The 461,373-nt window shown below is 61.3% G+C and carries 386 protein-coding genes and 17 pseudogenes (2 of these 403 running past the window's edge); 166 read left to right on the top strand and 237 right to left on the bottom strand.

All coding sequences use genetic code 11. The features are described from left to right. Together AC1VON_RS12625 and AC1VON_RS12620 are read right to left on the bottom strand one after the other, a co-directional pair. Positions 1-901 carry the 5' portion of an acyl-CoA dehydrogenase family protein gene (locus AC1VON_RS12625; RefSeq protein WP_483122877.1) on the bottom strand. Its footprint begins 263 nt before the window's first position, so the window shows 901 of its 1,164 coding nt (coding positions 1-901); it begins with the start codon at positions 899-901; the stop codon falls past the left edge of the window. 133 nt (positions 902-1,034) lie between these two features. After that, complete coding sequence (locus tag AC1VON_RS12620) at positions 1,035-1,676, bottom strand: TetR family transcriptional regulator C-terminal domain-containing protein (RefSeq protein WP_483122875.1); 642 nt, start codon at positions 1,674-1,676, stop codon at positions 1,035-1,037. A gap of 99 nt (positions 1,677-1,775) precedes the next feature. Here AC1VON_RS12620 and AC1VON_RS12615 point away from each other — a divergent pair, with 99 nt between their 5' ends. The 5 genes from AC1VON_RS12615 to AC1VON_RS12595 all read left to right on the top strand — a co-directional run bounded on the left by AC1VON_RS12615 (position 1,776) and on the right by AC1VON_RS12595 (position 6,882). Further along, positions 1,776-3,047 (top strand): acyl-CoA dehydrogenase family protein, encoded by a 1,272-nt coding sequence (locus tag AC1VON_RS12615; protein ID WP_483122871.1) that lies wholly within the window; start codon positions 1,776-1,778, stop codon positions 3,045-3,047. A 21-nt stretch (positions 3,048-3,068) separates the two neighbouring features. Next, positions 3,069-3,650, top strand: coding sequence for a flavin reductase family protein (locus AC1VON_RS12610; RefSeq protein WP_483122866.1), 582 nt, complete (start codon positions 3,069-3,071; stop codon positions 3,648-3,650). Between the two features lie 232 nt (positions 3,651-3,882). Beyond that, the gene (locus AC1VON_RS12605; RefSeq protein WP_483122862.1) at positions 3,883-5,097 is read left to right on the top strand and encodes a M24 family metallopeptidase; all 1,215 of its coding nucleotides are present in this window, start codon (positions 3,883-3,885) and stop codon (positions 5,095-5,097) included. After that, positions 5,094-6,104, top strand: coding sequence for a zinc-binding alcohol dehydrogenase family protein (locus AC1VON_RS12600; protein WP_483126324.1), 1,011 nt, complete (start codon positions 5,094-5,096; stop codon positions 6,102-6,104). The genes AC1VON_RS12605 and AC1VON_RS12600 overlap by 4 nt, the downstream gene beginning before the upstream one ends. A 139-nt stretch (positions 6,105-6,243) precedes the next feature. Then, positions 6,244-6,882 (top strand): RraA family protein, encoded by a 639-nt coding sequence (locus AC1VON_RS12595; RefSeq protein ID WP_483122858.1) that lies wholly within the window; start codon positions 6,244-6,246, stop codon positions 6,880-6,882. Positions 6,883-7,331: 449 nt separating this feature from the next. Here the strand turns inward: AC1VON_RS12595 and AC1VON_RS12590 are convergent, their stop codons facing one another. Further along, positions 7,332-8,744: a helix-turn-helix domain-containing protein gene (locus tag AC1VON_RS12590; RefSeq protein WP_483122855.1), complete on the bottom strand. Its 1,413-nt coding sequence runs from the start codon at positions 8,742-8,744 to the stop codon at positions 7,332-7,334. Here AC1VON_RS12590 and AC1VON_RS12585 point away from each other — a divergent pair. From AC1VON_RS12585 to scpA, 5 genes are read left to right on the top strand one after another with little or no spacing between them, the layout of a single operon-like run. Continuing rightward, a complete protein-coding gene (locus AC1VON_RS12585; protein WP_483122852.1) occupies positions 8,722-9,456 on the top strand; it encodes a biotin transporter BioY in 735 nt (244 codons plus the stop codon). The genes AC1VON_RS12590 and AC1VON_RS12585 overlap by 23 nt on opposite strands. Next, positions 9,456-10,988 (top strand): acyl-CoA carboxylase subunit beta, encoded by a 1,533-nt coding sequence (locus AC1VON_RS12580; RefSeq protein WP_483122848.1) that lies wholly within the window; start codon positions 9,456-9,458, stop codon positions 10,986-10,988. Before AC1VON_RS12585 ends, AC1VON_RS12580 begins: the two co-directional genes overlap by 1 nt. A gap of 6 nt (positions 10,989-10,994) precedes the next feature. After that, entirely contained in the window at positions 10,995-11,207 is a 213-nt protein-coding gene (locus AC1VON_RS12575) for a hypothetical protein (protein WP_483122843.1), read from the top strand. Further along, complete coding sequence (locus AC1VON_RS12570; protein WP_483122840.1) at positions 11,207-13,210, top strand: acetyl-CoA carboxylase biotin carboxylase subunit; 2,004 nt, start codon at positions 11,207-11,209, stop codon at positions 13,208-13,210. The genes AC1VON_RS12575 and AC1VON_RS12570 overlap by 1 nt, the downstream gene beginning before the upstream one ends. Next, positions 13,210-15,345, top strand: a complete 2,136-nt coding sequence (gene scpA / locus AC1VON_RS12565; protein ID WP_483122836.1) for a methylmalonyl-CoA mutase — start codon at positions 13,210-13,212, stop codon at positions 15,343-15,345. Before AC1VON_RS12570 ends, scpA begins: the two co-directional genes overlap by 1 nt. Positions 15,346-15,353: 8 nt before the next feature. Here the strand turns inward: scpA and AC1VON_RS12560 are convergent, their stop codons facing one another. Then, a complete protein-coding gene (locus tag AC1VON_RS12560) occupies positions 15,354-15,833 on the bottom strand; it encodes an Lrp/AsnC family transcriptional regulator (RefSeq protein WP_483122831.1) in 480 nt (159 codons plus the stop codon). A 123-nt stretch (positions 15,834-15,956) separates the two neighbouring features. Between AC1VON_RS12560 and AC1VON_RS12555 the strand changes: the two are divergent. The 4 genes and pseudogenes from AC1VON_RS12555 to AC1VON_RS12540 all read left to right on the top strand — a co-directional run bounded on the left by AC1VON_RS12555 (position 15,957) and on the right by AC1VON_RS12540 (position 20,254). Beyond that, positions 15,957-18,358: pseudogene (locus AC1VON_RS12555) on the top strand (transketolase). Positions 18,359-18,612: 254 nt separating this feature from the next. Then, positions 18,613-18,954, top strand: a complete 342-nt coding sequence (locus AC1VON_RS12550; RefSeq protein WP_483122827.1) for a recombinase family protein — start codon at positions 18,613-18,615, stop codon at positions 18,952-18,954. Continuing rightward, the gene (locus AC1VON_RS12545) at positions 18,894-19,424 is read left to right on the top strand and encodes a hypothetical protein (RefSeq protein WP_483122824.1); all 531 of its coding nucleotides are present in this window, start codon (positions 18,894-18,896) and stop codon (positions 19,422-19,424) included. Before AC1VON_RS12550 ends, AC1VON_RS12545 begins: the two co-directional genes overlap by 61 nt. 116 nt (positions 19,425-19,540) lie before the next feature. After that, positions 19,541-20,254 carry a plasmid partitioning protein RepB C-terminal domain-containing protein gene (locus tag AC1VON_RS12540; RefSeq protein ID WP_483122820.1) on the top strand — a complete coding sequence of 238 codons (714 nt, stop codon included), beginning with the start codon at positions 19,541-19,543 and terminating at the stop codon, positions 20,252-20,254. A gap of 38 nt (positions 20,255-20,292) precedes the next feature. Here the strand turns inward: AC1VON_RS12540 and AC1VON_RS12535 are convergent, their stop codons facing one another. After that, positions 20,293-20,754 carry a hypothetical protein gene (locus AC1VON_RS12535; RefSeq protein WP_483122816.1) on the bottom strand — a complete coding sequence of 154 codons (462 nt, stop codon included), beginning with the start codon at positions 20,752-20,754 and terminating at the stop codon, positions 20,293-20,295. A 330-nt stretch (positions 20,755-21,084) separates the two neighbouring features. Between AC1VON_RS12535 and AC1VON_RS12530 the strand changes: the two genes are divergently transcribed. From AC1VON_RS12530 to AC1VON_RS12510, 5 genes are all read left to right on the top strand, one after another. Next, complete coding sequence (locus AC1VON_RS12530) at positions 21,085-21,672, top strand: hypothetical protein (protein ID WP_483122812.1); 588 nt, start codon at positions 21,085-21,087, stop codon at positions 21,670-21,672. Positions 21,673-21,776: 104 nt separating this feature from the next. Further along, positions 21,777-22,052 (top strand): hypothetical protein, encoded by a 276-nt coding sequence (locus AC1VON_RS12525; RefSeq protein WP_483122808.1) that lies wholly within the window; start codon positions 21,777-21,779, stop codon positions 22,050-22,052. A gap of 9 nt (positions 22,053-22,061) precedes the next feature. Beyond that, the gene (locus AC1VON_RS12520) at positions 22,062-22,766 is read left to right on the top strand and encodes an SOS response-associated peptidase (RefSeq protein ID WP_483122804.1); all 705 of its coding nucleotides are present in this window, start codon (positions 22,062-22,064) and stop codon (positions 22,764-22,766) included. Positions 22,767-22,779: 13 nt separating this feature from the next. Next, positions 22,780-22,968, top strand: a complete 189-nt coding sequence (locus tag AC1VON_RS12515) for a hypothetical protein (RefSeq protein WP_483122800.1) — start codon at positions 22,780-22,782, stop codon at positions 22,966-22,968. After that, on the top strand, positions 22,965-23,153 hold the full coding sequence (locus AC1VON_RS12510) for a hypothetical protein (protein ID WP_483122796.1): 189 nt from the start codon (positions 22,965-22,967) through the stop codon (positions 23,151-23,153). Before AC1VON_RS12515 ends, AC1VON_RS12510 begins: the two co-directional genes overlap by 4 nt. 11 nt (positions 23,154-23,164) lie before the next feature. Here the strand turns inward: AC1VON_RS12510 and AC1VON_RS12505 are convergent, their stop codons facing one another. From AC1VON_RS12505 to AC1VON_RS12495, 3 genes and pseudogenes are all read right to left on the bottom strand, one after another. After that, positions 23,165-23,386, bottom strand: coding sequence for a DUF768 domain-containing protein (locus AC1VON_RS12505; RefSeq protein WP_483122793.1), 222 nt, complete (start codon positions 23,384-23,386; stop codon positions 23,165-23,167). 24 nt (positions 23,387-23,410) lie between these two features. After that, the gene (locus tag AC1VON_RS12500; protein ID WP_483122791.1) at positions 23,411-23,650 is read right to left on the bottom strand and encodes a hypothetical protein; all 240 of its coding nucleotides are present in this window, start codon (positions 23,648-23,650) and stop codon (positions 23,411-23,413) included. After that, a pseudogene (locus AC1VON_RS12495) lies at positions 23,650-24,510 on the bottom strand (ATP-dependent DNA ligase). Before AC1VON_RS12495 ends, AC1VON_RS12500 begins: the two are co-directional and overlap by 1 nt. An 84-nt stretch (positions 24,511-24,594) precedes the next feature. Here AC1VON_RS12495 and AC1VON_RS12490 point away from each other — a divergent pair. Then, positions 24,595-24,822 carry a hypothetical protein gene (locus tag AC1VON_RS12490; RefSeq protein ID WP_483122788.1) on the top strand — a complete coding sequence of 76 codons (228 nt, stop codon included), beginning with the start codon at positions 24,595-24,597 and terminating at the stop codon, positions 24,820-24,822. A gap of 352 nt (positions 24,823-25,174) precedes the next feature. On the opposite strand, the gene AC1VON_RS12485 is transcribed toward AC1VON_RS12490, so the two are convergent. After that, entirely contained in the window at positions 25,175-25,474 is a 300-nt protein-coding gene (locus AC1VON_RS12485; RefSeq protein ID WP_483122783.1) for a DUF1236 domain-containing protein, read from the bottom strand. A 627-nt stretch (positions 25,475-26,101) separates the two neighbouring features. On the opposite strand from AC1VON_RS12485, the gene AC1VON_RS12480 reads away from it, so the two are divergent. Then, positions 26,102-26,290 (top strand): hypothetical protein, encoded by a 189-nt coding sequence (locus AC1VON_RS12480; protein ID WP_483122779.1) that lies wholly within the window; start codon positions 26,102-26,104, stop codon positions 26,288-26,290. Positions 26,291-26,335: 45 nt separating this feature from the next. Here AC1VON_RS12480 and AC1VON_RS12475 read toward each other — a convergent pair whose 3' ends face one another. From AC1VON_RS12475 to trbB, 12 genes are all read right to left on the bottom strand, one after another. Beyond that, a complete protein-coding gene (locus AC1VON_RS12475) occupies positions 26,336-27,007 on the bottom strand; it encodes an outer membrane protein (RefSeq protein WP_483122775.1) in 672 nt (223 codons plus the stop codon). A gap of 385 nt (positions 27,008-27,392) precedes the next feature. Continuing rightward, the gene (locus tag AC1VON_RS12470; protein WP_483122771.1) at positions 27,393-27,614 is read right to left on the bottom strand and encodes a DUF2274 domain-containing protein; all 222 of its coding nucleotides are present in this window, start codon (positions 27,612-27,614) and stop codon (positions 27,393-27,395) included. Position 27,615: 1 nt separating this feature from the next. Next, the gene (locus AC1VON_RS12465) at positions 27,616-28,752 is read right to left on the bottom strand and encodes a TraB/TrbI/VirB10 family type IV secretion system protein (RefSeq protein ID WP_483122769.1); all 1,137 of its coding nucleotides are present in this window, start codon (positions 28,750-28,752) and stop codon (positions 27,616-27,618) included. Further along, positions 28,749-29,813, bottom strand: coding sequence for a P-type conjugative transfer protein TrbG (gene trbG / locus AC1VON_RS12460; protein WP_483122765.1), 1,065 nt, complete (start codon positions 29,811-29,813; stop codon positions 28,749-28,751). Before trbG ends, AC1VON_RS12465 begins: the two co-directional genes overlap by 4 nt. Next, positions 29,810-30,499, bottom strand: coding sequence for a conjugal transfer protein TrbF (trbF, locus tag AC1VON_RS12455; protein ID WP_483122760.1), 690 nt, complete (start codon positions 30,497-30,499; stop codon positions 29,810-29,812). Before trbF ends, trbG begins: the two co-directional genes overlap by 4 nt. A 4-nt stretch (positions 30,500-30,503) precedes the next feature. Then, positions 30,504-31,862 carry a P-type conjugative transfer protein TrbL gene (gene trbL / locus AC1VON_RS12450; protein WP_483122755.1) on the bottom strand — a complete coding sequence of 453 codons (1,359 nt, stop codon included), beginning with the start codon at positions 31,860-31,862 and terminating at the stop codon, positions 30,504-30,506. 2 nt (positions 31,863-31,864) lie between these two features. Further along, complete coding sequence (gene trbK-alt / locus AC1VON_RS12445; RefSeq protein ID WP_483122751.1) at positions 31,865-32,110, bottom strand: putative entry exclusion protein TrbK-alt; 246 nt, start codon at positions 32,108-32,110, stop codon at positions 31,865-31,867. Positions 32,111-32,195: 85 nt separating this feature from the next. Further along, positions 32,196-32,954 (bottom strand): P-type conjugative transfer protein TrbJ, encoded by a 759-nt coding sequence (trbJ, locus tag AC1VON_RS12440; RefSeq protein ID WP_483122747.1) that lies wholly within the window; start codon positions 32,952-32,954, stop codon positions 32,196-32,198. Then, positions 32,951-35,401 (bottom strand): conjugal transfer protein TrbE, encoded by a 2,451-nt coding sequence (gene trbE / locus AC1VON_RS12435; protein ID WP_483122741.1) that lies wholly within the window; start codon positions 35,399-35,401, stop codon positions 32,951-32,953. The genes trbJ and trbE overlap by 4 nt, the downstream gene beginning before the upstream one ends. Before the next feature lie 10 nt (positions 35,402-35,411). Further along, positions 35,412-35,693: a VirB3 family type IV secretion system protein gene (locus AC1VON_RS12430; RefSeq protein ID WP_483122738.1), complete on the bottom strand. Its 282-nt coding sequence runs from the start codon at positions 35,691-35,693 to the stop codon at positions 35,412-35,414. Beyond that, on the bottom strand, positions 35,693-36,025 hold the full coding sequence (locus AC1VON_RS12425) for a TrbC/VirB2 family type IV secretion system protein (RefSeq protein WP_483122734.1): 333 nt from the start codon (positions 36,023-36,025) through the stop codon (positions 35,693-35,695). The genes AC1VON_RS12430 and AC1VON_RS12425 overlap by 1 nt, the downstream gene beginning before the upstream one ends. After that, positions 36,022-37,005 carry a P-type conjugative transfer ATPase TrbB gene (gene trbB / locus AC1VON_RS12420; RefSeq protein WP_483122729.1) on the bottom strand — a complete coding sequence of 328 codons (984 nt, stop codon included), beginning with the start codon at positions 37,003-37,005 and terminating at the stop codon, positions 36,022-36,024. The genes AC1VON_RS12425 and trbB overlap by 4 nt, the downstream gene beginning before the upstream one ends. 391 nt (positions 37,006-37,396) lie before the next feature. On the opposite strand from trbB, the gene AC1VON_RS12415 reads away from it, so the two are divergent. From AC1VON_RS12415 to AC1VON_RS12405, 3 genes are read left to right on the top strand one after another with little or no spacing between them, the layout of a single operon-like run. Then, positions 37,397-38,056, top strand: coding sequence for an amino acid ABC transporter permease (locus tag AC1VON_RS12415; protein WP_483122726.1), 660 nt, complete (start codon positions 37,397-37,399; stop codon positions 38,054-38,056). After that, complete coding sequence (gene ehuD, locus AC1VON_RS12410; protein ID WP_483122723.1) at positions 38,046-38,705, top strand: ectoine/hydroxyectoine ABC transporter permease subunit EhuD; 660 nt, start codon at positions 38,046-38,048, stop codon at positions 38,703-38,705. The genes AC1VON_RS12415 and ehuD overlap by 11 nt, the downstream gene beginning before the upstream one ends. Then, positions 38,705-39,481 carry an amino acid ABC transporter ATP-binding protein gene (locus AC1VON_RS12405; protein WP_483122719.1) on the top strand — a complete coding sequence of 259 codons (777 nt, stop codon included), beginning with the start codon at positions 38,705-38,707 and terminating at the stop codon, positions 39,479-39,481. Before ehuD ends, AC1VON_RS12405 begins: the two co-directional genes overlap by 1 nt. Positions 39,482-39,557: 76 nt before the next feature. On the opposite strand, the gene AC1VON_RS12400 is transcribed toward AC1VON_RS12405, so the two are convergent. From AC1VON_RS12400 to AC1VON_RS12385, 4 genes are all read right to left on the bottom strand, one after another. Next, complete coding sequence (locus AC1VON_RS12400; protein ID WP_483122716.1) at positions 39,558-40,256, bottom strand: winged helix-turn-helix domain-containing protein; 699 nt, start codon at positions 40,254-40,256, stop codon at positions 39,558-39,560. A gap of 119 nt (positions 40,257-40,375) precedes the next feature. Next, entirely contained in the window at positions 40,376-40,990 is a 615-nt protein-coding gene (locus tag AC1VON_RS12395) for an acyl-homoserine-lactone synthase (RefSeq protein WP_483122714.1), read from the bottom strand. A gap of 66 nt (positions 40,991-41,056) precedes the next feature. Continuing rightward, on the bottom strand, positions 41,057-41,785 hold the full coding sequence (locus tag AC1VON_RS12390; RefSeq protein ID WP_483122710.1) for a LuxR family transcriptional regulator: 729 nt from the start codon (positions 41,783-41,785) through the stop codon (positions 41,057-41,059). Positions 41,786-41,953: 168 nt separating this feature from the next. Continuing rightward, positions 41,954-42,220: a helix-turn-helix domain-containing protein gene (locus tag AC1VON_RS12385; protein WP_483122706.1), complete on the bottom strand. Its 267-nt coding sequence runs from the start codon at positions 42,218-42,220 to the stop codon at positions 41,954-41,956. A gap of 202 nt (positions 42,221-42,422) precedes the next feature. Here AC1VON_RS12385 and AC1VON_RS12380 point away from each other — a divergent pair, with 202 nt between their 5' ends. Continuing rightward, positions 42,423-43,685, top strand: a complete 1,263-nt coding sequence (locus AC1VON_RS12380; protein WP_483126323.1) for a threonine synthase — start codon at positions 42,423-42,425, stop codon at positions 43,683-43,685. Here the strand turns inward: AC1VON_RS12380 and AC1VON_RS12375 are convergent. The 4 genes from AC1VON_RS12375 to AC1VON_RS12360 form a co-directional block, all read right to left on the bottom strand. Continuing rightward, positions 43,680-44,753 carry a PLP-dependent cysteine synthase family protein gene (locus tag AC1VON_RS12375; protein WP_483122702.1) on the bottom strand — a complete coding sequence of 358 codons (1,074 nt, stop codon included), beginning with the start codon at positions 44,751-44,753 and terminating at the stop codon, positions 43,680-43,682. The genes AC1VON_RS12380 and AC1VON_RS12375 overlap by 6 nt on opposite strands. Then, positions 44,747-45,829 (bottom strand): GHMP family kinase ATP-binding protein, encoded by a 1,083-nt coding sequence (locus AC1VON_RS12370; protein WP_483122696.1) that lies wholly within the window; start codon positions 45,827-45,829, stop codon positions 44,747-44,749. Before AC1VON_RS12370 ends, AC1VON_RS12375 begins: the two co-directional genes overlap by 7 nt. Positions 45,830-46,467: 638 nt before the next feature. Beyond that, positions 46,468-47,796, bottom strand: a complete 1,329-nt coding sequence (locus tag AC1VON_RS12365; RefSeq protein ID WP_483122692.1) for an aspartate aminotransferase family protein — start codon at positions 47,794-47,796, stop codon at positions 46,468-46,470. Positions 47,797-47,894: 98 nt separating this feature from the next. Continuing rightward, entirely contained in the window at positions 47,895-48,872 is a 978-nt protein-coding gene (locus AC1VON_RS12360) for a LysR family transcriptional regulator (protein WP_483122688.1), read from the bottom strand. A gap of 119 nt (positions 48,873-48,991) precedes the next feature. Between AC1VON_RS12360 and AC1VON_RS12355 the strand changes: the two genes are divergently transcribed. The 7 genes from AC1VON_RS12355 (at position 48,992) to AC1VON_RS12325 (ending at position 60,207) form a co-directional block, all read left to right on the top strand. Beyond that, entirely contained in the window at positions 48,992-51,439 is a 2,448-nt protein-coding gene (locus AC1VON_RS12355) for a GcvT family protein (protein ID WP_483122685.1), read from the top strand. After that, positions 51,436-53,901: a GcvT family protein gene (locus AC1VON_RS12350; RefSeq protein ID WP_483122681.1), complete on the top strand. Its 2,466-nt coding sequence runs from the start codon at positions 51,436-51,438 to the stop codon at positions 53,899-53,901. The genes AC1VON_RS12355 and AC1VON_RS12350 overlap by 4 nt, the downstream gene beginning before the upstream one ends. 14 nt (positions 53,902-53,915) lie before the next feature. Then, positions 53,916-55,472 carry a trimethylamine methyltransferase family protein gene (locus AC1VON_RS12345; RefSeq protein WP_483122677.1) on the top strand — a complete coding sequence of 519 codons (1,557 nt, stop codon included), beginning with the start codon at positions 53,916-53,918 and terminating at the stop codon, positions 55,470-55,472. Between the two features lie 156 nt (positions 55,473-55,628). Next, positions 55,629-56,594, top strand: coding sequence for an ABC transporter substrate-binding protein (locus AC1VON_RS12340; RefSeq protein WP_483122674.1), 966 nt, complete (start codon positions 55,629-55,631; stop codon positions 56,592-56,594). Positions 56,595-56,673: 79 nt separating this feature from the next. Continuing rightward, positions 56,674-57,777, top strand: coding sequence for a quaternary amine ABC transporter ATP-binding protein (locus tag AC1VON_RS12335; RefSeq protein ID WP_483122669.1), 1,104 nt, complete (start codon positions 56,674-56,676; stop codon positions 57,775-57,777). Beyond that, on the top strand, positions 57,774-59,294 hold the full coding sequence (locus AC1VON_RS12330; protein ID WP_483122664.1) for an ABC transporter permease: 1,521 nt from the start codon (positions 57,774-57,776) through the stop codon (positions 59,292-59,294). Before AC1VON_RS12335 ends, AC1VON_RS12330 begins: the two co-directional genes overlap by 4 nt. Before the next feature lie 283 nt (positions 59,295-59,577). After that, a complete protein-coding gene (locus tag AC1VON_RS12325) occupies positions 59,578-60,207 on the top strand; it encodes a class I SAM-dependent methyltransferase (protein ID WP_483122659.1) in 630 nt (209 codons plus the stop codon). Here AC1VON_RS12325 and AC1VON_RS12320 read toward each other — a convergent pair. After that, a complete protein-coding gene (locus AC1VON_RS12320) occupies positions 60,201-60,518 on the bottom strand; it encodes a YMGG-like glycine zipper-containing protein (RefSeq protein ID WP_483122654.1) in 318 nt (105 codons plus the stop codon). The two genes, AC1VON_RS12325 and AC1VON_RS12320, sit on opposite strands and share 7 nt — an antisense overlap. Positions 60,519-60,614: 96 nt before the next feature. On the opposite strand from AC1VON_RS12320, the gene AC1VON_RS12315 reads away from it, so the two are divergent. Beyond that, complete coding sequence (locus AC1VON_RS12315) at positions 60,615-62,327, top strand: recombinase family protein (RefSeq protein WP_483122650.1); 1,713 nt, start codon at positions 60,615-60,617, stop codon at positions 62,325-62,327. Continuing rightward, complete coding sequence (locus tag AC1VON_RS12310; protein WP_483122644.1) at positions 62,324-63,139, top strand: plasmid partitioning protein RepB C-terminal domain-containing protein; 816 nt, start codon at positions 62,324-62,326, stop codon at positions 63,137-63,139. Before AC1VON_RS12315 ends, AC1VON_RS12310 begins: the two co-directional genes overlap by 4 nt. On the opposite strand, the gene AC1VON_RS12305 is transcribed toward AC1VON_RS12310, so the two are convergent. After that, the gene (locus tag AC1VON_RS12305; RefSeq protein ID WP_483122639.1) at positions 63,110-63,451 is read right to left on the bottom strand and encodes a hypothetical protein; all 342 of its coding nucleotides are present in this window, start codon (positions 63,449-63,451) and stop codon (positions 63,110-63,112) included. The two genes, AC1VON_RS12310 and AC1VON_RS12305, sit on opposite strands and share 30 nt — an antisense overlap. 537 nt (positions 63,452-63,988) lie before the next feature. On the opposite strand from AC1VON_RS12305, the gene AC1VON_RS12300 reads away from it, so the two are divergent. Further along, positions 63,989-64,243: a hypothetical protein gene (locus AC1VON_RS12300; protein WP_483122636.1), complete on the top strand. Its 255-nt coding sequence runs from the start codon at positions 63,989-63,991 to the stop codon at positions 64,241-64,243. A 3,157-nt stretch (positions 64,244-67,400) separates the two neighbouring features. On the opposite strand, the gene AC1VON_RS12295 is transcribed toward AC1VON_RS12300, so the two are convergent. Both AC1VON_RS12295 and AC1VON_RS12290 read right to left on the bottom strand, forming a co-directional pair. After that, the gene (locus AC1VON_RS12295) at positions 67,401-67,637 is read right to left on the bottom strand and encodes a hypothetical protein (protein ID WP_483122630.1); all 237 of its coding nucleotides are present in this window, start codon (positions 67,635-67,637) and stop codon (positions 67,401-67,403) included. A gap of 412 nt (positions 67,638-68,049) precedes the next feature. After that, positions 68,050-68,313 (bottom strand): YMGG-like glycine zipper-containing protein, encoded by a 264-nt coding sequence (locus AC1VON_RS12290; protein ID WP_140774486.1) that lies wholly within the window; start codon positions 68,311-68,313, stop codon positions 68,050-68,052. Between the two features lie 159 nt (positions 68,314-68,472). Here AC1VON_RS12290 and AC1VON_RS12285 point away from each other — a divergent pair, with 159 nt between their 5' ends. From AC1VON_RS12285 to AC1VON_RS12260, 6 genes are all read left to right on the top strand, one after another. Next, positions 68,473-68,997 (top strand): hypothetical protein, encoded by a 525-nt coding sequence (locus AC1VON_RS12285; RefSeq protein WP_483122620.1) that lies wholly within the window; start codon positions 68,473-68,475, stop codon positions 68,995-68,997. 15 nt (positions 68,998-69,012) lie between these two features. After that, positions 69,013-69,426, top strand: coding sequence for a phage holin family protein (locus tag AC1VON_RS12280; protein ID WP_483122616.1), 414 nt, complete (start codon positions 69,013-69,015; stop codon positions 69,424-69,426). Further along, complete coding sequence (locus AC1VON_RS12275) at positions 69,407-70,063, top strand: hypothetical protein (RefSeq protein ID WP_483122612.1); 657 nt, start codon at positions 69,407-69,409, stop codon at positions 70,061-70,063. The genes AC1VON_RS12280 and AC1VON_RS12275 overlap by 20 nt, the downstream gene beginning before the upstream one ends. Next, positions 70,032-70,634, top strand: a complete 603-nt coding sequence (locus tag AC1VON_RS12270; protein ID WP_483122608.1) for a pyridoxamine 5'-phosphate oxidase family protein — start codon at positions 70,032-70,034, stop codon at positions 70,632-70,634. The genes AC1VON_RS12275 and AC1VON_RS12270 overlap by 32 nt, the downstream gene beginning before the upstream one ends. Positions 70,635-71,061: 427 nt before the next feature. After that, positions 71,062-71,325 (top strand): hypothetical protein, encoded by a 264-nt coding sequence (locus AC1VON_RS12265; RefSeq protein WP_483122603.1) that lies wholly within the window; start codon positions 71,062-71,064, stop codon positions 71,323-71,325. Between the two features lie 676 nt (positions 71,326-72,001). Further along, positions 72,002-72,262, top strand: a complete 261-nt coding sequence (locus AC1VON_RS12260; protein WP_483122597.1) for a response regulator — start codon at positions 72,002-72,004, stop codon at positions 72,260-72,262. Between the two features lie 1,730 nt (positions 72,263-73,992). Here the strand turns inward: AC1VON_RS12260 and AC1VON_RS12255 are convergent. The 4 genes from AC1VON_RS12255 to AC1VON_RS12240 form a co-directional block, all read right to left on the bottom strand. Then, positions 73,993-74,160, bottom strand: coding sequence for a hypothetical protein (locus tag AC1VON_RS12255; RefSeq protein ID WP_483122592.1), 168 nt, complete (start codon positions 74,158-74,160; stop codon positions 73,993-73,995). 247 nt (positions 74,161-74,407) lie between these two features. Continuing rightward, complete coding sequence (locus AC1VON_RS12250; RefSeq protein WP_483122589.1) at positions 74,408-75,484, bottom strand: sensor histidine kinase; 1,077 nt, start codon at positions 75,482-75,484, stop codon at positions 74,408-74,410. An 87-nt stretch (positions 75,485-75,571) separates the two neighbouring features. Continuing rightward, positions 75,572-76,612, bottom strand: a complete 1,041-nt coding sequence (locus AC1VON_RS12245; RefSeq protein WP_483126322.1) for a sensor histidine kinase — start codon at positions 76,610-76,612, stop codon at positions 75,572-75,574. After that, the gene (locus tag AC1VON_RS12240) at positions 76,609-78,096 is read right to left on the bottom strand and encodes an ATPase domain-containing protein (RefSeq protein ID WP_483122585.1); all 1,488 of its coding nucleotides are present in this window, start codon (positions 78,094-78,096) and stop codon (positions 76,609-76,611) included. The genes AC1VON_RS12245 and AC1VON_RS12240 overlap by 4 nt, the downstream gene beginning before the upstream one ends. 576 nt (positions 78,097-78,672) lie before the next feature. Here AC1VON_RS12240 and AC1VON_RS12235 point away from each other — a divergent pair. Beyond that, entirely contained in the window at positions 78,673-78,993 is a 321-nt protein-coding gene (locus AC1VON_RS12235; protein WP_483122580.1) for a hypothetical protein, read from the top strand. Between the two features lie 161 nt (positions 78,994-79,154). On the opposite strand, the gene AC1VON_RS12230 is transcribed toward AC1VON_RS12235, so the two are convergent. Together AC1VON_RS12230 and AC1VON_RS12225 are read right to left on the bottom strand one after the other, a co-directional pair. Next, complete coding sequence (locus AC1VON_RS12230) at positions 79,155-80,555, bottom strand: phospholipase D-like domain-containing protein (RefSeq protein WP_483122576.1); 1,401 nt, start codon at positions 80,553-80,555, stop codon at positions 79,155-79,157. Positions 80,556-80,670: 115 nt separating this feature from the next. Then, positions 80,671-81,015 carry a low affinity iron permease family protein gene (locus tag AC1VON_RS12225; protein WP_483122570.1) on the bottom strand — a complete coding sequence of 115 codons (345 nt, stop codon included), beginning with the start codon at positions 81,013-81,015 and terminating at the stop codon, positions 80,671-80,673. Between the two features lie 612 nt (positions 81,016-81,627). On the opposite strand from AC1VON_RS12225, the gene AC1VON_RS12220 reads away from it, so the two are divergent. Together AC1VON_RS12220 and AC1VON_RS12215 are read left to right on the top strand one after the other, a co-directional pair. After that, a complete protein-coding gene (locus AC1VON_RS12220) occupies positions 81,628-81,927 on the top strand; it encodes a DUF1236 domain-containing protein (protein ID WP_483122564.1) in 300 nt (99 codons plus the stop codon). A 325-nt stretch (positions 81,928-82,252) separates the two neighbouring features. Continuing rightward, a complete protein-coding gene (locus tag AC1VON_RS12215) occupies positions 82,253-82,456 on the top strand; it encodes a hypothetical protein (RefSeq protein ID WP_483122563.1) in 204 nt (67 codons plus the stop codon). 49 nt (positions 82,457-82,505) lie between these two features. Here the strand turns inward: AC1VON_RS12215 and AC1VON_RS12210 are convergent, their stop codons facing one another. Continuing rightward, complete coding sequence (locus AC1VON_RS12210) at positions 82,506-82,715, bottom strand: hypothetical protein (protein WP_483122558.1); 210 nt, start codon at positions 82,713-82,715, stop codon at positions 82,506-82,508. Positions 82,716-83,333: 618 nt separating this feature from the next. Here AC1VON_RS12210 and AC1VON_RS12205 point away from each other — a divergent pair. Continuing rightward, the gene (locus AC1VON_RS12205) at positions 83,334-83,570 is read left to right on the top strand and encodes a hypothetical protein (RefSeq protein WP_483122554.1); all 237 of its coding nucleotides are present in this window, start codon (positions 83,334-83,336) and stop codon (positions 83,568-83,570) included. A 333-nt stretch (positions 83,571-83,903) separates the two neighbouring features. On the opposite strand, the gene AC1VON_RS12200 is transcribed toward AC1VON_RS12205, so the two are convergent. Then, positions 83,904-84,410, bottom strand: a complete 507-nt coding sequence (locus tag AC1VON_RS12200; protein WP_483122551.1) for a DUF6894 family protein — start codon at positions 84,408-84,410, stop codon at positions 83,904-83,906. Between the two features lie 67 nt (positions 84,411-84,477). Beyond that, entirely contained in the window at positions 84,478-84,708 is a 231-nt protein-coding gene (locus AC1VON_RS12195; protein ID WP_483122547.1) for a PRC-barrel domain containing protein, read from the bottom strand. Positions 84,709-84,990: 282 nt separating this feature from the next. On the opposite strand from AC1VON_RS12195, the gene AC1VON_RS12190 reads away from it, so the two are divergent. The 5 genes from AC1VON_RS12190 (at position 84,991) to AC1VON_RS12170 (ending at position 92,297) form a co-directional block, all read left to right on the top strand. Beyond that, on the top strand, positions 84,991-85,173 hold the full coding sequence (locus tag AC1VON_RS12190) for a hypothetical protein (RefSeq protein ID WP_483122544.1): 183 nt from the start codon (positions 84,991-84,993) through the stop codon (positions 85,171-85,173). Between the two features lie 469 nt (positions 85,174-85,642). After that, positions 85,643-86,713 (top strand): YihY/virulence factor BrkB family protein, encoded by a 1,071-nt coding sequence (locus tag AC1VON_RS12185; protein ID WP_483122541.1) that lies wholly within the window; start codon positions 85,643-85,645, stop codon positions 86,711-86,713. A 333-nt stretch (positions 86,714-87,046) separates the two neighbouring features. After that, positions 87,047-91,045 (top strand): GAF domain-containing protein, encoded by a 3,999-nt coding sequence (locus tag AC1VON_RS12180; RefSeq protein WP_483122538.1) that lies wholly within the window; start codon positions 87,047-87,049, stop codon positions 91,043-91,045. A gap of 86 nt (positions 91,046-91,131) precedes the next feature. After that, positions 91,132-91,956 (top strand): non-homologous end joining protein Ku, encoded by an 825-nt coding sequence (gene ku / locus AC1VON_RS12175; protein WP_483122536.1) that lies wholly within the window; start codon positions 91,132-91,134, stop codon positions 91,954-91,956. Between the two features lie 35 nt (positions 91,957-91,991). Beyond that, positions 91,992-92,297 carry a helix-turn-helix domain-containing protein gene (locus tag AC1VON_RS12170; protein ID WP_340163189.1) on the top strand — a complete coding sequence of 102 codons (306 nt, stop codon included), beginning with the start codon at positions 91,992-91,994 and terminating at the stop codon, positions 92,295-92,297. Positions 92,298-92,327: 30 nt separating this feature from the next. Here AC1VON_RS12170 and AC1VON_RS12165 read toward each other — a convergent pair whose 3' ends face one another. After that, the gene (locus AC1VON_RS12165) at positions 92,328-92,636 is read right to left on the bottom strand and encodes a hypothetical protein (protein WP_483122531.1); all 309 of its coding nucleotides are present in this window, start codon (positions 92,634-92,636) and stop codon (positions 92,328-92,330) included. A 320-nt stretch (positions 92,637-92,956) separates the two neighbouring features. On the opposite strand from AC1VON_RS12165, the gene AC1VON_RS12160 reads away from it, so the two are divergent. The 3 genes and pseudogenes from AC1VON_RS12160 (at position 92,957) to AC1VON_RS12150 (ending at position 95,574) form a co-directional block, all read left to right on the top strand. Continuing rightward, positions 92,957-93,349: a hypothetical protein gene (locus tag AC1VON_RS12160; RefSeq protein ID WP_483122529.1), complete on the top strand. Its 393-nt coding sequence runs from the start codon at positions 92,957-92,959 to the stop codon at positions 93,347-93,349. Then, a pseudogene (locus AC1VON_RS12155) lies at positions 93,346-93,720 on the top strand (GFA family protein); the annotation flags it as partial. The gene AC1VON_RS12160 and the pseudogene AC1VON_RS12155, both read left to right, overlap by 4 nt. Before the next feature lie 225 nt (positions 93,721-93,945). Next, positions 93,946-95,574: a M20/M25/M40 family metallo-hydrolase gene (locus tag AC1VON_RS12150; RefSeq protein ID WP_483122524.1), complete on the top strand. Its 1,629-nt coding sequence runs from the start codon at positions 93,946-93,948 to the stop codon at positions 95,572-95,574. Positions 95,575-95,616: 42 nt separating this feature from the next. Here the strand turns inward: AC1VON_RS12150 and AC1VON_RS12145 are convergent. The 3 genes and pseudogenes from AC1VON_RS12145 to AC1VON_RS12135 form a co-directional block, all read right to left on the bottom strand. Beyond that, positions 95,617-96,637 (bottom strand): annotated as a pseudogene (locus tag AC1VON_RS12145) (ATP-dependent DNA ligase). Between the two features lie 2,294 nt (positions 96,638-98,931). Continuing rightward, a complete protein-coding gene (locus tag AC1VON_RS12140; protein ID WP_140774509.1) occupies positions 98,932-99,270 on the bottom strand; it encodes a hypothetical protein in 339 nt (112 codons plus the stop codon). Between the two features lie 607 nt (positions 99,271-99,877). Then, positions 99,878-100,618 (bottom strand): hypothetical protein, encoded by a 741-nt coding sequence (locus AC1VON_RS12135; protein ID WP_483122516.1) that lies wholly within the window; start codon positions 100,616-100,618, stop codon positions 99,878-99,880. Positions 100,619-100,916: 298 nt separating this feature from the next. Between AC1VON_RS12135 and ehuB the strand changes: the two genes are divergently transcribed. Continuing rightward, positions 100,917-101,789, top strand: a complete 873-nt coding sequence (gene ehuB / locus AC1VON_RS12130; protein ID WP_483122513.1) for an ectoine/hydroxyectoine ABC transporter substrate-binding protein EhuB — start codon at positions 100,917-100,919, stop codon at positions 101,787-101,789. A 29-nt stretch (positions 101,790-101,818) separates the two neighbouring features. On the opposite strand, the pseudogene AC1VON_RS12125 reads toward ehuB, so the two are convergent. Next, positions 101,819-102,129, bottom strand: a pseudogene (locus AC1VON_RS12125) (hypothetical protein); the annotation flags it as partial. A gap of 228 nt (positions 102,130-102,357) precedes the next feature. Here AC1VON_RS12125 and AC1VON_RS12120 point away from each other — a divergent pair. Together AC1VON_RS12120 and AC1VON_RS12115 are read left to right on the top strand one after the other, a co-directional pair. After that, positions 102,358-102,612: a helix-turn-helix domain-containing protein gene (locus AC1VON_RS12120; RefSeq protein WP_064982438.1), complete on the top strand. Its 255-nt coding sequence runs from the start codon at positions 102,358-102,360 to the stop codon at positions 102,610-102,612. Continuing rightward, positions 102,612-103,937 carry a type II toxin-antitoxin system HipA family toxin gene (locus AC1VON_RS12115; RefSeq protein ID WP_483122507.1) on the top strand — a complete coding sequence of 442 codons (1,326 nt, stop codon included), beginning with the start codon at positions 102,612-102,614 and terminating at the stop codon, positions 103,935-103,937. The genes AC1VON_RS12120 and AC1VON_RS12115 overlap by 1 nt, the downstream gene beginning before the upstream one ends. Before the next feature lie 166 nt (positions 103,938-104,103). On the opposite strand, the gene AC1VON_RS12110 is transcribed toward AC1VON_RS12115, so the two are convergent. From AC1VON_RS12110 to AC1VON_RS12025, 18 genes are all read right to left on the bottom strand, one after another. Next, complete coding sequence (locus AC1VON_RS12110) at positions 104,104-104,565, bottom strand: CopG family transcriptional regulator (protein WP_483122502.1); 462 nt, start codon at positions 104,563-104,565, stop codon at positions 104,104-104,106. Between the two features lie 5 nt (positions 104,566-104,570). Continuing rightward, positions 104,571-106,559, bottom strand: a complete 1,989-nt coding sequence (locus AC1VON_RS12105; protein ID WP_483122499.1) for a conjugal transfer protein TraG — start codon at positions 106,557-106,559, stop codon at positions 104,571-104,573. A 22-nt stretch (positions 106,560-106,581) separates the two neighbouring features. After that, entirely contained in the window at positions 106,582-108,321 is a 1,740-nt protein-coding gene (locus tag AC1VON_RS12100; RefSeq protein ID WP_483122497.1) for a relaxase/mobilization nuclease domain-containing protein, read from the bottom strand. A gap of 243 nt (positions 108,322-108,564) precedes the next feature. Continuing rightward, a complete protein-coding gene (locus tag AC1VON_RS12095) occupies positions 108,565-109,341 on the bottom strand; it encodes a lytic transglycosylase domain-containing protein (RefSeq protein ID WP_483122493.1) in 777 nt (258 codons plus the stop codon). After that, entirely contained in the window at positions 109,338-109,667 is a 330-nt protein-coding gene (locus tag AC1VON_RS12090; RefSeq protein WP_483122488.1) for a DUF736 domain-containing protein, read from the bottom strand. The genes AC1VON_RS12095 and AC1VON_RS12090 overlap by 4 nt, the downstream gene beginning before the upstream one ends. A gap of 36 nt (positions 109,668-109,703) precedes the next feature. Next, a complete protein-coding gene (locus AC1VON_RS12085) occupies positions 109,704-110,249 on the bottom strand; it encodes a S26 family signal peptidase (RefSeq protein WP_483122484.1) in 546 nt (181 codons plus the stop codon). Next, positions 110,246-110,737 (bottom strand): DUF2840 domain-containing protein, encoded by a 492-nt coding sequence (locus AC1VON_RS12080; RefSeq protein WP_483122481.1) that lies wholly within the window; start codon positions 110,735-110,737, stop codon positions 110,246-110,248. The genes AC1VON_RS12085 and AC1VON_RS12080 overlap by 4 nt, the downstream gene beginning before the upstream one ends. Continuing rightward, positions 110,734-111,789 (bottom strand): replication initiator protein A, encoded by a 1,056-nt coding sequence (locus tag AC1VON_RS12075; RefSeq protein WP_483122478.1) that lies wholly within the window; start codon positions 111,787-111,789, stop codon positions 110,734-110,736. The genes AC1VON_RS12080 and AC1VON_RS12075 overlap by 4 nt, the downstream gene beginning before the upstream one ends. A gap of 17 nt (positions 111,790-111,806) precedes the next feature. After that, positions 111,807-112,088: a helix-turn-helix transcriptional regulator gene (locus tag AC1VON_RS12070; RefSeq protein WP_483122475.1), complete on the bottom strand. Its 282-nt coding sequence runs from the start codon at positions 112,086-112,088 to the stop codon at positions 111,807-111,809. Between the two features lie 292 nt (positions 112,089-112,380). Next, positions 112,381-112,707, bottom strand: coding sequence for a DUF736 domain-containing protein (locus AC1VON_RS12065; RefSeq protein ID WP_113190782.1), 327 nt, complete (start codon positions 112,705-112,707; stop codon positions 112,381-112,383). A gap of 583 nt (positions 112,708-113,290) precedes the next feature. Then, complete coding sequence (locus AC1VON_RS12060; RefSeq protein ID WP_483122470.1) at positions 113,291-114,610, bottom strand: HlyD family type I secretion periplasmic adaptor subunit; 1,320 nt, start codon at positions 114,608-114,610, stop codon at positions 113,291-113,293. A 3-nt stretch (positions 114,611-114,613) separates the two neighbouring features. Then, positions 114,614-116,401 (bottom strand): type I secretion system permease/ATPase, encoded by a 1,788-nt coding sequence (locus AC1VON_RS12055; RefSeq protein ID WP_483122466.1) that lies wholly within the window; start codon positions 116,399-116,401, stop codon positions 114,614-114,616. A gap of 92 nt (positions 116,402-116,493) precedes the next feature. After that, positions 116,494-120,549, bottom strand: coding sequence for an Ig-like domain-containing protein (locus AC1VON_RS12050; protein WP_483122462.1), 4,056 nt, complete (start codon positions 120,547-120,549; stop codon positions 116,494-116,496). Positions 120,550-120,566: 17 nt separating this feature from the next. Next, positions 120,567-121,223, bottom strand: coding sequence for a hypothetical protein (locus tag AC1VON_RS12045; protein ID WP_483122457.1), 657 nt, complete (start codon positions 121,221-121,223; stop codon positions 120,567-120,569). Between the two features lie 421 nt (positions 121,224-121,644). Further along, complete coding sequence (locus tag AC1VON_RS12040) at positions 121,645-125,778, bottom strand: Ig-like domain-containing protein (RefSeq protein WP_483122455.1); 4,134 nt, start codon at positions 125,776-125,778, stop codon at positions 121,645-121,647. 3 nt (positions 125,779-125,781) lie between these two features. Beyond that, on the bottom strand, positions 125,782-126,522 hold the full coding sequence (locus tag AC1VON_RS12035) for a hypothetical protein (protein ID WP_483122453.1): 741 nt from the start codon (positions 126,520-126,522) through the stop codon (positions 125,782-125,784). Between the two features lie 822 nt (positions 126,523-127,344). Beyond that, positions 127,345-127,746, bottom strand: coding sequence for a DUF2285 domain-containing protein (locus tag AC1VON_RS12030; protein ID WP_483122451.1), 402 nt, complete (start codon positions 127,744-127,746; stop codon positions 127,345-127,347). 154 nt (positions 127,747-127,900) lie between these two features. Continuing rightward, positions 127,901-128,095 (bottom strand): transcriptional regulator domain-containing protein, encoded by a 195-nt coding sequence (locus AC1VON_RS12025; RefSeq protein ID WP_483122448.1) that lies wholly within the window; start codon positions 128,093-128,095, stop codon positions 127,901-127,903. An 81-nt stretch (positions 128,096-128,176) separates the two neighbouring features. Here AC1VON_RS12025 and AC1VON_RS12020 point away from each other — a divergent pair. Next, positions 128,177-129,553 (top strand): annotated as a pseudogene (locus tag AC1VON_RS12020) (helix-hairpin-helix domain-containing protein); the annotation flags it as partial. A 1,076-nt stretch (positions 129,554-130,629) separates the two neighbouring features. On the opposite strand, the gene AC1VON_RS12015 reads toward AC1VON_RS12020, so the two are convergent. Then, positions 130,630-131,220, bottom strand: coding sequence for an SOS response-associated peptidase (locus tag AC1VON_RS12015; RefSeq protein ID WP_483122446.1), 591 nt, complete (start codon positions 131,218-131,220; stop codon positions 130,630-130,632). Positions 131,221-131,278: 58 nt separating this feature from the next. Between AC1VON_RS12015 and AC1VON_RS12010 the strand changes: the two genes are divergently transcribed. After that, complete coding sequence (locus tag AC1VON_RS12010; RefSeq protein WP_483122442.1) at positions 131,279-131,785, top strand: SOS response-associated peptidase family protein; 507 nt, start codon at positions 131,279-131,281, stop codon at positions 131,783-131,785. Between the two features lie 56 nt (positions 131,786-131,841). Further along, entirely contained in the window at positions 131,842-132,927 is a 1,086-nt protein-coding gene (gene dinB, locus AC1VON_RS12005) for a DNA polymerase IV (protein ID WP_483122436.1), read from the top strand. A 52-nt stretch (positions 132,928-132,979) separates the two neighbouring features. Here dinB and AC1VON_RS12000 read toward each other — a convergent pair whose 3' ends face one another. From AC1VON_RS12000 to AC1VON_RS11975, 6 genes are all read right to left on the bottom strand, one after another. Then, positions 132,980-133,147: a hypothetical protein gene (locus tag AC1VON_RS12000; protein ID WP_019863578.1), complete on the bottom strand. Its 168-nt coding sequence runs from the start codon at positions 133,145-133,147 to the stop codon at positions 132,980-132,982. A 359-nt stretch (positions 133,148-133,506) separates the two neighbouring features. Further along, positions 133,507-134,436 (bottom strand): DUF2493 domain-containing protein, encoded by a 930-nt coding sequence (locus tag AC1VON_RS11995; protein WP_483122428.1) that lies wholly within the window; start codon positions 134,434-134,436, stop codon positions 133,507-133,509. A gap of 354 nt (positions 134,437-134,790) precedes the next feature. Further along, on the bottom strand, positions 134,791-135,849 hold the full coding sequence (locus tag AC1VON_RS11990) for a DUF7146 domain-containing protein (RefSeq protein ID WP_483122423.1): 1,059 nt from the start codon (positions 135,847-135,849) through the stop codon (positions 134,791-134,793). Then, the gene (locus tag AC1VON_RS11985) at positions 135,849-140,168 is read right to left on the bottom strand and encodes a strawberry notch-like NTP hydrolase domain-containing protein (protein WP_483122418.1); all 4,320 of its coding nucleotides are present in this window, start codon (positions 140,166-140,168) and stop codon (positions 135,849-135,851) included. Before AC1VON_RS11985 ends, AC1VON_RS11990 begins: the two co-directional genes overlap by 1 nt. 160 nt (positions 140,169-140,328) lie before the next feature. Continuing rightward, positions 140,329-142,452: a ParB/RepB/Spo0J family partition protein gene (locus AC1VON_RS11980; RefSeq protein ID WP_483122412.1), complete on the bottom strand. Its 2,124-nt coding sequence runs from the start codon at positions 142,450-142,452 to the stop codon at positions 140,329-140,331. Positions 142,453-142,790: 338 nt separating this feature from the next. Then, positions 142,791-143,753, bottom strand: a complete 963-nt coding sequence (locus tag AC1VON_RS11975) for an ArdC family protein (RefSeq protein ID WP_483122407.1) — start codon at positions 143,751-143,753, stop codon at positions 142,791-142,793. 493 nt (positions 143,754-144,246) lie between these two features. Between AC1VON_RS11975 and AC1VON_RS11970 the strand changes: the two genes are divergently transcribed. Both AC1VON_RS11970 and AC1VON_RS11965 read left to right on the top strand, forming a co-directional pair. Further along, the gene (locus AC1VON_RS11970; protein WP_483122401.1) at positions 144,247-144,528 is read left to right on the top strand and encodes a helix-turn-helix transcriptional regulator; all 282 of its coding nucleotides are present in this window, start codon (positions 144,247-144,249) and stop codon (positions 144,526-144,528) included. Positions 144,529-144,944: 416 nt separating this feature from the next. After that, complete coding sequence (locus AC1VON_RS11965; protein WP_483122396.1) at positions 144,945-145,214, top strand: helix-turn-helix domain-containing protein; 270 nt, start codon at positions 144,945-144,947, stop codon at positions 145,212-145,214. A 296-nt stretch (positions 145,215-145,510) separates the two neighbouring features. Here AC1VON_RS11965 and AC1VON_RS11960 read toward each other — a convergent pair whose 3' ends face one another. The 6 genes from AC1VON_RS11960 to AC1VON_RS11935 form a co-directional block, all read right to left on the bottom strand. Further along, positions 145,511-146,767: a tyrosine-type recombinase/integrase gene (locus AC1VON_RS11960; protein WP_483122390.1), complete on the bottom strand. Its 1,257-nt coding sequence runs from the start codon at positions 146,765-146,767 to the stop codon at positions 145,511-145,513. 294 nt (positions 146,768-147,061) lie between these two features. Next, positions 147,062-148,624, bottom strand: a complete 1,563-nt coding sequence (gene guaA, locus AC1VON_RS11955) for a glutamine-hydrolyzing GMP synthase (protein ID WP_056565210.1) — start codon at positions 148,622-148,624, stop codon at positions 147,062-147,064. A gap of 55 nt (positions 148,625-148,679) precedes the next feature. Next, a complete protein-coding gene (locus tag AC1VON_RS11950) occupies positions 148,680-149,345 on the bottom strand; it encodes a 5'-methylthioadenosine/S-adenosylhomocysteine nucleosidase (RefSeq protein ID WP_172351986.1) in 666 nt (221 codons plus the stop codon). Further along, complete coding sequence (locus tag AC1VON_RS11945) at positions 149,345-149,803, bottom strand: PaaI family thioesterase (RefSeq protein WP_023686843.1); 459 nt, start codon at positions 149,801-149,803, stop codon at positions 149,345-149,347. Before AC1VON_RS11945 ends, AC1VON_RS11950 begins: the two co-directional genes overlap by 1 nt. Before the next feature lie 97 nt (positions 149,804-149,900). Beyond that, entirely contained in the window at positions 149,901-150,374 is a 474-nt protein-coding gene (locus AC1VON_RS11940) for a TspO/MBR family protein (RefSeq protein WP_483126321.1), read from the bottom strand. A 52-nt stretch (positions 150,375-150,426) separates the two neighbouring features. Next, positions 150,427-151,716, bottom strand: a complete 1,290-nt coding sequence (locus tag AC1VON_RS11935) for an RsmB/NOP family class I SAM-dependent RNA methyltransferase (RefSeq protein WP_172351987.1) — start codon at positions 151,714-151,716, stop codon at positions 150,427-150,429. A 307-nt stretch (positions 151,717-152,023) separates the two neighbouring features. Between AC1VON_RS11935 and AC1VON_RS11930 the strand changes: the two genes are divergently transcribed. After that, complete coding sequence (locus AC1VON_RS11930) at positions 152,024-152,701, top strand: MIP family channel protein (protein ID WP_056565223.1); 678 nt, start codon at positions 152,024-152,026, stop codon at positions 152,699-152,701. A 71-nt stretch (positions 152,702-152,772) separates the two neighbouring features. Here AC1VON_RS11930 and katG read toward each other — a convergent pair whose 3' ends face one another. After that, a complete protein-coding gene (gene katG / locus AC1VON_RS11925; RefSeq protein WP_483122368.1) occupies positions 152,773-154,971 on the bottom strand; it encodes a catalase/peroxidase HPI in 2,199 nt (732 codons plus the stop codon). Between the two features lie 162 nt (positions 154,972-155,133). Here katG and AC1VON_RS11920 point away from each other — a divergent pair, with 162 nt between their 5' ends. Next, on the top strand, positions 155,134-156,042 hold the full coding sequence (locus AC1VON_RS11920) for a hydrogen peroxide-inducible genes activator (RefSeq protein WP_483122363.1): 909 nt from the start codon (positions 155,134-155,136) through the stop codon (positions 156,040-156,042). 9 nt (positions 156,043-156,051) lie between these two features. Here AC1VON_RS11920 and AC1VON_RS11915 read toward each other — a convergent pair whose 3' ends face one another. The 4 genes from AC1VON_RS11915 to AC1VON_RS11900 all read right to left on the bottom strand — a co-directional run bounded on the left by AC1VON_RS11915 (position 156,052) and on the right by AC1VON_RS11900 (position 159,816). Continuing rightward, positions 156,052-156,804 carry an amino acid ABC transporter ATP-binding protein gene (locus tag AC1VON_RS11915; RefSeq protein WP_483126320.1) on the bottom strand — a complete coding sequence of 251 codons (753 nt, stop codon included), beginning with the start codon at positions 156,802-156,804 and terminating at the stop codon, positions 156,052-156,054. Positions 156,805-156,854: 50 nt separating this feature from the next. Continuing rightward, positions 156,855-157,796, bottom strand: a complete 942-nt coding sequence (locus AC1VON_RS11910; protein WP_483122358.1) for an amino acid ABC transporter permease — start codon at positions 157,794-157,796, stop codon at positions 156,855-156,857. A gap of 57 nt (positions 157,797-157,853) precedes the next feature. After that, positions 157,854-158,711 carry an ABC transporter substrate-binding protein gene (locus AC1VON_RS11905; protein ID WP_483122353.1) on the bottom strand — a complete coding sequence of 286 codons (858 nt, stop codon included), beginning with the start codon at positions 158,709-158,711 and terminating at the stop codon, positions 157,854-157,856. 91 nt (positions 158,712-158,802) lie between these two features. After that, positions 158,803-159,816: an isopenicillin N synthase family dioxygenase gene (locus AC1VON_RS11900; RefSeq protein WP_172351997.1), complete on the bottom strand. Its 1,014-nt coding sequence runs from the start codon at positions 159,814-159,816 to the stop codon at positions 158,803-158,805. Positions 159,817-159,920: 104 nt separating this feature from the next. Between AC1VON_RS11900 and AC1VON_RS11895 the strand changes: the two genes are divergently transcribed. Both AC1VON_RS11895 and AC1VON_RS11890 read left to right on the top strand, forming a co-directional pair. Then, complete coding sequence (locus AC1VON_RS11895) at positions 159,921-160,865, top strand: nucleoside hydrolase (RefSeq protein WP_172351999.1); 945 nt, start codon at positions 159,921-159,923, stop codon at positions 160,863-160,865. A 204-nt stretch (positions 160,866-161,069) separates the two neighbouring features. Further along, positions 161,070-161,756 carry a TetR/AcrR family transcriptional regulator gene (locus tag AC1VON_RS11890; RefSeq protein WP_172352001.1) on the top strand — a complete coding sequence of 229 codons (687 nt, stop codon included), beginning with the start codon at positions 161,070-161,072 and terminating at the stop codon, positions 161,754-161,756. A gap of 41 nt (positions 161,757-161,797) precedes the next feature. Here AC1VON_RS11890 and AC1VON_RS11885 read toward each other — a convergent pair whose 3' ends face one another. Continuing rightward, on the bottom strand, positions 161,798-162,322 hold the full coding sequence (locus tag AC1VON_RS11885; protein WP_483126319.1) for a hypothetical protein: 525 nt from the start codon (positions 162,320-162,322) through the stop codon (positions 161,798-161,800). 98 nt (positions 162,323-162,420) lie between these two features. Here AC1VON_RS11885 and AC1VON_RS11880 point away from each other — a divergent pair, with 98 nt between their 5' ends. Beyond that, complete coding sequence (locus AC1VON_RS11880) at positions 162,421-163,329, top strand: LysR family transcriptional regulator (RefSeq protein ID WP_483122340.1); 909 nt, start codon at positions 162,421-162,423, stop codon at positions 163,327-163,329. 46 nt (positions 163,330-163,375) lie between these two features. Here AC1VON_RS11880 and AC1VON_RS11875 read toward each other — a convergent pair whose 3' ends face one another. The 5 genes from AC1VON_RS11875 to hisS all read right to left on the bottom strand — a co-directional run bounded on the left by AC1VON_RS11875 (position 163,376) and on the right by hisS (position 169,877). Then, complete coding sequence (locus tag AC1VON_RS11875; protein WP_483122336.1) at positions 163,376-164,479, bottom strand: calcium:cation antiporter; 1,104 nt, start codon at positions 164,477-164,479, stop codon at positions 163,376-163,378. A gap of 199 nt (positions 164,480-164,678) precedes the next feature. Then, positions 164,679-166,451: an AMP-binding protein gene (locus AC1VON_RS11870; RefSeq protein ID WP_483122331.1), complete on the bottom strand. Its 1,773-nt coding sequence runs from the start codon at positions 166,449-166,451 to the stop codon at positions 164,679-164,681. Positions 166,452-166,552: 101 nt separating this feature from the next. Continuing rightward, positions 166,553-167,251 carry an ATP phosphoribosyltransferase gene (gene hisG / locus AC1VON_RS11865; protein WP_172352012.1) on the bottom strand — a complete coding sequence of 233 codons (699 nt, stop codon included), beginning with the start codon at positions 167,249-167,251 and terminating at the stop codon, positions 166,553-166,555. Beyond that, positions 167,248-168,369, bottom strand: a complete 1,122-nt coding sequence (locus AC1VON_RS11860) for an ATP phosphoribosyltransferase regulatory subunit (protein WP_172352013.1) — start codon at positions 168,367-168,369, stop codon at positions 167,248-167,250. Before AC1VON_RS11860 ends, hisG begins: the two co-directional genes overlap by 4 nt. Positions 168,370-168,380: 11 nt before the next feature. Continuing rightward, entirely contained in the window at positions 168,381-169,877 is a 1,497-nt protein-coding gene (gene hisS / locus AC1VON_RS11855; RefSeq protein ID WP_483122325.1) for a histidine--tRNA ligase, read from the bottom strand. Between the two features lie 251 nt (positions 169,878-170,128). Here hisS and AC1VON_RS11850 point away from each other — a divergent pair, with 251 nt between their 5' ends. Further along, on the top strand, positions 170,129-170,380 hold the full coding sequence (locus tag AC1VON_RS11850; RefSeq protein WP_483122320.1) for a hypothetical protein: 252 nt from the start codon (positions 170,129-170,131) through the stop codon (positions 170,378-170,380). Between the two features lie 56 nt (positions 170,381-170,436). Beyond that, the gene (locus AC1VON_RS11845) at positions 170,437-170,826 is read left to right on the top strand and encodes a hypothetical protein (protein WP_483122315.1); all 390 of its coding nucleotides are present in this window, start codon (positions 170,437-170,439) and stop codon (positions 170,824-170,826) included. Positions 170,827-170,829: 3 nt separating this feature from the next. Here the strand turns inward: AC1VON_RS11845 and AC1VON_RS11840 are convergent, their stop codons facing one another. Then, positions 170,830-171,468, bottom strand: a complete 639-nt coding sequence (locus AC1VON_RS11840; protein ID WP_172352017.1) for a DNA-3-methyladenine glycosylase I — start codon at positions 171,466-171,468, stop codon at positions 170,830-170,832. Between the two features lie 214 nt (positions 171,469-171,682). Here AC1VON_RS11840 and AC1VON_RS11835 point away from each other — a divergent pair, with 214 nt between their 5' ends. After that, entirely contained in the window at positions 171,683-172,423 is a 741-nt protein-coding gene (locus AC1VON_RS11835) for a L,D-transpeptidase (protein ID WP_483122310.1), read from the top strand. A gap of 262 nt (positions 172,424-172,685) precedes the next feature. After that, the gene (locus AC1VON_RS11830; protein WP_483122308.1) at positions 172,686-173,606 is read left to right on the top strand and encodes a bifunctional 5,10-methylenetetrahydrofolate dehydrogenase/5,10-methenyltetrahydrofolate cyclohydrolase; all 921 of its coding nucleotides are present in this window, start codon (positions 172,686-172,688) and stop codon (positions 173,604-173,606) included. A gap of 10 nt (positions 173,607-173,616) precedes the next feature. Here AC1VON_RS11830 and glcF read toward each other — a convergent pair whose 3' ends face one another. The 4 genes from glcF to AC1VON_RS11810 form a co-directional block, all read right to left on the bottom strand. Continuing rightward, complete coding sequence (gene glcF / locus AC1VON_RS11825) at positions 173,617-174,942, bottom strand: glycolate oxidase subunit GlcF (RefSeq protein WP_483122306.1); 1,326 nt, start codon at positions 174,940-174,942, stop codon at positions 173,617-173,619. Positions 174,943-174,952: 10 nt separating this feature from the next. Further along, positions 174,953-176,158, bottom strand: a complete 1,206-nt coding sequence (locus tag AC1VON_RS11820) for an FAD-binding protein (protein ID WP_483122304.1) — start codon at positions 176,156-176,158, stop codon at positions 174,953-174,955. A 64-nt stretch (positions 176,159-176,222) separates the two neighbouring features. Further along, positions 176,223-177,719, bottom strand: coding sequence for an FAD-linked oxidase C-terminal domain-containing protein (locus tag AC1VON_RS11815; RefSeq protein ID WP_483126318.1), 1,497 nt, complete (start codon positions 177,717-177,719; stop codon positions 176,223-176,225). Between the two features lie 160 nt (positions 177,720-177,879). Next, positions 177,880-179,202 carry a DUF3422 family protein gene (locus AC1VON_RS11810; protein ID WP_483122303.1) on the bottom strand — a complete coding sequence of 441 codons (1,323 nt, stop codon included), beginning with the start codon at positions 179,200-179,202 and terminating at the stop codon, positions 177,880-177,882. A 209-nt stretch (positions 179,203-179,411) separates the two neighbouring features. On the opposite strand from AC1VON_RS11810, the gene AC1VON_RS11805 reads away from it, so the two are divergent. From AC1VON_RS11805 to AC1VON_RS11795, 3 genes are read left to right on the top strand one after another with little or no spacing between them, the layout of a single operon-like run. Beyond that, positions 179,412-180,215, top strand: coding sequence for a FadR/GntR family transcriptional regulator (locus tag AC1VON_RS11805; RefSeq protein ID WP_172352022.1), 804 nt, complete (start codon positions 179,412-179,414; stop codon positions 180,213-180,215). 25 nt (positions 180,216-180,240) lie between these two features. Then, entirely contained in the window at positions 180,241-181,377 is a 1,137-nt protein-coding gene (locus tag AC1VON_RS11800) for an alpha-hydroxy acid oxidase (protein WP_140774924.1), read from the top strand. 37 nt (positions 181,378-181,414) lie between these two features. After that, the gene (locus tag AC1VON_RS11795; protein ID WP_483122301.1) at positions 181,415-182,182 is read left to right on the top strand and encodes a metallophosphoesterase; all 768 of its coding nucleotides are present in this window, start codon (positions 181,415-181,417) and stop codon (positions 182,180-182,182) included. 35 nt (positions 182,183-182,217) lie between these two features. Here the strand turns inward: AC1VON_RS11795 and AC1VON_RS11790 are convergent, their stop codons facing one another. Then, entirely contained in the window at positions 182,218-182,349 is a 132-nt protein-coding gene (locus AC1VON_RS11790) for a hypothetical protein (RefSeq protein WP_013893872.1), read from the bottom strand. Positions 182,350-182,672: 323 nt separating this feature from the next. Further along, positions 182,673-183,371 carry a type 1 glutamine amidotransferase gene (locus AC1VON_RS11785; protein WP_172352024.1) on the bottom strand — a complete coding sequence of 233 codons (699 nt, stop codon included), beginning with the start codon at positions 183,369-183,371 and terminating at the stop codon, positions 182,673-182,675. Between the two features lie 88 nt (positions 183,372-183,459). Between AC1VON_RS11785 and AC1VON_RS11780 the strand changes: the two genes are divergently transcribed. The 4 genes from AC1VON_RS11780 (at position 183,460) to AC1VON_RS11765 (ending at position 187,497) form a co-directional block, all read left to right on the top strand. Continuing rightward, the gene (locus AC1VON_RS11780) at positions 183,460-184,107 is read left to right on the top strand and encodes a hypothetical protein (RefSeq protein ID WP_483122300.1); all 648 of its coding nucleotides are present in this window, start codon (positions 183,460-183,462) and stop codon (positions 184,105-184,107) included. Positions 184,108-184,138: 31 nt separating this feature from the next. Next, entirely contained in the window at positions 184,139-184,873 is a 735-nt protein-coding gene (locus AC1VON_RS11775; RefSeq protein ID WP_483126317.1) for a 16S rRNA (uracil(1498)-N(3))-methyltransferase, read from the top strand. 144 nt (positions 184,874-185,017) lie between these two features. Continuing rightward, positions 185,018-186,391 (top strand): glutamate--cysteine ligase, encoded by a 1,374-nt coding sequence (locus AC1VON_RS11770; RefSeq protein WP_172352026.1) that lies wholly within the window; start codon positions 185,018-185,020, stop codon positions 186,389-186,391. Positions 186,392-186,480: 89 nt separating this feature from the next. Continuing rightward, complete coding sequence (locus AC1VON_RS11765; RefSeq protein ID WP_483122298.1) at positions 186,481-187,497, top strand: DUF937 domain-containing protein; 1,017 nt, start codon at positions 186,481-186,483, stop codon at positions 187,495-187,497. A 171-nt stretch (positions 187,498-187,668) separates the two neighbouring features. Here AC1VON_RS11765 and AC1VON_RS11760 read toward each other — a convergent pair whose 3' ends face one another. Beyond that, positions 187,669-187,959 (bottom strand): DUF1127 domain-containing protein, encoded by a 291-nt coding sequence (locus AC1VON_RS11760; protein ID WP_172352028.1) that lies wholly within the window; start codon positions 187,957-187,959, stop codon positions 187,669-187,671. A 233-nt stretch (positions 187,960-188,192) separates the two neighbouring features. On the opposite strand from AC1VON_RS11760, the gene AC1VON_RS11755 reads away from it, so the two are divergent. The 3 genes from AC1VON_RS11755 to AC1VON_RS11745 all read left to right on the top strand — a co-directional run bounded on the left by AC1VON_RS11755 (position 188,193) and on the right by AC1VON_RS11745 (position 191,933). Continuing rightward, on the top strand, positions 188,193-189,149 hold the full coding sequence (locus tag AC1VON_RS11755; RefSeq protein WP_172352029.1) for a LysR substrate-binding domain-containing protein: 957 nt from the start codon (positions 188,193-188,195) through the stop codon (positions 189,147-189,149). Positions 189,150-189,228: 79 nt separating this feature from the next. Then, positions 189,229-190,794, top strand: a complete 1,566-nt coding sequence (gene xseA, locus AC1VON_RS11750) for an exodeoxyribonuclease VII large subunit (RefSeq protein WP_483122294.1) — start codon at positions 189,229-189,231, stop codon at positions 190,792-190,794. Continuing rightward, positions 190,791-191,933 (top strand): DmpA family aminopeptidase, encoded by a 1,143-nt coding sequence (locus tag AC1VON_RS11745; protein WP_483126316.1) that lies wholly within the window; start codon positions 190,791-190,793, stop codon positions 191,931-191,933. The genes xseA and AC1VON_RS11745 overlap by 4 nt, the downstream gene beginning before the upstream one ends. A gap of 54 nt (positions 191,934-191,987) precedes the next feature. On the opposite strand, the gene AC1VON_RS11740 is transcribed toward AC1VON_RS11745, so the two are convergent. The 10 genes from AC1VON_RS11740 to AC1VON_RS11695 all read right to left on the bottom strand — a co-directional run bounded on the left by AC1VON_RS11740 (position 191,988) and on the right by AC1VON_RS11695 (position 202,452). Further along, the gene (locus AC1VON_RS11740; protein ID WP_483122293.1) at positions 191,988-192,239 is read right to left on the bottom strand and encodes a hypothetical protein; all 252 of its coding nucleotides are present in this window, start codon (positions 192,237-192,239) and stop codon (positions 191,988-191,990) included. A gap of 395 nt (positions 192,240-192,634) precedes the next feature. Then, positions 192,635-193,324, bottom strand: a complete 690-nt coding sequence (locus tag AC1VON_RS11735) for an SDR family NAD(P)-dependent oxidoreductase (RefSeq protein ID WP_483122291.1) — start codon at positions 193,322-193,324, stop codon at positions 192,635-192,637. Between the two features lie 308 nt (positions 193,325-193,632). Beyond that, the gene (locus AC1VON_RS11730; RefSeq protein ID WP_483122289.1) at positions 193,633-194,652 is read right to left on the bottom strand and encodes an isopenicillin N synthase family dioxygenase; all 1,020 of its coding nucleotides are present in this window, start codon (positions 194,650-194,652) and stop codon (positions 193,633-193,635) included. A 261-nt stretch (positions 194,653-194,913) separates the two neighbouring features. Next, positions 194,914-195,960, bottom strand: a complete 1,047-nt coding sequence (locus AC1VON_RS11725) for an ornithine cyclodeaminase (protein ID WP_483122288.1) — start codon at positions 195,958-195,960, stop codon at positions 194,914-194,916. 24 nt (positions 195,961-195,984) lie between these two features. Continuing rightward, a complete protein-coding gene (locus tag AC1VON_RS11720; protein ID WP_483122286.1) occupies positions 195,985-196,614 on the bottom strand; it encodes an FMN-binding negative transcriptional regulator in 630 nt (209 codons plus the stop codon). Between the two features lie 4 nt (positions 196,615-196,618). Next, positions 196,619-197,500, bottom strand: a complete 882-nt coding sequence (locus tag AC1VON_RS11715) for a branched-chain amino acid ABC transporter permease (protein WP_172352037.1) — start codon at positions 197,498-197,500, stop codon at positions 196,619-196,621. A 5-nt stretch (positions 197,501-197,505) separates the two neighbouring features. Next, positions 197,506-198,210 carry an ABC transporter ATP-binding protein gene (locus tag AC1VON_RS11710; protein ID WP_483122281.1) on the bottom strand — a complete coding sequence of 235 codons (705 nt, stop codon included), beginning with the start codon at positions 198,208-198,210 and terminating at the stop codon, positions 197,506-197,508. Between the two features lie 4 nt (positions 198,211-198,214). Next, positions 198,215-199,381, bottom strand: a complete 1,167-nt coding sequence (locus AC1VON_RS11705; RefSeq protein ID WP_483122279.1) for an ABC transporter substrate-binding protein — start codon at positions 199,379-199,381, stop codon at positions 198,215-198,217. A 48-nt stretch (positions 199,382-199,429) separates the two neighbouring features. Next, on the bottom strand, positions 199,430-201,271 hold the full coding sequence (locus tag AC1VON_RS11700) for a branched-chain amino acid ABC transporter ATP-binding protein/permease (RefSeq protein WP_483122276.1): 1,842 nt from the start codon (positions 201,269-201,271) through the stop codon (positions 199,430-199,432). 14 nt (positions 201,272-201,285) lie between these two features. Then, positions 201,286-202,452, bottom strand: a complete 1,167-nt coding sequence (locus AC1VON_RS11695; RefSeq protein WP_483122274.1) for an NAD(P)/FAD-dependent oxidoreductase — start codon at positions 202,450-202,452, stop codon at positions 201,286-201,288. 154 nt (positions 202,453-202,606) lie between these two features. Between AC1VON_RS11695 and AC1VON_RS11690 the strand changes: the two are divergent. The 5 genes and pseudogenes from AC1VON_RS11690 to AC1VON_RS11670 all read left to right on the top strand — a co-directional run bounded on the left by AC1VON_RS11690 (position 202,607) and on the right by AC1VON_RS11670 (position 207,587). After that, positions 202,607-203,544 (top strand): annotated as a pseudogene (locus AC1VON_RS11690) (MurR/RpiR family transcriptional regulator). Beyond that, entirely contained in the window at positions 203,541-204,188 is a 648-nt protein-coding gene (locus tag AC1VON_RS11685; protein ID WP_172352041.1) for a cysteine hydrolase family protein, read from the top strand. Before AC1VON_RS11690 ends, AC1VON_RS11685 begins: the two are co-directional and overlap by 4 nt. Then, positions 204,185-205,507, top strand: a complete 1,323-nt coding sequence (locus AC1VON_RS11680; protein WP_483122271.1) for a glutamine synthetase family protein — start codon at positions 204,185-204,187, stop codon at positions 205,505-205,507. Before AC1VON_RS11685 ends, AC1VON_RS11680 begins: the two co-directional genes overlap by 4 nt. Continuing rightward, positions 205,507-206,274, top strand: a complete 768-nt coding sequence (locus tag AC1VON_RS11675) for an N-formylglutamate amidohydrolase (protein ID WP_483122268.1) — start codon at positions 205,507-205,509, stop codon at positions 206,272-206,274. The genes AC1VON_RS11680 and AC1VON_RS11675 overlap by 1 nt, the downstream gene beginning before the upstream one ends. Further along, positions 206,271-207,587, top strand: a complete 1,317-nt coding sequence (locus AC1VON_RS11670; protein ID WP_483122264.1) for an aspartate aminotransferase family protein — start codon at positions 206,271-206,273, stop codon at positions 207,585-207,587. Before AC1VON_RS11675 ends, AC1VON_RS11670 begins: the two co-directional genes overlap by 4 nt. 145 nt (positions 207,588-207,732) lie before the next feature. Here AC1VON_RS11670 and AC1VON_RS11665 read toward each other — a convergent pair whose 3' ends face one another. Both AC1VON_RS11665 and uxuA read right to left on the bottom strand, forming a co-directional pair. Continuing rightward, positions 207,733-209,172: an FAD-binding oxidoreductase gene (locus AC1VON_RS11665; RefSeq protein ID WP_483122261.1), complete on the bottom strand. Its 1,440-nt coding sequence runs from the start codon at positions 209,170-209,172 to the stop codon at positions 207,733-207,735. Positions 209,173-209,426: 254 nt separating this feature from the next. Further along, entirely contained in the window at positions 209,427-210,611 is a 1,185-nt protein-coding gene (gene uxuA / locus AC1VON_RS11660; protein WP_483122259.1) for a mannonate dehydratase, read from the bottom strand. Between the two features lie 101 nt (positions 210,612-210,712). Here uxuA and AC1VON_RS11655 point away from each other — a divergent pair, with 101 nt between their 5' ends. After that, positions 210,713-211,498 carry an SDR family NAD(P)-dependent oxidoreductase gene (locus AC1VON_RS11655; RefSeq protein WP_483122256.1) on the top strand — a complete coding sequence of 262 codons (786 nt, stop codon included), beginning with the start codon at positions 210,713-210,715 and terminating at the stop codon, positions 211,496-211,498. 41 nt (positions 211,499-211,539) lie between these two features. Here AC1VON_RS11655 and AC1VON_RS11650 read toward each other — a convergent pair whose 3' ends face one another. Beyond that, entirely contained in the window at positions 211,540-212,154 is a 615-nt protein-coding gene (locus tag AC1VON_RS11650) for an alpha-ketoglutarate-dependent dioxygenase AlkB (protein ID WP_483122253.1), read from the bottom strand. Positions 212,155-212,225: 71 nt separating this feature from the next. On the opposite strand from AC1VON_RS11650, the gene AC1VON_RS11645 reads away from it, so the two are divergent. From AC1VON_RS11645 to AC1VON_RS11625, 5 genes and pseudogenes are all read left to right on the top strand, one after another. Next, positions 212,226-212,492: a KTSC domain-containing protein gene (locus tag AC1VON_RS11645; RefSeq protein ID WP_483122251.1), complete on the top strand. Its 267-nt coding sequence runs from the start codon at positions 212,226-212,228 to the stop codon at positions 212,490-212,492. Between the two features lie 80 nt (positions 212,493-212,572). Continuing rightward, on the top strand, positions 212,573-213,538 hold the full coding sequence (locus AC1VON_RS11640) for an SDR family oxidoreductase (RefSeq protein WP_483122249.1): 966 nt from the start codon (positions 212,573-212,575) through the stop codon (positions 213,536-213,538). Positions 213,539-213,549: 11 nt separating this feature from the next. After that, complete coding sequence (locus AC1VON_RS11635; RefSeq protein WP_483122247.1) at positions 213,550-215,262, top strand: HAD family hydrolase; 1,713 nt, start codon at positions 213,550-213,552, stop codon at positions 215,260-215,262. A gap of 102 nt (positions 215,263-215,364) precedes the next feature. Beyond that, positions 215,365-215,681: pseudogene (locus tag AC1VON_RS11630) on the top strand (plasmid stabilization protein). Positions 215,682-215,738: 57 nt separating this feature from the next. Beyond that, positions 215,739-216,182: a PPC domain-containing DNA-binding protein gene (locus tag AC1VON_RS11625; protein ID WP_483122245.1), complete on the top strand. Its 444-nt coding sequence runs from the start codon at positions 215,739-215,741 to the stop codon at positions 216,180-216,182. Between the two features lie 34 nt (positions 216,183-216,216). Here AC1VON_RS11625 and AC1VON_RS11620 read toward each other — a convergent pair whose 3' ends face one another. Next, a complete protein-coding gene (locus AC1VON_RS11620; RefSeq protein ID WP_483122244.1) occupies positions 216,217-217,479 on the bottom strand; it encodes a DUF763 domain-containing protein in 1,263 nt (420 codons plus the stop codon). A 102-nt stretch (positions 217,480-217,581) separates the two neighbouring features. Continuing rightward, positions 217,582-218,190 carry a cysteine hydrolase family protein gene (locus AC1VON_RS11615; RefSeq protein WP_483122242.1) on the bottom strand — a complete coding sequence of 203 codons (609 nt, stop codon included), beginning with the start codon at positions 218,188-218,190 and terminating at the stop codon, positions 217,582-217,584. A 30-nt stretch (positions 218,191-218,220) separates the two neighbouring features. On the opposite strand from AC1VON_RS11615, the gene AC1VON_RS11610 reads away from it, so the two are divergent. Further along, positions 218,221-218,790: a GFA family protein gene (locus AC1VON_RS11610; RefSeq protein ID WP_483122240.1), complete on the top strand. Its 570-nt coding sequence runs from the start codon at positions 218,221-218,223 to the stop codon at positions 218,788-218,790. A 2-nt stretch (positions 218,791-218,792) separates the two neighbouring features. Here the strand turns inward: AC1VON_RS11610 and AC1VON_RS11605 are convergent, their stop codons facing one another. Genes AC1VON_RS11605 through cyoA form a run of 7 tightly spaced genes read right to left on the bottom strand, consistent with a single transcriptional unit; the run spans position 218,793 to position 225,675 of the window. Further along, the gene (locus AC1VON_RS11605) at positions 218,793-219,329 is read right to left on the bottom strand and encodes a response regulator transcription factor (RefSeq protein ID WP_483122238.1); all 537 of its coding nucleotides are present in this window, start codon (positions 219,327-219,329) and stop codon (positions 218,793-218,795) included. Next, positions 219,319-220,671: an ATP-binding protein gene (locus AC1VON_RS11600; protein WP_483122237.1), complete on the bottom strand. Its 1,353-nt coding sequence runs from the start codon at positions 220,669-220,671 to the stop codon at positions 219,319-219,321. Before AC1VON_RS11600 ends, AC1VON_RS11605 begins: the two co-directional genes overlap by 11 nt. After that, a complete protein-coding gene (locus tag AC1VON_RS11595) occupies positions 220,668-221,480 on the bottom strand; it encodes an SURF1 family protein (protein WP_483122235.1) in 813 nt (270 codons plus the stop codon). Before AC1VON_RS11595 ends, AC1VON_RS11600 begins: the two co-directional genes overlap by 4 nt. Next, entirely contained in the window at positions 221,477-221,854 is a 378-nt protein-coding gene (gene cyoD / locus AC1VON_RS11590) for a cytochrome o ubiquinol oxidase subunit IV (RefSeq protein WP_483122233.1), read from the bottom strand. Before cyoD ends, AC1VON_RS11595 begins: the two co-directional genes overlap by 4 nt. Further along, positions 221,851-222,468 (bottom strand): cytochrome o ubiquinol oxidase subunit III, encoded by a 618-nt coding sequence (gene cyoC / locus AC1VON_RS11585; RefSeq protein WP_483126315.1) that lies wholly within the window; start codon positions 222,466-222,468, stop codon positions 221,851-221,853. Before cyoC ends, cyoD begins: the two co-directional genes overlap by 4 nt. A gap of 18 nt (positions 222,469-222,486) precedes the next feature. Continuing rightward, entirely contained in the window at positions 222,487-224,484 is a 1,998-nt protein-coding gene (gene cyoB, locus AC1VON_RS11580) for a cytochrome o ubiquinol oxidase subunit I (protein ID WP_172352059.1), read from the bottom strand. Between the two features lie 3 nt (positions 224,485-224,487). Continuing rightward, entirely contained in the window at positions 224,488-225,675 is a 1,188-nt protein-coding gene (gene cyoA / locus AC1VON_RS11575; RefSeq protein ID WP_483122231.1) for a ubiquinol oxidase subunit II, read from the bottom strand. Between the two features lie 214 nt (positions 225,676-225,889). On the opposite strand from cyoA, the gene AC1VON_RS11570 reads away from it, so the two are divergent. Continuing rightward, on the top strand, positions 225,890-227,212 hold the full coding sequence (locus AC1VON_RS11570) for an MFS transporter (protein ID WP_172352061.1): 1,323 nt from the start codon (positions 225,890-225,892) through the stop codon (positions 227,210-227,212). A 225-nt stretch (positions 227,213-227,437) separates the two neighbouring features. On the opposite strand, the gene AC1VON_RS11565 is transcribed toward AC1VON_RS11570, so the two are convergent. Further along, complete coding sequence (locus AC1VON_RS11565) at positions 227,438-228,439, bottom strand: bile acid:sodium symporter family protein (RefSeq protein WP_483122228.1); 1,002 nt, start codon at positions 228,437-228,439, stop codon at positions 227,438-227,440. A 93-nt stretch (positions 228,440-228,532) separates the two neighbouring features. On the opposite strand from AC1VON_RS11565, the gene AC1VON_RS11560 reads away from it, so the two are divergent. Next, positions 228,533-229,375: a LysR substrate-binding domain-containing protein gene (locus tag AC1VON_RS11560; RefSeq protein ID WP_172352063.1), complete on the top strand. Its 843-nt coding sequence runs from the start codon at positions 228,533-228,535 to the stop codon at positions 229,373-229,375. Between the two features lie 201 nt (positions 229,376-229,576). Here the strand turns inward: AC1VON_RS11560 and AC1VON_RS11555 are convergent, their stop codons facing one another. The 4 genes from AC1VON_RS11555 to glmS all read right to left on the bottom strand — a co-directional run bounded on the left by AC1VON_RS11555 (position 229,577) and on the right by glmS (position 234,049). Beyond that, entirely contained in the window at positions 229,577-229,906 is a 330-nt protein-coding gene (locus tag AC1VON_RS11555; RefSeq protein WP_246740769.1) for a hypothetical protein, read from the bottom strand. 43 nt (positions 229,907-229,949) lie between these two features. Continuing rightward, complete coding sequence (locus tag AC1VON_RS11550; protein ID WP_483122225.1) at positions 229,950-230,666, bottom strand: L,D-transpeptidase; 717 nt, start codon at positions 230,664-230,666, stop codon at positions 229,950-229,952. Beyond that, positions 230,663-231,631 (bottom strand): ABC transporter substrate-binding protein, encoded by a 969-nt coding sequence (locus AC1VON_RS11545; protein WP_483122223.1) that lies wholly within the window; start codon positions 231,629-231,631, stop codon positions 230,663-230,665. The genes AC1VON_RS11550 and AC1VON_RS11545 overlap by 4 nt, the downstream gene beginning before the upstream one ends. A 594-nt stretch (positions 231,632-232,225) precedes the next feature. Further along, positions 232,226-234,049: a glutamine--fructose-6-phosphate transaminase (isomerizing) gene (glmS, locus tag AC1VON_RS11540; protein WP_483122221.1), complete on the bottom strand. Its 1,824-nt coding sequence runs from the start codon at positions 234,047-234,049 to the stop codon at positions 232,226-232,228. A 582-nt stretch (positions 234,050-234,631) separates the two neighbouring features. Between glmS and AC1VON_RS11535 the strand changes: the two genes are divergently transcribed. Continuing rightward, positions 234,632-236,077 carry a coiled-coil domain-containing protein gene (locus AC1VON_RS11535; protein ID WP_172352065.1) on the top strand — a complete coding sequence of 482 codons (1,446 nt, stop codon included), beginning with the start codon at positions 234,632-234,634 and terminating at the stop codon, positions 236,075-236,077. 43 nt (positions 236,078-236,120) lie between these two features. Here the strand turns inward: AC1VON_RS11535 and AC1VON_RS11530 are convergent, their stop codons facing one another. The 9 genes from AC1VON_RS11530 to AC1VON_RS11490 all read right to left on the bottom strand — a co-directional run bounded on the left by AC1VON_RS11530 (position 236,121) and on the right by AC1VON_RS11490 (position 246,763). Continuing rightward, positions 236,121-237,464 carry an HlyD family type I secretion periplasmic adaptor subunit gene (locus tag AC1VON_RS11530; protein ID WP_483126314.1) on the bottom strand — a complete coding sequence of 448 codons (1,344 nt, stop codon included), beginning with the start codon at positions 237,462-237,464 and terminating at the stop codon, positions 236,121-236,123. A gap of 26 nt (positions 237,465-237,490) precedes the next feature. Then, positions 237,491-239,203 (bottom strand): type I secretion system permease/ATPase, encoded by a 1,713-nt coding sequence (locus tag AC1VON_RS11525; protein ID WP_483122219.1) that lies wholly within the window; start codon positions 239,201-239,203, stop codon positions 237,491-237,493. A 417-nt stretch (positions 239,204-239,620) separates the two neighbouring features. Further along, complete coding sequence (locus AC1VON_RS11520; protein WP_483122218.1) at positions 239,621-240,538, bottom strand: class I SAM-dependent methyltransferase; 918 nt, start codon at positions 240,536-240,538, stop codon at positions 239,621-239,623. A gap of 82 nt (positions 240,539-240,620) precedes the next feature. Then, the gene (locus AC1VON_RS11515) at positions 240,621-241,880 is read right to left on the bottom strand and encodes a polysaccharide biosynthesis/export family protein (RefSeq protein ID WP_483122217.1); all 1,260 of its coding nucleotides are present in this window, start codon (positions 241,878-241,880) and stop codon (positions 240,621-240,623) included. Beyond that, on the bottom strand, positions 241,867-243,135 hold the full coding sequence (locus AC1VON_RS11510; protein ID WP_483126313.1) for a hypothetical protein: 1,269 nt from the start codon (positions 243,133-243,135) through the stop codon (positions 241,867-241,869). Before AC1VON_RS11510 ends, AC1VON_RS11515 begins: the two co-directional genes overlap by 14 nt. Next, complete coding sequence (locus tag AC1VON_RS11505) at positions 243,132-244,136, bottom strand: NAD-dependent epimerase/dehydratase family protein (RefSeq protein ID WP_140774881.1); 1,005 nt, start codon at positions 244,134-244,136, stop codon at positions 243,132-243,134. The genes AC1VON_RS11510 and AC1VON_RS11505 overlap by 4 nt, the downstream gene beginning before the upstream one ends. A 45-nt stretch (positions 244,137-244,181) precedes the next feature. After that, positions 244,182-244,856 carry a sugar transferase gene (locus AC1VON_RS11500; RefSeq protein ID WP_483122214.1) on the bottom strand — a complete coding sequence of 225 codons (675 nt, stop codon included), beginning with the start codon at positions 244,854-244,856 and terminating at the stop codon, positions 244,182-244,184. Next, the gene (locus tag AC1VON_RS11495) at positions 244,853-245,989 is read right to left on the bottom strand and encodes a DegT/DnrJ/EryC1/StrS family aminotransferase (protein ID WP_483122212.1); all 1,137 of its coding nucleotides are present in this window, start codon (positions 245,987-245,989) and stop codon (positions 244,853-244,855) included. Before AC1VON_RS11495 ends, AC1VON_RS11500 begins: the two co-directional genes overlap by 4 nt. Positions 245,990-246,040: 51 nt before the next feature. Continuing rightward, positions 246,041-246,763 (bottom strand): nucleotidyltransferase family protein, encoded by a 723-nt coding sequence (locus AC1VON_RS11490; RefSeq protein WP_172352072.1) that lies wholly within the window; start codon positions 246,761-246,763, stop codon positions 246,041-246,043. 558 nt (positions 246,764-247,321) lie between these two features. Between AC1VON_RS11490 and AC1VON_RS11485 the strand changes: the two genes are divergently transcribed. After that, positions 247,322-247,996 (top strand): LuxR C-terminal-related transcriptional regulator, encoded by a 675-nt coding sequence (locus tag AC1VON_RS11485; protein ID WP_172352073.1) that lies wholly within the window; start codon positions 247,322-247,324, stop codon positions 247,994-247,996. Positions 247,997-248,086: 90 nt separating this feature from the next. Here the strand turns inward: AC1VON_RS11485 and AC1VON_RS11480 are convergent, their stop codons facing one another. Beyond that, positions 248,087-249,829: a PAS domain S-box protein gene (locus AC1VON_RS11480; RefSeq protein WP_172352074.1), complete on the bottom strand. Its 1,743-nt coding sequence runs from the start codon at positions 249,827-249,829 to the stop codon at positions 248,087-248,089. 290 nt (positions 249,830-250,119) lie between these two features. On the opposite strand from AC1VON_RS11480, the gene AC1VON_RS11475 reads away from it, so the two are divergent. Then, positions 250,120-250,797, top strand: coding sequence for a helix-turn-helix transcriptional regulator (locus AC1VON_RS11475; protein WP_172352075.1), 678 nt, complete (start codon positions 250,120-250,122; stop codon positions 250,795-250,797). 180 nt (positions 250,798-250,977) lie between these two features. Beyond that, entirely contained in the window at positions 250,978-252,108 is a 1,131-nt protein-coding gene (locus AC1VON_RS11470; RefSeq protein WP_246740775.1) for an NAD-dependent epimerase/dehydratase family protein, read from the top strand. 226 nt (positions 252,109-252,334) lie between these two features. Here the strand turns inward: AC1VON_RS11470 and AC1VON_RS11465 are convergent, their stop codons facing one another. The 6 genes from AC1VON_RS11465 to AC1VON_RS11440 form a co-directional block, all read right to left on the bottom strand. After that, on the bottom strand, positions 252,335-253,522 hold the full coding sequence (locus tag AC1VON_RS11465; protein ID WP_172352076.1) for an acyltransferase family protein: 1,188 nt from the start codon (positions 253,520-253,522) through the stop codon (positions 252,335-252,337). Between the two features lie 235 nt (positions 253,523-253,757). Next, positions 253,758-255,989: an oligosaccharide flippase family protein gene (locus tag AC1VON_RS11460; protein ID WP_483122207.1), complete on the bottom strand. Its 2,232-nt coding sequence runs from the start codon at positions 255,987-255,989 to the stop codon at positions 253,758-253,760. A 73-nt stretch (positions 255,990-256,062) separates the two neighbouring features. Beyond that, positions 256,063-258,273: a GumC family protein gene (locus AC1VON_RS11455; protein WP_172352078.1), complete on the bottom strand. Its 2,211-nt coding sequence runs from the start codon at positions 258,271-258,273 to the stop codon at positions 256,063-256,065. Position 258,274: 1 nt separating this feature from the next. Next, complete coding sequence (gene asnB, locus AC1VON_RS11450) at positions 258,275-260,272, bottom strand: asparagine synthase (glutamine-hydrolyzing) (RefSeq protein WP_483122205.1); 1,998 nt, start codon at positions 260,270-260,272, stop codon at positions 258,275-258,277. A 1-nt stretch (position 260,273) separates the two neighbouring features. Continuing rightward, entirely contained in the window at positions 260,274-261,533 is a 1,260-nt protein-coding gene (locus AC1VON_RS11445; RefSeq protein ID WP_172352080.1) for an O-antigen ligase family protein, read from the bottom strand. Next, a complete protein-coding gene (locus AC1VON_RS11440; protein ID WP_172352081.1) occupies positions 261,530-262,747 on the bottom strand; it encodes a glycosyltransferase family 4 protein in 1,218 nt (405 codons plus the stop codon). The genes AC1VON_RS11445 and AC1VON_RS11440 overlap by 4 nt, the downstream gene beginning before the upstream one ends. Positions 262,748-263,231: 484 nt before the next feature. Between AC1VON_RS11440 and AC1VON_RS11435 the strand changes: the two genes are divergently transcribed. From AC1VON_RS11435 to AC1VON_RS11425, 3 genes are all read left to right on the top strand, one after another. Further along, on the top strand, positions 263,232-265,808 hold the full coding sequence (locus tag AC1VON_RS11435; RefSeq protein WP_483122203.1) for an AMP-binding protein: 2,577 nt from the start codon (positions 263,232-263,234) through the stop codon (positions 265,806-265,808). A gap of 224 nt (positions 265,809-266,032) precedes the next feature. Further along, positions 266,033-267,535, top strand: a complete 1,503-nt coding sequence (locus tag AC1VON_RS11430; protein ID WP_483126312.1) for a M10 family metallopeptidase C-terminal domain-containing protein — start codon at positions 266,033-266,035, stop codon at positions 267,533-267,535. 93 nt (positions 267,536-267,628) lie between these two features. Then, on the top strand, positions 267,629-267,841 hold the full coding sequence (locus tag AC1VON_RS11425) for a DUF768 domain-containing protein (protein ID WP_172352084.1): 213 nt from the start codon (positions 267,629-267,631) through the stop codon (positions 267,839-267,841). 68 nt (positions 267,842-267,909) lie between these two features. Here AC1VON_RS11425 and AC1VON_RS11420 read toward each other — a convergent pair whose 3' ends face one another. The 25 genes and pseudogenes from AC1VON_RS11420 to AC1VON_RS11300 all read right to left on the bottom strand — a co-directional run bounded on the left by AC1VON_RS11420 (position 267,910) and on the right by AC1VON_RS11300 (position 296,046). Then, positions 267,910-268,929 (bottom strand): Gfo/Idh/MocA family protein, encoded by a 1,020-nt coding sequence (locus AC1VON_RS11420; RefSeq protein WP_483122200.1) that lies wholly within the window; start codon positions 268,927-268,929, stop codon positions 267,910-267,912. 28 nt (positions 268,930-268,957) lie between these two features. Next, positions 268,958-270,421 carry an aldehyde dehydrogenase family protein gene (locus AC1VON_RS11415; RefSeq protein WP_483122198.1) on the bottom strand — a complete coding sequence of 488 codons (1,464 nt, stop codon included), beginning with the start codon at positions 270,419-270,421 and terminating at the stop codon, positions 268,958-268,960. A 59-nt stretch (positions 270,422-270,480) separates the two neighbouring features. Further along, positions 270,481-271,056, bottom strand: a complete 576-nt coding sequence (locus AC1VON_RS11410; RefSeq protein ID WP_483122196.1) for a DUF1349 domain-containing protein — start codon at positions 271,054-271,056, stop codon at positions 270,481-270,483. 76 nt (positions 271,057-271,132) lie between these two features. Continuing rightward, positions 271,133-272,050 (bottom strand): proline racemase family protein, encoded by a 918-nt coding sequence (locus AC1VON_RS11405; protein ID WP_483122195.1) that lies wholly within the window; start codon positions 272,048-272,050, stop codon positions 271,133-271,135. 205 nt (positions 272,051-272,255) lie between these two features. After that, entirely contained in the window at positions 272,256-272,939 is a 684-nt protein-coding gene (locus AC1VON_RS11400; RefSeq protein WP_056567835.1) for a GntR family transcriptional regulator, read from the bottom strand. A 93-nt stretch (positions 272,940-273,032) separates the two neighbouring features. Next, positions 273,033-273,230 carry a TOBE domain-containing protein gene (locus tag AC1VON_RS11395; protein WP_483126311.1) on the bottom strand — a complete coding sequence of 66 codons (198 nt, stop codon included), beginning with the start codon at positions 273,228-273,230 and terminating at the stop codon, positions 273,033-273,035. Positions 273,231-273,695: 465 nt separating this feature from the next. Further along, positions 273,696-274,144 (bottom strand): annotated as a pseudogene (locus AC1VON_RS11390) (ABC transporter ATP-binding protein); the annotation flags it as partial. Between the two features lie 8 nt (positions 274,145-274,152). After that, complete coding sequence (locus tag AC1VON_RS11385) at positions 274,153-274,941, bottom strand: ABC transporter permease (protein WP_172352090.1); 789 nt, start codon at positions 274,939-274,941, stop codon at positions 274,153-274,155. Continuing rightward, positions 274,941-275,849: an ABC transporter permease gene (locus AC1VON_RS11380; RefSeq protein WP_483122194.1), complete on the bottom strand. Its 909-nt coding sequence runs from the start codon at positions 275,847-275,849 to the stop codon at positions 274,941-274,943. The genes AC1VON_RS11385 and AC1VON_RS11380 overlap by 1 nt, the downstream gene beginning before the upstream one ends. Before the next feature lie 43 nt (positions 275,850-275,892). Further along, entirely contained in the window at positions 275,893-277,041 is a 1,149-nt protein-coding gene (locus AC1VON_RS11375) for an ABC transporter substrate-binding protein (RefSeq protein ID WP_483122193.1), read from the bottom strand. Between the two features lie 137 nt (positions 277,042-277,178). Then, positions 277,179-278,789 (bottom strand): annotated as a pseudogene (locus AC1VON_RS11370) (choline dehydrogenase); the annotation flags it as partial. A 149-nt stretch (positions 278,790-278,938) separates the two neighbouring features. After that, entirely contained in the window at positions 278,939-279,850 is a 912-nt protein-coding gene (locus AC1VON_RS11365) for a dihydrodipicolinate synthase family protein (protein ID WP_140774858.1), read from the bottom strand. 145 nt (positions 279,851-279,995) lie between these two features. Continuing rightward, positions 279,996-282,146 (bottom strand): N,N-dimethylformamidase beta subunit family domain-containing protein, encoded by a 2,151-nt coding sequence (locus tag AC1VON_RS11360; RefSeq protein ID WP_483122190.1) that lies wholly within the window; start codon positions 282,144-282,146, stop codon positions 279,996-279,998. Positions 282,147-282,216: 70 nt separating this feature from the next. Then, a complete protein-coding gene (locus tag AC1VON_RS11355) occupies positions 282,217-283,437 on the bottom strand; it encodes a sugar ABC transporter permease (RefSeq protein ID WP_483122189.1) in 1,221 nt (406 codons plus the stop codon). Positions 283,438-283,445: 8 nt separating this feature from the next. Further along, positions 283,446-283,643, bottom strand: a complete 198-nt coding sequence (locus tag AC1VON_RS11350; protein ID WP_483126417.1) for a hypothetical protein — start codon at positions 283,641-283,643, stop codon at positions 283,446-283,448. Positions 283,644-283,733: 90 nt separating this feature from the next. Further along, positions 283,734-284,218 (bottom strand): annotated as a pseudogene (locus AC1VON_RS11345) (ATP-binding cassette domain-containing protein); the annotation flags it as partial. Positions 284,219-284,229: 11 nt separating this feature from the next. After that, the gene (locus AC1VON_RS11340) at positions 284,230-285,327 is read right to left on the bottom strand and encodes an ABC transporter substrate-binding protein (RefSeq protein WP_483122187.1); all 1,098 of its coding nucleotides are present in this window, start codon (positions 285,325-285,327) and stop codon (positions 284,230-284,232) included. A 528-nt stretch (positions 285,328-285,855) separates the two neighbouring features. Beyond that, a complete protein-coding gene (locus AC1VON_RS11335) occupies positions 285,856-287,265 on the bottom strand; it encodes a M20 family metallopeptidase (protein WP_483122185.1) in 1,410 nt (469 codons plus the stop codon). Between the two features lie 11 nt (positions 287,266-287,276). After that, positions 287,277-288,713: an aldehyde dehydrogenase gene (locus AC1VON_RS11330; RefSeq protein WP_172352097.1), complete on the bottom strand. Its 1,437-nt coding sequence runs from the start codon at positions 288,711-288,713 to the stop codon at positions 287,277-287,279. Positions 288,714-288,729: 16 nt separating this feature from the next. Continuing rightward, positions 288,730-290,328: a GMC family oxidoreductase gene (locus AC1VON_RS11325; protein ID WP_483122182.1), complete on the bottom strand. Its 1,599-nt coding sequence runs from the start codon at positions 290,326-290,328 to the stop codon at positions 288,730-288,732. Positions 290,329-290,395: 67 nt separating this feature from the next. After that, positions 290,396-292,267: a dipeptide ABC transporter ATP-binding protein gene (locus tag AC1VON_RS11320; RefSeq protein ID WP_483122180.1), complete on the bottom strand. Its 1,872-nt coding sequence runs from the start codon at positions 292,265-292,267 to the stop codon at positions 290,396-290,398. Next, positions 292,264-293,178, bottom strand: a complete 915-nt coding sequence (locus AC1VON_RS11315) for an ABC transporter permease (protein ID WP_483122178.1) — start codon at positions 293,176-293,178, stop codon at positions 292,264-292,266. The genes AC1VON_RS11320 and AC1VON_RS11315 overlap by 4 nt, the downstream gene beginning before the upstream one ends. After that, the gene (locus AC1VON_RS11310) at positions 293,178-294,164 is read right to left on the bottom strand and encodes an ABC transporter permease (protein WP_172353093.1); all 987 of its coding nucleotides are present in this window, start codon (positions 294,162-294,164) and stop codon (positions 293,178-293,180) included. Before AC1VON_RS11310 ends, AC1VON_RS11315 begins: the two co-directional genes overlap by 1 nt. A gap of 72 nt (positions 294,165-294,236) precedes the next feature. Continuing rightward, complete coding sequence (locus AC1VON_RS11305) at positions 294,237-295,790, bottom strand: ABC transporter substrate-binding protein (RefSeq protein WP_483122176.1); 1,554 nt, start codon at positions 295,788-295,790, stop codon at positions 294,237-294,239. Further along, on the bottom strand, positions 295,777-296,046 hold the full coding sequence (locus AC1VON_RS11300; protein WP_483122174.1) for a hypothetical protein: 270 nt from the start codon (positions 296,044-296,046) through the stop codon (positions 295,777-295,779). The genes AC1VON_RS11305 and AC1VON_RS11300 overlap by 14 nt, the downstream gene beginning before the upstream one ends. Positions 296,047-296,381: 335 nt before the next feature. On the opposite strand from AC1VON_RS11300, the gene AC1VON_RS11295 reads away from it, so the two are divergent. The 3 genes from AC1VON_RS11295 (at position 296,382) to AC1VON_RS11285 (ending at position 299,296) form a co-directional block, all read left to right on the top strand. After that, positions 296,382-297,146 carry a DeoR/GlpR family DNA-binding transcription regulator gene (locus AC1VON_RS11295; protein ID WP_172352103.1) on the top strand — a complete coding sequence of 255 codons (765 nt, stop codon included), beginning with the start codon at positions 296,382-296,384 and terminating at the stop codon, positions 297,144-297,146. Positions 297,147-297,436: 290 nt separating this feature from the next. Continuing rightward, a complete protein-coding gene (locus tag AC1VON_RS11290) occupies positions 297,437-298,348 on the top strand; it encodes a phosphotransferase (protein ID WP_483122172.1) in 912 nt (303 codons plus the stop codon). Beyond that, a complete protein-coding gene (locus AC1VON_RS11285) occupies positions 298,349-299,296 on the top strand; it encodes a phosphotransferase (RefSeq protein ID WP_483122170.1) in 948 nt (315 codons plus the stop codon). Between the two features lie 122 nt (positions 299,297-299,418). On the opposite strand, the gene AC1VON_RS11280 is transcribed toward AC1VON_RS11285, so the two are convergent. From AC1VON_RS11280 to AC1VON_RS11180, 21 genes and pseudogenes are all read right to left on the bottom strand, one after another. Then, on the bottom strand, positions 299,419-300,591 hold the full coding sequence (locus tag AC1VON_RS11280; RefSeq protein WP_483126310.1) for an acetyl-CoA C-acyltransferase: 1,173 nt from the start codon (positions 300,589-300,591) through the stop codon (positions 299,419-299,421). Then, complete coding sequence (locus AC1VON_RS11275) at positions 300,591-301,484, bottom strand: SDR family NAD(P)-dependent oxidoreductase (RefSeq protein WP_483122168.1); 894 nt, start codon at positions 301,482-301,484, stop codon at positions 300,591-300,593. Before AC1VON_RS11275 ends, AC1VON_RS11280 begins: the two co-directional genes overlap by 1 nt. A 73-nt stretch (positions 301,485-301,557) precedes the next feature. Then, the gene (locus AC1VON_RS11270) at positions 301,558-302,496 is read right to left on the bottom strand and encodes an AMP-binding protein (RefSeq protein ID WP_483126309.1); all 939 of its coding nucleotides are present in this window, start codon (positions 302,494-302,496) and stop codon (positions 301,558-301,560) included. A gap of 73 nt (positions 302,497-302,569) precedes the next feature. Further along, positions 302,570-303,133 (bottom strand): annotated as a pseudogene (locus tag AC1VON_RS11265) (AMP-binding protein); the annotation flags it as partial. Positions 303,134-303,288: 155 nt separating this feature from the next. Next, on the bottom strand, positions 303,289-304,785 hold the full coding sequence (locus tag AC1VON_RS11260; protein ID WP_172352108.1) for a sugar ABC transporter ATP-binding protein: 1,497 nt from the start codon (positions 304,783-304,785) through the stop codon (positions 303,289-303,291). Next, entirely contained in the window at positions 304,782-305,822 is a 1,041-nt protein-coding gene (locus AC1VON_RS11255; RefSeq protein WP_172352109.1) for a hypothetical protein, read from the bottom strand. The genes AC1VON_RS11260 and AC1VON_RS11255 overlap by 4 nt, the downstream gene beginning before the upstream one ends. After that, positions 305,822-307,957: an ABC transporter permease gene (locus tag AC1VON_RS11250; RefSeq protein ID WP_483122165.1), complete on the bottom strand. Its 2,136-nt coding sequence runs from the start codon at positions 307,955-307,957 to the stop codon at positions 305,822-305,824. The genes AC1VON_RS11255 and AC1VON_RS11250 overlap by 1 nt, the downstream gene beginning before the upstream one ends. A 75-nt stretch (positions 307,958-308,032) precedes the next feature. Continuing rightward, positions 308,033-308,983: a sugar ABC transporter substrate-binding protein gene (locus AC1VON_RS11245; protein WP_181180059.1), complete on the bottom strand. Its 951-nt coding sequence runs from the start codon at positions 308,981-308,983 to the stop codon at positions 308,033-308,035. Between the two features lie 68 nt (positions 308,984-309,051). Then, on the bottom strand, positions 309,052-310,059 hold the full coding sequence (locus AC1VON_RS11240) for an ABC transporter permease (protein WP_483122163.1): 1,008 nt from the start codon (positions 310,057-310,059) through the stop codon (positions 309,052-309,054). 474 nt (positions 310,060-310,533) lie between these two features. Further along, complete coding sequence (locus AC1VON_RS11235; protein WP_483122160.1) at positions 310,534-311,253, bottom strand: TetR/AcrR family transcriptional regulator; 720 nt, start codon at positions 311,251-311,253, stop codon at positions 310,534-310,536. A gap of 502 nt (positions 311,254-311,755) precedes the next feature. Then, on the bottom strand, positions 311,756-313,117 hold the full coding sequence (locus AC1VON_RS11230; RefSeq protein ID WP_483122159.1) for a Xaa-Pro aminopeptidase: 1,362 nt from the start codon (positions 313,115-313,117) through the stop codon (positions 311,756-311,758). Positions 313,118-313,213: 96 nt separating this feature from the next. Then, positions 313,214-314,272 (bottom strand): ABC transporter ATP-binding protein, encoded by a 1,059-nt coding sequence (locus tag AC1VON_RS11225; protein ID WP_483122157.1) that lies wholly within the window; start codon positions 314,270-314,272, stop codon positions 313,214-313,216. Then, positions 314,273-315,292, bottom strand: coding sequence for a dimethylarginine dimethylaminohydrolase family protein (locus AC1VON_RS11220; RefSeq protein ID WP_483122155.1), 1,020 nt, complete (start codon positions 315,290-315,292; stop codon positions 314,273-314,275). A gap of 45 nt (positions 315,293-315,337) precedes the next feature. Continuing rightward, positions 315,338-316,147: an ABC transporter permease gene (locus AC1VON_RS11215; RefSeq protein WP_483122153.1), complete on the bottom strand. Its 810-nt coding sequence runs from the start codon at positions 316,145-316,147 to the stop codon at positions 315,338-315,340. Continuing rightward, positions 316,144-316,983 carry an ABC transporter permease gene (locus AC1VON_RS11210; protein WP_483122151.1) on the bottom strand — a complete coding sequence of 280 codons (840 nt, stop codon included), beginning with the start codon at positions 316,981-316,983 and terminating at the stop codon, positions 316,144-316,146. Before AC1VON_RS11210 ends, AC1VON_RS11215 begins: the two co-directional genes overlap by 4 nt. A gap of 48 nt (positions 316,984-317,031) precedes the next feature. Next, entirely contained in the window at positions 317,032-318,135 is a 1,104-nt protein-coding gene (locus AC1VON_RS11205) for an ABC transporter substrate-binding protein (protein WP_172352118.1), read from the bottom strand. A 31-nt stretch (positions 318,136-318,166) separates the two neighbouring features. Further along, positions 318,167-319,273 (bottom strand): LacI family DNA-binding transcriptional regulator, encoded by a 1,107-nt coding sequence (locus AC1VON_RS11200; RefSeq protein ID WP_483122149.1) that lies wholly within the window; start codon positions 319,271-319,273, stop codon positions 318,167-318,169. A gap of 119 nt (positions 319,274-319,392) precedes the next feature. Further along, on the bottom strand, positions 319,393-320,106 hold the full coding sequence (locus AC1VON_RS11195; RefSeq protein WP_483122147.1) for a GntR family transcriptional regulator: 714 nt from the start codon (positions 320,104-320,106) through the stop codon (positions 319,393-319,395). Positions 320,107-320,172: 66 nt separating this feature from the next. Next, positions 320,173-321,114: an NAD(P)-dependent oxidoreductase gene (locus AC1VON_RS11190; protein WP_483122145.1), complete on the bottom strand. Its 942-nt coding sequence runs from the start codon at positions 321,112-321,114 to the stop codon at positions 320,173-320,175. A 3-nt stretch (positions 321,115-321,117) separates the two neighbouring features. Then, the gene (locus AC1VON_RS11185; RefSeq protein WP_281411454.1) at positions 321,118-321,897 is read right to left on the bottom strand and encodes a class II aldolase/adducin family protein; all 780 of its coding nucleotides are present in this window, start codon (positions 321,895-321,897) and stop codon (positions 321,118-321,120) included. Positions 321,898-322,483: 586 nt separating this feature from the next. Continuing rightward, complete coding sequence (locus AC1VON_RS11180; RefSeq protein WP_172352124.1) at positions 322,484-323,458, bottom strand: sugar-binding transcriptional regulator; 975 nt, start codon at positions 323,456-323,458, stop codon at positions 322,484-322,486. A gap of 153 nt (positions 323,459-323,611) precedes the next feature. Between AC1VON_RS11180 and AC1VON_RS11175 the strand changes: the two genes are divergently transcribed. The 8 genes and pseudogenes from AC1VON_RS11175 to AC1VON_RS11140 all read left to right on the top strand — a co-directional run. Next, positions 323,612-324,997: an ABC transporter substrate-binding protein gene (locus AC1VON_RS11175; protein ID WP_483122142.1), complete on the top strand. Its 1,386-nt coding sequence runs from the start codon at positions 323,612-323,614 to the stop codon at positions 324,995-324,997. A 162-nt stretch (positions 324,998-325,159) separates the two neighbouring features. Then, on the top strand, positions 325,160-326,065 hold the full coding sequence (locus AC1VON_RS11170; RefSeq protein ID WP_483122140.1) for a carbohydrate ABC transporter permease: 906 nt from the start codon (positions 325,160-325,162) through the stop codon (positions 326,063-326,065). A 1-nt stretch (position 326,066) separates the two neighbouring features. Next, positions 326,067-326,921, top strand: a complete 855-nt coding sequence (locus AC1VON_RS11165) for a carbohydrate ABC transporter permease (RefSeq protein ID WP_483122138.1) — start codon at positions 326,067-326,069, stop codon at positions 326,919-326,921. Beyond that, positions 326,918-327,862 (top strand): carbohydrate kinase family protein, encoded by a 945-nt coding sequence (locus AC1VON_RS11160; protein ID WP_172352128.1) that lies wholly within the window; start codon positions 326,918-326,920, stop codon positions 327,860-327,862. Before AC1VON_RS11165 ends, AC1VON_RS11160 begins: the two co-directional genes overlap by 4 nt. Further along, positions 327,859-328,641, top strand: a complete 783-nt coding sequence (locus AC1VON_RS11155; RefSeq protein WP_483122135.1) for an amidohydrolase family protein — start codon at positions 327,859-327,861, stop codon at positions 328,639-328,641. The genes AC1VON_RS11160 and AC1VON_RS11155 overlap by 4 nt, the downstream gene beginning before the upstream one ends. A 77-nt stretch (positions 328,642-328,718) precedes the next feature. Further along, on the top strand, positions 328,719-329,558 hold the full coding sequence (locus AC1VON_RS11150; protein ID WP_172352130.1) for a BtpA/SgcQ family protein: 840 nt from the start codon (positions 328,719-328,721) through the stop codon (positions 329,556-329,558). A 34-nt stretch (positions 329,559-329,592) separates the two neighbouring features. Further along, positions 329,593-330,663, top strand: coding sequence for an ABC transporter ATP-binding protein (locus AC1VON_RS11145; protein ID WP_483122133.1), 1,071 nt, complete (start codon positions 329,593-329,595; stop codon positions 330,661-330,663). A gap of 185 nt (positions 330,664-330,848) precedes the next feature. Further along, positions 330,849-330,935, top strand: a pseudogene (locus AC1VON_RS11140) (Atu4866 domain-containing protein); the annotation flags it as partial. Between the two features lie 37 nt (positions 330,936-330,972). On the opposite strand, the gene AC1VON_RS11135 reads toward AC1VON_RS11140, so the two are convergent. Continuing rightward, complete coding sequence (locus tag AC1VON_RS11135) at positions 330,973-331,410, bottom strand: Lrp/AsnC family transcriptional regulator (protein ID WP_172352132.1); 438 nt, start codon at positions 331,408-331,410, stop codon at positions 330,973-330,975. Positions 331,411-331,546: 136 nt separating this feature from the next. Between AC1VON_RS11135 and AC1VON_RS11130 the strand changes: the two genes are divergently transcribed. The 5 genes from AC1VON_RS11130 to AC1VON_RS11110 all read left to right on the top strand — a co-directional run bounded on the left by AC1VON_RS11130 (position 331,547) and on the right by AC1VON_RS11110 (position 335,193). Then, entirely contained in the window at positions 331,547-331,867 is a 321-nt protein-coding gene (locus tag AC1VON_RS11130) for a DUF1330 domain-containing protein (RefSeq protein WP_172352133.1), read from the top strand. 14 nt (positions 331,868-331,881) lie between these two features. Continuing rightward, on the top strand, positions 331,882-333,135 hold the full coding sequence (locus AC1VON_RS11125; RefSeq protein WP_483122132.1) for an aminotransferase-like domain-containing protein: 1,254 nt from the start codon (positions 331,882-331,884) through the stop codon (positions 333,133-333,135). A 68-nt stretch (positions 333,136-333,203) separates the two neighbouring features. Beyond that, positions 333,204-334,115: a helix-turn-helix domain-containing protein gene (locus AC1VON_RS11120; RefSeq protein ID WP_172352134.1), complete on the top strand. Its 912-nt coding sequence runs from the start codon at positions 333,204-333,206 to the stop codon at positions 334,113-334,115. A 180-nt stretch (positions 334,116-334,295) separates the two neighbouring features. Beyond that, positions 334,296-334,865: an amidohydrolase family protein gene (locus AC1VON_RS11115; RefSeq protein ID WP_483122130.1), complete on the top strand. Its 570-nt coding sequence runs from the start codon at positions 334,296-334,298 to the stop codon at positions 334,863-334,865. Further along, on the top strand, positions 334,828-335,193 hold the full coding sequence (locus tag AC1VON_RS11110) for an amidohydrolase family protein (RefSeq protein WP_483126308.1): 366 nt from the start codon (positions 334,828-334,830) through the stop codon (positions 335,191-335,193). The genes AC1VON_RS11115 and AC1VON_RS11110 overlap by 38 nt, the downstream gene beginning before the upstream one ends. A 26-nt stretch (positions 335,194-335,219) precedes the next feature. On the opposite strand, the gene argE is transcribed toward AC1VON_RS11110, so the two are convergent. Continuing rightward, entirely contained in the window at positions 335,220-336,383 is a 1,164-nt protein-coding gene (gene argE, locus AC1VON_RS11105) for an acetylornithine deacetylase (RefSeq protein ID WP_172352135.1), read from the bottom strand. A 119-nt stretch (positions 336,384-336,502) separates the two neighbouring features. Here argE and AC1VON_RS11100 point away from each other — a divergent pair, with 119 nt between their 5' ends. From AC1VON_RS11100 to AC1VON_RS11075, 6 genes are all read left to right on the top strand, one after another. Next, positions 336,503-337,750: an ABC transporter substrate-binding protein gene (locus AC1VON_RS11100; protein WP_172352136.1), complete on the top strand. Its 1,248-nt coding sequence runs from the start codon at positions 336,503-336,505 to the stop codon at positions 337,748-337,750. Positions 337,751-337,868: 118 nt separating this feature from the next. Then, positions 337,869-338,594 (top strand): ABC transporter ATP-binding protein, encoded by a 726-nt coding sequence (locus tag AC1VON_RS11095; protein WP_483122128.1) that lies wholly within the window; start codon positions 337,869-337,871, stop codon positions 338,592-338,594. Continuing rightward, entirely contained in the window at positions 338,591-339,382 is a 792-nt protein-coding gene (locus tag AC1VON_RS11090) for an ABC transporter ATP-binding protein (RefSeq protein WP_483122126.1), read from the top strand. The genes AC1VON_RS11095 and AC1VON_RS11090 overlap by 4 nt, the downstream gene beginning before the upstream one ends. Then, positions 339,379-340,266, top strand: a complete 888-nt coding sequence (locus AC1VON_RS11085) for a branched-chain amino acid ABC transporter permease (RefSeq protein ID WP_172352139.1) — start codon at positions 339,379-339,381, stop codon at positions 340,264-340,266. Before AC1VON_RS11090 ends, AC1VON_RS11085 begins: the two co-directional genes overlap by 4 nt. Then, positions 340,266-342,155, top strand: a complete 1,890-nt coding sequence (locus tag AC1VON_RS11080) for an alpha/beta fold hydrolase (RefSeq protein ID WP_483122124.1) — start codon at positions 340,266-340,268, stop codon at positions 342,153-342,155. Before AC1VON_RS11085 ends, AC1VON_RS11080 begins: the two co-directional genes overlap by 1 nt. A gap of 16 nt (positions 342,156-342,171) precedes the next feature. Further along, entirely contained in the window at positions 342,172-343,371 is a 1,200-nt protein-coding gene (locus AC1VON_RS11075) for a M20 aminoacylase family protein (protein ID WP_172352141.1), read from the top strand. A gap of 314 nt (positions 343,372-343,685) precedes the next feature. On the opposite strand, the gene AC1VON_RS11070 is transcribed toward AC1VON_RS11075, so the two are convergent. The 6 genes from AC1VON_RS11070 to AC1VON_RS11045 all read right to left on the bottom strand — a co-directional run bounded on the left by AC1VON_RS11070 (position 343,686) and on the right by AC1VON_RS11045 (position 348,713). After that, entirely contained in the window at positions 343,686-344,741 is a 1,056-nt protein-coding gene (locus AC1VON_RS11070; RefSeq protein WP_172352142.1) for an ABC transporter ATP-binding protein, read from the bottom strand. 25 nt (positions 344,742-344,766) lie between these two features. Next, on the bottom strand, positions 344,767-345,522 hold the full coding sequence (locus AC1VON_RS11065; protein WP_172352143.1) for an RraA family protein: 756 nt from the start codon (positions 345,520-345,522) through the stop codon (positions 344,767-344,769). A 110-nt stretch (positions 345,523-345,632) separates the two neighbouring features. Next, the gene (locus AC1VON_RS11060; RefSeq protein WP_483122121.1) at positions 345,633-346,154 is read right to left on the bottom strand and encodes a carbohydrate ABC transporter permease; all 522 of its coding nucleotides are present in this window, start codon (positions 346,152-346,154) and stop codon (positions 345,633-345,635) included. After that, the gene (locus tag AC1VON_RS11055) at positions 346,148-346,510 is read right to left on the bottom strand and encodes a hypothetical protein (protein WP_483122119.1); all 363 of its coding nucleotides are present in this window, start codon (positions 346,508-346,510) and stop codon (positions 346,148-346,150) included. Before AC1VON_RS11055 ends, AC1VON_RS11060 begins: the two co-directional genes overlap by 7 nt. Continuing rightward, on the bottom strand, positions 346,507-347,430 hold the full coding sequence (locus AC1VON_RS11050) for a carbohydrate ABC transporter permease (RefSeq protein WP_483126307.1): 924 nt from the start codon (positions 347,428-347,430) through the stop codon (positions 346,507-346,509). Before AC1VON_RS11050 ends, AC1VON_RS11055 begins: the two co-directional genes overlap by 4 nt. 2 nt (positions 347,431-347,432) lie before the next feature. Beyond that, a complete protein-coding gene (locus tag AC1VON_RS11045; RefSeq protein ID WP_483122117.1) occupies positions 347,433-348,713 on the bottom strand; it encodes an ABC transporter substrate-binding protein in 1,281 nt (426 codons plus the stop codon). 365 nt (positions 348,714-349,078) lie between these two features. On the opposite strand from AC1VON_RS11045, the gene AC1VON_RS11040 reads away from it, so the two are divergent. Next, positions 349,079-349,774, top strand: a complete 696-nt coding sequence (locus tag AC1VON_RS11040) for a FadR/GntR family transcriptional regulator (protein ID WP_246740780.1) — start codon at positions 349,079-349,081, stop codon at positions 349,772-349,774. Positions 349,775-349,861: 87 nt separating this feature from the next. On the opposite strand, the gene AC1VON_RS11035 is transcribed toward AC1VON_RS11040, so the two are convergent. Further along, positions 349,862-350,848, bottom strand: coding sequence for an aldo/keto reductase (locus AC1VON_RS11035; RefSeq protein ID WP_172352148.1), 987 nt, complete (start codon positions 350,846-350,848; stop codon positions 349,862-349,864). Positions 350,849-351,138: 290 nt separating this feature from the next. Between AC1VON_RS11035 and AC1VON_RS11030 the strand changes: the two genes are divergently transcribed. Both AC1VON_RS11030 and AC1VON_RS11025 read left to right on the top strand, forming a co-directional pair. Continuing rightward, positions 351,139-352,296: a mandelate racemase/muconate lactonizing enzyme family protein gene (locus AC1VON_RS11030; protein ID WP_172352149.1), complete on the top strand. Its 1,158-nt coding sequence runs from the start codon at positions 351,139-351,141 to the stop codon at positions 352,294-352,296. Between the two features lie 65 nt (positions 352,297-352,361). Continuing rightward, positions 352,362-353,255: an NAD-dependent epimerase/dehydratase family protein gene (locus AC1VON_RS11025; RefSeq protein WP_483122114.1), complete on the top strand. Its 894-nt coding sequence runs from the start codon at positions 352,362-352,364 to the stop codon at positions 353,253-353,255. A gap of 16 nt (positions 353,256-353,271) precedes the next feature. Here AC1VON_RS11025 and AC1VON_RS11020 read toward each other — a convergent pair whose 3' ends face one another. From AC1VON_RS11020 to AC1VON_RS11000, 5 genes are all read right to left on the bottom strand, one after another. Then, the gene (locus tag AC1VON_RS11020; RefSeq protein ID WP_483122112.1) at positions 353,272-354,474 is read right to left on the bottom strand and encodes a mandelate racemase/muconate lactonizing enzyme family protein; all 1,203 of its coding nucleotides are present in this window, start codon (positions 354,472-354,474) and stop codon (positions 353,272-353,274) included. Between the two features lie 9 nt (positions 354,475-354,483). Further along, positions 354,484-354,810: an NIPSNAP family protein gene (locus AC1VON_RS11015; RefSeq protein WP_172352152.1), complete on the bottom strand. Its 327-nt coding sequence runs from the start codon at positions 354,808-354,810 to the stop codon at positions 354,484-354,486. Positions 354,811-354,902: 92 nt separating this feature from the next. Continuing rightward, a complete protein-coding gene (locus AC1VON_RS11010; RefSeq protein ID WP_483122110.1) occupies positions 354,903-356,261 on the bottom strand; it encodes a mandelate racemase/muconate lactonizing enzyme family protein in 1,359 nt (452 codons plus the stop codon). Positions 356,262-356,315: 54 nt separating this feature from the next. After that, on the bottom strand, positions 356,316-357,482 hold the full coding sequence (locus AC1VON_RS11005) for a mandelate racemase/muconate lactonizing enzyme family protein (protein ID WP_483122108.1): 1,167 nt from the start codon (positions 357,480-357,482) through the stop codon (positions 356,316-356,318). A 47-nt stretch (positions 357,483-357,529) separates the two neighbouring features. Beyond that, positions 357,530-358,240, bottom strand: a complete 711-nt coding sequence (locus AC1VON_RS11000) for a GntR family transcriptional regulator (RefSeq protein ID WP_172352155.1) — start codon at positions 358,238-358,240, stop codon at positions 357,530-357,532. A gap of 214 nt (positions 358,241-358,454) precedes the next feature. On the opposite strand from AC1VON_RS11000, the gene AC1VON_RS10995 reads away from it, so the two are divergent. The 7 genes and pseudogenes from AC1VON_RS10995 to AC1VON_RS10965 form a co-directional block, all read left to right on the top strand. Next, a complete protein-coding gene (locus AC1VON_RS10995) occupies positions 358,455-359,936 on the top strand; it encodes an ABC transporter substrate-binding protein (RefSeq protein WP_172352156.1) in 1,482 nt (493 codons plus the stop codon). A 77-nt stretch (positions 359,937-360,013) separates the two neighbouring features. Further along, positions 360,014-360,961 (top strand): carbohydrate ABC transporter permease, encoded by a 948-nt coding sequence (locus tag AC1VON_RS10990; RefSeq protein WP_172352157.1) that lies wholly within the window; start codon positions 360,014-360,016, stop codon positions 360,959-360,961. Continuing rightward, a complete protein-coding gene (locus AC1VON_RS10985; protein WP_483122106.1) occupies positions 360,958-361,848 on the top strand; it encodes a carbohydrate ABC transporter permease in 891 nt (296 codons plus the stop codon). The genes AC1VON_RS10990 and AC1VON_RS10985 overlap by 4 nt, the downstream gene beginning before the upstream one ends. A 10-nt stretch (positions 361,849-361,858) precedes the next feature. After that, complete coding sequence (locus AC1VON_RS10980) at positions 361,859-362,956, top strand: ABC transporter ATP-binding protein (protein ID WP_483122104.1); 1,098 nt, start codon at positions 361,859-361,861, stop codon at positions 362,954-362,956. Positions 362,957-362,987: 31 nt separating this feature from the next. Continuing rightward, positions 362,988-364,152 (top strand): annotated as a pseudogene (locus tag AC1VON_RS10975) (mandelate racemase/muconate lactonizing enzyme family protein). Between the two features lie 23 nt (positions 364,153-364,175). Further along, positions 364,176-364,910: a ribonuclease activity regulator RraA gene (locus AC1VON_RS10970; protein WP_483122102.1), complete on the top strand. Its 735-nt coding sequence runs from the start codon at positions 364,176-364,178 to the stop codon at positions 364,908-364,910. 57 nt (positions 364,911-364,967) lie between these two features. Further along, positions 364,968-365,075 (top strand): annotated as a pseudogene (locus tag AC1VON_RS10965) (IS481 family transposase); the annotation flags it as partial. A 3-nt stretch (positions 365,076-365,078) separates the two neighbouring features. Here AC1VON_RS10965 and AC1VON_RS10960 read toward each other — a convergent pair. Beyond that, positions 365,079-365,377: pseudogene (locus AC1VON_RS10960) on the bottom strand (IS110 family transposase); the annotation flags it as partial. A 948-nt stretch (positions 365,378-366,325) separates the two neighbouring features. Next, on the bottom strand, positions 366,326-367,000 hold the full coding sequence (locus AC1VON_RS10955) for a Crp/Fnr family transcriptional regulator (protein WP_172352162.1): 675 nt from the start codon (positions 366,998-367,000) through the stop codon (positions 366,326-366,328). A 1,649-nt stretch (positions 367,001-368,649) separates the two neighbouring features. Here AC1VON_RS10955 and AC1VON_RS10950 point away from each other — a divergent pair. Continuing rightward, positions 368,650-369,804, top strand: a complete 1,155-nt coding sequence (locus AC1VON_RS10950; RefSeq protein ID WP_246740781.1) for a glycosyltransferase — start codon at positions 368,650-368,652, stop codon at positions 369,802-369,804. 302 nt (positions 369,805-370,106) lie between these two features. On the opposite strand, the gene AC1VON_RS10945 is transcribed toward AC1VON_RS10950, so the two are convergent. Together AC1VON_RS10945 and AC1VON_RS10940 are read right to left on the bottom strand one after the other, a co-directional pair. Continuing rightward, complete coding sequence (locus tag AC1VON_RS10945; protein ID WP_483122099.1) at positions 370,107-370,634, bottom strand: hypothetical protein; 528 nt, start codon at positions 370,632-370,634, stop codon at positions 370,107-370,109. Continuing rightward, positions 370,525-371,550 (bottom strand): hypothetical protein, encoded by a 1,026-nt coding sequence (locus AC1VON_RS10940; RefSeq protein WP_483122098.1) that lies wholly within the window; start codon positions 371,548-371,550, stop codon positions 370,525-370,527. The genes AC1VON_RS10945 and AC1VON_RS10940 overlap by 110 nt, the downstream gene beginning before the upstream one ends. Before the next feature lie 508 nt (positions 371,551-372,058). On the opposite strand from AC1VON_RS10940, the gene AC1VON_RS10935 reads away from it, so the two are divergent. Beyond that, positions 372,059-372,277 carry a hypothetical protein gene (locus AC1VON_RS10935; RefSeq protein ID WP_172352164.1) on the top strand — a complete coding sequence of 73 codons (219 nt, stop codon included), beginning with the start codon at positions 372,059-372,061 and terminating at the stop codon, positions 372,275-372,277. Between the two features lie 608 nt (positions 372,278-372,885). Next, positions 372,886-373,638, top strand: coding sequence for a response regulator transcription factor (locus AC1VON_RS10930; RefSeq protein WP_172352165.1), 753 nt, complete (start codon positions 372,886-372,888; stop codon positions 373,636-373,638). Between the two features lie 770 nt (positions 373,639-374,408). Here the strand turns inward: AC1VON_RS10930 and AC1VON_RS10925 are convergent. Together AC1VON_RS10925 and AC1VON_RS10920 are read right to left on the bottom strand one after the other, a co-directional pair. Next, positions 374,409-375,839: a DUF4214 domain-containing protein gene (locus tag AC1VON_RS10925; RefSeq protein ID WP_172353099.1), complete on the bottom strand. Its 1,431-nt coding sequence runs from the start codon at positions 375,837-375,839 to the stop codon at positions 374,409-374,411. 261 nt (positions 375,840-376,100) lie between these two features. After that, positions 376,101-377,369, bottom strand: a complete 1,269-nt coding sequence (locus AC1VON_RS10920) for a glycosyltransferase family 4 protein (RefSeq protein WP_483122096.1) — start codon at positions 377,367-377,369, stop codon at positions 376,101-376,103. A 190-nt stretch (positions 377,370-377,559) separates the two neighbouring features. Here AC1VON_RS10920 and AC1VON_RS10915 point away from each other — a divergent pair, with 190 nt between their 5' ends. Then, complete coding sequence (locus AC1VON_RS10915; protein WP_172352167.1) at positions 377,560-378,690, top strand: glycosyltransferase family 4 protein; 1,131 nt, start codon at positions 377,560-377,562, stop codon at positions 378,688-378,690. Here AC1VON_RS10915 and AC1VON_RS10910 read toward each other — a convergent pair. Further along, entirely contained in the window at positions 378,615-379,916 is a 1,302-nt protein-coding gene (locus AC1VON_RS10910; RefSeq protein ID WP_483122094.1) for a glycosyltransferase, read from the bottom strand. The genes AC1VON_RS10915 and AC1VON_RS10910 overlap by 76 nt on opposite strands. Positions 379,917-380,162: 246 nt before the next feature. Here AC1VON_RS10910 and AC1VON_RS10905 point away from each other — a divergent pair, with 246 nt between their 5' ends. Continuing rightward, positions 380,163-381,035 (top strand): glycosyltransferase family 2 protein, encoded by an 873-nt coding sequence (locus AC1VON_RS10905; RefSeq protein ID WP_172352169.1) that lies wholly within the window; start codon positions 380,163-380,165, stop codon positions 381,033-381,035. Between the two features lie 14 nt (positions 381,036-381,049). Then, positions 381,050-382,363 carry a polysaccharide biosynthesis/export family protein gene (locus tag AC1VON_RS10900; RefSeq protein ID WP_483122092.1) on the top strand — a complete coding sequence of 438 codons (1,314 nt, stop codon included), beginning with the start codon at positions 381,050-381,052 and terminating at the stop codon, positions 382,361-382,363. Between the two features lie 556 nt (positions 382,364-382,919). Here the strand turns inward: AC1VON_RS10900 and AC1VON_RS10895 are convergent. Together AC1VON_RS10895 and AC1VON_RS10890 are read right to left on the bottom strand one after the other, a co-directional pair. After that, complete coding sequence (locus tag AC1VON_RS10895) at positions 382,920-383,708, bottom strand: sugar transferase (RefSeq protein ID WP_483122090.1); 789 nt, start codon at positions 383,706-383,708, stop codon at positions 382,920-382,922. 126 nt (positions 383,709-383,834) lie between these two features. Continuing rightward, positions 383,835-385,706 (bottom strand): GumC family protein, encoded by a 1,872-nt coding sequence (locus tag AC1VON_RS10890; protein WP_483122088.1) that lies wholly within the window; start codon positions 385,704-385,706, stop codon positions 383,835-383,837. Between the two features lie 719 nt (positions 385,707-386,425). Here AC1VON_RS10890 and AC1VON_RS10885 point away from each other — a divergent pair. The 3 genes from AC1VON_RS10885 to AC1VON_RS10875 all read left to right on the top strand — a co-directional run bounded on the left by AC1VON_RS10885 (position 386,426) and on the right by AC1VON_RS10875 (position 391,708). Beyond that, complete coding sequence (locus tag AC1VON_RS10885) at positions 386,426-387,946, top strand: phosphomannomutase/phosphoglucomutase (RefSeq protein ID WP_483122086.1); 1,521 nt, start codon at positions 386,426-386,428, stop codon at positions 387,944-387,946. A 13-nt stretch (positions 387,947-387,959) separates the two neighbouring features. Beyond that, entirely contained in the window at positions 387,960-390,260 is a 2,301-nt protein-coding gene (locus tag AC1VON_RS10880; protein WP_483122085.1) for a mannose-1-phosphate guanylyltransferase/mannose-6-phosphate isomerase, read from the top strand. Positions 390,261-390,988: 728 nt separating this feature from the next. Continuing rightward, a complete protein-coding gene (locus tag AC1VON_RS10875) occupies positions 390,989-391,708 on the top strand; it encodes a Crp/Fnr family transcriptional regulator (protein ID WP_483122083.1) in 720 nt (239 codons plus the stop codon). A gap of 12 nt (positions 391,709-391,720) precedes the next feature. On the opposite strand, the gene AC1VON_RS10870 is transcribed toward AC1VON_RS10875, so the two are convergent. From AC1VON_RS10870 to AC1VON_RS10855, 4 genes are all read right to left on the bottom strand, one after another. After that, positions 391,721-393,496 (bottom strand): tetratricopeptide repeat protein, encoded by a 1,776-nt coding sequence (locus AC1VON_RS10870; protein ID WP_483122081.1) that lies wholly within the window; start codon positions 393,494-393,496, stop codon positions 391,721-391,723. 1 nt (position 393,497) lies between these two features. Further along, on the bottom strand, positions 393,498-394,904 hold the full coding sequence (locus tag AC1VON_RS10865) for an HlyD family type I secretion periplasmic adaptor subunit (protein WP_172352176.1): 1,407 nt from the start codon (positions 394,902-394,904) through the stop codon (positions 393,498-393,500). A 7-nt stretch (positions 394,905-394,911) separates the two neighbouring features. After that, entirely contained in the window at positions 394,912-397,215 is a 2,304-nt protein-coding gene (locus tag AC1VON_RS10860) for a peptidase domain-containing ABC transporter (RefSeq protein ID WP_483122078.1), read from the bottom strand. Positions 397,216-397,401: 186 nt separating this feature from the next. Then, positions 397,402-397,611, bottom strand: coding sequence for a hypothetical protein (locus tag AC1VON_RS10855; protein ID WP_483126416.1), 210 nt, complete (start codon positions 397,609-397,611; stop codon positions 397,402-397,404). Positions 397,612-397,638: 27 nt separating this feature from the next. Here AC1VON_RS10855 and AC1VON_RS10850 point away from each other — a divergent pair, with 27 nt between their 5' ends. Further along, complete coding sequence (locus AC1VON_RS10850) at positions 397,639-397,986, top strand: hypothetical protein (protein WP_483126415.1); 348 nt, start codon at positions 397,639-397,641, stop codon at positions 397,984-397,986. A gap of 2,751 nt (positions 397,987-400,737) precedes the next feature. Here the strand turns inward: AC1VON_RS10850 and AC1VON_RS10845 are convergent. Together AC1VON_RS10845 and AC1VON_RS10840 are read right to left on the bottom strand one after the other, a co-directional pair. Further along, positions 400,738-401,283 (bottom strand): annotated as a pseudogene (locus AC1VON_RS10845) (DUF4347 domain-containing protein); the annotation flags it as partial. 2 nt (positions 401,284-401,285) lie between these two features. After that, on the bottom strand, positions 401,286-401,672 hold the full coding sequence (locus AC1VON_RS10840) for a hypothetical protein (protein ID WP_172352178.1): 387 nt from the start codon (positions 401,670-401,672) through the stop codon (positions 401,286-401,288). Between the two features lie 1,159 nt (positions 401,673-402,831). Here AC1VON_RS10840 and AC1VON_RS10835 point away from each other — a divergent pair. From AC1VON_RS10835 to AC1VON_RS10825, 3 genes are all read left to right on the top strand, one after another. Further along, entirely contained in the window at positions 402,832-404,868 is a 2,037-nt protein-coding gene (locus AC1VON_RS10835; RefSeq protein ID WP_483122076.1) for a glycosyltransferase family 2 protein, read from the top strand. 93 nt (positions 404,869-404,961) lie between these two features. Beyond that, on the top strand, positions 404,962-406,929 hold the full coding sequence (locus AC1VON_RS10830; protein ID WP_483122074.1) for a class I SAM-dependent methyltransferase: 1,968 nt from the start codon (positions 404,962-404,964) through the stop codon (positions 406,927-406,929). Positions 406,930-407,187: 258 nt separating this feature from the next. Then, complete coding sequence (locus AC1VON_RS10825; RefSeq protein ID WP_246740786.1) at positions 407,188-407,919, top strand: hypothetical protein; 732 nt, start codon at positions 407,188-407,190, stop codon at positions 407,917-407,919. A gap of 492 nt (positions 407,920-408,411) precedes the next feature. On the opposite strand, the gene AC1VON_RS10820 is transcribed toward AC1VON_RS10825, so the two are convergent. Further along, a complete protein-coding gene (locus AC1VON_RS10820; RefSeq protein WP_483122072.1) occupies positions 408,412-411,126 on the bottom strand; it encodes a GNAT family N-acetyltransferase in 2,715 nt (904 codons plus the stop codon). Between the two features lie 9 nt (positions 411,127-411,135). Beyond that, complete coding sequence (locus AC1VON_RS10815) at positions 411,136-412,359, bottom strand: DegT/DnrJ/EryC1/StrS family aminotransferase (RefSeq protein WP_483122070.1); 1,224 nt, start codon at positions 412,357-412,359, stop codon at positions 411,136-411,138. A 662-nt stretch (positions 412,360-413,021) separates the two neighbouring features. Between AC1VON_RS10815 and AC1VON_RS10810 the strand changes: the two genes are divergently transcribed. Together AC1VON_RS10810 and AC1VON_RS10805 are read left to right on the top strand one after the other, a co-directional pair. Then, on the top strand, positions 413,022-414,209 hold the full coding sequence (locus AC1VON_RS10810; protein WP_281411423.1) for an acyltransferase family protein: 1,188 nt from the start codon (positions 413,022-413,024) through the stop codon (positions 414,207-414,209). Positions 414,210-414,230: 21 nt separating this feature from the next. After that, positions 414,231-415,319 (top strand): acyltransferase family protein, encoded by a 1,089-nt coding sequence (locus AC1VON_RS10805; RefSeq protein WP_483122068.1) that lies wholly within the window; start codon positions 414,231-414,233, stop codon positions 415,317-415,319. A 5-nt stretch (positions 415,320-415,324) separates the two neighbouring features. Here AC1VON_RS10805 and AC1VON_RS10800 read toward each other — a convergent pair whose 3' ends face one another. From AC1VON_RS10800 to AC1VON_RS10785, 4 genes are all read right to left on the bottom strand, one after another. Further along, positions 415,325-416,290 (bottom strand): glycosyltransferase family 2 protein, encoded by a 966-nt coding sequence (locus AC1VON_RS10800; RefSeq protein ID WP_172352185.1) that lies wholly within the window; start codon positions 416,288-416,290, stop codon positions 415,325-415,327. Between the two features lie 6 nt (positions 416,291-416,296). Further along, positions 416,297-417,268 (bottom strand): glycosyltransferase family 2 protein, encoded by a 972-nt coding sequence (locus tag AC1VON_RS10795; protein ID WP_483122066.1) that lies wholly within the window; start codon positions 417,266-417,268, stop codon positions 416,297-416,299. After that, positions 417,265-418,122, bottom strand: a complete 858-nt coding sequence (locus AC1VON_RS10790; protein ID WP_483122064.1) for a polysaccharide deacetylase family protein — start codon at positions 418,120-418,122, stop codon at positions 417,265-417,267. The genes AC1VON_RS10795 and AC1VON_RS10790 overlap by 4 nt, the downstream gene beginning before the upstream one ends. A 276-nt stretch (positions 418,123-418,398) precedes the next feature. Next, entirely contained in the window at positions 418,399-420,027 is a 1,629-nt protein-coding gene (locus AC1VON_RS10785; protein WP_483122063.1) for a glycosyltransferase family protein, read from the bottom strand. 220 nt (positions 420,028-420,247) lie between these two features. On the opposite strand from AC1VON_RS10785, the gene AC1VON_RS10780 reads away from it, so the two are divergent. The 5 genes from AC1VON_RS10780 to AC1VON_RS10760 all read left to right on the top strand — a co-directional run bounded on the left by AC1VON_RS10780 (position 420,248) and on the right by AC1VON_RS10760 (position 427,059). Further along, positions 420,248-420,709, top strand: coding sequence for an acyltransferase (locus tag AC1VON_RS10780; RefSeq protein ID WP_483122061.1), 462 nt, complete (start codon positions 420,248-420,250; stop codon positions 420,707-420,709). Between the two features lie 291 nt (positions 420,710-421,000). Beyond that, the gene (locus tag AC1VON_RS10775) at positions 421,001-422,026 is read left to right on the top strand and encodes a Gfo/Idh/MocA family protein (protein ID WP_172352189.1); all 1,026 of its coding nucleotides are present in this window, start codon (positions 421,001-421,003) and stop codon (positions 422,024-422,026) included. Between the two features lies 1 nt (position 422,027). After that, a complete protein-coding gene (locus tag AC1VON_RS10770; protein WP_172352190.1) occupies positions 422,028-423,131 on the top strand; it encodes a DegT/DnrJ/EryC1/StrS family aminotransferase in 1,104 nt (367 codons plus the stop codon). A 69-nt stretch (positions 423,132-423,200) separates the two neighbouring features. After that, entirely contained in the window at positions 423,201-424,235 is a 1,035-nt protein-coding gene (locus AC1VON_RS10765; RefSeq protein ID WP_483122059.1) for an NAD-dependent epimerase/dehydratase family protein, read from the top strand. Between the two features lie 2,500 nt (positions 424,236-426,735). Continuing rightward, positions 426,736-427,059: a DUF982 domain-containing protein gene (locus AC1VON_RS10760; protein WP_172352192.1), complete on the top strand. Its 324-nt coding sequence runs from the start codon at positions 426,736-426,738 to the stop codon at positions 427,057-427,059. Between the two features lie 101 nt (positions 427,060-427,160). On the opposite strand, the gene AC1VON_RS10755 is transcribed toward AC1VON_RS10760, so the two are convergent. Next, a complete protein-coding gene (locus AC1VON_RS10755) occupies positions 427,161-427,442 on the bottom strand; it encodes a hypothetical protein (protein WP_483122056.1) in 282 nt (93 codons plus the stop codon). An 841-nt stretch (positions 427,443-428,283) separates the two neighbouring features. Here AC1VON_RS10755 and AC1VON_RS10750 point away from each other — a divergent pair. Genes AC1VON_RS10750 through AC1VON_RS10720 form a run of 7 tightly spaced genes read left to right on the top strand, consistent with a single transcriptional unit; the run spans position 428,284 to position 436,712 of the window. Then, positions 428,284-429,063, top strand: coding sequence for a FadR/GntR family transcriptional regulator (locus AC1VON_RS10750; RefSeq protein ID WP_483122054.1), 780 nt, complete (start codon positions 428,284-428,286; stop codon positions 429,061-429,063). Beyond that, complete coding sequence (locus AC1VON_RS10745; RefSeq protein WP_483122052.1) at positions 429,063-430,598, top strand: sugar ABC transporter ATP-binding protein; 1,536 nt, start codon at positions 429,063-429,065, stop codon at positions 430,596-430,598. Before AC1VON_RS10750 ends, AC1VON_RS10745 begins: the two co-directional genes overlap by 1 nt. Then, positions 430,595-431,578 carry an ABC transporter permease gene (locus AC1VON_RS10740; protein WP_483122051.1) on the top strand — a complete coding sequence of 328 codons (984 nt, stop codon included), beginning with the start codon at positions 430,595-430,597 and terminating at the stop codon, positions 431,576-431,578. Before AC1VON_RS10745 ends, AC1VON_RS10740 begins: the two co-directional genes overlap by 4 nt. A gap of 45 nt (positions 431,579-431,623) precedes the next feature. Continuing rightward, a complete protein-coding gene (locus AC1VON_RS10735; protein WP_483126306.1) occupies positions 431,624-432,628 on the top strand; it encodes a sugar ABC transporter substrate-binding protein in 1,005 nt (334 codons plus the stop codon). Positions 432,629-432,684: 56 nt separating this feature from the next. After that, positions 432,685-433,866, top strand: coding sequence for an iron-containing alcohol dehydrogenase family protein (locus AC1VON_RS10730; protein WP_483122049.1), 1,182 nt, complete (start codon positions 432,685-432,687; stop codon positions 433,864-433,866). 13 nt (positions 433,867-433,879) lie between these two features. Next, positions 433,880-435,421 carry an aldehyde dehydrogenase family protein gene (locus AC1VON_RS10725; RefSeq protein WP_483122047.1) on the top strand — a complete coding sequence of 514 codons (1,542 nt, stop codon included), beginning with the start codon at positions 433,880-433,882 and terminating at the stop codon, positions 435,419-435,421. Further along, complete coding sequence (locus tag AC1VON_RS10720) at positions 435,396-436,712, top strand: amidohydrolase (RefSeq protein ID WP_483122045.1); 1,317 nt, start codon at positions 435,396-435,398, stop codon at positions 436,710-436,712. Before AC1VON_RS10725 ends, AC1VON_RS10720 begins: the two co-directional genes overlap by 26 nt. A 36-nt stretch (positions 436,713-436,748) precedes the next feature. Here the strand turns inward: AC1VON_RS10720 and AC1VON_RS10715 are convergent, their stop codons facing one another. Both AC1VON_RS10715 and betI read right to left on the bottom strand, forming a co-directional pair. Next, positions 436,749-437,525, bottom strand: coding sequence for an SDR family oxidoreductase (locus AC1VON_RS10715; protein ID WP_483122044.1), 777 nt, complete (start codon positions 437,523-437,525; stop codon positions 436,749-436,751). A gap of 412 nt (positions 437,526-437,937) precedes the next feature. Then, positions 437,938-438,528, bottom strand: coding sequence for a transcriptional regulator BetI (betI, locus tag AC1VON_RS10710; RefSeq protein ID WP_483122042.1), 591 nt, complete (start codon positions 438,526-438,528; stop codon positions 437,938-437,940). Between the two features lie 76 nt (positions 438,529-438,604). On the opposite strand from betI, the gene AC1VON_RS10705 reads away from it, so the two are divergent. From AC1VON_RS10705 to AC1VON_RS10680, 6 genes are all read left to right on the top strand, one after another. Then, complete coding sequence (locus AC1VON_RS10705) at positions 438,605-440,629, top strand: CocE/NonD family hydrolase (protein WP_483122040.1); 2,025 nt, start codon at positions 438,605-438,607, stop codon at positions 440,627-440,629. A gap of 37 nt (positions 440,630-440,666) precedes the next feature. Further along, positions 440,667-442,208, top strand: a complete 1,542-nt coding sequence (locus tag AC1VON_RS10700) for an ABC transporter substrate-binding protein (RefSeq protein ID WP_483122038.1) — start codon at positions 440,667-440,669, stop codon at positions 442,206-442,208. 233 nt (positions 442,209-442,441) lie between these two features. Next, positions 442,442-443,407, top strand: a complete 966-nt coding sequence (locus AC1VON_RS10695; protein WP_483122036.1) for an ABC transporter permease — start codon at positions 442,442-442,444, stop codon at positions 443,405-443,407. Further along, the gene (locus tag AC1VON_RS10690) at positions 443,404-444,246 is read left to right on the top strand and encodes an ABC transporter permease (RefSeq protein WP_483122035.1); all 843 of its coding nucleotides are present in this window, start codon (positions 443,404-443,406) and stop codon (positions 444,244-444,246) included. Before AC1VON_RS10695 ends, AC1VON_RS10690 begins: the two co-directional genes overlap by 4 nt. Further along, a complete protein-coding gene (locus AC1VON_RS10685) occupies positions 444,246-445,235 on the top strand; it encodes an ABC transporter ATP-binding protein (protein ID WP_483122033.1) in 990 nt (329 codons plus the stop codon). Before AC1VON_RS10690 ends, AC1VON_RS10685 begins: the two co-directional genes overlap by 1 nt. Beyond that, entirely contained in the window at positions 445,232-445,999 is a 768-nt protein-coding gene (locus tag AC1VON_RS10680) for an ABC transporter ATP-binding protein (protein WP_483122031.1), read from the top strand. The genes AC1VON_RS10685 and AC1VON_RS10680 overlap by 4 nt, the downstream gene beginning before the upstream one ends. Before the next feature lie 1,421 nt (positions 446,000-447,420). Here the strand turns inward: AC1VON_RS10680 and AC1VON_RS10675 are convergent. The 13 genes from AC1VON_RS10675 to AC1VON_RS10615 all read right to left on the bottom strand — a co-directional run. Continuing rightward, positions 447,421-447,633 carry a hypothetical protein gene (locus tag AC1VON_RS10675; RefSeq protein WP_483122030.1) on the bottom strand — a complete coding sequence of 71 codons (213 nt, stop codon included), beginning with the start codon at positions 447,631-447,633 and terminating at the stop codon, positions 447,421-447,423. Positions 447,634-448,607: 974 nt separating this feature from the next. Further along, positions 448,608-449,546 (bottom strand): cyclase family protein, encoded by a 939-nt coding sequence (locus AC1VON_RS10670; RefSeq protein WP_483122028.1) that lies wholly within the window; start codon positions 449,544-449,546, stop codon positions 448,608-448,610. A 10-nt stretch (positions 449,547-449,556) separates the two neighbouring features. Continuing rightward, a complete protein-coding gene (locus tag AC1VON_RS10665) occupies positions 449,557-450,531 on the bottom strand; it encodes an ABC transporter permease (protein ID WP_483122027.1) in 975 nt (324 codons plus the stop codon). Further along, positions 450,528-451,484 (bottom strand): ABC transporter permease, encoded by a 957-nt coding sequence (locus tag AC1VON_RS10660; RefSeq protein WP_483122025.1) that lies wholly within the window; start codon positions 451,482-451,484, stop codon positions 450,528-450,530. The genes AC1VON_RS10665 and AC1VON_RS10660 overlap by 4 nt, the downstream gene beginning before the upstream one ends. Before the next feature lie 16 nt (positions 451,485-451,500). Next, on the bottom strand, positions 451,501-452,991 hold the full coding sequence (locus AC1VON_RS10655; protein ID WP_483122023.1) for a sugar ABC transporter ATP-binding protein: 1,491 nt from the start codon (positions 452,989-452,991) through the stop codon (positions 451,501-451,503). Between the two features lie 54 nt (positions 452,992-453,045). Next, the gene (locus AC1VON_RS10650) at positions 453,046-454,098 is read right to left on the bottom strand and encodes a sugar ABC transporter substrate-binding protein (protein ID WP_483122021.1); all 1,053 of its coding nucleotides are present in this window, start codon (positions 454,096-454,098) and stop codon (positions 453,046-453,048) included. A gap of 111 nt (positions 454,099-454,209) precedes the next feature. After that, positions 454,210-455,070, bottom strand: coding sequence for a shikimate dehydrogenase (locus AC1VON_RS10645; protein WP_483126305.1), 861 nt, complete (start codon positions 455,068-455,070; stop codon positions 454,210-454,212). Positions 455,071-455,300: 230 nt separating this feature from the next. Next, on the bottom strand, positions 455,301-455,960 hold the full coding sequence (locus AC1VON_RS10640; RefSeq protein WP_483126304.1) for a TetR/AcrR family transcriptional regulator: 660 nt from the start codon (positions 455,958-455,960) through the stop codon (positions 455,301-455,303). Positions 455,961-456,015: 55 nt separating this feature from the next. After that, a complete protein-coding gene (locus AC1VON_RS10635; protein WP_483122019.1) occupies positions 456,016-457,905 on the bottom strand; it encodes a bifunctional sugar phosphate isomerase/epimerase/4-hydroxyphenylpyruvate dioxygenase family protein in 1,890 nt (629 codons plus the stop codon). A 418-nt stretch (positions 457,906-458,323) separates the two neighbouring features. Then, on the bottom strand, positions 458,324-458,614 hold the full coding sequence (locus tag AC1VON_RS10630) for a cold-shock protein (RefSeq protein WP_483122017.1): 291 nt from the start codon (positions 458,612-458,614) through the stop codon (positions 458,324-458,326). Positions 458,615-459,073: 459 nt separating this feature from the next. After that, on the bottom strand, positions 459,074-459,841 hold the full coding sequence (locus AC1VON_RS10625) for a 6-phosphogluconolactonase (protein ID WP_483122015.1): 768 nt from the start codon (positions 459,839-459,841) through the stop codon (positions 459,074-459,076). Between the two features lie 114 nt (positions 459,842-459,955). After that, positions 459,956-460,774, bottom strand: coding sequence for a FadR/GntR family transcriptional regulator (locus tag AC1VON_RS10620; protein ID WP_483122013.1), 819 nt, complete (start codon positions 460,772-460,774; stop codon positions 459,956-459,958). 22 nt (positions 460,775-460,796) lie between these two features. Further along, positions 460,797-461,373: the 3' portion of an ROK family protein gene (locus tag AC1VON_RS10615; protein WP_483122012.1), read on the bottom strand. Its footprint extends 284 nt past the window's final position; 577 of the gene's 861 nt are visible here — the last part of the coding sequence; its start codon lies off the right edge, out of view — the gene reads right to left on this strand; it ends in the stop codon at positions 460,797-460,799.

Below are 461,373 nucleotides of genomic sequence, written 5' to 3'. Positions count from 1 at the left end.
CTGACTCCATGATCTCCCGACAATCGGCCCGAATGAGCATCTCTGCCGCCTGCAGCGACGACGATACCTCCGCCACCCGGACCTGATGGGTGGCATAACTCGCCGTCTCCTCGCTGCTCATCAGCGCTCTACGGCTGCGCGACTGCACAAGGAAGCTCTCGAACATCGCCTCGGTCATGCCAATCAGCGCGGCGGCAAGCAAAATGCCACTGACCATATAGACAGGCGGGCGGAAAACCGCCCCGCGATTGATCGCCTTTCCGGGAAAGTCGCCGCCCTTCAGGTGTTTGATCGACAGGCTGAGATGGTCTGGCACGAACAGTTTCTCGACCCGCACGTCGTGGCTCCCCGAGCCATGCAGGCCAATGGGGTGCCACGTATCGAGTATCGTGACCGAGCGAGTCGGAACCAGGAAATAGCGCTCCTCGTCGGGAGCCGCATCCTGCTCCACCATTCCGGAAAGCAAGCACCAGTCGGACGGCTGTACGCCGCTGACGAAGGGCCATTCGCCGGTCAGTTCATAACCGCCCTCGACCTGCCTTGCCTTGCCTTGGCGCGGGATAAGAATGCCGCTCACGAGGCTGTTTGGATCGCTCCAAACTTCCTCTTGCGCCTGCACAGGCCACCGGGCGATCATGTAGTTGTGGAAGATGTACTGGGCAAGACACCAGGCAGTTGAAGGGCAACCGCTGGCGATCGGGATCATCACATCCACGAAGTTCTCAAGCGAGCCCTCTGCACCACCGAAATGCTCCGGCTGAAGCAGCCGCGCCAACCCCAAACGGCGAAGGTCCTGGCGCGTCTCATCTGGCAGGCAGCGATTTCGCTCGGCTTCGTCTGAGCGCTCCTTAAGCGTCGAGATGAGGCTCCGCGCGCTGCTAATCAAGGCTTGGCTCTGCACGCGCCTCCCCTTGAGCTCGTGGGGGTAGATGACTGGCAAAGGCCCTGCTCCGTCTTGATCTGTGGGTCCAGTTGCTTTGACGCGATGAAACATATCAAAGCCGCGAAAATATGATGGCAATCGTATGAGCCGGTCATGTTGCCAGGTGCGCCCGTGATGACGCCGGCATCACCTCGAGGGTCAAGCCGAGATCCTGGCTTAGCAGGTCCAACAGCAGCCGACGACAGCGCTCGGGTGGCATGTCCTGCGGATCGGCGACCATAAGCGCGTACATCCCGACGGTGGCACTGACGAATTTCACCGCTATGTCGTCGGGCGTGCGATCGGGGTTGAACTCGCGTTCTTGGACGCCTGCCTCGATCAGCCGTGCGACGATCTCAGCATAAAGCCGGTGGACCTTCTGCACTTCTGCCTGCAGCACCCGGTCGAACGGCATGCGGCCGAGCAGGCCGAGCCAGAACCGCCAGTCCGGGATCCCGGGGGGCGACAGCTGGCTGACGAAGTCGACAAGGACGACCAGCCGGTCCACGACGGTGCCGCGTCGGTGTTCGATCTTGCCGAGGGCCTTGACGTACTGGAGAATGGCGTCATTGATCGCGTCCAGCGTCAAGGCACGCTTGTTGCTAAAATAGTGGGTGACGACACCCGAAGAAATGCCTGCGACGTCGCTCACCTCTCTAATGGTGAGGTCGCGCCAACCTTGGGTCGACAGGATGTGGATAACCGCATCCATCACCTGCCGCCTGCGGATCGCTTCCATCCCGAGTTTTGGCATCTCGTCTCCATATCGAATGTTAATTCTATATAAACGTATCTGCCTAGCACCGCAATCAGCGGCTTCTTGGAGAGCCGATGCGATTGATGGGGGGCTTGCATGAATTTTTTACGTAACGTATGTTCTAAAAAAATCATGTTTAACCGGAGGTCCATCTTGAGAACGCAAACAGCCCTTAGCCACGAAGATTTGCCGGCCATTGAACGCGCGGGAACGCCCGAAGAGCTCGTCGAGCGGGCTCGCGGGCTTGCGCCTGCCCTGCGTGAGCGAGCGGCGGAGACCGAAGCGCTACGGCAGCCTCCGGAAGCGACCCGTCAGGACATCAAGCGAACCGGAGTCCATCGGCTCTTCCAGCCCGCTCGCTTTGGTGGAGCCGACGCGCCCTTCCGCGCGGCAGTCGACGTCATGACCGCTCTCGGGCAGGCCTGTGGGTCCACCGCCTGGGCGGTGGTGCAGAACATCTCTCACAATTCCATGATGTGTCGGTGGCCCTTGGAGGCGCAGGAAGATGTCTGGAGGAACAATCCGGCCGCGTTACTGTCCGGGATCCTCATCCCAAACATCGGACGGGCGCGCCGGGTGGACGGTGGCTATGTGCTGTCGGGCCGCTGGCCCTTCGTCAGCGGCGTGAGTCTTGCCGACTGGGCTCTGTTCACCGCCTTCACGCCCGGGCCAGATGGCCAAGAGGAAGACCGGCACTTCCTCGTGCCGAAGAGCGACTATCAGATTCTCGATACCTGGTATGCCATGGGTCTAAAAGGCTCCGCCAGCCACGACGTTTCGTTGGACGAGGTGTTCGTGCCGGAGCACCGCACGACAACTATCGCAAACATGCGCGCGCGCGCAGCACGTTATCCCGATGAGCCGATCAACTTGCGCGCGCCCCTTTATTGTATGTTCGGAGTTTTCATCGGGAGCACTGCCCTCGGGATCGCCGAGGGTGCGGTGCAGACTTATCTCGAGCAGGTGCGGGGCCGAATCTCACGCGCCTCCTCACGGGCGGTCACTGATTTCAGCACCCAACATGTGAAGGTCGCCGAGGCACTCGCCAACTTAAAGGCGGCGCGTCTTCTTATCTACGGCGCCTGCGATCAGATGACGGAGATCCTTGAGTCCAGCCGTCTTCCCACTGATGAGGAGCGAGCGCGTTGTCGGGCCGAAGCCACCTTTGCCGGCCAGCTCTCGACGCGCGCGGTGAATATCGTTTGGGATGCTGCGGGTGGAGGGGCGATCTATGACCGTAATCCGCTCTCACGCTATTTTTGCGACATGAGTGCCGCGAACCGGCACATCACCCAAAATTGGGATGTGAGTGCAACAACCCATGGCCGTGTTGTGCTCGGTCTACCGATCGACAACCCGACGCTCTAGCAACCACCAGCGGGTGCCGTGATGACCGTGCCATTTATATCTTTTCCGAAGGTAGCAACCACCATGAGATCTTGTGCAATATCGCCGGCCAATATCCGCCCCGACCACCTACGCGACCAATTCGTGGCCGCGATGAGCCGTGTGCCGCTGAGCGTGGCTGTGGTCGTCGCAGGCCCTCCCGAGAACCGGTTAGCGCTTACCGTGGGTACGTTCATCTCGGTTTCAGCGGATCCTCCGATGGTGCTGATTTCTGTGAAGGCGAGCAGCCCCCTTTGCAAGGCGGTGTCCACGCATCGCCGCTACGTGGTCAACGTGCTCTCGGCCGAGCAGGTGGAACATTCCGAACGATTTTCGGGCAGGCCGCGAAATGGTCGGCCCTACGATCTTACTGCAGCCCGTTGGTCAGGTGTACCCGGTGCGCCGCAACGCTATCTGGAAGGCGTAGTGGCAGCGTTCGACTGCGAACTCGTTGACGCGCAGCCCATCGCCTCGCACCTGCTATTAATCGGACGGGTCGACGAAATCATATCAGGCGCCGAGCGACCCCTCGTATATTGGTCGCGCTCTTACGGGATTCCGTCGCCTCTTGGAGGCGCCTTGTGAGAAGGGCTGGACGATCTCGTGCCCTTAGTTCGGCCTGTTGAAGACCTGGTGCTGGCGACGGCAATGCTGGAAGCCGTTTGTATGGGGCCGGCAAACAGCGCTCTGAAAACCGCCGGTATCCTGGCTGTATTCGCCCACGCGAGGGATCAACACGGCTTTGGGAACGACGCGGCTTATGAACAATGGCCGGCTGAGCCAATAACAATCGAGCTAATAAACAGGGAATTTGCCAGTGAACGATCCAAAAACCTTCACCGATCTACCCTTGCCGTTCGATGAGGCGCGCTTAGACCGGCTTCTGGATGAGGCCGGAATCGATATCTTGATGGTGACTTCCAAGCACAACGTGCAATATCTGCTTGGCGGATATCGTTTTTTCTTTTTCGACTACATGGATGCGGTCGGAGAGAGCCGCTACTTGCCAGTGCTCGTTTATCAAAAAGGTAGGCCCGAAAATTCCGCATACTTCGGCGCCGCCCTTGAGACTTTCGAGAAGAACTTAAGAAAATTCTGGCCGCCGGTGGTCGAGACCACAACGTGGAGCAGCACGGACGCGGTCCGACTCGCAGTTGAACACATCAACAAGATCGGCGGATCATCTTCAACCGTCGGAGTTGAAAGGTCCTTTTTGCCCCTAGATGGTGGCCAATTTTTGCACAACAACCTAACAGGTTGCCGCATCGCGGAAGCGAACTTTGTGCTTGAGAGACTGCGCCTCATCAAGAGTCCTGAGGAGCTCAACCTGCTGCGAGAGGCCTCTGAGCGGGTTGTGCAGTCGATGGCAGTCGCTTTTGAGTACGCTGCTCCCGGAATGACCAAGAACGATCTGGTCGAAAAGCTGCGACGCGAGGAAGTCAATCGCGGTCTGAAGTTCGAGTATTGTCTCATCACAGCGGGTCGAGACCTCAATCGAGCGCCGTCTGAACAAAAGCTGCAAGTTGATGACGTCATTTCGCTGGACTCGGCCGGCAATTATCACGGCTATATCGGTGACCTCTGTCGCATGGGAATTCTCGGCGAACCTGACGCTGAACTGGTCGACCTACTTGGAGTGATCGACCACATCCAATCCGAGGCGCGTAAGCCGATCAAGGCGGGAGCGCGAGGCGGCGACATCTTTACTGTCGCGAATGAGATCGTCAACAAGTCACAGCATAAGCCTTACATGGAATTTCTGGCACACGGCATGGGACTCGTCAGCCATGAAGGTCCGCGCCTGACCAGCACCGCGCCCGTGCCTTATCACGGTTACGACGAGGATCGCCCTCTGGAGTTCGGAATGGTGATCTCAATCGAAACGGCGATTAAGCATCCCGCAAGAGGCTACATCAAACTTGAAGACACCGTGGCGGTGACGGCATCGGGCTCCCAGGGATTCGGCGATCAGTTTCGTGGATGGAACCGCGCCAACACTCAGGGCAGAAGACAATGTGGGGACAAGCCATGAGAGCCGTAGGATACCAAAAGTCACTGCCCATCGAAGCAACGGAATCGCTGGTTGATTTCGAGATCGCGAAGCCCGAGCCTGTGGGGCGCGATATCAGGGTCGCGGTGAAGGCGATCTCGGTCAATCCGGTCGATTACAAGGTGCGCAAGCGCGCCGCACCGCCGGAGGGCGAATACAAGATCCTCGGCTTCGATGCGGCTGGCATAATCGACGCAGTCGGCCCGGAAGTAAGCCTATTTAAACCGGGCGACGAGGTGTTCTATGCCGGTTCGATCCAGCGCCAAGGCACAAATTCGGAGTTCCACCTCGTCGACGAGCGGATCGTCGGCAAAAAGCCGGCCTCGCTGTCCTTCGCGCAGGCCGCCGCGCTTCCACTGACCTCGATCACCGCTTGGGAACTGCTATTCGACCGGCTCGGTGCGGTTCCTGGCAGGCACGATCCGCGCACGCTCCTCATCACGGGGGGTGCCGGGGGCGTCGGTTCAATCCTGATCCAACTCGCGCGCCGTCTGACCGGGCTCACCGTGGTTGCTACCGCAACACGGCCTGAATCGGGACAATGGTGCCTCGATCTCGGTGCCCACGCCGTGATCGATCACTCAAAGCCGATGAAGGAGCAAATCGAAGTGCTGAAGCTGCCGGCGGTCGGTCTTGTTGCCAGCCTCACCTTCACCGATCAGCACTACAAAGGCATCGCAGACATCATCGCACCTCAGGGCAGGTTCGGACTGATCGACGATCCGGCGGAGTTCAACGTCGCCGTGTTCAAGGGCAAGGCGGTGTCGGTGCACTGGGAGTTGATGTTTACGCGCTCCACGTTCCAGACGCCGGACATGATCGCGCAGAATCGTCTGCTAAACGATGTCGCGGATCTCATCGACAAGGGCGTGCTGCGCACCACTCTTGACCAGACCTTCGGTACCATCAATGCAGCCAACCTCAAGCGCGCTCATGCGTTGCTGGAGAGCGGCACGTCACGAGGCAAGATCGTGCTGGAGGGCTGGTAACCGTCCAACATGGCTGGATGGCCTCGCCGTAGGCGCAAGGACGTCTCTGGCGAGCAAAGCGGCGCTGTGCGTGCGACGTCGATGTTCACGTTGCTTCGCTGCGCACACATGCAGACTGAGCAATAAAGGATCAGATCGTATGAGCATCACCATTGCCGAGGGTTCCGTGCCGAAGCCTCCAACCAGCTTGATCGAGGGTTTCCGGAGCGCGCCGACCTCCGTGATCTCCGATAATCTCGGCCGGCTGCCAGGATCGGTTGGGCTGCGTCCGTTTCATCGCGGCGGCAAGCTTGTTGGCACGGCCTTTACCGTACGAACACGGCCGGGCGACAATCTCGCAATCCACCGCGCGCTCGAGATGGTCGGACCAGGCGATGTCATCGTCGTTGACGGCGGCGGCGACGAGACCCGCGCGCTCGTCGGTGAGATCATGATGACCATCGCGCAGTGGCGTAAGGCGGAAGGCTACGTGATCGACGGCGCGATCCGCGATGTGGCGGCTTTCACCACGTCTGACTTTCCTTGCTTCGCGCGTTCAGTGATCCATCGTGGCCCCTACAAGGATGGCCCTGGCGAAATAAACGTTCCGGTGTCGGTCGGCGGGTGCGTGATTTCGCCTGGCGACTTCATTGTCGGCGACGAGGACGGCATAGTTTCCTTTCCAGCGGCAAGGGCCGTGAGCCTTCTCGATGCTGTGCAGGCCCAGGTCGCGCGTGAAGAAGATATGCTGAAAGCGATCCGCGAGGGCCGCTATCAGAACGCTTACGGCAAATCCTAACCAACCACAGGGCAGAAGGGCATTAGCTCGGTCTTGCCTGAGCAATCGGTAAGCGCAAAACGAGTCCGCCGTGTCATGAACTAGTTGACGTATCAATGCTCATGTCGCCCGCAATCGCCTACCCTATCCTCAAGCAGGCCGGTGCGCTGCGGGAATCTCCCATGGTTTAGGAGAAATTGGCCCGAGGGGCTCCTAAGCATAAGTCTCAGCCGCTGAGCACGTGGCTGGCGAATCGATCATCAGACGATCCAAGTCCGGGCATCGCTGTTCAGTTCATCACCGACACGCAGCCACTGATGCCGACATTCGCTCGAGTCGCGATTAGACATTCCGCACTGGACCAAGCTAGACGCCTGCGAGCGGAACCCTCGATAAATTTCGATCGAACGACCTTGCTCAAATTGGTAGACCCAAGTCTCAATATAGTTCAGCGCTGTGTCTCGCCGCCTTCAGGAAATCGTATACGGCAAAGTTGTACGTCGATTGTGGTCCACCATTAGCCGGCTCTTGAGCGGTGGGACGGCGCGCTGGAAGCAATTTACGCGTTCGCAAATCCGGCATGATATGCCGATCGGATCGAAAGCTGTGCGGCTGGTAAGGTCAAGACCGTCGGCATAGACGAAGTCGGTCGCATAAGTGACCTCACAGCCCAAAGCGATGGCATAGCGCCGGTGCGGCGCATTGAAACCGCCGCCGCCCTTTGCGATTTCCGTGGCGACGCTCAGATAGCGCACGCCATCGGGCGTCTCGGCAAGTTGGCGGATGACGCGGCCCGGCGTTTCGAAGGCCTGATGTGCATTCCAGAGCGGACATGCTGCCCCAAAGCGAGCGAACTGAAGTTTTGCCGCGCTGTGACGCTTGGTGATGTTGCCGGCCCGGTCAATGCGGGCGAAGAATACAGGTACCCCCTTCAGCCCCGGCCGCTGCAAGGTCGAAAGACGATGGGCGATCTGTTCAAGGCTCGCACCGAAACGCGCCGCCATCAATTCGAGGTCGTGGCGGAGTTCTTTCGCTCCCGCCAGAAAATGCTGATAGGGCAGCATCAGTGCTCCGGCAAAATAGTTGCGCAAACCTATCTTGCAGATCTCCGCGGATTCCTGCGTGCGGAAGTTCGCCCGCTGGATAATGGCTTCGATCTCTCCGTCCAACTCCAAGACGGCTATCTGGAACGCCAGCTGGAACGTTCGTGTCGACGCCGGCGAATAGGGATTGAGGAAGAGGGCGCGGGAGGCGCCATGATATCGGCGCAGGATATCCTCGCCGGGTTCCGCGCGCAGTATGCGCACACCGTGCCGGCTCTCCAGATGGTTGGACAGGACAAGTCCGGTATCGCGATCCGGGATCCCAAGGCTGGTCGCCAGCCGTTCGGCTGCCAGATCAAGGTCAGAAATGTAGTTGTCGACGAAGTGGAAGAAGTCGCGGACTTCTTCGTATGGTGTTGGATCGCTCAAGGTATTGGTCCGAACCATATGATCGTCGAAGCTTGCAAGCTGCTCGCTGTTGCGGCGATAGGCTTGGTGGCTAGCTATCAGCGCGTGGGCAAATCCTGGCGCATTTTGTGTGACGAGTTTCAGTTCCTGCAGGCTTGGCGAATAAGCATCGAAAACCGGATCGGCAAGCGCTTCGCTGAGCGCGGAGAGCAGGCGATCGCTGTCGCTTCCAGATATCGATCCGATATCGATCTTGAAGTTCTCGGCAAGCGACAGGAGCACCGAGGCCGAAACCGGGCGCTGATTGTTTTCTATCTGATTGAGGTAGCTGGTCGAGATGCCGATGCGCTCGGCGAAGGCGGCCTGGGTCGCCTTGCTGCTTTCACGCAGCTCGCGGACTTTTCTGCCGATGAAGAGCTTGCCGGTGGCCATGTTCGCAACTTCGCAAAATGCAGTTTGCAATTTTCTATATCACGCCTGCCTACCTGTTCAAACGTTTTCTCATTTGGGCCTGTCGCCTAAGACCCAGGCAGGCGGTTCTGCGCACGGACAGGAGAAACGAATGACAATCTACAACGCCATTGCCAGGCGGTTGGACACAACAAACCACGCGGTCGATGTCACCACAGTGGTGGCGGCCTCGCTGCTGCTGGCGATCTCGGCCAAGATTGCGGTGCCTTTCTACCCAGTACCGATCACCATGCAGACCTTCGTCGTCATTGGCCTGGGATTGGCCCTTGGACCGGTTCGCGGCCTCGCCGCCATTGCTCTTTATCTGGCAGAAGGTGCCGCGGGGTTTCCTGTCTTCGCCGGCACGCCAGAAAAGGGTATCGGCCTTGCCTACATGATGGGGCCGACGGGAGGCTACCTCCTGGGCTATTTGCCATCGGTTCTTGTTGCCGGTTGGCTTTCTGTGCGCGGCTGGGATCGCAATCCACTTTACGCCATGGCCGCTGCCCTGCTGGCCGCCGCTGTCATCTACGTGCCGGGGCTGCTCTGGCTCGGCAGCATCATCGGCTTCGACAAACCGGTTCTGCAGTACGGCCTCATCCCGTTCATCCCCGGCGATATCGTCAAGGCGCTGCTGGCGGCGCTGGTCTTTCCCGCCGCCTGGAAATGGCTCGACGCGCGGGACTGCCGTTGATGCGCGCTGTCCTCGATCAATTGGAAATCCGCCGCGGCGAGGCCCGTCTCGGCGGTGGACAGAAGCGCATCGATGCGCAGCATGCCAAGGGCAAGCTGACGGCGCGCGAACGCCTAGACGTTCTCCTCGATGAGGGGTCGTTCGAGGAATACGACATGTATGTCACCCATCGTGCGGTCGATTTCGGCATGGCCGGCCAGAAGGTGGCGGGCGACGGCGTCGTCACCGGCTGGGGCACCATCAATGGCCGGCTGGTCTATGTCTTCTCGCAGGATTTTACCGTGCTTGGCGGCTCGCTGTCGGAGACCCACGCGCAGAAGATCTGCAAGATCATGGACATGGCGGTGCGCAACGGCGCGCCGGTCATCGGGCTCAATGACAGCGGCGGCGCGCGCATCCAGGAGGGCGTCGCTTCGCTTGCCGGCTATGCCGACGTGTTCAAGCGCAATGTCGATTCCTCCGGCGTCGTGCCGCAAATATCGGTGATCATGGGCCCTTGCGCTGGCGGCGCGGTCTATTCGCCGGCCATGACCGATTTCATCTTCATGGTTCGTGACTCGTCCTACATGTTCGTCACCGGCCCGGACGTGGTCAAGACTGTCACCAACGAGGTTGTCACCGCCGAGGAACTGGGCGGCGCGCGCACGCACACAACCAGATCGTCGGTTGCCGACGGCGCCTATGACAACGACATCGAAACGCTGGAGCGGGTTCGCGCCCTGTTCGATTTCCTGCCGCTCAACAATCGCGAAAAGCCCCCGGTCCGCCCATTCCACGACGATCCGTCACGGCTCGAAATGCGGCTCGACACGCTGGTGCCGGACAGCGCCGCCAAGCCCTACGACATGCGCGAGCTGATCCTGGCCATCGCCGACGAGGGCGATTTCTTCGAGATCCAGGAAGCCTTCGCCAGGAACATCCTCACCGGCTTCCTGCGCATCGAGGGCCAGACGGTTGGTGTTGTCGCCAACCAGCCGATGGTGCTTGCGGGCTGCCTGGACATAGACTCCTCACGCAAGGCGGCGCGGTTCGTCCGCTTCTGCGATGCCTTCTCGATTCCGATCCTGACCCTGGTCGATGTGCCCGGTTTCCTGCCCGGCACGGCGCAGGAATATGGCGGCGTCATCAAGCATGGCGCGAAGCTTTTGTTCGCCTACAGCCAGGCGACGGTGCCGATGGTGACGTTGATCACGCGCAAAGCCTATGGCGGAGCCTATGACGTCATGGCCTCCAAGCATATTGGCGCCGATGTCAACTATGCCTGGCCGACCGCCGAGATCGCGGTGATGGGCGCCAAGGGTGCGACCGAAATCCTTTACCGCTCCGAACTCGGCGACAAGGACAAGATTGCCGCGCGCACCAAGGACTACGAAGCTCGCTTCGCCAATCCGTTCGTCGCCGCCGAGCGCGGCTTCATCGACGAGGTGATCATGCCTCATTCCTCGCGCCGGCGCATCGCCCGTGCCTTCGCGGCACTGCGCGGAAAGAACATCGAGCCGCGCTGGAAGAAGCACGACACCATGCCGCTGTGAGGATTCATGTGCACGCTGGTCCAGATTGACGGAATTCTCTGTTCGACCCCGCGGCAGCTGGCCGCCCGGCTTGGCACCGAAAGACTGCTCGAATGGGTGGATCACCAAGGCGAGATGGACTGGTGCCTGTGCGTGATCGACGTGCCCAGGACATTGGAGCGTTCGGCGCTGAAATGGATACGCGAAGGGGAGTCGGAAATGTTTGTGGTCGAGCGATAATGTGCAGGAAAATCCTTATTGCCAATCGGGGCGAGATCGCCTGCCGTGTCATCCGCACGGCCCGCAAGCTCGGCATTGCGACAGTGGCGGTCTATTCGGATGCCGATCGCGACGCGCTGCATGTGAAGATGGCCGATGAGGCGGTCCACATCGGACCATCGCCGTCAAACCAATCCTACATCGTCATCGCCAAGATCGTGGACGCGGCGAAGGCCGTGGGTGCCGATGCGGTGCATCCAGGCTATGGCTTCCTGTCGGAAAACGCCAATTTCGCCGGAGCCCTCAAGGACGCCGGCATAACCTTCATCGGCCCGCCGGTGGTGGCGATCGAGGCAATGGGTGACAAGATCACCTCCAAGCGCATCGCCGCCGCGGCCGGCGTTTCCACCGTGCCCGGTCATATGGACCTGATCGAGGATGCGGACGAAGCCGTGCGCATCGCCGCTTCGATCGGCTATCCGGTGATGATCAAGGCGTCCGCCGGCGGCGGCGGCAAGGGCATGCGCATCGCCTGGAATGACCGCGAGGCGCGTGAGGGGTTCCAGTCATCAAGGAACGAGGCCAAGGCCTCCTTCGGCGACGACCGTATCTTTATCGAAAAGTTCGTCACCGAGCCGCGTCATATCGAGATCCAGGTGCTGGGCGACCAGCACCGCAACATCGTCTATCTGGGCGAGCGCGAATGCTCGATCCAACGGCGCAACCAGAAGGTCATCGAGGAAGCACCGTCGCCGTTCCTCGATAAAGCCACCCGCAAGGCCATGGGCGAGCAGGCCGTCGCGCTGGCGCGCGAGGTCGGCTATTTCTCGGCCGGCACGGTCGAGTTCATTGTCGACGGCAAGAAGAACTTCTATTTCCTGGAGATGAACACCCGCCTTCAGGTCGAGCATCCCGTGACGGAGCTGGTGACCGGCCTCGATCTGGTGGAAGAGATGATACGCATCGCCGCCGGCGAAAGGCTGCGCTTTGGCCAGGACGACGTGAGGCTCGACGGCTGGGCGATCGAAAGCCGGCTCTACGCCGAGGATCCGTACCGTAATTTCCTGCCCTCCATCGGGCGCCTGACCCGCTACCGGCCGCCGGTCGAAGGGCGGCGCGAAGACGGCACGGTCGTGCGCAACGACACCGGCGTGTTCGAGGGCGGCGAGATCTCGATGTACTACGATCCGATGATCGCCAAGCTCTGCGCCTGGGCGCCGGAGCGTGGCGGGGCGATCGATGCAATGGCGCGCGCGCTCGACGACTTCGAAGTGGAAGGTATTGGTCACAACCTCCCGTTCCTGTCGGCGGTGATGGCGCAGCCGCGCTTCCGCGCGGGCCGGCTGACCACGGCCTACATCGCGGAAGAGTTCCCGGACGGTTTTCAAGGCGTCGAGCCGAACGATATCCAGGCGCGTCTGCTGGCGGCCGTTGCCGCCTTCATCAACGAGAGGATCGTTCGCCGGTCGGCGCAGATTTCGGGTGCGCTTGCCAACCATCCGCGCAGCATCGGCAAGGACTGGGTTGCGACGGTGGCCGATCGTGAATTCGCGCTCGTCATGGTTCAGGATGGAGCCAGCGACGTCATCGCCTTTGCCGATGGGCCGAGCCTCGCGGTGGCCAGCGACTGGCTGCCGGGCGACAGCCACGCAACCTTCGTCGTGGACGGCAAAGCGGCGGGCGTGAAGGTGTCGCTCAACGGCTCCGGCCTGCGCCTGCGCTGGCGGGGCATCGACGTCACCGCATTCGTTCGCTCGCCCCGCGTGGCCGAGCTTGCCCGGCTGATGCCGGTGAAAACGCCGCCCGACACGTCGAAGATGCTGCTGTGCCCCATGCCCGGCATCATCACCTCGCTCGCCGTGCAGGTGGGCGATACGGTCGAGGCCGGGCAGACGCTGGCGACTGTCGAGGCCATGAAGATGGAGAACGTGCTGCGTGCCGAGCGTCGGGCGGTGGTGAAGACGCTCGCGACAAGCGCCGGCGCCAGCCTCGCGGTCGACGAACTCATCATGGAGTTCGAATGATGGCGGACGAGCTGGAACGGTGGCGCTCCCTCGCCGAGAGGGAAGTCAAGACCGGCCCGGACACGCTTGTCTGGCGCACGCCGGAAGGCATCGACGTCAAGCCTCTCTACACAGCACAGGATCTTGAGGGGAACGACTATCTCGGCGGCTTGCCGGGGCATAAACCGTTCCTGCGCGGGCCCCGTGCAACCATGTATGCCGGCCGTCCGTGGACCATCCGGCAATATGCGGGCTTCTCGACGGCGGAGGCCTCCAACGCCTTCTATCGCAAGGCGCTGGCCGCAGGCCAGCAAGGCGTGTCGGTGGCCTTCGACCTTGCCACCCACCGCGGCTATGACAGCAATCACCCGCGTGTCGAGGGCGATGTCGGCAAGGCTGGCGTTGCGATCGATTCCGTCGAAGACATGAAGATCCTGTTCGACGGAATCCCGCTCGACAAGGTTTCGGTGTCGATGACCATGAACGGCGCGGTGATCCCGATCCTGGCCAGCTTCATTGTCGCGGGCGAGGAACAGGGCGTACCGCGAGGGCTGCTTTCGGGAACCATCCAGAACGACATCCTCAAGGAGTTCATGGTCCGCAACACCTACATCTATCCGCCGGAGCCCTCGATGCGGATCGTCGCCGACATCATCGAATATACGGCGAAGGAGATGCCGAAGTTCAACTCGATTTCGATCTCCGGCTATCACATGCAGGAGGCAGGAGCGACGCTGGTACAGGAGTTGGCCTTCACGCTCGCCGACGGGCGCGAATATGTCCGGGCGGCGCTGAAGAAGGGCCTCGACGTCGACGACTTCGCCGGCCGGCTGTCCTTCTTCTTCGCGATCGGCATGAACTTCTTCATGGAGGCTGCCAAGTTGCGGGCGGCCCGATTGTTGTGGACACGCATCATGGAGGAGTTCCAGCCGAGGAAAGCCTCTTCGCTCATGCTGCGCACGCACTGTCAGACATCCGGCGTGTCGCTGCAGGAGCAAGACCCTTACAACAACATCGTACGCACCGCTTTCGAGGCGATGAGCGCGGTGCTTGGCGGCACGCAGAGCCTGCATACCAATTCCTTCGACGAGGCGATCGCCCTGCCGACCGAGTTCTCGGCCCGCATCGCGCGCAACACGCAACTGATCCTTCAGCACGAGACCGGCGTCACCAAGGTCGTCGATCCACTCGCCGGCTCCTACTATGTAGAGAACCTGACCAAGGAGCTCGCCGACGCGGCATGGAAGCTGATCGAGGAGATCGAGGCGAAGGGCGGCATGACAAATGCTGTCATCGAGGGATTGCCCAAGCGCTTGATCGAAGAAGCGGCGACACGCAGGCAAGCGGCGGTCGACCGCGGCGATGAGGTGATCGTTGGCGTCAACCGGTACCGGCTCGACAACGACGACAAGATCGACGTCCTCGACATCGACAACAAGGCGGTGCGCGAGGCGCAGGTGAAGCGCCTGGACCGGGTTCGCCGGCAGCGAGATTCCAGCCGGGTCGAAGCGGCGCTCGCCCTGCTGGAGGAGGTCGCCGTCACCGGCAAGGGCAACATGCTTGAAGCGGCGGTGGAAGCAGTGCGTGTTCGTGCAACGGTGGGCGAGATTTCCGATGTCTTGCGCGGGGCCTTTGGCGACCATGCGGCGACGCCCAAGGTCGTGCGCGGCGTCTACGGCCCGTCCTATGCCGGCGAACCGGAATTCACCACGCTGGTTGCGCGCCTGCAGGAAGTCTCGGCCTCGCTCGGCTCAAGGCCGAGGATCATGGTCGCGAAGCTCGGCCAGGATGGGCATGATCGTGGCGCGAAGATCATCGCCTCGGCCTTCGGCGATATCGGCTTCGAGGTCGTCACCGGGCCCCTGTTCCAGACGCCGGGCGAGGCGGCCGACCTGGCCATGGCCTCGAAGGTGCATGTCGTCGGCGTATCTTCACTGGCGGCCGGCCACAAGACGTTGCTGCCGCAGCTTGTCGAATTGCTGAAGCAAAGGGGCGCGCAGAACATCATCGTCGTCTGCGGCGGGGTCGTGCCGCGTCAGGATTATCAGTATTTGTTCGACCATGGGGTCGCGGCCGTGTTTGGTCCAGGCACCAATGTGCTGGATGCAGCGCGCGCCATCCTCGACCTGATGGAAGGAAAGCGCAGCAACATTTGATTTTGAATTTATCCGTGCTCGCTTATGGGAAGCGCCTGGGAATGTTTCACCTGCCCTAGCGCAAAGCTCGACTCGATTGACGCAACTCCCTCCAAGCGTGTCAGCTTTTGCTTGAGAAAGCTCTCGTAGGCCTCAAGATCCTTCACAACGATCCGGAGCAGATAGTCTCGCTGCCCGGTCATAAGATAGCACTCGACAATCTCTGGCCAACGCATGACGGCCTTTGCGAACCGATCCAGCTCCTCTTCCCTTTGCCTTTCAAGTTTTATCGATGCGAACACGCTGATCGGCAGCCCAACTTTCACCTGATCGACAACCGCTACATAGCTCTTGATCACACCCGAGGCCTCGAGGTTACGAACCCGGCGCGCGCATGGTGACGGCGATAGTCCCACAATCTCGCTTAGCTTCTCGCTTGTTGCATGAGCATCGGACTGGAGAACTCTGAGAATTTTCCGGTCTATTTCGTCAATTTCTGCTTTTGACATATTTTGCCATTTTTCGACTGTAAATTCGCCCAATCAGCTAATTTTACCAAATCTTCCGATCATATTTGGTCACATTCTGCTCATGCCGTCCAGTAGCTTATGCGCATTCGAAAGCGAGGGGACATGGACAAACGGCGCTTGGAATTCCTGACGGAATTGGAGAAGAAGGTCCTGTGGCTGGCGACGTGGACGATCCATAACGCCAACCACCTTCGCTCGAGCGATGACGGGCTCAAGGTCGGTGGCCACCAGGCTTCGTCCGCGTCCTTGGCGACGATCATGACGGCGCTCTATTTCGCGATTTTGCGCCCCGAAGACAGGGTCGCCGTGAAGCCCCATGCAAGTCCCATCTTCCACGCTATCCAGTATCTGTTCGGCAACCAGACCCGCGAGAAACTCCAGGCCTTCCGCGCGTACAAGGGCGCACAATCCTACCCATCCCGCACCAAAGACATTGATGACGTCGACTTCTCCACCGGCTCTGTAGGTTTGGGCGTCGCACAGACGCTGTTTTCATCGCTGGTACAGGACTATCTGCACGCGAAGGGCATGGCAGCGGATTTACCTGATGGAAAGATGGTGGCGCTTATCGGCGACGCCGAGATGGACGAAGGCAACATCTTCGAGGCGCTCCTTGAAGGATGGAAGCATGGGCTCCGCAACACGTGGTGGATCGTCGACTACAACCGCCAGAGTCTCGATGCCGTCGTCCGTGAAGGTCTGTGGGAACGGTTCGAATCCCTTTTCCGTAATTTCGGATGGGACGTCGTCATTCTCAAGTACGGCCGGCTGCTCGATGCCGCGTTCGCCGAGCCCGGCGGCGAGGCGCTCCGACGCTGGGTCGATACATGCCCAAACCAGCTCTATTCCGCGCTGACATTCCAGGGGGAGCATCCTGGAGAAAGCGGCTTCTGGATGATATCGGGGATCAGGGTCCGGTATCGAAACTGATCGAAAGCCGTTCGGACGAAGAACTGGCCCAACTCATGGCCAATCTGGGCGGACATGATCTGCCGGCATTGCTCGACGCTTTCGAGGAAGCACGAACGCATGATCGGCCGGTGTGCTTCATCGCGTACACGATCAAGGGATTCGGGCTTCCGCTCGCCGGCCACAAGGACAACCACGCCGGCCTCATGACGGCGACGCAGGTCGAAGGATTGCGCGCCAGCCTCGGCGTGACGCCTGGCCGTGAGTGGGAACCTTTCGAAGGCTTGTCATTGCCGAAAAGAGATCTGGTCGAATTCATAAAAACGGCGCCGTTCAACAGCCGCGGAACCCGTCGCTTTCAGGCGGCCAAGGTTGCCGTTCCGGAGAAGTTGCCAGCGCCGTCGCAGCCGTCCATGTCCACACAACAGGGCTTCGGACTGCTGATGCACGAGATTGCCAAGAGCGACACCGATCTTGCCAGCCGTATCGTCACCACGTCACCGGACGTCACCGTATCCACCAATCTCGGTGCATGGGTAAATCGCCGTGGGCTGTTTGCGCGCGAGGAAATGGTCGATCTCTTCAGGAAGGAACGGATACCGTCCACCTTCAACTGGGAATTTTCGCCCAAGGGCCAACACATGGAACTTGGCATCGCTGAGATGAACCTGTTCATCATGCTGTCCGCCTTGGGACTGTCCCACTCTATTTTCGGCGAGCGGCTGCTGCCGGTCGGCACGCTCTATGATCCGTTTATCGAGCGCGGTCTCGACGCTCTCAACTATGCCTGTTACCAGGACGCCCGCTTCATCGTGGCGGCGACCCCTTCGGGCGTGACGCTTGCACCAGAGGGTGGCGCGCATCAATCCATCGCAACACCCCTGATCGGCATGGCGCAGGACGGCCTGGCCAGTTTCGAGCCAGCCTTTGTCGATGAACTCGCCACGATCCTGCGTTTCTCGTTCGATTACATGCAGCGATCCGGCGACAGCGAGCCAGACGCTGTGACATGGTTACGGGATGCCGTTGGCGGGTCCATCTACCTCAGGCTATCGACACGGTCGATCGAGCAACCCATACGGGCAATTGAGTCCGGTCTTGCCGAGAACATCGTGAACGGCGGGTACTGGATGCGACAGCCAGGCCCGAATGCCCAGATTGTCGTGGCCTACACCGGTGCCGTGGCACCGGAGGCGATTGAAGCTGTAGGGCTGATGGCGGAGGATCGACGGGACGTCGGCCTACTCGCGATCACATCTGCCGACCGCCTCAACGCCGGCTGGACCGCCGCGCAGAAGGCGCGAGAGCATGGACTTGTCCGTGCGCGCAGTCACATCGAGCGGCTGCTCGCGACAATACCTTCGAACTGCTCGCTGGTGACCGTACTCGACGGGCATCCCGCGACGCTGGCCTGGCTCGGCTCAGTCCATGGACATCGGACACGCTCCCTCGGCGTCGAGCATTTTGGACAGACCGGGACCATCGCCGACCTTTATCGTCACTATGGAATCGATGCCCAGGGCATCGCACTGGCCGCGCAGAGTTTGTCATCCGGACGGCCCCTAAGGCATTTGACTATCGCATCAGCCGGCTGATGTCAGTTTTGTTTCAGAACTGAGTTGGAACTCGATGCAGCGATGCAGCGCGCTTTCGATAGCAGACCACTCGTTATCCAGGATGGCGTTGCGACCCCGTTGGCTGGGATCGACCTACCCCGACAAGGTATTGTTTTTGTCGTATTTTTTCCGCCTTCGGGCTCGATTTGTATCACAATAGATAGCACAATAGGTAGCACATTCATGGCGACGACTGGCTGGTGCCGAGGTGAGCCGCGAAGAAGAGCTATGGCGTGCGCCGTGTCCTGACCAATGAGAAATATATCGGCAACAACGTCTGGAATAGACGCTGCACCAAGCTGAAAACCAAAGTTGCTTACAATCCCCCGGACCAATGGGTCAGGGCGGACAACGCCTTTGAGCCTATCATCAGCCGCCAACTATTCGACAAAGCACAGCAGATTCTGAAATCGCTTTATCTTCACATGAGCGATGACGAGATGCTGGCAGCCCTAGGAAACCTCCTCAAACGGCATGGGAAACTGTCGGGTGACATCATCAACGCAGCGCCCGAATGCCCTTCGGCTATCGTTATAGCGCGCATTTCGGAGGCCTGCTCGGAGCATACAAGCTGATCGGTTGCCTGCCGCCCAGAAAGTCTCATTTCATCGAGATTGACAGGCGCCTCAGGGATATCCGCCATCGCGTTATGGAAGACCTGCTCGTCGCGGTCGACAAGGCACGCGGCCGCGCTTCTCAAGTCCCTGAAACGGAGATCATCCGCATCAATGGCGAATTGGCCGTAGCGCTCGCAATCGCCAGGTGTCGCGTTTCGCATTGCGCCTATCACCGCTGGTCTTCGAGGGCCGTGCGAGAGGCCAAGGCGGATATTTTCGTCTTGATCCGCATGCAGCCGGGCAATCTGCTCATTCGCGATTACCTGATCGCTCCGATGCATGAAATCGTCGGGCTCAAAGGAGATTTCCATGTCAACAATGGAATGAAGCTGGATGCGTTTGTCTTCCGATCGCTTGATTCGCTCGTTGCGCTGGCCGAGCGGACATTCGTCGGGAGTGCCACATTACGAGGCCCCGCACGGTTTTAGGCTTGGAAGCCGCCGACCGCCTTTTGCAGAATAACCGCACAAGGCACGCCGCGCTTTTGGAAAAGATGCAAGAGCCCAACAGGTGGTCCCTGGCTTTGCAAAACCTATCAGGCTGAATGCCAGAGAACGCGGGACCTGATCGCCGAAGCGATCATCTCTCGGCATCTGCTGGAGACGATCACCGAGGTATTTCGATATCCGATCAAACAGGAATCGTTCCGTCGCCTGCTATCGGCCGAAAGCCTGGCCTCTGTGCCGAAGGCCCTTACCGAAGGCCCTACTTTGAACCTGCTCGCGGAGAGTTCCGCGCCAAGGTCCTTGGTCAATGGAGTTCTCCCGAGGTGATCGAGCTTTTGCAGGATTGGAGTGTGCCGCCACAGGTCTTCGCGTCCTTGCGCAAGATGCTTCCGGAAAGGCAGCTCAAAGCGGCAAGGCTCATGATCGCCCTGAAGAGAGTGAGCTTCCACTATGCGCAACTCCTCGCAACGCTTACTCCGGCGTCGCAGTTGGTGGATCCCTCCAGGCCGAGGAAGACGTTTGTCGGGGTGACAGCCGACGAGCTGGCTATCATGGAAGCTGAATTAGATGCGCTGAACGATGAATTTCTCTTCTGCGCCAGCCTTCGTGGCACCTGGGCGCTGGAGTTGATCGCGGCGAGGCTCTATCTCGACCGGGTGATGGAAAACGCGCGGGTGGTCAGACACCTTGCGCGGGATTTCCCGGAGCAGCTCGCAAGGTTCCAAACGATACTGGATATTCCAGCGGGTCAGGAAGCTTTGCCGAGCCAACCGGTCAAAACCGGACCAAGGCGCACGCATTTTGTCTTCTGAGATGGCGCCTTCGGGTCGCAAGCGCTCGGCCATCACCCTCAGTTTCGCGGCAGGCTGTGTATCTCCATCCGAACCGGTCCGCCCTTGTTGCAACTCGTGCAGAAAAGAGCGCGCTCGACGGTACTGAACAGAGCGTATTTGCCATAGCGGCGGATCAGACCTTCGGGCTTCACTTCGGCGCGGTGCGAGCAGTTGATGCAGTGGGCGCGCAGTACGTGCCAGCTGCGGAGGTCGCCCAGTGCGACATCCAGCCCAGGGTGAATGCTTCCGTCTATTATGGTCCGTGGCGGCAGCTTGACCTCGCCCGGCGTCAGGATCTTTTCCATCGCGTGACGGCTGTTGTAGTGGATCAGCAGCATGCCGGGTCGACGCCGTATGGCGGCATGCCAGGCAGCCATGCTGACGATGAAATCCGAGGACCGGCTGATGGTTTCGAGAAGCGTCTTTTCCTCCTCGCTATCCCAAACCTCGATGCGATAGGTGTCTTCGTTGCTGGTCATAGTGGCCGCGCCCTGTGCCACCCGCGAGAGAAGCCGCTCGAGACCGCAGCGCGCGACAGGGCAAGCTCGTGCTCAAGCTCGGCGTTTCTGGCGAGAGCCTTCAGCAAGGCAACCACAGCGTCGCCGCCGGCCGCCTCAATTGCGCGCTGAGCAGCTCGTTCCAACTCGGACACAGCTTCGCCGTTCGGCGCGTTTTGGCGCTTTCCCATAGCCCTTCCCTGCTCAGATGCACGTCAGAAATAAGGAACATATTCCTCTGTCGTCAAGCGCGGACTTGACTTCATGTTCTCTTTTCGTTCACTGTAGCTGAAATAGGCACAGGAGGATGTCATGGATCTGATCTTGTCAGTTCCGCGCGCTTCGCCCGAGGAAATTGCGCGCGGGATCGCCGCAGCCGAGGCGGCCTTGGAGCGCGCCGGCTTCACAGCCGAGGAAGCGGCGGACGGCGCCTTTGCACTCGAAGGCTGGGACATCAACGGCTTTCCAGAGGATGGGTTGGACGATCGGGCCAGCGACGCCGCACAAGCCTGGGCCGAGGCCCATGCCGCCGCCCTGGAGGCGTGCTGCGCCGGCTGGCCCGAAGAACGCAAGCCCAGAGACGTGGACCTGGAGCTGCTGACTCATCCGGAAACGCAGCTTGCCGACCGCGTCACAGCGTTGGCGATGCTTCGCGAGGATCTCGAGCGAGACGGCAAAGATACGCATAGCGGAAGGGATGCCATCTTGGCGTGGCGCGTCGCGGCCGATGTCGAGGATCGGTTCAAAATGCGAGACCTCATCGGCGTCCTGACTGTCGCCTTCACCAGACTTTCGCTTTCTCATTTCCGCCCTGATGAGCCGATCGAGCCTAAGCGCCAGGCCGTGAGAAACGCGATCGACGCACTTGAGGCGGCAACAGAGAAACCAACGTCGCACTGATGGTCCGGCGCGGCCGCAGCATCCCGGCGCCATCGGCCATCGACCGGGATTGGCCGCATCAGGTCGCCTTGCCGGATGACATCTGCACAGACCGGAACCTGACCATGATCAACAAGTTCTGTGAGGATCGCGGCATGAGATTTCAAATGAGACATGTCCAGGCGGTCTGGCAAAACGGCAAGTACGAAAACTACCGCCTCCACTGCTTCGCCGATGGCGAGGCGGCTAAGGTGTTCTGCGACCATTTCTCTGGAGAGATGTTCGTTCCCAAACGTGACCGGGAGAATGGCAAGATACGTGGTGTCTGGCGTCGCACCGATGAGTACAGGCGCATCCTCGATCTCGGCCCGCTCAGTGTTCCAGAGATCCTACGCAACTAGGGGCGAAGCATGTGCAATCTCTACAACCTTACCACCAGCCAAGAGGCCATCCGCCAGTGGACGAGCGCCCTACGTGACGTTTTGGGCAACCTCGAGCCGTCGATCGACATCTATCCGAACCGGCCCGGCCCCGTGGTCCGGAATGCGCACGACGGACAGCGCGAGGTCGCCAACCTTCTTTGGGGGATGCCGACGCCCGCGGAGCGCGTCAAAGGCGCCGCCGATTACGGCACCACGAACATCCGCAATCCGCAATATGGGCATTGGCAAAAGTATGTCGGGGTCGAGAATCGCTGTGTTGTTCCGGTCACCAGCTTTGCCGAACCATCGCCGACGCCTGGGGACAAAGACGCTGAAACGGGAATCCAGCGGAACTACTGGTTCGCCATCAACGAGGATCGGCCGCTGTTTTTCTTTGCTGGCCTTTGGACGCCATGGCATGGCGTGCGCAAGGTCAAAGATGGCCCGGGCGACTTCGAACTCTACGGCTTCATGACAACCGCGCCCAATTCGCTGATCAAGCCTATCCATGAAAAGGTGATGCCGGTGATCTTGACCACCCAGGAAGAGACCGAGACTTGGCTGACGGCGCCGTGGTCGGAAGCGCGGAAGTTGCAACGGGCCGCGCCCGATGACGCGCTGGTGATTGTCGAGAAGCCCGCGACACAGATCAAGTTCCCACAACAGGCGCCAACGCAAGGTTCGTTGTTCTGACAGGAGGCAAGCCATGCCAGACCGCATCGTCACTCTCGACAGCCGCCAGGAAGCTGCCCTGCAGGCTGTCGCCGACAAGTTCGTCGCCGTGCACAATGGCGATACGATGAAGGCTCTCAAGGAAATGATCGTTCTCAACGGTCGCCTTCAAGAACAGCTCAAGGCCCTGAATGCGCCGTCCGTCGGCAAGCGCTACGGATGAGCGACGAACCAATCAAACTTGCCAAAGGCATGACGCAGGCGCAGCGCGACCGCGCCAACGTGCTTGGCCATACCTGCGAGCACCAGGGATGCGGGAAAGTGGCCGGTTGGGGCTTTGCGCGGCAGCGGATGGAATCGCGCTGGTTTTGCTTTGAGCACCGCGCCCATGGCGATCGGTATCTCTAGGCGTAGGCTACTCAGTCGGCCAAGCCAGCCTGGAAATGCACAATCCACTCGAACAGTGTGCGGTAAAGGCTATCGACCTCATCATCGATTTCCTCGCGCTTGATACCGAGCGCTTTGGCGTCGGCGAATAGCTTATGAGTGATCTCGGAAATGGAGACGGCGTCCGATTTTGCCGTCTCCGGAACATTGTTCTGAATCCATTGGTGCAGGAAGTCGATTCCGCGAGTGCTCATTGAGCCTTAAGCTTGACGGAGCCCTTAAGTTCCGGTGCGTGGATCGCTTACGCCAACCTCATCAACTTCGGCTTCCATCTGGTCGCCCACAGTCTTTGCCTTTCCCGCACCCGCCAAAGCCAGGCCGTCGAAGCCCTGCAGCCAGGCGTCGGCAAATTCCTGCCAGAAGTCGGGCACCGCGCGCTCCTTGCCGTCCTTGCGGGCCTGTGCGCCATACATCCAGGCGTAGTTCACGCGCTCCTGGTCTTTCTTAGCCACGGCCATCAATCTTCCTCCCGAAAATCCTGCAGCGAAGCGTGCCGCAGATCCTCCTCGCCGCGTAAGTGCTTCACGCGGCCGATGATGCCCGGCTTGACCCATTGTGTCGCCGGCCGCTTCATGCCCTTCGGCGCCGGTCCAGCATGCTCCTGCACGCGCTTCCAAAAGCGCTCGCGGATGGCACGGCTCGAACTGATGAAGGCCGATCCGACATATTTCCCGGTCTTCCGTTCGGCCATCAGCGCGAAGGCCGGCTTGCCCATCTCGCGCTCGACGCCGAGCAGATCGTATTCCTCGACCGCATAGCTCTTGATCTTCAGCCAGTTGGTCGACCGGCCGCTGCGATACTTGCTGTCGCGCCGCTTTGACACCATGCCCTCGATGCCGGCTTCGTCGATCAGATGGAAGATGGCGCTTGCCTCGCCCGGCATGGCCTAGCTGAACTGGATGCGACTGTCGGGCTGGACGATGCCCTCTAGGATCTCGCGCCGATCCTCCAACGCCATGTCACGGAAATCGTGGCCATTGAGGTGCAAGAGGTCGAAGGCGACGAAGTAGAGGTCGTGCTGCCGGCTGGTAATGGCTTTACGCAGTGCCGCGAAGTTCGAAAGCCCATCTTCGTTCAGCACCACGATCTCGCCGTCGATAATGGTGCTTTCAAGCCCCAGCGCCTTGGCCGCCGCAACCAGGTCCCGATACTTCGCCGTCCAGTCCATGCCGTTTCGGGTGAAAACGCGTGTGCCCGTCTCGTCGATGATGATCTGCGATCGGTAGCCGTCGAACTTGATCTCGTGAATCCATTCGTCGCCCTCGGGAGGCTTGTCGACAAGGGTCGGCAGCCGAGGCTCGACAAACTTCAGACGCATGAACTCACTCGCGGGATCGCGATTCAATAAGCTTAAGCTAAAATGGTTCCGGAACTTTTACCGCGGCGCCGTGTTCGGTCGATCATGAAGAACGATCCCGAGGGACGCGTAGCGCTGCGCCTGATCAGAGCCACCATGGAAGAGCACTGCCTACCGGGCGTGCTGCCCAGCGAGGAAGCCGTCAACGGCACCCATGGCCCGAGCCTGATGGATGAGGCGGAGGCCATCGCCGCCGCGATCATCGCCACTGTCGAGCGGTTGCAGTTGCAGACAGCCGTGAAGCCGCCGGCGCCGAACATCAAGATAGCCTGAAATGCAAAAAAGCCCGCCGGCGGGAGCCAGCGGGCTTTCGGAGCAGGTACTTGCTGTCTCAGCTCGGGCTTGGGACAACGATTATGACTGAAGGGCCGGGGCCCGCCGTAACCTTTGAAAGACGTTCGCGCTTGATGAGCGTAGGCTTTTCATATGACTTTTTCATGTGGTGTCCTCGCTTTTTCCTAAGGAAGCCCGCCACTGACGAAGCAGTAGCGGGCCCGGCCCGCGACAAGCACCTTCCGGGGTAGCACGTCGCCCTGTGCCAACCTGCGAGTTGAAACGAAGTTCCGCAGGTATGAAAAAGCCCGCCACGGAGACGGCCGTGACGGGCTGGCCGAGGGGTTGAAGATCAGTCGTAGATCTTGACGATTTTTCGCGTGCTTGGATCCACGAGTACCGTCCGGTTGTCGACCACGACGTAGCGGTATTTGACGTCAGGGACTTCGTGGAGTTCGACAGTGTCGGGAAGAGCAGTGCCGATATTGAGTTCGACGCCGGGGATCTTCACCGAAGCGAGAGGCTGCTTCTTCACATACGTGCGCACAACGGTGTCCTGTTCCGGCGTGATGACAACATCCTGGGCGGCAACGGCGCCAACGCCAGCCAGGAGCAACAACGCCGCAGCGGCGCCTGTGAGGTGCAATTTCATGATGTTCTCCTTTGTGACCCGGCCTTCGGCAGAATGTCGAGGGCGGCTCCGAAAGAACATGGCTTGGTCGCAAACGTTCCGGTGACTGGACGTCAGTCGCACTGGCTGCGGGACCATGGTCCGAGCGGCATGTGGCATTGGTCCGGCGTGAAGCGTCGCCCGGAACGTAACCGGTTTTGTGGCTTTTGTGATGAAGGCTTCCCACGGAGGAATAGATGGACAAGAGTATCGGACAAGCGCGCTGGTTGCTCGCACCGGTCTTTGCAATGGCCCTCACCTTCTTGGCAATCGGAATCGCGTTGGGATGACCCAGCGCCTAACAGATCGGCGTTGCCCGTCCCTTCCTTCGCCGATTGGGTTCGCTCGCGTTCCTTGTTGCGGGCGAACCCTAAACTATCGCATTGAGATTGAAGATGTTTAGCGACAGAGAGGCCCGCCTTGTCGAAGGTATGCTGTTCCTGGCAATACCGCTGTCCATAATGGGCGTGGTACTGGTAGCGGGTCTTTGGCTCGCGAATTAGCGAATGACGGTTGCGCTCGTACGACGCCAATGTACGTTTTTGAGCCTTGCGGCCCCTCTCCACAAGGATCATACGATCCTTGTCTCACAGCTTTAGGGATGCTGCCATGGAAAGCGCTAACTCAAACAAAGCGCCGCCATCCATTGAAGTGGTCGAGGCCTGTGGAGAATGGTTCGTCCGCATAGTGTCCGACGACGAAGAACTTACCCGCGCATTTGATCTGGAATTGTTGGCGGTAGCCTATGCAGAAGGGCAGCGGATACGACTGGGGCTTGCCAAGGTCACCCGCCTGTAGAAAAGCCCTCCACGACGAGCAGTAACGGGCCTCCTATCTGTTTGCCTAGAACCGATAGTTCAGGCTTAGTGAGACCGTGTGGGTGCTGGGCTTCACGAACGTTGGGCCCACAACGTCATTCTCGAAGTTATGATCGGAGTAATGAGCGTAGGCATAATCGACGCCGACCACCCACTTGTCATTGAGCGCATAGTCGGCACCAGCACCGATCGTCCAGCCGGTATAGGTGCGATTGAACAGAGCGGAGGTCCCGTCGATTTCCTCGTACCCGGTACGGTGAAGGCCAAGGAAGGCTACGCCGCCCTTGACGTATGGAAGGAAGTTACCCATCGCGTAGCCGGCCTTTGCTACGATGTCGCCTTGCCAGTTGGCGCCCGTGCGAAAATCCTCAGTACCCCCAGCGCCGACCGTGTCCACCGACTTCTTGTTGAACACCGCCACCAAGCGGGCTTCGGCGCCCAGAACGAAGTTGTTGTCGAACTGATACTGATAGCCGATCTGGCCGCCGATCGAGGCCGAACTGCTGTCGCCGTCGTAATCCGAAGGAATGTAGCCCGGAATGGACACGTCACCTTTTAGGAAATTGTAACCGACCACACCGCCGATATAGGCCCCCGTCCAATTGTAGCCGGTAGGCGCTTCTACAAGGGCATCGGCCGCGAAAGCCGAAGTGCCCCACGCAAGGGTAAGAGCCAATGCTAGAAGAGCTTTTTTCATGGTCAGATTCCGCCGCCTAGTTCACATGCTTGCGAAGATGAGGCATCGAACGCCCTTGTAAAGGCATCATCGGCGGTCGCGGCAAAGTTGTAGATACGTGTTGCAACTACGCAACATTAAAAGCTCGCCACCTTTCGGCAGCGGGCACCACGTACAGGGAGCAGGCAAGTGGGCCCGCCCCAATGGCGGTAGAGGCGGGCCCGGCTAAGAGCGAATTCCCCTAGCCGCAGCGGAGCGGATGCTGCACTTCAAGAACCAGCCGACGAATATCAGGTTCCGCTTACGGGCAAAAAGGCCCGCTGTCCCTTGGGGGAGATCAGCGGGCAAGTTCAGGAAGTGCGCTGGGATGTCCACGAGGTGGTATCGTGGGCCACTGGAACCTGATCTAAGCCTCCCCCTTCTTTGCTTTGGCAAAGCCGCGATCCGTTGCGATAAACCGTTCCAGCATCGGCGCGATCAGGCGCGATGGATTGGCAGATGGCTGCCCGGTCTCGCGCGCAAGGATCTCTGCATACTTCACCAAATCACGATGCAGGGGCGCCGGCAGTTCCACCGTGACCTTGACCGGCTTATCGTCGGCGATCGTTGCAAGCTTCAATTTGGCCATGTCAACCTCCGTATGGCTCAAGGGCGAGGTCGCGGGTGACGAGGACACGAACGGGAAACCCGGGTCGGATCGTAAGCGTCGGCGCGATCGCGAGTTGCCGTTGAACCACCTGTTGGCCTACCTGGCTGACGCTATCGGAAGCGCCGCTGCGCAGGGCACGCACGATGTCGCTGTCTTGATCCGAGGAACCGGCCTGCGCGCCGACGCTCAGAAGGGTCGACAACGCCGCAGCCTTGAACAACTCACCCCAGTGATTGTCGACTTCGTCCTCAAGGCCGGCATAGCCCTCAGCATCCGCGCCAGGCTGACGCTCCAAAACGATGGAGCGTCCGTCGGGAAAGATCAGCCTGTTCCAGACCAGCAGCAAGCGACTCTGTCCCGAACCAATTGCGTTATCGTACTGCCCGATAATACGAGTGCCCTGCGGGATGAGCAACGAGCGGCCGGTGGGACTGTCATAGACGTTTTCGGTTACCTGAGCGCTGATCTGGCCGGGCAGATCCGAACGGATACCCGTAATGAGCGCGGCCGGAATCACGGCACCGGCCTGAAGCACATAAGGTGACGCTGGAGGCGTGACGTGATCTGGCGCGACTGTACGTCGGTCAGCGCCGGCGGACAGGAAGGAGAGCTGGCGATCCCCGGCATTTGGCTGACCGACCTGACTGGCAAGGTCATTAACGGGAGGGGCGGACGCTTCGGCGGTCCTGGCGTCTCCTTGCCCTGTCTGGAAGAAGACGCGCGAGGTTCTTGCCGCTTCCTCCTCAGCGCGCCGGCGTTGCTCGGCTTCGTCAATCTCGGGGCTTGCGATTGAGGGAGGCACGACGGCCTGTCCTCTGTTTTGGGCATCGAGGATCGGCCTGCCGAGATCGCCAGGCAGCGGCGGCCCAAGTACCGGGCCGGTATAGTCGCGCGGCAGGCGTGCCAGTCCATCAGCGGGCGGCCGGTTGGAGGTAGGGTAGAGCTCTTCGCCCTGCTTGATCGTATCCGCGTCGCGCAGAGCATAAATCAGCGCGCTCCCGACAGTGAGCGAGGCCACGAAGCCGATGCCTGCGAGCATCTTGCGCGACAGGCGCGTCACGCGCGGCGGGTCGGCGCGAAGGCGCATGGGCTCGACGGCCGTATCCTTCTCGTTCATGGCCGCAGCGCTCCCCTCTGCGTTGAGCTCGGCCCTTTCGACGCACCGCTGTCGCCCGGCCTCCGCCATAACACATCGCTTCTTCCTCCGTCGGTGCGCACGATCCTTACGGTCTGCTGCCTCGAGCCGGCGCCAAGACGCAGTTCAGCCGCGCCGAACAAGCGGTCGACGATCAGGATGTTCTGATAGACGCGGCTGTTGGTGGTTTGAGCCTCGCCGTCCGGACCGATGACGAAAATCGGCGGCATCTCGCCTTGCGCGATGCCGCGCGGAAACACGGCGTAAACCCTGCGGCCGTCATCGAAGGCTGTCACCGGCCTCCAGGGCGGGCTGTCGCCCGTAAGGCCGTAGCGATAGTTGCGTGCAGCAGCGTCCGGAATGACCGGCGTTGTGGCGATGCTCTGCATAAGCCCCGCTTTCTGAGACGGATACGACCACGCAACGGCGGGCATGTAGGGCTTCACGCCTGCCCGCAGCTCAAGCATATAGCTGCGCCGGTCCGTGGCGATGATGAGGTTCGTTGTGATGTCCGCCCGCGAGGGTTTCACCAGGACGTGGACGCGCCGGGCGATGCCGGAGCCGCTTTCGGTGTCGCCGATGATCCAGCGCGCGGTATCGCCGGCGGCGATCGGACCGTCGCCGGCCAGGCTCTCGCCCGGCTCAAGTGCGATGTCCGTTATCTGGCCGGGCGCGGCGTAGACCTGGTAGAGCGCTCCTTCGCTCCATGGATAGATCTGAATTGCGTTGTAGTAGCCCTCCCGGCGCGGCTCCACGCGCGCCGCAGCGTTTGCGTTCTCGATACGGGCGGCCGGCGTTCTGCCGATGGCGCCGCCTTGAGCGGGAGCCCAGCCTGGCGGGACGCGAAGGGGTTTCGGCCTTTGGTCTGTCGCGGCGACCGGAGCCGGCGGCAAAGGCGGGACATAGGCATCGTAGGTGATCTTCGGCGGCTTCTTCAAAGGCGTTGCGCAGCCCGCAAGCAGCGCATTCCCCGAGACCAACATGGCCGATAGCAGACATCTTGAGAAAACCGTGCCGGCAGCAAGCCGCGATGTCGGGCTCATTGGCTCATCTCCCGCGACCAATCGATGGCGTTGACATAGATGCCGAGGGGATTGGCGCGAAGACGTTCGGCGTCGCTTGGCATCTGGGTGACAATCGTCAGGATCGCCGTCCAGCGCTCGGTGCCGGAAAGCTGACCGCCTTCATAGTGATGCTCGACCCAGGCGACACGAAAGGAACCGGGCGAAGCCCGTATGACCGACGAAATCTCGACCGCGACCTGCTGCTTGCCGACCCTGGAGAAAGGGTCGTTGGCGCGCGCATAGTCGTTGAGCGCCGCGGCGCCCTGGTCGGTCGTCCAGTCATAGGCGCGCAGCCAGTCCTGGCGCAGGATGATCGGATCGGCAGGGATGGAGCGCACCTGCTCGACGAACCGGGCGAGATGCCACGCTATCTGAGGATCGGTCGGCTTGTAGTCGGCGATCGCGGGCGCGGTCGCTTGGGCCTGGCCCAGCGTATCGACCTGCACCACCCAGGGCACGACGGTACCGCGGCCCAACTGCCAGACCAGTGACGTGGCGAGGCCTGCCGACAAGATGAGCGATCCGAACGCCATGGCGCGCCAGTTTCGTGCCTGCACGCGGGCAGAGCCGATGCGTTCATCCCAGATCTGCTCCGCCTTTTGATAGGGGGTTTCCGGTTGAGGGGTCTTGCCATAGTGGACGGCGGGGCGCCTAAAGAGATTCATTCGGTCATTCGCTTTCAGAGAGAGAAATCGAGGCTCCGCCGCCATGGCTGTCGCCGGCGCGCACCGCGTGGGCGGCAGTCTGGGCGCCGTGGGCGAGGCGCTGTGAGCGCTGCAAGCGTCTGGCCCATTCGGGCTGTCCTTGAGCGCCGGACGGTTTGCCCGCGCCGGCCGCAGGAGCGGCTGCGCCGCCGATCGTTCCCATGGTCGACGAACCGCCAGTGGCTTCAGCCCCCGAACTGGCACCGGAGGCGAAGCTTGACTTAAGTGATTGGCCGGTGTTCGCGGCGGCGCGCTTGAGGGGCGAGGCAGCTGCCGACGCGCCAGCGCGCGCAATGCCGCCCATGCCGGATGCGATGCCTGCCGCGCCAGCCTGGCCGGCGGCGCCACGCCCATAGGCAGCCGACGCGCCGCCAGCGAGCGACGTGGCACCACGCCCGGCCGACAGCGCGCCCGAGAATGCGGCTGTGCCACCGCGCGCCGCCAGGCCGGCTGCACCATAGCCCGCAACCGCCATGCCGCCCGCGGCAAGGCCAGTGCCAACGGCCGCACCGGCGCCAAGCTGCGGTCCGCCCGCGACGAGGCCGTTGGCGATGCCGGGACCGAAGATGCCGAGGCCGAGCAGTGACAACGCCGCCAGCACGATCGCCATGGCCTGGTCGATGGTTGGGTTCTCGCCGCCGAAGCCTTGGGTGAACTGGCCGAAGAGCGTCGATCCGATGCCGATGACGACGGCAAGCACCAGAACCTTGATGCCGGACGAGATGACGTTGCCCAGCACGCGCTCGGCCATGAACGCAGTCTTGCCGAAGAGGCCGAAGGGAATCAGCACGAAGCCGGCCAGCGTCGCCAGCTTGAACTCGATCAGTGTTACAAAAAGCTGCACCGCCAGGATGAAGAAGGCGAGCAGGACGAGCGCCCAGGCAAAGAGCAGGCAAGCGATCTGGATGAAGTTCTCGAAGAAGGAGACGTAGCCCATCAAACCGGAGATCGCCTCGAGCAATGGCCGTCCGGCGTCGAGGCCGGTTTGCGCCACCTTGCCGGGGTGCAGCAGGTCCTGTGCCGAGAAACCGGTTCCACTCGCCTTGAGACCCAGACCGGAGAAACTCTCGAAGACGATTTGAGCGAGACTGTTCCAGTTGGAGATCAGATAGGCAAAGACACCGACGAAGAGCGTCTTCTTGACAAGCCGCGCAAGAATGTCGTCATCAGCGCCCCAGCTCCAGAAGAGCGCGGCGAGCGTCACGTCGATGACGATCAGCGTGGTGGCGACGAAGGCGACCTCGCCGCCGAGCAGGCCGAACCCGCTGTCGATGTAGCGGGTGAAGGTGGCCAGGAATTGGTCGATGACGCCGGTATTGCCCATGTCTATTGGCCCCCGCGCATCGCAGCATCTGACGACGGTGCCGGCACGCTTGTCGAACTCTCCAATGGCTTTTCGAGACCGAGGAAGCGATCGCGCTGCTCGGCCCACAGCCGCGCACATCCATCGTCACGCAGAGCAGCCTCGCCGAGGACCTGGCAGCGGCGCAGGCCATCGCGAAGCGGGTTCGGCATCAAGCCTGCTGTTGTGTGCGCGCCCTCGCCCACCGGATTGTCCTTCTTCCGGCTCATGCCAAGCGCGGCCGCCATGACGGCGGCCGAAAAAAGACGACCGCCACCGTGCGAGCGAGGGTTTTGCCGTCCATGGCCATCGCCTTCAGCGGTTGAACATCTCGACCGAGCCGGCCTCATAGCCCGAGCCGGGCGCCAGGAAGCGGCGGCGTTGCTCGCGGCCCTGATCGACCGCGGCAGCACGCTCGGCCTCAGTCAACGCCTGGGCGCGGCCGTTGGCGGCGACCACAGCGGTCAGGTCCGCGAGCTGCTGGCCCTGGAGCGCAAGAAGCTGATTGCCAGCTTGCGTCGCCTGCAGCGCTCCGGTCGCCGATTGGCTCGCGCCGACCAGCGCCGACATCTGCGCGCGGCCGGTCTCGATGTTTCCGACGACGCCCGCCTGGACGCGCATGGCGTCCTGAAGGCCGCCCACCGTGTTTTGCCAGCGCGAGCGCGCCTCCGTGACGAGCTGCTGGTCGGACGCAGAAAGCGAGGCGCTGCCGTATTGCTGCTCAAAGGCCTTGTCGACCTGCTGGACGTCGAAGGCGATGTTCTGTGCCTGGCCGAGAAGCTGCTGCGTGCGTTGCACCGACTGTTGCAATTGCTGCAGCGAAGACAACGGCAGGCTCGCCAGGTTGCGCGCCTGGTTGATCAGCATCTGGGCCTGGTTCTGAAGCGAGGTGATCTGGTTTGTGATCTGCTGCAGCGAACGCGCGGCCGTCAGAACATTCTGGGAATAGTTCGATGGATCAAACACGATGAAGGCATAGGCTGGCGCCGTCATCATCGGTGAGATCGCGACCGGCGCGGCGAGCATCGCCGCGACCAGGAGAAGGGCGTGCGGGCGGCTTTGACGAACAGTCATGGTTGAAGATCCTTTTCAGGTTCAGGAGGGATGAGGTTCGGAATGAGGTCGGCGGCCCAGCCGACGTCGCGGGCACGCAGCCAGGCCGCCAGGAAGCCGCGGCGGCCATGCTCGGCGATAATGCTGCCGATCAGGGCCTGATCGCTCTTCGAGGACGCGGCACAAAGCGCCAGCCCGACCTCGGACAGGCCGAGCTCGAAGAGACGGTTGCCGCGCCGGGACTGGCAGTAGTAATCGCGCTTGGGTGTTGCTCGTGCCAGGATTTCGATCTGGCGGTCGTTCAGGCCGAAGCGCCGATAAATGGCGGTAATTTGTGGCTCAACCGCGCGTTCGTTGGGCAACAGCAGCCGGGTTGGACAGCTTTCGATGATCGCCGGCGCAACAGTCGAATTGTCGATATCGGCAAGTGACTGGGTGGCGAAGACGACGCTGGCGTTCTTCTTGCGCAGCGTCTTCAGCCACTCGCGCAACTGCGCGGCAAACCCCTCGTCATCGAGGGCAAGCCAGCCTTCGTCGATGATGAGCAGCGTTGGACGCCCATCGAGCCGATCACCGATGCGGTGGAACAGATAGGACAGGACAGCTGGCGCGGCTTGCGTGCCCACCAGTCCTTCGATCTCGAAGGCCTGCACGGATGCCTGGCCGAGGTGTTCGGCCTCGGCATCGAGCAATCGGCCGTGGGCGCCTCCGACACAGTACGGGCGCAATGCCTGTTTCAGGTCATTGGCCTGCAAGAGCACACTCAGCCCGGTGATGGTGCGCTCCTCGATGGGAGCCGAGGCAAGCGACGTCAGCGCCGCCCAGATATGCTCCTTTGCGTCCGGGGTGATCTGGATGCCCTCGCGCGTCAGGATCGCGACGATCCAGTCAGCCGCCCAGGCGCGCTCGTATGTGTCATGAACCCGGGCGAGCGGCTGCAGCGAAACGGAAGCGCCCATGCCTTCGGTGAGGCGCCCTCCGAGATCGTGCCAGTCGCCGCCCATGGCGAGCGCCGCCGCGCGGATAGAGCCGCCGAAATCGAGGGTGAAGATCTGAGCGTTGCGGTAGCGGCAGAACTGCAGCGCCATCAGCGCGAGCAACACCGACTTGCCGGCGCCAGTGGGGCCGACGACGAGCGTATGACCGACATCGCCGACATGAAGGACCAACCGGAACGGCGTCGAGCCTTCGGTCTTGCCGTAAAGCAAGGGAGGACTGACCAGATGCTCGTCCCGTTCCGGCCCCGCCCACACGGCAGACAGGGGCATCATGTGGGCGAGATTGAGCGTTGAGATGGGAGGCTGGCGGACATTGGCATAGACGTGCCCAGGCAAGGAGCCGAGCCAGGCGTCGACGGCGTTGACGGTCTCGGCAATCGCCGTGAAGTCGCGGCCCTGGATGACCTTTTCGACAAGGCGCAATTTCTCGTCGGCGACGCGCGGGTCGCAATCCCATATGGCGACGGTCGCGGTGACATAGGCCATACCCGCCATGTCGGCGCCGAGCTCCTGCAACGCCGTGTCGGCGTCGGCCGCCTTGTTGGCGGCGTCGGTGTCAAGGAGGGCTGACGCTTCGTTGGTCATCACCTCCTTCAGGATCGAGGCGATGCTCTTGCGCTTGGCAAACCATTGCCGCCTAATCCTGGCCAACAGGCGCGCAGCGTCGACCTTGTCGAGCAGGATGGCGCGGGTCGACCAGCGGTAGGGGAAGGCCAGCCTGTTGAGGTCATCGAGCAGGCCGGGTGTCGTGGCGGTCGGGAAGCCGACAATCGAGAGCATGCGAAGATGCTTGTCGCCAAGCCGCGGCTCGAGCCCGCCGGCGAGCGGCTCGTCGGCCAGCAGCGCATCGAGATAGACCGGCGTTTCGGGGACACGCACCGGATGGCGCTTGGTCGAGATCGTCGAATGAAGGTAGGTCAGCGTTTCGCCGTCATCAAGCCAATGGCATTCCGGCATGAACCCGTCGAGCAGGGACAGCACGCGCTCTGTCCGGTCGACAAAGGCGCGCACGATCTCGCCCGGATCCGCGCCCGACTGGTTGCGCCCCTCATAAAGCCATCCCTCGGCGCGCGTGGCGTCTTGCGGCGGCGGCAGGAACAGGAAAGTGAGAAAGTAGCTCGATACGAAATGAACCCCCTCCTCGTCGAAGTCGGCTTTTCGCTCGGCATCGAGCAGCGCGGAGGCTGCATTGGGGAACTGGCTCTCGGGATAGGAGGCCGCTTCATGCCGCTGCGCTTCGACGAAGATGCTCCAGCCCGAGCCGAGGCGACGAAAGGCATTGTTGATGCGCGATGCCACAGCAACCAGTTCCGCCGCGACGGCGGAGTCTAGATCGGGCCCGCGAAACCTCGCGGTGCGCTGAAAACTGCCGTCCTTGTTGAGCACGACGCCCGGCGCCACGAGAGCGGCCCAAGGCAGATAGTCGGCGAGGCGAGCTGCGATCCGGCGGTATTCGGCAAGGCTCATCATAGCGGCGCCCTCAAACCGAAAAATGTCCGGGCAGCCGCAAGTGCCTGCGTCCGACCTCGAAAAACAGCGGATCGCGCCTGGCAGCCCATACCGCGGCGGCATGTCCGATTGCCCATATGAGAAGACCGGCCAGCCAGAGCCGCAGCCCAAGACCGACGGCGCCTGCCAGCGTGCCATTGAGGATCGCGATCCCGCGCGGGGCGCCCCCAAGCAGGATCTGCTCGGTCAGCGCCCGGTGGACGGGCACCGTCCAGCCTGGCACCGCGTCGAGTTGTTCAAGAGCGGTTGTCATCAGATCAACGCTCCGCCGCCGAACGAGAAGAACGACAGGAAGAAACTCGACGCCGCGAAGGCGATCGAAAGGCCAAAAACGATCTGGATGAGCCGCCTGAAGCCGCCCGAACTGTCGCCGAAGGCCAGCGTCAGGCCGGTGACGATGATGATGATGACGGCCATGATCTTGGAGACCGGTCCCTCGACCGACTGCAGGATCTTTTCGAGCGGCTGTTCCCACGGCATCGAGGAGCCTGACGCATGGGCGCTCGACGCGACCAGGAGATTAACGGCAAGGGCGGTGGCCCCCGCGGCCAGGTGGTGGTGGCAGCGTGCAAGGAGGCGGATCATGGGGTTTCTCCTGGGTTGATCGGTGTGGCTTCAGCAATGCGATAATCGCCGTCAGGGCCGAGACCCTCGACCCGGACGAGTTCGCTAAGCCGTCGCGCGGTGCCACGTCCCGACAGGACGGCGACGAGGCCGATCGTGTCGGCGATCAACGCACGCGGGACAGTGACGACGGCTTCCTGGATAAGCTGCTCAAGGCGGCGCAGGGCACCGATGCCGGAACCCGCATGAAGGGTGCCGATGCCGCCGGGGTGCCCGGTGCCCCATGCCTTCAAAAGGTCGAGAGCTTCTGAGCCACGCACCTCGCCTATGGGAATGCGATCGGGGCGCAGGCGCAGCGAAGAGCGAACCAGGTCGGCGAGCGTGGCGACGCCATCCTTGGTGCGCATTGCGACAAGGTTCGGCGCGGCGCACTGCAGTTCGCTTGTGTCCTCGATGAGGACGACCCGATCCATCCCTTTAGCCACTTCGGCGAGCAGCGCGTTGGTGAGGGTGGTCTTGCCAGTCGATGTGCCGCCGGCGACAAGGATGTTCGCGCGACCGGCAACCGCGGCGCGCAATATCGCGGCCTGGCCGGCGGACATTATGCCTGCCACGACGTAGTCATCGAGCGTGAACACGGCCACGGCGGGCTTGCGGATGGCGAAGGCGGGTGCTGCGACGACGGGCGGCAACAAGCCCTCGAAACGCTCACCGGTCTGCGGCAACTCGGCCGAGACGCGTGGGGAACGGGAATGGACCTCGGCGCCGACATGATGGGCGACCAGGCGCACAATCCGCTCGCCAGCGGCAGGCGCCAGCATTTCCCCCGTATCGGCCAAACCTTCCGAAAGCCGGTCCACCCAGATGCGGCCATCCGGGTTCAGCATCACCTCGACGATCGCGGGATCGTCGAGAAACCGGCCGATGGCTGGTCCGAGCGCGGTGCGCAACATGCGCGCGCTGCGCGCGCGTCCTTCGGTATCGTTGTGCGATATGGCCATTCTGTCCCCGTTTGAGCCGGGACCGCGTCGAACAACGCCCGGTCGGGGACGATCAAAAGAGGCCTGAAGGACTCCGTTTCAACGGGTTTCAGCCGTCATCGCAGCGTAGCGTGCAATGACCGGCCAACGGCGGTGCCGGCGGCAGCGGCGCGATAATGTGAACTTCTGCAATAATATGTCTACGTTTATTGACACTCGAGTCCCGCTAGGTTTATGAGAGAGCCATCGATGGCCTGCCCCTACAGGCGATCGTCCATTTCACGGCGCGGAGGATTGCCATGAGGTCCGGTCCGGAGGGCGCGATGTCTCGGCGCAGAGCCGCCTTCCTCAGGCACGCCGAAACGATACCGACATTGTCGCCAGCCGCCTCGGCGACGAGTGGTGGGACCCCGTGAGCATGCTCGACATCTGGCTGGGCATTCTGCAAGGGCTGGGTATCACCGCAGAGGTCACGGCCTATGGCCTGATCTTTGCAGTCCCCTTCGCGCTCGTCTTCGGCGTCGCGCAGTTTCTGACCACCGGCATGACGCGCCTTCTGGTCACCGCCGTGATCGAATTCTGGCGCAGCTCGGCGGTCGTCGTCCTGCTCTTCATTTTTTACTACGTGCTGCCAGTGATGGGGATCACTCTATCGGCGCTGACCGTCAGTGCATTGGTGCTCGGCCTCAACGCCGGCGGCTATGCCAGCCAGGCGGTTCGCGCCGGGCTGCAATCTCTTCCGGCCGGCCAACGCGAGGCGGGCATGGCGCTCGGCCTCTCGCGCCCGGCGATCCTGTTTCTGATCGAACTGCCGCAGGCCTTGGTCGCCATGAGCCCCACCTTCGTCAACAACCTCATCCAGCTCGTCAAGGCGACTTCCCTCGTCTCGCTGGTCACGCTGACGGACATGACCTTCCGGGCCAAGGAGATCGCGCAGACCGAATACGACCCGGTCGCGATCTATTCGGCGCTGCTGCTGGCCTTCTTCGTCGTGTGTTATCCGATCGCGCTTGCCGGCCGCTGGCTTGAGGCGCGGGTCAATCCTGAAAGAGGAACGCCGCGTGGGATTTAACTTCGACTTCGCACTATCGACCATCCCGACGATCATCGGGGCGATTGGGACCACCCTGCTCGCAACGGTCTTGAGCTGTATCGGGGCTTCCGCGCTCGGCTTCACTTTCGAAATGATCCGCCGCGGCGGCGGTGCGCCTGGCCTCGCCGTCCGCTTCCTGATCGACTTCATCCGCTCGACGCCGGTTCTGGCCTGGCTCTATTTCCTGTATTTCGTGCTGCCCTTCTACGGAGTCCGGCTTGGCGCCATGACGGTCGGCGTATTGGGGCTGAGTCTCTATTACAGCGGTTATCTGGCGGAGGTGTTCAAAGCGGGCATCGACGCGATCCCGAAGGGCCAGCAGGAAGCAGCCAGAGCGTTGTCGCTCACACGCCGCGACACGGTCGTTTTCGTCATCGCGCCGCAGATGTTGCGCAACATCGCCGCCCCATTGGGCAACTATGTTGTTTCGATCCTCAAGGCGACGCCCTATCTCGCGATCCTGGCCGTGCCCGAAATGCTCGGCCGTGCCTTCGATATCGCTTCCGAGACCTATCGCTACGCAGAACCGCTGACCGTCGCCGGCATTCTGTTTCTCGCCCTGGCGCTGATCATTACTTATGGCGTTAAGCGCATCGAACAGCGACTGCTTGCAGCTGGACGTCGCTGATGCTCGCTCAAGCCCCACATCCAGTGCCGGCCGTTCAATCCATCCCTCATGTGCGGATCGACGGCCTCAACAAATGGTTCGGTCCCCTGCAGGTTTTGAAAGACATCGATCTGACGGTTGGAGCGGGCGCGCGCATCGTCGTTTGCGGACCGTCCGGCTCCGGCAAGTCGACCTTGATCCGCTGCATCAACGGTCTCGAGCCTTTCCAGAAGGGAACGATCCAGTTCGAAGCGGCAACTCTGGGAAAGGATGCCCGCGCTGCCGCGAAGGCGCGCCGGCAGACAGGCATGGTGTTTCAGAGCTTCAACCTGTTTCCACACCTCACCGTTCTCGCCAACTGCACGCTAGCGCTGCGCCGGGTTCTCCTGAAACCGGCGCGTGAGGCCGAAGAGATCGCGATGCAGCATCTGAAAGCGGTGCGCATCCCCGACAAGGCGCAGGCCTACCCGGCTCAGCTCTCGGGCGGTCAACAACAACGGGTGGCGATCGCGCGCGCGCTTTGTCTCAATCCGCGCATCATGCTGTTCGACGAACCCACTTCGGCGCTCGACCCGGAAATGATCAAGGAAGTACTGGACGTCATGATCGCGCTGGCGGGAAGCGGCGTAACCATGGTCTGCGTGACCCATGAAATGGGTTTCGCACGCGAAGTCGCGGATGAAATCATTTTCATGGACGAAGGCCGCATCGTCGAGCAGGCCACTTCCAAAGACTTTTTCTCAGCCGCCGCTCACCCTCGCGCCCGGCTGTTCCTGGATACCATCCTGAACCATTGAGAGTCGATGCGTTCGGTCCCGGCGTGCCGGCAATCGGCGCGCACGCGCGCGCCGATTGCCGGAAGCGCCGAGCAGGTTACCACTCCGGGGCGAATGCGTAGCCGACTGAGCGGACAGTTCGGATCACATCGCTTCCCACGGATGCCCGAAGCCTTTTGCGCAGCCTGGCTATATGGACGTCGACCCCCCGCACGTCGGTTGCGGCGGCATGTTCAGGCCATGCGGTCGCGACCAGTTCCTCGCGGCTGAAGACCTTGCCAGGTTGCGCCAAAAGGCTGCGCAAAAGCTTGAACTCGATCGGTGGCATCACGATTTCTTTTTGCTTGAAGAATGTCCGATGGGTCTGTCGCTCCAGCCGGAAGTCGCCCTGCACCAACTCACCCGAGTCCGTTTCGCGCGATAGCTTCGCAAGGCCCGCTTTGCCATGCAGCCAGGCCAGAAGCTGTTCGGGGGCGAACGGCCGCGAAAATATCTCGTCAACGCCAGCCTTGATCAAATCGAGATGCAGCTTGCCCGAACGCGGGGCAACCAAGCTTGCGACCGGAGTCCCTTTGGTCGCGGCGGTAGACTTCAGCCAGGCGCACTGTTTGACCACTGCACGGTCGCCTGGATGGCAGTCCATGACCACGGCAAGCGGGGCTGCCGCCTCGATGGCGCGTGCGATTTCCCGTTCTCCCGTGATCAGCCGTATTTCGAAGCCAGCTACCGAAAGTATGTGCCCGAAAACCAGGAAAAAATCCGGGTCCTTCGAGGAGATGAGGACCAGCGGCTTCATGGGTCCATCAACCGGGTTCGATACATCATAAGGCTGACTACCGCGCAAATGGGCGCGATGACAATATGCCCTGACGATCGAGGCCTCGCGGGGCCTTCCGCAAATGCCTGATTATGAGCCTAGATCTTGTCCGCGAGTATGACGCCTCTGATGCCGTAAGCGCGGCGCGTCTGTTCAACAGCCTCGGACGTGACATCGATCAGCAGGGCGATGATGTCGCCGTCGGGATGTTCGAGAACTTCACCGAGCTCGGTCAGCGTCCAGCCAAGCGCGCGCAGACGTTTTGGCCAGAATGTCTCGCACACCACGCTGATCTGTCGAATCCCCAGGCTTTGCGCGGTCTCAAGCAGACCGCAGAGAACAAAGCCGGCGACCGGCGACGAGGCGCCTTGCGTGCGAAGCGATGGAACGACGAAGAAGCGCGTCCATTCGAAAATCTCAGCCGCTCTCGGAGGCCTGCCGCCAGCGAGAACCGGGAACACCTCGCTCATGAGATGCGGCTGCAGCGTCGGCACGAGACGGGAGCCGCCAACGATCTTGCCGTTGGTGTCAAGCGCCAGAACATAAATCGCATGCTCGTTGTCGAAAGCGTCGATCTCGATGTTGATGGGCCGGCCGACGGCGCGCCATCCCCTTTGCTTGACGTAAATGTCGTACCTTATGCGAAAGTAGCGCTCCAGAACTTTCCTGTAGTGCTTCCTGTTATCCCACGTGACCAAATGCATACGAACCATGACGCCTCCAGGCGCAGGGTCGTAGTAAAACGGACTTGTCGTACGTATGACGGTATTCAGGTATTGCTAAATTTGGATTTCCTGCCGTCGCAACGCCTTGACGATGGCATGCGCGACGTTGATCGCGTCGAGCTTTCCTCGGATGTTGCGCTGATGACTTTCGACCGTGTTCCTGGTGACGCCGAGAATACAAGCGATGTCGTCGGTGGATTTGCCTTGTGCGCTCCACTCCAGGAGTTCGCGCTCGCGCGCCGTCAATGGCGTGGGCTCATCGGTATCGGCGGGCGTTCCCAGTCCTGAGAGGCTGCGAAAGGTATGCACGCAAAGCGTCTCGATAAAGGGGACTGCGCTTGGCGGAACTTCCATCCGGTCACTCGCGGCCGTGACGACGCCTGGCCCGGCCAATGGGACATGAATTGGGACGCAGATACCTTCTTTCATCCCGAACTCCGCCGCCTCATCCATCACCAGCTTCGCGCGTGCAGCCAGCCTTGCGGCCGGCAGTTCACCCCATCGGAAAGGCTCCGGCGAATGCCGACACTGGGCGACACAAGGATCATGCAAAAAATGCGCCTCGGTGACGTAGCGACGATGCCATTCAGGAGGCCATCCATCGCCCAGAATCTCGCGCCGCCAGTCCGTGTCGTGCGGCACGGGCAGTCCGGTGATCAGAAAATTGCGCAATCCGTAGCGCGCCATCGCCGCGCGAAACTCTTGAAGGATTGCGTCAGCCGACCGCGCAGTGTCGATCCTCGAGATCGCCGCAAAAAGGTCGATAACAGTTTCGTTCTCCATCGGCAGACCTCAACCACAGTCAGGCCCTACCCCGCACAACAACCTATGAGTGTCGAGACGCGATCTTCAATGGGACGTGCATCGAATGTGCACTAAAGGAGTCAATCGTCCATCACAAAGACGAGATTAATGAAAACCGGACCAATACTGCATCGAGGACGTTTGGCTTCATTCGTTCGACTTTGAAGCCGCCGGCTTCGTCACCCGAATAGCGCGCCTACTTGCCGGACTTGCCGAAACCAACTCTTGCGGCTCGACATTCAACGCCTTGGCCAAAGTTTCGACTGTATCCAGCGTGGCGTTGCGCCGTCCGGCCTCGACGCTGCTGATATAGGCGCGCGTGCGGCCCGAAACGAAAGACAACTGCTCCTGAGAGAGTTTCCGCTCTCTCCGAAGCCGCTGCACGTTCAGACCAAAAACGCCGCGAAGTTTCATCAAACAACGGATGCAACGACGCGCACTATGGTGCGACACACTATAGTGCACATTCCGCATTGACAGCCGCGCTGCTGGCTGTTTGAAACTACAAGCGAATTCATCGTTTCCTGGACAAGGAATAGCCATGACGAGTCGGCCGTCTCGCGAGCTCGCGCACGACATGTCCTCGTCTTCCCCAGGCGAGATCAGCCGTCTCGAGATGGACAAAAGCCGGGTCCTGGAATTCGCCTGCATCCGATGCGGCGCTTCCTACCCCGCCAACGTCACGATCGACTCCAAAGGATGCGCGCGGTGCCAAGACACCGCGCCAGCAAATCTTGCGCCCGTCTATGCGGCTCCGCAGCCTCACCCTTTAGCCGGCGCCACCAGCTCGCGCTCGCTGTGGCGTTTTGCGCAAATGCTGCCTTGCACAGAAGCGGAAGCGGTGAGCCTCGGCGAGGGTCTGACGCCTTTGCTTGCCTCACCGCGCATCGGCGCGTTTCTCGGCGTGCCTAACCTTGCAATCAAGGACGAAGGCCGAAACCCGACCTGGTCGCACAAGGACCGCTTCTCGACGATCGCGGTCAGCGTGGCGCGCGCACGTGGCGCGAAGATCGTCGCGACCGCCTCATCGGGAAACGCCGGCGCTTCGCTGGCTGCCTACGCAGCCCGAGCCGGGTTGAAATGCGTCGTCACCACTTTCGCGGGATCGGCCGGGGCGATGCTGGCGCAGATCCGCAAATATGGCGCGACGGTGCTGCCCTTGGTCAGCAAGATGGACCGATGGTCGCTGCTTGAACAGGCGGCTGCCCGCTACGACTGGTTTATCGCCTCGCCCTATCACGGTCCGGTCGTCGGCAGCCATCCACTCGGCATCGAGGGCTATAAGACGATCGCCTACGAGATCGTCGAGCAATCGAACGGGACGGCGCCAGATTGGTGCGTCCTGCCGGTCTGCTACGGCGATGCATTGTCCGGCGTGTGGGCTGGCTTTTGCGAGCTGTTCGCGCAAGGGGCGATCACACGCCTGCCTCGCCTCGTCGCGGCGGAGGTGCATGGGTCGCTGGCGGACGCTCTGGCCAGCGGCGCCGATGCCTTGAGTGAACGCAAGATGCTCTTCGACAGCCTTGCCGTATCGATCGGCACGCCGCGCAGCACTTTTCAGGCGTTGAAGGCGCTGCGCGAATCCGGCGGGCACGCCGTCCCCGTCAGCAATCACGGCCTGATCGCGATGCAGGAACGCCTTGCGCGGGACGAAGGGATCTTTGCCGAACTGGCGTCGGTCACGCCGCTGATCGCCATATCGAAATTGAAGGACCAAGGTGTCATCGCAGCCACAGACCGTGTCGTGGCCGTCGTGACAGCCAGCGGTCTCAAGGACCTCGATCGGTCCGCTGGATCGAACGAGCACGATCGGATTTTCCAGACGACGGACGATGCCTGGCGCTGGCTCGACAAGAACGGGCTGGATCTCGTTTCATAGATTTTCCGGCGCACCAACAGCCGGCGGCACTTCGCCTGCTGCCTGCATTTTCAGCACATCGCCGAGGCTGCGACGCAGCCAAAGAAAGCGCGTCCATTGCGTCTCCGCGGCCGGTGCGATTGTCGTCAGTGTCCTTGGCTCGGACAGTTCCTTGCAGGGCCAGCCAGGCAGAGCCGCAAGCCAGTCGTCATTGTAGACAGTCTCGGCATGGCGATGGCCTTCGTCAGGCATGATGACCGCCACTTGCGCATCCGGAAGGGTCGTTGCAACCCATTGCGCCACCAAGGCGGCGGCGCCGCTTGTCGGCCCCATGAAGAGGCCGTGCCCGCGCAGCAAACGGTGCGCGGTCATATACGCCGGGTAGGCGCCAACCCAATGGATCTCGTCGACAAGCTCATGCCTGACATTTTTCGGTAAAACGCTGTTGCCCAGGCCCCGCAACATACGTTTGCCGACGGGCTGCCCGAACAGAATGCTGCGATGGGTATCGACGGCAAACACCGTCAGATGCGGAAAGACAGTTCGCAAAAAGGAAGCGGTGCCGCATAGCGAGCCGCCCGTACCGACGCAGCCGACCAGGCAGTCAATCCTGCCCATTGCGCGGATGAAGAGTTCAGCCAACCGCGCATAGGCGAGCCAATTGCCCGGACTGTCGTATTGTCGGGTCCAGAAACCATCCGGCTCCTTGTCCAGGATTTCCTGGAGGCGCTCCAGCCGGCCAGGCTGATTGCCGTCGCCGCGCGGATCGTCAAGTGCGATGACCGCGGCGCCGATGCGCTCTAGGCGGGCTTTGTATTTGGCATCGACAAGCGTTGAAGCAGTGACAAGGGTAAGGCGATAACCTCGCGCCGCCGCGAGCAGCGCCACCGCCATTCCGAACGTTCCCGACGTCGTCTCGACAATATGGGAGCCTGCCTTCAGTTCGCCATTCGACGCCGCCCGATCCAGAATGTAGCGGGCCGGCATCAGCTTCATCAGCGGAAACGCCGCGGCCACGAGATTTGGCGCCAGCTCGGCAAGGCGCGGGGTCTCAAGGTCCCTGAAATAGTCCACGTCGAGGGTCACCATGTCCAGCCCTCCGCATTAACCAGATGGACTTCGATATCCTTGAAGCCGGCACGTCTTATCTGCTGCGCGACGAGCGCCGCCCGTCGCTTCAGATTCGATGTGAAAAGATCGAAGATCAGGCCGAACAACGAGCCGCTATGAGCGACTTGCACTCCGCATGCCCCGGCTCGCCTGGCAATGTCGGCGATTTCGCCGAAGCCTTGTTTCGGCACGTGTCGTTGGCTGATCAGGGCACTGGCCGAGGCGGCGCGTCCAAGAAGGTACGGATCCTGAAGGCGAACCGCCCGCGCCACCAGAGCCCGGAGCACGCCGAATTCCTGGATCTCGGCGCTGTCGTAGCGTGCGGGTGGAAGCTGCAATGTATCGACCGGGACGCCGCCATTTGTCTTGAAGCCGATCAGAAGCAACGGCGGCAGGGAGCCACCGAAATTCTCGATCACCGTGCCTTCCCGTTGCGCGAAAAGCACCGCGTGTTCATCGAACGCGATCGCGTCGCTGGCACGCTCGGCAGCCACAGCCAGACGCCCGATGCTTGACGGCCGCAGTTGGACGTCAACGGCCGCGGCGACAGCGCGAATGGAAGCGACAACGTCAGCCGTCGATGAGCCGTAGCCGTGCCCCACGGAAATTGCGCTTTGAAGTGTCAACTCGCCACCGCCGGCGACGTTCAAGAAATCGAGCGTAAGCCGCGCGGCTGCCGCTGCCTTGACCTTGTGATTGGGGTGGACAACGACCGCATCGCCATCGCTCCTGACAAAGCTCGCCTCCGATCTCAAGCCGGCAATCGGCAGTGTTACGAGCCCGCGATGAAGGCGCCCGCCATCATCCTTGAAGACGCCCTGGATGAGTTCGCCGTGATGTGCAATGGCTGCTGCCGTCCCAACCGACGGCCGCGGCGCGTCACCGCTCATGAGATTGCCGGCCTCAGCCATTTTTTTATCTCCCCCACGCTCTCTCGCCACGCGGGAAGATGGCGCGGACGATTGGCGACGACCCTCAAGGAATTCCGGTATTGACGGCGCTCGACCGAGCCGGCAACCAGGCGATGCTGGCGGATCGTCAGGCGGCGGAGCCAAGGTGCCTCAGTGGCCGGCCGGCTGAAACCGATTGCACCGCTGCCATGATACCTTGCGCATCGATGCCATAATTCCGATAGAGATCCGCGATGGTGCCGGTCTGACCAAAATGCTCGACGCCCAGGGCGCGTGCTTTGCAGGGGCGATTTGATCGGTGCCACCTGCGAAAGGATAACGATCGGGAGCGCGGGCGTGCAGCAGTTCGCCGACCTGTTCGCGAAACCAGACGGCTTAGGCATCGAGCATCGAGCATCGAGCATCGAGCATCGAGCATCGACATAGAAAAGGCTATGTACTGCCGCGCGGCAATCCACCGCGTGGCCGCAGGCCGTTAGGAACCCCTTTCCTGTGAATGACCGAGATGGCGCCGTAGGAGGACCGTCAGCTTCAGGCACCACCGCGTGGGCGCCGACACTGCTGGAAGTAACGGCCAGCCGTCGATTTGAAAGATTCTAGAGAAATTGCAATCGCGGACGCGCCGGCCGCTCCCCGCCTACATCGCACACCGGTCTCCCTCCTCGCCGGCGATCTTGTCCAACTCCATCGGTTGGACGTTATGACGTTATTGGCACGGGGTTCGATGAGCAGCGGCTGTTCGGATAAGAAAGCATCTTGCCAACCCATCGTACCAAAACCGGTCAGGTTGATACGATCCGAAAGCTACGGACGAAGCTGTCCACCACATTATCGAGATCGGCCATCGACAGGCAAAGTGGCGGGCACATCCTGATGACGTTTCGATATGGACCGGAACGGCTGGCGACGAGGCCGTGACGCCGCGTTTCCTCGAAGACCTGTAGGGTTGCTTCGGGGGCCGGTTCTTTTGTCGCTTGGCTCTTGACCAGCTCGATGGCGAGCATCAAGCCTTGTCCCCTTATATCGCCGATCAGCGGGAAATCTCTCTTGAGATGCTGCAGCCTTTGAATGAGCGCGCCGCCCACTACAGCCGCGTTGTCCTGCAGCCGCTCCTCGCGCATCACCTTGAGCACCGCGCGTCCAGCGGCGCAGGCGACAGGATTGGCGCCATAGGTGTGGAAAAGGAATTTGTCGGCCATGGATTCGGCGACCGCGCGCCTAGCGATGACGGCGCCGAGTGGGATGCCATTGCCGACGCCCTTGGCGACAACGACGATGTCGGGCACGACGCCATGCGATTCAAACGCCCAGAAGGCATTGCCGGTGCGGCCGACGCCGGATTGTACCTCATCGATGATGCAGACGCCGCCTGCTGCTCGCACGCGCTCGAAGGCACCGGCGATGTAGCCCGGGGGCATCGGCACGATGCCGCCATAACCCTGTACGGGCTCGATGACCATGCCGGCCAGCCGGCCACTGGTCGAGCTTGATATCGCGCGCTCGACCTCGTCGAGATAAGGCTGCACCCCTTCGCCATGAATGCCACGATACTGGTTGGGCTCGGCCACGAAAGTTACGCCGCCAAGCTGCGGCACCTGATGGCGGAAACCGGCTATGCCGGTTACCGACTGGGCGCCGAATGTCGCGCCGTGATAGCTCGAGGCAAGCGCCAGCATATCGATGTTGCCGGTGTGCGAGCGCGCCATCAGAAGCGCGAGATCAATTGCCTCGGCGCCGCTGTTGGTGAAATGCACGACCCAGTCATGTCCTACCGGCATTGTCGCCGCCAGTTCCTCGGCATATTGGGCCGGAACCGGGTGGTAGAACATCGTCGTGCAATGCGTCAGTTCCGCCAATTGCTCCGAGGCCGCCTTGACCACTTGTGGATGCGCGTGACCGACCGAGATGCAAAGGTTCATACCGAGTAGATCGGTATATTTGCGATCCTTCTCGTCCCAGACATACTGACCCCTGCCGCGCTTGAGGATCAGCGGATCCTTGTAGGGCACGAATTTACGCTGCGTGGCCGAATAGAAGCGATTCCGCCGCTCCACGATTGCCTCGGTCGACCAGTCGATGTCCAGACTTGAATGGACCTGCGGAGCGTTCATGTCTTGCCTCCAGTGTTGCGAATTCCGCTGATTGAAAACACGGAATGCACGGCGCGCACACAGGCAAACATTCTCATCAGGATAACTGATGAGGCCGATTAGTCGCTGGGGGAAGCACGGTCGACCGTATAGCAATCGGCCGGAAGGCCGGGCAGACGAGTGCTGATCGCGTTGGTCAGGACTTCGGCGGTGCGCGCGGCGAATGCCTCGGGGAGGCTTCCCAGTTCACGCTCGCGTGCGACAAGCAGGATGTTGCGTGAAAGGTTTGTGAAGGGCAAGGGATGGACATCGATCTCCATGCCTTCCGCCAAGCCATCGATAAGCAAGGTCGGGGTCAGGATCGCAAAGCCCATGCCGGCGGCAACCGGCGCCATCACAACGCTGGAGCGGTCGCCCTCCATGGCACGCGGGATCTCGAGGCGCAGCCGGCTGAGATGCTGGTCGACGCGCAGCCCGACCGGCGTCTCGCGCGAGAAGCGCACGAACGCGAGCTTCTTCGAGAGCTTCACGATGTCGCCGACATCACCAGCAAAGCCCTTTGGCGTCACAAGCAGAAATTTTTCAGTCATCACCGGGTAACGCGTCAGTCCCTCGATCTCGAACAGCTCGCCGGAGGTGACCGCGAGGTCGGCACGGCGAGCGCGCAGCAAAGCGACATGGTCGGTCGCAAGCCCGGCGAACAGGCTGAGTTCGGGAATGCCGAAGCCCTTGCGGGCGAGGACCGAGAGCGCAGGAGCCAGCGTGGTCGCGATGGAGGCCAGGAGCGCGATGCGCAGCAAGGGCAGCGGCGCCGCATTGACGCGGCGCGCGTCGGTGCGCAGGCCCTCGACCTCGGCCAGTATGGCAACGGCGCGGCGATGCAGCGCGATGCCAGCCTTGGTGAGCTCGATCGGCCGCAAATTGCGGTCGATCAGGCTGACCCCGAGCGCGCTTTCCAGGTTCTTCAGATGTTGCGAAGCGGCCGACTGGGTCATGCCCAGCATCTGCGCGGCCTGGGTGACATGCCTGGTCTCGACGATGGCGACGAAAACCTCGATCGATCGGAAAAGATTGAAATCGAAACTGCCGCTCTTCACCCGCAACTCCACCCGCGAAGCTTCATAAGTTTTCCTAATGTTGCAAAATTTGGATTGAGCGCAAGAGGCTTAGCGGGAAAAGATCGCGCCATTCGGTTCCAGCGAAGGTTTCCTACAACGTGAATGACAGGGCACGCATAGTGATCATTGGCGGCGGCGTCATTGGCCTTGCCACAGCCTATCACCTTGCCGAGCTGGGCGTGAGCGATGTCGTCCTTCTGGAGCGCCATCAACTGACCAGCGGCACGTCCTGGCATGCAGCCGGGATTGTCGGCCCATTGCGCGCAAGCCTCAACCTGACGCGACTTGCGCAATATGCGACGGAGCTATTTCCGCGCCTTGAGGAACTGACGGGCCAGGCATCCGGCTACCGGCGCACCGGCGGCCTGTGGCTGGCGCGGCACGCGGAGCGCATGGACGAACTGAAGCGCATCGCGCACATGGGCGATGTCTGCGGCCTGAGGGTCGGGATCGTCGATAAGGCCGGCGTGGCCGAGCGCGTGCGCGATATCGTCGTGGACGGTATCGAAGGCGCGCTGTGGGTCGAGGAAGACGGCCAGGCCAATCCCGTCGACATCTGCGCCGCCTATGCCAAACGGGCCCGCGCGGCCGGTATCCGCATCCTGGAAGGCCGCGCCTGTTCGGGCATCGTGACCGGCAATGGCCGGGTCGCCGGTGTAACCCTGGCTTCCGGCGTCACCATCGATTGCGAGATCGTGGTCAATTGCGCTGGCGCCTGGGCGCGCGATGTCGGCACGCTCGCCGGCGTTCCCGTGCCGTTGCAGGCCGTCGAGCACATGTACGTGGTGACCGAACCGATCGCCGGCCTGCAGGATCCGTTTCCCATCCTGCGCGACCTCGATGAAGCCATATACGTCAAGGGTGATTCCGGTAAGCTGGTGCTCGGCGGGTTTGAGCCGCACGCCAAGCTCTTCGACGTTCGCGGACCGGCCGGCGACAGGCCGTTCCTCGAACTGCCGGAGGACTGGGACCAGTTCGAGCCCTTCATGGCGGCCGGGCTGAAACTTCTGCCGGCGCTGTCGCAAACCGGCATTAGACACTTCATGAACGGGCCGGAGAGTTTTACGCCAGACACACGACCGCTAATGGGCGAGTCGCCCTATCTGCGCGGTTTCTACGTCGCCGCCGGCTTCAACTCGACGGGCATGATGTCGTCCGCTGGCGCAGGCAAGGCGATGGCCGAGTGGATTGTCGATGGCGAGCCAAGCCTCGATCTATGGGCGCTCGACATAGCCCGCTTCGATCGCTCCGCTGCGGCCCGCTCCTTCGTCGGCGCCAGAATGGAAGAGGCGGTCGCCGATCTGTTCCGCATGCACTGGCCTTACAAGCAGCCGACTGCCGGGCGCGACGTCCGGCGTTCCGCTTTTCATAGCACATTCGCCGAGGCGGGCGCCGTTTTCGGCGCGCCGACCGGCTGGGAGCGACCGCTCTGGTTCGGGGACGCTGAAACGCGTGGCCATTCCGTCGGCGGGCAGAACTGGTGGCGCCCTGCCAGGGCTGAAGCCAAGCGGATGGCTGAAGGCGTTGGCTTGTTCGAGCTTTCGCCCTTCACCAAGATCGATGTACGTGGACGCGACGCGGTCGCACTGATGCAATTCCTGTGTGCCGCCGACGTAGACAAGCCCGAAGGCCGAGCCGTCTATACGCAGATGCTCAATGCGCGGGGCGGCATCGAGGCCGATGTGACGGTCGCGCGAATCGGCAAGGACGCTTTCCGCGTGGTCTCGGGCGCGGCGACACGGCAGAAGGACCTCGCCTGGATCAGCCGCCACGCCGAAGACCTCGGCCTCAATGTCTCGGCCTTCGACGCGACGTCGGCGGAGGCTGTGCTCGGTGTCATGGGACCGCGTTCGCGTGACCTGCTCCAAAGTCTCACCGATATCGATCTTTCCGACGCGGCGTTTCCGTTCTCGACCTCGCGCCGCATCGATATCGGCACCGCGAACGTGCGGGCGACGCGGGTCAGCTTTGTCGGCGAACTCGGCTTTGAGCTCTATGTGCTGGTCGAACACGCCGAAAGGCTGCTGGCCACCATCGCCGAGGCGGGCAGCGCTCATGGCCTGACCTTTTGTGGGCACTACGCGCTGGATGGCTGCCGGCTGGAAAAGGGCTATCGCCATTGGGGTCATGATATCGGGCCGAAGGACACGCCGCTGGAGGCAGGTCTCTCTTTCGCCGTTTCCTGGCAGAAGGACCATTTCATCGGCCGCGAAGCGCTGCTGAAAACGAAGGTCGATGGCGTGCGGCGTCGGCTCATGCATTTCGCGGTCGTCGGCGCCAATCCGCTTCTGCTGCATGACGAACCCATCTACCGAGACGGCAAATTTGCCGGATTGACGACTTCAGGCGGTCTGGGCGTTCGCACGGGGCTCAGCCTTTGTCTCGGCTATGTGGCTTGCGCTCCAGGCGAGTCGAAAGCGCAGTTGCTCGCTTCCGACTATGAGATCGCGGTCGCCGGTACCCGCTACCGGCTCCAGCCGCTCGACAAGCCCCCTTACGACCCAACAGGAATGCGCATGCGCGCAAGCGCGGAGGAAAATTCATGAGACAGCAGGCCCGCGTGGTCGTTATCGGCGGTGGCGCCATGGGCGTGTCGCTGCTCTATCACCTCGCCAAACGCGGCTGGAGCGATGTCATGCTCGTCGAGAGACAGGAGCTGACGGCGGGCTCCACCTGGCATGCCGCCGGGCTCTGCACGCATTTCGCCCACAATGCGACGATCATGGAGATGCGGGCGCATTCGGTGCGGCTCTACCGCGAGATTCTCACCGCAGAGACCGGATTGCCGACAGGGTTTCACCCAAGCGGCGCGCTACGCATCACCCGTTCGCAGGAACGCATTGACGAATTCCGCCACGTGCAGGGACTGGGCCGTTTCGTTGGCCATGATTTCCGCATTCTGAGCCCTGGCGAGCTGAAGGAAATCTATCCGCTCTGCCACACGGACGGCATCATTGGCGCGATCTACGAGCCTAATGACGGCCATGTCGATCCGACGCTGGCGACCAACGCCATGGCTACCGGCGCACGCTCGCGCGGTGCCGAGATCGTGCGCCACAATCCGGTGCTGGGTATCGAGCGCAAGGCATCAGGGGAATGGCTGGTTCGCACGCAGCAGGGCGACATCATGGCCGAGCATGTGGTGAACGCGGCCGGGACATGGTGCCGCGAGATCGGCACCATGATGGGTATCGACCTGCCGGTCGTGCCGATGCTGCACCAGTATGTCGTGACCGACACCGTGCCCGAGATTGGCGAGCGCATCGCAGCCGGCGCCAAGGAACTGCCGATCATCCGCGATCCCGAAGAAAGCTGGTATCTGCGCCAGGAGCGCGACGGCTATATAGTCGGCCCTTATGAGAAGTCGGCCCATCCCTGGGCGATCGACGGCGTTCCTCCGGAATTCGGCATGGAACTGCTACCGCCCGACCTGGATCGTGTCGAGCATATCATCTCCCTTGCGATGGAGCGGGTACCGGCGCTCGCCAATGCCGGCATCAAGACGGTGGTCAACGGCCCGATCACCTTCACGCCGGACGCCAATCCGTTGGTCGGTCCGGCTTTTGGCCTCGGCAATGCATGGCTGCTCACCGGCTCCAGCATGGGTGTGATGGAAGGCGGCGGGGCCGGCCGATTCCTCGCCGACTGGATCGTCGACGGATCACCGCCGAGCGACGCGTTGGCCATCGATCCTCGCCGGTTCGGCAATTATGCCGATCGCGACTATCGTATCGACAAGGCGGTCGAAGGCTTCGGCCTGCAATTTGGCATCCACTATCCCAATGAGGAACGCGAAGCGGGCCGGCCGCGCCGCACGACGCCGGCACTTGAGCTCCAGAAGAGCCAGGGGGCCGTGCTCGGCGCTGCCTATGGCTGGGAGCGCCCGAACTGGTTCGCCGTGAAGAGCTTTGACGGAGCCCCGCAGCTGACCTTCCGCAAGCCAGGCTGGTTCGACGCGGTGCGCGGCGAGTGTCTCGGTGTGCGGGGCAGCGTAGGCGCCATCGACCTTTCAGCCTTCTCCAAGTTCGAGATCAGCGGGCCGGGCGCCAGCGCCTTCATGGCTTCGCTCGGCGCCAACCGGCCACCGGAACGCCATGGCCGCATCGGGCTCATTCACGTCCTGACGGCAAAAGGCGGCTTGGCATCGGAATTCACCGTGACCCGCTTCGGCGACCAAGGGTTCTACCTGACCAGCGCAGCGCTTGCGGAACGACATGACGAGGATCTGCTGCGTGCGCGCGCCGCGGCCTTCCCGGGCGTGACGATCGACAACGTCACGGAAAGGCGTGGCGTGCTGGGCGTGATGGGACCGCGTGCCCGCGACCTGCTGCAAAAAATCTGCGAAGCCGATCTGTCCAATGCGGCATTCCCCTGGCTTTCGGCGCAGATTCTGCGCGTGGCGGGCATCAGGGCGGCCGCGCTTCGCGTCTCCTACGCCGGCGAACTCGGATGGGAATTGCATGTGCAGCTGGCGCAGTTCGGCAAGCTCTACGAAGCGATCATCAAAGCCGGAGCGCAGTTCGATCTGCGTCCGTTCGGCATCTACGCACTGAATGCGATGCGGCTGGAAAAGGGCTATCGTGCCTGGGGCGTCGACCTGACCACCGAGCGGACGCCGCTGGAGGCCGGATTGGGCGCGCTGGTCAAGGCTGACGGGCGGACGTTCGTCGGTCGCGAGGCAATGTTGGAGCGCGTCGGCAAAAGCGCCTGGACAATGGTGCTGATCGAAATCGACGATGATGGCGACAGGCTGCCCTTCTACGCCCACGCCGTGATGCAGGCGGGCCGCCCGGTCGGCATCGTTACCTCCGGCAGCCACGGCTTCCGCACAGGCAAGACCATTGCGCTTGCCTATCTGCGGCCCGGTGTTGCGGCCGAAGGCTTGACCGTGTCGATCCTCGGCCAGGAACTGTCGGCGCGGGAGCTGAAGAAGGCTCCTTACGATCCGGACAATCTGCGGTTGCGCGGCCTTCAGGCCGATGCGCCGGCTGCTTTCATGCCTGCCTGATCACGGAGACTGAAATGGACAAGGACGCGACGACCGACGCTCCAGCGCCACGAAGCGGAGGCCGGGCTGGAAGACAGGGCCAGCGCCTCGCTCAGCAGGCACCGCGGCGACCCTATATCAGCCGCAGGATCGGCACATTCAACATCCTCGATGAAGAGGGGTTGAGCCTGATCGAGGCGAATGCCGACCGGCTGCTCAAGGAGGTCGGCATGGAGTTCCATGACGATCCCGAGATCCTCGACATCTTTCGCGAGGCAGGCGCCGACGTGAAGGGCACCAGAGTCCGCTTCGAGCCTGGCATGTGCCGCAAGATCATCCGCGCCACCGCGCCTTCACAATTCAAGCAGCACGCCCGCAATCCAGCAAACACGGTGGTGATTGGCGGCGACAACACAGTGCTGTGTCCGTCCTGGGGCCCACCCTTCGTCCACGACCTGGATCGCGGCCGGCGCTATGCCACGATCGCGGACTTTCGCGATCTGGTGAAGATCCATCAGATGATCCCGCATCTGCATCATTCGGGCGGCGTCGTCTGCGAGCCTGTCGACCTGCCGGCCAACAAGCGCCATCTCGACATGCTCTACACCCACATCCGTCATTCGGACCGCGCCTTCATGGGCGCGTTCATCGGTTCGAGGCGAGCGCAGGACGCGGTCGACATGGCCAAGATCGTGTTCGGCGAGGAGTTCGTGGCCCACAACGCCGTGCTCTACAACGTGTCCAACACCAACGCACCGCTCGTGCTCGACGCCAACATGTCGGGCTCGCTGAAGGTGTGTGCCCGCAACAATCAGCCCGTCGCCTGCACGCCGTGGACGCTGGCCGGCGCGATGAGCCCTTGCACGGTCGCCGGCACACTGGCGCAGGTGTTGGCCGAGGCGCTTGCCTGTCTCTCGCTCGTGCAGCTGATCAACCCCGGAGCGCCCTGCCTGATGGGAAGCTTTGCCAGCACGATCTCGATGCAGAGCGGCGCTCCGACCTTCGGCACGCCGGAGGCAGGCAAAATGGTGCTCGCCTGCGGGCAGCTCGCGCGGCGCGTCGGCGTGCCGTTCCACACTGTCGGCTCGTTGTCAGCCTCAAAACTTCCCGACGCGCAGGCCGAGCAGGAGGCGACATGGGGCATCCTGATGTCGATGTTTGCCGGCGCCAACGTCATCAACCACGCCACCGGCTGGCTGGAAGGCGGACTGGTCACCGGATTCGAGAAGACGGTCATCGACGCTGATCTCTGCGGCAAGGTCGCCAGCCTGTTCGAGGGTATCGATCTGTCGCTGAATGCCCAGGCGATGGAGGCAATCGAAGCGGTTGGCCCCGGATCGCATTTCCTTGGCAGCGCGCATACACAGTCCAACTTCCTCTCCGCCTTCTATCGCTCCACCAGCAGCGACAACAATTCCTTCGAACAATGGAACGAGGATGGCCGGCTCGACGCCGCGCAGCGTGCCAACCGGGAATGGAAAAGGCTGCTCGACGGATACCAGGATCCGGGCCTCGATTCGGCGATCGACGAAGCGCTCCAGGCCTTTATCGCCAACCGCAAGGCCAGTGAACCGGACCAGGCCTATTTCTAGAGCCGTCCACCCCTGGAGCATGTCGCCGCGAGGTGGTGACCTTATGCGCTCCATCGTTTTTCCTAATGCGGTGAAATTTGGGATGGATTGCCTGCGTGTTCCGCTAACCTGATGGATAGACTGAACGAAATCAGCGCAACTCCGTTGGGGAACATCATGAAACGTTACCTTCTCGAAACCGCATTGAGCGCCCTGTTGCTGATGCCTCTATCCTCGGCGCTGGCCGCCGATGTGACCATGCCGGATCCGAACTATGCCACCGCCACGGCGGTCATGAACGTCATCAAGAACGCGGCCGAGCAGGAACTGGGGCTCGATGTTTCCACGGTAACCACCACCGCCGTTCCGGTGATCTGGGAGGCGATGGACCGCAACAAGGGTGAAGTCGATATCTGGCCTGATGTCTGGTTGCCGAACCAGCAAGGCCTGGTCGACAAATACGTCAAGGGCGCTGGCACGGTAAAACTCGCGCAGAATGGCTACGAGGCCAAGCAGGGCTACTGTGTCACCCAGGTCACCGTCGACAAATATCACATCAAGGACGTTTCCGATCTCGCCAATCCGGACAATGCCAAGCTGTTCGACACCAATGGCGACGGCAAGGGCGAAATCTGGATCGGCGCATCGGGCTGGCAGTCGACCAACATCGAGAAGGTCAGGGCGCGCGATTATGGCTTCGAAGACTTCTTCGACCTGCAGGTGACCGACGAGGCGGTGGCGGCGGCTTCGCTCGACCGCGCGGCGAAGGCTGACAAACCATGGGTCGGCTATTGCTACAGCCCACACCAGAATTTCGCGCGCTACAAGCTAGCCTTCCTGACCGAGCCGAAGAATGATCCGGCGAAATTCGTGGTCGTGCAGCCCAATGACGATCCGCAATGGTTCGAGAAGTCAAAGGTCTCATCTGCCTATGCTGACACCACCGTGCACGTCGCCTATGCTGCCTCGCTCGCACAACGCCAGCCCGAACTGACCGCGGCGCTGGAGCGCATCAGCTTCAACCCGGACGACATCTCCAAATGGGCCTATGCGATCATCGTCGACAAGAAGGCCGCCGACGAAGTGGCCAAGGAGTGGATCAAGGCTCATCCGGACGACGTGGCAAAGTGGTTCGGCCACTAAGCGGAGCACCGCGCGGCGCCTGTAGCCAGGTTCGGCTCTCGCCAGCCGAATTGCCGATGAGCGGGCGAAAGCAGTAGACATGGACGCCATGTCGACGAGGATTTCGCGATCCGAGCACGGCGGCGCCGCTGTCCCGGCCGCCATTGTGATGAAGAATGTCTGGAAGGTCTTCGGCGTCCGCGCGCCGGAGGCCATGGCGTCCATCCTGCGCGACCGGCTGGACAAGGAGGAAGTGACCAGGCGCTTCGGTTGCGTCATCGGCGTGGCCAATGTCAGCATTTCGGTCGCACCCGGCGAGATCTTCTGCGTGATGGGCCTGTCGGGCAGCGGCAAGTCGACATTGATCCGCCATATCAACCGACTGCTCGAACCCTCCGCCGGCGAGATTTTCATCGACGGCGAAAACATCATGACGAAGACACCGGCGGAGTTGAGGACGCTGCGGTCGCGCAAGGTCAGCATGGTGTTTCAGAGCTTCGGGCTGCTGCCGCACCGTACAGTGCGTGACAACGTGGCGTTGCCCCTGGAGATCCAGGCGGCGAGCAAGCAGCAGCGCTTCGATGTCGCCGACGCGGCACTTGCGAAGGTCAATCTCACTGGATGGGGCGATCGCTACTGCCACGAGCTTTCCGGCGGCATGCAGCAGCGCGTTGGCCTCGCCCGCGCGCTGGCGGCGGATTCGGCGATCCTTCTGATGGACGAACCGTTCAGCGCGCTCGACCCCTTGATTCGGCGCCAGCTTCAGGACGAGTTCGTGGCGCTGTCACGTTCCATGGGCAAGACGGTTGTGTTCATCACCCACGATCTCGACGAAGCGATCCGCATCGGCGACCGCATCGCCATCATGAAGGATGGCATCATCATCCAGATCGACACGCCCGAAGACATCGTGACCGCACCCAAGCATGACTATGTCGCGAAATTCGTCGCCGACATTTCGCGCCTGAAGGTGATCACCGCCGGCCGCATCATGGAGCCCGTCCGCAGTTTCAGCGCGAGAGTTCCGCAGGCGGACCTGAAGTCCTTGCGCCGAGTTGGCGTGCGGCAGCCGCTAGGCGAACTCGTGGAATTCGCGGCTCTGGATGACGCGCCGCTGGCGGTGACGGACGGCGAGGGAACGGTTGTCGGCGTGGTTGACAGGCAGCGCCTCTTGAACGGATTGCGAAAGGGCGGACAATCGTGAACGCCTATCATCCGCAGCCCCCGCACCAGTTCGAACCGCTGGCGGAGAACCGTCTGGTCGAGGAATTCGTCGTCCAGAATCAGGATTACTATGTCAATCGGTTCGCCCGCATCCGGCGGGCGCGCCATACGGTATGGCCGTTCAATGTCGCGGCAGCGCTGCTCGGATCCGTCTGGGCGGCGGCGCGCGGTGTCGCGGTGCTGTTCTGGATCGTCTTCTTCCTTGAAATGCTGGCGGTCGTCCAGTTCGGCATCGGTGTGGCCGGCAATCTCGGCGCGGCCGAGGAGGCTCGCGCGGAGCGGCTGACCAAACAGGCAGAGGCAAGAGCCGAGCAGGCGAAAGCCGCGCAGGCCGCGAATGCGGAAAATGCCGAGGGTTTGAAATCGTCTGCCGCGGCATTGCAGAGAGCCGCGGACGCGGCAAAAGCGCAGGCGGAGGCCGCCAAGGGGAAAGCCCCTCTGCTCATCGGCGCCGGCTCCGTCACGCTGCTTCTTGCAAGGCTGGCGAGCGGGTTTCTCGCCAACCGGCTGCTCGAGCGGCGCTTCACGCGCTGGCGATCCAACCCGGCCTTGCGGCATGGCCTGAACTATCCGCTGGCACTGTGCGCGCTGGTCTTTTCCATCTTGGCCTACGGTCTTTCGGTCTACCGTTTTGCCGGGGCAAGTCCGGGCGCCTGGATCGTGGCGGCACCCTCCAACCGCGACTGGCAAGTTGGCCTGTCATCGGCGCTGGACGGGTTGATGGAAGCAATTTCGCATACCGGTGAAGGGTTCTTTGGCGCCATCACTGGCGGCATATCGCTGGTGCTCGACGGGCTTTCCTACGCGCTGACCGGAATGCCATGGCCGGTGACCATGGCGGTGATCCTGATCCTTGCCTGGCAACTCGCCGGGCCGCGCGTCACCATCTTCACCGCGGCCGCCCTCGCCTATCTGGCCGTGCTCGGTTTTTGGGAGAAGAGCCTGGAAACGGTCGCGCTGCTTGGAACCGCCGCCGTGCTGTGCCTGGCAATCGGCATCCCGCTCGGCATCTGGTGCGGCCGCAGGCCGCGCGTCTACACGGCGCTGCGGCCGGTGCTCGACTTCATGCAGACCATGCCGGCCTTCGTCTATCTCATCCCGGTCATTGCGCTGTTCGGCATCGGCAAGCCGCCTGGGGTGATCGCGACACTGATCTTCGGCACGCCGCCCGTGGTGCGACTTACGGCACTTGGTCTTCAAGGCGTTTCGCCGGCGATCCGGGAGGCGGCGCAGGCCTATGGCGCCACGCGATGGTTCCTTTTGACGCGGGTGGATCTGCCCCTCGCCATGCCGTCGATCATGGCCGGAATCAACCAGACCATCCTTATGTGCCTGTCGATGGTGGTGATCGCTTCGCTTATCGGCGCCAAGGGGCTGGGTGAGGATGTCCTCAACGCCCTGCAATATGCCGCTGTCGGCCAGGGGCTGCTCGCGGGCTTCGCCATCTTGCTCTGCGCCATGGTGATCGACCGCATCGTCCAGGGTCGCAATCGATAGCCATGTCCATCTTTGCCTTTGCGGATGGCGCTCGGACGACCGGAGCGAGGCGCAAAGCTCCCGTTCCCGACTCGGCGGAATAGCGTCTTGAAGCGAGTTTGGCGGACTTCTTATAACCCATTGGCAAACAAAGATTCGTCGCTGAAGGTCAACGTTTCCTATCGGTCTATGTGTGGTTGATCACGTCTTGGCACTCGTAACGAGATCAGCTGTCCTGTCATCTTTTGCCCACCGGGCGGTGTTAGAGACTCCGGCACGGCGGGCTTTGGATGAGGTCGATCTGATGACGACAAGCCTTGCCGGCACCCTGAAAAACCGCGGAAAACATATGGCCAAACGCCTGCTTGGCTACGATTCCCGCAATTGGCTGCGCATCCGCCAGATCGAGGCGTTCACGCTCTTCCTCGAAGCCGGAAACCGCAAGGCGTCCGATGTCATCGAGATTTCGCCCGGCTGGAACCGCTATTGGCGGGCAATGTGCCCCGACTACCGCTCGGTCGATTTTCCCGCCTTCGACATCTGCAGGGACCGCACCGACGAGCAATATTCCATCGTCATCGCCGATCAGGTGCTGGAACATGTCCAGCGGCCGATGGCGGCGGTGCAAAACATCCACGCCATGACCAGGCCCGGCGGCTGGGCGATGGTGGCCACACCCTTCCTGTTTCGCGTGCATGCCAGGCCGCACGACTACAACAGATGGACGCCCGCCGGCCTGAAGCAACTGATGGTCGAGGGCGGCTTTGCCGAAGCCAATGTCAAGGTGGATGGCTGGGGCAACAAGGCCTGCGCCAGGGCCCACATCGGTGGCCCTGTGCGCGCCTACGGCCTTTGGCGAGACCTCAGCAATGACGAGGAATACCCGCTGATGGTATGGGCCTTCGCAAGGAAGGCGTCAGCGGGGCCTCAATAGTTGCCGTTATAATACCGGTCATCACAAGGCGCGGTGTAGATGCGGCCGTAGCGGTCCTGGTAGCGGCACATCTGTTGGCCGCGGGGCTGCGGCGTGGTGGCCGAGCCGACGACGGCGCCGAGCAACGCGCCGCTGGCAGCGCCGATGACGGTGCTCTTGGTGTTGCCGCCGATCGCCTGGCCGACAAGAGCGCCGCCGGCGCCGCCGATGAGCGCGCCCGTGGTGGCGCGCTGCTGGCCTTCGGTTTGCGTCTCGCAGCCCGCAAGTGCCGCGGTCATGAGGACGGCCAAAATCGCTTTCTTGATGATCATCTGAAGAACCTCCTTTTGAGGCCACGCGGGCCGATGCCCTGGCAAGTGCGGTCGCATTGCGGCGGAACGGCGGCACGCGCGCTCACGATATGAGACATGGTTTCTCTCTGGTTGAACAAATACTCGGCCGCCGATCAGGGCCGCGCAGAAGCCGCCCATTCGATACAAACTGTTTGGGAAACCATAACGAAACAACAGGCAGAATGTCGGTATGCTGTCGCTACCGGATATTGTGCACAAGCGATGGACAGGAATCCAAGCATTCCAAAAGCTCCGGCATCCAGGCCGAGGATCCGCGCTGCGCAATATCTGCGGATGTCGACCGACACTCAGACCTATTCCATCCACAACCAGAGAGATGCCATCGGCGAATATGCCGACATCATGGGGTACGACATTGTCGCTACCTATGCGGATCCCGGTCGCAGTGGACTCAACATCGAAGGACGGCCCGGGCTGCAACGGCTGTTGATCGATATTGAAAGCGGGAACGCCGATTTCGAGACCGTGGTCGTCTATGACGTGAGCCGTTGGGGGCGTTTCCAGAATATTGATGAAAGCGCGTCTTATGAATACCGCTGCCAGATGGCTGGCGTGCGCATCGAATTCTGCGCCGAGCAGTTCGCGAACGATGGCACCATCGGCTCAGACGTGCTGAAGGCTATCAAGCGTAGCATGGCGGCCGAGTTGAGCCGCATGCTCTCGGCAAAGGTCTTTCTCGGTCAAAGGCGCGTGGTGAAAATGGGTTTCTGCGGGGGTGGTCTCGCAGGCTACGGTCTCAGGCGGCTCCTGGTGGATGGATCAGGCGAGCCGAAGTTCATTCTCAAACGCAGACAGTACAAAGGCCTGGGATCCGACCGGGTTGTGCTGGTGCCCGGTCCGCCGGAAGAGATTGCGGTCGTGCGCTGGATATTCAGCCAGTTTGTCAAGGGCAAATCCCGGATCGAGATCGTGCGCGCGCTTAACAAAAGGGGCGTGCTTACGGAGATCGGCCGGAGATGGACGAGCAATACCGTGCATACGGTCCTGACGAATGAACGCTACATCGGCAACATCGTATGGAACAGAAAATCCGAAAAACTTCATGGCAAGCGGGCGAGAAATCCGCCGTCTGCATGGGTGCGCGCGGAAGAGGCTTGCGAGCCGATCCTCGACCGGAAGGTGTTTCTGCGCGCAAGGGCCGTCGCGGATGCGCGCACGCCCCTCAGCAACGAGCAGATGTTGGCTGACCTTTCCAAGCTGCTGGCTGAGCGAGGAAAGCTGTCGGAACATATTATCAATTCGGCACCAGGTTGTGTGAGTGTCAGCACCTACCAAACCCGTTTCGGAAGCCTCTACGCGGTTTACAAACTGGTCGGATTTGCCCCCCCGCCGAACTATGGGTGGTTCGACATCAACGACCAGCTTCACCGACGCCGCCGGGAAATCATTGAAGACCTTGTTGCCTCGATTGGCCTAGCCGGCGGGCTGGCGCGCTATGACCCCGAGACCAAACTCGTCAGCATCAATGACGAGTTCACCGTCGCGGCCTGGATCGCGCGCTGTCATCCCAAGCGTTTCGGCTATCCTCATTGGGCATATTCGCAGGAGCGTCTCCCCGAGGCCGACATTTCGGTACTGATCAGAATGAATCCTGACAATGTCTCGGTCCGAGACTACCTGATCGGCCCGACGTATCAGGTGCAACGCCGGACAACTATGCTGACAGCACACAACCATGCCGGCGTTGATGCGTTTCTTTTTCAGTCGATGGACCCTTTGGTCGAGTTGTCGAGGCGGGTTCGTTTGAAGGGACCCGCATTGTCATGACGCAGGGCGCAAAGATCAGCCGCCACGCCGTCGCTCTGGCCAGCGATTTGCAGGGGCCGCAGAAGCTCTACTCATACCAGCTGCGTGCCACCTATGACTGTCAATGTGAAAGAATGCGGCTATTCATCCGAGAGGCAAACGCGTCCCAGAAAGCTCTGGAGAAGATGGCCGCGCTCTTTGGAAAACTGACGACTGTAGTGGCGTTTCGAGCGCTGATAGAGGCGGAACGCCTTAATTCCATTCCAACTCAGCTTGCGGAAAGAATAAGAGGCAATCGCGCCGATTTTCCCTTTACCGGGAAGAAACCGACCTTGCTCACCAACCGACAGCTGATTGCGGGGATTTGCCTCGATGCTCTCGAGTTGTTGGAGGACGGCCCTGTGCCGGCGGGGATTTTTAGCCTGCTGCGGAAGGTCGTGCCGGGCCGGCAGATGGAAATTACACGCCTGATGATCGGGTTGGACAGGGTGAGGCTCCTGTGGGCAAGGGTGCTGGTCGGTCTTACACCGCAATCGCAGCTCGCGGCCCCTTCGGTTCCGCGAATGCAGTTCGCGGGTATCAATGCCAGCGACATTGCAGCGATGGAAATCGAATTGGCCGCCCTGAGCCTGAGATTCCTGAACGCCGCCGAGCGCCTTGGTCCATGGGGCCTCGAACTTGTAGCGGCACGCGGCTATCTCAACCGCCTGATGGATAACGCTCCCGTTGTTCGATATCTCGCGCGAAGTTTTCCCGAGACCTTGTCTGAATTCCAGAAGTTGATCGACCCCACCAGCTGTAGCTTAGCCACGACGTTGACGCGGTGGCGCTGACAGTGTCCCCGGCCGACGCCGATCAGGCCATTTTCCCAACAGCGGTGTTGCCTCGTTCTCACCAATTGCCGAGGTACCTATGATTGGGATCAGTGACGGTTCTGCCGTCTTGCCCTTGCGTGTTCTCAACGCCGCGATTTCATCATCTCGCCGCGCGATACGACTCTCCAGATTGGCTACGCGTTCGGTCAGGAAATAGCGGCCGACAATGAAACCCCCACCTCCAAAAAGGACTGCGAAAGTGAGGAAGGCTATAGGGTTGGCGATCACCAGAGCCCCATTGGCCTGGAAGAAGTCGATCAAGTCGTGCATTGCCAGATCCCTTCAATTGCTTGGAAGTTTGTGGATTTCCAGCCGAACTGCGCCACCTCTCTCGCATCCCCGGCCGGCGACGAATAGCGGCCTGCCAGGCGGCCATACTCACGGTGACGTCCGAGGACCGGCTGACGGTTTCGAGAAGCGTCTTTTCCTCCTCGCTATCCCAAACCTTGATGCGATAGGTGTCATCATTTCTGGTCATAATGGCCGCGTCCTGTGCCAGCCCCTGGAGAAGCCGTTCGAGACCGCCCCACGCGACAGAGCAAGCTCGTGCTCAAGCTCGGCGTTTCTGGCGAGCGCCTTCAGCAATGCAGTCACAGCGTCGCCGCCGGCCGCCTCTATTGCGCGCTGAGCAGCGTGTTCCAATTCGGACACAGCTTCACCGTTCGGCGCGTCTTGGGGCTTTCCCATAGCCTTCCTGCTCAGATGCACGTCAGAAATAAGGAACATTTTCCTCTGACGTCAAGCGCGGACTTGACTCCACGTTCCCTTTTCGTTCACTATCCCTGAAATAGCCACAGGAGACCATGCATGGACGTGATCATGCGAGCTCGGGGCGCATTACCCGAGGAAATTCAGCGGGGAGTAGATGCAGCGAGGGCCGTACTCGACCGTGCTGGAATGACGGCCGAGCAGGCCGCCGACGGCGCGTTTGCGATCGAAGGGTGGGATGAGATGGGCTTCCCTGCGGACCAGGAGCCGTTGGAAGTGGAGTATGCCGCTGCCGGAAGCGGTCACAGTTTTCGACAAGAGCAAGACCGTCAGCCTGTCAGTACGGCAATGTGAGGTTTGCGAAGGCGACGCAGGCAACGGACAGGACGAACATGGCTCGTCGGCGGCACATGGCTTTGACGGAACCTGGTCCGACTGCGAGTCAACGTATTCCATGAAATCCGGAACGATCTACGTGGATGGCGCGGCTTACGGGACCTATAGTGGGCGAAAGGGCCACACCTCCGTTGAACATGGAGGAAGTCCGCCAGCCACGCAGTGTGACTTGAACCTGGTTGACGGGAACCATATCCACTTGGTCTGTTACGGCGGTGGCGCGATAGGAAAGTGGGCTTTCGATGCAACGAGAACGTCGTGACCAGCCGCCCGTCGCGACTCCCCAAAAAAGCGCCAAATAGTCGTTCACCAGAGTGCGCGCGATGCAGTGCGAAGATCTGCTCGGCATCGTGTCTAAACGGCGAAGCTTCGAACAGGCGTAGCCCCGAAGACCATCAGTTCGATGGGCTCGGGCGCGATGCGCGACCCGCCATGCAATTCGACTTAACAGTGAGCGCCTACACGCCTCGCGTTCCGGACGACAAGTAAATCGATCTCCGACCGGCGTTCCCCCGGGCTGCTTGGTCACAACCGGCGTTATTCCGGTCGTTCAATAGATTTGCACCCCTAGGCGCTCATTTCTTCGCCACCTCACCACTGCACGATATGAGATGTCATCCGCCGGGACATGGAGAACGAACCTGTCACGAATAATGACGCCCGGATCAACTCGTAACTCTGCTCCGTGCAGGTGCTGGTTCCTGATAGAGCAGGCAATGTTCACGTTGTCAGCGACGATAATTCCGTCCTTTAAGACGGCCCTGCGAGGATAAGCACGTCGTTCTACAGGGGGATCATCAGCGCTTCTCATAACGTTCTCCCGGAAAATCCAACAGCGAGAGAGGCAGCTGGCGAACACCTTTTTTATGTCCGGTCTTCGCCTTCGGGAGACTTTCTCACCAGCGTCGGTAGCAATGGCTCGACAAATCTCAAACGCGCCAAATGAGGCACGACAACAGCGTTTCAATCAGCACGCCCTAAAATAGTTCCCAAAACCGCTGTTGCCCATAAACAAAACGGTTTGACTCACGTTGCGATTCACTCAGCGTAGCAGCGCAACGCCGGCGAGGAAAATTTCTACCCTCCCGCAGCGGACAGAAAATGCATCAACGGGACTCGCGAGGGTAGTCTGGCACGACACGCATCGACATTAGCCGCTTGCCCACAGCAACGATTTCGAGTTCGGAAACATGCCACAAAAACGAGAAAGGTCCATCAGCCGGAGCCGGCGGCCCTCGATTCAGGCCCACAGCGATTACGTGGGCTCAGTGTCGATCGGCGGCGGACACGCCACCTGAGCCACATCGCTCGACAGTTTCTCAGGGCTGGTCAGTTCCGGCTTCTTGGAAGCGACAGCCGCTGGTCCATTAACCACTGTCATGGATAGCGTGGACCCAAAACCCAGGTTGAACGGTTGGGCTATATGGAAAATCACCAGCATAGATTTTATTGCCATATCGAGGCTGACGGATCATGGGGCGTGTGGGACTGCGTCGGCAACAAGCCAGCAAGACTGGGCGGCGGAGACCTGATTGGATGCACTGCGCAAAGAGCTGAAGTTGCGGAACAGGTCTTGACGAGTATTTACAGCGGCGGGCTCGATGCACTCGCAGTTCGGATCGTCGGGATTGTCCGCTAGCGGTGTCGCACGCACCAACGGTTCATCTGGAATAAAAAGCCCGCCACCGCGAAAACAGTGACGGGCCCTTGTTTGTCCGCTCGGTCGAGGGGACGCCCGAGCATCCTAAGAATTCCGCTGAGGGTAATCGGTTCCAACATGAAAGCGGGTGCCTGGATGGGCAGCGAGCTTATTAACTCAAGCAGCGGTCATCAGGGACAGGTCGATGGTGTGCAGCCGGCAGTGATAGCCGAGAGCTTTTCGCGTCGCGTCAGCACCGGCTTAATGTAAGTCTTCTTCATTCAAATATCCCCTGGGCCATCTTAAGGCTGCCCCTTTGCCCTGCGTAGGCAGCGTGTCAACGGGGCACAAAAGCCGCACAACGGGACTGCAGGCTGGTGTGGAACGATGTCTGAAGGGAACAGTGCGCGGAAGGCTTCACGGTCACTGTCCGGTGCCAGGCGACATTTCGGGGAGCTTGTCATTTCGGGCTAAATCATCCAGCAACCGGATGATAGCCTTGGCCTCATCCGACTTGCAGGAATAATACCGCCAAACGCCCTCGGCTCGGCATTCGACGATTCCTTGTTCGAGCAGAATGCTTAGATGCTGGCACATGGCGGAATTGCTCAGACCCATTTCCAACGCGAGGTCCCCACCGCTCTTTCGCCGTCCATCAAACATACAACAGTCAAGAGGCGCTTGCTGTTGCCCAAGCTGGCGAGCCAGCGAGCGGCAGACGCTGCCTGGCTTCGGAAACTGGCGCGTCCGGGCGGGGCGCGGCGAAGAGCGGGACTGGCCCGAATTTCCTACAGTCGTTGTTTGACGTACGACGCCATGGTTGCTCCCCTTTCCGCGGCGCGGCAAAAATCGCTGCGGTCCCTTCAATCGTCAAGCTGCTTCAACGGAAGGTCCACTGTCCCTTGGTGAGAAGCGGGCAACGATGCAGTATCCTGCGATCGGGGCACCGCTCAAACGCACAGCGAATAAATTGGCCGCTCCCCTTTGTGGTGCGGTCTGCACTGGGAAGAACGTCAAAGCCGCCCGCAAATGCGGCCTTGGCCAGAAGAGGCCCAGGAATTCTCGACGACCCCGATCCCAAGGCTGGATCCCATTTAACTCACAAAACGCCCGCCACCGAAAAGAGGCCTTGGCGGCAGTCGCGTTTGTGCATGCTTGGGATGCTCAAGGGATAGGGCTTGGTTGTCGACCTAGAAGGGAACCATAGCAAGAGGCCGTCGCAAAAAAGCCCGCAGGCTGCGGCCCACGGGCTTTTTGCGAGTCTATGCCTTAATGCTCGGGGCTGGCGGCTTCCTCACCGAATTTAGTCCGGCGCGTTGTCCCGCAGCGAATGATTCTGCATAGGCCTCCACCTGAAAAACCGTAATCTCCACTTTGCCATCGCGCACCACCCGCACAAACCACTCCCCCATATTTTCGGTGATTTCGACGCTATCGGGACACCGGAGATTTCCCGTATCCCGTTCGTCTAGATCTTTAGCCGCCATTGGCGGGAGGTGCTGGAGCTGGCGCCGCTGGTGCAGGTGATGCTGGCTTCGCCGGAGCATCAACCTTGGGCGCTTCAACCTTTACGTTGATGTCCTGCCCACCGCCGCCCCGGATGTTGATTACGCCGGTGAAGATCAACAAGAGAACGATTGCGACGATCGCGATCACAATGGCAATCGCAGTACCGCCGCCTCCCGAATTTACAACAGTTGGTCCGTCCGCCATGATTTGCCTCTCCAGTTTCCATTTATGACGCTTGAGTAACGGCATCAAACCCTATGCGTTCCGCCGTGAGGCTAAGGTCCGAGAAGCCACCCGACTAAAGTCCTGCGGCCGCCAAAAACCGGGTGCGCGTTAGGCCGTTGCGTCTAGCCTCGCGGATAAAATATGTGTGGTTGTCGAGGCGCTTCCCAAGGGTGAGCGTGAAGCCACTACGTGTCGTACGGCTTACTATAGATTACGCGGGATTTTCCATTTGCAATTAGCTGGCTCCTGAGTGGCCTGCATAGTCAGACACTGCCGAGCAATTCACGGCGCGCAGACACCGCCATACCAGAACTTCACCAGGTGTTTATACGCCATTGCCTTTCGTCTACATTGAAAGGCGCGTGGTCGAACCTGACCACGCGCCTCGAGATCAGTAACCGTCCGGACACCGTGCAACGTAAACTCGGCCATTCCGATCGCGATACCTGCACTGGCCGGTTTCGCTGGCGTGCCCGATGACCGCCCCGGCTAGTGCTCCAACCGCACCGCCGACAACCGCTCCCTGAACAGGATTTCCGGCCACCGCGGCGCCAATTGCTGCGCCTCCCAAGCCGCCGACGGCGGCGCCCTGTTCGGTGCGGGAGCATGCCGCGAGCGGGATAAGCAGACCCAAAATCAGCAGTGTCTTCTTCATCTATTGTCTCCAGAGGCCACTATTAGCCGAAGCTTAAATGCCATTCGGAGTTTCGATCCATCGCCCCAAGCCAACAGCATATGAAACGATTTTCGCTTGCACCAGGAACCGCTTGATGCTGGCGAAGTTCAGCTCTTGACCCAACAGGAGTGACTCACCGTGAACACCTTAAACACAGACGATCTTTCGGGATCAGGACTCGCCAAAGAGAACGCATGGCAGGACAATCCGTCCACTGAACGTGGCGTGGCCAGCAAGGAAGCGATCGGCAATTTGAAGACGAGTGCGGCGGAAACCGCGTCGCATCTGAAAACTGCCGCCGCCTCGATGTCGAGCGACGCCAAGGACTACGCCGGCTCCGTCGCCTCGGGCGCCGCCGATGCCTTCAAGGACGCTGTCGAGGCCAACAAGACCGCAGGTGCAGATGCCATCGCCAACATTGCCCATTCCGTGAAGGGCGCGGCCGATGGCATCGAAAAGCAGTCGCCGCAGATTGCGGGCATGGTGCGCAGTGCAGCCGAAGGCGTCGAGCGCGTCTCAAGCGATATCAGAGACCGCAATGTGGGCGAATTGCTCGATTCCGTCACCAAGTTCGCGCAACGCCAGCCAGCCGCCTTTTTTAGCGTTGGAATCCTCGCCGGCGTGGTCCTGACGCGGCTGCTGCGAAGCTCAGACCGATCCTGAAGAAGGCCCATTCGGATGGATGATGGTACGCATCACCGGCCCTTCGGGAGCGTGCTCAACGATGCGATAGGTCAACTCGCTTCGTTGATGCGCCTCGATCTACGTCTGCTCAAGGCGGAAATGCGGGCCAAGACAACGACGATCGTGTCATCCGTTGCATGTGGCACAGTAGCCGCGCTGTTTTTTGTTCTGGCGGCGTTCGCGCTGGTTCAATTCCTCATTCTTGCGATGATCCATTTCGGGGTTGACGGGATGTTCGCCTGTCTGATCGTCGGCGCCGTTTTGATCGGCGCAGGAATGCTGTCCCTTTATCTGGCCAAGCGCGCGCTGATCGGATGGACCATTACGCCCGTTGAGACCGTCAACCAGGTGCGGACCGACCTCGTAGCCTTAAAGCAGGGGATTCGCTATGGCTCAACCCAGCAATGAAATCCGGGACATCCTGGCCCAAAGTCGAGCTGGAAAGCAGGCTCTGTTTGGGCCGGTAAGCGAGTTGAGCCGCAGGCTGCAACCCAGACATCTGGTGCAAGTCTCTACAGACTGCGCCAGACAGAAGGTCGCCGGGGCACTCGGTCTCATCTCGGATGCTGTCAAGGAAAATGGCGGCACTGCGGGCGCCGTGGCCCTGGGGGCCTTCGCTGTTTTCGATGCCGGAAGAAGAAGTGTCATCCGCGGCGACGATGGCGCCGAAACATTTGCTCGAGCAGGGCATGCCGATGCGGGTCCCAGCCATTCCGTATCGGCCGCGCACCGGACGGTGACAGAACTCGATCGGGTAAAGGTACTTGCCGGCTCGGCCGTAGCGCTTTCGTTCGGGCATGTAATTGGACGGGCTTTTCGGACGACTGCCAAAGAACGCGCCCTATTCGGCGGCGCCGGCGACGAAGTTCGGGGCGCGGCGGCGAAGTTTATGAGTGAACACAGGCGCGGTGCCAAACTCGCCGCCGCGGAGGCTTTTGGCTTCGCAGGATACGGAGCCACGTTGCTGGCAATTCTGGCGGTGGCCAGCGACTATTTCGTGCGAAGTGAAGATATTGGAAATCCGCCTGGCAACCGATCCGACTGAAGGTTATGCGGCAAATCCGAGGCGCCCGAGTTTTGTGTGGATATTCATTTTGGAGGACGTGCTGAACAAGCGTAGAGAGCAGAAAACAGATCTAACACCTGCCGAGGCCACGGACCGCGTTTGGGAACTTGCCGAGAAAATCGACATCTGCATGTTCATTACCTGGGACGGCGAATACAATCGCGCGAGACCACTCTCCGCGCGCGTGCGCCGTGACGAGAACGCGATCCATTTTCTCGTCAATGACGACAGTGCGAAGAACAAGCAATTGTCGAAATATCCAAAGGTGACGTTGGCTTGGAGTGATCGCAGCCACTACAAATACGTCACCATTTCAGGCTCGGCTGCGCTCACAAATGACAGAGCAAAAATCACCGCGCTGTGGGAGAAAACCGACGCGACCTGGTGGCACGATGCCAACGACCCCGAGATCCGTCTCATTACCGTAAGACCGGATGAAGGCGAACTTTGGGATAGCCCGGGTTTGATTGTCGCCACGGCGAAGATGGCGTTCGCCGCTATCACTGGCGCCAAGCCTGATGTTGGCGAAAACGCAAAAGTCGACCTGTAAGAACCGACAAGCTGATTGCGTCATACCGAACTTCCAACGATAGCTGGCAGCCGAACGCCGACGCGCAGTCGTGCAATGGCTGACGATTTTGGCGCAGCAGCCCAGAATTTCGTATCTGCAACAAGCGCGAATTTCGCCAGGCGTGCGTGAATGGCTAACGCATCAAGCCGGCAGCGCGGAGAGCATCTTCAATCACCTTGCCAACGCCTGTGGGGGCTTCATGTGCCTGCGTCTGGCGCAGCCGGTCGACGTGCGCTGGCCTTGACATTAGCGGGGTAGAATATGGGACAAAAACGGTGTCTGAAACGGGATGGCCAGGGGCGTGCTGCGACGTCTCCCGATTTTTGGCACCCCTATTTGTTAGACCCCAGAGGGCCGCGATTCGCCTCGTCGAGGATATTCCGACCTCCAGCATGAACGGCGCGGCATGGCCGCCCTCACCGGTCGTCTTCAAGGGAGTGCCATGGCCCATGCCGGCAATGGTGTATTTCTCGATTACCGGATTGCCGTTGGCATCGCACCAGACCTGTCTCGTTTGTCCATCAACGGCCTGTTCAAGAGTCGGGATAGTCCCAGTGCGGTGAACGCTCTGCCATTGAGCGACAAGGGAGTCGGCGTTGGACGGCGCCACCCCTTGTTGGGAAAATGCCATCCGGCCTCGCATGGCAGAAAGGCGAGCGATCGTATCTGAGATATTCCGCAAATCGAGATCCTAGACCGCCGGGATGGCGGAAGCCCGAGCACTATGCACCTGGAGGAACATCGTTGCTGCACTGCACAATATCAAGCTTACGCCAGGTCACTTGCTCATGATTTAAGTGCCCGACAACGCAAACACCGTCGATCAGGGCTGGAGACCCTCGCTTTTTAGGCACCTTCCGCACAGGAATCGGCAATGTTACCAGTTTTCGCGTGGCCCGGGCGGGGTCGGGTTAAGGCGTTCAAGGCTATGCTTGCCTCGGATTGCGCCCGGCAAGAATAATCGCGACTGGCGGACCTGCTCGCGCGGAGACACGTCCGAGACCGTGTATCGATGCTGTGTCCTGACATCCACCTTCGGCCCAGAGTTCAACAGCGCTTCGCCGACAGCCTAACTGCGTACTATCAAGCTAACTCGGTAGTGTAGCGAGAGCTTGGATGTTAATCGCCGCCCCGGGAAGCATGCTGTGAGTATCAGGGCGGAGCTGCTTGTGAGCGGCTATCGGATCCATATCAGTTCCGCGTGGCTGGCCGCCGAACTTATTCGGACGCAAGACTCAAGATTGGCCTCACATTCTGTTGACTAGCTATATGGAACCAAATCGAGGTCGAAGCCGTAGTGTGAGACTGTCGAGACGGTGCGGCACTTCCGAGGAGGAAACATCCGAATGGGCATCGGCGCGGTCCTGGTCGTCGAAGATGAGCAGCTGATCTTGCTTGACGTCGAGTCGGGCTTGGAAGAGGCTGGTTTCGAAGTCGTGACGGCTTGCGACGCGGCCCAGGCTTTGGCGGCCTTCGACGCGGATCCGGGCAAGTTCAAGGGCGTCGTCACAGACGTTCGCCTTGGGGCGGGCAAGTCCGGCTGGGAAGTTGCCCGGCATCTGCGCCGAGCCAACCCAACGATACCCGTGATCTACGAGTGGCGATAGCGCCATTCACTGGGGCGCCGACGGCGTTCCTGAGAGCGTCATGATCACCAAGCCCTTTTTCCTGCCTCAAATCATCACGGCCTTGTCGACTCTGCTCAATCAACACCATCCCGACCAGAGCGAAATGAAGTAACACGGAACGACGTCGGTCCAGTGGTCGCAAAATTCGCAAAGCGTCTCGCCTGATTTCCGTGCTTGACGGGATCTCCGATTTCCCCGGCCTCTCGATGCCAGCCATGTCAAGATGGCGATCGACATAAGCCTTGAGCGCGCCGCCGGAACCGTCGCCGTGGTCGCGGTCGGCAAAACTGAAAAAATTGAACCGGTTGCGCGAACGAGCCACTGCGAGCGACTCGACTGTCGATTTCGTCGAGGTCGAGCAGCAGAAAGAAAGCTCGGTAGGACAGCCGGTGTGTCGCGGCCTCAACCTCTGGTGCGTGCCTCTGCCGCTATAAGGGTTGATTGCAGTTCGGGCACCCATGCACGCATATGTACCTTGACGTGATCAAGGCAGCGGACAATCGGGGGCAACCTTCCACTCGTTGGCTCTAGGGAACCCAATTCGCGCACGGGCATTGCTCTGTAAAAGGAGATGTCCATGTCAATTCGACGAGACGACAACGTCCGAGGAAGAGCCGGGAGGCCCGAATCTGGCGATGCTGCGGGCGATCGAAGGGGCTCTGCAGTGGTTGCCGGCTCCTCAAGGGCTCTCGACCAATCCGAATCCGCCGCAACCGTCTAGGATGAGGCCGGCCGCCGATCGACACAGTGAATTTCTCAAACGTGATCATCGTGGCAACGCCGCAAGCAGCCAGTCAGTCGTGTCCGCATAACCGAGTCATATAATTTGGCCTGACTGAGACAATCATCTGGTTTTTAAGAACCACTGCACAAAGCCTCTATAAGAGACAGTCCAATGCCTGTAGTCGCCGGAATTGCTTTCGCCTTCCTCATTTTGTTCATGATCCTGTTCGTGACGCATGCCACGCGTGACCTGCAAAGCTCCCCGATGTTCTACCGTTTGAGGCGCCGACTGCGTAGTTAGATTGGGAATCGGCAACGTGGGAATACCGAGTTTGTCCCTTCGCCGCGGCCAGTTCCGTTGGCTTGCCGACCTCAATAGGAAGCTAACAGGCCATATGCGGACGCCGGCGCTTCGAGGCTGCCATCGAGTTCTGATTGCGGGAGTTGTTTGTCGGTAAGGGGGGCGCCAGCTTGACATTCCCGCAAGGCGAGCTCGACATAGATCTGTCGTCAAATCGATTTCACTTGCAACGCGAACGATCGTAAGTAGTCTCTAAATTAGCTTTGGAACTTTTAGCCTAAAAGCATGTTTCGTCCTCTATGGCGGAAAGCCCTTTTCCCAAAAGACGGCGGCGCGCGACGATCATGGTCGTTGCGTGCGGAATCGCAATCGTGGTCGCGTTGGTCGTCATCCTCCTGGCCATTTCCGCACTGAGGCCATTTTAGTCCTCGGCCTCTCATGGCCGGGAGACAGACATGAAACTCAAGAACAGCAGCATTGGGTGTATGCACGCAGGCCAACTTTGGATGGCCGACCCACCTTGCTCCCCGGGCTCCTGATTTCTGGGCTGACTGAGGGCAAGCGGCCGAGTCGATTACCTTCTGAGGCCGAATAATCTCAGAACTGCAACGACAACCACGACAAGTCCTACAATGTACATCTGCGCGCGCATGGCGGACCGATTAGATCATTGAGCACATGGGCTTTATTGCTGGCCGTGCTTAAGTATTCGGGCTTCGCGCACCAGCGAGGAATGATCGTAGCCGACCATTAAAATCAAATCACTCACCTGTATCTCGGAAATACCAGTCTCGCGCGCGACTTTACGTACAAACTCGGCTTTCGGATCAAATGTCTTTGGTGTCTCAGGCATCATAAATTTCCCTTTCGAAGACTAAAGCGTTCGAAACTGCTTAGCGTTCCGCAGGGATACGAAAAAGGAGATCATAGCCGGCACTGTGGAGGCTGAGTCGCGATGCTCACGCACAAGAAAGAGAGCCGGGGTACGGACGTCGCCGTCAGTGCGACCATTGGCTTGGACGAGCAAGTCACCAGCGAACTGGCCGTTCTCGGTCGGCATCGGACCGGCCAAGCCATTCAAACGGCCCCTTAAAATAACGTCAGTTCGCCGCCGCGGACCGTTTGAAGACGATGGTGACTTTTGTCCCTTCGATGGCGTTGGATTTGACTTCGAATTGCGCTTTGGCGTTCTCGGTCAAGGAGCGGGCGATCAGCGCCCCGAGCTTGCCGGATTTCGGCCATGTCTCGCCCTCCGGCAATCCAACCCCGTCATCGGCGATCGTGATGCGGCATCCGTCGCCATCGACGGTGCTGTGGAGTGTGATCGTGCCGCCCTCTCGTCCCCTGAACCCATGCTTGAGCGCATTGGTCAGCAGTTCGTTCACAACCAGACCAGTAGGCATGGCAAGGTTGATCGACACGGGATAGGTATCCACCTTCATGTCAAGCCGAATGCCCTCGACCGCGTGCGAAGCCATTACCGCGGACGCTATCTGGCTGAGATAGACACCGAGATCAACCTCATCTTTCTGCTCGTCATTCGACAGCGTCTGGTAGAGTATCGCAAGAGCGTCGACGCGCCCGGCCAACCTCTCGAACCGTTTCTGGTCGGGTTCCGCCGCATTGCGGGTTTCCAGCCGGATAAGTGCAGTGATCATCTGGAGATTATTCTTTACCCGATGCTGCAGTTCCCGCAGCAATGTATCCTTTTCCCGGACACGCTCCTCTACCGAGGGCGCCTCCTCGCCGTGAGAGGATACGTCCACCAAGGCGACCAGCCGGAAACAAGTCTTGCCATCATCGTCCACAATCAAATTTGAGTAGGCGTCAACGACTGCCGGTCCCCCGACGCCGCGCTCCAGCCGGAAAGTGCCGACGAAATCCGTTTCATTGATAACGCTCTCGGCCAGCGCCTTGTCCTTCTGCTCACGGATCCCAGTCCCGGACAGCGCTGCCCAGTTTTTTCGCGCCAGACTGGCGGCCTTCAGGCCGGAGAGTTTTTCGAATTCCGGATTGGCATAAACGACGCGCTCCGTTTCGATCAGGTCTGAAACGGCGATCGCAATAGGCACCTGATCGAGGAATTTCTTGAACTGTTCGCTCTCCAGCGCGGTCGCGAGTTCGGGCGTATCGAGCAGTTGCTCGACCGCCTCGGGCTTCCCTGTATCCGATATCATTTTACGCCTACGCTGTAAGGAAAGGTCATCAGTATCAGCGATGGAGCATATAGGCCACCACCGAAGCGGAGCGCCACCTTGCTGAGGTCAATAGGCTGGGACCAGCCTTGTGTCTCGCAGCGGCAAGGCCATTGTGAACTGCAGGCCGTCAGGATGATAGTTCAACTCAACCTTGGCTTGGCACTGCACGGCAACGACTTTCTCCAGCAGCGTCGTGCCGAAACCGCGCCTTCTTGGCTTCTCGACCTTCGGCCCGCCTTTTTCAAGCCAATCCAAATTGAGGATCCGTTCATCGTTCAAATTGTCCACCGACCATCTGACTTCGAGTCGCCCGTATGAGCGGGACAACGCGCCATATTTCGATGAGTTGGACGCGAGTTCATGAAACGCCATCCCGATCGGGATCGCGATATCGGCGACCAGCGCGACGTCTGGTCCGTCGAGCATCACACGCGATTTGTCGCTCGTGTCATAGTGGCGCAGTTCCGACTCCAGCAGCTTGTGCAAGGAAGCCATCTGCCAATAGTCGTCGGTGAGCATCGAGTGCGTATCGGCGAGAGAGACGATCCTGGCGGAGAAATCGCGCACGAAATCGTCCACGCTTCCACTCGACTTGGCCGTGGCCCCCATCATCGCGCGGACATTTGCCAGCGTGTTCTTGACGCGATGATGCAACTCCCTGATCAGCAGTTTCTGCCGGTCCGCGACCTCTTGCTTCTGTTCAATGTAGGATTTGACTTCAAGCTGGCGGGCGCGGGCACGCAAGGCCGAGCGCACCGAATTTGCAAGGCTCGACGCCAGGAAGGGCCTTTCGAGAACGATCAGATAGCGGTCCAGAAAGGCCAGGCGTTTGTCGATCTCCGTTCCCCGCATCGTCAGCAATACGATCGGAAAATCCGACCACGTTGGTTGATGCTTGAGCCAGGATGCGAACTCTTTTCGATCAGAGCTGATCAACGCTTCTTCAGCAACCAAAAGGCAGTGGACTTGGTCCAATAGCGGAACTGCTTCGTCGAGCGTGACGCAGATCTTTGACTTGATCCCGTTCTCCGAGAGAATTGACGACGCAACCTTCGCGTCGCGCCCGACAGGCGCAAGCACCAACACACTGCGGTCTGAGGGCATCAGAGAGCCTTGTCTTGTAGCAGGTTGCCTTGCTTTCCCTCATAGGTGGGCACGCCAGTCAGGATCCCCCGGAACTCCTCCAAAGGTTCGCCGACGGCTAGGCCGGCCGCGCTTATCTTGAATTCGCGAATGGTGTCCTCGTGCGGCCCGACCCGTTTCTTGACCACGGAAATAGCCCGTCTCAGACGCCCGCCGCTTTCGAAGAAGCGCAGCAGCATTACGGAGTCGCAGAGATAGGTCATGTCGACAGGGGCGGACATTTGCCCTATCAGCCCATGATTGGCCAACAGAAGGATCGTCACAACGCCCTTTTGATTAAGATATGTCAAGATCTCGTGCATCTGCAGCACAAGATGCTGCTCCTCCGACATGGCATTGAGATAGCCGGTAAGGCTGTCGATGACGACAATCCTCGCATTTGAGCGCTCCACAGCCGACTGGATGCGCGATGATAATTCACCAGGCGACAACTCCGCCGGATCGATCTGCTCCAAGATCAAGCTGCCATTGGCGTTGAATGGTCCCAGATCCATCCCAAGGCCTGAAGCGCGCGCCAGGAAGATGCGCTTGGTTTCATCGAACAGAAGCACCAGCACATTTTCGTCGCGCTTGAGAGCCGCATGGCAATAGCTACACGCGATGGTCGACTTGCCCACGCCGGAGGGTCCCATCAGGAGTGTGCTGGTGCCGCGATCCAGCCCGCCACCCACGAGCGTGTCGACAGAACCATTACCGGTTGCCGGTGTCCCATGCTCGGCCATCTCGTGTTCGGAGGCAACCAAGCGAGGGAAGACCATCACGCCGCCCGGCCGAATGACGAAGTCGTGAAAGCCGCCGCGAATTTGTACGCCACGCATTTTGATGACGCGTAGCCGCCGTCGCTCTCCGCCGTAGATCGGCGATAGCTGCTCCATCCGAATGACCCCATGACTGATCGAATGGAGGTTTAGATCGTCATGTTCAGCGGTGAGATCGTCAAGCAGAAGCACCGTCGCATTGTTGAGCAGGAAAAAGCTCTTCAAAGCCAGGACCTGCCGCCGATAGCGTAACGAACCCTGTGACAAGAGACGAATTTCCGACAGGGAATCGAACACCACCCGATCCGGCTTCATGCGCTCGATCTCGGCAAGTGCGGCCTGCACGGTCTCACCCAGTTCCAGATCGGACGAATGCACCAGAGTCTGTAGCTGCGACGGATCGAGGCTCAACTCCGGAGGGACCAGTTCGAGGATTTCGATACCGTGAAGAGAAAAACCATGCCGCTTCGCGACCGAATGCAGCTCACGCTTGCTTTCGGACAGGGTTATGTAAAGGCATTTCTCGCCTTCCGCCGCGCCTTGGATCAGAAACTGGAGACCAAGGGTGGTCTTACCTGAACCAGGCCTGCCCTCTACAAGATGCGAACGGAATTTCGCGTATCCGCCTCGCAGGACATAGTCGAGGCCATCCACGCCAGATGATATTGGTGAAGCGTCGTCTTGATCCACGTTGCCCCGCTTGCTTTTCGTGACCAGCTAAACGGATAACAATTTCAATGGTTCCCTCTTGAAAGATACGGTGGACGGGCATTTCCAGCATGTCACGCTCTGTGGGCTCTAGGGCACTGCGGCTGCAGATTCTTGTTCTCAACGCGGTGATGCCTAGGACCCCCAGTCTTGCGCACGTCAAGTCTCAACAGTGAGATCGGGCGCGAGAGAGAACCAATCAACGATGAGCGCGGCCTCTCGGGAGGCACCGTCCTCCCCCCGCCGTCTCGGATCAGCGGTGCTTCTGCGCAGGCAACAAAAGGCTTATCGCGGGGATGCTTGCGGCGTGCCTCGTTCCCGTCTTCGGGACAAGCCGCGGAAGTGCAGGAAGGGCGATACGACCAAGTCGATTCGCCATTATGTTGGCGCTTAGCGCATCCGATCCCGCCTCTCCGATCGGTCCCCGTGGCTTCAGGATGCGGCCAAGGGATGTGACCTAACCCCGCAGCGTGGTATTCCTTGGCTTCGTGATGCTCGCAGGGATTGTCTATCGGCTTCTTGTCCACAAGCGGGCGCTTGCCATCTGGATGGCTGGCAGTGGCTGAGAACCTGATTGGCAGGATCGTCAAGTCGGGTTTCAACCGCTCCGGCCGGAAATCGACCATGTCACGCGTGTGTATTCGCCGCAAGTTCCCCAGTGGTCGCGCCATGCTTTCGGCGGTCACTTTCCTCACCCTGGCCGCCCTTTCTTTCACACGCCGGATCCCGCTTCAAACTGTATTTCATGGCACTCGCCGTGTTCCTGACGTTGGCATCGATCTGCCATGGATCTTCTTTTGTTATCGGGCCTGGCAGACTTCGCAAGCCGAGTTCGAAATTCCTTCCGGCAAGATTCTACGCGGGTGGGAACCTGCTTGAATGCGAGCTCCGACCCAGGTGGTGCACGCTGTGCGGCGCCGCGCCGGCGTCGTGAAGGGCCTCCGAACCATTTCACACCCCTTGCCTCAGCCAATTCTCGTGAGAGGTTTGCGACACCACCCAATGACCAGCACCATTTTTCCAGACTTGCCGGCAGATCGCTAAAGCTGGGATTCGATCGGGAGGCGTCTGACCAGGGCGGCCAGGATGCGGCGGGACAATGCTGCCTCGGGTTCGCGAGCGTAGGTTTGCGGTCTGCCTTGCTCGCAACCGTGCCAGTGTAAAACCTCGCTCTTCAGTTCGAGGCGATAGCTCGCTTCCGGCGCTATCTCCGATTTGAACCGGTGCCGCAGTTCCGCGACCAGCTTTTCGTCTTCAAAAAGCACGCCCATTTCCGAATTCAACGATACGGACCGCGGATCGAAGTTGAAAGATCCGACGAAACCGACCCTGTCGTCGACGCTGAACGCTTTGGTGTGCAGGCTGGCACCCTTGGATCCAAATACAGAGATCTTGGGCTGCCGGCTAAAGGGCTGTAGCTCGAAAAGCTGCACGCCCCTTCTCAGCAAGCGCTTGCGATAGTTGGCGTATGCCCCGTGGACCGCGGCGACATCGGTCGCGGCCAAGGAGTTGGTCAACACAGCGACCTGTACTCCGTCGTTGACGAGGTCGCCGAGGATTTTTGAACCCTTCTTGCCGGGGATGAAGTACGGAGACACGATCTCCACACACTTGCGCGCCGACTGAATGATCGGCAGCAACTCCTTCATCAGCCAACCGCGCGGTCTCCAGCCTCGAACCTTCTCCGGAGGGTCGGAGATCACGCGCACGCGCTCGACCCAATGTACGTCGCTGCTCGCGGCTATGAACTCGGCGATGGAGCCCTTGTCGCCGATACCACTCAAAAGCGTCGACTCGGTTTCCGCGTCGCTTCCCTCGAAATAAGGGGCATGCAAGCCTGATGCGGCGGCTCCGAGTTCACCTATTGGCTTCGCGTCCCGACATGCCCAGAACGTCTGGAAGATTTGTGCGGTTTGCTGGACAGCGGGACCGAGGAGCAGCATGTCGAGGTCGCGGAAATTCGTCTCCGCCGCGTCAAAATAGGCATCGCCGATATTACGTCCACCGACGATGGCGATGTTGTCGTCGGCGATCCACGCCTTGTTGTGCATCCGCCTTGTCAATGCGAAAAGCCGCAAGAGGACTTCCGCGGTGCGCATGATGCCGCGCGCCCTGATGCCGCTCGGGTTGAACAATTTGAGTTCGATGTTTGGATGGTTGCTCAGCGCCAGATAAGCTGCGTCGTTCTTGCGCGGATTGACGTCGTCAAGCAGCATTCTGACGCGCACGCCCCGCTGGGCCGCCCGGACAACTTCTTGTAAAAGCAAGCGCCCCGTGTGGTCGTCATGCCATAGATAATACATGAGATCGAGCGTGCGAGCCGCGCTCCTTGCCGCCAAGACACGCGCGGCGAACGCATCGTAATTGTCCGAGATCAGCAGCAGGCCGCTCTTACCCGCTTTGAGTTTATCGGTCGATGTTTGCGTAATCGAGACGTCCATGAATTGACCGGTTTCGGAGGAGAACGAGGCGCCGTTTCACTAGGTCAAGAACCCGCGAGCGCTGATCTGGTTGCACGAGGGCCTGATAGCTCACGAAAGCTCGCCCGCTTAGTATTCAGGGGGCTTGGCCATTTCGTTGCGCTGCTTCTTGTTCGAGCATCGCAAGCTTTTCGCGGATCTCCTCTGGCTCGGCATGCTCCAGGCCTACAACGTCGTTTCTGGTCTCCCTAAGCGAAACGACGATCTCATCGAGCTTGGCGTGAATGGCGGCGGTATCGCGATAGCCCTGTATCAGGACAACACCAGTGATCACGATGGCGGCCACTGAAAGGACATAGGTGACCGCATTGGTCAGTCCGAATGGCACGAGCGCGGTGCACAATACCATCGCGACCACCATGACGTAGAAGCCTGGCGGCCGGGACAGGAAGTCGGCCGCCATAAAGAGGATGCGGTTCATTCTAGCGGCCCCATGAAGCCGTGGCTCTTTCCTGTGCCAAAGGCCGACGTGGATACAACCACACCATCATACCTTGGCCAGAGCGAATACGGCTATCAGCGCGGTTAGAGCGACGCAAAGGGGCACAGCCAGGAGTAAGCCGGCCTCTATGAAGCGAGTCTCTTTGTTGTTGAACATTTCAATTCCCCTGTTGCTGGCTAGATTCAAGTTGACGGGTTCGCTCGCCGCTAGCGCAGCGAGCGAACCGTTATCAGCGCAGGAAGGGACATAGCTGCGCGGATTTTGAAATGTGGACTGTGTAGGTTCAGCCAACGGATACTCCAATGACCAGCAAGGATATGGCCAAAACGAAAACTGGCGCCAGCAACCAACGCGCTTGACCAATACTTCTGTCCATGAATGCTTTCCTTAAGTTCCGTGGCTGACAACTTCTGTCACAGGTGACCGTTCCAAGCTTCGCCGACGGCAAGACCATTGCGGATATTCGACCAGACTTTGGTCCAACCGCCTCCTCCGACTGAAGTCCTCCCAAGGGAACGATTGCATCCACGCCAAGTTGGCATGTGAGCTTCGACACCACCGATCGGAGCCAATCTCACGAGGAGCAAGACTATGAAATTGCATCTGTCTGCCGCAGCCGCGGCATTTCTTCTGCTCGCAGGCGTCGGCGTCGCGGCGGCCGAGGACGTCATCATCCAGCCGGAGCAGGAAACGGTTATCCGTGAATATGTGAAGAAGCAGCCGCTTGCTTCGGTGAAGGTTCCCGGAGTGGAACTCAACATCGGCGCGGCGCTGCCTGACACGGTCGAACTTCGCGAAGTTCCCAACGTCAAATACCGCTACGTCGTGATCGACAACCGGACCGTTCTGGTCGATCCAAGCACCCACAAGATCATCAAAATCTACGACTGACCGGCCTTGCCAGCGAAGCCCGTCGCCTCTGCCGGCGACGGGTTTTCGCTGAAACGGACGGTCACAAGATGCGAGACCTCGCAAAATCCGATGCCCTGGAAATGCGCGTTGCAAATCTCAGAAAGTTCGCTGACGCGAACATAACGGTGGCGATGTGAAGTGTTTCGAAAAGTCGCAACGGTGATGGCGGACTGTCAAGGTCTGATTGACCGCGAAGACCTGATCGCCACTTCTCTTCTCAATGACGATTAGCTCATTCCTGGCCATGGCCTAAAGCGGTCCAACCGACTGCTTCTTTAGCGTCGGACTGGAACAAGGAAACGCCATGACTTCGACAGCATCGCTGATCTGGTATTTGGTAGTTGCCGGCCCGCGGGGCGGCATGGTGGTGTTGCCGAGCACTTTCGACAGACGCGAACAATGCATGGCCACCATTGCCGAATATCAGAAGCAGCCACCCCCGCCGGGCTGGACCCTGCAGTGTATCCCGAGCGCTTCCCCATTCACCAGCAATCTATCCGCCGAATAGAGGGAAGCGCAGTCAAGGCCGGGAGCTATCACCTCCTCTGGCGCTCTCCTTATGCCTTCGGCTCGACCGGCGCCCCTAGAAGCTGGATATGTTCGGTCGCAATTTTAAGCAGGGTTTCAGCGGTCTCTTGCGCTGTCCATCCCTGGGCCTCCGATTCCGCCACCAAGGCCGCGAACGCCGCTTCCAGGGCCACCTCACAGTTGACCGCCCGATCAGGGCTTCCTTCCGGCAATATAGGTGGTTGAATGGTCTGGGACATGCGCGATCGATTCCAAAAAAGGAGAAACCCGCGCCCTTAGTTAAGAACGCGGGCCGATCAAGGTTTCCGACCCGATCTTCAGCAAGTGGCGAGAGGGAGCGTTGCCTGCCGCAATCACCAACCCTCGGAAGCTACATATGTTCCAGACCAACATCGAAAGTCGCACGCATCGACCACGGTCATCCAGGACCTTAAAACCACTGCGACCACAGGCCACTGGGGAAAATCAGGCGAGGGATGCTCGACGGCATTGAGGATAGTGGGTCCCAAGAATCTGCGTAGAAGCGTGCCGGAAAACGGTCTCGCCGGCCAAGTGTTTCACCAGAGGGTTTGCTCCCGCCTGTGTTTGCTTTGTCGCTCGCGGACAGGACGATAGCGTGAACTGCCTCGGTCGACTCATGGGCAGGACCCGGATGACCCAGTCGCAGCATGAGCCGACATGGCCCTCGCCGTTCCTCCCCCACATTGGTAGATCAACTTTCAAATAACCGTGCGAGTACGTCAAAGTGAAATGACAGGCCGAGCGAACTGTCGCATTGCGGGGTGGTCAGCGGCCGAATGATGGGCTCCGCTGCTTGGGAGCGACGATCGCACTCTCGCCCGTAGTGGAGGCGCCTGATGCTTGACCGACCTATTCACTTACTTAATGAGGGGTTTTACCCTAGCGACCTCGAGACGCTGAAGGTGGCTTTCGACGCCCTTTGTATTGAATTCGATGTTCTTCCCGACACAGCTGGTGCGCATGGGCTTGCAGCCGAGCTGATAAGGCTCTTTCAGACCGGCATGACGAGTGAAGATATGCTGATGATCGCCGTGCGTGGCCGTTGGCAAAAGGAATGGAAGATTGCCGGTTAGAGCTTTCCAGCCTCCCGTGAATGCCGGCATCCGGCTAGCTGGCCGGCAAGGAGGCGACAGAATGGAATTCGTACATGTGGCTGCCGAACTTATTGCAGGTCCTGCTTAAGTATTCGCGCCTCTCGGAGGAGAGAAGAATGATTGTAACCGACTATTGAAATGAGGTAGGCTAACTGCGACTCTGATCTGCCGGTCTCGTCAGCGACCTTGAGCACAAACTCGCTACTTGAGTCTAATATCTTTGGTATTTCGGTCATCAAGAAGGCTTCCTTGGTTTCACCTGAGCACTCCTGACGCGCGCGAAGGACAAGAAGTGAAGGGTGGCTCGATGCATTAGTGGCTGGTCTTGCGAGCGGCCTCGGCCTCGAGAACATCCACCGTATAGACAAGCTCGCCCTTTTCGTCCCAGACCCGCACCAGCCAGCCGGACAGTGCATCGGTCCCCGGCTCCAGATCGACCAAGAGGTCAACTGCGCACCGGATTGCTTCGGCCCGTGCAGCTTCGAGACTTGGCATGCGGGAGGGAGGAATCCGCCGACTGGTTTCGCCGTCGCGATAGTCGAATAGATAAACATCGCCCCCCGCATTGCTTGCCGACGTCACCGCGACTTCGTCGAAGTTTCCGTTGCTGGTTGCGTCATACTCGTTGGCGGCAAGACCGAACGTGGCGGTTTGGACTAGGATGGCCTTTGCGCGGGTCAGAGCGAATTCCTCGTCTCCATCGACATTAGCCATATCCACGGTAACGCATTCACTGCCCTCGCCGCAAAACACCACGCGCAGGATCGCTTGACCGTTCAACGCGGTTGCATTCAAGACTTGAGTCCGAACGATTTCCATTTAGGGCTCCTAGCGTCGGTGATGGTGGGGCCGGCCCGACGCCGGCCACCAGTTTCACTCCAGATGTTCAGGCATGTCTTTCAGCTGAGCCGTCCGAGTCACGCATGAAGCCTAGCTGGTCGGCAGCGACAGCTACCGGTTTGGCGCCGATTCCGAGAAAGCCACCGGATAGCCATATCTGACTGCCGTGCAGATGAGAGACGGTCCAAATTTTTTCGTCGCCGTAAATGCTTGCGCCGTCAAGAAACTCCAATGTCAGTTCATCGCGACCAAGCCGTGTGTGACTGGTATGGTCCATTGGTGCATCTCCTCATTGCATGGGTCAGTCCCAATCTATGAACAGGCTAAGAGTTCCAAATGGACGAAGACCGTTCACCAAATTCAAAAAACGTGGCGGTCAAATCAACGATCGCCGTGACGTTTGCCGACCAGCATCGCTGTGAATCAGCATTGCAGGGATTGGATCATTCTGGTCTGAGCAGCCGATGCAACCGCTACCGGAACCAAACGAGAAGGCTCAAGTTAGGCTTATGCACACAATTATTGCATCGGCGTCTTAGGGCGCGAAGAAGAGGACGACATGGGCTTTTTGGGCAAATTCTTCTTTGGCCTGGGTCGCAAGGCGCCGGCCGACAAATCGAGTGGAGACATACGCAAGACAACCGGCGCCGGCCCAGCGATCGCGGCTCATTCCAAGGACGCCAAGACCTCGGCAGCGACCGGTCAAAATCCAGCGGCGGCCAAGAAGAAATCCGCTAGCTGACCGCCAACGCTTTGCACGCCCTCTCGCAGGCCTCAATGCATCAATGCCTGGAATGGAATTCCCGGTCGATGCGCGGCGGCTCAATGATCAATCGCCTCCGCCATATATTCCTTGAGATCGCCGATTTATCGCGAGCTGATCGGTATCTTCCGCGAGCATCGCCCCCGACTTTAGATCGGCTTAGCTCAACGCCTTTCATGTCTTCATCCTCTTCTAGGACGTCGCCAAAACGTGTCTGAAAAGGACGCGCCTACCGAAAAATCGTTGTGCAGCCCCCTACGACGTGGGTCGCTCTTTCAAGAATAGCGGAACAGCTTTGCTGTTTACGACGTTGAGGAAAGTTGGACTCGGGCATGAGGAGGCGAATTGGTGGAAGCGCTTGACCGCAACCCAACCTCGGGTCAAGAGAGGGTCGCACCGGCGCACTCTGAAGTCTTGGTCGAATGTGGCTGCCAGTGAGACCAGAGCATTGACCTCGGGACCGAACCGGGCTCAGCAGCCACCCGGCAACGAGCCCTCGCTGATCGATGGAGAAGCCGCCAGTCGGGCTACATCAACAACGGAACGGAGCAAGGCAGCTCTGAGATCAGAAGATGGTGATCGCGGCCGCGACGCGGCGTGGCCGTCCGAGATTCCCGCGCTTGGCTGGAAAGATATTTTCTGGCGCTTGTGGGAAGAATTCAACAAGGACCGGGTTCTTCTCGTCGCGGCCGGCGCCACGTTCTACCTGCTCCTAGCACTGTTCCCGGCTTTGGCCGCGTTCATTTCAATCTATGGCTTTGTCGCGGACCCAGTTACGGTTGCCGACCATGTTGCATATCTCGGCGGACTGCTCCCGTCAGGGGGGCTGGACCTTATCCGTGGTCAGTTGCAGGCCCTTGCCAGCCAGAAACCTGGTGCTCTCGGCATAGGCTTCTTCATCGGCCTTGGCATCGCGCTATGGAGTTCCAACAGCGGCATGAAGGCACTCTTTGACGCAATGAATATTGCCTACGAGGAACGCGAAAAACGCAGCTTCATCACGCTCAACCTGATGTCGATCCTGTTCACGGTCGGAGCGTTGCTTATCGGCATCGTGCTGCTCCTAACCGTGGGTGTCGTTCCGGCACTTTTGCGTTATTTCTATCTTGACGCGTGGACGGAGACGCTTGTCGCGGCGTCTCGATGGCCGATCTTGGTCGGTGCGATGCTGACTGGAATATCCCTCCTTTATCGCTTCGGACCGAGCCGCGAACGAGCCAAGTGGCGCTGGCTGAGTTGGGGAGCCTTGATTGCGACGGTGGCATGGATCGCAGCGTCGTGGCTGTTCTCGTTCTATTTGCAGCATTTCGCCAACTACAACGCTACCTACGGATCGCTCGGCGCTGTCGTCGGTTTGATGATGTGGACATGGATTTCCGTCGTCATCCTCATCGCCGGCGCCGCGATCAATGCCGAGATGGAGCATCAGACAGCGGTGGACTCGACCACCGGCCCTCCGCTGCCCATGGGCAAGCGGGGTGCTGTGGTAGCGGACACTTTGGGCAAAACCGCAGACTGATATCTGACGAACACGCACTGTCCGCGAGAATGCGTGTTCGGGTCCTGTCAGCGCGCCTGGATAGGTCTCTACTTTGCGTCCTATGCCGCTTTGCTTTTCTTGGTTGCGGGCGGCTTTCGTTGTCTGCTGGGACACCAAGGACAAGCTGCGTTCAAGGAAAAATTGAACAGCGATGTCATAACGTGTCCGCTTGCATGCGGCGCCTGCTGCCCTTCCCCTTGCCATGCAACCAAAACCACGTTCCGCCGTTTTGTCCGGTTCGATATTTCGGGGGATAGCTTGGGACCATCCAGCGAGGACAAGGCGAGCGGTGCGGTTCGCAGTGCCGGAGAAATGGCTGAGCGTATCGGCTCGTTCGCCTGGAGCGCCACATCTATCGGGCCGGTCTCGTCATGGCCCACGCAGTTGAAGACACTCGTCGATCTCATTCTGGGCTCTGCACAACCTATGTTCGTCGTCTGGGGTCAGGATCGTATCTGGCTCTACAACGACGCCTTCATCCCGATCCTTGGCCGCAAACACCCGACCGCTCTTGGTCTGCCCAGCCAGCAGGTCTGGGCGGAGGCGTGGGAGACGATAGGCCCGATGTTTGATCTGGTTTACCAGGGCCAGTCTGTCCATATGGACGACATAGAGATCCGGATCGACAAGCATGGCGCGCCGGAAGAGACGCATTTCGCCTTCTCCTACAACCCCATTACGCAGCCGGAAACTGGGAACACCGCCGGCCTGCTTGGCGTCTGCACGGAAACGACCGATCGATTTCTGGCCGAAAAGCGCGAACGCCTCGCCGCTGAACGTCAGATCCATCTGTTCGAACAGGCGCCGGGTTTCATCATCATCATGCGCGGTCGCGACCATGTCGTTGAATTTGTGAATGACGCCCATCGCCAGGTTTTCAACAGCGGCGATTGGCTCTCGAAGCCTATCCGGGATGCCGTTCCCAGCCTGGAGGGACAAGGTTTTTTTGAGCGGCTGGACGACGTCTTCAAAAGCGGCACGACTTTTGAAGCGCAGGGCGTTCCTGTGCGATTTCGCCGCGCGGCGGATAGTCCGGAGGAGACGCGCTACCTGACGTTCATCTACGCACCGCTCTACGATGGCGGGAACATCATCACAGGAATATTCTGCGAAGGTTTTGACGTCACCGAAACATTTCGCGCGCGGAAGAGGAGCGCTGCCCTCGCCGAACTTGGCGACGTTGTGCGCCTGGTCGAAGACCCCGATGAGCTGGCCTATGCCGCGGCCGAAATCATTGGCAGGGAGCTGGATGTCAGCCGGGCCGGATATGGCACGATTGATCTGGCGAACGAGACCATCTCCATCGAACGAGACTGGAATGCCCCCGGCATCAAGAGCCTGGCCGGGGTGCTGCATTTTCGCGACTACGGCACGTATATCGATGACCTCAAGCGAGGGATCACAGTTGTCCTCGAGGACGCGGATACAGATCCTCGAACAAGCCAAAATCCAGCGGCTCTGAAAGCGATCAGCGCTCAATCCTTGATCAACATGCCCGTCACCGAACGGGGTGGTTTTGTGGCACTGCTCTACCTCAATCATGACAGGCCCCGCACTTGGACCGAGGAAGAGGTCGAGTTTGTTCGCGAAATGGCGGAGCGTACGCGCACCGCGGTCGAACGACGGCGTGCACAGGCGGAACTGCGACAGAATGAAGCTCGCTTGCGCTTCCTCGACCGACTTGGGAAGGAAACGTCGAACAGTGCGGACGCGGACGCGGTGCTTGAGATCACGACCAGGATGCTTGGCGCGCATCTCGGCGTCGCAATCTGTGCCTATGCCGATATGGAGCCTGACCAGGACCACTTCACGATTCGGGGAGACTGGCACCGACAAGGCTCTTCGAGCATCGTCGGCTATTACAGTCTCCGGGATTTTGGCCAGCTCGCCGTCCACAAGCTTCATCAGGGCCTGCCCTTGATCATCAACGACAATCGCGCCGAGTTGCCGCCTGAAGAGGCCGCGACATTCCAGACCATCGGCATCGCTGCAACCATCTGCATGCCCCTGGTCAAAGAGGGTCGCCTGAGCGCGCTGATGGCGATCCACGACAGCGCTCCGCGGGTCTGGACGCAAAACGAGCTTGCACTTCTCACCGAGGTAACCGAGCGGTCGTGGGCGCATATAGAACGGGTCAGGTCGGATCAGGGCGCTACCGAGACCGCGGAACGGCTGAGCCTGGCCACCCAGGCGGCGGCAATCGGAATCTGGGACTACGACCCGGTCACCAACCGTTTGCGGTGGGACGCGCAATGCCGTGCATTGTTCGGCATTACGTCGACCGATGAGGTCTCGTACGAGGGCTCCTTCATCGCCGGGCTCCATCCAGACGACCGCATCCGCGCAGATGAGGCAGTCCGGCGGGCAATCGCTCCAGACAGCCTGGAGGGATTTAGCATCGAGTACCGAACCATTGGCCTGGAGGACGGTATCGAGCGTTGGGTGGCGGCAAGCGGGCATGCCATTTTCGAAGCCAGCAAAGCCGTTCGATTTATCGGCACCGTGATCGACATTTCCGACCGCAAAAAGGCCGAGCGACACCTCAAGATCATGAACGATACCGGAGTGGCGGTCGCTGCCGAACTCGATCTCGACAAGATCGTGCAAATCACCACCGATGCCGGCGTAGAACTTTCCGGAGCGCAGTTTGGCGCTTTCTTTTACAATGTGCTCGACGATCAGGGCGGCAGCTACATGCTCTACGCCCTGTCGGGTGCTCCACGTTCGGCCTTCCAAAATTACCCCATGCCACGCGCGACCGCGGTGTTCGAACCGACCTTCCTGGGGACAGGCGTCGTTCGATCGGACGATATTCTCAGGGATCCTCGATACGGCAAGAATGCGCCACGCAAGGGCATGCCTGAAGGCCATCTGCCGGTTCGCTCCTATCTGGCGGTGCCGGTCGTGTCGAACTCCGGCGAAGTTCTAGGTGGTTTGTTTTTCGGTCACGCAGACACCGGCAAGTTTCGTCCTGAGCACGAGAGTGCTCTTCTAGGCATCGCCGGCCATGCAGCAACGGCGATCGACAATGCCCGCCTGTTCCAGTCAAGGGAGCGCGAGTTGGCTGAAAGGCGGCGTGCGGAGGCCGCACTGCAGACACTCAACTCCACGCTCGAACAGCGCGTCATCGACGAAGTGGCGGAACGTTCGAAGGCAGAGGAACAGCTGCGGCAGGTTCAAAAGATGGAGGCCGTCGGCCAATTGACGGGGGGGATTGCGCACGACTTCAACAACATGCTTGCGGTCATCATCGGTGGGCTCAATCTGCTTCAGCGCAAACTGTCCAAGGGTGAGACAGACGTCGGCCGATTTGTCGAAGGTGCCATGGATGGGGCTCACCGCGCCGCCGCCCTTACCCAGCGGCTCCTGGCCTTCTCGCGACAGCAACCGCTCAAGCCGGAGGCCATCAATGCGAACCGCCTGGTCGGCGGAATGACGGATCTCTTGATGCGCACGCTCGGTGAGACGATCAAGGTGGAGACGGCTTTCGGTGCCGGCCTCTGGCAGGTCAAGGCCGACCCCAGCCAGTTGGAAAGCGCCTTGCTCAACCTCTCGGTCAACGCACGGGACGCCATGCCCAACGGCGGCAAGCTGACCATCGAGACGTCGAACGCCTATGTCGATGAGCGATACGCTCGCGAGTCGGCCATTGCGGCCGGACAATTCGTGCTGATCGCAGTGACCGATACCGGTATGGGCATGAGCCCGGATGTTCTCGCCAAGGCCTTCGACCCGTTCTACACGACCAAGGGGGTTGGCAAGGGGACCGGGCTGGGCCTCAGCCAGGTTTACGGTTTTGTCCGGCAATCTGGCGGCAACGTGAAGATATACTCGGAGCCGGGCGTCGGCACGACGATCAAGATCTATCTGCCACGGCATTATGGCGGCACCGAGCAGGATTCTCCCGAGCTCAAAGCTCGGTCGATAGATGGCGGACTGGCGAGCGAAATCGTCATGGTGGTTGAAGATGAGGATCGCGTCCGCGCCGTGTCAGCCGAAGCGTTGCGCGAACTTGGCTACACGGTCGTCGAAGCCAGTGGCCCTAGCGAAGCGATCAAGCTGATCGAAGCTGGGCAGCAATTGTCCCTGCTCTTCACCGACGTGGTCATGCCGGAGATGTCCGGACGGCAGTTGGTGGATATCCTGCGCAGGAACAACCCCAAGCTCAAGGTTCTCTACACCACGGGCTACACGCGCAACGCCATCGTTCATAACGGCATCCTCGATCCTGGAACGCAGCTTTTGCCAAAGCCATTCAGCCTGGAAGACCTCGCCGAAAAGGTGAGGACGATTCTCGACGATCCTTCATAGAACGCACCAGGCCGGCATCTCGGCCGGCTCGACGGAACGATTTGGATGCACTGTCGTTTGCCCTGAGCCGAAACAGGATGAATGACATGGTCGCGCCGCGTGCCGTCTGGAAAGGCTTCTTGAAGGTTGGCTCGGTTACCTGCGGGGTCAAGATTGTCGGCGCCACAAGCGAAGCCTCGAAGATCCACTTCAAGATCTTGAACCGCAAGGACGGACTGCCTGTCAAAAGCGTCTATGCCGACGAGAAGACAGGAAAGCCGGTCGAAACGGAAGACCAGGTCAAGGGTTTCGAGGTCGAGAAGGACGAATTCGTTCAGATCGAGCCGGACGCCATCAAGGCGCTCAAGCTCACCTCGGATCACACATTGGAGGTGGGTGAATTCGTCGCGATCAGCGAGATCGACACCCGCTATCTGGAGAAGCCCTACTACCTCATTCCAGCCGACGGCGCGGCCGTCGAGGCTTACGGCGTGATCCGCGATGCCATGAAGAACAAGGGCGTCGCAGCCCGATCCTGCATCGTGCTCTATCAGCGCGGCAGGGAAGTTGTGATCCAGCCCTACGGGAAGGGCATGGTGATGACCGAACTTCGAAACCACGACGAGATGGTTTCCGAAGAGAGTGTCTTCGATGGTCTGACCAAGGCAAAATACGATCCAGAGTTGCTCGAAATCGCCGGCATGCTCATCGACAAAAAGGTGACCACTTTCGATCCCTCGAAATTCGAAGACACCTACGAAGATGCGCTGATTGCCATGATCGACGCGAAGCGCAAGGGCAAGGCGCCTCCAAAGGCGGCGCCCAAGCCGCACGAGAACGTCGTCAACCTGGCCGAGGTGCTCAAGAAGAGCCTCACGCAGGAAGGATTAGCGACGCCTAAGACGAGCAACCCTAAGCGCAAGAGCGCTTAGTGCAAGCCCGCACAGACGCGATCAAGGAGCCGTTTGTGACCCAATTGACTGTCGAGCAATGTCGGGCGGCGCGGGCTCTGGTGGACTGGTCACAGGCCAGGCTTGGCGCCAAAGCGCAGGTCAGTGAGGGAACCGTTCGGGACTTCGAGAAGAGCAAGCGCGTTCCGTCCGGCGACATGCTGGTCGCGATGCGATCCGCGCTTGAGCGCGCGGGCGTTGCCTTTCTAGGTGATGGAGAGACGATCCATGGCGGACCAGGCGTTCGGCTCAAGACGCCAACGGCGCCGCGCTCGCCTATCCAGGATGGCGAAGCGGGAATTATTCAGAACAGCGAAATGTAAGCCGCCGCTTGGATCGGCCCATCGGTGACGTTACCTTTGATCGTTGTAGGGCTCTTTCGTTTGTCCAACCATCTTCGCCAGCTCCGAAAACGATAGAATGTCGGATTCGCCTTGGGAATTGTTCGCGATCTGCAGAAGACGGATTGGAAAGCAGACGGCGTCGCGATTGGCCGGCGGCATGTCTTCGTAGGTGCGCTCATCGCCCGTGAAATTGGCTTCGGACTTCCGCAACGCGATATCGATGTCGTCGACTGAAAGCAGGCCTTTGTGGACCAGCAAATTGTTGATCGACGCGACCGCCATCATCAGACCTTCAAGCTGAAGATTGGCGACGTTCATGGCCTGGAACTCTTTACCTGGTCGGATGGGTTCTGCCCGTCCGACTGGTGAGTCTTGTCGTCCACCTCATTGACGGGCCGTGTCAGTCCAACGCCATTCTTTGGTTTCTTGTTTCCGGCCGCGTCCTGAGAGAATGCATCCGAAGGATCGGCGCCGGTCTTTGCCGGATATTTTGTTGCCCCGGTTTCGCGATGGTTTTCGTTGTCAGACATGTGTTGGTTCTCCATGTGGGTCAAAGATAACCACCCCCGGCAGTGCTAGTTCCGCTCCAGATGGAACATTCCCTATGGCCGGTCGTTGGCCAGAAAGGAGACATGGAAATGGCCAAGATCAAAAACCTCGGCGCGGCGATTGTCAGGGAGCCGGAGCCAGCCGGCGCCAAAATAGAGCGTAAAGGCCTGAACGGCAGCGACGAGGATCAAGCGTCACGCACCCCTAAGCCCGCAGGTGCTCCTCCTAAAAACAAACGTCCGCGGGCCCTTCCCTCCCAGACAGATCGATGCGCGGCCCGTGGCCGGCAAAACACCTCGTGCGACCAACCGACCGGGAGAATAATCATGCCGCCCAAACCAGAGCCAAATGAAGAACCGCCGGTCGATGCCCCGGCCTGGACTCCCGACGTGCGAGAGCCTGACCCGGATCTTCTGCCGGACGAACTTCCTCTCCCCAATCCCGACGAGAACCGTGATCCCCCGAAGCGGGCTCTACAATGAGCATCGATGAGGTGCGCAGCGGTGGCTGCCTTTGCGGTGCGGTTCGCTTTTTGGTGAGAGGCGCACCCCTGCGCGTCGGACTTTGCCATTGCCAGGATTGTCGGCGCACAAGCGGCAGTGCGTTCACCTTCCTCGGCGTTTGGCCGCGACCTGCTTATCAAGGCACTGGAGACCTGCGGGCTTTCGAAGGACGGAGCTTTTGCCCAGAATGCGGATCGCGCGTTGCCTCGCTGCGGGAGGAAGAGGCCGAGATCATGCTCGGGACCCTCGATAGTGCCCCCAGCGATATCATACCCGGCTATGAACTTTGGATCGGCAGTCGCGAACCTTGGCTGATGGATCTGCGGTGGGCTGAGCAGTTTGAGCGTGACCGAGAGCCGCGTGCGATGGACGCCCCATCAACTGAGCCTGGAATCCCAGTTCCACCTCAGCAGCCGGATAGTTGACTGCAACCGGGCGTGTCCTGCCCGTCAACCATGCGGGTCGACAGCGAGCGATGAGGAATGGGTAGTGGCCCAGCACACACGGCCACGCATGCACTTGAGGCCCCGTCCCCAACCTCTACTATCGAATTTCGCCATTTGACCGGGGACATGATGGGCAACGCGACAGCAAGCAATCTGTTTGGACGCGCCAGGCGCTGGGCTATCGCCTTGACGCAGCAGAAAAGCGTCACTGGAACCAATGGCGAGGCGTCGTTTGGATTGTGGTTCGCCAACATGCTTGGCGCGGAGACCGTGTTTCGGGACGCAAAAATCTGGACGATCGAGATCGAACCTGGGGACGGCCGCCACTGCGTGGCAATGCTGGTCCGGGGTACGGGGCAAGGCACCATTGTCCTGACAGGGCACTACGACACCGTCTCGACCCATGACTATGGTCAACTGGAAGACCTGGCGACCGAACCTGAACAGCTCACCCCTGCCCTGGCCAAGAGCTTGCACATGGCCGAGACGTCCGCCGCCCAACTGGCCAAAACGGATCTCGCCTCGGGAGAATTTCTTGCCGGGCGTGGCCTCCTGGACATGAAGGCTGGCCTTGCCGCTGGATTGGCGGTCTGCGCGGAATTTGCTGACCGTGCCGGGCCCGTCGGCAACTTGTTCTTCATCGCCGTGCCCGACGAAGAGAACAATTCCGCAGGCGCGCGCAGGGCTGTCCAGGTGCTGCCTGAAATAGCCAGGGAGCATGACCTCGATATTGCGGCGGCCATCAATCTTGACGCCATTACCGACGATGGCGACGGCAGCAAGGGTCGGGTCATCGCGTTGGGAACGGTCGGCAAATTGCTGCCGACTGTTTTCGTGGCGGGCGTTCCCGCCCATAGCGGCTTTCCCTTGAATGGGCTCAATGCGGGTGCGCTCGCTGCCGCTATCGCAGCGCGCATTGAATGGGCGCCGGAGCTTACCGACGGTTCCCAGGCGCTGCCGGGAACACCGCCAAGCCTTCTCAGTATCCGCGATGACAAGGCCGGCTATGACGTGACCACGCCTGCGACAGCCTTTGCCACGTTCAACGTGCTGAGCTATCGGCGAGCGCCAGACGAGGTGCTGGAGCGTTTCGACAGGCTGTGCCTCGATGCGGCGAGAGACTATCAGGCGCAACTCACTCGACGGATCGGTTCGAGTCGCAGCGATTTCATCGAGAGCATCTCCCTGTATCGGTACGAAGCCGTGCTGGGTCGCCTCGGGGCGGAAGCGATACCGAAGCTTGACGCGCTCAGCGCTTCCGTCGCCGCTGGCGCACTTTCTTTGCCCGAACAATGCCGGATCGTGACCGAGGAAGCCTGGAAGCTGAGCCAGCTACCAGGCCCGGCAATCATCACGGGGTTTGGCTCGACCCCTTATCTGGCCACGAACCTTTCAGATACGCCAATGGCAGCGAGACTAAGGGCAATCGCCTCCGACATAGCAGCTGGATCGAGCGTCCGTTACGGCAGCGCTATCAGTTGCACGGAGTACTTCGCCGGCATTTCGGACATGAGTTTCTTTGGCGAGGCCGCCGCGTCGGGTTTCGATGTGGTCGGCAGGAACACGCCAATGTGGAGGGACGGGGTTCGATGGCCGAAGGCAAACGGGTTAGCCAATATACCGACCATCAACATCGGCCCATGGGGTCGAGACTACCACACGCCGCTGGAACGTTTGCACAAAGGCTATGCGTTCGACGTCCTGCCACGGATCCTCCGGGATGTCTGCGAGGCACTCCTCAACTCGACTGTCCGGTGATGTGGAATGAGCGCCCCTGTGGCACGACCGATGGCGAATGGCTCATGTTTTCAATATCTGCGCGAACGTGCACTGTTTCGGACCCTTGTCAGGGCGCCACCGCATGAACTTGGTACCGTGTCGGAAGCGATCGCCGGTGACATGGTCGAACCGGACTTCCACCACCAGTTCGGGCTTCAGTGGCTCCCACTCCCCGCTCCTCTCGGTGCTCCAACGGCTCGGTCCCCCCGGCGCTTTGCCGGTAAAGCCCGGAGGCGCGCGCAAAGCCTCGAGTTGTCGGGTCAGCGCTGATCGATCCTCCTGCGCGATCGTCGACGTAAATCCCACATGGTCGAGCTTGCCCTGGGTCGTTGTAGAGCCCAAGCAACAACGATCCGACCTCGCGCGCGTTCGCCAAGTAGCGAAAGCCACCGACCACACAATCGGCTGTGCGCAGCCGCTTGACCTTGACCATGGCGCGCTCGCCGGGCCGATATTCGTCGTTGACAAGCTTGGCGACAACGCCGTCTGTTGAACCGTAACCAGATTCGCCAAGCCATTCCGTTGCCGTTGTCAAATCCCGAGTACAACGCGACAATTCGAGATCGGCATGTCCCGCTGACTTAACGAACGCATCCAACGCCTCGCGCCGCGCAGACAGCGGTTGACGCATCAGGCTCGCATCCGGACTTGCCAGCATATCGAACAGGATCAGCTTGGCCGGTGTTTCGACAGACAGTTTCCGAATCCTGCTTTCCGCCGGATGCAATCGCATCTGCAGCGCAGCGAAAGAGAGCGAGCCGTCGATGTCGATGACGATCTCACCATCGACCACGAAGTCTTTGACCTTCAGCCCGCGCAACATCGAGACGACTTCCGGAAAATAGCGGCCGAGCGGCTTACCCGATTTTGCCCGCAGGTCCACCTCATTGCCGGCTTTGAACGCCAAGGAGCGAAAGCCATCCCATTTGGGTTCGTACTGCCATTTGCCTCTATCACTCGGCAAGGCGCCCGCGGTCTTTGCCTCCATCGGCTCTGTCTCCAATGGAACGGCGAAAGCAGGTCTATCTGTCTTCGAATTCATGATCCGAGCTTCGCAGGTTCGAGTCGATTGATTGCTGTGCTGCTCGACCTTGCGGAACGGTCCTCGTCAGCCCAGGCGACCTCTTCAGCAAGCCAGGCACTGTTTGGACTGGCTATATCCTTGGATCATGCCGCGATAAGCTTTATCGGAAAGTTTAGTTCCATTCGTCGGCAGTCGCTGGCGTTTCGTCAGACCTAGGCTTTTCGGAGATAAGCCCTTCGCCGGCAGAGGTGAGTTGTGGGTTCCGCATTCTCCACGAGCATCCCGCGGTTTCCCTCAAGCCGGTTAAATGCATATGTGAACCAAAGCGGTCAACCGGCATCTCTTTTGCCTGGCTGCACCTTCTCGGCTTTTCGGTTTGGGAGGGAACCTAAGCGACTATGGGAGCTTGGGGTAAACGGCAGGTTCTTCAGCGGTTCCTGCTGCGATCAAGACCCAATCTTGGTCGGCCCGCGCCTCTGCCGAGTGGCGCGGGCCAGTCCCACTGCCGAGTGGCCAATCACCTTAAGGTCACGCGCGTCGCGATCGCGCCGAAGCCAGGAATGATTCTGAACCGGACTGCGTCGACCAACGAGACGCTCTATCTGTTCCAACGCAACCGAGAGGGGGAAAACTGCCTTCTTCAGACCAGCCATTAACCAGGACGCGTTGGTGACGCGAAGGTCCGATCCCCGCGGCGTCGCCGCGCAGATATGTTTGCCCCAGGACATCTCTCCGCAATGCTGCGGATGCCGAGCATAGGCAGCGACGCGAAGGCCTACTTCACAAAGCTGTTGTGTCCAACCTGGGAGTTCCATGCATGCTGCACGTCGCATATTGGAATACGCAGCCATCGTTGCGATGATCGCGCCGGCAATATGGTTTGCGCTCAACTATTGGTGACCTGAACAGATGATGTGGGGCTACTCCGAACCACCCGCCACAAAATGGTCGACCATATCAGCGACGCCAACGCCGGGTGTCCCGGAGACAACTCGGGCTTCAAGTCCCATGAACCTCCATCGGTCCCTTCCGCAGGAACTCTAGACTAGTCATCTGGGCACGCAGCTTACTCAGGTTTCCGACCTGTTGGCGGCTGCGGGTTGTTCTGACTGCTCGTAGCTGAAAGCGCCGCGGGGATTGCTGTCCTTCGTGTGGCTACGGATCTCGGTGTGTCGCCAGTCGCCTCCAGGAGACCGCGGGTCATCGTTAGAGGCGATTGAAGGTCTTGGCGAGCCCCTGTCCTTTCGCGCCAAGTCAGCCCTGCAAAGCTTCAAGATGCTGGGTGCGGTAGATTGGACTCGGCGCCAACCGCAAGGCAGAACCTTCGTCCGTGATCACGGAATGTTCCGCTCAATTGGACTGGGCTAATTGTCTTTCTGGCAGTGATTGCCAGATCCCGCCAGGCTCACGCGGGCTGTCAGGCAAAGCTTTCAGCAGCGGGCTGGCCGCCGTCAAAAGCCCGCCGCCTCATTTGCGAAGCGACGGGCCCACCCCACCCCCAACTTACCGATCAATGTAATTGCGGTGCCAATCCAATGTGACCCGTTGTGGGACATCTATTCGATCCTGGCATGGCAAGCGCGGCATCTGGCGGAGCTGGAAGTCGAGCCGAACCGCGCCTGTCCCTGGTGCATCATGACATTTATCCGCGCTTTAACTAATTTAGGCCATTATCGTTCAGACGTTCTATCGACGCGGGGGCGAAGTGGAATGACCGACCTTGCAGAAGAGGGTGAACTTCCAAGAGCCTATCTGCCAGCACGCTGGCGAACGTTGGCTATCGCGACACTCCGGTTTGTCCCCCCGGTCATTTCGGCGGTATGCGCGATCTTGGTTGGCTATTTCACCTACGAAACCACCTACAGAAGACCTCCCGCAGACATCTCTGCGCTGGCAGTGTCAATATTAAAGTCCAGCGACGCTTCACCGGAAATGAGAGATTGGGCGGCGGACGCCCTAGGGCTTCAGACTGACATTCCAATGCCGGCAAAAACGATCCGAGGGAATTGAATAGACGGTGGAAAGCACCTGCTGAAACCGAAAGCCTAGCAGTTACAAACAACCCATCGATCTGCTCGGACGGCAACCACCCGTCCCTTCATGCAAAAGCGTGAAGAGCGGGCGATCGCTAGCGCAATACGGTCTTCCAGCAACCCCAGAAATCATTCAAATATGTTGTCCGCCGCCAAGGAGTACAATATTCCGCTGGGCAGCAAGTCTGTTTTTCCGCAGAGAAGCGAGGCACAACAGATGACGTCATTGTGGCCAAGCGCCCCGTTTACCCGGCTAACGCACGCAAATCTCCCAAGGATTCATTTAGCCGTAAAGAACGTTAGTAGCACCTTCCCTTTTTCGCCAAGCAGACAGACGAAGCGGTCCGGTGCACCGGTTTTGCCATTTCGAGCAATGTATGCCTCGCCCAGAACGACTGTCTTAATCGGCACAGTCTCTACCTTGGTGTCAGCCGCGCTAATCGCAACGCTTTCCATGTCAATGACCAGGTCGCTGATGTCTTTGGCCTGCTCCTGCAGAGCCAAAAGACCGGTGGATTTGCAAGCGGTAATCGCTGCGTCGATAGGGGTCTGCGATAGCCCGCTGCCTGTCGACAGTCCAAGAATGAAAAACGCCGCTGCGAATTTATGGAACCACATATCAATCCTCCCAACGGACGCCCCACCCCAGGGCGGGAACTAACGCCCCATGGGAAGACGCAAATCGGCAATTGGTTCCGAATGGCCGACTGTTATTGGAAACCAAATAGTCGGCGCCGTCGATGCTCGACTGGGTTGGGCGCTGGGCCTGGCGGTTCTCCAAAGGGGAGCCAGCGCTCCACTGGCGGCGAAAAAGCGCGGGCCGGTCGGTGAACGATCCGCGTCGTGGTTTGAAGGGCATCCCCTCTCGCAAGGATCCATATTTAGAGATCACCAATGTGTTGATCTCATTTGAGTGAAAGCGGTCTTGTCTGAGCGCTTCAAACTCGCGATTGCTGGCTGGCACTGCGAATGTATTGAGCCCTATCTTCGCGGGTACGAGTTTGCGCTAGTCTAATATGGCGCTAGGAGGGTTCCAATCGTTACAACCTCGATTATTGTCGAAGCATCACCGCAAGCTGATGTTTGAGCCTGGCGGCTAACGTCGGACTTTGCCCAATCTTCGTGAATCCGCCATCCTGTCTGGCGGCGATAAAGGGCACTCAAAGTGCCCGGTGTGGCTGGCGCACGACCAAGCCGTTGAAGCGCGTATCCCCGGTTGGCCAGCCTATCCGGCTGTGAACCCCGCGAGCAGTGCGCTCAGCTGGGGCATCACACCTTTCAGATAGGCGGCATCGCCCTCGCCTTTCGGGAACAAAGCTTCATAATCTGACGAAAGTTCGACCAGAACATCATGGTCAATTCCAGCTTCTTCGGCGAGGCACATAGCCATTTTTCCAGCGAATTTCGCGGCATAGTCAGCCTCGCGGCAGTACCCATCCCTGAACAGACTGACGGCGTCGGTGAGGCACTGACACAGGAAACTGTATTCTGGCGCGTCTTCGATCAGGCCGGCCTCGCGTGCTGCGTCAAACGAGGGGAGAGAAAGCTCCCGGGCGACATCCACGATCAGAGCCTTGCATGTGGCTATGGTCTGCTTGACCCTGCCTTCGTCGTCACTCAGCCCGTAGCTCCATTCGACAAGCCCGAGGACTCGCAAATCCCCCAACGTTTCCAGATCGCGTATCACCCACTTTGGCTTCTGGTAGCGAAAAGTGGCGTGTGAAAGGACCAGATAGCAGAGAATATCGCAGACCGACCGCATCTTTCCGGCATCGAACGAGTGGTGGTCACGGATTTCCTTCGCGATCTCGTCCAGAGCCAACTCCGCGCTCGCAACAAGGTCGTCGCATTCGGCAGGATCAGGGCTCATGTCCGCCACGATCCTGGAAATTTGGACGGAGAGGCTTTCTGGATCGTAGATCGGCAGCGCCGATCCGTAACGCGATGCGCGTTTCAGGTCTTGCATCGACCCTTGCATTCCTTCCAACTCCCGTCGGAGGTCCTCCAAGGATATAAAGGAAGTCTCGACGGTTATCCCATCCAGCGTTTTTGGAGTCGGTGATGTCGCCTCCGTCTCGAATGGAGGTCGACCGTTCCGGGTGTCGCCCAGGCCGGCGCTTTCAACTAGCCTCCGACAACCGTCATCGCAATATTATGTACATATTTTGTACATTTAGATTGACGATTTGCTATCTTCGAACGTAGCGTTGGGTGGTCCAGGCGAGCGCCTGTGCACAACTCAATCACACGGGAGAACTGCACCGATGATATTTCGAGCCCGATCGGCCGCCATTGGCCTGGCCTGCATCGCCTATGCCGCGCTTGTTGGATCCGTGCTGCCGGCAACGGCAGAGACCACGAAAGAACGGGTCTTGAAGGAAGGGCGCATCGTCATCGGCATCCACAACCGTTCGCCATGGGGCTACAAGAAGGAGGGAACCGGCGAGCTGCTCGGCTGGCATCCGGATCTTCTCAGGGCTGCCTTTGCCGACCTCGGCGTCAAGCAGGTCGACTTCGAGGTCACCGAGTTCGGCGCCTTGATCCCTGGCCTGATGGCCGGCCGTTTCGATGCCGTTGCATCCGGACTGTCGATAACGCCGGAGCGATGTCAGCAGGTTGCCTTCGGCGCTCCCGACCTGAGGTCCGACGACGCGGCGGTCGTTCTCGCCGGCAACCCCAAGGCGATCCACAGCTATGCGGATCTTGCCAGGAAATCCGACGCAATCATGGGCGGCGGCCGCGGCAGCAATGTCATCAAGAACGCCATTACCGAGGGGGTGCCGGAAGACCGCATCCTGCAGTTCCCCGACATCGAAACCAACATCGCGGCACTGCGCGCCGGCCGCATAGACGCGGCTCTGTTCTCTTCCCCGACGGTGATCGGGCTGCTTGCCGGCAACAAGAGCCCCGATCTGGAGCGCGCCAGCCCATTCACGACGGACGAGAAGTCGATCAGCTACATCGCGATCGCGTTCAGAAAGGACGATGGCGATCTGCGCGACCTCTACAATCAGGGTCTGGCGAAGGTCATGTCGAATGGCACGATCGCCACCATCATGGCGAAGTACGGATTTGGCGCCACGGAAAACGTGCCGCCAGGATTGACGACGTCGCAGTTGTGCGGAGCCGCTAACTGAACGCCATCGGCAACAGAATCCAGCTGGCATCAACAGCGCGGGCGGCGGCGCGCTAGCGGGGGCGGCGCCTCTGCCGACAGGCCTCTCATCGTCATTCTGCGTCGCTGGATGGCAATGTCTACGGGGATTTCCTGCCGCAGGCCTGGCCGCTTGGCGAGGCGCCTGCCAAGCGCGGCGACGAATGCCTCTTAGCGTTCGTTAGCCTTCGCGCGCCGCCTGCGCCATCGGTTCGCGCCAACCAGAAGCGGATTAAAACGGCCAAGGTTTCCAGCGAGATGCCGGCGCTCAGGCGCGCGATCCGGCGGTCGGTCCGGTCGAGACGCCTGGAGATCGCCGCCTCGCATTGCGGACATCGCGGTCGAGAGTGCACTGGAGCGTTCGTTGTCGGACTTGTTCAGAAGTTCCTGTGCGGCGCCAAGACCGCCGCTGCCAACTGACGCGTCGGCATCATATGCGATCGCGTATATTTTCCTTGTATACGCGATCGCGTATATCTCTATTTTATACGCAACTCCGTATATTGACGAATAATACGCGATCGCGTATATTGCAGGCGTGGAGACTCATCATGACAGACCAGATCGCTCGCAACGAAAAACAACTCGGAGCCATCCTGCGCCGCGCCCGCAAGAACGCCGGGCTCACGCAAGGCTCACTCGGCAACCAGATCCACCTGCGCCAGGGTACGGTCTCCCGCCTCGAGGCCGGCGAGCCCGCGATGCAACTCCGCACCTTGATGGCCGCCCTCTCCGCCCTCGACCTTGAACTCGTCGTGCGCGCGCGCAGCAAAGGCAGCTCTGCTGATATCGAGGATCTGTTCTGATGGCACGGCGCCGGGTTCACATCCTCTTGAATGTCTTTCTGAACGGGCGCCTGGTGGGCATCCTGCGCAGGGAATCGACGGGCGCCATCGACTTCCAATACGGCCGCGAATGGCTGGACTGGCGCGGCACCTTCCCGATCTCACTCTCGCTTCCTTTGCGGGAAGACCGCTATATCGGCACGCCGGTGACCAACGTCTTCGACAACCTGCTTCCCGACAATGACGCCATACGCACGCGTGTTGCCGAACGCGTCGGCGCCGACGGCACCGACGCCTACAGCATGCTGGCTGCGCTCGGCCATGACTGCGTCGGCGCGTTGCAGTTCCTGCCCGATGGCATGGATCCAGGCCCTCCCGGCAGTGTCGAAGGCAAGCCGGTCAGCAACGAGGACGTCGCCGGAATCATCGAGAACCTTGCTGCCGCTCCGCTCGGCCTGGGCGAGGATGAGGACTTTCGCATCTCGATTGCCGGTGCGCAGGAAAAGACCGCCCTGCTGCGCAAGGACGGAGGCTGGTTCAAACCGATCGGCACGGCAGCGACCACCCATATCCTGAAGCCGCAGATCGGCCGGCTGCCGAACGGCATTGATCTCTCCAACAGCGTCGAGAACGAGTATCTGTGTCTTAAGCTGCTGCAAGCGTTTGGCGTTCCCGCCGCCCAGGCGCAGATCGCTGACTTCGGCAAGCGCCGCACACTGATCGTGGAACGCTTCGACCGGCTGTGGGCCCGCGACGGCCGCCTTCTGCGCCTGCCGCAGGAAGATATCTGTCAAGCGCTGTCAGTGCCGCCGACGCGCAAGTACCAGTCCGATGGCGGTCCCGGCATACGCGAGATTGTCGAGCTCTTGAAGGGTAGCGATACGCCTGATGAAGACATCGCCACCTTCTTGCGCACCTGCATCTTGTTCTGGCTGATCGGCGCGACTGACGGCCACGCCAAGAATTTCAGTATTTTTCTCAGCCCTGGCGGACGATTCCGCATGACGCCCCTTTACGACGTGCTGACCGCGCAGCCCAGCCTTGATACCGCGCAGATCCCTCGCAACAAATTCAAATTGGCAATGTCGGTCGGCAAGAACAGGCACTATTCGGTACCTGACATCATGCCACGCCACTTCCTGCAGACCGCTGACATTGCCGGCGTGGGTACCCCTGTCATGCGCAGAATTTTCGATGACATCGCTGAAAACGTGGAGAAGCAGGCCGACGAGGTGATCATGTCGCTGCCCCGCGGCTTTCCTGAACAGCTTGTCGACGCGGTCAAGTCGGCTATCGGCAAGCGGGCGGCCCTCCTCGCCGACAACAAGGCTGATGCCATCGACTGATCGAGGTGTGCGGCGAACCGGCTGCCGGGACTTGCTCGCTCATCCTGTTGCCGCTGCTGATGATCATCGTCGTCACCGGTGCAACGACATTGTCGTCGCGTGACCGCCGGCGTCGCGTATCGCCATCATCATGATGAACATCGCCATCAGGCTCCGAGCCAGCCGTTTATTGGCCTTGCAATCCGTCAGGGTGGGTTTCGCTGTTGTCCATCGGATTGATATCCTCGGAAATCTCCTGTCGCAGTTTCGGCCCCTTCGCCAGGCGTCTCCCCAACGCCGTCACGAAGGCTTCGTAGCGCTCGGCCGCCTTGGCGCGCGCGGCCTGGGCGGCGGGCTCGGGCAACGCCGGCGTTGTCGCCAGCCAGAAGCGGACGAACACCGCCAGTGTCTCGACCGCAATGCCGATATCGCGCTCCTGCCTGGCCAGGCGGCGATCGACCTGGTCGAGGCGTTTGGCGATAGCGGCCTCGCGACGTTCATCCGCATCCGGCGACAGAAACGAAGCCAGCGCTGCTTCCGCAATCATGGATTGGGGTTGATTGCGCCGTGCCGCATAATCGCCAAGCATCGTCATGATGACCTGATCGAGATAGACGGAAATCTGCGCCTTCTTTTTGCGAGCCATCATGGCGCCTACAACTCCATGCCGTCATCGGGGTCCAGGGAGGTCTGCCGCGCAACGCCCTGCACGAGGCTCGCCAGGCGCCGGTTGCGGACAGCATCATCGTCGTCGTCATCGTCGTCCGGTCCCATCTCGAATTCATTCTCGATGGGCGCCGCCTTCTCGACCGCCTGGGCCCGATTGAGTTCGGCCTGCAGGCGGCGCTCCGATCCCGTCGGATCGCCATCGTCCTGCTGCAGCAGGCCGGAAGCTTGCGCGGCCTCCAAGTGAGCCAGGATCGGCAACTGGCTCCAATCGTCAGGGCTGGCCTCTCCGGACCGCGCCAGTTCGGGTGGCGGCAACACGCGCTGCTTAAAACTGGCATCCTCGTAGTACCGGGCCTTCTTGGCCCTGATCGGCGGCGCGCCTGCCACCATGACGATCTCGTCGGTCGGCGGAAGCTGCATGATCTCGCCAGGAGTGAGCAACTGGCGGGCCGTCTCTTGCCGCGACACCATGAGATGCCCGAGCCACGGCGAGAGCCGGTGACCGGCATAGTTCTTCATCGCCCGCATTTCGGTTGCCGTGCCGAGTGCGTCAGAGACACGCTTGGCGGTTCTCTCGTCGTTTGTGGCGAAGCTGACGCGGACATGACAATTGTCGAGGACCGAGTTGTTGGGACCATAGGCCTTCTCGATCTGGTTGAGCGACTGCGCGATGAGAAAGCTTTTCAGGCCATAGCCCGCCATGAAAGCCAGCGCGCTCTCGAAGAAATCGAGGCGGCCCAGCGCCGGGAACTCATCCAACATCAGAAGCAACCGGTGACGGGTTGTCTTGGTATGCAGGTCCTCGGTGAGGCGGCGACCGATCTGATTGAGGATGAGGCGGATGAGCGGTTTGGTCCGGTTGATGTCCGAAGGCGGCACGACCAAATAGAGCGTTGCTGGTTGCCTCCCCCCAACGATGTCGGAAATTCGCCAGTCGCAGCGCCGCGTCACCGTGGCAACAACCGGATCGCGGTAGAGACCGAGGAAGGACATCGCGGTGGACAGCACGCCCGAGCGTTCATTGTCGGATTTGTTGAGCAGCTCGCGCGCCGCACTGGCGATGACCGGATGCGGGCCGGCGTCACCGAGATGCGCGGTCTTCATCATCGCGGCAAGCGTCGATTCTATCGGGCGCTTCGGATCGGAGAGGAAGGCCGCGACGCCGGCGAGCGTCTTGTCCTGCTCGGCGTAGAGAACGTGGAGGATCGCGCCGACCAGCAGGGCGTGACTGGTCTTCTCCCAATGGTTGCGCTTTTCCAGGCTCCCTTCCGGATCGACGAGAATGTCGGCGATGTTCTGGACATCGCGGACCTCCCATTCGCCGCGACGGACTTCCAGAAGCGGATTGTAGGCTGACGATCTCGAATTGGTCGGATCGAAAAGCAGCACGCGACCGTGCAGAGCGCGAAAGCCCGCGGTGAGCTGCCAGTTCTCGCCCTTGATGTCATGGACGATCGCCGAGCCCGGCCAGGTCAAAAGCGAAGGGACCACCAGGCCGACGCCTTTGCCGGACCGGGTCGGGGCGAAGCACAACACGTGCTCGGGCCCATCGTGGCGTAGATAATGGCGATCATAGCGCCCGAGCACGACACCATCGTTGTCGATCAGGCCCGCTGCCTCCACCTCTCGCTGCTCTGCCCAGCGCGCTGACCCGTAGGTATGGACATTCTTGACTTCGCGCGCCCGCCACACCGACATGCCGATGGCAACAACAATCGAGAGGAAGCCACCGGACACGGCGATCAATCCGCCTTCCACGAAGATTGACGGGGCGTAGGCATCGTAGAAATACCACCACCAGAACAGAGCGGGCGGATAGTAGACAGACAACCCAGCAATCTCGAACCAGGGTGGGCCAAGCCCGGCCTGGAAACCGAGTTGCCATGCGGTCCATTGCGTTGCCGCCCAGGTGGTCGATAAGACGACCAGGAAGACCGTGAGGATCTGACCCCACAGGATTTTCGTGGCGGACATGGCGTGGTCCTTTCTTCCGTTGTCAAAGTCCGAGCCCCTTCTTGCGGCCGAAACTCCAGTCGATGCCGCCATCGCCGCGCACGACACCGGAGACGTGCTGGCCGAGATGTTTTTCAAGTGAGGGCGTCCAGGGGACCAACTGGAAGCCGAGCCCGTCGTCGATCATGGCGAAACGGCCGGAGGCGAGTGACAAGCGCTGGCGATAGGCGCCGGCGACAAAGTCTCCGCTGGTGGCGCGCTTGAAGGGCTTATCAGTGTCGGCCGCGAGCCTGTCGCCAAGCGTCCCCAGTTCCGCCCGCCGCAGTGTATCGAGCAGGCTTCGGGTGAAGATGATGCGTCTGCCTTGCCGCTCCGCGAGCCCCTGTTTGACAAGATGTTCGGCGCGCCGGTCGAGGGCGTCACGAACCTCGGCGCCGAAGCCGGCCTCGGCCAGGGCGGCCGGTTCGCGCGCGATTGCCTGACGGTCGAGCCAGGTCGCACCGGATGCCGTGATCTGCTGATCCACTCCAAGGTCGGAGCGCACGGCGAGTGCGGCGCGGCGTTGACCGCGCGCATCATCGAATTTTCGCAGCTCGACAATCGTTCCCGGTGCGCCGTCGCCAGCTGCCTCCAGATCGGAGAGCTTGATGTGATGGGTGCGTCCGTCGACGCCGTCGACCACGGCATAGGCCGTGCCGATCAGTTCGTCATCGAGCCCGCGATCGATCAGCCGGCCGATGACCGGCGTCTCCAGGCTCTCCGCGGCCGGGACATAATTGGCTGAGCCACGCTCGATGCCAGCCGCACTCATCGCGCGGTGGATGCGCTTGATGATGTCGCCGCGTTCGCCAAGCGCACGCAGTGTTGCTTCGGCCCTTTCGTCGATTGCCCATTGGCCAGGCCCGGCCTGGCGGGCAAGACCAAGGGTCTCGAGCATGCGCAGGCGACCGATTTTCAGAGCTTGATACTCGTCCAGTTGCCTTAGGCGAGATGGCGCGAGATCGATGATCCCGCTGTCACGGCTGTCGCGAAGCAACTGCCGATCGAGTTGCGTCCACCGCTCCGACTGGATCTGGCTTTCGAGTCTATGGCGGATATCGCGATCGGTGCGCGGACCCAGTTCCTGGGTCACCAGATCGCGAGCCCGGTCGCGCATGCCTTCCTTGATGTAGTCACGCGCGATGACCAGATCTTGGCCATCGTCGCGGACGCCACGCACGATCAGGTGAATGTGGGGATGCTCGGTGTTCCAGTGATCGACTGCCACCCAGTCGAGCCGCGTGTCGAGGTCCTTCTCCATCTGCCCCACCAGATCGCGGGTGAAGGCGTTGAGGTCCGCCATTTCGAGAGCGTCGTCCGGGGAGACGATGAAGCGGAAATGGTGACGATCGTCCTTGGCGCGAGCGGCGAAGGCCGCGCCATCGGCATTCTCCGTCCCCGGCCCGAACAGATGCCCCTTCTCCCCGTCCCGGCTGACGCCCTCGCGGCGCAGATAGTTGAGGTGGGTGCCAAGCGCAGCGGCGCGCGCGGAATGACGGACGACTCGCGCCTTGACGACGGCGCCGCGCGACCGCGAGGTGATGAGGCGGTTGGCCTGGATGCTGGCGCGCTGACCGTGACCAAAGCGGGAGCGGCCTGCTTGAACAATCCGGCCCGAGCGAGAAATACCACCGCCGGCCTTTTTCGCCGCGGCCAACACCTGCGCGATGAAGGGCCGGGCCTGCTGGGCGCGCGTGGAGCGGATGCGCCCGGGTCGAATGCGAAACTCGCGCTCATCAGCCATGGCGCGGCACCGCAATGTGAAAAAAAGAAAACAAATACAATATCTTGGCTGCTTCATACACATTGCGCCCATGGCCGGCAATGTGCGGAACGCGCCAGAAAATAAAGCAAGAACAACCACCCGACCGCCGCGCAATGTGCGCCCTTTTATCCTGCCGTCCCTCGGTTGTTGCCCTGTGCTCCGCGCGCCTCATTGGCTGCGACGTCAAACGAGACGTCAGGGGGCGATCTGACGGAGACTTCGTCATGGCTGCGATGTCCGCACGTCGGACCCAGTGAACAGCTGGCGCGGCTGCGAAACGGCCGCGAAAAGTCTGCGCACCAACGGTGACGACGAGACCTCGACGGAAGCGTCTTCGCCGGACGAAAGCCCGGAAGCGGGCATGGACCCGGACCGCGCCGGAAACAGCGGCGCGACCTTCCAGCTGACGGCCTTGGCATGACCGGCGGTGAGCGCGCCGCGTGCATCACCGCCGCCCCAGAAAGGGCGAAGCGTCGCAACATAAGCCTGGGTCTCAGCCGGCAGCGGACGGCCCTTCAAGGAGGCTTCGTAACGCCCTGGGCCCGCATTGTAGGCGGCCAGAAAGCCCGGTGAACCGTATCGATCATACAGCTCGCGAAGATAAGCGGCGCCTGCAAGGATGTTGTCATGTGGATCATAGGGATCGCGGCCGAGCTGGTGGCGAAGGCGCAGCTCGGCAAAGGTTGCGGGCATGATCTGCATCAAGCCCAGGGCCCCCCTTCGTGACACGGCGCGCGGGTCGCGGGCGCTTTCGAGGTGCATGATTGCCCGTATCCAGCGCTCGGGAACACGGAAGCGATGCGACGCCTCGGCAATAGGCGCGGCATAAGGATCGTCCGCGGATGCGCGTGAGGCGGGCGGGGACTGTGCGAAGGCCCCCGTCGTTGCGTGACAGACGATCAGCATGCCGCCGATAAGGCAAAGTGCTTCTCGCCGACCAGGCAATCGACTGACGGGGCGGCTCTCGTCCGCACGTTTCGTCACCGATGGCCCACTCATCGAGCACGCTCCGGCCGCGATTTCGGCCGCATCCAGCGCAGCGACCAGGAGCCGTCGTCGATTCGGAAGAGACCGGCGCGAAAGCGCCGGCCGAAAAGCGGATCTTCCAACCGGAACGACAGATAGTCGCCGGCAGTCTGTCCAGTTTCCTTCCAGGCCGCGCCGACCTCGGGGCCGCTGCCGTCGCCGATGTGGATACGGAAATCCGGCGCTTTGCCGTCAGATATTCTGGTCGGCACGAGCACCAGCTCGGCATCCACGAGCAGCGTTCGAATGCGACCGGAATAACCAGATTCAGTTTTGTGGAAGACGCCGATCTCGGCCATGGATTATCTCCTTCCTCTTGTTGGCTGGACTGAATTTCAGTTCGCTGGAGCGAGCCAGGTGTAGTGGCCATCGCCCCTCGCGTCGGTCCAAAGCGGCAGCGCGGCTCCGACGATCGAGCGCGCCGGGAACGGGCCGAAATAGCGGCCGTCGAGACTGTCTTCGACTGCTCGGTTCATGACGAAAATTTCGTCGTCGGCGATGACGCGGCAGCCCTGCCATTCCGGCAGCGCGCGCCCCTTGCGGTCGCGCTCCAGTGCAGCACCCAACGCGAGCCCGTTCACCGTGATGACGCGACCGAGGCGGCAGACTTGGCTCCCGGGAAGTCCCTCGATGTGCTTCAGCATCGGCACGCCGAGCGGAAGGTAGCCACGCCTGGCGGCGAACCGGGCGACCTTGTCTGGCGGTGCGAGGACAGCGAGCGCGCCAGCCGTCGGAACGGCCATTTTCCTGATCGCATAGAGCCCAAGCGGCGCGCTGGCCGACGCGTTCCACAAAAGCAGCGGCGGCATCTCGAAGACAGCCGGAGCGACCGTCGCGACGACGGCCGCAAGTGCTGCGACCATGCAAGTGGCGCGGCTCATGAGGTCACCCTCTTGCGCAACAGAAAGGCCCGGTGCTGGTCGAGCGAATAGGCACGCGGCGTTGCGCCGGCGAGCAGACGGTTGTGGGTCTGACGCCAATAGTCTGGTGCGGCCTCGACCGGATCGAGGCCGATCGCCTCGATCGCATCGATCAGGTGGAGCACCCGCTCAACCTTGTCCCAGCCTGCGATCTTGAGCAGGATCTCACCGCCTGGCCGGATGTAAGGCAGCGTCTGATAAGGCTCGCTGCGCAAGACCGCGCGCACGATGTCGATGCGCGAAACGACAGTGCCAAAGTCATTCGCCGCCCAGCGCACGAACGCAAAGACACTGCCTGGCGCAAATCCGACGACGCGCCGCCGCTGGTCGATGATCGTCTCATGGGATGGACGTCCGAAGCGGATGCGATGCCCGATCCGCTTCTCGATCCAGATCAGCTCGACCGTCGTGAGGTCGCCGCGCGGTGTCGATGGAGGAGACGACGTCATGTGTCGTCTCCCTCGCGCCGGCAAACGCGGCGCCGCTTCTGCTCCCCACCGCCAGACCATCGCTCGCGCGCAAGATTGTTAGATTGAGAGTTAGACTCTAAGTTAAGGGCGCGATTTTCTGTTGCGGGCCGGTCCCTTAAGGGCGATCGTGGTTCCCGAAAGCACGAGGACGCGGTTCCCGATGGCACGACAGTTCGGGTTCCCGATGGCACGATCCTGTCAACTGGCGCCGGCGCAGGTTCGAAAGCCAGCAGCACGCGACCGCTGGCTTCGACCTCCGTGAACAGCAGATATCCCGGCAAAGGTTGGCGGCGCACGATGTCACGCAGCTCGAAGGCGAAGCGCTTGAGCGGCGAGAGGCTGCCGGACTTCTGATGCAGGTGCCGGATGTCGAAACGCCAACCAGCGCGCTGGCGTCCGCCATGCTTGCGCACCAGCCGATAGAGCCACCGATCCAGGCCGCCCGTCAGTCCGAAATAGGCACGGTCAATCGTCAGGATGAGCGCATCGTCGATAACGGCGCGATAGAACCAATCCGGCAAAATCAATTCGACGCCGAGCGGGCGGCCGTTTCGATCGAAGCGCTCCTGCCATTCATTGATCCACGAGAAGCGATGGCGCCGGCCTTCGGCGGGTTGGCGAATGGAGGTGACGACGCTTGTCGACTGCAGGCGGTCGAGCGCCGCCTTGAGGCGCAGATAGTCTCGCTTCGAGACACCGCGGCCGACGAAGGTGAGCATTTCGTATGGCGTCGCGGCCATCAGGCGCGACGTGCGCAATCCGGCGTCCCGCGCGCTGACGATCTGGCTCGCGGCCCAGATCAGGATATCGGCATCCCAGATCGTCGCCATGCCGTGGTCGGGCATCGCTTCGACACGGATCGCGACATCGCCGGCGCGAAAGTCGATCGGCGCGATGCGCCTGGATTTGGCAAGCGAGAAGAAGGGATAGGCCATGAGGTCCTGCGCATCGCGTGGCGCGACGACACCGGGCAGCGCATGGAACAGATCAAGCTGTCCGCGCTCCGACGGCTGGCGAGGTCGTGCCGACATAAGGGAGATGAGCCGCGTCAGCGCCTCTCGCGCCCGGCATAGGCGATCAGGCGGGCGGCTTGAGGCTTGGCGGGCAGCACAGAGCCATGCGGATCGGATGTCGAGGTCATGGCGCCGCGCTGGGCCCAGGCTAGGAGGTCGTCGACGGCGTAGACGACGCGGCCGCCAAGTTTTCGATAGGCAGGCCCGGTGCCGTAGGTGCGGTGTTTCTCCAGCGTACGCGCCGAAAGACTGAGGAAATGCGCTGCTTCCGAAGTGCGCAGGTAGCGCGGCGGCAATGGCGCGGCGTCGGTATTCATGGAGTGTCTCCTTGCGGCCGTCGCGATTGAACGGCGATCCATGGCCAGGATGGAGGAGCGTGGGGACGGTGATCAGGTGCGCAATTGCGGGGCCCTATTTCGCACCGCCAAGAGGCCTTCAGGCAATGGCGCCGGCGCGCGCAGCAATTGTGATAGCCGCGCTCGACCATCTTCGCGCATCAAGCAACGAATCTGATGACAGGAAGCCCGGTGATGGCAGCCCGCGGCGCGCAAAGCTTCCGCGTCACCGGCAGAAGACGCCTCGCCCGGTACGGGCGAGGCGTTGGCCAGTTCACTCGCCGTTGCGGCGGTTAGGGCGGGACCAGATGAGGCTGTGGCCCTCGCCTTCCTCGTCGGCGAAGAGGTTGGCGTAGATCGGAGCGGTGAAGCTCGGATCGTCCAGCTTGAGCCCGAGATAGTCGCGGCCCTCGTTGGAGCGCTTGGACCAGGCGGCGCCGATTTCGGCCTTGCCGACCACCACGCGGTGGCTTGGAGCGTTCTCGCCGCTGGCCCGGGTGTCGGGGACGATGCGCACGCCCTTGGCCTGGACGCTGAGGGTGACGATCTCGCCGGTGAACTCGTTCGCATTGGTCTTCTTGAAAGTGCCGATGGTAGCCATTTTCAGTCTCCGTTTTTCGTTTCCGAGCCCGCACCATGCGACCTCGACGGCGATCGTGAGGCCGAAGGCGACCGCCGCCGCATCGCTTGCGGCCGCAGCGAAGCGGAGGATGGCGCCGGCGCGCGTTTCTTGGTTGCGCGAGGAATGGGCTTTGCCCAGGGGAAGAAACGCGCGACGCGCCATTGCGGCATAGGCGGTCGAGGCTTCAGCCGTCCTTCGGCCAGATCAGCCCGTTCGAGAGGTCGTTGGGGTGCTCTGCGAAATGAGAGACGGAGGCAATGGCGGCATCGGTGGCTCAGAGACAAAGCGGATTGGTTCGCCAGGACGTCAGCCTACAATGGCTTGCCCCGCATCAATGCGTTTGCCCATCCGGTGCCAAGCGCATACGTCAGCACACTACGAAGGTCCTGTTTGGGGCCGGAAGCAGACTGGCAGCTTCGGGCCTCCAAGAAGCGACTACGGACATTCAAATGGGGGTCCCGGCAACCTAGATGTTGCCGACGACTCTTCATGGCCACTACTGGCGGGCATTCCGATGCTTCCGCCTTTTACGCCCCTATTTGCTATGGTCGAGAAGGCGTCGCTACCGCTCCACGAACGCTCGATTGAACGAGTCCAATATCGGCCTGACCAGATATTCGAAGAATGTCCGATCACCGGTGCTGATGAAGGCCTCGACCGGCATGCCAGGGTAGAGTTGTTCCGCGGTGACAGGGATGGGAAGGTCGTCGGTGATCCGCAGCTTGGCCCGATAGTAGGGCTCGTGCGTGTTTTCATCCATCAAACGGTCAGCCGATACGTTGATGACCGTTGCGGCCACGTCCGGGGTGAGGCGCGTGTTGAGGGCCGTCAGTTTGAGCCTCGCGGATTGTCCAGCATGGACCGAGTCGATGTCTCGCGGGCTGAGTTTCGCCTCGACGATCAGATTGGAACCGGTGGGCAGGATCTCGATAACCTTCTCGCCGGGTGCAACGACAGCTCCCGGCGAACTGTAGACGGCCGAGACGATGATCCCGTCGGTTGGGGAGCGAATAGTCGTCCTCGACAGGATCGCTTGCGCGGCGGCGAGCTGTTCTTCGATGTCCGCCAGCGATGTCCGCGTCTCTGACAGTTCGCTGACTGCCTGCTCGACCCGTTGGGTCTTGCTGCGCTCGATCTGTTCCTTGGCCTCGACGACCTGGCTGCGTGTTGATGCGAGTTCAGACTCAATCGACCCCGCTTGGCCGATGAGATCTGCCTGGTTGCGCTGAATCTGGGTGTACTCGAAGTGGTTTGTCAGGCCTTGGTCGACCAGTGCCTTCTTGCGCCTGAGTTCGTCGGCAACGATCGTCAACTGGCTCTCGATCGCCTTTCGCTGCGCTGATAGGCCCACCAGGGATTCCCGCAGCGTCGAGACGCGCTGGTTGAGGATGTCTTGCTCCGAGTTGAAGCGGCTCAGCCGCGCGACAAACTCTTTGCGCTGCTCCTCAATAAGATTGGAAAGGTCTCTGTCGTCAGCGCTTTGTCGCAGGCTCTCGGACAGTTCAAGAGCTGTGGCGCCATCGCGTTCAGAGACTAGGCGTTGGGCCTTGGCCGATAGGGAAACAAACTGCTTGGACAGACGGTTGACCTGGGTTTTGGCCGTGGTGTCATCAAGCAGAATCAATTCCTGGCCTGCTTTCACGCGGTCACCTTCCTCGATCAACGTTTGGCGGATGATCCCGCCTTCCAGGTGTTGGATTCTCACGTTACGGCCGGACGCGGAAATTGCGCCGTGGGCTACGGCAGCTCCAGACAGCGGAGCCGTCGCGGCCCAAAAGCCGAAGCACCCCACGAGCAAGGCTATGGCGCCGTACCCGGCTAGCGCGACTGTGGCCGTGTGCGACCGGATTCTTTTTTCCCATTCGAAGACAGCCGTCGCCATGGCCTAACCTTGTTTCGTGCTGAGCGGTCCGTTCCAGCGTCCGCTGCCTTGACTGGCCGTGCTGAAGGAAGCCACGTGCGGTTTCCCATTGAGCTCCACTTGCTGCACTGGTCGCTTCGGTGTTGCGCCCCCGGCGAGCTGGTTGAGGACGTCGCCGCTGGGACCGAGCATCTCGATGACGCCATTGCGAAGCAGCAACGCCCGATCGCAAGTCGCAGCCAAGGAAAGCCGGTGGGTAACAACCACGGTCGTCGTTCCGGCCTGGCGCGCCTCCGTCAGTGCTCTTCCCAGCGCCTGCTCACCCTCCTGATCGAGGTTGGCGTTGGGTTCGTCGAGGACCAGGATCCGCGGGTTGCCGTAGAATGCGCGTGCAAGACCGACACGCTGTCGTTCGCCGCCGGACAGCGCGCCGTTCGAGGCGCCGAGCGGTGTTTGGTATCCCTCGCGCTGCGCAAGGATCAACTCATGCGCCTGGGCTCGCTTGGCGGCTTCGACGACCGCTTCGTCGGCAGCATTGGGATCGAAGCGGGCAAGGTTCTGGGCGATTGTGCCTGGCAGCAACTGGATGTCTTGGGCGAGATAGCCGATGGAGCGTCCAAGCTGGGCTTCGTCCCATGTCCGTAGGTCGGCCCCGTCCATCTCTATCGTACCGGAGTTGGGAAAAACCGCTCCTACGAGGAGCCGCGCCAGGGTCGATTTGCCAGCTCGGCTCGGACCGATGATGGCGATCGCCTCACCCGCGCGGATCTCGAAATTCAGCCGTTTGATGACCGGCTCGGCTCCGGGCACCGATCCGGGCGGTACATACACAAGGTCGCGCACGGTCAGCCGGCCCGATGGAGCGGGAAGCTGGATTCTCGCCGGGGCCCTTTCGGCGCTATCGGGCAAGATCTTCTTGAGGCGAAACCAGGCTTGCCGCGCGTCGATGATCTGACGCCAGCCACCAATCAATTGGTCGAGGGGCTGCAGGGCGCGGCCAGAAATAATGGACGATGCGAAGATCATGCCGGCGGTCATTTTGCCCTGCAGGACCAGCCAGGCTCCGAGCCCGAGGATGGCAAGCTGCAGCAACATGCGCGTGGATCGTGAGATGCCGCTGAACACTGCGCTGGTAGCGGCTGCGCGGTCCTGGGTCTCCAGCGCATCGCCAAAGCTCTTGCCCCAGACTTCGGTGATATTTCCATTCATGCCCATGGCGCGCGCTGTCTCTGCATTTCGAACGAATGCCTGGGCCGTGAGGTTGGCCCTGGCGGAGTGCTCGGAGGCCTTTGCGGAGTTCTTGCTGTTGGCGATCTGGGTCAGAACAACCAAGATCAGCATGATTGCGGCGCCAAGGATGGTGAGAAGGCTGAGATACGGATTGATCAACGCCAAAAGCACGATGAACAGCGGCACGAATGGCAGGTCGAAAAGCGTGCTGAGCCCGCGGGAGGCAACGAAAGCACGGACTGTCCCGAGTTCCCGCAAAGCCTGAATATCGCCGGCGTCCGCACGAGGGGAGCGCAATGATGCCGCAAAAGCGCTCGATGCGAACTTCCGGTCGAGGTTCGCGGCAACCCGCTGCGAGTAGACGGAGCGGACCACCTCGAACAGCCCGAGAAAAGCCAGAGCGAGAACCGCCATAATGGACAGATAGACAAGTGTGTCGACATTGGCCGCCGGCAGCACCCGGTCATAGACCTGTATCATGAACAGCGGCATCACCAGCAACAGCACGTTGATGATCACTGAGAAGAGCCCGATGTCGAAGATGCTCTTGGCGAATGAAGCCGTGGTGCCCTGTTTGCCCAATGTGTCCCAGCCCTAGCGAAAGTTTGCCGCGAGGCGCCCAGACGGCGCCGCGAGGTCGAGACGGCGCCGGTTAGCGGCGCCGTCTTTGTTGATCAGACCAGTCCACCGATGGGTTCGGAATCGAACCAGAAGTCGCCTGGGCTGTGGTTTGCGGCGGCGATGATATCGCTTAGCGAAAGGGCAGCCGTGCCGTTGAACTGGATGTATTCGACATTGGTGAACTCGATCGTCTCGGACTGGCTCGGGTTGCTGTCGTTGTAAATCCAGAAGGAACTGCCGTTGCCCTGGATGCGGTAGTCCTGGATGTCGCCGTTGAAGACGATGATGTCATCGCCGCCCTTGCCGTCGATATAGGGTCCGTTGCCGGCGCTATAATTGACGGTGTCGTTGAAGCGCGAGCCACCGAAAGAGCCGCCAGCGCCGACGGACGTGGAAACGCCTTGATTGTTGCCGGGATCGTAAGCCTGCCCGACATGGATGACGCCGAAGCCCGGAACGTCGGTCTTGACCTGGTCGCCATTGTCCGGGTCGGTCAGGGCATAGGTAAACCAGTCGGCCCCGGTGAAGCCGGCGTCAGGCGTGTAGACGTAATCAGTTCCGTTGAAGCCGATGGTTCCGTGCTGTGGTTGATCCCAGACGGCGGCGTTGTAATGCGCCCCGGTGGGGATGGTGTCATTGCCGGTCATGTTGAGCACCACAGCCGTTCCGGCCGTCGTCCAGTAGCGATCGTCGTTGGCCACCCAGGCACTGCCGTTGGCGTGCGGGACATTGATCGGCCTCGAATCCGGCCAGACATCACCCGGCTCGTGGCCGGCGGCGGTGATGATGTCCGATAGCGCAATCTTGCCGGTGTCGGCGAACTTCAGCTGCTCGAAATTGGTGATCTCGATCACGTCCACGGCTGAATTGGCCGAGTTGTAGACCCAGAAATGGTCGTCATTGCCCTGGAGGCGGTAGTCGGCGACATCGCCCGAGAAGACCATGGTGTCGTCGCCGCCCTTGCCGTCGGCGAAGGACGTGTTGCCGCCGGTAAACAGGGCCGTGTCGTCGAAGCTCGAGCCGCCGAAATAGGTCGAGTTTCCGGTGCCGACCGATCCGGTGACACCGGTGTGGTCATTGGGATCGACCGTCTGGCCGACATGCACGATGGCGACGCCGGGATTGTCGGGTGTCATGTTCTGATCGTTGTTGTCGGCATCGAACAGCCCATAATAGAACCAATCGACGCCGGTGAACCCGGCATCGGGCTCATACGTGTAGCCGGTGCCGTTCCAGTACACATATCCGTGGTCGGGCTGCTCGTAGATATAGGCGTTGTAGTTGGCGCCGCCGGGGATCGTGTCGTTCGCCGTGATGTCGACCACGGTCGACGTCTCAAAACCGGTCCAGAAACGGTCGTCGGCGGCAGTCCAGGAATGGCCGTCGTCAACGAGCCCCTCGAGGTACTCGCGCGTCCAATTGACGCCACCACCGAAGCTGACCGACTCGATCCCGTCGCCAGCAAACTGATTGGTGATCGTGATGTGCTCACCGCCATCAAAGCTCAGCACAATGTCGTCGCCTGTTCGGGCCGCTGTTACCTCTGCTGGCAGAATGCCCACGCCCAGATGGAGAGCATCGGTATCACCTGAAACGCCATGGTCGCCAATCAGGTCGTTCCCGTCGCCCAGATTCCAAATGTACGTATCGCTGCCGCTCCCTCCCTGAAGCACATCGTTCCCACCCTTGCCTTCGAGCACATCATTGCCCGAAGCGCCACCAGACAAGACATTCGCATTGACATCGCCCGAGACCGTGTCGTCCCCACTGCCACCGATCACATTCTCGATGTTGATGAGCGTGTCTTGGTCAATGTCTACGCCCGCCGCCGTGCCGACCGCCAAGTCGACGGTGACCGCATGAGTCGCTGACGTGAACAAGATCGTATCGATGTCGGCACCACCGTCGTAGTGATCGAAGCCCCTGCCTGATGCCGCAATGATCCTGTCGTCACCAGCACCCATCGACACCGTATCGTCGCCGTCGCCAGGATGGGTCTCGTCACGGCCTGACGTTCCAACGATATTGTCGTCATCGGGAGTGCTCGGAATGCGATGGACGGGATCGACGGGATGCATAGGGTCATCAGGATCGCCCGGCCCGCTCGGCCCAGTTATATCGATATACTCTCCATAATTGTTGATCGCAGCAACGGCTTGAGCAACGCGGGGATCGTCGAAATTACTCTCCGGCGTTAAACTGTCATCGAGTGAAATGACATTCCCTTCGACGTCACTGAGCGTGATGCCAAGATCACCGGCTTGGTAATCTTTCACGATGATATAGGAGGTGTCGTACGGATAATTTCCAATCGGATAGTAGGGTCCATCCACCGAGTAAAAATTGACCTCGACCACGAGGTCACCCTCGGCAATGGCATTTTCGCCGTCAAACGCATTTATGTAGGATAGGTACTGATCGAGATAATAGTCTTTATTCGTGTCGTACAAATGATATGTAATTGTGTAGTAAGGCTTGTAAAATATCGTATCTATAACGTCTATGCCGTTAAAAACTTGATGATCGGACGAAAGGCCCGCATATTCGTCAAAATAATGATCGACAACATCCTCTGCAGGGCCGTCCATGCCGGAATAGGGCCTGAATGCTCGAAGCGTTTGATTTGTGTGATGCCATCCGGCGATTCCACCCATAATGGGAATGAGGAAATTTTCGGCGTCATTTATCCCTTTCCCGTAAGAAACGTCATCGAGATAATCTTCCTGCATTGTCTTTTGAATATCGATCAGAGACGCTTGGAAACCCATTCGGTCGTCGGCCTCGGCGCCAAAGATGAAGTCGATGCCTTGTCCGACCGCAAACGTATCGTCACCTTCGCCGCCCTCAAGTATATTGATCCCGGCCCCTCCGATCAGGATATCCTTGCCGTCACCCCCTCTGATGACATCATTGCCGGCGTCGCCAAAGAGCTTGTCATCCCCTCCCTTGCCCCAAATGATGTCGTCACCTTCACCGCCTTTGAGAAGGTCTATGCCGAAAGTCAAACCCAGCAGGGAGGCGTCGCGCCCGAAAATCGCATCATTGCCCTTGCCCCCGTCAAGCTCTTCGCTAGAGGTGCTTTGCAGCGTATCGTTTCCATCCGAGCCTGCGGCCCGCCATATCGACCTGTCAGGGTCATTCTCGGTGATAGGAAGCGGCGGCTGTTCGTCTCCGTTGAAACTTCCGGTATGGCTTTCATTTGAATGCCCCGGATCAACATCACCATAGGCGCTGGGCCATATCTTCTCCGCAATTCGATCAGCGATAATATGGGAAAAGAGTTGCCCTTCAGTCAGAATGGATTCCATGCCTTGGAGGCTGATATTCAGCGCGGTCGCAAGGGCGTTTCCCGTAGCCTCGACGAGAGTATCGTTGTAGTCGTGCAGGAAAGCGCCCTGGACGTGCCCGTCGGCGCCCACATAGATTTGAAATCCATTAGGCCCTTGAACGTATTGCCCGCCCGACATGTTGGATGGCTGCTTTTCGAACCTGTCATAGACAAGCGTTGCGAACACCGACAGCATGGCACCTGGCGTGAAGAGCGAATCCAAACGCGTCAAGGCACCGTCAACCGACGATTTTAAACGATGGGCGTCATCTTCTTCGCTGGAATCGGCCCATTTCGCCGAAAACGCCGCAGCGAACGCGGAGGCCATCTCACTTAGGACGTTGAGTGAGGCGTCGACTAGATTGCCAGGAAAGTAGTCGACAACGCCGCGATTTATCCAAGCCTGTCGGGCGCTATCGAAGAAATCCAAATTCTCCAGAAAGCCGGCATTATCGGGCAAGCGAAGCTCGATCCTCGAATATGCGCTTTCCGCAATCTCTTGAGAGAGCAGATAGATACCCGGATAGCGCCCGTCCTCAGTTCCGGGACCTATGTCTTCCTGACCAAGTCGGTTTGCGCCAAACGCCGCCCCGCCGACCGAACCGGAGAACGTTGCGATGCGCGCCTGCAGGGACGCTTCTTCGCTGTTGGTCATAGCATTGTAGGTGAGGTAAAATCCGCCGCGGTCATGTGCCTTCAGATTACTGTCCAACAAATCCATTTCGAGCGAAGTCAGCTGTAAATTGCCGTCTGCCGAAAGCGCCGGTAATTTCATTGTCATTAGCCGCTCCTGAGAGATTAGAATTCGATTTTGTCGCGTTTTGTCGTGTATTGATCCAGGTAGCGCCGCACCACTGCGCAGACATGCTCCGGGGATTTATAGAGATCTAACGTGGCAGAGACGCTGACATCCCAGCCGTCGACCGGCATTTGAATCTTGCACATATAGTTGCTGTCGGTGCATGGAATATCCGGCGACTGGCTCCCTATCGCTTCACTGCGCCGCTCTTGTGGTATGCACCCACCCGCGCGGACGAGCCCGGGATGGGACGGGAAGTTGGTGATATAGATGACCATTGCGCGGCTGCGGCGAAGTTCTTTCGCCACTTTAGTCGTGGCAATGAGCGTTTCATCATCTGTCGATAAATTGGCCGCTAGGTTAGCACCGAAGAACGTCTCTCCTCCGCTTTTCGAATCATTGATTGAGCCGTTGGAGCCAAGCTTGTCAAAAACAAAGGCTCGCGGCGGGGCCAATATCCATTCGCTTACTTTAGGCATGTCATTGGCTTTGTCGGCGCGACGATTTCGGAACTGCAAGTCGTAGGGTTCATCGCTCGTTGAGGGCGCCATCGATACGCCGGGCCAAATGTGCCTCATGACATCAAGCGCATCGCTCATCACAATGGCCACCCCAAACACACACACCAACCCGATAGACCCGAGCACCGCCATCACCAGCGGAGTCCTGGATCCTGCCTGCCCTAACTTCACCGCGGCCCCTCTTCAAAGACGTAACCGAACCCATCACTTGCGGAATTTCGTCAAATCGACGAGGTGCAAAGAGTTATGTAATGGAATGCTAATTTAGATAGATGAGTTTAACGTATTAGAGTTATTCACCATCGCTGCTCAGGTTAGAAAGGTCAATGTCTTGGCAGTATGAATCGCAATTCCTGACTATTTACTTCATGCAATTGACTAAACAATACGTTGATGATCACTGAGAAGAGCCCGATGTCGAAGATGCTCTTGGCGAATGAAGCCGTGGTGCCCTGTTTGCCCAATGTGTCCCAGCCCTAGCGAAAGTTTGCCGCGAGGCGCCCAGACGGCGCCGCGAGGTCGAGACGGCGCCGGTTAGCGGCGCCGTCTTTGTTGATCAGACCAGTCCACCGATGGGTTCGGAATCGAACCAGAAGTCGCCTGGGCTGTGGTTTGCGGCGGCGATGATATCGCTTAGCGAAAGGGCAGCCGTGCCGTTGAACTGGATGTATTCGACATTGGTGAACTCGATCGTCTCGGACTGGCTCGGGTTGCTGTCGTTGTAAATCCAGAAGGAACTGCCGTTGCCCTGGATGCGGTAGTCCTGGATGTCGCCGTTGAAGACGATGATGTCATCGCCGCCCTTGCCGTCGATATAGGGTCCGTTGCCGGCGCTATAATTGACGGTGTCGTTGAAGCGCGAGCCACCGAAAGAGCCGCCAGCGCCGACGGACGTGGAAACGCCTTGATTGTTGCCGGGATCGTAAGCCTGCCCGACATGGATGACGCCGAAGCCCGGAACGTCGGTCTTGACCTGGTCGCCATTGTCCGGGTCGGTCAGGGCATAGGTAAACCAGTCGGCCCCGGTGAAGCCGGCGTCAGGCGTGTAGACGTAATCAGTTCCGTTGAAGCCGATGGTTCCGTGCTGTGGTTGATCCCAGACGGCGGCGTTGTAATGCGCCCCGGTGGGGATGGTGTCATTGCCGGTCATGTTGAGCACCACAGCCGTTCCGGCCGTCGTCCAGTAGCGATCGTCGTTGGCCACCCAGGCACTGCCGTTGGCGTGCGGGACATTGATCGGCCTCGAATCCGGCCAGACATCACCCGGCTCGTGGCCGGCGGCGGTGATGATGTCCGATAGCGCAATCTTGCCGGTGTCGGCGAACTTCAGCTGCTCGAAATTGGTGATCTCGATCACGTCCACGGCTGAATTGGCCGAGTTGTAGACCCAGAAATGGTCGTCATTGCCCTGGAGGCGGTAGTCGGCGACATCGCCCGAGAAGACCATGGTGTCGTCGCCGCCCTTGCCGTCGGCGAAGGACGTGTTGCCGCCGGTAAACAGGGCCGTGTCGTCGAAGCTCGAGCCGCCGAAATAGGTCGAGTTTCCGGTGCCGACCGATCCGGTGACACCGGTGTGGTCATTGGGATCGACCGTCTGGCCGACATGCACGATGGCGACGCCGGGATTGTCGGGTGTCATGTTCTGATCGTTGTTGTCGGCATCGAACAGCCCATAATAGAACCAATCGACGCCGGTGAACCCGGCATCGGGCTCATACGTGTAGCCGGTGCCGTTCCAGTACACATATCCGTGGTCGGGCTGCTCGTAGATATAGGCGTTGTAGTTGGCGCCGCCGGGGATCGTGTCGTTCGCCGTGATGTCGACCACGGTCGACGTCTCAAAACCGGTCCAGAAACGGTCGTCGGCGGCAGTCCAATCGGTCGATGGCTCGCCGCCAATGGGGTCATCGGGATCCGTGATATCATACAGACCATCGTTGAAGTGGAGCAATTCAACGTTCGTGAGATGGTCCGTCTCGCTTCCGGTCGATACTGTATACAGCCCGTTCCCCAGGGCAGCTATCGTGACGGCCGATCTGCTCAGATCATAGAATGCAGTATCAATTCCATCACCACCGTCGAGGCGGTCGTTACCGCCGCCTCCGGTCAGCGCATCAACATCGGTACCACCGGCAAGCAAGTCTTGGCCGTCGCCGCCGCCGAGCGTATCGGAGCCATCGCCGCCGAACAGCTGGTCGTCACCCTGGTTTCCCTGCAAAGCGTCGGAGCCGTTGCCGCCGAAAATGACGTCAGCGCCACCGTCGCCATTGACCTGGTCATTGCCGTCGCCGGCAACGACGATATCGTTGCCGTCCAAGGCGCTGACCTGATCATCGTCATGAGTTCCTTGCAGTTGGTCATCATGGATGGTCGGCTGCTGCGGATCAGGCGGCGGAGACGGAGGAGGAACAGCCGGCCCGCCTGCGCCCAGTTGGAAGTCGCTCAAATCGATCGCGTATTTTGAGCCGTTGTCAAAGTGCACATCCTTCAGGCTGGCGCTATCATCCGTCGTCGTTTCAGTCGACAAAACACCGCTGGTGGGAATTGGCGTCCAAAATGACGTGCTCAATGTTCCGTCGGCGTTGAGATGGTAGTCGCGAACCAACGCGTTCGTCATGTCGATCGAGTATTGCGTCGTCACCGTGACCGAATGGAATTGAGGCGCATTGCCATTGAAATTGAACCCGGCGGCATCATTTACGAAACCCGCGAATGACAGTGTGCGTCCCTCGTCGCCGATCTGGCCGACGGTCACTTCATTGTAGTACTTGCCAAACTCGAAAATGCTGCCCTCGGTGGTAGCTTCTCCTATGACCTGGAATGTGGAAGTGCTTCCAAATAGATACTGCGATGATGAGATGAACTCACTGTAGGTTAAATCCTCATTCGTTTCGACAACAACCGTCGGCGCATAGACATCGCGATCGTAAAAATCATTGTGATACCAGAACTGGACGTTTCCAGTTTCACTACCGATATAGTTCTCTGTCGAAGAAGTGACGTTGATATCCGTGACAAGCAAACCCTTGTGGTAGAATTTATCCGATGCGTCCGGGTTGATCACGACATAGTCTACCGGCTCGGACAAGCCCTCTGAAAGCATGGATTTCAGAGCCCCAATGTCCAGGTTCTCAAGCAGCTCCGTACCGATGCTGTCGGCATAGACGAACAGAACGTTCCCGCCATCTTCGAAATAGAATGAATCGCTTCCATCCCCTCCCCACAGAACCTGGGTAGAACCGCCGGCTGGCCCCTCGCGCTCTCCCAGATAAAAGGTGTCATTGCCGCTGTTGCCGATCAGGATGTCGTTGCCGCCGCGGGCCACGATCGTATCGTCGCCCTGCCCGCCGACCAGAATGTCGGATGCATCGTCCGCGCCGCCGTAGAGATCCCCCGGCGCAGTAGCGGCATCGCCTGCCGTCAACGTGTCGTTGTCGGCTCCGCCCTTGACGACGTCGTTGCCGGCGCCACCGGTTAAAGTGTCAACGCCGGCCTGCCCATAAAGGATATCCGCGCCCTCGTTGCCGAGCAGCGTATCGTCTCCTCCGGCTCCGAAGATCGCGTCATCGCCCTGCCCGCCCGAGATCGTGTCGGCACCACCAAATCCCAACGTCGTGTCGGTCCCGAACAAGACGTCCGCACCGGACGTGGCCGTGTGGTTCAACGTCCCATGCACGGCTTGGTCGAAGACATTCTCCTGGGCTTCGGTATTGCGATCGCCGTCATAAGTGCCAAAAACGGTCAACTCGGTGAGCGACGTCCAGTCGTTGCCAGCGGGAACAAAAGGCTCGAACAATGCGTCCAGCGCGGAATACAATGAGTTCAATCCGGGCACGCTGAGCACGGTGGACAGGAAAGGCGATGCGAGTTCCAGCAACATTTCAGAGTAGGTTTGAGAGCCGAGCAGACCAAGGTCGCTCACCGCAACCGTTTTTCCGGTGGCCTCGTTTACTGCATATTCGAACTGGCCATCAATGGATGTAACCGTGCGATAGCCACTGAGGTTGCTGTAATCGGACACGTCCTTTCCCAGGGATTGCGTTGTCGCGCCGACAAACAGGGTCGTAAGTGCAGCCGAACGGACACCGGCGTGGCTGCCATTCCCGGCCGAAATGAAATCGAGAAGGTCAAGCCGCGTAAACTCCTGCTCATTTTGAATCTTACCCTGGACGACAAGCACAAGGTCGAGCACCGCCGCGACAGCTTCGGCGACGGGCTGCCCTCCACTATCAAGTAACGAAAGCAAATTTCCTGGAAAATGCGGGGCCTCACCGGCCTCGGACCAGGCCTGAACTGCGGATTCAAAGAAATACCGGCTCGTCAGGAGCCCGCCGGCGCCGCCCTCTCCCGTCTCGACACGCTGCATATAGTCGTGCGCCGACTCAGCGACCTGCTGCGACAGAAAGTAGATACCGCTATAAACCGAATTCCCCAGGCTCTCCTGCAGCACCACATTTGAAAGAAATGCAATGGCGCCGACATCGTCGCTGAAGGAGGCGACCTTGGTTTGCAGCGCGGCCTCATCCGCGCCGGATCCCACATGATCCTCGACACTGCTCGCCATCGCATAGTAGGTCGAATAGAAGCCACCCCGATCTCCGGCAGAAAGCATTTTGCTTAGATAAGAGTGCTCCACGGAAGAAATCGCCAGCCCTTCTTCCAGCAATTCCAAGTCATGATTCGTAGCCATGCATCACTCCTGATCTGGTTGGGGGGCTGATGGTGGGATTGTCTCGGCGACAATCTTGGATTGAAGCCACGTAGAGACACTTGGAATGATCTTGTCTATCTCGCACAAGCGGCGATAGTTGAAGGTCAGGCTATAGCGGACCCAGCCGTTGAATAGGCCCCCAACGGTGCATATGGGCTGGCCGGATGAGGGCTTGCAGGTAGCAAGCTGCCTGATCGCACCGGTATCGTCGAACTTCACAAACACATCGGACACATCAAAGGGAACTGGCGTCTGTGCCAGAGCGAGAGGGTTCAGCGTCCTATAGGTGCCGGGGTCTCTGAATTGCTCGAACCCGCAATAGTCGCGGCCGCCGTACAATACCGTGGCTTCACCGGACGGCCGGCCTTTAAGGCTATCGTATTGCGGATCGGCATGCTGCCGAGCCTTGTAGATTGCAGCGGGCGGTGGCGCCCAGCCGGTGCGGAATTTCCTTTGGGCGGCCATTTCGGCAAGGGATGTACTCGAGACGGTCGCCGTCATCTGGCGCTGCCGGGCCGATTCGGAACCGGGATTGTCGGCGGTCTCTGAAACTGACGCCTCTTCGGCGTATATCCGGACGGTCAGTGCAATCTTTGGGCCGGAGCCAGACGTGACGCTGTCAACAATGATGTTTCGATCTAGATCAAAGCTGATACTTGCGCCAGTTGATAAAACATCGATTTCTGTTGCGCTTTTTTCTTCAGATTTTGAATACTGATACAATGTAATCGGCGACGGATCTGACCATAAATCCTGGAATGACCGATAGCGCGTGAGTGTCTGCCACCCTGGCTCACCGCGGGAGACGGGCCACTTGCCCGATGCGAACGCAACGACAGGCCACTCCAGGCAGAGCATGGCGCAGACGGCCAAGCCTATAAGCGTCCTATGTCTCACCAGCCGCCATCCACAAGACCGCATTCGCGAAGCATGCGCAGAGCCAGCAGGGTCGGCCAGCGCCTCTACCGTAACCGCACCACCTCGACGCACATACAATCGTCAATGCCAGGCATGGTGCCCGACACCGCGAAATTCCCTGTCACTTTTCTGGGCTGAGGCGATAGTCGCCGCACTTTCCCCGCAGCGACATCGGTAACATACTCGTGATAGCCTGTTAAGAGCCGCCGAAGAAACAGTGCTAAAAAATTGGCACCCTATTCATAAGATCATACTAATTTACACTTTGATGTATTGTACACGCATTTATAGCGTTCGCTTAACGCAATAAACACCATACAGAATTCAAATATCGATGCGAGATTCGAAATGTCGAAGGAACCGACCGCGGTCATTGCATCCGTTGGTGCGGCTCATGCGCCCCTACAGGGGAAGTTGCCTGCCAGTCGACTGCAGGACATTCGACACAAATGAGGGTCCCGTTTTGCTGGATCATCACGACGCGCGACGTGTTCGCGTCTTGCTGACGCTGTCAGCTTTCAGGTGACGGCGGATGTTATGTTCAGGACCGATATAGGCGCAAAGCCGTCATTCGCTTCTGGGCGCCGGCTTGGAGACAGCGCATGACAACGCGGCCGGTGGCACTCGTCAGAGATTGCGCCTTCGCGCGCGCAGCAATTGGCGATAGCCGCGCTCGACCATTTTCAGGCCATCGCGCATGAGGCGATGCGTCTGGTAGCGGAAAGCCGAGTCATGCCAGTCGGCGGCGCTGACCAGCCGACGGCCGAACAAGGCGGTCGCGACTTCGAAATGCGATGCCTGCTCCTCCCGGCCATCGAGGCATCGCAGCATGTGGCCAAGGCGCCGGCGCTGGGCCGCAGTCAAGCGGGCGTCGCGAGCGCGCTGCCCGTAAATCGAGCGGATGAACCGCTCGATAGCCTGGAGCCGGTCGCAGGCCATGTCGTCGAGCGGGATGATTGCAGCCAGCGGTTCGCCTGGCTGCCCGTCGCCGTGAAGCGCCAGTTGCGTGCCGTCTGCCGAGGATCGCACGTGAAGGCCGACTTCGTCACGCTGACTCGCAGCCAGCGGAACGTCTAGGACACTGCCCTGCCGCGCCCGTAGATAGGGCGGAACCTCGACTAGGTTCACGACCCCAGGGTCGGCCTGAGGCGCCCAATAGACTGGCTGCTCGACGGCCGACTGATCAGGCCGGGCGGCGAAATTGCAAACCCCAGCGCTTGCGCAACGCGCGCATCGCCTTGGCCGTGCGCGAGGCCGCGAAGTCCTGCTGGTATTGGGGATTGCGTCGCAGGAACTCCCAGGCAATCTCATCGGCGGCGGCGCCTTTGACGAACGCATATGCCTGTGGGTCGCGCCACTGCGATGTATCCGGCTTCATCCGCATCCTTCCCTTCTCAAGGATTTGATAGGGGGACGCGGCGTAGAGCGAAATCCTTGGATTCCGTCATTGACGAATAAGCCCGAGCTCGAAAAAGTGCTCGGCAAGACGCTTGGCGTGCCGCTGTTCCAGGAACAGGCGATGCGCGTCGCCATCGAATGCGCCGGCTTCACGCCGGGCGAAGCCGACATGCTTCGCAAGTCGATGGCCACTTTCAAGTTCACCGGCGGCGTGTCGTCGTTCAAGACGAAGCTGATCGAGGGCATGGTGGACAATGGATACGAGCGGGCCTTCGCCGAGCAGACCTTCAAGCAGCTCGAAGGGTTCGGCTCCTACGGCTTCCCCGAAAGCCACGCCGCGTCCTTCGCGCTGATCGCCTATGCCTCGGCCTGGCTCAAATGCTGGCACCCCGATGTGTTCTGCGTTGCGCTGCTGAACAGCCAGCCGATGGGCTTCTACGCACCGGCGCAGATCGTGCGCGACGCGGCCGCGCACAGGATCGAGATCCGGCCGGCTTGCGTCAACGCCTCGCGTTGGGACTGCACGCTCGAGCCTGTCGACGACGACAGCCGCTTCGCCGTCCGGCTCGGATTGCGCATGGTGCGCGGTCTGGCCAACGCGCATGCAAGCATGGTCGTCGCCACGCGCGCCGATGAGCCTTTTGGCTCCGTCGATGATCTCTGGCGGCGCGCCGGCGTGCCGCAGGCCGCACTTGTCCAGCTCGCCGAGGCCGACGCGTTCCGGCCAGCACTTGGTCTCGCACGGCGCGAGGCGCTTTGGGCGATCAAGGCGTTGCGCGACGAGCAGCTCCCCCTGTTCGCGGCCGCATCGGCCCGTGAGGCGGAGAGGGTGCCCGAGATCAACGAACCGGCGGTGGCGCTTCGGCCGATGACCGCCGGCGGCGAGGTCGTGGAGGACTACCGCCATATCGGCCTGACGCTGCGCAGCCACCCGGTCTCCTTCCTGCGCGAAGACCTTCGACGCCGGCGCATCGTCTCCTGCGCCGAGGCGATGGAGGCGCGCGACGGCCGATGGCTTGAAGCGGCAGGGATTGTGCTGGTCCGGCAGCGCCCTGGCTCGGCCAAGGGTGTCATGTTCATCACGCTCGAGGACGAGACTGGTATCGCGAACCTCGTTGTCTGGGCGAAGGTGTTCGAGCAGCACCGGCGCACCGTTCTGTTGGCCGGCATGGTCGCGGTGCGGGGTCGCATTCAGCGTGAGGGCGAAGTGGTTCACCTCGTCGCGCGGCGCATCACCGACCTTTCCGCCGAATTGGCCAGCGTCGGCGAACGCGAAGGGAGCTTTCCCGTGCCGCACGCCCGCGGCGACCAGGTACGCAATGGCGGCTCGGGGCCTGATCCGCGCGAGCTGCCGCCCAAGGGGCTGCGCAGCCGCGACATCTACATCCCGGACCTGCACATCGACAACATTAAGGTCAAGATGCGGGATTTCAGGTGACCGAAATTCGTGGCCGGCTCCGGCGTCACCACTCCTGCAACGCTGTGCCGCGACCAAGCCGAGCATCATTTTTTCAGGTAGCTCTTGCGGCCGCTGTCAGTGATGCAGTAGTGGCCGCCGCGGGGTCCGGTACAAAAATGACCTCCCCGGCAACTGCACTCGCCCACGCTTGCCGGCGCCATCTCGGCAGATCCGCCGCCGATAAGCCCAAGAGCTTGACTGGACGCCCCGCCAATCTCCGCCGAACAGTTCTTTTTGCTGGCGCTGACCGAACCGTCGTTGCAGATAAAGGTGCTGCCCTGGCAGTGTGAGATTCCACCCTTGTGACCGCTGCACGGGGTGTTCGCAGCAAAAGCCGGCTGGGCGCCAATCATGGCCAACAGCGCAGCAGAAACACACAGCCTCAACACTTTTGAGAAAGCCCCCTTATCCACCATGCAAAGCTGTAACATTGCCATTGGCAGCAGAATAGTGCGCGCCGGATCAATCTTGCTGGCCCTGGTTCTCGGCGCCCAAGACGCTACCGCTCAGCCGCTCGTTGGCGTCCCGTCCGTTATTGACGGCGACACGATCGAAATCCATGGCACGCGTATCCGCCTCTATGGCATCGACGCGCCCGAAAGCGCTCAGATGTGTCTCGATGGGTCCGGCAAGAAATATCGCTGCGGGCAGCGGTCATCCCTAGCCCTCGCGGACTTCCTCGACGCACACCGCCCGACGTCATGCATCGAGGTTGGGCGAGACCAGTTTCGGCGCATGCTGTCTGCACGGCCGGCGGCGTTGACACCGCAGAGTGGTTGGTCAGCGCGGCTACGCCCTCGACTGGCCGAGATACAGCGATGGCTACTATGCGCCGGCACAAGCCAAGGCTCGAGCGGCGAAGTTTGGAATCTGGATCGGATCGTTCGAGCAGCCTTGGGATTGGCGCAAGAGAATGACCTTCCAATAGCGTGTCAGTGATAGCCGGATTCAGCGTAGGCTTCATGCATCAGGCTTGGTCCGCGACCAACTCTCAGACCACCGACCGCGTCCCCAACTTGGCCGCAAACCGAAATCGCCGACCCCAGACAGCAGGATCAACCGACCTGCTCGACGAAGAGCGTCCCCGCAGGCAGCGGCTTGATCAGGGACGTGGCGGACATCGATGGATCAAGCCAGCTCGCCCAATCCTTCCGCTCCAGGATCACGATCTGCCGATCGTGATAGGGGGCAATGTCGGGGCCCGGTTCCATCGTCAGCATGGTGAACGCTTCCCCGACGTCACTGGTCTGGCGCCAGATCCCGGCGATGCAGAAGATCGGCTCGCCGCGCTTGGTGAAGAGCCACTTGTCCTTGCGCTTTTTGCCCGTCTCCGTCGGATCGGTGAACTCGTAAAAGCCATCGGCGGGGATCAGGCAGCGGTTCGAGGCGAACTCGCGGCCGTCCGAGCGGAAGTTGTAGACCGGCCGCTTGTTCTGTCCGGGCCAACTCCACCGGCGCTGAACCAGATCGGCCTCGCCGCTCGTGCCATCGACCGCGCGGATGATCGGCCCCAGATCCGTTATCTTGATATCCTCGCGCGCCTCGATATTCGGCGCGCCTTCGCTGAAACGTATCTTGATCTTGAGATCGGCGAAGTCCTCGACGATCGAGGCTAAATCCACCATCAGCCGATAGTCATTGCACATGTGTCACCCGTTTCCCGGCGTTGCGCGGCAATCGTGTTCCTGTTATGTTCTTTTGGTTATGAGCGCAAGAGTTTTCGATTCCGACGCACCGCTCGATGAACGCCGCATCATCATAAGACGCTACGGCGGCGATGTTGAGATGCTTGAGTTGCCCTGGGGTCTCCAACCTAAGGAACCGGGCGACCGACCCTTCGCCGTCGTGCGCGCAGAAGACCGGTCGTTTCCAAGCCATCGCTGCCTGGTGCCGGCGTCCGAATTCCGGCACCGCAGCCAGGGAAAGAACTACAGCTTTCGCCTCGCAAGCGGTGATTGGTTCTACTTCGCCGGCATCTGGCGGCCAGCGACGCGCGATTGGCCAGAAGCGTACGCAATCCTCACGATCCAGGCCAATGACGATATTGCCCCCTATCATGATCGCCAGATGGTGGTGCTGCGCCGGGACGAGCGCTCGGCTTGGCTCGACATGACGCAACCGGAACACGAGGTCCTTCGTCCCCTTCCAGGAGCAACTTTTGCAGTTTCGCGTCTCCGCCACGATCGCAGACAGGCTGAATTTGCGATCTGAAGATTGTAGGATCGTTCAGCACGAAGCTTAGACCTGGCGAATGACATTGCAGGCAAATGGCCCCTGAACGCGGCGCCGACCCGCGCAAAATCATCCATGTCGATATGGATGCGTTCTACGCGTCGGTCGAACAGCGCGACAATCCAGAACTGCGCGGCAAGCCGCTCGCCGTCGGCGGGGCCGCCGCCCGCGGTGTGGTCGCGGCCGCAAGCTACGAGGCCCGCGCCTTCGGCGTTCGCTCCGCTATGCCTTCGGTCACGGCAAAGCGCAAATGCCCCGAACTGATCTTCGTGCCGCCCCGCTTCGACGTCTACCGGGCGGTTTCGGCTCAGATCCGCGACGTGTTCGCCGAACACACCGATCTTATCGAGCCGCTCTCGCTTGACGAGGCCTATCTCGACGTGACGCAGAACCGGCTCAACATTGCGTCTGCCTCAACGATCGCAGAGCTGATCCGGGCAAAGATTCTGGAGGTAACCGGGCTGACTGCTTCCGCCGGCATCTCCTACAATAAATTCCTCGCCAAGATGGCCTCCGACCAGAACAAGCCGAATGGCCAGTTCGTCATCACGCCACGCCACGGGCCGGCCTTCGTGGAGACTTTGCCCGTCAAGAAATTTCATGGTGTCGGCCCAGCGACAGCCGCGAAGATGGAAGGGCTCGGCATCGAGACCGGCGCCGATCTCAAGGAGAGGTCGCTCCCCTTCCTGCAGCAGCATTTCGGAAAGTCTGGGCTCTGGTACTATCAGATCGCGCGCGGCATCGATGAACGCGCCGTCGAACCGGATCGGCCACGCAAATCGATCGGCGCCGAGGACACTTTCGCAGCCGATATCGTCGATCTCGATGCATTAATCGCCGAACTTAAGCCGCTGGTCGCCAAGGTCTGGGGATACTGCGAAGGCAAAGGCATCCGCGGCCGAACCGTCACGCTGAAGGTCAAATTCGCCGACTTCCAGCAGATCACGCGCAGCCGCACGGTGGCGATTCCGATCGAGCTTCGTGATTTTGAGGAGCTCGCGGCTGATCTCCTGAGGTCGGTGTTTCCGGTGCGGAAAGGCATCCGCCTGCTGGGCATTACACTGTCGTCGCTAGGCGATGTGTCGCCGTCAGATCAACGACAACTTCGGTTCGAGGTGTAGGGCTGCCTCTCAGGCCGGGACGCAGAGAACCACCGGCCGCAACTTATCCGGATCATCGCTCGTGCGGATCGATCTCGCGGACGATCTGCGAGACCTCTCCTTCATATTCGTCAGCCCGCACGACCGTGAGTGTTCCGTCGCCGGCGCGGAAGATGACGATGCTGACCATCAGGCTGGTGGCGAGGCTGAAGGCGAAGGCGTTGGCTTCTACGAGGGACATTTTTCCGGCTCCTGTTCTGGAAGCGGGGAGCGATCCCCGCGTGACAGGCGCCCGATGTGTCCGGCCGAGGGCCGCAATCACCGTGAAGGCGAGGCCGAAACGGCGGCACGGTTCGCGTAGTCCGACCCTTTATGGGTTGATGGCATCAGGCCCTTGGACCGGACCAAGGAATTGCGCCGACAAACGCGGCGATCGGTTCCCTGTTTCTCCATTTCAGGACCAAGTGAGATGTGTGGACCTCGTGGTCCGTCGCCTTGCCTTCATCGACGCCACATCAGCAGGAGCGGTCGCTCGATCAACGCGCCGAGAGCAACGGAAATCAGAGCGAATGACTCGAGGCCGGTCGACTGGCGGCCCCTTCACGCGGTGCCGAACTTCATCACCGGAATGCCGAGCCTGCGGGCCTTGTCGGCGAGATTGTCCTGGATGCCAGAGCCGGGGAAATGAATGACGCCAATCGGCAAGGTGTCGAGCATGGCGTCGTTGCGCTTGAAGGGCGCGGCCTTGGCATGCCTGGTCCAGTCCGGCTTGAAGGCAATCTGTGGCACCTTGCGACTGTGAGCCCATTTGGCCGCGATCAACTCGGCACCTTTTGGTGATCCGCCGTGTAGCAGGACCATGTCCGGATGCTTGCTATGGACCTGGTCGAGCTTGGCCCAGATCAGCCGATGATCGTTGAAATCGAGGCCGCCGGTGAAGGCGACTTTCGGTCCCGGCGGCAACAGCACCTGGCTGTCTGCATGCTTCCTCGCGGCAACGAAGTCCCGGCTGTCGATCATTGCCGCGGTCAGGTTGCGATGGTTGACGAGAGAGCCCGAACGCGGGCGCCAGATCAAGTGGGTGTGACGCTCGAAATGCTCGGCGGCCTGGTCACGCATCAATTCGAAGGCGTTGCGGCGTTCGAGCAGTGTTTGACCTTGGGCGATGAGGCGCTCGAGCTCGACCGACTTGACCTCGGACCCATCCTGTTCGCGCTGCAGCCGCTGCTGGCCAAGCTCGTTTTCATCGAGCTCGCGTTCGATCCGCTTGGTCGCGCGATGGAACAGATTGACCGTACCCCACAGCATCTCCTCGAGGTCGGGTTCAAGGCGTGTGTCGGCCATCGCCACCACGAGAGCGTCGAAGATGTCGGCGATGCTGGCTGCCACGACCCGGCCTTCGGGAAGCGGGCGCGGATCGAGCTCGTCGTCGAAGGGACGGTAGCCGTAGAGCTGAAGCTCCTGAAGGACGTGGTCGATGGGTGATGATGCGGGTTGCGGCTCGAAGTCGGTATCGTGCTCGGTGCTCATGGCAGCTTGCCTTCGTGGATCGGCCGCGCCCATCGCGGCCTTCATGGCGACGAAGGCGATGGACGATCCGGACTTGCACCCGCAGCGCCAGCGCAGGGCCGGAACGGAAGTGAAGGATGGTGAGGCCCGGCTATTTTGACTCGCGATGGAAAGGCACGAAGACGGGTCCCCGCGCGGTCCGCCGCGCGGGGTGGCAAGGGCCGCCGGAAAATAGCCGGGCGCAGCCATTGCCTGTGCGGACCGACCGGCGCCCGATCGCCCTCTGGAAGGCCATGGGCCGGCCCTCCCCCCAGCGAAGGTTCACCTGCGACCCGAGCCACGCACCGCTGGCGCGCCCCATCTTCCCCTTTCCGGTCAGGCCGCCAGCTTCATGAAGCGTTCGACATCCTGCGGCGCGATCTGGACATGCAGGATCCCCCTCAGGGCATCGGCGCCGAGCAGACGCAGATCCTCGTTGAAGTCGCCAAGTTTCGGCCTCAGAACCATCGCCTCGATACCGGCTGCGCTGGTGCGCTCAATGAGGGTTGCCACTGCTGCGTCGCCCGCCGGATCATTGTCGCGGGCGATGTAGAGCCGCCGCAATGTGTCAGGGAACAGGATTGCAGACAGATGCGCCGCCGACAGCGCAGCCAGTGCCGGCATAGCGGGCAGGACAGTGCGTTGCGACAGCATGGTCTCGATGCCTTCGCCGGCGGCCATGACATCACGGCAGCAGCCGAAGCGGACAGCGTGACCGAGCAGTTCGCCCATGGCTCGTCTCGGCGTGTCGATTGGAGCGCGGCCGAGATGGGCCTCGCTGAATCCGCCCGGATCGAGCCAGGTGCGGTGAGCGCCGGTGAGCTTGCCTCTGAGGTCGGTGACCGTCGCGATCATTGCCGGCCATGTTTCGGTCGCGCCGCTCTCTGGACGGTAATAGCAGCACGGATGAAACCGCAGGCTCCCGGTTTCATGCAAAGCTGTAATCGCGCGTCCACGCAGATACGTCTCCACAAGCGTACTTGGTATTGGCTGCGACATGGAAACCAGCCGCCGCGCCGCTTCGGGAGAGCCGCCGGCAGCGGGGACGGCTTGCTCCCGCCGGTCCTTTGGTTCGTTCGTCGTCAGGGGCATCGACAGAAAGCTACGCGCCTCGTCGCAGACGTCCTTGAAATCGACAAGGCCAAGCGATTCCCGAATGACGTCCAGCAGGTCGCCATGCTCCCCGGTGGCGGCGTCGGTCCATTTCCCGGCGGCGCCCTTGCCGGAATCCGATCCCTTGAGACGGACAAACATCGAGCGCCCCGGCGCATTGCGGGCGTCGCCAACCAGCCAGTAGCGGCCCTCACGGCGTCCATTGGAAAGATAGCGGCGGCAGACCGCTTCCGCCCGTTGGGCGAGACAGCTTGCCATTTCGGATGCATCACGAGGCGGCATCAGGTGGCCTCCCTCTCGCTGATGCGCTGTATCGGATGACGCTCGATGACCTTGGCAAGCACCGCAGGTCCGCTCGCGTCCGCCGGCACGAACATGCGCAGCTTCCAGGAGATGATCTCGTGGAAAAGCCCGTAGGCCGTCAGCCGCTCGCGCATGGTGTCGGTGAAGCCCGACAGCTCGATGCGATTGGAGCCCATGACGCGGACGCGGCGCACATGAAGCCCTTCGGCGAGGTCGAGCATCGTTCGTCCGCCCGCAAGGGAGTTGAAGGCATCTTGTGCCGTCAGTGCGCTGACGCCGGTTGCGAACGCGCCGGCGGCCCATGCGGCCGAAACCCTGCGTCCGATGATGCGCTCCCCCTCGTCGGTCTGGAGCCGATAGACCCGGCTCGATTCGTTTGGAAGTCGCTTCCAGATCGGCAGCAGCAGCCCCGCGACGATGTGGATGGTCGAGTCCGAAAAAGTCGGGACGCTCGCGACCTCGGCACTCCAGGCGGCGGCGAAGGTCCCGCGATCAGCCTGCTGCCAATGACTGTCCTCCATCATACGCAGGGAGGCATGGTGTTGTTCCATCGGCCGGATTAGCCTGACACGCCGTTCGATTTCGCCATCATCGAGCATGAAAGACGGCGCGGGGACCTGCAGGGCAGCACGCCCTGAGCGTTCGTTGACCAGCAGGATGGCGCGCTGGTCGTCGAGCTGGGCAACAGCTTCCTCGACCGGCATGGGTCGGTTGCGCTGGCGCTGATCGATGGTGAGGAGCTGCGTTTCGGCGCCGGTGCCCGGATGAGTGTAGATTGCCCGCCGATCGGTGACGGCGAAGCTCTCCGCTCGCAGCGTTTCGAGCCCAAGATCATAGACCCCAGCGGCGATGGCGCCTTCCACCTTGGCGGTGAGCAACTGCTCGAAAGTCGCGAACAGGATATCCTGCAGTTCAATGGTGAGCGCCAGCAGTCGATTGAGGAAAGTGGTGATCGGCGGCAACTCGTCCTTGATGCCGTTCTCGTCTGTCAGCGTCAGACCCGTGGTCTGCTCGAACAGCTTGAGGGAGCAGCCCTCGACCTTGCCGCGGACGATCAGCAGGTAGAGCTGGCGCAGCGCATCGCGCGCATAGTGCGATTCGAGATTGTCCTCTGGCCGGAACAGGCCCTGCCCGCCGGTCTGGCGCTGGCCTCGCGTGATTGCGCCCAGCGTATCGAGACGCCGGGCAATCGTGGAGAGGAAACGTTTCTCGGCTTTCACATTGGTCGCGACCGGTCGGAATAGCGGCGGCTGCGCCTGATTTGTCCGATGCGTACGGCCAAGGCCCTGGATGGCAGTATCGGCTTTCCAGCCAGGCTCCAGAAGATAGTGGATGCGCAGGCGCGTGTTCCGCGCAGAAAGTTCCGCATGGTAGCTTCGGCCGGTCCCGCCGGCATCGCTGAATACCAGGATGCGCTTGACGTCATCCATGAAGGCCTGCGTCTCGGCGAGATTGGCCGAGGCGGCGCGGTCCTCGACCATCAAGCGTTCGCCCTTCCTGACGATGCGTCGCGACCGGCCTGTCACCTCCGCGACCATGTCGGTGCCGAAGCGCTGAACGATCTGGTCGAGGGCGCCGGGGACCGGTGGCAAGCTCGCCAGCGTCTCGATCAGGGCTGTGCGGCGCGCGACCGCCTCGCGGCTCTCAACGGGTTGGCCGTCGCGAAACACCGGCCTCGACGACAGGTTTCCTTCCGAATCCGTGAAGGGTTCGTAGAGTTGCACTGGAAAGGAATGCTCGAGGTAATCGAGCACATATTCGCGTGGCGTGATGTCGACGCGGACATCGTTCCATTCCTGAGTCGGCACCTCCGCCAGCCTGCGTTCCATCAGCGCCTCACCGGTGGAGACGATCTGAACCACGGTCGAATGCCCGGACTGGAGATCGTGCTCGATCGAGCGGATCAGTGTCGGCGTCTTCATCGACGTCAGCAGGTGGCCGAAGAAGCGCTGCTTGGCGCTTTCGAAGGCCGAGCGCGCGGCGGACTTGGCCTGGCGGTTCAACGTGCCGCTGTCGCCGGTGATGTTGGCGGCCCGCATGGCCGCATCGAGATGGTTGTGAATGACGGCGAAGGCGCCGGCATAGGCATCGTAGATGCGCCGCTGCTCAAGCGTCAGTTCATGCTCGACCAGTTCATACTCGACGCCGTCGAAGGACAGCGAGCGTGCCGTGTAGAGGCCGAGCGCTCGAAGGTCCCGGGCGAGCACTTCCATTGCCGCCACGCCACCCGCCTCGATCGCCTCGACGAACTCCGCGCGGGTCGAGAACGGGAAGTCCTCGCCACCCCAGAGGCCAAGCCGCTGGGCATAGGCCAGATTGGCGACGGTGGTCGCGCCGGTGGCGGAAACGTAGACGACACGGGCGCCGGGCAAAGCATGTTGCAGGCGCAAGCCGGCGCGGCCTTGTTGTGAGGACGCGACATCGCCACGCTCTCCCTTGCCGCCGCCGGCATTCTGCATGGCGTGCGCCTCGTCGAATATGAGCACTCCGTCGAAATCCGGGCCCAACCATTCGACGATCTGCCTGACGCGCGAAACCTTTTCGCCACGGTCGTCGGAGCGCAGCGTGGCATAGGTTGTAAACAGGATGCCTTCGGGAAGCGTGATGGTGCGCCCTTGCGGGAAGCGCGACAGTGGCGTGACCAGCAGACGCTCCATGCCGAGCGCGGCCCAGTCGCGCTGCGCGTCCTCAAGCAGCTTGTCCGATTTCGAGATCCATACGGCCTTGCGCCGGCCTTGCAGCCAGTTGTCGAGCACGATGCTCGCCGACTGCCGTCCCTTGCCGACGCCGGTTCCGTCGCCGATGAAGAAGCCGCGCCGGAAGCGCACGGCTGCCGGCGCGTCATCGGGTGCTGCTTTGACAACATCGAGCGTGTGGTCGACTGACCACGATCCGGCAAGCAACCCGCAATGGGCCTCGCCGGCCAGGATCACCGTTTCGAGCTGGGCGTCGGAGAGCGATGTCAGGATATCGCCGGGCAGGGTCGGGCGATAAGTGGGCTTTGGCGGCGCGACCGACGCCATCGCCGCGGACTGGACCAGCCTGGTCGGGTGAGCCTGTGAGCCGGGAATACGTATCGTCTGCAATCCATATTCCTCGTATATCGCGTCGGTCAGCCGTGCTCCCTCGTCGGGCGTCCAATCGACCCTCTCGTACGACAGTTCAACGCCGACCGGCTCCGGCAGTTGCCGGTGAACTGGGCCTGCGGCAGGGCGGGCGAGATAACCACGGACCGTCCGGGGCGCGGGAATGGCGGCAACAACCCTGGCCGCTTCAGCGATCGGCAACCGTGCCGGGACGTTCTTCTCGACCCAACTGAGCAACGTGGCGACATCGGGCGCAAAGCCGGGCGAGGCCGCAATGAAGGACGGATCGCCAGCCGGGGTCTTGTCGATGACCGTCAGTCGGGTCTCGATCGTCGTGCCATGCCTGGCATAGACGGCGCCGCTGATCGTGGCTGTGAAAACGACACGACCATGCTGCTGGATGCGCTCGAATGCATCGCGCCACGCCGGCATCTCCGGCCCGAAACTCGCACCGGTGATGGTGACGAGCCGGCCCCCGTCGGCAAGCCGGCCGAGTGCCGAGGCGACATGGCGATAGGCCGCATCCGCGACGCGCCCGTGCACATTGGCGAGGACCGAGAACGGCGGATTCATCAGCACGACCGTGGGCAAGCTGGCGGGATCGAGATGATCATCGATCTGGGCCGCGTCGAACCGCGTGACCGTGAGGGCCGGGAAGAGATTGGACAGGAGGCCGGCACGCATCGCCGCAAGCTCGTTCAGCAGAAGCGAACCGCCAGCGATCTCGGCGAGGATGGCAAGCAGTCCGATACCGGCGGAAGGTTCAAGCACTCGGTCGGACGCTGTTATGGCGGCCGCGCAGACGGCTGCGAGACCCAGTGGAATAGGCGTCGAGAATTGCTGCAGCGCCTGGCTTTCCTCGGAGCGGCGGGTATGCGTCGGCAGAAGATCCACGATCCGGCTGAAAAGCGGCAAGGCGGAAGCCATGGAGCCGGCTTTGCGCAGAAGCGACCTGCCGTATTTGCGCAGGAACAGGACGGTAGCGGCCTCGCAGGCGTCGTAGGCCGTCTTCCAGTCCCAGACGCCGCTTGTGTCGGAGGCCCCGAAAGCGGCTTCCATCACGCCTCGCAGGACGACGGCATCGACGCGCCGGCCACATTCGAGGTGGAGAAGTAAGCGCTGGGCTGCCTCGTAGACTGCTGCGGAGGGATCGAAGGGAGCAGCGACGGACGGGACCGGATTGCCGGCTGATGTCGGCGACAAGACGTTCATCTGAGATCCTCTGGAGAGCGAGACCGGGAAAAGCCCATCGGCGCTCTCTCTGACCGCACGGGCTCAAGCCGTCCCGGCCGGACACTCACTCTCACCACAGCACGCAAAAACGCCCGGCACTCTTGCGAGAGCCGGGCGAAAGGTGCGGAAGGGAAAGGGCCTATTCGGCGGCGTCGAGCTGTTTTTCTTCCCCGTCGACCAAAGCAACGTCATTGTCACCTGCCAGGAATTCAGGCAGAGCTTGATCGTCGTCGCCAGCGTTGGTGTCGATTGCGTCGACATCAACGTCGACAAGCCGCAGAGGCTCGGGCAACCAGCCGCTATCGGCGAGCAGGCGTTCGGCTTCCTTGGCCATGTCGCCCTTTTTGAGGTGATCGATGAGCTGGGATGCGCGATCGCCAGCACCCTCGCGAACAGCTTGGAGGATACGCGCCTTGGTGACGCGGCCGAGATAGTTGCCGACAGTGGGGCGCCATCCGGCGGCGATCATGTCGAGCCCAACTGCCCGAGCAAGGTGATCGGCATCCGCAAGGCGCTGCTGGACGCCGTGCGTTGAGATGGCGCCGTTACCGTAGCGATCGGCCCTTTCGTAAAGGGCGTTGACGCCGAGGGATGCGCAATGGGCGAACAGCTCAGCTTGCTCGCTACCCGTCAGTGCAGAGAGCGCGTCCCATAGGTCGGCGACGTCAGTTGGAAGACGCTTTTCCCAGGCCTCGTGGCGAGCCTGGATCGAGCGCGCATAAATCGTATCCCGAAGCCCTTCGGACTGAACCGGGAAGACCGTGCCACGGACAAAGACTTCCATCGCCAGGCCTTGCGCGCTGTAGCGAGAGAAAGCGTCACGGACGAATTTGTGAAGGACGGCCAGAAAAGCGGTTGCCGGATCGTTTGCGAGCTTGTCGCGCAGAGCCAGCGTGCGATCTGCGGTCAGTTCCATGATCAGCCGATCCGGCAACGGCTTGATGCCATCCTCCTCATCATCGTCCGGGTCGACCGGCTGGCCACCGATCGTGATGACGGCCCGCTGATTAGAGCCTGTGGCCGAAACGCCGGATCCGTCGATGCCGGGATCGTTGTCGCCGCCGGGCGACAAGGGCGCCTCATCTTCCGGCTTTACGTAACCGCGCTCCACGAGAAGCGCTCCGTCCGTATCGATGCTGACGAATACACCCGCACGCGCGATTTCCGCGGGATCGAAGTGAACGGGACGCGCCTCGATCGACTTGATCGCCGTTTCGATCTCGCCAAACCGCTGGTCGACCTCATCCGGCAACTCGTCGGCCTCTTCATACTGTGCCTGAAGCCTGTCGAACTCCCCACGCAGTGCATCGAGCGTTGCCTGCTCTTCGCTGGTGAGGTCGATCGGAGTGCCATTGAGTTCACGCAAGCCATTTGCCGCGCCATAGGGAAAGCTCAATGCGACTGCGATCCACTTCCAGCCTTCGTTGGCGATTTCGTCGGCCATCATCTGCAGCTTCTCGGTGACCAGCCGTTCAAGCAGCGGGACGTCCTGCAACCACCCGCCATCGTCCGACTGGAACAGATCGCGCAGCACTCCGCCGCCTGCCGCCTCATAGCGCTCCAGACCGACGAACACGGCCCGCTTGTCGGAGGCGCGCACTGTGTTCTCGGTCAGCATGCGCCGGATCTGGTATGGCTCTTTCGACCAACTGTTCTTGATTGCCTCCCAGACCTGTTCCTGTCGGGCGTGGTCGTTGCTGACGGAGAATGCTTCGAGTTGAGCGATCGACATGCCGTCATCGGCGTAAATCTGAAGAAGCGCCGGCGACACTGCGGTGAGCTTGAGACGCTGTTTCACCAAGCTGGTCGAGATGAAGAACGCGGCTGCGATCTCCTCCTCCGACATGCCTTTGTCGAGCATGTCCTTGAACGCGCGATATTGGTCCAAGGGATGGAGCGGTGCGTGTTCGACGTTTTCGGCCAGCGAGATCTCTTCGGCGAGGATTGGCCCAAACGGATCGCCCACGACACAGGGAACAGATGCGGTCTTCGCAAACCGTTTCTGTTTCACAAGCATCTCGAGCGCGCGGTAGCGGCGTCCCCCGGCGGGGACCTCGAACATTCCGGTCTCCTCGCCGCCAGCATCGAGCACGGGACGAACATGAATGCTCTGTATGAGTCCGCGCCGGGCGATCGAGGCCGCGAGTTCCTCTATCGAGACGCCGGCCTTGATACGTCTGACATTGGTCTGGGCAAGCACCAGCTTGTTGAATGGAATGTCGCGCGAAGGCGACAGGGTGATCTTCTGAACGGCGTTGGCCATCGAGGTTTCTCCGCGACGGGCACCGAGAGCCTCTCTCTCGGTCTTGAACCCGTCACAAAGCCCCTCCAACCCTCTCCCTCTCCTGCCACCACGATCTAGCACGCCGTTGATCGGCAGCCGACGTGACGTAGCGGGCACGCTTGGGAAAGGCTTGTAGCCGTGAACGCGGTTTCCGCATGAACCGATAATGAGAGGGATCGATCAAGCGCGGCTGGCGCTTGATCCCTATGCCGAACGGCAGAGCCGCCGGGTGCAATTCCGATTCGGAACGCTGCGAGTTCAAGACAGCCGGCCCGTGGTCGACGGGACGGCGCTTGCGCTGTTCCGGTCAACGATGGTTATGCAGCCCTTCTATCGTTGCCTGCGCCCAACACGATGGATGCTCCGACCTCTTCCGGCAGGTGGCCAAGAAGCCACTCCGCCGCCTTACTGGCCTGGCTGGCGGCACGAACAATGGCGCGATTGTCCTCGCGCAGAACCTCTAACCATGAACCGATATAGTCCGCATGCCGAACCGTGGGCACGATGCCCAAGGCCGCGCAGCAGAAGGCCGCGTTGATCTCTGCCACGAGTTCCTCGAACGCATATTTCCTGGAGGCGATAGAACCAGAGAATTTGCGATCCAGGCGTGAACTGTGACCGGTGGCATGTCCGAGCTCATGCAAGGCTGTCCGATGCCAATTGATCGGCTCGAAGTAAGCTTGGGGCGGAGGCACCTGTATATAATCGTGGGCAGGCACATAGAACGCCTTGTCGCCGCCAATACGGAAGTCGATACCGGTAGCCTTGATCAGCGCCTCGACGCGCGGTTCGATCAGGCTTGCCACCGGCGGCGGAGCCGAAGCTGCGACTTCGTCAGGTAGCCCTTCACATTGCTCGATGTTGAAAACGGTGAAGCGCTTGAGGAACGGTATGGCTTGAGCATCCTCGCCCGTCTCTCGAGCGCGCTTCTTCTCGTGATCCGGGACAAAACGATCGGCATAGACGACATTTGTCCCGTGCTCGCCTCTGCGGACGTTCCCGCCGAGCGCGAACGCCTGTCGATAGGTTATCCAACTCTGTGTTGGGAACCCGCGTTCGACGACGGCACCCCAGAGGATAAGCACGTTAATCCCGCGGTACGGGCGATGCGTGCTGGCATTCTGCGGCAGGGAGAGCGACGCTTTTGCTGCGGACGTCCCCCATGGCTGAACCCAAGGAAAACGACCAGCTTCCAGCTCGGTAATTATCTTGCCGGTGATCTCGTCGTAGAGGTTCGACCGGTCGGCGACGGGATGAGTTCGATTGGTCCGGACAGACATCGCGGTTCTCCGCGACGGGCGCCGAAGGCCTCTCCTTCTGCTTTCAACCCGTCGCGAAAACCCCGCCCCTCCTCTGACTCTCCGTCGGGAGAGCCCCTGCTCGCCCGACCAATGTGAAGAAGGGCGTAAAAGGCGGAAGCACCGAAATGTCCGTCAGCGGGAATAAGTCAGTTCGGTGCTGGAGCAGGTTCGCGGCCCTGAGACCGGTTCAACAGGGCGGCCGAGGGAGCATCAGCATAGCGCCGCCGTGAGGCGGGATGCGGGACCGACCGCCCCCGGCGAAGGGCGCCATATGAAACTTTGCTCGCTAACTTGACCGCAGAGCAGGAAGCGATCCGTCGCGTATGACGCATGGTCGATCCGGGCCACAGCTAACCCTCACCGGCCGATATTTACGAAATGACCGCCCTGCATACGCTTGTTGGCTTTCGCCATTTCCTTCCCTGAAGACCATCAGCTTCAATCGTCTGCTTAGCGATGGAGGAATGGCGCCATGACTGATCCCGGGAAAAGTGCAACAAAGCGGACGATCCGCCGCAAGGAGCTTCGCGAAATCGTACCTCTAGCCGACAGCACAATCTATGAAATGGAACAACGCGGGCAATTTCCTCGACGCTTCGCTCTCACCCCTCGGTGCGTGGTTTGGGATCTGGCCGAAGTAGAAGCCTGGCTGCAAGCTCGCAGGGCAGTTCCGATCCCCCGAGCGAGTCCTCCTGATGTGCGTTTACGGAAAACCTCTCCTGTCGGAGCGCGAGATCGGGCACAAATACCGTAAGCTTAGGGGGACAATCGCGATGGCGCGGTGTCGATGATCAATTCGTTCCGGCATATCTGCCGCTGGGCGGACGCATGGAGCCGCAAAGTCCACTGGCAAATCCAACGCTCTAGTGAAGGCTTAAGGTGGGCGTCCATGAACCAGATTGAACGGTCGCGAACGTCGAAGCTGCTAACCCGAGAATCGGGACATCTGTGATAACCATCCACCCCGCCGAAGATCACTGATGGTCACGTCGGCACACAATCACGCCGGCGGCATGATGCCGATGATGATCAGGAGCAAAAGCGTATTCGGCTTGCTGCTTATGATCGGCATGATGCCGTCTGATGTCACGGTCATTAGACCTCGAAAACAGCCATTATATAAGCTATTTTTCTCACAAAAGCTCGAAACAGCTAATTTGTGAGGCGAAAATGATCGACCTGAACGATCTTGGCAATGAGATCAAGAATGCCAGGAAGCAGCGCAAGCTGACACGGGAAAAGCTCGCCGAACTTTCCGGGCTCAGCCGGGCGAGGATCGAGGCGCTCGAGAATGGCAGGGTATCTGACATGGGTTTCAAACGCGTGCTCACGCTCATGAACATTGTAGGGCTCGATTTCCGGCTGACGACCTTCAACAACAAGCGCCCGACACTCGAAGACATCATGGAGGAAGATGATGCTGCGCGTTTAGACAGGTAGCAGAAGCCAGTCGGCGGCCTGGACATATCCGGCAAACGTGGTTCGACTTTCGCGTACGATGTGGGGTCGCCGGAGTGCAGCCGAAGGTTCTGGTGCGAGCCAGGGAACCGTTAACAGGAATCACAAAAGTGGCTTACTAATGCCTGGCAGTAGTGAGTCCCGAACCGCATCACCATATTATCGTCCAGCATAATACCGGCGCCACAAAGTTTCATATTAATGCGTAGCAGGGACAACGAACTCGGCGAACCTCGGGCCAGAACGTGCGTGATGCGCCATACAACCCTTGTGTGGAATCAAAGGGCCGGATCAGGCTCCAAGATCGGCAGCGACGGCGGGATCAGTGTCGGCCCATATTTCTTGCCGCCGACCCAGGCATCGACGATATCCGACCATTCCTGCATCATGTGGCGGCGTTGCACCTCATATTCGGCCTTGTTGTAGACACCACGCGACGAGCGCCCGTCCTCGTGCGCCAGGCATTTCTCAATCCAATCGCTGTTGAAACCAAGTTCATTCAACAGCGTCGAGCCCGTTCGCCGCAGGTCATGAACCGTAAACGGCTCCAGAGGCAGCCCCTCGGCCTTCGCCCGCTCGACGACCGCGTAGGTGACGCGGTTAAAGGTGGCGCGCGACATCGGTGCATCCGCATCGTACCGCGATGGAAGAAGGTATCTGGAATTTCCTGCACAGGTCTTCAAGGCGATCATGATGTCGAGCACTTGGCGTGACAGGTAGACGTTATGCGCCTTCGATCGCTTCATGCGTTCTTTCGGGATCGTCCAGACCGCATTCTCGAAATCGACCTCGTCCCAAACCGCGTCCTGCAGCTCGCTCTTTCGCACCATCGTGAGCAGGTAAAGCCGCATTCCCAAGCGGATCGTGGGAAGTGTGGCGACGTGCTCGAGCTGCTTCAGCATCACGCGAATCTCTGAAGGTGAAAGCGAACGGTCCTTTGGCACGAACGTAGCAATCGATGCGGGCCCAACTTCAGCGGCCGGGTTGGCCACCTTCTCCCCGTGCAGGATCGCAAAGCCGTAAATCTGCTTCAAGATGTCTCTCACGTGGATAGCGGTCGCAGGAGCACCACGTTCGACGATGCTGCCACAGTGGGCTCGTAGATCGTCCGGAGTGATCTCCGTCAGGAGGCGATTGCGCCAGACCGGAAGAAGCTCTCGCTCGAAGATGGAGCGCCGCATGGCGCGCGTGCTGTCGGCCATCGGCGCGGCTGTGAGCCACTTCTCCCCGAACTCGCCAAAACTCTTCGCCTCTTTTAGGCGGCGCTTCGCGCGCTGCTTCTCGATGGCCGGCGATCGTCCCTCGCGAACAGCGCGCTTCGCGTCAAGGCACTTCTCTCGAGCCAAGGCGAGCGAGATTCCGTCCCGCCCATACCTGCCGAGATAGACCGTCTCGCGACGCCCGTTGAGCCTGTAATCCAGCCGAAACGAGATCGCGCCACTGGGCATGACCCTGATATACATGCCGTCACGGTCAGCAATCTTGTAGATTTTCTGTTTTGGTTTCAGCGCCTTAAGGGCGGCATCCGTCAGCATGCCTACGTCCTCCTGAAAAAGTACCGTCAGTACAATTCTGAGGCTTCTCGGCAGAAAATTCCTTTTTTCTTCAATGCCTTATGGGGCAAAAAAGTACCGTCACTAGCCTCATTGACTGTGACGGTACTCAGAAAAATTCGGGTGGGCAATATGCGGAAGGTCCGGCAAGCGGACCGTCAATGCCAATCTCTGCGTGCCGATTGTCGCTGATTGTCCCTGAAAGGATTTATTTTTGTTTTCAGTACGTTACGTCGCAGATTGGCGTATTTTCGGCGGCGTCTGAGTGGGCCTGAATCATTCCCACTCGATCGTACCGGGCGGCTTCGACGTCACGTCGTAGACGACGCGGTTGATGCCGCGGACCTCGTTGATGATGCGCGTGGCGGCGGCGCCCAGGAAGGCCATGTCATAGTGATAGAAGTCCGCCGTCATGCCGTCGACCGAGGTGACGGCGCGCAGCGCGCAGACGAATTCGTAGGTGCGGCCGTCGCCCATCACGCCGACGGTCTGCACCGGCAGCAGCACGGCAAAGGCCTGCCAGATGGCATCGTAGAGGCCAGCCTTGCGGATCTCATCGAGATAGATGGCGTCGGCTTCGCGCAGGATCTCGAGCTTTTCGCGCGTGATGCCGCCCGGGCAGCGGATGGCAAGGCCCGGACCCGGGAACGGATGGCGGCCGATGAAGCTCTCGGGCAGGCCGAGTTCCTTGCCGAGCGCCCTCACCTCGTCCTTGAACAGTTCGCGCAGCGGCTCGACCAGCTTCATGTTCATGCGCTCGGGCAGGCCGCCGACATTGTGGTGCGACTTGATGGTCACCGACGGACCACCGGTGAAGGAGACGCTTTCGATGACGTCGGGATAGAGCGTGCCTTGCGCCAGGAAGTCAGCGCCGCCGAGTTTCTTGGCCTCTTCCTCGAACACTTCGATGAACAGCCGGCCGATGGTCTTGCGCTTCTTCTCGGGGTCGACCTCGCCTTCCAGCGCCGAGATGAATTTTTCCGAGGCATCGACCAGGATCAGCGGCAGATTGTAGTGTTGGCGGAACATCGCCACCACGCCTGCCGCCTCGTCCTTGCGCATCAGGCCGTGGTCGACGAGTATGCAGGTGAGCTGGTCGCCGACCGCTTCGTGGATCAGCAGCGCCGCGACCGAGGAGTCCACGCCGCCCGACAGCGCGCAGATGACCTTGCCCTTGCCAACCTGCTTGCGGATCGCCTCGACCGCGTGCTCGCGGTAGGCGCGCATCGTCCAGTCGCCCTCGATGCCGGCGATGTTATGGACGAAGTTCCTGAGCAGCCTCGCGCCGTCGGGCGTATGCACCACCTCGGGATGGAACATGATGCCGTACATGCGGCGCTCGACATTGCCGAAGATGGCGAAGGGCGAACTTTCCGACTTGCCGAAGACCTGAAAACCCGGCGGCAGGGCGATGACGCGGTCGCCATGGCTCATCCAGACCTGATGCCGCTGGCCCGTCGCCCACAGCCCCTCGAACAGCGGGCTGTCCTTCTCGATCTCGACGAAGGCGCGGCCGAATTCGCGATGGTTGGAGCTTTCGGCGACACCGCCCATCTGCACGCACATCGCCATCTGGCCGTAGCAGATGCCAAGCACCGGCACGCCGGCATCGAAGACGATCTGCGGCGCGCGCGGGCTGCCGATATCCGATGTCGAGGCCGGACCGCCGGACAGGATCACGGCTTTGGGATTGATGCGCTTGAACGCGGCTTCGGCCGACTGGAACGGCACGATCTCGGAAAACACGCCGGCCTCGCGGATGCGGCGGGCGATGAGCTGCGTAAACTGGCTGCCGAAATCGACAATCAGGACGGTGTCGGGGTGATTGGCTGTTGTCATGGCGAGCGTTTAGAGAAAGAAATGAGTCTGCGCAATGGGTTGCGTAGCCTGACTTTCAGACGGGTCTGGCCTGGTCGTTGGATGGAGCCGCCCGGAGCAAGCCCGACCCGATCCCCTGTTCGAGGCGCATGACGGCCTCGGCCAGCTTCTCGTCGATGACGTGCAGGTATTCCGTCCAGTCGCCGACATGCCTGAGATCAGCCGCGCCGTCTGAAATGCCGCGCAGCCCGATCAGGGGCACATCGAACAGCTGGCAGGCGCGCAGGCAGGCGAAGGTTTCCATGTCGACCATGTCGGCCGCGATCGTGTCATAGGCCGCGCCGGTGATGATCGCGCCGCCGGTCGACAGCGTGGCTTCCCTGATTTCGGGTATCCGCAGCGGCAGCGGCACGATGACCGGCAGGTCGAGGAACGGCGTCGCGCCTTTTTCAAAACCCAAGGGCGAGGCATCGATGTCGCGATAGCTGATCGAGATGGCCTGATAGATTTCCGTTTGTTCCAGGGTCCGGCTGCCGGCCGAGCCGAGCGACACGACAAGGTCCGGCAAGGCCTTTTCCGATTTCAGCCAGGACAGCTCGGCACCGAGCCGGACGGCGGCCTCGACCGGCCCGACACCCGTCATCAGCGGCGTGAACAGTTTTTGCAGATGCGGGCCATATTCGGCCTGCGCCGCCATGACGAAAAGGACATCCTTGCCGCCAATTCGCGTAACATTAGCCATCAGCCCGCAATCCCATCGCGGCCTACCACCGTCATCATCGTCCCCGTCATGGTCGCGATCAGCTTGGCTTCGCCGTCGGCGGCAAAGGCATAGGCCTGGCCATCGGCGACGATGATGGTGCGGCCAGGCTTGGTCACCGAGCCGCGAAACAGGAAACGCTCGCCCCTGCCCGGCGCCAAAAGGTTGACCTTGAATTCGATGGTGAGCACGCCCGAATTTTCCGGCATCAGGGAAAAGGCCGCGTAGCCGCAAGCCGAATCCAGCGCCGTCGAGATGACGCCGGCATGCAGGAAGCCGTGCTGCTGGGTCAGTGCCGCCGAATAGGGCATCTCGATCTCGATGATGCCGGGCGTCACCAGTGTCAGTTCGGCGCCGATCGTGGCCATCGCCTGCTGGCGCGCGAAGGACGCCCTGACGCGATCCTCATAGTCCGGAGCCGGTACGATCTTTGCTGCCATCGCAATTGCCTTCAGTTTGCCGGAGAAGCTTATCGCAGAGGCACGAGCGGCAGGCAAATGCTTTTGCTGCACTGCAACAAAACGACATTGGAGGGGCCTAGTTCAACCAGAGAAGCGAGGCGTTGAGTACGGTGGCGAAGGCCACCCACGCCGCGTAAGGCACGAACAGCCAACCCGAAAGCCGGTCGCGGTTCCAGGCTCTCACGATGAACAGCACGATGCTTGCGAGAAGAAGCACGATGACGACCAAGGCGGGTCCCATCATCTTTGCGCCGAAGAAGGTTGGCGACCACAGGAAATTCAGGGCGAGCTGGACGCCCCAGACCTTCATCGCCACACCTGCCGGTGCTCGCCCCCACGTTCGCCAGCCGGCTACCGCGATCAGCACGTAGAGCAGTGTCCAGGCGGGCGCGAAGACCCAGTTGGGCGGATTGAAGGGTGGTTTGACCAGCGATGCATACCAGGCGCCCGGCAACGTCGCATAGCCGATCAGCAGGCCTCCACCGAGCACCAGGACAAGGAAAAGCAGCAGCGACAGATATTTTTTCAAGAATCCCACCCGGAGCGACATGGCGCCGCGCATCTGCAACTGGGGCACTAGCGCTCCTTGTCAACGGCAGCGTTCAACTCGCCTTGCGCATGGCGCAGAAGTAAAACCCGTCAGTGCCGCTCAGCGCCGGAGACAGCGAAATATCCGCGCCAGCGCCAATTCTCGCGGCCGCCTCGTGGCCCGGAAAACAGCTATCCCAGAGGGCGCGGTGATCGAGCGGGGCAAAGCCGCTGTTGCGCTCGCGAAACGCGGCGACCTGTTCGCTGTTCTCCTCGTCGAACACCGAGCAGGTGATGTAGACCAGCAGGCCCCCGGGTTTCACATACGCCTTGGCGGCATCGAGGATCGCAGATTGCTCACCCTTGCGGGCGTCGAGCTGCCTTTGCGTCAGCCGCCATTTCGCATCGGGACGGCGCCGCCAGGTACCGCTGCCGGTGCAGGGCGCGTCGACAAGCACGATATCCATATGGCCAGAGAGTGGAGCAAGTTCGGCCGGCTTGGTGACGACCTGCACATTGCGGTTTTCCGAGCGTCGGATGCGGTCGAAAATCGGCGCCAGCCGCGCCTTTTCGGCATCATGGGCAAAGATCTGGCCTGTATTGCCCATCGCAGCCGACAGCGCCAGTGTCTTGCCGCCGGCGCCGGCGCAGAAGTCCAGCACCTGCATGCCGGCCTCGGCGCCGGCAAGCGTGGCCGCTATTTGCGAGCCCTCGTCCTGCACCTCGAACCAGCCTTTCTGGAAGGCCGGCTCGGACTGCACGTTCGGGTGCCTGCCGTCGCCATCGATCGGCGGAATGCGGATGCCGAGCGGCGCGATCCGCGCGGCCTGCGCCCCGGTATCGGCCAGTTCCTTGAGGACCTTGGCACGATCGGCCTGCAGCGTGTTGACCCTGATGTCGAGCGGCGGGCGGGTCGCCAGCGCGGCGCCCTCCCCGACCCATGCCTCGCCAAAGGCCCGTTCGAAAAGCGGTTCGCACCAATCGGGTATGTCGGCCTGCACCGCAGATGGGGCATCGGCAAGCTGGCGACCGGCGATCGTCTGCAACTCTGTGGCGCTGAGCAGCGGCGGTGCGAACTTGTCACCGTCGAGCGCGTCGTTGAGCGACTGCGCCGTCTGGCCCCATTCGAGCAGCAAGGCGCCGAAGCCGATCGCGCGCGGCGTGTCTTCGCCAAGCAGCCAGCCGGCGGAGCGTTTGTGGCGCAGCGCGTCGTAGACGATGTTGCCGATGGCCGCGCGATCACCGCCGCCGGCGAAGCGATGTGACAGGCCCCAATCCTTCAGCGCATCGGCCACCGGCCGGTGACGCCGGCCAATGTCTTCCAGCACTTCGATGGCCGCAGCCAGCCGTCCGCCCAGTCGCATCGGTCATTCCATCAAATCGAACACGTGACTATCACCTGCTCTTAGAGCCTTTCGCGTCCGGATTGAACCCCGCTCCGTCTCGCGACGAAGAGGCAGCCTGAAATCTGTCCGATCAATAAATCTCGCGGGCCGGCAACAGCAGATCGATCAATAGATGCAAGGTGTCTAATGTTCGTAACTGCCGACTGCAAGCACGACCCGTGGGGCAACCGCTCTGCTTTCCAAGTTTTTCGGTTGGTAATACTCTTCACACCATGATTCGCGGCGCGGAAAACGTGGACCGGCGGATCGCTACGAGGAGAGGGCAATGAAAACTTATTTGGCGGAAGTTCTAGGCACATTTCTGTTGGTGTTCATCGGCACGGCGTCGGTGGTGACGGGCGGCTTCGGCGGCGCGCTGCCGCTCGGCCAGGAAGGCATCGGTCTGGCGTTCGGCATCGGCCTCATCGCCGCTGCCTACGCGATCGGCCCGATTTCGGGCGCGCATCTCAATCCGGCGGTGACGCTCGGTGTCTTTCTTGCCGGGCGGTTGCCGGCCAAGGACGTCATCCCCTATTGGATCGCGCAGATCATCGGTGCCATCCTGGCTTCGCTGGCATTGTGGATCATCGTTTCCGGCCAGGCCGGCGGCCACACGACCGGCTTCGGCGCCAATGGCTGGGATGAGACGAAATGGGGCGTGAGCTCGGCGTTCCTGTGGGAACTGATCGGCACCTTCACCTTCGTCACGGTGATCCTCGGTGTCACCGCTGAAAAGCACTCGACGGCATTTGCCGGGCTGGTCATCGGCCTGACGCTGGCAGGCATCCACTTCGCCATGATCCCGGTCACCGGCACCTCGGTCAATCCGGCCCGCTCCATCGGCCCGGCGCTGTTCACCGGCGGCGCCGCGCTCAGCCAGCTCTGGCTGTTCATCGTCGCACCGCTGATCGGCGGCGCCATCGCCGGCGTCGTCGCCAAGGCGCGCGTCTTCGAGAAGGATTGATTTCAAGAGCCTGAATGCAAAAGGCGCGGGCCACGGCCCGCGCCTTTTTTTTGAACAGAGCTCTTTCCGGATCAGCCTGCGATGTCGAAGCGGTCGGCGTTCATCACCTTGGTCCATGCCACGACGAAGTCTTTCGCGAATTTCGCCTTGGCGTCCGCCGTCGCATAGACTTCGGCGAGAGCACGCAGTTGCGAGTGTGAGCCGAAGATGAGGTCGGCGCGGGTGCCGGTCCACTTGACTTCACCGGTCTTGCGGTCGCGGCCTTCGAAGACGTCCTTGGCATCGGACGTCGCCTTCCACTCAGTGCCCATGTCGAGCAGGTTGACGAAGAAGTCGTTGCTCAGCGTTTCCGGCTGTTTGGTGAAGACACCATGCTTGGACTGCCCGGCATTGGCGCCGAGAACGCGCAGGCCACCAACCAGAACGGTCATTTCCGGCGCCGTCAGCGTCAGCAGCTGCGCCCGGTCGACCAGCGCCTCCTCGACGGTCAGCCGCTGCTTGCCGCTGACATAGTTGCGGAAGCCGTCGACGGTCGGTTCAAGCGGCGCGAAGGAATGGATGTCCGTCTGCTCCTGCGAGGCGTCCATGCGGCCCGGCCAGAAGGGGACGTCCACGCTGTGACCGGCATCCTTCGCGGCCTTCTCGATTGCCGCGTTGCCGCCAAGAACGATAAGGTCGGCAAGGGAGACCTTCTTGCCGCCGATCTGAGCGGCGTTGAAGTCCTTGGCAATGGCTTCGAGCTTGTCGAGCACCTTGGCGAGTTCGGCCGGCTGGTTGACCGCCCAGTCCTTCTGCGGTGCCAGGCGAATGCGCGCGCCATTGGCGCCGCCGCGCTTGTCGGAACCACGGAACGTCGAGGCCGACGCCCACGCCGCCGAGACAAGCTGCGATACCGACAGGCCGGACGCCAGGATCTTGGCCTTGAGCGCTTCGGCATCCTGTTCGTCGATCAGCACATGATCGACCGCCGGAATGACGTCCTGCCAGGGCAGCTCTTCCTTCGGCACGAGCGGGCCCAGATAGCGGGCGAGCGGGCCCATGTCGCGGTGGGTCAGCTTGTACCAGGCGCGCGCGAACGCGTCGGCGAACTGATCCGGGTTTTCGTGGAAGCGCTTCGAGATCGTCGCGTAGGAAGGATCAAACCGCAGCGCGAGGTCGGTGGTCAGCATCGAGGGTGCATGACGCTTTCCAGCATTGTGCGCATCCGGCACCGTGCCGGCGCCGGCGCCGCCCTTCGGCGTCCACTGATGCGCGCCGGCCGGGCTCTTCGTCAGTTCCCATTCGAAGCCGAACAGATTGTCGAAGAAATTGTTGCTCCACTTGGTCGGCGTCGTTGTCCAGGTCACTTCCAGGCCGCTGCCGATGGCGTCGCCGCCCTTGCCGGTGCCGAACTTGCTGGCCCAGCCGAGGCCCTGCAGCTCGATATCGGCGGCTTCCGGCTCGGCGCCGACAAGGGCTGCATCGCCCGCGCCATGGGTCTTGCCGAAGGTGTGACCGCCGGCGATGAGCGCGACGGTCTCCTCGTCGTTCATGGCCATGCGGGCAAAAGTATCGCGGATGTCACGTGCCGAGGCCAGCGGATCCGGATTGCCGTTAGGGCCTTCCGGGTTGACGTAGATCAGACCCATCTGCACGGCGGCGAGCGGGTTCTGCAGGTCGCGGTCGCCAGCGTAGCGCTCGTCGGCCAGCCACTTGCCTTCCGGACCCCAGTAGATGTCCTGCTCGGGCTCCCAGACGTCGGCGCGGCCGCCGGCGAAACCGAAGGTCTTGAAGCCCATCGATTCCAGCGCGACGTTGCCGGTGAGGATCAGAAGGTCGGCCCAGGAAATCTTGCGGCCGTACTTCTGCTTGATCGGCCACAGGAGCCGGCGGGCCTTGTCGAGGTTGACGTTATCCGGCCAGCTGTTCAGCGGCGCGAAACGCTGCTGGCCGGCTCCGGCGCCGCCGCGGCCGTCAGCGATGCGGTAGGTGCCGGCGCTGTGCCACGCCATGCGGACGAACAGCGGCCCGTAATGGCCGAAGTCGGCCGGCCACCATTCCTGCGAATCCGTCATCAACGCATGCAGATCCTTGATGACGGCGTCGAGGTCGAGGCTCTTGAATTCCTCGGCATAGTCGAACGCCTCGCCCATCGGGTCGGACAGAGACGATTGCTGATGCAGGATCTGGACATTCAGCTGGTTCGGCCACCAGTCACGGTTGGTCCGGCCGGCGGATCCATGCGCCACAGGGCATTTGCCCGCGCTGTTGTCGTCGGTTTTCGCGTCCATCTTACTGCTCCGATTTTGCCGAGGTTTGACTTCGCCGAGGTTGATTTTTGCCAAGATTTTGGGGGCGGCCAGCGACCGCACCAATCTGGAATGATTCCAGACTAGGCCGCATTGGTGATAAAAACAAATTGCCTTTCCTGTTCATTTCGATAGGATTTTCTTATGATAGGCTTGACTGTCCGACAGATGCACTATTTCGACGCCCTGGCGCAGACGCTGCATTTCGGACGCGCGGCAAAACTCGCCGGTGTCAGCCAACCGGCACTGTCCTCGCAGATCGCGGAAATGGAGCAACGGCTGAACTGCCGGCTGTTCGAGCGCGGCGGCAAGTCGGTCCGAATGACCGACGAGGCGGTTGCCCTTTTGCCGCGTATCGAACGCATCCTGGCCGACATACGCGACGTCGAAACGACAGCCCGGCGCGGTCGCACGGCCATGGAGGGGCGCTTCCGGTTGGGCATCATCCCGACCGTCGCGCCCTATCTTCTGCCGCGCGCCCTGCCCGAACTGAAGAAGCATTTTCCGGCCTTGCTGCTCGAATTGCGCGAGGCCGTCACAACCTCCCTGATCGAGGACACCGCATCGCGCAAGCTCGACGCCTTCATCGCGGCGCTTCCGCTCGATCATCCGGGCCTGACCACCGAGGCACTGTTTCCCGACCGGTTCTTCCTCGCAGTGCCAGCTGGCGATCCGGCCTTCGCCTCGCCGCCGGTCCCGCCCGAGAGCCCGGCGCTGGAGCGGCTGATGCTGCTGGAGGAAGGGCATTGCCTGCGCGAACAGGCGCTGGCGGTCTGTGGCAATGTGCGTCCGGTGGCGATGGCAAGCTACGGCGCCACCAGCCTGACCACGCTCTTGCAGATGGTGGCGCATGGCCTCGGCGTCACGCTCATCCCCGAAATGGCCACGGGGCCCGCCGGCACCATCCCCGACCTCAAGATCGTGCCGTTCCAGGAGCCGATGCCGCAACGCATGATCTGCCTTGCCTGGCGGCGCAACAATGCAAGGCATGGCGAGTGCGTCGAACTGGCGAAGATCATCCGCGGCCTCGGCACCACGGTGCTGGCCGCGTAAAGCCAGGCGTCAGAGAACCCGGGACAGGAATTCGCGGGTTCGTGGCGATTGCGGGTTGGCGATCATCTCGCGCGGCGCGCCGCGTTCGACGATCACGCCACCATCCATGAAGACGAGCTGATCGCCGATCTCGCGGGCAAAGCCGATCTCGTGGGTGACGACGACCATCGTCATGCCGCTCTCGGCCAGATCACGCATCACCTGCAGCACCTCGCCGACCAGTTCGGGGTCGAGCGCCGATGTCGGCTCGTCGAACAAAAGCACCTTCGGCTTCATCGCCATGGCGCGCGCGATCGCCACGCGCTGCTGCTGGCCACCGGACAGTTCGCGCGGATAGCGGTCGACCTTGTCGGCAAGGCCGACGCGCCGCAGCAGGACTTCCGCCTCGGCCTTGGCCTGGTCGACGGGGATGCGCCGCACCTGCGTCGGCGCCTCGATCAGGTTCTCCATCACCGTCATGTGCGAGAACAGGTTGAACGACTGGAACAGCATGCCGATCTCGGCCCGGCGCTGACACAGGAGATCGTCCTTGACCTCGTAGAGCTTGTCGCCCTGGAGGTCGTAGCCGACGAACTGGCTGTCCACCAGCAGGATGCCGCCGCTGAGTTTTTCCAGATGGTTGATGCAGCGCAGGAACGTGCTCTTGCCGGATCCCGACGGACCGATGATGCAGGCCACCGTTCCCTCGGCCACGTCGAAGTCGACGCCCTTGAGCACTTCAAGCTGGCCATAGGTTTTGCGCACGCCGCGCGCGAACACCATGGAATTGGCCGGGACGCCGAAGCGGGCGCGATTTTCGGACTTCACGTCGCTCATCGGGCAACGCCGCGCAGGCTGATCAAGTTGCGCAAGGCGCGCATCGTCAGGGGATCGCGGCGCGTGTCGCTGCGGCCGAAATGGCGCTCCAGGAAATGCTGCCCGACCGACATGATGCTGACCACGGCGAGGTACCAGAAGGCGACCACGATCAGGAGCGGGATCGTCTCGAAGGTACGGGCATAGATGCTTTGCGCCGTGTAGAACAGGTCATCAACGGCGATGAACGTCACCAGCGAGGTCATCTTCAGCAGGTTGATCGCCTCGTTGCCGGTCGGCGGCAGCACGAAGCGCATGGCTTGCGGCAGGGTGATGCGCTTCAGGATCATGCGGTAGGGCATGCCGAGCGCGCTCGCCGCTTCCGACTGGCCCGACGGCACTGACTTGATGCCGGCGCGGATGATCTCGGCCATGTAGCCGGCCTCGCACAGCGAAAGCGCCACGACAGCGGAGAAGAACGGGGTCATGAAATCATTGGTTCGTACGGAAAACAGCGTGCCCAGGAAAGGCACAGTGAGCGAGATTTCGCGCACCAGCAGCGACAGGTTGAACCAGAAGATCAGCTGGATCAGGGCCGGGACACCCCGGAAGAACCAGACATAGACGCCCGCGAAAGCGCGCAGCACCTGACTTGGCGATACCCGCATGATGGCGATGACAGTGCCGACCACGATCGCCAACACCATGATGATGACGGTGAGCACCAGCGTGTTGCCAAGGCCGCGCATGATCGAGGGGTGGAACAGGTAGCCGGCGGCCGTGCTCCAGGCGAAGGCCGGATTGCTGGCGAAGGCGCGAATGATGAGGAACGCCAGCAGCAAGGCGAACGCCGTGCCGATCCAGATGCCATAGCGGCGCTGCGGCACGACGGTCAGTCGTGACACGGCAGCGGCAACGCCCGGCTCGACGCCGATCTCGGTCGGGTGGGCCACGCCCATCAATCGTCTCCTGATTGCTGGCCGGCGCCTGACCGATGATCAGGCGCCGGGTCGTTTCTATTCGGCGCGCAGCGCGTCCATGGTCCCGACGAAGTAGGGTTCCTTGATGGCGTAAGCGCCCATGCCGTACTTGTCGAGGATAGCCTTGTAGGTGCCGTTCTTGAACAGCTCGGCGAGCGCGCCCACCATCATGTCGGCGGTTTCCTTGTCGTCCTTGGCGATCGCCATGCCGAGCGGCGCGACCTCGTAAAGCGTAGGCAACACCATCAGTTGGCCCTTGCTCGTCACCTCGAAATAGCTCGACGCGGTCGCATCGTCCATGCGGGCGTCGACACGGTCGGACAGCACGGCCTGGACGATATCGGTCGAGGAGTTGAAGACCGACTTCTCGATGGCCGCCTGGCCCTTGTCGGTGCACTCCTTGCCGAGCTTGTCGACCAGGAAGTCGGAGGCGCTGCCGGCCGAAACGCCGATGCGCTTGCCGCAGAGCGGCGTGTCACCGCTGAAGCTCGCCTTCTTGTCGGGCGACGTCGAGACGGCGAGGCCGGCCTTCAGGAACATGACGAAATCGACCTGCTTCAGCCGTTCTGGCGTGGCCGAGAACGTCTCCCAGGCGATCTTGAAGCGACCAGCGGCCAGGCCGGGGATCATCGAGGGGAATGGCGTGCGCTGAACATCCAGCTTGGCGTCGACCAGCTTGGCCACCTCGCCCGCGAGTTCGATGATGATGCCGGTCTGCTTGCCGTCGGCATCGAGATATTCGAACGGCGCATAGTCCAGCGTGTTGGCGACAGCGAGCGTTCCGCTCTGCTTGACGTCGGTGGATTTCGCAACCTCGGCGGCCCGGGAAACCCCGCCCCAGGCCATGGTGGATATCGCCAGCGCAAGGCTGGCCGTTCGCAGATATGCATTCATTGCTGTTCCCCTTTCTTGCTTGTTTGCAGTCTTCACCAGGCAAAGCCCGAGCCGGCCTCCGTTCGGGGGCCGGCTCGGGCTCGACATTTGCTTACGCGCCTGCCGCTTCGGCCGCCTTCTTCTTGCGATAGTGGTAGTTCTTGTCGATGCGCTCCATCAGATAGTCGCCGTAGAGCACCGGTGCGTATTTCGGCTGCGTGCCGGCCGGCACGCAGACCGGCAGCGCCTCGATGGTCTCGTCCATGGAGGGATCGAAGAAGAAGGGTTGCGAATAGCGCTCACGTCCCGACCGGTTGATGACGCGGTGCGGCGTCGAGACAAACTGGTCGTTGGACCAGCGCGCAAGGATGTCGCCGACATTCATCACGAAGGAATCCGGGACCGGAGGCGCGGGAACCCAATCCCCGGCCTTGTTCTTGACCTCGAGGCCGCCGACATTGTCCTGAGCCAGCAAGGTGATGAAGCCATAGTCCGTATGCGGCGCCGAACCGAAGAGCCCTTCTTCCTGAGGCTGGGTCGGGTAGTGGAGCAGCCGCAGGAAGGTCGTCGGCTGCTCGAAATAGCGGTCGAGGCTGTCGGAGGGCAGTCCGAGCGAGAGCGCGATGGCGCGGACCATCTTGCGGGCTAGCGTTCCCATCTCATCGACATAACGCTCGATCGTCTGCCTGAAGCCCGCCACGGTGGCCTCGTCCGGCCACTGGTTAGGGCCTTGCAGCGGCTTTTCGGCCAGGGCCCTGGGATCGTCGGCGCCGACCTCGTGCATGAAGAAGATCGATTCGCTCTGGTTGGGCTTGCTGACGGTCGCCACCGACGAGGTCACGATGGTCGAGCCGGCAAAGGGCAGGAATCCGCGGAAATTCTTGTCGATCTTGAGCTTCGCCTTTTCCTCCTCGGGCAAGGCAAAGAAGCGCTTGGAGGCTTCGCGGACGGCTTCGACGTCGGCGCGCGGAATGGGATGTCCGGTCACGTAGAGGAAGCCGATCGTCTCGAGATAGCGGCGCAGCGTCGCCGCCGTTGCCCGGATCGCGCCTTCGTCGTCGCCATAGAGCGCCGAAACGTCGAGGATCGGAATTTCGGAAAAATCGCCGCGCTCTCGTGCATCCATTTTCGAACACCCTGTCTTGAACATAAGATACAGTACTGTATTTCTACACATCCGAACGGCCTCATCAATAGGCTTTCGATGGCAAAAAGGAGAGTCGCGGCATCATGGCACCACGCAAGATCATCATCGACACCGATCCGGGCCAGGACGACGCCTTCGCCATCCTTTTCGCATTGGGCTCTCCGGCCGAGCTCGACGTGGTCGGCATCACCACGGTCGGCGGCAATGTGCCGCTGGCCCTGACGTCGAAGAATGCGCTCAAGGTCGTCGAGCTTGCCGGGCGCGCGGACGTGCCGGTGCATGCCGGATGCCCGGCGCCGATGGTGCGCAAGCTGATCACGGCCGAGTATGTCCATGGCGAAACCGGTCTTGATGGCGCCGACCTTCCAGAACCGGTGACGCCACTGCAGGACGAACACGCTGTCAACTACATGGTGCGCACCATCATGGATGCGCCGGAGGGCGAGTTGACCGTCTGCACGCTCGGGCCGATGACCAATCTCGCCATGGCCATGACCATGGAGCCGAGGATCGTGCCCCGGCTGCGCGAAGTCGTGCTGATGGGCGGTGGCTTCTTCCAGGGCGGCAACGCCACGCCCGCGGCCGAGTTCAACATCTTCGTCGACCCGCATGCGGCGCACAAGGTGTTCGACAGCGGCGTGCCGGTGACCATGGCGGGCATAGACTGCACCTACACCGCGCTGATGACGCCCGAGTGGCTCGACCGCCTGCGCGCCACTGGCAGCCGCGCCGCGATCGAGGCCGCCAACCTGGCCGACTTCTTCCGCCAGTACGGCACGCACAAATTCGAAACGGCGGCGCGCCCCATCCACGATGCCTGCGTCACCGGCTATCTGCTGGCGCCGCAGATCTATGAGCAGCGCCAGTGCGCGGTGACGGTCGACATCGTCTCGCCGGAGACGATCGGCATGACCGTCGTCGACTGGTGGCACGTGACCGGCCGACGCAAGAATTGCAACGTGCTGCGGCGCATCGACCCGGCGCCGTTCTTCGAACTCATGCTGGAGCGGATCAGCGCATTGCCCTGAGCCCGGCGTTCCGCGATAGATGGGCAGTTGGAGCAATTCCAGGAAAAGTGTGAAGCGGTTTTCCGTCCGGAATTGCGTCAAAACAAAGAGATAGAGTAGTTCGGCGTTTCCATGAAACGATGAACCGCTCTAAGAATCGCGAAGCGCACCGAAGCCGGCGAACGGGCTGGAGGCGTCGCGCATGGCGATGAAGGTCTTGACCACATGAAAGCGGACACTGCCCCGGCCCGAGCTAAAAAACCTCCCAGGACCGCCTCGCGTGCGAAGGCGGCGCGTCAGACGCTGAGCCGCGAGGCCTGGATCGCGGCGGCACGCAAGGTGCTGGAAAAGCGCGGCATCGGCGAGGTCAAGATCGACCGCCTTGCCCAACAGTTCAAGGTGACGCGCGGCTCCTTCTACTTCCACTTCGCCAGCCTGGCCGACCTTCGCGACAGCCTGCTGCAGGAATGGCGCAACATCAATTGCGCGCCGTTCTGGGCGATGCGCGACATGCACGGCATCGACGGCCTGCAGTTCTTCACCGACATCGTGCATGTCTGGGTGGACGAAGCGCCGTTCAGCCCTCTGCTTGATCTGGCGGTACGCGACTGGTCGCGCACGTCGAAGAAACTGACGCAGGAGGTCAAGGACATGGACGACCTGCGCATCGCGCTCTTGATCCGCTCCTTCCGCGCCATGGGCTATCCCGAGGATGAAAGCCTGGTCAGGGCGCGCATCACCTATTTCCACCAGATCGGCCAGTACGCTCTGTCCTTCAAGGAGGATCCGGCGGTGCGCAGAAGCTACCAGCCGCTGTTCGGAGAGGTGCTGCTTGGACCGCTCGTGCAGGAGCCGGGTTCGGCGCCGCGACCGAGCGAAATGCGGATCGGCCGTCGCCAGCAAGGGGCGTAGCGGCGGCAGGTTGCGGGACACCCAGCCGATCTCCAAACAATCTACGAAGCAGTCGCCTCGTTGGCAACGGCGCGCGTCGCGTTCTGGTGCGGGCGCAGCAGAAAACAGAATGCGGTGATGTGCGTGATCATCAACAGCGGCACGTAGATGACCGGGATCGCATAGGTGGCGCCAAACAATCCTGCATGGGCAGGGAGGTCAGCCTGAATGGCTTGGTAATAATCGACGATGAGGTCGACCATCCCGACGACATTGAAGGCGACGACGAACGGCCAGAAAAGCTGGCGTATCCGCACCGTGAGCAGCGCCAGCATGGCCAGCACCCCCGTTGCAAAGTCGCCGTAAGCGGCGAAGGTGGCAAAGCTGGCGGGCAGATCTGGGCTGACGACGCCCGGAAGGATAAAGACGAGCCCGAAGAAGCGGAAACTATGCAGGGTGGCAATGGCGCGATGCGCCGCGACGCGGTCCATCGAGCTCAGCCAGGGCCAGATATACGCAGCGAAGCAAAGCAGCCACGCGACATAACCCAGAACGAGATGGGTCTGGAACAGCATTTCCGTTGGCAATTTGGCCTCCTGTTGGCAGTTGGCGCGACCTTTCGGCTTCAGGAGAACATTTAAACCTGCTTCCATCGTTGGACTATCCGCTGTAATCACAACAACCTATGAAGCAGAACTACACAATCCGGCACGGTGCGCTGGAGGGTGTCGAGGTGTTCCTGGCTGTCGCCAGGCGCCGGAACTTCCGCCGCGCCGCCGCCGATCTCGGCGTGACGCCGTCGGCCGTGAGCCAGGCGGTGCGCGCGCTGGAAGCGCGGCTTGGTGCGGCGCTGTTTGTCCGCACGACACGAAGCGTCGGCCTGACCGAGGCCGGTGAGCGGTTCCTCGACCGTGCCGGCCCTGCCTTCGGGGAGATCGTCGCGGCCGGCGAGGCGGCGCGTGATGTCGGCCAACGGCCGACCGGACTGCTGCGCCTGTCCGTCCCGCGCGCCGTCGTGCCGTTGATCCTGGAGCCGATGATCGCCTCGTTTTGCCGGGCCTATCCCGAGATCGAACTGGAAATCGCCGCGAGCGACGAGATGGTCGATCTGGCGACCGGCGGATTCGATGCCGGCATCCGCCTCGGTCAGTTCATCGCACCGGACATGATCGCGGTGCGGCTCACTCCGGCGTTCTCGTTCGTGGTTGTCGGCAGCCCCGACTATCTCGAGCGCCGCGGCCGCCCCGAGCGCGTCGACGACCTTCGCCACCACGCCTGCCTGCGCTTGCGCCGCTCGAACGGCACCATCGCGCCCTGGTCCTTCGTCGACGGCAACGGAACGATCGAGGCGGCAGTCTCAGGCCCGCTGATCGCGCATGACTATCCGACGTTGCTGGGGGCCGCGATGCAAGGCGTAGGGCTGGCGCAAATCCCTCGACCGGTCGCCGAAGCTCAGATTGCCCAAGGAAAGCTCGAGCCCGTGCTGGACACCATCGCCGCGACGACGCCAGGCGTCTTCCTCTATCATCCCGGCAAGCGCCAGATCCTGCCGAAACTGCGCGCCTTCATCGACCACCTCAAATCCGGGGTCTGAGGCAGCGAAGGATGTCTCCCTTGGCGCTTCGCTTTCACCAAAGCTTTCATGGTATAAATATCAGAAATATATAGGTAAAAAACACTACAAGATGGACCATTCCGGTCAAGAACGTCGTTCTTTCAGTGCTGAAGCTTACATTGCATATGAAAAGCGCCAAGACCAAAAGGACCGCATCGGCAGCCGGCAGCCCCAGGGTCAGTCCTCTCCCCGTCAGCAGGCTGGCGGCTGCGACTCCCGGTATGGTCAGGCCGATCGTGGCGCAAGCCGAACCCATCGCGACATTCAAGCCGCGCTGCAGCTCGTTGTTGAGTGAAGCGCGCACCGCCGAAATGGCCTCCGGCATCAACACCAGCCCCGCGATCATTGCCCCCACAATGCTGTCAGCCTGGGTCACCTGATAGGCAACGAGCGTATCTTCGACGCTTGCCGCGACCTGCTCGGCGAGCATGACAATTCCGATCAGCCCGGCCACCAACAGAAGAGCGCTGGCAGAGATGCTCTCGTGAGGGGCAGCGCGCACCGAAACGTCGTGTGGTTGTCCCTGGATAAAGTCTTCCCGGTGCCGGACGGTCTGCGCGAAGACAAAGCTTGCATAGAGCAGCACCGAGAGGACGCTGACGAAACCAAGTTGGGCTGCCGAAAACGTGCCGGGATCCGTGGTCTGGGTGTAGGTCGGCAGAATAAGCGTCATGACGGTCAGCGCGATCAGAACCGCCAGATAGGCACTGGTCCCTTGCCGCACGATGGCCTGCTTGCGATGACGCCAGCCGCCAAGCGCGAGACACATGCCGACAACGCCGGTGGATGTGATCATCACCGTGGAGAAGACGGACTCCCGTGCCAGCGTCGGGTTGTTCTCTCCGTGTAGCATCATGGAAACAATGATCGACACTTCGATTGCCGTGACGGCAAACGTCAGCACCAGCGTGCCGTACGGCTCCCCTACCCGCCGAGCCACCGCCTCGGCGTGGTCGAGCACCACGAAAATGGTGACGAACATGATCGCACTCGACAGCGCACCAACAAGGATCCTGGCGCTCAGCGAACCCTGGTCCACCGACAGCCCGCTGGCTCTGACCGCGACAGCCATCGCCAGCGCAGCGAGGGGCATCGCGTAGGAAATCGCCGATCGTCCGAAACCAGTCATTCAAGCCCCCATGTGTTCTGCGAACCTTTGCGGAAAGCCTGTGGGGAGCGCCTCAGCCAATGTCATCGCAAAGCCGGCAAGCCCATCACCCGGCGTTCGACTCCAGCAAACGACACCGACCCGCGGCTCCTGAAGATGCCGCAAGGTCGCGCGACGTCGGCATTATTGAGCGCAACGACAAAATCGAGGCGTCCACCCCTCACGCCGTCTTCTGCGCCACCAGCCCCAGTTCCTCCACCATCGCATTGCGCATCAGGAATTTCTGCGGCTTGCCCGTCACCGTCATCGGCAATTCGGTGCGGAAGCGGATGTGGCGCGGGATCTTGTAGTGGGCGATCTGGCCGGCGCAGAAGTTTCTGATCTCCTGTTCGGTGGCGATCTGGCCGGGCTTGAGCACGATCCAGGCGCACAGCTCCTCGCCATACTTTTGGTCGGGAATGCCGAACACCTGCACTTCCCTTACCTTGGGATGGCGATAGAGGAATTCCTCGACCTCGCGCGGATAGACATTCTCGCCGCCGCGGATGACCATGTCCTTGACCCGGCCGACGATGTTGCAATAGCCCTCGGCATCGATGGTGGCGAGGTCGCCAGTGTGCATCCAGCCGTCGCCATCGATCGCCTCTCGGGTCTTTTCGTCGTCGTCCCAATAGCCCTTCATGACGGAATAGCCGCGCGTGCACAGTTCGCCCGGTGTGCCGACGGCAACGGTGGCGCCCTCAGAATCGACGGCCTTGACCTCGACATGAGGGTGGATGCGCCCAACCGTAGAGACGCCCTTTTCCAGCGGATCGTCGACGCCGCTCTGGAATGAGACCGGGCTGGTCTCGGTCATGCCGTAGGCGATGGTCACCTCGGACATATGCATCAGTGATACCACCTTCTTCATCACCTCGATCGGGCATGGCGAGCCGGCCATGATGCCGGTGCGCAGGCTGGAGAGATCGAAGACGCTGAAATCGGCATGATCGAGCATGCCGACGAACATGGTCGGCACGCCATAAAGGCCGGTGCAGCGCTCCTGTGCCACGGCCTTCAGCGTCGCACCGGGATCGAAACCCTCGCCCGGGAAAACCATGGTCGCTCCCTTCGACACGCAGCCCATCGTGCCCATCGACATGCCGAAGCAGTGATAGAGCGGCACCGGGATGCAGAGCCGGTCGTCGACGGTGAGCTTGATCGCCGAGGTGACGAAATTGCCGTTGTTGACGATGTTCAAATGGGTCAGCGTCGCGCCCTTGGGCGCACCCGTCGTGCCCGAGGTGAACTGGATGTTGATCGCATCGTTCGGCTTCAGTCCCTCTGAAATGCGGTCGAGACTGTCATGCTCGTCGCGACCCGCCATGGCCAGCACGTCGGCGAAATTGAACATGCCTGGCGAATTGTCGTCGCCCATGCGGATGACAATTTTCAGCGCCGGCAATTTTTGCGCCTTGAGCTTGCCCGGCGTGGCCTTGGCGATCTCCGGCGCCAGCGTCTCGACCATGCCGAGATAGTCCGAGGTCTTGAAACTGGCGGCCGTCACCAGCGCCTTGCAGCCGACCTTGTTCAGCGCATATTCGAGTTCGGTCAGCCGGTAGGCCGGGTTGATGTTGACCAGGATCAGGCCGATGCGGGCGGTGGCGAACTGCGTCACCAGCCATTCCCATCTGTTGGGCGACCAAATGCCGACGCGGTCGCCCTTTTCGAGACCGAGCGCCAGAAATCCCGCAGCCAGCGCATCCACCGTGTCCGACAGTTCGCTCCAGGTGAAGCGCTTGTCCTGGCCGACGAAAACGGCGGCATCCTGCGTGGCGTATTTGCTGGCGGTGTCGGAGAAAAGTGCCGGAATGGTCTTGTCGAGCAGCGGTACCTTGCGCTCGCCCGAGACATGCGCCCTGCCATCGACGGGTGCGATAAAGACGCTGCCGGCGCGCGCGCCGCGGCCGCGCAGATTGGTGGCGTTCTTCAGCTCGTCGAGATTGACCGGCATCGCTGTCTCCTCCCAGACCGCATCGAGCCTATCAGCCTGCCGGGACGGTGGAAATCCCGCCGATGGTACTGGAGTTCTGTTCCATGGAGGGGGAGTGATCGTTACACGACCGCCGCCGCCATCTTCGTGACGATGTCGCGCAAGATGGCTTCATCGCCTGAGGCACGCGCCTTCTTCGATGCGACCAGACAGGCCTGCGACTTCAACACGACGCCGTCACCCAGCACCTTGAGGTGGTTGGCCCGCAGCGTCGAACCGGTCGTGGTGATGTCAACGATGACATCGGCAAGTCCCGCCGCCGGCGCGCCCTCGGTGGCACCCAGGCTTTCGACGATGCGATAGACCTGGATGCCGTGCTTCTGCGAGAAGAATTGCTGTGTCAGCCGCCAGTATTTGGTGGCAATCCTCAGCCGCCTGCCATGGCGCTGGCGGAAATCGGCGGCGACGTCGTCGAGGTCGGCCATGGTGTCGACATCGAGCCAGATCTCGGGCACGGCCACCACGACGTCGGCATGGCCGAAGCCGAGACGGGCGGCGATTTCCGCACGCGCCTCCCAGTCGGCCAGGTTTTCCCGCACCAAATCCTCGCCGGTGATGCCGAGATCGACCGCACCCTGGCCGATCTCGCCCGATATTTCGGACGCCGACAGGAAGACGACCTCGACATTGTCCAGGCCTTCGACACGGGCATGATATTTGCGCTCGTCGCCAGGCAGGCTGATGGCGAGGCCGGCCTTGGCCAGTACGTCCAGCGCCTGCTCTTTCAGCCGGCCCTTCGAGGGAATGGCCAACGTGATCATGGTACCGTCTCCCGCAACGCCTCGATGCGGTCGAGCCAAACGGAAAAGCCGACGCCGGGGATGGCTGTCTTGGCGCCAAGCAATGTCAGCAACCGGTCGTAGCGGCCGCCGCCGGCCAAGGGACGCTCGCCGCCTTGCGCCGCGATTTCGAAAACCACACCAGTGTAGTAGTCGAGCGGACGGCCGAAGGCGGCGTCATAGCGGATGTTTCCTGCCGGCAAGCCATGGGCCTCGATCGCCCCGGCACGGGCGGCGAATTTCTCCAGCGCGGCCCCCAGAGAAAGCCCAGCACCGGCGGCGAAGGTCTCCAGCGCCTCAGCCGCGCCATCGAGCGGGACGTCGATCGCCAGAAAGCCTTTCAATGCCGCGAACGCCTCATTCGACAGCCGCACGCTGCGCAATTCGGCCTTCTCGATCAACCGCCGCGCAATGTCGGAGGGCGAGCGCCCGGCAGTTGCCGAAAGCCCAGCCTCTTCCATGCCGCCAGCGATGCGGGTCGAGAGACCTTCGAGATCGCCATCGAGGACAAGGGCGGCGACATCGCCAGAGAGCTGGCCGTTGCGCGGCGGGTTAGCGAGGTCGGCGAGTGCCGCCTGCAGCATTGGCGCCGAGCCGAAGGCACGGGCCAGCCGCATGCGCCAGCCGCGCGGCAGGCCGAGTGCGGCCAACACCGCTTCGAAGATCCCCTGGTCGCCGAGCGTGACCGTCAGCGGCTGGCCGGGCAGCACAAGCGACAGCAGCGCATGCGCATCGGCCACGGAGCGGGCATCGGCTTGCGCCGTGTCGCGGTCGCCAAGATCCTCGATGCCGGCCTGGAAGAATTCATTGCCGCCTTCGCGGCGCTGGCGGAACACTTCCCCCAGATACGAATAGCGCCGCGGCGTGCCGGCCTGCGAGCTTATATGGTCGAGACAGACCGGAATGGTGAACTCCGGCCGCAGGCACAAGGTCTGCCCTGTCTCGCTTTCGGTGAGGAAAATGCGGCGGCGCAGATCCTCGCCGGCCATGTCGAGGAACGGGTCCGCCGGCTGCAGGACGGCGACCTCGACCGCGTGCGTGTCGCGCGCGGCGAAGAGGCTGGTGATGTCGGCTGCGATGGCGGGGTAGCGCGAGGTCACTGGCCGCGCTCTTATTTCGCGCGATCGGCAGCCTGCGCCGCCAGGATCTTCTTCACCTCGGCGACCAGTTCACTTTCAGCCACCGTGACCTGCGCTGGGCGGGCGGCGCGCCATTCGGCGTTGTCGGTAATTTCGGCGGACATGCGCGCGCCTTCGATCAGATCCTTGATCTGCAGCTCGCCCTTGGCGCGCTCGTCGCCACCCTGGATGATTGCGACCGGGCAGCCGCGCCTGTCGGCATATTTGAGCTGCGCCTTCATGCCGGCGCCGCCGAGGTACATTTCGGAGCGGATGCCGGCGGCGCGCAATTCGCTCACCATCTTCTGGTAGCGGCCGAGGCTCTCGGTATCCTTGTCCATGACCAGCACGACGACGGGCGCGATCACATCAGCGCTATCGAGCTTGCCGAGGTTCTTCAGCGCCGTCATCAATCTGGAAACGCCAATGGAGAAACCCGTCGCCGGCACCGGTTCGCCACGGAAGCGCGAGACGAGACCGTCATAGCGGCCGCCACCACCAACCGAGCCGAAGCGCACGATCTGGCCGTCCTCATTGGGAATTTCCGCCAGCAATTCAGCCTCGAAGACAGGGCCCGTATAATATTCGAGGCCGCGCACGACGGAGCGATCCATGGCGATGCGGTCTTCGCCATATCCTGCCGCCCTGACCAAGGCTGCAATGGTCGAGAGTTCGCCGACGCCTTCCTGGTAGGTCGCGTTCGAATTGACCATGGAATCCTGGCCGACCTGTGCATTTCTCGCTGTTGCCTGAAGAACCGCCTCGGCTTGCCCGTTGTTCAAGCCGGCCCCCTTGGCGAAGTCGCCTTCGCCTTCCTTGCCGCCATCCCAGCGGCCGGGCCCAAGCAGGAGCTTCACCCCTTCCGGCCCGAGCTTGTCCAGCTTGTCGATCGCGCGCAGCACGGTCAGGCGGCGTCCGGCATTTTCATCGCCCCCGAGGCCGATTGCCTCCAGCACGCCATCGAGCACCTTGCGGTTGTTGACGCGGATGACATAGTCGCCGCGCTTGATGCCGAGCGCTTCCATCACGTCGGCCATCATCATCGCCATTTCGGCGTCGGCGGCGACGCCCGGCGTGCCGATCGTGTCGGCGTCGAACTGCATGAACTGACGGAAGCGGCCGGGGCCGGGCTTCTCGTTGCGGAACACCCAGCCGGAGCGGTAGCTGCGATAGGGTTTTGGCAGGCGTTCGTAATTCTCGGCGACGAAACGTGCCGTTGGCGCCGTCAGGTCATAGCGCAGCGACAACCACTGGTCGTCATCATCCTGGAAGGAGAACACGCCTTCATTCGGCCGGTCCTGGTCGGGCAGGAATTTTCCGAGCGCATCGGTGTATTCGATCAACGGCTGGTCGGCGGGCTCGAAGCCGTAGAGCTCATAGACCGAGCGGATCGTCGCCATCATCTTCTCGACGGCGCGAATGTCCTCGGCGCTGCGGTCGGCAAAACCGCGCGGCAGCCGCGCTTTCGTCTTTTCCGATTTATCGGCCATGAGATGTTTGCCCGGAGTTTCGTGGTGCTTGCAGGTCAACAATGTTGCGATCTTCGCAACGCGCGTGTCCTAACCGATGAAGCCCAGAGCGGCAAGGGTCGCCTCCTCGGGCATGCCCGGGTCAAGAGAAGACGGAAGCGAACTTGCGTGAAACAAAACGCGCTGAAAATGAAACAATCCCGCCATGAGCGCGGCATCGTACCGACACAATCGGAACCGATACAGCGCATCGACATGAAGGGGTTCGGAACATGACCAGCGCAGTGAAATTCCATGCCGATAGCGGTGCTGGCGCGTTGCCGGCGCGGTTGCGCCCGGCGAGCATCCATGCACCGAAAGTGCTCGGCCAGGCCGCAGGCCCGTTCGATGTGCCGGCCGACACCGACAACGGGACTTCCCTGCGCGACGCATTGGTGACCGGGATGCTGGTCATCTATCCGACGGTGGCCACGGTGGTGGCAATCGTTGCCGGACTTTTCCTGGCCAGCGCCACCGGCACCTGAGCCGCCCGCTTCGTCAGGAGCAATATCCAAGAATTTTCTTGATCGGGGGATTGAGCATGCGATTGGGCTACGCATACGCGCTTGGCTGCGCACTTCTTCTTGGAACGGCAGATCCTGCCAGCGCGGCGGGTTGCAAGCCCAGCGATGCCGCCCTTGCCGGCCACTACTACCTTCGCGGCGTCATGGAGGTTGGCTCCGAACTGCTGCTCAGGAAGGACGGCAGCTTCGAATTCATGCTCGCCTACGGCGCCAACGACCAGTACGGCAAGGGCTGCTGGGTGAAGAAGGGATCGACCGTCGAGGTCATTCCGGCTGGACGCAGTTCGGCATCGACGCATCAGACACCCGACGACAGCGGCTTCAGCGGTCTGGTGCTGACCATTTCCGGCCGCAGCCTGGTGTGGGACATCAATGGCAGCGGACACAAGGGACGGTTTGAGAGGTGAGCCTCATTTCGGCCGCTTGAAAGCCTTCCGTTCCTTCTCGACCTCCTTGCGGCAGATGCAGCCTTCGAGATGGTCGTTGACCAGGCCCATGGCTTGCATGAAGGCATAGACCGTGGTCGGGCCGACAAAGCTCCAGCCGCGCTTCTTCAATTCCTTCGAAATCCGCACCGAGACCGCCGTGGTCGGATTGGCGCGCAAATGGGCGAGATCGACAATTCTGGGCCGCTCCTCCTTGCCGGGTTCGAATTTCCAGAACCAGGCGGCGAGCGAACCGAACTCGTCCACCATCTCGCGGGCGCGCTTGGCGTTGTTGATGGTCGAGACGATCTTGCCACGATGGCGGATGATGCCGGCATTGCCGAGCAGGCGCTCGACATCCTTGTCGGTGAAGGCGGCGACCTTGTCGAAGTCGAAGCCGGCGAAGGCCTCGCGAAAATTCTCGCGCTTGCGCAATATGGTCAGCCATGAGAGGCCCGACTGGAAGCCTTCGAGGCAGATCTTTTCAAACAGCCTGCGGTCATCGGCCACCGGCCGGCCCCATTCATGGTCATGGTAGTGCAGATAATCGGGCAGGTTGCCGTGCCAGAAGCAGCGCGCGACACCGTCGGGACCGGCAAGCAGGCCGGTGCTTTCATTGCTCATTGCGAAAAATCCATCCGTTAACGCGCTTCCGCGCCGCTTTTACCGTGGCTTTACCAGATTCCTGAACCGGGCGGTAACCACACCAAAAGGTTTACTGACAGAACCGCATTTTACGCATTCCGATTCATGTTTCGGTTGCTGCTTGCGCGCCAATGATCGCTGAACCGGGCAGTGTTTCCACCCGGTTGTATCAGACGATCAAGGTGCGTTCCCGATGAAGAGAGTTTTGTTTTCCGTGCTCGGCGCCGTGGCTGTATTTGCCGGCGTCACACCCTCGGCCGCTGGCGACCGCTATGCCGACAGGCCGCCGGTTATGGTGAGCCCCGATCTTTCCGCCCCCTGGGTGCTGCAGCTTGGCCGCGCGCCGGGCATCGTACGGCAGAACCGCCAGATCGTGCAGCAGCCACGCCTGCGCACCGCGCAATCGGCACAGCCCGACCGGGTGCAGACGGCCGCCGTGCAGGCGCCGGCCAAGCGCATGGTGATGCGCCCACAGATCAACCCGATCTACCTGCCGCAGGAAGTCGCCTATGACGGCCCGCAGAAGCCGGGCACGATCGTCATCGATACGACGCAGAATTTCCTCTTCCTGGTCGAGAAGAACGGCAAGGCGCGGCGCTATGGCGTCGGCACCGGCAAGCCCGGCTTCGAATGGTCGGGCACGCACAAGATCACCAACAAGCGCGAGTGGCCGGACTGGCGTCCGCCGGCGGAAATGATCAAGCGCGAGGCCGCCAAGGGCCGCTATCTGCCGACCTTCCTGGCCGGCGGCATCGAGAATCCGCTTGGCGCCCGTGCGCTCTATCTCGGCACGACCGAGTACCGTATCCACGGCACCAACCAGCCGTGGACGATCGGCGGCGCGGTGTCGTCGGGCTGCATCCGCATGCGCAACGAGGACGTCGTCGATCTCTATGAACGGGTCAATGTCGGAACCACGGTTGAGGTGATATAATAGCCCAAGCGAATCACTTGACCCGGACATACATCGTTTCCGGAAATTGGAAGGAATAACGGGGGACGGGCCGTATGGGGATGCGGTCGGTCGAGAAGGGCAGCGCGGGAGACCGCGCTGCCCTTTCTTTTTGATCGGCATCCCGTACCTGCGACACGGCCCGCGTCGTTGCGTCGCGCAAAAGGCATGGCGGTTCGCTTTCGTGCTGCCATCTTCGATGTTCTTTTGCTATGTCGGCGCCAACGAAAGAAAGAGTTCACCCATGTCCCTGTCCGATGACAGCCGTTACCTCAAGGGCGGCCCGGTTGCCCAGCGCATCATCGCCGCCGTGCGCGAGGATGCGGCAATTGCCAAAGCAGAGGGTTTTCCGCCCAAGCTGATCTCGATCACCGTCGGCGATACGGATGCGGTTGACGTCTACGTGCGCAACCAGCGCGCCAAGGCTCAGCTCGCCTGCATCGATTTCGAGGAACGGCGTTTTCCCGCCACCATCACCGCGGGTGAACTCGAAGCCGCCATCCACGGCCTGAACGCGGATCCACGCGTCACCGGCATCATCATCCAACGGCCGGTGCCCGCCCATATCCCGATCAGGACGCTGCAGGCAGCGGTGCATCCGCTGAAGGACGTCGAGGGCATGCACCCGGCCTCGATCGGCAACATCGTCTACAATCAGCTCGATCTGGCGCCCTGCACAGCGGCCGCCTCGGTCGAACTGCTCAAGGAAACCGGCCTCGACCTCAAGGGGCTGGAAGTCGTCATCGTCGGCCATTCGGAAATCGTCGGTAAACCGATCGCGTTCCTGCTGATGAGCGAAGGCGCGACGGTTACGGTCTGCCATCACATGACACGGTCGGTCGCAGCACATGCGCGCCGTGCCGACGCGCTGTTCGTCGCGGTGGGCAAACCCCGGCTGATCAAGGCCGACATGGTGAAGCCGGGTGCGGCCGTCATCGATATCGGCATCAATTCCGAGATCGGACCGGATGGGACGAGCCGCATCGTCGGCGACGTCGACACCGAAAGCGTGCGTGAAGTCGCCTCCTGGATCACGCCGGTGCCGGGCGGCGTCGGTCCGATCACGGTCGCGATCCTGCTGCGCAACACGATGGTGGCGCTCAGCCGCCAGCGCGCGCTCTACGAGGCGACCTACGGGACGGCGGACAGGCTCGCGGCGGAATAAGCGCCGGCCCCTACTCGGCGGCGATCAGGCTCTCGTCCAGAACGCCGTCCGGCTTTGGCCCGCCATAGGCCCAGTCGAGCAGTTTTACCGTGTGCACCACCGGCATGCCGGCGGCGGCGGCAATTTGCGTGATGCAGCCGATGTTGCCGGTGGCGACGATGGAAGCTCCCGTCGCCTCGATGTTTTTCACCTTGCGATCGCGCAGCTTGGCCGAAATCTCGGATTGCAGGATGTTGTAGGTACCGGCCGAGCCGCAGCACAGATGACCCTCGCGCGGCTCGCGCACGATGAAGCCGGCCTTGGCCAACAGTTCCTTTGGCTGGCGGACGATCTTCTGGCCGTGCTGCATGGAGCAGGCCGAGTGATAGGCAACGACCGTGCCTGGCTTGCGCACCGGCTCGGGCATATCAAAAGCGGCCAGATATTCGGTTATGTCCTTGGCCAGCGCCGACACGCGCGCGGCCTTGTCGGCATAGGCCGGATCGAGCCGCAGCATGAAGCCGTAATCCTTGATCGTCGTGCCGCAGCCCGACGCGGTGATGATGATGGCGTCGAGCCCGCCCTGGTCGATGGCGCGTGTCCAGGCATCGACATTTTGTCTCGCCGAGGCAAGTGCGGCCTCTTCGCGCCCCATATGATGGACCAGCGCGCCGCAACAGCCCTCACCCGGCGGCACCACGACTTCGACGCCGAGGCGTGTCAGCAGCGAAATCGTCGTGTCGTTGATGGCGGGATCAAGCACCGACTGCGCGCAGCCGGTGAGGATGGCGACGCGGCCCTTTTTCACCCCCTGCCCGGCATGGACGCCCGGCGAGGCCATCGGTGAAGCCGTGGGGATCGACGCCGGAGCGAGCTTGAGCATCGCACCGAGAGGCTTCAATGACGGCACCTTTTCGAACAGGCCGATGAATGGCTTGCCCAGTTTCGCCAGTTTGAGCGCGGCGCGAAAGCGCTGGGGATAGGGCAGCACGAAGGCCAGCATGGCGCGGATCAGGCGGTCGAGCAGCGGCCGTCTGTAGGTTTCCTGGATATGGGCACGCGCGTGGTCGACCAGATGCATGTAGTTGACGCCCGACGGACAGGTGGTCATGCAGGCCAGGCACGACAGGCAGCGATCGATATGGGTGACGATCTCCTTGTCGGCCGGACGGCCGTTCTCCAGCATGTCCTTGATCAGGTAGATGCGCCCGCGCGGTGAATCGAGCTCGTTGCCCAGCGTCACATAAGTCGGGCAAGTGGCGGTGCAGAAGCCGCAATGCACGCATTTGCGCAGGATCTTTTCCGATTCCGCGACATGCGGATCGGCAAGCTGGGCAAGTGAAAAATTGGTCTGCATCGCTGATTTCCTAAGCCATGCGGCCGGGATTGAGGAGGTTCCTCGGGTCGAACTCCTGCTTCAGCCGCTGGCTGAGCGCGGCCAGTGCGGGTGCCTGCGGCTCGAATACCGGCAGGGCGGCGCGATGAGCGGGGGCGGCGCGCACCAGCGTCGCATGGCCGCCGCCATGTTTGCGCAACAGTCCGCGCAGCAGAGCGGCTTCCGGGTCACCCTCTTCCATGCGCAACCACACCAGTCCGCCCTGCCAGTCGTAGAAGGCGCTGACGGCGGCCTGCATGCGCAGCGTCAGGACCATCTGGTGACCCTGTGAAGGTGTCATCGAGACACGCCAGACCGGTTTCTCGCTGCCGTCGGCGAAGGGCCTGATATCGCGCACATCTTGCCAGATCAGCCGGGAAGCCTCGCTCGAAATCTCCTCCAACGGCCCGGCCTTGCCGAGCAGCGTCTTCAGCGCGGCGATGCGATAGGCGACGGACGGGCCAAAACCTTCGACCCGAAGCAAGGTGGCGGCTTCACTGCCCAGCGCGCCTCCCGCGACCCGCGCGGCGATCCGCTCGGGCAGATGGGCGGCACTCGACACTTCCGCGCTAGAGCCGAGCGCCAAGGCCATGGCGCTTGCCGCGGCATCGTCGAGCAGGCCACGCACGGCCAGCGTCACCTCGGTTTCGGCGGCCGGCAGCACCTTGAAGGTAACGTCGGTGAACACGGCCAACGTGCCCCAGCTGTTGGCCATCAGCTTCGACATGTCATAGCCAGTGACATTCTTAACCACGCGCCCGCCGGACTTGAAGGCCTCGCCCCGGCCGGACACGACGTTGATGCCAAGGATATGATCGCGCGCCGCCCCCGCCTTCAGCCGGCGCGGACCGGACAGGTTCGCGGCCAGCACGCCGCCGATCGTACCTTTGCCCGGCTCGCCGCCGAGCAGCGGGCCGTAGTCCATCGGCTCGAAGGCCAGTTGCTGGCCGTTTTCCACCAACAGCTTCTCGATTTCGACCAGCGGCGTGCCGGCCTTTGCCGACAGCACCAGGTCGGCGGGTTCGTAAAGCGTGACACCGGTGAGTTTCGACAGGTCGAGCGTGTGCTCCGTCTGCAGCGGACGGCCGATGCCGCGCTTGGAGCCGTGGCCAAGGATTTCGATCGGCGACTTTTCCACCACCGCTGAGGTAACGGAGGACAGGACTTCGTCTGAGGTGGTCGGGGTGAAGGTGGTCATGGCCGTCCCTGGTTCCTCGCCCCCGCTTTGCGGGGCGAGGAACCCCCGTTCTGATGGGCCATCCTCAAAACCTCGGAATATCCGGGAACGCCACCTGTCCCCGATGCACATGCATGCGCCCCAGCTCCACGCAGCGGCGCAGTTGCGGGAACACCTTTCCCGGGTTGAGCAGATGGTTGGGATCGAAGGCGCATTTGACGCGCATCTGCTGGTCGAGATCGGCCTGGTTGAACATTTCCGGCATCAGGTCGCGCTTCTCGACCCCCACCCCATGCTCGCCGGTGAGCACGCCGCCGACCTTGACACAGAGACGCAAGATATCGGCGCCAAAGCTTTCGGCCTTGTCGAGTTCACCGGGCACATTGGCATCGTAGAGGATCAGCGGATGCAGATTGCCGTCGCCGGCATGGAAGACGTTGGCGACGCCGAGCCCGTATTTTTCCGACAGCTCGCGCATGCCGGCCAGCACGCGCGGCAATTCCTTGCGCGGGATGGTGCCGTCCATGCAGTAGTAGTCAGGCGAAATGCGGCCAACGGCGGGGAAGGCCGCCTTGCGCCCAGCCCAGAAAGTCAGCCGCTCCTGCTCGGATTGCGAGATGCGACAGGTGGTCGAACCATTGCGGATGGCGATCGCCTCGACCTCGGTGATGAGATGATCGACCTCGACGCCCGGCCCATCGAGTTCGACGATCAGCAACGCCTCGACATCCAGGGGGTAGCCGGCATGGACGAAATCCTCCGCCGCATGGATCGCCGGCCGGTCCATCATTTCCATGCCACCCGGAATGATACCGGCGCCGATGATGTCGGCAACGCACTGGCCGCCCTGCTCGCTGGTCGGGAAACCGATCAACAGCGCACGCGCCGTCTCCGGCCGCTTGAGGATGCGCACCGTGACCTCGGTGACGACGCCGAGCAGGCCTTCCGAACCCGTCATGACGCCAAGCAGGTCGTAACCTTCGGTGTCGAGATGGCTGCCGCCCAGCCGCACCACCTCGCCATTCATCAGCACCATCTCGATGCCGAGCACATTGTTGGCGGTAAGGCCGTATTTCAGGCAATGCACGCCGCCGGAATTCTCCGCGACGTTGCCGCCGATCGAGCAGGCGATCTGGGAGGACGGGTCGGGGGCGTAATAAAAACCCTCCTGCTCGACGGCGATGGTGATGCCGAGATTGGTGACGCCCGGCTGGGCGACGACGGTGCGGTTGGGATAGTCAATCGCAAGGATGCGGTTGAAGCGGCTCATGACCAGCAGGACCGCGTCTTCCAGCGGCAGCGCGCCGCCGGACAACGAGGTGCCGGAACCGCGCGGCACGACGCGGATGTTGCGATCGTTGCAGTATTTCAGCACGCGGGAGACCTGCGCCACCGTTTCGGGCAGCACGACGACCAGCGGCAATTGCCGATAGGCGGTCAGGCCATCGCTTTCGAAAGCGCGCATTTGGTTGGTCGCGTCAACGACGCCCTCGCCCGGCACGATGATGCGCATATCCGCGATAATCTCGTCGCGCCGGCGCATCGTGGCGTCGTCTGGTTTCGGCATGGCCAGGCCGGACATCAGCAGCCCCCATTTCGCTTGACTGGTCAATATCTTTTACCAGTTAAGCGAGCCGGTTGCAAATGCCGCGATGTGAAGACACTCGTCCAAAGGCCCGAGACGAGCTTCCGTAGCGGCAATCTGCCGCTGTTTTACGCTCCCACAAGGGGAGAGGCAGCCGCTATTCGCCTGGGTGCTTTGCCGGCTCGGAATGCATCCGGCGCACGCGGCGCACGCCCCACCAGACCAGCAGAATGGCCACCGGCACCGAAGCCGCGGTGACGACCTCCGGCGCGAAGGCGTGACCGAAGATCGAGGCGCCCTTGGCGACATAGCCGATGAGGCCGACGACGTAATAGGACACGGCGGCGACCGACAGGCCTTCGACGGTCTGCTGCAGGCGCAGTTGCAGGCGGGCGCGGTTGTTCATCGAGGCGAGCAGGTCGCGGTTCTGCTTCTCGACCTCGACATCGACCCAGGTGCGCAGCAGCGTCGTGGCCCGGGTCAGCTTTCGTGACAAATTGGCCTGGCGCTCCTCGACCGAGCGGCAGGTGCGCATGGCTGGCGCCACCCGGCGCTGCAGGAACCCGCCCCAGGTGTCGTAGCCGGGCACGGCTTCCTCCTCGAGCGCTTCCAGCCGCTCGACGACGATGCCGTCATAGGCGCGGCTGGCGCCGAAACGGTAGAGGCTCGACGCGGCGTCCGCCTCCAGTTCGGCGGCGAGTTCGGTCAGGTCCGCAAGCAACGTCTGGCTGTCGCGTGTCTCGGCGACCTTCATTTCCAGCGTGGTCTGAGCCAGCCTGTCCTCGATGCGGCGGGCGCGGCCGGACAGGGTCAGCGCCAGCGGCAGGCCGAGCATGGCCAGCGTGCGGTAGGTCTCGATGTCGATCAGCCGCTGCGACAGTGCCCCGGTACGGGCCGGCGTCAGCCCGCGGTCAAGCACCAATATGCGGGTCATGCCGTCGCCATCCTGGCGAAAATCGGTGATGATCGCCGCGTTGCCGCGCTCGACCAGCGAGTAGCACAGGCTGGTCGGGTCGAAAGCCGCGATCAGCCGCTCGCTGACTTGCGTCCATTTGCGGATTTCGAGCCGGATGCCCGAGATGACGGTTCCCGGCGGCGAAAAGCCGTTGCCGAAGGGCGAATCCGCCTGAGTCCTGCCATTTTCAGAAAGCGGCCCCTCCCACAGATAGGTCGAGAATTCGGTGTGCCGCTCCCAACGCAGCGAGCCCTTGCCCCATTTCATCGCATGGTGGCGGGCCTGGCGATCGGGCGCGGCAATGCCGAGGCGCCGCGACAGTTCGGAAAGCACGGCGTGGTCGACGCCGGAGCCGCCCTCCGTCATGAAGGCGAGTTGCACGAGAACGCGCGGCTTTTCAATGAGCGGATGCGGCCGGGCGTGGACCTCGCCGAGTGCGCCGGGCCGACCCTCATGCGCGGGAAAACCCATGACGCTGCCCTTGGCGCGTGGCTGGAACTCGAGATTGGACGGGTCGTCTGACACGGCTTGTCCCCCGGGTTTCTCTGAACCCTCTTGCGTTCGCGTCCCTCTAGGGCCAATCGCCTGACGACGCAAACAGCAAAGTTTAGCCGAAGATCACAGAACGCCGGGCGGTGAAACCGACGCGCTTCGACCAATTGGATAAATAATTTGACCAGTTGGCGACGCAGGCTTTATCCTGTGCGACACCGGTTCACCTTCCAGGCATTCTGTTGAGCGACATTTTTTCCAGGATCGAGCATTCGCGCACCGCCGACGAGGTGGTGCAGCAGATCGAGAGCCTCATCCTCGAAGGCGTGCTGCGCACGGGCGATCGCTTGCCCGGCGAGCGCGAGTTGGCACGCCAGTTCGACGTGTCGCGGCCGATCCTGCGCGATGCTCTGAAGGCCCTCGAAGGGCGTGGACTGCTGACGACCAAGGCCGGCGGCGGCACGCATGTCGCCGACATTATCGGCCAGCTGTTCACCAAGCCGGTGGCCGACCTGATCTCGATGCATCGCAAGGCGGTGACCGATTATCTGGAATACCGCCGCGAGATCGAAGGCATCGCCGCCGAATATGCGGCGCGGCGCGCCACCCCGGAGGACCTTGCGCTGCTCGACCGCATCATGGAGCGCATGGACGAGGCGCACCGCACCGGCGATTTCGACGACGAGGCTGAAATCGACGTCGAGTTTCATCACGCGATCTGCGAATGCGCGCACAACATCCTGCTGCTGCACACGCTGCGCTCCTGCTATCGGCTGCTGTCGGAAGGCGTGTTCCAGAACCGGCTGCTGGTGTTTAGCGTGCCCGGCGCGCGCGAGGCGCTGCTTGCGCAGCACAAGGCAATTCATACCGCGGTGAAGGCCGGCGATCCCACAGCTGCCCGACAGGCGGCGATGGACCACATGATTTATGTCGAGCGATCCATGGCCGAAGCCGAGCGCAGCGGCGACTGGCAACGGGTGTCGCGGCTGAGGCTGCGGCAGCGTTCGGAAGCCGGCGATAGCGAACCAGCACGCAGACGCTCCTAGTCATTTCGATTAAGCGGGGACCATCATGAGCGACATTCTCACCATCGCAGACCTCAAGGATCTCGCCCGCCGGCGCGTGCCCAAGATGTTCTTCGACTATGCCGATTCCGGCGCCTGGACCGAGAGCACCTATCGAGCCAACGAAGAAGACTTCCAGAAGATCAAGTTCCGCCAGCGCGTCCTGGTCGACATGAGCAACCGCTCGCTGGAATCGACCATGATCGGCGAAAAAGTGTCGATGCCCGTGGCGCTGGCGCCGACCGGCATGACCGGCATGCAGCACGCCGACGGCGAGATGCTGGCGGCACGGGCGGCCGAGGAATTCGGCGTGCCCTTTACCCTGTCGACGATGAGCATCTGCTCGATCGAGGATGTCGCCTCGGTGACGAAGAAACCGTTCTGGTTCCAGCTCTATGTGCTGCGCGACAAGGATTTCGTGCTCGACCTGATCGATCGGGCGAAGGCGGCAAAGTGCTCGGCCCTGGTGCTGACGCTCGACCTGCAGATCCTCGGCCAGCGCCACAAGGATGTCCGCAACGGGCTTTCGGCGCCGCCCAAGATGACGCTGGCCAACATCATCGACCTGGCCAGCAAGCCGCGCTGGTGCCTGGGCATAGCCGGCACCAAGCGCCGCACCTTCCGCAACATCGTCGGCCACGCCAAAGGTGTCGGTGACGTCTCTTCGCTGTCATCCTGGACGACGGAGCAGTTCGATCCGCAACTGTCGTGGAAGGATGTCGCCTGGATCAAGGAACGCTGGGGTGGCAAGCTGATCCTGAAGGGTATCCTCGACAAGGAAGATGCGCTGATGGCGGCCAAGACCGGCGCCGACGCGATCGTGGTTTCCAACCATGGCGGGCGCCAGCTCGACGGCGCGTCGTCGTCGATCATGGCGCTGGAAGAGATCGCGGACGCGGTCGGCGACAAAATAGAAGTGCACATGGACGGCGGTATCCGCTCCGGCCAGGACGTGTTGAAGGCGCTCTGCCTCGGCGCCAAGGGCACCTATATCGGCCGGCCATTTCTTTACGGCCTGGGCGCGCTCGGCAAGGAAGGGGTTACCAAAGCGTTGGAAATCATCCGCAAGGAGATGGACATCACGCTGGCGCTGTGCGGAAAGCGTCTGGTCACCGACATGGGCAAGGACCAGCTCCGGCGCTAGGGTCCGGTGACAGCCTGACCACGGAGACCACGAGGCTTTGGCGGAACCCGGCATCCATTTTCTCGACGCGCATGGGCCGGACGATGTGCGCCTTTACGCGATCGGCGACGTGCATGGCCGGCTTGACCTGCTGGCCGCCATGCACCAGCGGATCGAGAGCGAACTGGAGTGGAAACCGGTTCGCGACTGGCGGGTAATCCATCTCGGCGATTATGTCGACCGCGGGCCAGAGTCCAAGGGCGTCATCGATTTTCTGATCGAAGCCCGAAAACGCGACCCGCGCAACCTGATGCTGGCCGGCAACCACGACATCGGCTTTCTCGATTTTCTGGGAAACCCTGAACCGGAAGGGCTCTTCATGCGCTATGGCGGCGTCCAGACGGCGCTGTCCTATGGGGTCTCCCTCACCGCGGACGCCAGTTGGTTCGGCAAGACGGAGACGATGAGACGCGGACATCAAGCCTTGCTCGAAGCCATGCCGCAAAGCCATGTCGATTTCCTGCGGTCGCTGCCGTTCTCGGTGACATCAGGCGACTTCTTTTTCTGCCATGCCGGCATCAGGCCGGGCATTGCGCTGGACAAGCAGAGCCCGCAGGACCTGATCTGGATCCGCGACATTTTCCATGATCACATCGGCCTGTTCCCGAAGATCGTGGTGCACGGCCACACCCCGGTCCCCAAGGCCGAAGTGATGGCCAACCGCGTCAATGTCGACACGCTTGCCTGGCAGTCAGGCATGCTTACCGCGCTCGTCGTCGACGGAGCGGACAAACGCATCCTGGAAATGACAATAAAGGAAGCTTGAGCCGCGCCGCAGGATGCGTCGCCAGCGAGCCGGCTTTAGCGAAGCGAGGCGGTAACGCCGTAGCCGTCTACGGCGTTGTGGTTGTTGGCGGCATCGGCGGCATAGATGCCGAGACCGCAAAGCACGATGGCGGACAACATGGCAAAGGACAGAAGCGCTGCTTTCACGGAGGTCATCTCTTGTTGAGCTTTCTGCATCTGTGCACCAGGCGGTTACCAATGCGTTGAAACGGAGAATTCGCTTCAAAGTTTCGACGATTTCGCGCTTCTAGGCGCGTTCTGTATCGACGGTGTGTCGCACGGGTCACACAAAAGGTTCATCGCGGTTGCACTTATGATGCAGAGCGCGCGCCTTCTAGAATGGCGGGCGGACACAGCCAAGAATGAAAGGGGTTTTCCCCAACCGGTTTCACGGCCGCGTGCCAATTATGTCACGCGCGGGAATGGACGCTGAGAGACTGTTTCGAAATTCGCTCTGGCGAGTGAGTGTCTCAGATGGTTGCCACCCAGGCGCGAGCAATGGCCAGCCCTGCGGCATCGGCGTCGGGTCCGTTGCGGGCCATTTCGCCATCGAGCTTGCCGGCCCAGTCGGGATGGCGCGCGGCAATGGTCGGGGCGAAGGAGGTGCTCCAGTCCTTCACCATCGGCCGATCGGCCTCGAAATGGAACTGGAAGCCATAGACGGCGCGGCCGACACGAAACGCCTGGTTTTCGGCGATATCATTGCCGGCGAGACGTACGGCGTTTTGCGGCAGTTCGAACGTGTCGTCGTGCCACTGGAAGATCGGGAATTTTTCCGGCAGTTCAGCCAGCACCGGATCGGCCTTGGCATCCCGCGTCAGCGACACGCCGCGCCAGCCGAATTCGTTGGCGGCGCCGATGCGGTTCTCACCGCCGAAGGCGCGGGCGACGAGCTGGCTGCCAAGGCAGATGCCGAGCACGGCGCGGTCCTTGCCGGCAAAATCGCGGGTCAGTTCGAGCAACGCCGGGAAATAGGGATACTCATCGTCGGCCAATGCGTTCTGGCCGCCGCCGAGCACCACCATGGCATCGTGCCCAGCCGCATCCTGCGGCAGCGGATCGCCCTTGTAAGGGAGGCGCACATCGAGATCGGCACCCGCTTCCGCGAGTGCGGCACCAACCTGGCCGAGGCCGGTATTGTCGTAGTTCTGGACCACCAGCACCCGCATCGCAAAACCCTGCTGACATGAAAATGATGCGACGAGCGATATCATGCCGCCCGCATAGCAGCCAAGATGCGTATCCCAGGAGAGAACTATGCCACTGCAGAACCGGGTCGATCCGTTCGGCGCCATCCACGCCGTGCCCGAGCGCGGCCTGTTCACCGGCAATCGCGGCATTATCCATGATCCCGAAACCAAGACTTTGTTGAAGAAACGCTGGGCGCTTCAGGCCTGGATCATCTGCGTGTGCCAGTTCCGCAATGTGCGGCGCGAGCCGATGGGCCGCAACAGGCCCGGCGGCAAGGCCGGCTGGACCGAACTTTTCTTCCTCGACGAGGTTACGGCCCTGGCGGCGGGACATCGCCCTTGCTTCTTCTGCCAGCGCGGGCGGGCCAAGGAGTTTGTCCAGCGCTTCGGCGAAGCCTTCGGCATCGCCGAGCCACGCGCCCCGCAGGTCGACAAGCTGCTGCACAAGGAGCGGCTGGCTTCGGGGGGCAAGCCGCCTGTGGTTGCCGTTGAAGACCTTGGCGGCCTGCCGGACGGCGCCATGGTTGCGGACGGCGGCTCAGCCTATGCCCTGCGCGGCGGCAAGGCACTGCGCTGGTCGTTCGCCGGCTATGGCCCGCCCGCTGATTTCGGCTCACTCGGCGAAAAGACGTTTTTGCTGCTCACTCCAGCGACAGCGCTCAATGTCCTGCGGCATGGCTTTCGACCGGTGTGGCATGCATCCGCCGAGACTTGACGGAGGCGGCCGGCTCGCTCATTCCTCGGCCATGCGCGCCAATTACAAGATGCAACGCCTGTTCGTGCCCGACGACCTCGGGGCGGATGCCGAATTCGACGCCGGCCAGCAGCAGAGCCATTATCTGATGCATGTGCTGCGCCTTGGCGAAGGCGCCGAGATCCTGGTCTTCAATGGCCGAGATGGTGAGTGGTCGGCGGCCATCGCGGCGAAGTCGAAGAAAGCGGTCAAACTGAGGGTGCTGGCATTGCAGCGGCCGCAGCCGCCACTGCCCGATCTCATCTACTGTTTCGCACCGCTGAAGCAGGGCCGGCTCGACTATCTCGTGCAGAAGGCGGTCGAGATGGGCGCCGGCATCCTGCAACCCGTCATCACCCAGCACACGCAAGTCGCCAAGCCGTCCATCGATCGGCTGCGCGCCAATGTCGTCGAGGCCGCCGAACAATGCGGCATCCTGGCGGTGCCGGAGGTTCGCGAGGCGGAAAAGTTCGAACGCCTGCTGACCGGCTGGGACAAGGAAAGGCGGCTGGTCTTCTGCGACGAGGACGCCTCGACCAACAATCCGCTGCCTGCGCTGCAGCAGGTGAAGGAGAAGAAGCTGGCGCTGCTGGTCGGGCCCGAGGGCGGCTTTTCCGATGAGGAGCGCAAGATGCTGCGCGCCCTGCCCTTCGTGACCGCCATTCCGCTCGGCCCACGCATCCTGCGCGCCGACACGGCGGCCGTGGCGGCACTTGCAGTGATGCAGGCAACTGTCGGAGACTGGTAGGACGTCATGTCTTGCAAGAGGCAGCGCGGATCGTGGCCTTCAATTCCTCTTGACCTGTGGCTCAGGATTTTTCGCTTGATCGGCTACTGACATTTCGTCCATTTACCGCCGGCGGCTCCACTGGCCGCTTTTGAGGGCTTGATCATGGCGCGCGACACAACCGATTTCCGGCCGATCGAAGGTGTCGACGAACTCGTCGAGCACCTGGCAGAAGGCAACAAGCCGCGCGACAAATGGCGCATCGGCACCGAGCACGAGAAATTCCCCTTCTATGTCGATGGCAACGCGCCCGTGCCCTATGGCGGCGAGCGCGGCATCCGCGCAATCCTGGAAGGCATGCAGGAAAAGCTGGGCTGGGACCCGATCATCGATGACGGCCGCATCATCGGCCTGGTCGAGCCGACGGGCCAGGGCGCGATCTCCCTCGAGCCCGGCGGCCAGTTCGAGCTTTCCGGCGCGCCGCTGGAGACCATCCATCAGACCTGCCGCGAGGGCAATGCGCATCTGGCGCAGGTGCGCGAGATCGCCGAACCGATGGGCATCCGCTTCCTCGGCCTCGGCGGCAGCCCGAAATGGTCGCTGGCCGAGACGCCGAAAATGCCGAAATCGCGCTATGAGATCATGACGCGCTACATGCCCAAGGTCGGCACCAAGGGCCTCGACATGATGTACCGCACCTGCACGATCCAGGTTAACCTCGACTTCGAGAGCGAAGCCGACATGCGCCGCAAGATGCAGGTCTCGCTGAAGCTGCAGCCGCTGTCGACGGCGCTGTTCGCGAACTCGCCTTTCACCGAGAGCCGGCCGAACGGCCTGCAGAGCTGGCGCGGCGACATCTGGCGCGACACCGACAACCAGCGCTCCGGCCTGCTCGAATTCTGCTTCTCGCCGGAGTTCGGTTTCGCCGACTACGTCGAATGGGCGCTCGACGTGCCGATGTATTTCGTCATCCGCGACGGCCACTATCACGACATGACGCACATCACCTTCCGCCAGTTCATGGCCGGCGCCGCGCGCAACGAAGTGCCGGACGGGCTGCCGACGATGGGCGACTGGGCGAACCACCTGTCGACGCTGTTCCCCGACGTCAGGCTGAAACGTTTCCTCGAAATGCGCGGCGCCGATGGCGGCCCGTGGCGGCGCATCTGCGCGCTGCCGGCCTTCTGGGTCGGCCTGCTCTATGACGAGGCGGCGCTCGACGCGGCCGAGGCGTTGACCTCGAGCTGGACCTACAAGGAAGTGCTGGCCATGCGCAACGCGGTGCCGGAGCTGGGCATTTCCGCGCCCTTCCGCAACGCCACGCTGCGCGAGATGGCACGCGATGTGCTGGCCATCTCGCGCACGGGGTTGAAGAACCGCGGCAAGAAGAACCGTGACGGCTACGACGAAACCTCGTTCCTCAACACTTTGGACGAAGTGGTCGCGCGCGGCACGACCAGCGCCGAGGAGATGCTTTCGGCCTACCACACGCGCTGGGGCGGCTCGATCGAGCCGGTGTTCATGGAATACGCCTATTAACCGCGCACGTTAAGGAGCGGCAAAAGCCGCTTCAATCGAGTGTTGAAACGAATTAGGCTCTCTTCCGAGGAATTCAGGAGGAGAAGCCGATGCCTACCTTGTTCGATATGCTGACCCAGGCCCAGAACGGCAACGGCATGCAGGCGCTTGCCCAACAATATGGGCTTTCGATGCAACAGACACAGGCGGCGGTCGCAGCACTACTGCCGGCCTTTTCGCAGGGGTTGCAACGCAACACCGCCGATCCCTACGGGCTCGGCGCCTTCATGACGGCGATGGCAAGCGGCCAGCACGCCAAATATTTCGACGACGCGACCCGGGCGTTTTCGCCGCAAGGCGTCGATGAAGGCAACGGCATTCTCGGACATCTGTTCGGGTCCAAGGACCTGTCACGCGCCGTGGCCAGCCAGGCGGCGCAAGCGAGCGGCGTCAGCCAGCAGGTCCTGCAGCAGATGCTGCCCGCGATCGCCTCGATGGTGATGGGCGGCCTGTTCAAGCAGACGACAAATCAGATGCAGTCCGCGGGAGGCTTCGGCGGTGGTGGGAACAATCCGCTCGGCGAGATCATCGAACAGATGATGCGGCAAGGCGGCATGCCGGCCCCGGCACCACAACAGCGTCAGGCCCCGCCGCCCCCGAACCCGATGGACAACCCGCTTGGCAAGGTCTTGCAGGACATGTTCGGCGGCGGCACGCCGCAACCGCAGAGCCAGCCGCAGCAAGCGCCCAACCCTTATGGTGACAATCCGCTAGGCAAGGTGCTGCAGGACATGTTTGGTGGCGGCGCGCCGCAGCCGCAAGCCCGACCGCAGCCACAGCAGACGCAGAGCCCCTATGGTGACAATCCGCTGGGAAAGATCTTCGAGGAAATGCTGCGGCAAGGCGGCGGGGGAGGATTGGGCGGCGGGCAGCCGGCGCCTCAGCCTCAGGCACCGCAGCAGCGCCAGGCGCCGCAACCGCAGACCAACCCGAGCGGCAGGCCGAGGAACCCGTTCGATGATTTGTTCGGCAAGATGTTCGAGACCGGCGCCCAGCAGCGCGACGACTATCAAAAGGGCGTGGAAACGATCTTCGATCAGTTCAAGCGCGACATGGACCGCAGGTAGGCGCCAAGGCAGCCACCATTTCTGAACACGCCAGAAAAGAAAAGCCCGGTCCTTGGGAGGACCGGGCAACGTGCAGGCAGGCCGGCGGGGAACCGGCAGGGAGTGGGAAGCCTGCAGAACCTTTGGTCGCACTGAGCCCTGAAAGGTTCAACGCGACCGAAACTCAACCGATCAGGCCACCTTGCGGGCAAGATCCTCGATCGTCTCCACGCGATCGCTGGCGATTTCACGCAGCATCACCGTCGGGTCTCGGCCGAACGGCACGTCGATGGCGACATGCAGGTCGGCGCGCGTCAGGCCGATATCGGCGAGCTCGGCATCCGACATCTCGCCAAGGCGATAGAAGGCGCGGCGATTTTTCCAGGCGCGGTAGAAATTGAAGACGGTATTGGCCACGCGCATCGCAACGGCCGGACGCGAGGTGATGCGCGAGGTCTCGGTGGCGAAATCGATCGTGGTCATAGCAGTCTCCCTCGGAGTCGAGCGGACAAAGCCAAGCGATCGGCGCTGGCGACAGCAGCCGTTCCGGCTTCGATTCATTTTCAAAGGTGCATGTCGTTTTCCCAAAACCGGTGTCCACTTTTGGGCGACATGCATTGGCTTCATGTGGACAATGCCAATTTGCCATCAGCCGATTGATTAATCCAACGAATGTTTCTAATCTTTAGCATCAACATCAATGATGGATTGAACCGATGAAAGCGCCGCTCGATCTCGATCAGTTGCAAACCTTCATCTCGATCGCCGACACCGGCAGCTTCACGCGGGCAGCCGAGGAGGTGCACCGGACCCAGTCGGCGGTGTCGATGCAGATGCGCCGGCTGGAGGAGCGGATCGGCAAGCCGCTGTTCGAGAAGGAGGGGCGCAGCAACAGGCTGACGGAGGAAGGCGACAAGCTGCTCTCCTATGCAAGACGGCTGCTTTACCTCAACCGCGAAACGCTCGCCGCCTTCGACGACCAGCGGCTGGAAGGCACGATCCGTATCGGCACGCCGGACGATTATGCCGACCGTTTCCTGCCGGAGATCATGGCACGCTTCACCCGCTCCAATCCGCGCGTCGAACTGACCGTCATCTGCGAGCCGACGCCGGGGCTGGTCGAGCATATCAAGCGCGGCAATCTCGACCTGGCGCTGGTGACGCACAACGATGTGCGCGGCCAGTCGGAAGTGGTGCGGCGCGAACCGCTGCTTTGGGTCACCTCGGCCAACCATGCGACACATGAACAGGTAACGCTGCCGATGGCCTTTGGCCGGCCGAACTGTATCTGGCGGCGCGCCGCCGTCGATGTGCTGGACCAGCAGAACCGCGACTATCGCATCCTGTTCACCAGTTTCTCGGCGACCGTCATCACCGCCGCCGTGCTTTCGGGCCTGGCGATCTCGGTGCTGCCGGAATGCGCACTCAGGCCCGGCATGCGGGTGCTGGGCGAGGCCGACGGTTTCGGCGCCCTTCCCGATTGCCGCATCGGCATCATGCGCGGCCAGACCTCGCGGCCGGAGATCGTCGATGCGCTTGCCCGCCACATCTCGGAGAGCCTGGACAACATCTCGGTGCCGCTTGGCGAGGAGACGGGAACCTTCGACTTCGCCGCACTCGCCTTTGCCAAGATGAAGCGGACGAGACCGAACCAGCTCCTGCCCGGCTGGTAGGGAAGAATCGGGGCGCCTTGAGCGCGTGGCCGGATACGGGCGCCTTGACGTGGGGCGCCAACCAGCCCCCAATCGGCCGATGAGCGAAGCAGCATCCGAATCACGCACCAACGCCACCGAATACACGGTGAGCGAGATCTCCGGCGCGCTGAAGCGTACGGTGGAGGACGTCTTCGGCAATGTGCGGGTGCGCGGCGAAATCTCCGGCTATCGGGGCCCGCACTCCTCCGGCCATGCCTATTTCGCGCTGAAGGACGACCGCGCCCGGCTCGACGCCGTGGTGTGGAAAGGCACGATGAGCCGGCTGAAATTCCGCCCCGAGGAAGGGATGGAGGTGATCGCCACCGGCAAGCTCACCACCTATCCCGGCAAGTCCAACTACCAGATCGTCATCGACAATCTGGAGCCGGCTGGCGCCGGGGCGCTGATGGCGCTGCTGGAGGAACGCAAGCGCCGGCTGCAGGCCGAAGGGCTTTTCGATGCCGCACGCAAGCGCCGGCTGCCGTTCATGCCGCGCGTCATCGGCGTCGTCACCTCGCCGACCGGGTCCGTCATCCGCGACATCATCCATCGCATCAAGGACCGCTTTCCGCTGCATGTGCTGGTCTGGCCGGTGCGCGTGCAGGGCGAGACATCAGGGGTGGAAGTGACCAATGCCGTCACCGGCTTCAATGCACTGGCCTGGGATGGTTCCATCCAGCGCCCCGATCTCTTGATCGTCGCGCGCGGCGGCGGCAGCCTGGAGGATCTGTGGGGGTTCAACGATGAGGCGCTCGCCCGCGCCGTTGCCGCCTCCGGAATTCCGGTGATCTCGGCGGTCGGCCACGAAACCGACTGGACACTGATCGACCTCGTCGCGGATGTACGGGCGCCGACACCAACGGGCGCGGCCGAAATCGCCGTGCCGGTGAAGGCCGACCTCGAAGCGACGCTTGCCAGCCTTGGCGCGCGGCTCAAGGCGGCCATCTCACGCAATTTCGAACGCAAGCGGCAGGCCGCCCGTGCGGCGGCGCGCGCGCTGCCCTCGCCCGATCAATTGCTGGCGCTGCCGCGCCGGCGCCTCGACGAGGCGACGTCGAGGCTCAGTCGCGGCCTGTCCGTCAGCGTCGACCGCAAGCGGGCGCGACTCCAGGGCCAAAGGCTGACGCCGGCCACGCTGTCGCGGCGCATCAACGAGGCGCGCACGCTGACCGGCCGTGACCTCGCCCGCGCGCAGGCGGCCTTCTTTGCCATCGTGCGCGAACGGCGCGCTCGCTTTGCGCGCACCGCGACGCGGCTGTCGCCGGCACCGATCGCGCGAAGGCAGAAGCAGCAGGCCGACGCACTGGCAGCGCTCGCAAGGCGGCAGGATCGGGTTATCTCGCTGCGGCTCGAGCGGCTGCGCGGCCAATTGAGCCAGGCAGAGCGCCTGCTGACCACGCTGTCGCACAAGGCCGTCCTGGCGCGCGGCTTCGCGCTCGTCAAGGATGCCGATGGCGCCGTCATCAAACAGGCGGCCGACGTGGCATCGGGGATGGCGCTCTCGCTGGAGTTCGCTGATGGCACGGCCGATGCGGTGGCAACCAGCGGTGCAGCGCGACCGAAGCCGGCTGCCAAGCCATCAGCAAAGGCCAAGGAACCCGGCAATCAGGGATCGCTGTTCTGAGCACGACCGACAATCCACACCACCTGGCCACGCCCAGCGGCAAGCCGCGCGCGCGAAGCTTCGGCATCGGCTTCGACGGGACGCCCGGGCCGTTCAACGCGATCACCGACGTGCCCGGCGTCGCGGTCGGCTATGCGACGCTGATATCAGGCGATGGGGCGCTGGTCGTCGGCAAGGGGCCGGTGCGCACCGGAGTCACGGCGATCCTGCCCAGGCCAATTGCTGAGCTGGCCACGCCGGTGTTCGCCGGTATTTTCAGCCAGAACGGCAATGGCGAGTTGACCGGCTCGCACATCGTCGAAGAAACCGGTGCTTTCAACTTTCCGATCACCATTACCAACACGCATTCCTGCGGTGTTTCGCGTGACGGCACGCTGCGCTGGATGCACCAAGTGCAGCCGGCCGCGCTCGACAGCGGCTGGGGCCTGCCGGTGGCGGCGGAGACCTATGACGGCTTCCTCAACGACATAAACGGCCACCATTTGACCTTTGAGCACGTGGCCCAGGCACTAGACGGTGCCGCCGGCGGCCCGATCGAAGAAGGCAGCGTCGGCGGCGGCACTGGCATGATCACCTTCGGCTTCAAGGCCGGTTCGGGCACGGCTTCGCGCGTCGTCGGGTGGCAGGGAAATTCCTACACGGTGGGCGCCTTCGTGCAGTCGAATTTCGGCAAGCTGCGCAATTTCACGCTTCGCGGCCAACGCGTCGAGCCAGCGCTCGCCGAATCGGCGATCCGAGACGACGCACGGCATGCCGAAAAAGGCTCGATCATCGCCGTCATCGCCACCGATGCGCCATTCCTGCCGCACCAGATGAAGCGGCTGGCGCGCCGCGTGCCGCTCGGCGTCGCCATGACCGGCGGCTTCGGCTACCACAGTTCGGGCGACATCTTTCTCGCCTTCTCGACCGCCAATCCTGCCGCCGCACTGGCGCCGTCAGGCCGGATCGCCAATGCCGATTTCATTCCCGATACGGACATCGATCCGTTTTTCGATGCCGTAATCCAGACGGTGGAAGAATCGATCCTCAACGCATTGGCCGCCAACGACGACATGACCGGACGCGACGGCAATTTCGTGCCTGCACTGCCGAAGACATGGTTGAAAGAAAAGTTCGGGCTGAAAGAAAAGCTCGACTGAGACGAAAACGCGGGCCGAAAAGCCCGCGCATTCAGACAGAGCGGCCGTTAGGATCTATTCCGCAGCCTTGCTGGGCGCCTGGTGGTGCTCGTCGGCCTCGGCCGCTTCCTCGAGCCGGGAAGCAATGAGTTCCTGGATATCGCCGACTTCTTCCTGGATATCCTCCAGCGGGATGCCGACCTCGGCCGCCTTGGCGGCGCATTCCTTGGCCAATGTCTCGGCCTGCTTGTCGATCCTGGCCTGGGACTGGCAATGGACCTTTTCGCCGATCCATCCCCGCAAGAACTCGATGGCGTGTTCACTCATACTGCTGTTCCCTGCGGCAAAGCCGGTTGGTAATCATAAACGTCGGCACCCCACAAAGGATGCATGTTCCCATTCCAGCCGAGTCGCGGCCAGCCGGCAAGTCAATGCCGTCCAGGGTCCACAGAGCCGAAGGAAATCGAGGGGTGAAGAACATTTTCTGATTCTGAAGGACTGTACCGTTGGCGGGATATGACCCGCGCCGAGCAATTGCTTCTACCTTTTACGGCTTTCAGTCCGTTTCGTATCTCAACGGCTGTCGCTAAAGCCGCCTTTTTGACGTTGCGCCTCGAGGCGCGAGCCAACGAAGCCGCCGCTATATAGTGATATCCTCCTGCAATGTCGACTCCTTCCAACCGTGCCCACAGGCTGCACCAAGGTCGCACTCCCGCGCGCCATCAGAAGGTCTCGACCCAAGGCCTCAACTCCATTTCCCAGGTCCAGGCGCTGCGGTGCTGGCGATGGATGGAGAGATAGGCCTCGGCGATGGCGTCCGGAGACAGCCGGCGATCCGGCGGTCCGGGCTCCTGTCCGGACGCAGCCGAGGCGATGGCGCCATCGATGATGAAATGGGCGACGTGGATGTTCTTCGGCGCCAGTTCACGGGCCATGGACTGGGCCAGCCCGCGCAAGCCGAATTTGGGCATCGCAAAACCGGCGGAGCCGGCGAAGCCCTTCACGCTTGCTGTCGCACCAGTGAAGAAGATCGAGCCAGTCCCTTGAGCAAGGAGCTGGCGCGCCGCTAGCTGGCCGACCAGGAACCCGCCATAGGCCCCAACCAGCAAAGCCTGCCGGACCGCCTCGGGATCGAGCTCGACTATCGGCCCGCGAGCGCGTCCGCTGGCGTTGAAAACCACCAGCGAGAGCGGGCCGGCCTTGTCGGCGACATCGAACAGATGCTCCACCGAAGCGGGATCGGAGACATCCGTTGCCACGGCCTGCGCGCCTGTCTCAGCCTGCAATGCACCGAGTTTCTCAATGTTTCGAGCGGCCAGAACGACGCTGAACCCTTCCTTGGCAAGGAGGCGCGCCAGCGAGGCGCTCAAGCCGGAGCCCGCACCGGCGATGACGGCGACATTGGATGTCATGAGACCTCTCCTTCCTTGTACGGATTGCGGTCGATGGCTGGCGAATGAACTGTGTTGAAGCTTGCCGGATCAGCGCGGCGGCGGCAACGCCGAGGCACCTGGAATTGCTCCAGAAAAATGGCCGGGCGCGAAACGGCCCGGCCAAAAAGAAGGTCATAACCTTCAGAGGGGAACACCGCTCAGTGAAATGGGAGGAAAACACCGAACGGATTTTTCTCTTTTGAACCGATTCTCGGACAGATACGACGGATGATTTTCTAAAGATTGGTCAGAATTGCGAAAATTCTGTTCCTTCTTCGCCAGGAAGCTCAACCAACCCGGCTTTCCCCTTCGAGCAGATCCGCATAATGGCGCCGCGCGACGTCGGGATGCGAGCGCAGCCGGCTTTTCAGCACATTGGTTCCGACATCGCGAAAGAGCGGATTGTCCGGATCGCTGGTCGGTCCGCGCGCCTGCGCCGCCAATTCCTCGGAAAGGCCAAGCAGCGGTATCGTCGCATCAAGCCTGGCGCTGAAGAAGAACGGCACCGAAATACGTTCGACGCCGGCGGGGGGCGTCACGACCCGATGCACGGTCGCTCGCAAATAGCCGTTGGAGGCCAGTTCGAGCAATTCGCCAATGTTGACGACGAGCGTGCCGGGAATGGGATCGACATCGACCCAGCTGCCGTCATAGTCGACCTGGAGTCCCTTGTTGTCATCCTGGAGCAGCAGCGTCAGGAAACCGCCATCCTTGTGCGCGCCCACGCCCTGGTCGCCGCCGGTTGCATCACGGCCGGGGTAGCGCACGATCTTCATGCGATGGTTGGGTTCCCCGCCATAGATCGGGTCGAAGGCGTCCTCGGGCTGATCGAGCGACAGAGCGAAGGCTTTCAGCAACCGGATCGCCACGGCCGTCACCTTGCTCTGCCAGGCAAGCAGCGCCGGCTTGAGATCCGGCAGCGCCGCGGGCCACTGGTTCGGTCCCTGCAGCCGCGTCCAGGCTGGAATTCCCGGCCCTTGCGCGATTGCATGGCGTTCGACGCCAATGTCGAGTTGCTCGCGCCAGTCCTCCTTGCCCTTGGTCAGTTCGCCGCCTGCGCGCGTATAGCCGCGAAACTGCGAGGATCTGACCATCTCGATTGCCAGCTTGTCGGCTTCCGGCAGGGCAAAGAAGTGACGCGATGCGGTGAGGACCTCGCTGATCTCCGCCCAGGAGATGCCATGTCCGGCCAGGTAGAAAAAGCCGATGTCGCGCGAAGCGGAGCGCAAGTCCACCAGAAATGTCCGGCGTTCCAACGCGCCCTGCTCAAGACGGCTCAAATCAAGCACAGGCACTATTCTGGGCATATCAGGCTCCTTTCCTGGCGCTTTCCGGGCGTTGTTTGAATTCACCACTTCGGAAAACCCAGCCGATTGGACATGCAGGCGCTTTTGCGCGACCATAGCCGCCATCAACGCGCGCAAGTCTCATCGACTTCGAATTGCCGGGAAAGAAACGATCGGCCCTTCGTCGCAGCCGCGACGAACAATTTTTCCATTCGGACGGGCAAGCTGATGATGATCGCGATCATGCCATGACAGACAGGCGCTGGGCGCGCCCAATCGTCCTCAACCCTCCTGGGCCGCCCTCAACAGCATGCCGAACAGGTCGCGCGGCTCATCGGGGTCGGCCAGCATGTCGAGTTCCTGGTAGAGGCCGGTCGACTTCAACTGGTCCCTGACATAGCGCAGCGCCGAAAAGTCCTCGATGGCGAAGCCGACGGAATCGAACAACGTGATCTGGCCGGCATCGCGCCTCCCTTGCACGGCGCCTGATATGACCTGCCAAAGTTCAGTAACCTCATGATCCGGTGCGAGTTGCTGGATCTCGCCTTCGATGCGGGTCTGCGGGGGATATTCGACGAAGATGTCGGAGCGCAGCAGGATATCGCGGTGCAGTTCGGTCTTGCCCGGGCAGTCGCCGCCGACCGCGTTGATGTGGACGCCGGAGCCGACCATGTTGTCGGTGAGAATGGTGGCATACTGCTTGTCGGCGGTGACCGTGGTGATGATGTCGGCGCCCTCGACCGCTTCCTGCGCGGTCGTGCAGGCGGTCATGTCAAAGCCGAGGCCGTCGAGGTTACGGATACATTTTTGCGTCGCCGAACGGTCGATGTCGTAAAGGCGGAGCTTGTCGACGCCGAGCAGCGCCTTGAAGGCCAGCGCCTGGAATTCGGCCTGGGCGCCATTGCCGATCAGCGCCATGCTGCGGGAGCCGGCTGGCGCCAGATGCTTTGCCGCGAGAGCCGACATCGCCGCCGTGCGCAGCGCGGTCAGGATGGTCATTTCCGACAAGAGTACCGGATAGCCGTTGTGGACATCGGCCAGCATGCCGAAGGCGGTGACCGTCTGGCGGCCCTCGCGCATGTTCTTGGGATGGCCGTTGACGTATTTGAAGCCATAGACCTCGCCGTCACTGGTCGGCATCAGTTCGATGACGCCCTCGGCGCTGTGCGAGGCGACACGCGGCGTCTTGTCGAAGAGGTCCCAGCGGCGGAAATCATCCTCGATATAGGCGGCAAGCTCGACGAGGAAGCGTTCAACGCCGATCTTCAGCACCAGCTTCATCATGTGGTCGACGCTGACGAACGGCACGATGTTGAGATTGGGGATCATTTTGCTTCCTTGCCGGCGTTCCGGTCAGTCCTTGCGATGCGCGTTGTGCGTCTTCATCATCGCGGCAAGCGCCGGGTCTTTCTCCTCCAGCGCGCTGATGGCTCCGCCGGTATCATGGAGGCGTTCATCCTGCCCCATCTTGAACTTGGCTTCGAGCCGCTCGATCGGCAGGTCGAAGCCGATGATGTGAGGTATGCGCCGTTCCATGCCGCCCGGACCGAGTTCGCGCATGCGCCAGCGGTCATCACGATCCTTTTCCAGCAAATCGACCAATTGCAGCAAATGCCGGGCAGTGGCGCGCTTATCGAGCGGCACCGGATTGCCATGGCAATGCACCACGGCAAAGTTCCAGGTCGGCGCGCTGTCGCGGACCGGGTTGCGCGGATACCAGGAGGACGAGATGTAGCCATGCGGCCCCTGGAAGACGGCAACCGTCTCCCTGCCCTGCGCAATCAGCTCGCTGTGCGGATTGGCCCTGGCGAGATGCGAGACCAGCGTTCCGTTTGCGCCCCGCGTGCGATCGAGCACGAACGGCAGATGCGAGACGACGAGCCCTTGCGGCCCTGATGTCACCACCGTTGCGAAAGCGGCCGCCTCGATCAGGCCGAACACGGCGTCGCGCGACAGCGGCGCGAATTCCGGCTTGCTGTACATGAGATCAGCTACGCTGGACCCGGACCGCCGGGATGAGGCCTTGCGGCCGCAACAGCAGCACGGCGATGACACCCGACAGCACGATGGCGTCGCGATAGGGCGCGATCGCCCCCGGCAGCGTCGCCTGCAGCAGCACCTCGATGATGCCGAGCAGGAAACCGCCTGCGACCGCACCCGGCAGGCTGCCGAGGCCACCGACGACGGCGGCGATGAAGGCTTTCAGCACCGGCGTGAAGCCCATCAGCGGATCGACCGAGGCGCGTTGCGCCACCCACAGCATGGCCGCCAACCCCGCCAGCAAGCCGGAGAGCAGGAAGGCGGTGGCGATGATGCGGCTGGCCGGAATGCCCATCAGGCGCACGACGTCGAAATCCTCCGCCGCTGCGCGCATCGCCGTGCCGGTCACCGAGCGGCGCAGGAAGACCTCCAGCGCAATCAGCGCCAGCGCCGAGACGACGATCGAGATGCTTGGACCGACGCCGATGGTGAAATCACCAAAGGAGAAGGCGCCGGTCATCCAGCCGGGCATGGCGACAGCCTGCGGCCGGGCCGAAATACCGTTCTGGAAGACAACTTTCAAAAGGCTGGACACGGCGAAACTGGTCAGCAGAAGACTGGTGACGCTGGCGCCACGCATAGGCCTGAAGGCGATGCGCTCCATGGCGACAGCGGCGAGTGCACCGCAGGACACGGCGACAAGCACGGCTACCGGAAAGGGAAGGCCGAGCACCAGCGAAGCCAGAAGCGCATAGCCCGACAGCGTCATCAGCTCGCCATGGGCGAAATTGATGAGACCAACGATGGAGAACACGATCGCCAGGCCGAGCGCCAGCAGCGCATAGACGCCGCCAAGGCTGACCGCATTGATGATCTGCTGCGCGACCATGCTTCTTAAGCTCCCAGATAGGCTTGGCGGACGAGGTCCGAAGAGGCGAGTTCTTTTGCCGTGCCCGACAACGCCACCTCGCCATTGGCAAGCACGACGGCACGATCGGCGATTTCCAGCGCCAGCGCCACATTCTGCTCGACCAGAAGGATGGTCAGGCCCTTGCGGCGCAGTTCGGCGATCAGGTCGAAGACGGTGTCGATCAGTTGCGGGGCAAGGCCGAGCGACGGCTCGTCGAGCAGGATCATGCGCGGTTTGCCCATCAAGGCGCGGGCGATGGCCAGCATCTGCTGCTCGCCGCCGGACAGGTTGCCGCCCTTGACGCGATGATAGCGACGCAGGATCGGGAACAGCTCCAGCATCTCCTCCTCGCGCACCCGCGCCTCGGCCGCCGGCTGATGCACCGCGCCGCCGAGACGCAGATTGTCGGCCACCGTCAGGCTGGCGAAGATGCGGCGGCCTTCGGGAACCAGCGCGACCCCCTTGCGGGCGATGGCCTCCGGAGCCAAGCCGGTGATGTCGGCCCCGTCGAACACCACCTTGCCGGACGCAGCCGGCACCAGCCCGGCGACGGCACCGAGCGTCGAGCTCTTGCCGGCGCCATTGGCGCCGACCAGCGCGATGATCTCGCCGCTGTCGACGGTGAGGTCGACACGGCGCACCGCCTCGACTTCGCCGTACCGGATTTTCAGGGCTTCGACGCTCAGCATGGCATCACGGCGCGGGAACGTCGGCGGCGGCGGGGATCAGGGTTTCGACATGCTTGCCCTCGCCGCCGTCGTAGCGCATCAGCGCCACGGGCCTGAGCGGCATGCGGTCGGTGCCGGCATAGGTGATCTTCCCGGTGATGCCTTCGAAATCCTTGAGGTTGGCGATGGCGTCGCGGATGGCCTTGGGATCGTCGGAGCCGGCGGTCTTGACCGCCTGGTCGAGGATCAGCCCGATCTCGTAACCATTGACCTCATAGGTCGATTCCGGCGCGTGGCCGGCATATTTGGTGAAGGCGGCGTTGAAGGCCTCGAGCTTGCTGGCCGGCTCGGCATAGCCGGCCGCGGTATAGACGACGCCGTCGACCAGCTTGCCCAGAGCCTTGATGGTCGGCGTACCGATAGCATCGGCGCCATAGACCGGGATGGTGACCCCGGCGCCACGCAATTGCTGGATGAAGGCCGGGAAATCCGGTTCATAGGCCGCCGTCATGATCAGGTCCGGCTTGTCGGCCAGGCCTTTGATGTTGGTGATCTCGGCGGAGAAGTCCGGCTGGCCCATTGTAAAGGTGCCGCGGCCGACGACGGCACCGCCCTTCTTCTCGAACACCTTGCCGAAATATTCAGGCAGGTTGGCGGTATAGGTGGAGTCCGGCGAGGTCAGCAGGAACACCTTCTTCTTGCCTTCGGAGACGGCGAAATCGGCTACCGCCGTCGCCTGCACATTGTCGGCCGGGTAGGTGCCGAACATGACGTCGCCGACCGCACCTGTGAGCACGGGGGCGGAGCCGCACAAGGTCAGGGTCGGAATGCCGAGCGGCTGGGTGAGCTGGCCGGCGGAGATCGAGGGATCGGCATCGCAGGGCGTGATCATGATCTTGGCGCCGGCGTCGATCAATTCCTGGGCGACGGTGGCGGTCTGCGCGGTGTCGGAGCGCGTGTCCTTGATCAGCAGCTTGACGGTGTATTTGCCGCCGAGCCCGCCCTTGGCGTTGAGCTCGTCAAGCGACATGCGCAAGCCGGCAAGGGCCGGCTGGTCGTAGGGGGCAAGGCCGCCGGTCTGCGCGGTCGCCGCACCGATGATGATCTCCTCGGCGCTCGCCGTCGAAATGGCGGCGATGCCGGACACCGCCGCGCACAAAGCAGCGCGGTGGAGGCGATAGAGGCTTGGCATGTCGGTTCTCCTTCTGGATTTGTTATCGTTGGCTGTCGTCGTTGCGGTCTATGCGGGCTGGTTTTCAGGTGTTGCGGTCTTGGCGCGCGCCGTGCGGCTGCCGAGATAGGCGGCGATGACGGCGGGGTTGTTCTGGACATCGGCCGGCGTGCCGTCGGCGATGACGCGACCGTGGTCGATGACGACGATGCGCTCGCACAGATTCATCACCAGCCGCATGTCGTGCTCGATCAGCACGACGCCGATGCGGCGCTCGGCGCGAACCGCCGACAGGATGGAAACGAGTTCGGCGGTCTCGACGGCGTTCATGCCGGCGGCAGGTTCGTCGAGCAGCAGGAAGCGCGGCTTCAGCGCCAGGGCGCGCGCCACTTCCAGCCGACGGCGCTGGCCATAGGCGAGCCGGGCCGCCGGCTGGTCGGCTGACTTCTCCAGGCCCATGCGGGACAGTTCGCGCATTGCGGCGGTCTCGGCGCGGCCGAGATCAGGTTCGACCTGGCGGGCCGCGACAACGACGTTTTCCAGCACGGTCATGTGCGGGAAGACGCGGATGTTCTGGAAGGTGCGGGCGATGCCCGATCGGGCAAACCGAAACGCCGAGGCCTGCCGCACCACGCCACCGACGGACACAGTTCCCGCACTGGGTTGCACATCGCCGGCCAGCATGTTGAGCAGCGTCGTCTTTCCAGCGCCGTTGGGTCCGATGATGCCGGTGATGCTGTCGGTCTCGAAGCTCAAGCTGACGTCATCGACAGCGACGACGCCGGCATAGCGGCGCGACAGATGGTCGGCCACCAGCCGGTCGGCACCAACCTGTTGTGGCACCGCGGCCGAAGCCATGTCCGCCTGGCGCCCAGATCGGCGCAGAAGGTTGAGCTCCCGCTCGCCGAAAAGGCCGGTAGGCCGGCGCCAGATGACCAGGATCATGGCGATGGCCAACACGCCCTGGGTCAAGCCGAAGAGAACAGGCAGATGCAGGCCGAGCACCTCGCCGCCGCCCTCGAAGCGGCGCACCACTTCGATCACCACGATGGTGACGATGACGCCGGCGAAGGCGCCGAGCGAGGAGGTCATGCCGCCGACGATCAGCATGGCGAGCATGGTGAAGCCGAGGTCGAAATAGAAGTCGCGTGGCGAAAACGCGCCGAGGAACTGCGCCATCATGGCGCCCGCGGCCATGGCGGCGACCACGCCCACCACCCAGGCGGCGAGCCGCGCCGTGCGCTGGTCGACGCCGACAGCGGCGGCGCCGCGCTCGTCATTGGCGGCGGCGCGGGCGGCAAGACCGAACGAGGTCTCGCGAAACAGCCTCGCCGCGATCAGCGCCACCGAGGCGATCGCCGCGGCGGTCCACAGCCCGACCTCTCGCGGCACACCGTAGAAGGGCTGGCTGCCTCGGGTGATCTCGCGCCCGGCGACCAGCAGCGTGTAGACGATGATCAGCATGGCGAGCGTGGCGATCGAGGCACTCGATCCGGTCAATCGAAGCAAGGGCGTGCCGGTCAGCAGGCCGATGACGACAGCCAGAACCAGGACGACGGCCAGCGCCGCGAAGAAGGAAAGTTGGTACCCGGCAAGGAATTCCGGCAGATCGCGCAGCGCCGTGCGCTGCAGCGCGCTCGGCATGGTGAGAATGCCGGTGGCGTAGGCGCCAAGGCCGACAAAGGCGGCCTGACCGAAAGAGACGATGCCGCTATTGCCGGAGAAAATCTGCAGCCCAAGCACGGCCGTCAGCATGATCGCGGCATAGGTGACGACGCGCTGCATGGCGGCGCCGCCGAAGATGAAGGCGGCAAGCGCTACCAAGAGCAGCACCGCCACCATGCACAAGGCATCGGCCGTGGCGTTGCGGAACGCGGTCGGCATGAAGCCGCGCGGCTTGCTCTCGCTCATCATCACCGCCGCCATCACGCGGCCTTGAAACGGCTGGGCGAAAACGGCGCCAGGATCGGCTGAGCGCCCTCGGTGACCAGTTTGGCGATTGCCTCGCCGACGGCTGGCCCGGTTTTGAAACCGTGGCCGGAGGACCCTGCCGAAACGACCAGACCTTCGACACCGGGCATGGCGCCGATGACCGGCAGGTCGTCGGGGCTCATATCGTAGAGCCCGGCATAGCCGGGGCGGATGCCAAGCTCGGCCATTGCGGGCACACGGGCAGCAAAGGTCTCCAGGATCTCGACCGATTCAGACTCTTCGACGCCTTCCATGTAGGTGTCGGGATTCTCGACGAAACGCGGACGGCCGGCGTGCTCGTGACGCAGGCCGGTGCCGCCGCCGGCCCAGGTGCCGGCCAGGATGACGCCGTCATTGTCGGGCCGTGCGTAGTTGCAGGAAATGTCATCGCACCAGGCGAACGGCATCACCTTGCGGGCCTGGCCGGCGGCGTCGAGCACGGCCATCGGATGGCGTTCGACATGCAGCGGCAGATCGAGGCTCGCCGTCGCCAGCAGGCGGCGCGTCCATGGGCCGGCGGCCAGCACGACCGTATCGGCCTCCAGCACCGTGCCATCGGTCAAGGTGACGCCGGTGATGCGGTCTCCCTGCCGCCGAAGGTTTTCGACAAGCGTGTTCTGCAGGATCTTCGCGCCGTTGGCACGGGCGGCGCGGGCGATGGCGTTGGTGGCGCCGAAGGCATCGGCGTAGCCATATTCGGGTTCCCACAGCGCCAGCGCGACATTGTCCAGCGCGAAACCAGGTGCTGCATCGGCGAAGGCCTGCGGCGACAAGGTCTCGATCCGCGCGCCCTCGCCGCGGATGCGTTCGGCCGCCGCCTTCCAGCCCGCCGCATTGTCCTTGCCGCAAACCCACATCATGCCGATTTCGGTGACGAAGGACCCCTCGCCCGCGATCTCGGGCAGCGACACCAGGATCTCGCGGCCACGGATGGAGAGCTGCGACAATTCCGGCATCAGGTAGAAGGCATGCAGCAGCGCCGAAGACTTGCCTGACGGACCGCCGGCGGGATGGGTCTGCTCGGCCAGCACGACATTCGCACCGGCCTTGGCCAGATGATAGGCGGTGCTCGATCCAACAATTCCAGCACCAACGACGATGACGTCGCTTCCGTTTCGCATGGCTGTTCCCCACAGTCTCTTGGCTGCTTTCCGACAAGGTAAGGCTACTCTTCCGACTATGTCAACATCTCTTCATTGTTGACCTGAATTAAAATCCCTGTAATAAACTCGACATAACGAGGCTAAGAGCCCAACACCTATTTCGGGGAGGCCAATGGCGATACGCGATGTTCTGATGCGCGGGGATCTGGCGCTGACGCCATCGGAGGAGAAGATCGTCCGGCTGCTGTTGACGGACTATCCGACCTCCGGCCTTGGCACCGCCTCGTCGCTCGCCCGACGTGCCGGCGTCAGCGATCCGACCGTAGTCAGGCTGGTGGTCAAGCTCGGCTATGAAGGCTTTCCGGACTTCCAGGCAAAGCTTCTGGCCGAAGTCGAGGCCAGGTTGCATTCACCGCTGTTGATGATGGAGGCAAAGCGGCAGAGCGGCTCCAGCGACAGCGCCGTGCTCGCCTATCTCGATTCCGTCACAGCGGCCCTGCAGAAGGCCACCGCCGCGACGCCGGTGCAGACCTATGAGAGGGCCGCCCGCCTTTTGATGGAGGCCAAGGGTGAGATCGTGCTGGTCGGCGGCCGGTTCAGCCGCCACATCGCCGGCATGCTGGCCGGATACCTCGTGCAGTTCCGCACCGGTGTCCGCGATCTCGGGGTGCTCTCCCCCAGGCATTCGACACGCTGGCCGACCTTGGCCGCCGTGACGTGCTCGTCGTCTTCGACTATCGCCGCTACCAGCTCGACGTGATGGCCTATGCAAGCCAGGCAGCGGCGCTCGATGTACGCATCCTGCTTTTCACCGACCAATGGCTGTCGCCGATATCGGATCTCGCCGAAGTCACGATCGTCAGCCCGCTCGAAGTCGCCTCGCCCTACGACACGCTGGCGCCGGCAATCGCACAGATGGAAGCGCTCACCGCCCACATCGTTTCGACGCTGGGCGACGACGCCCGGGCTCGCATCGAGAGGATCGAGAAAGTGCGGCACGCCAATGCGGTGACGCTCGACAGCGACCCGCAAGAGAACGGCGCACGCCAGGCAACCGGACCACGCAAGACACCCGGACCCAAATCACCAAAGCAGGACGACAAAGCATGACCCAAGCCCTACCCAAGCGAGACGAAGCCTTCCGTGCCGGCGAGACGGCGCTGCTGCTCGTCGACATGCAGCGCATCTGGCTGGAACCGGGCGCCGATCCCTCGCATCCGGAGCGCGGCCCCGACCATTATTTCTACCGCAAGACATCCTCGCAGACGATCCCCAACCAGGAGCGACTGCTGGCGGCGGCGCGCGCCAATGGCGTCGAAGTGCTGCACACCATCATCCAGAGCCTGACCGAAGACGGCCGCGATCGCTCGCTCGACCACAAGCTGACGCCGATCCACGTCGCGCCGAGCCTCCCCGAAGGCCTGCCGGTTGCATCGCTGGCGCCGGTCGGCGACGAGATCATGCTGCCGAAGACCTCGTCAGGCATCTTCAACTCGACCAATGTCGACTATCTCCTGAAGAACCTCGGCATCCGCTACCTCGTCGTGGTCGGCGTGCTCACCGACCAATGCGTCGACATGACCGTGCGCGATGGCGCCGACCGCGGCTACCTCGTCACCTGCGTGTCGGACGCCTGCGCCACGATCACCCAGGAGCGCCACGACATCGCGCTCAAGGCTTTCGGCGGCTATTGCTGGGTCACCGACACCGACACCGTCGTCGATCGTTTCAACGCCCTGGGAAAAAAGGCATGACATCGACCGTCGAGCCCCTCGTTGCCGTCGTCACCACGGATCTCTCCGCCGTCACGCGGGGCCGCTTCGTTGTCGAAAGCAGGCTTCAGAAGACCGCAACAACCGGTGTTGGCTGGCTGCAGGCCAATCTGTCGATGACGCCGTTCAATTCCATCGTCGATCCCAATCCCTGGGGGTCGTCGGGGGACTTGCGGCTGATCCCCGATCTCAAGGCGCGCTTCCGTACCGAACGGACCGGATCGGCGACGCCCTTCGACATGGTGGCCGGCGACATCGTAGAGCTCGACGGCAGCCCATGGCTCGGCTGCACGCGAACCATGCTCAGGGATGCGCTGGCGGAGCTGAAGGCAGCGACCGGCCTTTCCGTTATCGCCGCCTTCGAGCATGAGTTCCACATTGCCGGCGGCACCTTCGCGCCGGCGCACTCGATGTCCTTCGCCGCGCTGCGCCGCACCGATCCGTTCGCCCCCAATCTGATGGCTGCACTGGAGGAGGCGGGCGTCGGCCCCGAGGTGGTCATCGCCGAATTCGGCGACGAACAATTCGAAGTGACGCACGAGCCCGCCGATGCGCTCACGGCGGCCGACCGCGCTGTCGCCATCCGCGAGGTCACGCGCGAAGTGGCGCGCAATGCCGGCTGGCGCGTGAGCTTCGCGCCCAAGACAGCGCCAAATGCCGTCGGCAACGGTGTGCACATCCACTTTAGTTTCGTCGACGAGGCCGGCAAGCCGGTGACCTACGACGCGGCGCAACCTGGCGGCCTGTCCGCCAAGGCTGGCGCCTTCTGTGCCGGCGTGCTGCGTCACCTCCCGGCGATCACCGCCATGACGGCGTCGAGCGTGTCGTCCTTCTACCGGTTGAAGCCGCATAGCTGGAGTTCGTCCTACACCTGGCTCGCCGACCGCGACCGCGAGGCGTCGCTGCGCATCTGTCCGACGGTGACGATCGGCGGACGTGATCCCGCGCGGCAATACAATGTCGAATACCGGGCGGCCGACGCCACCGGCAACCCCTATTTGTCGCTGGCGGCGATCATCCGCGCCGGGCTGGAGGGACTGAAGGCGGATCTGCCATCGCCGCCGCTGGTCACCGGCGACCCAACCCTGATGAGCGAAGCGGAACGGGGAAAGCTCGGCCTGGTGCGGCTGCCGGAAACCTTGCCGGCGGCGCTGGACGCGCTTATCGCCGACAAGACCGTCACGGGGTGGTTCGCGCCTGTCTTCATCGAGACCTTTGTCGGGCTGAAGCGACATGAGGCCGAGCGTCTGGCCGGCCTCGACCCGGCTGCCATCTGCGATCTCTACCGGACGCTTTATTGATGACCGTGCAGACTGAAAAAGATTGGCCCGACGCCGTCGAGGTTCTCAACGAGCACGGCCGCTCGGACATTGTCCTGCTGTGCGAACATGCCTCCAACCACATGCCAGCCGAGTATCGGCAGCTCGGCCTCGATGCCAGCCATCTGCAACGCCACATCGCCTGGGATATCGGCGCCGCCGAGGTGACGCGCCTCTTGTCGGCACGGCTCGATGCGCCCGCTTTTCTCAGCGGCTATTCGCGGCTGCTGATCGACCTCAACCGGCCATTGGGCACGCCGGGCAGCATCCCGGTGCTGTCGGAGGATACCGGCATTCCCGGCAATGTCGGCATCGATGCAGCGGAACGGGGCCGACGTGCCAAGATCATGTTTTCGCCGTTCCATGACCGGGTGGCCGCGCATCTCGATCGACGGATGGCCGAAGGGCGGCCGACGCGCATCGTGACGATCCACTCCTTCACGCCGGTCTTCCTGGGCGTCGCCAGGCCATGGCATGCAGGTGTGCTGCATGAGCATGCCGCCGATCTCGCCGAAGCGATCCTTTCGGGCCTGCGCGCCGACACGACACTCAATGTCGCGGCCAACGTGCCCTATGTGATCAGCCGTGATGCCGATTACGCCGTGCCAATTCACGGCGACGATCGCGGCATCCCCGCCGTCCTTATCGAAATCCGGCAGGATCTGCTGGCAAACAGGGCCGGCATCGAGGAATGGGCGGACCGCCTTGCGGCGGCACTGCCGGCACACGAGACGGAGACGGTTTCGTGAGCAATATGAGCCTGCGCGAACGCGACGCCGCGACCATCGCGCAGATCGGCAAGCTGCGCTTCTCGCCGCTCAGCGTCGTCGGCGGCAAGGGCAACCGGCTGATCGAGGACGGCGGCCGTTCGTTGCTCGACCTCTCGGGATCAGCCGGTCCGGCGGTGCTCGGCTATGGCCATCCGGCTGTTGTCGAGGCGGTCGAGACCTCGGTCCGGAACATGGCGGGCGCCAGCCTGCTGCTCTATCCGAACGAGCCCGCCGTCTCGCTGGCTGAGCGGTTGCTCGCGATCACACCGGGAGAGGGAGAGCGGCGCGTCTGGTTCGGCCATTCCGGGTCGGACGCCAATGACTGCGCGGTGCGCGTGCTGCAGGCGGCCACCGGCCGTTCGCGCTTCATCTCCTTCATCGGCTCCTATCACGGCAACCTCTCCGGCTCGATGGGCATCAGCGGCCACACCGCCATGACACACACGCTGCCACGGCCGGGCGTGGTGCTGCTGCCCTACCCGGATCCGTTCCGGCCGAACTTCAGCGGCGAGGAGGTGCTTGCCCTGCTCGACTACCAGTTCGAGACCACCTGCCCACCGCACCAGGTCGCGGCCGTGTTCATCGAACCTCTGATGTCGGATGGCGGGCTGATCGTGCCGCCACCGGGGTTCCTGAAGGCGTTGCAGGAGCGCTGCCGCAAACACGGCATCAGGATCGTTGTCGACGAGGTCAAGGTCGGGCTCGCCCGCAGCGGCATGATGCACTGCTTCCGGCACGAAGGACTGACGCCGGACCTTGTCGTGTTCGGAAAGGGCATCGGCGGTGGGCTGCCGCTCTCGGCCGTGGTCGGGCCAAAGGAAATCATGGACCATGCGCCGGCCTTCGCCTTGCAGACCACCGCCGGCAATCCGGTGGCGACATCGGCAGGCAATGCGGTGCTGAAGACGATCGAGAGCGAAGGCCTGGTCGAACGCTCGGCGCGGATCGGCACGCTGTTCTCCGACGCGCTGGGGGCGCTTGGTGCAAAGCACGAGATCATCGGTGATGTGCGCGGCCGCGGCCTCGCCATCGGCGTCGACCTGGTCAAGGACCGCGTGACCCGCGAGCCGGTACCTGCCACGACCACGGCCAAGATCATTTATCGCGGCTATGAGCTGGGCGCGGCCTTCACCTATGTCGGGCTGAAGGCCAATGTGCTCGAATTCATGCCGCCCCTGACATTGACCGAGGACGAAGTGGCCGAGGGTGTGGCGATTGTCGACCAGGCGATCGCCGACGTGAACGCCGGCAAGGTCTCGGATGCGGCTGTCGCGTCCTTCATGATGTGGTGAGGGAGAAACGCGCGCTCCATCAATTTGCGCCGGCGGATCGATCCTATCTCTTGAGGCATGAACGGAAGAGCCACGACCTATCGCGCTGCGAAAGCCCGCGCCTCTAGCCGAGGCACGGGCTTTTCGTCACTGCAACGCGGCCGGCTCAGGCGGCGCGCTGGCTTTGCTTCGGCCGCAAGTTCTGGTTCATGCGGAACATGTTCAGCGGGTCATAGCGCTGCTTGATCTCCAGAAGCCGCTGGTAATTGCCGCCATAGGCCGCTTCGACCCGGTCGACCTCGTCCTCAGGCATGAAGTTCACATAAGCCGTGCCCGCAGCATACGGTTTGGCCGCCTCATAGAGGCTGCGCGCCCAACCGATGCAGGCCCTGTCCATCGCCGGTTCGCGCCAGCGGGCATGGACATTCATGACGAAGTGGGAGCTGCGTTGCGGAAACGCCGTTGCGTTCTGCGCCACACGGCCCGCCGCACCGCCGACATGACCGATGAATATCTCGCATTCCGGGCCAGGAAGCTCACGTATAGCTTCGGTGACGATCTCGGCTGCCCTGTCGGAAAGCTCGGTGAAGTCATGGCTCTTCCAGTAGTTGCGGGCGCCGGGGGTGAGCAATGGGTCGAATGCCTGCTGCCAGCCGGTGAACGGATTGGGGCCGACGACATCGGCAATCGGCGAGCCGATGGCGCGAAGCCTCTTCGTCGCCTTTTCACCTGCCTGGAGATCGCCGCAATAGCACATGGCCAGCACCAGAACATCCTTGCCATGCCACTCGGTCGGCAGGAAGGGCAGCGGCGGCGCTTGCCGCATGACCACCCAGCAGGTCAGTTCGTCGGGCGCCGTTTCGAGCGCGTCGCGGTACTCCTCCAGCACCTTCTCGGCATCGGCGAAAGGATGGACGACAAGCCCCGACAGAACCTGCGGACCCATCTGGTGAAGCTGAAACTCGAATGCCGTGACAATGCCGAAATTGCCGCCGCCGCCACGCAGCGCCCAGAACAGGTCCGGATTTTCCGTCTCGCTGGCGCGCAGCAACTTGCCGTCGGCGGTGACCACATCGGCGGAGACAAGATTGTCGATGGTCAGGCCGAATTTGCGAGTGATCCAGCCAAAGCCACCGCCCAGGGTCAGGCCTGATATGCCGGTGGTCGAATTGATACCTGTCGGCACCACCAGCCCAAAGGCCTGCGTTTCGCGGTCGACATCGGCAAGCGTAGCGCCAGGTCCGACCCATGCCCGCTGTGCGGCGGGATCGACCCGCACCGACTTCATCGGCGACAGATCGATCATCAGACCGCCGTCGCAGACGGCGCTGCCGGCAATGTTATGGCCGCCGCCACGCACGGAGACAAGAAGCCTGTTTTCCCTGGCGAAATTCACGGCACGGATGACGTCGGAGGCGCCGACACAACACACAATCAGCCCAGGCCGTCGGTCGACCGTGGCATTCCAGATGGTGCGGGCTTCGTTGTAGGTTGCGTCTCCCTGCTGAAGCAGTGTGCCGCGCAATTGTGCGGAAAGCACTTCGATGGCTGCGGCGTCGACTGTCGTCTTGCCGCGATCAAGCGTGGTGAGGCTCATGCTGTTCATGGTTTCCTCCCGATTTGCTTATGAGCCGTTCTCCTTCAAACGCCTTCAATTCTGCTCCCATATTAGATGTCGCGCAAGTTTATGCAGGCTTTGAGCCAGATGGTGGGCCGCCGCCAGCCTCGAGCGCAGCCCCATCGAACTGGCGAGACTGCGCGCTTGGCGGACGATGGCTGCGCCAACATCGAGGACGGAAAGATCGCGGCGATCCATGTCGTGCGCAATCCGACAAGCGCAGGCACTAGGCTTCGTGCTCGTCAAGCCAACCCGAACGTCTCCACGGCGCGCATGATGCCGCGCAGTTCGGCGAGGCCTTTCAGCCGGCCGATCAGCGAGTAGCCGGGATTGATCTTCTTCTTGCCGATATCGTCGGCCAGCAGGTGGCCATGGTCCGGCCGCATCGGGATGCGCCAGTCGGCGCGCCCTTCCTTGCGGCGGCGTGCCTCCTCCTGCATCAGAGCGAGGATGACCTGCGCCATGTCGGTGCCACCCTCGAGATGCTCGGCTTCGTAGAACGAGCCGTCTTCCTCGATGGTGATGTTGCGCAGATGGACGAAATGGATGCGGTCGGCGAATTCCTTGATCATGGCGACAATGTCGTTATCGGCGCGCGTTCCATAGGAGCCGGTGCAGAAGGTCAGGCCATTGGCCGGGCTGTCGACGGCGTCGAGGATGAAACGCGCATCCTGCGCGGTGGAGACGACGCGCGGCAAGCCGTAGAGCGAGAAGGGCGGGTCGTCGGGATGGATGCACATGCGTACCCCTTCCTCTTCCGCCACCGGAATGATCTCGCGCAGGAACCAGGCGAGGTTATCGCGCAACTCCTTCGGCCCGATCCCGTCATACTCGGCCAAGGCCGCGCGGAAACTGTCGCGATCATACTTGCGCTCGGTTGCCGGCAGGCCGGCGATGAGGTTGCGCTCGATCTGGTCGACCTGCTCCGATGTCAGCGCCTTCAGGCGCTTCTCGGCCTCGGCGATACGCGCCGGCGTATAGCTGGCCGCGCCGTCCTTGCGCTGCAGAACGAAAAGGTCATAGGCGGCAAAATCGATGGCATCGAAACGCAAGGCATAGCCGGTTGTCGGCAGGCGATACATGAGGTCGGTGCGCGTCCAGTCCACCACCGGCATGAAATTATAGCAGATCGTTTTGATGCCGGCCTTGGCAAGCGTGCGGATGCTGTCGCGGTAGTAGCCGACGTAGCGCTCGCGTTCGGGCGCGCCGATCTTGAAGGAATTGTGGACCGGGATGCTCTCGACGACAGACCATGTCAGCCCGGCGGCTTCGATGATGCGCTTGCGCTCGAGCACATCGGCTTCAGGCCAGGCCCTGCCATCATAGATGTGGTGAAGCGCCGAAACCACGCCGGTAGCGCCAGCCTGCCTGACATGCTCAAGCGTCACCGGATCATCCGGACCATACCAGCGCCAACACTGTTCCATTGCAACTTTCCTTTTTGCGAGAGACCGGCAACCTATTGTTTGACTCCGATGAGTGTCAAACTCAGAACCGGGTTTTGATAGCGCATGAAGGAGCTTCCGCGATGAAGGATTTCGACGGCAAGGTGGCATTGGTGACGGGGACGACCGGCATCGCGCTCGCCACCGCAAGACGGCTGGCGCAGGGGGGTGCGGCGATCATCACCTGCGGCATCGACCGGGTCGCCAATGCAGCCATGCAGGAAAGCCTTGCCAAGGCCGGAACGGACGCGCTGGTGCAAACGGTCGACGTCTCCGTTTCCGATCAGGTCCGCGACGCGGTCGCGACAGGCGTCGCGAAATTCGGCGGCATCGACGTCATCGTCAATTCCGCCGCGGTGCATCCCTATGGAACCGCGACGACGACCGACTGGGAAACCTGGAACCGGGCGATGACCGTCAATGTCGGCTCGATCTATCTCACTGCCCATTTCGGCATTCCGGAAATGATCAAGCGCGGCGGCGGCGCCATCGTCAACGTCGCTTCGGTGCAAGGCTTCGCCTGCCAGCAGAACGTCGCCGCCTATGCCACGACCAAGGGGGCCATCCATACGCTGACCCGCTCGCTGGCGCTCGACTACGCTGCATCAGGCATAAGGGTGAATTCGGTCAGCCCGGGCTCGATCCGCACGCCGATCCTCGAAAAGGCCGCGCGCGGCGACCATGGCAGCGATGCCGACGTCGAAGAGGCCTACAGGCGCTTCGGCGCGGCCCATCCGCTTGGCCGCATCGGCGAGCCAGAGGAGGTGGCGGAGCTGATCGCCTTCCTGTGCTCGTCCAAGGCCGGCTTCTGCACCGGCGCGGACTACAAGATCGATGGCGGCCTGACCGCCGGCATTGGTGTGAAGTAGAACGAGGACGATCGGCCTTGCTTTCACCGCCGGCGCGATGCTCAGGGGTTTTGAGACTGCAGCGTCCGCAAGGTGATCGAGTAGCGATGCTCGGCAACCGGCGGGATGCTGTGCTCCCACTCCGTGCGTGAAGACCCGGTCATGAGATAGGCCGACCGTGGCTCGACGACGATGGTCCGACGCTCCCATTTGTCACCATGCTTTCGCCGCAGCCGAAAGCTGCAGGGCGCCAGCAGGGAAACGCCGGCGACATCCTCGAAATGCGGCTTGTCGCGATGCCAGCCTATACCGGCGCCAGGCCGGTATTCATTGATCAGCACCTGCGCGAAGGCCTCGGCAGGCCGGCGCGCAAAGGCCGCGACCTGCTCACGCAAAGGCAGCAGGAAGTCGGGGATCGGCGGCGCCTCGACGACTTCGCGACGGTCATAATCATAGCGCAGACCGAAACCGACGACCCGACGGTTTGCCAGATGGCCATGGAAATCGAACGCCTGGAACGGCAGTCCCTCGAGATGCAGGGCAAGCTCCGTCTCTTCCCGCGGCGTGATCAATCCGGGCTGGTAGGCAAAACCTTCGGGCAGATCCTCCGCGGCACCAAAGAGATCATGCTGGAGCACCGGAGTGCGGCCGGTGGCTTTCGATTTGAGCGACGACATCCCGCCTAGATGGTGAAGGCTGGACCGCAAGGCAATACGGAGCCCGTGCTCGCGTGCGGACGGGCGATGCGATGGGCAACGGCAGGGAACCGGACCCATGGCTGGCGGGTTATCCGGCTGAGCAGTCAGGTGCCAAGATGCCGTCGACCGCGATCCGGAACACACAATACGATCCCGCGACCAGAACCCTCTCCGTCTGGTTCGTGCCGAGCGGCCATCGCTATGATTACGCGGACGTTGCCCCGGCAACCTATGCCGCTTTCAGGAGGGCTTCCTCGAAAGGCCGCTTCTTCAATGAATTTATCCGCGATCACTACAGCTACCGCCGCGTGGCATGATGCGCGGGGGCATGATGATCTTTTGCGCAAACCTTTTTGCCTGACATGCGTTGTTCTTCCTCGAAGCCGAGGAGACAGCCATGCAGAACAAGACAGCCAGCGAAGCCGCCAAGCAACGTCACATCCAGCGCGGCATCGATGCCAAGGACAGATCGAAGGAGCACGGCAAGGCTGAGCACGCCATGCAGGCCGGCGCCCGACAATACCCGGAGCCGCCCTTCCCCGAGCAGCACCAATCCAAACCGGGGCATGAATGGGCGCTCGAACCGGCGCCGCTTTACGATGCGCCCTTTTACCTCGGGTCGAAAAAGCTCGAAGACAAAGTCGCTCTCATCACGGGTGGCGATTCCGGCATCGGCCGCTCGGTGGCGGTTCTGTTCGCTCGCGAGGGCGCGGACATCGCCATCGTCTATCTGGCCGAAGACAAGGATGCCAAGGCGACAAAATCCGCCGTCGAATCAGAAGGGCGGCGCTGCATCCTGGTGAAAGCCGACGTCAGCGAACGCGACCAATGCCGCAATGCGGTGGCGCAAACGGTCAAGGCATTCGGCCGCATCGACGTGCTCGTCAACAACGCGGCTTTCCAGATCCATTCGAAAGAGTTCGGCGAATTAACCGAAGAGCATTTCGATACGACGCTGAAGACGAACCTCTACGGTTATTTCCATATGGCGCAGGAAGCGGTGCCGCATATGAAGCCGGGCTCGGCCATCATCAACACCGGCTCGGTCACCGGCATAGACGGGTCGAAAGCACTGGTCGACTACTCCATGACCAAGGGCGGCATCCATGCCTTCACGCGAGCCCTTTCCGGCAATCTACTCGGCAAGGGCATACGGGTGAACGCGGTTGCACCGGGTCCGGTATGGACCCCGCTCAATCCTTCGGACAAGGAGGCCGACGACGTTTCGAAGTTCGGCGCGGACACACCGATGAAGCGGCCGGCGCAGCCGGAAGAACTCGCACCGGCCTATGTGTTTCTCGCCTCGCCGCATTGCTCGAGCTACATCACGGGCGAGATATTGCCCGTGATCGGCGGCTATTGAGGTCCCGTGCGATGTATTTCATCGCATTGGCGACGGACTACGACGGCACGCTGGCGCATGACGGGATCGTCTCCAGGAAGACGCTGTCCTCCTTAGAGCGGTTCAAGAAAAGCGGCCGCAAGCTGGTGCTCGTCACGGGGCGCGAACTGCCCGACCTCAAGCGCGTCTTTCCCGAGATCGGCCTGTTCGACAAGGTGGTCGCCGAGAATGGAGCGCTGATCTACACGCCGGCAAGTGAGGAAGAGCGGGTGATCTCGCCATCGCCCGATCCTAAATTCGTCGCCAGATTGAAGAAGCAGGGCGTCAAGCCGCTTTCGGTCGGCCGGTCGATCGTCGCCACCTGGGAGCCGCATCAGGCAACGGTGCTCGAAATCATCAAGAAGATGGGGCTCGGACTGGAAATCATCTTCAACAAGGGCGCGGTGATGATCCTGCCGAGCGGCATCAACAAGGCCACCGGGCTGGCCGCGGCACTGCAGGATCTCCGGCTGTCGCCACACAATGTGGTCGGTGTCGGCGACGCCGAGAATGACCATGCTTTCCTGAAGGCCTGCGGCTGCAGCGTCGCCGTCGACAATGCAATTCCCGCGGTCAAGGCCACTGCGGACCTGGTCACGCGTGGCGCACGCGGGAAAGGCGTGGAGGAACTGGTCGACCGACTGATCAAGCGCGATCATGACATCCTGCCAAGGCGGCATGACGGCATCGTGCTCGGCTCCGCCGGCGGCGACGATATCTATCTGTCGCCAACCGACACGGTCCTCATCGCCGGCAGTTCCGGCATCGGCAAATCCACCCTGGCCACCGCGCTGACGGAACGCTTCGTCGAGAGCGGGTTTCAATTCTGCATCTTCGATCCCGAGGGCGATTATGACGGGCTCGAAGGCGCCGTGCGTCTGGGCGACGGCTCGAGCGCGCCGACCAAGGCACAAGTGCTGGACCTCATCGAGAAAGCCGACAGCAATGTCGTCGTCAACGGGCTGGCGCTGCGCGTCAATGAACGGCCGGACTTCTTCGCCGACCTGCTGCCCGGGCTCGGCAGTTTTCGGCGTCGAACGGCAAGGCCGCACTGGCTCGTCATCGACGAAGCGCACCATCTTCTGCCCAAGCGGCGCGACGATACACGCGCGGTCCTGTCCCTGGAATTGCCGGGCACGGTTCTGATCACAGTGCATCCCGAAGCGATCTCGACCGACGCGCTGCGCCTAGTGACCGCCATCATCGCTCTAGGCCCGAAGGCGAAGGATGTCGTCAAGGCTTTCTGCCACGAGACTGGCATCGACCCGCCAAAGGACGTGGCCTCGCCCAAGGGCGAGCGCGTGCTGTTCTGGCGACCGCAGAAGCGCAAGAAGATCGCCAAGGTCAAGGTTATCGAACCGCGCCAATCGCTCAAGCGGCACAGCCGCAAATATGCCGAAGGGCAACTCGATGAGGCGGGCAGTTTCTATTTCCACGGCCCCGACGATGCGATGAATCTCAGAGCCCACAATCTGATGATTTTCGCTCAGATCGCCGAGGGCATCGACGACAAGACCTGGGAGTTCCACCTGCGTGCCGGCGACTATTCCAAATGGTTCCGCAATCAGATCAGGGACAAGGATCTGGCGCGGGAAACCTCCGAGGCTGAGAACGATAAAAAGCTCTCGGCCGAGGAGAGCCGCAAGCGTGTGCTGGATGCAGTGCGCCGCCGCTACACGGCTCCCGCCACGGCACCGGAAGACTAGCGCGCGACGCGTCTGCCCTGCCTGTTCATGCGCTTTTCAGGCATCGCTTGGAACTCACCCGTCGGCTTCACGTTCAGACCCTGTTCAACAGGAGACACGGCCATGCCACGAGGCGACAAATCGAAGTACACCGACAAGCAGGAACGCAAAGCCGACCATATTGCGGAAGGCTACGAGAAGCGCGGCGTCTCGGAGAAAGAGGCCGAACGCCGTGCCTGGGCCACCGTCAACAAGGATGACGGCGGCGGCAAGAAGGAAGGCGGCTCCGGCGCGGCAAGCACACCGGTCACCCGGCCGCACACAAGGGCGGCACGAGCGGCGGCAAGGCATCGGCCTCACGCTCCGCCACAAGCCGGTCGGAATCGGCGAGGAAAGCCGCGGCAACGCGCAAGCGGAATGCCGAGCATCACGCCCATTGATCTCGACGACCACCCGTTTGGCTTGTCTTGAAAGGCCGCCACGATGAGAGCACAGGCATGAAATCGCGACTCGTCAACGAGACCAGCGGACAGCGAACTTTCGTCGTGGTGCTCGACCCCGGCGAGGAAGCGTTCGGCGCGGTGACCTCCTTCGCGATCGACCAAGGGGTCGGCAGTGCTTCCCTGACAGCGATCGGCGCCTTTGAAAGAGCGATCGTGGGCTGGTTCGACCCCAATGCGAAGACCTACCGCAAAATCCCGATCGATGAACAATGCGAAGTGCTGAGCGCTATCGGCGATGTGGCGCTGGGCGACGACGGCAAGCCCAGCCTCCACATCCATACGGTGTTGGGATTGAGCGACGGCACGACCCGCGGCGGGCACCTGCTCGAGGCCATCGTGCAACCGACGCTCGAAATGACCCTGGTGGAGGCTCCCGGCCACCTGCGCCGCAGCAGACGTCCGGAATTGGGCGTGGCGTTGATCGATCTGAACGAGTGATTTTCGAATTCGGACAGCAGAGGGCAGCCTGGCCTCATGCCGTTTTGTTGTGTTCCGCCGGCGCCTTGTCCGGCGCCGGTTCCCAACCAAAGACACTGCGGCCGCCAAGCAGATGCGACTGGTCGAATTCGCCGGCGATGATTTCCTTCAGGCTGGGACCGGTGACGTATCGCTCGACCTGCCGCGACTGATCGTCGAGCCGCCTCAGCGCGCCGACTTCTTCCTCACGACCAAGCTTGGCCTTTTGCACGGCCGACTTCAGCACGCCGATTGTTTCGTCATAGACCTTGAGCGGAACTGGGAACGGGTGCCTGTCCTTGCCGCCATGTGCCAGCGAGAACCGGCCGGGATCGGAAAAACGGCACGGCGCGCCATGCACCACTTCGGCGACGAGGGCCAGCGCGCGCACCGTGCGCGCGCCGACGCCGGGAACCAGCAGAAGCTCGGAAAAATCCTCCGGGCCGCGTTCGGCGGCGGCCGCCATGTTCCCATGAAGACGACGCATCACGACATCGCTTTCGCGAACATCATGGTGGGCCGGCATGACCAGATGCGGCAGCAGAGGCTGCTCGGGAGCAGATGCGGTGCCGGGGTCCAAGGCAGCGAACTCGCGCAGAATGCGGTCCGGCCCAAGGTCGTGGAGCAGATCCAGCTGTCCTTGACGCGAGGCCTCGGCGCGATGGTCGGTCAGATTGACGATCTCGCCCTGGTTGGCGCCCTCGATCGCGGCGTGCGGCTGATCGACAAAACTCTTCAGACCCTCGGACAGCCAATGGTAGCGGCGCGCCACCTTGCTGTCGCCATTCATGCCTTGCTGCACCACCACCCAGTCGCCGTCATCGGTGACGATGAAGCCGTGCAGGTAGAGGTCGAAGCCATCCTGAACAGCGGCACTATCCACCTTGGCGACCAGCCGGCTGACGGTTGCCAGGCGTGCTCCGTCGAAGCCGATCCGCTCGCCGATGACGGCGAGTTCATGCGGGGTCTTGCGCGAATGCGCGCCACGGCCGCCGCAGACATGAATGCCGAGTTCGCCCGACAGCGGCGTCAGACCGCGTTTCAAGGCGCCGACGACGCTGGTCGTGATGCCGGAGGAATGCCAGTCCATGCCCATCACGGCGCCGAAGGACTGGAACCAGAAAGGATGCGCAAGCCGCCTTAGCAGCTCATTGCGACCATAGTGATGAATGATCGCCTCGCACATGACGGCGCCAAGACGCGTCATGCGGTCGCCCAGCCATTTCGGCACGCGCCCGCCGTGAAGTGGAAGATCAGCACTGCCCGATCGTTGCGCCAATTCTGTTGCCTGTTCCCGCTGTCTGTCCTGTCTCGATAGATAGGTATCCGAGTTCGCGCGAAGAAGCACCTTAGGCTTCTGCCTCCTCGACGCCTGGTGCCATCAAGTCCAGTTCGAAAGAACCGTCTCCATCTCGACCGTTTCGACCTGCTGCGCAAAACGTTGGTGATAGACGGTGAGCAAGGCGTCATGCGTTGCATCGGAAGAACTGCACAGCGCGTCCGTGACGAGCACAACACGATAGCCGAAATCGATGGCGCCGAGCACCGTGGCCAGGACACACACGTCTGTTTCACCTCCAGTGATGACCAGCGTATCGATCTCGTGTTCCATCAGAAAGGCTCGAAGACGGCCTTCAAACCAGGGCGAATAGATATGTTTGTCGATGACCGCCGCGGGCGGACAGCAAGCAGCCAATGACGGCAACAACTCGACCATTTCCGGACCGATATTGTCGATCGCCATCGAGGCCCAGCGCTCGTAGTAGCGCTTCCATGTACCAACACCCCGCCCCGGCTTTTGCGCAGGCAGGAAGCGCGTGAAGACCGTCTGTTTCGCTCGTGTCTCGACCAGTCTCTCAATCTGCGGCAGGATACGCCTGATCCAGGGCGTCGCCCACGGCGACGGTTCGGCAAACAGCCGCTGCATATCCACGCAGACGTGCATGCATCCGCGACCCAACGGCCCATATGCCAAGCCCGGCACCGACATCAAGGCATCTCCGACCGGTGGCGCTTTCTCATGGACTTCTCCCATTGCCGTCCAGGACACTGGAACGTCACAAGCGGGGACTCGTTCCTGGGTGCCCGCAGCAACCAACGCAACCGATCAACGTTTCCGTTGCGTGAACGGAGGCATTCGGATGAGACCATCGGAGGGGCCGCGGGGCCGCATTGTTTCAGGGTTGCCGCCAAGATGACGCTGAGCGGCGGATGTCTCTGCGGTAGGGTTCGCTTCAATGTTCGAAGCGAACCGAGGGTGCACTACTGCCATTGCGATATGTGCCGGCGAGCAACAGGCAGCGCGTTCGCGGTTCTGGCGTGGGTGCCATCTCAGAGCCTGACCTGGACCGGCGCGGAGCCGAACTGCCGCAGGTCATCGCCGATTGCCCAAAGGGGATTCTGTTCAGCCTGTGGATCGCCGCTCAGCCTGACCTATGACGCATCGCCCAACGAAGTAGCGTTGCATGTCGGCACGTTCGACGATCCGGCCTCGCTGCAGCCCCACTACAATTATAGATCAAGCCAGTGGCTTAGCTGGGTTTGCTGCGGAATAGATCTGCCGCACCACGACACTGAAGAACGATGGTAGAGCTATCTCACCACGCGTTTTTCGAGCTTGCGGGCCAAGGTGCGCCGGTGCAGGCCGAGCCGACGCGCGGTTTCGGAGATGTTGAAGCCGGTCTCGACGAGCGTTTCATGGATGCGTTCCCATTCGAGATTCTTGATCGAGGTGGGACGACTGCTCAGCGAAACAGAAACATCGCCCTCGGCACGGCCGAAGGCGGCTTCGATATCGTCGGTGTTGGCGGGTTTGGCCAGATAATGGCATGCGCCGAGCTTGATCGCCTCGACCGCCGTGGCGATGCTGGCAAAGCCAGTCAGCACGACAATCTTCATCGAAGCATCGCGAGCGCTGAGCAGCTTGACGCACTCCAGCCCCGAGCCCCCGGCGCCAAGCTTGAGATCAACGACGGCGTAAGCCGGAACGGCTTTTTCGAGGGCGCGAGCCAAATCTTCCCTGCCGTGGCAGACCATGACGTCGTAGTCGCGCTTTTCGAAAGAGCGCTTCAGCGTTTTCGCGAAGGTGGCGTCGTCCTCGACGATAAACAGGGATCGATCAGGCCGCATGATCATCTCCATCGGTCAGCGCCGCCAGCGGCAGCGATAGGGTAACACAGGCGCCCTGCTCCATGTTGCGCGCAGAAAAGTCGCCGCCGAGCTTTCGAACCACGTTGACGACCAGGAAAAGACCAAGGCCACCGCCCGGTCGTCCCTTGCTCGACATATAGGGCTGGCCGAGCGCGGCCAGTATACCCTGGTCAAAACCCGGCCCGCGATCACGCACGGAAATCACCAGTTTCTCGCCCTGCCGCTCGGCGGTGACGTCGACCCAATCCTGCGATGCTTCCTGGGCGTTGTCGAAGACGTTGAAGATGACCTGCTTCAGCGCCGTGTCGGAAACGATCTGCTCGTCGGGTTCGAAATCGTTGCTGTATTGCAGGTTGAGCGGCTGGCGACTGACACGCCATTCCTGGACAAGATCGTCGAGGAAATGGCGGATGCTGGTGCGGATCGTGCCTTCGCCCCGCGCCTGCCCCGAAGACATCAGGATGCCCGATACGATGCTTTTGCAGCGCTCGATCTGCGCCTGCATTTCGGCCATGTCCCCCGCAAGTTCGCGGTTGCGCGTGACGCTGCGCATCTGGCGCCAGTCGGAGAGGATGACGGAGATGGTCGACAGCGGCGTGCCCAGTTCATGCGCGGCGCCCGACGCCAGCAGGCCCATGCGCACAATGTGGTCCTCCTCGGCCGATCGCTGGCGCAGATCGGCGAGATAGGCATCACGTTCGCGCAGATTGCGATTGATGCGCGTCATGAAGATCACGATCAGGCCAGCCGCCAGCACGAAGCAGATGAACATGCCCCTGATATGCAGGACCAGCAGGTCGCTGCCGCCGTGATGCGGGGTCGCGATCGGCTGGAACTGGAAGGTGAGGAAGACAAAGCAGGCGGAAGCGGCGGCCACCAGGCTCCAGGTGGACCAAGGTGTCAGCAGCGCGGCGCCAAGCGTGATCTGCAGCAGATAGAGCGACACGAACGGGTTCGAGGCGCCGCCGCTGAGGTAAAGCTGGGTCGTCAGCGCCGCCATGTCGAAAATGAGCGCGACGAACAGTTGCGCGTTGCTGATCGGACGCTGACCGCGCAGGGCGAGCAGGCTGAAGATGTTCAGCCCGACGAGGAAAAGCACCACGCCCGCCATCTCCGGCAACGGAAGCGGGATATCGAACCAGTATTCCGTCACCAGAATGGTGAGGACCTGACCCGCCACCGCCAGCCAACGCAGCTGGATGAGCAGGAGCAGGTTCTTCCTGTTCGCCGCGTCGGGATTGGCGACCGCGCCGCCCTTGCCAGCAAGGGATGCCGCCGCGAAGGATTTGTCGTTGCGGAGCATTTGGGTCGGAACGCTCATCTCGCCGGTCCTTGCCGCCGGCGGCGACCGATCATCGGCGTGGCCAGGGCCGCGGCAAGCATCGCAGCGAGCGTGAACCAGGTCAAAGCATAGACCAGATGGCTGTTGCGGAAAGTCACGACGGTCAGGCCGCCGCGCGGCCAGTCACCGGATGCTCCCGCATCGACGAAATACGGGGCGACATCCGTCAGCCCGCGCGCGGTTGCGATGGCGGCGACGTCGCGCGAATACCAGCGATTGGCCGCGGCATCGTTGCTGCGCAGGAAGCCGCCGCCGGGCTCGCTCATGCGCAACAACCCGTCAACGACGGCCGGCGACGGAAAACCGCCGCTCTCCCGTTCAAATTCGGCCTTGCGCTCCTGGGGAATAAAGCCGCGATTGACCAGCACGACAAAGCCGCTGTCGGTTCGCATGGGCGTCAGCACCCAATAGCCACCGCCAAGCTCCGTCACCGCCTGCACCAGCGTGTTGGCGCCGCCCAGAAAGCGCCCGGCCAGTCGCACATGGCTGTATTCGCTGCTGGCTGCGGTCATTCCGTCCCAGTTGCCTGGGCCAGGCGCATCTACAAGCGGAGCATGGATACGTTGGTCGACGCGAGCGATCAGGTCGAGCTTCCAGACCCGCCTTTCCAGTTGCCATATGCCGAGCCCAACAAACACCAGCACGCCGAGGAGGCCGAGCAAAACAAGGAAAAATCGCGATGCTGGCGACCTGCCGGCGTCCCTGTCCGGCGCGGCGGACAAGCCGATGCCAGCCTGCCCGATCCCTATCTCGATAGTGGTCCTCCCCGCGCCCGGCGCCGGGCTCATGGCATCTCGCGCATGTCGTGAAGCCCCGGCATCATGTTGGCGTTGAGATGGTACATCACCCAAAGCGAGCCGGTCAGCACGATGACGACCAGGATCAGCGTGAAGATCAAGGCCAGCATCGACCATCCGCCCTCCGAGGCGGTGTTCATATGCAGGAAGAAGATCATGTGGACCACGATCTGCACCGCGGCGAAGGCCATGATGACGATCGCCGTGGCCTGCTTGTTGTCGAGGGCGCCGGTCATGACCAGCCAGAACGGGATGGCGGTCAGGATCACCGACAGGACGAAGCCGGTCAGATAGCCCTTGAGCGATCCATGCGCGGCTCCGCCATGGGCGCGGCCGTGATCGGCGGCATGATCATGGGCGCTCATCGCAACATCCCCATCAGATAGACAAAGGTGAAGACGCCGATCCAGACGACGTCGAGGAAGTGCCAGAACATGCTGAGGCACATCAGCCGGCGGCGGTTGGCTTCGATGAGGCCGAACCGGGCGACTTGCGTCATCAGCGTCACCAGCCAGACAATGCCGAAGGTGACATGCAGCCCGTGCGTGCCGACCAGGGTGAAGAAGGACGACAGGAAGGCACTGCGCTGCAGTGTGGCGCCTTCATGGATCATGTGGGTGAATTCGTAGAGCTCGATGGACAGGAAGGCCAGGCCGAACAGGCCGGTCACCGCAAGCCAGGCCTGGGTCGCCGCGATCCGGCCCTTGTCCATGGTCAGCATGGCAAAGCCATAGGTGATCGAGGAGAAGAGCAGCATGGCGGTGTTGACCGCCACCAGATTGAGGTCGAACAGGTCCTTGGGCGCCGGACCCGCGGCGTAGTTGGCGCCGAGCACGCCATAGGCCGCGAAAAGCATCGCGAAGATCAGGCAGTCGCTCATCAAATAGAGCCAGAAGCCGAGCATGGTGCTGCCGCCTTCGGCATGCGCATGCTCTTCTTCCAGGTGAAAGACCGGTTCGGTTCCGGTCGCGGTTGCCATCGAAGCCATGCTCGAACCCTAGCCCTGAGCGGCGAGGAGCGTCGTCCTCGCCTCCTCCGTCTGCGTGACCTCGGCAGCCGGAATGTGGAAGTCGCGGTGATAGTTGAAGGTGTGGCCGATCGCGGTGGCTATGAGGCAGACGAAGCTCAGTGCCGCCAGCCACCAGATGTACCAGATCATGCCGAAACCGAGCGCGACGCTGAAGGCTGCCAGGATGATGCCGGTGCCGGTATTGCTGGGCATGTGGATCGGCCTGAAGCCTGAGAGCGGCCTGGTGTAGCCAGCCTTCTTCATGTCCCACCAGGCGTCATTGTCGCGCACGACAGGCGTGAAGGCGAAATTGTAGGCGGGAGGCGGCGAGGACGTCGACCATTCGAGCGTGCGGCCATCCCAGGGATCGCCCGTCGGATCGGCGAGCGCCTCGCGCCTGCGGATGGAGACGAAGATCTGGATCAGGAAGGCGGCAATGCCGACGGCGATCAGCACCGCGCCGAAGGCGGCGATGACGAACCAGATCTGCAGCGAAGGGTCGTCGAAGACACGCATGCGGCGCGTCACGCCCATCAGGCCGAGTATGTAGAGCGGCATGAAGGCAAACCAGAAGCCGACTACCCAGCACCAGAACGACACCTTGCCCCAGAACGGATCGAGCTTGAACCCGAAGGCCTTGGGCCACCAGTAGGCAATGCCGGCGAACAGGCCGAACAGCACGCCGCCGATGATGACGTTGTGGAAATGCGCGATCAGGAACAGGCTGTTGTGCAGCACGAAGTCGGCCGGCGGCACGGCAAGCAGCACGCCGGTCATGCCGCCAACGGTGAAGGTGAGCATGAAGGCCACCGTCCACATCATCGGCAGTTCGAAGCGGATGCGGCCGCGATACATGGTGAACAGCCAGTTGAAGATCTTCGCCCCGGTCGGGATCGAGATGATCATCGTGGTGATGCCGAAGAAGGAATTGACGCTGGCGCCGGAGCCCATGGTGAAGAAGTGGTGCAGCCAGACAAGGTACGACAGGATGGTGATGACCACCGTGGCGTAGACCATCGAGGTATAGCCGAACAGGCGCTTGCCGGAGAAGGTCGAGGTGACCTCGGAAAAGACGCCGAACAGCGGCAGGATGAGGATGTAGACTTCCGGGTGACCCCATATCCAGATGAGGTTCACATACATCATCGGGTTGCCGCCGAAGTCGTTGGTGAAGAAGTTGGTGCCGACATAGCGGTCGAGCGACAGCAGCGCGAGCACCGCCGTCAACACCGGAAAGGACGCCACGATGAGCACGTTGGTGCACAGCGACGTCCAGGTGAAGACAGGCATGCGCATCATCGTCATGCCGGGCGCGCGCATCTTGATGATCGTGCAGATGAGGTTGATGCCCGACAGCGTCGTACCGACGCCCGCCACCTGCAGCGCCCAGATGTAATAATCGACGCCGACGTCGGGACTGTAGCCGATGCCGGAGAGCGGCGGATAGGCGAGCCAGCCTGTGCGGGCGAATTCGCCGACAAACAGCGATGCCATGACCAGGATCGCGCCGCCGACCGTCATCCAGAAGCTGAAGTTGTTGAGGAAGGGGAAGGAGACGTCGCGCGCGCCGATCTGCAGCGGCACGACGAAGTTCATCAGCCCGGTGACGAAGGGCATCGCCACGAAGAAGATCATGATCACGCCGTGCGCCGTGAAGATCTGGTCGTAGTGATGCGAATTGAGGTAGCCCTCGGAACCGTTGAAGGCGATGGCCTGCTGCAGGCGCATCATGATGGCGTCGGAGAAGCCGCGCAGCAGCATGACGAGGCCGAGCACCATGTACATGATGCCGATCTTCTTGTGGTCGACGCTGGTGAACCACTCACGCCACAGATAGGTCCACAGCTTGAAATAGGTGATCGCGCCAAAAAGGGCGATGCCGCCAAGCGCCACCGCGATGAAGGTGGCCACGACGATCGGCTCGTGCAGCGGCAGCGAGTCCCAGGTGAGACGGCCGAAGATGAACTTGGTCAGCGTATCGGGCATCGGCTATCTCTCACAATTCCCGCCGCAACAGGCCAAGCGACGGCGTATCCGCCTCGGCGCGACGGCTCTCGGTCCCGGGCCTGAGCAGTCCCGCCCCGCGCAGCGGGAAAGATCCTTCGCCGGCCAATCCGTCTGCGTGGCGTCGCTGGCGGCGCGTGCCGCGGCAGCCGCTTCCTCCGCCGTGCAGATGCTGGCGACATAGGACGGATCGTTCCCGAACACCGCGCCGCGCCGGGCGAGCTTGTCGTATTGCAGCGGCAGCGTGTTGCGGACACCGGCAAGACCAAGGCCACCCTTGGCATCGATCGACATCATCTCGTTCATGCACATCTTGCCGCGCTCGACACACAGGTTGAGGATGGCGCCGTAAAGGTCGGGATCGACGGAGGCATAGTGGCGGACCGGCTCGTTCTCGCTCGGCTTTTCGAGTTCGAGATAGTTCTCGCGGTTGAGCGCCGCCGAGGCTGTCTTGCTCTGCGCCACCCACTGGTCGAAAGCCTCGTCGGACAGGCCGTGGAAGGCAAAGCGCATCCCCGAAAAGCCGGCGCCGCTGTAATTGGCCGAGAAGCCGCTATAGGTGCCCGGTCGGTTGATGACGGCGTGCAGCTTCGTTTCCATGCCGGGCATGGCATAGATCTGCCCGGCCAATGCCGGAATGTAGAAGGAGTTCATCACCGCCGACGAGGTGATGCGGAAGTCGATAGGCTGGTTGACCGGCGCCGCCAGTTCGTTGACGGAGGCGATGCCGTAGTCTGGATAGATGAACAGCCATTTCCAGTCGAGCGCCACGACCTCAACCTTGAGCGGCTTGTGGTTCTGCGTGACCGGCTGGCCGGGCTCGATCCGGTCGATCCGGCGGTATGGGTCGAGCAGGTGCGTGCCGAGCCAGGTCAGCGCCCCGAGACATATGATGATCAGCAGGGGCGCAGCCCAGATCACCAATTCCAGTTTCGTCGAATGGTCCCAGTCCGGCGCGTAGGTCGCCGAGGCGTTGGATTGCCGGTAGCGCCAGGCAAAAAAAACGGTCAGCGCCATGACCGGCACGATGATGACCAGCATCAGCAGGGTCGAGACCACGAGCAGGTCGCGCTGCTGGACCGCGACATCGCCGGCGGGCGCGAGCACGACCAGATCGCAGCCGCTCAACAACCCGGCCAGGGGGAACAGAAGCAAGGCTCCAAATCGTTTCATCAAACGCTGCCCTCGATGGACCGCGGCAACGGTTCATGTTGCAGTGCGGTATCAATCAAGGGCTACTGCTCGCCGCGGTGCGGTGACATTGGACAATTTGTCCAATGCCCAGAAGGCATGGCTTTGGCCCAGTGTGCAGCGCACAATGGAACCTTTGGGGAATCCCCAGAATTGGGTCCCGGACACTTCATTCCACGCGGTGGCGACGGATAAGATGGCTCAGACTTCGACTGCCGAGACGAACAGCGAGCTGATCGGCTCGCATCATGGCCAGGTCAGCGCGGGCGATATCGCGGTTGGCGTGATTGTCGGCAGGACGTCGGAATTCTTCGACTTCTTCGTCTATGCGATTGCCTCCGTCATCGTGTTTCCCAAGCTGGTGTTTCCCACGCACGATCCGCTTGTCGGAACGCTCTATTCCTTTTGCATCTTCGCACTGGCCTTCGTCGCGCGCCCGTTCGGCTCCATGCTGTTCATGGCCATCGATCGTGCCTATGGCCGCGGCGCGAAACTGACGATCGCGCTGTTCCTGCTCGGCACGTCGACCGTGGCCATCGCGTTTCTGCCTGCCTATGGTGACATCGGTGCGGTCGCGGTGTGGCTTTTGGCGCTTGCCCGCATCGGACAGGGGCTGGCGCTAGGCGGAACATGGGACGGACTGCCCTCCCTGCTGGCGCTGAACGCGCCGCGGAACCGGCGCGGCTTCTATGCCATGATCCCACAGTTGGGCGCCCCGATCGGCCTCATCGTGGCAAGCTCCCTCTTCGCCTTCTTCGTCGCCAACCTGTCGGCCGACGACTTCTTCACCTGGGGCTGGCGCTATCCCTTCTTCGTCGCCTTCGCCATCAATGTGGTCGCCTTGTTCGCCCGGCTGCGCATTGTCGTCACCCCTGAATTCTCGAAACTGTACGAGAGCGGCGACCTGCAGCCGACGCGCATCAGGGACACGATCCGGGCCGAAGGCCGCAACGTCGTCGTCGGCGCCTTCGTGCCACTGGCAAGCTTCGCCCTGTTCCACATGGTGACGGTGTTTCCGCTCTCCTGGGTGTTCCTATTCACCAACGAAGGGCCGGCGCGTTTCCTGGCGATCGAAGCGGTGAGCGCACTGTTCGGCATTGCGGCCATCGTCGCGTCTGGGCCACTGGCCGATCGCGTTGGACGCCGCGCGCTGCTTGGCGGTTCGGCGATCGCCATCGCGACGTTCAGCGGCTTTGCCCCGCAGCTTCTGGATGGCGGCGCAGTCGGCGAAGCCCTGTTCATGGTGCTGGGCTTCATCCTCCTGGGGCTGAGTTTCGGGCAATCGTCCGGCGTCGTCGCCTCGAGTTTTTCCCGGCAACATCGCTACACCGGCTCGGCAATAACCTCGGATCTGGCGTGGATGTTCGGCGCCGGCTTCGCGCCGCTCGCGGCCCTGCTGCTCGCCGGCAATTTCGGCCTCATCGCCGCGGGCGCCTATCTGCTGTCGGGCGCGGCTTGCACATTGCTCGCCTTGTGGATCGACGGACGTCGTCCTGCCGCGGATCGTCAAGCCGATTAATCCAGGGGCCTTCGATTGCGGATATGAGGCCGCATTGCCATGCTCGCCTGCCCGCCCAATGCGGCGCATTCTCCAGGCCATCCACGATATCCTCCCTGTAACGAACCTGGCCGGACGCGATCCGCCGGGCCGTGTCGCGATAGAAGGCTGGGCGCCGGCCGACAAACTCGCGCGGGATGAAGCCCTCCGCAGCGCGAGATCCTCCTGCTATACACGCAAACCCAACTAAGCCACCGAAGCAGCCGGCTTGGCTTGCCGCACGGCGGACCGGTGCGCCGCACTGGCATATTTCTGGGCGATCATGGCGCAGACCATGAGCTGTATCTGGTGGAAGAGCATCAGCGGCAGAACGATCGCGCCGACGCCCTGGCCGGCAAAGATGACGTTGGCCATCGGGACGCCGCTCGCCAGGCTCTTCTTCGAGCCGCAGAAGGTGATCGTGATCTGGTCGGCCTTGTCGAAGCCGAGAAGTCGGCTGCCATAGGCCGTGAACAGAAGCACGAGGCCGAGCAGCACCATGTCGGCGACAACGACCACGGCGATATCGCGCAGCGAGAACATATGCCATAGCCCCTCGGCGACGGCCGTGCTGAAGGCCAGATAGACGACCATTAGGATCGAACCGCGATCGACAGGCATCAGCAGCGTCTTGCGAGAACGTATCCAGTTGCCGATCCGCGGTTCCAGCAGTTGTCCGAGCGCAAAGGGCAGGAGCAGTTGCACCAGGATCTGGCTCACTGCATTCCATGAAAATCCGCCGTGACCGCCGATGGAGAAGAGCAATCCGACGAGCAGGGGCGTGAGGAACATGCCGAAGATGTTGGAGGCGGAAGCCGAGCAGATGGCCGCGGGGACATTTCCACCAGCCATCGAGGTGAACGCGATCGAGGACTGGACCGTCGAGGGCAGGACACACAGAAAAAGAATGCCGAGGTAGAGCGGCTTGGGCAGGATCGAGGCAGGGAGATAGCCGAGCGCCAGACCCAGCAGCGGGAACAGGCCAAAGGTCGTCAGAAGGATGACGAGGTGCAGGCGCCAATGCATCAGGCCGGCAACCACGACATCGCGCGATAGCCGCGCACCATGCAGGAAAAACAGAAGCGCCACGGCAAAATTGGTCGCAACCGCGAACCATCCCGCGAACGTCCCGGTTGCTGGCGCGGCAGACGCAAGCGCGACGGTGCACAACAGCAGGATCAGAAAGGAGTCCGGCAGAAAGCGACGCATGACATGTTAGCTCCAGAATAGGCTCAGCGCCGTCTTTTCGTGCATTGTGAAATAGGATACAAGAAATAACAGTTATCGTGATTTGAGATTTCAGTGCTCGATCTGGTCCAACTTCGCAGCTTCGTCACCGTCCAGCAGATGGGAAGCTTTACCTTCGCGGCCGAGAGGCTGGGACTGGGGCAATCCACCGTCAGCCAGCACATCAGCAAGCTGGAAGCCGCGATTGGCAGGCGGTTGCTGGCCCGGGATACGCACAAGGTGGTGCTGACGCCTGACGGCGAAGCCCTGCTCGGCCATGCGCGGACCCTGTTGTCCATAGAGGGGCAGGTGCAGGCGCTGTTCACCGCGCAGAGGCTGCGCGGCACATTGAGGCTCGGCGTATCCGAGGACCTGGTTGCCAGCCGTCTGCCACTGGTGCTGGAGGATTTCGTCCGGTCTCACCCATCCGTCGATCTCGAACTGACCGTTGCTCTCAGTGGCGTGCTCTACGAGATGCAGGACAATGGCGAACTCGATCTCGTCCTGGCGAAGCGCCGGCTGGGCGACAGCCGTGGCCGGCTCGTCTATCGTGAGCCGCTTGTCTGGCTCGCCCGCGATCCGGAACACGTCCTGTCGCTCGCGGCCTTGCCGTTGATCGCCTTCCCCCCGCCGAGCGTCACGCGCAGCATCGCGCTGGAAGCGCTCGAGCGGCATCGCATGCCGTGGCGCATTGTCTGCACATGCGGAAGCCTGAGCGGACTGACGGCCGCCGCACGCGCCGGGATGGGGGTTCTGGTGCAACCGCAAAGCATGTCGCCTTCAGGCCTCAAGGAGATCGGCCGCCTGCCACAGTTGGAGGATGTGGAATTCGTCCTCATCCCGAGCAAGGGCGCCGACAGGGCGCTCGTCTCAGCGCTTTCGGATGATATTCTGAACAAGGTGAGAGGCCTGCGCTGACCGGCAGCGTAGGTGACATTAGCCGATGTTGTCTTTGGACAGAGTCCACAAATACATCAAGATTTTGTTTTTGTTATATTTACTTCGAAGCTCAAGTTGCATCAAACGCGGTGGCGGTTAAGGCTGAAGCCCGGCCGACCATGCCCGTGCAATCCGTCCCGATCATCGACGCCCCCCTCGACGCATTTCGTCCCTTGACAGTCAGGCCGGTTGGACGGACGCCACTTTGCCGTCGGTATCGACGATGCAGCTGGTTGGCTTTCCCGCGACGTTCAGTTCGACCTGGAAGCTCTTGGAATCGAGCCTGCGCGAGCTGGTCGGCAACGCCTTGCCGCTATCGACGCCGCCCGCTTTCGCCGCCGCGCCGGCACAAAGAAGCTGGAGATCGGCCGGTGCTGTTTCGACCGTCGTCCTCGACATCTGGTCGGGCGTCGGCGCGCTTTGGCATGCCGCCAGAACCGTTGCGATGACGATCGAGGCCGATCCGCGAACGGCCCAGTGCCTCATCCTGATCTGCCTGCCGGTCACCATGGTCTTGTCCCCTGTGTTTATCGAACTATACGTCCGTCCTTGATCACACACCCTTGTAGAGCGCCGCGCCCTGCATCAGCACAATCACTTTCGCCCCGACCTTGATGCGGGAATGCAGATCGATGATGTCGCCATTGTTCATGCGGATGCATCCGGAAGACACGTCCAGGCCAATGGTCCACGGTTCGGGCGTGCCGTGGATGCGGTAGATGGTGTCGTGGTCGTCTTCATAGAGGTAGAGCGCTCGCGCGCCGAGCGGATTGTCGGGCCCACCGGGCATGCCATTGGCCCAGGGCCGGGCTTTGGGATCCCGGGCAACCATTTCGGCCGGCGGTGTCCAGGTCGGCCACTCCGCCATGCGCCCGACCTTGACGATGCCGGCCCATCCGAAGCCCTCCCTGCCCACGCCGATGCCGTAGCGGATCGCCTGCTGGCCGGGCTGGACGAGATAGAGGAAGTGCTGGTTGCCGTCGATGATGATGGTGCCGGGCTGCTCGGCGGTGCGGAACTTGACCACCTGCGGGCGAAAGGATTCCGGCACCTGCTTGTGAAGCTTGTAGTACTGGTAGGCCTTGGTGCGATTGTAATCCGTCCACTGCCGCGTCTTGGGATCGTAGACCTGCGTTCCAGCGGCAAGCGCTGCCAAGGTGGAAAACGCCAGCCCCAGCGCCAGCACAACCGCTAGGCCTGCCGCATGCTTGCCGCCGGTTCCCGTCGCCCGTGCGTCCGTGCCGAACCTCGTCTTTGTGCGTCTGGTCATTGCTTGGCCCATCCTTCGACGCGCGCCTCGTTCCTGGCCACCCATTGCTCGGCGTAAGCAGAGGGCGCCTGCCGCTCGACCTGGAGCGCGTAGCTCATCTCGATCGCCTCCTCCGGCTTGAAGTCGACGCGCTCCAGGAAGCGAACCACCTCCGGATGTTTCTTGCGCAACGAGGTCGCGTAGGCGATGTGGTAGTGGGCCGTGTCCCAGCCAACGGCGGCGTGCGATTTCGAAAGCCATTGCGGGTCTTCCGTCGGCAGGACGATCTTCCATTTGGCGGCATCGTATGGTGGCTCCGTCAGGCGCACGATGTCGTGCAATTTGAAGACCACATGCGGCGCATAGCAAGCGAAGACCATCGGCCGGTCCGAGGCCTCCGCCGCATCGACAGCCGCCATGCCGACATCTTCCGGCATTTCGAGCAGCGTCAGGTTCTTGGCATAGCCGTAGCTGTTGGCGCGGATGCGCTCGATGGTGGTCGACGACCATGTCTGGGCGCCAATCCACATCTCGCCCTTGCCGTCTCCGTCCGTGTCGAGCGCCTCGGTCTTCTTCGGATCACCGAGGTCGGAAATGTCCTTGAAGCCGTATTTGTCGGCCGCTGTCTTGTTGGCGCAGATACCCTGCCAGGCCGGGACGCCGATCGGGCTGATCGCGACCGTTCCAGCCTGGGTTACATACTTCTTGACCAAGGTGTCGAGGTTCGGCAGCCAGACTTCCGGATGGATGTCGACCTGGCCGGAGTCAAGACCGGCGAAAGCGATCATGGTGCCCATCTCCACCACATCCGCATCGAGCCCGAATTCCTTCTTGAGACTCACCTTCAGGATGTTGGCCGTCGCCTGGCCCGACGACCAGTTCGGCATTGCAATAACCAGGTCGGCAGCGTGCGAGGGAATGCCGCCGAGCACAAGCGCCGAGGCAATCACCGCCACTTTCCATGCCAGTTTCACCAAATCGGCCATCAGGTGATCCTCTTCACGTGCTCATTTTGGTTGGAATCCTTTCGAAGACACCCAATCACTGAGCGAGCAGTTCATCGACAGCTGGTTTCGTTCGTCAATCGCCACCGGAGGTGCCTCCAACCTTTCAACCAGATTGTTGTCTGGCCCGGAAGGTCGCGTCGCGTGTTCGGATCCACGACGGACAGAGTAACGCTTACCGCCAAGCGGCGCCAGCGCTCCTCCTGCGCGGTGACGTGGACGGTCGAAATCATCAGAGGAGCCAAGATGAGCAGGGATTGCTTCGCGACGGTCATCGGAGCCCCGGATCTGATTGGCGTCGCTGCCAAGCTTGCATCTGAGGCTGCATCGAAGGAGTACGTAACAGTAACAGCCGTCGGCCCCACAGGAAGCAGCGGGAGTTGCAACCACCACCACGACGCACGTCGTCGATCGGAAGCAACCACTATTGCCGTCACCGCCGACGCAGCCTCCCGCTGCCGTGGAAACCTCCGCGAAATCCACCTCCGCCACCAGGATGGGAAATCAGGGCGTTGTGCTGGATCGTTCAGCAGCTGCCGGGTGGTGCGGCCTGCCTTGGAAAGCGCGACATCGCCGTCACTCCACCGTGACCGATTTCGCCAGGTTGCGGGGCTGGTCGACGTCGGTGCCCATGAAGACGGCGGTGAAATAGGCCAGCATCTGGATCGGCAGCGCATAGATGATCGGCGAGATGATTTCGGGCACGTCCGGCAGGATGATCGTCTCCATCGTCTTCACGCTCGCCTGTGCCGCCCCCTTGCTGTCGGTGATCAGGATGATCTTGCCGCCGCGCGCCGCCACTTCCTGCATGTTGGACACGGTCTTCTCGAAGATGCGGTCATGCGGCGCGATCACGATGACCGGCATGTTCTCGTCGATCAGCGCGATCGGCCCGTGCTTCAGCTCGCCCGCCGCATAGCCTTCGGCATGGATGTAGGAGATTTCCTTGAGCTTCAGCGCGCCTTCCATGGCCAGCGGGAAATTGGTGTCGCGGCCGAGATAGAGCACATCGGAGTAGCGTGACAGGTCCCGCGCGATGCGCTCGATCTGCTCTTCGAGCTTGAGCACCTGGTTGGCATAGCGCGGCGCTTCCGAAAGCGCCCGCACCAGGGTTTTCTCCTCATCCTTCGAAATCGTGCCGCGTGCCACGCCGGCCCGCACCGCAAGCGATGCCAGCACCGAGAGCTGGCAGGTGAAGGCCTTGGTCGAGGCGACGCCGATCTCCGGTCCGGCAAGTGTCGGCAGCACGACATCGGATTCGCGCGCCATGGTCGATTCCCGAACATTGACGACGGCGCCGATCTTCATGCCGGCCTTGCGGCAGTAGCGCAGCGAGGCCAGCGTGTCGGCGGTCTCGCCCGACTGCGAGATGAAGAAGGCGGCATCGTTGGCCGACAGCGGCATCTCGCGGTAGCGGAACTCCGAGGCGACATCGATGTCGACCGGCAGCCGCGCATAGCGCTCGAACCAGTATTTGCCGATCAGGCCGGCGAGATAGGCGGTGCCGCAGGCCGAGATCGCCAGCCGGCCGATCTTGGCAAAGTCGAACGGCAGGTCGAGCGGTTTGGAGACGCCGGAGACGAAATCCACATAATGCGCCAGCGTATGCGAGATCACCTCGGGCTGCTCATGGATCTCCTTCTCCATGAAATGGCGCCGGTTGCCCTTGTCGACCATGAAGGAGGTCGACAGCGACTGCTGGCGCTTGCGCTCGACTTGTCTGCCGTCAATGTCGAAGATGGCGACGCTGTCGCGGCGCACCACCGCCCAGTCGCCGTCCTCGAGATAGGTGATGGAATTGGTGAAGGGCGCCAGCGCAATGGCGTCGGAACCCAGAAACATCTCGCCGTCGCCATGGCCGACGGCCAGTGGCGGGCCGTTGCGGGCGCCGACGATCAGGTCTTCGTCGCCCTTGAACATGATGGCCAGCGCAAAGGCGCCTTCGAGCCGCTTCAGCGCCTGGTGCGCCGCCTCGACGGGCTTGCGCCCCCTGGCCAGTTCGCGCGCCACCAGATGCGCGACGACCTCGGTGTCGGTCTGCGAGGAGAAGGAATAGCCGTCGCGCGTCAGTTCATCGCGCAGTTCGGCGAAATTCTCGATGATGCCGTTGTGGACGATGGCGACACCGTCGGAAAAATGCGGATGCGCATTGGTCTCGTTGGGCACGCCATGGGTCGCCCAGCGCGTGTGGCCGATGCCGATCGTGCCGTCCAGCGGCTCGTCCTTGAGCCGGCGTTCGAGGTTGATCAGCTTGCCCTCGGCGCGACGGCGGCCAAGCTCACCCTTCTCGATGGCGGCCACGCCGGCCGAGTCATAACCGCGATATTCGAGCCGCTTCAGCGCGTCGACGATGAGCGGCGCAACCTGCGAGTGGCCGACGATTCCAACGATACCGCACATGGCTTTGCCCCCATAGCCTGCAGAATTCCAGCCCCATTGCACACAAGAGCCATGTTATCCCTGACCGACCACGGGCTGATCGTTCATTTGAAGGAGCCCATGGACTTAATCAAAGCTGAACTGTCGCGCTTGAAGTCCGAAGTCGCCCAAGAGGGCGTAGTTCCGTGGCGGAGCCTACGTGGTCGGCCACGAAACACCTGAAGACGGGCAGTTCGTTCGAATGATGCGCTTCCGCCAGTCGAGGCGCATGTTGACTCAGCCGGCAAACCAAAACACACCCAACAGCCGGTTAGGCCCGGCCGCCTGATGCCCCCCTCCAAGAGGCTGTCGGGCCGCTTGATCTACATGGGGCCCGGACTGCCCCGGATGCCGGCAAGCGAGCGGCACTGAGTCCCGCAGGAGATGAACAAAACTTGGCCTGTCGCTCACAATTTTCGACCACTCCTCGCTGTTAAGGCGCTGAAATCGCTGGTGCTCGGCATCGTTTGATTGCACGAAGACGCCGAACTGACCTCTCGGTACAAAAGAGAAGCTTAATCCTCGCCTTGCTCGATCCAGGCATGCTGAAGGGAGATGTAGGGCATGAAGTTCAGAGACCTGATCAGGCGTGCCGACAACGCCGAGAAGTCCTTCGAGGACCTCGAAGCTGACTTGGCGAACGCCGTCGACGAGTGCCTTGGTTTGTCCGATCTGTCAGAACAGGCAAGGGATGCCGTCGCTGGCGAGACGCCCATGCAAGAGGACAACAGCGAACAGGACAACAGCGCCCAAACCGAAGACGGTGCCGTCACTGCGGAACCCGCGCGACGACTGACCTCTCATACGCAGAGTCGTATGGCTGCCTTGACTTCGTTTGATGGGCTGTTTCGCGATGCGAAGCTCCATTTCGAGGAGATCAACGCGAAACTGTCGGAGATCGCAAGCACGCATCACCTGACCCGCGAATTGTTCCACATTCTTCACGCCGACATTCTGCGAGCCAACGAACTGGAACTGGCTAATCTGAACCTGACCGCGGAGCAAAGGAGCCTGTCGGACAGGCTCAATGACCTGAACCGAAGGCAGCATGAGCGGGAAGGCATTGTGGAGGCCTTGCAGCAGCGCGAGGCAAGCCTGGTTCAAGACTGTGAGGCGCTTCGCGGCGCATTGGCCGGGGCAAGGCTGGAACTCGTGGAGGCAGCGAACACGAACGCAAAGAACGAAGCGGAATTCGGAGACCTCACGAACGCACTTGCGGCTGCAACGGTCGAGGCCGACAGACGCGCGCGCGAAAACAAACAGCTGCGTGAAAAGAATGTCAGCCTGTCGATCGACCTGGAGAAAGCGCTGAAGCGGGAAGACGAGGCGCGGCACAGGCTCGACGGGTTTTCCACGATCCATGCCAACGAAGCGGCACGAAATTCCGAATTGCTGGCTGCACTTGGCAAGAGCGAAAAGGAAGCGACACGACTCCATACGTCGCTTGAGGTCGCCCAGGCGAAACTGTCCGAGATGACGGAAGCCGCCCGTATCATGGAAGCGGAGAAGAACGCCGAGATCGAACGCTGCCGTGCCGAGATTCGAGGATCGCGTTCCGAGATTCAGAACCTCCGTTCGCGACTGGAACTCGCATCAAACGCAAACAGCGAAGCCTCGAACGAACTCGCCAAGCTCAGGCTTCAATGGAGCGAGGCCGTGGCGGAGAAGCAGGTCGCGGATGAAAGGTTGGCTGCTCTCACCAAGGAAGCCGAAACCGACAAGCTGAACCTTTCGAAGATAACCGCCAATTTTTCACAGCTTTCCCTGCAGCAGGCGTCCGATCAGATTCAACTCGATGTCCGCCGGCAGGAATGCGAAGACCTGAGGACCGAAATTGCATCGGTCAACGCCCGGATCAGGGAACTCCTGCCTCTTGAGAGGCTCCATGCGACGACGAAGGCAACGAACGCCTTGCCGCACAAGAGCGATGCCGCCAAGGTTCCCGTGACGGTGGAGCGAACAGCGCGCTCCATGCGCCGCGTTCGTCGGAGGGCGCTCACCGCATCATAGGAGGGCTGCCCATATTCGCGGCCCGCCTCCAATGATCCTCACGTCATTGACGGAAAGCCCTCGACATCTGATCCGTAAGAGGCTTCAGCAGATAAGACCAGACGCTGCGTTCGTCCGTGCTTATATGAACCTCTGCCGGCATACCTGGTTTGAGCACTTTGGCATCGGTCAGGCAGGCTGTCTTGTTCTCGACATTGATACGCGCCGAGAAATACGAAAGCTGTTTTTGTTGATCCTTGATCAGGTCCGCCGAGATGCGCTTGACCGATCCCTGGCAAGCAGGCGTGGTGCCGGCGTCGAAAGCGGGAAACCGGATCGAGACCCGCTGGCCGGGACGAATATCATCTATGCGCGACGGCGGAATCAGCGCGTCGACGACGAGGTTGTCGGTGTCGGGGACAATCATCATGAGCACTTCGCCGGGAGCGATGACGCCGCCGATTGTGTGGATAGAGGATTCCTGCACCGTTCCCGATTGCGGAGCGCGGATGGTGGTTTTGGTCAATTCGTCTTGCGCCACAACCTTGCGCTCTTCGAGTTCGGTCTGCTTGGCTTCGGTTTCGCGAAGTTCGCTGGTCACCTCACTGCGCCTCTGTTCATCGAGCTGAAGAATTTGCAGTTCGGTCTCGCTGATCCGGGCCTGCGCCTCGGCAACCGCCGCCGCGAGGCGCCCTGACTCTCCGTGCGCCCGGGTGGCATCCAATCTGATGTTGCTCAGTCGCTCCTTGGACACCAATTTTTTTGAGAAAAGCGCCTGGACGTCGGCAAGATCTCCATCCAGCAAGACCACGGATTGGTCTTCTGCGGTCTGCTGTGCCTTGAGGCCATCGATCTGACGCTCGAGTTGCTTTGAGCGACTTTGCAACTGTGCCTTCTGCCCCGTCAACGCCGCGGCGCGGCTTTCAAACAGGGCGCGCTCGCCATTGACGAGTGCGGCCAGTTCCGGGTCGCCCATCCGTGTCTGAAGGCCGGAAGGAAGCTGCATCTCCGACAGGCCTTGTCGCTCGGCCTCCAACCGTGCAAGTCGAACGGTGGCGCGATCGAGATCCTCAGTGATTATCTGCAGGTTGGCCCGCGTCAGCGTGTCGTCCAGCCTGGCCACCACATCGCCAGCCCGGACATGATCGCCATCTTGCGCGAAGATGCCCCCGATCGTGCCGCCGGTCAGATGCTGGACTTTCTTTATGTTGCTCTCGACCACCACGGTGGCAGGCGCAATCACCGCGCCGGCGATCTTGGTCAAGCCGAGCCAAAGCCCGCCGCCGACAATCAACAGGGCTGTGATCGCGGCGCCCAGGATCAGGTTGGCCCGGATATCATCCCGCGCCTCGGCCGAATTCGCCTCGGTCCTTCGGCTCGCATCGCCGAGTGGCACGTATGAAAACATCGTCGCGTCAGACACGGAGCAGCACCTCACGCATGACCGCTTACTCCCTTCTGCATCGGGACAACCGACGCTGGCCGTTCAGCAGGCGAGGGGAAGGGCCGGATAACGTTGGCCAGGACCTCCTCGCGCGAGCCGAAGGAGTGAAGCGTCCCATTCGACATTACGAGCACCTTGTCGATATTGGTGAGGGCGGAAGGACGGTGCGCAACGACGATGACTATGCCTCCGCGCTGGCGCACCGCCAGGATCGCGCCGGCCAGGGCGGCATCGCCATCGACGTCCAGGTTTGAATTCGGTTCGTCGAGGACGACAAGAAACGGCTCGCCATAAAGTGCCCTGGCAAGCCCAACGAGTTGTCTTTGTCCGGCCGAAAGGGCTGCCCCTCCCTCGCCTACGCGTGTTTGGAATCCATTCGGCAATCGCATGATCATCTTGTCGACGCCCGCCGCCCTGGCGGCTGCCAGCACGCCCTTGGCGTCGCCCTTACCGCCAAATCTCGAAATATTGTCGGCAACCGTTCCATCAAACAGTTCAACATCTTGCGGCAGGTAGCCGATATGGGCGCCAAGTTGTTCGTGACCCCATTGGTCGAGCGAGGCTTCGTCCAGCCTTACCGTTCCGCGAAGCGGCTGCCACACGCCCACCAGCGCGCGCACAAGTGTCGTTTTCCCAGAACCGCTTGGGCCGACGATCGCCATTCCCGCGCCCCCCTGCAGGCGGAAACTGACATTGGCCACGGTCGGTCTTTGCTGGCCTGGCGGAGCTATTGTCAGTTCCTCGACCGCAAGCATCGCCTGCGGGGCTGGCAGCTCCATGAGCTCGTCATGGCTGCCGAAGGCGGTCAGCGCCCTTGCCAGCTGGGAATAGCTCTGACGGAACGCCACAAACCCTCTCCAGTTTGCCATCGCCGCGTCAACCGGGGCCAACGAGCGGCCCAGCAATATGGATGATGCTATGATCACGCCGGGCGACGCTTCACCTCCGATCACGAGATAGGCACCAAGTCCCAGGACGCAGGACTGCAAGGCCATCCGCAGCGCCCTCGACGTTGAACCGGTGGCGCCGACGATGTCGGAAAGGCGTTCCTGGTGCGCGAGATATGCGTGATTGACCTCACCCCAACGGCGGGCAAGCCGCCCGGAAAGGCCCATCGCGCGGACAACTTCCGCATTGCGGCGGCCAGAGTCGGCAAGGTTGCGTTGTGACACAAGCGTCTCGGACGCGCGCGCGGCTGGGCCGCGGCCAAGGATTTCCGCGACAACCGTGAGCAGCACGACAACAATCGCGCCGCCCGTCGCCAGCAGACCGAGCGAAGGATGCAAAAGAAAGATGACCAGCAGATAAAACGGTATCCATGGTGCGTCGAAGACGACAGTCGGCCCCAATCCGGAAAGGAAACCGCGCAACTGATCCAGGTCACGAAGCGGTTGTACCCGGCTCGCGTCCTGCCCGCCGATGAGCGGCAAGGACAATGAGAGGCCGAAGACCCTCTGCTGCAGAGTCTTATGGAGGCGATTGCCGATTCGCACCAGGAGGCGAAGCCGCACGAAATCCAGCAGGCCGTAGACCGCGTAAAGGCCCAGCATCCCGATCGTAAATCCGACCAGCGTCGGAATGCTCTGCGAAGGCAGAACGCGGTCGTAGACTTGCAGCATGTAGACGGAGCCGGTCAGCGCAAGAATGTTTATGACCGCCGAGAACACGCCAACGCCTACCAGTGCGGGCGCGGCGCCAAGCATAGCGCCACGCAGATCGGGCGAGTTTCCACCAAGGCTCATGGCTTGCGACCTCCGGTAAGAAGTCGTCGGGCAGGTTCACTGGCTCCGCCGGCCATCAACAATTTTTTGGTTTTCAGGAGCGTTTCCCTTTTTGCCTTATAATATTACGCCCCACTAACGTACGTGGCCTTCGGTCAAAATGTAGCAAAATCGTGACGCTGGCCCGAAAAACCGGGAATCGACGCATTAAACCGGGGGAAAACTGCCGTTTTAAGATGCAAGGAGGGCTGTACAGATCGCGTTTCAGGCAAACGAAATCGAACCCGCACCATTTTTTTCGAGGGTGAATCGCCGCAGAGGCAAAGCCACGGCGCCCGGCTCATGGCCGTTTCACTGACCATTTGTCACTGCGCCATTTGAGTGAGCGATCTCGGCTTTCTAGTGCTTCCTCGCGATAACCAGGAAATGCTGCGCCAGTTGTCCGGGAACGCGCAGGGTTCTGGATAGCTTCTCGAAGGGCTCGATCAATGCTTCACAGATCCCCGGCAAGAGGCGTCCCGGCCGAGGCAGATAGCCATAAGGTATCACCTCCTCCACGAGGAAGCCCGAAGCGGTCAGGAGTTTCTTGAATCTTGTTTCGCCTAGCGTGTTGCGAACCGTGCGTCCAAGCGACCAATTGAGCAGTTGGCAAACCAGGCCGATGGGCGAAGTCGCATTCATATGAACGTTGCACACGAGCCGTCCGCCATTCTTCAGCTGCTGGTTTATCGCTTTCAGCGCCTCCCGTTTCAGCTGATCCTCGGCGTTCAGAAAGAAGCGAAACGCGGTTACGACATCAAAGGTCTCTTCGAGGGACTCCATCGTCATATCGATGTTGCGCAGTTTCACATTGCTCGGAACTTGCGCGCAGGCAAGCATGGATCTGGACACGTCGACGCCGACCACCTCGCCGAAAACCTCAGCCGCGACGTTGGTGATGCGACCTGTTCCGCATGCAAAATCGAGACAATTTCGATTGGCTCCGCCCATGGGGCGAAGAACGTCCAGGATCATGGGCCTTTCGATTTTGTCCCACAGCGCACCGTAATAGCCGGACCCGTGCGTCATGTTGTAGTGCGCGCCGTAGCCCGGCGCGCAATGACTGGCCCTGTAGTCGTCCGACGCTCGGTCGCCCTGCGTGTGGATCTGTTGGCCGGACGCCAGGTCCTGCCAAATCGCGGACTTGCCGGGTTGGGACTCGGCTATGAGAATTCTAACCGCCGAAGACGTATCGACAGCATAGGCCGCCGGCTGAGCCATCCGAGCCGTGTTCGTCAACCATTTCCGCTTCGCATCTCGCTTGGAATTGAGCCTCACCAGGATCTCCTATTCGGCTTGTTCGACCCTCCAATCGAACAGTTTCCCAAGCCCCCTTTTATCGGCCGGCGATTGAAGCCGCCTATTGGATTGCAGCACTTTGCAGATCACTGCTGAATTTGGCCTCGACGGTATCCCCCGGCATCACAATCGTATCTTCGTCTGCCGAGATTTTGCGCCACTCGTCGCCTATCTTGCGCACGATAGTGACTTGAGCCTGGATCGTTTCACCGGCAATCGGCAATGGCTGGGCGGATGCTCCGGTCGGTTGCAACTTCTCGCTGGCGGCGCGGAGTCTGGTGGTGACATCCCCCAGCCGCGCATTGGTGTCCTTCAGATCCGTTAGCAAGCCAACTTTCCTCTGATTGTCATTGCGTTCGCGCTGCCTGACATAATCCTCCTGCTGGCGCCGCGCTCTCATGAGCTCGACCGAGGTTTGCAGCGCGCCGCTTGAAGAGAGAAGCAAGGCGCGCCTGACATCGGCGAGCCGGGTGTTGGTCAGATTGCCTGCCTCGAACGCCTTGGTTACTTTCGCCAGGTCATCCTGATCCGCCTTCACGCTCTCGGACTCGACCTCTTCGCGCTTCTGCAAAAGCTCGATTTGATCGGCCGCGTCCTTCTGGCCCTTCTCAAGGAAAGCCTGTTCCTGCTGGAAGTCGCTCAGCGCAATCTTCAGCGCGTCTTCCTCGGCCTGGGCGATCGCTGCCCCGACGCTGGGCGACAGAGGTGACCCCTGCGGTGTCTGCTTGTCGAAATCCGCCTGGTCCTGAAGTTCGGCGCGGAGACGGGCGGCGTGAAAATACTCTTTGGTGTAGTCTCCCCAAAGTGTTTCGTAATCGCGCCTGAGATCAACCGGATCTGGTCCGGTCTGGCCCGCCCGTGACCGCAAGAGGCTGAAGCCGCCGGAGACGGCGAGCGCCTGCCGCACTGTCATGAGCGGACGGTAGGCCTGCTGCCCCGGCGTGAGCACGTCGCCCGTCACGTAGATCGGACGATAGTCGGCGATGATGGCCGTTATATCGCCTGGTTTGACGACAACCATCTGCTCTCGTCCATCGGGCAAACGCACGTGAAAGATCGTGGTCGGCAGAAGCGTCTGCATGCGGTTCTGCAACTCGGACGCGGTCAACCCTCCGACCATAACCATCCCGACTTCGGGAAGGGCGATGTTGCCGTCCATCTGGACCACGGCTCGCTGCGTCCGATCCGGAATTGGCGCTATCCCTATCTCGACCGTATCGCCAGGTGACAGGCGATAGGGCTCGACCTCGCCGGCGGCAGCCATCGATGCCAGGAATATCCCGGCAACCGAGGCAAGAACGGTTCGTTTAGTGAAGGCCATTTGCGACAATCTCCTTCTGGTTCGGCACCGGCTCCGAAGGCCATTCAAGACGGGAAACGAAATCGTATACCGGGCCACCGGGCACGCCCCAATTGCTCGACCAGATCACCTGTGAGCCATCAGGAGACGGCGAGGCATGCGTCTCGCTCCAGTAATCGAAGTGCGCGTTTTGCGTGTCGACGACACGGCGGACCTCTCCGCTGCCGTCCAAGCGCAGTGCAATGACCTGCTGGGCGTAAGGCGCCCAATCCGGGTGCTGCGCTATTTCGGCTGGCGTGCCGCCATAGCTTAGAAACACCCAGCCCGGCCTGTCGAGCGACCTGAGCGACGCATGCATGGCTTCGCCATATTTCATCAGCGAGGTGACCTTGCCGTCAGCCAATCGGCGCTTGATCACCTGATATTTGTCGGGCTCCGACTTGCTGATCCCGACATAGATTTCGCTGCCGTCGGTATCGACCGTCATGTCGCCGTGACCGGGCCGGTGGTGCTCCATCCACTTCTGGCGCAGGACGCCGTCGATGGAAAAGATGAAGCTCGGTTCATTGCCGTCCGGCAATGCCTGTGAGCACACAATGTTGATCCCGAGCGGGGAGATCGAACAGGAGCCGGTGGTTCCTGGAAGCTGGGCAAGATCGATATCCGGGAACTTCTTCCGCTCCTTTAGGTCGTAGCCAAAGACCACCGCCTTGCCGTCATTGCGCGTCGCACGCACAGCAATGCGGTTGCCATCGCGGCTCGGATTGCCTTTGTTAGGCCCGAACTGAAGCTTGCTGTAGGCCGACGAGGCGAACACGACGTCCTCCTGGTCGGTGCGTGGCGCCCAGGTTGAAATCTGCCGGCCGGCAACGCAGATCATCAGCCGGGGATCCCTGGGATGCCATTCGCATTCAATCGAGCGGTCGCGGTGGAACAATGGGACGTAGCTGTGCCCGTCGAGAAAGCACATGCCACCGCAACCATTGACGATCAAAAGAAGGCTCTGGTCGGCATTCCAAGCCTGTGCGCTTGAGTAGCGGTGAGTGCAGTATTTCGTCCCGCATACACCGGCCAGGCCGAGAACTCCGGGTCCTGTGATCCGTAGGAAGACCGTGCCCGACGCCGGATCCCTTGTTTCACGGAGATAGTCCGGAAGGTTGGCCGCCACCGGCGGCCCCGATGCGTTGCTTGCCCGACCGCCGGCCATGTAGAAGTTCAGGAACACGGCACCGGCAATCAGCAACAGTGCCACCACATGCCGGCGCAGCAGGATCATGTCATATAGCCCTTTTCGCGCCGTACCCGGCCTTCGCCAAGGCGCGCGCGCCACCATGCGATCGTCCGCTCGAGCCCATCGCGCAGACTGGTCTGCGCCCGCCATCCCGTCTCGCTTTCAAAGCGCGAGGAATCGGCGAGCAGGGCGCGAACCTCCGAATTTTGCGGCCGCAAACGGCTTTCGTCGCGATGGACCGGCTTTTTGGAACCGCTCAATTCGAGGACGAGGTCCAATACGTCGGAGATGGTCACGGCGCGTTGGCTGCCGGCATTGTAGGCGTGGCCGAATTCGAGCCCCGCCAAGCCGGCCGTCAGGAACGCCGCGGCGGTGTCTTCGACAAAGGTCAGGTCACGGATCGGGCTCGTATCACCGACCATGATCGCCGGGCAGTTCGGGTCGAGGGCCTGCCGGATGATGGTCGGCACGATGGCGCGCTCACTCTGGCGAGGACCATATGTGTTGAAGGGCCGCATGATGACGACCGGAACATCAAACGACCTGGCGTAGGACTCCGCCATCATGTCGGCGCCGATCTTGGATGCCGAATAGGGTGACTGTCCCTGCAGCGGATGCGTTTCGCGAATGGGCATGGTCTGGGCGGTTCCGTAGACCTCGCTCGTGGAGGTATGCACCACCCGCTCCGTCTCCCATTGACGCGCCGCTTCGAGCACGTTCACCGTGCCCAGGATGTTGGTTTCCACATAAGACTGGGCGGCCGCATAGGAGTATGGAATCGCAATGAGGGCAGCCAGATGAAACACAACGGCCTGGCCACGCATGATTCGGTTCAGGAACGCGCTGTCGCGGACGTCACCGCGGACGAGCTTCAGCCGGCTGCGGATGTTGTCCGGCAAATCGTCCAGCCACCCATGGCTGTCGAAGGAATTGTAGAGCGCTAGGGCCGTGACATCCGCCCCGTTGCGAACAAGCGCTTCGGTGAGATGCGAACCGATAAATCCATCCGCGCCTGTCACCAGAACTTTCTTGCCATTGTAGCTCATGACTACGCATTCCGTTGGCTTGATGGAGCGCTTTCCATTTGGGGTTCATGCGTCGATCGGCGGTGATGGAACCCAGCCGACAACCGCCAGGAAGCCGCGCGCCATCCACATGATGTCGGAGCCGATGGTGCGCTGCGGATAGTAGGACAGGTCGAGTCTTGCCTTGGCCGGGAACATGACCTCCCGGTAGAAAAGGATGGGATCCACGGATTGGGGAAACAAACGCGCCTCGTGCCGGAAAAGAACCTGCGTTGGGCCCAGCAGGCCGGGTTTGTAGCGCAGGACCGCCTCCAGGCCACCATGGAAGCAATCTGCGAAAGCCAGGCTCTCGGGTCGTGGCCCAACGATCGCCATCTCGCCTTTGAGGACATTCCATAGCTGCGGCAATTCGTCGAGTTTGGTCGCGGCGAGGAAGCGGCCTACCGTCGTCATGCGGCTGTCGCCAACCATGGTCAGGGCGAGGCCTTGGGAGCTGCAGTCCACCCTGAACTTGCGGAATTTGTACATGCGGAAGGGTTGGCCGCCGGCGCCCATACGGGTTTGCACGAACAAGACGGACCGGCCACCTTCGAGCAGAAGCGCCACGGCAATCAGCAGCATCAGCGGCGCCAAAATGACGAACGCGGCGCCGGCGACCGTGAGATCGATCGAACGTCTCACGAAGCCATGCGTGGGGCTTGAGACGAGACGCCGGTGAAGGGAAAGGTCTGATGCATTCATGCCGCGGTTCCTGTCTGAGCGCCGCTGTTAAGCGCGGCTGCCAGCGCAGCCACAACTGCTTCTGCGACAGGTGACGTGATCTGGGGGTGCAGTGGAATTGTCAGCTCTCGCTGGGCAAAATCCTCTGTACGCGGCAAATGGGTGTCGGGATAACGCTCACGATAGAACGTCATCTGATGCACCGGCGGATAATGAATCGTGGTCTGTATCCCCAGCGTCCGCAGTTCGTCGATAACATCCTGCCGCCTCGCATAGCGCGGCAGAAGGATCGGCATGATGTGGTGAGCCGACGTCCGGGGTTCGCCGAAGGGAACTGTCACGGCAGGGCAGCGTTCCGCGATGAGGCGCCGGTATAGTACGGCCAGGATGCGCCTGATTTCGTTCCACTCCTGCAGGTTCTGCAGCTGAACCAGTCCGATCGCCGCCCGCAGCTCATCCATGCGGTAGTTGAACCCGAGCATGGTGACATCATATTGCGGCGTACGACTGTTCAGCCGCTGATGTGTCCCGGTGGTCATGCCATGCCCTCGGGCCTGGCGAATCCTGTCGAGCAGATCGGGGTCGCGCGCAATCACGGCGCCCCCTTCGGCCGTTGTCATGTTCTTGTTGCCATAGAAGCTGAAGGCAGCGGCTGCGCCGAATGTCCCCACTTCCCTCAGGCCGGGAGCATGCGCGGCATCTTCGATGATATGCAGCCCTCTAGTTCGGGCGAAACGCTGCCATTGTTCCCGATTGGGAAGGTAGCCCGCGAAGTGAACGAGAATGACCGCCTTTGTGCGTGGCGTGCACCGCGCTTCGGCCTCCGCGAGTGACATCAGCGGCACGTCGGCCGACTCGATATCGACAAAGACCGGCGTGGCCCCGACATACAGCACGGCATTCGCGGTCGCCACGAAGGTCAGTGACGGAACCAGTACCTCGTCGCCCGGGCCGATTCCCAGCGCATACAGGATGAGATGAAGCGCCGCGGTGCAAGAACCGACCGCAACGCAATCCTGCGCGCCATGGATGCCGGCGAAGGCCTGTTCGAAAGCTTGTACCCGCTCTCCCATGGTAAGCCAGCCGCTATCAATCACCTTCGATAGGGCTACCTTCTCCGGTACACCTAGAATTGGTGCGCTCACCAAGAGCATCTTGACCTCCTGAACTGTTATTTGCTGGTTCGGCCTCTACATCTGAACTCTTCACGCGGCCGCTGCGGCGACCTCGATCGAGGTCGACTGCTCTTCCCAGGCAATCGCCTGTGCGTTCTGGAAGTCGTCAACACGACCGATGTCGAGCCAGAGACCGTCGTGCTTGTACACATGCACGGCCGTGCCGCCCTGCATCATCTGGAGCATCAGATCGTCGAACCCGAATGGGATGCCGGAGGGAATGAACCGCAGGACATCCGGGTTCATGCAGTAAATTCCCATGCTGACGAGATGGGAAAGTGTCGGTTTTTCCCTGAAGAGCTGAACGGCGTTGTCGACCTCGTCGATGACGCCGAAGTCCATCTTGATCAACCGGCAGGCGGTGGCGATCGTAACCGGATCCTTGTGCATGCGGTGCGCGGCTACGAACCGGCTGAGACTGAGGTCGGTAAGAACATCGCCGTTGAGCACGATAAATGTATCGTTCAGTTCATCCCTGATCAGGGACAGAGGCCCGATGGTGCCGAGCGGCTCCATTTCCTGGGTGTATCTGATCTTCAGATTCCATTGCGATCCATCTCCACAGACGCTGCGGATCAGGTGCCCGAGATAGCCGGTCGTGATGTAGACCTCTTCTATGCCGTTGCGCCGCAGCCACTTGAGAAGCAACTCAAGAACGGGCCGGGCTCCTATCGGCATCAAGGGCTTCGGCAAGACCGACGTGAAGGGCCGAAGGCGCGTGCCCATTCCGCCACATTGAATCACCGCTTTCATCCGATCCTCCCTGATTTACAATTTGGTTGTGTCCGGGCATCTCGTGTTCGAGTTCATTCGGACTTGGCATCCGGTCCGACCCTCGGCGGCAATCCGAACATCATAGGAGAAGGGTATGTGACAGCTGGGGTGGCTGTCGTCGTGCATTCGAATGGGAACGAGCCAACGCTTTTCCGGTATTGAATTTTCCGCGAAATCGAGGCCGGCCTGAGCGGTCAGGACTTGGCCGCGAGCAGCGTCCGCCGAATGCCGGGATTGGCCCTTGAGCCCCAGCGAAGGCAGGTGCTGGCATCAAAAAGTCGTGAGGCACCACGACCTCTGATGCTCGATATCGCTCGGCAGGCCAGGTAGCTCGCGCAGGGTTAAAAAAAATAACAGAAGCTTTTTCGCAATTTAGGATTATATTATCCATGCGTAATGTTCGCGGGTGGGGACGCCGTGGATATCATTGTGATGTCACGATTGGTGGTTGGTCACCACAGTAGTGTTCACCACGGAGGAATGGGAGGTTTCGGCGGGTTTTCTCGTCGGGAACCGAGTGAGCGTTGGGGTAGTTCAATGTATCGGATCGTCATCGCTGACGATCACGGCTTGTATCGGCGCGGCTTGCGGCTGGCACTTACGGCTGGGATTCCGAATGCCGAGATATTCGAGGCTGCGTGTTTCGATGCCGTGGTCAATCTTCTCGAGGAGCAGGCATCCATCGATCTTGCGATCCTCGACCTTAACATGCCCGGACTGTTTAATCAGGAGGTTCTCGGGGACGTTCTGGCGGCCTATCCTGGTACGCGCTTTGCGATCGTTTCCGGGGACGATTCGCGCTCTGAGATACTGACCGCTCTTTCGATCGGACTTCACGGTTACATCGTCAAGTCGCAGAAAGACGAGGAAGTCGTGCTGGCCGTAAGCGAGATCCTCTCCGGCCGGATCTATGTGCCGGCGCTGTTGTCTCGAGCGTTGGCCGAGAAGCCATATCCGACCTTGCCCCCGGCGAAAAATCAAACTCGTCGGAGCTTGAACGGCGCCAATCTCGACAAGCTCACACCGAGACAGCAGGACGTCCTCAAACTGATGGCGGAGGGATATTCGAACAAGGAGATCGCACGCAATCTGGATATTGCCGAGGCGACAACGAAAATCCATGCTGCTGCCATTCTGCGCGAGCTCGGGGTACGAAACCGGACCGAAGCAGCCGTTTTGCTGCAAAGCTGGCTGTCGAGGAATGTCAACTGACGGCGGGTCGCTCAAGGCGAGCGGTTTGGGTGAAATGCACGGTACAAGCACTTAAAGTGTGTCACGAGATCGTCTCACAGATGGCGCGCTTCAGAGTTCGATTTCCTTCCGCGATAGCCGCAATGAATACCGCAGTCCGTGCTCCGATATTTCCAGTTTCGGGGAATGACCGACAAGCGGCGTGCCGTCGACGCCGATTATCATGGAACCGAAACCGTGGCGCACGACCTTTGCGTTCTTCCGCCGCCCCGATTCCACCCAGTCGAACACAAGATCGTCGCCCGCGCCGTCGGGTGCGAATTGCCACTTAACCTCGACCTTGCCTTGTGAGTCACCCAGCGCACCGTGCTTCACGGAGTTTGTCGTCAATTCGTGCAGTATCATAGCAAAGCTCTCGGCGGCGCCACCTGGTACTAAAACGGAGGGGCCGCTGATCGTTATATCCCGTGTTTCCTTGAACGGCTGCAGTTCCTGGGCCACGAGTTCGTGGAGCAGCCCTGAAATATTGCTATGACCTGAAAGGAGCATGTGCGTCGCTTCCAGCGTTCTGATCCGATCGATCAGCATTTCCTTGTATTTGGCAACGTCGTTCTCGGGAACATTGATCATCTTCACCAGGGCCGTGATGACCGGGAACAGGTTGCTGAACCGATGGCGTTCCTCGCGCATGATGCGCTCGCGCTTCTTCACGGCAGCGCGAAGAAGCGTGGTTTGTCGACGCTCGGTGAGATCGGCAGCCACCCCGATGCGCAACGGTCGATCGCCGTGTTTTTCCTGCCGACCGCGCAGGGCAATCCAGCGCACATGGCCGTCCGTCCGCCGGACACGGATCTCGATGTCGTAATTCACAGCCGACGATGGTTTTGCCGAGGCCGCCAGCTTCAGCCAATCGGCCGGATGAATCACGGTCGAGAGTTCTTCCAAGGGGCGGACGCGCGTTGGCGGCAGGCCAAGGATGTCCCAGAACTTGTCGGAGCCCGTGACTGTCCCCTCCTTGAGATCGATACGCCACGTGCCCAGGCGTCCGGCAGACAGAGCGAGATCAAGCCATTCCTTCTGAGCCCAGAGAGCCTCGCGTGCGGCTCGTCGCTCGGAAATATCGTCGATCACCACGAACACGCTCTCGGTGGACACCTCGTCAGGCCGCGAAGAAGACAGGGCCAGACGAGCCCAGAATGCCTTGCCGTCCTTCCTCAACAGGCGAACATCCGCAGCGGATGAAGCGGCGCCATTGCTCAGATCCTTCAACAAATCCCGCACGGCATCTCGATCGTCAGGAAGAACAAGCGCCTCCAGCTCCAGCTGCGCAAGTTCCTCTTCTCCGTAGCCGGTCATCTCAAACAGACGTCTGTTCGATTGCAGCAGTTCGCCACGTCGATTGGCATTCGCAAAACCCAAAGCCGCGCGTTCGAAGGCCCAACGATAGCGGCCCTCGGCGGCATCGATGGCAGCAAGCCTTGCCTCGGCGACCTCAAGTGCCCCGCGCAAATCCTGTCGCAGGCGGTGGAACACAAACGCGATCAAGCCGCCCGAAATCAGGAGGAAGATGGCGCGCGTCCAATCCTCCGCGGAGATTTGAGAGTTCAGGACGCGCCGTTCCCACAAGCCGGCAACTGCCATGAGAAGCGTCGCGGTGATGGCGAGCAATCGCCCTTCAAGATATGCAATAATAATAATCGCGGGGACAAATGCAATAAACGCCGCATCCTGCCCAACATGTATTGTATTTGTTACCACGAATATTAAAGAGATTGCCAGCACCAACAGCGAAGCTACATGAGCTAACGGGGTGCCTGACACATTCAATTTCAGTCGGCGCAGAAGCGAACCCATGCGTCAGACTACAACCTTCCGTCTAGTCCGTCGAGACTAGGCCGTGAAGGGGCAACCTAGTACCACTGCCGGATTGCCACGCCTTTCACGGCGAATAAAATCGAGGGTTGGAAGGGCTCATCAGAACGTACATTTCAACAAACGCTGCGGAATCGTTCTGCCGCGGAGGTCTTCAACTATGTCGAAACCCAAGACAGAGGAGCGCGCTCTGGGCGATATGTGAAACTTATAGCAAGTAAATGATGCGTAATTTACTTGCGTCAGAAGCAACTAGGGTTGGGGTAGAAGCTATGACACTGATTGACAGGCACAACGACGTGGCTGCGAGCAGCCAATACATCGTACTGAGGAATACTCGCAATGCACGCTCGACACACCTCTCGGATCGATCGGACGCCAGAATCGGCGGGGCGCAGCGACGCAGTTTGGAATCCATAACCGGCATGCTCGACCGCATCGGCTGCGGTTATCTGGTGCTGGATCGCGACAGAAAAGTAATCGAATGGAATGTAGCCGCTCAAGACACACTAGAGCGCCAGGGCGAAGCGGCCGAAACGGCCAGCGAGCTTTCCGCGGGGCTAAGGCGGCTGGTCGCGAATGTTCCGGTCCATTTCCAGCCAGGCTCACTGTCATGGGTGGTGATCCGCAGCAGAGGCGACAGGCCGGTGATCCTGAATGAAACGGGCGTCATCGCACCCGACGGGACGAGCATCGTCGCCTTGCTGGATCGGGAGAACACGTCAGCGGCCAATCCTCAGACATTGCAAAGGATGTTTGGCCTGACCGGCGCGGAAACGCAGCTGGCATTGCGCCTGGCTCAAGGCGACGCGCCGCTGGAGATCGCCCGCAGTTGGCGCCTCAGCCGCACGACGATCCGCTCCCAGCTTGCCTCGCTGTTCGCCAAGACCGAGACAAAGCGGCAGGCAGAGCTGGTGGCTCTTCTGGGGCGCATTTCGGTCCTGCCGTGAGTTGGGCGACTTCGCCAGGTGTCAGCATCCGTCCGGATACACACGATCGGGAACCGAGCGTTGCAACGCAGCCGTGCGGCCGCGTTGCAACGGTCGTGGCACTGACGGCGCCGTCTCTGCCCATTTCGCCGCGCGGTCGGACACAGGCAGTGCCTGGGACCTCGAAACAGGAGACTTGCTATGGTCGAACTGAACTCGACAGGGCAGAAGCTGGCGGATGCCGCTCGCGTGCAGTCTGACGGCGCTGTGTCGGAACTTGCGCGCGCTGGGCCGGTCGTCGTCACGGGTGCCGCTGGATTCATCGGATTTCATGTCGCGTCGCGGCTTTTGCGACACGGCGTCGAGGTTGTCGGCGTCGACAATTTCACGCCCTACTACGATCCAAGGCTAAAGGAAGAGCGATTTGCACGCCTCTGTGCCGAGCCGAGGTTCACTCCCATGCGGATGGACCTCGCGGGCCAGGCGCTCGTGAAAGCGCTGTTTTCCGACTTCCGGCCATCGCATTTTGTGCACCTCGCCGCTCAAGCCGGGGTGCGCTATTCGCTCGTCGACCCGCATGCCTATGTGCAGTCGAACATCGTCGCGTTTCTCAATGTCCTGGAGGGTTGCCGGCGCACCGGCGTCGACCATCTCGTCTATGCCTCGTCGAGTTCCGTTTATGGCGCCAATCGAAGCATACCGTTTTCCGAGCACCATGGCGCCAGTCATCCGGTCAGCTTCTACGCCGCGACCAAAAGCGCCAACGAATGCATGGCGCATTCCTACAGCCACCTGTTCGGGCTGCCCGTGACCGGACTGCGCTTCTTTACCGTCTATGGTCCCTGGGGCAGGCCCGACATGGCGGTCTATACGTTCACCCATGCCATAGCCGAGGGACGAACGATTGAAATCGCCAATGCCGGCCACGTGTGGCGAGATTTCACCTATATCGACGACATCGTGGAAGGGGTGGTTCGCGTGCTCGCCGCGCCGCCGCGCGCGGATCCCGATTGGGACAGTCAGGCAGCCGATCCCGCCACCAGTTCGGCGCCCTATCGGATCTACAATATCGGCAATGACCGGCCCGAAGAGATCAACCGCCTGATCGCGATCATCGAGACGGCGCTCGGCCGCCGCGCGCTTCGCGTCAATGTGCCCTTGCCTCCGGGCGACGTTCTGGAAACCCGCGCCGACGTCAGCGATCTTCGCCGCGCTGTCGGCTTCGCGCCGGCAACCGCACTCGAGGACGGCGTGCAACGGTTCGTGGAATGGTACCGGGATTTTCACGGAAAACCCGCCGGCCGGGAACGGCAAGTGTTCATTCCGGCATAGCGAGAACGGGTGACGGCGCGGCAACCGGAAAGAGGACAATGCCGGTTCATCTGCCCAAGCTCATGGAATTCCACATGCGAACGGATGGCGTTCCCCCTGCCCTTGAGCAGTTCACCATTCACGGAGATGGCGAGCTGCTCTAACTATTTGTTTTGATGGGATTCCTACGGGAGAACGTTTCACACTTTCCTGGAATTGCCCTGGCCGGCAGCGTTGTGGTGCTCGATCAGTCTGCCTTGGGATAAGCCGGCACCGGAAATGGGCGCAACTGCTGTCGGGCGCTGGACCCGACTCCCAAGAGGCGTCGGGCACGGCCAGTCAGCGGCTTCTCGAACAGGCGGTAGGTGATGAGTGCCACGCCGAAGGTGGTCGCCAGCGCCAACGCGATAAAGGTCCATGGGCCAAGCACCAAAATCAGGCCGGTTCGCCAGAAGAAGATGCGCATGGCGCGGATCACGAACGGATGCAGCAGGTAGAGAGCGTAGGACGCATCGCCAACGCCAGCGCCCCATCGCGCGGCCAGGCTTTCCTGCCGCAGCTCGCCTGGCGCCAAGGCAGCACTCCAGACGATGAGAGATGCCGGGATGCCATAGACAACGGGGCGGGCGAGGCCGATGGAGATATCGGGAAATGCCGCCGCGAGCATCAGGGCGGCCAGTCCCGTTGCAGCGACGCAGGCCCTGATGAAACCGGATGGCCGCAGGCCCGAGGTGCACATGATGCCGATTATCACGCCAAAGGCGAACTCGAGGATGATCGGATCGGTCCAGAACGCGAATGGCTCCCGCAAAGGCGCCGCGAGACGGCCTGCGAACACCATCCCCACCAGGGTCGTGAGCAGGACAGTGACGGCCCAACGCATGGGGAGCACGATCGCCGCCGCAAACAACACGTAGAAAAGCATCTCATAGTTGAGCGTCCAACCTAGCTCGTAGAGGGGCTGAACGACGCCGTCAGGGCGAGTGGCAGGGATGAAGAAGTAGGATTCGATTACAAACCTGGAATTGATGTAGCTCTGGTTGAGGAAGGTGGGAGCGAGCAACGCCACGGCAAGATAGAGCGTGGTGACCGACCAATAAAGCGGGACAATCCGGGCTATCCGGCGAGAAAGAAAGAGGCGCGCGCCACCCGTCTTTGCGAACAGCTGTCGCGACGTGTGCACCATGATCAGGCCGGAAATCACGAAGAAGATATCGACTCCAGCGCTCCATGGTATCGGTTCCCAGGCTTGAAAGGTGCGGCCGGCCTCCAGTTCCAAGGTCGCCGCATCGTGCTGGGCGTGGCGCAGCGCAACCGAAGTCGCCGCGAGGGCGCGCAGAACCTGGACCTGTGTGAGGGTTTGACGGTGGCCGGGCTCGACAGGCGTCGATCTTTCGGACCGATGGCGCATCGAAGGCGTCGAGACCGCCGCCATTGGTTCTTGTCCCATGGATGCTCCGCAGCTTGCCACATCACGGTGACGCGCGTCCGGAACTCACGCATCCTTCAAATGACGGACACAGACCGTAAAACATGATGGCCCTGCCGGCAGGCCTTCAGCCATCTCGAATGGTGCCAAGCTCACTCGCCGCGATGCCGATGAACATGCATCGGGCTTTCGTTCACCGACTGGTCGGAGACGGGGACCGGCACCGATGGATGAAGTGCCCTTATTTACCCGCCCTCAAGAACCAATTCCCTTGCTGGGCGTCAATCGCGCTTGGCCTGATCGAGAGCAGAGCAAAGACCAAGCCCGGCAAGATTTTCAGTCGCTTGCCGATATAGATGGCCATGGCAACGCTCCAGATACTTAGGGCAAGCGCGACACCCACGGCAGCGCCGATCGGGCCGTAAATCGCGACGCCCACGGCACAGGCTATGATGTTGGCCGCGGCGCCGGCGATCATCGTCGTTGCGGCGGCCCATTCGTTCCCAGTCATGGTCAGGAGATTCTGCTGAGGCCCGCACAGCGCGACAAAGACATATCCCAAAATGAGAACACGCGCGATTGGTGCTCCCGCGATGTAGCCCTCACCGAAATAACTCAAGAACGGTTCGACGATCAGCATCATCGGGATGGCCACCGCTATGGCGCCACCGGCGGAAAGCAATGTAGCCCGTGCGAACAGTTGCTGCAGAGCCTGACGATCTCCCCTGGCGTACAGATCGGCCGCGGTTGGCGAAAACATGGTAGCGACGGCGATGCGAGAGAGTCCTACAAGCATCGCGACATTCAGCGCCAAGGCGAAAATACCGGCTTCACGAATATGGTCTGTCCAGCCCAAAACCAGCACCCCTGCCCGGCTGACAAAAACATCGAGCCCGGTGATGAGCATGAGCGGGGGGGCGGCAAACCACCATTCCCTTGATGCATAACTAGGCTGGGTCTGCCGCAAGCCAGGTGGTTCAAACTTCCTCGCGGTGATGAACACCAGCCCAACCGTGAAGGCGGAACTTATCAGCACCGCCACCATCACCGCCGGCGCGTCCACGACCCATAGTGCGGACTTGGCCATGATCGCCACCAATATCAGCAGGAGCCCATCTCGTACGATGCGCTCCGGCAACAGCGCCGAGACGACGCCCCCAAAGGCACGTATGAGCGTAGCGCCAATGGCATAAGCGGTAATCAAGGGTACGGCCGCCATGCCAAGCACGATACTGATCTCAAGTCCGCTTCGCATATGATCCGATTGCGCATGATCCGAAAAGAAGAGGACCAAGGCAGCGCCCGTCATTCCAAATAGGGTCGCCGCAAGAAGCGATTTCTGCAGGGCGAATTTTATCACCCCCCGCGCCAGATCAAGCCTGCCGTTGGCTCTGTAGGCCGGCACAAAACGCAACAGGGATACATTGAAACCGAGCGTTGCCAGATAGGCGAGCACCGAGGTCCAAGCCAGAACATAGGAATAGATGCCGTAATTGCCGGGCCCGATGAGACGTGCAATGGCCAGCTGTGCAAGGCTCGTCAGCCCGGCACCTCCGATATATATCAAAAGGGCGAAGACGCTTGCTCGAGCGAGCCGCGAGCCGACGTCCTTGTTCCGTCGAGGTTTGACTGCTGAAGGAGGGGCAGCGGGATAAACTGGAGCCTTTCGGGACACGCGACTGTCGAGAGCCATGGCATGGGCATCGGGAACGCCTTTTCGGTCTCGACCTGCCAACCCTCCATCCATCCGCGAAAGAGCGGAAATGACTTGCTTCTCGACCGTACAAATACCCTTGAACTTCGATTGACAATCGACATTGTCGACAGGAATAATTTTTCGGCCGGAAGTCGCGAGAAGATCATTTATGGATTCGAACACATCAACGGAAAGCATATTCACGTTCAAGTCGGCCTCAAAAGCCCGCTCCGCCGGCGGTTGGTGCTTGATCCGCTGTCGTAAACGGTTCTCCACGACAGCGGACGGCACCACCAGCCTGATGGTGAGATCGGCCCACGGCGCGAGGCTGAGCGCCGTTGCGAGCACATCGTTGTCGGTGCGCCCATTGAAAATCGCCAGCGATCCAATCGCTTGAACGTATCCCTGGTCGAAAATTATAATATCGGGCGATTGCTTGGCACGGCTCCAGCAATGCGAAAGATGCAGAATATAGCGCCAGATTCGAGCGCGCCAGATTCGCTTCTTTGGTGTTATCAACCTTACCATAGACAGCGAAATGGAAAGATCGTTCGCTATCCCCCTCAAGGAAAGCAATATTCTTAAAGTCGATAATATTGCCGACGCGATTCTCGTGATGAACAGAACGATTCCAAGATCAAGGCTCCCCACCCTCGTGCTGGGCTTATAGCTGAGGGCGACCTTGGCGTGATAACCTTTGCCACGCAATTGCTCTGCCAGCGCGTGTGCAAAGGTTGTCTTGCCGGATCCTGGCGGTCCAAAAAATTCAATGATCATTCCGGGTCAGGTCCGATTGCGGGAACGCAGCTGGTTCCCTGTGGTATTGTCGGAAAGCGGAGGCGACGGCCCATCAAACCTTCGCCAACAGGAGGTCGGCATTATCCCCGAGCCGGTAGCCGCCGTGTCTCTTTAGATTCACCTGGGTGAGCACACTCCCTACTGGAACGGCGACGGATCCACCGCCGCGGAGCGACTCCAGAACACCACGAGCAATGCTGCGCCTCGTCCTGTCCCAGCGAACGGCGAAAAGCACCGCGTCAGCCCAGCGCTTCAGGAGTCTGGTTTCAGGGCCGCCGAGTCCCAGGGGCCCGTTCATGATGACGACGTCGTAGACCGAGAGCAGTTCATCGGTGAACTGGGATTTGTCGACCGTCGACAGAAGTGTCAGCAGATCATCCGAAGGTGCTGGAGCGGCCATGAGATCGATGCCGATTTCTGGCATTCTCGTGATTGCATCCTGCAGCGAGCAGCGTTCACTCACATAGTCTCCGAAGGAGTTGTGAGCCTTGATGGTGCTGAATTCACCACGAAACTCCTTCGTGAGCCGCACGTCCTTGCGATCGAGGTCGAGGAAAAGCACCCTTCCGCCCAGTCTCGTTGCCGCCAGCGCCAGGCTCCATGCCAACTCTGTCTTGCCCTCGTCCTGGATGCTGGACGTCACGAGGACGATATGCGGCGGCTGACCCCTGCCCTGGGTGGGCGCCGCGGTGACGAGAAGGGATGTCGCGGCTCGACTGAACGGTGAGTTCTGCTGGCCCAGCACCAGATGCCGCAGCTGTCTCGCATGAAGTCCCGAAACCTTGGGAAGCAGCCCTATGCACGGAATCCCAAGCTCGGCTTCGGCTTCAGCTTCGCTGCGCAAGGTCTGATTGAAGTTGTTGCGGATCAGAACGAACACCGCCCCCATCAAGCCAAACACGATCATGCCGGGTGGAATCAGGAAAATTGGCGACAGGGTCTTGGGATTTGACGGCGGCCATGCCGTCGAAAGGACCGCTACGCCTGGCGAAGGAGCGGCGATGCGCCGTATCAGATCCTGCTGGCGGCCAAGGAGCTCGTTGTAGTGCTGTGTCACGATGGCCACCTGCGGCTCAAGGGCACGCAATCCGGAAAGCTGGCTCGCGGTGTCGGCCACGGCCGCGTCGAGCACCCTCTTGCGGTCCTCGAGAGCCGCGACCTGCGCGCGGTAGACATTCGCCTCCGCGGCGATGTGTGCGATGGCCTGTTCCATCTCGAGGGTGATCGCGCTGTCCGGATCGCCGTCCGCGGCGGCCGGCTGGCGTGCCATCAGGTCCGTCAACACAGGCGATCCGATCTCTTCGGCTATGGCCGAGACAGGGGCGCCCGCCTTTCGCAGGTCCTCGATATGGCGAAGGCGCGATTCCGAGGCGGAAAGATTGGCCTTCGACAAGAAAATCTGCCGGCCGAGCTCCGCTGTTTCATTGGCTGCGTTGTTAGCCGCACTTTGATCAACGGCGCCGTGTGTCAGCCGGTAGGTCTCCAACCGATCGGTCGCGGCGACCAGATCCTTTTGTACTTGCGGCAGACCGGCGACCAGCGACTCCAGCTCGAGCTGATCCGATGCACGACGTTTCTGCACGAGGTCTTCGATATAGATCTGAGCGAATGTGTTGGCGATGAGCGCTGCACGCGCCGGACTGGTATCGGTGAAGCCGATGGTGATGACGCGCGAGCGCAGCTCTTGTCCGACCCTCATCCCGTTCCGCAGCGTCTTCAGCTCGGCGGCATCGGCGGCATCAGCTGCTTCCGGACTTCCCGCCGCCGGCTTGCCCTGCGACCAGATCCGGTTCAGGAGATTACTCACGAATGAGCCAGTGACGGGCGGGACAGCACTGATGCCGCTTTTTCCGGCAGCATCGGCATCCTGAGCCTTGCGCAGTGCGACCAGAACTCGACGCAGGTGGGCTTGCGACGAGAGCATCGTCAGATGATCATCTATGCTGGAATCCAGCGAATCTTGAACGAGCGCCGTGCCACCCGGATTGCCGGTGCTTGGGGCGTCGATGATGACCTGCGTCGTCGCCTCGAACAGCACCGGACGGGTAAGGCCCGCCAGGCCGGCCAGGATGCCACCCAGAAGGGCGATGGCAAGCAACAACCATTTTCTCGTCGCCAGGGTGATGACGAGCTGATGGAAGGGAGACAACGGTTGCATATGCTCGCGTGGCGGTCGCCTCATTCGCTGATTGGTGTCGAGCGTAGCAACAGCCATTTGCGTAGCGCGCGGAAGTCTGGCGCGGCTGGCTATGGAACCTTCCATCTCAATCCCCTGTCAGTTCGATATCGTAAGAAAGATGCGTTGCCGGCGCCGATGGCCGCATGGCTTCGTTGCGCCACGCCTGGAACATCAGCAGCGGCCACAAGTCGCGGAAATGATCCTGGTTTCCACGCAGGTGATCGCGCCAACATGCGTCGACCTTCGCACAGTCGATGATCCCGTCCCCCGACAGGCGCATCGTGGCGATGATATCGGTTGCCCAGTCGCGCAGGGGCCCTTTCAGCCAAGCCCCGACCGGAACGTCGAAACCTTGCTTGGGCCGATCGACCAGTGAGCGCGGGACATAACGATCGAGGAGTTGGCGAAGGATCCATTTGCCCTTGCCATTGCGGACCTTGACACTGGTCGGCAGGCGCCAGGCGAATTCCACGACGCGATGGTCCAGGACCGGGCACCGCCCCTCGAGGCTGTTGGCCATGGTGGCGCGATCGAGCTTCACCAATATGTCGCCCGGCAGATAGCCTGTCATGTCGTCAAACAGGAGACGCGAAAGCAAGTCGTCGAGCTTTGCCGCGACGGCAAGCGATGCCGGCGGCTTGTGATGAAGGAGGCTGTTGGTGGAAGACCCCGTCAGTTGCCGAAGCAGTTCGTCTTCATTTCGCGCCGCGAGCAGGCCGGCGAGGCGGTTCAACCTGTCACCGCGCAATCCGTGCCGCATACTTGCCGAAAGCGGCAGGCTGCCGAAGATGTCTAGGTGGGAGGCCTGAGCCAGCAATCCTGCCCCCGCCGCCAACATTCGACGAAACGATGATGGCAGCTCATGCTGCCTTCTGAGGCGGGTTGCCAGGAAGTGCCGGGAATAGCCCGCGAAACACTCGTCGCCACCATCGCCCGATAGCGCCACCGTTACGTGCTGCCTGGCGAGACGCGAAACCAACAGCGTTGGTATCTGCGACTCATCGGCGAACGGCTCGTCCCAGATCCGCGGCAGCTCCGGAATGACTTCAAGCGCCGCGGCCGGTGAAAGGTGAAGTTCGGTATGATCGGTGCCCAGATGCCGAGCAACCGCAGCCGCGTGGGGGGCCTCATCGAACCCGCTCTCACCGAATGCTATGGTGAAGGTGCGAACGGGCTTCCGGGACTGTGCCTGCATCAGGGCGACGACCGCCGAGCTGTCAATTCCGCCAGACAGAAAGGCGCCAAGCGGGACATCTGCAATCATGCGTTCCTTGACGGCAAGGCTAAGCAGCCTGTCGAGCTCTGTTGTAAGTTCCTCGTCGCTGCCGGCGATCGGATCCCGCTGCGCCTTGCTGGCGACATCGGCCAGCGACCACCAGCGGCGAACACGATGCGCAAGCGACCCGGCGCCGCGGGCATTGGCGAAATCCGCCGCCGTCACCGACAGAACTGAACCGGGCGGCAGCTTGAACACGCCCTGCCAGATGCAAAGGTCATCCGGCACCCACCCTTTCGAAAGCATCGTCGCCGCCGCATCGACGTCGAGTTCCGGGTTGAAGCCCGGGAAGCACGTGATCGCCTTCAGCTCCGAGGCGAAGACGAGCGCTTCACGTGTCGAGGCGACATAGAGCGGCTTTTTGCCCATTCGATCGCGGGCGAGATGGAGAATCCGTTTCTTCAGATCCCACAGCCCGAAAGCGAACATGCCGGCGAAGCGCTGGAGTGCCGTATCGAGGCCCCAGCTCTCGATCGCGCACAACATGACTTCCGTGTCGCTGGTGCCGCGGAAATGGTGGCCCTTCCCCTCCAGTTCGCGGCGCAGATCGCGGAAATTGTATATTTCGCCATTGAAGGTGATGACATACCGGCCGCTTGCGGAATGCATCGGCTGGCGACCCGCCTCCGAGAGGTCGACGATGGCCAGGCGTCGGTGGCCGAAGGCGATCCCGGCCTCACGGCTCATCCAGAATGCCTCGCCATCGGGCCCGCGATGACGAAGGGCCATCGCCATCGGTCCGATCGCCCTGAGGGCATTGGTATCGGCTGCATCTGGCGCCAAGAGAATTCCGGCGATCCCGCACATTCTAATATCTCCTCTGGCGAATGATCGTGGGAACCGACTGAGACGTTCCAGCGACAAGGCAGAGGGTCAAAGAGAACCACACGATCGGATGGCGGATGATCAGGTGCGGAGCACTGAAGACAGCGATCGATGCCGTAAGCGCCACGAGAGCGTCCAGCCTCGCACGCCAGGCGGACCAGGCGGCCGAGCCGAGGACCCACACCAGGGCCAGGACTGAAATCAGGCCGCCCTGAGTGTAGAGATCGAGGATCGTGCTGTGGGCCTCGAAAGGCCGCGGTAGAAACTGCTGATTGACCACGGGGGGAGTATCAAGGTGTGGGCCTGGGCCCAGCCCCAGAGATCCGGACCTTGCCCCCTTGTCCAATGCCGCGTCCCAAAGATAAAGGCGAAGTGCCGCGGTTTCCGCTGTCGCTTCCCCGCCCTTGTCCTTGGTGAGGCTCTTGGCGAAATCCTCGGCGTTGGCGGCCTCGCTGAGGGCGTAAGGCGCCATCGACACCGCCAATGGAAGGAACGCAACCGCGAGCAGGAGGGCAAGTTGGCGCGAAAGGCTGGCCTTGCCGCCGTCGCCTGCCAGCAAGGCCCGAAGCCGCAATCCCAGAAGGATCAGGCAGGCCAGGACTGTCGTATAGAGATAGGTATCGCTCTTTGTCAGCCTTCCGACATAGAAGATGAGGATCAGGCTGAATAGCCCAAGGCATCTTCCCCACGGATTGCTGGTGGTTATGGCAAGATGCAGGGCAAGGGGACCAAGCAGAGCGCAGTAGAGCGCAAGCTGGTTCGGATTCTCAGACCAACCGCAAAAGCGGTCCCAATACCAGGGTCGGACGCCAGACTGATGGATCCAGCCGAAACCAACCCCCACCTGAATGACAAAGCAGGCACTCGCGATAGCGATCATCCACCAGGCGATACGACGTAAACGGACAGCCGCGTTCGGCTCCGCGGCGGCCAGGCAGGTGACGCAGGCCAACAACACGTACGCCATCGTGTCATGCAGCAACGGATCGAGGAACAATTTGGTCGTCAGAAAGCCGATGATGGAACCAACGCCCAAGGCAAGCGTCAGGATCAGCCAGAAACGTGCAAGTTTGGCCAGGGCCGGCGTTACCTCCAGTCGGCCGCCAGCAAGGACCCGCGTGATCGACATCAATATCCAGAGCGTGAGGAAGAGTTCGCTGTAGCCGAACGGCAGCCCCGGAATGCTGAGCTGCACCGCGTAGGACATTGCTATGCCGAAGGCCAGGAACGCGTCACGGATCATTGCCGCGCCTCACCCAATCGGGGGGGTCGCGCACGCTCTTCCATCATGGTCGCAGGGGCCGATCGAGCAAGACTGCCGCTGCCACCGAGTACGGTCTTGTATAGCTCGCAATACTGATCGACGACCCACGACAGCGAAAAGCGCTCCCGCACGAGTCCGACGGAGCGGCCGCCCATGATTTTTCCGCGGGCGCGGTCGGACAGGATCTCGATTATCCTGGATGCGAAGCCTTCCGCGTCGCGCGGCGCGACGAGATAACCGTTCCAGCCATCCTCGACCACGTCATTGCAGCCGGGCATTCTCGAGGCCACGATAGGCAATCCGGACAATCCTGCTTCCAGCAGCACGCGCGGGATCCCCTCGCGATATTGCGTCGGAAACGCGAACAGATCGGCCATGCCAAGGAGGGCCGGAACATCCCGCCTCGATCCCAAAGCGATCACGTGAGGAGCATATCGCTCGATATCGGACTTGTTGACCGCAAATGGACCTTCGGAATCCTGCGGGCCGACGAGCACGAAATGTGCATTGGGCCTCTCGGAGAGGACGCGGGGAACCGCCTTGAGCAGGGTCGGGATCCCTTTCTGACGGGTCAGCCGACCGACAAAGATTACGACTTCGGCCGATTGAAGCCCCAGTTCCTCGCGCATCGTGGCAGCCGACGGACCACGATACCTTGCTGTCGAGAATGCATTCAGGTCGATACCAGAGCTGCGGATCAGTCGCGCTTTGCCGTCGCCCACCAGCCGGCAGCGCTCGAAGAAGGCTTGATCGTCGCGATTCTGGAAGACGGTCATCGCTGTCCACAACGACGCGAGGCCCTGAAGGGCGCAGAAGACCGGACGCAGGGCCAGAGCGCGCGGCTCCAGCGACGAGAATGTCCAACCAAGTCCATTGATGGTGCGGACGACCGGAACCTGCCCGCGCACGGCCAAGGGGGTCAGGAGGTTGGGCTTGGTGTCGAAACTTTGAACGATGTCTGGACGCAGTTCGGACATCAATTTGCGGACCGTGCCGAGAGCGCCCCATTCCGCGCCGCCACTGCTAAAACGGTCGAACCCAAATCGGCGATGGGGAATGCCATGGAGCGAAAAGGCTCCCCCCACATCGCTCGACACGGCAGTGACTCGAAAACCCTTTTCGCGCATCGCCAGCAGGAATGGGATTCTGAGGCGGTGATCCTCGCCTCCGATGCAGACAAGGTGCGGGCTCATCCCATGCCCCCAGGATGCCGGCAGTATCCCGACCGCATCAAATGGCTGGCTCTTGGATCTGCTCTCATGACCGGTTCATCGCCCCTACGCACACAACGCCCAAATCCACGCTAGGAGCAGGCCTTCCCGCTGTCCTCGTCTGTTTGAATGAAGCAGGGCGATGGACGATGCGGCGATGATCGATCGGCGCATATCGGATCGCCGAGTCCGGTCCAGAATCATTCGTTCTAACGATGCCACGACCGGCATGGTCGCGTAGGACACTGCAAAGCCAGTCAGCAAAAGGGGGACTGTGTTGGAAGCGTTCGAGCGCCCGCGTTCAGAAAGCTCGTTTCCATGCGCCTTGGCGTCCGTTAGCGGGCTGGCAACGCAGCAGGACGTTGCGATAAATCGCGATATCGGACCTCCAGACGATTTCACATGGAAACGGGCATCGACCCGCCCTCTGGACGTGGACGGACCAACCAGCCGTCCATTCCAATGGATGTACGACGATTTCTCCGAAAAACCGGCGTTCTGGCATCTGGAGCGAGTTGTCGAACGATACCCGGACAAAACCGCGATCAGTGACGGCTCTACATCGCTCAGCTTTGCGGAATTGTTGAACGCAGTCCAGAACCTGGCGGGTGCGATCGCTGGTTCGGTCCCACCGGGCAAGGCGGTCGGGCTCCTTATCGGAAATACGCTGTGGTATCCGGTGGCCATGCTCGCCGCCATGCGCGCTGGCAGGCCCGCCGTGCCGCTAAATCCCCGGGATCCGTTTCAGCGCCTCGCTGCAATTGCCACCAGCGCGCGGCTGGCCGCGATCGTCAAGCCAGGACCAGGTAAGCCGGCAGGCTGGCCGGATGCCACGCCCCTGAAATGGATCGATGCGGCAAGCTGCATGGCAGCAACCGAGGGCAGCTTGCCGGCGCAGCCGTCCGATCCGTCGGTCGATGCCCCGGCAATCGTTCTGTATACGTCAGGCAGCACCGGGGCACCGAAGGGCGTCGTAAACAGCCAACGGGCGATCCTTCACCGCGTTCAGCAATATGTAGATGCCTGCCACATCGGTCCTGACGATGTGTTCATGCCGCTGACAGGGCCGGCGACAATCGCGGGATGCCGCGAGATGATGACCCCCATGCTGTGTGGGGGCACGTTGTATCTCCTGGACATCGAGAGCGCCGGCATTCGCGCCGCCCGCGACAATTTCAAGAAATGGCAGGTGACGGTCGCCTATCTCGTGCCCGCGCTGCTGCGTGTACTGATGAATGGTTCCACGTCTGACACATTCTCTTCGCTGCGGATCGTGCGCGTTGGTGGAGAAAAGATCTTATGGTCGGACATCGACCGGCTCCGCGCCAGCGTTCCCAAGTCCTGCTTTGTGCAGATCAGCTATTCGTCCACGGAAACGACAGGCACGCAGTGGTTCCTGCCGAGGGATTATCCGGAACAGGGCGCAACGGTCCCGGTGGGCTTCGTCCTACCCGGCATCGAGTACACGGTCGTGGGAGAAAACGCATGCGAGGTCGCCCCGGGGGATGAGGGCGAGTTGTTGATCAAAAGCAACTACACCACGCTGGGCTATTGGATGGATGGGGAAAACGTCCCTCTTCAGGCAAGCTCCGCCGATCCCCAACTTCGGATCTTCGCAACGGGCGATCTGGTCAAGGTCGACGACACTGGACGGATGTGGATCGTCGGACGAAAGGGACGCCAGATAAAGATTAACGGAAGACGCGTCGAGCCCGCCGAACTGGAACTCGTCCTGCGCCGCGCGCCTCAAGTGAATGATGCCGTTGCGGTGGTGACGGACGCGAACGAACTGGTGGCCTTTGTCGTCCCCGCGAGACCTGGCGGAAGCGAGCTCATTGCTGAATTGCGCGACTTGATCAGGACAGCCCTGCCGCCTGCGGTTCATCCAACACGGCTGCACAGTGTTGCCGAGATCCCCCAACTCAAGGGCGGCAAGGTCGACGGCGTCAAGTTGCGGGACCTGGATCGCGCGCTGAATGCGCAAGACGCCCAGAACGCGCAAGATGTCCGGCAGGCGACCGACCCGCTTGATATCGAAGGCGCCGCGGCCGCCGTATGGGAGAGGATACTCCCGGGTAAAAAAGCGGCTGGCAGCCACTGGGACGATGCCGGTGGCGATTCACTGAAACTGCTGCAGTTCGTCATGGAACTTGAGACAGCTTTGGGACGTGAACTCAACCTGGAGGCGTTCACCGTCGGGATGAGCTTCGCGGATGTGGTCAGGGCAGCGTCTCCAGGGCAAGATGCAGGCAGCTCGCGCGTCGATGCCTCCGGCCCCAAGCCCATCTTGTTTATTGTGCCGGGATCGATCGGCTACGGTCCAAGCCTGGCGGCCTTCGGCGCTGAAATGGGCACTGTCGCCAAGGTTGTTGCGGTGCGCTACGGGGATCTCAACGATCTGCTCAAGGGCCATGACACAATACCGCGAATGGTGGATGCGGTCGTCGAGCAGATCAGCCAGACCCAGCCAGAGGGCAATGTGAATCTGATCGGCTATTCGCTTGGCGGCGGCGTCGCGTTCGAGGCCGCCGCCAAACTTGTTGCCGCGGGTCGATCGGTCACGTTCCTGGGAATCCTCGACACCAACATCGGGCCAGGGCGGCACAACTACCGCGAAGCCCTTGCACGCACCGCCCAGCGGATCCGCACGCATAGAGTGACGGTGGATCGCATGTCCTTGCGGGCGCTCGCAAAATTGTTTGCCCAATTTGGTGCCGAGGCTGTGCTGGCAAGGGGCATCGACTGGCTGAAATGGAGGGCTTTCGCCAGGACGCGATTCATTCTGCGCCTCGAGCTCGAGGAAATCCTACGGATGCGTGCATTCGGCCAGTGGCTCGCGCGACCGAAGCCCGCATTGCCGATTACCGCCACCGTGTTTCGGTGCAGGCGCAAAGGCGTTCCGGCAGACCTTGGCTGGAGTGCTTTCGTTGCCGATCTGAACATAATCCCGATCGTGGGCGGACACCTCGACATGCTCATTGAACCCTATCTCAGCCATAACCGTCCGTTGATAGAAAGGGCCTTTCTGGTGCGCGGCGCATAGCAAATAGACAGTCGCCATGCGCGCTCCACAGTCGAGCGTGGAGCGCCGAATATCCTTGGATAGTCAACAAGCTTCGGAGCCAAGTCGGCCATCCAAGTCCACAGCGTTTTGCTCGCTGTGATCAACGATTCTATCAAGGGACGCCGGTTTTTGATTTGTCTCTAATATATCCTTTCCACTAGGCAGGTGTGGGGCACCTACTGAATCGGACGAAGGATATTTGCATGACAACCCTCCACTATGCCTCGGGTGGGTCGGCCTCCCAGGTCGCAACCGCCGGATTCAACCTTGTCGACGTTTCATCCGTGGACGAACTCAACGCCCTGCCGGCTGGCACAAAAGGCCTGGTCTGGCTCGATGAAGCCAATGGGGCGACCTCGTCCTTTATCCAGAAAGTCACGCCCTTCATCGGCAATCCGAAGGTGTTTGGCTTCTTCCTCGTCGATGAGCCGGACCCAACCGGCAAATGGGGAACCTACGCCACCGCCGCGAATTTGAAGGCGGAATCCGACTGGATCCATTCGCATTTGCCAGGCGCCAAGACCTTCATTACAATGATGAACATGGGGTCTTCCGCAAACCCTGATTTTTCAAACACCTACAATCCCGCCAACACTCATATCGACTATTACGGGTTGGATCCGTACCCGGTGCGCACCGGAACAAGCACGGTCGACTACAACATGATCGACAGGACCGTGGCCGCGGCCGTCGCCTCGGGCATCCCGGTCAGCCAGATCGTTCCGGTTTACCAGACATTCGGGGGCGGCAGCTTCACGACCGACACCGGCGGCCAATACGTCCTTCCCTCCGTCGCCCAGGAGCAGACCATGCTGGACCACTGGTCCAAGCTGGTTCCGACCCCCGCCTTCGACTATGCCTATGCGTGGGGTTCCCAACAGGGTGACACGGCGCTTGGAAACTCGCCGGCGCTGCAGGCCCTTTTCCTCCAGCACAACCAGAGCGACACCGGCACATCTTCGAGCGGCGGCACCAGTTCATCCGGCGGCACCACCACCGTGACGCCGCCGCCCACCACCACACCCGTGCCCCCGACGACCAGTACGCCTTCGAGCAGCGATCACGTCTTCTACGGCACTGGCGGAGCGGACGTAATGCACGGCACCACCGGCGCCGACACAATGGCCGGTCGCGGCTACAACGACACCTATTATGTCAACAACGTCGGTGACAAGGTGGTGGAAGTGAAGGGCAGCGGCAACGACACCGTGCTGGCATCGGTGAGTTATGCGTTGTCGGCCGGGTCGGAGATCGAACATCTCGCCACCACGAGCCGATCCGGAACCACCGCCATCAACCTAACCGGAAACGAGTTCTCCCAAACCATAGACGGCAATGCCGGCAACAACATCATCAATGGCGGTGGTGGGCGAGACGTCCTGACCGGAAATGGGGGCAAGGACGTCTTTGTCTTCAATTCCGCCCTCAAGGCCAGCAATGTCGACAAGATCACCGACTTTAATGCGTACCAGGACAAGATCCAGCTCGACCACACTATATTTTCCGGCCTTCAAAAGGGCGCCCTTCCCACCTCGGCCTTCTTCGCCGGCGCGGGTGCTCACGACAGCAATGACCACATCATTTACAACAGCTCGACCGGCGCGCTCTCTTTCGACAGCGATGGTACAGGCAGAGCACATCAGATCCAGTTTGCCACTCTTTCTCCGCACCTATCGTTGACGGCATCCTCGTTCATCGTTACGTGAGCCTTGGGGACGTCAGGCCCTGACCAAAAGGGTCTGACGTTTTCTTGAATGTACCTCGGCGGAACGAAATCGCTCCAATGAGCTTTGTTCGTCATGAGCGCTCGCGGCATCGAATTCCTGCAGAAATGGGTGGAGGAAAATATTCCACCTTATTCGAAGGCCGATCCGGCCCTTGCGGCGAAACTCGCCGAACAGGCGACCGCGGACGCCATCAAGGCGGGGATTCGGCCTGAGGAAATCTCGGAAGAAGTCGGAAGCATGCTGACCACCATGCTTGAAGTCCTCGATCACCGCGACACCGAGTGATTGCGCATCCGGCCGTATCGGCAGCCCGCATCACCGCAGGCTGCCGTGTGTGGGACCTATATCCGGGGTTAACCTCGATCCCTGTGGACCAGGACACGCGCCCTCTCCGCGGCAGACCGTCTGATGGCATCGAGTACATGCATTCCCGCTACCGCGTCGCTGATTGGCCAGGACTGCCTGATCTCACCCCTTATGGCGCGCGCAAACTCGCGGACCTCTTCTTCATATTGATTTGCCGGCGGAAAGCGGATGGTTTCGACATCCCGGTCATAAATATCGTCACGCTTGCGCAGCTTGATGATTGTCTCTTGTTCTGCCGAGGGCCAGACGGCGACCGGGATTTCCATCCAGCCGTCCGTACCGATAACCATGATCCAGTGTGCCCATGCCTGCAGCAGGGCGCCGCTGAACAGAAGATTGCGGTTGTCCGGAAATTCGAGCAGGCCGGCGACAGCAATATCGACACCATCGGGCGCGAGCTTTTCGAATGTAGCGGTCGCGGCGATCGGCTCAGCCTCGAAGAGGAAGCGGGCAGCCGTTATCGGATAGACGCCAACGTCTCCCAAGGCACCACCGCCGAGTTCCGGCTGGAACCTGATGTCCTGCGGATTGTCGTTGATCACACTGTAGGTTGCGTGGATCTGGGTGACACGTCCGAGCCTGCCACCGCGGATGATTTCACGCGCGGCGAGCCATCGTGGATGATACCGGACCATGAAGGCCTCCGATATCTGCACGCCTGTCTGCATTTGAACCTCGGCCAGGCGCAGCGCGTCCGCTGCGTCCAAGGCAAGTGGTTTCTCGCACAAGACGTGCTTGCCGGCCCTCGCCGCGGCAATAGCATCTTCGACGTGCCGATTGTTCGGCGTCGGGATATAGATTGCCTCGACCTCGTCATCGTTCAGCAGGTCGGAGAAAGACGTATAGTGCTTCGAAATACCGAATTCCGAGGCGATGCGAGCCGCACGAGATCCGTCGCGTGAGGAAATGGCTACCACTTCACACTCCGGCACGGCTTTCATCGCCGGTATCACCCAATCGCGGGCGATCTTCGCTGTCGACACAATCCCGAAACGGACCGGCTTCATCGTCTTGCTCTCTCTTGCATTTGATGGATCACACGCTCGGGCGCAGGCGAACGAATGTGGACTTCGCCTGCATGAATTCCAGTAATCCGTCAGGACCGTTTTCCCTGCCGAGCCCGCTGGACTTGCTGCCGCCGAATGGCAGCTGGGGGACCGTCTCGAGATAGGTGTTGACGTAGACAAACCCGCTTTCAAGGGCACTGGAGACAGCCATTGCGGTGTCGAGGTTAGAGGTCCAGATGCCGTTGGCCAGGCCGTAATGTGTCAGGTTGGCCAGCGCGATTGCTTCGGAGACGTCCTTGAAAGTGGTGACCCCAAGCACCGGTCCGAATATCTCCTCCCTGAAGATCGTCATGTGCGGCTCGACGCCAGTGAATATGGTCGGTTCGACGAAGTAACCGTCGTGCAGCCCCGGGCTCGTCGGCGCTCTCCCGCCTGTCACGAGTGTTGCACCTTCCTCCCGGGCCTTTTCGATATAATCGAGGACCTTCCGCTGATGCTGCGCGTGAATCATCGGGCCGAGATCGGCATCGACGTCGTCAGGCGTGCCAAGCTTCAGCGCCCTGGCCTTTTCGGCCAGCTTCGAGACAAACTCCGATGCAATAGTCTCTTGGACCAACAGCCTTCCGCCGGCGCAACACTCCTCACCCTGATTGATCGTGAAGGCAGCGAGCGCACCGGCGACCGCCGCGTCGAGATGCGCGTCGGCGAACACGATGTTGGCACCCTTGCCGCCGAGTTCAAGCGCCACCTTCTTCAACGACTGGCCGGCAAGGCTGGCGATCTTGCGCCCAACGGCGGTTGACCCCGTGAAGGAGATCATGTCGATGTCCGGATGCAGGCACATGCCCTGGCCGACCACCTCACCCGTGCCGGGCAGGACCGCAAGGACTCCGTCGGGGATACCAGCCTGCTTGGCCAGCCGCGCATATTCGATCGCCGTGCCCGCTGTGAGCTCCGACGGCTTGATCACGACGCAACATCCCGCAACGAGGGCGTAGGGCAACTTCTGAAACAGGGTTACCGTCGGAAAATTCCAGGGAAGAATCATACCGATGACGGGAAGCGGCTCGTAGGTCACAAGGCCCAGTTTCTCGGCACCCTCGTGATTGACGATACGACCGGGAATGCTCCAGGCGAGCGATGCGGCATAGCGCAGCAACTCCACCGACCACTCGACCTCGCCCTTGGCGGCAGCGATCGTCTTCCCTGCTTCATCGGCCTCAATGCGACTGAGCGTTACCAGATTCTCCAGGATGAGATCGGCCCAACGCAGCAGGATCTTCCCGCGCTCGCTTGCCGCAAGCCCCTTCCATGCGCCTTTCCTGAACGTCTCCTTCGCGAGAACGACGGCACGGTCAAGTTCTGCTGTCCCGGCCAGATGAACTCTGGCCACGCTTTCACCTGTGGAAGGCGAACTTCTCTCGAAGAGAGTGCTTCCCGCTGGCAACTCGGCAGCCCCATTGATCCAGATGCCGTATTCACGTTTGGTCATTTCAGAATCCCGATGAAGATCGGCAAGGCAGGAGACGCTTCGCATCCTGCGGCTTCAGGTCAGTCATGCAGCTCTTTGGAGATCGGTGGTCCGACCACGAAGTCAGTGAAAGCCACCTCGAACCCCGCACGTTGAGGGGAGCAGCACATCATGCCGACATCCACCCGGTCGGATGGCGGAAAATAGCCGAGCCTTACCGGCTTCCAACTCTTGTCGCCGGAGTCCAGATACTGAACGCGAACCGCTTCGCGATGCCGGGTGAGGCGGATCCTCACGCCCGTCGGATCCGTCGGAATGGCAACCAGGGACCAGTCGGAAACATCGTTTGTGACAACGACGGAAAAGTACATCCGCCCGTCGGTAAACTCGATACCGGCTTTCACCCAATGTGTTTCGCTGAGCCGCATCATCAGGCCGGCCTGGTCGTAGAGGGCTTCATATTCACCCTTGATCGTCACCTCGGCGGTGAAATCCCCGGTGACGCTGCGATACAGAAAATGACCGTTGTCGCGCCAGAAACCGTAAAAGGTTTCCCTCCAGAAGTCGGTTTCGTGGCCTGTCGTGACACGAAGGAGAGCGCCGTCGTTTGTGTATTGCGGTGGCTCGTTGAGCCATTTCAACCGTTCTTCCGCCATCTCCCCACCTTCCCATTCGTTTGCGCTTGTGGCGCCGAGGCTCAGTCAGCGCCTGGGCCACAAGGGTGCCTGTCGATCAATTGAACCAGGTGTCAGATAGGCGGTAGCCTTCCGGGAACGGATCCTCGGGATCCACGCCGTAATGGCTCACACCCGTCAACCAGGCGCGGCCAGAGACCTGCGGAATGACCGCTGGCACATCACCTGCCTTGGTTTCGGCGATGATTTCGCAGTCGAAAACCGTGTCGAGAATGGAGAGGTGCCTGAACTTCTCACCGACAGCGAGATCACCACGGGCATGAAGAAGCGCCATGCGCGCCGAGGTGCCTGTCCCGCATGGGCAGCGATCGAGCCGCCCGGGCGACACGACGACCGCGTTCTTGGACGTCTTGACGCCGTTGATGACCTCCACTGGGCCAGCAAACTCGGTCTGATTGATCGTATGGATGAGCGGATTTTCGGGATGAATCGACGGCAGTTGAACGGCCGCCGCCGCCTTGATCCGTTCGCCGATCTCGACAAGCTGCCTGGCCTCGCCGCGCGCGAGCGTCAGGTCCAGATCCGCCGAATTCACGATGCAGTAGATCATGCCGCCATACGCGACATCGACCCGCAGCGAACCGAGTCCCGGAACGTCGATCATGCTGTCGCGATGCATGACGAAGGAGGGGATATTGCGAAAAGTGATGCTCCGGCACTTGCCTGCGCGGCATTCGGCGATCACGTCCACCAATCCCGCAGGCGTGTCGACCCGCACGATCGTCCGAGGTTCCTTCATGGGAATCATTCCGGCCTCGAGCGCGACGGTCACCGTGCAGATCAGATTCGATCCCGACATCGGCACAAAGTAATCGGACTCCATGACGATCATGCCGATGTCGGCATCAGGATGGATTGGCGGCGTGATGAGGTTGACGGCGGCATTCACGCTGCCCCTCGGATCGAACAGCAGCATGTTCCTGAGCCATGAGCTGTCGCGCTCCAGGTTCTCCATCCTTTCGAACATCGTCGCCCCGCGCGGGGGAGAATGCCACCCGTGATGACCCGACCGACCTCACCTTCGGCGTGTGCGCCAACGACGGTTATAACGCGATCCAACTGCATGCCCGACTCCAGTGGCTTCTATATCCAATATCCAATATTTATTGAAAGCAAGCAATAGCCAATGGCAGCTTCGCGCAAAAATTACAAACCAACGATCAGGAGTTTTCGAAATCCGGCAGCGCCTGCAGGCCAGCCATCACGTCGTCGCGAGCGTCCTCGATGTGCTTCCTGAGAAGCTTCTGCGCCAGGGTCTGATTGCCCTCGGCGAATGCAACCGCCAGCGCCTTGTGGTCTTCCAGCGCTTTGGTCTGCGCTGATCGGGCATCGATCTGAAGACGGAGATATCTGTCGGCGGAATTGTAAAGTGATGACAAAAGAGCGAGAGACCGCGGCCGCCTTGCGGAACGGGACATCGCCTTGTGAAACGACCAGTTGAGTTCACTGAGCTTCGCTGGCGATTCCTTTGCCTCCACCCCTCTGGTATAGTCATCCAGGGCGCGTCGTACATGCTCGATGTCAACCTCGGTTGCCCGTTCGATCGCCTTCTTCAGGATGAACGGCTCAAGCGCGAGACGTGCTTCGAAGATATCGATCGCATCATCCACGGTCAGCGACGCGACAACCGCCCCCTTATGAGTGTGAATGACGACAAGTCCCTCCGCTTCGAGCTGAAGAAGAGCTTCTCGGATCGGGATACGGCTGACCCCGGCTTCCTCGGCGATCGCTTCCTGCCTGATTTGCTGGCCGCCTTTGTAGAACCCGGATATGATCCTGTCGCGGATCAGGTCAACGACCGAAGACGTGACGGTTCGGCGCTTAATGGCGACAGACGGATCCATTTATTACCTATCAGGAAAATTCCAAGCATATTGAATATAGGATATAGAATTGCAACGCTAGTGCGGCGCTCGGACCGCACGTCCAAATGGATGTCAGGATGACGTAGGGGCAAGAGGCAGAACGGTCGCGCTGTCTTTACGCCACGAGACATGGACCTTGTCGCCCGCCGTCGGAAGGGCCGCACCAGGCATGTTTTGAACCTGGACTCGGAATTTTTGGCCGCCCGGGCTGACCAGATGGAAGAAAGAGCGACTGCCTGAAAAAATCACGTCGGCAACTTTGGCGTCCATCGCATAGTCAAGCTGCGCATCGGATTGCCGGAAGGACATCGCTTCCGGCCGGACGGACATTACCGCGGCGTCATTCTCAGACACCGGGACATCATTCGAAACCACATCAAACGGCCCGTCCCTGGTCTCCAGCGAAAGCTGCCCGATGCCAGACGAAGTCAGTTTTCCCTCGAACAGATTTGTTTCGCCAAGAAATTTTGCCGCAAACAGGGATCTTGGGCGAAAGTACATGTCCTGAGGTCTGTCGACCTGAACGATCCGGCCGTGATCGATCAGCACAACCCGGTCCGAAAGGATCATCGCTTCATCCTGATCGTGCGTGACATAAACGAACGTTGCGCCCGTCTCCAATTGGATTCGTTTCATTTCTCCGAGCATATGTTGGCGTATCTTGAGGTCGAGCGCAGCCAAAGGCTCGTCGAGCAGTAGAACCCGGGGGCCATTCACCAGGGCTCGGGCCAGCGCCACCCGCTGGCATTGGCCACCGCTGAGCTCGCCGATGAAACGATGCGAAAGGCTTTCCATCTGCACGGTCCTGAGCATCGCCTGGACTCGTTTGCGGCGCTCGTCCTTCTCGACACCCTTGACCTTGAGGCCGTATGCGACATTGTCGAAGACGTCCAGATGGGGAACAGCGCGTAGCGCTGGAAGACCATGTTCACTGGCCGCTTTTCCGGGGGCAACACAGCAACGTCCTTGCCGTCGATCTTCAGAGTACCGGATGTGAGTGCCTCGAAGCCGGCGATGATGCGCATCAAGGTGGTTTTGCCGCAGCCGCTCGGGCCGAGCAAGGTCACGATCTCTCCCTCGTTGATCGTGAGATTGATATTGGTCAGGGCCTGAAAAAGGCCGAACTGTTTTTGACCGTTCGACAGTTCAATCAACGGTGCTTCAGTTGATATTCCAGTGTTCATTTGTAGCCTCAAGAGGACGCGCGTTCTGACAGGGCCGATGCTCGCTTGAACCGCCCGACGAGGAAGCCGATCGCCATGACGGCGATCGAGAACAAGAGGGCGAGCGTCGAGACCGAGTTGATCAGTGGCGTGACCGTGCGGCGCATCATCGACCAGATGTACATGGGCAAGGTGGTTTCGGTGCCGGCGACAAATGACGTGACGACGAACTCGTCAAACGACAAGGCAAAGCTCAGGATCGCGCAGGAGATCAAGGTCGGCGCGATCAGCGGAAGCGTTACTCTCCTGAATGTCCCGATCTGCGAGGCGCCAAGGTCGCGGGAGGCCTCTTCGAGCGTTCGATCGAAGAGCGCAAGCCGGGCCCGCATGGCAATCATGAGCATCGGCACGGATAGAACGACGTGAGAAACGACGATCGTGACCGTCGAAAGACGGACGCCCAGTTGCGCGGCCAAGACCAGCAATGAGACACCAAGGAAGAGGCCAGGCAGTGCGATCGGGGTGATGCACAGGATTTCGAGAACGCTTCGGCCAATCCTCCCCAGCCGCAACCAGGCAAGGGACGCGGCCGTGCCAAGGACAAGGGTGATGATGGCTGTTGCCGTGGCGATCACCAGGCTTTTGACAAGAGCCTGGCCAAGCTGCGGATCCTCGAAGATCAGCGTGTACCATCTCAGGCTGTAACCGTTGATGGGAAAGGAAAACGATTGCTCCGCATTGAAGCTGAACAAGACGATCACGACGAGCGGGATCAGGAGATATGCCAAGGTCGCGTAGACGACCGCCTTCAGCAACATCACGCAACCTCCTTGGCAGGTTTGGCTTTATGCCTGGCCGGAATGAGTCCCGTGAGGCGGCCCAGGGCAAGCACGAGCGCATAGATGACCAGCGATACAAGAAACATGAGAAAGGCCTGGGCGGCACCGAGCGGCCAATTGCCGGTCTTTCGGAATTGATCAGCGATAAGAAGGCCGGTCGTTTGACCTGAGGACCCGCCGACCATCTGCGGCGTGACGTAATCACCTGCCACAAGGATGAATGTCAGCATGAAGGCGCCGATAAGGCCTTGCGCGGCGTTGGGAGCGACAACCCGGAAGAAGGCCCCCAAAGCCGATGTGCCGAGATCGCGCGATGCCTCGATAAGTTCCGCCTTGATCTCGCTCATCGCTGAAACGACCATCAGAATCGCGAATGGCAGATAGATGTGGGTCAGTGTTATCGCGACCGCAAATGGGCTGAACAGGAACGCTTGGACGGGTGTGTGGACGATTCCGAGTTGAAGCAAAACCGCGTTGAGCAGGCCGTTGGTGCCAAGCAATGTGCGCCAGGCGTAGATTCTGACGAGGTAGCTGGAGAACCACGTGACGAGAATGAGATAGAAGATGATCTTCGATCTGGCGACGTAAGTCAGGTAATATCCGACAGGGATCGATAGACAGAGCGTTACGGACGCGGTGATGAGACCGATTACGATTGCGTTGTAGGTCACACGCAGGAAAAGCGGCGATCGTATCGCCGATATGTAATTGGTCAGCACAAAGTCTGGAACGATGCGGAAGCCGGATGACATCCAGAAACTATAGGAGAACAGCAATATAGCGGGCACCACGAAGAACAACAGCATGTAGATTGCCGCCGGCGCGGCCAGAATGCCTCCGGTTCTTTGTGATGAGGTCATCGCAATTCCTTTGACAAGAAAGCGCAAGAGCCGGTCTCGCCGACCGGCCCCGACGACTGGTTACGGTGGACTACAGGCCTGCCTTGAATTCCTGCCAGGCCTGGACCCAGTCCGCATAGGTCGCGTGCTCGCCATCATCGTCGACGGGGGGAATACCCGGCAAGCCAGACGCGAATATTTCGTTGATCTTCGAATAGTCGATCCGCTTGCGGGCGTCGGCATCCAGAAGCTCGACGGCCTTCTTCGAGACCGGCGCCTGCACGACCGCCGTCGCGACCTTGGCCTGGATCTGGGGATCGAGAGACTGGTTGATGAACGCGTGCGCGGTATCGATGTTGTCGGCCGATATGGGAATGAACCAAGCGTCGACCCACAGCACCGGGCCTTCTTCGGGGATCGCCATTTCGAGTGGCACGCCTTGCGCGCGCACCTGCGTGATGATTGACGGATCCGCCACAAGAACCGCCGCGACTTCCTTCGACGCCACGAAATTTGCCACATCGCCCTGATTGATCGAGATCAGGCGTGCCTGATTTCGATACAGGACGTAGTTCTCGAACGCCTTGGCTAACTCCTCGCGGGTCAGCAGAGGATACTTGTCCCCCAAGCCGACCAGGCGGGCGATCAACGGCCAGTTGCCCGTCGCATCGTCCATTATCGCGATCTTTCCTTTCAGGCTCGGGTCCAGCAGATCCTTGTAGGACGCGGGTTTTTTAATCATGTCGGAGTTATAGAGGAGGGTGTTGAAGCCCCATATGTAGGGCGATCCCCAATGCTTGCCGTCCGAGAACCATGTCGGCTTGTCGAAGAATACGTCAAAGAGATTGTCCGCGTTGTAGTTCGGTATTTTGGACATATCGATCGGCGAAACGATCTTCATATCCTTGATATAAAGCTTGCTGTAGGCCTGATTGTATTCAGCAAGATCGATGGGGGGAGGATTGCCGGCAATAAATTTGGCCTGGACATCGTCCTGAGACGCTATCGATGAGGTTTCCGCGGTGACACCATTGGTCGACCGCCACTCCCGCAGCTCATTCGTCATGTCGTAGCCTTCCCACGCCATGATCTGCAATGAGCCGCCAACCGCCGCACGGGCTGGCGTTACGAACAGTCGTCCCGTCGACACTCCAAGGCCGGCCCCTGCCAGGCCAAGCAGCGCGGTACGTCGGGTAAACTGGATTGTTTCAAGCATAGACGTCTTCGGTTCTTTCGCCATGTCATTCCCCTTTCGTGTTGGTTCACTCACTTTTTTATAATGGATATTGGATATAATAAATTCGCAGTCAAATCATTTGTGAAGCGTGGTGCGGGCCAGGCAGTCCGGCTCCGCGGCCGATCGCCCTCCGGTGGATTTCAGCTCAAGCGCTTCTCGTCGGCGTAGTGCGCCACTTGCGGTGGCAGCGCCTGGCGACCTCGCACGCGATCGACCATCTTCTCGGCGATCATCATTGTCGGGCAGTGGAGGTTGCCGTTGGGAATGCGCGGCATGACAGAAGCATCGATCACCCGGAGGCGTTCGACACCATGGACCCGGCCTTCGTCATCAACGACAGCCATGTCGTCATTGCCCATCCGGCAACTCGAGCACGGATGGTATTGCGTCCCCATATTCTCCTTGAGCCAAGAGAAGACCTCTTCGTCGGATTTCTTGCGCAGGCCGGGGACGATAGCTTCGCCGCGGATGCTATCCCAACCCCTTTGTTGGATGATCTCGTCAGTATGACGAACGCCGTCGATCAGATTCCGCCTGTCCTGCTGTTGTTGGAGATAGTTCAACACGATTGACGGGTGCAGTCTCGGGTCAGCCGATTTGAGCGTCACCGCCCCTCGGCTTTCCGGCCGGCCAAGGCACACCTGATATTGGAATCCTTCCTCGATGTTGACCTTTCCATGCATCAGCTCGCCGAGCATCGGCAGGAACTCGTGCTGGATGTTGGCATACTCGACGGAATCGCTGCTTTTAAAGAAGGAGCCGACTTCCCACAGATTGGTAATGCCCAAGCCCTTTCTGAAGAACAGCCATTGTGCGCCGATGAACGCCATCTTGATGAGGTTCATGTCGACCGCCGGAGACACGCCTCGATGCGAGGCACGGTACTTGACGGATACGGCGACATGATCCTGCAAGCCTTTTCCAACACCGGGAACGTCAGCCACGCCCTTGATCCCGTACGCTGCAAGTTCCGCGGCGGGACCAACACCGGAAAGGAGAAGCACATGCGGCGAGTTGAAGGCGCCGCCGCACAGGATAACCTCGCGCTCGGCTTCAACTGACTGAACCACGCCATCTTTCTCGAAGGTGACGCCGACAGCTTTCCGCCCACTGAAATCGACCTTGTGAACCAGGGCGTTCAAAAGCAGCTCGACATTACCGCGCTTGATGGCTGGGCGAAGATAGGCTCTCCCCCACTCGCGCGGATACCATTGTCGATGTTGGCCTGATAGGCGTGGACGCCTTCCTGGCGATAGGCGTTGTAGTCTTCGCTCAACGGGTGCCCGGCCTGCTGCCCGGCTTCCAGGAACGCACGGAAGGGCTCGAGCTCGGCCTTCAGCGTCGTGATCCGTATTGGCCCCTGCCCGCCCCTGTATTCATTGCTTCCCTTGTCATACGATTCCAGTTTCTTGAAATAGGGAAGGCAATGGGCATAGGACCAGTTGGGAAGACCATTTTCCGCCCAGCGGTCGAAGTCGCGTGGATTTCCCCGCACATAGACCATGCCATTCAGGGATCCCGAGCCGCCAAGCATCTTGCCGCGAAGATGTGTGACCATGCGGCCATCGAGAGCCGCCTCGGGCCCTGTTTCGAATTCCCACGTCCGCTTTTTGTCAGTCAGCGGATAGGACATTGCGGCAGGCATTCGAACATAGATCGAATTGTCGTGCGGCCCCGCCTCGAGGACGAGAACATTGACATTACGGTCCTCGCCGAGCCGGGCGGCGACAATGGAGCCGGCCGCTCCAGATCCCACGACAATGTAATCGTATTTCTTCGAACGCACCTGTCTCACTCCGGCTTCAAAATTCGGCGATGAAACCGGCGGACAACCTAGTGCCACTGTCCGCCGGTTCTTCTCAATATGACGATCCGAAGATCATGATGATGATCTTAGAGATCATGCGGCCTGCGGTAGCGAGTAGTTTTCGAGCTGCTTGATCGCGTCCTTGATGGTACGCGTCACGAATTCCCGCTCGTCGCCAACGAGCGGCAAGCGCGGTCCACGCACCCATTCGGGCGCGCCATAGACCAGGCTCTCGGAGAGCTTGATGTACTGGACGAGCTTCACGTGAGTATCGAGATGGAAAGCCGGTGTCAGCAATCTGTAAAGCTGCAGCGCCTCATCCTTGCGCCCCTGGTTGCAAAGGTTGAACAGCGTGACGCATTCCTTGGGCCATACATTTGTCATGCCCGACACCCAGCCGACCGCACCGAGCGCGACGCTCTCGACGACCTGATCGTCGACGCCACAGAAAATCTGATACCGATTGCCGAGCGCTACATACATGTCGGTCACGCGACGGACATCGCCGGTCTCTTCCTTGACGGCTACGATGGTCGGCGAGTCGGCCAGTTCCTGCAAAACCCGAGGGGTAACGTCGACACCGTAGGCGATCGGATTGTTGTATATCATGATCGGTAGCCCACTGGCCCTGGCCAGGCTCTTGTACCATTCGGCTGTCTCTCGAGCATCGGACTTGTACCCAAGGGTGGGGAACGCCATCAGGCCCTCCACACCAAGTTTCTCGAATTCACGAGCACGAGAATTGGCGTCAGCCTGGGTGATCTCGGCAAGTCCGGACAGAACTGGAACCCGCCCGCCGGCCGCTTCCTGAGCGCTACGGATGACGAGTTCCTTCTCGGAAGGAGTGAGGCAGGCATTTTCGCCGAGCATCGGCAAAACGATCACGCCCGAAACCCCGTTGGTGATCAGCCTGTCAATGGCAGACTGATTAGCCTGTACATTGATCGAGCCGTCCTGATTCAGCTTGGTGGTTACGGCGGGAAACACCCCAGTCCAGTTGTTCATTTTTTCCTCTTGCGTTCGATGGCATACCTTACGCCATCACTATATCCAATCTACAATATCCAATATTTCGAGTCCAGCCCTGACCTTCCTGGCAATTCGAAGACTCTGGACGAAAAGCTCAACTCCTTTTTCGGAATGGAGTTGCCTACGCCTCCCCCAGAAAGTGACGGAGCACGTTGCCCGTCAGCGTCGCGACGTTGTTGTCGTAGTTGTCGTAGGCAAGCGATCCGGCCCAACAGATCGACCCGACGGAGAATATCCCGCCGCCAGCACCGGTTTCGATGAAGACGACATCGGACCTGACATTCGGATTATTCGGTCCGCTGACATTCGGCTCGACCTGCGTGACGGACTCGAGGAACGGATAGTAGGTATCATTGTGCCGCGAGCTCAGGATCACGCGGGCATTGCTTGGCGTCCCGGCCGCGAAGTCAGCGCTGTCCAACTCGTCGCCCGCGGCGCCACCGAGGACATAGCCAAAGTCACCGATCATCTCATCGCCGATGCCCTCGAACATGAAGGCAAGGTCGGGACTGTAGGAGTCCTGCGTGCGAGAATAACCCGAAGCGGTGCCCCAACCGACGCCGGCCGAGGCGACGCCGAAAAACAGGCGGCTGCTTTGACCTCGGTGCGAATAGAGGCCTCCGATCTCTCCCGTCGTGGCATGCATCAACTCAGCCGGATGAGACGTCCAGTTGCGCTCACCCGAATAGCCGCGCCGGCACTCCAGCGTCATGGTGTCGTCGCCGTCATAGCTCGTCACCCAATACCAGCCGTTGCCGCCGAGATACATGAGGCTACCGCCCTGTCCGGCATAGGCCTTCAGCGCATCCATCTCCAGTGATGTCGGATATTCCGGGTGAGATCCTGAGACAACGACATCATAGCGGGCCAGAAGGTCCAGGCCCATACGATGCAGATCCTCGTCCGTCGCCACGTCAAAACCGACGCCGGATCTCTCCAGCCAGCCGGTGATGTAAAAGTCAGCCGCAAAATGCCGGCGCGCGGCGTTGAGCCAGGTGATGTAGTTGGGCGAAAAATTGACGACAGGCCGCTTCCACGAGGAATGCATGACACCACTGCCATCCGCATGCCGATCGTAAATCGAAAGCCCCAGTTCAGGGTGCGTATGAACGAAAACATCCGTCTCATTGAGCTGGATCTTGTCGCGCATGCGCTTTTGGTGAGCCTCGCCGCGTTCACCGTATCCCAGATGCTCGTTGGCATAGGCGAGATAGGTGTTCGTGGGCGCCAGAAACAGGACCTTGTTTTTGGATCGCTCGGTCGGCTGGATGTAGAAGGGCAGATGTTCGACCTGGTCGCCCTGTGTGAGCTTGGCGGCATAAATGCCGCTCGGCGTCGCCTCGGGAAACGTGGCACTGAAATCAGTTTCCCATCGTGCATCGTTCAGATCATCCTCATGGAAATGGATGGCGGACCACTCGGATGGATTTTCCTGATAGCGGACCTTCGTTCCTTTCCACAGATGGCCCCGAACCCCGCGAGCAGGCCGATTGACAAGCGTCCCATGCAGGTCGTTGCCGGAAACATCGGTGACGATGAGTGTGTCGATCCCCATCGCAAAGTCCCATGACGCGATCGGCTTTGCCCCCTCTCCGGGTGCAGACAACACGGAGGGATTGTCGATCCGGCCGTTGAACCGGTCCACCGGGCGGTCGCGCTCATCCAGGTTGGAACCGATGAGAATGCGATCGACTCGGGCTGGCTCCGGCGTATCCGGCAGCGCGAGAAACCGCGTTTGCCCAAAACGTTGGGATGGCCATAATCCGTCGACGGCAAACTCAAGGGCGATGCCGCGATCGCTGCGCCCGCCCTTGATATGGATCCACTTCCCCTCGTGATCATTGAGGTTCATGGAAAGAATCCTGGCGTCTTCTCCCCAGCCGACGCGCAGTTCAAGCTGGTCTCTCGCGATGACGAGAGACCAGGAAGCCGTGGTCCGGTCGGTGGCGACAGCCAGGATTGTCTGGCACTCGCGATCCTTGAGAGTTGGCTGGACCCAGACCTCGAAACCAAAAGTCGAGATCACCGGGGAAAACGTTGGCACCACGATCGCGTACGAACCCGGATCAAGGTCCTGAACCCGCCCCTGGTAGAAACCGGCCGCCGCGTTGCCAATGCTCTCTTCTCTCACTGATTGGTCATCGCCATTGATGGCTACGCCATGCAGCCGAACAAACTCGACCGAATATGGCGCCTGGGCCGCACTGACCTTGAAATCGATCGTACCACCCGGCTGGATGCTCACATGACTTGCATACCCTAGGATCTTCACCGTGTTTCCTCGAAATACGCTGCTGCACACCCGGTTAAAGCCGCGACCGAACCGAGTTGCGTCGGCAAACTCATGATTTTGCATCCCGGGACAGGAGCCCATCGGCGGTGACGGCAAGCACCAGTATCAACCCCTGAACCAGGTACTTGATCTCGGTGGGGGCACTGAGCAGCGAAAGCCCATTGGTGATGCTGCCGATAAGCAAGGCCCCAAGAAGGGCCGCCCATACGGACCCACGGCCGCCAAAAAGGCTGGCCCCGCCGATGACAGCGGCGGCCACCGCCTCGAGCAAGAGCGTTCCGCTGCCGGATTGAGCGGAAACCCCCAATGTGCGTGACGCGGAGATGATGCCGGCAATGCCAGCCAGCGCGCCAGCGATGATGAACGTGTAAATGCGGATCTGGCCAACATTGATGGCGGCGCGCCGGCTGGCCTCCACGTTCCCGCCAATGGCGTAGAGATACGTGCCGAACTTCGTCTGGGTCGTGACATAGGCCATGATCGAGAGGAGAACGATCAATATCGCCACCGGCGTTGGAACGCCGCGATCGAGGTTGAGAATGGCGACAACGAGACCACCGGCGAGGCTCAAGGCCGCGATTGGCAGCAAAACATTGCTCGGGATTGATTGGTGGATGCCGAGACGCCTCTTGTGGTTTGACGATTGGACGAGGAGCGCGGCAACCACGCCGATACCGATGGCCAGAAGCAGGTAGCCGGCCATCGCCGGCAAGAAGCTGTTGGCGATCCACTGGATATCGGTCCCCGATAGCGGGATCGACCCGCTCCTCGGCAAGAGCATCAGAAGCACGCCCTGCATGGCAAGCGAGGTACCTAGGGTAACGATGAAAGCGGGCGCCCGGAATCTCGAGATGATCAGCCCCTGGACCAAGCCGACCGCCGATCCCGTGACAATTGCCGCCAACAGGCACAGCCACGACGGAAGACCGACCGTTACCAACAAATAACCCATGACACCGGATGCCACCGCACTGAGTGCGGCCACCGAAAGATCGATCTCCTTCACGATGAGAACGAGCACGAGACCCAGCGCCAGCATAGCCGTCACAACGATCTGAACGGCGAGGTTCGTCAGGTTTCGCGGCGAGAGGAAGCGGTCGTTCATCGCATAGAAGAAAGCCCAGACGAGCGCGATCGCGATAAGGACGGGGATAAACCGATACTTGCCGCTGATCCCACTCAGTATCCGTCTCTGCAGATCCCGGGAGCCTGTACGATCATTTTGCAAATTGGCCCCCTTGCTTATCCGCAGGCCTTTTGAATTGTTCATGGGCTTTCCTAGGCGGCTGATGCGGACAGGCCGGTGATTGCCGAGACCAGATCGTCGCGCGAGAATGTTCCACGGCTGAATTCAGCCACTTTGCGCCCAAGCCGCAGGACGACAACCGTGTCGGCCATCTCCTGTACATCGGCCAGGTCGTGCGAAATGACGATGACGCCATGATTGGTCTGGCGAAGCCGCATGATCAACGCCATGACCTCCTTGCGCTGGGCGACCCCCAGCGCCGCCGTCGGCTCGTCGAGCAATACAACTTTCGGTTCCCAGAGCACCGAGCGGCAGATGGCGACCGACTGGCGTTGCCCCCCGAGAGACTGCCCACCGGCACCGTGAGGTCGCGCAATGTACTGACTCCCAGTTCGCGCAACACCTTCCGCGCCCGGCTCTCCATGTCGGCACGACGCAAACGGCCGGCGGTCAGGATCCCGCCCTGCAGTTCACGTCCCAGAAACAGGTTCTGGACCGTATCGAGATTGTCGCACAAGGCGAGATCCTGATAGACGGTCTGGATACCCAGCCGCATTGCATCATGTGGGGCGGTGATCCTGACTTTTGCGCCATTGACCCGCATTTCCCCGGCATCGGGCGTGTTGATGCCGGCAATGGTTTTGACCAAGGTCGACTTTCCGGCGCCATTGTCGCCAACCAGTGCGACAACCTCTCCAGGACGAACCGCCAAGGATACGCTTTCGAGAGCGTGGACGCCGCCGAAGTGCTTGCTGATATTTATGAGTTCAAGAACGGGCTGGCTGTTCGTGTTTGTGGAACCCATCGCGCTCACCGTCACTTGGTGCACAAGGCGCTCTTGACGGCGGGACCCGCGCAGACTTCCTCACGCGTCAGAATTCCCTTGTCGATCAGTTCTGCCTGCACATTGTCGCGGGTGATGAAGACGTTCTCGTTGAAGATCGCCGGAACCGCCTTCATGCCGTTGTTGTAGGTCCCGTTCACCATCTTCTTTTCTTCGCCATTCTTTTCGAGAAGGGCGACGACCAGCCGGACGGCGCTGTCGGCCATCGCACGATATGGCGGCACCATATCGTTCTCGATGTTGCCGGCGAGAAGATGCTGGATCGTCCCGGCCTGACTGTCATAGCCGCCGAAAACCTTGACCTTTCCAAGCAGATCCTGTGCCGCCAGCGCGGCTATGGTGCCGTTCGCGGAACTGTCATTATGGACAAGGAACGCGTCGATATCGCCACCGGCCTGCTGCAGGCAACCGTCCGTCGCGACGCGGGCATTTTCCTCCGAGAGCTGCAGGTTGTCGCTCTTGCAGACGATCTCGACCTCGCCTTTTTGAACCAGGGGGGCGAGGACCTTCTCCGTGCCGCTGACGATCTCGCGGTCAAAGAAGAAGGATGGGTCGCCCGTAATCAGGCCAATTCGGATCGGCTTCTTTGCATCGGCCAGCGTCTTGACCGCGAAATTGGCAGCCGCCTCGCCGATCGGCTCAAACGGCACGGTGACATAGTAGTCGATGTCGCTGTTGTCGGAATTGTAGGCATACCCGACGATCGGAATGCTGGCGTCGTGCGCCACCTGCACAATGCCCTGGCTTTGATTGGGCACAGCCGGCGCCAGAATGATTGCCTTGGCGCCTTGGGTCACGGCAGCCTGGGCCTGCTCGAGTTGCCTCGACGGATCGTTGTCGGCGCTCAGAACGACAAGCTTCAGATTGGGAGCGTATTTCTTCAGTGCCTCATCCATCCCCGGTTTGTCATAGGCTTCAAACCGCGTGATTTGGGAATTGGGCGTAAGGAAATATACCGTTCCCTCGATCTTTGAGGCGACTTCCTCGGCTTGGGCCACCGGGGTCTCCAATCCCGAAAAGGCGATCGTCAATGCGAACAGGCCACGCGCAGCATTCCTGGTGAGTTTCATACCATTCCCCTTGGTTTTCATATTTATAAAGGATATTGGATACAAAAAAGGAAGCTGTCAAGTCGCATGGTGACGGGTATGAGGGCCTGGGCTTCAAAAAAAGCTGTTCGCCCTTGAGCAGGCGCGCGCTGATGTTCACGCGCTGAATCCGCAATTTCGTGCGAAGAGCGGCCGTGGAGATCCAGGCTGGACTAGTCTTATCGCCAGCGATCCAAGCGTTGGTTCACGATCGATATGGCGACCACGAATCCGCATTGCCGACTCGGTTATCCTGCCCGGCGCGAACTCGGTTCCACTTTCGCGGTTGTCACCGATTCACCCTGTCGGACGTCGCAATCCCGGACTGACCGAAGCTGGCTCGAGCTCAGTTCACAATGAGGCAGCCATTTCAGTACAGCGATCGGATTCGCCAATATGCTCCACCAGTACAACTCAATCAGGGCAGGCTCGCGTCTCCAGTCGCGAAGCCCATGGCTGGGGCACGAACGAGAATTGGAGCCAACCCCACGTCCCGGTGCACGCGCCGGACTAGCCAAGAAGCGGCGGGGAGAGGTCGGCCGGAAGAATGTTCACGACAGGATCGCGCGCCAGTCTGGAGGCGTGCTCCTTCTTCGCCTCGGTCAACATGGCAGCGTCGCTCAGCAGGTCCGCCCCGGTGGCTGCCATCACCTTCGAAACATGCACCATGCCCTTATGGGCATGAGGCGATTTGCCTTGGGATGTGACTTGCCAGGTGTGAAGCGGCGTCCCGATCGCCATAGTGGCGCCATAAGCCTGGACCGTGGGTACCTTCCAGCTCACGTCTCCTACATCAGTCGATCCGAGCATCTGCCTGCCGCTCGATCCCACTCCAACAATGCGGTCGCACAATGCCGTTGCGCCGGGCTCCAGCCCGAACATTGCATATGCCGACCGCACGTGATCCTGCGTCAGGGTTGCCTGTATCCGTTGCGCGAAGGCCTCGTCCTCCGCGTCGAATTCCGGTGGCCCGAGCATTTCGAAATTGCGGGCCAAAGCCCGCTCCAACACGCGATTCCCAAGCAAGCTGTTCATGGCACATACGATGCGCGACTTTACTGTGGTCTCACTCATCAGGGCAGCGCCATCGGCGATGCCCTTGACACGGTCGACAAGCGCCACGACTTCGCGGGCGCGGGGCGATCGGACGATGTAACGCACCGTCGCCTGAGCCTGTACGATGTTGGGTGCCGGACCACCTGCGTCGAGATAGGCGTAGTGAAGCCGGCAGTCGGAGGGGATGTGCTCGCGCAGGTAGTTCGAGCCAACGCTCATCAGTTCGACTGCATCGAGCGCGCTACGCCCAAGGTGCGGTGAGCCAGCAGCATGAGCCGAGCGCCCCGTGAAGGAAAAATCGAGAATGGCATAGGCGAGCGCGGCTGACTCCATCACGCCGGCGAATGCAAAGGGATGCCACGAGATCGCCGCATCCACATCATCGAAAATGCCGTCACGGACCATGAAGGCCTTGCCGGCCCCGCCTTCCTCCGCCGGACAGCCATAGTAGCGCACGCGGCCGGGCAGGTTGCCCGCGGCCAGCCATTCCTTCACCGCCGTGGCGGCCAGCATCGCGCCCGACCCCAGAAGGTTGTGGCCGCAGCCATGGCCTGGCCCGTTTCCTGCGAGAGGCCTGTGCTCCGCCGCGCCAGCCTCCTGGCTGAGTTCCGGCAGCGCATCGAACTCTCCAAGGAAGGCTATTACCGGTCCGCCCTCCCCCGCTTCTCCCATGACTGCGGTCGGCATTCCGGCGAGCCCCGTCTCGACCCGAAAACCCTGCTCCCGCAGCATGCGCGCGTGCGCCTCTGACGAGCGGTGTTCCTGATAGTTGAGTTCGGGCGTTGCCCACACCCTGTCGCTCAGCTCAACAAAGCGCTCCGCCAATGCCTCAACGTGCCCCCAGACGGCAGGACTATTGCTCATGTCGGCCCTGCTCAGACAGCTATGGTCTTGTGTTCGATGTAGTGGTTGATCGCCTCGGGACCGAATTCGCGTCCAATTCCACTGCGCTTGAAGCCACCGAATGGCGACAGGAGATCGGAGGCAGCGTTGTTGACGGTCACACCCCCGGTGCGGATGCGACGCGCGATCTCCAATCCTCGATCAGGATCGGAGGTCCACACCGACCCCGACAGGCCGTAGATAGAGTCGTTGGCGAGCCGAACGGCATCCTCCACACCGTCATAGGGAATGACGCACACGACCGGGCCGAAGATTTCTTCCTGAGCGATGCGCGAGGCGTTGTTGACATTGGCAAAAACCGTGGGCTTGACGAAGGCGCCGTGATTGATGCCTTCCGGCATCCCGAGCCCACCGACGGCAAGATCGGCTCCGCTTTCGATGCCCGCAGCGATGAAATCGAGCACACGCTGCCGCTGGCGTTCCGCCACCAGCGGCCCCAGAAAAGTCTCAGGATCAGCCGGATCGCCAATCGTCATGTCGGAGACATTGTCCACAAGCGCGTCGACAAAGGCATCGTGGCGCCGGCGCGGCACGAGGATACGCGTTTGTGCGACGCAGACCTGCCCATTGTTGGGAAAGGAACGATAGCGGAGCGCATCGACTGTCTGGCCTATATCGGCGTCGTCCAGCACTATCGCCGCGGATTTGCCGCCGAGCTCAAGGCTGACGCGCTTCAGTTGTGCGCCCGCCAGGCTGGCGATGCGGCTGCCGGCAACAGTGGAGCCGGTGAAGCCGATCTTGTCCACGCCCGGATGCGTCACCAGATATTCGCTGACCTCCCGGTGAGCAACCAGGATGCTCAGGACGCCTTCCGGCAGTCCCGCCTCATTGAACAACTCGCCCAGATACTGGCCGTCAATCGCGGTTTCCGGCGCCAGCTTCAGGATCACCGTGCAGCCGGCGAGCAGCGCCGGAAAGAGCTTCGCCAGAGCGACCTGATGTGGCGCGTTCCACGGGATGACAGCGGCGACCACGCCTACCGGATCACGGACCCAAACTGCGCTACCCCGCGGATAGCCAGCGCGATGCACTTCCCAAGGATACTCCTCGGCGGCAACCAGATAGGCTTGGCCCTGATCACGAATGAGGGTCTGGATGGCTTTGGCAAACCAGGCCGGCGCGCCCATCTCCGCCGTCACCAAACCGGCGAACTCGTCGGAGCGGGTCTCGTAGAGTTCCGCGAACCTGCGGATGACAGCAATACGGTCGACCACCGGCATGCGCGGCCAAGCGCCCTCATCGAATGCCTTGCGCGCCGTCGCGACCGCAAGATCCACGTCGGCCTGCGCTGCCAGCGGCACCGCGCCGACCTGGCTTCCGTCGTAGGGCGAACGGACCTCGATGAAATCGGCGCCCAGGGGATCCACGCGCCTGCCGCCGACGAAGTTCTGCGTGAAATTCCGCGTCATGGTAACCAGTTCTCCGCTACGGATGGATGAGGTCGGCCGCACGCTCGCCAATCATGATCGCCGTCGCGTTGGTGTTGCCGGCGATATGACGCGGGAAGATCGAGGCATCCGCGACCCAGAGCCCTTCGGTGCCGCGTACGCGAAGCTCCGGGCTGACGACAGCGCTTTCGTCCGCCCCCATCCGGCAAGTGCCCACCGGATGCAGGAACGGCACCGTGGCCTTGCGCGCATAGGCTTCGTCCGCGGCAGGCCCCGCGCCTTCAGCCGGCACTTCGATCAGCTCGCGCACATGGCTGCCGAATGGGGGCGTCGAGGCCAGCTTGCGTATCCAATCCAAGCCGCGCAGCACGCAGGCAATGTCGTCTGGATGGTCGAGCAGGCGCGGATAGATCGCCACTGGCTGTCTCGGGTCGCTGGAACGAAGCTCGAGGTGGCCGGTGCTCTTGGGATAGTTGACGTTGGCCAGGATGGTAACAAGGTTGCGCGTCGGCACGTGCAGACGGCCGTTGTCGTTGAAGTATCCAAAGGGGAAGAGATGGAACTGGAGGTCCGGCATCTCCCTATCCGGCGTGGATTTCAGGAAGGCGAGCACCTGGGCGGTGGGCACGCTCAACACACCGTTGCGCGAAAGGATCCATTCGGCGAACGCTTTTGCCCGTCCGATCGGCGATGCATAGGCATTCCCCGTCTTGACGTTCATCTCCGCACGGACATAGAGGCCCGGATGTTCCATCAGGTTGCGGCCGACCTCGGGACTTGCGACCCGCACGCCAATCCCATGGCGGGCCAGTTGGTCCGGATCGCCGATGCCCGAGAGCATCAGTATCTGCGGCGAGTTGATGGATCCGGCCGACAAGACCACGCCGCGCCGTGCCTTGGCTCGTACCTTCTGGCTGCCGCGCAGGATGTCGACGCCGGCAGCCCGCTTGCCTTCCAGCACGATGCGCTCGACCAACGCATCGTCCATGAATGTGAGCTTGGCGTCACCGAGGCGAGGCAAGATGAACGCGTCGAATGCCGAGTGACGAACGCCGCCTCTGGTGGAACCCTGATTCCAGGCGACGCCCTCGTGGGACCTTCCGTTGAGGTCGGGGTTCAGGGGCACGCCCGCATTGACGAAGCTGTCGATGAACTTGGCCGATATCGGGTGCTTCCAGCGTAAGGCCGACACACGGAGAGGTCCCATGCCGCCGCGATAGGCATTATCCTTGTCGTTATCGGCGGTCTCCATCTTGCGGAAATAGGGAAGCACCGAATTCCATCCCCACCCCTTGTTGCCCATCGCCTCCCAGGCGTCGTAGTCGGCCGCGGCTCCGCGAATGAAGATCATGCCGTTGATGGCCGAGGATCCGCCTGGCACGCGCCCCCGTGGCCACGATTCCTGCAGACCATTGCGACTGGGATCGGGCTCGGTCACGTAATTCCAGTCGTAGCGGACGTTGCCGATCGTATGCATCAGCGCGGCCGGCACGCGCGTCAGATGCAGCTTTTCGCTTTTGCCCGCCTCAAGGAGAAGGACACTCGCGCCCTTTTCGACCAGACGCGCCGCGAGCGGTGAGCCGGCGCTGCCCGACCCTACGACAATATAATCGAATTCCATCGTGGACGTGCTCATCAGAAGTTTGAGGCGGGCGCGGCAAGCCGCATCGCTCCGCCGGACGCGGTTGGAAATCTAGCTATTCTCACGATGCCCTCACCTCAACGGCGGGCATCCTCGCCGGCGCGGCGGCTCCGGCGGTGACAAGATGACAGGCAGCATAGTCGTCGCCGCTACGCTTCATCAGCATGGGGTCCTCGCTCACGCAACGTGCGAAGGCGAAGGGGCAGCGTGTGCGGAAACTGCAGCCCGGAGGGATGTCGATCGGATCGGGCGGCTCGCCTTCCAGCAGGTAAGTCCCGGTATCGTACGGCTTGTGCTCAATGGCTGGCACCGCGCTGAGCAATGCCCGGGTGTAAGGGTGCGCGGGATCGAAAAACGTGGCCCTGTTGCCGGCAAGTTCCGCTACGCGACCGAGATACATGACGGCTACGCGGTTGCAGACGCGGCGAACCATGCTCAGATCGTGGGAAATGTAGACATAAGTGATGCCGTGCCGGTTCTGCAGCCCCTCGAACAGGTCCAGCAACTTTCCCTGCTCGACCTGATCGAGCGCCGACAAGGTCTCGTCGAGAATGAGCAGTTCCGGCTCCAGCACCATGGCGCGCGCGATGTTGACACGTTGGCGCTGACCGGCGCTGAGGCCCACCGGCAGTCTGTCCGTAAGATCGGACCGCAGGCCTACCTCGTTCATCGTGGCCGCCACGCGTTCCCTGATCTCCTTGGCGGCCAACCCACCGTGGATACGCAGCGGCTCCGCGATTGTGCGACCGATGGTCAGGTGTGGGGGGATCGCGTTGTAGGGATCCTGAAGCAGCAGTTGGAACCGGTGGCGCAAGTCCATCAGCTTGCGGCCGCCCAGACGGGCGATGTCTTGTCCCTTGAACAGTATCTGACCCTTGTTCGGAGCCTCAAGGCGGCTGAGCAGCCGTGACAACGTCGATTTCCCGCAGCCGGATTCGCCCACGATACCGAGATTGTCACCCTTGTAGACATCGAACGAGACGCCGCGCACGGCCTGCACCACGCGATGCGCGAACAGCCTCTGGCGATCCTTCGTGGCGTAGGAGCGATAGACGTCACGCACCGAGAGGATGACTTCACGCTTGTCGTCCACAGCTTCTTCCGGCGCGGCCGCCGTCGGTTGGGCATCCCATATGCGAGGCAGGCTCTCGATGAGATTGCGGGTGTAGCTGTGTTCCGGTTTCTCGATGAGGCCGCGCGTGTCCTGACATTCGACGACCCGGCCATCGGCCAGCACCAGAATGTTGTCCGCAATCTCGTTCAGCACCCCGAGCGCCGAGGAGACGAAGATGATCGCTGTCGAGAAGTCGCGCTGCAGATCGCGCAGGAGGCGCAGGATCTGGGCCGCCACCGTCACGTCGAGCGGCTGCGTGATGTTGTCCGCCACCAGCAGGTCCGGATTTGTGACGAGCGCGTCGACGATCAGCACACGCTGCATCATGCCACCGCTGAACTGGAACGGAAATTCGTGGAAGCGCTGCGCCGGCGAGGGAATGCGCACCGCATCCAGCACCCGCAGCACGCGAGCCCTCGCGTCGGCGGTCGAGATACCAGGCTCAACGGCGCGAAGCTTCTCGATGATCTGCTGGCCGACCGGAATGGTGGGATCAAGCGCGCTGCCTGGGTCGGAGCCGATATAGGCTATCTTGCGGCCGCGCAGCTTCTGCATCTCGGCGGGCGGAAGACCGAACAGATTGCGCCCACGGTAGGCGATACTTCCACCCGTCGGCAGAAGCGGCGGGCTTATCCAGTTCACCAGTGCGCGCGACAGGACCGTCTTGCCGGAGCCGCTTTCGCCGATGATGCCCAGGACTTCGTTCTTCGAAACCGAAAGATCGACGTTGCGCAGGATCGCGCGCCGACCGCCGGCAGGCGTGGCGAGATCGATCGAGAGGTCCGAGACCTCGAGGATTTTGGCACTTTCCGCGCTCATAGAACCCCCTGCAGGAATTTGTTACGGGAGCGTTCGAGAGCGCCTCCCATCAGGTTGATGCCGCACAGCGACGCTGCCAGCAGCAGGCCGGGGATGGTGGTGATCCACCAGGCATTCATGAGATATTTCGTGCCGTCGGCGATTATGGTGCCAAAGGTCGGTGTAGGCGGCTGGATGCCGATGCCTATAAACCCCAGGATCGCCTCGAATATCATCATGCGCGCGACGTCGAGCACTGCCACGAAGGCTATAGGTGGCAAAGTGTTGGGCGCGATGTGCACAAGCAAAATGCGCAGGTCCGAGGCGCCCAGTATCTTGGCAGCGCGCACATATTCCTTGCGCCGTTCCGACATGGTGACGCTGCGCGCTATGCGGGCGTAGCCCGGCCAGCCCGCAAGGATGAACACCAGAATCACCGACATCGGCGTCGGTCGTGTCATGCCGAGGATCGTGATCGCCAGAATGATGACCGGGATGGACATCTGCGCGTCGGTGATGCGCATCAGGATGAGGTTGGTCCAGCCGCCGGCATAACCCGCCAGCATTCCGATCGCCGAACCTATGACGAACATGCCGATGACGCTGGCAATGCCGATCATCAATGCGTTTCGCAGCCCTATCAGCGAACGTGCCAGAAGATCGCGGCCGAGCTGGTCCGTGCCGAACATATGCGGCCACACCCAGCCTTGCTCCGGGAAGGGCGGTGAGAATTTCAGCCCCACGCTGAACTTTGTCGCGGAAAGCCCGAGCAATGTGGGCGCGACGACCGACAGCAGTATGAGGCCGAGGAATATCACCGCACCCACCCTGAACTCCGCCGTACTTGCGGCATTCAGGAAAATGCTGGCGCCCAGGCTGCGTGACTTCGCCGGCTGGCTGGCAGGGGTTTCGACGATGGCTTGCTCCGACATCAGTACTGCAGCCTTCTGTCTATCGTAGTCGATGCGAAATCGACCAATATGTTCACAAGCACGAGCGCGACGCAGGAGAAGATTGCGATCGCCTGGATGATGGGAAAGTCACGCTGGAACACCGCGTTGATCATCAGCAGACCGATGCCTGGATAGTTGAAGACATACTCGATGACGAAGAGACCGCCGAGGATCAGACCCACCGCCTGAATGCCGAGAAGGTTGAGCAACGGAATGGACGAGTTGCGTAGCACATGCGCGCCGATCATCCGCGCACGCGTCAGGCCGCGTATCTGACCTACGGAAACATAGGGATCGAGGAGGTTCGACGACACCGAGACCGACAGGGAGCGCACGATCACCGGAATGAGTTCAACCGCGAGGACCAGCGCCGGCAATATGGCATAGGTCCAGTTCTGGTAGCCGATCGCGGGAAGCCATCCGGTTTTGGCTGACAGCAGGAAAATGAACACAAGTCCAAGCCAGACATTGGGCAATGAAACCAGCACCGAGCTCAGATAGAGCGCGAAACGATCCGGCCATCTCCCAGCATTGAGCCCGGCCCAGACACCGAGCGGCAAGGCGACAGCCAGCGAGATCAGAAAAGCGAGGCCGGCCAGCAGGAGGCTGTAGGGCAAGGTCGTGACGATAAGCTCGATCACAGACGCTCGGTTGCTCGCATCGAAAGTCGATTCGCCGCGAGAACCGCCGGTGCTGCCGCCTTGAGCGCTTCGCACGAAGGAGCGTCCGAAATCGCCTTGCAGCACGTGTCCCATATAGCGCCCGAACTGGACGATTATCGGGTCGCGCAATCCAAGATCCTTGGCGGTTTGCTCCGCGACCGAGGGCGACACCATCGGCCCCAGCATGAGACGCACGGGATCTCCGGGCACGACACGCAGCAACGTGAAGATCAGCAGCGCGATGGCAACGACGATGATAGCGCCCTGGGCCAGGCGGCGAATGAGAAAATCTATGGCAAACAGCATGGAATCCGTCTCGTGCGGGGAGAATGGCGGCGTCGGCAAGTATGGATCCGGCGCCGCCTGTTCCTTGCGTCAGACCAGATCGGCTTTTGACAAGTCGATCGGCCCGTAGGGCAGATAGACGGCGCCCTCAAGGCTCTTGGATGCGCCATGGAAGGTGAGCGCTGAGAACAACGAGAAGCTTGGAACCTTCTTCGCCATCGTCGGGAAGGTTTCCTCGGTAAGGATCTTCAGGCGCTCTTCCGGGTTGGGTGCCTTGCGCTCCTTGTCGAGCGCCGCATCGATCTCGGGATCGTTGATGCCGCTGATGAGCGCGGCACTCGAATGCCAGTTCGGCCGCAGCACAAGGTCCGGTTCCGGCGAAGGCGTCATCCAGCCCACGTCGCACATATGGCCCTGACCCTGTCCGTCCGCCCGCCGATAGATGGCGACTTCCCACGCGGCCGGCTCAAGGACGGTAAGCTGGACATTGAAGCCCTGCTCCTGGAGCATCGCGGTGATCAGCTCGCCGTATTCCTTCGTCTTCGGATAGAAGCCGATCGACGTGATGTATTCGAGCTGGGGCAGGCCTTCGCCTTTCGGGAAGCCGGCTTCCGCGAGCAGGCGCTGCGCCTCATCCGGATTGTAGTCCGGATAACCCTCGATATCCTTGAAGCCGAATTTCATTGGCGAGATGTAGCAGCTCGTGGGCAGCGCCGCGTCACCCATGAGTTCCAGGATCTGCTTGCGGTCGATCGAATGGCATGCCGCGAGACGGATGCGAGGATCATCGAACGGCGGCTTGTTGCAGCGGAAGTGCAGATACTTGTTCTCTGTCGTCAGACCCTTGCGGGTGACGACCTTGGGGTTGCCCTGAAGCGAGGCATACTGCTCTGGCTCGAGGCGCTCGGCGATATGATACTGGCCGTTGAGCAGGCCCAGGACACGTGTATTGGCGTCGGGCACGTAGGCGTAGATAACCTCATCGACTTTCGGACGGCCGCCGAAATAATCGTCATTGGCCGCCAGCACGTTCTGGTCGCCGTTGGTGGCAACATATTTGAACGCATTGGTGCCGTTCGGGCGCTTTTCCAGGCTCTTGGGATCGGCGACATCCTTGGCCGACAGAACCGGTATCACACTCGAGATGAACCACCAGGCAGAAGCCGGATAGCCATATTTCTCGGTGTGCAGTCGAACCGTGAGGCGGTCGACCACTTCGACATCAACCTTGCCAGGACAGTAAGAGGCGGCCGGGCGCTTCGGATCGGAAGAGTATTCATAGGTGGCCTTCACATCCTCGGCGCCGAATTCCTTGCCATCGTGGAACTTCACGCCATCGCGTAGCTTGAACTCGATCGTGTTCGTGTCGATCAGGGACCAGCTTTCGGCCAGCGCCGGCTCCAGAAGGTCCGCCTCGCCGTCCCGCATCGGGGCCCTGGTCAGCGCATTGAACACGAACTTCTCGAAATTGCCCTGCCCGAGCGTGGTGTGAGAGGTCGGGTCCCAGTTGCCGGTAACCGGCCCCATCGAGGCAAGCACGACACTTTTCTTGCCGTCAGCGCGCACTGGCACTGGCATGCCGCCGACCATGCCCGCCACGCCAAGCGCGCCAGCCCCTACAATAAGATCTCTACGCGTAACCATTGATGTTCCCCTTTGCTTGCATGCGCGCCTTCCTGGAACGCGCGACTTCGTTATCAATTGCCAAGCCGATCACAGTTCCAGCCTCCACCGCCGGTCCGAAACACTCCATCCGTCTCTGGAAGCGCAGGAAATGCGCGGCATCCCAGCCGCGGCCGGCGATGCCGCTCGCGGCGCCCGGAAGCGCGCCTTGAAGGGCTCGTCGCGCAACCGATCCGCCTGCCAAAGCCAGAATAAACAAACCGGTCAAAAACATCATTATAGTCACACCATTCAGAGTCAAGCCAAACCGGTCGGCGGCGCGAAGATTCATAAATTGGAGGACACCGAGGGCTGCCTCAAATTAATCAGTTTTCATATAAATATTTGAATTTACGTGATAAATTTCCTTCGATTCCCGAAGCGATGCGCGCCATGGATGAACGATTTGAATGTTTTATGAATTTTTGCCGAATTGACGGATCATCAGCCTGAACTTATCATGTCGGAAACGGGAGGCTTGACTTAGTCATGGAAGCCATTAGCCCAAGGCTGTTGGAACCGCTCATGTCAGGGAACGCAGATGGGCTGCCCCCCCGGCGGTAGAATGAGTCCATGAGATTTTCAGAATTCCGGCAGGAAAAGATTCTTGAGATCCTGCGAGCCAACGAACGCGCGAGCGTCAATGCCTTAGCGGAGCGCCTTGAGGTCAGTCCTGAATCCATCAGGCGGGACCTGCGCATCCTTGAAATCAACGGCTTCGCCCGAAGGGTCTATGGCGGTGCGGTCATCACACCCAACGAGGCCGACAAGCCCTTCGTCGAACGCAACAAGGTCAACGCGCCGGAAAAGAACCGGATCGCGGAGCAGGCCGCCAGCCTCGTTCGCGACGGGATGAAGATATTCGTCAGTTCCGGCACCACCACGCTCGCCTGCGTGAAGCAGTTGCACAAGCACCAGGACCTGACCATCTTCACAAATTCCATCGCCGTCGCCGCGCACTTCTTTTCGCACGGCTGGGGTACCAGCGTTCGCGTGCTCGGCGGCCCGATGGTGCCGGAGTACCAGGCGACCTTCGGCCACGCGACCATCACCGCGCTCAATGGCCATCGTTTCGATCTGGCGCTGATGGGCGCCAGCGCTGTTCACTACGACCACGGCTTCATGGGCTTCGGCGAGGACGAGGTCGCACTGCACGATGCGGCCAGACTGCAGGCTTCCACCACTATCATGGTGGCCGACGCATCGAAGTTCGGACGCTTCGGCTCCGTGCGCGCCTTCGGCCTTGGCGATGCGCATCACGTCATTACGACCAAGGGCGTGGGCGAGGAGTTCGTGCAACGTTTCAGCGAACTGGGCGTCGACCTCATCAGGGTCTAGCCGCGGCGCGCATTCCAAAACCTGCCTGCCTCCAAATCTTTGCTTTACACAAGGCACCAGAGCGATAGCATCGACTTGGCCCTGCCAGCGCCATTGGCCAGACCTGCAGTGGCGTTTGTTCGAACAGTGCGCGAGACAATCCTAGCTTGACGGAAATGGCTCTGGCGGAAAAGGGCTCGACGCCCCGCAATGACTTGACGGAAGTCGCCGGCCCTGCCGCGACGAACGCACTTCACGCGATTCTAGCGAAGGACTGGGATGGCCTTGTCACTCGCGCGACGACATCGCGCTTGGACCGTCAGACATGGACCGCAGCCCGGGTAAATGTCGCGGCGGAGGCGGGCGCGCCGGGTCTTCTGGTGCCTACGCATCGCGGCATCGACAGCACGAGGCTCGAACTATCGATGGAAGGCCAACGCCCTTCCCTGTTGCTGAAAATCATTCATCCCGATCAGCGTCGCTATATCGATACGGCTGCTTCTTTCGATGCCCAGCGAAAGGCGGCGATGCTCGGCTGCGCGCCCGACATCCTGGTGTCGGACGCCGTGCGCGGCATCGCGCTGATGGAATTTCTCGACGGATGGAGGACAGCACGCGTCAACGACTTGCGCAAGGCAGACGTCATGGATGCCGTGCTTGGCGTCAAACGCAGGATCCATTCCGGGCCTCGCCTGACGCGTAGCTGGTCCGTCTTCGACAGGATCAGGATCCTTCAGGCGGAAATCGGACGCAACACGAGCGGTGCGCCGAGTGAACTGACCGCCTTGCAGAACGATGTGTTCCGTATCGAGCGCATGATCGAGGCTGCCGGCGTGGACACCGTTCCGGCTCATGCCGATGGCCTCGCCTCCAACATCCTGATCGACACTCACGGCAAAATCCAACTCGTGGATTTCGACGAGGCGCGCAACGTCGACCCCTATTTCGAGTTTGGTATCCTGATGAACGAAGCCTTCGGGCCTGAAGAAGAGATGCTGCCTGCTCTTGAAATATTCGAGGGCCGCGCGAGGCTTGAAAGCCTTCGCCGCGCCAAGCTCTATGCGATTGCCGATGACCTGGCGTGGACCATGTGGGGACTGGTCATGGATGCCGTCTCCGCAAGGAAGGATGTCGAATTCTTCCGCTATGCATGTTGGCGCCTGATCCGGTGCCGCGCCACATTGGCCAGCGTCGATCTCGACCCCCGCGCCGGGTGGCTTTGAATGTCCGCCGTTGAAAAAGGCCTGGGTGAAGGCAACGCCCTCGCCGAACGCCAACTCGAGGCAGCATTATCCAAGGTCACCACCTGGCAAGGCAAAGCCATTCGCTACCGGCCGATGTTCGGCGGCTTCAGCAACTCCAACTGGCGTGTCAGCGTGGCCGGCGAACAAGGCTCCTTTTTCGTCAAGTTGCCTGGCCCGGGCACGGAGCGCTTCATCGATCGCGCCGCGTCCCTGGAAGCGGGCCAGCGAGCCTATCTGCTCGGCATCGGGCCCCGGTGCTTCGACTATCTGAAAGACGAAGGCATAGAAATCTACGATTTCGTCGAGAATTCCCGCACATGCGTCACCAGGGATTTTCACACCGCCGGCATCAGGGAGAGCACAATCGCGCTTTACCGCTCATTCAACGATTCCCCCCTTCTCGGTCTCACAAAGACCGTCTTCGACATGATCGAGGAACATCTCGAGCAACTGACCGAATTGGGAGGGGAACTGCCCCTCGGCTTTCCTTCGATCCACGCACAGTATCGGGCAGCGCGTGCCGCGATCGAAGCCGCGGGGATCGATCTCGTGCCTTGCTACAACGATCCCGCGCCCGCCAACTTCCTGTCAACCAGCGACGGCCGTATCATGATCGTCGATTTCGAATACGCCTCCAACAACGACCGTTGCTACGATTTGGCAACGTGGTGCGCGGAAATGTTCTTCGATGATTGCATGAACAACGAAGCCATCGAAGTCTATTTCGGCCGGGTGGAGCCGGCCATTCAGGCGCGCATGTTCGTGTATCGGATGCTTGGCGATTTCAAATGGTCGCTCTGGGCCATGATCCAGATGGCTATCTCCGACATCGATTTCGATTTCTATAAATTCGGCGCCTGGAAGCGGATGAGACTGCACTCGACGCTGAACGACCGGCGCTGGGACCGATCGCTGGCCTCACTCTGACCGTATCGGATAACTTGTCGCCTGGCAGAGTGAACAAATACGCTGCGCCCGACGGTGCGGCACCTCGCGAAGGGTTGCCGCCCTACGAGGTGCTCTTCGTTCGCGGCCTAGAGTCCGAGACGTCACAGTACTTCGAAGAGCCCTGCCGCGCCCATGCCCCCGCCCACGCACATGGTGACAACGATATAACGCACGCCTCGTCGTTTGCCTTCCAGGAGGGCGTGCCCAACCATTCTTGCTCCCGACATGCCATAGGGATGGCCGATTGAAATCGCGCCGCCATTGACGTTGAGCCGCTCATCAGGGATCCCCAAACGGTCGCGGCAATACACAACCTGGACGGCGAAGGCCTCGTTGATCTCCCAGATACCAATGTCATCCAGCGAGAGTCCGAAGCGTTCAAGCAAGCGCGGCACGGCAAAGACCGGGCCAATGCCCATTTCATCCGGCTTGGTGCCGGCCACGGCCATGCCGACATAGCGGCCGAGCGGGCTGAGACCGCGTCGCTCCGCGAGGCGCGCTTCCATAACGACGCAGGCCGAGGCGCCATCGGAAAGCTGGCTGGCATTCCCGGCCGTGACCGTACCGCCTGGAATAACTGCCGCCAGCGCGCTCAGTCCATCGAGTGTGGTTCCGGGCCTTGCTCCCTCGTCGCGATCGAGGACTACTTCGTGGAAGGTGACGTCCTTGGTCGCTTTGTCGACCCGCTTCATCGTCGCCATCATTGGCACGATCTCGGCATCGAATCGCCCCGCGATCTGAGCTTGGGCGGTGCGCAGTTGCGAACTGAGTGCATAGGCGTCGCATGTTTCGCGCGTGATGCCATAGCGCCGCGCCACGACTTCGGCAGTCTCCAGCATCGACATATATGCGTCGGGATGCATGGCGGCGAGCATGGGATCGGGTGTGGTCCGCAGTTCCGGCGTTTGGACCAGCGAGATCGATTCCACTCCGCCGGCGACAACGACATCCATTCGGTCGACGATGATCTGCTTTGCCGCCGTGGCTATAGTCATGAGCCCGGAAGAACATTGCCGGTCAAGGGTCATCCCCGGCACCGTCACGGGAAAGCCCGCGCGCAATGCCGCCATCCGGCCGACTGTCTGCTGCACCCCCTGCGGCAACGAGCAACCGAGCAGGCAATCCTCGATCTCCTCAGGCGCAACCACGGCGCGTTCGACGGCCGCGGTGAGGGCATGCGCCGCAAGCGTCGGCGATGGCGTATGATTCAACGCACCGCGATAGGCGCGACCGATCGGCGTCCGTGCCGTTGCTACGATGACCGCGTCTCGCATCATTGCCGCACCGCCCCCGCCCGCGCGACCATCTCTGCGCTGGCGAGTTCGCGTTCGGCCTGGGTCAAGCCATATTCAGGGACAATCTCGTCCGAGCGCTCTGATATGGCTTGCCAGACTTGCATGACGCGTTCGCCCGCATCGTCGCCCCCGCCGATATAGACGCCCTGGGTGAGTGTTACATTTGCCCGGGCGAAATGACCTGCGCCTGCACAAAGGATCACCCGGGTGGGAGCGTCCTGACCGACAAGGGCTAGCAGTCCCGGGCTGACCAGTGCCGGATCAAGCAGATCCAGATGCCTTTCTGGGAGCAGGCCCCCGGTCATCTGTGTCGCGGCTGTCGGAGCCAGGCAGTTGACGCGGATGCCGTATTTGTCGCCCTCGATCGCCAAGGTTTGCATCAGTCCGACCAGCGCCATCTTGGCCGCACCATAGTTTGCCTGGCCGAAGTTGCCGTAGAGCCCGGAGGACGATGTCGTCATCACGATGCGGCCATGGCGCTGCTCGCGCATGATGTCCCAGACCGCCTTGGTGCAGATCACCGCGCCCATCAGATGAACGTCGAGTACGAGGCGGAAGTCATCGAGGCTCATCTTGGCGAAGCTCTTGTCGCGCAATATGCCGGCGTTGTTGATCAGGATGTCGACACGGCCCCAGCGCTGCATCGCCTGCACGGTCATGGCAGTTATGGCGGCCTCGTCGGTCACCGATGCGGCTATGGCGACGGCTTCGTGACCCGCCGCGACAATCTCTGCCGCAACGCGCTCCGCGGCCTCACGCGACAGATCGTTGACGACCACTTTGGCGCCTTGCCGTGCCAGGTAAAGGGCGTGCGCGCGGCCAAGCCCGCCGCCGGCGCCAGTAATGATCGCGATCCTTCCGTTGACAGACATTCGGCTGCACCCTTGGTTTCGATTGGCTATGCTTGCGGATGATGTTTCGTGGACGTTTGTGGGAACGCTCCCATCAACCGCCACCATATTCGGCGCGCAGCCGGATCTTGTCGATCTTGCCGGTGGCCGCCAGGGGCATGCGCGGCAGTCGGTAGATCGCATCTGGAACCCACCACGACGCCACATGCCCTTTCAATGAAGCCAGAAGGGCTTCGTCGCTGATTGCCTGTGCCTCACGTATCTCGACCAGCAGGATCGGTCGCTCACCCCATTTGGGATCGGGCCGTCCAATCACCGCAGCGAGCCCGACCTCAGGGAGGGCGCCGATCACCGCCTCGATCTCGGCCGGGTTGATCCATTCGCCGCCGGATTTGATCAGGTCCTTGACCCGGCCCGTAATCGCGACATTGCCGCTTTCGTCGATGCGCGCGAGATCGCCTGTCGCAAACCAGCCATTCGCATCGCTCGCCTTGTCCTGCTCTCCAAAATAACATTCAACGACGGCGGCACCGCGCACGCGCAACTGGCCTTCAACACCACGCTGCCGAGGCAACGCCTGTCCGTCGGCGTCGGTCAGCAATAGATCGACGCCGATAGCGGGGCGACCCGAGAGCCCCGCTTGCGATCGCTCGTGAAGCGGCGCCACCGTACCCGAGGGCGAGAGCTCGGTCATTCCCCAGCTCGTCTGCACTTTCACATCAAGGCGGCTTTCGATCCGCTCCATCAGCGCCGGTGCGATCGGGGCCCCTCCAACGGTGATGCGCTTGAGTGTCGGCATGGATATACCGGTCGCTTCGACATGCTCGACAAGACCCAGCCAGACGGTCGGGACGCCCACTGCCATCGTCACCTCTTCCTCCACAATCAGGCGCGCCAGGCTGGCGCCGTCCATGGCGCGCCCCGGCAGGACCAGCCTTGCGCCCACTGCCGGCACCGCAAATGGAAGGCCCCAGGCGTTGGCATGAAACATCGGCACGACGGCAAGAACGCTGTCGGCGCTTGAGATGGCCATCACATCGGCCTGCAACAGCCGCAGCGTGTGCAAAAAGCTCGAAGCGATGGGTGTAGGTGACCCCCTTGGGGGCACCCGTCGTGCCCGAAGTGAAGCAAAGTCCGCAAGGAGACGTCTCGTCGAAATCACCCCAGCCTGCCTCGCCCTGCGACCGGGCGATGAGCAGGTCGAGCGAGTAGAGCGGCGGTTCGACGACGAAGTCTCTTGCCCCGTCGATCACCCAGATGCGCTCGATGTCCGTCGCGGCGGCGACTATCTCGGCGGCAAGCGGCAGGAGATCCGCACTGACGACGAGGATTCGCGCTTTGGACAAGCCCGCCATGGCAGCGAGTTGCGCGCCGGTCAGCCGCGGGTTGAGTGTATGGCAGACGGCGCCCATGCCCATGCAGGCGTACCAGACCTCGACATGAGTTTGGGTGTTCCAGGCGAGAGTGGCGATCCGGTCCCCAACACGTATGCCGAAGCTCCGCAGGACCGCCGAGATGCGCATGCTGCGATCCCTCAATGCGAGGTATTCAATTCGATCGGATTTGCCGTCCGCGCGTCCGGTTACCACCTCCGCTTGAGGATGCCATTTGGCGGCGTGCTCGAGAAACTTCTCGAGCGTCAAGGCGAAAGGCTGGACAGTGCCGTCCATCATGATTGCCTCGCCTGGCGGCCGGCCACGACGATCTGCTTGGGCCTGCGTTCTACACATCCGAGGCCAAAATTCACTATCGTGCCAGTTAGTAACATGCATTGACCTGTCAAATGGACGTCCTGCTGTACCGCGTTCACGAGAGCGCGGCAGGTTCAGTGAATCGCAGCATTGAGAATGCTGGCGGCGGTCGCCTCGGCGCGCGAGAATTCGGCGGCAATCGTGCCGCTCTTGGCGACCAGGATCCGGTCGCAGGTCTCCAGAATTTCCGGCAAATAAGACGATATCAAAATGACGCCGGCACCGCTGTCGGCAAAGCTGCGGATGATCTGGCGTATCTCGGCAATTGCTCCGACATCGACGCCGCGCGTCGGCTCGTCGAAGATGACCAGCCGCGGCTTCTGAATGAGCGACTTGGCTATAACCACCTTCTGCTGGTTGCCGCCGGACAGGTACAGGACCGGTCGTTCGACGCCGATGCTGCGGATCGACAGCCTGTCCACCCATTCGCGCGCCAGGGCTCGCATCTTTGCGCGTGGTGCGAGCAAGCGACGGCCTCCGAACTTGGCCAGCCAGCCAAGGCCGATGTTTTCCGCCACACTCAACGTGTCGAAGAAGCCGTCGAGCTTGCGGTCTTCACTGATGTAAGCGATGCCGTCGGCCACCGCCTGGGCCGGTAGGCCGTAGCGGACCTCGCGGCCGTCGAGCCAGATACGGCCGCCGCCGAAATTGCGCTTTGTGTGTCCCATGATGACCTTGGCGACCTCACTCCTGCCCGAGCCGATCAAGCCGGCCAGGCCGGTGATTTCTCCGGGGAAGATCGAGAAGGACATGTTGTTGACCATGCTGCCCATGCGGATGTTTTCCACGCGGAGCACCGGCAGGGCGGAGCGCGGCGGGCGCTTGCCCGCTGGGAGCCTGTCCTGCTCGTTCAATTCATCGCCGATCATGTGATGGATCAACGTGTTGCGATTGAAATTCGCGGCAGGCCCCGTGGTCATCATGCGTCCGTTTCGCAAAACCGAGATTCGATCCGCATAGCTCAGGGCCTCCTCCAGGGCATGCGATATGAAAACAATCGCCACACCGTCTCGCTGAAGCGACTTCATCAGATCGAAGAGATGATCTGTTTCCTCCGGGGTCAGGGCCGCCGTGGGTTCGTCAAGGATGATGACCCTCGCCTTGTTCAGCACTGCGCGGGCGATCTCGACCATTTGCCGTTTGGCGGCGGAGAGCGTACCTGCAAGCTGCGCGGGCTCGACCTTGAAGTTCAGCCGCTGCAGAACTTGCCGGGCAGCACCGCGCACCCGCCGCACCGAGTTGAACATGCGCTCGCGGCCAAGGAAGATGTTCTGGGCGACGGTGAGTTGCGGCACCAGGCTGGTCTCCTGGTAGACCATTGAAATCCCCTGCCCGCTCGCATCCCTGGGTGAAGAGAAAACCACCGGCTGGCCATCGATCCTGAGAATGCCCTCGGATGGCGAGATCACGCCGGCGATCAGCTTGCATAGCGTCGACTTTCCAGCGCCGTTCTCTCCGACCAGGGCGTGGATCTCGCCCGCCATCAAATCAAAGCTCGCATCGGCAAGCGCGGCTGTGTTGCCATACGTCTTCGTGACATTCTCGAGGCTGACGATGGGCTGGGCTGTCATGGCACGCTCCCAGAACCGAGGTTGAGGATTTCGCTGCTAGCCCGGCTGACGGCAATCAGGTCCCCGTTCCACGAACAGACATCGCAGATCGCATGGCGCCTTCCGTTGGCGCGCGAATGCGCGCAGGCGATCGGCATCAGGGCCTCGTCCAGTTCGATCAGCAGCCCATATGAAAATGAAGGCGCCCAGGGTTTTACATCACCGAAGAGCCGAGCCGCCCCCAGTTCGATTGGGAAGTCGTGGCTGATTTCCGGCGTGGCACGCGGCGAGATCCAGTAGCGCGGATCAAGATTGGTCTTCATATCCGAAACGAACACCGGCTCCGTCTTCAGGAATTCGATCAAGGGATCGCGCCTCGACAGGCAGGCCATCGCGTATCCGGTGCCGGTCTTGCGGATGCGTCCGAGATAGCCGGGATAGCCAGACTGGAGAGTGCGGCCTGAAAGATCGACGATGCAGGCACGGTCGAGTTGGGAGATGATGAGACCGCCGGCGAAGTCTGGGGTGATGCCCATCGGGCAATGCAATGCTCGCGCAACGATGCGCGGCTCCTTGAAGCGGCCCACCACCACCACCTTCCCGCGAGGCACTTCATCCCATGGCGCGATGGACAACACGTTTTGATCGTCGCGGTAGCCATTGTCGACGACAGCGATCTCGTCGCTGGACAGGAAGGCGCAATCGCTCACAGAGACGAGATCTGGCGGCGTGGACCAGCCGTCGACCGCCTGCCCGCTCTGGTCGATGACCGCGATGGAACCACCTTGCAGACCGACCGCCACAAGGCCGTCGGCGCTGCACGACAGGGCGGACACGGGTTGGTCGAACCGCGCCCAGGCTTCCGGTGCTTCGCGCCATCGGTGCAGGCGGAATATCTGGCCGCCGGAACTGAACAGCAGGTGGCCTTCGGCTGATACGGATAATGCTTCCGGCTTCTTCACAGGGATGGCCTCCGCGTCGTCCAGCCGGTTGTTGGGGCCAAGGACCCCTTCCAGCGTCATTCCGGGAGTCTCCTTGGCCTTGCGTGCGAAGAGCATCAGCGGTCCCTCCCCCAATAGCTCGCAGGCCCGGTCCACCGTGCGTTGGCGCCTTCTAGGGCGAGCCGACCGATCTTGTCGTTGGTCACACCGCCGAGGAACAGCGAGCCTTCGTGCTCACGCATCGATGTGATCATGTAGAGAGGTCCATCGGGAGCATCCCACAGTGCATCCACTATCTTGCCAAGCCCGTCTATCTTGAGCACGCCTCCGATATTGAGGTTGCCGAAGAGCCAGTTTGTCGGTGGCACGCGCCTTGTCATGCGCCGTCGCAGGCCCGGGTGTTTCAGCACCCGGTCGAAGAGCGGATTGCGCATCCCGGCCAGCGCCACCCAGTAGCCGCCATCCGACGCCCGGTTGATGTTGTCGGGATAACCCGGCAGACCTTTGAGGAAGATGCGTGGCCCATCCGACAACTTGGCGAGATCGAAGATCAGGATCGAGCAGTTCCACGTACTGGCGACCAGCAGGTGCTTGCCGTCATGTGTCAGGCACACACCGTTTGGAAACACCAGATTGTCGCAGATGGTCCGGGTTTTCCCGGATTTCGGGTCATGACTGAGGAGACGGCCGTTGGGCCGCCCTTCAAGAAGGTCCATTCCCCAGTTTTCAATGTCGTAGCGCTTCGTTGCGTCTGTGAAATAGATCGTGCCATCGGGTCCTATGTCCAGGTCGTCGGCCATACGGATTGCGGTGTCGTCCTGGACACTGAAGAGGCTGCGTGACGTCTCGTCCGTCAACAGTTCGACGTGGCCTGCCATGGTGACGCGGATCAGCCCCATTCCGGCAACGCAGGTGACGATCCGCCCTTCCCGGTCAAAGGCCAGCCCAAGTGGGCGCCCACCGATCTTGGCCAGCACGCTTACATCCGAATAGGTCGGCGCGGCGATTTTCAGGATGCAGCCATTGCGGTTGCCGCAGTAGAGGTTGCCTTCAGCGTCGAGAATAACATCCTCGGGTCCGTCAACGCGCCCGGACGCCAGGATTTCCGCGCCCTTCAGCCGCGGAGCTGTCTCATCCGGCATCAATCCGCGCATGCCCTCGACGGGCCCGGCATCGAGCACGATGGGATCGAGGTAGCTTGAGGCCAGCAAGCGGTGCCGGTTCTTGCGGAATTGGACATCGATCGTCAGGATCACGATGATGATGGCGCCCATGCAGAACTGGACGAAGTCGCCACGGAAGCCTGCATTGATCATGGCGTTGTTCAGGAGGTAGATCGTCGTGAAGCCGATGAGCACGGTCACGGGCGAACCCTTGCCGGGAACGAAGCCGCCAAGGCCGACCACGAGGGCCGTCAGCGCGAAAAACTCCATGCCGATGCCGGTGTCGGCGACGCTGATGCTGTTTTGACGTGCCGCAAACAGAAAGCCGGCCAGACCGACGATAAGTCCCGCCAACAGGTAGGCCAGGAAAATGGTCGTCCTGACAGGGATGCCGCCATGGCGCGCCGCCTTGCGATTCCCGCCGACCGCGAGGATATGCCAGCCGAAGCGAAGCTGGCGAAACATAACGAACACCAGCGCCGCCACGGCGATCAGGCACCAGGCTCCGATTGGGACGGCCAGGAACTTCTCGAAGCCAATCCAGTCCCAAAGGTCATCGGTGCGGCTGCTCGTCGATATTTCCACGAGTTCAGCCTGAGCGGCGAGCGCAAACAATGCCCTGACGGTGATCATGGTCCCGAGCGTCGTCAACAACGCGCCACAGCCGAGCAGGCCGGCGACGATGCCATTCGTCATGCCGACCGCGGCGCCGGCCGCAAGCGTGAGCACCAACACGGCAGGAACCGGCAGGTTGAGAATGTGAAAGCAATAGAGCGCGACGAAGGCCGACATGGCGAAGTTCGAGCCGACCGAGAGATCGATGCCGCCAACCGCGACGACAATCAGAAGCGCCAGGACGACGAGCCCGCCATCGGCGGCGTATTGCGCGAGATTCTGCAGGTTGGCCGGCGAGAAATAGCCGTCCGTCGTCAGTGCGATGCCGCTCAGCACGCACAGCAGGGCCAGGAACGGAATTGTGCTCTCGATCCATCCCTTGGCGAGGATGTCCGCCAGAATGCGCCGCGGCGACACCACGAACAGGGGTACGTGTTGCCTTGGCAGGCTGGCGAAGTCGATTTCAGCGGGCATGGCGCGTTCCAGGCGATGGAAAAGGCGGGGCTGGAGAGCCCCGCGGAGTTCGTTATGTCAGCGACTGGCCGTCGCTCACATTTTCCAACACAGGCTGGCATCGTATGTGGGACCCCCCTTGATGATCTTGAGGGGTGAATCCACCGTCAGCATGGACCCGTCCGCGGCGGCGGCGCCCTGCAGCAGCAGGTCGATCACCGTGGCCGCATCGCGGCCTTGCCCATCGGCGTCGTAGCTCCACACCCGGTCGAGAATCTTGTCCTCCACCGCCTTGCAGGTGACGTTGTCACCACCGCCCGTTGCGTAAACCAGCACCTTGTCCTCAAGCCCGGCGTCCTTGACGGCATGGCCGGCGCCCATCGTATGAACATCCCAGTGGCCGAAGATGGCGCAGAGGTCCGGATGCTGTTGCAGCACGGTTGCCGTGATCTGGCGCGCCTTCTCTGGCTCCCAGTCGGACGCTTGGTTGGAGACAACCTGGATCTCGGGGTGATCCTTGAACACCTTGAAGGCCGCATCATTCATCATGACGCTGTCGGCCGCGGTCAACTGGCCGGGGATGATGGCCACCTTGCCCGACTTGCCGCTGCCTGCGCCGCACTCCTTGACGATGTCCTCCGCGACGTCGTGGCCAATGCGGGTCCAGTTGGCGCCGACGAATGCGGAAGACGGCTGGTTGGACTGCAGGTTGAGCTGCAGGACCTTGATGCCCGCGGCCTCGGCCTGCTTGATCTGGCGGGCCAGCAACTGAACCGTCGGATTGTGAACGACCAGAACATCAGGCTTTTCACTGATCGCCTTGGCCAGAAGTTCGGCCATTGCGCCGCTGTTGAAGGCGGGATCGCGGATCTCGAGGGTGTAGCCATGCAACGCCGCATCCTCCTTCATGCGGCGCGCCCACCCTTCGGTCAGCGAAATACCCATGGCGATCGGTATGAAGATCACCTTCTTGCCGGCGAGGTCGGTGCCCGCCGAGGTCGATCCGGTTGAACCCATCGCCGCGGTCGCCGCGATCAGAAAAGCCATAGCTGCGGTTCGAACGCGATTTCCAATTCTATAGACCATGTTCTCCTCCTTTGTTTGATTATCAGTCTCTAAAGATCGCCAACGGTGTCCGTTTCGGTGTCCCTGGGGTTCAGATAATTGTCGATGACGATCGCAAGGATCAGGACCAGCCCCCTCAGGGCATCCTGCATCTGCGTGGTGAAGTTCATGAGCGTCATCCCATTGCGCAGTATGGCGATGAGCGCCGCCCCGACCAGGATGTTCCTGAGGCCGCCGCGGCCGCCCCGAAGCGGTATGCCCCCGAGAACCACGACGAGGATCACATCAAACAGCAGCGTCCCGTTCGAAACAGTCCGGAAGTCAACCGCACCGCTGGCCGCCGAGGTGACAAGACCGGCCAGAAGTGCGGTGACCGCGGCATAGACGTACACCACCACGGTGGTCGTTCTCACCGGCAGGCCGGTCAGGCGGGCAGCCTGATAATTGTCGCCCATGGTATAGATGATGCGGCCGGCGGTCGAATAGCTCAGCAGCAGCCAGGTCGCAAAAAGGGTGGCAACCATGAGCGCGACCGGAACCGTCACGCCGGGCAGGATGTTTGCCGACAGGAACATTACCGCAGGATTTGATTTCGGCAGCAGCAGGATGAATTCGCCACGCAGTATCGCGAACCGAAACAGGCCGGTGATGAACATGGCCGACGCCAAAGTGGCCAGCATCGCTGGAATGCCCACATAGGCGATTAGAAAGGCGTTCACGAATCCGACCAGGACCATGGCGGCGACCGCCACCAGCAATGCCAGCGAGGCCGGGCTGCCGCCGGTAACCAGGATGCTGAAAATGGTTGCCCCCGCCACCATCTGGGCGATCAGGGACAGATCCAAGCCCCTCGATATGATCACGACGGCCATGCCGCAGCTCAGCATGACGAGGGAAGTGGAATTGGACAGGATGACCAGCAGGTTTCCGGAAGTCGCAAATCCATCGATGAAGAGAGCGAACAAGACCGCCAGGGCAAAGGTCACGACGAGCACGACGCGCTCGAGCATGCCGACCTCACGCCTGCCCGTCATTTTCCCCAGCACGGTCTCAGTCATGGCAGGCGCCGTCCGAGCCGATCGTATCGACGGCTTCGCGCGCGCCGGCCGGCCATCGGAAGGCTCCTCGACGGCCTTTCAAGCGAGACCCAACGGTTGCGTGGGGGTGCATCGCGCAGCCCACCACCGGTCAAGCCCGCAATCCCTGCCTTGCGTTGCATGTCCTCTCCTCCCGGGCGAAGCTGTAGCAAGAATTACATTCACTAACAAGATAGCGAATGTTATTTGACGCAAGAATGATCCGCCTGCCGGCAACGCAGGCGTCGGACGGCCTCGACCGGCCGCCCGCCCAGGCGGCCATGGCGATTTTCAGGATGATCTCAAGGTGAGAAGTCGGCCGCCGGCAGCATATCGCTTGGGATCGGGTTCCCGACAGGAGCTTGACCGGAGATGGCGGTCACGGACACCGGTCTTGGTCCTGGATTGTGCCGAGACTGCGCCCGCCAGAGTGGCTTCGTACGAGGCAATGGCGGGTCAGATCTTGCGCGTCGCCCCCAGCCTGTCGCCCGCTGCCTCCCGCTTCACGCAGATGGACCGGATGCCCGCCGCCATGAACGTCGCCATTCGTTCCTTTACCGCCATGAAATCGTCCGACCGGCACAGTCCGCCCGACAGCTTGTCGATGCGGCCGGTTCGAGCGAGCGTGAGCATCAGTGCCCCGGTGACGAAATGATATCCCCAGAAAATGTCTTCTTCAGCGCATCCAGGAAGCGCTTTCTTGAGAAGATCAACCAGTCGCAACACGACGGGATCGAAGTGCTTGTCCATCAGTTCCGCGCCCCATTGCGGTGTATTCGCCACCTGGGCACCCAAGGCAGCGTAATTCTTCCAGCCCTCGTCACCTTCGATGTAGAGGTCGAGATCGGTGTCGAGAAATGCGCGTAGCGCGCCCTCTACCGTGGGCTTGCCTTTCATGGCCTGGTCGTAATCGGCAAGCGCCTTCATCCGCCGATCGCTGGTGACCGCAGCCCTGCGCGCAAAGACAGCATCAAAGAGCATCTTCTTGTCGGTGAAGTAGTAATTGATCAGCGTGTGGTGCACACCGACGGCTCGAGCGACGTCCTTCAGTGCGACTCCATGCAGTCCATGCTTTGAGAAGAGGAATTCGGCGGTGTCGAGAATCTGCTCGATCGTCTCGGCTCGTTGCTCTGCTTTCGTGGCACGCTTGCGCCTTACGCCGCTCTCCTGAGACAAGCTGATACCCTTTCCAATTCACCGTCGAACGCCAGCGCATCCATTTTCGCGCGCTGTGAAGCGAGCTTTGGCAATTCGACGCATTCCAAGTCAATCCGGCCAAGTCAATCCGAGAATCAATCAATGTGACACGCGAGTCAATCTTCACTCGCCAGATAGTGAATTAAATCGCTTTTCGGCTGTGTTTCAACCGTTTCGATCACCGCTAGATGGGTTGGACAAAATCATTGGCAATCATCCTCGCCTTGGGGGCCGGAAGCGGATTGTCTGCTCAGTGGGATGAAATCACAAATAAAGCAGCCATCCGCCCACAACCCGACAGGGTCATAACAGAGCAGCCGACCGACGAAGCGTTGTGACCCGGTAGCCTTGCGGAAAAGCTTTGGGCTTGCCCGATCTGATGGCCCGAAACCTCTCACCGACGTGCGCGACTTCCGTTTATCGGCAAGCCTGCCGAAGGTCCGAAAGCGCTGGTTAGGCATCATCGACGACCCGCTGGGACTCAGTCGCGGCCTAGAAGTTTGCCGCTGGCAAGCCAGAAGGGCGGCAGGCAGAGCGGGATGGCGGACAGCAGCAGGATATCCTCCTTCACCGTGATGCCGATCCGCTCGGCGACAAACCGGCGGCGCGCCTCGAACCTCTTCGCCAGCGCCGGGTGGCGGTGTGCGATTTCAGCGCGCAAGCCGACATCGGCGAAGGTCACCGCATCCTCGCAATTGAGCGTCCATCCATCGGGCATCGGCACGGGTATGATGTCGACCTGGAACGGCATGCCGGAGACGATGCGTTCTGTGGAGCCGGGACGGATCGGGGAATTCATCCACTCGTCGAGGCCGACGAGATGGCCGGGATTGAGGGCTGGGCGCAGCTTGCCCGCCGCCAGGGTCGAAATCACAGCCTCATGGATCGCGCCGCCCTCGGCGCCGATGCCGGCCGCCTCATACCAGGCGATCAGGCCGCGGAAATAGGCCTTGGCCACGTCCAGAAATGCGTCGTCATGCTCGGCGATCAGGCCGGCTCGGGCGGTCAGTCCTCCCCAGTAGCCAACCGCCGTGGTGACGCCGTCACCATGGCTGGGCACGCGCGCCGTGGGACTGCGCAGGCCGATCACCTGGCCGGACGCATCATTGGTCGCGAACATCGGATGGCAGTTCATCGGCTCGCCGGCATACCCCATGCGAGAGGCCGCGGTCAGTTCGGTGTCGCCGAGCGTGAAGCCGCTCAGGATACGCCACACAGCCATTGAAGACCGGGCCGCGCCCCATTCGGCCTCGGCGATCTGATCGGCATCGACGACGGCGCGCAGCCCGTCCGCCTGGTGCATGAGCACCGCCGTCGCATCGGTGATCGACGAGGCGGACACGATCGATGCGATCGCGTCGACGATGAAGGCCGGCACGAGGAAGGTGGGACGCTGAGCGGACCATTCCTCCTTTTCGAGATATTTCCAGCCCACCAGGCCGACACTGTCGCCCGCCGTGATACCGGCCTCGCGCAGCACGGCCACGAGATCCGGCTTCTGCATGCGGTCCTGCGCCATGAGGCTCAGGGACTGCGCCAGCATTGTGATGATGCCAGGCAGTCCGGCGATAGGCGTATAGCCGAGGTTCTCGTTGCCGGTGACGATGATGCGCTGCCCCGATTTGCCGAGCAGCAGGATCGCCTCCTCGAAACGCGGGTCGAAGCCGGTCAGGAAGGCGATGTTGGCGGCATGCTCGCGATCGGCATAGACGGCGAGCCAGTCCGTGCCGGCGCGCTCGAGCGCCTTGGCGCAACGGGCCTCATAGGTCGCTGGCGGAATGGCAGGGCGCTCGACGGGGATGCCGAAATCGGGGATGTCGACGGTGCGAAGGCTAATGCTCATCATGTCTCTCAATCTGTCAGGGAATGCGGATTTTCGGCTGAAGCCGATCGTCAGTTGGATGCGACGGCGACGGATGCCGTCCTGTTCGCCGGCACGTCATTCATCGGCAAGAAAGCCGATGCTGGAGGGCAGCACGCTGCAGGGGACCTTGTCGCCGGCAGCGATGCCGCGCGCCGTCGCCGAGGATGCCAGGAGCAGGAGTTCCTGGCCGTCCGGGGTGGACACGGTCATGCGCTCGGACGAGCCGACGAAGGAGACGTCGGCGACAATGGCGGGAAAGGCGATGGCCCCGGGGGACGGCTCGCCGATGGCGATGTCCTCCGGACGCATCCAGACCGTCAGCGCCGATCGGCCATGCCGCGACGCGTCGTAGCCATCGGGCATCGGCGCCCGGCTTCCGAACAGCTCGATGCCGCCATCGACGGCGCGCGCCGAAACGATGTTGTTGCCGCCGAGGAAGCCCGCGACGAAGCGCGAGGCGGGCGCGCGGTATATGTCGCGCGGGGTGCCGACCTGAACGATCGCGCCATTGTGGAAGACGGCTATGCGGTCCGACATGGCGTAGGCTTCCTCCTGGTCATGGGTAACATAGACGAAGGTCACACCGGTCTGCCGATGCAGCCGTTTGAGTTCGCGTTGCATGGTGTCGCGCAGCGTACGGTCGAGCGCCGACAGCGGTTCGTCGAGCAGCAGTATCTTCGGCCCGAAGGCCAGCGCGCGGCCGATCGCCACGCGCTGCTGCTGACCGCCCGACAATTCACGCGGCTTGCGCGCGGCCAGCCTGTCCAGGCCGACGAGATTGAGAATCTCTTCCACCCTCGCGGCGATCCTGGCCTTGTCCCATTTGCGGACCCTCAAGGGGAAGGCGATGTTGTCCGCGGCGTTCAGGTGGGGAAACAACGCATAGCCCTGGAAGACCAGTCCGAAATTCCTGTCCTCCGGGTCGACGCGCGTGATGTCGACGCCATCCAGCAGGATGGCGCCGTCGTCCGGCTTGGTGAACCCGGCGACCGACATTAGCAGCGTCGTCTTGCCAGACCCCGAAGGGCCGAGCAAGGTTACGAACTCCCCCGCCTCGATCGACAGGTCGATGCCGTCGAGCGCGACGGCCGACCCGTAGGTCTTGCGGAGGTTTCGGACGTCGAGAAAGGACATTCAGATCGGATCCCGGGCGAGCGGACCCGTCGAGCAATGAATGCCGCCCCCGTTCAGTTCGATGCATTCATAGTCCAGCGTCAGGATCTCGATGCCGGCGGCGTCGAGCCGGTCGGCCAGGCGCGGCGTGCGGGTGGCGTGCATGACGACCCGACCCGGTGCGATCGCCAGGCAGTTGAGCGAGAAGGCGTTGTCCTCCGGCGGAAGTTCGATCAGCTTCATGCCGCGCTTGTTCAGATAGTCGATGAAGACATAGGGCAGTTCGTTGATGTTGATGATCGCCGTCTCCTTGTCGATCATCATGAAGCTGCCGTCGATGTGGATGCGATAGCCGGGCATCGGCACCTTGATCAACTCGACGCCCAGGCTGTTGAGGATCATCTCGACCTGCCGCACGCCCTCGGCGTTGCAGGCGACGGAGACCGAGCAGACGGCGGTCTTGTCGTCGAGGAGCGCGAACCCGCCGCCTTCGAACACCGCTTCGCCATGCAGCGTGCCGAGGATCGGGCAACCGGCCTTGGCGAGCGCCTGGGTGACCATCAGTTCCTCGCCGCGGCGCGCCCGGCGGGCAAGGCGGGTGACGATCGCGCCGCCCTTCACGCCGATGACGCTGTCGCGGCAGAAGGTCGACTTGAGAGCGCCGGGGGCTGCCTTCTCGGTAAGGATGACGTCGACGCCCTCCGTGCGCAACAGCTTGGTGAAGCTATCGTGCGCTGCCTGCATGGCGGCGAGATCCGGCGGTGTCTTGCCCATGAAGTACCAGCCTTTTTCCGGATCGCCGAAACCGCCGATCTCGGGCATGGGCTTGCTCTTGTCGACGACATTGATCTCCTCGCCAGGCCGGTGCATCAGCACGGCGCGCAGCTTGCCGACATCATTGGTGCAACCCCAGGGCCGGCCCCAGACGCGGGTCTGCTCTTGCGGGTCATGGAAAGCCGGCGTCGGGACGGAGCCGAAGGTCTGAAAGAACTTGGCCTCGCGGTATTCGTGCTCGCTCATTGCGGCGCTGTGGGCAGTCATGTCTTCGATTTCCTTTCTGAACAAGCGAAGCGATTGAAGGTCGTGTCATGACCGGCGCTGGGCGATACGTTCCCAGACGGTCATGCGCAGGATGAGCCCGACGATAGTGACCGCCAGCATGACGGTAGCGATCGCGGCCAGCGCGGGGTCGACGGCATCGGCGATGCTCGTCCAGATCTTGCGCGGCAGGGTGACGATGCCACGGCTGGTGATGAACAGCGTCACGGTGATCTCGTCCCAGGAGACAATGAAGGCGAGGATCGCCCCGGCGACCGTGCCCGGCACTATGTTGGGCAGGATCACGCGCCCGAAGATCGTCGCCGGGCGCGCGCCGAGCGAGCGGGCCGCCTGCACCAGACGCGGATCGAGGTTCGACAGCGAAGCGCCTATCGCCAGCACGGCAAGCGGCATCGCCAGGATCACATGGACGATGGTGACGCCAAGCCATGTGTCGAGAAGGCCCAGCTTCGACCACAGGCGTACCATGCCGACCGCATAGATGATCGGCGGCACGATCAGCGGCGAAAGCAGGACAACGCGCAGGATCGTCGGCCAGCGTCCGACATAGACCCATGCGCCCATGGCGAAGGCCGCCGAAACGGCGGTCGCGACGATGCTTGAGGCCACGGCGATGCCGAGGCTGGTGAAGATGCTGGGCATCCAGCCCGCGCGCCAGTTGGCGAGCGCCGCGAAATGGTCGAAGGAGATGCCGCTTTTGGGCAGCGACAGATAGTCCCGGTCGGTCAACGCCACGGGGATGACCACGAGCACCGGAACGAACAGGAAGGCGAGCAGCAGCCAGGCGAAGAGCTTTGGCAGCGCGCGTTCGAGCAGACGGCGGGTGCGTGGCGTCATTTGCGGCCGCCTTCGAAGGCCGCGCGCAACGCCGGGCTGCGCATCGCCAGCGCGATAAGGGCACCGACGACGAGCAGGAGCATCGTCGACAGTGCCGTCGCCACGCCCCAGCGCAGGGTCGAGGATATCTGCACGGAAATGTATTCGGCGACCATCAGCACCCTGCCGGCGCCAAGGATCGCCGGAGTGACGAGGAAGCCGAGCGAGAAGATGACGATGAACAGGCTGGCGATTGCCAGGCCGGGCATGCTGAGCGGCACCCAGATACGAAAGAAGATGGTGACCGGGCGCGCGCCGAGCGATCGCGCCGCCTGGATGATCCTGTGGTCGATCTCCGACAGGTTCGCGTAGAGCAGCATGATGGCGAAGGGCATCATGTAATGCACCATGCCGACGATGACGCCGAACTGGTTGTAGACCAGTTCGAGAGGTTCACCGACGGCTCCGCTGCCCACCAGGGCCGAATTGAGCACGCCGTTTCGGCGCAGGATGGTGATCCAGGCAAAGGCGCGCACCAGCACCGATATCCAGAATGGCACCATGACCATGAACAGGGCGACGCGGCGCGTCGCCGGCGGCATGTGGACCAGCGCGAAGGCGACGGCATAGCTCATGACGATCGTAAGCGCGGTCGTCACCGCCGAGACGAAGACGGTCGTGCGCACGACGCGGCCGATTGCGGCATTCTGGAACAGAGCCACGTAATTGCCGATGCCGAAGGTCGGCTCGGTGAAACTGAGCGCCAACACCTGAAGGATGGGCAGCACGTAGAGACACAGGGTCAAAAGCGCCGCCGGCACCGTCAGGCAGAAGGCCCAACGCTGGAATGACGTCATGGTCTTTCGAACCACCACCGGCCGATGGCCGGTGGTGGTCTCCAATGGTTAGCGCGAGATGAAGTCGAGGAACTTGTTCTGCAGTTCGGCCTCGTTGTCGGCATAGTATTGCGCCGAGACGGCCAGACCTGTCTTGGCATTCTCGGGGGCCAGCGAATAGACCGCCTTGTCTTCGTCGGTCATCAGCGCCAGCGCCTTCGGGTTCGACGGGCCGTTGCCCATGAGGCGCAACAGCGTCACCTGGCCTTCCGGGTCCATCGACGAATTGATGAAGTCGAAGACCTTCTTGCCGGCGGGATTGCCCTTCGGCACCGACCAGGCGCTGGCGAACATCAGGTTCTGGTTCCAGGTCCAGGTGTAGTCCGGGTTTTCCTTGCGCAGCAGGTTGGCGCGCGTATGCCAGATATTGCCCATGACCACCTCGCCGTCGCGGAAGAGCTGCTGGCTCTGCGCGCCCGACTCCCAGAAGATCAGATTGGGCAGCAGCGGCTCGAGCTTCTTGAAGGCGCGGTCGACGTCGAGCGGATAGATATCCTGCGGCTTGACACCGTCGGCGAGCAGCACGGCTTCGAGCTGCCCCTGAATCCATTTGCACATGGTACGCTTGCCGGGAAACTTTTCGAGATCGAAGAAGTCGTTCCAGCTCGAAGGGGCCGTGGCGCCGACCTTCTTGGCGTCATAGGCCAGCACATTGGAATAGGTGTAGTTGCAGATGCCGAACTCGGCCGACAGCCCTTCGCCGACAAGGGACTTGTCGACGATGGAATAATCGATCGGCTCGAGGTAACCGCCCTTGCCGAGCACGACGGCGTCCGTCATGCCGCCATCCGTGGCATCCCAGGTGACATTCTTGGAATCGACCATGGCGCGGATCGCGCCCGTCGCCGGGCCGGTGCCATCGATGACGACCTCCATGCCGGACTTGGCCTTGAAGGGCGCGCCATAGGCCTTCTGGAAGGCTTCGAGGGCGGCCCCGCCCCAGTTGCAGACAACGATTTCCGACGCCGCGGCGGAGGCCCGCCCAGGCTTGAACGCGACTGCGATGCCAAGCCCGGCCATGGCGGTGATGAAGCCTCGGCGATCGATCTTCCCAGTTTTGAACTTATCAAGCGCAATCAACGCTGCGTCTTGACCAAAGCGATTGATGGACATGTGTGTTCCCCTTTCACGTCCGTGGAAGCGACTAGTTTTCTTGCTTCTCCTCCCAGGCCGGCACCGGGCGCCCATCTGGGCTTCCAGAGCCGGTATGCACTACCGAACGTCCTGACGGACGACCGTGCGGCGGCGCCACCGAACTGCGTATGACGAGTTCGACGCCGACCCGTTCGATCGCCGTTCCGGATTTCCTGCCGGCGATGAAATCGAGCAGCATGTTGACGCCGCGCGTGCCGAACTCGGCCGCCGACTGACGCACGGTGGTCAGCGCCGGCGCCAGCAGGTCCGCATTGTGGATATCGTCGAAGCTGACGAGAGAAATGTCGTCCGGAATGCGGATTCCGGCCTGCAGCGCGGCCCGCATGGCGCCAGTGGCCAGCATGTCGCCGAAGGTGAAGATCGCGGTGGGCGGCTCGTCCTGCCGAAGCAGGTCGAGAAACGCGATCGAGGCGGGCGCCTCCTCGTATTCGCAGAACCTCAAAAGGGCGGGATCGGCATCAAGACCAGCCTCGCCAAGCGCCCGCGTGAAGCCGTCGAGACGTTCGGTGGTGCTGAGAAGCCCCTTCGGCCCGCCGATGGCGGCGATGCGGGTATGGCCGCGAGATATCAGATGGCGTGTCGCCAGGAGACCGCCATGGACGTTGTCGGCAAACAGGCGCGGCGCCTTCGCGCCCGGCACGTCCTCGTCGAGAAGCACGACGTTTCCGGTCTCGTTGATCCGCCGCAACAGCCGCCCGTCATCATGATGGTTGGTGAGAAGCAGGATGCCGTCGACCTGCCGGTCCTCGATGCGCGACAGGAAGGAGACTTCCTTCTCCACCAGGTTGCGGCTGTTGAACATCAGGAGATTGTAGCCAAGCCTCGCGGCCTCGGCCTCCGACGCGCTGGCGATCTCGGCAAACAGCGGATAGGCGATGTCGGCGGTGATGAGGCCGAGTGTCTCGCTCTTGCCGCTGCTGAGCCTGCGGGCGATCGCGTTGGGATGATAGCCAAGGCGCTCCGCCGCCAGCTGGATACGGCTCGCCGTCGGCTCAGGCAGGCTGATCTGCCCGTTCAGATAACGGGAAACGGACGTGACGGACACGCCGGCTGCCCGCGCAACGTCACGGATGGTGACCTTCAATCTTCCCGACAAGCGGCTCCACTCCCGCGAGACATGTGCAGATAACCGCTTCAGTAAACCGGTTTCATAAACGGGCCAAAAAAAATCGCGCGCGCCTTCCGCAATGGAGAGGGGGCGAAGGACGGCGGCGCTCACGGGAGGTCTCCGGACCGGAAGAATTCCTTATGTTCGCGCTCCAGGCTCAACTGGTCGAAATCGGCATTTCGGATGTGCGCCGCCATTAGCAGCGCGGCCTCGGCCATGTTGCCGGCCCGCACCTTGTCGAAAATGGCACGGTGCTCGGCGATGACCGAGCGGATGTGATCCGGTTTCATGCCGATCAGGAACTGGACGCGCATCATGTCGGCCGAAACGTGCTGGCACGCGGTCCAAGCCCGAGGATGCGCGAAAGCGCCGAGCAGACCTGCATGGAAGGCCATGTCGGCGCGGTGCAGGGCGCCCATGTCATCGCCTTGGACGAGACGCTCCTGCGCCCGAAGCAACAGCTCGACCTCGTCCAGCAAGGCCGGATCCGGCTTGACACCGCTGTTGGCGATCACCGCGCTTTCAAGCGTGGAGCGGATGAATACCGCCTCGCGGACGCGAGCCATGTCGATCAGCGAGACGCGGGTGCCGGTTTGGGGTGAGATCTCGATCAGACCCTCGTCGAAAAGCCGCGTGAACGCCTCATGCACGGGGGTGCGGCTGATGCCGAGCGACTGCGCGACATCCGTTTCCGAGAAATTGGCGCCGGGCGCGACGCGCGCGGTGATGATCGCCTCGCGCAACTCGACATAGGCCTTCGACGAGATCCTGTTTCGACGCTCGTTCTGATCCGCGAGGAGTGAGGTGCCCAAGTTCAGCATGGCGGCATGCTGGCATTCAGGCATATTTCGAGTCAAGCACAATCTTTGTGCAGTTGCGAGATCGGCTCAATTTTCAACCAGTTTCCCAGGCCGGACCAAGTCCGGAAGGCCGTGGCCCTGTTCGAGCGCCGTCGCGACGGCGGCAATGGACGCCGCAGCGCCCTGAGGTGTCGGCAGGCCGGCGCGATGCGGCGTCAGCCGGACCCGGTCGTGCCGCCAGAACCAGTGTTCGGGCGGCAGGGGCTCGACGGCAAAGACATCCAGCCACGCGGCGCCGAGCTGTCCCCGATCGAGCGCGGCGCGCAGCGCCTGCTCATCGAGGTGGTCGCCGCGGCCGAGATTGACGACGTAAGCGCCGGGCGCGAGGCGGGAAAACAGCCGGTCCGACAATATGCCCTTCGTCTCGTGCATGGAGGGCAGGAGATTGACGAGGACATCGGCGCCGTCGACGCAGGCGCTGAGCCCGTCGTCGCCGTGCAGGCAAATGACGCCGTCGATCCGACGGGCGGTTCTCGACCAGGCGGACACTGGGAAGCCGGCGGTCGAAAGCCCCCGCGCGACATGCAGACCGAGGGGACCCAGTCCAAGCACGGCCGTCCGCAGCGAACCGCGGGTCCGGTTCTGGCGATCGGGCGGGCGCCACAGGCGGGCCTGCTGATCCGCTCTGACAGCGACATCGTCAAGCAGGCGCGCGAAAGCCGCGTGCATCGCATAGTCCAGCAATTGCTCGGCCTGACCTTGGTCCCGCAGGCGCGCGACCGGGAGGTCGGGCGGAATGCGGGGATCGTCGAGAAGCTGATCCGTTCCCGCGCCAAAACAGAAGATCGCGCGCAGCGACCGTGGCAGCGCGGTCATCTCCTTGGGCAGATTCCAGGCGACCAGGAGATCGTATTCGGCGCCGTCCGCCAGATCGGGCCATCGGACGAAGTCCGCCGAAGGAAGAGCGGCGCGCAGCGCGCGCTCGAAGGGGACACTGTAAGCAAGCGGATCGGCGATGACGATCCGCATCGATCAATGCCCGTCGAGGGGCATTCCGGCAAGCCGGCGCAGCGCCAGCCATTCCAGTTCCGCCGCGCCATCGGGATCGGCCGCATACTGGCTGGCGGTGCGCTCGCACACTTCCTTGCTCGGCAGGTGGATGGGGCGTCCGCTGCCCAGAGCGGAAAGCTGGATACGGCAGGCCTGTTCGAGATTGTACATCAGGGAGAAAGCCTCTCCGATGGATCGCCCGACGGTCAACAGCCCATGGTTTCTCAGGATCATGGCGCGATTGTCGCCGAGGTCGGCGACCAAGCGCTCCTGTTCGCCGGGATCGAGCGCTATGCCCTCGAATTCGTGATAGCCGATCTGCCCGTAGAAGAGCAGCGAGGTCTGGTTGAGCGGCAGGAGTCCTTCCTCGAGGCAACTGACCGCGACACCGGCCGCGGTATGCGTGTGCATGACACAGACCGCATCCGGGCGCGCGGCGTGGACGGCGGTGTGAATGACGATACCCGCAGTGTTGATCGGCACCTGCTGGCCACGCATCTGCTGGCCATGGTGATTGATGACCGCCAGCGATTCCGGCGTCACCTCCCGAAAGAGATCGCCGTAGCGGTTGATAAGCAGGAGTTCCGGCTCTTCGGGCAGACGCGCGGATATGTGCGTGTGGATGATGTCATCCATCCCAAACCGGGCGATCAGTCGATAAGCCGCCGCCAGATCCTCGCGCATAGCCATTTCAGCGGTCGACATCGGTGTGGATCGTCCTTCCTGTTGATGCTTGCCGCATACTTGAGTTCCTGTATGCAGTCAACTTTTCCGGATGAATCGACAGCCGGTCGCGCACGTCCGGTCCGCTTCTCCGGCCCGCGGCGAGGGGCACTCGCTTCAGAAAACGCGTAACCCACCCAGGATAACGCCACCGTGAAGACAGCACCGACGAAAGCCGCGCTCTTCGGTCGGGGTCTATGGGTCTGCTTCAGCTTTCTTTCGGCGCAAAGCGGCGTCTGAATGGAAAAATATGTACTCGGTCGCCAAGCAGGCGCTCATCCTTGACCAGCGATTTTGGCAACTGACTATCCGGGCGGAGCGCCGCGCCTCCGGTGCCCTGAGCTCCGATGGGATAGAAAGGCGGCTCACCCTGGCCGCGGCCTTGACCTACCACACCCGGCACTTGATCAAGGCCGCCGAAGTGCAAAAGCCCGACACCACGCTACTCTCGGCGGCGGTAGGTGCCAACCTGGGCACGCTCGCCAGGGACCACGTCTCCGCCCTGGTCCAGATTCTTAAAGGCGAACCGCCAGGTCAAGGCGTGAGGTCGCCTTGGCGTCATGCAAATGCAGGTGGGCCGCCACGAAGCCTGGGGCAGTCATCGGGCCGCGATGAAGAAACAGACCTAGCCGCGGCCGATCAGCGGAAGGAGGCCGGCCGCAAGATCGCCATCGACGATCAGCCGGTTGATCGTGCCCGAGCGCAGCAGGGCGACAAGCGCCTTCGCCTTGGACAGGCCGGCCGCCAGCAGGACAACGTCGCGGCTGCGAATATCCTCATAGGACACGCTCGGCGTGCGGCGGTTCAATGTATTGTCAAGCAAGGCGCCGTCCTTGTCGAAGAACTTGCCCAGCATGTCGGCGACGGCACCGGCATTGATGACCTGGTCGATCTCGTCGTCGTGCAGCAGGTCGTGATGGTAGATGAAGGACTGTTTCGAGCAGTCGCCAAAGGAGGCGATATAGAAATCAGCCGAGCGAGCAAGCTTCAGGGCCTGCTGGACGAGCTTCTGGCTCATGATCACCTGATAGTCGGCCTCGCTGTCGGCGATGAACGGGGCCGGCAGGATATAGGCCTCGCCTTCGCAGAGCTGTGCCAGGGAATGGACGCAATCGAACGGGTTGGTCCTGGCATTGCGGCTGAGCGAGCCCATCAGCGAGACGATCTTCAGGTCAGCCTTGGAGAGCTTTGGAAGTTCGTCGACCATCGCGGCGATCGTGCGCCCCCACGCCAGGCCGATCGTCACCGGCTCCGCCGCGCTCAGCCGCCTCTCCAGGAACGACGCCGCCGCGATGCCGACCGCGCGTCGCGCATTGTTCTCGTCCTCGTCCGCATTGCCGCCGGGTACCGCGATCGCCGGCGTGACGATGCATTCCCTGAGATCGAACGCCGCCTGGATCTGACCGGCAACATCGAGCGATTGCGCCGTCTCGTGCTGGATGGCGATCTTGACCAGCCCTTTTTCACGAGCCCGCGCCAGCATGCGGTTTATCTTGAAGCGTGACAGGCCCAGCTGGTTGGCGATCTCCTCCTGATTCTTGTTGCCCACGTAATAGAGCCAGGCGAGCTGCACCAGCAGGTCTTCTTCATTATGCGTCATGCGTAAACTTTCGTGCAGAGCGTGCACATTTGTGGTTGACCGGCCGTTTCAGCTCATCTAGCTTCATTTGTGCAGCCATTGCAATAAAGTGCAAGCGCCGCCAACAAAAATTCAAAGTGTCCGCTCTCACGCCTTGAACAAGGGGAATTGCCAATGTTTTCGTCCTTACTCCGGCGCGGCCTGAGCCGCGGCCGCGTGACTGTTGCTGCCGCGCTCGTCGCGACCTCGGCCCTGTCGCTTGCATCCGCTCCGGCCTACGCCGAGATGAACTGGAAGGCCGCCGACGGCCAGACCATTAACCTGATGCTGATCTCGCACCCGTTCGTCGAAAGCCTGAAGCCGCTGCTGCCGGAATTCACCGCCAAGACCGGCATCAAGGTGACCTATGAGGAACTGGCCGAGCAGTCCGGTTTTGAAAAGCTGCTTGCCGACCTGTCATCCAAGACCGGCACCTACGACGTCTTCATGACCTCGCCGCTCAACAACTGGCAGTATGCCGCCGCCGGCTGGCTGGAGCCGCTCGACGGCCTGATCGCCAATACCGACAAGACCGCCGCTGACTACGACGTCAATGATTTCATTCCCTCCATCCTGTCAGCCGGCCGCTGGGACCTCACCCCGCTCAAGGGCATCGGCGAGGGTTCGCTGTGGACGCTGCCGATCAATTTCGAATCCTACCAGCTGGCCTATCGCCCGAGCCTTCTGAAGAAGCTCGGCCTCCAGGTGCCCAAGACCTATGCCGACCTGCTGGCCATGTCCGACAAGCTGGCCATCGATGGCCCCAACGGCAAGATGCACGGCATCATCACCCGTTTCGATCGCTACTGGGACCTGCCCTACCTGACCTTCGGGACGATGCTGCAATCCTATGGCGTCGAGATGCTGGACAAGGACGGCAAGCTGCAGATCTGCTCAGACAAGAGCATCGCGGCCACGCAGGATTTCGTCACCCTGATCAAGAAGGCCTCTCCCGAGGGCGCCGGCGCCTTCACCTGGTACGAGGCCATGCAGGGCTTCGCGTCGGGCCAGTATGTGTTCTCGCTCAACGAGGCGAACCTGTTCGCACCGACCTATGAGGACCCCAAGCAATCCGCCATTGCCGGCGATGTCGGCTATGCGCCAACGCCGCTCGGCCCCGATGGCAAGCGCGCCGCCGCCGCATGGATCTGGTCGCTGTCGATGAATTCCGCCTCCACCCACAAGGACGCCGCCTGGCTGTTCATGCAGTGGGTGACGTCCAAGGAGACGATGATCAAGACGCATCTGGCCGGCAACATGAACCCGGTGCGCAAATCGGCCTGGGATGCGCCCGAAGTGGCGAAGCTGATGGAGAGCTGGGGTGAGACGCCCGGCCAGTACATCCAAGCCGCCAAGACCGAAGCCGAGGTCGCGACCATCCGCTTCCCGCCGCATCCCGAGCTGACCCGCATGCTCGACCGCTGGGCCGAGGCGATCCAGAAATCCTATTTCGGCCAGGGCGACGTGAAGACCAATCTGTGCAACGCGCAGGCCGACATCCAGAAAATGCTCGACGAATAGTCGTCCAGCCCTGCTCCCGGGCTTGACCCGGGAGCACCCGGTGGGTCTCAACAGGATCCCCCCGCGCAAGCTCGCTCGCGCGCCGCATCGCTCTTCCCACACGGCGGCCCTTCGACGAAAATCGCCACGGGCAATGTGACACCAGCAACCAGAACAGTTCCCATGGCCCGCATCACAGCCCAAGCCGACAAGACATGGATGAGCAAGGCCGCATTCTACGCCATGCTGGCGCCGGCGCTCATCCTGCTCATGTCGACGACATATCCGTTCCTGAGCGGCATCTACACCAGCCTCACCAACCAGAAGCTCTACATCCCGGCCTCGAAATTCGTCGGCCTCAACAACTACATCAACCTGTTCGAGACGCCGCTGTTCTGGAATGGCCTTGCAAATACGCTGACCTATGCCGGCGCGGCACTGGCGATCCAGCTGCCGCTCGGGCTCGCCTTCGCCATCCTGCTGGACGTTCCCGGCCGGCTGCAATCCTTCTTCCGTTCCGCCGTCGTGCTCCCGCTGCTGGTGCCGCCGGTGGTCGCCGGCCTCATCTGGAAGACCATGATGCATCCCCAGAGCGGCGTGCTGAACTGGCTGCTGGCGCAGGTCGGCATCGAGCCGCTGTCCTGGCTCACCAGCCCGTCGACGGCGATGATGTCGATCATCCTGATCGACACCTGGCTGTTCACTCCGCTGGCCACCATCATCCTGCTCGCCGGCCTACAGTCCGTGTCGGGCGAGGTCGTGGAGGCCGCACGCATCGACGGCGCCAATGCCTGGCAGGTCATCCGCTATGTGAAACTGCCGCTGCTGGCTCCCTATCTGCTGCTGGTCGCGCTGTTTCGCGTTTCCGATTCCCTGAAGTCGCTGGAGATCATCTACTCCACCACCAAGGGCGGACCGCTCGACGCCACCCGAACCCTGCATGTCATGGCCTATGAGGAGGCCTATCGCTGGTCGAGCCTCGGCCGCGCCATGACCATCGTCTTCGTGCTCTGGCTGGTCTGCTACACGATCAGCGGCGCGCTGCTGGCTTTCTGGCAGAAGCAGGAGGCGAAGAACCGTGGCCTCTAGCATGTTCCTTCGCACCCTCGCGCAAAAACTCGCGCTCGCGCTTTGCTACCTCGCCTTCGCCGGCTTCGTGCTGTTCCCACTGGTCTGGATCTTCATGATGTCGATCAAGAACTTCGGCGACATCATCGCCTATCCGCCGCGTTTCCTGTTCACGCCCACGCTCGAAAACTATGTCGAGGTGCTGTTCGGCAACGAGGCGCAGCGCGCAGGCGGCCAGGTCCCCGACCTCCTCAAGTTCCTTATGAACTCTGTCATCATCTCGGGCGGTGCAGTGCTGATCTCGGCGCTGCTCGGCATCCCCGCCGCCTATGCACTGGCGCGGCGCCGGGACAAGACGTCGGACAAGCTGCGTTTCACCTTCCTGTCGTTCCGCTTCGCGCCCGAACTTGCCGTCATCCTGCCGCTCTACGTCATCTACACGCGCATCGGCCTATACGACAGCTATGTCGGCATGATTCTCGTGCACCAGCTGATCACCCTGCCGCTGATGATACTGATCCTGGCGAGCTTCTTTCGCGACATGCCGATCGAGATCGAGGAGGCCGCGCGCATCGACGGCGCCCGCATCTGGACCATGCTCACCAGGATCGTCGTGCCGATCGCGAGGCCGGGCATCGCCAGCGCCATGATGATCGCCTTCATATTCAGCTGGAACAACATGATCTTCGGCCTCGTGCTCGCCGGCGGCAGCACGCGCCCGGTGACCATGGGCATTCTGCAGGCCATGACCTTCGACCAGATCAAGTGGGGCATGATGGCGGCCTCGGCGATGGTTTCGGCGCTGCCCGGCATGATCGCCGCCGTGCTGTTCCAGAAACAGATTACCCGCGGACTGACCATGGGAGCGGTGAAATGAAGGAACTGGAACTCTTCTCCATCGGGTCGTGGACGATCTTCGATCATCTCCTGCGCATGAAGCGGTTGCCGCGCGACGGAGAGACCGTGCCGCTCGACATGCCCATGGAAGAAGTCGAGACCATCCATTTCGGCGATTGCAGCGCCAACATCGCGGCGGTTGCCGGCGCGCTCGGCATGAAGGTCGGGCTCGGCATGGTCGTCGGCGACGATTTTCGCAGCTCGGGCTACGCTGACCACATGACCCGCAACGGCGTCGACCTCGCCGGCGTCGAGGTGATCGAGGGCGCCCGTTCCGGGCACAGCTTCAATTTCTTCGATGCCGCCAATGGCGGTTTCTGCGTCTCCCATCTCGGCGTCGCCGAGAAGCAGGATGATTGGCGCACGCCCTATGGCGAGATCGACCGTTCCGGCGCGGTCGTCATCAGCGAGATGTTCGGCGCCTATACGCTGAATGCCATCGAGCACGCCCGCAAGACCGGCGCGCTGACCGCCATCAACGGCATGGTCGCCACCGCGGGCGATCTTGCGCCACGCTTCCTGGAAGCCTGTGAGGTCCTGTTCCTCAGCCGTGGCGAGGCCGACGCGCTGATGCAGGCGCTTGGCGTCGCGTCGGCGGCCGACATACTGGCGCATGGTCCGCGTCTGGTGATCGTGACGCGCGGCGGAGAAGGCAGCGCCTGGTACACCGCCGATGGCCGACAGGACATGCCCTCGGTCGCGCCCGATGCCTTCGTCGATTCCACCGGTGCGGGCGACTCCTTCGTCGCCGGCACGCTGAAGGGCCTGATCGGCGGCCATTCGCACGAGACGGCGGCGCGCATCGGCGCCACCGTCGCCAGTTTCATCATCGAGAAATGGGGATGCCAGTCGAACCTGCCCTCGCCGCAACGCGTGGCGCAGCGCTTCGAGGCAAACTTTGGAAGGAAGCTATCGCTGTGAGAGTCATCGACGCCCATATGCACTACGGCACCGACAAGAACGTCGCCGCCAACACCTGCGTCCCCTATCTGGTCAGGGGCGACCCCGACAGCGTCATCCGCCTGCTCGACGAGCAGGGCGCGTCGCATGGCGTGCTCTTCCCGCACGACCGCCGGCAGACACCGCCTTGGGATGCCGACTACAACGAGGCCAATGGCGATATCGGCCTCGCCGCGCTGAAATATCCCGACCGCATCGTCGGCGTTGCCCGCATCGACCCGACCTTCGGCGCCAGGCACACCCAGGAGCTCATTGACCGCTATGTCGGCGAATGGAACTGCCGCGGCTTGAAGCTGGTCGCCGGCTATGATTTCTACCGGCCCAACGACATGAAGGTCATGGGTCCGCTGCTGGACAAGGCTGAGGAGCACAACCTCACCGTCCTCATGCATTCGGGCGATGCGCCGCGCGACCTGCCCTATCTCCAGGCGCAGGCGGCCAAGGCCTATCCGAACGTCACCTTCGTGCTCGCTCATATCGGCATGCACGCCTTCCTATGGGAGGCGATCCTCGCTTGCCAGGAATACCCCAACATCAATGTCGATATGTCGCAGGCCTATCCGTTCGACATCATGACCTTCCTGAAAAATGTCTCGGTCGATCGCCTGCAATATGGCTCTGACGTGCCCTACCAGTCGCCGCGCGTCGAGCAGGAGAAGCTGCGCGTCATCAGCCTGAGCGAGGAGGACCTCGAAAAGGTCTTCTGGAAGAACGCGGCGCGCATCTGGCGCATCGATTGAAGACAAAAGAACACGAAGGCGCATCGGCTGACTTGTCGTCGTCGGCGCGCCCAACCGGAAGCCAAGGAGAGAAGAAGATGTCGAATCTCGACACGAAAAACACGCCGGTACTGCAGCGCCTGTTCGGCACCAGCAAGCCCATCATCGGCATGGTGCATGTGCTGCCACTACCCGGCTCGCCCTACTACCGGAACGGGTCGCTGCAGGCCGTCTATGACCAGGCGGTCGAGGAAGCGCTGGTCCTCGAGGAAGGCGGCGTCGACGCGATCCTGCTCGAGAATGCCGGCGACATCCCTTTCCGCAAGCCTGACGACATCGGCTTCGAGACGATCGGCGCCATGTCGGTCATCGGCGATCGCATCCGCCGCGCCACGAAGCTTCCGCTCGGCTTCAACATCGTCGCCAACGCCGCCAAGGCCTCGCTTGCCTGCGCCAAGAGCTCGAACGCGCAGTTCGTACGCGTCAACCAGTGGGCCAATGCCTATGTGGCCAATGAGGGCATCATCGAGGGTGCCTCGGCCCACGCCATGCGCTACCGGCGCGAACTCGACGCGGAGGATATCGTCGTGTTGGCCGACGTGCACGTGAAGCATGGCAGCCACGCCATCGTCGGCGACCGCGACATCGAGGACCAGGCTCGCGACGTCGAGTTCTTCGGCGCCGACATCCTGATCGCAACCGGCACCCGCACCGGCCATCCGACGGCGCCCGCCGAAGTCAAGCAGATCCGCGCCGGCGCCGTCGGGCCGATCCTGGTCGGCAGCGGCTTCAGCAGCGACAACGCCGCCGAGCTTCTGTCTGTCGCCGACGGCGCCATCGTCGGCAGCTACGTCAAGGGCAACGGCAAGATGCACGGCGACAGGGTCGTGCTGGCCAAGGTCCAGGCGCTGATGGACGCGGTACGCAAGGTCCGCTGACATCCACACCGGTCCGGAAGAGAGGGGCTGATCCATGGCATCCATCGAACTGCGCGGCGTCGAGAAATCATTCGGCGCTGCCGCCATCATCCGCGGCATCAACCTCAGCATAGGGGATGGCGAGTTCGTGGCGCTCGTCGGTCCCTCCGGCTGCGGAAAGTCTACGCTGCTGCGCATCATCTCCGGGCTGGAGAGCGCCTCGCGCGGCGACATCCTGCTTGACGGGCGCAAGGTCAACGACGACAGCCCGCGCGACCGCAACGTGGCGATGGTCTTCCAGAGCTATGCGCTCTACCCGCACATGACGGTGGCCGAGAACATGGCCTTCAACCTGAAGCTCTCCGGCAAGGGCAAGGCGGAGATCGCCACCCGCGTCGAGGAGGCCGCGCGCATGCTCGACCTCGCCGACCTCCTGCACCGCAAGCCCGGCCAACTGTCCGGCGGCCAGCGCCAGCGCGTCGCCATGGGCCGCGCCATCGTGCGCAACCCCTCGGTGTTCCTGTTCGACGAGCCGCTGTCCAATCTCGACGCCAAACTGCGCGTGCAGATGCGCGGTGAAATCAAGCTCCTGCATCATCGCGTCCGAACGACCGCCGTGTATGTCACGCACGACCAGATCGAGGCGATGACGCTCGCGGACCGCATCGTCGTCCTCAACGGCGGCAACATCGAACAGGTCGGCTCGCCGCTCGAACTTTACAACAGGCCGGCCAACCTGTTCGTCGCCGGCTTCATCGGCTCGCCGGCAATGAACGTGGTTAAGGCCGAGCTTCGCCAAACGGCGGCGGGCATCAAGGCCGTGCTTGGCGATGGCTCGGAGATCGCCCTACCGGTCCGCGCCTACGCTTCGTCGACGAACCGCATCGTGCTGGGCATTCGGCCCGAAAGTGTGATCGTGGACCGTCAGGCCGGCGATCTTACCGGCACGCTGAAAGTGGCGGAGCCGACAGGGCCGCAGACGCATCTGGTGGTCGACGCGGCGGGAACCGACATCCTCGCCATCGTCAAGGCCGATTTCGCTTCGCGCGATGGCGACCGTCTATGGCTGTCGTTTCCGGCCGAAGCCCTTCACGTCTTCGACGCGGAAAGCGGAAAAGTCATCTGAAGCACGCGGGGTCGGGCCCCAAGCGCCGACGTATCGGCTCCATGGGTGGTCGTCGGGCCATCCCTCGCCGATTTTCCGAGAGTTCGCGCGGAATGAGTTCGAGGATCGGGGGATTCCGGATCTGACCGGCTATTTCAGCGTGGCGACCACCAATCGAGCCAAGAATCCCCTATGACGGCCTGTGAATTACCGCTGACGGCCACATTCGCCATAATCTGCTTCCCAACGGTCGCTATGACGAAGCGCGCGGCCGTCGAGAGGGTGCATACCGGCTGCAGTCGGATACAGCTTCACCCAGCCGGCCTCCGACTAGTCCAGGTTCAGCACTACCATCGTGGAGGTCTCGGCTACCGACGGGATCGACTGCAGGACATTGCTGATGAAGTTGCGGAGCGCGGCTATATCCTTGACCCAGACACGCAGCAGGTAGTCGATGTTCCCGGTCACCAGCAGGCATTCGGTGATCTCCGGCCGTTTGGCGACCTCGCGCAGGAATTCACCGGCCCCTTCAGGGCCTTGCTTGCCCAGACGCACCGAGACGATGACGCAGATCGCCAAACCCATAGCGGACGGGTTGATCCGCGCAGCGTAGCCCTGGATCACACCGCTATCCTCCAGGCGTTTCACGCGGCGCGCGCAGGGCGTCGGAGACAGGCCGACGCGCGCGGCCAGATCGACCGTCGAGACGCGCGCGTCGGCCCGCAGTTCGCGCAGGATCTTATGGTCGATGGCATCCAGAATCGTCATGGCTGATTTCACCACATCTTACGCAGATCATAGAGAGAAACTGCAAGGAATCTCAAGATGGCGATGTCATTTGGTGTAAAACGCTCTTCAGCCCGTCCTAAGCTCGACATCATCGCAACGCGGGGAGGACGAAGGATTGGCGGCTTACATGATCTGCACGATGCGCGTGCATGATGCCGAAACCTACAAGAGATACACGGCGGTGACGCCCGGCACGCTGGCACGCTACGGCGGCAGGTTCCTGACGCGCGGCGAGCCGGTCACGACCTCGGAAGGCGAACCCTTCACGCAGCGCATGGTCATACTCGAATTCCCCGATCGGGCGTCGGCCGAGGCCTGGTACAACGATCCGGAGTACCAGAGCGCGTCGGAGTTTCGCCGGGCGTCGGCTTCCGACGGACGGATGATCCTGCAGGAAGGTCGGCCGCACAGCGCAGCGCCCGATCCATTGGTCTGAGAGGAATCGACGTGGTGGCAAGCGATCTCGCCCCGGCGATGGACGACCGTGCAAAGGTGCCGGGCGGCAGACGGCCGCCATTCGCGGCGTGGCTGTCGACGACCAACGACGTCACCAAGACCTTCCTGTCGGTGGCCGAAAGGGCCGACGTGATCAACCTCGCGGGCGGCTTGCCCGAGCCGACGACCTATCCGGCCGAGGAACTGGCCGGCATCGCTGCCGAGGCGCTTCGCAAGCATGGCCCGGAAGTGCTGAGCTACAGCCAGATCGACGGTTTGCCGGCATTGCGCGACCGTCTGGCCGAACGCTTCAGCGACGAATACGTGCGGCTGACACGCGAAAACGTCATCGTCACCACCGCCGGCATGCAGGCGCTCGACCTGATCGGCAAGGTGCTGCTCGAACAAGGAAGCGTCATCGCCGCGCATGCTCCAACCTATCTTGGCGCGATCGATGCATGGCGGCCGCGCGCGCCGCACTATCGCCCATTCACACCGGGCAGCAATACGCTGGACTATCCGACGGCATTCGAGGGCGCCAGCTTCGTCTACACGGTGCCCAACTTCTCCAACCCGAGCGGCAAGCTGGTGACGCACGGCCAGCGTGTCGCGATGGTGGAAGCGGCGCACCAGACCGGCGTCTGGCTGGTGGAGGACGACCCCTATGGCGGTCTGTATTATGACGGCGCGCCGCTGCCGCGCCTGCTGTCGCTTTCAGGCAAGCTGATGGGCGAGGCCGATGCGGAACCCTATCGGGGACCCGTCGTCTACACGGGCACGCTTTCCAAGGAAGTCGCGCCGGGCTTGCGTGTCGGCTGGGTAGTCGCCGCGCCCGAGATGATCCGGGCACTGACCGTCGCCAAACAGGGCTCGGATATGTGCACCAGCGGGCTCAGCCAGCGGCTCGTGCTGGATGCCATGAACGCCGGATTGCCCGAGCGGATTCAGCCGCAAATCCTGGCGCTCTACCGCGCGCGCCGCGACGCCTTGTGCGAGGCGATGGAAGAACATCTGGGCTCGCTCTTCGCCTGGGAAAAGCCGCAAGGCGGCATGTTCGTCTGGGCGACGGCGCGCAATCCATCGCTCGACACAGACGAGCTGATGCGGTTGGGGCTGGAGGAAGGCGTCTGCGTCACGCCCAGCAGCGTGTTCGACGTGACCGGCGAGGACCGTCGCGCCATTCGCATCAACTTCACGCTCAACGCGCCCGAGCGGCTGCACGAAGGGGTGCGGCGGCTGGCTGCTGCGGTCCGCAGGCTTGGTCAATGACCGGAAGGGCCGCTTGATCGCTTGAAGGATGCCTTGTCGAACCCCCCTGCGCTGCGCGGAAGCTGGACTTGAGAACCGAGATAACGCACGTCGATCCCGCTTATCGGACTTATGCCGACTTCTACATGCGGTCGGCTTACGGGGCGTTTCCGCAGCAGCACAGGCACATTCAAGGCAGCATGCGCTCCAGCCTGATCCTGGTCGAGCAGAGCCGGCATGAGTTCGTTGATCCGGCCGTCGACGAACTGGTCGTCTCGACGCCGCTTGATGCTGCCTGCAGCTATGACTGGAATATGGGGTCGGGCTGGACGTCCGGGCAGTCACGCACCGGCGATCTGATCATCGTCCCGCCGGGTACCGACAGCCGCTGGCGTGCGGGCGGCGACCGCCGGCTGATCATCCTGGCAATCCCGACGGCGCTGGTGAGCCAGTTGTTGGGGCCGGATTGTCCGGCGGACCTGGCCGCAACCTTCGCACCGCTTGGCGGCTCCTCGGGCAACGACGCATTCGTCAACGCTGTTCTGCGGCGGCTGTGGGAGAATAGCGGCGAGGACGAACCGATCAACCGCTCGCTTGCCGATCGACTGGTGGAGGCGCTCGTTTGCCACCTCGTAATGCGTGCCGGCACGGTCACGCCAAAGCTCGCGCCCGGCCCGTTTTCGCTGCGGGAGTGGCGCAAGCTCGAGGACTATGTCGACGCGCATCTGCATCGCGACATCCTGCTTCTGGACCTGGCGGACATCGTCGGCTGGAGCGTGCGGCACTTCTCGCGCATGTTCCGGCAGGCCACGGGCAAGACGCCGCATGACTGGATCGTCGCCAAGCGCGTAGGCCGCTCCAAGGACCTGCTTGGCAAGGAGAAGCTCTCGCTGGCCGAAATCGCGCTCTGTTGCGGTTTTGCCGACCAGAGCCATTTCACGACCTCTTTCCGGAAAGCGACGGGCATGACTCCGCTTCGCTGGCGCCGCGGCCGTGTCTGAGGTCGGGCCCAATCTCGTTCGGCGATGCGGCTAGCCGACCGCGCCGTCATGTACGGATTTCACAATACCGCATGCGCGAAGGCCATGCACACTTGATCGCGCGGGAAGTGGCCGCCAGGGCGGCCGCGGCGGCCGATGTCGGCGCGCAGTATCCGTATTCTGGAACAGGGGCCAGGTAACATGTATTCGGGACCGATCATCGATCCGCATCACCACCTATGGGATCTTTCCATGGGCAAGCATGCATGGCTGGTGCCGTCCGACCCGACGGTACAAGCCATCGCCGGCCTGGAAAAGATCGCCCACGACTATTTCCCGGATGACTACGCCAGGGATGCGGCCGGCCACAACGTCGTTGCCACCGTGCATATCGAGGCGCTTTGGGCCGGCAATCCGGTCGAGGAGACGCGCTGGCTCGAGACGCTCGACAAGTCCAGGGGCGTCGCGCTGCGCTACGTCGCGGGGGCATCTCTCGGTATGGGCGGCGCCGAGCGGGTGATCGCCGAACAGGCGGCCTTCGATCGCGTGACCGGCATTCGCGGGATCCTGAGCTGGCATCCCGATCCCAAGAAGTGCTTCGTCAGCGATCCGGAACTCGGACGCAACGCCGACTGGCGACGCGATGTCGCGCTTTTACCGGCGCATGGGTTGAACCTCGAACTGATGATGTATCCCTACCAGGCGAGCATCGTGCGCGAGATAGCCGAACTCGCTGCCGGACCTCCAGATCATTATCAACCACTGCGGTAGCCCGATCGATCGCGACGCCGAGGGCATGCAGCGCTGGCGCGACGGCCTAAAGCTGATCTCCGTCTGCCCCAACATCGCGATCAAGATCTCCAATCCCGGCGCCTACGACCATGACTGGACACCGGAGAGCATCCGCGATGTCGCCATGCACTGCATCGACTGCTTCGGCACCGAACGCAGCATGTTCGGCACGGATTACCCGGTTTCGAAGATCCAGATGAGTTACGACCAGATCTACGACACATTCAAGACCATTGCCTCGGCCTTGTCCGTGGAAGACCAGGCGAAGCTCTTCCACGACAATGCAAAGCGGTTCTACCGACTATGACTGGCCACGCCGTGCCGCTGCCGGGGTCAGGCCCTTCTCGCATCGCCGATCAGGCCATCGATGAAGTCGACGCAGCGATGCATCTGCTCCACGGCGATCCATTCGTCGGCGATGTGCGCCTCGCGGTCGCGTCCCGGTCCGCAGATGATTGTCGGCACTCCGGCGCGCTGGAAGATTCCGGCCTCCGAGCCGTAATTGACGGTGCCGACCTGGTTGGTTCGCGCGAAGCGCTTTGCCAGCGTTTCGGCCAGCGAACCCTCGCTCGGCACCAGCGGCGGAACGTCGTAGGCATATTCCGTCTTGATCGCGGAGTCGGAAAAGCCGGCCTTCATGACGGGCAGGACCGTCTCGTCACAATAGGTACCGAAACGCTCGACCAGCTTCTCGACCATGCCGGCCTTTGTTGCGCGGATGTCCCATTGGAAGCGCACGTCGCCGGGAATGGCGTTGCGGGCCGTGCCGCCCTGGATCACACCGACGCTGACGGTCGTGTAGGGCAGCTCGAATGGCGATTCGGCCTCGGGCGCGGCAGCCAGTTCCTCGGCATAGCCGCGCAACTCGCCGATCAAGTCGATGGCGTGGAAGATGGCATTGACGCCGAGATCCGGGCGCGAGGAATGGCAGGCCTTGCCGGTGATCGTCGTAAGGAGGCCGGTGCTGCCCTTGTGGCCGCCGATGACCCCCATCTCGGTCGGCTCGCCGACAAAGACCGCGAGTTGTTTGGGCAGAGACCTGGTCATGTGGTCGATGAGGCCGTAGGCACCGAGGCAGCCGACCTCCTCGTCATAGGACAGCGCCAAGTGGAGGGGCACGGCAAGCGGCGCGGCGAGCATGGTTGGCACGCGCGCCAGCATGCAGGCGACGAAACCTTTCATGTCGGTCGTGCCGCGTCCATAGAGCCTGCCATCCTTCTCCCACATGCGGAACGGATCGCGCGACCACTGCTGACCCTCGACCGGCACGACGTCGGTGTGGCCGCTCAGCACATAGCCTGGCACGTCGGCCGGGCCGATCGTGGCGAAAAGATTTGCCTTCTGGCCGGTCGCATCCGGCAGCAACGTGCTCGCGACGCCCAGTCCGTCGAGATACGATCGCACGAAGTCGATCAGTTCGAGGTTGGAGCGGCTGCTCACGGTGTCGAAGCCGACCAGGCGGTCCAGCAGCTCGATCTCGGAAAGGGGCGTCGTCATGGCAAGTCCTCGTCTTGGCGAAGCGCCAGTCTAGCCGAGACCGTCAGGCGATCTTTTGCAATCCGGCCAAACGGCCGGAGAAACTCGTTCAACCTAAAACCAAAAAGGGGAACTGACACATGCAGTCGCATGGATTGAAACGCTACCTGGCGGCGGGTGCCGTCAGCTTCACCGCTTTATTCGCGGGCCTGAACGTGGCCGCGGCCGACGTCGTCAAGATCGGGGTGCTCGCGCCGCTGACCGGTCCGTCGGCCGCCGACGGCGCCGACTTCGTGCGCGGCGTGGAGCTGGCGGTGGAAGAGCAGAACGCCAAGGGTGGCGTGGCCGGCCACACGTTCGAGATCGTCTCTGCCGACGTCAAGGACGGCTCGCCCGACAATGTCAGCAGCGCCGCCCAGCGCCTGATCAATACCGACGGCATCGAGGTCGTGCTGACCGGCTATGCCAGCCTGTCGCTGTTCGAGGTCGATCTCTTCGCCGACGCCAACCTGCCGTACCTGTCGTCGGGCCCCTCAGGCCCATTCGCCGGGATCGTCTCGAAGAATCCCTCGAACTACAATTGCTGTTGGTCGCTCTCACCCTCCTACAAGGGCTACGAGACCGACGTACTGCCGCTGGTCGAAGGTCTGATCGCCGACGGCACGTTCAAGGCTTCCAACAAGAAGATCGCGATGATCTCTTCGGACAATCCCTACTCCAAGGCAATCTCCGAGGGCATGAAGACCTCGTTCGCGGCCGCTGGCTGGACGGTGACCGTCGACGAGATGGTGCCGTTCGGACCTGTCAACGACTGGCGCGCCAGCCTCGCCAAGGTGCGCCAGGATCCACCGGCGCTCGTCGTCAACACCGACTACCAGCCGGCCAACTCCGCGCTCTTCCTGCAACAGTTCCTCGACCAGCCGACGCAGAGCCTGGTGTTCCTGCAATATGCGCCGTCCGTGCCGGAATTCGTCGACCTGACGAAGGAGAAATCGAACGGTGTGCTCTACAACCTGATCGGCGGCGCGATCGACTCGCCGAACTGGCCGCGCGGCCAGGAAGTGAACAAGAAGCTCACCGACAAGTACGGTGTGAAGCCCGGCGTCTATGGCTCGGCGCTCTACGAGGAAGCCACGATCTACTTCAAGGCACTCGAGAAGGTGGGCGACCCGACCAACCATGACGCAATCGGCAAGGCCATCGGCGAGGTGACCTATGACGCGGCCCCCGGCCCAGTTGCGTTCGATCCGGCGACCCATCTCGCCTTGCAGGACGACAACCACATCCCGGTTACCTTCTGGCAGATCTGGGATGGCCAGCGCACGCTGATCTCGCCCAAGAAATATTCCACCGGCAAAATCAAGCTGCCGCCCTGGATCAAGCAGTAATTGAACAGCGGGTGAGCGAGGAGCCCGCTGTCGGCCGCGGCTCTGGAAAGGGGCCGCGCCGTCACCGTCGAGCGATAGCGCGTTCTCCGGGCCTTACCATCCTTTTTATATGGCAGATATGATCCTCCAGGCAGACAATCTCACCAAGTCCTTCGGTGGCCTGCGCGCGGTCGGCGGCGTCAGCTTCACGCTTGACGCCAACGAGATCCTCGGCATCGCCGGCCCCAATGGCAGCGGCAAGAGCACGCTCTTCAACATAGTGACCGGCATCCCGTTCGGGCCGGACAGCGGCCGCGTGATCTTCGAAGGCAAGGCGGTCCAGGATGTCGCGCCGGAGGAACTTGCCCGCTCGGGAATCGCCCGCACGTTCCAGCGCGAGAGCATCTTTCCTTCGCTGAGTGCCATCGACAACGTGCTGGTCTCGGTCGAGCACAGCGGTCGCCGCGCGCGGTCCAGGGACAACGAGGCCGCCGCGGTACTTGCCCTCGACACGGTCGGATTCCCGCAGACGCTGCACAACGCGCCGACGGCAACGCTGCCGATCTTCTTTCGCAAGACGCTGATGATGGCGAGCGCGCTGGCCATGTCTCCGCGCGTGCTGCTTCTCGACGAGCCGGCCTCCAGTCTGACGCCGACCGAAATCGAGCACATGAAGACGCTGATCCTGGGGCTGCGTAACGCCGGCATCGCGATCTTGCTCATCGAACACGTGCTGCCGCTGCTGATGACGGTGTGTGATCGCCTGGTTGTGCTGGACCAGGGCAAGGTCATCGCCCAGGGCTTGCCCAACGACGTGGTGGCTGATCCTAAGGTGATCGAGGCCTATCTGGGACAGGCGAAATGACGCAACCACTTCTTCTCGACGTGCGCGGCCTCGACGGCGGCTACGAACCGCTGCAGATTTTCCGCAAGATCGACCTTCAACTCGTACCCGGCGGCAGCGTCGGTCTGTTCGGACCGAACGGCCACGGCAAGACGACCTTCCTGCGCACGCTGAGCGGCATCATCGATCCGTGGGACGGCGACATCTTCTTCGAGGGTGTCCAGCTCAACCGGCCGGGACCTCGCGGCAGCCGCCGCTGGCGCAACTTCAACTACGATGCGGTGACGCGCCGGCGCATGGACCCCAAGTCCGTGGCGCGCGCGGGGCTGATCCATGTGCCCCAGGGCAATCTCCTGTTCCCCGATATGACGGTGGCGGAAACGCTGTCGATCGCGCCATATGCCGCTTCCGGACGCGCCTCGGCCGCGGAGACGCTCGACTACGTCTTCAGGCTGTTTCCGCGCGTGCAGGAGCGGCTGAGCTCCAAGATTCGCTTCCTGTCGGGGGGCGAGCGGCAGATGGTGGCGATCGGTGTCGGCCTGATGGCGGCACCCAAACTGCTCATCCTCGACGAGCCGACGCTTGGCCTGTCGCCAAAACTGCGCGGCGAACTCGCCGATGCGATCCGCACGATCCGCCAATCGGGCGTGCCGCTGATCGTCGTCGACCAGGACATCGCCTTCCTCGAGTCGCTGATCGATACGCTCTATTTGTTCGACCACGGGCGCATCTCGCGGCGCATCGAAAAGGCCGACATGCCAACCCACGAGGAAATCATGAAACTCATGTTCGGCGAGGAGCACCGGTGACCTTCGACACGCTCACGCTGATCCTGCTCGGTGGCGTCGTGCTCGGCGCGCTCTACGCGCTTATGGCGACCGGCCTTGCACTGGTTTGGACCACGCTCGGCATCTTCAACTTCGCGCACGGCACCTTCATCGCGCTCGGCGCCTATATCGCCTGGCAGGTTGCCAGCTCCGAGGCGTTGGGCGGCGGCCTGCTGGTCGGCGCGCTGGTTTCGGTTGTCGGCATGTTCTTCATCGGCATGGCGGTATACTACCTGCTGATCAAGCCGTTCGAACGCAGCCCTGACATCGTGGTGAAATCCGTCATCACGACGCTGGCCGGCGCAACGATCCTGGAGAACCTGATCAGCATTGCCTGGGGGCCACGCAACAAGCAGCTCTCTGCGGTGCTGACTGGTGACCTGCAGTTTCTCGACCTTGTCATGTCGCGCAACGAGGCGGCGGCAGTCATTGTCTCGCTGATTATTCTGGCCGCCCTCGGCATCTTCCTGCAGCGCGCGCCGCTCGGCCGGGCCATGCGCGCCGTGGCGCAGAACCGCGAGGCGGCGCAGTTGATGGGCATCGACGTCGCGCGGCTCTATGCGGTGGCCTTCGGCCTGTCTGCCGCGCTCGCGGCGATCGCCGGCGTGCTGATCGGCTCCATTCGTTTCATGAATCCGCTGATGGGCTCAGACCCCTTGATGAAGGCGCTGATCGTCGTGATCTTCGGAGGCATTGCCCGATTCACCGGGCCGATCTACGCCGCCTTCATCGTCGGCCTGCTGGAAGCCTTCATGACCTATGCGGTTGGCCTCTACTGGAGCCCAACCGTGCTCTTCGTCATCATGATCGTCGTTCTGGTCGTCAAGCCGGAAGGACTCTTCGGCAAGCACAGGAAATCGGTCTGATGCGCTACAGCCCGTCTTTCGCCCGCTCCTCGGGCCTCATCCCGACGCTGGTCGCGCTGGCCGCGCTCGCGCTGCTGCCGCTGGTTTTCGACGGCAACTATCTACGTCATCTCCTGGTCCTGGCCTTCATCTTCGCGATCGTCGCTTCGAGCTGGGACCTCAGCCTCGGTTATGGCGGCCTGTTCAATTTCTCCCATGTCGCGCTCTTCGCGGTCGGCATCTACGCCTATGGCCTCGTGGCCAAAACGCTCGGACTGTCGCCCTGGCTCGGTCTGGTCGCCGCGGGCGGCGCGGCGGGGCTGATGGCAGCGCTGATCACCCTGCCCATCATGCGACTGTCGGGCATCTATATCATCCTGGTGACGATCGCCGCCTCGCAGGTGCTCTATCAGATCGTCATCAGCCAGTCGCAGATCACCGGCGGCACCTCCGGCATGGTAAGCCTGCCGGGGCTCGAACTTTTCGGCTACCGCATGAGCCGCGACGGCAAGATCGGCTATTACTATCTGGCGCTGGCCATGCTCGTGGCGTCGACGGTCCTGCTCTACAAGATCACGCGCTCGCGCTGGGGCCGCGCGATCGTGGCGATGCGCGACCACAGGTACTACGCCATCTCGCGCGGCATGTCGGAGACGCGGACGCGGCTGTTCACCCTTACCGTCAGTGCGGCGATCAGCGGCACCGCCGGCGGTCTTTACGGCTCCTACATGCGCGTCGCTTCGCCCGACAATTTCGGGCTCGGCCTGCTTGGGCTGCTGCTCAGTATGCTCCTGCTCGGTGGCGCAGGGACGATCTGGGGGCCGATCCTGGCCGCCTTCTTCGTCACGATGGTGTCCGAGGCGTTGGCCGAATACGGCGCCTGGCGCAACATCATCATGTCGCTGCTGCTGATCGTTATACTGATCTTCTATCCGGGTGGTCTATGGGCCTTGTTGCAGACGGCGCGCGAAGCTTTCGACGTCGTCCGCACGCAGGCGACCGCAACGCTGCGCCGCCGTTCGGGCAAGGCCGCGCGCGAGGCGCTGACTGGCGGCCGGGAGCGCATCATCCCCACGCGCCACGGCAGGATCGCGGTCGCCGACGGCGGCGGCAACGGGCCGGCGCTGCTCTTCATCCACGGCAATTCGTCCGCCAAGGAGGTATTTGCCGAACAGTTCAAGGCATTTGGCGACCGCTACCGCGTCATTTCGTTCGACTTGCCTGGCCATGGCGTATCCGACAACGCCGATCCGGAGCAGGACTATTCGGTGGAGGCCTTCGCCGACGTGGCGGAAGACGTGCTGGAGACCCTGGGCGTCACCAACGCCATCGTGTTCGGCTGGTCGCTCGGCGGATACATCGCCATCGAGCTCGCGGCGCGCGGCTATCCGATCCGGGCGCTCTCCATTTCGGGCACGCCGCCCTTGCGTGTCGTGCCCGAGGACATCGGCAAATCCTACGATGCGACGAGCCATTTTGCCCTGGCCAGCCGGCGCTTCCTGTCGCCGAGCGAAATGCGCGACTTCGCGACCTCGACGACCGGGCCAAGGGACGCCACGACGAAGCATCTGCATCGCGCCGTGGCGCGCACCGATGGCCGCGCGCGCGCCTATACGCTCGGCAAGCTGCCGATCGTCGACTGGCCGCGGCAGATGCGCTTCCTGCGGGGCGCCGCCGTGCCCTTCGCGATCTTGAACGGCTCGAAGGATCCGTTTCTCAACCATCAGTATTTCCGCGAACTGAAGCTGACGCAGTGGACAGGCGAGCCAGCCGACGTGGTCGGAGCCGGCCACGCCCCGTTCCTGACTATGCCGGAAGCGTTCAATGCCAGGCTGGCCGCCTTCCTGGAGGCTGTCGGCGAAGGCCACGCCGTGAGCCAGGCAACGGATCGGCCGATGATCTCGGCATGATCAGAAAGGAATTTCCATGGGCACGGGTTTCGCCGAATGGCTGAACGACAATATCGGGCGGCTGGTCGAGCTACGCCGCGATCTCCACGCGCACCCTGAACTCGGCTTCGAAGAGGAGCGGACCTCGCGCATCGTCGCGGACATGCTTCGGCAGGCTGACATAGAGGTGACGCGGAACGTCGGGCGCACCGGCGTGGTCGGGGTCATCAAGGGGAGACTTCCCGGACAGCGTTCGATCGGCCTGCGGGCCGACATGGATGCCCTGCCGATCCATGAGGCGACCGGGCTCTCTTATGCATCGCAATCGAGCGGTTGCATGCATGCCTGCGGGCATGACGGCCATACCACAATGCTGCTCGGCGCCGCGCTTTATCTCGCGGAGAACCCAGACTTCGGCGGGACGCTCAACCTCATCTTTCAGCCCGCCGAGGAGGGGCGCGGGGGTGCTAACAGCATGCTCGCCGACGGCATCTTCGATCGCTTTCCGTGCGACGCGATCTATGGCTTGCACAACCAGCCGGGCGGCCCGGTGGGGACCATGGCCGGGCGTCTGGGCCCATCGATGGCGGCTGCTGATTTTTGGGAAGTCACCTTCAGGGGCGTGGGCGGCCATGGCGGCGTGGCGCCGCATCAGTCGACGGACATTACCTACGCGCAGGCGCAACTGGTCGTGTCATTGCAAGGGATCGTCGGCCGGTCGCTGGCTCCGCTGGAGACAGGCGTCATCAGCGTCGGCTACATCCACGGCGGTTCGGCGGTGGCGCCGAGCGTGATCCCCTCTGAACTGGTCATCGGCGGAACGGCGCGGAGCTTTCGACCGGAGACGCGCGATCTGATCGAGCGTCGCATGCGCGAGGTGACGGAACAGACGGCCCGGACCTGGGGCTGCAAGGCCGAGTTCAAGTTCAACCGATCGACGAGCGTCGTGGTCAATGCCGATGAACCGTTCAAGGCTGCTTCGGCCGCGGCAATGGCAACCGTAGGCGAGCGGAACTATAACGGCAGCCTCGATCAGTCGTGTGCCGGCGAGGATTTCGCCAACATGATGGATGTCCGTCCCGGCGCGTTCCTGTGGATCGGCAACGGAGCGGAGCCGGACGGAACATTCCACCAGCTCCATACGCCGCACTACAACTTCAACGACGAGATCATACCGACCGGCGTACGTTATTGGATCAATCTGGCGTACTCGGAACTCGGCGGCCGCTGCGTCTGATCCTGCCACGCCAGCTTCTCGACAAGGCCAGGCCCTAGCAGAGCACGGGCTGCTTGAGCGGATGAAAATCGGCCGGGAAAGCCTCTATATCAATCCGCCGCTGCTGGCTCAGTTCGCGATCGATCCGCAACGTGACCAAGCGCCGGACCAAGGCACGGCGAGCGCAAACGCTCACGGGGAGAGATCTTGCCTTGTGGGCGCAGCCAGAGGTATGCGGTCAAAGCCGGCGCTGTGCAGTGTGACATCCGTACCGTCGATTCCACGCGCCATCCTGCTTCCTTCTTCCTTCCGCCGCGCTGCGCTTGGAGCGAGCCCTACTTCATCCTGATGCCACTTCGCGCGTCGAACAGATGCACTTTTGAAACCATTATCCCTAATCCAACTTCTTGATCAGGCTTGAATGGCGACTGATCCCGAACTTCGGCCACAAGTTCGATGCCACTTGTCCTTAACGTCAGTTCCTGAGCTTCTCCTGTCGGCTCCACCACCTGAACCGTTGCCTTGGCATGCTCGCCGCCGATCACAAGGTGCTGAGGACGAACTCCGTAAATCACCTCTTCCCCAGCGCGCAATTCCATGTCCTTGGGCAAGGGCAGATGCAGACCTCCCGCCGCCGTGAACGCACCGTGGTCGACGCGGCCCTTGATTAGGTTCATTTCCGGCGAGCCGATAAAGCTCGCGACGAACAGATTGGCCGGGTGCTCGTAAAGCTCGGAAGGCGTGCCGATCTGTTCGATGCGGCCCTTGTTCAACACCACGATGCGGTCGGCGAGCGTCATTGCTTCGGTCTGGTCATGCGTAACGTAGATACTGGTGCGCCCCAGCCGCTGGTGAAGCTTCTTGATCTCGGCGCGCATCTTCACGCGCAGCTTGGCGTCGAGGTTGCTGAGCGGCTCGTCGAACAGGAAGGCGGAGGGGTCGCGCACGATGGCCCTACCCATGGCGACACGTTGGCGCTGGCCGCCCGACAGCTGCCGCGGCATGCGGCCGAGCAGATCCTGCAGGCCGAGGATTTCGGCCGCCGCCTTCACTCTCGAGACGATCTCCTCCCTGGGAACCTTAGCCAACCGAAGAGCAAAGCTCATATTGTCGGCCACGCTCATATGCGGATAGAGCGCGTAGCTCTGGAAGACCATGGCTATGTCGCGCGACTTGGCCGGCATCTCGTCGACGACGCGCCCGCCGATGCGGATCTCGCCGGTCGTCTGTTCTTCCAGCCCGGCGATCATGCGCAGCAGCGTTGACTTGCCGCAGCCTGACGGACCGACCAGCACCACGAATTCGCCGCTGGCGATTTCGATATTGACGTCGCGCAGAACTTCCACGGCGCCGAAGCTCTTGCCGAGCTGCTCTATCTCGATTGCAGACATCTGGTTTCCTCCCGTTCGGCACCACTCATCTCTGTTGAGCATGCCGCCATGCGCGGTACTCGGCCTCGCCCTCGGGACTCAGCGGGTAGTATTTTCGCAGGTCTCCTCCCTGCGCCAGGCGCGAGCGCGAAAACTCTTCCCATTCAATGTGCTCGCCGGCGAGCTCGACCAATTTTGGCGCCAGGGCGACCGGCACGACGACGACGCCGTCATCGTCAGCGACTATGATATCGCCAGGGATGACAAGCACGTTCGAGCAGGCGATGGGTACGTTGATGGCGAAGGGCACGATGTTGGTCTGGGCGTGGAAATTCGGGGTGACGTCTCTCACCCAGATACCTATGTCCAAGGCCGCCGCTTGCGCGGAATCGCGGATGCAGCCATCGACAACCACGCCAGCCCCGCCGCGGCCAGCGAAATAGGTCAGCATCATCTCGCCGAAGATGCCGCTGCCGAGGTCGCCGCGTGCATCCACGACCACCATGTCGCCCGGCTGCGTGGGATAGAGTACGTGACGGTGCAACTGCCGCTCCGGCTCCTCATATTCGGTCTCGTTGTAGAGATCCTCGCGCTTCGGCATGCACTGGAGCGTGAGAGCAGGCCCCGCCGCCGTGCGGCCGAGCCTCAGCGGACGCGGACCCCGTATCTGCGGGTCGCGAATGCCCATCTTGTGGTAGAGCTCGCTGGCCAGCGTCGCCGAGCCGATCGCCGCAAGCGCATTGACCAATTCTCTCGGTGGCCGCGAAATGTCCGACATCGCCGGTATCTGATCAGCTGCCATAGCGTATACTCCCATTGCGTGGCGAGGTCTCTGACCTCACCGACCATCACTCAGTTGCGTATCCAACCGTCATCGAAGCCGTCGGGCGTTTTGTGGTGCATGTCCGCCATTCAGCCGCGAACCGCCCCGGTGGTGAGGCCCTTGACCAGCAGGCCCTGGGCAAACCAGACAAACACCAAAGTCGGGATGACCATGAGGACGCCGGCTGCCGACATGGCGCCCCAGTCGATGCCGAACTGCGAGACGAAGTTGGTGAGCCCGACCGGCAGGGTCTGTGCGGCTTTGCTCGAGGTCAGGGTCAAGGCAAGCAGCAGGTCGTTCCAGGTGAACAGGAAGGTGATGACCGCGCTGGCGCCGATGCCGGGGGCAATCAGCGGCGCCACGATCTGGACCAGAGTGCGCACCGTGCCGGCGCCGTCCGACTGGGCAGCCTCCTCGATCTCTTTCGGCACGTCCTGGATGAAACCCAGCAGCAGCCAGATGGCGATAGGCAGTTTGGCCGCCGTATGGCTCAGGATCAGCGCCCAGATGGTGTCGAGCAGGCCAAAAGCGGCAAACACGGCGAAGAGGGGGATGGCAAGCGCGATGACCGGGATCATGCGCATGATCAACAGCAGCCCGAAAATCAGCATGACGCCCGGCATCCTGAAGCGCGACAGCGCATAAGCGCAGGAATGGCCAGCAGATGGACGAGAATGACCGTCGCCACCGAGACGATCACGGTGTTCCAGACATAACCCATCGTGTCGTACTCCGTGAAAACGGAGACGTACTGCGTCAGCGTCGCCGTCTCGGGGATGATGTGCACCGGAACCGAGAAAATATCGGCCGAACTGCGGATCGAGGTCAGGAACAGCCACACAAGCGGAAAGACGGTCAGGGCGACGGTCAGGGCGAGCGCCAGGTACCGGCCGGCGGTCCCCGCCGTGAACCGGCGGCGCCGGCGCTTTGGCCTGGGGCGTGCGGTGACGGTTGCGGCGTCGGTCATATCGCTCTCCGTTTCGCAATCAGCCACGGTATTCCGTAGAGGAGCCCGAGCACGAATAGCGACATCCCCAGGGCGATGTAGGAGACCGCCGCCGCATGTCCGAAATCCACTGCCTGAAACGCCAGCAGGTAGGAGTAGACGGTAAGCAGATTGGTAGCGCCGCCCGGCCCGCCCTGCGTCATCAGCCAGACGACGTCGAAGGTCCGGAATGTGTCGATGATGCGCAGCATCAGCGCTATCATGATGACCGGACGCATCAGCGGCAGCACGATGTGCCAGAAGCGCTGCCATGGCGTGGCGCCGTCCACCGTAGCGGCTTCGAGCGGTTCCTGCGGCAAGGATTGCAGGCCAGCAAGGAACAGCAGCACCATCAGCGGCGTGTTCTGCCAGACATCGGCAACGATCACTGAGACAAGCGCCCAGGTCGGGTGGTTGAGCCATGGAATGTCGGGCAGGTTGAACATGCGCAGCAGCGCGTCGACGAGGCCGTACTGGGTGTTGAACAGCCAACGGAAATTCAGGCCCACGACGGCGGGCGCAATCATCGGCGGCACCAGGAGCAAGGTGCGCGCCAACCGCATGCCGCGCAATTTGCCGTTGACGAGCACGGCGATCGCCATTCCGGCCACCACTTCGATCGTGATGGAAACGACGCTGAATATGGTCTGATTTCGCAGTGCCTGGTTGAACTGGCGACCGAAGAGTTCGTCGGTGTAGTTTGCCGTCCCGATGAACGGTGCCGAACCGCTGAGATCCCAGCGGAAGAAACTCATGATGAAAGAATAACCGAGCGGATAGATCAGTATGGCCAGCATAACAAGAAGCGCCGGGCTGGCCAGAAGGTAGCCTCTCTGCCAGGTGTAGGGGAGCGGCGAACGTCGCCGACGCCCCGACACCTGATCCTGCGCGACGGGCGGCATGGTCAATCGTAAGCCCCGGCCCGTCGCATGATCTCCTCAGCCTCGGTCGCGGCCTGGTTAAGCGAGTCAGCCGCAGAGACCTGGTCGGTCAGGGCCTGTTCGATGGCCGAGAACATCAGCGTGCAGACTTTCGAGAAGCCGGCCAGCTTCGGCCATTCCTTGCCATTGGCTATCGTCGTCTCGAGCTGCTGCAGCCAAAGGGCCTGGGGCCCCTTTGCCGCTGATATCACTTCCTTGGCGATCGTCTGACTGCTGGGGAAGTTGGTGAACTGATCGAACTGCAGCCTCTGCGCCTCCGGACCGACCGTATATTTGATGAATTCGACGGCGGCATCCTTGCGTCCAGATTGCCCGTTGAGCGCCATGGCATGGGAGATGGCGCATGAAATCGCGGCCTTGTCCCTGATGTAGGGCGCAGTCGACCACTTGCCCACGACACGCGAGGTCTCGGGGTTGGACAGGGTCGCGAAGGCGCCCGGCCAATCGAAATTGGCATAGACCGTACCGGAGGAGAATTCGGTCGAATTCTCATTCCACTGATAGCCGACCGCGTCGGGGGGCACGATTTTGTGCTTCTGGATGAGATCGCGATAGAAGGTCAGGGCCTTGATACCGGCTTCGGAATTGAAAGCAGGCTTGTTGGCCTGGTCCACCCAATCGCCGCCGGCTTGCCAGAGCAGATCGCTGAAGGTGCGTTGCGCGGGGTCGCCCTGCCCCGGCACGACCAGCCCATAATGGCCATTGCCGGTCAGTTTCAGCCCGACATCGACGAGTTCCTCCCAGGTCTGGGCCGGCTTCAGGCCTTTTTCCTGGTAAATGTCACTGCGGTAGTACTGGACGCGCGAATCCATGTTGCGTGGAATGGCCGCCAGATTTCCGGTCTTGGGATCACGCAGATACTTGACCGCGACCGGATAAAATTCGGCGAGTTCGGTGTCGCTGAAATAGCTGTTCAGCGGAGCGAAATGGTTGAAGTAGGAATCGATCTGCGCCGTGTGTGTGCTGTAGACGTCGTACTGGCTCGATCGCGCCGCGCTCAGCGTAACCACCTTCGCCGTCAGCGGGGTGAATTCCAGCAAGTCGTAGCGAACCTTGATACCGGTCTTGGCGGTGAAATCCTGAACGATCTTTTCCCAGTATTTGGGATAGAGCGGGCCCCCGGTGATCAGCAACGCGGTGATCTCGTTCGTATCTGCCCTGGCAATCCATGGCGCGGCGAGCGAACCGGCCGTGACAGCCGCACTCGCAGCCAGGAATTTGCGTCTCGATAGGTTTCCGAACATCACAATCTCCTCCTTGGTTTGATTGGGCGGCCCATGCAGGGGTCGGCCGATAACTTTCAACCCTTCTGGCAGGTTCGCGGCGGCTTGCTCCTCCCGCAGCGAGACTGCCTGAACTCCTTCCCGGACGACGCTTGCGAGCCCGCCGGGCTATTGGACACCTATGCTCCAACTCGCCTGGCGCTTTATGCGTAGGCGTATCGATCCTGATCTCGGACGACGGAAGGCGGGATGCCGCTGGAGAACTCCACCGTTCAATCCTCCCTTCCCGCAGGCCGCATTATAGGCTAGTGAGCGTTCTCATGAGATAAGTTGACTGCATATCTAGCTATCAGCCTATAAGCTTATCAGACAAGTGGATGTTAATGATGGATGCCGCGGAGGTCAAGCTTCAAACTTTGCCCAAGCAGGTGGCCGGCGTGCTCGCACGTCGGATTGCCAGCAGCGGCATCAGCGGCGGCCAGGGACCGTCGGAGCAGCAAATTCTTCAGGAGTTCGGGGTTTCGCGTGCGGTGGCGCGGGAAGCGCTGAAGATCCTGGCGTCTCTCGACATGATCGAAATCGCGCAGGGACGGCGCGTGGTGCTGCGGCCCGCCGAAGAATGGGACTATCTCAGCCCATTGCTTATCGACTGGCTGCCGCCCGAGCAGAGCCGCGAGATATTGGCGGAAGCACATGCGACGCGCATAATCATCGAACCGGCCATCGCCGCGATCGCGGCCAAGCATATGGCCAAGGAAAACCTCGAGCGTCTAGGCACCCTGCTGGCAGCCATGTCGGCCAGCGAAGACAATCCGGACGCCTATCTGAAACTCGACCTGGATTTCCACATGGAGATCTGCCGGGCGGCGCAAAACAGGATCCTCGACCGCTTCATGTATTCGTCCCGCTGGTGGCAGATGGCGAGCAGGCGCATCAGCAACCAGATGCCTCATGCGCTGCCCTCGGCAACCGAAATGCACAGGGCAATCTACGAGGCGCTCGTGGCGCGCGATGAAAAGCGAGCGGAAGAAGCAATGCGCCGGCACCTCAAGAAAACCACCGCGGTCGGCTTGCCTCGGTGAAGGAGCGGCGCAGCCAGCATTTGCGCTGGCCGCACCGCAGCGCGTCGGGAGGACACGGCTTGATTTGGAGCAATCCAGAAAAGTGAACTAGGCTCTCTTCGCTTGCTGTTCCTGACGCTGGCGTGCGCGAAAACCGAACATGTCGCCCTTGTCCTTGATTTCCGCCCATACCGGTGCGGTGATCCTGTCGATGGCGGCTATGTCCGCTTCGGAAATCGCCCAGCCGGCGCTCTCGACATTTTCCTCAAGCTCCTTGACGGTGCGCGCGCCGACCAACGGCGAGCTGACGCCTGGCCTGCTGGTCAGCCACTGGATCGCAAGCTGAGGAACCGTCTTGCCGTAGCGCGCCGCAATCGGCTTGAGGGCGTCGACGGCGTTCACCGCGCGCTCGTAGGTGCCCGGCTGGAACAGAACGGTGGTGCGACGCTCATCGCCTTCGACGAATTTGGTGTCCGGCGACAGCAGGCCGGTAAGCAGGCCCTGGGCGAGACCGCTATAAGGCATCACGCCGATATTATGCTTGCGGCAATAGGGCAGCGTCTCGGCCTCCACCTCGCGCCACAGCATGTTGTACGGCGGCTGGAGCACATCGATGACGCCATGCTGGCGCGCGCTGTCCATGTCGGCGGTGCTGAAATTCGAAACGCCGACCGCCTTAATGCGCCCTGACGAGCGCAACCGCTCCATCATCTCCATGGTCGGGCCGATCGGAAAATCCGAGTTCGGCCAGTGGACGAAGTAGACGTCGACATAGTCCGTCTGCATGCGCTTCAACGAACCGTCAAGTGCCGCCTCGATCGCGGCGGGTTCGAGATGATTGGGTGCGACCTTGGTCGCGATAACAGCCTTGTCGCGGCGGCCGGCCAGCGCCTTGCCGACGACCTCCTCGGCATGGCCATGTCCATAGGCTTCGGCCGTATCGATCAGCGTGATGCCGAGCTCCAGGGCGCGCCTGATCACCCGGATCGATTCCTCGTCGTCGGCCGCGCCCCAAAACGCGCCGGACATACCCCAAGTCCCCAGGCCGATCTCCGATACCGTGACCGTCGACGATCCTAGCTGTCGCTGTTGCATCCTGTTCCTCCTGACTGGCGGCATACATGGCTGTCGCCCTGCTAAACTCTAATTTATACGCTTATATACTCGTCTAACAAGTGGGTTCGTCCGATTTGTGATCTTCGATCGTAATCCACTAATTTCTTAAATTATTCAACCACATGGGTATTTAAGAAGTCCATTCCTGCAGAATCCTTCAAAGGGGGTTTACGCCTCATCACTTTATCTTGTATGCTTATTAGACAAGTTTGCTCTTGGCCGAAAATCTGCGGTTGTAAGCGCGGCGCCATCACGGGGAGGAGGATTCGATGAAGATCGTGGACATCAAGACGGCGGTGGTCGCCTATCACGGCAAGGCGACCCTGATCCGTATCGATACCGATGCCGGCATCTCCGGCTATGGCGAAGCCAACCCCGATGCCGGCGCGGCGGCGATCGTCGGACTGATCTCGGAATTGAAGTCGGAACTGATCGGCCAGGATCCGCGCAATGTCGAATATTGCTGGGACAAGATCCGCCGCGACCATGTGTTTTCCGGCGCCCAGGCCGGCATCTTTCTCATCGCCTTGACCGGGCTCGAAATGGCTTTGTGGGATGTGGCGGCGAAAGCCGCCGGCCAGCCGCTCTACCGCATGTTCGGCGGCAAGTTCCGCGACCGCATAAGGCTCTATGCCGATTGCGGCGATGGCGATGAGGCATCGGGATCGCCGGAGGGCTGTGCGTCGCGTGCGCGCCGCATGGTGGCGGAAGGCTTCACGGCGCTTAAATTCGACATCGACAATTTGCGCCATCCGGCGAAATTCGACGCGGTGAACCACACCATCAATGGCGCCGAGCTGCGGTTCATGATCGAGCGCGTCGCTTCAGTGCGCGAGGCGGTCGGCCCTGACATCGATCTCTGCATTGACCTGCACGCACGCTATGATGTGCTCAGCGCCAGCCGCATAGCAGGCGAGATGGAGCGCTTCAATCTTCTGTGGCTTGAAGAGCCGATCCCGGCGGAAAATGTCGAAGCCCTGAAGCAGATCCGCATGCGGACAAAGACGCCGATCTGCGTCGGCGAAAATCTCTATCTGCGCTGGGGCTTCCGGGAACTGTTCCAGAATTACGGCGCCGACGTCATCATGCCCGACGTGCCGAAATGCGGCGGCTTGGCGGAGAGCCGCAAGATCGCGAATCTCGCCGAGATGTATTACGTGCCCTTCGCGCCGCATCTGGTGTCGACGCCACTGGGCACGATGGCGACGTGTCATGTCTGCGCCAGCGTTCCGAACTTCCTGGTGCTGGAGTGGCACGCGCTCGAGGAGCGGGAAGCCTGGGACAGCTATGTACGCTTGCCGAATGGCGCCAACTCAATCGTCGAAGACGGCCACATTGTCGTGCCTGACGTGCCCGGCATCGGCGTCGAGCTCGACATGGATGGTGTGCGCAAACACGCCGTCCCCGGCTATGGCATCTTCGAATAGCGGGGGACGGCGTTCTGCCGGCCGGCACCGGCTGCTCGACCGAACAAATCCGTTGGGAGAACACCATGGGCAAGCGGATCATTTTCACCGGCGGCAGCGGCAAGATCGGTCGCCATGTCATACCCTATTTGCTGAAACATGGGCATCAGGTCCTCAACCTCGACCTGACACCGCTCGATGTGCCTGATGTCGACACCGTCATCACCAACCTTGCGGACGCCGGCGAGACCTACAATGCGCTGACGCTGCATTTCGGATTCAACGAATATTTCGGCGGCAAGGGCCGCGGCCCAGTCGACGCCGTCGTCCATTTCGCGGCGCTCCCGCGGATATTCCTGCGGCCGGACAACGCCATGTTCGCCGCCAATGTGCAGTCAACCTACAATGTGATCGAAGCCGCCACCAAGCTCGGCATCCGCAAGATCATTACCGCTTCCAGCGAAACGGTCTATGGCGTGTGCTTTGCCGAAGGCGTCCGCGATTTCACGTCGTTTCCGGTGGAAGAGGACTACGACGTCGATCCGACCGACAGCTACGGTCTTTCCAAAGTGCTCGGCGAGAAGATCGCGCGCTCTTTTGCCTCCCGCACCGGAGCCGACATCTATGCGCTGCGGATCGGCGGCGTCGTCGAACCGCATGACTATGCCCGCTTCCCGGAATTCCTGGCCGATCCCTCGAAACGGCGGCGCGACGCCTGGACCTACATGGACGCTCGCGATCTCGGCCAGATCGTCGATCTGTGCATCGAGAAGGATGGCTTGGGGTTCCAGATATTCAACGCCGTCAACGACAACATCGTGGCTGAGTTGCCGACGGCGGAGTTTCTGGGCAAACACGCACCCAGCATACCAGTCACACGCGCCATGGATACGTTCGAAGGACCGATCTCAAACCGCAAGCTGCGCGACGTCCTTGGCTTCCGGCAAGAATATGACTGGCGCACACAACGACCCGGTTGATGCCCCGATGGGCACTTCAGCGATCGAAGAAGCCCGCATCCTCTTCGCCGAGATATTTCCTGGCCGCTTCTGCGTCGATATCGAGACCCAGCCCCGGCGCCTCCAGCAGGTCCACCATGCTGTCCTGCACGATCTGTGATGGCAAGCCGATCACCAGATCCTCCCACCACCGGTCCGAGGCGCTCGGATATTCGAAGGCGATGTAGTTTGCGGGCAAGGTGGCGCAGACATTGATCAGCGCGCCGAGGCCGAGCAGGCCGTTCGCGGTACCGTGCGGCGCCATCAGGATCGAGTGCATATAGGCGTGCTCGGCGACCCATTTGAGTTCGGCAATGCCGCCGATATCGGCGGGGTCCGGGCCGATGACCCGCACCGCCTGCGTCTCGATCAGCTCCTTGAAATTATGCCTGAGATAGATCTGCTCGCCGGTATGGATCGGCGTCGAGGTGGACGTCGTCAACTCCCGGTAGGCCTGCGGGTTGACCCACGGCACATAGTCGCCGGTCAGCATGTCCTCGAGCCACATCAAATTGTACTTCTCGACCGCGCGAGCGAACTTGATCGCATCGGGCAGCATCCAGCCCGGGCCGCAGTCGAGCGCCAGGCTGACCTTGTCGCCCAGCACTTCCTTCATCGCCGCCACGCAGTCGAGCATGTGATTGAAACCGCGCTCGCTGATCACGCCCTGATCCATGGCGCCGTGATAGCCGGCCTTCTTCTGCGTCACGCCGTAGTGGAAGTCCTCGATGCTGTCCTTCATGTTGGAGTGGAACGAGATTCCCTGCTTGACCATGAAGAAGTTCTGCGGCTGCTCCATCATCCATTTGACGTCGGCGGCGTAGTCCTCCGGCCGGTCGCCCGTGCGCTTGCGGCGGATCGAACCGTTGTAGACGCGCACCTTGTCGCGCACCTTGCCGCCGAGGAGTTTGTAGGCCGGCACGCCCGCGGCCTTGCCGGCAATGTCCCATAGCGCATGCTCGATGGCGCTCACCGCCGCGCCATAGGGTTTGAATGAACCGCGCTGGCGGATCTTCAGCATCACCCGCTCGACGTCGGTCGGGTCCTCGCCGAGCAGCGCCTCGCGGAAATGCAGCACAAAGGGCTTGAGATAGGTTTTGGTATACTCCACCTCGCCCAGACCATAGACGCCCTCGTCGGTGACGACGCGAACGATCGGATGCTTGCCGATAACCGCGCAGCGCAGATCGGTGATCTTCATGGCGCAGCCCTATTTCACAGACGAGAAAGCTGTCGGCGTGAGCAACTGGCTGCTGATATTGGCAACGATCTGCCCGTCGCGCTCAGACTCTTCCCGGGCCTTGTGCCATACCGGATCGCTGACGAAAGCCGTCCATTTCGCCTCACGCTCGGCCAGCGATTCCCAGGCGAGGAAATAGGTGAGGCGATTGCTGTTTTCGCCGATCGCCGTGGTGAAAAACCCGGCTTGGCGGATGCCATGCCTCTCCCAGATGGCCAGCGTTTGCTCGGAAAAGCGCTTGAGCAGAGCCGGCAGCCTGCCCGGCAGGCAGTCATAGATACGCAATTCGTAGATCATGGTTTCGTCCGTTCCTTCTTCGCCTGGGAGAGGTCGACACGAATGGTCGATCGTTGGCCCTGAGCCTGGGGGATGATGGCAGGAGGTCTGGGCTAACTCCAAGTCCGGTCCCAGCTATATTCATTGTCCCAATGTTCGGTGGATTGCCATATCCCCGTGACACCGGACTGCAGATGCTGGCTGATCACCTCGTCGACCACATCGTCTATGCCCAGCCCCGGTCTGTCGGGCACGGTGATGAAGCCGTCCTTGACGAGCGGCTTGGGCAGGCCGGTGACGATGTCGTCCCACCAGTCGACATCGGCGGAGTGGTATTCGAGCGCCATGAAGTTTTCGGTCGCGGTGGCGACATGCGCGGCGGCCATCGCGGCGATCGGACTTTCGGCCATATGGATCGCCATGGCGACGCCGTGGTCCTGTGCCATATCGCCGATCTTCTTGGTCTCCAGGATGCCCCCGCTGGTGAGCAGGTCCGGGTGGATGACGGAGAGGCCGCCGCTCTTGAGCAGAGGCTCGAAGCCCTCCTTGAGGTAAATGTCCTCGCCGGTGCAGATCGGCACCGTGGTGGCCTGCTGCAGCTGCCGGTACTGCTCGGTATATTGCCAGGGAATCACGTCCTCGAGCCAGGCAGGAACATATTTCTCGATACGGCGCGACAGACGTATGCCGTCCTGCAGCGAGATGTGGCCGACATGGTCGATGGCGAGCGGGATTTCGTATCCGATGACCTCGCGAACCTCGTGGATGTACTGCTCGAGCAGGTCGATCCCCTTTTCGGTGAAATGCAGGCCCGTGAACGGGTGCTGCACGTTCTGCGCGTCGTAGGCGAGATTGCGGGCCTTGCGCTCCTTGAGCGTACCGCCGCGGCCGCGCGGATTGGCGTGAAACCCTTCGAGCGCGCCGGCGGGAGCGGACACGGCGCCCGGGACATGGGCGATCTGCATCAAGCCGAGGTCCATTTTGAGGAAGGTGAAGCCGCGCTCCATGCGCTGTTTGAGGCGCTTTCCGGTTTCGGTGCCGCTCGGCTTTTCGGCATCGGTATCGCAATAGACGCGCACATGATCGCGAAATTTGCCGCCGAGCATCTGGTAGATGGGAACTCCATAGGCCTTGCCGGCGAGATCCCAGAGCGCGATCTCTACCGCCGACACGCCGCCGCCTTGCCGGCCGTGACCGCCGAATTGCTTGATGCGGCGAAACAGACGATCGATGTCGCAAGGGTTCTCGCCAAGCAGCCGGCTTTTCAGCATCAGAGCGTAGGTGGCGCTGGCGCCGTCGCGCACCTCGCCAAGCCCGACGATCCCCTGATTGGTATAGATCTTGAGCAGCGCCGAGGTGAATGGCGCGCCGACGATTTCGGCAACCCGCATGTCGGTGATGCAAAGGTTGGAGGGTTTTGAATTCGTGTTGATCCGATTGAGAGCCTCGTCGGCTCCACCCGCTTTTGGCATGACTTGTCCTCGTTCTGATCGGCGGGAGGCTTGTCGCTGGTGCGCTGGGCTTTGCTAGCCGATGTCAATCTCGTGGGCCTGCAGATAGTCGCGATTCATCTCAACCCCCAGACCAGGCTTCGACGTCAGCTTGAGGTTGCCGTTTGAAACGTCGAGCGGGATGTCCATGAGGTGATCATATTTGCCGAGGTTCCACTCCGACGTCTCTAATTTGTAGAAGTTGGGAACGGTCATCATAACCTGCGCTCCCGCAACAACGTTGATCGGCCCCGCGGCATCGTGCGGCGAGACCGGGATGTAGTAGGCTTCGCACAGGGCGGAGATCTTCTTCAGTTCGGTAATGCCGCCGGTCCAGGTGACGTCAGGCATGATGTAGTCAGCGAGCTTGTTCTCGAGCACCGGTACGAAATCCCACTTCGTGTGGCCGCGCTCGCCCCACGAGATGGCGGCACTCACCTTCTCACGCACTTGCTTGAGCGCGTTCAGGCTCTCGGGCGGACAGGGCTCCTCGAACCAGTCGATCTGGCCGGCTTCCTCGAGGCTCCTGCAGAGGCGAATGGCGGTTGGAACGTCGAAGCGGCCATGCGCATCGATGAGGATGTCGACATCAGGGCCCGCCGTTTCGCGGATCAGCGCCGTGAGCTCGGCCGCTTCGCGTTCATCCTTGCGGGTCATGCTGCCATCGAGGTAACCGTCGCGCTGTTCGCGCGACAGGCCATCCGCAGTGCGGCCCTGATGGGGGAAAGGATCGAATTTGAGGCCAGTGTGTCCGGATTCGACAATGTCGCGAATTTCGCGAACGACCGCCTCCTTGCTGGTGAATTTGGCCTGGTTGGGGTGGGTGTAAAGCGCGATCTCCTCGCGCACCGGCCCTCCCAGCAACTCGTAGATCGGCTTGCCGAGAACTTTGCCGCGGATATCCCACAGAGCTATGTCGATGGCGCTCACGCATTCAACGGCGGCGCCGCGGCTGCCCATGTAGGTGAAGCTGCGGAAAATCTTGTGCCACAGATGCTCGATGCGCGCCGGATCCTCGCCAGTCACGGCGATGCCGATCTGCCGCAGGATCGCGCAGAGCGCGCGGTTGGCCAGCTTTGTGGTGGTGGTGATCTCGCCCCAGCCGCTCACCCCCTCGTCGGTCGTCACTTCGACGAACAGGTATTCTCCCCAATATGAGGCCGGAGACTTGATCAGCCATGGCCGGATGCCTGTGATTTTCATCTCAACTACCTTTGTCTGAAGGGCCGGGCAAACGATGACCCGGCCTGCTATCCAGCCCGGGCCGCGCTACGCGCACGCATGTGTTCGAGGACATGCCGGCCAGAGCCCTCGACATGGCGCGCAATGAGTTCGGCTGCCTCGTTGGCATTTCCTGCCTTTACATGGGCGATGAGCTCGCGGTGCTCGCGAATGATCGCGGCACGGCGGGCGAGCGTAAAATTGAACCGCCGGCTTACGGCCCGCAGCACTTCGCGATGCTTCCACCAAAGCTCGGCGGCATGGCGGTTATAGTGCCGCTGGTACATCACGGTATGGAAAGCCGTATCCAGCTCGCTATGCCTGAAAGTGTCGGCGAAGTTGTTCTCTTCGATTAGGCCTTGGAGACGTTCGAGCTCGGCGATGTCCTCGTCGGTCGCCATGTTCACAAACCATCGCGTCAGGGCTGGCTCGATCAGCACACCGATCTCGTAGATATCCCGGACAAAATCCTGGTCTATGGGCCGCACGCGTGCCCCGCGATTGGGGAGAAAGGTGACAAAGCCTTCGCCGCGTAACAGTTGCAGGGCCTCGCGCACTGGATTGGTCGAAGTGCCGTGACGCCGGGCCAGATCGGTGACCACCAGCCGTTCGTTAGCGGCGAGCCGCCCCTCGATGATGTCCTCCCGGATCAGTTCATAAAGCGAGGCGCCCTCGCTCGAGGCCCCAAGAGGATCGATCCCCTCGGGTGGCTCTGCTTTGAATTCCCGCGTTTCGGCCAAGGCCGGCTCCCCCTTCCGTGAATACACACCTTTCTCGATATCACGCACGATTCCCATAAACAATGTACGATTTGTTTCGTTGACAGCCAATCTGCGATCTGAAAACGTATAAATTGCTCGAAGGGATACATTTGAGGAGATGTCCCCGTAGCCGACGAGTAACGCCGTTCGCCTCGATGCAGAGCGGCATGGGAGAGAAACCTGGAGGATACCTATGACGAGGATTACACTCGGCGGTGCCGTCCTGCGCGGCACTGTCTCCACTGCGTTAGTGGCATCGTTGATGTCCGCACCGGCGCTGGGTGCTGCGCCGGTCGACTTGAGCAAGTGGTCGCCGGAATATGTGCGCTCCATTGCAGGCACACAGGATTTTGACACGGCCGCCGATTGCGCCAAGGTCACCCCGCTCGACTACAAGGGGCGACTGACGTTTTGGTATCAGGGCGTGTTCGAGGGCGACCCCGACCTCCTGCGCCAGTACTACAAGGACTTCTTCGAGACCTTCCGCAAGACCTACCCGAACATCCAGCTCGAGGACCAGGCCCTCACCTACAACGATCTCCTGGACAAGTTCCGCACGGCGCTGCTTGGCAATGCCGCGCCGATGGCGGTGCGCCTGCAAATCCTGGGTGGCACAGAGTTCGCCTCGAAGGGCTATCTGCAGCCGCTCAAACCCGAGGACGTGGGATATTCGACCGAGGATTTCTGGCCCGGCGCCATGAAGGCTGTGACCTGGGACGGCGTCACGTACGGCGTGCCGACCAACAACGAAACGATGGCCTTCATCTGGAACGCCGACATCTTCAAACGCGCGGGGCTCGATCCGGACAAGGCTCCGGCAACCTGGGACGATGTCGTCAAGTATTCCAAGCAAATCCACGACAAGCTCGGCATCGCCGGCTACGGTCTCGTGGCCCGCAAGAATGCCGGCAATACCCCGTACCGCTTCATGCCTCAGCTATGGGCCTATGGCGGCGGCGTTTTCGACGAAGCCACGGCGAACCCGACCTACAAGCAGATCGAGCTCGACAGTCCGCAAAGTAAGGCCGCGCTGCAAGCCTCTTACGACATGTATGTCCGCGACAAGTCGGTTCCGGTTTCGGCACTCACCAACCAGCAGGCCGACAACCAGCCGCTGTTCCTCGCCGGTCAGCTCGGCATGATGATCTCGCACCCGTCCGACTACAATGTCATGCTTGACCTGCAGAATAAGGCGACGGGCAGCGACAAGGACAAGGCGCAGACCGTTATCGACAACATGCGCTACGGCCTGATCCCGACCGGCCCGGACGGCAAGCGCGCCGTCGTCTTCGGTGGCTCGAACATTCACATCCTGAAACCCGAATATGTCGAGGGCGGCAAGGTGGACGAGCCGGCCGCTAAGGCCATTATCTGTATGTGGACCAGCCCGGAATGGTCGCTGAAGATGGCCTATGCCGGCTCGAATCCGGGCAATCTCAACGGCTTCAAGACCAAATGGATGAAGGAGCGTCTCGACAGCATCAAGTTCCTCGATGTCACGACCTCGATGCTGCCATATGGCATCCCATTCCCGGCTCTGCCCCAGTCGCCTGAGATCATGAACATCATCGTCCCAGACATGCTGCAGAATGCCCTGACCGGGGCGATGACCGTCGACCAGGCAGCGGACGATGCGGCCAAGAGGGTGAAGGAGCTAATGGGCGGCGGGCTCTAGCCTAAGCATGACTTGAGATCTTGCCGGTCGCGCCCGGAGTGCAACCGGCTCGTTCCGAAAAATAAGGGCACGCCAAAGTGACGATCCTGACCGGCAAGACCGGGGCTCGGGGAGGATTTCGACCCCTGCTGCGGAAGATCTGGGCGCATCGCGCCGACTATGCGTATGTGCTTCCCGCGATCGCCGTGATGCTGATCGTGATCGCCTATCCGATCTACTACACGGTCGAGCTGTCGTTCTTCAACACGCCACCTGGCCTGCAGCTTCGCGACAAGATCTTCGTCGGCGTCGACAATTATACGGCGATCCTCAGCAGCGGGATTTTCTGGAAGGTCACCTCGAACACCCTGATCTGGACTCTGGCATCCACCTTCATTTCCTTTGTCCTGGGGTTTGCCTGCGCGCTGGCGCTCCATCGCGACTTTGTCGGCCGTGGCGTCCTGCGTGCCATCCTGATCATTCCCTGGGTCATCAGCGCGGTCGCCGCTTCCTATATCTGGAAGTGGATCTACCATTCGGACTTTGGCATCATCGGCGCGGTGCTGGTCGAGCTTGGATTGGCCGACCGGCCGCCAAATTTCATCGACAGCGTGTCAACGGTGCTGCCCTCCCTGATCGTCGTCAATATCTGGCGCGAGTTCCCGTTCGCCATGATCATGATGATGGCCGGCCTGCAGACCGTACCCGACCAGTTGCTGCGCGCCGCAAAGGTCGACGGAGCCAATGCATGGCAGCGCTTCTGGCATGTCACCTTCCCGCATTTGAGAAACGTCTCGACGGTAACGATCCTGCTGCTGGCAGTGGCCAACTTCAATTCCTTCATCATCCCCTGGATCATGACCGGCGGCGGGCCGTCGAACGCATCGCATATCTGGATCACCCACATCTATGAGCTCGCCTTCGGCCGCCAGCGCTGGGGAGTGGCATCGGCCTATTCGGTGCTGTTGTTCCTCATCCTGATGATGTTCGGTTACTTCTACGTCCGTGCGCTGAGCGGAAACGAGCGGAAGGATCACAGCGCATGAGCACACCCGCCGAGACCGCCGCTCGAGGTCAGCCCCGCCGCCACATGCGCGTCGACGGGTGGCGGTGGGGTGGGCGCATCTTCCTCGTCTTCATGCTCCTTTACACGGCGTTGCCGATGATTTGGATGCTGCTCACCTCGATCAAGTCCGGCTTCGCGGCGATGCAATTCCCGCCGCAATGGTGGCCTGACCAACCGACCCTTGCCAGCTACCAGAAGCTGCTCGACCCACAGAACAGCGTCGGCCAGGATTTCCTTCGCTTCTTCTGGAACAGCCTTTTCGTTTCGACCGCCACGACCGTCCTTTCCGTTATCGTGGCGGTTCCCGCGGCCTATGCGTTTTCGCGCTTCACCTTCCCGGGCCGGAACTTCCTGTTCTTCGCCGTGCTGCTTCGCAACATGTTCCCGGCGGTGATCTTCCTCGTGCCGCTCTTCATCCTGATGCGCGCGATCGGGCTGGTGAACACGCACGGCTCGCTGGTCCTTACCTACCTCACTTTCGGCCTGCCGCTGGCGATCTGGCTGCTGAAGGGCTTCTACGACAACATCCCGGTGCAGCTCGAGCAGGCGGCGCGCATCGACGGGGCGACGCGGTTCCAGGCCTTTATCCTGATCGTGATGCCGCTCTCGGCGCCAGGGATCATCGCCACGGCGATCTATTCCTTTATCGGTGCGTGGAACGAGTACATCTACGCCTACACCTTCCTCTCCAAGAACGAGCAGCTCACGTTGCCGGTCGGCATCCAGCGCTTCTTCTCGGAAAACACGACGGACTTTCCAGGCCTGATGGCAGCCAGCTTTATCATGAGCGTGCCCGTCGTGGTCCTCTTCCTCGTCCTGCAACGATACTTCGTACGCGCCCTCACGGAGGGCGCGGTCAAGCACTAGGGAGTTGCCCATGGCCCATGTGGTCCTCAAAGATCTCGTCAAGACCTACGGCAGCTTCAAAGCCGTCAACGAGGTTTCGCTGACCGTCAATGACGGCGAGTTCGTTGCGCTCGTCGGTCCGTCAGGCTGCGGTAAGACAACGACCCTCAATCTCGTCGCGGGTCTGATTCCGATCACATCCGGCGATATCGTCATCGGAGACCGGGTGGTCAATGACCTCGACCCAAAGGACCGGGACATCGCAATGGTGTTCCAGAACTACGCGCTCTACCCACAAAAGTCGGTCTATAAGAATCTCGCCTTCCCGCTGCAGATGCGCAAACTGCCCAGGGACGAGATCGACAGGAAGGTCAAGGAAGCGGCGCGCGTGCTCGATATGACACAGTTGCTCGAGCGCAAGCCGCGCGAACTTTCGGGCGGGCAGCAGCAGCGTGTGGCGCTCGGCCGTGCGCTTGTCCGCGACCCCGCTGTGTTCCTGATGGACGAGCCGCTTTCCAATCTCGATGCAAAACTGCGCGTGCAAATGCGGTCGGAGATAAAGCGCTTCCACCAGGACCTCAAAGCCACGATCATCTATGTGACGCACGACCAACTCGAAGCCGTGACCATGGCGGACAGGATGGCGGTGATGAACGGCGGCTACCTGCAACAATACGATTCACCGGCGCAGGTCTTTGCCCATCCGGTGAATATGTTCGTCGCCAGCTTCATCGGCAGTCCGGCGATGAGCCTTGTTCCGCTGGAAGCATCGACGACAAACGGCAACACCGTGCTGACCGGCGCGGAGCGGTGGAGCCTCGAGCTCTCGCCGCGCAACGCGCGGAAAGTCGCGCGGGCAACGACCAGGAAGGTCGTGCTCGGCGCACGTCACTCGACGATCAAGCTCCACAAGAGCGCGGTGCCAGGCGCCGTCCCTGCCAAGGCCTACACGGTGGAGCCTACCGGAGACATCACCTTCGTGCAGGCGTTCCTGTCCGGCGCCATCGTCAACGTCAGTGTACCGCCGGCCATTGCCGTCGCGCCAGACGAGCAGATCTGGCTCGAGTTCGACCAAGAGCGGATGCACCTGTTCGATGGCGAAACGGAAATGGCCCTCGAGGCTGACTAGGCAGGGCGCATGCGTTTGAAATGGGGGCCGGATGACCGAGAAGCTTAGGATTACCGCTATCAAGCCCTACCCAGTATGGGTAGGAACGCGCAACCAGATGCTCGTCAAGGTCGAGACCGATCAAGGCATCTTCGGCTGGGGCGAGAGCGGCTTGAGTGGTCGCGAGAGGGCGGTGACGGGCGCCGTCGAGCACTATCGCGAGTTTCTCATCGGCCGCGACCCGATGCAGATCGGGCGGATTTGGCAGGAAGTCTATCGCAGCCAGTATTTCGAAGGCGGGCGCGTTCTGCAGGCAGCGATTTCCGCCATCGACATCGCCCTTCACGACATCAAGGGCAAGGCGCTGGGCGTGCCAGTCTACGAGTTGCTCGGCGGCAGGCAGCGCGACCGCATCCCCACCTTCGCCTCGACCGGAGACGAGGCCGAGGGTGATGCTGCCATCGAACGAGCCCGCGAATTGCGCGCGCAGGGCTGGCAGGCGATCCGCTTCTTCCCCGCCGGGCAAAGCAGCAGAGACCTCTTCGATCCGCGCGAGTTCGATTGGCGTGACCGCGAGGATGATGAACAAAGCCCGCGAGGCGCTGGGCGACGACGCTGTGCTGGGCATCGATTATCATCATCGGCTGTCGGTGGCCGAGGCGGCGAGCTTTTGCAACAAGCTCGGCCGCGGCGTGCTGGATTTCCTTGAGGAGCCGATACGCGACGAGACGCCGGAGGCTTACGAATCGCTGCGCACGATGACTGACATTCCGTTCGCCATCGGCGAGGAATTTGCCAGCAAGTGGCAGTTCCTGCCCTACATCGAACGCGGCATCCATCAGTTCAACCGGCTCGACATATGCAATGTCGGCGGGTTCACCGAGGCGATGAAGGTCGCTGGCTGGAGCGAGGCGCACTATGTGGACCTGATGCCGCACAACCCCCTTGGTCCGGTGTGCACCGCCGCGACCATCCATCTCGGCGCGGCGGTGCCGAATTTCGCGTGGCTCGAGACCCGGGCGCCGGAAAGGAAGCTGGGCTTCGACAGTTCCGAGTTCTTTCCCGTGCAACCCCGGCTGGACGGCTCTGACTATCCGGTCAGCGACCTGCCGGGGCTCGGCGTCGAGGTCAACGAAGAGGCGATCCGGGCGCAGAGTTTCCGTTTCTGGGAAGCGCCCCACCTCAAGCGCCGCGATGGTTCTGTCACCAACTGGTAGTTCAATTTCAACCGGAGTCCATCATGACGCATACCCCCGACATCACGCGGCCACCTAAACACCTGATCGACGCGCTAAGGGAGATCGGCGCCGCGACCGTTGCCGGCACGCTTGGCCATATGGGCTTCCGCAATCCGCATATGGTCGGACCGGTGGCGCAGAACCGCGGGAAGTCGATCGTCGGGCCGGCGCTGACGCTGCAGTTCCTGCCGCAACGGCCGGATCTCTTCAACGAGGGAGAATACGCCGATCCAGAGACACAACTGCACCGGCACGTGCTCTATCATGCGCAGGAAGGCGACGTGGTTGTGGTCGACGCGCGTGCCGACATGAGCTCGGGCGTCTTCGGCGATATGATGTCCACATATTTCAAGGGCAGAGGCGGCGCCGGCATCGTCATCGACGGATGCATGCGCGACCGGCCCAACGTCGAGAAGCTCGATCTGCCGCTGTGGCTGCGCGGCTGGACCCCCAACTACCACGTGCAGACCAGCATCTATCCAAACGCCGTAAATGTTCCGATTGCCTGCGGCGGTGTCACGGTGATACCCGGCGATATCATCGTGGCCGACGACGACGGGGTGGTGGTAGTTCCAGTCGCAATGGCCTCAAAAGTGATTGAAGAATCGAAGAAGCATCACGATTGGGAAGAGTTTTCGCGACAGAAGCTCATGCAGGGCGCGCCGTTGCAACGCTACTATCCGCTGCATGACGATGCCCGCGCAGAATACGAGGAGTGGCGCAGCGCAAAGCGCTAGATGTTTGATCCCAGGCTTTGATGGTTCATCATTGACGTCCGAATCAAAGGATGCGCTGTGGGCCAGGTTCTGCATGGGAGCGCCACAACGACAGAGGCGATCCGTCGAGCGATACAACATAGTCAAGCGAGCCTGAGGGCGCTTTCGAAGCGCTATGGCATCAATCCCCCCGAGTGCGTCGGCAGCGTCGGTCTTGTCGCGCTGCGCCGCCATCGTGACGCGCACATGCCTGGTTTCCGGGCACATTGCCGGCAGGCCGAGCCTGGCCAGTTCAGGCTGCAGTCAGGGTGACAGCGAGCTGGCTTCGCGGCCGACCCGCCGCCGCCGCGCCACAAACGGTTTCAGCGCCTTCCAGGTCGCTTCCGCATCCGTCACCACTGTGCTCTTCAGATGCACCGCGCGGTCTCGTTGACGACGCACACCGCAGTCTCGTCGATCGCCACGTCCAGTCCACAAAGGAATTCCATCGTCCGCCTCCTGCGCTCTTTGACGAGAACAGAATGGTCACTCCAGTCGCCACCCAGCAGACGCACAGGTTTGCTGTCCAGCCTGGCACCTGCCCCGATTACGGGCCGCAATCCCTCGTCGCACCGAAGTGCGATGGCGCAAGAAGCTGCCTATCGTTGCGATAGGTCGAAGGCTTCCTGCAAACTCTGCTGCAGATGGGCGGATAGCCAAATCCGATGCACTCACACCACGCGGTCCGTCCGATTTCCATATGAGCGCCGTTTGATCGGAGACGCTTTGGCAGTTTCGCGCTCTGGAGTCGCAAAGCCCAGGCGTTCAGCTCTGACGCAGATTGCAGATTTATGAGCATGGGCTGGAGGCAGACGCACACCTGCAGCTGCAGGTAGGCGTTGCGCAGCTATGCCCTTTTCTCACCAACTCGATATCGTTGGCCGAACAGATGGTCCTGCGGGAGCGGCCGGCGCCTCCATTGGGGTGATTGGGCGAAGGCGCCGGCCTACCGGGGCGCATCGTTGGGGCAACGCGCTCCGATTTCAGGAGAGATTTGTATTTTCGAAGGGCTTGGATTCCCAACCCTTAAGTCACATTGTCTCGGCGGCAACCCATCCCAGCCGCTCGAAAAAGGGCGACAGCCTCGAAGCGCCGTCCATACCCTCCGCGCTGACACAACGTGCCAGATGTCGGCGCCTAAGTGATTGCCATTCGGCATCGAATCGAACACGCATTTTGCATGTCGGTTTCGAGAAAACACTTACATGGGTTGGTCTTGCGGGGATGGAATTCGTCGTTGACTACGCGGTCGCCGTTTGGGGAACGTGTTAAGCGCCCCTCGCCGCTGCGACCGAAAGGAAGACAGCGAACCGATTCAGCGGGCGGCTCGATGCTTAAAGATGAGTTGATTTAATCGCCCTTGAGATGAACGACCAGCTTCGATCGCCTCGCTTCCATCAAGGGCAGATGTAAGCAGGGTCAAACTCCGCCAGCTCCCGCAACCGCTGGGGCTGAAGTATCTCCAAATGATGCTTGTGAAGGGTGATCAACCCGTCCTGGCGCATCTGCTGCAGGACGCGGTTGAGGTGAACACCGCTCATTCCCGTAGCGTCAGCCAGAACCTCATGGGTCAATGGCAGATCGAAGGAATGATCCCCCACAAGATCGACGCGGCGAAGGCGAGCATGCAACTCGCAAAAGAGATGTGCCAGATGTGTCGATTTCTCGTGCCGCCCCATATAGGCCAGCCAAACCCGCAAGGTTGCCTGTTCGATCAAGGCGATGCTTATGAAGGCTTTGGCGAGGTTGGGATGGCGAGCTATCGCCGCAGTCACCGCGTGCCGGTTCAAAACCGTAACCACAGTCGGGGTCAGTGCGGCCACACGTCCGACAGAACCCTTCCCCAACGCCGACAAGTCGCACAAGTCGCCGACGATCAGAAGATCGGTAATCTGCCGGGCTCCGTCCTTGAAAGAAACGGAGCGGGCGGCCCAGCCCTCCGACATTATGTGAAGCTCTGGAGTATCCTCCTCGGAATCAAAGATGGTCTCGCCGCGCCTGTAGTCCCTTGTGCTCGTTATCGCCCTCGCCAAGGCATCTCGCTCGGCTTCGCCCAACGCTATCCTGCGCATTCGCTTAACCAAAGCGTCCAACGACAAAACGATCACTCCGACGTTACAGCCAACGAATGTCTGGGAGGCTGACAAAGATAAATCGCACCAGGGCCGCTCCCCTTGACTCAGATCAACCCCAATTGATAGCCCCGCAGACAAGGACCCTCCAGACACGCGCCGGCGGATTCAAACATTGCGATATGGTCGCGTCGAATTGGTTGCATTCAAACGATTTTTGCGACGCTATCTCTATGCCCCCTCATCGGTGATCGTGGGAGGAAATCATGGGATCGCCCGAGCACGCAGTCGAGAGTTCGCCTTGTTCTTCTACCGCCACTCATAGCCAGTGCGGGATTGGCGACTGCTCACCACATCGATGAATTCCTGCCGCGCCCCATGAATCGACGCTGTGAGCCCGCTGCTCCGTTAGCGGCCGTGTTGTCGCGACGTGAGACGCAATCCGGGAAAGGGCTAACCGACTGCAAGTCTTATCCCAGTCATAATGATTGCAAGCGTAAGAACGGTAGCGATTAGCCATGGGCGCGCGCGGTACCGGCTTAGCCACGGAGCTGGGCCAAGTTTGGCCCTGACGGATGGCTGAGCGCCGCGGCGCGGCGGCTCCATCACAACGTTCTGGCTGCAGCTTTGGCCAACAAGCTCGCGCGCATTGCGTAGAACGTGCTTTCCACGGTCGTTCGTTTGCGGGCGAATTCGAGCCGCACATGCGGTCAGCGTCGTGATGCGTGATTGTTGATGTTCCTGCCACGGTCTGCGAGGTGACTTGAAACGGATGGCACAGCGGTCTCCTTGGCGCGCCTGAGACCTGGATGCACGCATGGCCGACAGAGGCCTGCCACATAGGAAGATCAGGTGTGTGCGGATTACGATGATGGCCCGGAGCACCGGCTCCATGCCAGCGGCGCCGTGGCTGACACACACCTTTGCTGCCCCTCCAGGCGCCTGCTGGCGATTGATGATGGTGCGGCTGATATCGATTCCTTGGCACTGGAATCATGGCAACGTTGGGCACTCGCAGAGGCAGACAGGATCGATTCAGTACGGTCTGGTAAAAATCCGACACATCTCAGGCTGTCGTGCTAGCAAGTCGACGCCGCAGCTGCCGCCTAATCTAGGTTAGCCTAAGGAAGAACATTCCATAGACGTTCGCGGAACCAAAGCGATCCGCTCAGACCTTGGTAATCAAGAGTGTAAGACCTTGGTCCTGCGGCATAACCAAGAGGAGGGAAAGCCAGGAATACCTTCGATTTGACTTCGCGAACTGCACCCTCGTTATCGACGCAGTGGCCCAAGTCTGGAGGGGGGCTATCCTTAAGCCTAGTTGGGCAGCGTAACAGATATGATAGCGGCGCCACCAGCGATGAGCCACAGTCATCCTCATGCCCTCCGGCATGCATCGCGAGCGCAAGGAGGGTAGGCCTCTGCAGATAGCTGCTCAATCCCCGCTGCCGCAACAATCATCCTATAAGACTAGAGCCAACTTGCTCCTTTTAGAGGAGCCTCTTCCCCTGTGGTTCCGTTGACAAATAGCTACCACCCGATACGCTTTTTCACAACCAAACTGAAACTTGTGACGGTTTTTCCGATACTGTCCGTGCATTGGATGAAGGCCGTCGACGGGTTCGACACTACTATCAGGTGAACGGTTGTTGGATATTGAAAAGCGGCACGGTCCACAGGCGGCGGGAAGAGTTGGATCGACTTGTTCAGAGCCCTTCGGGGCTGCCGCCGTTGGTCGTCCACTTTTTGAAAACTCGCTATCGATATTGAACCGGACTGGTGCTTGGCATATAGCCAAGGACCTTTGCCAGGAGTTCGTACCAGAGCACGCACGGGTTCGATATTGGAGACTTGGCGCGATAGCTCCCGAAGGGCTGGCGCGCAAGATCGCGGCCAGGCTGATGATGCTGGAAATCAGTTGGCTTAAGGACAGCCAATATTGCTTGATCGGCAGCAAAGCCGCGGGTGGCAACAGCCGGATCTTTCTCGATCCGCTCTTTGTGCTGAGATCAGAGCTGGCTGAAAAAGATATCGTGCTCTGCCATGACGTCGGCCCTTTGAGCCACAGCTACCTCTATGACTCTGTAACCGTCGAGAATTACCGTGTCGCCTATGAAAAAATCCGCAGGCACAGGCCCGGGATTGTTTTCGTCAGCGATTGGTCGAAGGACAATTTCGTTTCCATCTATGGGTCAAACTTCCGATTCCTGACCACCATTCCGCTATACGTGCGCACGGGCCTGTTTGAGGGGTCGCTGGAAGCTCTTCCTGGTGTCGACGGGCCATTCTTCTTGACTGTCGGCGCCTTTGAAACACGTAAGAACCAGATCACGGCGCTTGAGGCCTATCGAGACGGCGGGTTCTACAAGCAAGGTATCAAATACGTGCTTTGCGGCTCGCGAGGCGAAGGCCGCGAGAAGATCGTCGATCTTGCGAAATCGATACCAGGGACGGTGTTGCCGGGATATGTGGCGGACAGCCAGTTGCGCTGGCTCTACGCGAAAGCAGAGGCATTCATTCTGCCGAGCCTTCTGGAAGGGTTTGGCATGCCCGCCTTGGAGGCGGCCCATATGGGCCTCTTACCGATCGTCTCCGAGGGAAGTGCATTGGTGGAAGCGGTGGAAGGCGTATGCGTGCAAGTCCCTCCAAAAGACACGACTGCAATCGGACAGGCGATGCGGCGAGCCCTTTCACGCAGTTCGAGCGAAAAGGCACGGGCCAGCCGCGAACTGCGGGACGTTGCCTCGCGCGCTTCGAAACAGCGCTTCCTGCAGGGCTGGAGAAGCCTGCTGCTGGGCGGATAAATCGAGTCCGGACGTTTGGTGAAGGCGCGGGCATACCTCGCCTGTGGGTCAGAGGCCCAAAAGGGGGCAGGCCGCGCGATACCAGAATGGCAATGCCTTCCACCGCAAGCCTGCATTGAACAGCCCGCCCCAGTGCCAGAGCCAATGGTGCGGCACACGGCTGCGGAGATCGCGCGCAAACTTCCCGAAGAGGCCGCGACTGCAGTGGAGGCCTACGAAAGCAGTCGTTCCATTTTCCGGGATCGTTGGCAAAACGACTTGAGTGAAGCATTGGCTCGGGCGCTGGGTAGCGTTCCGGTCCCCTAGGCAGCATCGATAGCAGGCATGGGCTGTGCCGTCTGATAGCGATTGCGTCTTTCAAAACCCGCTGCCATGCGTAAGGCGCTGACCCTGGTGGCAGAGACAACAGCGATTGCGATGAAGAAGAGGGGGCCAGGGTCGGCGCTGCCGCCTGACACCGAGTTGGCAATTATGCCGGCGAAGGCGGCGTTCCTGATGCTCAATGCGACTGCAGCCGTCTCAGGCGCCACCCATTGTTGCACCCCGCTCAATCCCCGGGTCAGGACACCGAGCAGCATGGCCAGCATCAGAGACCCAAAGAAGCCAAGCTGGGACAGAACCGCGATCGGCCAGCTTGATGCCCTGGAACTGCCGAAGCCGACGCCAAGGCCACTGGTGTCGACGAAGGACTGCAGGCTCTTGAGGTTCCAATAGGTGCGCTCATGCCCCGAGGCGGAATCGGCTTTGTTGATGATGGTGCTGTTGATGAGCCTGACGAAGGGATCCAGCGCGTCGGCCCTGTAGAGGCTGACGCCCAAAACAGCGGCCACGCCCAGCACCATCAGGACGGTGATCAATATCTCCTCCCGCTCGAACTCGTCCCCTGAGAACTGATGCCAACATTGAGAGGGCGACCGGAATACACAGCAAAGTGAGGCCAAGATAGGCGGTCGAGGATGTCGACAGGATGGTCAGGAAAAGCAGAATGGCCGCAAGCCACTGGGCGAGACGAGACCTGGTCTTTCTCCAATATGTAAAGGAGAATGCCAGGCAGGCCAGGGAGGCGCCGGCAAACGAAGAGGCCTCGGAAAAAGGTCCTGTGATACGTGCGAAACCGGCCTCGTAAGCGTTGCTTATGATCGCATAGTTGGCGGTTCTGATCGGGGCGAGTACGTCGCCCACGCCGGCATTCTTGCTGACGAAATCAAGCAGCCCCATGCCGGCATGTAGGCCGCACCACAAGAAGAACCCACGGCGTAGCTGGTCTATCCTGTCGGCGTGCAGCAACAGGGTGCAAAGCGCGATGGTCGTTAGGCCACCGAGAATGAAATAGCCTGTCTGAGAGGTATTGCCTGAAACCGGAGCCAGCGAAGCTTCCACGACGGTGCCGCGGATTTTCGACTGAACAAAGACAGCCGTCTGCCCGGCGAAAAACCTTGGAAACAGCCACGCTCCAATGATTGCGTAAACCATGACGCCCGCAAGGATCCAGACTGGGCGGATGCTCCCAAACACGCGTCCTAAGTCGAGCCATATATGTCGTCTGGCAGCGACGGCAGCGACGAGCAGAGCCTCGAACATGGTGTAGATGAGCGGAGATGACCCACCCAAAAAAGTCAGGGTCATGACGGCCGTGGCGCCGAATGCCTGGGAAGCAATCAGCCCAACAATCAGCATTCCTCGGGAATAGTATGCAATGATCAGAATAGCCGCGCACACCAGCAGACCCGGTAAAGAAACCTGCATTGCTGATTGAGCCTCTCTCCCAGTTGGTCATGCTAACGTTGACGAAGACGCTATCCGATGATGCATCATTCGACAGGCGCATAGCTTGGGCAAGAGAGCCAAACGGCGTAGTCCCGCGTTCCGCAGGAAGCCGTAGCCCGGAGCAGCGGCAGATCCACGGTGCAGCGTTATGCTTGTCGGTGAACCTGATAAAAAGGGCTGCCAGCCATGGGTGCCAAGTGCCGAGTTATTCGCTTGGACTAGAGAAGCACGCGCGGCCTATGGCCAACACGTCTGGAATAGTTCGAGACGCCGGCCTTTCGGATTCCGGCCTACCCCTTCCTGCAAACGGCTAATTGGCAAACGCCCACTAAAGAACGCCTCGACGGCGATAAATGTCACGCTTATACACAGTCTGCGGGCAAGCTTATGCTTACAATCGTGAAATGTCGTGTTAATTGGAGAATGTCAGGAGCTCTTGGCAACGGGGTGGGTTCTCCGGAGTTCCATATTGAGGAGGATAAGCGGTATGACCACCCAGGTTATACATGGCGCATTTAGCCCTAAGCAGATGAAGCAACTCAGGGAAATTTATGAACGGGCGCGGGCTGTGACCGCCCAGTATCCTGAATCCCACGTTGCCAACAAAGCCGCCAAGAAGTTGATCGATGCCTTCGAAACCGTGACCTGCAGCGATGCAAAGGGTAGGCGGTGGCTGAGTGAGACGGATCCCCAGGGAAACGCCTGAGGTCCAAGCGTCAATTCCAGAAGTATCTATCCGCCTGTCAGCCAATGCTGGCAGGCGGATTTTTTTCGCTGTCCTGGCGCGCCGCTCCTACAAAGCGATAGGGGAGCCACTGGGGCGGGCGAGTGGCTCCCCTATCCTGTCTCGCTTTATCCGCAGACAGACCGCGTAAGCCTGGGCAGACGCTGGCAAATCCATGCTCGTCTTGGTCCACATATGTCGTCAACGAAGCCTTTGGGGTAAGACGACAGAGGCCTGTCTGCCTAGCTTCCGCCTATCGGATGAACATGGCGGCTCCGCCAATCTCGAACTAATTGCATGTTGGATTCATGAACCGAGCGTATCGGCCAGCTCCGGTTGCCCGCGCAATTGGCGAGACTCCTTGGATGCAAGTAAATAAATTTACCGAAAATTAATTTAGATTAGCTCCCGCTTGTACAGCATAAACTACTCAATTCTGGGTGGCATAGGGGAGAAAACGATGAGCGTCTGAGCTGGAGAGATTCGGCTAGGCCTTCACGGGCAGAAAACTTCAAAAAAAACCAGGAATTTGAGGGGGTTATGACGGCCGCCAGAAGGTCGTCTTGTGTGGGCAAAATTGGGGTACTAGTATGGTTTCTGCAATCGGACTGCATAATTTCGATTCGGCAAGTCAAGCTTATTCGAGCAGCAATGGAAGGGGCAGCGAACAAGCCGACAAAGAGTGCCTGCTTATTCTAGACGGAAGGGCCCTGGACCGGGAATGTCTGGCATCAGCCCTTAAGGACCATGATCTCGGTATGGCCGTTGCCGCCATGGGCACGATCGAAGAATGGCGCATAAGGAAGGAGGCTTGCCCTCCCCTAGCTGCCATTCTATTTAATCTTGGCGGGCGTAAATTTACTGACCACGGCATTGCAGATGAGATTAGATTAATTTCGTCGGAATTCAGCTCCGTTCCGGTAATAATTTTGTCTGACATAGATGATCTTGGGCAAATACTAACAGCGCTTGAATGCGGTGCACGTGGCTACATTCCGACTTCGGTTGGTATTGATGTCTGCGTCGAAGCCGTCAATCTTGCGGCGGCTGGTGGCATCTTTGTGCCGGCCAGCAGCGTTTTGTCCATGCGTCATCTGATCGATTCAGGCAGCCGCGACACGCGTCCGTTGACGACTATGTTCACGCACCGGCAAGCTGAAGTCGCTCAGGCGCTTCGGCGCGGCAAGGCGAACAAGATCATAGCCTACGAATTGAACTTGCGCGAAAGCACGGTGAAGGTGCATATCCGAAACATCATGAAAAAACTGAAGGCGACGAATAGGACTGAGGTCGCCTACAAGGTCAACGATCTTTTCGGGGAAGGCACTCTCGCGCAGGAATGACAGCGGTTTCACGCGGCCCGCCGAGGGTTAACCTCGGCGGGCCGGACCGCATTTTTGTTGACCTCGCTCCGCCATTGTCCATTCCGTAGCCGCTCCGACTGGCGTCCTGTTCGTTGTCAAACGCTGTATTTGGTCTCCGATATCACCATAAGGCTGGAGCGTCGTACACGTCTGAGCAGGCTTTGTTGTCTATCCGTGCGCGCTAACTGATCCCAGATGGCTGGACATCCCTACTCGAAGGGTGAGGACAGGCCCATTTTCGCGCCAAGCTCTATCGAACCTGGTCTTGGGGACCTCGACAGCAACGAGTAGATGAATATGCCATGGGCAATCGTTCCCTCGGCCTAAGGCACGTCTATGTGTTATGAGAGGTGGAGGCGGCGCCACATGGCGCTTCCAGCAATCCCGGATGCGCGTGCCGCGGCCACCGCAAAAAGGAACGACGTTTCATCTCGGCAACTCCGACGGATCAGTCAATGCCACGAAAGGAATTGGCAAAGGTCGCGCCCAGCCGGCGAGGTGATGCACATGTCTGATGATCTCGTCCTTCAAGTTCCATGGAAGGATAGGGTGTAGTTCGGCTCGGCACGGTCGATCGGGTTGATCGGCTTGATTGGGATGGGCCTGCCAGGCGCGAACAAACCATTCCCGTACTGGTTCCGGTCGACCGTGAAGTAAGACGAACCTGTCGGCGATGTCCTCAAGTTTTGTGCGGGAGGCAAAGCAATGGACTTGCAATGCAACCGCCATAACTGGCGTCTTTGCCTTGACTAGCCTGGCGCGGGCACATCTGAGGCATCGCGTATGGCGGCATGTCGGGATTTGAATTCGCTCGAGCTGACGATGCCAAAGGCAATGGTTTCGCGCGTCATCGATCCTGCCCGCAATTGGCGGGAATAGGTTTCCATCCCGTAGCTGTCCGCGGGGCGGTTCAACAACAGCTGGTAGAGAAAGGCAATGTAGGCGCGGTCTGTCAGGCCGATCGTGGCATATTTGGCCTCGAACTCTTCGGAGTGGATCATTTCCATGATGACGTTGATGGGCCTGGTATCTCCGCTGTCGAGCGCCGCCGACCAACGGTTCAAGCCGGCGGCGTCGCCGTCATGGCCAAGGACGAGGCAATAGGCAAAATTTACCTGGCGCATATAGGTGAACCCGTCGGCAAACTTGGCATCAGGATCGCACTCTCGGTGCGGCTTGGGTAACGGCTGCGGGCCACGGGTGATGTCGCGAACAGCCATATAGGCAGGTTTCGGTTCACCGGTTGTCCATTTGCCGTTGCTGTTTTTGGTAAGTCTAACCAGCCCCATATTGGCTTCGAAGCTCGGAGCCCAATAGGTCTCATCCAGCAGCTCGTAGATATGCGCAGCTTCGACTTTGTACTTATCCTGGAGTTCGCGAAGCCGTGTCATTGTTTGCTTGACGCCTTCAGCCTGCTGCCGCTCGCTGCGCTGACTTCCGTAGGGGTTGTTGAATTCGGTGACCCAGATGGGTTTGCCGTAGGAGGAAATCTCGCGGAAAGCCCATTCCGGATCTTCCCCATACATGTGCCAGACCGAGATGTCCCAGGCGATCCCGTCCTGCTTCATTCGCGCGAAGGCGCCAGTATGGCCCCATCCGGCCGTCCCCATTGCTCTTTTTATGCTCGGGTCAACTGCCGTCATGCCGTCGGATAGGCCCTTGAGAACAGCGCTCACCTTCACCCAGCGCGGACCATAGTAGTCGAGCACTCCGGTTCCACCTGCGGGGCCCCACCCGCATGGATATTGCGATCCGTCATCGCGTTTCTCGCAGGGCTTTATGATGGCATAGATCTCCATCTCGTTGCCGAGTTCCCAAACGCGGATATCGTCCTTGAACCTGGCGCCAAGGGTGACCGCCAATTGCCGGGCCTCACTATAGAGCTCTTCCGGCTTTTCCTTATCCAGGTCCAGTCCCGGTGTGATCACGGGCAGTATTTCGACACCTCTTTCTTTACCGGCCTTCACGACCCGAGCAAGGGTATCTCCCTCACCTGCGGTAGTGATGTTGACCCGATATGATTTGAGGCCGAGATTTTTGACGAAATCGAGTTGTTTTTCGATCGGAACATCCGGGTATGAAACCACCGGATGGCCGTTCACGCCCCAGAGCAAATCGGCGGATGCGGGAGCGGATGCTGTTAGCAACAAAGCAGCCGCGGCTGCGAAACGAAACGACATGGCGATCATGCCTCCCTGCACGACATTCAATATTGGGGATTGTCGGAACTGCGGGACGCTGAAGCAATTTGCCTATACGGGTATGGGAAGCTTCGCATTACCTCCTTTGGAGGTCATAACCTAGCCATCAGGCGGCATGACTATTTGAGTGCCGCTGTCCTGATTCAGCACCCGGATGAGCGTTGGCCACCGCCGAAGATGAACCGAATTGATATGTGCGCCTTGCGCGATAACCAACGGGGTAACCGCACTCACGGTCAGTTACCCGTGGACTTCCCCGAAATCCGCGTCGACCTGGATCATAAGCTCGAGATACTTCCATGCGATCCAGCGCCAGGAATAGCTGCTCGCCCTGGTATGGCCCTTGCCCACCATTCGCTTGCGCAAATCCGGGTCGACCGCTAGCTGGCGAACGTTTTCAACCCATGACTGGACGTCGTCCGGATCCGCATAGAGGGCGGAATCTCCGCAGATTTCAGGCAAACAGGGCGAAGTCGAGGCTATGACCGGGCAACCCGACGCCATCGCCTCGATAGCGGGCAACCCAAAGCCTTCGATCCGTGATGGAAACAGGAAGCAAAGGGCGCCTTCGAGCGCTTTTTTAAAGTCGTTATCGCTTATGCGCCCAAGAAGGATGATGTTTGACGGCATTTCCGGGACGTGTCGCAAGACCGTAGTCTCGTCGATATCGCCCGGCATCCAGAGATCGAGGCCCATCTCATCGAGAAACGATGCGAGCTTAGCAAGAAGCCCCATGTTCTTGTATTCTTGATCCCCCCGGCCCAGGCAAACGACATATGGCCTGCTCCGGTTGACAGCTAGAGATGATCTTGTTGCGTCCCACTTCTTAGCATGGTCGCTGCCGTTGTAGGTGACGACAATGTTTTCCGCGCGCGCGATCCCAAACTCGACCAGATGACTGCGGGAGAGTTGCGAAACCGTAGTGATCCGTGCAGCCCGCCTGCCCAGCAGCGGAAGGATCAGGCGGTGCGCCCAACGGAACCCTCGCGCGTAGCTCGACGGCATCAACCTTGTATGCATGTCGTGGATGCATGCAATCTGGCGTCTCAGCACGACCGGTGCGAGGTTGCAAAAACTCAGCAACCCTCCCGGCACATGCCAGGGCAACTGCGCCTGCACCCAGAACTGAGGAAGTCGAGGCCTGTTGAATTCGGGGACGACCCGCACCGAGATGGCTTTCAGATGAAGAGGCTCGGCAGGCTGGCGCGGCACCACGAGATCGATCTCAAGGTCGCGACCCAAGGGATGCCCTTCTGAAATAAGGGCGTCGAGAGCCATTGTCACTTCGTGGGCGTAACGCGCGATCCCATTGCGTCGTAGCGTGGTGAAATCGCCGTTTATCGTCCACCGCCGCTTTGGCGGCTCGAAGTCCGCCAGTGTCCGGCCAGGATGGCCAATCAGGTACTGCGAGCCGCCAGGAAGCGATCTTGCCACCACAGCGGCGGCACTGTGTCCGTTCAAATCTCTGGACTGCCCCGCCGGCGCCGCATTGAACTCAGATTTGCCCATCACCTCCTCCGCGTTGCCGGACCAACAACCAGACTAACACTCTCGGAAACACAGCGGCCCTCAAACGTTTGAGGTAGTTCCAACGCTCGCCCTCGCCTGGCTGGATGATGCTGCGTGCGTCCGGATGACCCAACGGTCGTGGTGACCGCACGCGCTGGCGGTTTCAAAATAAGGACATCGAGAGGGTGACATGGCACGGCACTGGACGATCAACGGACGTTTCCTTTCCCAACCGACAACAGGCGTCCAGCGTTATGCGGGAGAGATCGTCCGTTCGCTGGACGCCTTGATTGCCGAGCAGGCACCGCTCACCCACGGGCTTGAGCTCAGACTTCACTGCCCATCGGGCAGTTCGGACATCCCGCTCAATTCTATCGAACGTTGCGAGATAGGCAGCAGGGGTGGGCATCTATGGGAGCAGACCCGGCTTGCCGCCTCTCTTCACGGGGGCGGACTACTCAGCCTGTGCAATACCGGGCCGCTTTTGTCGCGCAAGCATATTGTCTGCATTCATGATGCAAATGTCTGGAATGCGCCCCAGAGCTATTCACTTGGCTTCAGGACTTCCTACAAAGCGCTGCTGCCATGCCTCGGCAAGACGGCATGCAGCATTTCGACCGTTTCCAATTTTTCGCTAGGCGAACTGGTTCGACGGGGCATCGTCCCAAAGCGGAGGGCCTTCGTTGCTCCGAACGGCCATGAACATGCCTTGTTATGGAAGCCCGAACACTCGGCAGCGACACGATTGGTGGCCTCGCGTGAAACCATCGTCATGATCGGAAGCGCCGCACCCCACAAGAATGTGAATCTCATCCTCGATATGGCCGACCTCCTTGGCAAAGCTGGACTGAAGATTGCGGTTGTCGGCATGTCAGGTTCGCACATTTTCAAAACAGGATCGGCCAGAGCCGAAGCCCGAAACATCCATTGGCTCGGACGCATTTCTGACAACGAACTGGCCGCGCTGTTGACGGACTCGCTTTGCCTGGCTTTTCCTTCACTAACCGAAGGCTTTGGGCTCCCGGTTGTCGAGGCGATGGCGCTCGGCTGTCCGGTTGTGGTGTCCGAACGCGCCAGCCTGCCAGAGGTCTGTGGGAACGCAGCCCTTTATGCTGCTGCCGACAACCCGCAGGCATGGTTCGACCGTTTCATGGGGTTACGCAATTCCAAGGCCCTACGCCTGCAGTTGATAGGGAAGGGAAAAGCCAGAGCCTCGGCATATAGCTGGAGAGCGAGTGCCTTGCGCTACCTGCAGGCGATGGCTCTTGCCGACGGCATCGATACAGAAACCAAGGTCGTCAGGTTGCGTGAACTCACATGATCCTGTGAAGTGCCTGGACCGTTCCTATCGAACTCGAGCATGGCCCGGTCGAAATTCTCTTCAGAGAAGCGCTGCGCGTTCCTGGCACAGGCCTGGGGCGTGATGAGGTGGCTGTTTTCCTCGAACCGTTTGACCGCTTCCTTGAGGTGCTCGATGGTCTGAGCCTTGAACAGCACCCCCGTCGGCTCGGGATCTGCCCCCAGGTTCCGCGCAATATCGACCGCGCCGCCTCTCCCGAAAGCGATCAGCGGCGTCCCGCAGGCCTGCGCCTCGGCGAGCGCGATGCCAAAATCCTCGCAACCCGCAAAGACCATTGCCTTCGCTCGGGCAAGTGTTTCGATATATTCCTTGCGAGGAAGGAACCCCGAAAATGTGACGTTCGGCCCTGCCAGCGCCCGCAGGCTGGCTGATTGCTGTCCCTCGCCGACTATGACCAGCCGTCGCGACGGCATCTCGTTAAATGCCCTGATCACGAGGTCGGTGCGCTTATAGGGGGCGAGGAAGGACGCCGACACGTAGTAGTCGTCCTTGTCCTCGACACAGGGCAGTTCCTTCAGCGAGACCGGTGGGAAAACGACCCGGGCGTCACGTCCATAGATGTGCCGGATTCGGGAACGGACATAATTTGAATTCGCCAACATCAGGTCTGGACCGTGCGCGGTTCTCGTATCCCACGTCCTCAGACGGTGCAGCATATAGCGGTAGAGCATTCCCTTCGGACCGAAGCCGAGCTTGCCCTGCTGAAGATAGGAGAATTGCTCGTCCCAGGCATAGCGGACGGGGCTGTGCACATAACACAGGTGCGGCTGATCAGGTCTTGTGATCACACCCCGAGAAAATGCGGCCGAAGACGAGATCACCGCGTCATAACCGGTCACGTCGAACTGCTCGATCAGAAAGGGGCAAAAGAAGAAGAGGGACCGGTAGAATTTCCGCACCATAGGAATCCGGTTGGCCGCAGAGGCGTGAAATTCCACGTCGTGGAAGTATTGCTCCTTCACCTCAGCCGGGAGGAAGTCGAAGAGTGTGAACACCTCCGCATTGGGAAGTTGCTTGCAGATTTGCGCCAGAACTCTTTCGCCGCCCCGGAAATTTGGGCACCAGTCGTGAACGACCGCTATCCTGGCATATCTGTCGAAGTCAGGGGCCGGGGCAGCCGGAAACTCATCAATCGGCATTTCGACCTTGGCCGCGATGGCCAGGTCGGAAGAACGTTCATGGAGCATGGTTCTCCCCTTCCCCCTTGAGGCCTCAGTTTCTGTTTTGTCCGGAGCCGATCGCAAGTTGTCCGATCGGTCATAGGCTGCTCCCGGCGAATATCCGCCTACCGCTTATGGTTGTGACCTGCTTGCAGAAAATACTTCAAAAGCTTGTACTCAGGGGTAGGTCGCGTCGGTCGAGCCCACTTTTATGCAGGCTGTTTGAGCCCTCGCGTCATAATAGGGTCAGGGGAAGCGACGCCTGGAAGAAATATGAAACTTGCAGTGATTATCCCAACCCTCGGCCGCAGCGAGCAAGTTGCTCGCCTGCTGGGGTATTTGGGCGGCCAGACAAGACTTCCCGACGAAGTCATATTGTCGGCACCAGACGCCACACACATCGAACTGCCGGACGGCTGCCCTTTCCCCGTATCGAGTGTTTTCGGTCCGAAAGGATTGGCGGCCCAACGCAATACCGCTCTTGTGCCCTCATTGGGGCGTTTCGACATCATTACATTCTTCGACGATGATTTCGTCCCATCCACCCGATACTTGGAGCAGATCGAACAGGCTTTTGCCGGAAATGACGGATGGGCGGTTGTTATGGGCAGGGTCGTCAGGGACGGCGCAACCAATGCCGGTCTTAGCTGGGACGATGCGGAAGCTGCGCTGAGGGAATCGGAAGGCCAAAAACCGAATGGACCGTCCGTGGTCGACCATGTCGGCGCCTACGGATGCAACATGTCCTTTCGCTCCTCGCTGGTTGGCGATCTGCGCTTCGACGAGCGCCTCGTCCTCTATGGCTGGCAGGAGGACATCGACTTCACAAGTCAAATGAGATCCAGAGGTCGAGTCGTATGCGTGATGTCGATCACTGGCGTTCATCTCGGAATCAAAACGGGACGCGTCAGCGGAAAGCGCTTCGGTTACTCCCAGGTAGCCAATGCGATCTACCTGATAAGGAAGGGGACAGTTCCAGCGTCTTTCGCGCTTCCCCTTATGTTCAGGAATATTGCGGCCAACCTCGCAAAGAGCCTTTGGCCCGAGCCATATGTCGACCGTAGGGGTCGTCTCAGCGGCAATGCGCTCGCGATCCTGCATATCGCCATGGGCCGCATCGAACCCGAATACATCCTGAAGATCTGACGACGGTGAAGACAATGCGGAAATGGCTTTCAACAGTGGCAGGGATTTCATTGGCGGCAACCGCTGCCTGTCCGTTGCCGGCATCGGCCGCGGAGTACCTGCTTGGGCCGCAGGACAAGGTCAGACTCAAGGTTTACGAATGGCGCGCATCGCGCGATGTGATCTTCGAGTGGACGGCTCTCAACGACAGTTTCACTGTCGGTGCCGACGGGGCGCTCTTCCTGCCATTTGTCGGGCAGATACGCGCGGAGGGCACCGCTCCCGGGGAGCTCGCCCACGCCATAGGCGATCGGCTGATGCAGCAGATGGGTCTCGGCCGTCAGCCGGATGTGGCCGTGGAGATTGCCCAGTACAGGCCGTTCTATGTCGTCGGCAACGTCAAGCAATCCGGAGAATTTCCCTACAGACCCGGTCTGACGGTGCTGCAGGCGCTCGGGGTCGCCGGGGGGTTGCCGATGCGCGAGGATGATGTGTCTCGCCTTGGACGAGAGTTCATCACAGGCCAAGGCGATGTCGGGCTGCTGGCTCTGAACAATGTCAGCCTGCTCGCGCGCAAAGCGCGGTTGCAGTCAGAGCTGACCGGCAGTGACGGCATCGCTTTCCCGTCCGAACTGACGGACAGGGCTTCCAATGAAACCGTCGCGCAGGCAATGGACCAGGAACGAAAGATTTTCGCTATCCGCAAGGATGCACTGGCGACCCAACTCCGTGCACTGCGAGAACTCAAGGACTTCCTGCAACAGGAGCTGGCTTCGCTCGAGCAACAGCTGACCTTCCATGACAAACAGATCGAGCTCATCCAAAAGGAGTTGGCGGGTGTCTCGAATCTTGTGCAGAAGGGCCTCGCGGTCGCACCGCGGGAGCTTGCTCTTGAGGGGGCAGTCGCACAGATGCAGAGCGACAGATTGGCGGCCGAGACCTCGATGCTGCGTGTCAGGCAGGAGATGAGCAAGACAGACATCGAAATACTCAACCTCAGCAATCAGCGTTCCAGCGAGGTCGCCGATGGCTTGCGCGAAACACAGCAGCAGCTCAACGAGGTCACCAGCAAATCCGACACAGCAGTGCAGTTGCTGCACGAGACACAGGTTGCGGTCCCCGCTCTGCTGGCCCTAAGGCAAAGTGCTGCGAGGGCCAAGCCGATCTTCACGATTGTGAGGCCGAAAGACGGCGGCTCGGAAGAACTCGCTGCCAACGAGACAACCCTTGTCGAGCCGGGGGATACTGTGAAGGTCGAAATCCCCCTACCGCAGTCGGGCTTGGATAGCTTGCCTGCAGCGGATGCAAACATCCAGGCCGAAACAACTGCTGTTGGAAGTACGAACTGACCAGATCCGCGTTGGGCCAACCAGGTCGGCATCCTGGCTCGGTCGATGATCAACCGTGCGGCCCCCTCTTGCAGGTGGCGTTGCACGGGCACGGCGTGTCACGCATGGTGGCTATGATCCGAAAATATGTGACTCTACAAGTGACATTTCCGATATTTCAAACGGCATTCCGAACCACTGTCTCTAGCACTTGCCTTGCACTGCGAGCCCGCATATCAGTTGGCGCACGCGGGGCCCTCGGCCTCTGACGGAACTCCCTGCCGCGGCAAGCCAACTGGTTCTGCGGGTGCCACTGGAGATATCGGTGCTCACAAGCATACTGGCCGTGTCGGTGGCAGGGATATTACTGGGTTTACGGTTCAAGGCTGCGGCTCTGCTGGCAGCGACTGCAGTGCTTCTGATCGGAATCGTTGCCTGGAATAGCCTGGGGCTGCCTGGCCATGTGACCGTTGGCGAATTTCTAATTCTGATGTTTCTTCTGGCTTGCGCCTACCTCGCAGGCTTGTCTCTATCGCACTGCTGGAATCGAAACGAAAAGTGAACGTCGTTCGAGGGCTCAGGAGGCCCTGTCGACCCGCATGACCGCGACGATGGTCCTGAGCAAGATCACGACATCGAGCCAAATCGACCAGTTCCGCACATACTGGCTGTCCAGCGCAACGCGATTATCATAGCCCATGCTGCTTCTTCCACTCACCTGCCAAAGACCGGTGAGTCCCGGCCTCGTTGCGAGGTACTCTGCCTGATGCTCGCCATAGCGCCTGAGTTCGTCTTTGACGATAGGTCTTGGGCCCACGCAACTCATGTCACCGCGCAGTATGTTGATGAGTTGGGGAAGCTCATCCAGGCTGGACTTGCGCAGCAGTCGCCCAAAGAGCGTAACGCGGGGATCGTTCCTGATCTTGTGAGTCTCTTCCCACTCCTTGCGTGCGTCAGCGTTGGCATCGAGATAGGCCTTCAGAACTTCGTCGGAATTGGCCACCATCGAGCGAAACTTGTAGCAATTGAATGAGCTTCCACCGAAGCCTACTCGGCTATGCGAGAATATTGCCGGACCTCCGGCCGTAACCTTAATGAACAGACCTACGAGGATCATGACGGGCGAGGCCAAAACGATAGCTGCGCCGGCTATGGCCAAATCCATGATCCGTTTGAGGAGACCTCCAATCGGAGGGTTCGTCGTCCCGGTAATGACATCCGACAGGTCATTCAACACCGTTCCGGCGCCGGCGTAGTCACGCGCAGAAACAACATGCTGGACCGCCCTGCTCTCGACCGCTGCCGGCACAACGGGTTGGATCCAAAGCGCCTCCCCCTGGCGCTGCTTTTCGAAGGCGTTTGTCATGTGACGGTCGCTGTTTCTCGTTGTTTAACTTCGACAGTCTTCCAAGGACGGAACCTGCCGGCAAGAAATGCAAAGGAGGTAGCGCGATACTCCAGTGGCTACCCCCTAATCCTCACGTATGATTGCCTACACGCTTTGCCGACTCCCGAAGACGCTGTGCTTGGCTTCAACCCGACGGTGCTTGGATGTCATCGCACGCGCCTTTGTGAGAAGCACGCCAAGTATCGACGTCCTGGAGGCTTGCAGTGTTCTCACGAGTTCCCGCAGCGTGTCGACGTGCGTCTTTCCCCACTCCGCAACGACTACGACACCGTCGAGCACGGATCCAACGATTAGGTCATCCGGTCCGGATTCAAGCGTTGGCAGATCAACGATGACAATGTCATAAGCAGCCAGCTCGTAGGCTGTCTGATCGTCTGCACCAACTTCAGAGAGGAAAACCTGCATATTCCTTGGCACGAGAAGGTTCTTTGCATCCACCACGGAACTTGGAAGAACGTCGAACCGCCGCCCCTGAGCGCGGACGATATTTTGTCGAATGGGGTGCTGGCACTCTTTGCCCTGGATGTTCGAGTGCCCAAGCAGTCGTGTGGTGATCGTCGATCTCCGAACATCAGCATCGATCACCAAAGTCTTTAGACCGGACATTGAATACAGCGTGGCGAGATTGCTAACGACGGAACTCTTCTGACTGCTGTTCGAAACAGCAGTCAGTCCAAGGAACTTCACCGGGTGGTTCGTTTCCGCCAAGCTGATTTCGGTTCGCGCTTTCCTCAGGCTCTGGCTGTATCGCGACCAGGGATGCCTGGTCACTTCGTCGACGTTTCCGAATTCCCTGCGCTTGCTGGTGGGCGCCAATTCTCCGACGCACTCTATTCCCAGATTATCGCGGATATGACGTGGCGACCGTATGGTCCAGTCGAACGAATGCCGCGCGAAGGAAAGGCCAATTCCGAGAATGAGCCCTGCGACGCCAGCGAAGGCCAACACCAGCTTCGGTTTTGGAGCGCTTGGAGAAAGCGGCGGCGTCGCGGCAGTGATTACTCTTGCATCGGCAACCGGGTAGGACTGCTGGCTTACCGAATTGGTGTATGCCTGCAGGAAGCTCTCGTACATTTTTTTATAGGTGTCAGCAGTTACCTCGAGTTCTTCGAGAGTAGGTTCAGAATTAACGCCGCCACCGGCACTTGCACCACCTCCGACGCTATAGTCGTGCCGAGAACGAAAGGCCTGTGCGCTGGCCATCGCCTCGTTCATCTGGGTGCGCAGTTGCTGAAGGCGTTTTTCCAACCATGCTCCACCTTCTCTTGCCGAATTGGCCTTGGTGTCGATCTGTTCATGCACGAAGGCGTCAGCCGTCGCATTCGCAATCTTGGCGGCGCCCTCGGCATCGGCAGAGGTGAAGGATATGTCTATCGCGTAGGAGACACCTACCCTTCGCACATCGAGGCCCCTGAGGAAAATAAGCATGCTGAGACGCGACTTCTGGTAGTCGGTCAGCTTAGCGGTCGGTTCCGGACCGATATGCCCCGAGAGTGCGTTCAGCCGGGTGCTTTTCTGAAGCCCCAAAGCCTGGATCATCATATCTTTGATTTTCCTGAACCTCTCCTGCAACATCGGCGTCTCAGGGCGATTGAAACTCGCATCTTCAACCAACTTCAACTGATCAATTACCATCGAAGCAATCTTCTCTGATTGCAATACCGCAATCTGGCTTTCTATTTGAGCCGTATCTAACGATAGATTTACTTCACCGCCCTCCTGCAGATGTTGCGGCAGCTTCGGTTCGATCAATATCTTCGCGCTAGCTGTAAAAACCGGATCGGTGGTCAAATTGTAGAACCATGCGACCAAGAGCGCCGCGGCGAGGCAGGCCGTAATTGTTCCGGCATAATGTCTCAGAAACCCCGTTATGTCCGAGAGACTGATGAATTCCTGTCCGGCGCTGGCCTGATGATTGGTTGCCAAGGGCCACTGGTTGGCGAACAAGCGGTTCATTCAAGGTCTCCGGCGGGCATGAAGGGAGAATCCTTCGTGCACGCCGCCCTGACTAGGAGCTTCATGGCGTCCGCCCGATGTTCTCTTAAGAGCCGAGGCCCGCGATCCCAAGCTTTTGCAGGAAGACTACGCCGACACCGGGGAAGGTAAACGCCACCAATTGGCGTAGACCTACGCCCTGTGGGAGTGAAGAATGCGCGGCAGGCCGGCCCTTACCCTGGCTAGAAACGACTTCTGCTGCTCCAGCAGCACCTGTCGTGCTCGGTTGTCCGCAAGGTCTTGCGCGAGAAGATCCAGCTTGGCTGACAGGCGTTCGCTCTTGTCCCCGTTTTCCGTCGCCTCCAGGGAAAATGCGGCACAATCTGTCATTCGTTTCCGAGCCCTGCGAAGTAGCTCCGATTCCCTTTCGATCTCTGGCTGAATGAAGTCGAGCGCACGTGCCAAGGCTCGGAAACGCCTGTGATCGACGTTCTTCTGAAAAGAGAATCTGAATGGTGTCAGCGGCACTACACAGCCACAATTGAGGTTATCGCCCGATGCGGACCTTCTTACCACGATACTCAACCGCCATGCCTAGACGAGACATCCCTTCGATCATCGATCGGCACCACCTATTGGATGAGGTGGAACGAACCGGGGGGTAGCGCTACCCGAATTCATGAAGGGGCCGCGGCTTGTCGAGATGCTAGTAATGTTGGCGCAATTTCGGAGCTTTAGCCGTGACCCTAAAGATAGTCGGCCAAGCCAGGCCGAACACATTCGCGTTCGAGAACAATGCTCTCATCAAAGCCACTGGCTTCCGAGAATACGATGCACGCTGGTGGTTCGGCCACCCCGGCTCGGATAAAGAGCCCGAGCTCAATTTGATGGGCGCCCAAGCGCTGGGAATGGGCCTCGGCACTCTGATCCGCCGAATGGGAGTCGGCCCGGAGATCATCACCGGTCACGACTTTCGCAGCTATTCCATGTCCATAAAGATGGCACTGACATCAGGGCTGATGGCTGCTGGCGGACGTGTCATGGACATCGGCCTGGCGCTTTCCCCGACCGCCTATTTCGCCCAGTTCGCACTCAACGCTCCGTCTGTTGCAATGGTAACGGCCTCCCATAATGAGAACGGGTGGACCGGCGTGAAGATGGGCGCGCAGAAACCGCTTACATTCGGGCCTGAGCAGATGACAGCGCTGAAGGCGCTCGTGCTGAACGGAGACTTCGATCTTGTGGGTGGTGGCAGCTATGAATTCGTTTCCGACTTTCGTGAGAAATATATCGAAGACTTGACTGCCGGAAGGAACGTTCGACGCAAGCCGCGCGTCGTAGTTGCCTGCGGAAATGGGACGGCTGGCGCATTTGCGCCGCAGGTGCTTGAAACCATCGGCTGTGACGTGGTTCCCCTCGACGTGGAGCTCGATCACACGTTTCCGCGTTACAACCCTAACCCCGAAGACATGCAGATGCTGCATGCGATCCGGGATAAGGTTCTGGAGACCGGTGCCGATTTGGGTCTCGGCTTCGACGGCGACGGCGACCGCTGCGGCGTCGTGGACAACGAAGGCTCTGAGATCTTCGCGGACAAGGTTGGCGTCATGCTGGCGCGAGACCTTTGCAGCCTGCATCCACAATCCACCTTTATCGTGGACGTGAAATCGACCGGGCTTTTCATGACTGATCCTGTTCTAGCGCAAAACGGCGCACGGACGGACTATTGGAAAACGGGGCATTCCTACATCAAGCGACGGGTTGCCGAGCTTGATGCAATCGCAGGCTTCGAGAAGTCGGGGCACTTCTTCTTCAACCCGCCGATCGGCCGCGGCTATGACGACGGCCTTATCACGGCGATCGCCGTCTGCGAGATGCTCGACCGTAATCCGGGAAGGACCCTGGCCGAACTCTACCGCGCCCTGCCCGTAACCTTCGGCACCCCAACAATGTCGCCCCACTGTCCCGACGAACTCAAATATTGCGTCGTCGACAAGGTCCTCGGCGACTTCATGAAAATGAAGGGGGATGGGACCGAGTTTGCGGGTCAGCCGCTGGCTGATCTGGTTACCGTCAATGGGGTGCGTGTCGTGGCTCAAGACGGCACCTGGGGTCTGGTCAGAGCTTCGTCGAACAAGCCCGAAATTGTCGTCGTCGTCGAAAGCCCCGTCTCGTCGGAGCGACGTCGACAGATGTTCGAGGCAATCGACGCCGTCCTGCGCCGCAACCCAGAGGTCGGAGCTTACAACCAGACATTCTGAGAGGAACTGAAGCATGGCACACCGGATCGTAAGTTTTGTGATGAGCGGGGGGGTTGGGTCCCGGCTATGGCCGCTCTCGCGCGAAGACAATCCCAAGCAATTCCACGATCTCTCGGGGGATGGCTCCATGCTGGCGAAGACAGTTAGGCGCCTGAAGGCGTGGCCGGACAGCGAAACGCCGATCTACCTGATAGCGTCAGAACGTCATGCCGAACGCGTCATCTCGGACATAACTCCGCTCGGACTAAACGGCGGAAAGCCAATTTTCGAACCCCTCGGCCGCAATACCGCTGCAGCTGTCGCCATCGCGACACTGCAGACGATTTCGGAGCACGGCAAGGATGCGCTCGTGCTCGTGGTCCCCTCCGATCACGAGATATCGACAGAGGCGCAGTTCTGGGAGACCATTGAAGCGGGTGTACCTGCCGCCGACTCTGGAAGTATCGTCGTGTTCGGCATCAAGCCCACTCATCCTGAGACTGGATATGGATACATTGAGGTTGCCGCCAATGGTGACGGCGCGGCCGCAGTCTCACGCTTTGTCGAAAAGCCCAACATCGAAACGGCGCAAAAATATCTGTCGTCGGGAAGGTTCTACTGGAATGCTGGCATCTTCCTGTTTCGTGCCGACACGATGCAGAGGGCTTTGATCGAGTTTCAGCCGGAGATCTGGGAAAACGCGGAACGCGCCTTCAGGGCTGCCAAGGTGGATGTATCGGGTCTTTACCTGCCGCGAGGCATCTACTCGGCGGTCCCCTCCACATCGATCGACTATGCAGTCATGGAACATGCGCTAGGCATAGCGATGGTGACGGCTTCGTTCCGTTGGAACGACCTTGGTTCGTGGCAATCGTTGCTGGAGGCCAGCCCGGTGGACGGCAACGGCAACGTAGTAATGGGCGATGTCGTCGCCATGGACTGCGACGGTTCCTATCTCAGAAGCCAGGGTCGGCTGCTCACAGTCATAGGAATGAAGGACGTGGCGGTGGTGGCAACGCCGGACGCAATATTCGTCGCCCCAGTCAGCCACAGTCAGAACGTGAAGAAGGTCGTCGAGCAACTCGAGAAGAGTGGGCGTCTCGAGACAAAATTCACAGCGTCGGAAGACCGTGTCATTGTCAGCGGGTCATGGCGCAAGCGAGTCGAACACTGGCTCTTTAACGAGACCCTTCCGCTTTGGTCAGACGCCGGGGTCGACCACGTGCATGGCGGCTTCCACGAAGCGCTCGGTTTCGATGCGAGGCCATTGGGCAAACCCAAGCGGATGCGGACGATGGCTCGCCAGATCTATGCTTTCGCTGTGGCCAAGGAACGTGGCTGGACCGGGGCCGCCGACAAGCTCATCGATCACGGAATCGACTTCATCGCAAAATACGGCCGCACCGATCGAGGAGGCTGGGTACGCACCCTCAATTCGAATGGAAGCGTGGCCGATCCGGCGGAGGATGCCTACGACCACTCCTGCGTGCTCCTCGCACTTGCTCATGCCTATCGATGCGGCCATCAACCTGCCCTTCAGCTTGCACAGGAGACATTTCATTTCATCGACTCTCACCTTGAGGATGGCAGCTTGAACGGCTTCCTCGAGACACCTGGCTGGAACGGGGTTCGCACCTCGAACCCACACATGCACATGCTTGAATCTTTCCTTGCCTGGTATGCCGCAACCGGCGATCGCGTATATCTGCGTCGAGCGGCTCGCGTCATCGATCTCTTCCGCAGCCATTTCTTCGACCAGGAAAGTTGGACGCTCGGAGAATATTTCGACGCCGACTGGCTGCCGTTGCCCGGAGACAAGGGACAGTGGACCGAACCGGGGCACCATTTCGAATGGGCCTCCCTGCTCGTCGACTTCGCGCGGGCAAGTGGGCAGAAAGATCTGGCTGCTTATGCGAGGAAACTCTATTCGTCGGCGGTCGCCAGCGGATTGAATCGAGCCACTGGGCTGGCGTATGCGGCCGTTTCACGACAAGGCATGCCTCTCGACAGGCTCTCGCGCAGTTGGCCTCAATGCGAAGCCATCAAGGCGGCGATCGCGTTGGACGACATCGGTGGGCCTGATCTGAAACCCGAGATCGAAGCTCGGGTCGCACGCCTTTTCAGATGGCATATCGATCCCGCACCGCTTGGTCTGTGGATGGATAGAATCGACGAGCGCGGTCGGTCACTGGCGACCGAGGTTCCTGCCAGCATCTTCTACCATTTGGTGACGGCATTGATGCAGTATCTCGACAAGACCGAGGGGCAGGTTGAGGAATTCCCGGTACCGTCTCTGAAAAAACACGGCCCTGTTGCGAAGCATAGTTATGGTTGAAGAAGGCGAATGCTCATCGCGTCACAACTCGGCAGATCTTGCTCGAAACAGGATGTTTTCTCGCCGTCCACCCTGTAATGCCGTGGGACGCAAGCTACCGCTAATTCGGTATCTTCTTGCCTCTGTGTCACCACGGCAAACTGCGGTACCGTCAAGCAGAAGTCACGCCTTTAGGAAAAGGGTCGATATGCCTTTCGGTTTCTGGCTGCGTAAACTCGTCAAGACGTGGGAATTGGCAACTTTTTGTTCGGGCAGTTGAAGACGACGATGGCAAAAAAGAAATCGCGAGACAGACGCAGTGGTGATCTCCTGAAGCTGCTTGCAACAAGGCCTCGGGCAGTTGCGCTTGCAGCGCTGCATGTGAGTGAATCGGTCCTCTTGGAACTTGAAGCATCGGAGGTTTTATCTCCGTCGGAGATCAGGGGACTGCTGAGGGACGCGTCGCTGACGTTGCGCAACGCCGCCGACCACGCGGACAATCGGAGCTGTCTCGTTGCCAGTGAGATAGTTGAGTCAATGAGGGAGAGTTTTAAGAGAAGTAAGTCATAACTGATACCAGCTCTAAGCGGCGTCGATCGAACCATGGCCTGTTACCAGCCAGATTTCGACATGACATTGGCGTCGCGATACCTTCCTTTGCCGATAGCTAAAAAGCTACTCGTCGCGTGAAATTTAATTTACATGATGAGTTTCAGGAGGGTACAAATGGAATTGGGTAGGGGGTACGGATGGCACAGGCTTCACGTTCTTCTTCGAGAGGAGATGAGCACCGTTCGTCATACGTTGGACTTAACGATGACGACGCCGCTCTGATCAAGACTCTCGGCTTCACCGCGAAGCGATATCCAGCCGACGCGGTGATCTTCAGCCAAGGTGACGACAACGATCGTATTTACGTCGTCGAGTCAGGTTGGGGGTGTATTTCCCATGAGCTTCCGGACGGGCAGCGACAAATTCTCGATTTTGTCCTGATCGGCGATGTCGTTCTGTCTCAGTCACCTGGAAGCGGCTCTATCGGGACGTTCGTAGCTCAAACCGAACTTTCTATGCTGGTAGCACCCACCAAGACGTTGACGCTTGCTGCCATGAAGTCGCCTCATCTATTCTCGTTCATCGCTGGAGCCCTCCTGCGCAACGGGGCGGTTATGGCTCAGCACCTTGCCAACGTGGGACGGCGCAGCGCATTGGAGCGGACAGCACATTTGCTGCTCGAGCTGACAGTGCGTCTGCAACGAGTAGGCGCAGGTGATCGCAACGGCTTCGACTGCCCGCTCACCCAATACGACCTTGCTGACGCCCTTGGACTTACTCCGATCCATGTCAATCGAATGCTGCGGGAACTTCGCGAGCGGAAGTTTCTCGAATTCCGCCAAGGCCATGTCCGCCTGCTCGATTCTCGGGGCCTGACAAAATTCGCTGGATTCGACGGCGAATACATCAAGAGTTGAGCGCCAGGCGGTTCAGCCCCTTGGAACCATCGCACTAGAGCGACCTAAACCTTCGCGTCCATCTCGAAAACCAGCAAGTTCATCGGCCGCGTCATCAATGCCTTGAGAGGCGGCGCGCTCAAGCCAGATACGGCCGGCAACTGGATCGTACTCACCGGCAACACCTTTGGAAAGGTATCGGCCGAGCAAGAGTTGGGCGTGTCCATGACCTCGCTCGGCTGCGGCCGCGAACCATTTCTGCGCCGCCTTCCGATCGAGAGTAAGCCCCTCCCCGCTCTCGTATAAAGCACCGATTGCAAAAATCGCACCAATATGGCCGGCAGCGGCAGCCTGCTTGAAAAGATGCGCCGCGGCTAGTGCCGAGCGCTCTCCACCGCGTCCATTGTAGAGCATTTCGGCAAGAGCCACCTGCGCGTCCACCATGCCAGCGTTGGCCGCCCGCTCGAACCAAAGCCTGGCTTGCTTCTGGTCAGCAGGCACACCGCGTCCATTCTGAAGCATGCGCGCATACATATACTGCGCCTGCACAATGCCTTCGGCCGCACGCCTCATCCACTTCGCCGCCAGTTCCTGGTCCTTGCGCACTCCGACCCCCTCGGCAAAACAAAGGCCAAGATTGAAGGCCGCGACTGCGTCCCCTGACGAAGCGGTCGCTTCGAACCACTCGGCGATATCCACACCATCTTTGACATCGCCGGCGCCTTCCAAGACAAGGTTTGCAAGGTCAACCTGGGATTCGCGATTGCCACTATCTGCGGCGGCGCGCAGCCAGCGCGTTCCTTCTTCGGGATCCTGAGCCACTCCGTTCCCGGAAAGATAGAGCGAAGCCAAGGCACGAGCGGCTGCTTGATGACCTGCCTCCGCGGCGCGCCGATACCACGTCGCGGCTTCCGCATAGTCCGGCTGGGGACGCTTCACATACCGCTCGCCGATACGATAGGCGGCATCGAGATTTCCGGCCAGTGCGGCGCGGCGCATCCACGCCTCGCCAGCTACTGGATCCTGACGCGAAAGGCTGCCCTCGATCAGAGAAAGCCCCAGCCTGAATTGGGCCGAAGCGAGGCCCTTTTCCGCAGCGAGCTGATAAAGCTCACCAGCTGCCTCGCGATCGACCGGCAAGCCCATTCCGTGCTCGGTGAGGATCGCAAGAAGATAGATCGCCGTCGGTAGACCCGCATCGGCCGCGCGCCGCAACGCCTCGGCAATCCTGGTCCTGTGCTCCGGCTGCTTGCGACGGGCAAGCGACAGGGCGAGGCCTAGGCACCCTTCTGGACAACCGGACGCTGCGGACTTCTCGTACCAGCCATGCGCGGCATCGAGGTCGCGCATGGCCGTTGGGCCTTTGCTCAGAATGTAGCCAAGTATGGCTTGTCCGGTTGCGGAGCCGGCCTCCGCAGCTTTTTGAGCGAACGGAAGTGCTGTCTCGAAATCGGGTTTTGGTGAAGATTGCGAGTTGAACAGGCTTTCTGAACTGCTGATTCCTGTGTTGTCCTCGTGTTCAGCCAACCCGGTGGTGTAAAGCGCGGCAAGGAGAGCCTGCGCATCGGCATTCCCATGGTCGGCAGCCCGCCGCAGCCAGCGCGTCCCTTCCAATCGGCTTGGCGGCACACCCGATCCCTCGAGATAGCAGCGGGCGACGCGGCATTCCGCTTCTGGAATGCCGGCACGAGCAGCGATTGCCATCAACGGAAACGCTTTGGCGAGCTTGCCTTTTTCAGCGAGCTGAACCGCTCTACGTAACGCCAGCGCCGGGTGGATGTGTCCAGCCAACCGATCCATCATCACCATTTTATGGCTCCCGCATCGCTTCCTGGCCGATCGGCAGCATCGTGCCGAGGATGTATTTGAGCACCGTGCGGCGACCCACCTTCACATCAGCTGTGACCGGCATGCCAGGGCTGATCGCGAAGCCGGCGGGTACGCCATGAAGGGCGACGTCATCGATGGAAATCTGCGTGCGGTAGAACTGGTCGGCATCCGAGGGCAGCATGGCCAAGGAGCTGTTGGGGTCGCGCACCTGATCCCTGGCAGAGAACGAGTCCGGGCTGACTGAGCGTACAGTGCCGTGAGCCAGGCCGTATTGCGAATAGGGGAAGGTATCGAATTTGATTGCCACGGGATCACCGACATGGACGAAGCCGCTGCTGCGACCGATGATATTTGTTTCCACCTCGAGCACCGCGTCGGCCGGGACCAGTGTGATCAACCGCTCTCCAGACTGCAGAACCGAACCCACGGAAACTTTAGCCACAGATTGAACAATAGCGTCGGCCTCGCTCCTCAGTTCCACCAATTGTTTGCGCAGCTTGGCCTTGTTGAGAAGCTCGCGGGCATCAGACATGCGCGAGTTGGCTTCCGACAGACTCTGCGACACGTCCGCGCGCCAACTCTGGATAAAGCCGTCACGCTCGGCCGCGACGCCTGCCTGCTGGCGCTTGGCAGCCTCAGATGTCTGCTCGGCGTTGGTAAGAGCTCGCGACATTTCAGCTGTGTTGTCCTCGGCAAGCAGCGTGTTGAGACGGCTTCCGACCTGTCTTACCTCCAGCTGTTTGCGCATTTGCTCAATCGACCCCGCGACGGCCAAGCGCTGCCTGTAGCCTTCGGCATCCGACTGGGAGCGAGAGATGACGGAACTGAGTTGGTCACCCTGTCGATCGAAGCTGTCCAGCTTGGCGTCATAGACCGCCTTGCGACGTTCGAAGATCGAGGCTTGTAGCGTCCAACTCGGATCCAGCCCGTCATATGTGAATGACCTTCCGTCAGCCTCGGCCTTCAGGCGCGCCACCTCGGCTTCGAGTGTGGTGACTTGCGCGGCCAATGCGGTGAGATCGGCCGAGGCAAAAGTGGCGTCGAGGCGGGCAAGCACCTGACCGGCCTTCACATGCTGTCCTTCGCGCACCTCGATAGAGCGGACGATCGCTGTCTCGAGCGGCTGGACGACGATGTTGGGCGACTGGGCCACCACCAGCCCCCTCGTCGTGACCACCTGGTCAACCGGTATCAGCGCTGCGAGCGTTATCAGCGCGACGACCAGGCTAAATATGACCCAGACGATGCTGCGGGCCACTCGCGGAACCGGCGCATTGGCGACGGCTGTCGATGGCCATTGGAATTCGAGAATGGCCGGCGCCGTCGGATCGCTGGCCTTTGCCCGACGACGGCGAGCAGGAATTGGGGAATAGGCGGTGACGCTCATGGCCAACTCACATCAGCCCGGATGGCACAGCCGCCAGTCGGCCACGCCGACCTTCCAGGTGTCGGTTCTGCTGAAGCCAAAGCTGGCGGTAGACGCCACACCGTTCCAGCAGGACGGCATGCGGCGCGACATCGAGAACCTTGCCCTGATCCACGACGAGGATCTGGTCGCACTCGGTCAGCGATGCCAGCCTGTGCGAGACGATGATCATCGTTCGGCCGCTGGCGATGCGCATGAGGTTGTCGCTGACCACCGCTTCACTCTCGGGATCGAGCGCGCTTGTCGCTTCGTCCAGTATCAGGACGGTCGGGTTGTGAATGAGCGCGCGGGCTATTGCCAAACGCTGCCGTTGCCCGCCCGACAGGTTGGGCGAGCCTTCCTCAATGTAAGTATCATAGCCATTCGGCAGGCGTTCGATGAACTCAGCCGCGCCGGCGAGGTGAGCGGCACGCATGGCATCCGAAAGCGTCAAACCCTGACGTCCCGCGATGATGTTGTCCCTTATCGAACCGCGGAAAAGGAAATTGTCCTGAAGGACCACACCTAGGCCCTGGCGGAGGTGACGTAGGTTGATTTCCTTGAGATCGACCCCGTCGAGCTTGAGGAACCCGCTGTAGTCACGATTGATGCCTTGCAGAAGGCGCGCAATGGTCGATTTTCCCGACCCGCTCCGCCCGACAATGCCGAACATCGAGCCAGACGGAATGTCGAAGCTGACCCGGTCCAGGGCCGGCGTCTTGGTACCCATGTAGGTGAAGGTCAGGTCGCTAAACCTGATTTCGCCGACGAGTTTTGGCCTCAGGCCCGCGGAATTGGAACTGCTTTCCAACGGACGGTTGAGAACCGACGCCGCCTCGCCGATGGCCGCGCCGACCTCTTCGTAGTCCTCTACCAGACGCGCCAGGCCGACAAGGGGCTGCGCGACGCGTTGGGCGATCATCATGAAGGCAAATAGGCTGCCGACCATATAGCCAGTGCTGTCGTTCATAGCCAGATAAGCCCCGATCAGCATGGTGCCCAACACCATGGCACGCTCAACTGGCGTTACCAGGGTTTGCGGCCAGTTGGCGAGTTGCCCAAAAGCGAGACGTGCCTTACCCGCGTCCGCCACCCGTTCGTCCCAAAGCGCCTTGCGTTGCGGCTCGAGACCAAGCGCCTTCACCGTCTTGATGCCGACGACGGTTTCGCCGAGCGCCGCGGACTTCCAGGTCTCGGCATCCACCACGCGTTGGTAGCTGGCCCGCAGCGGCGCGAGGAAAGCGAGGATGATCAGCATGATCAAGACGGCGCAGCCGAGCACCATCCAGGCGAGTGTCGCGTTGATGTAGAACATGACTGGGATGAGCACGCAGAGCGTCATCAGATCCAGGAAGGTGCTGAGCAATTTGCCCGTGAGGAATTCGCGGACACGGTAGACCTGTGCCAGATGGTACAGTGTCTCGCCGGCCGGATGACGCTCGAAATAGTCAAGTGGCAGGCGCAACAGCCGGCCGAAGACATGCAAGTTCAGCTTGGTGTCCAGGCGAGCGCCGACGACGTTGATGATCATGCGTCGTGCGTGGCCGAGCAGAGTCTCGTAGGCGAAAACGACGACTATCACCGCACTTAGCAACGCCAGGGTCGAGATGCTGTTGAACTGCAACACCTTGTTGACCACGGTCATGACGATGAGGGGCGGCAGAATTGTCAGGATGCTCAGCGTGAACGAAGCGATGCCAATGTCGCGCAGCGGCCTAGTCTCGAGCCTTACAAGATCTATGAGCCAGCGGAAGGTGAAAGGCGCGTCGGCGGCGACGAAGGAGCGCTGAGGACGCAGCAGCACCGCCTCACCCGACCAGACCCGCGACAACCTCAACTCATCGATCGCAACCGCCTCGGCTCCATCCGGTGCATCGACGCTCTTGAGGAAAATGAGATTGCGTTCGGCGCTAGCGCCGGTAAGCAGGCCAGCGCGGCCATCGCTGAACAGCAGAACCACCGGTCCGGTTTGTTCGAAGCGTAAGAGATGTGACCAGCGGACGCGAATCGCGCGCGACCACATACCACCGCTCTGCGCCCATTGAGAGAGGTCCGCAGCCGTCTGAGTAGTGCCTGCGCTTGCGGCCCTGAATTCGTTGGGGTCGAGCTCGACACCGTGATAACGGGCGACCTTGATCATAGCCCGGAGGCGCGGGGCGACCTGAGCGAATTCGGAGGGCCCGCCTGGAGTCCGTTGCGCTTTGCCCTCGCCCGGATGCTTGCCGGCCGTATCCGCTTGCGTGTCAGGATGGTTCAAGCTCGGTTTGGGGCCTTGGCTGAGTTGTACGCTCACAGTGCACCGCTCCCACGAACCAGAATCAAGAGTTCGAAGATGCTTCCTGCGCCTCGTAGCAATCGAGCCTGGCAAGACCGTCCGTGTCTCCAACGGGCATAGGAGATGAGACGATTGCCGGCGCCGGAAGCGCGCACGCGCGGGCCTAGCCTTTCAGCAAGGTCCGCGCGCACTATTTTCAACCACTCAGCCATGCGGCTTCAGAATATTGCTCAGGGCCTTATTCAGTGTGTCGTCGGTCTGAGCATACCCGGAGCTGTGCTTGTCCGATGTCAGGTCCAAGGTCGAACCGGACGGTTTGTTCTGGGTCTGACCAAAGCCTGCAACAGAAGTGAGCAGGTTCAGAAGGTCCACTGCCACCGAAACAATGGCGAGGCTGATGAGCTGCCTGAACAAGTCCTGGCTGTCTGCGGGACTACTGGATTGGATGAACTGCTTGATGTCTTTCAGTCCAAGCGTGCCGGTCGAGATGTTGCCGCCCTGACTGGTGGCCGTCGAACCATGGTCCCCATTGCCATGCCCTCGATGGCCATTATCACGGTTGTCCCGGTCATTGTTACCACCGTGGTGGTTACCACGGTCGTTGTCGTGGCGGTTTCCATTGCCATCGTAGCGATCGTGTTCGTGCGATCTGCCATCATGGCCATGATGATGATGATGGTGGTTGTCGCCGTGGCCATGATCATGGTCATGGTCATGGTCGCCAGGACCAGTCGCTCCGGTATGCCCGGTCGCACCCGTGGCTCCGGTGGAACCCGTGTGCCCGGTTGAGCCCGTTGCACCTGTGTGTCCGGTTGCGCCGGTAGCGCCCGTCGCCCCGGTTGAGCCCGTCGCACCGGTCGCGCCGGTCGCACCAGTTGCTCCGGTACCGCCCGTTGTGCCGGTGGCACCCGTGCTACCAGTTGCACCCGTGGCACCTGTGTCGCCAGTGGCACCCGTGTCGCCAGTTGCTCCGGTGGCACCCGTGTCGCCAGTTGCTCCGGTGGCACCCGTATCGCCAGTCGCTCCGGTGGCACCCGTGTCGCCAGCGGCTCCGGTGGCACCTGTGTCGCCGGTCGCTCCAGTCGCTCCAGTAGCTCCAGTCGCTCCAGTAGCTCCTGTGTCGCCAGTTGCTCCGGTGGCACCCGTATCGCCGGTCGCTCCGGTGGCACCCGTATCGCCGGTCGCTCCGGTGGCACCCGTGCTACCAGTTGCACCAGTGGCACCGGTTGCGCCAGTAGCACCAGGATCACCCGTTGCTCCAGTGGCACCCGTGTCGCCAGTCGCTCCGGTGGCGCCCGTGTCGCCAGTCGCTCCGGTGGCACCCGTGTCGCCAGTCGCTCCGGTGGCACCCGTGTCGCCGGTCGCTCCAGTGGCACCCGTGTCGCCAGTCGCTCCGGTGGCGCCCGTGTCGCCAGTCGCTCCGGTGGCACCCGTGTCGCCAGTCGCTCCGGTGGCACCCGTGTCGCCGGTCGCTCCAGTGGCACCCGTGTCGCCAGTCGCTCCGGTGGCGCCCGTGTCGCCAGTCGCTCCGGTGGCACCCGTGTCGCCAGTCGCTCCGGTGGCACCCGTGTCGCCGGTCGCTCCAGTGGCACCCGTGTCGCCAGTCGCTCCGGTGGCACCCGTGTCGCCGGTCGCTCCAGTGGCACCCGTGTCGCCAGTCGCTCCGGTGGCACCCGTGTCGCCGGTCGCTCCAGTAGCACCCGTGTCGCCAGTCGCACCCGTGGCTCCGGTATCGCCGGTCGCTCCGGTCGAGCCTGTGGCTCCGGTATCGCCGGTCGCTCCAGTCGAGCCAGTCGCACCCGTATCACCGGTTGCACCGGCGGCCCCGGTCGAGCCTGTGGCACCCGTATCACCGGTCGCACCGGCGGCTCCAGTATCACCGGTCGCACCCGTGGCCCCGGTCGAGCCTGTGGCTCCGGTATCGCCGGTCGCTCCAGTCGAGCCAGTCGCACCCGTATCACCGGTTGCACCGGCGGCCCCGGTCGAGCCTGTGGCACCCGTATCACCGGTTGCACCGGTATCACCGGTCGCACCCGTGGCCCCGGTCGAGCCTGTGGCTCCGGTATCGCCGGTCGCACCGGTCGAGCCTGTGGCGCCCGTATCGCCGGTCGCACCGGTGGGTCCGGTCGAGCCTGTGGCACCCGTATCACCGGTCGCACCGGCGGCTCCAGTATCACCGGTCGCACCCGTGGCCCCGGTCGAGCCTGTGGCTCCGGTATCGCCGGTCGCTCCAGTCGAGCCAGTCGCACCCGTATCACCGGTTGCACCGGCGGCCCCGGTCGAGCCTGTGGCTCCGGTATCACCGGTCGCACCGGTGGCTCCAGTCGAGCCAGTAGCGCCCGTATCGCCGGTCGCACCGGTGGCTCCGGTCGAGCCTGTGGCACCCGTATCGCCGGTCGAGCCTGTGGCTCCAGTGTCGCCGGTCGCACCGGCGGCTCCAGTCGAGCCTGTGGCACCCGTATCACCGGTTGCACCGGTGGCTCCAGTATCACCGGTCGCACCCGTGGCCCCGGTCGAGCCTGTGGCTCCGGTATCGCCGGTCGCACCGGTGGCTCCAGTCGAGCCAGTAGCGCCCGTATCGCCGGTCGCACCGGTGGCTCCGGTCGAGCCTGTGGCACCCGTATCACCGGTTGCACCGGTGGCTCCAGTATCACCGGTCGCACCCGTGGCCCCGGTCGAGCCTGTGGCTCCGGTATCGCCGGTCGCACCGGTGGCTCCAGTCGAGCCAGTCGCACCCGTATCGCCGGTTGCACCGGCGGCTCCAGTCGAGCCTGTGGCTCCGGTATCACCGGTTGCACCGGTGGCTCCGGTCGAGCCTGTGGCACCCGTATCGCCGGTCGAGCCAGTGGCTCCAGTATCACCGGTCGCACCCGTGGCCCCGGTCTGGCCTGTGGCTCCGGTCGAGCCTGTGGCTCCGGTATCGCCGGTCGTACCCGAGGCTCCAGTCGAGCCTGTCGCGCCTGTATCGCCGGTCGCACCCGTGACCCCAGTCGAGCCAGTCGCTCCGGTAGACCCAGTTGCACCGGTGGCACCCGTTGCACCAGTACCGCCTGTCGCGCCCGTAGCGCCGGTGGCCCCGGTTCGGCCTGTCGCGCCAGTCGTCCCGGTTGCACCAGTTGCGCCCGTCGCACCGGTAGCCCCCGTGGCGCCGGTCGCACCTGCCGTACCTACGAAGGTGATCGTATTGCCATCAACCGTGGTCGTGGCGGCGTTGTTGTCGGCGTCAATCCATAATGTGGCAGTATCATCCCCAGATGAGAGCCCGCCTGATGGGCTGGTCGTTGTAAATATGGAAACTTCCCCGTTCACATCAGGGGCGCTCCCATTCGTTTCAACTGTCCAGGTTCCAGCGCCGAGGCTAACTGGAACCACCAATGTACTTGCAAATGAGCTTTGAGGAACTATGAAAGTTCCGACAATTGTATTTACGCCTCCAATGTTCGCGACAATGTAGCAATATAAAGTGTCCGCGCTCATGCTGGGTCTGGCAGGAGCATTGATCACCATAAAATTGGCGGAGGCTGCCATCACACCGGTATAGCTCGCAACACCAACCGCGGTCAGCGGAGCGTGCGTCAGGCGTCCGGCAACATCCAACTCCCAGCTTCCGCCTTTCGCCGCGGCGCCGATTAGGCCTGTAGAGGCTGCGACCTGTGCACCGGTTGCGCGCGAGAGGGCATCCACGAAAGCACGTCCGCAGGTGCCTTCGCCGGCATGGCAGCTCCACAGCAGAAGGCTGCCGTGAGGTCCCAACGCGTCGCCGATGGCCGAGAGATCGTCTTGATGCCGGTTGACATTGGCAAGCGAGAGCGACCCGGTGGTGAATTCGAGTTCGCCCGGCCTGCCGTGAACGACAATATGCACCGCATCCAGGTCCTCTTGTCCGCGCAAGGCGTGCGCGATCTCCTGCGAAGCGGGCATGCCGCCGCCAAGAAGTACCGGCTGCACGCCGGGCCGCAGCCCCGCGATGAGCACCGAAATATCGGTGACTGCGGCATCGATGAAGACGATTTCCCTTGTCGCCCGCAAGAGATTGTCCGCCGGAGTGTCAATCGATGGAAACGACTTTGTCAGGTTCGCGCCCATTGTCATTCTCCCGAGCCGAATTTTGCCACGACCGATACTGTGGTGCCGGCCTTGCCCAACATCTCCCAGGTGGCCTCGTCGTAAGTCGCGGCGGCGTCGGGACTGGTTTTTGAAAAGACGGCTATCCTGCCCTGCGTCATCATCGCGGCACTGCCGCCTGCGACGGTGAAAGGTCCCCTCGCCTTGACCGGAACAGGAATCCTGCCGGCAAACGGGCTCCTCGGGACAATAAACTGACCGATCGTTGTCTGAACGCCGCCAAGGTTGGCGACAATCTGATATGTGTTGGGTTTGGCCCATGGTCGCCATGAGACGGTGATGTGGTCGTCGGCCGGCACGCCTGCGGCAGCAGCCATTGAGGGATCGGCGAAAAGCACTGCGCTGGCCATGACAGATCCTATTGGTTTCGATTGGGGTTTAAACTGAAGGTGCCGGGCGACGACTAACCACGCGGCCTGGTCTGGCGGATCGGTGGATTTCGCGGGACTGGCGAAGCACGGCGAAACCGGAACGCAAGCCCCGACGGCATCACTATGCTGATGCCCAAGAGAGCGGCGCCGTGGCCGTTGTCGCTAGGGCTATTCCCGACAGGGTGGGATTCGCGGTGTGATCGACTGGACTTATCGGAGGCCCCTTGCCGCTCAAGCCGCTCAAGCGTGTGGCGATCTGTTGTATACAACAGGTGCGGATAGTATTCGGCCGCACGGAAAGCTGCCTGAAAACCGCATTGTTTCGTGCGCTGTATCACACCAACGACCCCCCGTTATGCGTGCTCGATTTCTCGACGACGAATTTGCGAGGATCCGACAAATTGTGAAGAAGTAATAGGCAGACAAAATACTTGCCATCGTCTACGCCTTCAGGCGCAGTACGGCCTTTGCTCCCCGATATTCTCCTCGCTTGCAGATCACCCCAGCTCTTCGGCCTTTCGCTAGGCCGGGGTTACTTCCCGCAAGACTAGTAAATTAGAAAGCGACCAAATTGTAAATGGATTGGTTTACAATTGGTAAATAGTGGGTTGTAAATTGAGGGCAACGATTAGCAACTGATCGAACACAGGAAACACGCAGAAAAATCAAAGGATATCCGTGACTTAAACAACCAACCGCTGACGACGCAAGTGCCATGGAACCTGAAGTTTGGCGATCGCAGGCGAGGAGTGGTTCCTCCGAAGGGAGTAACCCTGCCATCGGATGGTTAGAAGTAAAATGGACGGCGATGGAAATGTCGGGCGCATGGGGAGGAGCCTTGCCAAGCCGGCGATTGCACCGGAATAACGAGACGCGAGGAATTGTGCATTAGCGACCAGGCTAAAATGCCGAGACACTGTGGCCTGCAGGCTACATAAAGCCAAACCGGTCCGTATCCGCACGCCCCCATGGCTGCGCGCACTCAACAACTCCAATCCGTATTTCTGCAAGAACGGACGTTACTTATGACAACCAGCAAGCAGGTATGCCTCAACATGATCGTCAACAGTCAGATGGCCAAGATCAAAGGATGTCGCGCCGTGGCTGATCATTGCAACCGCTCCTCGGAGCGATCGGCATGAGCACCATCGGCCTCTGCATGATCGTCAAGAACGAGGCGAAGGTTATCCTGAATTGTCTCGCCAGCGCGCTCCCCCTCGTCGACTACGTTCTTGTCGTCGACACGGGTTCTGCCGACGGCACACAGGAGCTCATCCGAAGATTCCTAGCCACCCACAATGTCAAGGGCGCTGTCATCGACGAGCCGTGGCGGAACTTTGCATACAACCGCACCTTCGCGCTTGAGCGGCTACGCGAGGTGGAGTGGGTCGACTACGCGATGATCATCGATGCCGACGATGTCCTGGTCGCCGACCCGGACTTCGATCCAGTGGTTTTCAAGTCGCGGATGGAACACGATCTATACGACGTCGAGGTAGTCCATGGCGACATTTCGTTCCATCGCCCGCAGATCTGCCGCAACAAACTTCCTTTTTCCTTCAAGGCCGTTCTGCACGAATACCTCGAGGCGCCGGCCGGCTCCATCACACGGCAGAACACCGAAGGGTTTCGTATCGCGACGGGACGCGGAGGAGCCCGCAGTCAAAATCCACGGAAGTACCAGGACGATGCGGCTGCTTTGGAGAATGAGCTCACAACAGAATCCGACCCGTTCCTGATATCGCGCTACACGTTCTATCTGGCGCAGAGCTACAAGGATTGCGGCGAGCATGAAAAAGCGCTCGAACGCTATCTGAAGCGTACCCACCAGGGTTTCTGGAGCGAGGAGATCTATATAAGCCTTCTAGAGGCGGGGAATCTGATGGCGACCCTTGGCCGGCCATTCGACGAGGTGGTCGCCGTCTTCGAGCAAGCGACACAGACAGTGCCCACCCGCGCCGAAGCGCTGCATGCGGCGAGCCGTTACTGCCGGAACCAGGGCAGGAACGTGGAGGGGCAGGAATATGCGCGCCGCGGCCTGGGCATGAACAAACCCGCGGGACTGTTTGTTCAGCCCTGGGTATACGACTACGGGCTGCTCGATGAGTTTTCGATCAACGCATATTGGGCGGGCGCAAGTCGGGAGTCACTCGATGCCTGCGTGAAATTGCTGGTCTCAGGCAAACTGCCGGCCGACATGGTGCAACGCGTGGCAGCCAACGCGCGGTTCGCCGCTGACAAACTCGAGGTGCGTGAGCCTCCGGAATTGGGGGGGTTGGGCGCCGAGAGCCTGATCGAGCAGCACAAGCTTGTATCGCGACGCTCGTTGCGGTCGCGCATGGAGGGGATGCCGCGCGTCCTGGTGGCAATACTAGCAAAGCAGAAGGAGCCGGCACTGCCGCTGTACCTCGAGTGCATCGAGGCGCTTGACTACCCGAAGGAGTCCATCGTCCTCTACATCCGGACAAACAACAATACCGACAGGACCGAGCACATATTGCGCGAATGGGTGGAACGCGTGGGCCACCTCTACGCGGCAGTTGAGATCGATGCCTCCGACGTCGTCGATCGGGTAGAGCAGTTTGGCGAACACGAATGGAACGAGACGCGCTTCAGGGTGCTAGGCCGAATCCGCAACGTTAGCTTGCGGAAAACACTTGAGCACGGCTGCGATTTCTATTTCGTCGCCGATGTCGACAATTTCGTGCGGCCTGCCACGCTGCGAGAGCTTGCAGCGCTCGACCTGCCGATCGTCGCTCCCCTGCTGCGCTCCATCTCGCCCGGCCAATACTATTCGAACTACCACGCCGAGGTGGACGCAAACGGTTATTATATGCAGTGCGATCAATATGGCTGGGTGCTTAACCGCCATGTGCGCGGCGTCATCGAGATGCCGCTCGTGCACTGCACCTATCTTGTCCGGGCCGACGTGCTTCACGAACTGACGTATGAGGACGGGACGTCTCGGCATGAATATGTCATTTTTGCTGACAGTGCGCGGAAGTCAGGAATCGTACAATACTTGGATAACCGGCAGATCTATGGCTACATCACGTTCGGCGACCACGAATATCATGTCGTCGGCGGGATTGAACGAGCGCGGGAGTTTTTGCGCGGAGCGGGCGATATCCCGGCATTTACCGGCGCCTCCGTCTCCACGCCTATTCCGGCCTGACCTGGGCGAGAAAACCCACGTGGCGTTTCTTTTCAACGCGATTGAACGGTAAGGCGAAGCAGCAGTGTTTCGATCTTGATGAATGGACAGACCATGCAAATAATCGCGTCAATGACCACCATCCCCTCACGAATTGATCGAATTCGTCCTGTACTCGAAAGCGTACTTGGACAGACTGTTCCGGTGGAGCACGTGGAGTTGAATATTCCATATGTATGCGTGCGTACGAACGAAACATACACTCTGCCGACATGGCTTACGGAAATGGAGCGGGTAAAGATCTTCCGAACGGACGACTACGGCCCAATCACAAAAATCGCCCCCACATTGTTACGACATCAGAGCGACCAGGAAACGTATCTTTGGTCGGTAGACGACGACTTTGCGTATCCAGAAAATCAACTGGCAATGCTCCGCCGCGGACATCGCCATTCGGAACATCGCATACTTGCAAGGCATGGTGGCGACTTCAACAAAGATGGTAGTATCACTTTTAAATACGGACAGATTCCAGTATCAATGTTCGAAGGATTCGGTACAGTCCTGTATCCTCCTGCATGTATCGGAGGCGACTTCTTAGAATACGTACAAGCGACCTCGAAAGACATGGACTGCCGGCAAAGCGACGCCGTCGTTCTTTCACTCTATTTTTCGTCTCGCGAGGTGCCAATTTTCATTTGGAACTCGCCCTCCGAAACAGAGCCTTTTTACCCTACGGGGGCGCTTCCTCATTCTTCAGAGAAAGATGCACTCCACCTACAAGGTGGTGGAAATCTGGAGCGGTACAAGCGGGTAATAAGCTTCTTGAGTTCACGCGACTCTGGCAAGTCTCATCCCGAAAATACGTTGACCCTCATCACCAAGGAGAAGTTCGAAGCACTGCCTTGGATATATACGGCTCACGGCACCGTGCTGTACGTTGACGTCGACACCGGGGAACTGCGTCATGGCGCAATCGAAAGCAGCTCGACGAACGTCAGATTTCTGTTGGAGGGAAAGCAAGGGCAGATGGTATTCGGCGATGATGATCACCGCCTTCCGATTGCCTTTCAGTTAGATCGCTCGTTGACCGTTCGGGATTCCAAGACGTTGGCGCCTACCAGTTTGGAAATCCTTCCGAAGCATTGGATTTGGGTTGGCTTCCATGTTGGCGGCACGTACCTTTGCGCCGAGCCCGATGGGCGCATCACTCTATCCCGGCCCCATTGTCTCGGCTACGAAAGTTTCTCGCTCTCGGAGCCTCCCCGCTCACAGGACGTTTTCCGAGCCTTGAGTCTTCTTAAACCGTATGATGTAAAACCATTCGCCAAGAGACGAATCGGCTGCAAAAGCGATGGGGGATATGTAATTCTTGATGATCTAGACGGGATAGACGTTGTCTACAGCTTTGGAATTGGTAATCAAGTCTCGTTTGATCTTGAGTTGGCGAACATGGGAAAGAATATATTCATGTTCGACCATACCATCCAAGGGACACCTCTCGAACACCCGAACTTCCATTTTTATAAGCAAGGGCTGGCAGCAACTAGCAACGAGACGGCATCCCTATATACGCTCGAATACCAACTTAACAGACTGGGGCATGAGGGTCGATCTGATCTGCTTCTGAAGATCGATATCGAGGGCGCTGAGTTCGAGATATTCTCGACGTTACCGCAATCAATACTTCGACAGTTTCGGCAAATTGCGGTTGAAATTCATGGATTGGGTAATCTGGGTAATCCGACCTATCGAACCAGTTTCGTGACGGCATTGTCGAAAATCAATAATGATTTCACATTATTCCATGTTCATTCGAACAACAACGAGCCTCTGATTATTGTCGATGGGCATACGGTCGCACCGGTAATGGAGTTATCTTATGTCCGATCTGATCTTATCGAGCGCGCGCCATCGGTGACAGTATATCCAACAGCATTCGATTTTCCGAACCGGTCACTCAGGCCTGATCACACACTTTGGTTCTATCCGTTCCTGCCGATGCCCGAGGCTTCTAGGGAATCCCTTGAGAAATCTATTGCGATATCGAACCGTATGTTTCCAGGCTGCGGCCATGGATAGCAAGACAGTTGGCGGTCGATTCCATCGGCAGATACCAACCACGTCGTTCGGTGAAGCATCATGGAATGGATGGTGAGGCGACGAGATTTCTTATCATTGCTTGTAGGCTCACCCGCCTGCTGTTTGATGCTGGGCGGCTCGGCCTTGTCAAGCGGTCGTGAAGCGAGGTCTGCGACGATGTCTCCTCAACCTGCCCTAACCACTCCGCCCACGTCCCTCCTCTCCGCTCCCATCGAGCTTGCTGGCGACTGGGGCCGTATGCTGGAGGGCGCTGTCGCTCAGGTCATCAAGCGGACGCGACAAGCATGCTTCCACGGCGTGCGCCTTGTCTCAGACCGGCAGCCGACGCGGCTGCGCGTCGATGAGCACACATCCGGCACGCCAGCCATTTGGCTGCATCCGGACGGCAGCAGTATGGCATGGATCATCGTCGACATCGGCGAGCGGGACTGGTCGAAGCTCGCCTATCAGCTCGGCCATGAACTCGGCCATGTGTTTGCCAACAGTTGGCAAGCCGACGCCAAGCCCGCCGCACCCTGCCAATGGCTTGAGGAAGCCATGGTTGAAGCGTTCTCGCTGCGTGGCTTGGAGCGCCTGGCAATGGACTGGACGCAGAACCCTCCGTTTGCCGGCGACAACGCTTTCGGCGATGCCATCGCCAAGTATCACGAGAACATCATCGAGGGCTACACCGCCCTCGCCGGCAGCCAGGGGCTCACCCGCGACGCTGCCGCGTGGTTCACCAATCATCGCAGCGAAATAGAGGACCCTCGCCTCAATCCGTTCGCGCAGGCAATGTCGGTGACCATTCTTGCCGAGTACAATCGCGCGCCCGACTGCGTCGAGGCTCTCGGCGCGCTCAACCGCTGGCCTGGCCGCAGCGGAATTCCCGTCGGTGATTATCTGCAGCGATGGAAAGAGAGTTGCGCCGAGTTGCAAGCCTCTCCGAACCTGCCGCTCCGCTTAGGCGAGCTTTTGGGGGTTTCTTAAGCCCAATGCCAATCATACCGCGCCTTCTACTCCTTCATTATTCATTTGGATGAATTCTTCTTATATTACCAATGGCATACATATCTTTGTCACCGGCGCGCGAAATTACAGGATCCTGCCGGTCAGGCCCGGCGCCGTTAGCCCCAACCCCACAGGCGCCGGGCCGCGCGCGCTCATTCGGCTGGGTGTGGAATCCACGCAAGCGGCCCGACAGTCTGTTGGGGTACAACTTTCTTGACCGCCGAGCCTAACCGGCTTCGTGGGTGGCGTCGCCGGCTGGGAACCAAGGTAATATTAGCACCTTCAAAATAACACCTTTCAGAACCGTTTTCCCCGGCTTTGTGGTACTCAGCGGTGAAGTGCCTGTTCGGCTTCTAAGCTATCACTGACTGCGACCGGTCGCCGTCCTCGGCAATGCAGAGATGGAGCCGATTTGCTCAATCGGCGAATGTCGCTGCGCTATTCAAACAAAACTGAACTCACGCAGCGAAGTCACAGAAGTCCGAACCGATAGAGCGCGCTGACCGCAAATGGGCGAAAGATCGCACCATAACGCCCGGCCACGGGCTCACCCCAACTCTGTTTATAATCTTGCCCGGAGCCGAGATCGAACTGGCGATACCCAGCGCTTGCCGCCCATTCGATCGACGCCTCCATTATGCGGACACCGACCCAAAAGCCATCATATTCGGGGTCGCGGACGATGCATTGGCCGAGCACGATGCCTTCCCTACACATCAGGACGGTGCCGGCCGTGCGCCTATCGCCGTCGAGCAGGGCCAAGGTTTGAAACTGGATTGGACTGTCGGCGGTCTGCCGTTTCATGAAGGCGCGCCAGAACCGCAGGCGGTCCTCGACGGCCACGGTCTCCTCGGCGTCGTTGCTTTCCCACACGCGGCCCCACTGGGCGCAGCACCATTCCAGGTCGCCCACATCGTTGACGCGAAGCCGCATGAACTCGTCGCAACGTTGGCAGGCCTTGCGCACATTCTTGCGGTGATTGCGGCTCCACCGTGCCTCATAGTCGTCCTCCAGGTCGACGCGGTAGTTGTCCGGGGACCAGTAGGATCGCGGATTGAGATCCACGACGCTCTTGTCGAGCCCCGCCTCGATCCGCACCTCGACGCCCAAGGCGTGCAGCGCCCGACCAAGGGAGGCGGCAGACGACGCGGGCGCGATCACACCGGGAAGCGCCTGATAGGCGACGGGCTCCCAGTATAGGCGGCGGCGACGCAAGGAGATGATCGCGGTCGGCTGGCCGTTCTCCGTCGCAAGAGCGTGGCGCTTCCGGGCGCTCGTCGGCTGGGTGAGCTCACGATAAAGGTCGCGGTCGCAGCCGGGAATGGCCGGCAGGGCGTCCAGGGCCTGGTCGAGGGTCGAGTTCCAGACGTCAAACCAGGCGATTTGAACGCCCCGCGTGGTCAAGGGGGTCACGATGCGGGCAGCCGAGATCACGGCGGGCGCGGCGAAATGGCTTAACGCACGCTTGAAATTCGAACCGGCGGCTTTCGCGCCGGCGGAATCCATGGCGTCAGAGTGGTTCATCACCGATTCCCCCGCGGTCAGTGCTTGTCTGCCATCCAGGCGATCGTTCGAAGAAGCGGTCGGCCGCCCTTTGACCACAGACCAGACAGATTGCACGCCGCCCCGACGGAGCGGAGTATTTGTTTTGCTGTCCGCGTCGGCCGGCGCAGGAGCCTGCCCCTGTTCGGTGTCCTCACCCAGGAAGCGCCGGATGAGGGCAAAGGGAGCTCGCAGGCGCGCAGGCGCCAGGGCTTGCACCCTGCCTAGCAAATAAGCCAGTTCGGCGGCAAAGGGATGACGGGTCCAGCCCATGGCCAGGAACCAAAGTACTGCGCCAAGCCCGCCGCCCAGGACCGCCTGCAAGACCGATAGATCCATGTCGAGACCGTTCAGTCCGATGACAACGAGCGGACCCAGCGCCGTGGCGAGGGTGGCGACGGCGCTGGGCACAAGCGCGCGCAGATATTCGCCGACGCTCAATTTCAGCCGGCGCATCAGGAACCAGAGGCCAACGCCCACTTGGATCGGCGTGGTGGCGAAGATCGAGAGCGCCAGGACAAAGGGGCCATGCTGGGCCGCCAGGATCATGATCAGGCTCGTGATCGGCAGGGAAATGATCCACGCCTTGGCCGTGTCTCGGATCCCGCCGGCGGCCACCAGGGCTGGAAACATCAGTGGGACGGGGAAGCAGAGCATGGTGGCCGCCGCCATCACCTGCACCAGCGGGATGGAGGTGTCCCATTGTGGTCCCAGTAGGATGTGCACCAAGGGATAGGCTAAGAGGATGACCATCGCCAGGCCGGGCCAGTGGAACGCGGTCAGACTGGCGGCGGCTTTGAGATAGGGGGCCTTGAGGGGACGCCCCGTGCGCGCATAGGCGGCGAACCCTGGCAGGGCCACCGCGGATATAGCCGATATGACCAAACGGCTGGGCATCTGCGTGACCTGTTGAGCTCGGCTGTAGAGACCGACATCGGTGCTGCCGCTGGCCCGGCCCAGCATGAAGGTCGGAATGACCTCGCCGAGGGTGGTCAGAAGGCCGGTAGCGGTGTTAAACCCGCCGAACGCCAGAATCTCGCGCCATTTGGTGAACTCGATCCGGAAGATGGACAGGTCCGGGCGCATGAGGACGGCAAAAACGAAGGTGGAGAGCGGATAGCTCAGCGAACCCCAGGCGAAGCTCATATAACCGAAGCCCATCATCACCAAGCCAGTGGTGGTGATGTTGCCGACCAGCGCAGAGCCCAGGTTGATGGCCGCGATGTTCCAGAACTTCAGGTCGCGGCGAAGCAGAGCGACGATCGGCGAGCCGATGCTGGAGAACAGATAGCCGAACGCCACGGTGCGGACGAAGTTCTCCAGACGCGGTTCGTGGGCGAAGTCGGCATAGAGGCCCGCCGTCACGACGAAGGCGGTCGTAAGGATGATGGCGACCACCAGCATCATGGTGAAGGAAGTGCGTATTTCCTCCTTTGAGAGCTTTTCGGCGTTGACGATGTAGTTGGTGACGCCGAAATCCCGCATACCCTCGGCGAGTGCGACGAGACTGGCGCCAAGGAAGGCAGCGCCGATTTCGTTGGGTGTCAAAAACCGCGACGAAACGTACAGCGTCGCCAAATTGAGGATGAGGGTGGCGTACTTCTCGAAATAGACCGCGACCACCGCGCGCCGGACGCTCGCCATTCCTATCGCTCACTTTCGAAGAGACCGGCCCCGATGTGGGACCGCAATCATATCTCGCTTGAATTCCAGAATTGGAGTCATGGGCCGTGGATTTGGAATCCGTGTGGCCTTGATCAGGGTCGAGGCGACCTTTTGTTGATCCTCATCGGTCATCTGGGGATATAGGGGAAGGACTATGGCGTGATCCTGGGCTGCCTCCGATTCCGGCAGGGACATGCGCAGGGGCTGCGAGGCATAGACGTCCTCGCGATGAGCGCACATGATCCCGCGGCGGGTGGCGATACCGGCATCCAGCATGGCTTGCATGACGGTGCGCTGGTCGGCGGAGTCCGGCAGACGCACACAGAAGCTCTGCCAGTTGGTGCGCGCGTAGGACGGTTCGCGCGCCAGGCCCAGCCATTGCGCCTCGCCGAGCAATTCGGCGTAGCGGGCGGCCAGCGCGCGGCGGCGGGCCACGATGCCGGGCAGGCGTTTGAGTTGCTCGCGGCCAACCGCAGCCTGGATGTCGGTCATCCGATAGTTGTAGCCGAGCACTGGGTGAGTCTCGAAGATTACCCGGGCCGAGCCGTGGCGGACCGTGTCGGGCACGCTCATGCCATGCTGGCGCAACAACTTGAATTTGGCGGCCCAGTCGGCATGCTTGGTGGTCAACATACCGCCATCGCCGGTGCTCATGATCTTGCGCGGGTGGAAGGAGAAGCACGCCACGTCGCCGTGCACCTTGCCGACCTTCTCCCACTGACCGTCCCAGAAGATCTCGCTGCCGCTGGCACAGGCCGCGTCCTCGATCACAGGCAAGCCCTTGGCCTTGGCAAGGTCGACCACAGCCGCCATGTCGCAGGGCAAGCCCATTTGGTGGACGACCAGGATCGCACTGGTCTTGGCCGAAAGCGCCTGCTCGATAAGGGCCGGGTCGAGGTTGTAGGTGGCCGAATCGATGTCGACGAAGACGGGGATCGCGCCGCAATAGGCCACCGAATTGGCCGTGGCGATATAGGAGTGGCTGACCGTGACCACCTCGTCGCCGGGCTTCACCCCGGCCGCCAGCAGGGCCAGGTGGAGGGCCGTGGTGCAGTTCGAGACGGCCGCAGCGTACGGCGCGCCCGTGAAGGTGGCGAACTCTGTCTCGAAGGCCGCGACCTCGGGGCCTTGCGTGACCCAGCCGGACAGGATGACGCGGCGCGCCGCCTCGGCCTCGGCCGCACCCATCGTGGGCTTGATGATCGGAATCATGTCAGGATCCTCAGAATGAAAGACCTACTTCGGTGCGAGAAGTTGCATTGGTCGTATCACGACAAAGCCGGTGGCTCACCTTGTCCTATTGTGGGATATAGCCACCGACAGCCGGCGAGCCTGGTGTATTGGGATAGTTGGGGTGGCCGACGATACAGATACCGCTTTTCGGTCAGCGGACGGGCCCGCAGCCTTCCGGCACCACCGCAATAGGGCAAGTAATGTGCGGCCCGACACTTCGGCGGGACAATGCCAAATTGTGCCGGCGTACCGGTGAGGTAGCTGTGTGTATGGCCAGAGCACCGGCCGTTAGAGATTATTACGCTAACGCCAATACGCCAATACTAGGGAGTTCAGCAGTAGGGACTGGCGTGGGCTCAGCTCTACTTCGAGTCTTGGCCTCTCGGATAACACACGCCCAGCGTATCACCCTCTCCCAGAAAGACTCGCCACGTCGGCCCTATCATTTGGCGGTTGCCTGAATAACACCTTTTAGAAATTCGGTTTGGCGTGACGTACGGCTGGAAGATCGCGCTCAGAGCCTACGCCTTCTGGTCGAATTGATGTGACAGGGGGTTAGGCGCTTATAATCGACAAAGTCTGACCTCCCCGGGGGGTGGACGCATTTCTCGGTTGCTGAGCATCAGCTCGAGTATTGATCTATGACAACGATTGATCAGGGTGCGATTTACGCCGTCCGGCCGGCCCAGGTCGTTGTCCGGCAGGCAGAAGACCGCATCGCCGGCTTCGACGGCGTGCGCGCGATCGCCGTCCTGATGGTGTTCATCAGCCACAAGACCACTCTGCCGCACCACGACTCCTATGGCTCCGTCGGCGTCTGGGTCTTTCTCGTGCTCAGCGGCATGCTCATCTCCTCGATCCTGTCAGAAATGCGCGGAAAGGTCGAAGCAGGGACCCAGTCAAGCTGGCGGTCGATGGGTGACTTCTATCTGCGCCGCAGCCTGCGCATCTTCCCGCTGTACTACCTCTGTCTCGGCGTTTTCGCGCTGGGATCGCTATTCACGACATTCGTCGGCTTCTCGCATCTGGAAGCGGCGGTCTACGCCCTCTATGGCACCAACATCTATATCGAGATGACGCCGACTGGGGACCACGGCCATTTCGGTCACCTCTGGTCACTGTCGGCGGAGGAACAGTTCTACCTCCTCTTCGCGCCGATCCTGCTGTTCACCCCACGCAAATACCTGGCTAGGATTTGCATCGGCTTCATGCTAGCAGGCGCGACCATGCTGGCTTGGCTAGTGTTGGTGAAGGCCCACCCGAACGCCATTCACGTCGATCCGCTGATCGCCTTCGGCATGCTCGGCGTCGGCGGCTTTGTCGCCTCCTTGAAAAACCTCAAGCCGCCCGCCTGGCTGGTAAGTGCGCAAGCCCAGGCGGCGGCTGGCCTGACGCTGATCGCGATCCCGCTGGTCTTCGGATACTTCCGGGACACATGGAACGTCTGGGGACCGCTGACCTGCACGGTCGCCGGCCTGTTCCTGTTCCAGATCGCCCGCAACCAACGGACGCCGGTCGTGGCTTTCCTCAACCTGTGGCCGCTGCGCTCGCTCGGCCGGGTGAGCTATGCGTTCTATGTCCTGCACCAGTTCATTCATTTCTACGACGTCCAGGCGGTGTTCCATAAGCTGCACATAGACATCGACGGGCCACCTATCGTGCAACTGCCCCTGGAGCTTTTCATTACCGTTGCGCTGGCGACGCTCTCCTGGCATTTCTTCGAGCGGCCGCTCCTGCGGTTGGGCGCCAGATTGACCGCGCGGGAGGGCGCGGAGGCCAGCACCGCAACCGGCGCCTTGTCCCCGGGCCGGCAAGCGGCCACGCGATAGAGGCGGGCGGAACGACGGCCGATGCGACTCGACGACAAACGCCGTATCAAGGGTTTCGACGGCCTACGCGCGATCGCCTTCATTTTCGTATTCATCAGCCACAAGTTCCATCAAGGGACGTATGGATCCCTCGGGGGCGACGGGGTAATGCTGTTCTTTGCGCTCAGCGGCCTCTTGATCACCCGTATCCTGGCCCGCACGCGGGTGGCGGTCGAGGCGGGCGAGACGACGACGCTTGCAGGTCTGGGGCACTTCTATCTTCGGCGCTCGGCCAGGATATTCCCTGTCTACTACGCGACGATCGGCTTCTTCCTGATCGCGTCGTTGTTCGTTCACTTCGATGGCTTCGAAGGCGGCGCGCGCATGGCCATGCTGCTCTACGCCACGAACATCTATGTGTTCACGACAGGCCACTGGGTCGGCCATTTCAACCACTTCTGGACGCTGGCGATCGAAGAGCAATTCTATCTATTGTTTGCACCTTTGTTGCTGTTCACCCCCAGCAAGGCCGCCGGACACATCTGCGTTGCATTTGTGGTTCTGGGTCTCGTTACTGATGCGGGCCTCGAATGGACCGGAGTATCGGCCAAGGTCATAGGCCTGAATCCCATGACCGGCTTTGGTTATCTCGCCTTAGGTGGTCTGGCAGGACTGAACCTCGACCGGCGAGTGCCGGCATGGCTGGTTTCCAGGCCGGCCCAGGCCATGGCCGCGCTCGCCCTCCTCATCGTGCCCCTCACTGTCCTCAAGGACGAGATCGTCTGGCGCCTTTATGCGCCGGCAGTCGCGGCTACAGCCGCGCTTCTGGTCTTCCAGATTGCGGGGAACCAGGCCTCGCGTTTCGTCGCCTTTCTGGAAACCTGGCCCCTGCGCAGCCTGGGGCGCATCAGCTATGGCTGCTACATCTTCCACGAGTTCGTTCACTTCTATGACATCGAGGCAGCGGCCCGGAAACTCGGCGTCGTATTCGAAGCGCCGGATTGGATCTCGGCTCCCATCGAACTTGTGTTGACCATCGGCCTGGCGACCGTCTCATGGCGATTCTTTGAACGATTATTCATGGCCTGGGCCCATCGGCCGACGCATAAAGCCGCGCCGGCCGCCGCCTGAGACCCTCAGCTTGCCAGGGCCAACAGCTTTCGCAGCAGGCCAAGGTTGTGGTTCAGGCGCAGGTAATATTCGCGCTCGGGTCCGTCAAGCATCTGGAACACTGCCAGAACCGGGGTGGCGATGAGCATCTTGATTGCGCGCGCAATCTTCTGGCCTGGCGTTTTCAAGCCCCTCAATTCAACCTCGCCTTCCTTGCGGGCGCGCTCCGTGAGCCATGCGCGCGTCAGACGGCCGGCATGGACCTTGTGGTCCACTACGAATGCGTCCGAGTACCAGCAGCGATAGCCGGCCCCAATCAGGTCAGTCATCATCTGGGCCTCTTCCCCGCTGGCAAGGTTCGAGCCGACCCGACCGGTCGTGACGTCGAACCCGCCGTGGGATTCTAGCACGCTGCGGCGGAACAGCATGTTGGCGCCGACGCCGATGGGATGATCGGTCGTATCCCGGAAGCCGTCCTCATCGACCACCGACAACAACAAGCGCGCTCGCGGCCCGAGCTGGCTCGGCGGTATTTCAAGGCTGCTGGCGTCGTCGGGCCAGTGTGGAATCACCCGCCCCGCGAGGATGGCGGTCTGGACGTCACAGCGGGCCGCGTAGGTGATCGCCGCCTCTATCCAACCGGGGCGCGGCACAGCGTCGTCGTCCAACAGCGCAATCCATTCGCCCTTGCCTGCCTCGAAACCCGCGTTGCGGGCCCGGGCAACACCGGGTTCGTCGAGCCGAATGAAGCTCAGTCCCTCGCGCGCCTTCAGGGTCTGCAGCACATCGGCGTGCGCCGGCGCCGAGGCGCTGTCGATGACGATGACCTCCACCGGCTGGCCCCGGCACTGTGGCAGCAGGGCTTCGACGCTCTCCAGCACGTCATGGCTCCGGTTGTGCGTGGCGATGACGATGCTGATGACCGGGGCACCGGCGCTGACCTTCGGCGCGTCCTTGGCGTCCTGCATACCGATCCGATCCTTAAGCTCCATGCCCATTCAGTCCAGCGCCGCGTCCTCGGCGGCCGGAGGACGGGCGCCCATGCCGATCGACCAGAAGAACGCCGTGCGCAACGGCGTCGGCGTCACGAGATCCCTTACCGCCCGGAACGGAAACACCAACAGCGCATGGCGCACCGCGAATCGCACACCCTTGGCATCCCCCTTGGCCGCCCGCTCCACCGCCGCATCGGCGAAATAGGTGTAGAATCCTAGGAGCGTGGCGAAATAGGAATGCAGCCACTCCTTCGGCGAGCGCCACTTGCGCCAGACGGGAACGGCATGCCGCATGAACACTTTGCGCGTATAGGGAATCCGGCTCAGGACCAAGGCATCATAGGATCCCGACGGACGCTGACGGAACAAGACGCAAGGCACGGCCACATGCTGCATATGCCCTCCGCCGGCGACACGCAAATGCCAGTCCCAGTCCTGGTCGGCCATCAGGGTCTCGTCAAAATAACCGTAGGCGTCGCGTACCCCGATACGCGCCATCGTGGCGCCGATCTGCGGGAAATAGCCATCCAGCATCATCTTTAGATGGTCGCCGTCAGAGCGGACGTCATCGGGGATGGGGCGCGCGATCGGCCGCAGGTCAGGATCGGCCATCACCACCTGACCGAAGACGGCCTCGACCTCCGGCTGGCGGTCGAAGAGTTCCAAGTGCGGCCTTACATGTTGCTCGGTCCAGACGTCGTCGTCGTCCAGGAAGGCCAGGAACTCCCCCGTGGCCGCCCGCATCGCCGCGTTACGCGCGGCGCCAGCGCCCGCAGTCGTCACGATGAGGTGCCGCGCGCCGTGGGCCTGCGTCACTGTGCCGGTGGCGTCGTGGTTGGAGCCGTTGTCGCCAACCAGTATCTCGAACGTCAGGTCCGTGCCTTCCAGCGCGCGGATGCTCGCCAGCGCCTGGTCCAGCAACTGCGGACGGTCGCGGGTCGGGACGACGACCGAAACGATGCGCGCCTGACTCACCCCCACTCCTCCCACCGATCGAAGACGCCCGACAGGGCCGCCGAGAATACCCGCTTGTTGTCGAAGCGCGTGATGAAGGTCCGCGCGATGGTGCCAGCCGGGCGCGTCTCCTCGGCCTGTGCGTAGACCAGATCATAGCCTGATGCCCTGGCCTCTCGCATGGCGACCGGCGTCCAGTTGGCCGACTGGCCGAGCGGGATTGCGAACGACGTCGGCGCAAAACCAAGTCGCGCCTCGATCATAGCGCGCGAGCGGTCCAGTTCCTCGCGGGCGGCGAGGCCGTCCAGCTGTCCAAAATCGGGATGGGTCGCGGAGTGGCTGCCGATTTCGGCACCGTCGGCGGCCAGGCGCTCCAGATCGCGCCAGCCCAGAACTTCGTCAGTGGTCCAGGGCGAGGCGCCTTCGCTCCAATCGGTGACCACGAAAAGGCTCCACGGCACCGCGAAGTCCTTCAGGATCGGTGCGGCCTCGGTCATGACGCTGCGCAGGCCGTCGTCGAAGGTGATGGCGAGGTCCATCGGGTCGCCGCCCGTCCGCGCGATCTCCGAGGCTGGGACGAATCGATAGCCCCGCGCCGCAGCCCACTCCAACTGACGAAGAAACAGCTTCGGCGGCACGTCGTTATAAGCCATCAAGGGCTGGCCGACCGAATGGTAGGCCAGGATCCGGCCTCCTGAACGGCGCAAGCGTCGGCCAAGGACGGACATACCTTCACGTTCGAGGACCATGCGTGGGCCGACCAGATGACGCCTTTCGACACCGAACGCGTGGGCAGCCCGCTTGAGAATCTTCGGTGCTTGCCTAAGCATATCCAGTTTTCGCTCTCTGGTCTTTTTACCAGTCTCGAACAGCAAGCCTCCTGATAGCTATGACGTCCATCGCCAACACCACCACGTCCAACCCGAGGCGCCCGGTAGCACTATCACGTCGAACGGAATCCGTTCATTTAGAAGAAAATGGTAAGGCCCTAAATCAAAAGGTGTAAAACGCGATGGCTTGCCTGAACTGGGAAACCCACTTCAGGTTATCGTGCTCAAGGTTTTGCAGCATCGAAGCAAGGTGGCGCTGGTCGCTCCAGATGCAACCTATGACGTGCCTGCCGGGCAAAGCATGCTATTGGAACCTCACATCTAGCCGCGGCCCATCAGCCGGCTCACCCACCGGGGCAGCCATTCGGGCAGTAGGTTGCGGATCGCGTCCCAAGTCCCGTCAAAGGACTTTGTCCGCGCCAGGCGCCGCCATACTCTGAGCCGTTCCGGCAGCGACATTAGGCGCATAGAACGCTTCAGGATCGCCTCGACGCTGTCGAACTCGCCGAACACCTCGTTGAGCAGGATGTCGGGATAACCGTCGTAGAGCTCCTCGTTCGCGGGCGCGCCCTTCTCACGCAGCGGCGTGACTGGCGCGATCGCCAGGGCCCTGGCGTAGAGCGCCTCCAGACTTTCGAGCCAATTGGGCGCCGTGTGCAGCCGCTTGACGTTGGCCTCCGTCTCATCGCCGCGCCGACGCAAAGCTTGCAGGTCGGCGAGCCAGTCCGCCAGGATGCGGTTGTATTCCGCCATCGAGGTGGCGAAGCCAATGGTCGGCGCCAGCCCGGGCATATCGGTGCTCATGACGTTCGCATCCGATGGATAGGGAAACAGCGTCATGCAGGGCGCGCCGAGCCCGCCGGCTTCCAGCATCGAGGTAATCGATACAAAGGGGTAGGAGTTGAGGTAGATGTCCGCTGCCTCGAAGGCCAGCGAAGGATCGGGCGTCTCTGGCCGCCCCATGATCCGCCCGCCGGTCGCCGCTATGGCCTCTTGCCAGTCGGCTGGCTCCCCCGGCCCCACGACCAGCAACTGCGCATCGGGATGGGCCAGGAGCGCCTCGACATGCATGTCGGCGAAGGAGACGCCACCCATCGTGCGGTATTTCACGCCGCGGGCCACGGAAACCAGGAGAGGCCCGCCGGCCGGAATGCCGAGCTTCTGCCGCGCCTCGGCCCGGCTGTGCTTGCGCATCGGCGGATCGATCTGAATCGGCAGGATGACGTGACGCTCCGCCGGGATCCCACGCCGTTCCACCACCAGCCGCTCGCCCGACACGCGCGAACTGGCGATCAGGTCGCACACGCAGAGCCCGACCCAGAAGGCATGGTCGGCGTGGTTGACCAGCACCACGGGCGGTCGGTTGCGCTCGTCAGCGAAGGCTATGCCCGGCGTTGGGTCCTCATTGCTGACGTGCAGGACGACCAGGTCGAAATCGAGCGACAACTTGCGGAGCGCGCTGGCCCATTCTACCGGTCCGCCGCGCGTTGCGCCGATCATATGGATATGTCCGCCACGAGCCTCCACGGCCTGGGATACCGACAACGGCGGCGCTCCGGGATGGCGCAACAGGGCCAGTGAGTGATGACGCCCCTCGTCGGCTGCGATCCAGCGGCGCATCATCCGCGTCAAGCCGCCGACTTCGTTCAAAGCGGTGGCCACATGCAGCACGCGGCCGATCTTCGTCCGCGCCGGTCGCGCAGCTTCGGCCTGCGCGGCGAGCGCCCGTCGCGCGATTTCGATCAGTATGTGCTCAAGCGGCTCGGACCGATAGAAGCCGCAGTGCCGCTTCCGCGCAAGCGTGACCGCCGCCTCCACATAGGCCGCCGCCGAGTTGAGGTCACCAGCCTGCAGACAGCGCTCAGCCTCGCCGCGAAGGCTTTGAAACTCTTCGTAGTTGTGGCGCATACGCGCTACCTCGGCCTCGGAGGCCTCGATTCCAGATTGCATCGTCTCTGGCATCCTTCCCCCCACGGTCGCAGTTGCCCTAAAACGTGTTATCCCGAGTGGCCAAGGCTTGCCAAGCGACAAGGCAGGTTACATAAAAAATGTCGCCGACCGCTGCGATCCGATCTTTCAGCGGCCGGCCAAGGCTCGCGTCCGATTGCAGGCGATGGCGCGAGACAGACAACTCCAGGGGGAAGCGATGCCGATTTCGGAAAGTGTGGTGATGCGTGGCGAAGTTGTCGTCCACCACCCCAATCTGGTGAACCTCTACGGCTGTGAGATCGGTAACGGCTCGCGCATCGGCGCCTTCGTCGAGATTCAGAAGAATTCCTACGTCGGCGAGCGCTGCAAGATCTCCTCGCACACCTTCATTTGCGAGGGCGTGACCATCGAGGACGAGGTCTTCATCGGCCACGGGGTGATGTTCACCAACGACCGCCTTCCCCGAGCAACCAACCTGGACGGGAGCGCCCAGAGTGAAGCCGACTGGAAGGTCGAGCCGACCCTGGTCAAGAAGGGCGCGTCCGTCGGCTCCAACGTCACTATCACCCCGGGCGTGACCATCGGAGAGCGGGCACTGATCGGCGCCGGTGCCGTCGTCACCCGTGACATCCCCGACTTCGCCATCGCAACCGGTGTGCCGGCCCGCGTGGTCGGAGACGTAAGGACCACAAAGGCTGGGTGACTCCCCATTTCAGCACGGTTTCGTACACCGAATTGCGATCTTTGGGGTATTTAGAGAGATCATTTGAGGTAGTTCCAGCGCCTGCCCTCGCCTGGCTGGATGATCCTGGTTGGGTCTTGATGACCCAACGGCCATAGTGACCGCGCGGCTTCGCGGCCTCAAACTTCAATTTGAAGAGGTCGAGATGGCACGGCATTCGACGATCAACCGGCGCATCCTTTCTCAACCAACGACAGGCTCCAACGGGCCTCCAGGACTCCGGTGGGCGGGGTGGAGTGTAGGGTAGGTCAAATGATCAATATCGGTATCATCGGTTACGGCTACTGGGGGCCGAACCTCCTACGAAACTTCATGGAGCTTCCCGATGCCCGGGTCCGCATAGTCGCCGACCTGGACCCCAAGAAGCGCGAGTTGGTGGAACGCCGCTATCCAGGCGTCCAGACCACCAGGGACGTCCAGTCCTTGTTCCAGGATCCCGAGATCGACGCCATCGCCGTGGCGACGCCGGTCAATAGCCACTTCGAATTGGGCATGTCGGCGCTGAAGGCCGGCAAGCATCTCTGGCTCGAAAAGCCGATGACCGAAACCTCGCTACAGGCCAGGATGCTGGTCAATGAAGCCGACAAGCGCGGATTGACCCTGATTGTCGATCACACCTTCATTTATACCGGAGCAGTCCGGAAGATGCGCGAGATCGTCGCCGCCGGCGACCTCGGCCAGATCTATTACTACGACGCCACCCGGGTGAACCTGGGCCTCTTCCAGAAGGACGTGAACGTCATCTCCGACCTGGCGGTCCACGATTTCGCGATCATCGACCGTCTATTCGAAGAGCATCCGACCGCCGTTTCGGCCAGCGGTATCAACCATTTCCCCGGCACCCCGGAAAATCTGGCCTACATCTCGCTGTTTTACGACTCCGGCATGATGGCGCACATCAACGTGAGTTGGCTGGCTCCAGTGAAGGTGCGCAACATCCTGGTTGGCGGCTCCAACAAGATGATCACCTATGACGATCTGGAGCCCTCCGAGAAGGTCAAGGTTTACGACAAGGGCGTGTCCTTCACGGACGACCCGGCCAAGATCCATGAGATGCGCGTCGGCTACCGCACGGGCGACATGTGGGCGCCCAAGCTCGACTCCACCGAGGCCCTGCGCATCGCCGGCCAGGAGTGGATCGACTGCATCATCGAAAAGAAGGTTCCAACCGCTGATGGCCGGCTTGGCCTGCGCGTGGTGGAGATCATCGAAGCCGCCACCAGTTCCATGCGCGGGCGTGGCGAAACCGTTCACCTGCGACGCAAAGATGCTGCCTAATATGATTCCGTTCGTAGATTTAAAAACCCAGTACACCTCGATCAAGCTCGAGGTAGATGCAGCCATTCAGCGCACCTTGGAGACCTGTCAGTTCACCCTGGGCGCCGACGTAGCTGAATTTGAAAAGGAATTCGCTGCCTATTCGCAAGCAGCCTTCGGCGTCGGCGTCAACACCGGCACCAGCGCCCTGCACCTGGGCCTGCTGGCCGCCGGGATTGGGCCGGGCGACGAGGTTATCACCTCCCCCTTCACCTTCGTGGCGACGGTGGCGGCCATTTACTACACGGGCGCGACCCCTGTGCTCGTCGATATCGATCCTGCGACCTACACCATCGACCCGGCCCAGATCGAAGCCGCTGTCACGCCGGCCACCAAGGCGATCATCCCGATCCACCTCTACGGCCAGCCGGCCGACATGGATCCGATCATGGCCATCGCCAGGAAGCACGGCCTGGTGGTGCTGGAAGACGCCTGCCAGGCGCACGGCGCGGAATACAAGGGCAAGCGCGTCGGCGCCATCGGTGACATGGCGGCTTTCAGCTTCTATCCTGGCAAGAACCTCGGCGCCTATGGCGAAGGCGGGATGCTGACGACCGACAACGCCGATCATAACCGGGCGGTCCGCATGCTGCGCGACTGGGGCGCCGAGCGGAAGTACCACCACGAAGTCAAGGGCTATAACTACCGCCTGGAAGGCCTTCAGGGCTCTGTTCTGCGCGTGAAGCTCAAACACCTGGATAGGTGGACCGAGCAGCGCCGCGCCACGGCCGCCCGCTATGACGCCATGTTCGCCGGCACCGGACTGCCAACCCCCTTCGTCCGCAACGATGTGCGCCACGTCTACCACATCTACGCCGTCCGCACGCCCGAACGCGCTGGCTGGCAGGAGGCGCTGAACGCTCAAGGGATCCAGTCGGGCATCCACTATCCCATTCCCGTGCACTTGCTGCCCGCCTACGCCGACCTCGGCTACAAGCAGGGCCAGTTCCCGCACGCCGAAAAGGCTGCGGCCGAGGTTCTGTCCCTACCCATGTTCCCGGAGTTCACGGAGCAGCAGCAGGACGTGGTCGTGGCTGCGGTCAAGAAACTGCAAGCAAGCGTTTGACGAGCGGGCCTCCGCTCAACCGGAAACAGGCCTGCAAAGGCGCCTCCAAACCGATGACAGGGAAATACAATGAAACTTGAAGGCTCTCGAATCCTGGTGACTGGCGGCTGCGGTCTGATCGGCTCGACCACCATCGACCTGCTGCTGAAGGAGCACGCGCCCGAAAAGATCGTGATCCTCGACAACCTGGTCCGCGGCAGCCTGCAAAACGTCAAGGACTCCCTGCAAGACCCGCGCGTCGAACTCGTCGAAGGCGACATTCGCGACGTCGCGGCTGTCCACAAGGCCACCGACGGCATGGACGCCGTCATCCACATGGCAACCCTGAGGGTCATCGCCTGCGCTGCAGAGCCTCGCGAAGCCCTGGGCGTCATGTGCGACGGTAGCTACAATGTCATTGAGGCCGCCCAGGCCAAGGGCGTCAAAAAAATCTGTGCGGCCTCCTCTGCCTCGGTCTACGGCTTGGCCGACCTCTTCCCGACCGAGGAGAGCCACCACCCGTACAACAACCGTACCTGGTACGGGGCCAGCAAGGTCATGCTGGAAGGCCTGTTGCGCTCGTTCAACGACATGTACGGTCTGCCCTACGTGGCGCTGCGCTATTTCAACGTCTACGGCCCGCGCATGGACCTGCATGGTAAGTATACCGAGGTTCTGATCCGCTGGATGGACCGCATCGACGCCGGCCAACCGCCGCTGATCCTCGGCGACGGGTCCACCACCATGGACTTCGTCTATATCGATGACATCGCCCGAGCCAACATACTTTCCCTGATGTCGGACGTGGAGGACGACGTTTTTAACATCGCCAGCGGCGTGGAGACCAGCCTGAACGACCTGGCCGCCTCGCTCCTGCGCGTGATGGGTTCCAACCTCCAGCCGGAGTACGGGCCCGAGCGCAAGGTGAACCCGGTCTCGCGGCGACTGGCCGACACGTCCAAGGCAGAGAAGATGCTGGGCTTCAAGGCGACCATCGATCTCGACGAGGGCCTCACCCGCCTAGTCGAATGGTGGCGCGCCAATCGCGAGCAGGTGACTGACGACCCACTCGGGATGCGCCTTGGGGCCTTCCGTGCTCTGCGACGGTGTGGTTCGGCCGCATGAACGTAACGCTCGAACCGTCGTGGCGCAGTTTTCCATCGGATTGACGGAGCATCGTCACAAGCAATCGAGCGCGGTCCGGCCGTCTCATTGTTGGTACGGCCGCTGGCAGGATAACGTGCCTTCCGTCGTTCCTGGCCGGCATCGGTCCTCATCCGCCGAGGCGGATCTCCTTATCTCAAATGGCGTCCATCGCACTGCCGAGGCCGTGCGTTTCTACTACCACCACACTGCGCATCGATGTGCACTGAGTTTGGCCAGCCCCAGACAACTGGCTCCGGCAACCGCGTCCATTCATGGCCAAGTGTATCGGCGTTGACGCGAATCCCCTCCTTTGACAACTGCTTGCAATGCCTTTGGTGAAGATGGCGCGCAAGGCGCCTGCGAATGTGTAGTTTCCCGCGTCCGACAGAGTGCAGGAATTGGCGGAGTCGAACATGGCGAGTTCCGCCTTCGGCAAGGCTACGTGTGCGGGATCACTCTGCGGCGCGCCATGGCCAGATGAGCGAGAATTACCTTCGATATCGATCTCGGCCCCGGTCGCAACAGAGTGGTAGAGAAACATGGATGGTTGGGCTTGGCGGAGTGTAGTCGCGTCTTGTGCGGTTCTCCTTCCGTGAGGCCCTAATTGGGTGGCCCAGGCGGTGCGCGCAACTCGCTGTGGCTAGGCAGAAAGTTCGAAAGCTCCCAACGCCAACTTGGATGCTGGCGACGGGCAATGAGGGTTCACGGATATCCCTTCGGACCTCCGCGAAGGGCGGCAGGCAAGATAACTTGCGTCTCGTCGTTCCTGGTCTGCATTCGTCCTCATCCGCTGGGGAGTTTCTCCTTGTTCAATTCACGTCCGTCAGCGTACCGGCGCCACGCGTTGCAGATGCCTTTGCACCGCTCATCGCCGCGCACCTAGTAGCTTGCGGTTCTTGAGACGGGCGCGTTCAGCGGTCCGCTTGGCTCGCGGCCGTATCGCAGCCATAAATGTTCCATCGCCATCGCGCGCATGATCACGGCTGCCGTGCGAAGCGGAAAGCCAAAGCGCAGTCCCTAAACGCCGAACAGCGCCGTCTGTACTTTGCCCCATATTGGGACAGCCTTGATTTGGCCGCAATTGCTTCTAGCTGCTTCCTAGTTGTCGAAGCAACAGGACGAGGTGGGCAATGCGGATCCTAGTAGGACCTGCGAAACGAGAGGGCGTTTCTCGAACTATTTTCCATAGACCGTTGGGCGATGGCGATATCAAATCCGAGACGGGGGTGGTCATACTTTCGATAGATGCCGGCGGTATCTACGCAAGCGGTTCGCAATACCGATACCAGATTGAGTTGACGCTTGATGAACTTGAGGCGCTTGCGAGCCGTCTGACAATGAGATCGTAGCTAGTATATCCAGCCGCACCAGCCATCTGACGTTACGTCAAGAATCAGCTACTGTAACGTTGCGGCGAACCTGGAAAGTAACCGTCCGGCCGGCGCCATTCAGGCAAGCTCCCAGCAGAAGCGCGCCGGCCGTCTCTGGGCCTTACCCCGGTGTGCCAATGCGGGTTCTCTACGCGCTGACCACATGCGTTGCTACAGGTTTGTCGGTCATCGCCCGGCGTCCGAATTGTTGTTCTTTGTACCTCGTTCGTTTGACTTTCGAGCAGATTGTCATGGGCGTATATCTTCCCCCGCGGGGTCGTTCTCATAAACCACCCGTCGGTTAGGCCCGGTGTCCTCCCCAATCCCAACCGGGCACCGGGCCGCCGCAGAGTTCATCGAGCTTGGATGCAAAAGGCACATGAACTCGCCGGGCGAAGACCCCAACCACCTCAAGCCCGGCGAGCCCACTACCTGATCAGGAACGCGATCAGGACCGGAATCACCCGGTACCCTTCCGACGCAAGAGCGATGCCAGCATCCCGTCCCGCAATGGGACGATACAGGAAGGGGAACGGGATCTGCTGGGCGTTGTTTGCAGGTTTGCTAACTTAGGTTGGGCTAGCCGGCTTGCCGTGTCGGCTAGGCCCCGGGGTCAGCCAAACCTACCCCGACGACGGACTATCGGGCTGCTTCGTCAGTTCGACGAAAGCCCCTGGATATTCGTAGAAGAGAGCCGCCGCACCGGCGCCTACCACACAGCGCCGGGACTGAACGCCGGAAACCCAACACCCGTCGGTCTCCGTCAGGACGAACGCCATTTCCTGACCGCCATTCGCTCCAACCGCTGCAAAAACCGGCCCATCGGCCTTTGCCGCGGTTCAACCAGAAGCAAGACGTGTCTCGGCGTAAGATGGCGCTAATCGCGAACTGCGCTCTTGCTTAGACTTTCCGGATGGCGCCGGCGCCTGGGGCGCGGCTACTCCAAGTTCGGAGGATATGCGCTGTCCTTAAGGCTTACTTGCATCGTTGCCGAGAGCACGAGAATATTCGATTGCCAGCAATGGTCCCCGGCCCGACTGCCCAGATGCGCCCTCCAAACGCCAGACTTGGTAGTCGGGCCACCGTTCAATCCAACGGAGCTGCAAACGATGTCTGCTCACCGCTTCAATCACCCTGTTCACGTATTCGTGGGCCTTGGCTTTCCCCATGCGGTGTCCTCTGTGCAGGAAGCCCGTCAAATCCTTGATGAATGGACGGGGCGGCACAGCCCGAAATACACAGCGTCAGTTGCCCTTTGCCAATCCGCACTTGCCCGCAAGGAAGACGTTGAGACGGCCCGCGCTGCCTTTGAGGCCTTTGCTCTAGCCCACGGAATTCTTGCGCCGGACGCAATCGAACTCGCGGTGGCACGCGCGGCAGAAGAGTGGATGGCAGCCTATGATGGGCGGACCGAGGTTTTGACTGGCCGTTAGGTCGACCTTGAAAGTCGATCATCGGAATGAAGAGCGAACAGTTCGAGTTCGTCATGGATTGGAGTATCGATATATCGAACTGTCGGCATAGATGCCTCGCTTCACAAACGGCGCGCGCTCGAATTGCTCGCGATCAGTTCCAGCTGGTAGAGCTGGATCAATGAAGCCACCAAAAACTCCTCGATAAACGTGCCGCGAACAAAACTCGCTCCAATGCAAGGGCGGTTGAAGATCCGCTGCAAGAATTCTACTGCTTCTGGCTGAAAGCATTCGGGATTTCTGTTGCCGCATGCTGCACCTCCACGTTTGGCGGACGCAAGGTGGTCGCTCACAGCCGACGGAGCCCTTGGCTGCTCGGGCCGGTGTGTCAGAATCGCGCGCACCTCGAAGATCCAGCGCTTCCGATATCTTGTCGTCAGGACGGTCGACCGCGCCGCCGACGGCGTCGACAGATGGTGATTTGGCGGGCTCCCCTATTGTGCTCTCGACCCGTTGCAGAATCGTATCGAGCGGCTCGGCGATCTCGGCGAGTTGTCGATAGACGAAACCCAGCGACTCGGCACGCTTGACAGCCGTGCGGTATCGGACACGCGCCGCCTGTGGATTTTCACCCAACATTGCCGCAATGCCGATCACCAGAATCGGTAAATTACATCACAATTCAAGCACTTAAAGGGAGAGCCGATGGTACCGTTGGCTGGGATCGACCGCTTATGCAAGATATTGTTTTTGTTATATTTTCTGCCTATGAGAGACCGATTTGTATCACAATAGGTATCACAATACATAACGCATTTATTGCTGCCAGCTGGGTGCGACCAGAGGTACGCGGCCAAGGGCGCCGACATGCAGCGACGTAGCCTGAGATGCGCCGCCGATAGGGCCAACCGTCCGCTCAGCATCACCACCAACGCCAGGGCAAAGCCGGCGGTAGCGATAGCAGAAAGGTAAAGCCCATCGGCGGCCAGAGTGCCTCAGCGGCGAGGCGGTCGCCGCAAAGATGCCGCCATAGATTGCTGCCGTGAGCAACAGAGACGGAGGCATCCGCCAAGCGGAATCGAGCCGAAGACGTCCGGAGATCTCACGCCAAGGCACCCTCCGTTTAATCGATCCCGGGTGGCAAATGGTCGGGGTGGCATGCCGCTAGGCATCGCGGCATTTTTCATGATTGACGGCCGCCTTAATTTAAATATGATCATAATAAGGATAATAGGTGGAATAGGCATGGATGTCGCACCGCTCTCACGGCGCAAGCTCTCCGATCAGGTGGTTGATCGGATCAAGCATTGGTTGATGGCAAAAAATATCAAGCCAGGTGACCGTCTGCCGCAGGAGAAGGAGCTCGTTGAAGTTTTCGGTGTTGCACGCAGCACAATGCGTGAGGCGCTAAAGGCGCTGGAGGTCCAGGGTCTGATCAGTATTGTTGCTGGCCGTTCTGGTGGCGCGATCATCGCCGAAGTCGGCTACGAGACGGCGGCGGGACTCCTGGGCAACTACTTCTATTTCCAGAATTTGCAAGCCGGCCAGATCTACGATCTGCGCCAGCTTGTCGAGCCGGAAATGGCCGTGTCGGTTGTAGAGCATTTGACCGAAGACGATTTCGACCGATTGCAGGAGCTTATCGAAGCTTGTGCGAAAGTTGAGGACACTCCGGAATTTCGTCGCCAGCAGAGGTTGGACGAGTTGGAGTTTCACAACGTTCTAGCCGTCCGCTCGCCGAATTCGCTCTATTCCTTCACCTGTCGCTTCATCAACAAGGTGCTCGCCGATCAGGTCGTGTTCAAGCGCATGTACCAGCAGCGGCAATTGAAGATCGATCGCGAGAACCACACCGCGCATAGCGAACTTCTCGAGGCCTACCGAGCGCGTGACAAGGATCGCGTTCACAAAGCAATGACGCGCCATATGCGTGAGTGCGCCTGCCACATCGTGGAGTTGGACGCGATCGTGCAAACCCGGTTCTTCAGCGACTCGCCTACGCCTGTCAGACAGCGGACTGCGTAATGAGTGTCGCGACCTCGCCGATCGCCGATCGCCCGCAAACCGATGAAGTGCTTTCGGTCAAAAGACTGCGCAAATCGTTTCCGGGCGTGGTCGCCCTAGCCGGCGTCGATTTCGACGTGCGAAAAGGCGAGGTGCATGCCCTTCTTGGCGCCAACGGCGCGGGCAAGAGCACGCTGATCAAGATCGTGGCCGGGCTTTATCAGCGCGATGGAGGCGAAATCCTGTTGAACGGGTCGCCGGTGTCTTTTGCGGATACGGCGGCGGCGATGCGGGCCGGTATCAGCGTCATCTACCAGGACTTCGCGCTGGTCCCTCAGCTGAGCGTCGCCGACAATATCTTCCTCGGCAGAGAAGCGACAACGCTTCGAGGTATTCTCGATCGTGGCGCCATGCGTGCCGAAGCTCGTCACCTGCTCGACGTGGTTGGAGCCTCCTTTCCCGTCACAAGCCTGGTGTCGGAACTGGGTCCCGGGCAAAGGCAGATGGTCGAAATCGCCAAGGCGTTGCGCAGCAACGCCAAAGTGCTGATCCTGGACGAGCCGACGGCTTCGTTGGGCCACGGAGAATCCGAACGCCTGTTTGGCCTCATCCGCAAACTGGCGGCGGATGGGGTCGGTATCGTCTATGTCAGCCATCGACTCGATGAGATCGCGCCGCTCGTGCAGCGCGTGACAGTTCTTCGTGACGGCGTCTCGGCAGGTACCTTCCCGATCGCGCAGATCGACCGTGCTAAGATCATCCAGTTGATCACCGGCCACGAGCGGGGTGCCGCCAAGTCTGAGCGGCGCGCCTCCACGCAAGCCGTGGCTGCGCTTGATGTAGCGGGGCTGACGCGCCATGGAGAATTCCACGACATCAACCTCACCCTAAACAAGGGAGAGGTCGTCGTCCTTACCGGACTTGTTGGTTCCGGACGCACCGAACTGCTTGAAACGCTCTTTGGCTTGCGCCGCACCGACCAGGGCGAAATCAGGCTGAACGGTCAGAGCTTTGCGCCGGAAACACCGATGCAGGCCATCGCGGCCGGTTTGGCGCTGATCCCCGAGGACCGGCGCGGTCAAGGCATGTCAGTTGTGATGCCGGTCTACGAAAATATGGCGTTGCCTATCTTGAACCAGTTCGTCGCGCGTTTTGGTCTGTCCCTGCGCCGGCAGATTGCGCATGCCGAAACACTGATCGATCGCCTCAATATCCGACCTCCGGATCCGCGCGCAGTCGCCGGCAAGCTGTCAGGCGGCAATCAGCAGAAGGTTGTTCTGGCAAAGTGGCTGTCGACCAACGCGACGATTTTCCTGTTCGACGAGCCGACGCAAGGTGTCGATGTCGGCGCTAAGGGCGAGATCTACGGACTTATCGACCAGTTGGCGGCGCAAGGGCGAGCGGTTCTGGTCGTGTCGTCCGACCTGGAAGAGGTGCTCGCCATTGGTGACCGAGTGCTCGCCATGCATGCGGGACGGATCATCGCCGAATTCCAAGCCGAGGCCATTTCAGCAAGCCGCATCGTCGAGGCGGTAACACTTGGACGCCAACAATGAATGTCACCAACAGATCCGTCGCCGATGACCGGGCAAGGAAGCTGAATTTCGATCCCGCGCTTTTTGGTCCGACCTTGGCGCTCGTGCTGATGTTCGTCATCTATTCAGTGGCAAGTCCGCATTTCCTGACGACCGGCAACATCACCAACGTGCTCGTGCAGAGCGCACCGCTGCTCATTCTAGCCAGCGGACAGACCTTCGCGCTTCTGATGGGCGGCCTCGATCTTTCCCAAGGCTCGATCATCAGCCTGGTCAGTGTCGTTACGGCCACAATTATGATGAACCATGGCATCGTGCCGGCTGCCGTGATCGGGTTGGCATCAGGGATACTTGTGGGGCTCGCCAACGGATTGCTCATTGGCCGCGCCAGGATCCAGCCGTTCATCGTCACGCTTGGCATGCTCTACATGATCGCGGGCGCGGCGCTCGTGGTGTCGGGCGGGTCGACTGTCTTTGGCTTGCCGCAACCGGACGTAGATATTTTCTTCTGGTTCGGAGGCGGGTTCATCGGCCCACTCCCGGTGCCGCTACTCATCGCCATCATCCTGGTGGCGGTCGCCTATTTCGTCCTCACCCGCACGCCGATCGGAAGGCACATCTACGCAATTGGCGGCAGCGAGCAAGTCGCCCTGATGTCTGGCATCAATGTCGCGCGCACCAAGATATTCATCTACTTCATAAGCGGCACCTTTGCCGCGATAGCGGGCTTCCTGCTTAGTGGCCGCGTTATCTCGGGCCAGCCGCTGCTCGGCTCCGGCGACCTGCTTCTCCAGTCGATCGGCGCTGTGATCATTGGCGGAACGAGCATTTTTGGCGGCCGGGGCGGCGTGCTTCGTACGGTGCTCGGCGTCCTTGTCATTGCGTTCATGGTCAACGGGCTCAACTTGCTCGCCATTTCCACCTTCACCCAGCAGGTGATCGTCGGCGCCATCATCATTCTGTCAGCCTGGGCAAACGCCTTCCGGCGTGGAGCCGGCTGACCAATCCGGATCCTCGAATCCGGCAGCACCGGATCGGGGTGTTTGATGGGAAGACTTCCAGAGAAAAGGAACAGTAAAATGAGTTATCGATCTCTACTCCAAGGGGCTCTGCTCGGCCTAACCACCGCGGTTGCGATCGGCGGTGCGATTTCTTCCGCAACGGCGCAAGAAAAAGAAATTGCCGTCATGCTGCCGGCCGCGGGCGATCCATATTTCAAGCTCAAGGCATTTGGCTACACCGATGAGGGCAAGAAGCTTGGCTACAAGGTGACGATCTACGATGCCGGCGGCTATGGCAATTTGCAAAAACAGGTGTCGCAGATCGAAGACGTGATCACCCGGAAGGTTTCCGGCATCGTCCTGGTGCCTTCGAGCTCCGAGGGCACAGCGCCCGTGGTTGAAAAGGCTGTCGCGGCCGGGATCCCCGTGGTCAATGATGGCATCGCGACAAAGACCGACAAGGTCACCGGCTTCGTCGGCGAACCTTCCTATGTGATGACCGAACTACTCGCAGCCTATGCGGCTGAAAAGCTCGGCGGCAAGGGCGATGTCGCCATGCTGTCTGGTCCAAGCGGACTCGATCTGACCCTATTCCGTGTCAACGGCTTCAAGGACTACCTTTCGAAATATCCAGGCATGAAGGTCGTTGCCGAAAAATTCACGTCGACGTCTTCGGCCGACGCACTGACCACCATGCAGGATTTCCTTCAGGCGCAGCCTGACCTGAAAGCCGTCTATGCCTTCAACGGCCCGATCGCAATCGGGGCCGTGCAAGCGCTGCGCGCGGCCGGCAAGAACCCCGGTGATGTGCTGGTCCTGACCACGGATATGGAGGATGAGACCAAGCGCCTGATCAATGAAGGATGGATCCAGGCCACCATTGTCAGCCAGCCGGTGACGATGGCCCGCCTTGCCCTCCAACGCGCCGTCGAAGCCGCCGAGGGCAAGACTATCCCCAAGGAAACACTGACCCAGGCGACCATGATTACCAAGGTAACCGCGGATGGTGTTGATCTCTCCGGCCAGACGGTTCCGGCGGATTGGAAATAGCTGAAACCACGGCGGTGGCTGGTGCCACCGCCGTCCATTGCGGCGGAAACGAAAACATGACCCTTCATCGGTTCAACGGGATAGCAATTCCCCCAACCATTATCAGTGGACCAGGATGCCGATCGCAAATACCGACCGAACTCGAGCGGATCGGTGCGCGTCGTGTCGTGGTGATCTGCGGGACGAGCCTGAAGGCAAATACGCCGTTCGTTGGTGAATTGACCGCAGCACTCGGAACAAAGCACGTCGCGTTGTTCGATCGCCTAGAACCCAATGCTCCGGTGGCATCCATCCAAACCATCGTCGACAGATTGGCGCCGCTTTCGCCAGACGCCGTCGTCTCCATGGGCGGCGGTGTCGCGCATGATGTCGCAAAGGCGATTGCCATCATGGTTCCAAGTGGTCGGAGCGTCGTCGATTTCGTCAGCCGTTTCGAGCCGCCTTCGACGTTCCATGGCGTTGACGTGGACGTCGAGCCACTGCCCGTCTTTACTGTGCCCAGCACTTTTTCGGCGGCAGATGTGGTGGGGGGTGGGGCTGTCACTGATACGGAACGCGGCGAAAAACTGATCTTCGTGCACCCGAAGCTGACGCCTGTCGCGGTATTCCTCGACGGCGAGGTCATCGCGACAACGCCTCGCGCTATCCTAGCCGCAAGCGGAATGAATGCCGTCCATCATTGTCTTGAAGCATTCTATTCGAAAGGCGCCCAGCCAATCACCGATGCGTTTGCGGTCGCGGCGCTGCGAAGCCTGTTGCGCGTCTTGCCAGCCTTTGCCCCGACAGATCGCGCACCGTCCATCAAGACTTGCCAGACGGCGATCGATGCAGCCTCGATGTCCGGTCTCACCTATGCCAATTCCTGGCTGGGCATAGGCCATTCGGTTTGCCACAGCCTGGGAGGCCGTTATGGCCTCTCCCATGGCGCGGCAAATTCCGTGATGGTTCTGCAAAGCCTTCGCTTCAATTTCGATGCAGCGCATGGCCGCCTTGCAGAGATGGCACAGGCTACTGGCATCGCTGCTGACAGGGACGAACATCCGGCGCGCCTTCTTATCGCTAGGATCGAACAACTGGCCGACAGTCTTGGAACACCCAAGACCCTTTCGGCGATCGGCCTTCCGGAAGGTCAGTTCGAGCAAATCGCCCAAGATGTGCTGGGCGATCCTCAAACGTATTGGAATCCCCGCCCAGCGACACAAAACGAGATCGTCGCTTGGCTCAAATCAGCTTGGTAGGATTAATCTGAACATGCCTAGAGACATCATGACGGCCGGCGCGGTTATCCCGCTCGCCTTACGAAAAGAGCGGCTTTCGGCTTGCTGGCCCGAGGGTTTCGGGCCTGTCGCTCTCCTTTGGATCGATGGCGCGTGGCGTCTATCCTCCTCCGGCACGACGATGCCGTGCATCGACCCAACTGTTGGCGAAGCCTTGATCGACGTAGCGGTTGCGTCGACGCAAGATCTTGAAATCGCCGTCGAAGCGGCACGGCGTGCGCAACAGGCATGGTGGTTATCCGATGGGCAAGACCGGGCCCGAATACTGCGCAGGATCGCCGATGAGATCAGGCTGCATGCGAACGCGCTCGGCACACTGGACACGCTGGATTCAGGACGGCCCATTCGTGACACTGCCACGCGTGACGTTGAACGTGCCGCGCGCATTTTCGAGTTCTTTGCCGGAACCACCGACCGTCTGCGAGGCGCTGTTGTTCCTGTTCAGCCCAACCGCACCAACCTGGTCGAATATGAGCCGATAGGCATAGTCGGTGCGATAACGCCGTGGAACTACCCGCTGACCAACGCCGTAGGCAAAATCGCGCCGGCTTTGGCGACCGGCAATGCGGTCATCCTGAAGCCGGCTGAAGCATCGCCGCTGTCGGCTTTGCTTCTAGCCTGGATCGCGCACAAAGCTGGACTGCCCGCTGGATTGCTGAATGTACTCAACGGCAGCGGCGCCACCATAGGTGAAATGATCGTGCGCCATCCAGATATCGGCAAGATCACGTTCACCGGCTCCACTGCCACCGGCCGCCACATCGGCTCCATAACTGGCGATCTACTCAAGTCTGTTACCCTCGAACTTGGAGGCAAGACCGGCTTCATCGTCTTCGCCGATGCCGATCTTGATCGTGCTGCCGATGCCCTCGTCTTCTCGGCATTCAACAATGCGGGACAGACCTGCACCGCCGGCTCGCGACTCCTCGTCGAGGCTTCAATAGCAAAGGATTTTGTCGACAGGATCGCCAGCCGCCTGAACGACATTGTCATCGGAGACCCGCTCGACCTCGAGACCAGGATCGGACCGGTCATATCGGCTCGCCACCGCAACATGATCCTCGCCCATCTTGCGGCGCCATCCACAACGGGATTGAAGCGCTTGGAACTCCCATCAAGATCGCTTCCCGAGGCTGGATTTTATGTCAGCCCATCAATCTTCCTCGATGTAAGTCCGACCGCTGCGATCGCACAAGAAGAGGTGTTTGGTCCCATGATAACCGTGACCTCGTTCACGAGCGATAACGAAGCCATTGAAATGGCCAACGCCACCCGCTACGGCCTTGCGACAACCGTGTGGACAAGCAGCTTTCAGCGGGCGCGCCGCGTATCGCGCGAGGCCCGCTCGGGCCTGGTGTGGATCAACACAGTGCACAGCCTTCATCCCGGTTCGCCCTATGGTGGCTACAAGCAAAGCGGTGTTGGTGTGGAGATGGGCCAGGAAGCCGTTCAGCAGCACATGAAAATCAAAAGTGTGTGGATGGAAGACAATGTCTGGCAAAGCCCATGGGGCTGAAGAGCACGCCGTGAGCAAGGCATTTCTTTCAGCATCACCAAGCCAATGGCTGGTCGACCGCGTTCGACGCGAAGCCAATTGCCTGTCTTCCTGGCTGACGGGGACGCGTCGTGAGTTTCACGCTCATCCTGAGCTGGGCTGGCGCGAGATCGAAACCACTCGTCGCATCGCGGCGGAACTAACGGCTCTTGGATATAAGGTCGTGGTTGGCGCCGAGATGCTCGGTGGGGCGGTAAGACTTGGTATGAGCCGCCAGCCCGTGCCCGGTGAAGGGGACACTGGCTGTATCGCTGTCTTCGACAGCAACCGTCCGGGACCGACAGTATGTCTGCGAGTCGATATCGATGCTCTGCCAATCCTGGAGGCTGCCGCCAATCATAGGCCAGCGGCAGAAGGATGGGCGTCCATTGTCCCTTCCGCTATGCATGCATGCGGTCACGACGGGCACATTGCGATAGGCCTTGGCGTTGCCAGGATCCTTCGGCCGCTCCTTGGCGATGCAACTGGTAAGCTTCTCATCCTGTTCCAGCCTGCTGAGGAAGGCGGACGCGGTGCCCGCGCCGTTGTCGAGGCCGGATGGATGGCCGACGTCGACCTCTTCCTTGCCATCCATATCGGCCTTGACGTTGCGTCCGGCAGCCTTGCCCTCGATGTCGACGGCTTCCTCGCGACGCGAAAATTCTCTGTCCAGTTTTCAGGGCGAGCCGCGCATGCCGGGAAATCGCCCGAGCAGGGTCGAAATGCACTTCTTGCCGCATGTCAGTCTGCCCTCGGTCTGCACAGCCTCGCTCAGTCGAGCGAAGCGGGCGTTCGGGTCAATGTGGGAACGTTGCACGCAGGCAAAACCCTGAATGTCGTGCCAGACGAAGCAGTTCTGGAATTTGAAATCCGTGCCGGCGAAATGCCTTCGCTGCTGTCGCTCGACATGCGATGCCGGCGAATGATCGAGGCGACCGCCAGCGCCTATGAAGTCACGACCTGTATCGAGCTTCGCGGCGAAGCCTCGGATTGGCGCAATCCGCCGGAAGTTGTCGACTGGGCCAAATCCGCAAACAGCGCATTCGGCGCCTTTCCGAACGTCTTTGACAGCCATTCCTTCGGTGCGAGCGAGGACGCAACCCTTCTCGCTTCAGCCGTTGCCGACCGAGGCGGAATTGCTGGAATTTTCGTTCTCGGTTCCGATATCGCGGACGGTCACCACACGGCTCATTTCGACTTTGATGAGACGGTACTCGCTCGCGGTACTTTGTTGTTGAGCGGCTTGGTCGCCGCCGCCTTGTCAATCGGCTGACTTCTGTTGGCAACCGACAATGAAAAGCCGCGCGCGTCACACCACAATCGGCGCCGACGCGCCATCCATGCTGATAACGACACCGGTCACGTAGCTCGCTTTCGTGGAACACAGGAAGGCGACGACCGATGCGATTTCGGCGGGATCGGCCAATCTGCCGATGGGTATGGAGTCCGTCGCCTGGCGCAGCGCTTCCTGATCACTTATACTCTGGCTTGCCGCCACCGCTTTCATTCCTTCACTCACCCGGCCCGTCTGCGTGAGACCGGGATTGAGCCCAACGATGCGCACGCCGCGACCGGCGTAGGCGTTCGCGAGGCCGACCGTCGCCAGCATCAGCGCGGCGTTGGCGGCGCCGCCAGCCAGATGGGTCGGCGAGGCGACTTTGCCGCCGTTTCCGATGATGTTGACGATCACGCCCGAGCCGCGGTCAGCCATCTTCTTGACCACCGGATCGATGACGTTGATGTAGGGGAAATACTTGTCATCCATCGCGGCCCGCCAGGCGTGCGGGCTGAGGTCCTGCACCGGCGTGCGCTTTGCGGCGCCGGCGCTGTTAACGAGGATGTCGAAGGGACCGACCTCCCGCCACATCCTCTCCACAGCCTCTTTCGCGTCATCGCCCGATCTTAAATCCACGGCGGTGCCTACCGCACCGGGAAGAACGGAAAGAGCGGCATCGATGTTGGAACGCGACCGTGAGCAGATGACGATCCTTGCACCTTCCGCCGCGAGCAACTTGGCGCAAGCGAGCCCTATGCCTTTGGACCCTCCCGACACCAATGTAATCTTGCCTTCAAGGCCGAGGTCCATATGCATTCCTTCCCGACAGATACGGCCCCGATCCTATCAATCCTGGCGCTGTTCGCCAGCCGCAAGGATCATTCCTGACAAGCATGCAAAACAGCTGAATGACGCTTTCGAGCGCCGTTCGTGAAAACGTGCTTTCATTCCTTAGTGCGCTTGTCCCGTCCATATCATGCGACCCTCCAGCACGTTCTTAGTCTGCAGTCCAACCGCCGTCGATGACCATGGACGATCCCGTCATGAGCGAGGATGCGTCGGACGCCAGGGTATTGGCGGTAGCGCTCTACCGACTCGAACCCCCGTAAGTGCTTGAACCAAGGTGGCACCACGTCGGATCCAGGGATACCAACTTCTTTCAGAAGAGCGCGCATTTCGACTTTTGACCAGGACGGCGACTGCGACTGGTATTGAAACGACCTTACAGTTCGATATCTGGCATCAGCAGACAGACATAGCGCCAGCAGATCCGGCGCGCCCGCTCCAGGTCCTCTTCGACATATTCCCCGGCGTTCTGCCAGAAGAAGCCATCAATCAGAGCAGCGATCCCGTCGACAATGTCGTCGACCTCGCCGGGCGGCACCAGTTGCTTGACGGCATAGCGGATGTTGGAGACGAAGCGCGCGCCGGTCAGGTGGTAGAGATGCTTGATGCGCGGCTCTGTCTGCGCGGCGATCATAAACTGCATCCAGGTCACGGCGCGCTTGGGCACGCCCAGATGCTGCGGCGCAAACGAGCCGTCGACGATCGCCTTCAGCCGCTGCGCGGGCGTCGGGTTGGCGGGAGCGAGCTTGAGGATATCCTGGCGAAACAGGTTCGAGAGGTTACGCATGGCCAGCGCCATCAGCTCTTCCTTGCTGTCGAAATAGTGGTTGACCAGGCCGGCCGACATGCCCGCGCGCCGCGCGATAACGGCCATGGTGGCGCCCGACATGCCTTCCTCGCCGACGGCGGCAATCGCGGCGTCGACCAGTTCGTCGCGGCGCATCGCCTTGATGGATCGTTTCGCCATTGCAAAGCCTTCTCGTTTATATATTGATTGACCATTCAATATATCATATCGTCATTCAATCCAAGCCGGAGTTCATATGCCAAGCGTCGTCATTCCCGGAGTCAGGACCGTCGAAACCCACTGGATTCCGCTTGCCGACGGCCGCAAGCTGGCCGCCCGCCTGTTCCTGCCTGACGACGCCGAGCAAAACCCCGTCCCGTTGATCTTCGAGTACATACCGTATCGCCGCCGCGACGGCACGCGCACCGGCGACGAGGAGATGCATCTCTTCTTCGCTGGCCATGGCTATGCCTCAGCCCGCGTCGACATTGCCGGCACCGGCGATTCCGAGGGCCTGCTCGACGACGAATATGTCGAGCGCGAGCAGGACGATGCGCTGGAAATCCTCGACCATCTCTGCTCGCAGCCATGGTGCACGGGCGTCGCCGGCATGATCGGCAACAGCTGGGGCGGTTTCTCCGGGCTGCAGGTCGCGGCGCGCCGGCCGCCGCAACTGAAGGCGATCGTCACCTCTTGCTCGACCGACGACCGCTATGCATGCGATGCGCATTACAATGGCGGCCTGGTGATCAACGACAATTTCGGCTGGGGCGGGGCTTTGTTCGGCTATTCGGCGCTGCCGCCGGATCCGGCTGTGGTCGGCGAAGACCGCTGGCGCCAGATGTGGAAGGACCGGCTCGACGACCACAAGAACCATGCCGCCGAGTGGCTAAAGCATCAGCGCCGCGACGCGTTCTGGAAACAGGGCTCCGTCTGCGAGGATTTTTCGGCAATCGAATGTGCGGTGCTAGCGGTTGGCGGCTATCTGGACGGCTATACGCAGACCATCTTCAGCCTGGTCAAGAACCTCAAGGGTCCGGCCAAGGGCATTTGTGGTCCATGGGGCCACAAGGAGCCGAACTATGGCGTGCCCGGCCCGGCAGTGGGCTATCTGCAGGAATGCATCCGCTGGTACGACCGCTGGCTGAAGGGCATCGACAATGGCGCCGACCGGGAAGCGGACATGCGCCTCTATCTGATGGACTATGCCCGGCCGCATTCGCATATCGATTTCAGGCCCGGCCGTTGGCTCGGCTTCCCGCAATGGCCGGCCAGCCAGATCGGCGGCAAGACCTTGTGGCTGAACGTTGATGGCAAGCTTGGCGAAAGACAGGAAGCCGGCGAGGCGCGCCCGGCCATTTCCTCGCCGCTGACGACAGGCGTGCAGGGACAGGAATGGTGCCCCTATGGCCAGGGCCGCATCTCGGCCGAGGGCGCGCGCGACCAGCGTGCAGACGATGGCGGCTCGCTGTGCTTCGACAGCGCCGTTATGGATGCCGACCTGCCGTTGGCCGGCATCTCCAAGATCAGGCTGCGCGTCGCGGCAGACAGGCCGCACGCGCAGCTCTGCGTCCGTTTGAACGATTTGGCGCCAGACGGCACATCGGCTTTCATCACCTTTGCGCTGCTCAATCTCACGCACCGCAAGAGCCACGAATTTCCCGAGCCGCTGACACCCGGACAGTTCGAGGATGTCGAGCTGGACTTCAAGCCGGTGGCGCAGATCGTGCCCAAGGGACACAGGCTGCGGGTGGCGATCTCCTCGTCTTACTGGCCGATGGCGTGGCCATCGCCGGAACGCACCATGCTGACCTTCGACCCCACGGGCTGCCGGCTCGATCTCGCGGTTCTGGCCAGCGAGGAGGGTCTCGCGCCCGTCGCTTTCGAGGAGGCGCTGTGGGCCGAACCCCGCCCAGTGACGGTCAAGGAGCCGGCACGCCAGCTGCGCTCGCTGACCACCGACCTCCCGACCGAACGCACCGAACTGACGGCGCTGTCGGATGACGGCCGTTTCGTCTTCGAGGAGACCGGCACCGAAATCACCTCATGGCGCCGCAAGGTCTACGGGATCACGGACAACGACCCGGCAAGCTGCGTGACGCAAATCACCTGCCATGAGGAACTGACGCGGCCGGATTGGAACGCGCGGCTTGATTGCGAAATCACCATCCGCTGCGATCGCGACAATTTCTACGCAAGCGGCTGGGTCAAGGCTTACGAGCGAGGAACGATCTTCGCAGAGCGGACTTACGACGAGGTCATTCCACGCGACTGCCTATAACCAACAAACGTGCAGCCAACAAAAAGGGGAACAAAAAATGCGCATGAAACTCGACCGCAGAACCTTCCTGGCCGGCTCGTCGGCACTGGCGATCCTGCCCTATGCCCGCTTCGCATTCGCCGCTGGCCGGACCAACCCGATTATCGCGCTTGACGCCGATATCGGCAATCTCGACCCGGGCAACCGGGTCGGCACCACCGAAGGCAACATCATCCGTGCGGTCTGCCAGACGCTGGTGCGCTTCGAGCCGGGCAAGACCAGCTGGACCAACGACGCGGCCAAGGAGATCAAGCAGATTTCCGAGACCGAGTTCGACTTCGAGCTCAACCCCGGTCAGATGTTCACCGGCGGTTTCGGAGAGATGACGGCCGACGACGTCAAGTTCACCTATGACCGCTACATCAACGGCGACAAGAACGGCAAGAAGCTTGCCTATGCCGACGATCTGGAAGCGCTGAAGTCGGTCGAGGTCACCGACAAATACACCGGCAAGCTGATCCTCAAGCATCCATCGGCGGCGCTGTGGCTGATCGGCATTTGCGATGCGTCGGGCGCGATCCTGTCGAAGAAGGCGAGCGAGCAGCTTGGCGACAAGATCGCCACGACGTTGATCGGCTCCGGCCCGATGGTGCTCAAGGAATGGCGGCCGAAGGAGCAGTTCGTGCTCGCCGCCAACCCAGACTACAAGGGCCCCTACAAGGCTCATTTCGAGGAGATCACCGGCAAGATCATCCCCGAGCACAAGACCTCGTTCCTGTCCTATCAGGCGAAGGAACTCGACTTCACCGCCTTCGACGCCGACCAGCTCGACACCGCCAAGGGCCTGCCGGACACCAAGGTGATCGACATTCCCGGCATCGACTACACCTGGATCGGCATCAATGTCGTGAAGGGCGATCTCGCGGAACTGAAAGTTCGCCAGGCGATCCGCTACGCGATCGATGTCGACGCCATCATCCAGGGCGCCTATTCCGGCGCCACCTCGCGCGCCAAGACGCTTTTGGCGCCGGGCCTGCTCGGCAATTGGGCCGATGCACCGCTCTACACCAGGGATGTTGCCAAGGCGCAGCAACTGCTGAGCGAGGCTGGCAAGTCCAACCTCGCTTTCACCTTCACCTGCCTCAACGACGCCACGTCGCTGGCCGTCGCCCAGATCGCCCAGGCCAACCTCGCCGAAGTCGGGATCACGCTCACCATCAATGCGATGGATTCCGGCGCCTATTGGGCGCTCGGTGCCGACGACGCCAGCAAGGACCTAGAGCTGACGCTCATCCCTTACACGTCCAAGTTCGACCCGAGCTTCCAGACGCAGTGGTTCCTCGCCAGCCAGATCGGCCTGTGGAACTGGCAGCGCTGGAACAGCCCGGAGTTCGACAAGCTCCACCAGGAAGGGCTGGAGACGCTGGACAAGGCCAAGCGCGAGGAGATCTATATCAAGATGCAGAAGCTGCTCGATGAATCTGCCTCCTGCATCTGGATCACGCATGGCCGCAACTTCTTTGTCGACGCGGCCTGGCTGAAGCCGGTATTCCTGCCCAATGGCAAGGACTGGCAGTTCGAGTTTTTTGATAAGGCTTGAGCGGGCGAGGGGCTGCCACCAACCCTCCCCGTTATGGAAGGGAAGTCGCATAAGGGCAAAGCCCCCCTCACCCGGATTACCCCGAAGGGGAGAGGAGGAGCCGGTACGAGCGCCAGCCTCTTCTCCCCTCGGGGAGAAGATGGACCGAAGCGGCCGGATGAGGGGCCTTGCGCCAGCCTCGACAATTGCCATCTCCAGAACAGGTTGAAGCCATTGACCAAGTTCGACTATCCATGACCAGAGCACGACGGACCGCCGCTTTCATCGCCAGCCGTCTGGCCTCGGTGGTGCTGACCATCGTCGGCGCGACGCTGCTTTTGTTCCTGATGGTGCGGCTGGTGCCGGGCGATTTCGCCTCGGTGATGCTGGGGCCGAGGGCAACACCGGCACTGCGTACCCAGATCATCCATGACATGGGGCTCGACCGCAGCCTGGTCGAACAGCTCTGGCTGTTCGCCAGCCGTGCCGCGACCGGCAATTTCGGCGGGGATGTCGTCTCGCACCGCCCGATCCTCGATATCGTGCTCGAGGTCATTCCCAACACGCTGGCGCTGGCCTTCAGCGCGCTGGCGCTGGCATTGCTGGTTGGCATTCCGATCGGTGTCATCGCCGCGCTCAAGCCGGGCTCGTGGCTCGACAGTGGTCTCGCGCTGCTGTCGATTTCCTTCATCACCACGCCGACGCTGGTGGTGTCGGTCATTCTTTTTCTCGTCTTCGCCATCGGTCTGCACTGGCTGCCAGTGGCGGGGGCCGGTGCGCCGGGCGATATCGCAGACCGGCTGCAACATCTGATCCTGCCCTCGGTGGCGCTGGCGCTCGGCTGGGTCGGCTATATCTCGCGGCTGATACGCGCCGCATTACTCGACACGCTGGCGGAGCTGCATGTGCGTACGCTGCGCGCCTATGGCGTGTCGGAATACCGCATTGTCGGCTTCTACGCGCTGAAGCTCGCGCTGGTGCCGGTCGTGTCGATTCTCGGAATCGGGCTTGGCGACCTGATCGGCAGTTCTGTCGTCGTCGAGATCATCTTCGCGCGGCCGGGCATCGGCAGCCTGATCTTCAACTCGATCGCGCAGCGCAACTATCCCGTGGTGCAGGCCTGCGTCGTGTTCATCGTCGCCTTTTATATCGTCGCCAATCTCGTGGTCGACATGATCAACGCGCTGCTTGACCCCCGTATCGCGGCGGGCCGCGGATGAGCGGGTTTTTCGCGACGCTCAAACGCATCAGTTCGGAACGCGACGGCCGGCTGGGCCTGGCTTTCACCTGTCTCATCCTGGTATTCGCACTTGTCGGGCCGCTGGTCAGTCCCGACCCCAACGCCATCGACATCAAGGCCCGTTTCGCGGCACCCGGGCTGATGCATCTCTTGGGCACCGACAATCTCGGCCGCGACCTCGCGGCGCGCACCTCAGTTGGCACGCGCTATGCGTTGACGCTGGCGGTGATGATCGTCGTCATCTCGTCTATTATCGGCTCGCTGATCGGCATTGTCGCGGGCGTTGCAGGCGGCTGGGTCGACCGGGCGGTGACGGCACTCTTCGACATCGTCAACGCCTTCCCGCCGCTGATCCTCGCCTTCGCGCTGATCGCGCTCTACGGCAAGGGTTCAGCCACCTTCGTGCTGCTGGTCACCGTCGTGTTCATTCCGCAGTTCGGCCGCATGGCGCGGGCTCGGGCGCAGACGCTGCGCAATCTCTCCTTTATCGAGGCCGAGCGGATGCTCGCCGTCCATCCCGTCACCATCGTGGTCCGACACTATCTGCCCAATGTCGCCGGGCCGATCATCGTGCTGGCCAGCATGAACCTGCCCGTGGTGATCGCCTTCGAGGCGTCGCTGTCCTTCCTCGGCTTTGGCGTGCAGCCGCCGAAATCCTCGCTGGGCACGCTGATCAAGGACGGTTTCATTTCGATCAACCAGTCCTGGTGGCCGACGGTTGCCGCCGCTTTGGTGCTGGCCATCGCCACGCTCGGCGCCACCCTGCTTGGCGAAGCGCTGCGCCGCGTCATCGATCCCAAGTCGACGGGAGCACGCTGATGGCAATTTCCTTGCACAATCTCTCAGTCGACTACAGCCTGCAGCAGGGCGCCGCGCATGCGTTGCGCGGCGTGTCGCTGGACATTAAGAAGGGCCAGATGCTGGGGCTGGTTGGCGAATCCGGCAGCGGCAAATCCACCGTCGCGTTCGCCTTGATGGGTCTGCTTGCCAACAACGCTAGGGTCACGTCGGGTACGGCGACGATCGAGGGCAAGAGTTTCGACTTGACCAAGCGTAACGCAACGGCTGCCTTGCGCGGCCGCGGTATGGCGATGGTCTTCCAGGACCCGATGCTGTCGCTCAATCCGGTGTTCACCATCGGCACGCAGCTCTGCGAGGTGCTGCGCCGGCGCTCGCCCGGCAGCGACCGCAAGACCCGGGTTGCGATGGCCGAAGATGCATTGGCCAAGGTCCGGCTCAGCAACCCCGGGCGGCGCATGAACCAGTATCCGCACGAACTGTCCGGCGGCATGCGCCAGCGCGTGGTGATCGCCATGGCCCTATTATCCGAACCAGCGCTGCTGATCGCCGACGAGCCGACCACGGCGCTTGATGTGACCGTCGAGGCGCAGATCATGCGCGAGATCATCGGCTTGCGCGACCGCATCGGCTGCGCGGTGCTGCTGATCACCCACAGCCTCGGCCTGGTCACCGAATATTGCGACGCGATTTCGGTGCTCTATGCCGGCGAGAAGCTGGAAAGCGGCACGGTCAGCGAAGTGCAGCGCCAGCCCGGCCATCCCTATACGCGCATGCTGTTCGACTGCGAGGTGCCGATCGACCGCGAGCGTCATGCCGATGCCTCGCAGAACCGCTTCACGGTGATTGCAGGCGACTTGCCGGACCCGCGCCGGCGGCCGCCCGGCTGCATCTTCAACGGCCGCTGCGATGTCTCCTTCGAGGATTGCGCTGTCGTCAATCCGGGTGATTATCCCGTCCGTAATGACGCCGGGCACAGCGCCCGCTGCCTGCGGCTGGCGACGCCATGACCGACGCGATCTCGATCAGCGATGCACAATTGCGCTTCGGCGAGACCGTGGCACTCGACGGCGTGTCGCTTGCCATCCAGCAAGGCACATGCTTCGGCATTGTCGGCGAATCCGGCTCCGGCAAGACGACGCTGATGCGCGCCGTGCTTGGCCTGCAAAAAGTCGACCAGGGCGAGATCCGCATCCTCGGCAATCCGCTGGTGCATGGCCGCGCGGCGCTGAAACAGCGCGCCAGCTTCATCCAGCCGATCTTCCAGGATCCGGCCGCCTCCCTGTCGCCGCGCAGCCGCATCCGCACGCTGATGAACGAGGTCGGCACGGTGTTGCGCGAGCCGCAGGCTGCGACGCATCAGCGGCTGGGCGTCATCCTCAACCGCCTCGGCCTGCCGCCCGGCGTCATCGACAAATACCCGCACGAGATCAGTGGCGGTCAGGCGCGGCGCGTGGCGATCGCGCGGGCGCTCTTGATGAAGCCGTCGATCCTGATCGCCGACGAGCCGACCGCCGGCCTCGATGTGTCTGTCCAGGGCGACCTGCTCAATTTGCTGCAGGACATCAGGCAGTCGGACAACATCACGCTGGTCGTCATCAGCCACAATCTGGCGATCGTGCGGCTGATCGCCGAAAACGCCGTCGTCATGCGCGCGGGCAGGGTGATCGAGGGCGGCGAGGTTGGATCGTTATTCGGATCGCCGCAGGAGGTCTATACCCGCGATTTGCTGGCGGCGTGGCCGAGCATAACGGCGGCCAACACAAAGAGATAGCCCTCGTGCAGGCTTAGAACCAAGCAATTCGGTGGGTCATTCATTCTTGGACGGTCGCATGCGCATTCGGTCAATCCCGGAGATAACAGCGCCACCCAGTTCCGTACTCAGAGCCACTCGTACGGAGAACCATCGTCGGCTTAGCGTAACCGAGACTCCCTAGGAAGCCCGAGATGTCTGCTTTCGGGCAACTGCAAAACTCAATTCCTTGACCGAGATGAGGCGCATTGCCGACAGGCAGCCTTGGGCCAACTTTTCGGTCCACAGGCACACAATGGTACGGCGGACGCACCGGAAGTGGCGGGATACTTCCGCCATGCCTTTAAGCAGATGTTCAGTGTTATGCGACCCGGCTCAAGCGATCGACACACCCCGCGCGAACCTGTTGCTCGCGACAGGCTCACCCAGCGTATCGAGCCGCGGGATCACGCCAAGGCCGCGGGTAGTCGGAGCGGTAACTCAGCCTCCTGAACGCCGAATCGCCCTTGGAAACGCAAAAACCGCCCCGATTAGACCGGGACGGTTATTGATTTATGATGAAATTGGTTGCGGGGACAGGATTTGAATCTGCTGACCTCGCTTGCGAAGCCCCTTCAACAGACGAACTCGGTTGCAGCGCTGTATTGGCGGTGGCGCTCTCCCGCTACCATCACTTTCGATGGGCAAATCAAGCAGTTAATGGATTACTGGGTACAGTTCTGGAAACATTGTTCGGCCGGCCGAGCCTACGGCGATAGCTGATCTCGCGGGACGAGAGCGATGCCGCCAGGCGCTGGGTGGGATTCCGTTGCAAAGACGGGACCGATCGTGACGATGACCAGGATCAGGGCCGTCGACGCCGTCCACTTCGCACGCTTGAGCGACCGGCTCGTGTTTGCAGTTGCACGCATTCAATTGATCCCGGATGCCCAAATGTGACTAGCGAACCGCCCGCGACGCAGTGGCCGAAGGTCACGGAATGAGTTTTGGTGAACAGTCGTCATTTGAAGACTTCGGGGCCGGCTACTGGCCCCTGTTGTCTTAGTGCATCATCGCCGGTGCCAAGGTGGCTTTCGAGCATTAGTCGTCAGGATTGACCAGTTCTGGTGCCGGCGGCACGTTGTGCGTGGAGCCGGTGCTCGGTCCATCAACCGGGGCCGCCGGCAATGCACTGAATTCGAGCGGATTTGGCCGGCTACCATCCTGTTTGCTTTTATGGATACGCAGGCCGCCTCGGCTCGCTCCTTCGGTCGGCCGGTCAGATGCTGGCCGCCCAGTGAAGCCGGCGTCTCCATCTCGCAATCCCAGACCGTCCATGTGTTTGTCGGGTCGAGTATGCAAACGTACCGTGCGTGCCTTTTCTCATTGGTCAATTTGGGTACTCCCGACATCGGAGTCGAGCAAAGGACTTGGCGGGCACCATCGCATACATGCTCCACACGCTATGGCTTGACCGGTTTGGTTTCCTTCTTGGGCTGGACAGCAATCGAAGGCGCATCCGGGGGCGGACCGGCATCGGTCGGCTTCGGCTGCCCCGCGACCCGCGTGTCCGGCGCTTGCGGCCCGCCCGACGTGAGATTGACCGACACGCCGTAGATCTTCCACTGCCGGTTGATCGGCTCGAACAGAAGCTCGAAATTGACCTGCAACGGCATCGACGGAAAAAAACCGCCATGTGCAGCATGCCGTTCGGCTCGATCTGTGGCAGCAAAGTCAGTTGCGGCTCAAGCACCGCGACGGCGCTGAAGTCGAGCGCCTGCTTGCGCTGGCTGACAAAGATGTCGCCGAGTTGCGCGGCGCTGTTGGTCTGGAAATTGGGCGAACCGAGATCGCGCAGCACCGTGTAGTTGCCGGTCTTGTTGCTCGGCCGGCAAAGCCTGTGGCGATAGCTGCATCTCAAGCAAGGAGCGTTGTCACAAGGCGCCGGGTGAGCATGCGATCGACAGGGGGCGGAAATGTTGGAATGGGGGCATAGTGCTGATCGGCCACCGGTGCGCGACGGGCGCGGGCGACCTCATCAAGACCGGCGGGGCACGCTGCGCCTTGGTAACGCCGGTAACAGCTATGGCAGCACGCTGGTCCAGGCCGGCACACTGATTGGCAATGCTGGCTCGATCTCCGGTGACATCGGCAATGCCGGAACGGTTGCGTTCGATCAGACGGATCGCTCAACGTCCAGAACGGAGGCACCCTCGCCGGTCACGGTACTGTCGGGTCCGGCGCGGGCTCGATCTCACCTTCGCCACCGGATCGCGCTATGCGATCGAGGTCGGAGAACCATCATGCTACGCTCCTCATTGAGGGTCGTCGATTGCGGGGTCGCCAGCCCTTGGCGATGGCGTTAACCAGCCGCTCGATCTCCCGAGAGAGTTCTCCAAGCCGTCGCTCCAAACGAGTGCGCCTGGCAACGGCGTCGGTCGCGAGGCGGTCGCCAAAACTGTCGTGCTCTCCCCAAGAGGCCGACGGCGCGGTTGCAATCAAGCCGAAGAATGGCGCAAGTGCGCACGGGCGAATTGCCGAGGACACTGATCCCGAACCGCTCGTCTACGCCATTTTCGGCCCGATGTACTAACGATTGCTGCTCAGCTCACCCCTCTGCCGGCCGCCAAACCCGCAGCTAGGTGTCCGATTACAGGATTGCGAACGGCGTCCCAGGCGAGCCTGTCGCTCCCTCGATCCTGAGTGGCGCAAAGGCGTAGACGAATTGGGAGCGTCCCGTCTCGGCAAGACCGTCCAGGTTCATCCCTTCGTGCAAATAGATCCCGTGACGCATGATCAGATGTTGATGGCACGGCAAAACGACATCAGGGTCGACTGACGGCACGACATCGATAGCGAAATTGTCGGCTCCGACCACGGCTGGTGCGAGCTCCGAAAGAAACTCTGCCGCCGCAAGGCCCAGTCCTGGTTCGCCGTCATACCAGTTGGCGGCTTCTGAGAAGAAGCGCGAACCATGGCCGGTGCGGACCAGGACGACGTCGCCCGGGCGAAGCCAATTGGTTCGATCCATGCCCTGTCGGTCCAGGCACTGCCGGAGATGATCAGGTGTAATTTCAAAGCCGGCGGCTAGCGGATGACCGATGAGGGCCTGTACATCGAGCAGCACGCCGCGAGTGAAGAAAATCGGAGCCTTTTCTATGCCCAGTTTTTTAAATCCGTAAGGCGACCAGATATCCGAGAGCTTGTTGCCGTTATAGACGAGCGCATCGCAATGGCCGCAGGGATAGTCTATCTGCTGGCCAAGATGGCCAAGCGCATCCATATGAGTACCGATCTGCCCGATCTCGGTGCAGACGAAGTCGTCGTTCCAGACGGTGCGGCTGATGGCGCCCTCCGGCCCTCCAGTCGGACCACCAGGCATTTTGAGGCCGAAGGTGCGGCCCGGCGAAAGCGGCATGCCGGTTCGATAGGGAAAGCCCAGGGAGATAATCTCACCGGTCTCGATCAACCTGGATGCTTCCAGCACCTTGTGCGGGCCGAGCAGGTTGCCAGCGCCTAGTTCATCATCCGCTCCCCACCGGGAGGGAAACCAGCTTTCGCCTAGTGCCGGGTTGACGTTGTCGATCATGAAGCCGTCCTTAACTGGTCGCCGCCGCAGCAAGCGCGAAGCGCCGACGCCGCAAGACATAGCGGATCGATGCCTCGGCGACGATCACGAAGATCAAAAGTGCGCCGGTCGCGAGGCTCTGCATCCAGAACGGCGCGCCGAGGGCTGCGATGCCGCTGACCAGGAAGCGGATGGTGAACAGACCGATGAGAATTCCCGGAACGCTGCCACGGCCGCCAGAGAGGGCGATGCCGCCGATCAGGCAAGCAGTCACGGCCTCCAGGAGCACGGCATCGAAGCCAAGCGGACTGGCACTGCCGGTCTTGATCGACAAGAGAGCACCCGCCAGCCCGGCGAGTGCCGCCGAGGCCGAGAAGATCAGGATAGTCGGTCTTCGGATCGATACGCCCGCCGCGCGCGCCTCACTACGACCGCCGCCGATGGCGAACACCTCTCGCCCCCACAGCGTGCGCCGCATGAATACATCGAAGGCCACGACCAATAACAGCAGGACAACGGAAGGCACCGTAAAGATGAGAAACTTTGTGTTCAAGATATCCGTCGCAGCGACATTCTCGAATGGAATGAGTGCCGTCTTCTCATTGGAAATCATCAGTGTCAGGCCACGGAGCGCAATTAACGTGCCGATGGTGAAAACCATGGAGTTGATGTTGAGCCGATAGATACACCAGCCTTGGATCGCCCCCAACGCCGCACAGATCAGGATAACCATCAAGAAGGCCGGAATCATGCCAAAGGCAAAGAATTTTATCGACATGATGCCGGCGAAAGCGGCCATCGAACCGACCGATAGGTCCATCTCACCCGCGATCATGGTCAGGCCAACCCCTATCGCGATGATCCCCGCCAGAACGGCGCTGTCAATGAGCGCGGCGATTCCAATGGTCGAATAGTAGCTGGGGATCTGGGCAGCAAACAGCAGGTAAACCGCAAGCATCAGTGCGATACGGGCCAGATTGCCTTTGGTTTCCGCGGCAGCCTTCATCGCGAGCGCCCCTGCAAGACATGGAATAGGCTGATCGCGACGACAACGAGCAACCCGACGATCATCATTCTGAGCCCGGCCGACCAGCCGTTGAGCAGCATGAAATTCTGCAGGAGCGCGATCAGTACGGCGCCGAACGCGGCCTGCGCCGGCGAGCCGCGTCCGCCTCTCAACGCAATGCCGCCGACCAGAACCGCGGCGATGTAATCGAAATCGTAGCCCATGAAGAGATCGGCCTTGGCTTGCGAGAACTGCGAAACGGTCATGATCGCCATCAGGGCCACCCCGAACGAAAGCGCCACGCAAGCCACCGACGTGACCAGTCCGACCCGCAATCCGCTCGCGGTCGCAGCCTTCGGATTGGCGCCACAAAGAACGATCTCGCGGCCGAGCTTCATATGACGCATGACAAACCAGCTGGTCGCCGCCGCGATGACGAAGGCCCAGCTTTGGGTCGGCACGCCCAACGGCCGCGCGGTGCCCAGCCAGAGAGCGACATCGTTGTCAATTCTCAAGATCGAATTGCCGCTGAACAGCGCGGCAAGCCCACGAAACACCGTGCCGTAGGCGAGCGTGGTGATGATGGGATTGCCGATCGCCGAGATCGTCATGCCCTGGGCGATGCCCGCAAGCACGGCGACCACGAAGGTCGCCATGATGCCGACCGTCAAGCCATAGTGGGCGGTCACAAGAGCGAAGATGACGGCAAGAAAGGCGCCGAGCGAACTGGCCGAAAGCGCGAACAGGTTGCCAGAAATAGTCACGAAGCCCATGGCGATGGCCACGATCCCCGTGATCGAGGCGGCGCGGACGATCACGAACATGTTGTCGATCGTGGCGAAGCTGGGTGTCGTTGCTCCCGCGATCACCGCGACAACGAGGATGGCAGCGAACACGTAGAGGGAGCGCGGTATCCCCGCTCTGCCTCTCGCCGGTGTAATCTGGGTCATCATGACGTTCATCGTCCGGTCATTCGCAGACCGCCCGTACCGCCTGGGTAACATCGCGCGTCAGGCTTTCGGGCGTAGCTTCGTCGGCATCCACGATACTTACGAGGCGCCCATGAAAAAAGGTTGCGATCCTGTCGGCCAGGCCCAGCACTTCCTGGGTGTCGGATGAGGCAAAAATGATCGACAGGCCCCCGTCGGCCAGTTCCCGTAGGTGGCGGTAGATTTCGGCGCGTGCGCCGACGTCGACACCGCGTGTCGGCTCCTCGACCATCAGCACCTTCGGGTCGAGCCCGACCCATTTGCCGAGCGCGACCTTTTGCTGGTTGCCCCCGCTGAGATTGTCGGCAAGCCGGCTGAAATAGCGGTCATCGAGCCCAAATTTGGAGGCGATCTTGCGGACATGGCAGTTTTCGCGCCGGCGCGATAGGAATTGCAAGCGGCTGATGCTGTCGAGCGCGGGCGCGGAAAGGTTCTCCGGCACCGATCGACCGGCAAAGATGCCATCGCGCTTGCGGTCATCGGAGCAGTACACGACCTTATGAGCTAAACTATCGGATATGCTGGTCGGCGCGTAAGGTTTGCCTTCCAGCGTCATCGCGCCCGATATCTTCGGCGTAACGCCGGCAAGCATGCGCGGAATGATGCTTGCGCCGCTACCGACCTGTCCCGCGAGCGCCAGGATTTCCCCACGCCTGAGCGAGACTGTAAGTGGCGCGTTGAGCCCGGACGCCAGACAATTGTCGAGCCGCAGGATTTCCTCGCCAATGCGCGCGGCACGTGGCGGGAACATGGCGCCAAGCTGGCGCCCCAGCATTGCTCCGATGAGGGCGTCGATGGATAGTGTCGCCGTTTCCATCGGCGGGAAACTGCTGCCGTTGCGGAGCACGGTCACGCGATGCGCAAGATCGAACACCTCCGGCATGCGATGGGTTACGTAGACGACGGCGCAACCTTCCGAAGCAAGCGCGCGAACCGCCGCCTTGACCCGAACGATCTCGGTTTGCGACAGCGCGGCAGTCGGCTCGTCAAGAATGGCTATTCGAGCCTTGCGCGACAGCAGCCGGGCAATTTCGATCAGCTGCTGCTCGGCGACCGAATAGTTCTCGGCGGGTTGATGTGGATCGATGTAGTCAAGCCCCACATTGGCTAGGTAGGGCCTGGCCATCTCGGCCAGTTTCGAAGCCGAGCGCATTATACCAAGCGAGGTGTCACCGAGAAAGACGTTCTCGGCCACCGAAAGGCTGTCGATGATGGAGAGTTCCTGTGCCACGTAACCGACACCCGCGGTGCGGGCCTGTCCCGGAGATCGAATAACAACCGGTCTGCCGTCGATTTCGATCGTGCCCTGGTCGGCCGCCTCGATACCGGCGAGGATCTTCACCAGCGTGCTCTTTCCGGCGCCGTTTTCGCCCATCAACGCCATGACTTCGCCTGCGTTCACGGAAAGATCGACCTCGTTGAGCACCGCGGTCGCTCCGTAGTGCTTGACGATCCTGGTCATTGTTAGCATGGCGGGGTCCCAGTGTGATCGGCGCCGCGGAGCATTCGCGCGGCGCCGCCGAGCCTAGAAATTGCAGAGCTGGTCGGCCGTCTTGCCCCATAGCTTGGCCGCATCATAGGCGGCCTGGGTGTTTCCGACGGCGGGGTTCGGCAGGAAATTATACTGATAGAGTGGATCGCTGTCCGACGGAGTTTTGTCCGGCGTGTCTTCGAGATATTTTTCGCCTGCTACGACCTTGCCCTGCGTCTTGAATTTGGCGAGCGCCTGGACCGCCATCCAGCCTTCCCAGTAACCGGACTGGATTGCGGTGCCCGCTATCTCTCCGCTCTTCACATGCTTGGAATCGCCATGGCAGGTGCCTCCAACGATGAAGATGTCTTTGCCTGGTGTCAGGCCATTTTCCTTGGCGGCCTGCGCGGCCGCGCCTGCGATCGAATCGTTCTCGGTGTAAAGCCAGGTGAGTTCGGCCTTGTGGGCAGGAATGATCTGCGCCGCCACCTTGTAGCCCTCGTCCTCGAGGAAGCCTGCTGTCGGCACGACATCGAGCACGTTGAGCTTGCCCTTGACGGCATCCTGGAAGCCAGTCGCGCGATCGTCACCAGCTGACACACCTGCCGGGAAGCGGATGATGACGCCCTTGTCACACTTGGTCGAAGCCTTCGAACAGGCATCAAGCAGGATCTCGGCGGCAGTCTTACCACTCAGGAAGTCGTTCGCGCCTGCATAGGCGGTCCAGTATCCTTCCGTACCCTTGATCGGATATTGATTGGAAAGGATGACTGGCGCACCAGACTGCGACAGCGCGCGCAGGGACGCAACACCGGCGGCGTTCTCGAACGGCCACCAGATGTAGCCGGCAACCTGTTCACCGGATGCGAGTTGCTGCTGAACCTGGCTGTCCTGCTCGGCCTGGTTGAAGTTATTCTCGATGACCTTGATCTGATAACCCAGTTCGGCCGCTTTGGCTTTGGCGCCGGTCTGGAACTGTCCAATGTATGGATTGGTGCTGGATGGTACAAAGACGACGATCGTGCCCTTGTCTTCCGCCGCAGCCTTTTGGGCAGACCAGCCCAAGAGCAGTGATGCGGCCAAAGCCAATGTGTAATGCAATCTCATGGTTTCCTCCCGATGGCCCTTTTGTCGCTGAGGCCGCAACGAACGCGGCCGGTTCACCATTTCCCGCCCATTTTGGTGTGCGGGCATTGCAGCGCGTCGACGCGCCCAATCTCAGATATCGCCTCCCTCCCCGAGCGTGCCGAAATGCATGATCATCCGCTCTGCGTCAGGTGCGATGCCGGTAAATAGTTTGAAGGCTCCCACGGCCTGGAACACCGCCATGCCGCCGCCATTAACGGTCCGGCAGCCTCGCAGGTTCGCCTCGCGCAGCAGACCCGTCTCCAGCGGGAAATAGACGACCTCGGCCACCCAATGGTGCTGTCCAAGCAACGTCACATCGAGCGGCAGGCCTGGATGAGCAGCCATGCCGGTGGGCGTCGCATGTGCCAGACCATCAGCCTCCGCCAGTGCTTCAGCCATGTTGGTGCCCGCGACAAACATGCAGCCAGGATGTCTTGGCGCCAATTGCACGATCAGCCTCTCGATCCGCGCCTTGTCGAGATCGAATACATGCAGCTTCCTCGCGCCCGACATGGCAAGTGCATGCGCGACGGCAATACCGGCGCCGCCGGCTCCAACCAGGAGGACCGTCGCGACATCCGCGTCAGGCAAGCCACGCCGAAAGCCTTCGGCAAATCCCCACCAGTCCGTATTGTGGCCGATGCGCCGTCCATTCCCAAAAGTGATTGTGTTGATCACGCCAAGCGTTGCAGCGTCTTGGCTGAGTTCATCGACAAACTGGATTGCGGCCTGTTTGCACGGGTGAGTGATGTTGAGCCCGACGAAACCCTCGCGCTCCGCCTTCTCGATCAGGCCGCCAAGCGCTTCGACACCGACACCCATCGCTGAAAGATCGATGAGGTCATATCTATAGTCGAGGCTGTGCATGCGCCCCTCATGCATGTGCATAGCCGGCGTGCGGGATCGGGCGATGTCGCTGCCGATAAGGCCCACGCGAATGGGCCGCGTCATTGTCTCATTTCCGGATTTCAAAATTTCCACCCGACGACGTCCTGCAGCCGTGCCGACCACAGTCCTCCTCATCGGCAAAATGTACGAACTGGTTAGTAATGTCAATCAAAAACAGGAGGGTGTTTTCAACCCTGTTGAAGGGGCCAAGCGACTGACTTCATTGAAAAGCGAGGCCTCGAAGAGCTTTGAAGCTCGCATGGGGCCGTTGTCGCGACCGTGAAGTGTGAGCCTCAGAACTTCAGATACGCGAGTACCATGTCGGCAATCATCTGCCGATGCCGGACCTTGACGGCGTCGGCCATGATGTCGCGATTGAAGAGCGCCCCGAATGTATGCCTGTTCGACACACGAAAGAAGCAGGCGGCGCTGATCATCTGATGCAGGTCGATCGGATCGACCTTGCGTTTGAACACACCGCTTTTCTCACCGCGATCGAGAATGGCGGCGATGAGGTCGATTACACCAGAATTGGTCTGCCGTAGCACGTCGGACCCCTTCAAATGCTCGGCGCGGTGAATGTTTTCGATGCAGACGAGTTGCACGAAATCCGGGTTGGCGTCGTCGTGATCGAATGTGTTGCGGATCAGGCTGCGCATTGCGTCTTCGGGCGCGAGATCCTGCAGATGCAGGCGACTCTCGAGTGTGCGGATCTTGGCATAGGCACGCTCAAGCACAGCCAGATAAAGGCCTTCCTTGCTGCCGAAGTAATAGTACAGCATCCGCTTGGACGTCTTGGTCTTCTCGGCGATTGCGTCGACCCGCGCGCCGGAGAATCCGGAATCGACAAACTCCGCAGTGGCCACTTCAAGGATGTTCTCCCTGGTCCCGTCCGGATCGTTCTTTCGCGCGACACGCGTTTGCGCCAGATCCACAGATATGCCCCAACTCATTGAGCTTATGTTCTCCTCGGCATTGCGAGATATCATCCCCAGAGCACGGAATCCGTCAACTGCGCGGCATGCCTTCGGGCCGTATATGCCGCTTCTGCGCCGCGATCCGGAAGATGGCGTTCGGCGCACCGTAGCCGCGATAGCCGCGCCGTTCGACGATTTCAAAGAAGAAGCCTTCGCCGTAGACCGGGCTGTAAAGCTGAAAATACTCACCGGCATCGTCACGATCATAGAGGATGTTGGCATCGCGCAATCGTTCCACGAAATCTGGATCGAGCCCCAGCCGCGCTTCAATATCGTCGTAGTAGTTGCGGCTGATCTCCAGTGGCATCAATCCGTTTGAGCGCAACGCTTGCGCCGTGGCGAAGATGTCGCCGGTAAGGAAGGCCAGATGCTGGATGCTGGAACCGAAATTCTCGGCGATGAAATGTCCGGCCAATGTCAAGTGGTTCTCGGCACCGTTCAAGGTCGCTCTGAAACTGCCTGACGGACTTGCCATAACCTGGCTACGCACCACACCGGCAGGATCGATGATATCCACGATTGGCGTCTTCTCCACTTGCAAAAAGGACGTATAGAAGAGCACAGCCGTCAGAAGTTCATCGTATTTGACCGTCTGTGCAATGTGGTCGATCGATTGAAGCCCCGCTGGCATCTCAGCTTCCCCGTCCTGCTCCGCGACAAAATCCTTGCCCCAGACGCTGGCTAGGTCGCTCGTCTGGTCAAGAAAATAGAACACGGCGCCGCCAGGTCCGAAGACTGCCGGTATTCTCGTCTCGCCTGAGCCCGGGACTTGCTTGAATTCCTCTGCGCCCAATCCGAGTGCCCGCTCAACCGCGTCTGCGGCATTGGGGACCTGCAGTCCGACCGCATAGGCTGTGGTCCCGTGCATATTATAGGCCGAACGGGCAAAACCGACTGTGTCGGTGTTGATAACGATGCGGATCTCGCCTTGCTGGTAGACGGTGACCTTCTTTGCTTTGTGGCGCGCCACCCTGCGAAATCCGAGTGCGCGCAGAAGCGCGGTCATCTCATCGGCGTCACTTCCGGCCGTCGCGAATTCGATGAACGAAATCCCTTGAACCTCGATTCGATCGGGCATTTCCGGCATCGTCGCGGCCACATCAGGTTCCGCTCGACGCACCTGGTCGCCCAAGTAGATCAGCGACCGCTGCCCATCGAGGGCAATCATCCGTGTTGAACCTCCGCGAAACTGATCGTTGAATATCTCAAGCGAGAAATAGCCGTCATAGCCCGTTGCCGCTACCGCTCGCATGAACTCGGTAACCGGCAAATCCCCCTCGCCCGGCATGTTGCGATAATGCCGGCTCCAGTAAAGCAGATCCATGTCGATCAGCGGCGCATCGGCAAGTTGGACGATGAAGATCTTCTCCTTCGGGATGGAGCGGATCGAGTTGACGTCGACCTTTCGAGCCAGCGTATGGAAGCTGTCGAGGATCAAGCCGATATTCGGATGGTTGGCGCGGCGGACAATTTCCCAAGCGTCGCGATGATCGTGAATATGCTTGGCCCAGGCCAGTGCCTCGTAGCCAACCCGCAAGCCGCGTCTGGAGGCTCTTTCCCCAAGTTCGTAGAAATCCGACGCCGCCCGGTCAAGCCCGCCTAGCGCAGGTGCGGACACGTTCGAGCAGACCAGCAGCAGATCGGTACCAAGTTCCTGCATCATGTCGAACTTGCGTTCGGCGCGATCGAAGGTTCGGCTACGTTGGGCTTCCGGCATTCCTTCGAAATCACGAAAAGGTTGGAAGAGTGATATTTTCAAGCCTTTATCCCGGACCATCTTTCCGACTTCCAGAGGACTACTGTCGAAGACCAGAAGGTCGTTTTCGAAGATTTCCACGGCATCGAAACCGGCTGCCGCGATCGCTTCCAGTTTCTTGTCGAGCCCACCACTGACCGACACCGTAGCGATCGAGGTCTTCATGCTCGCCTCCAAAATGTACTATCTAGTTCGAATATAGCATGAATGTGATGAGCCGCAAACTGGCTTGAGGGTGAGGTCCGGTCCGGGGCTGCTTGTCCTGATGCCGCCGACATATCCCTGGAATTGAGCCGTCAGATCGGCACGTCCGGAAACCTACCGCACGCTGAGCGGAGCCGCCATCGGGACGCTCGGCCAGGCAGCGCCTTCGCATGTGCGATATGAAAATTGTGCATTGCAATATCCGCAGCCATCGATATGGTCCTGTTATCGGCCATCTACTCCTCCCAGATGCGATGCCGACGCTGAATGCGGCGCACCTCCTCCCGCGCTGCATTTCATATCGAGCCCGCTGCCACCTCCTCCCGGCAGCGGGCTTTTTCTATGTATGAGGGCAATTCGGCGTGGCCAACATTGGCGTCTAGGCGAAACGAATGGCCCGGACTTCAAGGCCTTTATTGCCCTGCCCGCACTGGACAAACACCTTCTGGCCCTCGACCAGCGTACTGAGCCCTGAGCGGGACAGCGCAGTGGCATGGACGAAGACGTCCTTCTCACCGTCGTCAGGCGCAATGAAGCTGAAGCCCTTTTCGGGATTGTACCACTTGACCGTGCCTTCACTCTCCAGCTGCATATCCACCCCGGCGATGGGTCCTTCAGCGAGGCGCGCATGTGCGGGAGTTTTCGCGATTTGATCGCCGATCTCCAGCACTTGCGTGACCTGATGACCCCTCTGGCTCTCTTCGACCGTGACCTTGAGACACGTCCCCTCGGAAACACACGCAACAGCTCGCTAACGAAGATCCATCGAATAAGGCCTGCCCATCCCTGCTGCCTCGTTGCCACCCAACGGCGCGACTACCTCGACGCAGACCGAAGTCGACATCAATCACACCAGCCAGAGTTCGCCGCTGGCAGGCTCGTTTCAGACCGTTGCCTCCTCGCAAGCTTCTCGAGCATAGCTCGACGGCTTCCTGGACCGATCACCTTGGGCGAGAACCATACGCGCCAGGTACGGAGCGACGCCACGATCGGCAGTTCGATGGCCTGGAAGTTGCGGGCGTAGAGTCGATCTCCTCCCCTGAAAAATGCTTTGTCAGACCTGCCCTTCCGACGCCGTCATCCCCATGGCCTTGGGGATGACGCTTGTTCGAGATCCGACGTCTCCGGATCAGTTGCGCCTTTTAAGTTGCGCCGCCGCTGGCTGGTTCAGATAGAGCTTGGCATGCGGCTGTTTCTGCAAAAGCGATGCCGGGCACATGAACGTCACCGGGCCTTCGAGAAGCTGCTTGATCACTCCCGCCTTGTCGGCGTCATGGACCAGCGCCAGCACGCGGCTCGGCTTGAGCAGCGCATGCATGGTCAGCGAAAGACCGTAATACGGCACCTCGTCGAGCGTCTTGAAGATACCTGCCCTCTTCACCTGGTTGCGCGTCGTCTCGTCGAGTGCCACGACGCGGATGACGTCCTTGGTGTCGAAATCGGCGGGAGGATCGTTGAAGGCAAGGTGGCCACTGTTGCCGATGCCGACCACGCACAGCACCGGGTTGAGCTCGTTATAGAGCTTGGTATAGCGGGCCAGTTCCTCCTCAACCGGCATATGGTCGCCCTGCATGGGGAAGAACGCTTTCGGCTTGACATGATCGAGCAGGTGCTTGCGCATGCGCGACGCGCCGCTTTCGGTCCGGCTTTCGGCGACGCCCATATAGGTGTCGACATGGAGCACGGTGATGCGCGACCATTCGATGTCGGTGCGGGCGCGCAGCGCGGTGTAGAAGGCCTCCTGAGCAGCGCCGAGCGCCATGATGATGGCGATCTCCGGCTTCTTGGCAAGTGCCCCCTTCACCACGCTTGCCAGATCCTCGGCAGCCGCCTCGCCAAGCTCCCTGTCGGTCGCCGCGACCAGGACTTGGAGCTGGTCGTATTTGAGATCTTCCATTGCTTCTTCCTTTCGTTTTCGGGTGCTAGCCCGGACAAAGCTGGGGCATGCGCGGCGGGAGGCCGCGCAGGGCAAAGTCTTTGGGTCTGATTGTTGGTCCGGCGTCGGCAGCCGCTAAGGCTTCGGCGGCCCCGTCTTGCCGCGGCCGGATGGCGTGTCGGTTTCGCCGGCCGAAACCCAGCGCACGCTATAGGGTGCGTCCACTTTGAACTCCGCTTCGAGATCGACGAAGGTCTGGCGCAACAGCACTTCGAGGCGCTCGTGGTCGCCGGCGCGCATGGCGTCCAGCAGCCGCGAGTGCACGGCGATCATGTGGCGTGCATGCCGTTCGTCATTGTCGAGCGCCCCGCGCAACGGGCTGAGTTGGCGGTAGATGCCCGACATCGCCCGCAGCAGGATCGGATTGCGCGCGGCATGCGCGATGCGCCTGTGGAACATGCCGTCGGCGCGCCATACCATCTTGGGATCGGCGATATGCAGGTCCATCAGCCGGATCGTGTCCTCGATCCGGTCGAACTCCTCGCTTGTCCCGTTCTCGGCGGCCAGGTGATAGACGATCGGCTCCAGCAGCCGGCGCGTGGCGATCAGCTCCGCCACGTGATGCGATTCATGCGCGATGTTCTTGCCCACGACATCGAGCGGAATCATGCCCGAAGCAACGAACACGCCGCCGGCCTGGCCGGGCTTGATGCGCAGCACGCCCGAATTCTCCAGGATGCGCAGCGCCTGCCGCAAAGTCGGCCGCGACACCTCCAGCAGCGCCGTCATCTCCTTCTCGTTGGGCAGCCGGTCGCCCTCGCCGAGCCCTTGCGCGTCGATCGCGTCTATGATCCGCTCGATCACCGCCTCGAAGGTACGATGGACCTTGATCGGCGCGAAAATGCCTTGCGTTCCGGTCGCTTCCGGCTCCGGTTTGGTCTTCGGTCTCTTCACAGTCTCCTCCATCGTCCTCATCTTATGCCGCATCACGAAGGAGCACGCCAAGCTCGGCCGCATGATCGAGTTCGGAAACGCTCACATCGGCAAGAAACGCCGGTTCGATACCGGCGCCATAGAACTGAACGGCCGTATCCAGATAATCTGGCGCCGCCAACCGGATGGACCCGTTCAATACGATCCGTTCGGGATGGTAGAATCGCGAAATGAGCTGCATGACATAGCCGAGATAACGGGCGAAGATCGCAACCGTCGTGCGCGCATGGCTCTCGCCGTCCCTCGCCCTGCCGAATACGGTTATGGCATCCGCATCCTCGGCGGCGATCTGCTTGTACATCTCGCGGATGCCGCGGCCGCACACCGTGCGGTCGAGCGAGCGATACTCGCAAAGTTCCTCGACGTAGACGCTCTGCTCGGAAATCAGCCCGGCGGCGAAATGCCCGCGCAGCACCGCGCCGCTGTAGCAGCCGACGCCGATGCCGGTCCCGACATTCAGCATGGCGAAGGCGGCGGCCTCGCGCCCGGCGCCAAGCTTGGCTTCAGCCTTGGTCATGGCATGGATGTCATCGTCGACGATGACCGGACAGCCGAGCCGC

It is taken from the genome of Mesorhizobium sp. HAY1-8B, assembly GCF_056868045.1.
Note: the sequence above shows the minus strand (reverse complement) of the source record. Positions and strands in the feature narration are given on the sequence as shown.

Bases quoted from the DNA above. Each gene is read 5' to 3' on its own strand.
- AC1VON_RS12430 (WP_483122738.1), bottom strand. From the start codon at position 35,693: ATGACAACCGCTCTTGAACAACTCGACGCGGTGCCAGGCTGGACGGTG.
- AC1VON_RS11180 (WP_172352124.1), bottom strand. From the start codon at position 323,458: ATGACGCATAATGAAGAAGACCTGCTGGTGCAGCTCGCCTGGCTCTAT.
- AC1VON_RS10940 (WP_483122098.1), bottom strand. From the start codon at position 371,550: ATGCAGGTTTCTTTACCGGGTCTGCTGGTGTGCGCGGCTATTCTGATC.
- AC1VON_RS12575 (WP_483122843.1), top strand. From the start codon at position 10,995: ATGTGCACGCTGGTCCAGATTGACGGAATTCTCTGTTCGACCCCGCGG.
- AC1VON_RS12595 (WP_483122858.1), top strand. From the start codon at position 6,244: ATGAGCATCACCATTGCCGAGGGTTCCGTGCCGAAGCCTCCAACCAGC.
- AC1VON_RS12385 (WP_483122706.1), bottom strand. From the start codon at position 42,220: ATGAAACTTCGCGGCGTTTTTGGTCTGAACGTGCAGCGGCTTCGGAGA.
- AC1VON_RS10675 (WP_483122030.1), bottom strand. From the start codon at position 447,633: ATGCCGTTGCAGGTCAATTTCGAGCTTCTGTTCGAGCCGATCAACCGG.
- AC1VON_RS12070 (WP_483122475.1), bottom strand. From the start codon at position 112,088: ATGAATACCGACGCCGCGCCATTGCCGCCGCGCTACCTGCGCACTTCG.
- AC1VON_RS10970 (WP_483122102.1), top strand. From the start codon at position 364,176: ATGACGCATACCCCCGACATCACGCGGCCACCTAAACACCTGATCGAC.
- AC1VON_RS12535 (WP_483122816.1), bottom strand. From the start codon at position 20,754: ATGACCAGCAACGAAGACACCTATCGCATCGAGGTTTGGGATAGCGAG.
- AC1VON_RS11515 (WP_483122217.1), bottom strand. From the start codon at position 241,880: ATGGCCTTCACTAAACGAACCGTTCTTGCCTCGGTTGCCGGGATATTC.
- AC1VON_RS11060 (WP_483122121.1), bottom strand. From the start codon at position 346,154: ATGCTGATTTTCGGGCTGCTGTTGATCATGCGCATGATCCCGGTCATC.
- AC1VON_RS11680 (WP_483122271.1), top strand. From the start codon at position 204,185: ATGACATCGACCGTCGAGCCCCTCGTTGCCGTCGTCACCACGGATCTC.
- trbG (WP_483122765.1), bottom strand. From the start codon at position 29,813: ATGAGCCCGACATCGCGGCTTGCTGCCGGCACGGTTTTCTCAAGATGT.
- AC1VON_RS11275 (WP_483122168.1), bottom strand. From the start codon at position 301,484: ATGTCTGTCAACGGAAGGATCGCGATCATTACTGGCGCCGGCGGCGGG.
- AC1VON_RS12110 (WP_483122502.1), bottom strand. From the start codon at position 104,565: ATGATGGCTCGCAAAAAGAAGGCGCAGATTTCCGTCTATCTCGATCAG.
- AC1VON_RS12530 (WP_483122812.1), top strand. From the start codon at position 21,085: ATGGATCTGATCTTGTCAGTTCCGCGCGCTTCGCCCGAGGAAATTGCG.
- AC1VON_RS10905 (WP_172352169.1), top strand. From the start codon at position 380,163: ATGAAACTTGCAGTGATTATCCCAACCCTCGGCCGCAGCGAGCAAGTT.
- AC1VON_RS11525 (WP_483122219.1), bottom strand. From the start codon at position 239,203: ATGCTTGGCGCCGCGCCCGCACTGGTAGGCGTTGGCGTGTTCTCGGCG.
- AC1VON_RS11015 (WP_172352152.1), bottom strand. From the start codon at position 354,810: ATGATCTACGAATTGCGTATCTATGACTGCCTGCCGGGCAGGCTGCCG.
- AC1VON_RS12580 (WP_483122848.1), top strand. From the start codon at position 9,456: ATGCGCGCTGTCCTCGATCAATTGGAAATCCGCCGCGGCGAGGCCCGT.
- AC1VON_RS12210 (WP_483122558.1), bottom strand. From the start codon at position 82,715: ATGTCCCAGACCATTCAACCACCTATATTGCCGGAAGGAAGCCCTGAT.
- AC1VON_RS11375 (WP_483122193.1), bottom strand. From the start codon at position 277,041: ATGGCGAAAGAACCGAAGACGTCTATGCTTGAAACAATCCAGTTTACC.
- AC1VON_RS11840 (WP_172352017.1), bottom strand. From the start codon at position 171,468: ATGAGCAATGAAAGCACCGGCCTGCTTGCCGGTCCCGACGGTGTCGCG.
- AC1VON_RS12150 (WP_483122524.1), top strand. From the start codon at position 93,946: ATGGGCAACGCGACAGCAAGCAATCTGTTTGGACGCGCCAGGCGCTGG.
- AC1VON_RS12080 (WP_483122481.1), bottom strand. From the start codon at position 110,737: ATGACGTCGTCTCCTCCATCGACACCGCGCGGCGACCTCACGACGGTC.
- AC1VON_RS12335 (WP_483122669.1), top strand. From the start codon at position 56,674: ATGGACGCCATGTCGACGAGGATTTCGCGATCCGAGCACGGCGGCGCC.
- AC1VON_RS12295 (WP_483122630.1), bottom strand. From the start codon at position 67,637: ATGGCGGACGGACCAACTGTTGTAAATTCGGGAGGCGGCGGTACTGCG.
- AC1VON_RS10980 (WP_483122104.1), top strand. From the start codon at position 361,859: ATGGCCCATGTGGTCCTCAAAGATCTCGTCAAGACCTACGGCAGCTTC.
- AC1VON_RS10895 (WP_483122090.1), bottom strand. From the start codon at position 383,708: ATGACAAACGCCTTCGAAAAGCAGCGCCAGGGGGAGGCGCTTTGGATC.
- AC1VON_RS11305 (WP_483122176.1), bottom strand. From the start codon at position 295,790: ATGGTTACGCGTAGAGATCTTATTGTAGGGGCTGGCGCGCTTGGCGTG.
- AC1VON_RS11165 (WP_483122138.1), top strand. From the start codon at position 326,067: ATGTTCCTTCGCACCCTCGCGCAAAAACTCGCGCTCGCGCTTTGCTAC.
- AC1VON_RS11335 (WP_483122185.1), bottom strand. From the start codon at position 287,265: ATGAGCAATAGTCCTGCCGTCTGGGGGCACGTTGAGGCATTGGCGGAG.
- AC1VON_RS10775 (WP_172352189.1), top strand. From the start codon at position 421,001: ATGATCAATATCGGTATCATCGGTTACGGCTACTGGGGGCCGAACCTC.
- AC1VON_RS12100 (WP_483122497.1), bottom strand. From the start codon at position 108,321: ATGGCTGATGAGCGCGAGTTTCGCATTCGACCCGGGCGCATCCGCTCC.
- AC1VON_RS10820 (WP_483122072.1), bottom strand. From the start codon at position 411,126: ATGGCGAGCGTCCGGCGCGCGGTGGTCGCGGTCTATTTCGAGAAGTAC.
- AC1VON_RS12325 (WP_483122659.1), top strand. From the start codon at position 59,578: ATGACGACAAGCCTTGCCGGCACCCTGAAAAACCGCGGAAAACATATG.
- AC1VON_RS12180 (WP_483122538.1), top strand. From the start codon at position 87,047: ATGGCTGAGCGTATCGGCTCGTTCGCCTGGAGCGCCACATCTATCGGG.
- AC1VON_RS10930 (WP_172352165.1), top strand. From the start codon at position 372,886: ATGGTTTCTGCAATCGGACTGCATAATTTCGATTCGGCAAGTCAAGCT.
- AC1VON_RS11870 (WP_483122331.1), bottom strand. From the start codon at position 166,451: ATGCCGGTCAATCTCGACGAGCTGAAGAACGCCACCAATCTGCGCGGC.
- AC1VON_RS11965 (WP_483122396.1), top strand. From the start codon at position 144,945: ATGATCGACCTGAACGATCTTGGCAATGAGATCAAGAATGCCAGGAAG.
- AC1VON_RS12010 (WP_483122442.1), top strand. From the start codon at position 131,279: ATGAGCGCAAGAGTTTTCGATTCCGACGCACCGCTCGATGAACGCCGC.
- AC1VON_RS11650 (WP_483122253.1), bottom strand. From the start codon at position 212,154: ATGTCGTCGCTCAAATCGAAAGCCACCGGCCGCACTCCGGTGCTCCAG.
- AC1VON_RS12345 (WP_483122677.1), top strand. From the start codon at position 53,916: ATGGACAAGGACGCGACGACCGACGCTCCAGCGCCACGAAGCGGAGGC.
- AC1VON_RS11285 (WP_483122170.1), top strand. From the start codon at position 298,349: ATGTCCGCCGTTGAAAAAGGCCTGGGTGAAGGCAACGCCCTCGCCGAA.
- AC1VON_RS10995 (WP_172352156.1), top strand. From the start codon at position 358,455: ATGACGAGGATTACACTCGGCGGTGCCGTCCTGCGCGGCACTGTCTCC.
- AC1VON_RS11095 (WP_483122128.1), top strand. From the start codon at position 337,869: ATGATCCTCCAGGCAGACAATCTCACCAAGTCCTTCGGTGGCCTGCGC.
- trbF (WP_483122760.1), bottom strand. From the start codon at position 30,499: ATGAATCTCTTTAGGCGCCCCGCCGTCCACTATGGCAAGACCCCTCAA.
- AC1VON_RS12230 (WP_483122576.1), bottom strand. From the start codon at position 80,555: ATGGACGTCTCGATTACGCAAACATCGACCGATAAACTCAAAGCGGGT.
- AC1VON_RS11475 (WP_172352075.1), top strand. From the start codon at position 250,120: ATGACACTGATTGACAGGCACAACGACGTGGCTGCGAGCAGCCAATAC.
- AC1VON_RS11895 (WP_172351999.1), top strand. From the start codon at position 159,921: ATGGCACCACGCAAGATCATCATCGACACCGATCCGGGCCAGGACGAC.
- AC1VON_RS11725 (WP_483122288.1), bottom strand. From the start codon at position 195,960: ATGATCCCCAATCTCAACATCGTGCCGTTCGTCAGCGTCGACCACATG.
- AC1VON_RS12225 (WP_483122570.1), bottom strand. From the start codon at position 81,015: ATGAACCGCATCCTCTTTATGGCGGCCGACTTCCTGTCCCGGCCGCCA.
- AC1VON_RS12490 (WP_483122788.1), top strand. From the start codon at position 24,595: ATGAAGAACGATCCCGAGGGACGCGTAGCGCTGCGCCTGATCAGAGCC.
- AC1VON_RS11145 (WP_483122133.1), top strand. From the start codon at position 329,593: ATGGCATCCATCGAACTGCGCGGCGTCGAGAAATCATTCGGCGCTGCC.
- AC1VON_RS12255 (WP_483122592.1), bottom strand. From the start codon at position 74,160: ATGCCTGAGACACCAAAGACATTTGATCCGAAAGCCGAGTTTGTACGT.
- AC1VON_RS11905 (WP_483122353.1), bottom strand. From the start codon at position 158,711: ATGAATGCATATCTGCGAACGGCCAGCCTTGCGCTGGCGATATCCACC.
- AC1VON_RS12480 (WP_483122779.1), top strand. From the start codon at position 26,102: ATGGAAAGCGCTAACTCAAACAAAGCGCCGCCATCCATTGAAGTGGTC.
- AC1VON_RS10840 (WP_172352178.1), bottom strand. From the start codon at position 401,672: ATGGCCAGCGCAGTGCTTTTCGCCGATCCCTCAATGGCTGCTGCCGCA.
- AC1VON_RS11025 (WP_483122114.1), top strand. From the start codon at position 352,362: ATGGGCAAGCGGATCATTTTCACCGGCGGCAGCGGCAAGATCGGTCGC.
- AC1VON_RS11270 (WP_483126309.1), bottom strand. From the start codon at position 302,496: ATGGCCATCTCAAGCGCCGACAGCGTTCTTGCCGTCGTGCCGATGTTT.
- AC1VON_RS10680 (WP_483122031.1), top strand. From the start codon at position 445,232: ATGACCGACGCGATCTCGATCAGCGATGCACAATTGCGCTTCGGCGAG.
- AC1VON_RS12165 (WP_483122531.1), bottom strand. From the start codon at position 92,636: ATGAACGTCGCCAATCTTCAGCTTGAAGGTCTGATGATGGCGGTCGCG.
- AC1VON_RS10900 (WP_483122092.1), top strand. From the start codon at position 381,050: ATGCGGAAATGGCTTTCAACAGTGGCAGGGATTTCATTGGCGGCAACC.
- AC1VON_RS11355 (WP_483122189.1), bottom strand. From the start codon at position 283,437: ATGAACAATTCAAAAGGCCTGCGGATAAGCAAGGGGGCCAATTTGCAA.
- AC1VON_RS11030 (WP_172352149.1), top strand. From the start codon at position 351,139: ATGAAGATCGTGGACATCAAGACGGCGGTGGTCGCCTATCACGGCAAG.
- AC1VON_RS11280 (WP_483126310.1), bottom strand. From the start codon at position 300,591: ATGCGAGACGCGGTCATCGTAGCAACGGCACGGACGCCGATCGGTCGC.
- AC1VON_RS10715 (WP_483122044.1), bottom strand. From the start codon at position 437,525: ATGGACCTCGGCCTTGAAGGCAAGATTACATTGGTGTCGGGAGGGTCC.
- AC1VON_RS11150 (WP_172352130.1), top strand. From the start codon at position 328,719: ATGTCGAATCTCGACACGAAAAACACGCCGGTACTGCAGCGCCTGTTC.
- AC1VON_RS12290 (WP_140774486.1), bottom strand. From the start codon at position 68,313: ATGAAGAAGACACTGCTGATTTTGGGTCTGCTTATCCCGCTCGCGGCA.
- AC1VON_RS12475 (WP_483122775.1), bottom strand. From the start codon at position 27,007: ATGAAAAAAGCTCTTCTAGCATTGGCTCTTACCCTTGCGTGGGGCACT.
- asnB (WP_483122205.1), bottom strand. From the start codon at position 260,272: ATGTGCGGGATCGCCGGAATTCTCTTGGCGCCAGATGCAGCCGATACC.
- AC1VON_RS11055 (WP_483122119.1), bottom strand. From the start codon at position 346,510: ATGACCGACGCCGCAACCGTCACCGCACGCCCCAGGCCAAAGCGCCGG.
- uxuA (WP_483122259.1), bottom strand. From the start codon at position 210,611: ATGGAACAGTGTTGGCGCTGGTATGGTCCGGATGATCCGGTGACGCTT.
- cyoD (WP_483122233.1), bottom strand. From the start codon at position 221,854: ATGAGCGCCCATGATCATGCCGCCGATCACGGCCGCGCCCATGGCGGA.
- AC1VON_RS12320 (WP_483122654.1), bottom strand. From the start codon at position 60,518: ATGATCATCAAGAAAGCGATTTTGGCCGTCCTCATGACCGCGGCACTT.
- AC1VON_RS11655 (WP_483122256.1), top strand. From the start codon at position 210,713: ATGAAGGATTTCGACGGCAAGGTGGCATTGGTGACGGGGACGACCGGC.
- AC1VON_RS11160 (WP_172352128.1), top strand. From the start codon at position 326,918: ATGAAGGAACTGGAACTCTTCTCCATCGGGTCGTGGACGATCTTCGAT.
- AC1VON_RS11395 (WP_483126311.1), bottom strand. From the start codon at position 273,230: ATGGACGCCAAAGTTGCCGACGTGATTTTTTCAGGCAGTCGCTCTTTC.
- AC1VON_RS11980 (WP_483122412.1), bottom strand. From the start codon at position 142,452: ATGGCCAACGCCGTTCAGAAGATCACCCTGTCGCCTTCGCGCGACATT.
- AC1VON_RS10730 (WP_483122049.1), top strand. From the start codon at position 432,685: ATGACCCTTCATCGGTTCAACGGGATAGCAATTCCCCCAACCATTATC.
- AC1VON_RS11535 (WP_172352065.1), top strand. From the start codon at position 234,632: ATGAAGTTCAGAGACCTGATCAGGCGTGCCGACAACGCCGAGAAGTCC.
- trbJ (WP_483122747.1), bottom strand. From the start codon at position 32,954: ATGACTGTTCGTCAAAGCCGCCCGCACGCCCTTCTCCTGGTCGCGGCG.
- AC1VON_RS11770 (WP_172352026.1), top strand. From the start codon at position 185,018: ATGGCGCGCGACACAACCGATTTCCGGCCGATCGAAGGTGTCGACGAA.
- AC1VON_RS12310 (WP_483122644.1), top strand. From the start codon at position 62,324: ATGACGCAGGGCGCAAAGATCAGCCGCCACGCCGTCGCTCTGGCCAGC.
- AC1VON_RS12465 (WP_483122769.1), bottom strand. From the start codon at position 28,752: ATGAACGAGAAGGATACGGCCGTCGAGCCCATGCGCCTTCGCGCCGAC.
- AC1VON_RS12105 (WP_483122499.1), bottom strand. From the start codon at position 106,559: ATGTCCGCCACGAAAATCCTGTGGGGTCAGATCCTCACGGTCTTCCTG.
- AC1VON_RS11005 (WP_483122108.1), bottom strand. From the start codon at position 357,482: ATGAAAATCACAGGCATCCGGCCATGGCTGATCAAGTCTCCGGCCTCA.
- AC1VON_RS10635 (WP_483122019.1), bottom strand. From the start codon at position 457,905: ATGAAGACCTCGATCGCTACGGTGTCGGTCAGTGGTGGGCTCGACAAG.
- AC1VON_RS12075 (WP_483122478.1), bottom strand. From the start codon at position 111,789: ATGTCGGCACGACCTCGCCAGCCGTCGGAGCGCGGACAGCTTGATCTG.
- AC1VON_RS10645 (WP_483126305.1), bottom strand. From the start codon at position 455,070: ATGACGCGGCCCATTCGCGTGGGCCTTATCGGCAGCGACATCGCCCGA.
- AC1VON_RS11510 (WP_483126313.1), bottom strand. From the start codon at position 243,135: ATGATCCTGCTGCGCCGGCATGTGGTGGCACTGTTGCTGATTGCCGGT.
- AC1VON_RS11595 (WP_483122235.1), bottom strand. From the start codon at position 221,480: ATGAGCCCGGCGCCGGGCGCGGGGAGGACCACTATCGAGATAGGGATC.
- AC1VON_RS11615 (WP_483122242.1), bottom strand. From the start codon at position 218,190: ATGTCGGTGCCGGGCTTGGCATATGGGCCGTTGGGTCGCGGATGCATG.
- AC1VON_RS11775 (WP_483126317.1), top strand. From the start codon at position 184,139: ATGCGCGCCAATTACAAGATGCAACGCCTGTTCGTGCCCGACGACCTC.
- AC1VON_RS11435 (WP_483122203.1), top strand. From the start codon at position 263,232: ATGTACGACGATTTCTCCGAAAAACCGGCGTTCTGGCATCTGGAGCGA.
- AC1VON_RS12600 (WP_483126324.1), top strand. From the start codon at position 5,094: ATGAGAGCCGTAGGATACCAAAAGTCACTGCCCATCGAAGCAACGGAA.
- AC1VON_RS10830 (WP_483122074.1), top strand. From the start codon at position 404,962: ATGCAAATAATCGCGTCAATGACCACCATCCCCTCACGAATTGATCGA.
- AC1VON_RS11485 (WP_172352073.1), top strand. From the start codon at position 247,322: ATGTATCGGATCGTCATCGCTGACGATCACGGCTTGTATCGGCGCGGC.
- AC1VON_RS11530 (WP_483126314.1), bottom strand. From the start codon at position 237,464: ATGTTTTCATACGTGCCACTCGGCGATGCGAGCCGAAGGACCGAGGCG.
- hisS (WP_483122325.1), bottom strand. From the start codon at position 169,877: ATGGCCGATAAATCGGAAAAGACGAAAGCGCGGCTGCCGCGCGGTTTT.
- AC1VON_RS11845 (WP_483122315.1), top strand. From the start codon at position 170,437: ATGCGATTGGGCTACGCATACGCGCTTGGCTGCGCACTTCTTCTTGGA.
- AC1VON_RS11480 (WP_172352074.1), bottom strand. From the start codon at position 249,829: ATGGGTTCGCTTCTGCGCCGACTGAAATTGAATGTGTCAGGCACCCCG.
- AC1VON_RS10865 (WP_172352176.1), bottom strand. From the start codon at position 394,904: ATGAGCGTCACCGCCTATTCCCCAATTCCTGCTCGCCGTCGTCGGGCA.
- AC1VON_RS12585 (WP_483122852.1), top strand. From the start codon at position 8,722: ATGAAGAGCTTGCCGGTGGCCATGTTCGCAACTTCGCAAAATGCAGTT.
- AC1VON_RS11460 (WP_483122207.1), bottom strand. From the start codon at position 255,989: ATGATCATTGAATTTTTTGGACCGCCAGGATCCGGCAAGACAACCTTT.
- AC1VON_RS12095 (WP_483122493.1), bottom strand. From the start codon at position 109,341: ATGAGTGGGCCATCGGTGACGAAACGTGCGGACGAGAGCCGCCCCGTC.
- AC1VON_RS11935 (WP_172351987.1), bottom strand. From the start codon at position 151,716: ATGCGACTGGGCGGACGGCTGGCTGCGGCCATCGAAGTGCTGGAAGAC.
- AC1VON_RS10810 (WP_281411423.1), top strand. From the start codon at position 413,022: ATGACAACGATTGATCAGGGTGCGATTTACGCCGTCCGGCCGGCCCAG.
- AC1VON_RS11730 (WP_483122289.1), bottom strand. From the start codon at position 194,652: ATGCCCAGAATAGTGCCTGTGCTTGATTTGAGCCGTCTTGAGCAGGGC.
- AC1VON_RS12280 (WP_483122616.1), top strand. From the start codon at position 69,013: ATGGATGATGGTACGCATCACCGGCCCTTCGGGAGCGTGCTCAACGAT.
- AC1VON_RS11990 (WP_483122423.1), bottom strand. From the start codon at position 135,849: ATGCCGCCTCGTGATGCATCCGAAATGGCAAGCTGTCTCGCCCAACGG.
- AC1VON_RS10915 (WP_172352167.1), top strand. From the start codon at position 377,560: ATGGCACGGCACTGGACGATCAACGGACGTTTCCTTTCCCAACCGACA.
- AC1VON_RS12570 (WP_483122840.1), top strand. From the start codon at position 11,207: ATGTGCAGGAAAATCCTTATTGCCAATCGGGGCGAGATCGCCTGCCGT.
- AC1VON_RS10685 (WP_483122033.1), top strand. From the start codon at position 444,246: ATGGCAATTTCCTTGCACAATCTCTCAGTCGACTACAGCCTGCAGCAG.
- AC1VON_RS12350 (WP_483122681.1), top strand. From the start codon at position 51,436: ATGAGACAGCAGGCCCGCGTGGTCGTTATCGGCGGTGGCGCCATGGGC.
- AC1VON_RS12610 (WP_483122866.1), top strand. From the start codon at position 3,069: ATGACCGTGCCATTTATATCTTTTCCGAAGGTAGCAACCACCATGAGA.
- AC1VON_RS11135 (WP_172352132.1), bottom strand. From the start codon at position 331,410: ATGACGATTCTGGATGCCATCGACCATAAGATCCTGCGCGAACTGCGG.
- AC1VON_RS12545 (WP_483122824.1), top strand. From the start codon at position 18,894: ATGCCCTTCGGCTATCGTTATAGCGCGCATTTCGGAGGCCTGCTCGGA.
- AC1VON_RS11820 (WP_483122304.1), bottom strand. From the start codon at position 176,158: ATGACCACCTTCACCCCGACCACCTCAGACGAAGTCCTGTCCTCCGTT.
- AC1VON_RS11385 (WP_172352090.1), bottom strand. From the start codon at position 274,941: ATGTTGCTGAAGGCGGTCGTCTACGCGACCTTGGCATATCTCCTGATC.
- argE (WP_172352135.1), bottom strand. From the start codon at position 336,383: ATGACGACGCCCCTTTCCGAGATCGAGCTGCTGGACCGCCTGGTCGGC.
- hisG (WP_172352012.1), bottom strand. From the start codon at position 167,251: ATGATCACGTTGGCCATTCCCTCGAAGGGCCGGCTGAAAGAGCAGGCG.
- AC1VON_RS12525 (WP_483122808.1), top strand. From the start codon at position 21,777: ATGATCAACAAGTTCTGTGAGGATCGCGGCATGAGATTTCAAATGAGA.
- AC1VON_RS10640 (WP_483126304.1), bottom strand. From the start codon at position 455,960: ATGAGTTGGGGCATATCTGTGGATCTGGCGCAAACGCGTGTCGCGCGA.
- AC1VON_RS11250 (WP_483122165.1), bottom strand. From the start codon at position 307,957: ATGCCCGCTGAAATCGACTTCGCCAGCCTGCCAAGGCAACACGTACCC.
- AC1VON_RS12120 (WP_064982438.1), top strand. From the start codon at position 102,358: ATGACAGACCAGATCGCTCGCAACGAAAAACAACTCGGAGCCATCCTG.
- AC1VON_RS10870 (WP_483122081.1), bottom strand. From the start codon at position 393,496: ATGGTGATGATGGATCGGTTGGCTGGACACATCCACCCGGCGCTGGCG.
- glmS (WP_483122221.1), bottom strand. From the start codon at position 234,049: ATGTGCGGTATCGTTGGAATCGTCGGCCACTCGCAGGTTGCGCCGCTC.
- AC1VON_RS11600 (WP_483122237.1), bottom strand. From the start codon at position 220,671: ATGAGCGTTCCGACCCAAATGCTCCGCAACGACAAATCCTTCGCGGCG.
- AC1VON_RS10925 (WP_172353099.1), bottom strand. From the start codon at position 375,839: ATGTCGTTTCGTTTCGCAGCCGCGGCTGCTTTGTTGCTAACAGCATCC.
- AC1VON_RS11080 (WP_483122124.1), top strand. From the start codon at position 340,266: ATGCGCTACAGCCCGTCTTTCGCCCGCTCCTCGGGCCTCATCCCGACG.
- AC1VON_RS12060 (WP_483122470.1), bottom strand. From the start codon at position 114,610: ATGGCGACGGCTGTCTTCGAATGGGAAAAAAGAATCCGGTCGCACACG.
- AC1VON_RS10985 (WP_483122106.1), top strand. From the start codon at position 360,958: ATGAGCACACCCGCCGAGACCGCCGCTCGAGGTCAGCCCCGCCGCCAC.
- trbB (WP_483122729.1), bottom strand. From the start codon at position 37,005: ATGGCCATATCGCACAACGATACCGAAGGACGCGCGCGCAGCGCGCGC.
- AC1VON_RS11470 (WP_246740775.1), top strand. From the start codon at position 250,978: ATGGTCGAACTGAACTCGACAGGGCAGAAGCTGGCGGATGCCGCTCGC.
- AC1VON_RS12470 (WP_483122771.1), bottom strand. From the start codon at position 27,614: ATGGCCAAATTGAAGCTTGCAACGATCGCCGACGATAAGCCGGTCAAG.
- AC1VON_RS11300 (WP_483122174.1), bottom strand. From the start codon at position 296,046: ATGATGTTTTTGACCGGTTTGTTTATTCTGGCTTTGGCAGGCGGATCG.
- AC1VON_RS11640 (WP_483122249.1), top strand. From the start codon at position 212,573: ATGCAGAACAAGACAGCCAGCGAAGCCGCCAAGCAACGTCACATCCAG.
- AC1VON_RS10825 (WP_246740786.1), top strand. From the start codon at position 407,188: ATGCTGGAGGGCGCTGTCGCTCAGGTCATCAAGCGGACGCGACAAGCA.
- trbK-alt (WP_483122751.1), bottom strand. From the start codon at position 32,110: ATGAGCCGGAAGAAGGACAATCCGGTGGGCGAGGGCGCGCACACAACA.
- AC1VON_RS10935 (WP_172352164.1), top strand. From the start codon at position 372,059: ATGACCACCCAGGTTATACATGGCGCATTTAGCCCTAAGCAGATGAAG.
- AC1VON_RS11455 (WP_172352078.1), bottom strand. From the start codon at position 258,273: ATGGAAGGTTCCATAGCCAGCCGCGCCAGACTTCCGCGCGCTACGCAA.
- AC1VON_RS11405 (WP_483122195.1), bottom strand. From the start codon at position 272,050: ATGGAGAACCTGGAGCGCGACAGCTCATGGCTCAGGAACATGCTGCTG.
- betI (WP_483122042.1), bottom strand. From the start codon at position 438,528: ATGGCGAAACGATCCATCAAGGCGATGCGCCGCGACGAACTGGTCGAC.
- AC1VON_RS12340 (WP_483122674.1), top strand. From the start codon at position 55,629: ATGAAACGTTACCTTCTCGAAACCGCATTGAGCGCCCTGTTGCTGATG.
- AC1VON_RS10725 (WP_483122047.1), top strand. From the start codon at position 433,880: ATGCCTAGAGACATCATGACGGCCGGCGCGGTTATCCCGCTCGCCTTA.
- AC1VON_RS12050 (WP_483122462.1), bottom strand. From the start codon at position 120,549: ATGACAATGAAATTACCGGCGCTTTCGGCAGACGGCAATTTACAGCTG.
- AC1VON_RS11210 (WP_483122151.1), bottom strand. From the start codon at position 316,983: ATGACGTCATTCCAGCGTTGGGCCTTCTGCCTGACGGTGCCGGCGGCG.
- AC1VON_RS11915 (WP_483126320.1), bottom strand. From the start codon at position 156,804: ATGGTGTTCGCGCGCGGCGTGCGCAAAACCTATGGCCAGCTTGAAGTG.
- AC1VON_RS11500 (WP_483122214.1), bottom strand. From the start codon at position 244,856: ATGAATGCATCAGACCTTTCCCTTCACCGGCGTCTCGTCTCAAGCCCC.
- AC1VON_RS11910 (WP_483122358.1), bottom strand. From the start codon at position 157,796: ATGGGCGTGGCCCACCCGACCGAGATCGGCGTCGAGCCGGGCGTTGCC.
- AC1VON_RS12505 (WP_483122793.1), bottom strand. From the start codon at position 23,386: ATGAGCACTCGCGGAATCGACTTCCTGCACCAATGGATTCAGAACAAT.
- AC1VON_RS11830 (WP_483122308.1), top strand. From the start codon at position 172,686: ATGTCCCTGTCCGATGACAGCCGTTACCTCAAGGGCGGCCCGGTTGCC.
- AC1VON_RS11410 (WP_483122196.1), bottom strand. From the start codon at position 271,056: ATGGCGGAAGAACGGTTGAAATGGCTCAACGAGCCACCGCAATACACA.
- AC1VON_RS11220 (WP_483122155.1), bottom strand. From the start codon at position 315,292: ATGACTGCCCACAGCGCCGCAATGAGCGAGCACGAATACCGCGAGGCC.
- AC1VON_RS11315 (WP_483122178.1), bottom strand. From the start codon at position 293,178: ATGTCGGAGCAAGCCATCGTCGAAACCCCTGCCAGCCAGCCGGCGAAG.
- AC1VON_RS11950 (WP_172351986.1), bottom strand. From the start codon at position 149,345: ATGGCTAATGTTACGCGAATTGGCGGCAAGGATGTCCTTTTCGTCATG.
- AC1VON_RS11890 (WP_172352001.1), top strand. From the start codon at position 161,070: ATGAAAGCGGACACTGCCCCGGCCCGAGCTAAAAAACCTCCCAGGACC.
- AC1VON_RS11555 (WP_246740769.1), bottom strand. From the start codon at position 229,906: ATGGTGACCGGCAGGCAGATCAGGATGAGGCACTGGGCCGTTCGCGGA.
- AC1VON_RS11175 (WP_483122142.1), top strand. From the start codon at position 323,612: ATGTTTTCGTCCTTACTCCGGCGCGGCCTGAGCCGCGGCCGCGTGACT.
- AC1VON_RS10875 (WP_483122083.1), top strand. From the start codon at position 390,989: ATGGCACAGGCTTCACGTTCTTCTTCGAGAGGAGATGAGCACCGTTCG.
- AC1VON_RS10690 (WP_483122035.1), top strand. From the start codon at position 443,404: ATGAGCGGGTTTTTCGCGACGCTCAAACGCATCAGTTCGGAACGCGAC.
- AC1VON_RS11850 (WP_483122320.1), top strand. From the start codon at position 170,129: ATGACCAGCGCAGTGAAATTCCATGCCGATAGCGGTGCTGGCGCGTTG.
- AC1VON_RS11190 (WP_483122145.1), bottom strand. From the start codon at position 321,114: ATGCGGATCGTCATCGCCGATCCGCTTGCTTACAGTGTCCCCTTCGAG.
- AC1VON_RS10670 (WP_483122028.1), bottom strand. From the start codon at position 449,546: ATGATCGACAACGTCAACCCGGCACTAGGCGAAAGCTGGTTTCCCTCC.
- AC1VON_RS11665 (WP_483122261.1), bottom strand. From the start codon at position 209,172: ATGAACAGCATGAGCCTCACCACGCTTGATCGCGGCAAGACGACAGTC.
- AC1VON_RS10805 (WP_483122068.1), top strand. From the start codon at position 414,231: ATGCGACTCGACGACAAACGCCGTATCAAGGGTTTCGACGGCCTACGC.
- cyoC (WP_483126315.1), bottom strand. From the start codon at position 222,468: ATGGCAACCGCGACCGGAACCGAACCGGTCTTTCACCTGGAAGAAGAG.
- AC1VON_RS10740 (WP_483122051.1), top strand. From the start codon at position 430,595: ATGAATGTCACCAACAGATCCGTCGCCGATGACCGGGCAAGGAAGCTG.
- AC1VON_RS10815 (WP_483122070.1), bottom strand. From the start codon at position 412,359: ATGATTCCGATCATCAAGCCCACGATGGGTGCGGCCGAGGCCGAGGCG.
- AC1VON_RS11920 (WP_483122363.1), top strand. From the start codon at position 155,134: ATGATAGGCTTGACTGTCCGACAGATGCACTATTTCGACGCCCTGGCG.
- AC1VON_RS11205 (WP_172352118.1), bottom strand. From the start codon at position 318,135: ATGTCCATCAATCGCTTTGGTCAAGACGCAGCGTTGATTGCGCTTGAT.
- AC1VON_RS11800 (WP_140774924.1), top strand. From the start codon at position 180,241: ATGAGCGACATTCTCACCATCGCAGACCTCAAGGATCTCGCCCGCCGG.
- AC1VON_RS11430 (WP_483126312.1), top strand. From the start codon at position 266,033: ATGACAACCCTCCACTATGCCTCGGGTGGGTCGGCCTCCCAGGTCGCA.
- AC1VON_RS11995 (WP_483122428.1), bottom strand. From the start codon at position 134,436: ATGAGCACCGAGCACGATACCGACTTCGAGCCGCAACCCGCATCATCA.
- AC1VON_RS11465 (WP_172352076.1), bottom strand. From the start codon at position 253,522: ATGGCGGCGGTCTCGACGCCTTCGATGCGCCATCGGTCCGAAAGATCG.
- AC1VON_RS11340 (WP_483122187.1), bottom strand. From the start codon at position 285,327: ATGAAACTCACCAGGAATGCTGCGCGTGGCCTGTTCGCATTGACGATC.
- AC1VON_RS12200 (WP_483122551.1), bottom strand. From the start codon at position 84,410: ATGGAAATCGTTCGGACTCAAGTCTTGAATGCAACCGCGTTGAACGGT.
- AC1VON_RS10700 (WP_483122038.1), top strand. From the start codon at position 440,667: ATGCGCATGAAACTCGACCGCAGAACCTTCCTGGCCGGCTCGTCGGCA.
- AC1VON_RS11115 (WP_483122130.1), top strand. From the start codon at position 334,296: ATGTATTCGGGACCGATCATCGATCCGCATCACCACCTATGGGATCTT.
- AC1VON_RS11035 (WP_172352148.1), bottom strand. From the start codon at position 350,848: ATGCAACAGCGACAGCTAGGATCGTCGACGGTCACGGTATCGGAGATC.
- AC1VON_RS12025 (WP_483122448.1), bottom strand. From the start codon at position 128,095: ATGAAGCCGGATACATCGCAGTGGCGCGACCCACAGGCATATGCGTTC.
- AC1VON_RS12315 (WP_483122650.1), top strand. From the start codon at position 60,615: ATGGTTTCTCTCTGGTTGAACAAATACTCGGCCGCCGATCAGGGCCGC.
- AC1VON_RS11445 (WP_172352080.1), bottom strand. From the start codon at position 261,533: ATGATCCGTGACGCGTTCCTGGCCTTCGGCATAGCAATGTCCTACGCG.
- AC1VON_RS12620 (WP_483122875.1), bottom strand. From the start codon at position 1,676: ATGCCAAAACTCGGGATGGAAGCGATCCGCAGGCGGCAGGTGATGGAT.
- AC1VON_RS11700 (WP_483122276.1), bottom strand. From the start codon at position 201,271: ATGAGCGAGAGCAAGCCGCGCGGCTTCATGCCGACCGCGTTCCGCAAC.
- AC1VON_RS12400 (WP_483122716.1), bottom strand. From the start codon at position 40,256: ATGAAGCCGCTGGTCCTCATCTCCTCGAAGGACCCGGATTTTTTCCTG.
- AC1VON_RS11045 (WP_483122117.1), bottom strand. From the start codon at position 348,713: ATGTTCGGAAACCTATCGAGACGCAAATTCCTGGCTGCGAGTGCGGCT.
- AC1VON_RS11050 (WP_483126307.1), bottom strand. From the start codon at position 347,430: ATGCCGCCCGTCGCGCAGGATCAGGTGTCGGGGCGTCGGCGACGTTCG.
- AC1VON_RS12615 (WP_483122871.1), top strand. From the start codon at position 1,776: ATGAATTTTTTACGTAACGTATGTTCTAAAAAAATCATGTTTAACCGG.
- AC1VON_RS10625 (WP_483122015.1), bottom strand. From the start codon at position 459,841: ATGGAAGATCTCAAATACGACCAGCTCCAAGTCCTGGTCGCGGCGACC.
- AC1VON_RS10660 (WP_483122025.1), bottom strand. From the start codon at position 451,484: ATGATGACCCAGATTACACCGGCGAGAGGCAGAGCGGGGATACCGCGC.
- ehuB (WP_483122513.1), top strand. From the start codon at position 100,917: ATGATATTTCGAGCCCGATCGGCCGCCATTGGCCTGGCCTGCATCGCC.
- scpA (WP_483122836.1), top strand. From the start codon at position 13,210: ATGGCGGACGAGCTGGAACGGTGGCGCTCCCTCGCCGAGAGGGAAGTC.
- AC1VON_RS11605 (WP_483122238.1), bottom strand. From the start codon at position 219,329: ATGCGGCCTGATCGATCCCTGTTTATCGTCGAGGACGACGCCACCTTC.
- AC1VON_RS11240 (WP_483122163.1), bottom strand. From the start codon at position 310,059: ATGACTGAGACCGTGCTGGGGAAAATGACGGGCAGGCGTGAGGTCGGC.
- AC1VON_RS11930 (WP_056565223.1), top strand. From the start codon at position 152,024: ATGAAAACTTATTTGGCGGAAGTTCTAGGCACATTTCTGTTGGTGTTC.
- AC1VON_RS11490 (WP_172352072.1), bottom strand. From the start codon at position 246,763: ATGAAAGCGGTGATTCAATGTGGCGGAATGGGCACGCGCCTTCGGCCC.
- AC1VON_RS12380 (WP_483126323.1), top strand. From the start codon at position 42,423: ATGGACAAAAGCCGGGTCCTGGAATTCGCCTGCATCCGATGCGGCGCT.
- AC1VON_RS12115 (WP_483122507.1), top strand. From the start codon at position 102,612: ATGGCACGGCGCCGGGTTCACATCCTCTTGAATGTCTTTCTGAACGGG.
- xseA (WP_483122294.1), top strand. From the start codon at position 189,229: ATGAGCGAAGCAGCATCCGAATCACGCACCAACGCCACCGAATACACG.
- AC1VON_RS11765 (WP_483122298.1), top strand. From the start codon at position 186,481: ATGCCTACCTTGTTCGATATGCTGACCCAGGCCCAGAACGGCAACGGC.
- AC1VON_RS11760 (WP_172352028.1), bottom strand. From the start codon at position 187,959: ATGACCACGATCGATTTCGCCACCGAGACCTCGCGCATCACCTCGCGT.
- AC1VON_RS10910 (WP_483122094.1), bottom strand. From the start codon at position 379,916: ATGCTCCATGAACGTTCTTCCGACCTGGCCATCGCGGCCAAGGTCGAA.
- cyoB (WP_172352059.1), bottom strand. From the start codon at position 224,484: ATGCCCGATACGCTGACCAAGTTCATCTTCGGCCGTCTCACCTGGGAC.
- AC1VON_RS11255 (WP_172352109.1), bottom strand. From the start codon at position 305,822: ATGCTCTTCGCACGCAAGGCCAAGGAGACTCCCGGAATGACGCTGGAA.
- AC1VON_RS11260 (WP_172352108.1), bottom strand. From the start codon at position 304,785: ATGACAGCCCAGCCCATCGTCAGCCTCGAGAATGTCACGAAGACGTAT.
- AC1VON_RS11610 (WP_483122240.1), top strand. From the start codon at position 218,221: ATGGACTTCTCCCATTGCCGTCCAGGACACTGGAACGTCACAAGCGGG.
- AC1VON_RS11440 (WP_172352081.1), bottom strand. From the start codon at position 262,747: ATGAGCCCGCACCTTGTCTGCATCGGAGGCGAGGATCACCGCCTCAGA.
- AC1VON_RS12275 (WP_483122612.1), top strand. From the start codon at position 69,407: ATGGCTCAACCCAGCAATGAAATCCGGGACATCCTGGCCCAAAGTCGA.
- AC1VON_RS12250 (WP_483122589.1), bottom strand. From the start codon at position 75,484: ATGATATCGGATACAGGGAAGCCCGAGGCGGTCGAGCAACTGCTCGAT.
- AC1VON_RS12485 (WP_483122783.1), bottom strand. From the start codon at position 25,474: ATGAAATTGCACCTCACAGGCGCCGCTGCGGCGTTGTTGCTCCTGGCT.
- AC1VON_RS12265 (WP_483122603.1), top strand. From the start codon at position 71,062: ATGGCCGCCCTCACCGGTCGTCTTCAAGGGAGTGCCATGGCCCATGCC.
- AC1VON_RS12520 (WP_483122804.1), top strand. From the start codon at position 22,062: ATGTGCAATCTCTACAACCTTACCACCAGCCAAGAGGCCATCCGCCAG.
- AC1VON_RS11675 (WP_483122268.1), top strand. From the start codon at position 205,507: ATGACCGTGCAGACTGAAAAAGATTGGCCCGACGCCGTCGAGGTTCTC.
- AC1VON_RS11755 (WP_172352029.1), top strand. From the start codon at position 188,193: ATGAAAGCGCCGCTCGATCTCGATCAGTTGCAAACCTTCATCTCGATC.
- AC1VON_RS10760 (WP_172352192.1), top strand. From the start codon at position 426,736: ATGTCTGCTCACCGCTTCAATCACCCTGTTCACGTATTCGTGGGCCTT.
- trbE (WP_483122741.1), bottom strand. From the start codon at position 35,401: ATGATGAGCCTTGCCGAATACCGCCGGATCGCAGCTCGCCTCGCCGAC.
- AC1VON_RS11900 (WP_172351997.1), bottom strand. From the start codon at position 159,816: ATGGATGCACGAGAGCGCGGCGATTTTTCCGAAATTCCGATCCTCGAC.
- AC1VON_RS10800 (WP_172352185.1), bottom strand. From the start codon at position 416,290: ATGGAGCTTAAGGATCGGATCGGTATGCAGGACGCCAAGGACGCGCCG.
- AC1VON_RS11785 (WP_172352024.1), bottom strand. From the start codon at position 183,371: ATGCGGGTGCTGGTGGTCCAGAACTACGACAATACCGGCCTCGGCCAG.
- AC1VON_RS10745 (WP_483122052.1), top strand. From the start codon at position 429,063: ATGAGTGTCGCGACCTCGCCGATCGCCGATCGCCCGCAAACCGATGAA.
- AC1VON_RS11710 (WP_483122281.1), bottom strand. From the start codon at position 198,210: ATGCTGAGCGTCGAAGCCCTGAAAATCCGGTACGGCGAAGTCGAGGCG.
- AC1VON_RS11420 (WP_483122200.1), bottom strand. From the start codon at position 268,929: ATGAAGCCGGTCCGTTTCGGGATTGTGTCGACAGCGAAGATCGCCCGC.
- AC1VON_RS10780 (WP_483122061.1), top strand. From the start codon at position 420,248: ATGCGTGGCGAAGTTGTCGTCCACCACCCCAATCTGGTGAACCTCTAC.
- AC1VON_RS11720 (WP_483122286.1), bottom strand. From the start codon at position 196,614: ATGTACAGCAAGCCGGAATTCGCGCCGCTGTCGCGCGACGCCGTGTTC.
- AC1VON_RS11230 (WP_483122159.1), bottom strand. From the start codon at position 313,117: ATGAGCATTAGCCTTCGCACCGTCGACATCCCCGATTTCGGCATCCCC.
- AC1VON_RS12365 (WP_483122692.1), bottom strand. From the start codon at position 47,796: ATGAACGCTCCGCAGGTCCATTCAAGTCTGGACATCGACTGGTCGACC.
- AC1VON_RS12500 (WP_483122791.1), bottom strand. From the start codon at position 23,650: ATGGCCGTGGCTAAGAAAGACCAGGAGCGCGTGAACTACGCCTGGATG.
- AC1VON_RS12085 (WP_483122484.1), bottom strand. From the start codon at position 110,249: ATGAGCCGCGCCACTTGCATGGTCGCAGCACTTGCGGCCGTCGTCGCG.
- AC1VON_RS11505 (WP_140774881.1), bottom strand. From the start codon at position 244,136: ATGAGCTACAATGGCAAGAAAGTTCTGGTGACAGGCGCGGATGGATTT.
- AC1VON_RS11495 (WP_483122212.1), bottom strand. From the start codon at position 245,989: ATGCTCTTGGTGAGCGCACCAATTCTAGGTGTACCGGAGAAGGTAGCC.
- AC1VON_RS10765 (WP_483122059.1), top strand. From the start codon at position 423,201: ATGAAACTTGAAGGCTCTCGAATCCTGGTGACTGGCGGCTGCGGTCTG.
- AC1VON_RS10890 (WP_483122088.1), bottom strand. From the start codon at position 385,706: ATGAACCGCTTGTTCGCCAACCAGTGGCCCTTGGCAACCAATCATCAG.
- AC1VON_RS11325 (WP_483122182.1), bottom strand. From the start codon at position 290,328: ATGAGCACGTCCACGATGGAATTCGATTATATTGTCGTAGGGTCGGGC.
- AC1VON_RS11350 (WP_483126417.1), bottom strand. From the start codon at position 283,643: ATGGCGTTGATCATGCGGCTTCGCCAGACCAATCATGGCGTCATCGTC.
- AC1VON_RS11010 (WP_483122110.1), bottom strand. From the start codon at position 356,261: ATGCCAAAAGCGGGTGGAGCCGACGAGGCTCTCAATCGGATCAACACG.
- AC1VON_RS10665 (WP_483122027.1), bottom strand. From the start codon at position 450,531: ATGAAGGCTGCCGCGGAAACCAAAGGCAATCTGGCCCGTATCGCACTG.
- AC1VON_RS12220 (WP_483122564.1), top strand. From the start codon at position 81,628: ATGAAATTGCATCTGTCTGCCGCAGCCGCGGCATTTCTTCTGCTCGCA.
- AC1VON_RS11875 (WP_483122336.1), bottom strand. From the start codon at position 164,479: ATGACTGGTTTCGGACGATCGGCGATTTCCTACGCGATGCCCCTCGCT.
- AC1VON_RS12065 (WP_113190782.1), bottom strand. From the start codon at position 112,707: ATGGCTACCATCGGCACTTTCAAGAAGACCAATGCGAACGAGTTCACC.
- AC1VON_RS11065 (WP_172352143.1), bottom strand. From the start codon at position 345,522: ATGGCAGCTGATCAGATACCGGCGATGTCGGACATTTCGCGGCCACCG.
- AC1VON_RS12215 (WP_483122563.1), top strand. From the start codon at position 82,253: ATGACTTCGACAGCATCGCTGATCTGGTATTTGGTAGTTGCCGGCCCG.
- AC1VON_RS10920 (WP_483122096.1), bottom strand. From the start codon at position 377,369: ATGGGCAAATCTGAGTTCAATGCGGCGCCGGCGGGGCAGTCCAGAGAT.
- AC1VON_RS11195 (WP_483122147.1), bottom strand. From the start codon at position 320,106: ATGCTGAACTTGGGCACCTCACTCCTCGCGGATCAGAACGAGCGTCGA.
- AC1VON_RS12590 (WP_483122855.1), bottom strand. From the start codon at position 8,744: ATGGCCACCGGCAAGCTCTTCATCGGCAGAAAAGTCCGCGAGCTGCGT.
- AC1VON_RS12195 (WP_483122547.1), bottom strand. From the start codon at position 84,708: ATGGACCATACCAGTCACACACGGCTTGGTCGCGATGAACTGACATTG.
- AC1VON_RS11320 (WP_483122180.1), bottom strand. From the start codon at position 292,267: ATGAGCGCGGAAAGTGCCAAAATCCTCGAGGTCTCGGACCTCTCGATC.
- AC1VON_RS11625 (WP_483122245.1), top strand. From the start codon at position 215,739: ATGAAATCGCGACTCGTCAACGAGACCAGCGGACAGCGAACTTTCGTC.
- AC1VON_RS11100 (WP_172352136.1), top strand. From the start codon at position 336,503: ATGCAGTCGCATGGATTGAAACGCTACCTGGCGGCGGGTGCCGTCAGC.
- AC1VON_RS11090 (WP_483122126.1), top strand. From the start codon at position 338,591: ATGACGCAACCACTTCTTCTCGACGTGCGCGGCCTCGACGGCGGCTAC.
- AC1VON_RS12425 (WP_483122734.1), bottom strand. From the start codon at position 36,025: ATGATCCGCCTCCTTGCACGCTGCCACCACCACCTGGCCGCGGGGGCC.
- AC1VON_RS11635 (WP_483122247.1), top strand. From the start codon at position 213,550: ATGTATTTCATCGCATTGGCGACGGACTACGACGGCACGCTGGCGCAT.
- AC1VON_RS11780 (WP_483122300.1), top strand. From the start codon at position 183,460: ATGCCACTGCAGAACCGGGTCGATCCGTTCGGCGCCATCCACGCCGTG.
- AC1VON_RS12015 (WP_483122446.1), bottom strand. From the start codon at position 131,220: ATGTGCAATGACTATCGGCTGATGGTGGATTTAGCCTCGATCGTCGAG.
- AC1VON_RS11685 (WP_172352041.1), top strand. From the start codon at position 203,541: ATGACCCAAGCCCTACCCAAGCGAGACGAAGCCTTCCGTGCCGGCGAG.
- AC1VON_RS12300 (WP_483122636.1), top strand. From the start codon at position 63,989: ATGGACGTGATCATGCGAGCTCGGGGCGCATTACCCGAGGAAATTCAG.
- AC1VON_RS11400 (WP_056567835.1), bottom strand. From the start codon at position 272,939: ATGGATCCGTCTGTCGCCATTAAGCGCCGAACCGTCACGTCTTCGGTC.
- AC1VON_RS12540 (WP_483122820.1), top strand. From the start codon at position 19,541: ATGCCAGAGAACGCGGGACCTGATCGCCGAAGCGATCATCTCTCGGCA.
- AC1VON_RS12090 (WP_483122488.1), bottom strand. From the start codon at position 109,667: ATGGCCGAGATCGGCGTCTTCCACAAAACTGAATCTGGTTATTCCGGT.
- AC1VON_RS10650 (WP_483122021.1), bottom strand. From the start codon at position 454,098: ATGAGATTGCATTACACATTGGCTTTGGCCGCATCACTGCTCTTGGGC.
- AC1VON_RS11415 (WP_483122198.1), bottom strand. From the start codon at position 270,421: ATGACCAAACGTGAATACGGCATCTGGATCAATGGGGCTGCCGAGTTG.
- AC1VON_RS11550 (WP_483122225.1), bottom strand. From the start codon at position 230,666: ATGACCAGACGCACAAAGACGAGGTTCGGCACGGACGCACGGGCGACG.
- AC1VON_RS11425 (WP_172352084.1), top strand. From the start codon at position 267,629: ATGAGCGCTCGCGGCATCGAATTCCTGCAGAAATGGGTGGAGGAAAAT.
- AC1VON_RS10695 (WP_483122036.1), top strand. From the start codon at position 442,442: ATGACCAGAGCACGACGGACCGCCGCTTTCATCGCCAGCCGTCTGGCC.
- AC1VON_RS11940 (WP_483126321.1), bottom strand. From the start codon at position 150,374: ATGTCGCTCCGGGTGGGATTCTTGAAAAAATATCTGTCGCTGCTGCTT.
- cyoA (WP_483122231.1), bottom strand. From the start codon at position 225,675: ATGAAACGATTTGGAGCCTTGCTTCTGTTCCCCCTGGCCGGGTTGTTG.
- AC1VON_RS11040 (WP_246740780.1), top strand. From the start codon at position 349,079: ATGGATGCCGCGGAGGTCAAGCTTCAAACTTTGCCCAAGCAGGTGGCC.
- AC1VON_RS11960 (WP_483122390.1), bottom strand. From the start codon at position 146,767: ATGCTGACGGATGCCGCCCTTAAGGCGCTGAAACCAAAACAGAAAATC.
- AC1VON_RS11815 (WP_483126318.1), bottom strand. From the start codon at position 177,719: ATGTCCGGCCTGGCCATGCCGAAACCAGACGACGCCACGATGCGCCGG.
- AC1VON_RS11945 (WP_023686843.1), bottom strand. From the start codon at position 149,803: ATGGCAGCAAAGATCGTACCGGCTCCGGACTATGAGGATCGCGTCAGG.
- AC1VON_RS11735 (WP_483122291.1), bottom strand. From the start codon at position 193,324: ATGACATCCAATGTCGCCGTCATCGCCGGTGCGGGCTCCGGCTTGAGC.
- AC1VON_RS12510 (WP_483122796.1), top strand. From the start codon at position 22,965: ATGAGCGACGAACCAATCAAACTTGCCAAAGGCATGACGCAGGCGCAG.
- AC1VON_RS10955 (WP_172352162.1), bottom strand. From the start codon at position 367,000: ATGCGCAGGATAGCGTTGGGCGAAGCCGAGCGAGATGCCTTGGCGAGG.
- trbL (WP_483122755.1), bottom strand. From the start codon at position 31,862: ATGGGCAATACCGGCGTCATCGACCAATTCCTGGCCACCTTCACCCGC.
- AC1VON_RS11365 (WP_140774858.1), bottom strand. From the start codon at position 279,850: ATGAACAACTGGACTGGGGTGTTTCCCGCCGTAACCACCAAGCTGAAT.
- AC1VON_RS12390 (WP_483122710.1), bottom strand. From the start codon at position 41,785: ATGGAGAACGAAACTGTTATCGACCTTTTTGCGGCGATCTCGAGGATC.
- AC1VON_RS12405 (WP_483122719.1), top strand. From the start codon at position 38,705: ATGCTCGCTCAAGCCCCACATCCAGTGCCGGCCGTTCAATCCATCCCT.
- AC1VON_RS11695 (WP_483122274.1), bottom strand. From the start codon at position 202,452: ATGCGAAACGGAAGCGACGTCATCGTCGTTGGTGCTGGAATTGTTGGA.
- guaA (WP_056565210.1), bottom strand. From the start codon at position 148,624: ATGACAACAGCCAATCACCCCGACACCGTCCTGATTGTCGATTTCGGC.
- AC1VON_RS11570 (WP_172352061.1), top strand. From the start codon at position 225,890: ATGGCTCAGACTTCGACTGCCGAGACGAACAGCGAGCTGATCGGCTCG.
- AC1VON_RS11215 (WP_483122153.1), bottom strand. From the start codon at position 316,147: ATGACGCCACGCACCCGCCGTCTGCTCGAACGCGCGCTGCCAAAGCTC.
- AC1VON_RS11880 (WP_483122340.1), top strand. From the start codon at position 162,421: ATGAAGCAGAACTACACAATCCGGCACGGTGCGCTGGAGGGTGTCGAG.
- AC1VON_RS12190 (WP_483122544.1), top strand. From the start codon at position 84,991: ATGGGCTTTTTGGGCAAATTCTTCTTTGGCCTGGGTCGCAAGGCGCCG.
- AC1VON_RS10750 (WP_483122054.1), top strand. From the start codon at position 428,284: ATGGATGTCGCACCGCTCTCACGGCGCAAGCTCTCCGATCAGGTGGTT.
- AC1VON_RS11020 (WP_483122112.1), bottom strand. From the start codon at position 354,474: ATGAAGATCACCGATCTGCGCTGCGCGGTTATCGGCAAGCATCCGATC.
- AC1VON_RS11705 (WP_483122279.1), bottom strand. From the start codon at position 199,381: ATGCCAAGCCTCTATCGCCTCCACCGCGCTGCTTTGTGCGCGGCGGTG.
- AC1VON_RS10655 (WP_483122023.1), bottom strand. From the start codon at position 452,991: ATGCTAACAATGACCAGGATCGTCAAGCACTACGGAGCGACCGCGGTG.
- AC1VON_RS12140 (WP_140774509.1), bottom strand. From the start codon at position 99,270: ATGTGGTTCCATAAATTCGCAGCGGCGTTTTTCATTCTTGGACTGTCG.
- AC1VON_RS11170 (WP_483122140.1), top strand. From the start codon at position 325,160: ATGGCCCGCATCACAGCCCAAGCCGACAAGACATGGATGAGCAAGGCC.
- AC1VON_RS12135 (WP_483122516.1), bottom strand. From the start codon at position 100,618: ATGCAAGACCTGAAACGCGCATCGCGTTACGGATCGGCGCTGCCGATC.
- AC1VON_RS11075 (WP_172352141.1), top strand. From the start codon at position 342,172: ATGGGCACGGGTTTCGCCGAATGGCTGAACGACAATATCGGGCGGCTG.
- AC1VON_RS12205 (WP_483122554.1), top strand. From the start codon at position 83,334: ATGCTTGACCGACCTATTCACTTACTTAATGAGGGGTTTTACCCTAGC.
- ku (WP_483122536.1), top strand. From the start codon at position 91,132: ATGGTCGCGCCGCGTGCCGTCTGGAAAGGCTTCTTGAAGGTTGGCTCG.
- AC1VON_RS11645 (WP_483122251.1), top strand. From the start codon at position 212,226: ATGGGCAACGGCAGGGAACCGGACCCATGGCTGGCGGGTTATCCGGCT.
- AC1VON_RS10720 (WP_483122045.1), top strand. From the start codon at position 435,396: ATGTCTGGCAAAGCCCATGGGGCTGAAGAGCACGCCGTGAGCAAGGCA.
- AC1VON_RS12000 (WP_019863578.1), bottom strand. From the start codon at position 133,147: ATGTCCCTCGTAGAAGCCAACGCCTTCGCCTTCAGCCTCGCCACCAGC.
- glcF (WP_483122306.1), bottom strand. From the start codon at position 174,942: ATGCAGACCAATTTTTCACTTGCCCAGCTTGCCGATCCGCATGTCGCG.
- AC1VON_RS11715 (WP_172352037.1), bottom strand. From the start codon at position 197,500: ATGGTCGCGCAGCAGATCATCAATGCGGTCAGCCTTGGCGGCGTCTAT.
- AC1VON_RS12515 (WP_483122800.1), top strand. From the start codon at position 22,780: ATGCCAGACCGCATCGTCACTCTCGACAGCCGCCAGGAAGCTGCCCTG.
- AC1VON_RS11545 (WP_483122223.1), bottom strand. From the start codon at position 231,631: ATGGCCGATTTGGTGAAACTGGCATGGAAAGTGGCGGTGATTGCCTCG.
- dinB (WP_483122436.1), top strand. From the start codon at position 131,842: ATGGCCCCTGAACGCGGCGCCGACCCGCGCAAAATCATCCATGTCGAT.
- AC1VON_RS11225 (WP_483122157.1), bottom strand. From the start codon at position 314,272: ATGTCCTTTCTCGACGTCCGAAACCTCCGCAAGACCTACGGGTCGGCC.
- AC1VON_RS12260 (WP_483122597.1), top strand. From the start codon at position 72,002: ATGGGCATCGGCGCGGTCCTGGTCGTCGAAGATGAGCAGCTGATCTTG.
- AC1VON_RS12375 (WP_483122702.1), bottom strand. From the start codon at position 44,753: ATGGTGACCCTCGACGTGGACTATTTCAGGGACCTTGAGACCCCGCGC.
- AC1VON_RS12560 (WP_483122831.1), bottom strand. From the start codon at position 15,833: ATGTCAAAAGCAGAAATTGACGAAATAGACCGGAAAATTCTCAGAGTT.
- AC1VON_RS11985 (WP_483122418.1), bottom strand. From the start codon at position 140,168: ATGAACGTCTTGTCGCCGACATCAGCCGGCAATCCGGTCCCGTCCGTC.
- katG (WP_483122368.1), bottom strand. From the start codon at position 154,971: ATGGACGCGAAAACCGACGACAACAGCGCGGGCAAATGCCCTGTGGCG.
- AC1VON_RS10880 (WP_483122085.1), top strand. From the start codon at position 387,960: ATGGCACACCGGATCGTAAGTTTTGTGATGAGCGGGGGGGTTGGGTCC.
- AC1VON_RS12160 (WP_483122529.1), top strand. From the start codon at position 92,957: ATGGCCAAGATCAAAAACCTCGGCGCGGCGATTGTCAGGGAGCCGGAG.
- AC1VON_RS11740 (WP_483122293.1), bottom strand. From the start codon at position 192,239: ATGAGTGAACACGCCATCGAGTTCTTGCGGGGATGGATCGGCGAAAAG.
- AC1VON_RS10705 (WP_483122040.1), top strand. From the start codon at position 438,605: ATGCCAAGCGTCGTCATTCCCGGAGTCAGGACCGTCGAAACCCACTGG.
- AC1VON_RS11975 (WP_483122407.1), bottom strand. From the start codon at position 143,753: ATGTCTGTCCGGACCAATCGAACTCATCCCGTCGCCGACCGGTCGAAC.
- AC1VON_RS11565 (WP_483122228.1), bottom strand. From the start codon at position 228,439: ATGCGTCGCTTTCTGCCGGACTCCTTTCTGATCCTGCTGTTGTGCACC.
- AC1VON_RS11330 (WP_172352097.1), bottom strand. From the start codon at position 288,713: ATGACGCGGAATTTCACGCAGAACTTCGTCGGCGGCAGGCGCGTGGAT.
- AC1VON_RS10785 (WP_483122063.1), bottom strand. From the start codon at position 420,027: ATGCAATCTGGAATCGAGGCCTCCGAGGCCGAGGTAGCGCGTATGCGC.
- AC1VON_RS11070 (WP_172352142.1), bottom strand. From the start codon at position 344,741: ATGTCTGCAATCGAGATAGAGCAGCTCGGCAAGAGCTTCGGCGCCGTG.
- AC1VON_RS10835 (WP_483122076.1), top strand. From the start codon at position 402,832: ATGAGCACCATCGGCCTCTGCATGATCGTCAAGAACGAGGCGAAGGTT.
- AC1VON_RS11295 (WP_172352103.1), top strand. From the start codon at position 296,382: ATGAGATTTTCAGAATTCCGGCAGGAAAAGATTCTTGAGATCCTGCGA.
- AC1VON_RS10735 (WP_483126306.1), top strand. From the start codon at position 431,624: ATGGGAAGACTTCCAGAGAAAAGGAACAGTAAAATGAGTTATCGATCT.
- AC1VON_RS11970 (WP_483122401.1), top strand. From the start codon at position 144,247: ATGACTGATCCCGGGAAAAGTGCAACAAAGCGGACGATCCGCCGCAAG.
- AC1VON_RS12040 (WP_483122455.1), bottom strand. From the start codon at position 125,778: ATGGCTACGAATCATGACTTGGAATTGCTGGAAGAAGGGCTGGCGATT.
- AC1VON_RS11245 (WP_181180059.1), bottom strand. From the start codon at position 308,983: ATGGCTTTTCTGATCGCGGCGACCGCGGCGATGGGTTCAACCGGATCG.
- AC1VON_RS11835 (WP_483122310.1), top strand. From the start codon at position 171,683: ATGAAGAGAGTTTTGTTTTCCGTGCTCGGCGCCGTGGCTGTATTTGCC.
- AC1VON_RS10770 (WP_172352190.1), top strand. From the start codon at position 422,028: ATGATTCCGTTCGTAGATTTAAAAACCCAGTACACCTCGATCAAGCTC.
- AC1VON_RS12305 (WP_483122639.1), bottom strand. From the start codon at position 63,451: ATGCACGACTTGATCGACTTCTTCCAGGCCAATGGGGCTCTGGTGATC.
- AC1VON_RS12395 (WP_483122714.1), bottom strand. From the start codon at position 40,990: ATGGTTCGTATGCATTTGGTCACGTGGGATAACAGGAAGCACTACAGG.